Origin of the sequence: Streptomyces sp. NPDC046900, assembly GCF_040644975.1 — a bacterium.
Lineage (GTDB): Bacteria > Actinomycetota > Actinomycetes > Streptomycetales > Streptomycetaceae > Streptomyces.
Window position 1 is genome coordinate 1 of record NZ_JBEYXD010000002.1, and the last position, 445,180, is coordinate 445,180.

A 445,180-nucleotide genomic window follows, 5' to 3' on the forward strand; every position below is an offset into this window, starting at 1 on the left:
GACCAGCCCGCACGAGGTGCAGGTGTGGATGCGCTCGGAGAGGGTTTTGGCGATGCGTTCTCCACAGAAGCAGGTCTGGGACGACTTTGTGGTGAGGGTGGAGGCCCGCAGCATCCGACCGCCGGTCTTCTCGCACTCTCGGGCTATGGCGGTGATGAGTCTGCCTGGTGTGGTGGCTTGGAGGGCTTTTCCCCACTGGCGGTACCAGGTGCGGATGTCGCAGTCCTCGACGACGAGGTTGGCGCCGTGGCGGGTGATGATGCGTTCGGCGATGCGCCTGGCGCGGTGGTCTCTCGCCGCGGCCCAGGTCGCCGCTGCTTCGGCGAGCCGGGCACGGTTGAGGCGGTAACCGGCCGACAGCGTGTCGCGCCGGTACGCCTGTTGAGGCACGCCGGCCTTGTTCGCTGTTCGGGCGCCGCGGGGGACCTGGACGGTCCGCGCCGGAAGGTCGGCGGCCGCGCGCCGCTCGGCCCGGGTCTGCTGCCGTTTCGACGGCCCGTACTGGGTAGGGTTGGAGGCCCTGCGGGAGCGGTCGAGCGCCCTGTTGCGGCCGCGTTCCTTCTGGCGGGCTTTCGCCAGGACGGCGAGCTCGTCGTCAGAGAGATCCACCCGGGTCGCCTCAACATCACCATGAGACGGGTCGAACGTGGCCGGGAACGAGACGACGGAGAGGTTGGAGACGTTGCCGTCGACCCCGCCGACACGTTCGAGCACGGCCGCCGCTGCACGCCGGGCCCGCGTCGCGGAGGACGTGTAGCCGCCGGCCAGGACCATCAGGTGGGCCTCGTATGCCCATCCTCCCGGTGCGGACGCGTCCCGACGCCGCACGAGGTCGATCTTGTGCCACGTTTCCGGGTTGTCCAGGAAGTGCACGAGGCGTGGCCACCGGCCAGAACCCGACGGCAGCCGGACGGGCAGGACCAAGTCGCCGCGACTGCTGTCGGTGCCGCCGGTGAACACGACGGCCAGGGGGCCCGTGTGATCCCACCACGTCGCGGCCCGCGTCTTCGGTTTGCCCTTCGCCGTGGCCTCACCCGTCGGCACACGCCTCGACGGCCGAGCCGGTGTGGGCAGGTGGCGCGGTTGCTCGAGCACCTTTGCCCCTGGCGGGAGGGCTGCGGCCTGCTCCGGGGTGGTCACCGAACGGCCGAGGCCGCGGTGCCGGTAGGCGGCCACGTGCCCGGCGAGTGTGCCGTGCAGGCGGAACGTCTCCCATTTCCGGGCGGTGGTGTGCGACCGGGCGCGGCCGGGGATGCGGGTGTACTCCCACCACCGGCCGACCTTCGGCCTGCCGTGCCGACGGCCGGAAGCATCCGGGAACAGATGCCGGCTCACGGATGTCTCAAAGACCTCGTCGGCCTGATGCATCACCAGAGCTTTGGTGACGTGATGGCCCAGATGCTTCGACTTCTCCATGTGCCGGTACGCGCGCCGCTCCATCCCCTCCCGGGACAGGCCCAGTTCCAGACGCCACGCTTTCGCGTCCGTTTCACGGCGGACGTCACCGGCCCAGTACGCCTCGACCGCATCCCGGGCATCGCGCTGCAGCGCACGCTTGACGGACCACACGGCCCAGTACATCTGCTCGACCCGATGCCGGGCACAAGGGTCGTGAACATCCAGTGGGAGGCGGATCACGGCAAGCTCGACGTCCTCGCCGCGCGTCCACCGTTTCCCTTTGTTCTTCCCTCGGAACCGGCGCGAAGGAGCATCGGAGGCAGGCACGACATCACGCGGCTCGACGTTCACCGATGCCTCCCTCCTTGTTGACGTCGCAACATCCAGGACCTGTCCGCAGCTTGGCCCGTGCGGCAATGAATGCTGAAACTACAAGGCACGGTCCACCGGCCCCGGCCCGGCTTCGCTCAGAACACCACCGTCCACCCCTCACGTGCCGCTTGTGCCGCGGTGTACGAGACACCGTGCACCTTGAGGCCCTCGGCGTCGAGCAGAGTGATCTCACCGCCGTGGTTGCCCAGTTGGGCGCCGCCCGCGAGGGCGACGGTCAGACAGGCGCCGGCCGCCAGGGCGCCCGGGGGCAACGGGCAGGCGTGGCCGAGGCGGTCCACGAGGCGCCAGCCCGCGAGGTCGACGGGGCCCGGCGAGACGTTGATGAGGGTGACGTTCTCCGGCTCGGGGTCGGGCCCCACCGGGTTGACCAGGGCCGCGACGATCCGCACGGAGCCGCCGCCGGGTTCGGGGACCGTCCCGCCCGCCGGCACGAGGACATGCCCGGTGACATCGTCCGTGTGCCACTGCTGGCTCTGGAAGGCCAGGAAGACGCCGACCCAGCGGGACTGCGCGGGGAAGTGGATCAGCAGACCGCCGTCCTGCCAGACGCCGTCGTCCCGGGCGAAGCGCGAACTGTTGCCCTGGTTCATATGGACGTCGTGAACGCCGTTGCCGGGCAGGAAGCCGAAGACCTTGTCGGGGACGTTCGTCTCGGGACCCCAGCGCTCACCGAAGACGTAGAGCCGGGCGGAGGCGTCGTCGACCGCGCGGCGCACATAGTGGTCGAGCAGGTCCGCGAGGTCGTTGTCGGGGCCCGACACCTCGGGCGGAAGCGCACGCATCAGCGCGTGGTCGAAGAGGTTGCCGCGGATGAAGTCGAGGTTGGGCCCGCCGGGGCCCGGCGGCAGGGTGTTCCAGCCGTCCGCGAGCCCCTCGAGGCGGGCGGTGACCGGATGCCGGAAGTCCTCGCTGACGAGGTAGAGCAGATCGGAGGGCTTCTCCTGGGACTTCACGTTGACGGACGCGCGGTAGTGCGTGCCGTGATCGTCCGTCAGTTGGATCTGGTAATGCGGTGTGTCGGCCGCTCCCTCGCGGCGGGTGTCGACGGCACGTCCGATCAGTACGCCATAGGCCTTCAACGGCATGGTGACCAACTCCCCCTGGGGGCAGGCGCGTCGCCCGCCCGCGCTGGGCATGCTAATGAGACTGCGCCCTTTGTCACCCCTCCTACCGGGAATTCACACTCCGTCCGTCTGTGCGTGGCTGGTCAGGGTCTCACCGTGCGTGGCTGATCGGGGAAGAACGGGTCCGCTGCCTACGATCCCCCGGTGGCCCTCTTCCTTCTCGAACGCCTCACCCCCCTCCCCGTCGAGCAGGCCTGGCTCCGTCTCACGGACTGGCCGCGTCACGGGGACGTCGTACCGCTGACCCGCGTCACGGTGCCCACTCCACCGCCGACGGGTGTGGGCACCGTGTTCGTGGCCCGGACCGGCATCGGCCCGCTCGCCTTCGAGGACCCGATGGAGGTCACCGTGTGGCGACCGCCGGCGCTGTGCCGGCTGGAGAAACGGGGCGGCCTCGTGACCGGCTGGGCGGAGATCGAGGTGCATCCGCACGGCGAAGGGCACTCGCTTGTGGTGTGGCGGGAGGACCTGGCGGTGCGCCTGCTGCCGGCGCTCTTCGACCGCCAGGTCGGCTGGGCGGCCCGGTGGATGTTCGGGCGCGCGGTGGACGGGTTGCTGATACGGGGCCCGGCTGTCGGCGGCGGCGTCTAGAGTCCTCGTCCATGACCGAGACCACGCACCTTCAGACGACCAGGGCCTCGTACGACACGGTGGCCGTGGACTACGACCGGTTGCTCAGGGACCAGCTCGCGAACATGCCCTTCGACCGGGCCATGCTGGGCGTGTTCGCGGAGCGCGTGCTGGAGAGCGGAGGCGGGCTCGTCGGGGATCTCGGCTGCGGGCCCGGACGGGTGACGACCCATCTGGACAAGCTCGGCCTCGATGTGTTCGGTGTCGATCTGTCACCGGGGATGGTGGCCGTGGCCCGGAGGGCGTACCCGGCGCTGCGCTTCGACGTCGGTTCGATGACGGGCCTCGACCTCGAGGACGGGTCGCTGGCGGGAGCCGTCGCCTGGTACTCGACCGTCCACACCCCGCCCGGTGAACTCCCCGTGTTCTTCGCGGAGTTCCATCGTGTCCTCGCTCCCGGCGGACACCTCCTGATGACCTTCAAGGTCGGTGACGGATACGTGCACCTCGACCACGCCTACGGCCATGATCTGTCCCTGGACGTCTACCGCTTCCCGCCCGAGCAGATCTCCGAACTGCTCGGGAGTGCGGGCTTCGTCGAGGTCGCCCGGCTGGTGAGGGCCGCCGACGAGAAGCACGAGGCGACTGCGCAGGCGTATCTGCTGGCGCGCAGGGCCCAGTAGCCCCGGTCAGGCCACCGACCCGATCCGCCGCGCCGTGACCGGTGCCGCGTCGTGGTGGATCGGCGTGTGCGCCCCCGCCAGCGAAACACCGGTTCCGCCGCGCCGGCTCGCGACGATCTCCGCCGCGATGGACAGGGCGGTCTCCTCCGGCGTCCGGGCGCCGAGGTCGAGGCCGATCGGGGACCTCAGGCGCGCCAGTTCCAGGTCGGTGACACCGGCCTCGCGCAGGCGCTCGTTGCGGTCCAGATGGGTGCGGCGCGATCCCATGGCGCCGACGTACGCGACCGGGAGCCCGAGCGCCAGCTTCAGCAGCGGTATGTCGAACTTGGCGTCATGGGTCAGGACGCACAGCACCGTGCGGCCGTCGACGTCCGTGCGCTCCAGGTACCGGTGCGGCCACTCGACGACGATCTCGTCGGCCTCGGGGAAGCGAGCGGGTGTGGCGAACACCGGGCGCGCGTCGCACACCGTGACATGGAAGCCGAGGAACTTTCCGACCCGGACCAGCGCGGAGGCGAAGTCGATCGCACCGAACACGATCATCCGCGGTGCCGGGACGGACGACTCGACCAGGGCCGTGAGCGGTGCCCCGCAGCGCGAGCCCTGCTCCCCGATCTCCAGGGTGCCGGTGCGGCCCGCGTCCAGCAGGGCGCCCGCCTCGGCCGCCACCGTACGGTCGAGTTCGGGGTGGGCGCCGAAGCCGCCCTCGTAGGTGCCGTCGGGACGTACGAGGAGGGCCCTGCCGAGCAGTTCGGCCGGTCCGGTCACGATCCGGGCCAGGGCCGCGGCCGAGCCGGAGGCCGCGGCGGCGAGCGCGGACGCCAGCACCGGGCGGGCGCCGTCGGCAGCCCGGCTGGGAGCGACGAGGATGTCGATGACGCCACCGCAGGTCAGACCGACGGCGAAGGCGTCCTCGTCGCTGTACCCGAAGCGCTCCAGCACGGTCTCCCCGTCCTCGAGCGCCTGCCGGCACAGGTCGTAGACCGCGCCCTCCACACAGCCGCCGGAGACCGAGCCGATCGCCGTGCCGTCGACGTCCACCGCGAGGGCGGCGCCCACGTGGCGGGGCGCGCTGCCGCCGACGGCCACCACCGTGGCGACGGCGAAGTCACGTCCCTGACCGACCCACCGGTGCAGCTCGTCGGCGATGTCCAGCATCTCTCGGTCTCCTTAGCGGCGTCGGCGTGCGGAGGGCTCGGCGGGCCTAGTGGACGCCCAGCCAGCTCTCGATCGGGTCGAGGGCGAAGTAGATCAGGAAGACGGCCGCCAGACCCCACATGAAGACGCCGATCTCCCGCGCCTTGCCCTGGGCCGACTTGATGGCGACGTACGATACGACGCCCGCCGCGACCCCCGTGGTGATCGTGTAGGTGAACGGCATCAGGACCACGGTCAGGAAGACCGGGATCGCGGTGGCGCGGTCTGACCAGTCCACATGGCGGGCGTTCATCAGCATCATCGCGCCGATGACCACCAGGGCGGCCGAGGCGACCTCCTGGGGCACGATCGCGGTGAGCGGGGTGAAGAACAGGCAGGCCGCGAAGAACAGTCCGGTGACGACGGAGGCGAGTCCCGTGCGGGCGCCCTCGCCGACACCGGTGGCGGACTCGATGAAGACGGTCTGGCCGGAGCCGCCCGCCACACCACCGATCGCGCCGCCCGCGCCGTCGATGAACAGCGCCTTGGACAGGCCCGGCATCCGGCCCTTGTCGTCGGCGAGTCCCGCTTCGGTGCCGACGCCGATGATGGTGGCCATCGCGTCGAAGAACCCGGCGAGCACCAGCGTGAAGACGATCACGCCGACGGTCATCGCGCCGACCTTGCCCCAGCCGCCGAACGCGACATGCCCGAAGAGCGAGAAGTCCGGCATCGACACGGCGCTGCCGTGCAGTTCGGGGGCGCCGCTCGCCCAGGCGCCGGCCTTCACGACGTCCGCGGTGTTCAGGACAGCGGCGACGACGGTGCCGCTGACGATGCCGATCAGAATGGCGCCGGGGACGTTGCGGACCTGCAGCATGAAGATCAGCAGCAGGGTGCCGGCGAAGAGCAGGACCGGCCACCCGGCGAGCTCGCCCGCGGGGCCGAGGGTGACCGGGGTCGCCTTGCCCTGGTGCACGAAGCCGGACTTGTAGAAGCCGATGAGGGCGATGAACAGGCCGATGCCCATGGTGATCCCGTGCTTGAGCGCCGCCGGGATCGCGTCCATGATCATCTCGCGTAGGCCGGTGACGACCAGGAGCATGATGACCGCGCCGTAGATCACGCACATGCCCATCGTCTGCGGCCAGGTCATCTGCGGGGCGACCTGGGAGGAGATGACACCGGAGACGGACAGGCCTGCGGCGAGCGCGAGCGGCACCTTGCCGACGAAACCCATCAGCAGCGTCGTGACGGCCGCGGCGAACGCGGTCGCGGTGATCACCGCCTGCGGGCCGAGCGTGTCCCCGGCCACGTCCTTGCCGGACAGGATCAGGGGGTTGAGCAGCAGGATGTACGCCATCGCCATGAAGGTGGTGACGCCGCCGCGCACTTCACGCGCGAGCGTGGATCCCCGCCGGGATATGTGGAAGTACCGGTCGAGCCAGGACCGGCCGGCCGGAACGCGGGTTCCCGCGCCCGCGTCCTCGGCGGTGGTCCTGGGCTCCACTGACTGCTGGGTCATGGTGCCATCTCCCAAGGTTCATAGGGACTCCCGTGCAACCGCCCTGACGGGCACGGAATTTGGGATGTGCACGACCCGGGGGACGGCCCGAGACGAACATCGGGGGCCTGGGGGACGCGGTCCCCCAGGTGCATTTCACCTGCGCAGCACCGCAGGGGTCACCTGCCCGTGAGGTGCTCGGGCCGTACCGGCGTCCTGTTCAGCTCCAGGCCCGTCGCGTCACGGATCGCCGCGAGCACGGCCGGAGTCGAGGACAGGGTGGGTGCCTCGCCGACACCGCGCAGCCCGTACGGGGCGTGCTCGTCGGCGAGTTCGAGCACGTCGACCGGCATGGTCGGCGTGTCGAGGATGGTGGGGATCAGATAGTCCGTGAAGGAGGGGTTCTTGACCTTCGCGGTCCTGGGGTCGACGACGATCTCCTCCATGACCGCGATGCCCAGGCCCTGGGTCGTACCGCCCTGGATCTGGCCGAGGACGGACAGCGGGTTGAGCGCCTTGCCGACGTCCTGGGCGCAGGCCAGTTCGATGACCTTGACCAGGCCCAGCTCGGTGTCGACCTCGACCACGGCGCGGTGTGCGGCGAAGGAGTACTGGACGTGGCCGTTGCCCTGGCCGGTGCGCAGGTCGAAGGGCTCGGTCGGACGGTGCCGCCACTCGCGTTCGAGTTCGACCACCTCGTCGCCGAGGACATCCACCAGATCGGCGAGTACCTCGCCGGCGTCGGTGACCACCTTGCCGCCCTCCAGCAGCAGTTCGGCCGTGGCCCAGGCGGGGTGGTACGAGCCGAACTTGCGGCGGCCCAGCTCCAGAACCCGCTCGCGTACGAGCTCGCACGCGTTCTTCACGGCGCCGCCGGTGACGTACGTCTGACGGGAGGCGGACGTCGAACCCGCCGATCCGACCTGGGTGTCCGCCGGCTGGATCGTCACGCGGCTGATGCCCAGCTCGGTCCGGGCGATCTGGGCGTGGACGGTGACTCCGCCCTGGCCGACCTCCGCCATGGCCGTGTGCACGGTCGCCACGGGCTCGCCCGCGACGACCTCCAGACGCACCTTGGCGGTGGAGTAGTCGTCGAAGCCCTCGGAGAAGCCCACGTTCTTGATGCCGACCGCGTAGCCGACCCCCCGTACGACGCCTTCGCCGTGGGTGGTGTTGGACAGGCCGCCGGGCAACTGCCGTACGTCCACGCCCTCGGAGCTCTCCCACTGGCGCTCCGGCGGCATCGGCATCGCCTTGACGCGGCGCAGGAGTTCGGCGACCGGAGCCGGGGAGTCGACCGGCTGCCCGGTCGGCATGAGGGTGCCCTGCTCCATGGCGTTGAGCTGCCGGAACTCCACCGGGTCCAGGCCGAGTTCCTTCGCCACCTTGTCCATCTGCGCCTCGTAGGCGAAACACGCCTGCACCGCGCCGAAGCCGCGCATGGCGCCACAGGGCGGGTTGTTGGTGTAGAGGGCGATGGCCTCGATGTCGACATCGTCCACGACGTACGGCCCGATGCCCAGCGAGGAGGCGTTGCCGACGACCGCCGGGGACGCGGAGGCGTAGGCGCCGCCGTCGAGCACGATCCGGCACTTGACGTGGGTGAGCTTCCCCTCACGGGTGGCGCCGTGCTCGTAGTACAGCTTCGCGGGGTGGCGGTGGACGTGGCCGAAGAAGGACTCGAAGCGGTTGTAGACGATCTTGACCGGCTTGGCGGTGCGCAGCGCCAGCAGACAGGCGTGGATCTGCATCGACAGGTCCTCGCGTCCACCGAACGCGCCGCCCACGCCGGACAGCGTCATCCGCACCTTCTCCGGCGGCAGTCCGAGGACGGGCGCGATCTGGCGCAGGTCGGAGTGGAGCCACTGGGTGGCGATGTACAGGTCGACTCCGCCGTCCTCCGCGGGGACCGCCAGCCCGGACTCGGGCCCGAGGAAGGCCTGGTCCTGCATGCCGAAGTGGTACTCGCCCCGGACGATGACGTCGGCCCGCCGCGCGGCCGCGATCACGTCGCCCCGGACGATCGGCTGCCGGTGGACGATGTTCGGGTGCGGGACGTGGCCGATGTGGTGGTCGGTGCGGTTCTCGTGGACCAGGACCGCGTCCGGGGCGGTCGCGGACGCCTCGTCGGTGATGACCGGGAGTTCGCGGTACTCGACCTTGATCTTGGCGGCGGCGCGGCGCGCGGTCTCCGGGTGGTCGGCGGCCACGATCGCGACCGGTTCACCGTGGTGGCGGACCTTGCCGCGGGCGAGGACCGGGGTGTCCTGGATCTCCAGGCCGTAGTTCCTCACCTCGGTGGGCAGATCGTCGTACGTCATGACGGCGTACACGCCGGGTGTGGCGAGGGCCTCGCTCGTGTCGATCGAGACGATCTCGGCGTGCGCGACCGTGGAGCGCAGGATCTGGCCCCACAGCATGTCCTCGTGCCACATGTCGGAGGAGTACGCGAACTCCCCGGTGACCTTGAGGATGCCGTCGGGACGGAGCGTGGACTCGCCGATGCCGCCCTTGGTCCGGGAGCCCTGCGTGATCTTGGTGGGAGCACCGTTGGTCATGCTCAGACCCCCTCGGACTGCCGGGCGGCCGCCAGGCGGACCGCGTCCATGATCTTCTCGTAGCCGGTGCAGCGGCACAGGTTGCCCGAGAGCGCCTCGCGGATGTCCGCGTCGGTCGGGTTGGGGTTGCGCTCCAGCATCTCGTCGGCGGCGACCAGCAGACCCGGGGTGCAGAAGCCGCACTGGACCGCACCCGCGTCGATGAACGCCTGCTGGATCGGGGAGAGTCCGATTCCCTCCCCGGTGTGGGAGTCGGTCCCCTTGGCCTGCCAGTGCTTGGCCTCGTCCAGGGACGTTCCGCAGGTGCCGGTCCCGCGGGACCGCTGCTCGGCGTACTCCGCCAGCCCCTCGACCGTGACGACCTCACGGCCCTCCACCTGACCCGCGGCGACCAGACAGGAGCACACCGGCACACCGTCCAGGCGGACCGTGCAGGACCCGCACTCCCCTTGCTCGCAGGCGTTCTTGGAACCCGGGAGGCCGAGCCGCTCGCGCAGGACGTAGAGCAGGCTCTCGCCCTCCCAGACGTCGTCGGCTTCCTGCGGACGTCCGTTGACAGTGAAGTTGACGCGCATTACGCAGCTCCCTCCGAGGTGCGGGCGGTGCCGCGGTACGACTCCCAGGTCCAGGTCAGCGTGCGGCGGGCCATCACGCCGACCGCGTGGCGACGGTAGCTCGCGGTGCCCCGGACGTCGTCGATCGGGTTGCAGGCGGCGGAGCACAGGTCCGCGAACTGCTTGGCCACCGACGGGGTGATGATCTTCCCGTTGTCCCAGAAACCGCCCTCTTCGAGCGCCGCGTTCAGGAACTCCTCAGCCGTCTCGGCCCGGATCGGAGTGGGAGCCGCCGAGCCGATGCCGGTGCGGACCGTGCGGGTCCCGGGATGCAGGGCGAGGCCGAAGGCGCACACCGCGATCACCATCGCGTTGCGGGTGCCGACCTTCGCGAACTGCTGCGGGCCGTCGGCCTTCTTGATGTGGACGGCGCGGATCAGTTCGTCGGGCGCCAGCGCGTTGCGCTTCACACCGGTGTAGAACTCGTCGATCGGGATGCGCCGGGTGCCGCGCACCGACTCGGCCTCGACCTCGGCGCCGGCCGCGAGGAGGGCGGGGTGGGCGTCGCCGGCCGGGGAGGCGGTGCCGAGGTTGCCGCCGACGCCGCCGCGGTTGCGGATCTGCGGTGAGGCGACCGTGTGGGAGGCGAGGGCCAGGCCCGGCAGTTCGGTCCGCAGGTTATCGATGATCGCGGTGTACGGGACCGAGGCCCCGAGCCGCACGCTGTCCTCGCCGACCTCCCACTGGGTGAGTTCGCCGATGCGGTTGAGGTCCATGAGGTACTCGGGGCGCCGGTGGTCGAAGTTGATCTCGACCATCACATCGGTGCCACCCGCAATCGGCACAGCGGTGGGGTGCTCCGCCTTGGCGGCGAGCGCCTCCTCCCAGCTTGCGGGGCGAAGGAAGTCCATGACCGGCTCTCTTCTTCGTCTCGTGGGGCGTAGGTGTCGAGCCATCTCCGATGCGGCGGGCCGGGCTCGTTCATGTCCTGTTCACGCGGGGTGATGTCAGTACACCGCTCCGTCCACAGCGGTGTCAGTCACCGAAACCATGAAGGAGTTGGCTGGCCAGGGCGCACATCTTGTAGATTCATATGAACGGAGGCGATCAGTAACATCTCCGCTTTCCTCTGGAAACACGGCGCCCGGCCAGAGGGAATCGCGAGCCCTGCTTCCGAAACCCCAGGCCACGACCGTGGCCGACCGAACGTGGATTTCCCGACAAGGACGGCGGCGACGAGACATGCGGCTGCGCGCACTGCTGAACACCGACGCGCTGGGGCTGCGGCTGCTCGGCGGCGAGGATGAGCTGGACCGCGCCGTGCGCGGGGTGATGACCACGGATCTCAAGGACCCCAGCCGCTATCTCTCCGGCGGCGAACTGGTCCTCACAGGCCTGGCGTGGCGGCACGACGCCGCTGACTCAGAGCCCTTCGTCCGTATTCTCGCAGCCGCGGGAGTCGCCGCGCTCGCCGCGGGCGAGGCGGAACTCGGGGACATCCCGGATGATCTGGTCGTGGCCTGCGCCCGCCACCGGCTGCCGCTGTTCGCCGTCCATGAGTCGGTGGCGTTCGCCACCATCACCGAACACGTCGTGCGGCAGGTCTCCGGCGAGCGGGCCGGGGATCTGGCGGCCGTGGTGGACCGGCACCGGCGGATGATGACCTCGGGGCCGGCCGGCGGCGGCCCGGAGGTCGTCCTCGACCTGCTCGGCTCCGACCTCGATCTGCGCGCGTGGGTGCTCTCCCCCACCGGCCGGCGGATCGCGGGCCCGGAACCGGGGCTCACGCCGGATGTGCGCGCGGCACTGGCAGCCGAGCACCTGGCGGCCACCCGCGCCGGCCGGCGCGTCCCTCATCGGGCGACGGTGGGTGCGACGACGTACTCGCTCTTCCCGATCCGCAACTGGGGGCACCGCCCCGCGCCGGACGCGGAGGACCGGAGCGACGGTGCCGCACGGGACGTGCGCGAGACGGTGCTCTCCGACTGGCTGCTCGCCGTCGAGGCGGACGCCGGGGACTGGCCCGAGGAGCGGGTGGACCTGCTCCGTGGCGTCACCCAGCTGATCGCGGTCGAGCGGGACCGGCGGGACGCGGCCCGTACGGTGCGACGGCGGCTCGCGCAGGAGGTGCTGGAACTCGTGCAGACGGGAGCGGCGCCCGCCGAGATCGCGGCCCGGCTGCGGGTCGCCGCGCCCGTGCTGCTGCCCGGCCTCGGGGCGGCGCCGCACTGGCAGGTGGTCGTGGCCCGGGTCGAGTGGGACGGCGGCTCCGTGGAGGGCGGCCCGGTCGCCCAGTCGCTGCTGGAAGAGATCCTGGTCGACCCCCTGTCGACGGGACCGGAGCACTCCGACCGCATCGCCGTGGCGCATAGCGGTGACGAGGCGATCGCGCTCGTTCCGCTCCCCGCGGTCTCCTCCGAGCACGACGGTCCCGAGCCCGGCATCGTCGCCGACGCCCTCCTGGAGGCCGTACGGGAACCGCTGTCCGCGGGGCTCGACGACGACGGACGTATCACGCTGGGCGTCAGCGCGGCCGTGCATTCGGCCGAGGGGCTGCGGGGCGCGCTGGAGGAGGCACGGCACGCGCGCCGGGTCGCCGCCGCCCGCACGGGCCGGGTCTGTGCGGCCGGCCACCAGGAACTGGCCTCGCACGTGCTGCTGCTGCCGTTCGTCCCCGACGACGTGCGCCGCGCCTTCACGGCCCGTCTCCTCGACCCGCTGCGCGACTACGACCGCAGGCACCGCGCGGAGCTGATCCCGACCCTGGAGGCGTTCCTCGACTGCGACGGCTCCTGGACCCGCTGCGCGACCCGGCTGCACCTGCACGTCAACACGCTGCGCTACCGGGTCGGGCGTATCGAGCAGTTGACGGGTCGTGACCTTTCGCGCCTCGAAGACAAGCTCGACTTCTTCCTCGCCCTGCGTATGAGCTGAGGCGATGCACCGTCGGAGGGGTCGCGACGCAGCCGCCGCTGTCCCACGACTTTGTGAAATCCTTCACCCGCCCCCTTGGCCCAGCGCCGAGATTGGTGCTGGAATGCCGCCACCACTCAACAGCTCGATGGCGCGCTCGGGGAGGGCAACGTGGCGCATACCGCCATGTCTGGTACGGGAACGACCGCTGGCGACGATCCACTCCAGACCGCGGTATGGCGGCTGCGCTCGCGCGCCTGCTGGGCCGACGCGGCAGCCCTGCTGAGAGGGCAGACGGCCGCGGCCTCGCTGCAGCGGGCGTCCTTGCTCGTCGAACGGTGCCTGTACACGGAGCAGGGCTGGGAGGAGGCCGAGGACGCGCTGCGCACGGCCGAGGCGCAGGCCCACAGCGACGACGAGCGGGGCGCCGCCGCCTGTGAGCGCGGTCAACTGGCGTACGCCGCCACGCTGCACGGCGTGCGCGACCGGGCCGACGAGGCACGGGCGGCGCTCGGCCGGGCCGCCGCGCTGATCCCGCCGGGCGCCGCGGGCCGGGCGCTGCTGGACTTCCGGCGCGGGCTGATCGCCGAGAACCTCGCCCTCTCCCCGCAGGCGGCTCACGCCGCCTACCGCCGGGCCCACGCGAGCGCCTCCGCGTACGGCGACACGCTGCTGCTCTCCTTCACCTGGCGCCATCTGGCCGGACTGGCCCTGCGCGACGGCGAGCTGGCGGAGGCCCGGCACGGCTTCGCCGAGTCGCTGCGGATCCGCGAGGAGCTGGGCTACCTCGTCGGCACGGCGCCGGCGCTGGCCTCGCTCGCGGACACGGAGACCGAACCGGAGGCCTCCCGGCTACGGGCCGAGGCGGCCCGGCTGTTCCGCTTGCTGGGCGGCGTACCGACCTGGCTGGCGCGGCAGCTGGCGTCGGTGGAACCGGCGGCGGATCCCGCCGCTCCGTGAGGGATGGGCCGCCTCCGGGTCACGCCTGAGCTCAGAGGAACCTGAGAGACTCCTGTGCCAGGCTGGCGCGCCGTCCGGCGGACACGGACTCGGCCGTGTGCCCCCGCCCCGCGACCGCCTCCTGGAGGAGCACCCGATGAGCCTCGTCAACGGCTTGCCCGCGCATGTCCTGTTCGTCCACTTCGTCGTCGTACTGATCCCGCTGAGCGCGCTGGCACTCGTGGTCGCCGCCGTGTGGCCGAAGGCGGCGCTGCGGCTGGGTCCGGTCCTGCCTCTGCTGGCGCTCGTCGCCCTGGCGTCCGTGCCGCTGACGACACAGGCGGGCGAGTGGCTGGAGCGGCACGTCGACGGCGACCCGCTGGTCAGCCGCCACGCCGAACTCGGCGACGGGCTGTTGCCGTGGGCCGTGGGTCTGTTCGTCCTGGCCGGACTCGTGTGGTGGACGACCCGCCGGACGGCCGCGGCCCGTACCGGCGCCCCCACCCCGTCCGGGACGCGGGGCGGCGGCCTGGTCCGGATCGCCATAGCCGTGCTGTCCGTCGCGGTCGCGGTCGGCGCCGTCGTCGACGTCTACCGCATCGGCGACTCGGGCGCCAAGGCCGCCTGGCACGACGCCTACTCGAAGACCGCCACGGGCGCCCGGCAGTGACGGCAGGCCCGCTCACAGACTCCTGACGAACGTCCGGAGGGCGCCGCGGAATTCGCCGTCGTGGACGACGAGAACCACGACGGCGACGAAGAGGACGTAGGCCAGCAGCACGCCGACACCGCCCACCCCCGGTCGCCCCGGCTGTCCGGCCGGGCGCCCGCGGGCCTCGCCCCGGTACCCCTCGGCACGCCCGATGCCCGGCCTGCCTCGGTGCCGGGCGTGTTGCAGCGGATCGGACACCATCGTCGTCCACTCCCCGTGGGACGGTCGTCCCTCACCGGGCAGCACGCCGGGGACCGCCGGCACAGTTCCCCGCAGGGCCTGCCGTCGCCGACCGGGGACACCGCCGTGACGCGGGGACGGCCAACAGCAGGCACCACGCGCCGCCCAGGAGTCAGGACGCCCCGTCGAAGTGCTTGCTCACCAGGGCCTGGACCGCTGCCAGGTCCTGCCCGGCCAGTGCGTCCAGCAGGGCCGCGTGCTCGGCCGCGTCGGCGATCAGCTCCGCGCGGCTCCGCGGGGCGGAGCCCTGGACGAGCGGCCACTGGGCACGGCGGTGCAGGTCCTCCGCGATCCGCGCCAGTTGCTCGTTGCCCGCGAGGGCGAGCACCGCACGGTGGAAGGCACGGTCGGCTTCTGCGTACGTCACCCGGCCCCCGGACGACGCGGCCCGTACGGTCGCGTCGGCGAGCGGTCGCAGCTCCGCCCAGCTTTCGGCGGGGACCGTGCGGGCGAGCCGCAGGATCACCGGGACCTCGACCAGCGCACGGATCTCGGCGAGCTCGGCGAGTTCCCGGGCGCCGCGCACGACGACGCGGAAGCCGCGGTTGGGTACGACCTCGACAGCGCCCTCCAGGGCGAGTTGCTGCATCGCCTCGCGCACCGGGGTCGCCGACACCCCGAAACGCTCGCCGAGCGCGGGCGCCGAGTAGACCTCGCCGGGCGCCAGCTCCCCCGCGACGAGCGCGGTGCGCAGGGCGTCGACGATCTGCCGTCGCACCGAGGCACGCTGCACGACGGGACGCCCGTCCTGCGCCCCCTGCCCCGCCGCGGACGGCTCGCCGCGCTGCGTCCGCTCGTCCACGCGAGGTCCCGGGATCGGGGTCTCGCTGTGCGTGTGCTCACCGCGCGCGAAGCCCGGGGCGGCGCTCCGCTCGCGGGCTCCGTCCCCGGCCCCGAGCTGCGCCGGAACCCGGCAGACCGGCGCACCGTCGCTCTCGGCCGACGACTCGGCGGAGCCCTGCGCACGGCGGGAACGTGCCTGCTCCACGGGCTCCTCCTCCGGTCGTGGCGGTGCTGGACGGTGCGCGGAACGTGCACGGGGCGGTTACCGCTCGGAAAGCACCATAGGCACCTTACGCTCCGGTTCACACACCACTCACATTCGATAAGGTAAGGCTTACCTATCAGAGCGTGTGAAACGGCGGTCCCTTCATGCCCCTCTCCCCGCCCCCGTCCGTCGTGGCGGACGCGTACGCCCGGCTCACCGAGGTGTTCCCTGGGCTGACCGTCACGGAACTGGGTCCGGGCGAGGCCGCACCGGAAGGCGACGGCTGGGTGTCGGCCGCCGGGCTCGCGGCGGGCGGGGCCGCTCTGGACGCGTTCCTCGCGTGGGACGAGGAGCAGGTGCTGCGCGATTACGGGCAGCGGGCCCGACCGGACGTCGTGGCGAGCTTCGGCCTGCACCGCTACGCGTGGCCGGCCTGTCTGCTGATCACGGTGCCGTGGTTCCTGCGCCGCCGGGTGCCGCGCTTCCCGGTGGAGCACGTCGTGTTCCAGCGCACCCTCGGGCGCCTGGCGGTACGCACCGGAGCGTTCGCCTGCCTGCCGGACGATCCGGCGGCGGCCCTGCCCGGTGCCCTCGTCGTGGCGGACGAGGAGGCGCTGCGCGCCGAGGTGCGGACGGCCGTGGCCGAGCACCTGGATCCCGTGCTCGCCGGGTTCGGACCGCGCATGCGACGGCGCGGGCGCGCCCAGTGGGGCATGGCCACGGACGAGGTGGTCGAAGGGCTCTGGTACGTGGCCGGGCTGCTCGGCGAGGAGCGGCGGGCGAGGCACGAGCTGGAGCTGCTGCTGCCGGGCCGGACGAAGCCGTTCGCCGGCTCGGCCGCGTTCCGCGAACTCACCGGATCGAACGGCGATTCGCTGTCCACCCGGGACCGGGTGACCTGCTGCATGTTCTACACGCTGCGCCCCGAGGACACCTGCGCGACCTGCCCGCGCACCTGCGACGCCGACCGCGTCGCCAAGCTCAGTGGTGCCGCTGCGGCTTGACGTCTCCTCAGGCCTGACGTCCGGCCCTACGCCGCGTGCCGTAAGATCCGTCCCGAGTGTGGCCTCGCACGGATCTCAGGTGTTTCACAACTTCCTCACCTGTCGCAGGAACTTTCCGCGGCACCGCCGTCACGGGTAGGCTTAATCGAACTCAACTCCCGCCCCTCAAGCGGCAGTTCGAGCAGAACGCCGCCCTGGGCAACCCCTTGCGATGCCATGGCGGCCTCTTGCCCCGAAACCCCCTGAGGGCCGGCGGGATTGGGCCACTATGGCGGGCGTTACGCCCTATCCCAATGCAAGGGACCCAGATGAGACTGACCGAGATATCGCTGAACTGGCTGCTTCCGGGCACCGTGTTGCTCCTGGGCGCGGTGGCAGCGGTGGCGATGCTCGCGCGCGGAAAGCGCTCCTCCGGGGAGAACGCGAGCGCGGACGACTCATGGGAGCGCGCCGAGGAGCGCCGCAGGCGCAAGGAGGCCATCTACGCCACGGCCTCCTATGCACTGCTCTTCTGCTGCGCGGCCGTCGCCGCTGCGCTCTCCTTCCACGGCCTGGTCGGCTTCGGCCAGCAGAACCTCGGCCTCACCGGCGGCTGGGAGTACCTGGTCCCGTTCGGCCTGGACGGGGCGGCCATGTTCTGCTCCGTGCTCGCGGTGCGCGAGGCCAGCCACGGTGACGCGGCGCTCGGCTCCCGGATCCTCGTGTGGACGTTCGCGGCCGCTTCCGCCTGGTTCAACTGGGTGCACGCGCCGAGGGGCGTCGACCACGCGGGCGCCCCGCAGTTCTTCGCCGGCATGTCGCTGTCGGCCGCCGTGCTCTTCGACCGGGCGCTCAAGCAGACTCGTCGCGCCGCTCTGCGGGAGCAGGGCCTGGTGCCGCGTCCGCTGCCGCAGATCCGCATCGTCCGCTGGCTGCGGGCCCCGCGCGAGACGTACAAGGCCTGGTCGCTGATGCTTCTGGAGGGTGTGCGCACCCTGGACGAGGCGGTCGAGGAGGTCCGCGAGGACCAGCGCCAGAAGGAGCACAACAAGGCGCTGCGGCGCGAGCAGCAGCGCGTCGAGCGTGTGCAGCTCAAGGCGCTCAGCCGCGGTCACCGCTCGCTGACCGGCGGAAACGGCGGACGTCAGGTCGAGATGCCGACCGTCGAACGCGCGAGCGCTCCCGTCCCCGCGGAGCCCGCCATAGCCGCGGGAGAACTGCCCACGCGCACCCGCCCCTCGCTCCAGCCCGTCCGGAAGCCCTCGGCTGACCCGATCACTGTCGACCTCACGGCCGAGGACGACACCATGGCTCTGCCCCGCCTCGACTCCCTGGAGCGCAAGCTCAAGGACCTCGAGCAGCAGTTCGGCTGAGTCCGGACGCCATCACTGGAAGGGGGCGCGGCACGCTGCCGCGCCCCCTTCAGTGCGTCAGGCGGCCTCCGCGTCCAGCTCGAACCAGACGGCCTTTCCCACACCGTGCGCCCGTACGCCCCACGCGTCCGCCAGGGACTGAACGAGGATCAGGCCCCGGCCGTGCGTGTCCTCGCCGGCCTCCGGCACCCGTGGCCTCGGCTTGCGCCCCACGAAGTCCCTTACCTCCACGCGGAGTCCGCACGGCGACACGGTGGCCGTCAGGACCGCGTCGCGGTCGGTGTGGATGAGCGCGTTGGTGACCAGCTCACTGGTGAGCAGCTCGGCTATCTCGGCTCCTCCCGGCCTTCCCCAGTGCGTCAGCAGTTCCCGCAGCGCCCTGCGCGCCTCGGGTACCGCCCGTAAGTCGGCCCGTCCCAGACGGCGCCTCAGCTGCGGGCCCCCTGACCGGTCCGTCGTCGTGTCGGACGCTTCCTTCGCCTGTTTCACCGACGGCGACCCGATCACCACGGGACCGCCGCGTCGCGCTCGCCTCTCCATGACCCCCGCCCGTACGTGGATGCCGGATCCCCCTGCTCGAACACGTCCACGGGGATCCATGCCCCACCGGCGGGTGGTCAGTCATGCCGAATCGTCAACTACCGTACGCACTGGGTCATATGAGCCAGGCGCGAGTGCGCCCTGCGCGCCCTCGGTCCGGCTCCCGGTCACCCGTACGGACCGGGCCCGTCGCACGACACGCCCGGCTCCTCAGAAACGCACACCCGTGCGCCCGTTCGCGACCGGTGCGGCGCGGGCCACGAGACCGCTGCCGCTGGGCCCTTCGGCCGACTGCGGGCTGCCGATACGGCCGTACGGTGCCTGCGGTCGCTCCCGCTCAGGTCGACATGTAGACAGGGCACGTAGGCCGGGGTGACAGGCCGTCAGCACCTGGATTGCTCCGAACGTGTCTTTCTTCATATTGTCGGCATGTCCGACATGACGGATAAAGAGATCGTTAGTAGGTTCAATCTCGCATCGGCGCGCAGCCGATGTGTCAGAGACAGGAGAAGTGACATGGCAACGCGTTCCACCGCTGTAACGGCCGCAGCCGCGGCCGCCGCGGCCCTGGTGGCCACGGGAATCACGTACGCCTCCGCGGCATCCGAGCCGCAGGCGGCTCCGCTGGCGCAGCACGCCGCCGCAGCCCCGGCCGCAGCCCCGGCCTCCGCGCCGGACGGCAGTAACGGCGGCAGCGGCAACAACAACAACAGCTACGGCAACAACAACAACAACAACAACAACAACAACGACAACTTCGGCGGCGGCGGCGGGGGCGGCGGCGGCGGGGGCAGCAGCTTCCGCAAGGTCACCCGTTGCGAGGACGACGAGGGCGAAGGCAACTTCGACGACAACGACAACAACGGCGACAACGGCGGCCGCGGCGGCCGCTGCGGCCGCAACGACGACGACGGCTTCCGGTTCGGCCGGATTTCGGTCAACGAGCGCGAGTTCGCCGGCGTGCCCGACGGCTGCATCACCGTGGTCAGTGGCCTCGGCGCCAAGACCATCAACGTCCGCAACGAGAGCAGGAACACCGTCGAGGTCTTCAACGGCGCCACCTGCGACAACGGTGCCCCCCTCGCCACCGTCGGCCCGCACAGCTCTTCGAACGGGCTGTTCCCCCGCCACACTAAGGGCGGTGTGAAGGTCAAGCACGGCGTGGTGGCCAGCTTCCGAGTGATCAAGCGCCACGTGGAGCGCTTCGTGGAGGAGCGCGAGGAGCACAGCGGCGGCGGCGGGGGCGGCGGCGGCGGCCAGAGCGGGAAGGGCAACGAAGGCAACAACAACAACAACAACTACGGAGGCAGCAGCGGAGGCAGGTGATCCTGGGGGCCGAAGGTCCCTCTGAAGGTAGAGAACGAGAACCCCGGCCCGCCGGAATCGGGCCGGGGTTCCGGTCTGCGCGCGACGTGTCCGCCGGCTACGGCCGGGGCACGTTGCGCAGGTTCGAACGGGCCAGCTGGACCATGCGACCGACCCCGCCGTCCAGCACGATCTTCGAGGCCGAGAGCGCGAAGCCCGTGACCATCTCCCTGCTGATCCTGGGCGGGATGGACAGGGCGTTCGGATCGGTGACGACGTCGACGAGCGCGGGACCCTTGTGCCGGAAGGCGTCCTTGAGGGCGCTCGCGAGCTGCTTGGGCTTGTCCACCCGGATGCCGTACGCCCCGCACGCGCGGGCCACGGCGGCGAAGTCGGGGTTCTTCGCGGAAGTGCCGTACGCGGGCAGCCCGGCCACCATCATCTCCAGTTCGACCATGCCCAGCGAGGAGTTGTTGAACAGCACGACTTTCACCGGCAGGTCGTACTGGACCAGGGTCAGAAAGTCGCCCATCAGCATGGAGAAGCCGCCGTCGCCCGACATCGACACGATCTGCCGCCCGCGGTCCGTGAACTGCGCGCCGATCGCCATCGGCAGCGCGTTCGCCATCGAGCCGTGGGAGAACGAGCCGATGACACGCCGACGGCCGTTCGGAGAGATGTAACGGGCGGCCCAGACGTTGCACATCCCCGTGTCGACCGTGAAGACGGCGTCCGGATCGGCGATCTCGTCGAGTACCGAGGCCACGTACTCCGGATGGATCGGAATGTGCTTCTCCACCTTTCGGGTGTACGCCTTGACCACGCCTTCCAGCGCATCCGCGTGCTTCTTCAGCATCTTGTCGAGGAAGCGCCGGTTCTGCTTCGCCGTCACCCGCGGGGTCAGGCACCGCAGGGTCTCCTTCACATCGCCCCACACCGCCAGGTCCAGCTTGGAGCGGCGGCCCAGATTCTCCGGGCGTACGTCGATCTGGGCGATGGCCACGTCGTCCGGCAGGAAGGCGTTGTACGGGAAGTCGGTGCCCAGCAGGATCAGCAGGTCGCACTCGTGGGTGGCCTCGTACGCGGCGCCGTAGCCCAGAAGGCCGCTCATGCCCACGTCGTACGGGTTGTCGTACTGGATCCACTCCTTGCCCCGCAGGGCGTGCCCCACCGGGGACTTGATCTTCCCGGCGAGCTCCATGACCTCGGCGTGCGCGCCCGCGGTGCCGCTGCCGCAGAAGAGGGTGACCCGCTCCGCCTGGTCGATCATCCGAACGAGTTCGTCGATCTCGTGGTCACCCGGGCGGACGCTGGGCCGGGAGGTGACAAGGGCGGTCTCGGCGGGCTTGTCGGGGGCGGGCTGGTCGGCGATGTCGCCGGGGAGCGCCACCACGCTGACGCCGCTACGGCCGATCGCGTTCTGGATCGCCGTCTGCAGCAGCCGGGGCATCTGCTTCGGATTGGATATCAGCTCGCAGTAGTGGGAGCACTCCTGGAACAACCGGTCCGGGTGCGTCTCCTGGAAGTAGCCGAGGCCTATCTCGCTGGAGGGTATGTGCGAGGCGAGGGCCAGCACCGGGGCCATGGAACGGTGGGCGTCGTAGAGGCCGTTGATGAGGTGGAGGTTGCCGGGGCCGCAGGAGCCCGCGCAGGCGGTCAGCTTGCCGGTTATCTGTGCCTCGGCGCCGGCCGCGAAGGCGGCGGTCTCCTCGTGGCGTACATGCACCCAGTCGATGGCGGCGTTGCGACGGACGGCGTCCACGATCGGATTGAGGCTGTCGCCGACGACTCCGTACAGGCGTTTGACCCCGGCGCGGGCGAGTATCTCGACGAACTGGTCGGCAACGTTCTGCTTGGCCATGGATGCATGCACCCCTTCGCTTGCCTTGGGTCCATCAATCCACAGCGACCGCCATCACGCCTCCCAAACGGCGGCCGCCGTACGGTCGTCGGCATAGCCCTTCACCCGCACCGCCGTGTCGGCGAGAAACGCGGCGAGGCCCGGTGGCCCGCCCGCCGACCAGCGCTCCGTGAGGTGTTCGGCGAGAAGCGGTTCGCCGCGCAGCGGTTCGGCGAGACCACCCGAGCACAGCAGCAGGGTGTCACCCGGACGGGCGATGGACGCACGGAAGCGGAAGGGGTCATGGGGCGGCTCGGGGGCCGGCTCATAGGGGCTCGGAGGCGTCGTCAGGGCCAGGTCCATGGTGATCCGGTCGCCTTCGGGGGTCTCGGACGGGAGCGAACCGAACCCCATCACGGCCTCGCCCGCCGCCTCGGTCCCGTGCGGCTCGATGTCCTCCCACTCGCCGTCCCGCAGCCGGAACAGGCCGCCCGGGCCGACGCCGAAGAAGACGCGTGTACGACAGGACGGGTCGGCGGGCAGCAGCAGACAGCGCAGCGTGGCCGTGTACTCCTCGGGGTCAAGGCTCCGTTCGACGGCGTCGGCGCGCAGCTTGCCGAAACTGCGGTCGGTGAGCCGCTGAAGGCCCGACTTGAGGTCGCCGCGCCGGTCGGCCCTGATGTCCTCGCTCAGACGGAGGTGACTGCGCCCGACGGCACGCCCGATCCAGTGGCACACCTCTGCCGCGGCCAGGTGCGCACCGGGCGCGGCCCGCGCGCCGGTCGCCATGGCGACGAGGACGAGCGCCTGGTCGCCGGTGCCGAAGCGGGCGGTGAACAGGGCGTCCCGGCGCGGCTCGCCCCGGTAGCGCGCCGAATCCCCGCGCACCGAGACCGCGCGCAGCGTGCAGGCCCCGTAGCGCGCCCCGTCCAGCACGGTGTCGGCGACCAGGTCGCCGAGGTCGTCCGGGTCGGCGAGCGGGAGGGCGGTGGGCTCGGGGTCGTAGGTGGGCGGCCCGGAGCCCACGTAGTCGACGGCAGGCACTGTTCCGGTTCGGGCGAGCCGGGGCTCCGCCTCCGCGGCGACGGCCGGAACGTCACGGTCGCTGGAGGCGGGGCCGGCCTCGAGGGCAGCGGGCCTGGACGGAGAGGGGAAGGTCAGAGGGCCCGTCGACCTGGCGGACGGCGGTTCCCACGGCGCCGGGCCGCGGGCGGGAGGGCCACCCCAATCGAGCGGAGCCACGAGCCGGGAGGAACCGGTGGGCCCGGCGGGCGGCGCGGAGGTGTCCGCGCGGGGTACGGCCGGGGGGGCCGTCCCGTTCCCGGGCGGTGACGTGCCGGCGCCCGCCGACGGGAGCGGCTCCTCGGCCCCGGCCCGGGTGCCGCGGTCTGCCACCGTCCCCACGGCGGAGGCGAAACGGTCGTCGAGGCTGTCCGCCGCGGGGGCCGGTCCCGTGTCCCCGGTGGCGTCGTCGTACAACTGCCCCCACCAGTCGTCCGCGTTCTCGGTGGGGCTCCACCCCTGCTGGCTCATGCCCCCGATTGTCCACCGAGGGGCGTGAATAAACGGCGCATCAGGAAAATCCGGCCAGGCGACCGGTCTGCGATCCGCACGTCGGACGACACCTCGAACTGCGGTCCGAAACCGGCCACCGGGAGGCGGACCGCCGGACGATCCCACCCCCCACAGGGGAACCGTCCGGCGGCACCGCGGTGACAGGGCCCGGCACGCCTCCGGCGCCCCGTCACGTTCGTGCGGCCACTGGCCTACGGCCAGGTGAGGCCGGGTGTGAACCGCTGTCCCGAAGTGCCGGCCGGCCCGGCGCACCGGGCCGGCGCGTGCGACGACCGGCATCAGGGCCTCCGGTACGTCCCTCCGGAGGACCGCAGACGGCATCCGCGCAGGCTGAACGGGCCGTAAGCGGGTACAGCGGGCAGTGGTCGACACCGCGATGGCGTCACCTTGGCAGACGGACAGGGGGTAGGGCGATGATGTCCCGAGGCGGGTTTGTGCCGTGGCTGATTTCCGCCACGACGCCGTACCGTGCGGCTTTTATTCGGGGAGGGGCGACCGGCTGATGCTGGCAGTGATAGGCCTGGACGAGACGCACGAGTCGGCGTACCGGGCGCTGGTGTCCGTGGGCGCCGCCGACGTGCCCGATCTGGCGCGGCGGCTGACCCTCGGCGAGCAGGACACCGAGCGCGCCCTGCGCCGGCTCGAAGGGCACGGACTCGCGGCCCAGTCGTCGGCCCGGCCCGGCCGCTGGGTCGCGGCGCCCCCCGGAGTGGCGCTGGGCGCGCTGCTCACCCAGCAGCGCCACGAACTGGAGAAGGCCGAACTGGCGGCCGCGCTGCTCGCCGAGGAGTACCGGGCGGCGGCCGCGGAGCCCGCCGTGCACGACCTGGTCGAAGTGGTGATCGGCGCGGCCGGGGTCGGCCGGCGCTTCCTGCAGCTTCAGCTCGCGGCGACCGAGGAGGTGTGCGCCCTGGTCACCGGCACCCCGGTCGCCGTGTCGGGCATGGAGAACGACGCCGAGGAGCAGGCGGCGCAGCGCGGGGTGCACTACCGGGTGGTGGTCGAACGGGCGGTGCTCGACCGGCCCGACGGCATCACCGAGCTGACCGCCGCGCTCGGCCGCGACGAACAGGTGCGGGTCGTCGACAAGGTGCCGACCAAGCTGGTGGTCGCCGACCGGTCGATCGCCATGGTGCCGCTGACCACGCACACCGCGGAACCCGCCGCTCTCGTCGTGCACGCGAGCGGACTGCTGGAGCTCCTGTCCGGCCTGTTCGAGTCGGTGTGGCGGGACGCGCTGCCGCTGCGGCTCGGGGCGTCCGGCGTCACCGAGCAGCCGCTGGACGGCCCCGACGGCACCGATCTCCAGGTGCTGTCCCTGCTGCTCGCGGGGCTGACGGACGCGAGCGTCGCCAAGCAGCTCGACCTGGGCCTGCGCACGGTGCAGCGCCGGGTGAAACGGCTGATGGAGCTGACCGGGGTGACGACCCGGCTGCAGCTCGGCTGGCACGCGTACGAGCGGGGCTGGGTAGCCCGGGACTGAGCCTGGACTGCGGGGCGATTCACGCGCCGGCCCCTCGGATCTCTCCCGGCTCCATGACGTCGCTCCCTTGGACGGACGGTCCCCGGCCGGCGTGTGCCCGCCTGGCCGCCCGTCAGCGCTCGAGGGCCGCCGGGTCGATCGCGTCCGCGAGCGCCGTCGCGCCCGCGTCGTTGAAGTGCAGATGGTCGCCCGGGTCGTAGTCCGGCAGGATGCGATCCGGGCGGGCGGGGTCCCGTACGGCCCTGTCGAAGTCCGCGATCCCGTCGAAGATGCCGCCGCGGATGAGGGCGTTGATCTCATGGCGCAGACGCTCGCGTTCCGGGGTCCAACGCTGGTGGCCGCCGAACGGTGTGAGGGTGGCCCCGATGACGCGCAGGCCGTAGGCGTGCGCACGGGTCACGATCTGCCGGTACGCCCGTACGAAGGCGGCCGGATCGGTCTGGCCCGGTGTGTCCTTGAGGTCGTTGACACCCTCCAGCACGATCACGGTGCGGGCTCCGGTGCGGGTGAGGACGTCGGCGTCCAACCGGGCCAGGGCGCTCGGGCCGACTCCGTCCAGCAGGAGGCGGTTGCCGGCGATCCCGGCGTTCAGGACGCCGGGTCTGCGGCTCGCCGGGAGCGCACGCAGCCGCTCGGAGAGAAGGTCGGGCCAGCGGTGGTTGGTCCCCTGGGAGGTGCCGGTGCCATCGGTGAGGGAGTCGCCGAGGGCCACCACACTGCCGGCGAGCGCGGGACGCAGGACGTCCACACCGGTCACGTAGTACCAGTGGGAGACCGTGGTGGTGTAAGCGGCTCCGCTGGTGTCGGCGGCCCGGTTGTCGTTCCTGGCCAGGTAGTTGGTCTGCATCGCGGTGCGGTGGTAGGTGGCCGGGCCGCAGTCGGCGGACGTGTGCACGGTGATGAGCAGGTCTGCGTCGGCCGGGACGCGCAGGGGGACGGCGTCGGTGACACGGTCCTCCCCCACGGGCACGGTGACGGAGGTCGCGCCGGAGAAGGTCGCGATGCGCAGGGAGCCCGGGACGGCCTCGGCACCGATCCCCCGCCGCAACGCCACCGTGACGGCGTCGAGTCGGAGCGGCGCGCTGCCGAAGCGGTTGGAGACGCGGATGCGGGCGGCGCTGCCGCCGACGCTGGCGTGCACGACGTTGCGGATCGAGACGCCGGGCAGGGCGGGGGCGGTGCCGGAGGGGGCCGCCTCCCAGGTACCGGTCCACCGGGGAGCCGTCTCGGTCCCGCCGGACGCACCCGGGGCGGCGACCGCGGTCGACAGCAGGGTGAGGGCCAGGACGGCGAGGAAGCGACGCCGTGTTCCCCTTGCGCGGGCCAACCGGATCATATGGATGCGCCCTCTTTCCACCGGCGGCCCCGGGACGCGGGGCCGGGAAGCGTTCGAAGACTTCCCAGGACCCACCGGCGAGGTAACGCATCGTCACACGGTCGGGCGTACGGACCGCCCACAGAACAATTCGGTCGCCGTCGTCCGCCCACGGAACTAACGTTTGCGGCCACGAGCACGCTGCAGCAGATCCATCCCTGTTCTTCGGAGGGAATCCCCGCAGACGTGGTTTCTGGCCGACGTCGGGGAGCGGCTGGCGCCGACGGACCAGGCCGATGGACCGGGGGCCGGCTCGAACCGGTTTCCGATGCAGGCCGGTGGCCGGGAGCGCTTGGCTGTCGGCATGGGTGAATTCAGCATGATTCTTGCCAGGGACCCTGGGGGTTTACGCCCGGGGGGAAACGCATCCTCAAGTGGGCGGCGCAGAGTGCCGCAGCCTTCGTCGTCGCGGAGCGCTGCGCAGCTGGGTCCGGGTGAGGGAAGTTCTCGTGTTCGAATGCGCGGGCTCGGAGGGGCCGGGTAGCGTCGCGGGTGTGAAGCTGGTGGTGCAGGTGAAGCTGCTGCCGACGCCCGTGCAGGCGGCGGCACTTGAGGCGACCCTGCGCGCCTGCAACGAGGCCGCCAGCTGGGCTAGCGGTGTGGCGTTCGAAAAGGATGTGAAGCGGAACTTCGCGCTGCGCGAGCACACCTACGGTGAGATCAAGGCTCGGTGGGGGCTGGGTGCGCAGGCCGCCCAGCACGTGATCAAGAAGACGTGCGACGCGTATGCCGCGTTGAGGGCGAACCTGAAGGCCGGGAATCTGGGCAAGCCCGGCTCGAAGCGCTATCGGAAGGCCATCGGGAAGCCGATCACCTTCCGGCCGCACAGCGCGCAGCCGTATGACGACCGGATGCTGTCCTGGCAGATGGCCGAGCGGCGCATCTCGATCTGGACCGTGCACGGGCGGATGCGGGACGTGGCGTTCACCGCCGGTGGGGAGCAGTTGGCCACCCTGGCCCGGTGCCGCAAGGGCGAGTCCGATCTGCTGGTGCGGGACGGCATGTGGTTCCTGCTGGCCACCTGCGAGGTCCCCGAAGCCGCGCCGAACACGGATCCGGTGGACTTCCTCGGCATCGACCTGGGCATCGTCAACATCGCCACCACGTCCGACGGCCAGCTCATGGCCGGGCGGGCGCTCAACCGGATCCGGGTCCGGGAACGCACGCTGCGGGCCAAGCTGCAGAAGAAGAGCACCCCGTCCGCCAGGCGGCGGCTGAAGAAGCGGCGGCGCAAGGAGGCGCGGCGGGCGCGGGACATCAACCACAAGATCGCGAAACATGTGGTGGCCGAGGCAGAACGCACCGGTCGCGGAATCGCCCTGGAAGATCTGACGGGCATCCGCGAGCGGGTACGGCTTCGCAAGCCCCAACGGGCCACCCTGCACAGCTGGGCCTTTCACCAACTGGGGCAGTTCATCGCCTATAAGGCCCGCCGCGCGGGGGTGCCGGTGGTGTACGTCGATCCGGCGTACACCTCCCGCACCTGCGCCGAGTGCGGCTACCTCGACAATGCGAACCGGGTCTCGCAAGCCTGGTTCGCATGCCGGTCCTGCGGCGTCGTTGCGCACGCGGACCACAACGCCTCCCGCAACATCCGCGCCCGCGCGTGGGAGTTGTGGCGACGCGGGGTGCAGTCAACCACCCCAGCCCCACCCCCGAGACAACCAGGTGGGACAGGACGCAAACGCAGCGCCACAGCCAGTGACGCCCGTTGTGCAAGCACCGTCGCCTCAGCGACGGGCAGTTGACTGATGCCGAACGCGCGTATCTGCACTCCCAGCGACTCGGGCGGCTGGCCACCGTCGATCCGCACGGACAGCCCCAGGCCAACCCGGTCGGCTTCTTCCTCCAGGAGGACGGGACCATCCTGATCGGCGGCCAGCGGAACTCCTCACCGGTCCGCACGATCTGGGGCCGCACTTCAGCGACGAAGTGATCCGGATCCGTCCGCGGCGGATCCACAGCTGGGGTCTGGAGGTCGAGCAGGCCTGAACCTCGCCGGGGCGATCGTCACCTCGCGGGGTCCCTCACGGAGCGAGGGACGGCTCGGACCCGCTCGCCGTCCGCAGGTGCCTGAGGGCGTATGACCTCCAGGGGCGCCAGGCGTCCGGGACGGTCTCGTCCGGCGGTGCCACGTCGGGGTCGCCGAGGGCGCGGGTGCGGATGATCGCGGCGGTGTGCGGATCCATGCCCGGCAGCGCGAGCAGTGCCTCGTGGGCGTCGTCGCGGTCGGCGCCCGCGTCGAGGCGGAGGGTGCCGTCGGCGAGCGCGGTGGCGAGGGCGGCCGGTGTGCCGTGCAGCCCGGCTTCGGCGAGCACGGCGGGGTCCGGGAAGGTGTGGGTCAGGGTGCCGTGCGACGCGTCGAGCGTCTTCCCGTAGCGCTGGACGAGTTCCCCGGCCCGGCTCCGGCCGACGAGCGCGCGCACGGCGAACTCCTCGGGGTCCGCCGCACCCGGTGAGCGCAGTCCCGGACGGGCGGCGACCAGCGGGGCGAGCCCGGGATCGGCGGCGAGACGCTCGTCGACGGCGTACGGGTCCGCGTCGAGGTCGAACAGCCGCCGCACCCGCTGGACCGCAGTGGTCAGGTCGCGGGGGTCGGTGAGATGGATCCGGGCGTCGAGCCAGCCGCCGGGGTGACCGTCCCCGCCCGTCCGGGACGCCGGGCGGCCCGGACGCTCGCCGACGGCGACGACGGCGGTGCCGTACGGCAGCCGGAGCGTACGCCGGTAGATCCGGCGCCCGGGCCGGCCCGACACCTCCTCGATGCCCGGCACCGCTTCGGCGGCGAGCAGGTCGAAGACCGCCGCGGACTGGTACGGGCCGCGGTACGCGAGGCGCAACGCGATCCCCGCCGACGCCTCCGCCTCGCGGCCGGCGGCCCCTCTGTCCCGGGGCGCCGTGGCGCGCAGCTCGCGCGGAGTGGCCGCGTACACCGCCTTGATCGTGTCGTTGAACTGGCGCACGCTGGCGAACCCGGCCGCGAAGGCGATCTCCGTGACCGGCAGCTCGGTGGTCTGCAGCAGCAGGCGGGCGCTGTGGGCCCGCTGGGCCCGGGCGAGCGCGATGGGTCCGGCTCCGACCTCGGCGGTCAGCTGCCGTTGCACCTGACGAGCGCTGTAGCCGAGGCGCAGGGCGAGCCCGGCGACACCTTCGCGGTCGACCACGCCGTCCTTGATCAGGCGCATGGCCCGCCCCGCGACGTCCGCGCGCACGTTCCACTCGGCGGAGCCGGGCACGGCGTCCGGACGGCACCGCCGGCAGGCGCGGAACCCGGCGCTCTGCGCGGCGGCGGCCGTCGGATAGAACCGCACGTTGCGACGCTTGGGCGTCACGGCGGGGCAGCTGGGCCGGCAGTAGATACCGGTCGTGGCGACGGCGAAGAAGAACGCGCCGTCGAACCGGGCGTCCCGGCTGCGCACCGCCTCGTACCTGGTGTCTTCCTCGGTCATGTCGTCCAGTGTGCGCCGTGGCGCGGCATTGTTCCGGCGGGTTTCGGACATGACGTCCGGACGCGGCACGCCGCGGGCACGACGGCCCGCGGCGTGCCGTCGCGGCTACCGCAACCGTCCCCGCTTGGCCTCCATCGCCGCCCGGCCCTCCGCCCCCTTCCGTTTCCACTCCTGGCGCCGTTCCGCCCGTACCCGCGCGTCGGTCTTGGCGACGATCCACTCGTTCTCGCGCAGCAGCTTCCGGTAGCTCTCCAGCCGCCGCTCGGACAGCTCTCCGGACTCCACCGCGCGGCGCACCGCGCACTCCGGCTCCGCCACGTGCGCGCAGTCGTGGAACCGGCACTCCGCGGCCAGTTCCTCGATCTCGGAGAACACCTGGCTCACACCGCTCTCGGCGTCCCAGAGCCCCACTCCACGCAGCCCCGGCGTGTCGATGAGGACTCCGCCGCCCGGCAGCACGAGGAGGTTGCGCGTGGTCGTGGTGTGCCGGCCCTTTCCGTCCATGTCCCGGGTGGCCTGCACGTCCATGACCTCCTCACCGAGCAGCACGTTCGCGAGCGTGGACTTGCCCGCTCCGGACTGTCCGAGCAGTACGGACGTGCCGCCGGAGAGGACCGCCTCGAGGACGTCGAGGCCGTCCCCGCGCTGCGCGCTGACCGGCAGCACCGGCACGCCGGGTGCGACCGCCTCCACGTCCTGGACGAGGTGCCCGAGTGTCGTCGCGTGCGGCACGACGTCGGCCTTGGTCAGCACCACGAGCGGCTGGGCTCCGGACTCCCAGGCCAGTGCCAGGAAGCGTTCGACGCGTGCGAGGTCCAGTTCGGCGGCGAGCGATACGGCGACGACCGCGTGGTCGACGTTGGCGGCGAGGATCTGCCCCTCGGACCGCTTGGAGGAGGTGGAGCGCACAAAGGCGGTGCGGCGCGGCAGATACGCGCTGACATACCGGGGGTTGCCCCCGGGTTCGACGGCGACCCAGTCGCCGGTGCACAGCACCCGCAGGGGGTCGTGCGGGGTGACGAAGGCGGTGTCGGCGCGCAGCACCCCGCCGGCGGTGACCACGTCGCACTGGCCGCGGTCGACCCGTACGACACGTCCGGGCAGGAGGTCCTGCTCGGCGTAGGGAGCGAACTGCGTCTCCCAGTCCCCGTCCCAGCCGTAGGGAGCGAGAGGGTGCGGCGCAGCCGAGGAAGACGAAAGAGAGGACAGCTTCAAGGGGGAACCCTTCACAAAGGTGGCCCCCGGCGCGCGCCCGCAGGCGCGGAAGACGTGGGAAGGGTCAGCCGGAGACCGAGGAGGTGGATCGGACGAATTCCTGGTTGCGGGCAGCGCCCATCACAGAGACAGCCATGGGTCACACCTCCGGTTCTTCACTCGGCCGGCCGTGGCAGCCCACTGCCACCACGAGAAGCGCCCCCACCATAGAAGCGCCGCGTTCAGGGCCGCCACCGATTTATTTCGAGCCCTGCGGCACGTCACGGGCCGTCGGGAATGAGGCCGTGACCACGAACCTCGGGCACGCGTGCGGACGGTTCCGTTCGTGGGCATGGGGGTTGGGCCCGGGGCGGGTGGAGCGGACGCGTGGCCACCCGGGCACGAGCGGTCCCGGCTGCGGCTCGCCGACGTGATGGGCTCGGGTCGTCTCAGCCCACCGTCGAGCAACCGACCCCGTTCACCATGAAGTCGTGCGGCACGGCGTTGCCGCCGTGCTTCGAGGCGAGGAAACCGAACGCGAACGTGCCGTTCGCGGCGACCTTCTTGTTGTAGTCGGCGGCCTTCACGGTGACCTCGGACCCCGCCTGGGTGAAGATGCCGTCCCACATCTGGGTGATGTGCTGGCCGTCGTCGAACGTCCAGGTGATGTTCCAGTCGTCGAGCGCCGTGGTCGAGGTGACCGTGATCGCGACCTGGAACCCGGTATGCCACTCGTCGTCCAGGTGGTACTTCACCCGGCAGGGCGACGGCGTCCGCCGGGCAGGCGTGGACGCGGTCGGCGTGTCCTCCACCGGACTCGTCGACGTGCCCTGCGGTTCGGTGTCGTAGTCCCCGCTCTTGGTGCCGGTGGCCGAGCCGCCTGGGTGCGCGGTCGGGGAGGTGCCACTCGTGCTGCTGTCGGGGACGGACGGGAGGGGCGGTGCCGGTTCGGCCACGGCCTGGCTGTCGGCCGTGTCGCCGTCGGCCGTCGGCCCGCCGGAGTCGCCGAGTTGCATGAGCGAGACCGTCAGCGCCAGCGCGGACACGACGACGGCGGTGGCCAGGAGGCCCGCGCGGCCGATCCGGGGCCGCGTCACGGCGCCGACGGCGATGCCCCGGTCCGCGCCAGCGTCCGTGCGCCCGCCGGTCAGCCCGGCTTCCGCCGCCCGGCGCCGCCGCTCCAGATACGCGAGGCCGCCCCAGCCGATCACTCCGCTCGCCAGCGCGGCGGGCGTTCCTCCGCCGTGCAGCCGCAGACAGGCGGCCGCCTCCGCGCACTCCACGCAGGTGGCGAGGTGACGCGAGAGGTCCTCGGGCGTCTCAGGGGCCGACGCGCGGGTGACCGCGTCGAGGAGCCGCGCGTACCTGCGGCAGTCGGCGTCCATGGGGGTGTCGAGGTGGTTGCGCCGGCAGCGGTCCCTGAACAGCGCCCGTACCTGGGCGAGTTCGGTGGCCACGGCCGCCGGGTCGAGGCCGAGCCTGCGGGCCACGTCGGGCAGCGGCAGCGCCTCCACCTCCGCCAGCCACAGCAGCGCGGCGTCCGCCTCCTGCATGTCCTTGAGCCCGCGCAGGGCCAAGGGACGCTGCAGGGGCGGGCCGGTGTACCGCGCGGCCTTGCCGGAGTTGAGCCACAGCCGCAGCTCGGGGTCGAGCAGATGTCCCTTGCCCTCCGCCTCCCATGCGGCCGTGGTACTGCGCACCGCCGTGAGCAGCAGGGGGATGCCGGGCAGCCGCGGGGCGCGGCGTCCGGCGGTTCCTGCCCGGGCCGCGGCGGCACGGGCCTCCTGGATGCCCTGGGTGAACGCCTCGGTGGCCAGTTGCCTGCCGGCCGCCGTACCGGACGTGCACAGGTCGGCGTACGACAGCACCGCGTCCCAGCACTCCGAGAACAGCGCGGCCTCGGCGGCGTCCTGGGGGGTGGGCAGCTCGGGCATGGAAGGCTCCTGCATCAACTGCTTCCACAGGCAGAGTCAACTCGCCCGGGGACCATGGGAGTTGAGGATCATCTCACGACTGGCCCAGAGCCTTTCACGCTTCTCACACAACTGACAAGCGGCGTATTCACTTGCCACAGCCGTCGTCGCGCACTGTTGAGTTGTACGGATCGCGCCCTGCTTCGGCTCAGCTCACCGGGGCACGTGATGCCATCGTTACGCGCGGGTCGGCTCCTCGGTCTCCTCGTGCGCCGGCAGGCTGTCCATGAAGGAGCTGACGGAGAACACCGCGCGGCCGGGTCCGGGCGGGCCGTAGCCGGGCGGCGAGGAGAGCCCGAAGTCGTCCATCGTGGCCCGGTAGGCCTCGAGCAGCCGGATGTGGTACTCCAGCGGAGCGCCCTGGGGGTTGGCCTTGCCGAGGGGGGTGGTCGGCTCCGGGCACCAGGTGGTGAAGCGCGGGGTGATGCCGTGCGACATGAAGAAGCGCAGGCCCTCCGTGGTGGAGGCGATCGCCTCGTCGACCGTGGTGAAGCCGAAGGGCTCGGCCATCTCGACGCCCGCGACGAAGTTGGGGATGACGTTGCGCGCGCCGAAGATCTCGGCCGAGTCGAGGATGCGCCGGTGCCATTCGTCACGGCCGACGTAGCGCTCCTTGCCTGGGCAGTACAGCTCGAACAGGCGCCGGTCCCACACCTCGAAGTTGGGGTGGTAGATCTGCACGCCGTAGTCCTTGAAGCGCTGTACGTCGTCCTTCGGCAGCGCCTGGGCGACGACCTTGCCGATCCAGCGGCCCGGGAAGCGCTCCTCGATGGCCTTGGCGTAGTGCCCGTAGAAGTCGGCCTCGTCACGGCCGGCGACCGTCTTGGTGATCGCGCCGCCGGTGAGCGTGTAGGCGGTGGAGGCCTTCTGGGTGTCGTACCGGTCGATGATCTCCAGCGCCTCCAGGACCTCCTCGACGTCCTTGACACCGGTGTAGGGCCGCCCGGCCTCCTTGTGCTGCCGCCAGTTGTGATTGATGTCGCAGTACTGGCACTCCTCCTTGGCGCCGAAGTACTGGCAGACACGGAAGACGGTGAGGTAGATCAGGTAGCCCCACTGGATGGTGGGGGCCACCTCCATCACGGACTTCCCGTTGGAGAGGGTGTGCCGGTAGTACTCGGGCATGGGCGGCACGCCCACGTCCGCGATCCTGTGCCCGTCGAGGTAGAGCCCGAGCAGCCCGTCCCCGTCCGCGGCCACGCGGTACGGCGAGGTCGGATTGACCCGTACGGACACCACGGTCCGGCGCAGGTCGTACGGGCCGCCGGTGAGGATGATCTCCTCGGGCGGGCGCCGCAGCGCCGCCTCGCCCAGCTCGGGCAGGGTGCCGTGGTCGAAGGAGAAGATGAAGTAGGACTTCGGTTTGACCTCGCCGTCCTCGTTGTCGGACAGGGCGGACGCGTCGAAGGCCACACCCCCGCGGAGCAGATCTTCTTTGAAGACGGCTTCCCGCGGAACGTGCGGGAATCGCTCCATCAGATCCTCGACCAGTGCGGTGCGGCTGCCCATCCCGTGTCTCCTCCCGGCTCAGGCGTTCGACTACTCACGGTATGCCCCCGCCCGTCCGCCGGCGGTGCCGGGTCCCCTCGTGCCGTGCGATGTGCGCCGGAACGGCGATGTCCGGGAGCGGGCGGCGGCGCCTCATAGGGGGTCGATGTAGGTTCCAGGTGACTGCGTGTGCGTGGCCGAGGCCACGGGGAGGGACGACGGAATGACCGGAACCGTGACCAACTGGGCGGGCAACATCACCTACGCCGCGAAGGAGCTGCACCGCCCGCGGTCGCTCGACGCGCTGCGTTCCCTCGTCGCGGACAGCGCGCATGTACGGGTCCTGGGCAGCGGGCACTCGTTCAACGACATCGCCGAGGCGGGCGTCGACGGGGTGCTGCTCTCGCTGGCCGATCTGCCGTCCGAGGTCGAGGTCGACACCGCGGCCCGCACCGTACGGGTCGGCGGAGGCGTCCGGTACGCCGAGCTCGCCCGCGTGGTGCACCGGCACGGGCTCGCACTGCACAACATGGCCTCGCTGCCGCACATCTCGGTCGCGGGTTCGGTCGCGACCGGCACCCATGGCTCGGGGATCGCCAACGGCTCGCTCGCCTCGGCGGTGCGCGAGGTGGAGCTGATCACGGCCGACGGCTCCACGATGCGCATCGCCCGGGGCGAGAGACACTTCGACGGCGCCGTGACCTCGCTCGGCGCGTTCGGTGTGGTCACCGCGCTCACCCTCGGCCTGGAGCCGGACTACGAGGTCGAGCAGCACGTGTTCACCGAGCTCCCCCTGCAAGGACTGGACTTCGAGACGGTCGCCGGAACGGCGTACAGCGTGAGCCTGTTCACGGACTGGCGGGAGCCGGGCTTCCGGCAGGTGTGGCTGAAGCGGCGGACCGACCAGCCGCTGCCGGACTTCCCGTGGGCCGCGCCGGCCACCGAGGCGCTGCACCCCGTACCCGGCATGCCCGCGGTCAACTGCACCCAGCAGTTCGGCGTGGCCGGCCCCTGGCACGAGCGGCTGCCCCACTTCCGGGCGGACTTCATGCCGAGCAGCGGCGCCGAACTGCAGTCGGAGTATCTGATGCCGCGCTCCTGCGCCCTCGACGCGCTGCACGCCCTCGACGCCGTCCGCGGCACGGTGGCCCCCGTGCTCCAGACCTGCGAAGTGCGCACGGTCGCCGCCGACACGCAGTGGCTGAGTCCGTCCTACGGGCGGGACACCGTGGCGGTGCACTTCACCTGGGTCAAGGACACGGCGGCCGTCCTGCCCGTGGTGCGCCTGGTCGAGCAGGCTCTGGACGCCTTCGCGCCCCGGCCGCACTGGGGCAAGGTGTTCACCGTGCCCGCCCGGGTGCTCGGCGAGCGCTACCCCCGGCTCGGCGACTTCACCACGTCGGCGGTGGAGCTGGACCCCTCCGGCAAGTTCCGCAACGCGTTCGTCCGCAGCGCCCTCGAGCTTCCGTGAGGGCGACGCCGGTGGCCTCCGATGCTTCGTACAGCCCCTTTCCTAACCCCTTGTAGAAAGGCGGTCCCCGGCATAGGCTCGCGCCGGCCGGGCACTGGGCCCCGCCGGGCCCGGAGGGACCGAGGGAACGTGTCCGCGAAGCGCACCTCACGCGACATCCGCACCGCGAACCGCTACGAGGTACTGCGCCAGATCATCGCCCGTTCCCCCACCTCCCGGCAGGAGCTGGCGGCAGCCACCGGGCTCAGTCTGGCCACGGTCGCCACGCTCGTCGGCGAGCTGCTCGACCTCGGGATGCTGACCGAGGTCGGGTTCGAGGACTCGGCGGGCGGCCGGCCGCGCGGACTGGTCGCCGTCAACGCCTCCGGCGGCGCCCTGATCGGCGTCGACATCGCGGAGACATACGTGCGTGTCGAGCTGTTCGACCTGGCCCTGAACATGCTGGCCCGCGCGGACGAGGACATGCGTCCCGGCGAGAGACACCCCGAGCAGGTCGTCGGTCATGTGGCGGCGGCGGTCGGCTCGGTGGTCGAACGGGCCCGGGTGGAGGGGTCCCGCGTGCTCGGCGTCGGTGTCAGCGTGCCGGGCCAGGTGGACCGGGACCGCGGCGTCTGCGAGTACGCCCACAACTGGGACTGGCACGACGTTCCGCTGCTCGACCTGCTCGCCGAACACATCGCCCACCCCCTGTACCTGGACAGTCCGCTGCGCGCCTGCGCGGTCGCCGAGCTGTGGTTCGGGGCGGCCCGCGGACGCGGGGACGCCGTGGTCGTCAATCTGGGCACCGGCGTCGGAGCCGGGCTCGCACTGGGCGGCGGGCCGCACCGCGGCGTCAGCAACAGCGCCGGCGAGTGGGGACACACCACGCTGGTGCTGGACGGGCGGCTGTGCCACTGCGGCAACCACGGCTGTGTGGAGACCTACGTCGGGGCGCCCGGCATCATGCTGAACCTGCGGGAGCTCAGCCCGGGCAGCCCGCTGCTGCACCCCGAGGACCAGACCGCCACGATCGACGCGCTCACCCGCGCGGCCGCCGCCGAGGACCCGGTCGCGCTCAAGGTCCTCCAGGACACCGGCCGCTACCTCGGCGCCGGGATCGCCGACCTCGTCAACCTCCTCAATCCGGAGGTGGTCGTGCTCAGCAGCTGGGTCGCCGCCGCGCTCGGCGAGCCGTTGCTGACCGAGGTGCGCGCGGCCGTCGAGCGGCGCGCGCTGCGCCGGCCCTTCGCCGCCACCGAGATCGTCCTGTCCCCCATCCCCACCGACCCGGTGTGCCTCGGGGCCGCGACCTTCGCCCTCGAAGGGGCGCTCCAGCCGGCCGGCACACCCCGCAGAGGAACAGCGCAGTCCGCCGACCGCACCGCCCCCGCAAGGGGGCCTGCCGCATCGCCTTCGTGAGGGGGGTGCGGAGGTCGCAGCGGGCCGCCCCCGCGGTGGCTCGCACTCCGTCGCCTTCGGCATTCCTGACGTCGCACAACGAACCAGGAGAACGATGTCCTTCCGCAGCTCCCCCGGACTCCCGGCTTCTTCGCCGCACTCGGTCAACGACTACGTAGAGGACGTCTCGCCGGGCAGCGGTGCCCTGCCGCCGCGCGCCCGGTACGCGTCCTCCGACGCCACATCCCTCTCCCTCAACGGCAGCTGGCGCTTCCGGCTGTCGGCCACGGCCGACGCCGAGGACGACTCGTTCGCCGCTCCAGGATTCGACGCGGCCGACTGGGCGGAGCTCTCGGTGCCCGGCCACTGGGTCCTCCAGGGCGACGGCTCGTTCGGGTCCCCCATCTACACCAACCACCTCTACCCCTTCCCGGTCGACCCGCCGCGCGTGCCGACCGAGAACCCGACCGGTGACCATCTCCGCGTCTTCGACCTGCCGGACGACTGGCCGTCGGACGGCGGGGCGGTGCTGCGCTTCGACGGCGTCGAGTCGTGCGCCCGCGTGTGGCTGAACGGCACGGAACTCGGCGAGTTCAAGGGCTCCCGGCTGCCGCACGAGTTCGCCGCCGGGCATCTGCTCAAGCCGAGCGGCAATGTGCTCGCGGTCCGCGTCCACCAGTGGTCCGCGGGCTCGTACCTGGAGGACCAGGACCAGTGGTGGCTGCCGGGCATCTTCCGCGACGTCACGCTGCTGCACCGCCCGGCGGGCTGCGTCCTGGACTTCTTCGTGCACGCCTCGTACGACCACCGGTCCGGCGAGGGCACGCTGAGGGTCGACTCGGACGTGGACGGCCGGGTCGCCGTGGCCGCCCTCGGCATCGACGTCGCGACCGGCGAACCCATGACCGTCGCCGTGGAGCCGTGGACCGCGGAGACCCCGAGGCTGTACCACGGCGAACTGGTCACCGAGGGCGAACGGGTGCCGCTGCGGATCGGTTTCCGCACGGTCGTGCTGGAGGACGGCCTGATCAAGGTCAACGGAAGGCCGGTGCTCTTCAAGGGTGTCAACCGGCACGAGTGGCACCCGGAGAAGGGCCGCGCCCTCGATCCGGAGACCATGCGCGAGGACGTCCTGCTGATGAAGCGGCACAACGTCAACGCCGTACGCACCTCGCACTACCCACCGCACCCCGCCTTCCTGGATCTGTGCGACGAATACGGCCTCTGGGTGATCGACGAGTGCGACCTGGAGACCCACGGCTTCGTCGAGCAGGCCTGGCGCGACAACCCCGTCGACGACGACCGCTGGACCCCGGCGCTCCTGGACCGCGCCGCCCGCATGGTCGAACGGGACAAGAACCACCCCTCGGTGGTCGTCTGGTCCCTGGGCAACGAGGCCGGCACCGGCCGGGGCCTGACGGCGATGGCCGAGTGGATCCACGGCCGGGACTCCTCGCGGCTCCTCCACTACGAGGGCGACATCGACTGCCGTGACACGGACATGTACTCGCGGATGTACGCCTATCACGGCGAGGTGGAGAGGATCGGCCGGGGTCTGGACGGCGGCACCCTCAAACGCCGTGAACTCCCCTTCATCCTCTGCGAGTACGGGCACGCGATGGGCAACGGCCCCGGCGGCATCGCCGACTACCAGCGGCTCTTCGAGAGCCATGACCGGCTCCAGGGCGGGTTCATCTGGGAGTGGATCGACCACGGCATCAAGGACGAGCGGTACGGCTTCGCATACGGGGGTGACTTCGGTGAGGAGCTGCACGACGGGAACTTCGTCTGCGACGGGCTGCTGTTCCCGGACCGCAGGCCCTCGCCGGGCCTGATCGAGTACAAGAAGGTCGTCGAACCGGTCCGGATCGAGGAATGGGGGCCGGAGGGGACCGTACGGGTCCGCAACGCGTACGACTTCGCCGACCTCTCCGCTCTCACCTTCGAATGGTCCTATCAACTCGACGGGGAGACGGTCGAGTCGGGCACGCTGCCGGTGCCCCCGCTCGCGCCGGGCGAGTGGGCGGACGTGAAACTCCCCGAGCCGCCGGAGACCGGCGCCGGTGAGACGCAGTGGACGGTACGGGCGCTGCTGGCGTCCGGCACCGCGTGGGGACCGAAGGGCCACGAGGTGGCCTGGGGCCAGTTCCCCGTGACCGCCCGCCCGGCGGTACGGGTCGCCCAGAGTGCGGGCCCGGTCCCCGGCGACGGCCGCTTCACCCTCGGCCCGGCCACCTTCAACGCCCGGACGGGCGCGCTGACGTCCGTCGGCGCGGTGGACGTGACCGGTCTGCGCCTGGATGTGTGGCGGGCGCCCACCGACAACGACGACGGCGCCGCGTGGCAGAGCGACACCCGCAACGGACTGCTGTGGCGCAAGCTCGGTCTGCACCGCATGCGGCACCGCCTGGACGGGGTGGAACGCAGCGGCGACGCGCTGACCGTGCGCACCCGGGTCGCGCCCGCGGCCCGGGAGCTGGGCTTCGCCACGGTGTACCGCTGGACGTCGGACGGGGACCGGCTGCGGCTGACCGTGTCCGTGGCCCGGGAGGGCGACTGGACGGTGCCGCTGCCGCGGCTCGGGATCCGCTTCGGGCTGGCCGGCTCGGCGGACCGTGTGCGGTGGTTCGGCGGCGGCCCCGGCGAGGGGTACCCGGACACCAAGGCCGCCTCGCTGATCGGCCGTTGGGAGTCCACGGTCGACGGGCTGCAGACGCCGTACGTACGGCCGCAGGAGAACGGCGCCCGTGCCGACATCCGCTGGGCGGAGATCGGCGGCCTCAGGATCGAGGGCGACCCGGAGTTCTGGTTCAGCGCCCGGCGCTGGACCAGCGAACAACTGGACGCCGCCCGTCACCTCACCGACCTCGTCGCGGGGGACACGGTGTGGGTGAACCTCGACCACGGTCAGCACGGCATCGGCTCGCAGTCGTGCGGTCCGGGCCCACTCCCGCAGTACTTCCTGCGGGCCGAGCCCACGGAGTTCTCCTTCGTCTTCTCCGAGATCGGCTGACCGGCACGGTCATGGGCCGTCCGCGGCCGGCAGGCGCTTCAGCCGTCCGGCCGCGGGACCGTCGTAAGCCGCGGGATTCGTGGCCTTGGCCGTCGGCTTCCCGTCGCCGACCAGGGCGCTCGCCCGGACCGGGAGAGCCGGTGCCCGGGTCGCGTACGGGGGAACGGGTGAGGGCCGGGCCCGTCCTCAAGCGGCCTCGGCGGCCACCTCCGGGCGGCGAGCGCTCACCGGGGTGAACAGGCCCAGTGCCGCGATGCCCACGCACGCCGCGCCGGCCACCGCGCCCACCGGCGCCGTGCCGTGGTGCTGGGCCGCCCAGGTGACCACGGCCGCGCCGATCGGGGCCGCGGAGTAGTGGATGGTCCAGAACGCCGAGGTGACCCGGCCGAGCAGATGCTCGGGGGTCACCTGCTGGCGCAGGGACATGGAGCACGTTCCCGCGATGCTGCCGCCACCGACGAACGCCGCCATCAGGATGGCGACGGCCGGCACGTCGCGCGCCCAGCCGATGCCGGCCATCGCACAGCCGCAGACGGTGACCGCGCCGATCCAGGTGGGGCCGAAACCGAGCCCGTGCCGGATCCGGGCGACCAGCAGAGCCCCGGTGATCGAGCCGAACGCACCGACGGCGAGGACGGTGCCGACGGTGCCGTCGCTCTGTCCGAGGTCGTGCTTGAGGTGGTAGATGAGCAGGTCGTTCAGGCCCAGTTCCAGAAAGCTGAACAGGGACAGCAGCACCGTCAGGGCCCGCAGCACCCGGTGACTGCGCAGGAAGGACACCCCGGCGAGCAGGTCACGCCACAGCCGCCGTCCGGCCGCCGCCGGTTCGGGCGGTACGGCCCGCCCGAACCGCACGAAGCAGAGGCACAGCGCCGACACCCCGAAACTCGCCGCGTCCACCGCGACCGCGGCGGCCGGACCCGCCCATGCGGCCACGACGCCCGCGCCCAGCGGACCGGCCACCCCCGCCGCCGCGGCGGTCGCGTTCAGCCGGCCGTTGGCGGCGGTGATCCGCTCCGGGGCGACCAGTTGGCGTACGACGGTGACGTACCCGACCGCGAACAGCATGCCGACGGCCTCGCACACGGGCAGCACCGCGTACAGCAGCCAGATGCGCGGCCCGGCGAGCCACAGCAGCGGAATCAGCGCGTACAGCACCATCCTGACCAGGTCGCAGGCGATCAGCAGCTTCCTGCGGTCCACCCGGTCCACCACCACGCCGGCGAAGACGCCCGCCAGCACCGACGCGGCCCCGCCGACCGCGGTCAACAGCCCCATCCGGGCGACGGACCCGGTGGCCTCCAGCACCAGCAGGGGCAGCGCGATCAGGGCGAAGGAGTCCCCGAGGAACGACAGGGTCTGCGCGGCCCAGAAGATCCGGAAGTCACGGCTGCGCCCCGGCCCTCGCCTGTCCTGCGCCGGCCGTTTCGCCCGCACCTCTGGGTCACCCGACATCCCTGGCCCCGTCCCGCCGAACGATCAAGACGCACCACCGTACGCCGACCGGACCGGCGCGCCCCACGGGTTTTTCGGGCTCACGCGACCCTCACCTCCGCCCAGACCAGTTTGTACGCACAGCCGACCCGCGGCTCCACGCCCCACCGCTCGGCGACCGCGGAGACGAGCATCAGACCGTACCCGCCCTCCTCGCCGCGCGACTTCCGGAGCACGGGCAGCCGTTCCGTCCGCCCGTCGGCCACCTCGACGCGTACGACCCCGTCGCGCAGGACCAGCCGGAGACGGAAGTCCCGCCCGGGCACCCGCCCGTGCCGCACGGCGTTGGCCGCGAGTTCGGCCACGACCAGGGTCACGATCTCGCCCGCGTCCCCGTCGTACGGAAACCCCCACACGTCCATGCGATGGGCGACCAGCCACCGCGCGAGCCGGGCACCCCTCGGTGTACTGCTGAAGAGCTGAGTGAACGTACGTACGGTGACGGGCTCATGGAGTCGTGGTTCTGCGCACATGACCCAAAAGTCCCCGAGATCACCCGTGTCCAACCAGGTACGGCACTCGTACGCCGCGACCCGTACGAGTTCACGCGGTGGACAGTGTGCGTAACGGTGCGTGACCATAAGGGACTTGGCGGGGTTGGCACCACTGCACTCGGGGGTTCCCGGCATGACCGACAGCACCATCGGCACCACGAACGAGCCGGAAGCGTCCGACAGTCTGAAAGGCTTCGGCGCGGTCCACAAGGCATTCCGCAGGCGTGCGGGCCTCACACAGGAGGAGTACGCGCCGCTTGTGCGGTACCAGCCCTCGACGGTCGCGTCGATCGAACAGGGACGGCGCTTCCCACCCCGTGTGTTCGTCGAACGGGCCGAACAGGTACTGGACGCCTTCGGCGCGCTGAAGGGTGCGTACAAGCACGTGGGACGGGAGAAGGGGCTGGCGTCCTGGTTCCGGCAGTGGGCGGAACTGGAGGAGCAGGCGATCAGCCTCTACACGTTCGAAAGCCGGTTGGTGCCGGGCCTGTTGCAGACGGAGGCGTATGCGCGGAGGTTGTTCAGCGAGCGCCTGCCCCTGCTCACCGACTCGCAGATCGAGGCGATGGTCACCGCTCGTCTGGAGCGGCAGTCGCTCCTCGCCGAACGGCCCGGTACCGCGTTCAGCTTCATCGTCGAGGAGTACGTCTTCGAACGGCGGACCGGCGGGGTCGAGGTCACCCGTGAGTTGATCGACCACGTGCTGGAGTCGACGGAACTGCGCAATGTCGAGCTTCAGTTGATGCCGATGGACCGCGACGTGCATGCCGGGCTGAACGGACCCGTGCAGCTGTTGGAAACAGCCGAGAACGAGTGGTTCGGATACTGCGAAGGCCAGGAGAGCGGACAGCTCATCGTCAATCCGAAAACGATCAGTGTGCTCCACATGCGCTATGCGAAACTGCGCTCACAGGCTCTCACCCCGGGCGATTCCAGGGGCCTGCTGGAACGGATGCGAGGAGCACTATGAGCACGACCGAACTGACTTGGTTCAAAAGCAGTTACAGCGGCGACAGCTCCGGCGACTGCGTAGAAGTAGCCCTCTGCCCCACCACCGTCCACGTCCGCGACTCCAAGGACACCGCCGGTGCGCGGCTCACCCTCGCCCCCACCGCCTGGGCCGAGTTCTGCCGGCACATCGGCGCGGACTGCGCAGGCTAGCCTCGGGCACGTCGCGGACCCGGCTTGGCAGTGCTTCGGGGCTGTGAAACGCTGGCTTATGGGACATATGTCCGGCGTCCGCACATCGCTCTCGGCCGGGCGAGCCCGGCTGCCTCTCAGGGGTCCCCCGGGTTCCAGGCTCCCGTTCGGGAGAAGGGACAGCCATGACGACGACCGATCAGCCCCAGGACCGCGACGAGCACAGGGATCCCACCTTGTACCGCTCTCCGGCGGACGCCATCGCCGCGCCCCCGGAGACGCTCGCCTATGTCGTCGGTTTCGACCCGACCGCACAGCGCGCGGACGCGTTGTTCACCGTCGTCACCGACCCCGGATCCCCCGAATACGGCCGCGTGACCTCCCACGCCGCATTGCCCGACCTGGGCAACGAACTGCATCACTTCGGCTGGAACGCCTGCTCGAGCGCGCTGGCGCACGCCGGTCATCATCACGCGGCGCGGCGCTACCTCATCGTCCCAGGACTGCGCTCCTCCCGGTTGCACGTCTTCGACACCGGTCCTGATCCCGCCCGCCCCCGCCTGGTCAAGGTGGTCGAGCCCGAGGAGTTGGCGGCCAAGGCCGGATATTCCCGTGCGCACACCCTCCACTGCGGCCCCGACGGAGTGTTCCTGTCCTGCCTGGGCGGCGCGGACGGTGCGGACGGGCCCGGCGGCGTCGCGCTGCTGGACCACGAGAGCTTCGACGTGCTGCGGGCCTGGGAGAGCGACCGCGGACCGCAGTGGTTCGCCTACGACGTCTGGTGGCATCTGCGCCAGAACATCGCCGTGACCAGCGAGTGGGGGACTCCCTCGATGATCGAGGACGGCCTTGTCCCCGAACTGCTGCTGGGCCGCCGGTACGGCCACTCACTGCACTTCTGGGAGCTGGACTCCGGCCGGCACCTGCAGCGCGTCGACCTGGGGGACGAGAACCAGATGGTGCTGGAGCTGCGTCCCGCGCACGACCCCGAGGCGACGTGGGGGTTCGCGAACACCGTGGTCAACGTGGAGGACCTGTCGGCGTCGGTGTGGTTGTGGAACCGGGAGGGCGAGGACTACGTGGTCCGCAAGGTGATCACCGTTCCCGCCGAGCCGGCGCAGACGGAGGACCTGCCCCCGGCGCTGCAGCCGTTCGGCGCCGTGCTCCCGTGCATCACCGACATCGACCTGTCGGTGGACGACCGGTGGCTGTACGTGTCCGCGTGGGGAACCGGCGATCTGCTCCAGTACGACGTGAGCGACCCGTTCCATCCGCGGCAGACCTCGTCCGTGCGCCTCGGCGGCGTCGTCAGCCGGCAGCCGCATCCCGCCGAGCCGGACCTTCCGCTCACCGGCGGCGCGCAGATGGTCGAGCTCAGCCGCGACGGGCGGCGCGTGTACCTGACGAACTCCCTGTACTCCGCCTGGGACGCGCAGTTCTATCCCGCGGGCATCGACCCGTGGATGGTCAAACTCGACGCCGACACCTCGCACGGCGGGCTCTCGGTCGACAGCCGCTTCTTCCCGCACGGCCCGGACTTCCTCGGCTTGCGCGTGCACCAGACGCGGCTGCAAGGCGGCGACGCCTCCTCGGATTCGTACTGCTACCGCCGCTGAAGCCACCACTCGAACGCCTGTTTACGTTCTCATCCCGGCGGGACCAGCCGCATTCGGCCGAGGCTAGGCTTCCGCCTGGGAACGCTAGGTAAGGAGCCACACCCATGCCCCGTGCCGGGCTCACGGTCGAGCGGGTGGTCGAGGCGGCGGCCGACCTCGCGGACGAAGTCGGCTTCGAGCAGGTCACGCTCTCCGCACTGGCGCGGCACTTCGGGGTGAAGGACGCGAGCCTCTACTCGCACGTCAGGAACCTGCAGGACCTGCGCACCAGGCTGGCGCTGCTGGCCGGCGGCGAGATGATCGACCGGATCGCCGCGGCGGTCGCCGGACGCGCGGGCAAGCAGGCGCTGGCCGCCTTCGCCGACGCCTACCGGGCCTACGCGCTGGAACGCCCGGGCAGGTACGCGGCCACCCAGATCCGTGTCGACCAGTCCCTCGTCGCCGACTCCCCCGCCCTGCGCCGCACCGCCGAGATCACCTACGGCATGCTCCGCGCCTACGGCCTCGAGGAACCCGACCTCACGGATGCGGTGCGCCTGCTGCGCAGCACCTTCCACGGCTACTGCGCGCTGGAGGCCGCGGGCGGCTTCGGTGCGCCCCGGGACGTCCAGGCGTCCTGGGACAAGGCCGTCGACGCCCTGCATGTGGCACTGGAGCACTGGCCCCGTGGGACCACGGCGTCAGCCCCGGGCCTCCGGGCGTGACGGGACCAGGGCCTGCACCTCGTCGTAGGACGGGGCCGTACCTTCGGGCCGGTGGCCGGAGCGGACGGTCTTCGCCGCTGCCACCGCGGCGCCCAGGGCCCGGCGGTAGAGGAGGGACCCGAGGCTGACCCTGCGCACGCCCAGGTCGGCGAGCTGGGGAAGGGACGGCCCGCTGGGCGAGTACAGGATGTTGAGCGGGACCTCCACGGACCGAACCAGTTCCGCGATGTGTTGCGGTTCGGCGAGACCAGGGACGAACACGCCGTCCGCCCCCGCCTGCCGGTACGCGTCGAGGCGGCTGCGCGTGTCCCTCGGATCCCCGTCGCCGAGCCAGTACGTGTCGGTGCGGGCGTTCACGAAGAGGTCGGGCACGGCGGACTTGACGGCGGCGATCTTGGCGGCGTGCACCGCGGCGGGACCGAGCCCGTCCTCCAGGTTGATGCCGACGGCCCCGGCCGAGCGCAACTCGCGGGCCAGCTCCGCCACCTGCTCCGGGTCCTCGCTGAAGCCGCCCTCGGCGTCGACGGACAGGAGGAAGTGGCCGGTGCCCAGCCCGCGTGCCAGCCGCAGGGTCGCCTCGCGGGTCGCCGCGGCCCCGTCCGGCAGTCCGGCGGCAGCCGCGACGCCGAGGCTCGTCGTGCCGATCGCCCCGAACCCCGCGTCGGCGAGGGCGGCCGCGGAGGCGTGGTCCCAGGCATTGGGCAGCAGGAGCGGCTCGTCGGCGTGGTGGAGATCGGCGAAGGCGGTCACGACGGATCACCCCCTGCGGCGGGGTACGAGGGCCGCCTGCCGGCCACGAGTGCGAGGACGTGGCCGATCACGGCGGTGCCGACGTCGGCGGGCCGGGGCGGAGCGGACTCGGTCATGTGCCCCACCGTAGAGGCCCATTGGTTCGGTGTCCGCCGAAGTGTCGCCGCGGTCGCGGGCCGACGCGAACCTGGGACGCCCCGGTTCCGGTCGGGACGCCCCAGGGGCTGTGGACGGACTCGTACGCCCGGAGGCACGGCCTCCGCCGGAGGGGCCGCCGTCAACGTGAAACACCCTCCGGTATCAGATCTTGCGCCACCGGCGCCTCGCGCACCAGACCCACGTACCCCGTCGCCCCGCGAAGAACGTACGCGCCATCTGCCGCTTCTCGTCCGGGAGATGGCCGGCCGGCGCGTCCGGCGGGGCTCCGGTCCCGGCGCAGGACCGGTCGGCGGGAGGTGGCCGTCGCCGCATCGCTGTGGGCCGGACGGGTGACGTGCGGCCCCGGGCGAAATTCGGACGAGTACCCCATAGTCCGCGTGGGCATGCACCTCGCGGCCATACTGACTCCGCGAGCCGGTATCTTTGCCGGCTGCTTTGGTTGTCACACGACAACTGAGCTAATCTGCGATCGCTTTTCTCATCTGGCATATCCGTGATCTGCGGAAATGTGGGGGCGATGAGCGGGGCCGTTCGCGGACCCGGCGCGGTTCCGAGTCCTCGGTGCGAGGGCTCTTGGGGAGCGGAACGAGGGTGCTGATGAGCGGCAAGACGATCGACACCGTGGAACGGGCGCCGGGTGAGCAGGAGCTACGCCAGCTGCTGGCAGGGCTGACCGCCGTACGGGACGGCGACTTCGGCACGAGGTTGCCGTCCGACGGCGAAGGCCTGCTCGGCGACATCGCCACCGTGTTCAACGGCATGGTGGACCAGTTGTCCGTCTTCACCTCGGAAGTGACACGTGTGGCCCGCGAGGTGGGCACCGAGGGCACGCTGGGCGGTCAGGCGGAAGTGCCGGGGGTCTCGGGCACCTGGGCCGATCTCACCGACTCGGTCAACGCCATGGCCGGCAATCTCACCACCCAGGTCCGTGACATCGCCCAGGTGGCCACGGCGGTGGCCAAGGGCGATCTGTCACAGAAGATCGACGTGCCGGCGCGCGGCGAGATCCTTCAGCTGAAGGAGACCGTCAACACGATGGTCGACCAGCTCTCCGCCTTCGCCGACGAGGTCACCCGCGTCGCCCGCGAGGTCGGCAGCGAGGGCCGGCTCGGTGGTCAGGCCCAGGTGCCCGGCGTCGGCGGTGTCTGGCGCGACCTGACCGACTCCGTCAACTTCATGGCGGGCAACCTCACCGCCCAGGTCCGCAACGTCGCCCAGGTGACGACCGCGGTCGCCCAGGGCGACCTCTCCCAGAAGATCACCGTCGACGCCCGCGGCGAGATCCTCGAACTCAAGAACACCATCAACACGATGGTCGACCAGCTCTCCGCCTTCGCCGACGAGGTCACCCGCGTCGCGCGCGAGGTCGGCACCGAGGGACGCCTCGGCGGACAGGCGGACGTCAAGGGCGTGAAGGGCACCTGGCGCGACCTGACCGACTCCGTCAACTTCATGGCGGGCAACCTCACCGCCCAGGTCCGCAACGTCGCCCAGGTGGCGACCGCGGTCGCCCAGGGCGACCTCTCCCAGAAGATCACCGTCGACGCCCGCGGCGAGATCCTCGAACTCAAGAACACCATCAACACGATGGTCGACCAGCTCTCCGCCTTCGCCGACGAGGTCACCCGCGTCGCCCGCGAGGTCGGCACCGAGGGCAATCTCGGCGGACAGGCCATCGTCCGGGGTGTCTCCGGCACCTGGAAGGACCTGACGGACAACGTCAACGTGATGGCGTCGAACCTGACCGGCCAGGTCCGCTCCATCGCCCAGGTCGCCACCGCCGTGGCGCGCGGCGACCTGTCGCAGAAGATCACGGTCGAGGCCAAGGGCGAGGTCGCCGCGCTCGCCGACGTCATCAACACGATGGTCGACACGCTGTCCGCCTTCGCCGACGAGGTCACCCGTGTGGCCCGCGAGGTCGGTACCGAGGGCCGGCTCGGCGGACAGGCGCACGTGCCGAACGTGGCGGGTACCTGGAAGGACCTCACCGACAACGTCAACTCGATGGCCAACAACCTCACCGGCCAGGTGCGCAACATCGCGCTGGTGACGACCGCGGTGGCCAACGGCGACCTGTCGAAGAAGATCGACGTCGACGCCCGGGGCGAGATCCTCGAACTCAAGACCACCATCAACACGATGGTGGACCAGCTCTCGTCGTTCGCCGCCGAGGTCACCCGCGTCGCCCGCGAGGTGGGCAGTGAGGGCAGGCTCGGCGGGCAGGCCGAGGTCGAGGGCGTCGAGGGCACCTGGAAGCGGCTGACGGAGAACGTCAACGAACTGGCCGGGAACCTCACCCGGCAGGTCCGCGCGATCGCCGAGGTCGCGAGCGCCGTCGCCGAGGGCGACCTGACCCGCTCGATCACCGTGGAGGCCTCCGGCGAGGTCGCCGAGCTCAAGGACAACATCAACTCCATGGTGGGGTCCCTGCGCGAGACCACGCGGGCCAACCAGGAGCAGGACTGGCTGAAGACCAACCTCGCCCGGATCTCCGGCCTGATGCAGGGCCACCGCGAACTGCCCGTCGTCGCCGAGCTGATCATGGACGAGCTGGCGCCCCTGGTGTCGGCCCAGTACGGCGCCTTCTATCTCGCGGAGGAGACCGACCGCGGGGCCGAACTCCGCTTCGTGGGCTCCTACGGATACCCCGACGACGTCGAGCGGCCCGCCCGCATCCCCGTGGGCCGCTCGCTGGTCGGGCAGGCCGCGCGCAACCACCGCGCCATCAGCGTGGAAGAGCTTCCGCCGGGTTACGTGACCATCTCCTCGGGGCTCGGCCAGGTCGTGCCGACCGCCCTGACGGTGCTGCCGATCGTGGTCGAGGACCAGGTGCTCGGCGTCATCGAACTGGCCTCCGTGACCCGCTTCACCCAGATCCACCAGGACTTCCTGGGCCAGCTGATGCCGAGCATCGGCGTCAACCTCAACACCATCGTGGCCAACGCCCGTACCGACGAGCTGCTGGAGGAGTCCCAGCGGCTGACCGCCGAACTCCAGGCGCGCTCCGAGGAGTTGCAGGTCCAGCAGGACGAACTGCAGCGCTCCAACGCCGAGCTGGAGGAGAAGGCGTCCCTGCTGGCCTCGCAGAACCGCGACATCGAGGCCAAGAACCTGCAGATCGAGCAGGCCCGGCAGGAACTGGAGACCCGCGCGCAGGAACTGGCGCTGGCCTCCAAGTACAAGTCCGAGTTCCTGGCGAACATGAGCCACGAGCTGCGCACCCCGCTCAACAGCTTGCTGATCCTGGCGCAGCTGCTGGCGCAGAACCCGTCGCGCAACCTCACCCCGAAGCAGGTCGAGTACGCGGGCATCATCCACTCCGCCGGATCGGACCTCCTGCAGCTGATCAACGACATCCTCGACCTGTCGAAGGTCGAGGCCGGCAAGATGGACGTCTCCCCCGAGCGGGTCTCGCTGCGGCAGCTGCTCGAGTACGTCGAGGCGACCTTCCGGCCGATGACCACGCAGAAGAGCCTGGAGTTCACGGTGACCACCGCGCCGGGCGCCCCGGCCGACCTGCTCACCGACGACTCCCGGTTGCGGCAGATTCTGCGCAACCTGCTCTCGAACGCGGTGAAGTTCACCGAGCAGGGAAGCGTGGAGCTTTGCATCGAACCGGCCGCCGACCCGGAGGTGCCCGCGGGCGTCCACCGCGGCAGCACCATCGTGGCGTTCAGAGTGAAGGACACCGGGATCGGCATCCCCCGCCAGCAGCTGGAGACGATCTTCGGGGCGTTCCAGCAGGCGGACGGGACGACCAGCCGCAAGTACGGGGGCACCGGCCTCGGTCTGTCGATCACCCGGGAGATCGCCCATCTGCTGGGCGGTGCCGTCACGGTCGAGAGCACACCCGGTCAGGGCAGCACGTTCACGCTGTATCTGCCCGTGGCGCGCGCCGACTTCGAGGAGCAGGTGGACGGCAGCGGCCGGTCCGCGGAACAGCCCTGGTCCGCGGTCCCCTCCGAGGTGGTGCCGGTGCCGCGTGCGGAGTACGCCCCGGCGGGCGCGACCGGGCAGCGGCGGCGCCGCCTGCTGGTCGTCGAGGAGCGCCCGCGCGGTCTGCTGACCCTGGTCGCGGAGAGCGCCGTCACCGACATAGCGCACGATCGCGAAAGCGGTGACCCGCGCGGGTCGATCGACATCATCACCGTCGTGGGCGCGCAGGAGGCGGCGAGCGCACTGGCCGCCGAGCCCTGCCACTGCGTCGTCCTGGAACTCGGAATGCCGGACGACGAGGGCGCGCGGTTCCTGGAGGCCATGCAGGGCGACTCCGCGCTGGCCAGCGTTCCCGTGCTCGTCCACAGCGGGCACCGGGTGGACCCGGCCCAGGAACACGACCTGCGCTCCCGTTCGGGGGGCCGGCCGCTGGACTTCCTGTCCAGTCTGGACGAGCTGCGCGAGCACATCACGCTGCATCTGTCGGCCGAGGAGCCGGGAGACGTCCTGTCCCTGGTCCGCGCCGACGAGCCGCAGCACGCGGCCGCGCAGCCGGTGGACGACGCGTTCCTCGGCCGTACGGTGCTCGTCGTCGACGACGACGCGCGCAACCTCTTCGCGCTCAGCGGGATCCTGGAGCTCCACGGCTTCCAGGTGCTGCACGCGGACAACGGCCGCAAGGGCATCGAGACGCTGCTCGCCCACCCGGACATCGCGGTGGTCCTGATGGACGTGATGATGCCGGAGATGGACGGCTACGCCGCCACCTCCGAGATCCGCAAGATGCCCCAGTACGCGGACCTGCCCATCATCGCCGTGACCGCGAAGGCGATGCCGGGCGACCAGGAGAAGAGCCTCGCGTCGGGTGCGAACGACTACGTCACCAAGCCCGTCGACACGAACGACCTCATCGCCTGTGTCCGACGCTGGCTGCGCGTCTGAGGGGGGACACCCGCAGTGCGCACCAGCCGACCGGGCGCCGACCGGCGCCCTCCGCGTGGCGTCCCCGGACGTCCGAGCCGAGGAACGGGCCGACCGTGACCAATCCCGAACAACCGCCCGAGCAGACGGGGCCGCACCCGGCGGGCACCGAGCAGGCCACAGCCGGCTCGACGGGCTCCGAGGCACCCGCGGCCACCGAGGCGGGCGGCGACCACGGGGCGCCGACCGAGCGAGGAGGCCTGGCCCCGGCCGGCACGGAACAGGAAGCCCTCGGCCCGGCCGAGGGCGATCCGGGCATGCCGGCCCCGGCAGGCGCACGGCCCGGTCTCGTCGCCCCGGCCGAGACCGGGTACACCACGGGCACCGCGCTGATCGGCGTCGAGTCCGTCGCCGTGGCCTCCGTCGGCGCGGAGCCGGTACGTGCCGACGGGGTGGGCGGGGCCGGGGTCGTCGATGAGGACGGGCACCGGTCGGCCACTCCCGTGGGCAGGCTCGCCGCGACCGTGGAGCGGCTGCGCCGCGAGGTGCGGGCGGCGCAGGCCGAGGCGGACGGTCGGGCCCTGATCGAACTCGCCAAGGGCATCCTGGTCGAACGGCTGCGCTGCGGACCGGTACAAGCGGCCCGGCAGCTCGCCGAGTTGACCGAACAGGCGGGTGTGACCCCCCTCGAATTCGCGGTCGACGTCATCAACCAGGCCTCGCGGGACCGTCTGTCGGAGGTCGCCGCCGCCTTTCTGGCCGTCGCCACCGAGGCCCGCGACGAGGAGGGATCCGAAGCGGGCGACGGGCCGGCGGGCGAATCCTCCGCCGTACGGCTGCGGGCCGCCGAGAGCGGGGCGCTCGCCGCGCACGACACACAGGCCGTCGCCGACTCCCTGCTGGAGCACGCCCTGACTCCGCTCGGTGCGGTGGCCGTCGCCATCTGGGCCGCGGGGTCCGACGGCTCGCTCACGCTGGCCGGCAGTGCCGGCTTCTCCTCGGCGGAGGCCGCACGCTGGCGGTACGTGCCGCCGGGTGTGACGACCGTGGCGCGTCGCGGTCTCGCCGAGCGCGCCGGGCAGTGGATCGGCTCCCTGTCCCGGACCGGTGTGCCCTCCATCGGCCAGCACCACCACCCCGACGGCGGCAGGGTCGCCCTGCCGGCCGGCACCGGCGGTCGGATCCACGGCGTGCTGGAGATCGCCTGGCCGGTCCCGCTTGATCCGCAGCCCCCGCAGATAGTGCGTCAGGTCGAGGCGCTGGCCGAGCTGTGCGCCCACACCCTGGAGACCTACGCGCTCCAGCACCCCGACGGCACCCCGAGGCCCCGCGTCCTGCCCGACGTCGCGGAGCTGATGGACCTGGCGGACGGGCTGCACGACCCCGCCCTTGTGCTGGTGCCGCACCTCGACGCCGACGGCGAGCTCGTCGACTTCCGGATCCAGCATGTCAACAGCCGGTTCCTGGACCCCGCGGGCCGGCCGCGCGGCGTCGTCAACGGTGCGTTGCTGCTCGAGGCCTATCCGATGGCCGCCGGGGAGTGCGAGCTCTTCGACCGGGTCGAGCGCGTCTACGCCACGGGCGAGCCCTTCCGCGCCCGCCGCATGCGGCTCACCGCACTGGTGGACGATGTGCCGCTGGCGGCGGTGGCCGACATCAACATCAGCCGGCACGGCGGCAGCGTCCTGCTCATCTGGCGCATCGAGGACGAGACGGCACGTCTCGCGAGCCTGCTCCAGCACGCCCAGCGCCTCGGCCGCATCGGCGGTTTCGAGGAGAACCTGCTCACCGGCGAGATCACCTGGAACGGCCAGCTCTTCAGCCTCTACGGCAAGCCCACGTCCGGCTCCCCGGTGCCGCTGGAGGACCTGCCCGCCCACGCCCACACCGACGACGCCGTCGCCATCGGCAGGTTCCTGCGCACCCTGCTCCACCAGCGGCGGCCCGCGTCCACCGCCTTCCGGCTGCAGCGTCCCGACGGGGTGACCCGTCATATGCGCGTGGTCGCCGAGCCCGTACTCGACTCCGCCGGCCGCCTGTTCGTGGTGCGCGGCGCCTACCAGGACATCTCCGCCCAGCATTGGACCGAGGTCGCGCTCGCCGCGACCCGTGACCAGCTCGCGCACACCGAGCAGCAGGCGAGCGAACGCAACCGGCTCACCCTCCAGCTGCAGCAGGCCATCATGCCTCCGGAGCAGGCGCCGCTGGAGGCTCCCGGCCTCCAGGTGGCGGTGCGCTACCGGCCCGCGGAGACGGAACAACTGGTCGGCGGTGACTGGTACGACGCGGTCCTCCTGCCGTCCGGACTGGTGCTGGTGAGCGTGGGCGACGTGGCGGGACACGGCATCGAGGCGGCGACCAGCATGGTCGTGCTGCGCAACGCGCTGCGCGGACTCGCCGTGACGGGTGCGGGACCCGGCCAGTTGCTGTCCTGGCTCAACATGGTGGCCCACCATCTGACCGGCGCCGTCACCGCCACGGCGGTCTGCGGCCTGTACGACCCGGACCGCCACACCCTGCGGTGGGCCAGGGCGGGCCATCTGCCGCCCGTCCTGGTACGCGGCGGCGAGGCGGCCACGCTGCCCCTGGTCAAGGGGCTGCTGCTCGGGGCCGTGGCCGAGGCGGCGTACGCGGAGCACGAGGTCCAGCTCGCCGTCGACGACACCCTGCTGATGTACACGGACGGCCTGATCGAGCGCCGTGACCGGTCCGTGGAGGAGTCGCTCGCCCAGCTGCTGACCGCCGCGCGTACGGTGCCCCCGACGCTGGACCAGCAGCTGGACCGGCTGCTCACCTACAGCAAGTCGGACACGGACGACGACACCTGCATCGTGGGCATCCGGGTCGCCTGACCGGCAGGGCGGGCCGCACGCCCACGTGCTGGACATCCCCGGGGCGGCCACCCGCGCATCGACTAGCGTCATGACATGACCGGCAACACCGCTCCCGCCCTCGCCGACGCCCTGGCCGGCGGGACCCTCGTCCTCGACGGCGGCATGTCCAACCAGCTGGAGTCCGCCGGGCACGACCTGAGCGACGCACTGTGGTCGGCGCGGCTTCTCGCGGAGCGGCCGGAGGCGATCACCGAGGCGCACCTCGCGTACTTCGAGGCGGGCGCGGACGTGGCGATCACGGCCAGCTACCAGGCGACGTTCGAGGGTTTCGCACGGCGGGGCATCGACCGCGAGCGGGCAGCGGGTCTTCTGGCCCAGAGCGTGGACCTGGCCCGGGAGGCGGCGGATCGGGCGCGTGCCAAGGGCGCCGGCCGGCCGCTGTGGGTGGCCGCGTCCGCGGGACCGTACGGTGCGATGCTCGCGGACGGCTCCGAGTACCGGGGCCGCTACGGCCGCACGGTCGCCGAGCTGGAGGCCTTCCACCGCCCCCGCCTGGAGGTGCTGGCCGCGGCCGGCCCGGACGTACTGGCGCTGGAGACGGTCCCGGACACGGACGAGGCCGAAGCGCTGCTGCGGGTGGTACGCGGGCTCGGCGTGCCGGCCTGGCTGTCCTACACCGTCTCCGGCGACCGCACGCGTGCGGGACAGCCGCTTCGGGAGGCGTTCGCCCTGGCCGCCGACGCGGACGAGGTGATCGCGGTGGGCGTCAACTGCTGCGCGCCCGGGGACGTGGACGCCGCTGTCGAGACGGCCGCGCGGGTGACGGGCAAGCCGGTGGTGGTCTACCCGAACAGCGGCGAGACCTGGGACGCCCGGGCACGCGCCTGGGACGGTCGCACCACCTTCGCCACGACCCGGGTCACGGGCTGGCGCGACGCGGGGGCGCGGCTGATCGGGGGGTGCTGCCGGGTGGGCCCGCGGCAGATCGCCTCGATCGCCGAAACGCTTCGGCCGACCCCGGCCTGAGCCACCCGGTGGCACTTCGGACCACGCCGGCCCCGGCCTGAGCCACCGACGCCGGAACACCGCTGCGCGGTGTCACTCCGCATCGCTGCGCCGCACACCCCCGGGCCGCCGCAGACGGCGCACCGCCGACAGCGGCACCGCGCCCCCCAGCAGCGAACCATTGCCCGCACCCGGCGCGGAGGCCGGCGCCGGAGGTGTGGACGCGGTCTCCCACAGCTCCATCTCGCCGTCGCGGGGGCCGTGTACGACCGGGTCGCCGTCGCCGCCGAAGATCCGCACCGGGTGGCTGTCGTCCCATGCGGGCCAGCCCGGGTCGCCGTCCGTCGCGAAGCGCACCCATGCGGAGTGCATCTCGTGGGCGAGTGCGCGGGGCGCGTCGGGGCCGGCGAGCTTCGCCGCTTCCGGCACATCCGCGCTGTCGAAGACGAAGCCCAGCTCCAGCGCGTGGCAGGCGCCGAGGCCGGGGAGACCCGAGCGCCAGGCGAACTCGTAGACATGGCACGGCGCGTCGCTCTCGCCCGCGCGGGAACCGGCCAGGCGGTGCAGGGGACGGCGGAGCAGGAAGTCCGTGACCATCTGGCCCACCAGGTCGGAGATGGGGGCGTCCGGGTGGGCGTTGCGGTAGCCGCGCGGGACGTCGGGGCCGCAGTGGCAGCGGGCCATCGCGCCGGCCATGGCGACCGCGCCGAGTCTGTCGATGCGCTCGATCAACCCGGTGGGCGCGAGCCACAGCCGGTGCTCCTCACTGGTCCAGCCCATGAGCAGGGGGATGTCCCGGGCGGCACCGTCGAGCAGCGCTTCGAGCGGGTCGCGCGGCACCAGGTCGCCGTCCACGACGATCCCGAAGGCGGGTCCGCCGAGGATCGGGCTGGCCCGGCGGCCCACCTCCGCCTGGGTGTCGGCCAGCACCGTGCGGTCCACCTGGGCGAAGGCGGCCGCCGTCGCCGGTACCTTCAACTTCGTGGCCATGCGGCGCACCAGACGCCGGACCCGGTCCCGGTCGGTCGACTCCGGCGGCCCGCTCTGCAGCACGGCCCGGTGGAACAGCCCCCGGGTGCGCGGACTCGCCAGCAGGGCGCCGATGCTGATGGCGCCCGCCGACTCACCGAACACGGTCACCCGGTCCGGATCACCGCCGAACGCGGCGATGGCGTCGTGCACCCACTCCAGCGCGGCGAGCTGGTCGCGCAGCCCGGAGTTGGGCGGGGCGTCCGGGAAGAGTCCGTAACCCTCCACGCCCAGGCGGTAGTTGAAGGAGACGAGGACGACACCGTCGCGGGCGAAGGCGCTGCCGTCGTAGACGGGCACGGCGGAGGAGCCGCGGGTCAGGGCGCCGCCGTGGATCCAGACCATCACCGGGAGCCGGGCGCCGGGGCTCGGGTCCGGTGTCCAGACGTTGAGGTTGAGGCAGTCGTCCCCGGCCACCACCGGGTCGCTCAGATAGCGGGCGAAGGCCTCCGAGTACGGTGGCTTGGGCGGAGTCGGCCCGTACGCGCCCGCGTCCCGCACGCCGTCCCAGGGTTCGGGCGGGACGGGCGGGCGAAAGCGGTGCGCGCCGAAGGGCGGGGCGGCGAAGGGGATGCCGCGGAAGACGGCGACCCCCTGTTCGTAGCGGCCGCGCACGGCTCCGTGGGGGGTGCGGACCACGGGGTCCGATGCACTCGCCGGATTGCCGGCCACCTCGTCCGCGCGCTCCATACGGCTCTCCTCACACGCCGGGGACTGCCCGTTTCACCGCATCACATCACTTTCCCGGATCGCCGAGCCGCACAGAAGGCGTCCGCGTGTCCCGACAAGAGTGCGACCACATCCGCATCGGCACGACGGTCTCCTTCGTCGCACGGGACACAGGAGACCGGCGGCGGCGAGGCGGCCGGCCGGTGACGCGCACCGGCGGACGGCGCCTACTCCGCCCGCGCCGCCCAGCGGATGCCGCCGAGGAGATGGGCGCGGAAGTCCGGGTCCTCGTACGCCTCGGAGGCGTGTCCCAGCGCCGTGTAGAACACCCGGCCGGCGCCCTGCTCACGGCACCACACCAGCGGGTGGTCCGCGCCCATCCCGGCGCCCTCGTACGAGGATTCGTCTGCCGAGGCGAGGACGCGCACCGAACTCCGCGGGCTGGTACGGAAGTCGTACCACTCGTCCGTGAAATCCCACACGGCGGGCAGGTGCCGGGTCGCCGGATGGCCTCGGTCCTCGACGACCGCCCTGCCCGGCTGGAGGGCGGGGTGCCGGGCGAACCGGGCGCCCAGCAGCTCGCCGTAGTACGGCCAGTCGTCCTCGGCGCAGGCGGCCGCGTGCACACCGACGAACCCGCCGCCGTCCCGCATGTACGCCTCCAGCCCGGCGCGTCCCGGCGGGGTCAGGACCTCGCCGGTGGTGGAGAGGAAGACGACCGCCGCGTATGCGCCGAGGCCCGATGCGAAGACGCCCGGGTCCTCGGTGGCGTCGGCCGTGAAGCCGTGCGCGGCCCCGAGGGCACCGACGGCGGCGACGGCGTCCGGGATGGAGTCGTGCCGGTAGTCGGTGGTGCGGGTGTACACGAGGACACGGAAGGCCATGGCCTGAGCCTAGGACGTGTGCTGTCCGATTCGTTCAAGACCCGTCCCCCGCCGGCTGCCTACGGTGGCCGCATGACTCCACGATTCGATGTGATCGGCCTGGTCGTCTCCGACCTGGGCGCTTCCCTCGCCTTCTACCGCCGCCTCGGGCTCGTCTTCCCCGAGGGCGCCGAGAGCCTGCCCCATGTCGAGGCGGAGCTGCCCGGTGGGCTGCGGCTCGCCCTGGACACCGAGGAGACCGTTCGTTCCTTCCATCCCGGCTGGCAGCCGCCGAGCGGGGGCGGCCGGGTCTCCCTCGCCTTCCGGTGCGACTCCCCCGCCGAGGTGGACCATCTCTACGAGGAACTGGTGAGTGCCGGTCACCACGGCGAGCTCAAGCCGTGGGACGCCGTGTGGGGGATGCGGTACGCGGTCGTGCACGACCCGGACGGCAACGGCGTCGACCTGTTCGCGACCCTGCACTGAGCTGTTCCAAGGACAAGCGACCTCGGCATCGACGGGGACACCGAGGTCGCCACGGCAGCGTCGCCTACTGCGGCTGTCGCGAGCTCTGTGACAGCGGCGGGTTCGCTCCTGGGTCAAGGAACCGGTCCGTTCTCCGCCTCAGTGACCGCGGGCCAGTAGGTCACCCAGCGGCATCCCCGCCAACTCGCGTACGTCCCGGGCCAGATGAGCCTGGTCCGCGAAGCCCGCGCGAGCCGCGGTCTCGGCGAAGGACACCCCGGACCGAGCCAGCGCCAGCGCCCGCTGCAACCGCAGCACACGGGCCAGGGTCTTCGGCCCGTACCCGAACGCGGCGAGTGAGCGGCGGTGCAACTGGCGTGCCCCCAGACCCAGCTCATCGGCGGTGGCGGCGACCGAGCGGCCCTCTTCGAGGGCTGCGACCACCGCGCCGAGCAGCGGGTCGGGCCCCGGCGAGAGCGCGGCCCGGTCCAGCGCGATCTCCTCCAGCGCGGTCGCGGGATCGGCGGCGGCGTTCACGCGCGCGGTCAGCCGGCGCACGTCGGCGGCGGGCCACAGATCGGCCAGCTCGACACGCCGGTCACGGAGTTCGTACGCCGGAACGCCCAGCAGGGCCGGGGCGGTGCCGGGGTGGAAGCGGACGCCCGCCCAGCGCGCGGCCGGACCCCCGGGCTGGTAGGCGTGCGTGTCCGGGCCGGCGACCAGCAGCCTGCCCTCGGTCCACAGCAGGTCCATGCAGCCGTCGGGCAGCACCGGCCGGACCACGGCGGGCTCAAGCGTGCGGTGCCACACCACCGCTCCGGTGAACCGTGACGGCCTCTCCGCGTACACGACCGCCAGGCTACGCCCCGGGCGAGCGGGGCTCGCGGGGAACGGGCCCGCGCCAGGAGGGCGAGGAGCGGGGCGTCCGTCTCACTCCCGCGGCCCGTCGTCACCCTTCCGCGGCGGGTGGGGGGCGCTGCGGACCTGTGTCCGCAGGCGGGAGGTGACGTCCTCCGGGGGCAGGAAGCGCGACCAGCGCTCCGGGAACTCGGACGGCATGTCCGGGTCGTCCGCGTCGTCGAGGTCGTCGAGGTCGTCGAGGTCGTCGGGGTCGTCCGGGCGGCCCGCCGCGGCGCGGGCCACGTACTCCGCGGCCTGCTCCTGACGCAGCCGCTCGTTGGCCTCGCGGGCCGCCGCGGTGGCCGCGGCCGGCCAGACCCGGTCGATGGCCGCGTTCACGGCGGCGCCCACCAGCACCGCGAAGGCGGACACACCGATCCACAGCAGCACGGCGACGGGCGCGGCCAGCGAACCGTAGATCGTCGGGCCCTCGATGGTGTGGGTCAGGTAGATGCGCAGCAGGAAGGAGCCGAGCACCCACATCGCGAGGGCCACCAGGGCCCCGGGCACGTCCTCCACCCACGGTGACCGCACGGGCACGGACACGTGGTACAGCGTCGTCAGGAACACGATCGACAGGACGATGACCACGGGCCAGTACAGGACCTGCACGACCGTCGTCGACCACGGCACGACGTTCACGACCGCGTCCGGCCCCGCCACCATCAGCGGCAGCGCGACCGAGCCGATCAGGAGTGCCACGATGAAGAGGACGAACGCGAGCAGCCGGGTCTTCACGATGCCCCGGGTGCCGTCGAGCCCGTACATCACCGTGATCGTGTCGATGAAGACGTTCACCGCCCGCGACCCCGACCACAGCGCGAACAGGAACCCGATGGAGATCACATCGGGCCGTCCGCCCTTCATCACATCGTGCAGGATCGGCTGGGCGATCTGCGCGACACCCTTGTCGGACAGGACCGTGCGGGACGCCTCCAGGAGGTTGTTCTCCAGGCTCTGGATGGTGTCGGCACCGGTCCAGTCGTCGACGTAGCCCAGCAGTCCGATGAGGCTCAGCAGCAGCGGCGGCACGGACAGCAGCGTGAAGAACGCCGCCTCGGCCGCCAGGCCGAGGATGCGGTACTCCAGGCACGAGTCGACCGTGTCCTTCAGCAGCAGCCAGGCGGTCCTGCGTTTGGAGACGTTCCGGTAGAGGGCACGTGCCCGGTGGAGGCGGCCGGACGGCGGCTCGGGGTTCTCTTTTGCTGCTGACTGCACGCCTCAACCGTATCCGCCGCCGGTGCCGGGGCTCATCTCCCGGTGGGACGGGCTCGAAGGGTGTGGCGCACGGCCCGCGCGATACGGGTGACCGATGGCGTACTGAGGGGTAGGTTCGGCCCATGGCAGCCACCACGCACACTGTCACCAACCAGGCTCCGCCCCTGGTGGGACATGACGTCTTCACCGCCGACCGCGCCCTCGTGGAGGCCGTCGAGCGGCATCTGGACCCCGCGCTTCTCGATGAGGCCCGCGACGAACTGTCGGGGCTCGGGCGGAGTGTCGGCTCCGCCCAGGTGCAGGAATGGGGCGCGCAGGCCAATGAGAACCCACCGAAGCTGCGGACCCACGACCGCTACGGCAACCGCATCGACGAGGTCGAGTTCCATCCGGCCTGGCACCGGCTGCTCGGCAAGGGTGTGGCCGCGGGCCTGACCTCGGCCTGGCCGCGCCCGGGCGGGCATGTCCGCCGCGCCGCCGCGTTCGTGCTCTGGACCCAGGCCGAGGCCGGCAACGGCTGCCCCCTGTCGATGACCCACGCGGCGGTGCCCGCGCTGCGCACGGACCCGGCGCTGGCCGCCGAGTGGGAGCCCCGGCTGACGTCCATGGTCTACGACCGGGGTCTGCGTCCCGCCGCGGAGAAGGCCGGTGTCCTCTTCGGCATGGGCATGACGGAGAAGCAGGGCGGCAGCGATGTGCGCGCCAACACGACGGCGGCCCGGCCGCTCGCCGAGGACGGCACGTACGAGCTGACGGGCCACAAGTGGTTCTGCTCGGCGCCCATGTCCGACGCGTTCCTGGTGCTGGCCCAGGCACCGGACGGGCTGACCTGCTTCCTCGTCCCGCGCGTGCTGGAGGACGGCACCCGGAACGTCTTCATGATCCAGCGGCTCAAGGACAAGCTCGGCAACCGGTCCAACGCGTCCAGCGAGGTCGAGTTCGACGGCACCTGGGCGCGCCGGGTCGGTGAGGAGGGGCGCGGGGTGCGCACCATCATCGAGATGGTGGCGGCCACGAGGCTCGACTGCGTCCTCGGCTCGGCGGCGCTCATGCGGCAGGCCGTGGCGCTGGCGATCCATCACTGCACCTACCGGGAGGCGTTCGGCGGCACGCTCGTCGACAAGCCCCTGATGCGCAACGTACTGGCCGACCTGGCCCTGGAGTCGGAGGCGGCGACGACCCTCGGGCTGCGGCTCGCGGCGGCCTACGACGACGGCAGCGAGCAGGAGCGGGCGTTCCTCAGGCTCGCGGTGCCGGCCGCCAAGTACTGGGTGACCAAGCGGTGCACTCCGCTGGTGGCGGAGGCGTCGGAGTGCTTCGGCGGGAACGGCTACGTCGAGGAGTGGGGCATGCCCCGGCTGCTGCGGGAGTCCCCGCTCAACTCCATCTGGGAGGGCGCGGGCAACGTCCAGGCGCTCGACGTGCTGCGCGCGCTCCAGCGCGAACCGCAGGCCCTGAACGCCTATCTGCAGGAGGTCGGCCTGGCGCGTGGCGCCGACCACCGCCTGGACGGCGCGATCAAGAACCTGCTCGCCGAACTCGCCGACCTGGACGGCATCGAGGGGCGGGCCCGCCGCGTGGTCGAGCGGATCGCGCTGGTGCTCCAGGGATCGCTGCTGGTCCGCTACGCGCCGCCGGAGGTCGCGGACGCCTTCTGCGCCTCCCGGCTCGGCGGCGACTGGGGCTCGGCCTTCGGCACGCTGCCGCACAGCCTGGATCTGGCCACGGTGGTGGAGCGGGCACGGCCCGTCGTCTGACGCTCGCCGCGGTCTCTCGCGGCCCCCTGGGCGCGCACGTCACGGGCTCCCCCAAGCCCGTGACGCAACGCGCGTCCCCCCGGGGGCGCGTGTGGCGGGGGTGGTGCTGCGCCGACACGGCACCACCCCCGCCCCTGGCCCCGTTTCAAGGACCACGGCCGCCGCGTGAGCGGCGTTGAACAAGTTTCAATGACCGCCGGACCGTTCGCCAGGGTTGCAAGGGGTTGCAACTTGCTGCTCGCTGTTGCCGGAGCGCACCCCTCCGTAGCGGGCAGGCGGCAAGATGAGACCCAGCGTCAACACGGGTTCCGTGGCGCATGCCCGGAATCCGCCGGCGGTCACGCACGGCGAGTGAGCCTAGGGGCGTGCGGCATCCGCTGAGCTGCCCACGGCGAACGAGCCAGGAACAGGGGGAAGTTCAGTGACGCACTCGACCAGGAAAGACGTCACCCGGCTCGTCGCGCTGGATGCCACGCAGGCGGCGCGTGTGCTCAACGAAGTACGCAGCGCCACGCTCTCGGGACAGCGCGCCCCCGTCGCGCCGCGCCCGGTGATCGAGGCGTCGTGGGGACGGATGCTGCGCAGCGGCGTGGACCCCGACCACGACTTCCGGGCCGGCCTGCTGAGCCGTGAGGAGATCGAGCGGCGCCGCCAGGACTCGCCGCTGCGGCACGTACTTCCGGTGCTGCGCGAGGGCCTGCTGTCGGTCGCCGACGTGGCGCAGCACATCATGGTCGTCGCGGACGCGGAGGGGCGGGTGCTGTGGCGCGAGGGCAGCTCGTCGGTGCTGCGCAAGGCGGACGGAATGGGCTTCGAGCCCGGTGCGGACTGGGGCGAGAGGGTCGTCGGCACGAACGGCGTGGGCACTCCGACGGTGACCCGGCGCCCTGTGCAGGTGTTCGCCTCGGAGCACTTCGTACGGTCCCACGCTTCGTGGACGTGCACGGGTGCCCCGATCACCGATCCGCGCGACGGCCGGCTGATCGGGGTCGTGGACGTCAGCGGTCCGCTGGAGACGATGCATCCGGCGACGCTCGCCTGGGTGGACGCGGTGGCGAAACTCGCGGAGGCACGGTTGCGGGAGGTGCATCTGACCTCCTTGGAGCGGCTGCGTGCGGTGGCGGCACCGCTGCTGGCCAAACTGGGCGGCCGGGCGCTGGCGGTGGACACGGACGGCTGGACGGCCGCGGTGACCGGGATGCCGTACACCGGTCGTGTCGCCCTGCCCACGTCGCTGTCGGCCGGCCACTGCCTGCTGCCGGCCTGGGGACCCTGCACGGTGGAGCCGCTGCCGGGCGGCTGGCTGATCCGGATCGCGGACGCACCCGCACCCGCACCCACCACACGTGTCGTCCTGGACGTGGCACACCCGCGCCGCTGGTCGGTGACCGTGTCGGGCGACACGGGCTCCTGGACCCATGAACTCAGCCCCCGGCACGCGGAGTTGCTCTACCTGCTGGCCATCAGCCGCACCGGTCGCACGGCCGCGGCCCTGGCCTCCGACGTGTTCGGCGACCCGGCCCGCACGGTCACGGTCCGCGCGGAGATGTGCCGGGTGCGCCGATACCTGGGGGCGTTCCTGGAACACCGGCCGTATCGTTTCTGCGATTCCGCGGAAGTGGAGTTGCTGGCCCCTGCCGACCCCCGTGACCTGCTGCCGCACTCGGTGGCGCCGGGGGTGGCACGGGCGCGGGGCAGCCTGCTGGACCACACCGGCGCACAACTGGCCCTGCCCGGCCCGGAGACCGGCTTCCAGCTCGCCCCACCGCTCGTCCCCCGCCCCGGCGTTTAGCCCTCACGGTGGGGACAACCCTCCATTTTCCCCGGTCTTCGACCGGCTCCGCATCCTTCTGCCGTAGCATCCCTCCCACAGGCCACCCCACCCGCACCTCACGTCAATGTCCGGACACCGAGGAGCAGTTGGCCTACGCCGGGAGGTTGTATGACGCACCGTGGCCGACATCGCCGCAGGCGCAGGGGTCGTGCGCTGCGGGCCGCGCTGGCCGGGACCGCGCTCGCGCTGACCGCGGCCGCCACGCTGATCAGCACCTCACAGGCCGCCGGCGGGGACGACCCCGGCAGCCTCACCCGGGTCACCGGCGCGGCCCGGACCGCGACGTTCCGCCTCCATGAAAACCTCACCGACCGCGCCACCCTGGACAGGCTCACCCACGCGATGGGGGGCGGCGTCGACGTCCACGGCGTCCTCGCCTCCGCCGACCGCACACTGCGCGACCGGTCCGCGTGCGACGCCGCCGAGACCGCCGCGCTGCCGGTGAAGCCGACCGCCACGCGGGCGTACTGCTGGGACCACGAGGACGCGACGACCGCGCAGTGGCTGCCCCGGTCCGTCACCACCTCCGGGGACGCCGAAGCAGACGGCCGCTGGGGCCCCGACCGGGTCATCCTGGCGGGCTGGACGCACAACGACCGCGCGCCGGGCGAGCCGGCCGCCGACCGGGGCCTGGCCCGGATCGCCTTCGTCGACGCCGACGACCGCGCCCGCCTCGCCTACCGCTGGGTCCTGCTGGTGGCCCCGCGCGCCGGCGGCAAGGACTTCAGCGCCGTACGCACCACCCTGTCCGGCATGGTCTGGTACCGGGACAAGCTCTTCGTCACCTCCCGCGACTCCCTGCTGGTCTTCGACCTGCACCGCATCCTGCGGGCGGACGTCGACAGCCCCGCCATCGGCCGGGTCGGCCGCGGGTATGCCGCGCACGGCTACCAGTACGTGCTCCCGACGGTCGGCTCCTACCGGCTGACCGGCGGCCCCTGTTCCACCGCCGACGACCGCTCGGTCCCCTGCTTCTCCGCGCTCTCGCTCGACCGCACCTCGACACCGCACAGCCTGGTGGCCGCCGAGCGGTTGCGCGCCGGCAGCAGCGCCACATCGACCCGCCTGTGGCGCTACCCGTTCAGCACCGTGCCCCGCCACGCCGGTCTGCTCGCCACCGACACGCACCACGACGTCGCGGCGAGCGAGTCCTACGAGACGGAGGCGACCGGGGTGCGGGGCGTGCTCTCGCACCGGCGCAACGGGGCGGCTCGCAGCGACTGGTACATCGACCCCGCGCCCACCGTCCGCGGCCGGCACGGCACGCTCTGGCGGCAGGACGCCTCCGGAGCCAAGGCGGCCACCTGCTCAGCCGACGAGACCCAGGCCTGCTGGGGTCGCCACACCGCCTCCCTGTCGTACTGGCAGGAGACCGGCGAGCTGTGGACGCTGACGGTGGGAGCCGTGAGCGAGGACGCGGACGAGGGACTCACGGCGGCCGGGGGCCGGGTGCTGTACGCGGTGCCGCTGGACTCGGTGGACGACGCACTGGACTAGGAGCCCGGCCCCCGGCCGCGACCCCTTTGTCGTACCGCGGGCCTCCGTGATTCCCTGACCGCATGAGCACCCTCACCGTGACCACGTGGTCCCTGGAGCAGACGTCCCCGGCCGATGTGCTGCCCGCGAAGGCCCCCGAGGGCGACGTCTGCGTCGTCCGTGCCCAGGTGCCCTCGCCGGAGTTCAGCCGCTTTCTGTACGCCTCGGTCGGCGGGGACATCCGCTGGACCGACCGGCTCGGCTGGACGTACGCCCGGTGGGAGGAACATCTGAACCGGCGGGGTGTGGAGACCTGGGTCGCTCACGAAGGGGGGACGCCCGCCGGGTACGTGGAGCTGGAACCGCAGGACGAGGGCGTGGTGGAGATCCTCTACTTCGGGCTGCTCCCGGCGTTCCGGGGCCGGCGCATCGGCGGGCACCTGCTGTCGTACGGCGCCGCCCGCGCCTGGGACCTCGCGGACCGCTGGCCCGGGCTGGCCCCGACGAAGCGGGTGTGGGTGCATACGTGCAGCAAGGACGGCGAACACGCGATGGACAACTACCTGCGCCGTGGCTTCAGGCTCTTCGACACCAAGGTCGAGGAGGAGCCCGACGCGCCGACCCCAGGGCCCTGGCCTGGGGCATACCCAGCCTGACCTGCGTTGACACCACGATTCACGGTCCTGTGACCGATGACACCCTTGTTCCACATCCCGGGACAAGGGTGTCCGCATGATGGATAAAGCTGGACTGCGTCCAGAGCACCGTGCCACGCTTCCATCATGTCTGGAACTGGAGTTGCCTTGGTGAGTCGGCGGCACGTCGACCTCGGCCGCATGTCCAGCGCCATCTGTCCGGCGAGCTGACAGCCTCCAGCCAGCCCGGTTTTCCCTTTATTTGCCCCGTCGCGCACTGCCGCGCACGCCTCTCGCGTGCCCGTGCGCGCAGGTCAGAGCCGCTTCCCCCTGCCTGTCCGAAGGACGTATCCACCATGGCTGCCACCCCGGAGAATCCCGCCACGCCCCGCCGCAAGGTGAGCCGTCACCGTGGCGAGGGCCAGTGGGCCGTGGGTCACTTCACCCCGCTCAACGGCAACGAACAGTTCAAGAAGGACGACGACGGTCTCAATGTGCGGACACGCATTGAGACGATCTACTCCAAGCGGGGCTTCGACTCCATCGACCCCAACGACCTGCGGGGCCGGATGCGCTGGTGGGGCCTGTACACCCAGCGCAAGCCCGGGATCGACGGCGGCAAGACCGCGATCCTGGAGCCGGAGGAGCTGGACGACACGTACTTCATGATGCGCGTCCGGATCGACGGCGGCCGGCTGACCACACCTCAGCTGCGCGCCATCGGTGAGATCTCGCAGGAGTTCGCGCGCGGCACCGCCGACATCACCGACCGGCAGAACGTCCAGTACCACTGGATCCGGATCGAGGACGTGCCCGAGATCTGGAACCGCCTGGAGGCCGTCGGTCTCTCCACCACCGAGGCCTGCGGTGACACCCCCCGCGTGATCCTCGGCTCGCCCGTCGCCGGCATCGCCGAGGACGAGATCATCGACGGCACCCCGGCCGTCGAGGAGATCCACCGCAGGGTCATCGGCAACCCGGCGTTCTCGAACCTGCCGCGCAAGTTCAAGACCGCCATCTCGGGATCGCCGCTGCTCGACGTGGCGCACGAGATCAACGACGTCGCCTTCGTCGGCGTCGTCCACCCCGAGCACGGCCCGGGTTTCGACCTGTGGGTCGGCGGCGGTCTGTCCACCAACCCGAAGATGGGGCAGCGGCTCGGCGCGTGGGTCCCGCTGGACGAGGTGCCCGACGTCTTCGAGGGCGTCATCTCGATCTTCCGTGACTACGGCTACCGGCGGCTGCGCAACCGCGCCCGGCTGAAGTTCCTCGTCGCCGACTGGGGCGTGGAGAAGTTCCGTCAGGTGCTGGAGGACGAGTACCTGCAGCGGAAGCTGATCGACGGCCCGGCTCCCGAGCAGCCCGTGGAGCGCTGGCGCGACCACGTCGGTGTGCACCGGCAGCAGGACGGCCGTTTCTACGTCGGGTTCGCCCCCCGGGTCGGCCGGGTCGACGGCGCCACGCTGACGAAGATCGCCGAGCTCGCCGAGGCGCACGGCTCGGGCCGGGTCCGTACGACGGTCGAGCAGAAGATGATCGTGCTGGACGTGGTGGAGTCGCAGGTCGACTCGCTCGTGTCGGGCCTGGAGGCGCTCGACCTCACGGTGCACCCCTCCCCGTTCCGGCGCGGCACCATGGCCTGCACCGGTATCGAGTACTGCAAGCTCGCCATCGTCGAGACCAAGGCGCGCGGTTCTTCGCTGATCGACGAACTGGAGCGCCGCATCCCCGACTTCGACGAACCGATCACCATCAACATCAACGGCTGCCCGAACGCCTGCGCCCGTATCCAGGTCGCGGACATCGGCCTCAAGGGCCAACTGGTCCTCGACGACCAGGGCCGACAGGTCGAAGGCTTCCAGGTGCACCTGGGCGGCGCGCTCGGCCTGGAGGCCGGCTTCGGCCGCAAGGTCCGCGGCCTGAAGGTCACCTCGGAGGAGCTGCCGGACTACGTCGAGCGCGTCCTCAAGCGGTTCCAGGCGGAACGCGAAGAGGGCGAGCCGTTCGCGACCTGGGCGGCCCGGGCTTCCGAGGAGGCGCTGTCGTGAGCGAGCGGGCCGCCCCCTTCTACTGCCCCTACTGCGGCGACGAGGACCTGCGTCCGAGCGAGCAGGGCCACGGCGCATGGGAGTGCGGAGCGTGCAATCGAGCCTTCCAGCTGAAGTTCCTGGGGCTGTTGGCCCGAGGGCTCGTGCAGACCGATCGGGGAGGGGACGGGACATGACGACGACTCAGGACGAGCGGGGCACCGGCGAACTCAGGGCACTGGCCGAGCAGGCGGGGCGCGACCTGGAGGACGCCTCCGCGCTGGAGATCCTCCGATGGGCGGCCGACACCTTCGGCACGCGCTTCTGCGTGACCTCCTCCATGGAGGACGCGGTGGTCGCCCACCTCGCCTCGCGCGCGAGGCCCGGCGTCGACGTCGTCTTCCTCGACACCGGCTACCACTTCCCGGAGACCATCGGCACCCGTGACGCGGTCGAGGCGGTGATGGACGTCAACGTCATCACGCTCACCCCGCGTCAGACGGTCGCCGAGCAGGACGCCGAGTACGGCCCGAAGCTGCACGACCGCGACCCCGACCTGTGCTGCAAGCTGCGCAAGGTGCAGCCCCTGGAGGAGGGGCTGACGGGTTACGACGCCTGGGCGACCGGACTGCGCCGGGACGAGTCCCCGACCCGGGCGAACACCCCGGTCGTCGGCTGGGACGAGAAGCGGCAGAAGGTCAAGATCTCGCCCATCGCCCGCTGGACCCAGGACGACGTGGACGCGTACGTGGCCGAACACGGCGTCCTGACCAACCCGCTTCTGATGGACGGTTACGCCTCCGTGGGCTGCGCGCCCTGCACCCGCCGGGTCCTCGCGGGCGAGGACGCGCGGGCCGGGCGCTGGGCGGGCCGGGTCAAGACCGAGTGCGGGCTGCACGACTGACCATGACGGACATTCAGGAGACATACGTGACGACCGGGGCCACCGTCTGGCTCACGGGTCTGCCGAGCGCCGGCAAGACCACCATCGCGTACGAGCTGGCGGGCCGCCTGCGCGAGGAGGGGCACCGTGTCGAGGTGCTCGACGGCGACGAGATCCGCGAGTTCATCTCGGCGGGCCTCGGCTTCGGCCGCGCGGACCGGCACACGAACGTGCAGCGCATCGGCTTCCTCGCCGACCTGCTCGCCCGCAACGGCGTCAAGGCGCTCGTCCCGGTGATCGCGCCGTACGCGGACAGCCGTGAGGCGGTGCGCAAGCGCCACCAGGAGAGCGGGGCGCCGTACCTCGAGGTGCATGTGGCGACCCCTGTCGAGGTGTGCTCCGTACGCGATGTGAAGGGCCTGTACGCCAAGCAGGCAGCGGGCGAGCTGAAGGGCCTGACGGGCGTCGACGACCCGTACGAGGAGCCCCTCTCGCCCGATCTGCGGATCGAGTCCCAGAACCAGACCGTGCAGGAGTCCGCGGCGGCCGTGTACGCGCTGCTCAGCGAAAGGGGACTGGCATGACGACCGTCGCCGAGGTCAAGGGGGGCGGCGAGGGCACGGACAACCCGTACGCCCTGAGCCATCTGGACGCGCTGGAGTCCGAGGCGGTCCACATCTTCCGCGAGGTGGCGGGCGAGTTCGAGCGGCCGGTGATCCTCTTCTCCGGCGGCAAGGACTCCATCGTCATGCTGCACCTCGCGCTGAAGGCCTTCGCCCCCGCGCCGGTGCCGTTCTCGCTGCTGCACGTGGACACCGGGCACAACTTCCCCGAGGTGCTGGAGTACCGCGACCGTGCGGTGGCCGCCCATGGGCTGCACCTCCATGTGGCCTCCGTCCAGGACTACATCGACCGCGGTGTGCTCAAGGAACGGCCCGACGGCACCCGCAACCCGCTGCAGACCCTGCCCCTCACGGAGAGGATCCAGGGCGAGCGGTTCGACGCCGTCTTCGGCGGCGGCCGCCGCGACGAGGAGAAGGCCCGCGCCAAGGAACGCGTCTTCTCCCTGCGCGACGAGTTCTCCCAGTGGGATCCCCGCCGCCAGCGCCCCGAGTTGTGGCAGCTGTACAACGGGCGCCACGCCGCCGGCGAGCACGTCCGCGTCTTCCCGCTGTCCAACTGGACCGAACTGGACGTGTGGCAGTACATCGCCCGCGAGCACATCGAACTGCCCGAGATCTACTTCGCGCACGAGCGCGAGGTCTTCCAGCGGGGCGGCATGTGGCTGACCGGTGGTGAGTGGGGCGGTCCGAAGGACAGCGAGACCGTCGAGAAGCGGCTCGTCCGCTACCGGACCGTGGGCGACATGTCCTGCACCGGTGCCGTCGACTCGGACGCGGTGACCCTGGAGCAGGTCATCGCCGAGATCGCCGCCTCCCGGCTCACCGAGCGCGGCGCGACGCGCGCCGACGACAAGCTCTCCGAGGCCGCCATGGAGGACCGCAAGCGCGAGGGGTACTTCTAGCCATGACCACGACCACGGAACTCTCCGCCACCACCCTCCTGCGGTTCGCGACCGCGGGTTCGGTCGACGACGGCAAGTCCACCCTCGTCGGGCGGCTGCTGCACGACTCCAAGTCGGTCCTCGCCGACCAGCTGGAGGCCGTCGAGCGCGCCTCGGCGCGCCGAGGCCAGGACGGACCGGACCTCGCGCTGCTCACCGACGGTCTGCGCGCCGAGCGCGAGCAGGGCATCACCATCGACGTCGCCTACCGCTACTTCGCCACCCCGCGCCGCCGGTTCATCCTCGCCGACACCCCCGGGCATGTGCAGTACACCCGCAACATGGTCACCGGCGCCTCGACGGCCGAGCTCACGGTGGTCCTCGTCGACGCCCGCAACGGCGTCGTCGAGCAGACCCGCCGCCACGCCGCGATCGCCGCCCTGCTGCGCGTCCCGCACGTCGTGCTCGCCGTCAACAAGATGGACCTGGTTGACTACCAGGAGCCCGTCTTCGCGGCGATCTCCAAGGAGTTCACCGCCTACGCCACCGAGCTGGGCGTCCCCGAGGTCACCGCGATACCGATCTCCGCACTGGCCGGCGACAACGTCGTGGAGCCGTCCGCGCACATGGACTGGTACGGCGGCCCGACCGTGCTGGAGCACCTGGAGACCGTCCCGGTCAGCCACGACCTGGCGCACTGCCACGCGCGGCTGCCCGTGCAGTACGTGATCCGTCCGCAGACCGCCGAGCTCCCGGACTACCGCGGGTACGCGGGGCAGATCGCGGCCGGCACGTTCCGCGTCGGTGACCGGGTCACCGTCCTGCCCTCCGGCCGCACCTCGAAGGTCTCCGGTATCGATCTGCTGGGCAAGCCGGTCGATGTGGCGTGGACCCCGCAGTCGGTGACCCTGCTGCTGGAGGACGACGTCGACATCTCGCGCGGCGACCTGCTCGTGCCGAGCAAGGACGCGCCCGCGACCACCCAGGACATCGAGGCGACGGTCTGCCACGTCGCCGACCAGCCGCTGACCGTCGGTCACCGCGTGCTGCTCAAGCACGGCACCCGCACGGTCAAGGCGATCGTCAAGGACATCCCGTCCCGGCTCACGCTCGACGACCTGTCCCTGCACCCGCACCCGGGGCAGCTCGTCGCCAACGACATCGGCCGCGTGAAGATCCGTACCGCCGAGCCGCTGCCGGTGGACGCGTACGCGGACTCCCGGCGCACGGGCTCGTTCATCCTGATCGACCCGGCCGACGGCACCACCCTGACCGCGGGCATGGTCGGCGAGTCGTTCGCCGCACCCGAGCCGGTGAAGGACGAGGCCGACGACGACGGGTGGGACTTCTGATCATGACCACCACCTGCTTCTACTCCATGTTCGCGAAGGAGGGCGGCCGTGTCGGCAGCGGCGCCCTCGGCAGCGGGCAGGGCGGAGTCGCGCGATGTGCACGGTGACGTACGCGCACTGCCTGCGCGCCCTGCCGACCCCCCACCCTCCCGCGAGCTCTCGGCTTCTCCCCCGCACCCGGCTTCGGCCGAGCGGCGGGACCGCCGTGAGCAGGGAGGTACCCCCGCATCGGAAGAGACGACGAAAACCTGCCGACCTCCCGGCCACGACCTGAAAGACCGTGACCGCCGGGCCAACGAGAGGAACACCTCCCGTGCCTGCCAACCTTCCCCTTTCCCGGCTTCGCTCCAACGGGGGCACCCCCATCCTGCGTCGCGGCATAGCCGTGCTCGCTGCTCTTCCCCTCCTCACCCTCGCCGCCTGCGGTTACGGCTCCCAGGCCAAGAGCGACTCGTCCGACCAGAAGGTCGCCGCCGGGGCCAAGAAGATCGACGGTCTTGACTCCGTGAAGATCGGGTACTTCGGCAACCTCACCCATGCGACCGCGCTCGTGGGCGTCCAGAAGGGCTTCTTCCAGAAGTCGCTCGGCGCCACGCAGGCCAAGTACCAGATCTTCAACGCGGGCCCCTCCGAGATCGAGGCCCTCAACTCCGGTGCCATCGACATCGGCTGGATCGGCCCCTCCCCGGCGATCAACGGCTACACCAAGTCGGACGGCAAGAGCCTGCGCATCATCGGCGGTTCGGCGTCCGGCGGCGTGAAGCTGGTGGTCAACCCGAAGAAGATCACGTCCCTGAAGGACGTCAAGGGCAAGAAGATCGCCACGCCTCAGCTCGGCAACACGCAGGACGTCGCGTTCCTCAACTGGATCGCGGAGCAGGGCTGGAAGGTCGACGCCGAGAGCGGCAAGGGCGACGTGTCCGTCGTGCGCACGGACAACAAGGTGACACCGGACGCCTTCAAGGCCGGGTCCATCGACGGCGCCTGGGTGCCGGAGCCGACCGCCTCCAAGCTGGTCGCCGAGGGCGGCAAGGTGCTCCTGGACGAGTCGTCCCTGTGGCCCGACAAGAAGTTCGTGATCACGAACATCATCGTGTCGCAGAAGTTCCTCACGGAGCACCCGAAGGCCGTCGAGGCGGTGCTGAAGGCGTCGGTCGAGACCAACAAGTGGATCAACGCCAACTCGGACGAGGCGAAGGCCGCGGCCAACAAGCAGCTGGAGACCGACTCCGGCAAGGCCCTGCCGGCCGACGTCCTCGACCCGGCGTGGAAGTCCATCCAGATCACCGACGACCCGCTGGCCTCCACCCTCGACACCGAGGCGGAGCACGCGGTCAAGGCGGGCCTGCTCAAGGCCCCGAAGCTTGACGGCATCTACGACCTGACCCTTCTGAACAAGGTCCTCAAGGCCGAGGGCGAGAGCACGGTCGACGACGCCGGCCTCGGCGCCAAGTAAGCCCGTACCCCGATCAGTTCCCAGGAGGTGACGACCATGGCCACCACCCTCGCCAGGGCCGCCGACGGTGCCGCGTCGGTCGGGCAGGCCGCCCGCATCGAGCACGTCTCGAAGTCCTTCGCCGGGCCCGCGGGGCAGCATCTCGCCCTCGACGACATCACGCTGGATGTCGCGCCGGGCGAGTTCGTCACCCTCCTGGGGGCCTCGGGCTGCGGCAAGTCGACGCTGCTGAACCTGGTGGCGGGGCTGGACCAGCCCTCCGCCGGCAGCATCACGACCGACGGGCGCCCGGCGCTGATGTTCCAGGAGCACGCCCTGTTCCCGTGGCTGACCGCGGGCAAGAACATCGAACTCGCCCTGAAGCTCAGGGGCGTTCCCAAGAACGAGCGGCGCGGCAGGGCCGAGGAGCTGCTCGAACTCGTACGCCTGAAGGGGTCGTACGGGAAGCGGGTGCACGAGCTGTCCGGCGGTATGCGCCAGCGTGTGGCGATGGCCCGCGCCCTGGCGCAGGACAGCCGGCTGCTGCTGATGGACGAGCCGTTCGCGGCGCTCGACGCGATCACCCGGGACGTGCTGCACGACGAGCTGACCCGCATCTGGCAGGAGACCGGTCTGTCCGTGCTCTTCGTCACGCACAACGTGCGCGAGGCGGTGCGGCTGGCGCAGCGTGTCGTACTGCTCTCCTCCCGGCCCGGCCGGGTGGAGCGCGAATGGCGGGTGGACCTTCCGCAGCCGCGCCGGATCGAGGACGCCCCGGTGGCGGAGCTGTCCGTCGAGATCACCGAAGTACTGCGTGGGGAGATCCGCCGTCATGGCCAGCACTGAGACGACGACCGGCACGACGGCGGACGCCCCCGTCAAGGACGGCAGCGGACTGGTCGGCCTGGAGGCGGGGCTCGACGCCCTGGAGTCCTCGGCCACGAGCCGTACGTCCTTCCGGCAGACCTTCGTCGGCAAGATCCTGCCGCCGGTCCTGGCGATCGCGGTCGTCCTGGTGATCTGGCAGGCGCTGATCACGCTGAAGGTCGTCGACGACCCCACCAAGCTGCCCTCGCCCGCCGATGTGTGGGGCGAGGTGAAGGACGCCTGGCTGCAGGGCAGGCTGCTCGGCTACATCTGGACCAGCGTCTCGCGCGGTCTGCTGGGCTTCCTGTTCGCGCTGGCGATCGGCACCCCGCTGGGTCTGCTGGTGGCCCGCGTGAAGTTCGTGCGCGCCGCCATCGGCCCGATCCTGTCCGGGCTCCAGTCGCTGCCGTCGGTGGCGTGGGTGCCGCCGGCCGTGATCTGGCTGGGCCTGAACAACTCGATGATGTACGCGGTGATCCTGCTCGGCGCCGTGCCCTCCATCGCCAACGGCCTGGTGTCCGGCATCGACCAGGTGCCTCCGCTGTTCCTGCGGGCGGGCCGCACGATGGGCGCCACGGGCCTCAAGGGCACCTGGCACATCGTCATGCCGGCCGCGCTGCCCGGCTATCTGGCCGGTCTGAAGCAGGGCTGGGCCTTCTCCTGGCGCTCGCTGATGGCGGCGGAGATCATCGCCTCCTCGCCCGACCTCGGCATCGGCCTCGGCGCCCTGCTCGAGAACGGCCGCAACGCCAGCTCCATGTCCATGGTCTTCGAGGCCGTCATCCTGATCCTGTTCGTCGGCATCGCCATCGACCTGCTGATCTTCAGCCCGCTGGAGCGGCGGGTGCTGCGCAGCCGCGGCCTTCTCGTCAAGAGCTGATCTCCCATGCGCCATATGCCCCTTCACCCGCCTCTCGTGGTCATCGCCCACGGCAGCCGCGACCCGCGCCATGCCGCGACCGTGCACGCCCTCGTGAAGCGGGTGCGGTCGCTGCGGCCCGGGCTGCGGGTGGAGACCGGCTTCCTCGACTTCAACCTGCCGTCCGTGCACGGACTGCTGGAGTCCCTGGCGGCGGAGGGAGTACGCGAAGCCGTGGCCCTGCCGCTGCTGCTGACCCGGGCCTTCCACGCCAAGGCGGACATCCCGGCGGTCCTGAGGCAGGCGCCCCGGCAGCTGCGGATCACGCAGGCGGAGGTGCTCGGCCCGTCGCCGCTGCTGTTGCGCGCCCTGGAGGAGCGTCTGTACGAGGCGGGCCTGACCCCCGCCGACAAGTCCTCGACCGGGGTCGTGCTGGCCTCGGCGGGGTCCACCGACCCGGAGGCGATCGCAGTGATCGCTGACATCGCGCGGGAGTGGCGGCACACCGGATGGTGCGCCGTGCGGCCTGCGTTCGCCTCCGCCTCGTCTCCCGAGGGGTTCCCGCGCACCGAGGACGCGGTGCGCGAACTGCGGGCGGCGGGTTGCGCACGGGTGGCCGTGGCGCCGTACGTCCTCGCCCCCGGCTTCCTCCCGGACCGCATCGCACGGGGCGCGGCCGAGGCCGATGTGCTGGCCGAGGTCCTGGGTCCCGCTCCGGAGGTGGCCCGGGTGGTCCTGGAACGCTACGACCAGGCACGCCTGCCGGTGCTGACGGCCCTCGGGGCCTGACGCGCCCGCCGCCCGCGCATACGCCGAGGGCGACGACTCCGCCCCGCCCGCTTCGTTCAGTGGCCCACCGCGGTCTGCCGCGGATCACGTCCACTCGCCGCCAGCGCGCGCTCGAACACGGGGGCGTCGTCGGGGACGGGGACCGGGTCGGCGAAGCCGTCGTACTGGCGGTAGAGGTCGCCGTGGGTCTCGACGACCTCCAGGACGAGCCGGCCCGCGCCCTCGGAGACCCGGAACTCCTGCCCGGTGGCCGTCGCGACGTCCCAGCCGTGGACGGCCATCTCCTTGACGATCATCGCCGCCAGTTCGGCCGCGGGCATCTTCCCCATTCCGAGGTCGACCTCGCCCTCCCACACGGCGGGGTCGTCCCAGGCGGCGACGGCGCGGTCGAGCTGCTCGGCGTACGACTGGGCCCAGCCCGGATCCGCGGTGAAGTCGCGGGCGGTCAGCTCATCGGGGATCGGTGTGCGCAGGGCACGGTGCTCCAGGCCGTGCGAGGAGTACAGGACCCAGTGGTTCACCAGGGCGCGGACGTCCCAGGCCGGGCAGTGGGTGGGCTCGGGCAGGTGCTCCGCCCCGACCCCGCGGGCCACACGGGCGGCCTCGGCGGCGCATTCGACCATGTACGGACGCACGTTCTTGTACGGATCGCTCATGCCTCCACGCTAGGGACGGCCGGCACGGTCCTCTTGAACAAACGCGACAGCTGCGCCGGTGGCCGCCGCCGCCCCGTCCGAAACCGAGCCCGCCGCTTCGGAGGTCAGCTTCCTTCAGCGGTCAGCTCGATCAGCTTGACGACGGTGTTCCAGTTCCGTGTGGTGGCGATCAGACCCTTGTTCAGCCGGGAGCGAGACAGCTGCTCGGCGAGCTTGGAACGGCCCAGTCCGTCCGGCACGTACAGGTACAGAACCCGGTCGCCGAGCCGGAACTCCTCGGGGAGGAGAGCCGCTTGGTCGATCTCCGCGAAACGGGCCTCGTCGACCGGCGCGGAGTAGTACGTGACGTGCAACTGTCTTGCCTCCAGCCCGGCGGCCGGGAAGGGGCAGGCCTCGGCGACCGCCTTCAGATAGGGGTGGTCGCGCACGATCACGTCCACGGAGAAACCGAAGCGCTTCTCGATGGCCTCCCTGAGCTCCACGGCCAACGACTCCTCGTCCCCGCGGTCGGCGGCGAACACGGCTTGGCCGCTCTGCAGATGAGTGCGGACGCCGCTGTGCCCGAGCCCCTCGACGAGGGTGCGCAACTCGGCCATCGGCAGCTTCTTGTTGCCGCCCACGTTGATCCCGCGCAGCAGCGCCGCGTACTTCGTCGTCATCGCACCACCATAGGCCGGGCACCCGCGTCCGCGAGCGGTCTCCTCGACCCTGAGTCCGGCCCCCACCCGACCCCGACCGGGCGTAGGGGTCGGCTCCTCCCAGGTGGTGAGAGAAGGGGCATCCGTGGGGATGAGCCGGGCCCTTCACGGTTCACCGACGAGCACGACGAGTCCTTCTTATCCGGCCCATACCTTCGAAACGAACGGTGACGGCAGGGGGCTGTCACCCGCGGACGAGGGGGCATGCCCGTCATGGGGAACGGAGAAACACGGGTGCGGGGCATCGCCGCGCGGGCCGGCGGCTGGAGCGCCCGGCACCGATGGGCTGCCGTCGGCATCTGGGTGCTGTTCGTCGTCCTGGCGATGGCCATCGGCTCGGCGGCCGGCCGGGTGGACGTCAAGGACAGCGACGAGCTCAAGGGCGAGACGCACACCGCAGCCAAGATCATCGAGGACGCCGGGATCAAGGAGCCGGCCGGTGAGACCGTGCTGATCCAGGGGAAGGACGGCGGCACCAAGGCCACCGACCCGCAGTTTCGCGCCGCCGTCACCGCGGTCGTGCGAGCGGTGGACGGTACCGGCCGGGTGACGGACGTGGCCTCGCCGTACGACACGAAGACGATCTCGAAGGACGGCCGCAGCGCGCTGGTGCGGTTCGACATGCGCGGCGACGCGGACACCGCGGGCGACCGCGTCGAGCCGGTTCTGAAGGCCGTCGCGGGGGTCCAGAAGGACCACCCGCAGCTGCGGATCGAGGAGATCGGCAGCGCCAGCATGCAGAAGACGTTCTCCGACGCGTTCGGCGACGACTTCAAGCAGGCCGAGTACTCCGCGGTGCCGGTGGCGCTCGGCATCCTGCTGATCGCGTTCGGCGCGCTGGTCGCCGCGCTGCTGCCGGTCGCGCTGGCGATCACCGCGATCATGGCGACGATGGGCCTGATGGGCATCGTCAGCCATCTGCAGCCGATGAACGACACCGCCAACTCCGTCATGCTCCTCGTCGGACTCGCCGTCGGCGTCGACTACTGCCTGTTCTACCTGCGACGCGAGCGGGAGGAGCGGGAGGCCGGCCGGGATGCGCGGACCGCACTGAGCATCGCGGCGGCCACCAGCGGACGCGCCGTCATCGTCTCCGGTGTCACGGTGTGCGTCGCCATGGCGGGCATGCTGTTCACCGGCCTCGCCACGTTCGAGGCGATGGGACTGGCCTCGCTGATGGTCGTGGCGGTCGCCATGGTCGGCTCGGTGACCGTGCTGCCCGCCCTGCTGTCGCTGCTGGGCGAGCGCGTCGAGAAGGGCCGTCTCCCCTTCCTGCACCCGGACAAGCGACGGGGCCGCGGAACCGGGTCCGATGAGGGCAGCCGAGTGTGGGGTGCCGTGCTCAAGGTCGTCCTCGCCAGGCCCGCCGTGTCCCTGGTGATCGCGGCCGGAGCGCTGCTCGCGGTCGCGGCGCCCGCGCTCGGCATGAAGACCCAGAACCTCACCCTGGACCAGGAGTTCGGCGACAAGCTGCCGATCGTGGCCACGTACAACCGCGTCAACGACGCCTTCCCCGGCGGCTCCGAACCCGCTCAGGTCGTCGTCAAGGCCCAGGACATCAACGCACCCGGGGTGAAGACCGCGCTCGCCGACTTCCGCACGCGGGCCATCGGTTCGGGTGCCTCCCGCGGTCCGGTCGACATCGACCTGCACGACGCGCAGAACGTGGCCGTGATCTCCGTGCCGCTCGTCGGCGGCTCCGACCTGGACAAGGCGGGCAAGAGCCTGGAACTGCTGCGCGACGAGGTGCGGCCCGGCACGCTGGGGAAGGTGGAAGGCGTGCAGGCGCCGATCACCGGGCAGGTCGCCGGCTCGCACGACTTCAACGACCAGCTCCTCGGCTCGGTGGTGCCGGTCTTCGCCTTCGTCGTGGTCTTCGCCTTCCTGCTGATGCTGCTGTCGTTCCGCTCGCTGACCATCGCGATCACCTCCATCGTGCTCAACCTGCTGTCGGTGGGTGCGGCCTACGGCATCCTGGTCGCCGTCTTCCAGCACGGCTGGGGAGCGTCGCTGGTGGGCGCCGAGGGCGTGGGAGCCATCATCACCTGGCTGCCGCTGTTCCTCTTCGTCATCCTGTTCGGGCTCTCGATGGACTACCACGTGTTCGTGGTCTCCCGGATCCGCGAGGCCCGTCTGCGGGGCCGTACGACCAAGGACGCGATCACTCACGGTGTGGTGACCACGGCCGGGGTCGTCACCAGTGCCGCGGTCATCATGGTGGCCGTCTTCGCGATCTTCGGCACACTGTCGATGCAGTCCATGAAGCAGATGGGCGTGGGGCTGGCCGCCGCCGTGCTCATCGACGCGACCATCATCCGGGGCGTCCTGCTCCCGGCGGTGATGGCCCTGCTCGGCGAGCGCAACTGGTACCTCCCCAAGTGGCTGCACCGTCTGCCGGATCTGACGCACGACGAGTCGCCCGAGGCGGTGGCGTCGACCACCCGGGACGAGAGCGAACCGGTCCGCGTCTGAACCCCTGCCAGGGAAGGGCCCGTCGGTCACTGGACGCCGACGGGCCCTTCCCCGTGCGCGCGTCTCAAGCGTCCGGGAACCGGTGCCGGACCGCGGGTGACACCTCGCCGACGAGGACACGCGGACCGGACCGCGCCGCTCGGCAGGCGGTCCTGGCCGGGCGGACGACCGGTTTTCCCTGAATGCGACACTGACCCTCGGACGGCGCCGGGTCGCCGCCGTCCACCGGGTGGACGAGGTCGGAGAGGCGGACGATGGACGAGGCAGGGGCGCGCGAGGTACTGGCCGCAGCGGGGGTGCTGCCCACTCCGGCGCAGGACGCGGCGCTGCTCGCCCTCGGGGAGAACGCGGTGTTCGCCGCCGGGGACCTGGTCGTCAAGGTGGGACGCGACGCCGAGCTGCTGGAGCGGGCGCGCCGGGAGCTGGAGATCGCGGTGTGGCTGGCCGAGGCGGGCGTCCCGGCGGTGCGGTCCGCCGGGCCCGCACCGCTGCTCGTCGACGGGCATCCCGTGACGGTGTGGCACCGGCTCCCCCCTTCCGTGCGTCCCGCCGAGCCGCGGGACCTGGCCGAACTGCTGCGGATCGTCCACGCGCTGCCTGTGCCGCCCTTCGCGCTCCCGGCCCGGGACCTGCTGGGCGGCGTGGAGCGCTGGCTTCGCCTCGCGGGCGACGCGATCGACCCGGCGGACGCGGCGTATCTGCGCGAGCGCCGGGACGGATTCGCCGCCGCCGCGGCCGCGCTCACCCCCCGGCTGCGGCCCGGCCCGATCCACGGCGACGCACTGCCCCGCAATGTGCACGTCGGCCCGGACGGCCCCGTCCTGGTCGACCTGGAGACCTTCTCCGCCGATCTGCGCGAGCACGATCTCGTGGTCATGGCGCTCACCCGGGACCGCTACGGGCTCCCCGACCAGGCGTACGACTCCTTCACCGCGGCGTACGGCTGGGACGTGCGCGAGTGGGCCGGCTGCTCCGTGCTGCGCGGCGCCCGGGAGACGGCCAGCTGCGCCTGGGTCGCCCAGCACGCGCCCAGCAACCCCAAGGCCCTCGCGGAGTTCCGGCGCCGCGTGGCCTCGCTGCGGGACGGGGACGAGTCGGTGCGCTGGTATCCGTTCTGAGCCTTCGGTCTAGGTCGTGCCCGGGGCGGGCTCGCTCGGGTCGCGGTCCCGGATCGTGCGTGCGGCGCGGCGCAGCTCGGCCAGGACCGTGCGGACCGCCCTGCGGGCCGTGCGTTCGGGCCGGTACAGCGCGTCGATGTGCCGCCTGGCCTGCACGCCGCCGATCGGTCTGAGGACCAGCGCCGGATGCGGCCGCATGGTCCAGCGCGGCATGAGAGCGATCCCGCCGCCCGCGGCCACGGCCTCCGCGACCACCGCGAACTCGTTGATACGGTGGGCCAGACGGAGCCGGCGCCCGGCCGCGGCGGCGATGGCCTCGATGGTGGCCATGACGGGGAAGCCGTCGTGCACGGTGATCCACGGCTCGTCCGCCACGTCCCGCGGCGTCAGGCGCCGTTTGCCGGCCAGCGGATGGCCGGCCGGCAACGCCACATCGAGCGGTTCGTGCAGCAGCGTGGTCGCGTACACCGTGCCCGGCCACGGCGGGGCGTGATCGAGCCGGTGGGCGAGCACCAGGTCGTACTCCCTGGTCAGCCGGGGGAAGTCGTCCTGCGCCACGTCCTCGTCGGCGAGCGCGAGCCCGGGTGTGCCGGGCTCGGCGAAGGCGCGCAGCAGCAGCGGGAAGAAGGCCGCGGCCGCGCTGTGGAACGCCGCCACCGACACCTCACCGTCCGGTCGCCCCACGAACTCCTCGACGGCACCGCGGGCCCGTGCCAGCGCGGTCTCCACCTCGACGGCCGCGCCCGCGAGCGCCTGTCCGGCGTCGGTCAGCACCAGCCGCCGCCCCTGCCTCTCGGTGAGCGGCACCGGGATCGCGCGCTGCAGCAGCCGCAGTTGCTGGGAGATGGCCGACGGCGTCACCAGCAGCGCCTCAGCGACGGCGGTGACGCTGCCCAGCTCACCCAGCTCCCGCAGGATCCGCAGCTGCCGTGCGTCCATTCCCGCAGTGTAGGACCCCTGTGCAGGATCGCTAAAAGATCGATGAAGAAACTGGTTCTGGGCTTCAGGGTCCCTGGCGGTGCACCGTAGGCGGGTGTTCTACGCCCGCCGTACCGATGCGGTACTCCTCGTGGTCGCGCTCGTCTGGGGTTCCAGTTATCTCTCGGCCCGGACGGCCGTGTCCGCGCTGCCCGTCCCGACGGTCCTGTTCGCCCGGTACGCACTCGCCGCCCTGGCCTGCCTCGCCCTCGTCGCCGTCCGCCGCGGACGGCGCCGGTGGACGCGCGAGGAGGTACGGGCCGGGGTGCCGCTCGGGCTGACCCAGGCCGCGGTGCTGGTCATCGAGACGTACGGAGTCGCCCACACCAGCGCCGCCAACGCCGGGCTGATCATCAGCCTCACCATGGTGCTCACCCCGCTGCTCGACCGCTCCGGTCATCCCGGCGGGCTGCCGTGGTCCTTTCACACCGCCGCCGGAGTCTGCGTCCTGGCCGTCGGGCTCCTGATGTCCGGCAACGGTTTCCACGCGCCCGGGCTCGGCGACCTGCTGATGCTCGGCGCCGCCTGCGTCCGCGCGGCGCACATGGCCCTCGTCGGGCGGCTGACCGCGGGCCGCGCGGTCCGCCCCCTGCACCTGACGGCGCTGCAGACCCTGGTCGGCACGGCGTTGTTCCTGCCGCCGGCCGCCACCCGGCTGCCCGGCCTCGCCACCGCCGGCGCCGCGACCTGGACCCAACTGCTCTATCTCGCCCTGTTCTGCAGTGTGTTCGCCTTCCTCGCGCAGACGTGGGCGGTCCAGCGCACGTCCGCCAGCCGTGCCGGACTGCTGCTCGGCACCGAGCCGGTCTGGGCCCTCGCGGTGGGTGTCGTCCTCGGCGGCGACCGTCTCACTCCGCTCACCGGGCTCGGCGCGGCCCTGATGGTCGCCGGGACGTACTGGGGCCAGTCCGTGGAACGCGCCCACCGCACATCGGCGCCCGGCCGGGCGCTCGGCCCCTCCCCCGCCGCACACGACCCTCGCCTCCGCAGCGAACCCCGCACCGAACCCCGCACCGAAGAGGACGCCTCATGCCGGACCACGACACCTACCAGCGCCTGATCTCGCTGCTCGACTCCTCCCACGTCGACTATTCCCTCGTCGACCACGCACCGGAGGGCGCCACCGAGGCCGTCAGCGCGCTGCGCGGGCACCCGGCGTCCGAGGCGGCCAAGTGCCTGGTGCTGCGGGTGAAGGTCGACCGCCGTACCACCCGGCACGTCCTCGCGGTCGTGCCCGGGGACCGAAGGGTGGACCTGGACGCCGTACGGGAGCTGTTCGCGGCTCGTTACGCCGGCTTCAGCGACGCTGAGACCGCTGAACGCCTGGCCCGCGCCGTACCCGGCACGGTCCTTCCGTTCAGCTTCGACCCCGGCCTGGAACTCGTCGCCGACCCGGACGTCGTCGCCAGACCGCGGCTGTACTTCAACGCCGCCCGGCTGGATCGGTCGCTCGTCATCAGCGGCGCGGACTACGCGCGGATCGCCGAGCCGCGCGTGGAACCCATCGCGGGCCCGGCGCCGGCATGACCCACGGAGCGCCGTGGCGCGCCGGCGCCCCAGCTCAGACCCTGCCGTGCACGGCCTCCCGCAGCGGCCATGTGCCGTCCACCACGGCCGCCGCGTCGCCCTTGCTGCGCAGGAAGCTCTGGAAGTCCGCCGCCCAGTCCGCGTACCACTCGATCTGGCGGCGGTGCAGCTCCGCCGGGCCGAGGGTCGCGACCTTCGGATGGCGGCTCGCTATCGCGCCGGCGAGCCGGGCCGCGGCCAAGGCGTCCGCCCCGGCGTCGTGCGCGGCGTCCAGCGCGACTCCGTACTCCGCGCAGACCGCTTCGAGGTTGCGCTTGCCGCTGCGGTAGCGGTCGGCCCATCGGTCGATGGTGTACGGATCGATGACCGGGCCCGGCTCCGCGCCGCCCAGGCGGTCGCGCAGGGAGGGCAGGCCGTGCCGCCGCAACTCCGCGGAGAGCAGGGTGAGGTCGAAGGCCGCGTTGTAGGCGACGACCGGAACGCCCGTCTTCCAGTACGTCACCAGGACCTCGGCGATGGCGTCCGCGACCCGGTCGGCCGGTCCGCCCTCGGCCGCGGCGCGCTCGTTGCTGATGCCGTGCACGGCGACCGCGTCCGCCGGGATCTCCACACCCGGGTCCGCCAGCCATTCCCGGCGGCCCAGCGGCTGCCCGTCCCTGACCTCGATCACCGCACCCGTGACGATGCGCGCCTCATACGGGTCGGTGCCGGTCGTCTCCAGGTCGAAGCCGATCAGCAGCTGTCGGTGCCAGGCCATGGCGGCCCCCCTTCTCCGTGGTGCTCTCCCCCAGTGGTCTTCACCCTCCCACGCGCCACTGACAATCCAGGGTCCCCAGTCGTGCTCATGGTCCGGGACACTTCAGGACACCGGGCGCGAATCGGCCCAAGCCAGCTCGAACTCCTCGCGGTAGGCCGGGAAGAGACCGCTCTCGTCGGACTGTTCCGGCTTGACGACCCGGTTGCCGTTGCGCAGCACCAGCACGGGCGCCTCCATGCCGCGGGTGCGCCGCAGATAGGACTGCACCACCGCGATGCCGTCCGCGCCGTCCCCGTCCACCAGGTACGCGGTGAACCGCGGCGTCTCGTCGAAGACCTGGATCTCGAAGGCGCCCGGGTCTCGCAGCCTCGAGCGCACCCGGCGCATGTGCAGGATGTTCATCTCGACGGCGCGGCTGAGCTCGCCCTTCCTTATGCCGAGCTCCCGCTCGCGCCGCTTGACCGCACTGGACGCGGGGTTGAGGAACAGCAGGCGCACCCGGCAGCCCGATTCGGCCAGGCGTACCAGGCGGCGGCCGGAGAAGTTCTGCACAAGCAGGTTGAGGCCGATGCCGATGGCGTCGAGTCGGCGGGCACCGCCGAAGATGTCCTCGGCCGGGAACCGCCGCAGCAGCCGCACGCGGTCCGGATGGACGGCGACCACGTCCGCGTACCGGTCGCCCACCAGGTCCTCGACCGCGTCCACGGGCAGCCGCCGGGCGGAGGGCACGTCACCGCCCGCGCCCAGGACCTCCAGGAGCCTCGCCGACGCCCGCTCCGCCTGCGCGAGGACGGCCTCGGACAGGGCCCGGTTGCGGGAGACCACGTTCCGGGTCACTTCCAGCTCGTCCAGGGCGAGTTCGACGTCCCGGCGCTCGTCGATGTAGGGCTCGAAGCACGGCCAGTGCTGCACCATCAGCTCACGCAGCTGCGGCAGGGTGAGGAAACTGAGCACGTTGTCGTCGGCCGGGTCGAGCAAGTACCCCTTGCGGCGGCTGACCTCGCGCACCGCGACCGCGCGTTGTACCCACTCCTGGCCGGCCGGCCCGGCGGCGGCGACCACCCAGTCGTCCCCGTGGACGGGTTCGTAGATGGGACGGAGGACGGCGGCCACGACCGCGCGCAGCCGCTGCTCGACCAGGTTCAGCCAGATGTAGGCGCGCCCCGCCCGCTGGGCGCGGATGCGCACCTCGCGCCACGCGTCGGCGTCCCAGTCCAGTTCCGGCCCGATGGAGCCCATTTCCATCGGCCGTGCCAGGGACACCGCCCCGGGCGGGACATCCGTGGAGTTCCCCTCGTGACCCTCGTCACCAGGGGGAAGCTCCAGCCCTCCCGAGCCCACCCGCGCACCGCCTTCCGCTCCCCGAGCCTCCCCAGGGGCCAGGCCCCAGCCAACGATCAAGGAAGGGTACTCCGGGAGTCCGGCACGATGCAGCCGGATGGACAGGGTCGTTTCTCAACTACCGTATTCCGCATGCCCGTTCCGGTCGGCGGGAGCGGGCCGCGTGAGCGGATTCATAGCCCTGACGTGGTACGGAGCGGCCGGGGGCGCTGCCCGTGGAGGGCGACGCACTGCCGGCCCCCGGTCGGCACGATGGGGTGGCTGCCGGCGTCGGCCCACCCCACGGGGTGGCCGGGCGTTTGCCGGTTGACTCCCTTCCCATCGCTCGGCACGTGCTCCCGCAGCATTCCGGGCTCCGCTCGCCCGGCGTGCCACCGGGGGCGCGCCCGGCCGGCCCGCACCTGCCGGGATGTAAAGAGGGACGAACGTCATAGGAGGTTGTGTCACTTTCGGGGAAGACTCCGCGGCAAGGCGCCCCGCGGGGCCAGGACAACTGGGAGAGTCGTATCCATGCAGGTCTGGCCTGGAGAGGCGTATCCGCTCGGCGCCACGTATGACGGCGCCGGGACCAACTTCGCGGTCTATTCGGAGGCCGCCGACCGGATCGAGCTGTGTCTGCTGCACGACGACGGCTCGGAGACGGCGGTGGAGCTGCGGGAGACCGACGCGTTCGTACGGCACGCGTATCTGCCCGGCGTGATGCCGGGGCAGCGGTACGGGTTCAGGGTGCACGGCCCGTACGCCCCCGAGCGCGGTCTGCGCTGCAACTCGGCGAAGCTGCTGCTCGACCCGTACGCACGCGCCATCAGCGGCAGCGTGAAATGGGGCGAGGAGGTGTACGGCTATCCCTTCGGCTCACCCGACAAGCGCAACGACCTGGACTCGGCACCCCACACCATGGCGTCCGTGGTCATCAACCCCTATTTCGACTGGGGCGACGACCGGCGCCCGCACACCGAGTACCACCGGACGGTGATCTACGAGGCCCACGTCAAGGGGCTGACGATGCGCCACCCGGCCCTGCCCGACGAACTCCGCGGCACCTACGCGGCACTGGCCCATCCGGCGATCATCGAGCACCTGACCGAGCTGGGCGTCACGGCGCTCGAGCTGATGCCCGTACACCAGTTCGTCAATGACCACCGTCTGTCGGACATGGGACTGAGCAACTACTGGGGCTACAACACCATCGGCTTCTTCGCCCCGCACAACACGTACGCCTCGTGGGGCGACCGCGGCCAGCAGGTCCTGGAGTTCAAGTCGGCGGTCCGCGCGCTGCACGAGGCCGGCATCGAGGTCATCCTGGACGTCGTCTACAACCACACCGCCGAGGGCAACCACCTCGGACCGACGCTCTCCTTCAGGGGCATCGACAACCCCTCGTACTACCGGCTGACGGACGACCCGCGCTACTACATGGACACCACGGGGACCGGCAACTCCCTGCTGATGCGCTCCCCGCACGTGCTGCAGCTCATCATGGACTCGCTGCGCTACTGGGTCACCGAGATGCACGTGGACGGCTTCCGCTTCGACCTCGCGGCGACGCTGGCCCGCCAGTTCCACGAGGTCGACCGGCTGTCGTCCTTCTTCGACCTGGTCCAGCAGGACCCGGTGGTCTCCCAGGTGAAGCTGATCGCGGAACCGTGGGACGTGGGCGAGGGCGGCTACCAGGTGGGCAACTTCCCGCCGCTGTGGACCGAGTGGAACGGCAAGTACCGCGACACCGTACGGGACCTGTGGCGCGGCGAGCCCCGTACGCTCGCGGAGTTCGCCTCCCGGCTGACCGGCTCCTCGGACCTCTACCAGGACGACGGCCGCCGGCCACTCGCCTCGATCAACTTCGTGACCTGCCACGACGGCTTCACGCTGCACGACCTCGTCGCCTACAACGACAAGCACAACGAGGCCAACGGCGAGGACAACCGCGACGGGGAGAGCTACAACCGGTCCTGGAACTGCGGGGCCGAGGGCGACAGCGACGACCCGGCGGTGCTCGAGCTGCGGGACCGGCAGATGCGGAACTTCATCGCCACGCTGATGCTCTCCCAGGGCGTGCCGATGCTCAGCCACGGCGACGAGTACGGGCGCACCCAGCGCGGCAACAACAACGCCTACTGCCAGGACAACGAGCTGTCCTGGGTCGAGTGGCCCGAGGACGGCGGCGGCGAGCTGCTGGAGTTCACCCGCGCGATGGTATGGCTGCGCCGGGACCACCCGGTGTTCCGCCGGCGCCGCTTCTTCCACGGCCGGCCGGTGCAGGGCACCCACGACGAGCTGTCCGACATCGCGTGGTTCACCCCGCAGGGCGAGGAGATGACCCAGCGCGACTGGACGTCGTCGCAGGCGGGCGCGCTGACCGTGTTCCTCAACGGCAACGCGATCTCCGAGCCGGGCTCGCGCGGGGAGCGGATCGCCGACGACTCGTTCCTGCTGATGTTCAACGCCTCGCCCAAGCCCCTGGAGTTCGTGGTGCCGGTCGACCACGGGCGCCAGTGGCAGCTGGTCGTCGACACGGCCGTCCCGGAAGGGGTGACGCCCGGCACCGGCATGAAGATCGAGGCGGGGGGCCGGCTGACCCTGCCGGACCGGAGCCTGACGGTGCTGCAACGCCCCGCCTGACGACGAGCCGCGGCGCGTCCGCCGCACGAAAGCCGACGGGGCGGGTACGTAGGTTTCCATGACACCTGAGCGACCTGCCCCGGCGGTGCCCACGGCCACGTACCGGCTGCAGCTGCAGCCGGAGTTCCCGTTCGGCGCGGCGGAGGCGGCCGTCCCGTATCTGGCCGCACTCGGCGTCTCGCATCTGCATCTGTCCCCCGTCCTGGAAGCCGTCCCCGGATCGGCGCACGGCTACGACGTCGTCGACCCCGCCCGCGTGCGGGACGAGCTGGGCGGCGAGGCGGGACTCCGGTCCCTGTCCCGGACCGCCCGGGAGCACGGGCTCGGCCTGGTCGTGGACATCGTGCCCAACCACATGGCCGCCTTCCCGCGCCACAACCGCGCCCTGTGGGAGGTGCTGCGCGAGGGGACCGAGTCGCCGTACGCACGCTGGTTCGACATCGACTGGGACGCGCAGGGCGGCCGACTGCTGGTGCCGGTGCTCGGCAGACGGCTCGGCGAGGAGCTCGGGCAGCTGAAGGTGGACGGGGACGTCCTGCGCTACCACGACCATGTCTTCCCGCTGCGCGAGGGGACCGAGTCGCTGCCGCTGCCACAGCTGCTGGACGCCCAGTGGTACCGGCCGGTGTGGTGGCGGCTGGCCCGTACCGAGCTGAACTACCGGCGCTTCTTCAGCATCTCCGAGCTCATCGGGGTGCGCGTCGAGGACCCGGAGGTCTTCGCGGCGACGCACGGCACGCTCCTGCGGCTGCTGGACGAGGGCGTGATCGACGGGCTGCGGGTGGACCACCCGGACGGACTGGCCGACCCGGACGCCTATCTGAGCCGTCTGCACGAGGCCACCGGCGGCCGCTGGACCGTCGTGGAGAAGATCCTCGCGGCCGACGAGCACCTGCCGTCCGCCTGGCCGGTCGCGGGCACCACGGGGTACGACGCGCTGCGGCAGGTGGACGGGCTCTTCACCGATCCCGCGGGCGGCGAGGAGCTGCTCGGCCACTACCGGCGGTTCGCGGCCCCGCAGGCGGACCGCGGCGGGGACTGGGCCGCCACCGTTCGGCGCGCCGCCCATCGGGTGGTCACGTACGAGCTGGCCACCGAGCTGGACCGCCTGACCCGCCTGGCGAGCCGCCTGTGCGCCACGTCCCCCGACCCTGCCCTGCGCGACCACGCGCCCTGGGCGCTGCGCGGCGCGCTGCGGGAGCTCCTGGTCCGCATGGAGGTGTACCGGCCCTACACCTCCACTGACGCCGCCACGGTGGTCACCGAGGAGGCCGCCGCCGAGGCCCGGGCCACGTTCACGGTGCCCGAGGAGGCACACGCGGTCGACGTGGTACGGGAGCCGGCGCTCGGACGCGCTGGGGACGGCGCCGAACAGGCGGAGTTCCGGGCCCGTTTCGCGCAGACGGCGTCGGCGCTGCGCGCCAAGTCCGTGGAGGACACGGCGTTCTACCGGTATGTGCCGCTGCTGTCGGCGAACGAGGTGGGCGGCGACCCCGGGGCCCCGGGGCTCTTCCCCGAGGACTTCCACGCGTACTGCGCACGGGTGCAGCGCGACTGGCCCACCACCGGCACCGTGCTGTCGACGCACGACACCAAGCGCAGCGCGGACGTACGGGCGGCGATCGCGGTGCTCACCGAGTGCCCGCAGCGGTGGGCGGACGTGCTGGCCGAGGTGACCGGCGCGAGCGGCGGAGCCCCCGATCCGCACCTGGTGTGGGCGGCCTGGCAGACGTACTTCGGGCTGGGGTCGGCTGCCGCAGAGCGCCTCCAGGGGGCGCTGCTCAAGCACGCCCGGGAGGCGGGACTGCACACCACGTGGACCGAGCAGGACCCCGGCTACGAGGAGGCGGTCGCGGCGTTCGTCGCGGGCATGCCGTCGGGGCCGGCGGGACGGCTGGTGACCCACTTCCGGGAGGCCCTGGAACCGCACATCGAGGCGAACGTCCTGGGAGCCGCCCTGGTCCATCTGACGATGCCGGGCGTGCCGGACGTCTACCAGGGCACGGAGGGCGAGTACCGGGCCCTGGTCGACCCGGACAACAGGCGGCCGTTCGCACCGCAGAAGGAGCCGTCGGACAAAGGGGAGCTCACCGGAGCCGCACTGCGGCTGCGCCGCCGTCGTCCGGAGGTGTTCGGCGCCTCGGCGGCCTACGCCCCGCTCGCCGCCGAAGGACCCGCCGCCGCGCACTGCGTGTCCTTCGTGCGCTCCGGGGAGGTGCTGACAGCGGTCACCCGGCTGTCACTGCGGCTCGCCGAGGCGGGCGGCTGGCGCGACACCTCTCTCACGCTGCCGCCGGGCCGGTGGGCCGACGCGCTCGCTCCCGAGCGGGAGTTCGAGGGCGACACGCGCGTGGAGGCCCTCTTCGGGAGGCTGCCGGTGGCCTTGCTGGAGCGGATCGGCGGGGAGTGAGCCGGGGGCGGAACCGCCGGGGGCGCTGCGCGTCTCCCCCGCTCACCGGAGGCGGACCGCACCGGGCCCCGCACGAGCGCCCCACGGGGTGCACGCGCGCGGGGCCCGGATCCGGGCGTCAGTGGGGCAGGCCCGGCACCGACGCCCCCTGGCCCTGGTCCCACAGGGCGAAGACCGCTCCGGTGCGCGCCTCGAGGTCGCACGCGTTCGCGAAGGTGTGGCTGTAGTCGACGGGGTGGCCGCCCCACTCGCCGCGCGCGGACACCGTGACGGGGGCGTAGATCATGGGGCAGTACATGTGCGCGGGCGCGATACGGCCGATGTCCCCCTGCACCGCGGCGAGCTGGGCGCACGCCCGGACGGCCGCCACGTGGCCCCGGGGCGGATCGCACATCAGAAGCGTGCCGCGGATGTCCCTGGAGCGGGTGTCGCCCTTGGCGACGGTCAGATAGAGCCAGTTGCCCGCGGTCGCCGGCCGGGGCGCGGCCGAGGCCGAGGGCGCGATGAGCAGGGCGGCCGCGGCGAGCAGGGCACCGCGCAGGGCAAGGGTCGTCTTCCTCATTCCGTATGCATCGGCACCGCGGCTTCCGAACCCCACCCCGACTCACCCGAACGGGAACGCACGGGCGCATACCGAGCGGCGAGTTCGAACGCGGCGAGCACCACCCGCGCCTGGTACTCGGCCTGGCGTGCCACGGGGATCCAGCGCGCCTCGTAGCCGTCGCGGTAGTCGGCGCACCACTCGTCGATGAGCACGTCCAGCTCCGCCAGCACCTCGGCCGCCCCGGGCCCGGCGGCCCCGGCGAGTTGGTGCAGCAGTCCGGCGGTGCGCAGCGCGACCCGGCGGCCGGAGATGCCGAGGGCGGTCAGCCGGGCGGAGTCGAGCGGCGGCAGCGGCCGCTCCCCGGGCCCGTAGGTGTCGGGGTCCCAGGAGTCGGCGAGTCCGGGGCCGACCAGTAAATAGTCGTCGACCGGGGCGAGCAGCCGGTCGGCGTCCACGACGCCCGGCAGATGGGGGCGGATGCGGGCCAGGAAGCCCTCCAGCAGGCGGGTGTCGTGCCGCAGCGTCCTGCTGACCGTCCGGAGCACCGCCTCGGGGTCGGGGTGCGGCGAGTCGTCCTCCACGGCTTCCACCCCCCACATAGGCGCCTCCACGACCGCTGTGACGGTGCCGTAGCGGTGCGGATGGAACCAGGTCGACTCGACCGCGGCCTCCGTGATCGCCGCGGCGAGGTCGCCTCGGCGGGGCGGCGGAATGCGATAGACGGCGGGCCCCAGGGTCGGCCAGTACAGGGTGTCGTACGGGCCGAGTTCGCGCGGGATGCCGAGCCGGGCCGCCGCCTGGGCGAGCCGCTGAGCCATTCCGGGCAGGTCGCGGGTCAGTTCCACGAAGCCGCCGCCGACGTCGACTCCGTGCAGGGAGCACTGGAAGAAGGGCCGCAGCTCGTCCTGGAGGTCGAGCAGGGCGCGGGTCTCGGGCAGAGCGGCGCGCTCCGCGCCGTCCGGCAGCCACTCGGGCTGCTCGAGGAAGCCGGGGCGGAAGAAGTGCCGGAAGTACCGGCCGAGGGTGTACGGGCCCGACAGCCAGCCCTCGTTGCGCCGTGCGCCGTCGGGGTCGAGGCACAGCAGCAGGTTCCAGGTGGTGTCGGCCCCCGCGCCGAGCCGGGGGTCGGCGAGCGCCCGTTCGGCCAGACGCAGGGCGGTGGCGCCGCCGACGGGTTCGTTGGCATGGGGTCCGGCGACCACGAGGGCGTGGCGGCTGCCGTGTCCCACGGAGAGCAGCCACAGCGGCGTGCCGCCCCGGGACGTGCCCACGCGACGCAGCCTGGCGTCACGCGGGCGGCGGGCGACGAGCGCGGCGGCACGAGCGCCGAGTTCGTCCACCGTCGGGTAGCGGAGGAGTGGCGGCAGGGCACACCTCCACTGCGGTTACGTCGGCTCACCTGGTGTACATGGTGTACGCACAGTCAGTCACGGCTCGGCAGGTACGTCAACACCGCGGACGACGAGGGTGGTCGGCCGGGAACGGGAGGGTGTTCCGGCCACGGGCCGAGCCCGGGCGGGGCACGCCGTACCCCGGAGGCCTGGCTCCGGCCCGGCACGTCCACGCGTTCGGCCCACATCAGGTACCCGGGCATCAGGTGCCCGGGATCCACTGGTCCGTCAGGGCCGCCGGCCGGTTCCCGCCGGCCCTCCTCGGCCCTCTCGGCCCGGTGACCGGCTACTGCGCCGACAGCCGGAACGTCATCGTGCCGAAGCCGACCAGGTCGCCGTCGCGGACGATCGCCGCGCCGATCACGCGGCGTCCGTTGACGGTCGTGCCGTTGGTGGAGCCGAGGTCGCGCAGCACCCACAGACCGCCCTGGTGCCGCAGTTCGGCGTGCACGCGGGAGACCGTGTCGTGGCTCAGCCTGAGACCGCTCGCGGGATCGCGGCCTATCCGCAGCGGATAGGGGTTGCCCGGGCTGGGCAGCAGCAGTTTGGGCAGCCGCTCGGCCTGCCAGGCACGGCGTAGCCGCACGGTGAACCCGGAGATCGCCTCGACGGTCCCGAACACCATCCGCGACCAGCGGTTCTCGGTGGGCAGATCCGCGGTGAGCGCGGCCAGCTCATGCGGCTGCCGGGCGACCAGCGCCAGCTCCATGCGCCGTATGAAGGTGTCGTGGGACAGGCGTCCCAGTGCGACGCCGTCGCGCAGCATCTTCAGCGCCCTGTCGCGTTCGGCGTCCGAGAGCCGAGCGGGGTGCGTGTGGAACTCGAAGGACGACGTCACGCACGTGATTGTCGGTCAGCCGCGCGCGGGTGTCCAGAAAGCCTGAAACGACCTCGGCCGCCATCAGGCGGTTCCATGTGTCAAAAGGGTGGATCCGGCGAAGAATTGATCTCGCGTGGCGCACGATGGAGGCGCTGCGCCAGGAGGAACAGACGAGGGGGAACCGTCCGTGCAGTTCGAGGTGTGGGCTCCGCAAGCCGCCCGGGTGACGCTCCACTGCGGAGCGGCCGAGCAGGGATTGACACGTGATCCGGGGCGCGCGGGGTGGTGGACGGGAGAGGCGGAGGCCGGCGACGGCACGCGGTACGGATTCGCCCTGGACGACGGTCCCGTGCTGCCCGACCCGCGCTCGCGCCGCCAGCCGGACGGGCCGGACGGGCTGAGCGCGGTGGTCGACCACGGGGCGTACGCCTGGCGCACCCCCGGGGAGGGGCACGGGCTGCCGGGCGCGGTGCTGTACGAGCTGCATGTGGGGACGTTCACCCGCGAGGGCACGCTGGACGCGGCGGCCGAGCGGCTCGGCCACCTGGCGGACCTGGGCGTCACGCACGTCGAGTTGATGCCGCTGTGCCCGTTCCCGGGGCGCCACGGCTGGGGGTACGAGGGCGTCAGTCTGTGGGCGGTGCACGAGCCCTATGGCGGGCCGGAGGCGCTGAAACGGTTCGTCGACCGGGCCCACGAGCTCGGCCTCGGCGTCGTGCTGGACGTCGTCCACAACCATCTCGGCCCCTCCGGCAACCACCTTCCCGCGTTCGGCCCGTACTTCACCGAGACGCATCACACCCCCTGGGGCGCGGCAGTGAACCTGGACGCACCGGGCTCGGACGAGGTGCGGGCGTTCCTGATCGGCAGCGCGCTGGCCTGGCTGCGCGACTACCGGCTCGACGGGTTGCGCCTGGACGCGGTGCACGCGCTGTGCGACACCCGCGCGGTCCACTTCCTGGAGGAGCTGTCGTCGGCGGTGGACGCGCTGGCCGCCGGGACGGGACGCCCGCTGTTCCTGATCGCCGAGTCCGACCTCGCCGACCCCCGCGTCATCACCCCGCGCGGCGAGAACGGCCTCGGGGTGCACGCGCAGTGGAACGACGACTTCCACCACGCGCTGCACACCGCCCTGACCGGCGAATCCCAGGGCTACTACGAGGACTTCGCCCGTGCCCCCTTCGCGGCCCTCGGCAAGACGCTGACGGGCGGGTTCTTCCACGACGGCACGTACTCCACGTTCCGGGGCCGGCGACACGGGCGCCCGCTGGACCGCACCCGCGTCTCCGCGCACCGCCTCCTCGGCTACGCCCAGACCCACGACCAGGTCGGCAACCGCGCCCAGGGCGACCGGCTCTCGGCGTCCCTGTCCCCGGGGCTGCTGGCGTGCGGGGCTGCGCTGGTGCTCACCGCGCCGTTCACCCCGATGCTGTTCATGGGCGAGGAGTGGGCCGCCGGCACGCCGTGGCAGTTCTTCACCGACCACACCGATCCCGAACTGGCCGAAGCCGTACGCCGCGGCAGGCGCCGGGAGTTCGCCGCGCACGGCTGGGCGGAGGAGGACGTACCCGATCCCCAGGACCCGGCGACCCGTGACCGCTCCTGTCTCGACTGGTCCGAGCCCGGACACGGCGTCCACGCGCGCGTACTGGCCTGGTACCGGGAGCTGATCGCGCTGCGCCGTGCCGAGCCGGACCTCTCGGACCCCGACCTCGAGGACGTGAAGGTCACCCATGACGAGAGCGCCGGCTGGCTCGCCTTCCGCCGTGGCGACGTCCTGGTCGCGATCAACCTCGCCGCGGAAACGGCCAAGATCCCCCTCGGCATCACGCACGCCCGCGTGCTGGCGGCGTGGGAGCCCGCAGAACCGCCGGACCAGGACGGTGTGCTGAGCGTGCCGGGCGAGTCGTGCGTGGTGCTGACGCGGGAGTGACCGGGACACCGGGGCGCCCGCGGCAGCGCACGCGCGCCGCGCGCCGCGCAAGCGGGGCCGTGCGCGCGGCGCCCCGGGTCCCTTCTCAGCGGGAAGGGGCGTTCCAGGCAGCGGGAAGGGGCGTTCCAGGGCCCTTCGCAACGGAAATGCTCGGGCCGGTGTCCGGCGCGGACGCCCTACGGTGTCTCCTCCTGCGGCAGTTCCGTGACCCGCTCCAGCATGATCGACTCCCAGGCGCGCCCTACCCGGGCGCGCAGGACCGGCAGCGGGGTGTCGTCGCGGCCCTCGAGCCCGTCGGCGAGGCGGACGAGCGTGTCGCAGCGGGCGAGCCACAGGCCGCGCAGACAGGAGCGGGCTCCGTAGCCGGCCAGGGTGGCGGCGCGCACCGCTGCGGGCGTGCCCACGGCGACGGCGAGCGAGGCGATGTCCTCGGCCGGGTCACCGATGACCGCGTCGCTCCAGCCGAGGACACCGCGCACCCGCCCTTCGCCGCTGACCACGAGGTGTTCGCCCCGGAGGTCGTGGTGCACCAGGACGGCGGCGCCCGCCGGGGCGGCCAACTGGCGTGCGGCGGGCGCACCGAGCCGGTCGAGCCCGGCGGGGTCGAACTCGTCGTCCGCGCCCAGGCGCCCGGTCACACGCGCGGCGGCCGCGCGCAGCGTCTCCAGTGACCGTGGCGCCATCCGCGGGACGCCGAGCGCCTCGGCCTCGCGCGCGGGCACCTCGCGCAGCCCCGTGAGCAGCGTCGCGAGGTCCGCTTCGCCGACCGCCGAGATGTCCGGTTCCTCTTCGGTGCTCCCGGGCAGCCGGGTGTCGAGGGTGTAGGCGAGGCCGGCGGCCCACTCTCCGTGCGCCACGCTGGTCGGGACCGCGATCCCCACATGCGGCCGCACCAGGACACACAGACGCAGTTCGCGGCGCTGGCGCGCGGAGGCGTCCCGGTCGGTGGCGAGCCGCAGCACATGGCGCGTACCGACGCGCCACGTGGCGTGCCCCGCGCCCTGCACGACAGGCGTCACCTCCGGTCCGCCGTCGCCAGGGAGCAGGGAACGGACCAGTCGGTGTACGGTCTCCGCCGTCGGTGTCGTTGGCTGGGTCATGATCACGCCGTTGTCGTCTCGGATGCGTGCTCGGGGCTGCCGGTGACGGGCCGGCCGACCGTCGCCCGCCCCGCTGTCGCGTCCCGGTCCGCCACCGCCTCTCAGCCGACTACGGCCATCTCGCGCGACGTGTTGTTCAACCGCCGCCCGCCGTCTTTGGTCACCGTCACGATGTCCTCGATGCGGACCCCGAAGCGGCCCGGCAGATAGATGCCGGGCTCCACGGAGAAGCACATGCCGGGGACGAGCGGCTGCTCCTCGCCCTCGATCATGTACGGCGGTTCGTGGGTGGTGACGCCGATGCCGTGCCCGGTGCGGTGGATGAAGTACTCGCCGTACCCCGCGTCGGCGATGACCGCGCGGGCGGCCCGGTCCACCTCCTGGCAGGCCACGCCCGGCCCGACGGCCCGGAAGCCCGCCTCCTGGGCGGCGCGCACCAGGTCGTGCACCCGGCGCTCCTCGTCGGTCGGTTCGCCGACGTGGACGGTGCGGGAGGTGTCGGAGCCGTAGCCGTACTTGAGACCGCCGAAGTCGAGGACCACCATGTCCCCGCGCTCGATGACGCGCTTACCGGCCTCGTGGTGCGGGTTGGCGCCGTTGGGCCCGGAGGCGACGATGGTGAAGTCGACCTGCGCGTGGCCGAACCGGCGCAGCAGATCGGCGAGATCCGCCGAGACCTCGCTCTCCCTGCGCCCCGCGAAGGGCACCTTCAGGATCTCCTCGTACGCCGCGTCCGCCGCGGCGCCGGCGGCCGCGAGCCGCTCCAGTTCCGCGGAGTCCTTGACGGCCCGCAGCATCGGAAGGGCACGCGTGAGCGCCACCTGGCCGACGGCCGGGAGCCGTTCGCGCAACCCGAGGAGGTGCAGGGCCCAGGCGTTGTCGCTGATGCCGTAACGGCCGTCGCCCCGGAGCAGGGAGCCCGCCGCCTCGTAGGGGTCCTTGCCGTCGGTCCAGTCGCGCAGCGTCAGGGCGGGCGCGCCGGCCGCCTCCGCCGCGTCGGGCGCCTCCAGGGTGGGGACGACGAGGACGGGGTCGTGCCCGGCGCGCAGTACCAGCAGGGTGAGGCGCTCGGTCTCCCCCGGCCGGTACCCGGTCAGCCACACCAGGTCCGGTCCGGGCGCGATGAGGAGCCCGGCCAGCCCGGCCGCGTCGGCGGCCTCTGCGGCGCGCCGCATGCGGGCCGCGTAGTCCTCGGCGGTGAAGGGCGCGGTTCCGCCCGTTTCGGGCGGCGTGGGCGTGCCGGTCATCCATACCTCCGCGGTCCCGATTCTCCCAGGGTCTACGGGCAGCATCCTGCCTCTCCACCGGGACGGATGCGAGCCCATTACGACCACGGCGGCCGGAGGACCGACGCGGCACACCGTGCCGGGCGACCTGGCGAACTCCAGCGCGGCTCAGGTGGCGATGCCCGGCGTCGCGATCGGATGCCGACGGCTGCCGTCCGCGCGACACACGGCCAGGGCGACGGGGGTGCCCGGGACTCGCGGTCAGGAGTCACGTGTCCGAGAACGCCCGGCCCGCCCCCCGGGCGCGCAGGAGGAGGCGCATTTCGGGCCGCCGTGGCAGTTCACTTCGGCCGGCTCGGAGGACGGACGGCGGTAGCCGTTATCGGCAAGGCCCCTCGCCTCAGCCCGTGGTCTTGTGCGCCAGTGCGTTCCGGCCGGCGTCGAAGCTGTGCAGCGCCGCGCCGACCGCGGCCGCGACGGTGACTTCGAAGATCTGGTCCTCGGAACAGCCGGCGGCGGTGAGCCGGTCCACGTCGGTGTCGGTGATCCGGTACGAAGCGTCGCGGACTGCCGTGGCGTAGGACTGCCACGGTGCGGGAAGCGGGTCACCGGCCGCGGCGGCGGCGCGCAGTACCGGGCCGGTGGTGGCGGATGTGTCCAGCACCGCGTGGCGCAGGTCGGCCACGACGTCACCGTGATCGGTCGCAGGGCCGTCGGCGAGCAGGAAGGACGGGAAGCGGTAGCCGAACCGGTGCAGCGCACGGGTACCGCTGTGCAACTGGCCCTCGCGGAGGGTGAAGCCGAATGCGTTGGCCAGGCGGTTGACGATGTTCCACACCAGGTTGACGTGCAGTGCCTCCTGCAACGCATGCTCGGGCAGGTCGGCGATCCCGGCGGGGATCTCGGTGGCGTTCATGCGGTCCGGCGTCCGGCTGGCCAGGTCGAGGAACTGCCGGACGGCGCGCAGCTGCGGCCGGGCCGACGCGGGATCGTCCGGGTCGATCTCGCCGTGACCCGCGATGCGGGTGAGCTCGGCGTGCGTGTCGATGCAGAACGGGCACTGGTGCAGCCGCGCGGTGCACATCGCGAGGTATTCGCGCTCCCCCGCGGTCCAGTACGACGGTCCGCGCATCGCCTCGGCGGTGAGCTCCAGCAGCGGACGGGTGAGGAAGCCGGGCCGGTACAGCAGCATCTTCACGATGTCCGGGCTTTCCACCCGCGACATCGCGGAGGTGAATGCCAGGAACAGCTTGGCGCGGCGGCGGTGGCCGTGGTCGAGAACGGACAGTCTCATCAGGACTCCGGGACGTCGAGGTCGTGTAGCCGGCCGGCGAGGAACCGCCGGTCGGCGGGATTGGTGGCCAGTTCGTGGGCACGCCGGTACGCCGATGCCGCCTCCGGGGTGCGGCCGAGGCGGCGCAGCAGATCCGCGCGCGCGGCATGCAGCAGGTGGTAGCGGTCGAGCCCGTCGATCCGGTCGATCAGCGCCAGTCCCTCGTCCGGGGTGGTGGCCATGGCCACGGCGACGGCGTGGTTGAGCGCCACGACCGGTGAAGGGGTCAGCGCGAGCAGCCGGGTGTAGAGGGCGGCGATGCCCGGCCAGTCCGTCCGATCGGCGGAGACGGCCTGGGCGTGCAGCGCGGCGATCCCGGCCTGCAGCTGGTACGGGCCCGGTCTGCCCAGGCGCAGCGCCCGGTCCAGCAGCCCGACGGCTTCGACGATCTCGGTGGCATCCCAGCGGGACCGGTCCTGGTCGGCCAGCAGCACCACATCACCCGAGGCGCTGTGGCGGGCGGTGCTGCGCGAGTCCTGCAGCAGCAACAAGGCGACCAGGCCGAGCGCTTCGGGCTCGTCGGGCATGAGGGTGGCGACGAGCTTGCCGAGCCTGATCGCCTCCTGGGGCAGGGTGCGGTGTTCGGGCCGGTCGGGCGCGACGGTGTAGCCCTGGGTGAAGATCAGATAGATCACCGCGAGAACGCCCGAAAGCCGCTCGGGCAGCAGCGGGTCGGCGGGCACTTCCAGGCTGATGCCGGCATCCCGGATCTTCCGTTTCGCGCGCACCAGGCGCTGGGCCAGAGTCGATTCGCCGACCAGGAACATCCGGGCGATCTGCCCGGCGGTCAGCCCGGCCACGGCCTGCAGGGTCAGGGCCACCCGCACGTCCTTGGCCAGGGCGGGATGACAGCAGGTGAAGATCAGGCTGAGCCGCTCGTCCCCCATGCTGAGCAGGCCGTCCTCGCCGACGTTCGTCATCGTCGTCACCGCCTCGGGCGCCGCGCCGCGTCGGGCGAGCTTCTCCCGGCCGAGCCGTGCCCGCCTCAGCCGGTCGATCGCGCTGTTGCGTGCCGCGGTCAGCAGCCACGCCACCGGGTCGTCCGGCGCCGATGCGCTCCATGCGCCCAGGGCGAGCGCGCACGCGTCCTGCAGCGCGTCCTCGGCGAGTTCGAAGTCGCCGAGGACGCGGATCAGAGCGGCGAGCATCCGCGCCCGGTGCTCCTGGTAGACCTGCCGCAGGACCGCAGCGGCGTTCATTCGCCGGTGGCCGCCAGGTTCGCAGGACGGTGGTCCAGGCCCGGCACACCGACGATCGGCCGGACCTCGATCCCGCCCTGCTCGGCCATCGGGCACAGTGCGGCCAGCTCCAGGGCCTCGTCCAGGTTGCGGCAGTCGAGCACGTAGATGCCGCCGAGGTGCTCGTGGGTCTCGGCGTACGGACCGTCGGTGATCAGCGTCTGACCGTCCCGCACGCTGACGGTGGTGGCCGTGTGCTCGGCCTGCAGGGGATGCCCCGAGACGAACGCGCCGCGCCGGCGGCACTCGTCGGCGAACGCGTTCACCCTGGCCAGGGCCTGGGCGAAACCCGGATCGTCCGGCTCGGGCCGCTCGCAATCGTAGATCAACAGCATGTACTGCACTTGTCCTCCGCTCACCCGGATCACGGTCGGTCGAAGAGGATGACGAACAGACCGACCGTATCTCGACACCCTGAGCCCGACGTTCTCAACGGATGGGCCGGGCCGGGTGGACGGCGACGAGCCGGGCACAGCCGAGCGGACCGTCTGCACCGCGCGTGACGGTCCGCTCGACGCGCCACGGGCCCCGGCTGTACCTCCCCGGGACCCGTTCCGCCGGCCGGACCGTCGCCCGGTGCGGGGTCAGCGGGCCACCGGGGCGGGTCGCCAGGTGACGGCCGGCGCCAGGTCCGGTACGAAACCGTGGGTGCGCCGGGCCAGGTCGGCCGCGCCGTACCGGTGGCAGCCCCGGTGCCAGTTCAGGATGCCGGACATGTAGTTCTGCAGCTCCCCGACATAGCCGTCCATGACCGTTCGGGCCTCTTCCGGGAGTTCGAAGTCCGCGCAGAGAACGGGCAGTTCACGGGCGGCCACATGCTGGAACTGCTCCATGCGCCGGGTCATGAGGTCGCCCACGATCCGCAAAGCCGCCGGGTAGTCGCAGCCGAAGAAGTTCTGCACGACGAGGAGGGCGTTGTGGAACTCCCCCTCGTACTGGATCTCCTTCTGGTAGGAGAAGACGTCGTTGATCAGCATCGCGTAGTCGATGGCCGCGTTCTCCAGGGCGCGGACCGTGCCGCTGCGATAGACCTCCGGCGGGACCTCGGGGCCGTGGCCCATGCGGCACAGGTTCTTGGTGAGGTCGGCGCCGAAGGTGGCGCGGCGCATCTCCAGATAGTCGACGGGATCCGGGATACGGTGCTGGAGCTGGTTGGACAGCTCCCACAGCCAGCTCTCGGTCATGATGTCGACGGCCGTGCGCAGGGCGCGCTGCTGCTCCGGATCCATCCCCGCCGTGGTCCGCGTCCACAGGTCGAGCAGTCCGCGCTCCATGCCGTTGACCGGGGCGGGCGGTGCCTCGCCGTCGAGGGGCATGCACGACGACAGCCGCTCGGTGCACAGCCTGGCCCCGGCGAGGTCGCGCCGGTGGCCGAAGACGAGCGGGTAGTAGTCGTCGCCGTACGTACCCCAGGCCAGCCACTGGGAACTGAGGTCCAGCGCCTCGGGGGTGGCGTCCGGGTCCAGGCCCGCGGCGCACAGCGGCAGGTCGTAGGCCGTCAGCTTGTCCTCGTCCCAGACGCCCTCCTGGAGGATGCCCGTCCGGTGCATCCAGGGAGTGAGGCGGCTGCGGGCGCGGTCCAGATGGGGGCTGAGCTCCACCTCGTAGGGCATGTGGAAGTCGGGGATCAGCGAGGGCCCCACCTGTTGGAAGGGGACATGCGTGTACGCGCGCAGCCTCCCCCGCCGCCCGAAGGGCGTGGGAGCTGTCCCCGTGGCCCGCCCGTCGGTGAGCAGCCCGCGCACGTCGGCGGCGGAGAGACCGGGCCCGGACGGCCCGAAGAGCCGCTCCTCGGCGCGGGCGCCCTTGTTCATGTAGCGGCTGGACCGCATGTGCCACTCGTGGCCGCCGGACTGCCAGTCCTGAAGGCCTCGCGTGTAGGCGCCGATCGCGGCGACCTCGTCCGGTGTCAGACCCTTCTCCAGGGCGAGGGCGGGTACTTCGGTGAGCGCGGTGTGCTCGAACTGGTGCAGCCGCGAGGTGAGGATGTCGTTCACGGTGTCGGCCGCTTCCTGCGTACTGCAGCCGAAGAAGGTCTCCAGGACCAGTACGCCGTTGCTGAGTTCGCCCTCCTCCTCGACCTCGCGCTGGTAGGAGAACAGGTCGTTGCGCAGGTGGACGCCGTCCGAGAACGTCTCCATGAGCACCCGCAGCGGCCGTGAACCGGCCACGGACGCGGGTACTTCGGCGGTCGCGTACTCCACGAGTCCCGCGGACCAGGGTGCGCCGCCGACCTTGCGGCGCATCTCGATGTACTCGACGGGGTTGGCGATCCGGCCTTCGTCGATGTTGGACAGCTCCCACAGCGACTCGCGCAGCAGATGTTCGGTGGCGACCGCGAAGCGCCTGCGCCAGTCCAGGGACATGGACGGCACCGTGCGCGCCCACAGATCGGCGAGTCCCGCCTCGACGGGGTTCTCCGGCTCGGGAACGGGGGTTTGCAGGTCCATCGGCATGAACTGGGGCAGCCGGTCCAGGTGGGACTTGCCGCCCTCGCGGTCCTGGGTGCGTTTGAAGGCCTCCAGGAAGTGGTCGTCGAAGAAGAAGACCCACACGTACCAGTCGGTGACGAGTGAGAGGGCCGGGCCGTCGCAGTCGGGGTGGGTGTACGCGCACAGCAGCCCGTAGTCGTGCGCGTCGAGGTCGGACTGTTCCCAGATGCCGGAGCCCTCCAGCATGCCCATGGCGCGCGCCCAGTGCGTGGAGTGGGCCCGCGCCTCGTCGAGATGCGGGTTCAGCCGCGCGGGATACGGCATGTAGAAGCGGGGGAGTTCGAACGGCTGCGTCATGGCCGGGCCCTACCCGTGGCCCTGCCGCGACATCCGCCGGGCGGATCACGGCCACACCATCGCGTGAATCGGGGGCGCGGAGGCGGAACGGGCCCGATCCCGGCGCGCTCTGCCCGTCCACGTCCGCGGCCTGGCGCCGGTCCGGAGGCGTCCGCGCCGGAATCCGGGGCGCCCCGCACGCCCCCTTGCCGACACTCACGCCCCGAGCCACCGTGGTCGCATGACCTCTTTCGTGCTGCCTCACGAAGTGCACGGCGACGGCGCCCACAAGGTGTTCGCGGTGCACGGCTGGTTCGCCGACCGGGCCGCGTACGCGCCGGTACTGCCCGATCTGGACCGCGAGACCTTCACCTACGCGCTGGTGGACCTGCGCGGGTACGGGGCCGCGAAGGACGCCGCCGGCACGTACGGCACGGCCGAGGCCGCCACCGACCTCGTCGGCCTGGCCGACCGGCTGGGCTGGGAGCGGTTCTCGGTGATCGGGCACTCGATGGGCGGCGCGGTCGCCCAACGACTGCTGGCGCTCGCCCCGGAGCGGCTGCGCCGGATCGTCGGGGTCTCCCCCGTGCCCGCCTCCGGCATGCCGATGCCCGCCGAGCAGTGGGAACTGTTCGCGGACGCCGCGCACAGGCCCGGCAACCGGCGCGTCATCATCGACGTCACCACCGGCGGCCGGGCGCCTGCCGCCTGGCTCGACCGTATGGTCGCCCGCTCGCTCGCGCACAGCGACGCGAACGCGTTCCGGACCTGGCTCGACTCGTGGGCCGGGGAGGACTTCCACACCGCGGTCGCGGGTTCGACGGTTCCGGCGCTGGCCGTCGCGGGCGCCCTCGACCCCGCGCTGACGGCCGGGTTGCTGCGAGAGACCTGGCTGCGCTGGTATCCCAACGCCTCACTCCTGGAACTGCCCTCGGCCGGCCACTACGCGATGGACGAGGCGCCGCTCGACCTGCTCCGTGCCGTGGAGGACTTCCTGCGGGCGGACACGAGTACCGCGGCCCCCGCCAAAAAGCCGGACGCCGAAGAGAGCCTCCGCCCGTGAACGTCGGTGAGAGTGCGCCGCCCGTCCCCGACGTCTTCGACCCGCGCCAGTACGCCGACGGCGTCCCCCATGCCGCGTACCGCCTTCTGCGCGACCACCACCCGGTCGCCTGGCAGGACGAGCCCGAGGTGCTCGGCTGGCCGGCCGGGCCCGGATTCTGGGCGGTGACCCGGCACGCGGACGTCGTACGCGTGCTCAGGGACTCCGGGACGTTCTCCTCCTACGCCGGAGCCACCCAGATCCGCGACCCCCACCCCGACGACCTGCCGTTCATCCGGCGGATGATGCTCAATCAGGATCCTCCCGCACACGGCCGGCTGAGGCGGCTGGTCAGCCGCGCCTTCACCCCGCGCCGCATCGACCGCTTCACGGCGACGACCCGCACACGGGCCCGCACCCTGCTCGCGTCCGCCCTGGACCGGGCGCGCGGCGGCGACGGCACCTGCGATCTCGTCGCGGCCGTCACCGACGACTACGCCGTGGTCAATCTCGCCGACCTGCTCGGTGTCCCGGAGTCCGACCGCGGCCTGCTGCTGCACTGGACCCAACGTGTGATCGGCTACCAGGACCCGGACGAGGCGGGCGAGCCGCTCCTGGCCGCCGAGGGCAAGCCGGTCGATCCCCGGTCGCCCGCGGCCCTGAGCGACATGTTCGCCTATGCCCAGCAGCTCGCCGCGTACAAACGGGGCCACCCGGCGGACGACATCATGACCACGCTGGCCACCGATCCCGAACTGACCGGCCCCGAGCTGGAGATGTTCTTCTTCCTGCTGACGATCGCGGGCAACGACACGGTGCGCTCCGCGGCACCCGGCGGCATCCTCGCGCTGGCCGAGCATCCCGCGGCCTACGAGGAGTTGCGCGCCGGTTTCCACCGGCTTCCGGTCGCCGTCGACGAGTTGCTGCGCTGGCATCCGCCCGTGCTCACCTTCCGGCGGACCGCCGTCCGCGACACCGAACTGGCCGGGCGGCGCATCCGCGCGGGCGACAAGGTCGTCGTCTTCCACGCGTCCGCCAACCGGGACGAGCGCGTCTTCACCGCACCCGACCGGCTCGACCTGTCCCGGACGCCGAACCCGCACGTCTCCTTCGGCGACGGCCCGCACGTCTGTCTCGGCGCCCACTTCGCCCGGCTGCAGCTGGGCGTGCTCTACGAGGAGGCGCTGCGGGTCCTGCCCGCCCCCCGCCTGGCCGCGCCGCCCCGAAGGCTGGTCTCCAACTTCATCAACGGCATCAAGTCGCTTCCATTGGCGCTCACTTGACGCGCGAGGGCCCGACCTGGATCAGTGCGTGGACACCGCTGGTCCGCCAGTGCTGCTCCTCGGCGGCGACCAGGGCGGCCTCCGTGGCGGCGTCCAGTCCGACGATCACGTCGGACTTCAGGGTGCGCAGCGCGGCGACCGGCCCGGGGAAGTAGGCCGTCACCTCGGCGAACGACGTCGTCGGCGGGTACAGCCGGTCCCCCACCAGACGCCGGTAGTTGAGGTCTCCCTTGAAGATCGTCAGGTCCGCGGCGGTGAAGTCCGTGCGCAGGTCCTCCGGCATCTGCGCGTACGGCAGCGGGGCACACGAGAAGGGATGTGCCCGGACCTCGAGGCGGCCCTCGGCCATCGCCGTCCACAGGCGCTCTCCCGCGTCGGCCGCCGCTCCCTTCGCTCCGGTCAGCCGGCGTACCGCGTCCACGACGTCGGCCGTCGTGGCGTCGGAGATGTAGTAGGGATGGGGCTTCACATGCAACAGGGCCCGGCGCACCCGTCCGTGGTGGAGCAGATGGTCGAGGAGCAGCAGGTCCGGGATCAGCTCGCGGCCCGCGTTGTCGGCCACCAGGCAGACCGTGCCGGCGGGGAGGAGGGACCACAGCGCCTCGCTGTCGTCCGCGACGAGCCTGCTGTCCATCGCCGGGGCACCGGGAGCGGAGAGGCGGAAGCCGAGGTCCGCACGGTTGCCCCAGAGAGAGCCGTGCAGCAGCGCCCGTGCCTGCTCGTCGGGCGACTGCTCCATGAGCCGGTCGAGCGCCGCCAGTTCCTCGTCCGTCTCCGGCGAGTCGAGTTCGGCGAGCTTGAACGGGCGGAACGGGTCGATGCCCTGCCAGGCTCCCGGGCCGAAGTAGCCGACGGCTTGTAGGAGTTGGCGGTAGAAGTAGCTCTCGGACCACAGGAAGGGGACCTCGAACCAGGACCGGCCGAGGTACTCACGGGCTCCCCAGGCCGCCCAGCGCTCGTCGTCCTCCGTGCCGAGCGGTTCGATGACGCCCTCCGTGGCGCTGCTCAGCAGCCCGTCGAGCGCCCGTCGCTGCCCGGGTCCGTACGGGAAGGCCTCCTGCACCGCGCGGATGAGCGCGGGGTGCCGGGCGGCGAGCACACCGTGCGGGAAGGAGCCCGGCTCGTCGGCGAGGATCACGGGGGCGTCAGGCATGGTCTCGGTCTCCTCCAGGGCCGGTCAGGATCCCGCGGGGCACGTCCACGTCCGTGAACCGCTCCTCCAGCTGCTTCCCGTAGCCGGCCTCGGTCCACACGAACTTCTTGAACTGCTCCGGCGTCAGCAGACCCTGCCACGGAGAGCCGTCCGGGCAGAACACCGACGCGCACCCGGGGCAGTAGTACGCCGATCGCCACAGTGCGTCGGCGCGGGGCTCCCCCGCGGCCACGACGGCCCGTTCGCGGCCTTCGCCGCGGACCACGACGATCGTGCCGGCGAACAGCAGCACGGCGAGCAACGAGCCGCCGATCGTGAAGAGGGGTTTGCCGCTGCCGATGCCGTCGTAGGCGAGGACGACGCCGACACCGGCCATCAGCAAGCCCTCCGCGAAGTGCAGGAACCGGTCGAACCGCGAGGGCACGCCCGGCGTCCGGGCCAGCCGGTCGGCCAGCCCCTCACGCATGGCCGCGTGGTCGGCGCAGATCTCCGGTACGGTCCGCACCCCGGCCGATGCGCAGCCCGGACATATCGCCTCGACTGCCCCTGGGGCTCTCTCCGTTGCCATGGGCCTACGCTAACGGCCGCCCGGCCGCCGCCCTCGCCGGCCGCCCGCTTCCCTGGGGCTGTCCGGCCGGGAAACGGCCCTCGGCACGGGCCGGTTGCCCGCTGTGTCCCGCTCCGCGCGGGGAACGCGCGGGAAGCGGTCGCGGCTCTGAACGTGCGCCTCCCCGTCCCCGTACTCCCCTGTACGCACCCGCCGCACCCGATGTGCCTGGAGACACCGGATGACCGCACACCGCACAGCCGCCGTGGCCGCCGTCGCCGTGGCGGCGACCCTGCTGCCGGCGACCCCGGCCCTCGCCCATGGGGCGCCCACGCGTCCGGTCAGCCGGGTCTTCGCGTGCTCACCCGTGGGAGGCTTCCGTACGACCGCGGCATGCCTGGCGGCGATCAGGGCGAACGGCTCGCCGTTCACGGCCTGGGACAACCTCCGGGTGGCGGGCGTGAACGGCAGGGACCGGCAGACCGTCCCCGACGGCCTGCTGTGCAGCGGAGGGCTGCCCGCCTACCGGGGTCTGGACCTGGCACGCTCCGACTGGCCGTCGACCCGGCTCGCGCCCGGGGCCGTACTGACCATGGCGTACAGCTCGACGATCGCGCACACGGGCACGTTCAAGCTGTTCCTGACGAAGCAGGGGTACGACCCCACCAAGCCGCTGACCTGGTCCGACCTCCCGACGGCGCCGTTCGCCCAGGTGACCGACCCGCCGCTGACGAACGGCGCGTACCGGATCAGGGCGAAGCTCCCGGCGAACCGCTCCGGGCACCATGTGCTCTTCACGATCTGGCAGAACTCGAGCACGACGGACACGTACTACTCGTGCTCGGACGTGGTGTTCCCGGCGGCGTCCGGTACCTCCCGCGGGTCCGGGGCCACCCGGGATTCCGGCAGCGCGAAGACTTCGGGCACCCGGGCCGGTGCCAAAGCCTCGCCCACGCCCACCCCCACGCCGTCGCCGAGCCGGCCCGCGGTGAGCACCTCGTCCCGGCCGGGCGGACTGGCGACCTCCGTACCCGGCACACCGGCGGCGGCCACCGCGCCCCGCTCCGACGGCGGTCCGTCGCTGCCGCTGCTGGCGGGCGGCGCCGGGGCGATCGCGATGCTCGCCGGGGGCGCCGCCCTGGCACTGCGCCGCAGGCGGGGCTGACACGGCCGCCGCCGGACCCACCGGCAGCGGCCGTCGGCGCCGGTAGGTCAGTTGACGGACACCACCGGGCTGCCCGCCTGGTTGGTGTCGGTGACCGGGGCGTACTTCGCCGTGAAGTAGCCGTTGGCGAAGCACAGCGACGAGCCGGAGACCTTGGTGAACTGCTGGCTGGTGAAGGCGATGCCGTTGTCGGTGTTGCTCGCCGTGCCGGTCAGGCTCGGGGCCTGGTAGACGCAGGTGACGGTGCCGAGCAGGGTGCGCAGCTTGACCGTGGTCTGGATGGTGGAGCCGGCGGCCGGGGTGACGGTGACCGTGCCGTCGGAGCCGACCGTGGTGGTGTAGGGCAGGTGGTCGACGGTGATGCCGGTGACGCCCAGGACACCGATGACGTTGCTGGTGCAACTGCCGCTGTCGAAGCTGTGGCCGGTGAGCGACTCGGTGGCGGTGCCCGGGGCGGCCGGGTTGTCGGTGACGGTGGCGGTGAACGCGGACGAGGTGCAGGAGACCCCGCTGGTGCCGGTGGCGCTGGAGTAGAGCGTGGCCGTGGTGCCGGCGGCGAGCGACGCGTTGAGGACGTCGCCGACGGCGACGGCGGTGCCGCCTGCGGTGAGCACGGCGCCGTCCCCGGAGGCGGGGGAAGCCGCGGCCAGGGCGAGGGCAGCGGCGGCGACGGCGAGCAGGGATCGGGGCGTACGCATGAGGGTGCCTCTTCTCCGAAGTGGGGGGTTGCGGGGGGTGTGCCGCTGCGGGCCCGTGACGCCTTCTCCGTACGTGACGGGCGGGCAGCGGCAGCCGGGCCACCGGGAACGGTGCACGGGCAGGGGAGGCGACCGTGCCGGTGTCGCGGAGAGTGCTGGATCGCGGCCGGATGTGAAGGTTCCGTGCACCGCGCGTGCGGAGGCGTCACCAACGCCCCGGAAGGACGGGGGCCGGGAGAGTGACGTGTGCGGTGCGACGGATCCGGCGCCACGGATCCATGCGAGATCAGGGGAAGTTGTAGACCTGATGAGCCGTCAACGTCAATACGTGACAACGAAGTTGATGGGAAGAGATGCGGCGGGACAGGTCGGCGGCCACCCTGCCCGGGAGGCCGCCGGGACATCGGCGGCACAGGCGCAACACAACCAACACCCTTTTTCCACAGCTCTCTTGACCCCTCGATGTAACCGCCGGTAACTTCCCCGGTGGTAACTGCCGCGCCGCGAGCAAGCCCTTGCACACGCCGGGATGCCAGAGGAGGCGCGCACGGCAGCCGCTGTCCGCGCCAGGACAACACGCCAGCGAAGCCCTACTCGCATTGCCTATGCACAGGAGCAGACATGGCCTCGTCCTCGGACGCCACGGCGTCCCCCGGTCCCTCACCCGAGCACCAGGAAAGCGGTGCCACCGCCGCAGCATCGCCCGAAAGGCGCGGGCGGGTCCGCCTGCGCCGCGCCGCGGTGATGGCGGTGCCCGCCACCGCGATCGCCGCCGGTCTCGCGATCATGACCGCCCAGGGAGCGCTGGGGGTGCAGTTCGCGATCTCCGGTCTGCCCTTCACAGTCGCCGCCACGGACCTGCACGGCACCGGTTTCGAGCAGTTCGGCGCCCTGGACAACATGGCGGACGACAGTCCGAACGCCGGCGACACCGGCGGCCAGGTGCTGGTCGTCACCTCCGCGATCAAGGACGCCACACTGGTCAAGCTCTGCCAGAGCGTCGACCTCGGCGGCACGAACCTGAAGATCACCGCGGGCGGCGGCAAGGACAAGGTGACCGCCACCGATCTGACCACCGACTCGACCCTGCTCACCGGCGACGCCGACTTCAACCACATCGAGATCGGGAACGACGCGAGCACCCTGACCAAGGCCGGGGTGCAGGGCAACAAGGGCGTCTTCGGTCAGCAGGCGGACACGGTGCACATCGCCAACCTGCGGCAGACCAACTACGCCACCACCGCCGCGGTCTTCAGGCTGCCCGGCCTGAACCTCAGCTTCAGCGACACGGGCTGCTGATGGCGGGCCGGGCGAGGGCCGCCTTCCGGCGCCGGCGGGCGGACCGCCCCTTCTGGGGCGGGCTGCTGCTGACACTGGGCGGAACGGAGATCCTCCTCACGGAGAAGGCGTCGCTGAAGGTGATCACGCACATCGGCATGCAGGGCCTGGCCGGGTATCTGCTGCCGACGGTGATGCTGCTGTGCGGGCTGCTGCTGCTCTTCAGCCCGGCCCAGCGCGTGTTCTACTCGGTCCTCGGCGTCCTGGTGTCCCTGGGCAGCTGGATCACGTCCAACCTGGGCGGCTTCCTGATCGGCCTGCTGCTGGGCGTGACGGGAAGCTGCCTGGCCTTCGGCTGGCTGCCCGACCAGGAGCCGCGCCGGGGCGTCCTGCGCCGCCGTCGCGATCGGTCCCCCACGGCCGACACGGCCGCCTCCTGACCCCCTCGACCCCTCGGCGGGCGGGCCGGTCGCCCCGACCCCCACATCTGCACGGGGCCCCCTGCCGGGTCCCGTCCGCCGAGGCCGTACGCCGGGGAACCGGGCGGTCTCATCCCGTGAGCGAGCCCAACCCTGTGAGCGCGCTCCTATACGACCTGTGCGGCATCTCGTTGAATGGCGGTTCGCCCGTATGCCGGCCGACCGGAGGAGACGCACCGTGGGTGAGCACGTTCACGTCCGTATCAGGGACGGCATCGGGGTCAGCGAGGACGGGCACTTGATCGAGAAGTCCCGCTGTCGTTGTGGGGCCACCTGGACCAGGGCGTACCGGCTGGGCGAAGGCGCCCCCGACCAGGACTCCTGAGACCCCCGGACGCCGCCACAGAGGGCCCGCGGCCTCAGGGCTGCCGCTTGGCGGTCACGGTGAAGCGCGCGCCGTCCGGGTCGGCGAGCACCGCGTCCTCGGCGCCCTCCTCCCACTGCAGGACGCAGCCGCCCTGGGCCCGCGCGGCCCGCGCACAGGCCTCGACGTCGCCCACCACGAAGTGGACCTGCCAGTGCGGGCGGATCGTGGGGTCGGGCGCGGCCTCCACCGCTCCCGAGTGGATCCGTGCCACCACCGTTCCACCGCTGCGCAGGACCACCTCGTCGCCGTCGTACTGCACCTCGCAGCAGCCCTGACGTGCGGAGGCCCAGTCGAGGACCTCCCCGTAGAAGATCGCGGAGTCGAAGGCGTTCCGCGTGTGCAGCCGTATGAAGGTGGGGGCGGCCTCGCGCCACTCCTCCCAGCCCGTGACGAGCGGGCCCTCCCAGACGCCGAAGACCGCTCCGTCGCGATCCGCCAGCAGGGCGGCCCGGCCGGGCGGAAAGGAGAGCGGGCCGACGGCCGTCGTACCGCCGCGCTCACGGCAGCGGCTCGCCGCCTCGTCGGCGCTGGGGACGGCGAAGTACGGGGTCCAGGCGACGGCCATCTGCCACATCGAGGCCACGGCGGCGATCCCGGCGACGGGCACCCCGTCCGCCAACGCCACCCGGATTCGCTCGTCCATGCTGTTCGGCCGCCATTCCCAGCCGAACACGGCCCGGTAGAAGTTCTCCGCGACGTCGAGGTCGCGCGTGGTCAGACTGACCCAGCACGGTGCACCGAACACCGAGTCACTGGGGACTCCTCCTTTGCCCCGTGCCTCGTTCTTGACCATGACCACTCCGCCCGGTTCCCTGGGGGAGATGCCAGGCACCTCCCCCATCGTTCGCTCAGGGTCTCCGGGTACCCCGATAGCGCCCTAGCAAGGATGCGTCACCGAGCGGCGGGCGTCATCCGGAGAGGGACCGGCCGGGGTGTGTCGGGGCCGGAAGCGCCTCGGGCACCGGCCCCAGGACCAGTGCGGAGTGCTGCCGGCCAGGCGGCAGGCGAGGAAGTACAGCGGGATCGACGGCGTGTACGGAGAGTCACCGTCGGGTGGGTGGATCAGCAGCGGCCGGTCGGCACGGGGGCCGCTCCAGGAGGGGTCGGCCCGGTGTGGCTGCGGCTGCGGCGCCGGGGCGCCTCGGCCCAGGCGGGCGTCGACCGCACAGCCCGACATCGGCGGCCAGGTGACGCCGATGTCGGAGCCCGCGGGGAAGATCCACCACGACTGGAGGTCGTCGCCGAACGCACAGCCGACACGGGGCAGGCACTTCATGATCCGTTCGCCGTGGTCCCTCGGAGTGCCCACGGCGTCGTATCCGAGAGCGGCGGTCAGCGCCGGGGGCAGGGCCAGGCGGGCGGCGGGTGGGCGGGCAGCGGTTCGGCAGAGGCGTGCGGCCGTTCCATGGGCCTTGTTACTCGTCCGCCGCCGGAGCGCGGTCGGCCGGGTGGGGGGCGGGCCTGAGGTGCGGGACGGCTGGTGGGACGGTCCCGAGGGCTTCACCGGGCTGGGGCTCAGCTCGGCCCAGACGACGCGACCGGAGCCGATCAGGGCGTCCCGTGCTCCCCAGTCGCTGCTCAGCGCGTCGACCAGGACGAGGCCGCGGCCGCTCTGGTCGTCGGGGTGCGGGCTGCGGAGCGCGGGCAGGGTCCCGCCGCGGTTCTCGTCCTGGACCTCGATGTGCAGCCGGTGGCCGTCGGTGCGCAGCCGGCGCACGATGCTTTCGCCGGCGCCGTGCATGACGGCGTTGGTGACGAGCCCCGAGGTCACCAAGACAGCGTTGTCAACGGTTCCGTGGCCGGTGCCCCACCGGGCGAGCAGGGCCCGGACATTGCTCCGGGCCACCCCCACCGCCGCCGGGACGGCCAGGACGGCGAAGACATCGGACCGACGGGGTGAGGCGCCCCCGGAGAGGCGGTCCAAGGACTGGGGGAGGGAGGGCGGAGCCATCGCCGTTCGCCTTTCGTCTGCCGGGGCACCCTGCCGGCGCCCACCGCCGGACGCCGTGCCGCGCCCCGTGCATCTCACTCCACCGCACAGGGACCGCAGCCCCGTCCCCCCAACCGGGCTGCTCGACATCTTGGTTCACCGGCCGCCGACGCCATCAACACTGTGGCACCCGCCAACAACGGCTCGTAACTGGCGAGTTGAGAATTGCGGGGCGCCCGCGCTGCCGGACATCGTGTATCTCGACGAGGCCCACGAGTTCTTCGACGGACTGGAGTTGGCCGCGCCCGGCGTGGTCCAGGTGCACAAGTGGCACCCGGACGGGACCGGGGAGCAGGACATCCGGGACGAGGACATCGCGATGTACGGGGCGGTTGCCCGCAAGCCCTGACCGGAACGTCGCGCGGGGGCACCGCCGGCTGCCGAGTGCGGGTCGCACGGCTGATCGCCCCCCCCTGCGGCGGAGGCCGCACGATGCCACGGGCCGTGTCCCCGCCGGGGGCGCGGCCCGTCGCCGTCTACAACGCCGCCAGCATCGGCAGCAGTTCCGCCGCCGCCGTCACGTCCCCCGTCAGCGGGCGATCCTTCGTCGCCTCCGGGAGCGCCGCGGCCGCCACGGTGAAGGCCGGGACGGGCGGCGGGGCGGGATGCAGGCGCAACGCCCGTACGGCCACGACCAGTTCGCAGGCGAGGACGGTGCGGTACGCGTCCACCGCGCGCAGCGACTGGCGTGCGGCCTGAGAGGCGAAGCTGGCCGCCTCCTCCAGTCCCTGGGACAGGACCGTGTGCCCGGCCGACGCCGGTGCGGCACAGGAACGCAGCTCGGCGAGCGCGGAGTTGGCCGTGTACTCCAGGATCATCGTGCCCGAGCTGCCCGTGGGTCCCGAGGCGAGGTACGCGGGCAGTCCGGTCAGGTCCGCCCTGCCGAGCGCGGTCAGCCGCGCCGCGGACAGCTGGGCGGTCCCCAGCAGGGCCAGGCATGCCCCGTCCAGGGCGAGGCCGAGCGGTGCCGCGAAGAAACCGCCGTGGTGGTGGGCCGTGCCGTCCTCACCGATCAGCGGGTTCTCCGAAGGGCAGTTGACCTCCACCTCGACGATCCGCCGCAGCGCGTCGGCGGCCTCCAGCGCGGGCCCGTGCACCTGCGGGAAGGCCCGGAAGCCGTACGGGTCCTGGATCCGCCCCACAGCCGGCGGCGGCCGGTCGGGGGCGGCCAGCAGGCGCCGTACCTCCGCCGCGGCGCGGGCCGCTCCGGGGTACGGGCGTACAGCGTGCACGGGGGCCGCGTAGGCCTCCAGGGACCCGGACACGGCGGCCAGCGACAGGGCCGCCACCGCGTGCGTGGCGTCCAGCAGCACCGTCAGGTCGTGGCAGGCCAGCGCGGACTGCCCGAGCACGAGGGCGTTGCTGCTGAGCAGGGCGAGGGCGTCACCGGGACTCAGGGCCACGGGCGCGGGCAGACCCGACTGCGGGTCGCCGAGCCAGAGGTGCTCGCCGATCAGGGTGAGACCGGTCTGGGCCAGCGCGGTCAGATCGCCGGTGCCGACGCCGCCGTACTCGTTGACGGCGGGGCGGACGCCGAGCCGCAAGGCGTCGGTGAGCGCGGTGACGAAGGCGGGCTGGATGCCGGAGCCGCCCGCCAGCAGCTGGTTGGCGCGCACGGCGAGCATCGCCCGGATCTCGCGAGCCGGGAGCAGGGCGCCCGCTCCTCCCGCGTGGCTGCGCAGCAGCCGCAGCCCGTGCCCCGACTCCTCCTCGGCATCGACCCGCACCGAGCGGTGGGCACCGACGCCGGTGCCGCGGCCGTACAACTGGCCCGCCGCAGCGAGCTGCTGGGCCGTGTGCCATGAGCGCCGGGCGCGCTCCATGGCCGGTGCGGGCACGGCGGGGACGGCCGCGCCCCCGGCCAGGCGGACCACCCCGCCGACGTCGAGGGCGGTGCCGTCGAGGACGACGCGGGCGCCCGTGGGCTCGGGCACCCGCGCCGCTCCGTCCGCGGTGTCCACGGGCGAGTGCGTCAGCTCAGGCCGGCCGACTTCAGCCAGGCCTTGGCGACGTCCAGCGGGTCCTTGTTGCCGAGCTGCACCTGGGTGTCCAGGTCCAGCAGCGCCGCCGTGTCCAGCTTGGCCGACACGGCGTTGAGCGCGTCGACGCCCTGCTGGGACAGCCCCGACTTGTAGACGAGGGGCTGCACGTTCTCGAACCCGAAGAGGTTCTTCGGGTCCTGGAGAACCACGAACTTCTCCTTGGAGATGGTCGGGTCCGTGGTGAAGATGTCCGCGGCCTGCACGGTGTTCTTCTTCAGCGCCGCCTGGGTCAGCGGGCCGCCCGCGTCCAGCGCCTTGAAGGACTTGAACTCCAGGCCGTAGACCGACTTCAGGCCCGCCAGTCCCTGCTGCCGCGTCTGGAACTCCGGGGACGCGCCGATGACCAGGTCCTTGGCGGCGTTCTTGAGGTCCGCGATGCCGGACTGCTCGGTGAGGCCGTACTTCTTGGCGGTGTCCGCGTTGAGGGTGACGGAGTCCTTGTCCTGCGCGGGCGCCGGCTCCAGCAGCGTCAGCTTGGAGTCCAGCTTGGCGTTGATCGCGGCCGTGGTGGCGGCGATCGTCTTCGGGGCGGCGTCCTTGTCGAGGTAGGCCAGCAGCGCGCCGTTGTACTCCGGCAGGACCGTGATGGAGCCGTTCTTCAGCAGGCCGTAAGTGGTCTCGCGGCTGCCGATGTTGGGCTTGTAGGTGACCTTCAGGCCCTTGGCCTTCAGGGCCTCGCCGTAGATGTCGGCGATCAGGATGCTCTCGGCGAAGTTGTTGGAACCCACGACGACGGTGTTGCCGTCGGACTTGCCGCCCGAGAGCGGGTCGGACTTGTTGTCGGACGACGAGGAACACCCCGCGAGCAGTACTGCCGTGGCGGCGAGGGCGACGGCGGCCGTGCCGGGGAGTCTCCTGCTGGACGTGCTGGTGTTCGCTGTAAAAGTCACGATTCCCGTTCCGGGCCGAAGGGGTGGAGGCAAGGCGTGGCGCTGCTGTGCGGGGGTGCGGGCGCCGCACTCCACTGATCCAATCCAGCTCGTTCTCGGTCAGTCAAGAGCATTCTGGTCACCGATTGGCCTCGATGCCCGGACGATCGTGAACGTCCGATTATGAAGGAGCAACGACCGAACCGGGGCGGAACCACGCGCTCTTCGTAATGGATTCTTGACGTAGGGCGACCGGAACCGGGGCCTCAAGAGACGGTAGTCTCACGGAAGTTCGCGCGGGGGCTGCAATGTGCACTGACAACGGTGTCCGGGCCGCCTTGTACCGTTCTGTGCCGACCCGGTCGGTTCCGTTGGCGACCCCGGTCGATCCATTGCGGTCACATTGAATCTACACGCGCCCCAAGACGCCTTCAAAGGAGGCTTGGTGTCCACGAACGAGGTGGACGCGCCGGCCCGGCCGGCGCCGTCCCCGCCGGGTGGTGGCCTACGCGGCTTCGCCGTCCGATGGCCGTTCAGGCGCAAGCTCAACATCCTCTTCGGTGTACCGCTCGCCGTGGTGGCCGTGCTGCTGGTCTACCTCATCAGCGGCCTGATACAGCAGTCGGTCAGCGCCGGGTCCGCGGCTCGGCTGGTACGCGACAGCACCCAGGTCGCCCAGCTCGTCGACCGGTTGGAGGCCGAGCACCAGCAGGCCATCCTGCTCTCGGTGCGCTACGAGGCGGCCGCCGGCGGCACCAAGCCCTCACTGTCGGCCTATCGCGCCGCCCAGCAGGCCGTGGACGCCCAAGTGGACGAGGTGCGGGCCGCCTTCGGAGACCGGCTGCCGGAGACGGAGAACCAGGTCCTCAAAGAGATCGACGGACTGTCCAGCCTGCGCGAGACCGTCGAGCAGGGATACCTGCCCGCCGACAACATCGACCCGGCCTACACCAACGCCTCCGAAGGACTGATCGACGGTCTCGGGCTGGACCGGAACGAGGATCTCGCGGCCACCTTCACCGGCAACCTGCTCGACTCGCTGCTGCGCGCCGACGCCGCGCACGGCGCCTTCGAGACCGGTGTCTTCTCGGCGACGACCGGTGACACCAACGCCCTCATCGAGTACGCGGGTGCGGTCGGCTCCTACGAGCTGTACACCTACCAGGCGGACCGCTTCGGCCGGTTCGCCACCGATGAGCAGGCGGACCTCCTCTCCGGGATGGAGCACAGCACCGCCCAGCGGGACATCGCCGAGGCGTACGCCGAGCTCCAGATCGACCCCAGCGCGCTGCAGGCGGCCACCCTGGCGGAGGTCCGCGCGAAGTCCACGGCGGCCCTGAGCGGTTACTCCGCCTACCCCCGGCAGGCCGCCAGTCGACTGGAGATCACCGCTTCGCTGATCGACCAGGTCGCCGACCGGGCCGACGCCGCGTCCAGCACCGCAAAGTGGCGAGCCGGACTGCTGCTGAGCCTCGCGCTCGTGGGCTTCGCCGTCTGGATCGCCTTCTCCGGGGCGGTGCGCCGCTCCGTGGTCCGCCCCGTCCAGGCCCTCACCGGCGCCGCCCAGCAGGTCGCCGAGGTCGCCGGCCGCGAACTGGCCCGGGTGGCCGACGAGGACGCCGAGGACGACGGCCCGCCACGGCTGCGCGAGATGCCCGTCACCGCACGCGACGAGATCGGCGATCTGGCCGAGGCCTTCAACCGTGTGCAGACCACCGCGGCCGCGCTGCTGGAGCGCCAGGTGCTCAGCCGGCGCAACGTCGCCGAGATGTTCGGCAACGTGGGGCGCAGGGTGAGTAACCTGACCACGCGTCAGCTGGTGCTGATCGACGCGGTGGAGCGGGGCGAGACGGACCCCGCGCTCCTCGAACGCCTCTACTCCATCGACCACATTGCCGTGCGGCTGCGGCGCAACGCGGACAGCCTGATGCTGCTCGCCGGCATCCGCGAGACGGTCCTGGACTCCGGTCCCACCGCGCTCACCAACGTCGTACGGGCCGCGCTCGGCCAGATCGAGGGCTTCCAGCGGGTGCGGCTGCACGCCGAGACCGATGTCATGGTGGAACCCGACATCATCGGCGACCTGACGCTGATGGTCGCCGAACTCCTGGAGAACGCCGTCTCGTTCTCACCCGCCGGCAGCCCCGTCGAGGTGACGGTGCGCACCCGTGCCGAAGGTGCGGTGATCGAGGTCGCCGACCACGGCCTCGGGATGAGCGCCGAGCGGCTCGCCGAGGAGAACGCCCGGCTGGTCCGCCGTGAGCGCCTGGACGTCGTACCGACGAAGGTGCTCGGCCTGTTCGTGGTGGGGACGCTGGCGCGCCGCTGGGAGGTCCGGGTCGTACTGTCCCGCACACCCGGCGGTGGGGTCACGGCCACCGTGGAGATCCCCTCGATGTTGCTGCTGACGATGAGCCCGGTGGACGCGCCGGAGCCCGCGGCCACGGCGTCGGCCACGGCCGGGCCGGAGCCCGCGGCTGCCGTGTCCGGCCCGGTGCCGTCGGCCGTCGTCGCCCCGGCGGCCGTGCCCGCCGAGCAGGCTCCCGACGGCGCCGAGGAGCGGCCCGATGCCCTGCCCCGGCGGCTCCCCCGCCACCAGCAGCACGAGGTGGGCGGGGAGGCGGCCGGAGACGGCCACGAGCGTGCGGACCGTACGGAGTCCCGCCTGCCCGACGGCACCGGCGCCCTGGACCATTCGGCTCCTCATGACCGTGCCGAGGAGCTCCCGCTCGTCCCCCGCCCCCGCGCGGAGGGCACCGCACCGGCTCCCGCGGCCCGCACCCCCGAATCGGCGCACGCCGTGGCCGAGGACGCACCCGGCACCCCGAGGCCGCTGCGCCGCCGCGTCCGGGGCGCGACGCTGCCGACCACCACCTCCGACACCGGCCGGCAGGCGGCGTCACGGGCTCTCCGGCCCGCCGACGCCGACGAAGTCCGCTCCGCGCTCGAGGAGTTCGAGGCCGCGGTGGAGCGCGCCAACCGCGACGCCGCCACCCGCACCACCCCCCACCGCACGCACGACCAGAACCACCTCCAGGAAGGAGCGGAGCAGTGAGCACGTCGACAGGTGACACTCCGGCAGGAGGCACCACGCCGGCCGACCTGCAAGCCGCAGCAGCCGACTTCACCTGGCTGCTCAACCGGTTCGCGACCGAGACCGCGGGCGTCGTCGACGCCATCGCCGTCTCCTCCGACGGTCTGCTCATCGCGGTCTCCGAACTGCGCGAGCACGCCGACTCGGAGCGGCTCGCCGCGATCGTCTCCGGCATCACCAGCCTGGCCGCCGGCGCCTCCGGCAACTACGGCCTCGGTGGCCTCAACAAGGTCATCATCGACCTGGAGGGCGGTCACGTCCTGGTCTCCGCGATCGGCAGCGGCGCCGTGCTCGGCGTGGTCACCGACAAGGAGGCCAAGCTGGGCAACATCGCCTACGAGATGACCCTGTTCGCCAACCGGGCGGGTGCCGCGCTCAGCCCCCAGCTGGTGCTGGAGCTGAAGAACAGCGTCGGCGCCGCCTCGACGGGGTGACCGGTCCCGACCCGGCCGAGGAAGGAAGTCGCACCCATGGCGGACGGCCGCACTTCGCGCGGCACCGACGAGGAGGGCCGCACGCCGGTGGAACCGTTCGGTCGCGTCGCCGCCGTACGGCCGTTCCTGGTCACCGCCGGCCGGGTGGCGCCCACCGCGTCCGGCCGGCCGGTCCCCGTCGAGACCCAGGTGGTGGCCACCACGGAGGGTCTCGAAGCGCTCGACCGGCTCTCGTTCGAGCAGCACGACATCGTCGCCGCCTGCAGGCAGCCGCAGTCCATCGCGGAGATCGCGGCCCGGCTGCGGCTGCATCTGAACGTGGTCCGGGTCCTCGCCGAGGACCTGCGCGCCGCCGGGCAGCTGACGGTGTATGTGCCGCACACCGACGTCACGCACGACGCGTCCGTCCTGCGAAGGGTTATCGATGGCCTCCGGGCCATCCCCGACTCCCGGGGGGTACTCCGTGACACCGACTGAACCGGTCACCGGCGGCGCGGCAGCGCAGACGGCCGTACGTCCCCCGCTGCCGGTCAAGCTGGTGATCGCGGGCGGCTTCGGGGTGGGCAAGACCACCGCCGTCGGTTCGATCTCCGAGATCGAACCGCTGACCACCGAGGCGGCCATCACCGAGGTCGCGGCGGGCGTGGACGACCTCACGCACACCCCGCGCAAGACCACGACCACGGTCGCGATGGACTTCGGCTGCATCACCATCGACCCGACCCTGAAGCTGTACCTGTTCGGCACCCCCGGGCAGGACCGGTTCGGCTTCATGTGGGACGACATCGTGGAGGGCGCGGTCGGCGGGCTCGTCATCGTCGACACACGGCGCCTCGACGACTGCTACGCGGCCGTGGACTACTTCGAGCACAAGGACATCCCGTTCGCGGTCGCCCTCAACGCCTTCGACGGCAGGGTGGAGTACGACGTGAACGAGGTGCGCTGGGCGCTGGACGTCTCCGAGCACGTCCCGGTCATCGTCTTCGACGCCCGGGAGCGCGGCTCGGTGCGCGACGCGCTGCTCGTGGTGCTGGAGCAGGCGCTGGCCCGCAGCGAGGGATGACACGGCGCGCGGGGCCCGGGAATCGTGGATTCCCGGGGCCCCCGGTCGTTCCGTCAGGCGCTCCGGCGCACGCCCTGCGACACCGCGAAGCGCCCGGCCGCCCAGAACAGTCCGAGCGTCGCGAGCGCCATGGCGGCCACCAGAGTGGCGCCGCCCACCACCTTCTCGTAGTTCCTCTGGTAGAGGCCGTCGATGATGTACCGGCCGAGGCCGCCGAGGCCCAGGTACGCGGCGATGGTCGCCGTCGAGACGATCTGGATGGCGGCCGAGCGCAGACCGCTGAGGATCAGCGGGAGCGCGACCGGGAGTTCCACCTGGAACAGGATGCGCGACTCCTGCATGCCCATACCGCGGGCCGCGTCCACCGGGGACGGGTCGACGGAGCGGACGGCCTCGTAGGTGGTGACCAGGATCGGCGGGACAGCGAGGACGACCAGCGGGATCATCACGGGCAGCAGACTGAACCCGAGCAGGATGACCATCAGCACCAGCAGGCCGAAACTGGGCAGGGCCCGGGCGGCGGTGGCGATCAGAGCGAGGGCGTTGCCGCCGCGCCCGAAGTGGCCGGTGACCAGCCCGACCGGCAGCCCGATCGCGGCGGCGACGACGAGCGCCTCCAGGGAGTACTGGAGGTGCTCCCACAGGCGCGTGGGGATGCCGTCGTAACCGTGCCAGTGGGCGCTGTCGTTGAAGAAGGCACTGACGAAATTGAGTATGTTCACCGGGCGGCGTCCTCCAGGACGGGCACGGCCGCATCGGGCCGGGCCGCGGCGGCCTTGGGTTTCGGGCGGCGCGCGCCGCTCGGCATCCAGGGGGTCAGCAGAACGCGGACGAGGACCAGCACGGCATCGGCGAGGATGGCCAGGACCGCCGTGGTGAGCACGGAGTTCCAGGCGAGTTCGGGCCGGTGGTAGATGTTCGCGTCGTTGAGCAGGTTTCCGAGCGCGCCCTGGTTGCCGATCAGCATGCCGACGCTGACCAGGCTGATGCTGGACACGGTGGCCACCCGCAACCCGGCGATGATGGCGGGCACGGCGATCGGCAACTGGACCTGGAGGTAACGGCGTACGGGTCCGAAGCCCATCGCGGTGGCCGCGGCGAGCGTCTCCTGCGGTACGGAGCGGACGCCGTCCACGATCGCGGGGACGAGCACGACCAGGCTGTAGACGGCGAGCGGGATCATCACCGTGGTCTCGGTCTGGCCGGTGTAGTCGATGAGGACGACGAAGAAGGCCAGCGAGGGGATGGCGTACAGCACGGTCGTCACCCACAGCACCGGCGGGTACAGCCAGCGGAACCGCACACAGAGCTGACCGACGGGCAGCGCGACCAGCAGACCCACCAGGACCGGGAGCAGGGACTCCCTCAAGTGCAGGCCGATCAGGCCGAGATAGCTGCTCTGCAGGTCGCTCGGGATGTCGAAGAACCTGTTCATCCGGCGACCTTCTCGTCCGGGTGCTCCTCGGCATGGGCGCTGCGGATGGCGTCGCCGACGGTCTGCTGCGACACGACCCCGACCACCCGGCCGTCGCCGTCCACGGCGACGGACCAGCCGGTGGGCGACAGCACCGCGCCGTCGAGCGCCGCGCGCAGCGAGTCCTTGCCGTACACGAACGGCCGTCCGTACGGCAGTAGTCGCTCCGGTGCGATGTCCCCGGCGACGAGGTCCCCGGCCTCGCTCCAGCCGAGCGGCTTGCCGTCGAGGTCCGTGACGAGCAGGTACGGCACGTCGGACGCGGCGCGGGAGGCGATCTGCTCGGCGGTGGAGTCGACGGCGACGATCGCCGTCTTCTTCAGCTCAAGGCCCTCGGTGGTGAAGAACGACAGCCGCCGGATGCCGCGGTCCGTGCCGAGGAAGTCCTCCACGAACGCGTCGGCCGGGGACGACAGAAGCTCCGCCGGCGGCGCGAACTGGGCGAGTCTGCCACCGGTCCGCATGACGGCGACCATGGTGCCGAGCCGGATGGCCTCGTCGATGTCATGGGTGACGAAGACGATGGTCTTGCCCAGCTCCTCCTGGATACGGAGCAGTTCCTCCTGCAGGCCCTTGCGCACGATCGGGTCGACGGCGGAGAACGGCTCGTCCATCAGGAGCACCGGCGGGTCCGCGGCGAGTGCGCGCGCCACACCGACGCGCTGTTGCTGCCCGCCGGAGAGCTGGTACGGGTACCGCTTGGCCAGCGAGGCGTCGAGTCCGACCCGGTCCATCAACTCCCGGGCCCTGGCCCGGGCCCGGTCCTTGCTCCAGCCGAGCAGCCGGGGCACGGTCGCGATGTTGTCGACGATCGTGCGGTGCTGGAAGAGCCCGGCGTTCTGGATGACGTACCCCATCGACCGGCGCAGCGAGTTCACGGGCTGCTTGCTGATGTCGACGCCGTCGAGCGTGATCGTGCCCTCGGTCGGCTCGATCATCCGGTTGATCATGCGGAGGGTCGTCGTCTTGCCGCAGCCCGAGGGGCCGACGAAGACGGTGATCGAGCGGTCCGGTATCTCCAGTGACAACCGGTCGACCGCCACCGTGCCGTCCGGGTACCGCTTGGTGACTGAATCTATCCGTATCAAAGCGCCGAATACCCTTCGGTGTGGCAGGAGCGGCCTGATCCCGGCCGGTGTCGCAAGGGCCGTTGCGGGGAGAGTGTAGACGGCGCATGTTGCGGCTCCATGGCGGGTGACCTGCCGGTCGGACCACGGCGGTGCGCCCGGCATGCGAAATCGGGGCGGAGATGGCCAGGTCGCTGCCCCATATGGCCGCCCTTTCTTATGGGGTCCCCACATATGCCGTCCCATACCTCCTTTGCCTAACGTGTCGCCGCACCGAGGAGCGTCGGGCACACGTCGGCAAGGGGGACAGGACATGCGGTACAAACAAGGCCGTGCGGGCCGGTGGCGGCTGCTGCTCGCCCTCCTGATGGCGGTGGTGGCCGGACTTCCGGCCACCGGCGGCACCGCGTACGCCGCCGAGCCGCCTCCGTATCTCACTCTCGAGGCCACCTATGGAGCCGGTGTCGTCACCAACGGCTGGGAGCGCGTGGAGCGTTACCTCGACACCACCACCGGATTCCGTACCGAGGGCTACCCGCCGGACGGCCGCGGTGACCAGGACGGCAAGCGGGTGACCTACTTCGGTGGCGTCTCGCGCCCGTACTCCGGCCGCTTCCTGCTCTACTCGGCCCCCGGCTGGAACACCGGAACCAGCACCACGCCGGTCCTGCTCGTCCATGGCGCGAACGACACCGCGGACCGCGCCTGGGCCAATCCGGGTGAGGCGGGCGGCTACGGCTGCGGCGCCCTGTCCTGCCCGTCCACCGGGCTGATGCAGTATCTGTCGGGGCGTGGCCACCGCGTCTTCGCCGTCGGCTTCGCGCACAAGCAGGGTGACAACCTGATGCAGGCGCAGATCGTCGGCGACGCGATCGCGGTCATCAAGGCGAAGCTGGGCGTCACCAAGGTCGACCTCGTCGGCTGGAGCAAGGGCGAGATGTCGGCCCGCGCGTATGTGTCGTCCCTGAAGCCGAGTTGGGGACGGGCCTACGCCGGTGACGTCCGCAGGCTGATCACCGTCGGCGGGCCCAACGGCGGCTACGACTATCCGTACGCCCACGGCTGGGCGCACGACTTCTCCATCTGGCCCGAGTGCGGAGGCACGGTCAACGCCCCCTCCCCGCACTCGTACATGACGTGCTACGGCCAGTACACCTCGCACCCCGAGTTCTCCATGACGCCGGCCGGCGGCTACGACGACTATCCCGGTCAGCGCCAGATGCTGGCGCGCTGGGACGGGGTGTTCGGGGTCGACGGCTCCGCGCAGGACTGGTACACGACGTACTACGGCGGCCAGGGCTTCTACACAGCGGGCAGTGGCATCCAGGCCGCCATCAACGCCGGCTCACTGATCACGCCCCTGCACAACGCCGGAGTACCCGCCTCCGTCACCACCTATCTGCTGGCGGGCGGTTCCGCGGACGTCGTCGGCATCTTCAACGAGAACCGCGGGCCCAGCGACGGTGTCGTCTTCATCGCGAGCGCGCTCGACACCACCGGTATCCCCACGGTCGGCGGCACGGCCACCGTGGTCGGCGCCAACCACCTCGAGCTGGGCTGGAACAGCTCGGCCGCCGCCCAGATCGCCACCTGGCTCTCCTGAAGGACCGCCCATGAGCACCAGCAGCATCCGCACCCGACGAGTTCCCACCGACCGGCTCACCGTCGGGGTCACCGACATCCGGGACGAGGGCGAACCGGTCGTCTTCGTCCACGGAAACGTCTCCTCCGCCACCTTCTGGCGCACCACCCTGCCTCTGCTTCCGGAGCGGTACCGCCCCCTCGCACCGGACCTGCGGGGGTTCGGCGACACCGACCCGCTGCCCATCGACGCGACGCGCGGCCTGCGCGACCACGCCGACGACCTCGCCGCGCTGCTGGCGGCCCTGGGGCTCGACCGGGTACACCTGGTGGGCTGGTCGATGGGCGGGGGCGTCGTCCTGCAGTACCTGTGCGACCGTCCGGCCGCGGTGCGCTCGGTGACCCTGGTCAACCCGGTCTCCCCGTACGGCTTCGGCGGTACCCAGGGGGTGGACGGAACCCTCAACTCCGAGGACGGGGCGGGCTCGGGCGGCGGCACGGCCAACCCCGAGTTCGTCACGCGGCTCGCGAAGGGCGACCGCGGTGAGGACTCCCCGCTCTCCCCCCGGTCCGTCCTGGCGAACTGCTACGTCAAGCCGCCCCTGCGCCCCGAGCACGAGGACGAGTACGTCGAGTCCATGCTCACCACCCGCACAGGGGACGACCACTACCCGGGCGACAGCGTGGCGTCCTCCGCCTGGCCGGGCGTCGCACCCGGTACCCGCGGGGTCCTCAACTGCCTCTCACCGCTGGTCTTCCGTGTCGACGAGCTGCATCTGCTCGACCCGAAGCCGCCGGTGCTGTGGATACGCGGCGAGGACGACGTGATCGTCTCGGACACCTCGCTGTTCGACCTGGCGCACCTGGGCTCGATCGGCGCGGTGCCGGGCTGGGACGGGACGCCCGCCCAGCCGATGGTGGCGCAGACCCGCCACGTCCTGGACCGCTACGCGTCGGCCGGCGGCACGGTACGCGAGGTCGCCGTCCCGGGCGCCGGGCACGCGGTGCACCTGGAACGCCCCGAGGAGTTCGGTGCGGCTCTGCTGGAGGTCCTGTCGGCCTGACGGTGTGCGCGACCGAGCAGGCCTCTTCGCGGGGCGGCGCGGCGTCCTTCCCGGACGCCCGCCGCCCCGCCCTTCGGCCGGTCAGCCCTCGCTCGGCGCCAGACGCAGCGAGATCGAGTTGATGCAGTACCGCTGGTCCGTCGGGGTCGGATAGCCCTCGCCCTCGAAGACGTGCCCGAGGTGCGAGCCGCAGCGGGCGCAGCGCACCTCCGTGCGGACCATTCCGTGGGAGCGGTCCTCGATCAGTTCCACGGCGTCGCTGTCCTTCGGGTCGAAGAAGGACGGCCAGCCGCAGTGGGACTCGAACTTGGTGTCCGAGGTGAACAGCTCGGCGCCGCAGGCGCGACAGGAGTAGACGCCCTGGGTCTTGGTGTCGGTGTACTCACCGGTGAAGGCGGGCTCCGTGCCCGCCTGGCGCAGAACGGCGTACTCCGCCGGGGTCAGCTCCGCGCGCCACTGCTCGTCCGGCTTGTCGATGTCGTACGACATGAAGGCCAACCCCTTTACTTCTGTGCGAGACAGTCCAGAATCCGGGGGCCGAGGTCCGTGACGTCCCCGGCGCCCATGGTAAGAACGAGATCTCCGGGCTCCGTCATTCCCGCCACGACCGCGGGGACATCGGCCTTGTCGTGGACGGCCTGGACGTCCGCGCCCGCCGCCCGGGCCGCCTCGATGATCAGCTCGCTCGTCACGCCCGGGATCGGGTCCTCGCGGGCCGGGTAGATGTCGAGGACGACCGAGGAGTCGGCCAGGCCGAGCGCCTCGCCCATCTCCTTGCCCAGCTCCTGGGTGCGGGAGAAGAGGTGGGGCTGGAAGACCACCAGGATGCGGGAGTCACCGGCCGCGGCCCGCATCGCCTCCAGGTCCGCCGTCATCTCCGTCGGGTGGTGCGCATAGGAGTCGATGACCTGGACGCCGGCCTCCTCGCCCTTGAGCTGGAGGCGGCGCTTCACGCCCGTATAGGCCGCCACAGCCGGGGCCAGCTCCGCCGCCGGGACGCCCAGCGCCGCGCCCGCCGCCAGCGCCGCCACCGCGTTGTGCGCGTAGTGACGGCCGGGGACGGAGACGGTGAAGGTCAGCTCCGTGCCGTCCAGCACCACCGTCACCTCGCTCTTGAGGCCCTGCGGGACGACGGAGAGGATGCGCACATCGGCGTCCCGCGACTCGCCGTACGTCACCGTCCGCACCGAGCCCCCCAGCCGCCGCGTCAGCTCGCGCGCGCCCTCGTGGTCCGCCGAGACCACGAGCGTGCCGTCGGACACGATCCGGCCCGCGAACGCCTCGAAGGAGTCGTAGATCTCCTCCATGGAGGCGTAGTTGGCGTGGTGGTCGAGTTCGACGTTGAGGACGATCGCCACCTCGGGCGCGTACTTGTGGAAGCTGCGGTCGCTCTCGTCGGCCTCGGCGACGAAGATCTCGCCCTCGCCGTGCAGGGCGTTGGAGCCGGGTGCGTCGAGATCGCCGCCGATCGCGTACGACGGAGCGAGGCCCAGCTCGGTCAGGGAGACCGCCAGCATCGACGTCGTGGTCGTCTTGCCGTGGGTGCCGGCGACCGCGATCGGACGCAGACCGTCCATCAGCCGGGCCAGCGCGTCCGAGCGGTGGACCACGGGGATGCCCAGCTCCGCCGCCCGGGCCAGCTCGGGGTTGTCCGCCCGGATGGCGGAGGAGACGACGACGCAGCTGGCGTCGTCGGCGAGGTGCTCGGCCGCGTGACCGATGTGCACGGTCACGCCCAGCGCGCGCAGCGCCTCGGCGGTCGGGGAGTCCTTGGCGTCACTGCCCGCCACCTTGGCGCCACGCTGCGCGAGGATCTTCGCGATGCCCGACATTCCGGCGCCGCCGATGCCGATGAAGTGCGGTCGGTCCATGGCGGTGGGGAGGCCGGGTGCCATGCGTGTCTCCTGGATGCTGGTACGGCGTGCGTTCAGCGCCCCAGCCTATGCGGTATCGCGCGCGCCCAGGGACACCGACCGGTCACTGGCTCTTGCTGTGCGAGAACAGCTTGAGCACCGGCACACCAACCTTGTGCCGGGCTCTCGAGGCCCAGTCGCGGTGGAAGAACTCCTCCACGTAGTGGGGGTCGGTCAGCACGATGACCTCATCCGCGCCGACCTCGTCGACGAGCTTCTTGAGCGCGTCGAGCGGGTGGTCCTCGATGAGCCTGCCCTCGGCCTCGCTGCCCGCCCCGTGCAGCGCGGACAGGGAGACCTCCAGGGCCTGCTGACCCAGCGCCACGGCGTCCTTGCCCTCCGGGGTCTCCCGCTCGTGCGCCGCCTCGTCCAGCTCGCCGAGGGCGATGTCGTCGATGGCGCGCAGCAGACGGTCGGCCTGGTCGCCGCGGGGCTGCAACAGGACGTGGAAGGACACCGCTTCGTCACCGTGCAAAGTGGTGACGAACTCCACGTCCGCCGATGTGAGGGCCTTCTCGATCATCAGTACGCTCGTGAACACGACGGGCGCCCCTTCTTTTCCGAGTCCGTCGAGGACCCCCGAGGGGCCTCTCCTCCGTGGGCCTCCAAGGCCCTGCGGAAACCATCCTGCCCCGTGATCGCACAGAGACCGCCTGATTTAGTGCGCCCATCCGGGGTCGCACGGAACAGGTGATTCCACAAAATCCGGCTCAAGGCACAGGAACACGCACAGCCCCGTGGCTCAGCTCCGGTGGTAGCGGCTGAACAGGAATCCCTCTTCCTCCAGCAGCGACACGAGCGTAAACCGCCTGGGTACGGCCACCGACGGCCCCCCGGCGATCCGCTGCGCGTCACCCGCAGTGAGCATGGGGGACACCGTCAGGCACAGCTCGTCCAGCACGCCTGCCGCGACCAGCTGGCCCAGCAGCCGCGGCCCGCCCTCGGTGAGCAGCCGGGTCAGGCCGAGATCCGCGAGGGCGCGTACGGCGCGGGCCGGGTCCACGCCCATGCCGTCCCCGGCGGTCACCACCCGGGCGCCCGCCTTCTCGGCGGCGGCCACCCGGTCCGGCGCCGCCGCGGCCCCGGTCAGCACCAGTGTGGGCACCAGCGGCGAGGTGAAGAGCGGCCATGAGAAGTCCAGCTCGAGACTCGCGCTGACGACCGCGATCGCGGGCACGGGCCCCTGCCCGGCCGCCGTGCGCAGCGCTGCGCAGGCCTCTCGCTCGCGGGCCGGACGGTATCCCTCCTGCCGTACCGTCTCAGCCCCCACGATCACGACATCGGCGAGCCCCCGCAGAGTGCCGAAGATCCGCATGTCGGCGGCGCCGGAGATGGGCTGGGAGCGCCCGTCGTGCTGGGCGGCGCCGTCCAGGGTGGAGACCATGTTGGCGCGCAGCCAGGGCTCCCGTCCGCCCGGCCCCGCCTCCGGATACGCGTACGCCGCGGCCAGTTCGTCCAGGCTCCACTCGCGGTCGGTCCGGCCGGCACCGGGGAGCCCGCTTGCTGGACCCGCGCCCGCCGCCTGCCCGTCATCGGGGGCCGTGTCACCCGGCCGGGTCGCTGTCTCGTCGGTCACAGGGAACAGGCGTCGCATGTCGAGCAGTGTGGCACGGCCTTTAGAGTGGTGAACCGTGTCGTCCTCCACCGCCGCCTCAGGGATCGATCCGATAGCCGAGGCGGCCCCGCTGTCGCTCTGTTCCCGCGAGCCGCACGTCCCCGCCGACCGGCTCGTCGCCGAGATGGTGCCGCCGCCGCGCTTCGACTCGGTCCGCTTCGCCACCTACATCCCGGACCCGAACCAGCCGAGCCAGACCGAGGCGGTCCGCGTCCTCGAGGGCTTCGCCGACGGCCTCGGCGGTGCCCACGCCGTCTCCGCCAAGCGCTCGTTCTTCGGCTTCGGCAAGGCGAAGTCCGCCAAGGTCCCGTCGGGCCCCCGCGGTGTCTACCTCGACGGCGGCTACGGCGTCGGCAAGACCCATCTGCTCGCCTCCCTGTGGCACGCGACCCCGGCGGCGCCCTCGCTCAAGGCCTTCGGCACCTTCGTGGAGCTGACCAACCTGGTCGGCGCGCTCGGCTTCCAGCAGACGGTCCAGACGCTCTCCGGCCACCGCCTTCTCTGCATCGACGAGTTCGAGCTCGACGATCCGGGCGACACAGTCCTCGTCTCCACCCTGCTCGGCAAGCTGGTCGAGGCGGGCGTCGCGCTCGCCGCCACCTCCAACACCCTGCCGGGCAAGCTCGGCGAGGGCCGCTTCGCCGCCGTCGACTTCCTGCGCGAGATCCAGGGCCTGTCCGCCCACTTCCGCACGCTGCGCATCGACGGCGAGGACTACCGCCACCGCGGGCTGCCCGAGGCTCCGGCGCCGTACAGCGACGAGCAGGTGACGAAGGCGGCGTACGCCACCGCGGGCGCCTCGCTCGACGACTTCCCGCACCTGCTGGACCACCTCGCGCGCGTCCACCCCAGCCGGTACGGCGCTCTGGCCGACGGGGTGCACGCCGTGTGCCTGACCGATGTCCGGCCGGTGCCGGACCAGTCGACGGCCCTGCGGCTCGTGGTGCTCGCGGACCGGCTCTACGACCGCGAGGTCCCGGTGCTCGCCTCCGGACTGCCGTTCGACAAGCTGTTCAGCGAGGAGATGCTGAAGGGCGGCTACCGCAAGAAGTACTTCCGTGCGATCTCCCGCCTCACGGCGCTCGCCCGTGACGCGCAGGGTCTCGTGAAGGAGTAACAAGCCCAAACGGTTGTGCGCCGCCGCCGTGGACCCGATGCACAGGGGTCCGCGCGCCCAGTACGACAGGGAGCTGATGGCGCAGGGCGCAGGGCGCAGGGAACGCGATCTGCGGGCTGCTCGGCACCCTGCCGATGACCGCGGTGATCGTCCGCAGCGCGGCCGACGTCCGGGCGGGCGCCAGGACCAAGGCGTCCCGGGTGCTGCAGTTCGCCGACAAGGGAGCGGGCCCGGTCCAGGCTTGGCTGTCGGGCAACGCGACGTCTCTGCGGCTGCCGAAGATCCTCGACGGCCTGGAGGCGGTGCCCCAGGGCCGGCCGGTCGAACTGGACCTGACCGGGCTGCACCCCACCTGAACGACGCCTGCCGTACGGCCCTGGAGAGCTGGGCGGTGCGGCACGGCGCGGCCGGGACGGAACCGGTGCGGATGACATCCCGCCGCTGACCGCAGGGGGCCACCGGGCTCGTCCCCGGCGAGCGTCTGCCGGTGGGCCGGTCGGCCCTCGCTTGGTGGACACCGGCGGAATTATGGTGGCAGTGCAGACACATCGGGCCTCTCGACGAGGAGGTCGTCATGATCCAGGAGCTGGTGGGTGCCTTGGTGGCGGCGGGTGCCGCCGGATTCGTGTTCCTCGCCTCGGCGGCACGGATCGTCAAGCAGTACGAACGCGGGGTGGTCTTCCGCTTCGGACGGGTCCTGGGGTCGCCCCGGTCGCCGGGTCTGACCCTGATCGTTCCGATGGTGGACCGGCTGCACAAGGTCAACATGCAGATCGTGACGCTGCCCATCCCCGCACAGGAGGGCATCACACGGGACAACGTGACCGTGCGCGTGGACGCCGTCGTCTACTTCAAGGTGATGGACGCGACGAACGCGATCATCCAGGTGGAGGACTACCGGTTCGCGGTCTCGCAGATGGCCCAGACGTCGCTGCGCTCGATCATCGGCAAGAGCGATCTGGACGACCTGCTCTCCAACCGCGAGAAGCTCAACCAGGGCCTCGAACTCATGATCGACAGCCCGGCCGTGGGATGGGGCGTGCAGATCGACCGGGTCGAGATCAAGGACGTGTCCCTGCCGGACACGATGAAGCGGTCGATGGCCCGCCAGGCGGAGGCGGACCGTGAGCGCCGGGCGCGCATCATCAACGCGGACGCCGAGCTCCAGGCCTCGAAGAAGCTGGCGGAGGCCGCCGGGGTGATGTCGGACCAGCCCGCCGCGCTCCAGCTGCGGCTGCTGCAGACCGTGGTGGCGGTCGCGGCCGAGAAGAACTCCACACTCGTGCTGCCCTTCCCGGTGGAGCTGCTGAGGTTCCTGGAGCGGGCGGCGCCGCAGGAGGTGACGCCCGGCCATGACGGCGCACGGCCGCCGTCGGCCACGGCCCAGCCCGCCCCGGAAGCCCTGGAGGAGGCTGCGGCAGGCCCGCTGCCGGAAGCCGCGGCACCCGTGCCGGAAGCCGCACCGGAGCCCGCGGCACCCGTGCAGGAAGTCACACCGGAACCCGCGGCACCCGTGCAGGAGCCCGTGCCCGAAACCGCGACGGCGGCGCCCACGCGAGAAGCCGCACCAGGCCCCACCCCCACACCCCCGTCGGAGCTGCGGGCCGACCCCTCACCGGAAGGCACACCGTCGCCTTCCCCGTAGGCGTCGACCGCCTCCGCCGGCTGTGACGACCGCGCCCGAGTGACTCTCTGCGGGCGGCCGGGCGGGTGACTTCGCCCTCTCACCGGCCCGGCACACCCGGAAGATCTGCTTTTCTGATCATTTCGGTGGTTACGTTCGTGCGGTGAACGCTCTCGTACGGAACATCGCCACCCTCGGCGTCCTGGGCGCGGCGCTCGCCGCCTGCACGATCCCCGGTGCGTCGCACCACGCCCCGCGGGCCTCGGCGTCTCCTTCGGCGTTCCCCACGACCACCGTTCCCGGGCCGCCCACACTCGCGCCCGGGCCGCAGGGACTGGCGGCCGTGTTCAAGAGAGCCCCGACGCACGAGAAGGTCGTCGCCCTCACCTTCGACGCCGACATGACCGCGGCCGAGGGGCGCCGCGCGGCGGCGGGCGAGCACTTCGACAACCCCGGTCTGATCGGTGCCCTGCGGGAGCTGCGGGTTCCGGCGACCGTGTTCCTGACCGGCCGCTGGGTCGACCAGTACCCGCGGCAGGCACGGGCGATCGGCCGGGATCCGCTCTTCGAGGTGGGCAGCCACTCCTACAGCCACTACTCCTTCGCCGGCTCCTGCTACGGGCTGCCGATCCTGCCGCCGCAGCGGATGCGCTCGGACGTGGAACGCGGCGTCACGGCGCTCCACAGGGCGGGGGTGCCCCATCCGGTGCCGTACTTCCGCTTCCCCGGCGGCTGCTACGACAACCGGGCCCTGCGCACGATCAGTGCGCTCGGCATGACCGCGGTGCAGTGGGACGTGGTGAGCGGCGACGCGTTCGCGACGGACGCCGACGCGGTCGTACGGCAGGTACTGCGAGGGGTCCGGCCCGGTTCCGTGGTCATCATGCACTGCACCCGCGGCGGGGCGCCGGTGACGGAGAAGGTGGTCCGGGCCGTCGTGCCCGAGCTGCGCAAGAGGGGCTACCGGTTCGCCAAGGTCTCCGAGCTGATCGGAGCGTCCGGCGGACGGCGGCAGGACCCCGGCTCCAGTCCTGCGCCTACCCTGAGGCCATGAGCGATTACTGCGAGACGGAGCCGGCAGCACGGGAGCCCGTGGCGGGCGGGCCGCCGTTCGCCGAGTGTGTGCTGTGCCGGAAGCCGACGGAGTACCCGGAGTCGTACAAGGGACTCACGCTGTGCCCGGTCTGCGAGTGGCAGGAGGCACAGCGCACCGCCTGCTCCGGATGAGCACGGCAGCCCGCCGGCGGCGTACGAGGCCGTCCTCTCCCCCACGATGACCCGATGTTCCGCCTGGCAGACTTGAGCCCGTGAGCAGCGACCAGACCACCGCCGCGCCGGCGGACGCCCCGCACGACGGCCAGGACAGCCCCTTCCGCGCCGAGCGCACCACACGCGACGAGGCACCGCAGTTCGTGCTGCCGCTCGTCGTGCGCATCGAGCGGGCCGCTCCCCCGGCGCGCACGGACGCGCTGGAGACGGCGGCGCGTGCGGTGCTCGAGATCCTGAGCGACGAGCGCTCACTGGGTGAGGGCGAGTGGGCCCAGGCGATGCGGGACTGGCAGGACGCACGGATCCGCAAGGTGGTCCGCCGGGCGCGCGGCGCCGAGTGGCGGCGGGCCGAGGCGCTGCCGGGCCTCACGGTCACGGGCAAGTCGGCCGAGGTACGGGTCTTCCCGCCCGTCCCGCTGGACGGCTGGCCCAAGGACCTGGCCAAGCTGCAGGTCTCCGGCACCGACCTGGAGGATCCCGAGCCGCCCGCCGAGGCCGATCCGGGGAGCCCGGTGCTGTGGCTGAACCCGGAGCTGGAGATGTCGGCCGGCAAGGCGATGGCCCAGGGCGGACACGGCGCCCAGCTCGCCTGGTGGGCCCTGCCGGACGAGGAGCGCGCCGCCTGGCGCGACGCGGGCTTCCCCCTCGCCGTGCGCACCGCACGCCCGTCCCGCTGGGCCTCACTCACCACCTCCGGACTGCCCCTGGTACGGGACGCCGGCTTCACCGAGATCGCCCCGGGCAGCTGCACGGTGGTCGCGGAGCATCCGTCACTTCGCCCGCGAAACGGTTCCTGACCAGGCAAGGTCCCGAAGGGCCGGACCGCTCGGGGCTACTGACCGGAGCGGGCGTCTGCGGGATTGCGGTTGTGGGCGTGGTGGGGGCAGGTGTACCGCCGCACGAGCAGGAGTCCACCACCGTGAGGCAGTGGCGCATCCTCGGTCTGGCGGCACGCGCATCGCGGTCCTCGCAGTGACAGGATCGGTGGTATGGACACCGAGACGGACTGGGTGTACCGGGTGTGCGAACCACACGGCTCGGAGGGATGGCGCCCCTACGGCCGCGACCCCGAGCGGTGGCAGGGCACCATCACCGCCGATGATTCGAGCGAGGGCCCCCAGTACGCCGTCGCCCTCGTCGTCGCCGACCTGATGACCGAGTGGAAGATGCTCGGCCTCCCCCGGGCCAGGCACGTGCGGGTCCTGCTGTGGCGGGACGAGGAGGGTGACGTGGCGGACGCGGACGTCATCGTGGAGGTCCGGCCGGACATCCACGCCGAGTTATCGGCGGGAGTCCGGATCGCCCGGCCTGATGGACGCCCCCCGGTCACGGGGACACGGTCACTCCGGCTCGCGTCGCGGCCCGGCGGCAGGCGGACGCCACCCCGTGTACGCGTAGGCGGTGACCCAGGTGATGTCCATCTGCGCCCATGAGCCGGGGGCCGCGTACGGCCCGTACAGCGCGCTCTCGTTCTGGAGGACCCAGCTCAGCGGGCGCGAGGCCACGCCGCGGTGGTCGCTGAGGTACAGATGCCCGTCCAGGTAGTAGCGGGCCCGGCCGGGCGTCCACTCCAGGGAGACCGTGTGCCACTCGGTGAACGGCTCACCGGTGTCGGCGTGACCCTGGGGACGCCCGTCGCACGGGTGGTGGAAGAAGTGGACGGTGTCGACCCACGACTGCTCGTACATGTCCATCTCGCAGCCGCCCCCGTAGAACAGCCAGGCACTCTTGTAACCGGGGGCGGCCCTCACCACGCGGACCCGGGCGCTGTACTTCCCGTACGCCTGCTGCATCACCGCGCGCGGCACCACCGCCGCGACATGGAGGTCACCGCCGGAGGCCGGCCGGTACATGCGGATGTGCATACGGCCGTCGCCGCCCGCGGCGGGCCCGACCCACACCGTGTCGTCGGCGCGGTACTCGCCACCGAGCACACGGTCGTTGCCGTCGGAGTGGTTGCGCGGGTCGGCGGTGTCGTACCAGCCGCGCGGGTAGGCCCACCAGTCGGCACGGTAGGAGCCGGTGAGACCGCCGCAGTAGGCGCCGCGTGTGTCGGCGTCGTGGTCGCAGTCGCTGAAGGAGCCGAGCGGCACCACGTCACCGTCGAAGTTCTCGGCGAAGACCTGGTGGAAGGGGCCGCAGTCGCCGCGGGGCAGCGCGTCGCCGGTGGTGTGGCAGGCGTCCTCGGACGGCGTCGCGGCATCGGTCCGCGGCACGGTGCAGGCCACCTCGAGGGCCGCCACCAGGAGGGCGGCGGCGCGCAGGCGGCGCCGGTGAGCGCGGCGGTGTCGGCTCAATCTCCTGCTCCTGACTTCTGGGCCGCGACCGGCGCAGTGGTGGCCGGTCGCCCTGGGTCCGGGCAGGGTGCTGGACGGCCTCCTAAAAGATCTTCCTGGAAGCCGCGCGGGGAGGTTCCGCCATTGGGGTCGAAAAGCCCCGCCGGCCGGTGGTCGCGCAAGCCGGACCGGAGTCCGGCGGAACCTCAAATGTTGCTCTGAACGTCCCCCGGAAGGGGTTCGGCGCGAGGGGCCGGGGCCATGACTTCGTCACGCCGGCACCGGCGGTGCGCCGACGGGGACGGACGGGCGCACCGGGTGCGGCCGTGGACCGCACGAGAGCGGCCCGGCGGGAACCGTGGCGGAGGAGGGGACGATGGAACGACTGGGAACCGGCATCGGATGGCGGCCTGAGATCGCCGTTGCCGTGGAGGCCATGCCCGGCGTCGACTGGGTCGAGACCGTGGCCGAGAACGTGTGTCCGGGGCACCTCCCCGAGTCGCTGCTGCGCCTGCGCGCGCGGGGCGTCACCGTCGTCCCGCACGGCGTCTCCCTCGGCCTCGGCGGCGCGGACCGCCCCCACGCGGGCCGGCTCGCCGATCTCGCCGCATGCGCCGAGGCGCTGGGGTCTCCCCTGGTAACCGAGCACATCGCGTATGTGCGGGCGGGCGGGCCGCTCACCGCCTCGACGCTGCTGGAGGCGGGGCACCTGCTCCCGGTCCCGCGCACCCGCGACGCACTGGACGTCCTGTGCGAGAACGTCCGGATCGCGCAGGACGCCCTTCCCCGGCCGCTCGCCGTGGAGAACATCGCGGCGCTGATCTCCTGGCCGGACGAGGAGATGACCGAGGGGCAGTTCCTGTACGAACTGGCCGACCGTACCGGCGTGCGGCTGCTGATCGACGTGGCGAACCTGCACACCAACCACGTCAACCGGGGCGAGGACCCGGCCAAGGCGCTGGACGAACTGCCCGTCGAGGCCATCGCGTACGTCCACGTCGCGGGCGGGTACGAACGCGACGGCGTCTGGCACGACAGCCACGCCCACCCGGTCACGCAGCCGGTCCTCGATGTGCTGGCCGACCTCGCGTCCCGCGCCACCGCGCCCGGCGTCCTGCTGGAGCGCGACGACAACTTCCCCGAACCGGCCGAGCTGGAGGGGGAGTTGGCCGCTATTCGGGAAACGGTCGAGAAGGCGGGAGCACGGACCCGGACGGGGGTGCGGCAGGGTCCCCCGGCGCGGACGGCCGCGCGGCAGCCGGCGACCGGGACCCGGCGCGGTACCGCGGCGCAGTCGGGCACGGGACTGCTCCCGGCGGAACGGCCCACCGGGACAGCCGGCCCGGCGGCAGAGCCCGCGGACACGCGGACCACGGACGCGCGCGGCACCGCTTCCGCCTCCGCTCGGCAGCGGCTGGCGCTCGCACAGGCCGCGCTGCTCTCCTCCCTCGTGGCGGGTACGCCCGTGCCCGAGGGCTTCGACCGGGTGCGGCTCGGGGTGCAGGCGCGCGCCCTCGCCGCCAAGCGGTCCTCGATCGTGGCGAAGGTCGCGCCGGAGCTGCCCGGCATCCTCGGGGAGGAGTACCGGTCCGCGTTCCTCGCCTATGCCCAGGGCCGGCCGATGTCGGACGGCTACCGGCGCGACGCCCTCGACTTCGCCGAGCACCTGCTGCTCGCCGGGCGCCCCGAGGACGCCGAGCGGCGGCGCCGGCTGCGCGAGTGGTGGCTGGAGCGCTCCGGCCCCACCCCGCCCTCCCGGCACCCCGCGGCCCGGCTCGCCCGCGCCACGCGCCGGGTCCTGCTGGGGCACTGACCGGAGCTCGCCCATGTCACTCCTGGCGTGCCCCGGGGGCCGATTCCACGGAATGTGCCCCGGTCGACACAGCAGTCGAACATCGCGCCCGCAGCGTCGATTCACCCCACTTCGCCAGGGGATGACGGCCTGTTCGCCGAGCGCATAAGGCATGCGATGCCCGCTATCCAACTATTTCTTCCCGTAGGGCAGTTGGTCGGTACGGCGCAGTAATATGCCAGCCTGCACCCGAGGCGCACGAGCATGCGGTGCCGGAAGCGGGAGGCACCATGCGATCCAGACCGGTCCAGGGCCGCGGAATCTTGAGCGGCACCGGGATCATCATCACCCTGCTCGCGGGGACCCTTGCCGCACTCGTCTTCCCCGTCTGGTCCTACGCGGACCGCTCCGGCACCGGCCTGGACACCCTGAACGCGCAGACCGTGCCCACAAGCTACGGCCCGCTGTCCGCGCTGGACCGGGATTTCATCACCAGGGTCCGGCTGGCCGGGCTGTGGGAGCTGCCGGCGGGTCAGCAGGCCGAGCAGAAAGGCACCACACAGGCGGTGCGCACCGCGGGCGAGCACCTCATCGAGGGGCACACCTTCCTGGACGCCCGCGTCCGCGACGTCGCCGCCCGCCTCGGGCTCGCCCTGCCCAACCAGCCGAACGCCCAGCAGCGCCAGTGGCTCTCGGCGCTGGACGCGGCGCAGGGCGAGGAGTACGACCGCGACTTCGCCAACCTCCTGCGCCAGGCCCACGGCAAGGTGTTAGCCGTCGTCGCCCAGGTCCGCGCCACCACGCGCAACTCGCTCGTGCGTGTCCTCGCCGACGACGCGAACGCCACCGTCCTCGACCACATCAAGGTCCTCGAGGCCACAGGCTACGTCGACTTCGACGCCCTGGCCCAGGACGCGGCCACGGCCAGTCCGCCCCCGCTCACCCCGTCCCCGGCCCCGCCGGGCCCCACGAACGACCCCGGCACACCGGTGCCGGTGACGCCCTCGGCGACGTACTCGCTGCCGCCGGCGGCCTCCAGCCCCCCGCCGTGAGGGGCGCGGGCCGGGTGTCCCGGCCCGCCCCACGCGGTCAGGCGAGGCCCGCGACCAGCTCCGCGACCGACTTGCGGCGGCCGGTGAAGAACGGCACCTCCTCGCGGACGTGCATCCGGGCCTCCGAGCCGCGCAGGTGGCGCATGAGGTCGACGATGCGGTGCAGCTCGTCGGCCTCGAAGGCGAGGACCCACTCGTAGTCGCCGAGCGAGAACGAGGCGACCGTGTTGGCGCGCACGTCCGGGTAGTTGCGGGCCATCTTGCCGTGGTCGGCCAGCATGCGGCGGCGGTCCTCGTCCGGCAGCAGGTACCAGTCGTAGGAGCGCACGAACGGGTAGACGCTGACGTAGTTGCGCGGCGTCTCGTCGGCGAGGAACGCCGGGATGTGCGAACGGTTGAACTCCGCCGGGCGGTGCAGCGCCATGTTGGACCACACCGGCGCGAGCGCACGGCCGAGCTTCGTACGGCGGAAGAGGTTGTACGCCTCCTGCAGCTCGTCACTGGTCTCGGCGTGCCACCAGATCATCACGTCGGCGTCGGCGCGCAGACCCGACAGGTCGTACGTACCCCGGACGGTCACGTCCTTCGCGGCGAGCTGGTCGAACAGCTCCTGGACCTCGTCGGCGTAACCGGTGCGGTCCTCCGGCAGCGCGTCCTTCAGCCGGAAGACGGACCACAGCGTGTAGCGGATGACCTCGTTGAGGTCCTTGGCCAGCTTGCCCTTGTTCGGGATCCTGCCGGGCTCGGTGGTGGGGGCGTCGTCACTCATGTGCCTATTCTCCCGCTCCGCCGTGCAGGCTCTGCACCGGGCTCGCCATGAGCTCCCGCACACCGCGCGGATCACCGTCGAGTTGGTCCACGGCGGCGTACGCGCTCGCGATGCACGCCGGGATGCCGACGCCGTCGTACGCCGCACCGCACACCGCGAGGCCCGGAAGCCCGGCCACGTGCTCGCGGATGCGGGCCACGCGCGCGTGGTGGCCCACGGGGTACTGGGGCAGACCGTCGGTCCAGCGGGTGACGCGGGTCTCCACCGGGACGGCGTCCAGGCCGGTCGCCTCGCGCAGGTCGTGCCGGGAGAGGGCCACCAGGCCGGCGTCGTCGCGCTGCAGGATCTCCGTCTCGCCGTACCTCCCCACGGACGTCCTCACCACGAGCACGTCCGGGTCCTCGTCGGCGATCCAGCCCCATTTGCGGGAGGCGAAGGTCGACGCCTTGATCGTGCGGCCGTCGACCGGCGGCACCAGGAAGCCGCTCCCCTCGGGAAGGGCCGCGGCCTCCGCGCGGCGGTAGGCGAGGGTGACCAGGGCCATGGAGGCGTACTCGATCGAGCGCAGTTCGGCGGCGGCCCCGGGGCACGCCCCGGACAGCAGACGGGCCGCGTCACGAGCGGGCGAGGCGACGACGACGCCGTCGGCCTCCTCGACGTGGTCGTCGACCAGCACCTCCCAGCGCGCGCCACCGCCCCCGGGCTCAACGGTGAAGCGCAGGCCGTGGACGGGACTGTTCAGCCGGATCTCGCCGCCCCGCGCGAGCACCGACTCCGCCACCGCGAGCGGCAGCCGGCCCACACCGCCCTCGATGCCCATGAACACCGGGCCGGTCTGCGCGGCGGCGGCCGCCTTGGCCTGGATCTCGCGGACCGCCTCCGTCAGCGAGCCGTGGGCCTGGGCGGCCTGGAAGAGCTGCGGGACGGCCGAGCGCATCGAGATGCGGTACGCGTCGCCCGCGTACACCCCGCCGAGGAGCGGCTCCACCAGGCGGTCGACGACCTCGCGGCCGAGGCGCGCCGCCACGTACTCCCCCACGGCCACGTCGTCGCCGGTCTCGGTGCGCGGCAGGTCCGCGTCCCGCTCGATACGGCGCAGGCCCTCGTCGGACAGGAGGCCGGACAGTGCGGACGCGGCGGAGGGCACGCCCATGACGTGCCCCTTGGGCATCGGGCGAAGGGCGCCGCGCGTCCAGATCGAGGCGGCGGCCGTGGCCGGCGGCTGCAGGCGGTCCGCGAGGCCGACCGCGCGGGCCAGCGCCACCGCCTCGGGCCGTCGCGCGAGCATCGACTCGGCGCCGAGATCGACCCGTGCGCCCGCGATCTCGCCGGGCAGCAGCTTGCCTCCGACCCGGTCCGAGGCCTCCAGCACCGTCACCCGCGCGCCCCGGTCCAGCAGCCGGTGGGCGGCGGCCAGGCCCGCGATCCCGCCTCCGATGACGACGACGTGCCCCGCGGACGCGGGGGTCTCCCTTGCGCTCATGCATCCAGCCTCTCAGACCCCGTCGGCACTCCCGCAGGGGCCGGGTGTCCCTGCCGAGTCCCGACCGTGACCGCATCGGAACCGGATCAGGCCAACGTCCGGTCCGGGTCCGGCGTCGAAGAGGCGTCCGTCACAACGACCCTCGGGGGGTATGACCGCATGCGCATTCCACGCTCACCACGGCCGGTTCAGGTGCTGGCCGCGACACTGCTCGCCGCTTCACTCGCACTCGCGGGCTGCAGCGCCGGCGCCGACGACATGAGCAAGGCCGATGGCGGCGATGCCAAGGCCGCCGTACCCGCAGACAGGCAGGGCGCCGCCGACGGTGACGCCGGCAGCGCCGCATCCGGCGAAGCGAAGGCCCGCGACACCGCGCCCCGGCTGACCGCGAACCGCATCATCCGTACGGCGTCCCTCACCGTGCAGGTCAAGGAGGTGCCCAAGGCGCTCGACGAGGCGCGGACGGCCGTCGAGAACGCGGGCGGGTTCGTCGGCAGCGAGAGCACCAGCCGCGACACCGCCGGCCACGAGCGCACCCGGCTCGTCCTGCGCGTGCCCGTCGCGAAGTACGAGGAAGTGCTCGGCGAACTGCAGGGCGCGGGCAGGCTCGTCGAGCGCACGGCCAAGGCCGTCGACGTCACCGACCAGGTCGTGGACGTCGACAGCCGCATCAAGTCGCAGCGCGCGAGCGTGGCACGGGTGCGTGAGCTGATGGACCGGGCGACCAAGCTCAGTGACGTGGTCGCCCTGGAAGGGGAGTTGAGCACGCGCGAGGCCGACCTCGAGTCGCTGCTCGCCCGGCAGGCCTCCCTCGACGACCGCACCAGCCTGGCCACCATCACCCTCTCGCTGTCCGAGACGCCGGTGAAGAAGGCCGCGAAGGACGACCGGCCGGGCTTCCTGGACGCGCTGGCGGGCGGCTGGCACGTCTTCGTCACGCTGCTGCGGTGGATCGCCCTGGCGATCGGCGCGGCACTTCCCTTCGCGGTGTGCGCCGCGCTGCTGGTACTGGTGTGGGTGCGGGGCGTACGCCCACGGCTGCCGCACCATCCGGCGCCCGCGACCGCCGCGGCCCCGGAGGAAGGGCGGGGCGGGCAGGACTGACGGACCCCCCGCGCCGTAGCGTGTTCGTATGAACCCGAGCCCGACAAGCCGTTCGACAGAGCGCCTGGTGGTCATCGGCGGCGACGCGGCGGGCATGTCCGCCGCGTCGCAGGCGCGCCGCCTCAAAGGTCCCGACGCATTGGAGATCGTGGCGTTCGAGCGCGGCCACTTCTCCTCGTTCTCGGCGTGCGGGATCCCGTACTGGGTGGGCGGCGACGTCGACTCACGGGACGCGCTGATCGCCCGTGCCCCCGAAGAACACCGGTCGCGCGGCATCGGCCTGCGGATGCGGACCGAGGTCACGGAGATCGACGTGGACGGCGGCCGTGTGCGGGCGCGGGACCTCGACACCGGGGCCGAGGCGTGGACCTCGTACGACGAGCTGGTGATCGCGACCGGCGCCCGTCCGATCCGCCCCGACCTGCCCGGGGTCGACGCGCCCGGGGTGCACGGCGTGCAGACCCTGGACGACGGCCAGGCGCTCCTGGACACGCTGACCGCCACGACGGGCCGCCGCGCGGTGGTCGTCGGCGCGGGCTACATCGGTGTGGAGATGGCCGAGGCGCTGATCAACCGCGGTTACGAGGTCACCGTCGTCAACCGCGGCAGGGAGCCCATGGCGACGCTCGACCCGGACATGGGCCTGCTGGTGCACCGGGCCATGGAGGGGCTCGGCATCACCATGGTGAACGACGCCGAGGTCACCAAGATCCTCACCGGCGACGACGGCAGGGTGCGGGCCGTGGGCACGGAGACCGCCGAGTTCCCGGCCGACGTGGTGGTCCTCGGCATCGGAGTGCGTCCCGAGACCTCCCTGGCGAAGGCCGCGGGGCTGCCGCTGGGCGGGCACGGCGGACTGCTCACGGACCTCGCGATGCGGGTGCGCGGTCACGAGCACATCTGGGCCGGCGGCGACTGCGTCGAGGTCCTCGACCTGGTCTCCGGGCGCGAGAGGCACATCGCGCTCGGCACCCACGCCAACAAGCACGGGCAGGTCATCGGCACGAACGTGGGCGGCGGCTACGCCACGTTCCCGGGTGTCGTCGGCACGGCGGTGAGCAAGGTCTGCGACCTGGAGATCGCCCGCACCGGTCTACGCGAGAAGGACGCGCGGCGGGCGGGGCTGCAGTACGTGACGGTCACCATCGAGTCGACCAGCCGCGCGGGCTACTACCCGGACTCCGCGCCCATGACCGTGAAGATGCTCGCCGAACGCCGCACGGGCCGGCTGCTCGGCGTCCAGATCGTCGGCCGAGAGGGCGCGGCCAAGCGGGTCGACATCGCGGCGGTCGCCCTGACCGCGCGGATGACGGTGGAGGAGATGACGGCCCTGGACCTGGGCTATGCGCCGCCGTTCTCACCGGTGTGGGATCCGGTCCTGGTGGCGGCCCGCAAGGCGGTCACGGCGGTACGGGCACAGCCCTGATAGGGGGTGCGAGGGGAACGCGGACGAACCACAGGCGGCCACCGCGGCGCCCTCCGCTCAAGCCGTCTCGTGCTGACCGACCCCGTTGATCCGCTCGATCGCCTGCCGGGCCTGCTCGGCCGGCGGTCGCGGCGGCAGCGACGACACCGGGGCGCCGGCGGGCACGGCGGCGGCCGGCTGCGGCTGCGCCCCCGCGGGCTTGGCGTGCGCGGCGGGGCGCGTGGAGCGCAACCGGTGGCTGACCGCCTCGTCGAGGGTGACGGGACGCTGCATCTGGGAGGCCAGCCGGCCGGCCTCCTGGCCCAGCCTGGCGATGTCCTCCCAGGGCAGGTGGATCACCAGCGCGAGCTCGGCCTCGCCGTCGGGCAGAGCGTGTATCGGAGGGGTGACCCGGTCGTTCATCGCCTGCTCCTCACGTCGTCCCCGCGACACGCCTTCCCCGCGCCGCGGGCGGTTGACGAGACATACGGGCACCCGGACCGCCGTGTTCACCGATTCACGCGGCCGATCGAGGGCAGTACTTCCTTGTGGTGATCCCCGTCCATGACGTGAACCCGGTGCGCAGTACGCCCTATGTCACGTACGCGCTGATCGCGGCCAACTTCATCGTCTTCCTGTTCACCCCGGGGCTGGCCGGTTCGGTGGCGGGACAGAGCGACCTCTCGCAGCTGTGCCATCTCCAGGCGTTCCTGGACCACTACGCCGCGGTCCCGCGGGAGTTGATCCACGACCAGCTGCCGAGGCTCGTGCCCACGGGCGCCGTCGGCGTCGGACCGCACGGCGCCGGCTGTGTCGTGGCCCCGCCGGACTACCACAAGTCACCACCGACGTCGGTGTTCACGGCGATGTTCCTGCACGGCAGCTGGCTCCATCTGCTGGGCAACATGCTGTTCCTGCTGATCTTCGGCAACAACATCGAGGACCGCCTCGGCCATGTCCGCTACGCCGTCTTCTACGTCGTCTGCGGCTACGCGGCGGCGTACGGCTTCGCCCTGCTCAACGCCGACTCGGGCGACCCGCTGATCGGCGCCTCGGGAGCCATCGCCGGCGTGCTCGGCGCCTATCTGGTCCTCTACCCGCGGGCCAGGGTCTGGGTCCTGGTCCCCTTCCTGATCTTCCTGCCGCTGCGGCTGCCCGCCTGGATCGTGCTCGGCTTCTGGTTCGTGCTGCAGGCGGCCTACTCGTCCGGGGCCGCCGTCTCCCATGCCGGGACCGTGGCGTACGCCGCCCATATCGTCGGCTTCATCGTGGGCATGCTGCTGGCCTGGCCGCTGCGCCGGGGCACCCCGGCGCCGCCCGAGCCGCGCGGCCTGCTGTGGGGCAGGCAGGCACGGGCCCGGCAGGTCTGGTGACACGGCTCGGCACGGGCTCAGGCGCGCCCGTGGCCGACCGGGCCGGAGAAAAAGGTGTCAGTGGGCCGTCTGTGTGTGGACGAACTCCACGAGCCGGGTGAGGGCGTCCGGGTCGGTGGAGGGCATGACGCCGTGGCCGAGGTTGAAGACGTGGCCCTCCAGACCGGCGGCGGCCTCCAGCACCTCACGGGTCTTGGTCTCGACGACCTCCCGCGGGGCGAAGAGGATCGCCGGGTCGAGGTTGCCCTGCAGGGCCTTGCCGGGGCCGACGCGACGGGCCGCCTCGTCGAGCGGGACGCGCCAGTCGACGCCGACCACGTCCGCGCCCGCCTCGCCCATCAGGCCGAGCAGTTCACCGGTGCCGACACCGAAGTGGATGCGCGGGACGCCGTACCCCTCGACGGCCCGGAAGACCTTGGCCGAGGCAGGCAGCACCGAGCGGCGGTAGTCGGCGGGGGCGAGGGCGCCGGCCCACGAGTCGAAGAGCTGGACCGCCGAGGCGCCCGCTTCGATCTGGACCTTCAGGAAGGCGACCGTGATCTCCGCGAGCCGGTCCACCAGGTCGGTCCACAGCTGCGGGTCGCCGTGCATGAGCGCCTTGGTGTTCTCGTACGTGCGAGAGGGGCCACCCTCGATGAGGTAGCTCGCGAGGGTGAAAGGCGCGCCGGCGAAACCGATCAGCGGGGTCTCGCCCAGTTCGGCGGTGAGCAGGCCGATGGCCTCCGTGACGTACGAGACGTCCTCGGGGGTCAGGTCACGCAGCTGCGCGAGGTCGGCGCGGGAGCGGATCGGGTGCTGGACGACGGGCCCGACGCCGGGCTTGATGTCGAGGTCGACACCGATGGCCTTGAGCGGCACGACGATGTCGCTGAAGTAGATCGCCGCGTCCACCCCGTGCCGGCGGACCGGCTGAAGCGTGATCTCGGTGATCAGCTCCGGCCGCATGCAGGACTCGAGCATCGCGACGCCCTCGCGCACCTTGCGGTACTCGGGCAGTGAGCGCCCGGCCTGCCGCATGAACCAGACCGGTGTGTGCGGCACCGGTTCGCGCCTGCACGCCTTGAGGAAGGCGGAGTCGTACGTCGCTGTCGGCTGGCCCGTGGCGGGGCGGTCAGTGGCACTCACGCCGGAAAGTCTCGCACGCCGCACGGACCGCCGAGACCGGGGGCGAGCGCGCCGGAGGGCCACTGGGACGCGCGCGTGCGACTCGACGTCGCTATATCACAGGTACGGCCGGTGCGCACTCGCCCCGGCCGCAGCCACTCGGTGCCTTTCCCGGCCAACCACCGGCGGCACGGGTGTCTCTCCCTGCGAACGTGCTTTCCTGCCCTTAACCTTCCCCGCATGGCTGCGGCTCAGGGACAACCGACGGACGGCGCTGGCGGAATGGACGACGCGGAGGAGACAGACGGCGATGCGAGGGAACAGGCGCCGCCGCCCTTCCGTGCCGCCGTGGACGCCCTGAAGGCCGCACGGCTGCGGCCGGAGATCGAGGTCGAGCCGACGCGGCCTCCGCAGCGGCTCGCCCCGTTCACGTACGCGCTGGAGGCCGCGGTCGTCGAGGAGGGCGAGGATCTGGCCGACGGGCGCCTCGTCCTGCTGTACGACCCGGCCGGGCACGAGGCCTGGCAGGGCTCGTTCCGTCTGGTCACGCTGGTGCGGGCCGAGCTCGAGCCGGAGATGGCGTCCGACCCGCTGCTGCCCGAGGTCTGCTGGTCCTGGCTGACCGGGGCGCTGCAGGCCCGCGGGCTTGCGTACGGCGAGCCGAGCGGGACGGTGACCCGCGCGAGTTCGCACTACTTCGGCGGGCTCGCCACGCGCCCGGCCGCCTCCCAGATCGAGATCCGCGCCTCCTGGACGCCTCGCGAGGGCCTCGGCGGTGCCCCGGACACGGCCGCCCATTTCGCCTCGTGGTGCGATCTGCTGTGCCAGGTGGCGGGGCTGCCTCCGGCAGGCCCGGGTGATGCCTCCGTGGTGACGCTGCCGCAACGACGGGATCCCCAGTCCCGCTGATTTCGCCGCTCCGCCCGGAAGACGGACAGCGTCAACCTCCGACTGACGTTTCTTGCCATCTCTTTGTCGATACGACCACTTTCAGCCTCATATCGACGCCAGAGTGATCCAACTCGGTCTCCCATTGATCGCTCGCGCGTCCGAATTGCCCGGATTGTTACTCACCAAATCGTGATCATTCTCTAAAGGACGAGAGGTTTGGTGCCGAAGACGACTGTGACCTTGAAAGCACGGTTCGTCCCGGCTTGATCCCCAGAGCCGGCCCCGTCCCGCACCCCAGGAGGCCTGGTGTCCGTTCTTCTCGAGCAGCCCGCAAGCCTGGTCGCCTACCGCCCGAACAAGCCGACCGCCATGGTCGTCGTGGCCGACCCGCGCGTCCGTTCCACCGTCACCCGCCACCTCTGGGCGCTCGGAGTGCGCGACGTGATCGAGGCGTCGTCCATCGCGGAGGCGCGCCCTCGCATCGGCAACCCCCGCGACATCTGCGTCGCCGATGTCCACCTCCCCGACGGCTCCGGTCTCACCCTGCTCTCGGAGACCCGTGCCGCGGGCTGGCCCAACGGTCTGGCCCTGTCCGCCGCCGACGACATCGGCGCGGTCCGCAACGCCCTGGCAGGCGGAGTGAAGGGCTATGTCGTCACCGGCACGCGCACCAACGTCGGGCTCCCCACCCGACCTGGCGCCGCTCCCATCGGCGCCGCCGCCGCGCGCCTGCACCGCCGCCCCCCGGGTGCCCCGAGTCACCCGGGCGGCTACCGCGAACTGTCCGGCCGCGAGGTGGAGGTACTCCGCCTGGTCGCCGAGGGCCAGTCGAACAAGGCCATCGGCGTCTCGATGGGCCTGTCCGCGCTGACCGTCAAGAGCCACCTCGCCCGCATCGCGCGCAAGCTGGGCACCGGCGACCGCGCCGGAATGGTGGCGGTCGCCCTGCGCACCGGCATCATCCACTGACCCCGCAGCCATCCCTGTCCACCGTTCCCACCGCCCACCCCGATCCGCGTCCGCACCGAGCCGCCGCCGACCCGAGTCCGGGGAGATCACCGAGCGGGCCGGGCCCACCGACCCGCGTACAGTCGGCACCTTGATCCATTTCCCGCACATCTGACACATGACTGGTTTACGACCCTCCACCGCCCGCCGACGGAACGTTCCGTCGGCGGGTGCAGTCCATACACGGATACCCTTGACCGGTGACCGACGCCCAAGAGACCGCAGAAGACAGCCCACTGCGAACCACCGGAGGCGCCCCTCCGGACGATGTCGAAGCGGCGCCGATCCCTTTGCTGGAGCCGCGTGACGGGATTCCTCCCGTGATCGCCGACGCGTCCTCCCTCGCCGAGATGATCTCGGCCTTCGCCGCCGGCACCGGCCCGGTGGCCGTCGACGCCGAACGCGCGTCCGGCTACCGGTACGGTCAGCGTGCCTATCTGGTCCAGCTGCGCCGTGAGGGCGCGGGCACCGCGCTGATCGACCCCGTCGCCTGCCCCGACCTGTCGGGCCTCGGCGAGGTGCTCTCCGGCACCGAGTGGGTGCTGCACGCCGCCACGCAGGATCTGCCGTGCCTGCGGGAAATAGGCATGATGCCCACCCAGCTGTTCGACACCGAGCTGGCCGGGCGCCTCGCGGGGTTCCCCCGGGTCGGGCTCGGCGCCATGGTCGAGGGCGTTCTGGGCTTCGTGCTGGAGAAGGGGCACTCGGCCGTCGACTGGTCGACACGACCCCTCCCCGATCCCTGGCTGCGCTACGCGGCGCTGGACGTCGAGCTGCTCGTCGACCTGCGGGACGCCCTGGAGAAGGAGCTCGACCGGCAGGGCAAGCTGGAGTGGGCCCAGCAGGAGTTCGAGGCGATCGCCTCCGCGCCGCCCGCGGAGCCGCGCAAGGACCCCTGGCGCCGTACGTCCGGTATGCACAAGGTGCGCCGCCGCCGGCAGATGGCGGTCGTCCGTGAGCTGTGGCAGACCCGGGACCGCATCGCACAGCGCCGGGACGTCTCACCGGGCAAGGTGCTCGGGGACGCGGCGATCGTCGAAGCCGCGCTGGCCCTGCCGCCGAATGTGCACGCCCTCGCCGCGCTCGGCGGCTTCGGGCACCGTATGGGACGGCGTCAGTTGGAGCAGTGGCAGGCCGCGGTCGACCGTGCCAGGACCCTGCCCGAGACCGGCCTGCCGCAGCCCGGCCAGCCGGTGACCGGGCCCCCGCCACCGCGGGCGTGGGCCGACAAGGACCCGGTGGCCGCGGCCCGGCTGACCGCGGCGCGCGCGGCGATCTCGGCGCTCGCCGAGCAGCTGAACATGCCGCAGGAGAATCTGATCTCCCCCGACACCGTCCGACGGGTGTGCTGGGAGCCGCCCAAACCCGCCGACGCCGGGTCCGTCGCGGCCGCGCTCACCGGTTACGGGGCGCGGCCGTGGCAGGTCGAGCAGGTCACTCCGGTGCTGGTGGCGGCGCTGTCGGTCCTGGGCTGAGGACCGGGAAGGCCACGGGGCGCGCCGGAGGGAGCCGGTCGCAGGACAGGGCGGGCGCCGTGGGTCGGTCGCGGGTCCCGCCCCGGCCGCACCACGGTGCCCGCCGTAATCCGAAGGGGCTCGCACGCTGCCTGAAGCGGGCGGCAGCGTCGAGATCGCGCCAAGATCGGCGTGGCGCCGCCGGTGGGCTACGCCCGAAGGCTCCCCCGATGGTGTGACCTTCACCGCTTGGGCCTGCGGGACTGGGCAGCTTGGTTACCCACAAGTAGCATGGGAGCTGAGCGCGCGCTCAGTGCGTCGCAGCAGTGCCATCCCGCACCCTGGAGGAGAGCCATCGTGCCTCGTACCGTCAGGGACGTCGTCTTCGTCGACGGCGTCCGTACCCCGTTCGGCAAGGCGGGCCCGAAGGGCATCTACCACGAGACCCGCGCCGACGACCTCGTCGTGAAGGCGATCCGGGAGCTGCTGCGCCGCAACCCCGGGCTCGACCCGAAGACGGTCGACGAGGTGGCCGTCGCCGCCACCACGCAGATCGGTGACCAGGGCCTGACCATCGGCCGCACCGCAGGCATCCTCGCGGGCCTGCCCACCTCGGTTCCCGGCTACTCGATCGACCGCATGTGCGCGGGCGCGCTGACCGCCGTCACCACCGTCTCCGGCTCCATCGCCTTCGGCGCGTACGACGTCGCCATCGCGGGCGGTGTCGAGCACATGGGCCGCCACCCGATGGGCGAGGGCGTGGACCCGAACCCGCGCTTCGTCAGCGAGAAGCTGGTCGACGAGTCCGCCCTGTTCATGGGCATGACCGCGGAGAACCTGCACGACCGCTACCCGCAGATCACCAAGCTGCGCGCCGACGAGTACGCGGTGCGCTCGCAGGAGAAGGCCGCCAAGGCGTACGCCAACGGCAAGATCCAGCAGGACCTGGTGCCGATCTCGGTGCGCCGCACCAACCCCGAGGGCGGCGAGACGGGCTGGGGCCTGGTCACCGCCGACGAGCCGATGCGTCCGGGCACCACCCTGGAGAACCTGGCGAACCTGAAGACGCCGTTCCGCGTCCACGGCCGGGTCACCGCGGGCAACGCGGCCGGTCTGAACGACGGCGCCACCGCCTCGATCATCGCGTCCGAGGACTTCGCGCGGGAGAACGGCCTGCCGGTCAAGATGCGCCTGGTCTCCTACGCCTTCGTGGGCGTGGAGCCCGAGGTCATGGGCTACGGCCCGATCCCGGCCACGGAGAAGGCGCTCGCCAAGGCGGGCCTCTCGATCTCCGACATCGGCCTGTTCGAGATCAACGAGGCCTTCGCCGTCCAGGTCCTGGCCCTCCTCGACCACTACGGCATCGCGGACGACGACGAGCGCGTCAACCAGTACGGCGGCGCCATCGCCTACGGTCACCCGCTGGCCTCCTCCGGCGTCCGTCTGATGACGCAGCTGGCCCGCCAGTTCGAGGAGCAGCCGCAGGTCCGCTACGGCCTGACCACCATGTGCGTCGGCTTCGGCATGGGCGCGACGGTCATCTGGGAGAACCCGCACTTCGAGGGGGACAAGTGAGCACCACCGCCGAACTGTTGAAGGGCGCGGCCGAGCTGTTCCCGGACGAGGTCGTCACGCAGGCGCACGTACGCCACTTCGACCTGCCGCTGGGCGCGGGCAGGTTCGCCCTGATCACGCTGGACAACGGCTTCGACCACACCAAGCCGACCACCTTCGGCCCGCAGTCGCTGGCGAACCTCAACGCCGCGATCGACCAGGTCGAGAAGGAGGCCGCGGACGGCGAGATCGTCGGCGTCGGCATCACCGGCAAGCCGTTCATCTTCGCGGTCGGCGCCGACCTCAAGGGCGTCGAACTGCTGAAGAGGCACGAGGACGCGCTGGCCATCGGTAAGGGCGGCCACGAGGTTTTCAAGCGCCTGTCGGCCCTCGCGGTCCCGACGTTCGCGTACTACAACGGCGCGGCCATGGGCGGCGGCGTCGAGGTCGGCCTGCACTGCACCTACCGCACGGTGTCCGCGGCCCTCCCGGCGTTCTCCCTGCCCGAGGTCTTCCTGGGCCTGGTCCCCGGCTGGGGCGGCTGCACCCTGCTGCCGAACCTGATCGGCGCCGACAAGGCCGTCTCGGTGATCATCGAGAACTCGCTCAACCAGAACAAGCAGCTGGGGGGCAAGCAGGTCTACGAGCTCGGCATCGCCGACGCCATCTTCGAGGGCGCCGACTTCCTCGAGCAGTCGCTGATCTGGACCGCCACCGTCCTCAAGGGCGAGATCCAGGTCGAGCGCCCGGTGATCGACCGCGGCGAGGCCTGGGACCAGGCCGTCGCCAAGGGCCGCTTCATCGCCGACGGCAAGGTGCACGGCGCGGCCCCGGCCGCCTACCGCGCGCTGGACATCATCGCCGCCGCGAAGAACGGCGACCTGCAGCAGGGCTACGACGCCGAGGACCAGGCCCTCGCGGACCTGATCATGGGCGGCGAACTGCGCGCCGGCATCTACGCGTTCAACCTCGTCCAGAAGCGCGGCAAGCGCCCGGCGGGCGCCCCCGACAAGAACCTGGCCCGCCCGGTCACCAAGGTCGGTGTCGTCGGCGCCGGTCTGATGGCCTCCCAGCTGGCCCTGCTGTTCCTGCGCCGCCTCGAGGTCCCGGTCGTCCTCACGGACATCGACCAGGAGCGCGTCGACAAGGGCGTCGGCTACGTCCACGCCGAGATCGACAAGCTGCTCGGCAAGGGCCGCATCAACCAGGACAAGGCCAACCGTCTCAAGGCGCTGGTCTCCGGTGTCCTGGACAAGGCGGAGGGCTTCGCGGACGCGGACTTCATCATCGAGGCCGTGTTCGAGGAGATGTCGGTCAAGCAGAAGGTGTTCGCAGAGGTCGAGGCGGTCGCCCCGGCGCACGCGATCCTCGCGACCAACACCTCCTCCCTGTCGGTGACGGAGATGGCGTCGAAGCTGCAGCACCCCGAGCGGGTCGTCGGCTTCCACTTCTTCAACCCGGTCGCGATCCTGCCGCTCCTCGAGATCGTGCGCGACGAGCAGACGGACGACGCCTCGCTGGCGACCGCCTTCGCGGTGGCCAAGAAGCTGAAGAAGACGGCGGTTCTGGTCAAGGACGCCCCGGCGTTCGTCGTCAACCGCATCCTCACCCGCTTCATGGGCGAGATCCAGAACGTCATCGACGAGGGCACCCCGGTCGCGGTGGCGGAGAAGGCGATCGAGCCGCTCGGCCTGCCGATGTCCCCTCTGGTCCTCCTCGAGCTGGTCGGCCCGGCGATCGGCCTGCACGTCTCCGAGACGCTGCACGGCGCGTTCCCGGAGCGCTTCAAGGTCTCCCCGAACCTGAAGGCGGTCGTCGAGGCGGGCAAGCGCGGCTTCTACGTCTACGACAGCGGCAAGCCCGAGCTGGACCCGGAGGTCGCCGCGCTCCTGAAGCAGGGCGACACCGTTCTGAGCGAGGAGCAGGTCCGCGCCCGTGTCCTGGACGCGGTGGCCCAGGAGATCGGTCTGATGCTGGACGAGGGCGTCGTCGCCGAGGCCCAGGACATCGACCTGTGCCTGATCACCGGCGCCGGCTGGCCCTTCCACCTGGGCGGCATCACGCCGTACCTGGACCGCGAGGGCGTCTCGGAGCGCGTGAACGGCAAGCGGTTCCTCGAGCCGGGCATGGCCTCGGTCCCGGCGTGATCGTGGCGTGAGAAGGAGAGGGCCCCCGCCTCGGCGGGGGCCCTCTCCTCGTCTTCACGAACGCCAGGGCCCAACGGGCCGCCCGGCGCGGGTGATCCGCCGTCAGACGGGCTGCCACGCCTCCAGTGCGAGGCCCGTTCCGTCCGTGCGGCGGGCGAGGAGCAGCTCACCGGTGGACGGGGCGAACGCGGCGGCGACCACCCGGTCGTCCGCGTCCACCGTCAGCGACACCTCGGCGTCCACGGGAAGCCGGGGGCCGGACTCGGTCCACGAGGCGCCGGCCGACTCCCGCCCGGTGGGGTAGGCGGCGAACACCGCGCGGCCCCCGGCCGAGCGCTGGGCGAGCAACGTGCAGTCTTGACCGTCCAGTTCGCAGCGCACGGCACAGACCGGGCCGGGGCCGGCGGAGCCCAGCACGGTGACCGGCTTGCCTCCGGGTCGCCAGGCGCACAGATCGCCGGACTCATCGAGGTAGAGGAGGGTGGTGCTGTCCGGCGAGGTGGCGAGGGCGTGGAGCGTTCCCGGGCGGACCTGGGCCTCCAGCGTCTCCTCCAGGACCGGCTGCTCGCCCGGCGCCTGCTGCCGCCAGTGCAGGATGCCGCCGGACACGGCCGCGTACAGTTCCACGCGCCCCGACTCCCCCGTCACCGCCGCCAACTCCTCGTGGACGGCGCTCCCCTCGAGGTCGCGCCAGGGGTCCCAGCCGCCCTTCTCCTTCTGGGCGACCATGCTGACGCCGCCGCCCTTGTTGCGCACGAAGACATGGGCACGGCCCTCGTCGTCGACGGCCACCGCCGGTACACCGGTCCGGTCCCCCTTCTTGTCCGGGTGGCCGATCGGTGTCCAGTCGAGGGCGGAGAGGTGGGGCCGGAAGTGCGTGGAGTGCACAAGTCCCGATTCGCCGCGGACCGTGGGACGCCAGGCGACGAGATGGGCGTACCCGTCGCTGCCCTGTCCGACGCCGGGCCCGGCATGCAGACGCTGGTCCCCGCCCACGCGTCGTGCGGGCCCCCAGGGAAGACCCGGATGCCGCTCGGCACGGCACCACACCGCCTCGTCCCGCGCCGCGTAGGCGCTCAGGCTGCCGCCCCTGCCGCGCAGCAGCCAGCGGCCGTTGACCGTACGCACCGTTGACACTCCCCCACTCTAATCGGGCACGCGCAAGCGAGCGGGCCGCTCTCGTGCGAGGCTGTGGACATGAGTGCCCTACCCCTTGTCGTCGTCGATGCCGCGAACGTCGTCGGGTCGGTGCCCGACGGATGGTGGCGCGACCGGCGGGGCGCGGCGGAGCGACTGAGGGACCGGCTCGTGCGGTACGCCGAGGCGGGACTTCCGGGCCGTCCCGGGCCCGTGGAGATGGTGCTCGTGGTCGAGGGTGCGGCCCGCGGGGTGGAGTCGATACCCCACGTACGGGTGGAGTCGGCGCCCGGCAGCGGCGACGACCGGATCGTCGAACTGGTCGCGGAGGCGGGGGGTCGGCCCGTCGTGGTGGTCACGGCGGACCGCGAGTTGCGGCGCCGGGTGGCGGAACTGGGCGCCGAGTTCGCGGGACCGGGCACGCTGCGTGAGGAGGAGCCGCCGGCACAGCGCGGCTGAGTACCGCCCGGCCGGTGACGTCCTCATCGCCCGGTCGGCCGTGGCTCTTCCTCGCGGCCGACGCGGCTGTGCGTGCGGCCGTAGAGGAAGTACACGAAGAAGCCGACGACCAGCCACACGGCGAACCGCAGCCAGGTCTCCGTGGGCAGGTTCAGCATCAGCCACAGCGAGGCGCACACCGACAGGATCGGCACCGCCGGGACGAGCGGAGTGCGGAAGGCACGGTGCAGGTCGGGACGGGTCCGGCGGAGGATGATCACGCCGATCGCGACCACGATGAAGGCGAACAGCGTGCCGATGTTCACCAGTTCCGCGAGCTCGCTGAGACTGGTGAAACCCGCGACGACGGCGATGACCACGCCCAGCAGCACGGTCGGCCGGTGCGGCGTCTTGAACCGCGGGTGAACCCGGGAGAAGAAGCGGGGCAGCAGCCCGTCGCGGCTCATCGCGAAGAAGACCCGGGTCTGCCCGAGCAGCAGGATCATGCAGACGGTCGTCAGGCCGACGGCGGCCCCGAAGCTGATCACACCTGCGAACCAGGGGTGCCCGACGGACTTGAAGGCGTCGGCGAGCGGGGCGTCCACAGACAGCTTCGAGTAGTTCTCCATACCGGTGACCACGATGGACACCGCCACGTACAGCACGGTGCAGATCAACAGCGAGCCGAGGATGCCGCGCGGCACGTCGCGCTGGGGGTTGCGGGTCTCCTCTGCCGTCGTCGCCACGATGTCGAAACCGATGAAGGCGAAGAAGACGACGGAGGCGGCGGTGAAGATGCCCATCACGCCGAAGTCGGACGGTGCCCAGCCGAACATCAGCTGGATGAGCGGCGCCGAGAGCGTGCCGCCCGCCTCCACCGGTCGCGGCTTCGGGACGAACGGCTGGTAGTTCGCGCTGTTGATGAAGAAGGCACCCGCGATGATCACGATAAGCACCACCGCCACCTTGATGGCGACGACGAGTTCGGTGACCCGGGCCGAGAGCTTCACGCCGACGACGAGGATGGCGGTGAGCACGAGGACCAGCGCGGCGGCCAGGATGTCGAAGCCGAAGCCGTGCGCCCCGTCCCGTCCGCCGAGATAGTCGGGCAGGTGCCAGCCCGCGTTGTCCATCAGCGAGCGGATGTACCCGGACCAGCCGACCGCGACCACCGCCGTGCCCAGCGTGAACTCCAGGACCAGGTCCCAGCCGATGATCCAGGCGGGCAGTTCCCCGAGGGTGGCGTAGGAGAACGTGTACGCGGATCCGGCGACGGGGACCGTCGAGGCGAACTCCGCGTAGCACAGCGCGGCGAGCGCGCAGACCACACCGGCCACCACGAAGGCCAGGGAGACGGCGGGGCCCGCGTTCTCCTTGGCCACCTTGCCGGTCAGCACGAAGATGCCGGTGCCGATGATGACACCGACTCCGAACACGGTCAGGTCCAGGGCGGAGAGGGTCTTTCTGAGCGCGTGTTCGGGTTTCTCGGTGTCCCGCATCGACTGTTCGACGCTCTTCGTCCGGAAGAGGGTGCGGCTCACGGGCGGACCTCCCACGCTTGTCGTCCCCGACATGATCGAGAGGGGGCGAAGTCCGTATGCCCCGGCGCGGGGGGATCACGCAAACGGGCCGGTTCCGCCACCGTAAAGGATGGCGGAACCGGCCCAGGCAGCCCAGCGGTGAGAGGTCAGTCGCGTGCGGACTCCATCGGGTCCACGACCCCCGGGGCATCCGCACGGTCGAACCGGCCGTCGAGCTTGGCGACGAGCCCGGTGACCTGCCGGGCGATGTCCGGCGCGGTCAGGCCGATCTCCGCCAGGACCTCCTTGCGGGAGGCGTGGTCGAGGAAGCGCGACGGGATGCCGAAGTCACGCAGCGGCACATCCACGCCCGCGTCGCGCAGCGCCTGCGCGATCGCCGAACCGACACCGCCGGCCCGAGAGTTGTCCTCGACGGTGACGACCACGCGGTGCTGCTCGGCGAGCGGGGCGAGCGCCTCGTCGACCGGCTTGACCCAGCGCGGGTCGACGACGGTGGTGGAGATGCCCTGCTTGTCGAGGAGGTCGGCGACCTCCAGGCACATGGGCGCGAGCGCGCCGACGGAGACCAGCAGCACGTCCGGTACGGGGGCGTCGGCCTTGCGCAGCACGTCCATGCCGCCGACGGTGCCGACCGCGGGGACGGCCGGGCCGACGACGCCCTTGGAGTAGCGCAGCACGGTCGGCGCGTCGTCGACGTCGACGGCCTCGCGCAACTGGGCGCGCAGCTGTTCGGCGTCGCGCGGGGCGGCGATCCTGAGACCCGGGACCACCTGGAGCATCGACATGTCCCACATGCCGTTGTGCGAGGCGCCGTCGTCACCGGTGACACCGGCCCGGTCGAGTACGAAGGTCACGCCGCACTTGTGCAGGGCGACGTCCATGAGGACCTGGTCGAAGGCGCGGTTGAGGAAGGTCGCGTACACCGCGAAGACGGGGTGCACTCCGCCGGTGGCGAGACCGGCCGCCGAGACCGCGCCGTGCTGCTCGGCGATGCCGACGTCATAGATCCGGTTCGGGAAGGCGTCCGCGAACTTCTTCAGGCCCACGGGCTGGAGCATCGCCGCGGTGATGGCGACGATGTCGTCGCGGTCGCGCCCGAGCTTGACCATCTCGTCGCCGAACACGGAGGTCCAGCTGGCGGCGGAGGCCTTGATGGGCAGGCCGGTGTCGGGGTGGATGGGCCCGATGCCGTGGAAGCGGTCGGCCTCGTCCTGCTCGGCGGGCTTGTAGCCACGGCCCTTCTCGGTGAGGCAGTGCACGATGACCGGGCCGCCGAAGCGCTTGGCGCGGGAGAGGGCGGACTCGAGGGCCTCGATGTTGTGACCGTCGATCGGGCCGACGTACTTGAGCCCGAGGTCCTCGAACATGCCCTGCGGGGCGATGAAGTCCTTCAGGCCCTTCTTGGCGCCGTGCAGGGTGTCGTAGAGGGGCCTGCCGACGACGGGCGTGCGCTCCAGGACCTCCCTGGTGCGGGTCAGGAACTTCTCGTACCCGTCCGTGGTGCGCAGGGTGGCCAGATGGTTGGCAAGCCCGCCGATCGTCGGCGAGTACGAGCGCTCGTTGTCGTTGACGACGATGACCAGGGGGCGGTCCTTCGCGTCCGCGATGTTGTTGAGCGCCTCCCAGGCCATACCGCCGGTCAGCGCCCCGTCGCCGATGACGGCCACGACGTGGCTGTCCCGCTCGAGCAGCTGGTTGGATTTGGCGAGGCCGTCGGCCCAGCCGAGGACCGTGGAGGCGTGCGAGTTCTCGATGATGTCGTGCTCGGACTCGGCGCGCGAGGGGTACCCGGACAGGCCGCCCTTGCTGCGCAGCCCGGTGAAGTCCTGACGGCCGGTGAGCAGCTTGTGGACGTAGGCCTGGTGACCGGTGTCGAAGAGGACCTTGTCCCTGGGCGAGTCGAAGACGCGGTGCAGGGCGATGGTGAGCTCGACCACACCGAGGTTGGGGCCGAGGTGGCCGCCGGTCTTGGAGACGGCGCCGACGAGGAAGGTCCGGATCTCCTCTGCCAGCAGGTCCAGCTCTTCCAGGCTGAGCCGGTCCAGATCGCGCGGTCCCCTGATGCGGGTCAGCAGCGGCACCCGTGCCTCCTTGCAGTAGAGCTGAGTCGAGCTTTTGCCGGGCCCGTCGAGTCTAATGTTCCGTCTGTGCGGATCATGGGCGGCCCTCACCTTCCGCGCAACACGTCCGGCGGGACACGGCCGGGCCCGGCACCACCATCGGTACCGGGCGCAGGTCAAGAGCGCGGGCCGCGCCCCCTCAGGGGGCGCGGCCCGGTTGCATCATGCGGTTCCGCCGCGTGGGCTGGACCAGCCACAGCGGACCCGCTGCCGGGGGAACCGCCGCCGTACCCGGACGGCGCTTTCCGCGGAGCGCTTACGCGCGGCCGGCCGACTTCTGCGTCTTCCGGGTGACCGCGTCGATGACGACGGTCGCCAGCAGGACGCCACCGGTGATCATGTACTGGACCGGCGAGGCGATGCCCTCCAGGGCCAGGCCGTACTGGATGGACACGATGACCAGTACACCGAGCAGCGCGTTCCACGTGCGCCCGCGGCCACCGAACAGCGACGTACCACCGATGACCGCCGCGGCGATCGCGTTCATCAGCAGGTCACCGCCACCGGCACCCTGGTTGGCGGAGGCGATCTTCGACGCGATGAACAGACCGCCGATCGCGGCGAACGTGCCGGAGATCGCGAAGACCGAGATCCGGACCATGTCCACGTTGATACCGGCTCGCCGAGAGGCCTCGACGCTGCCACCGAGGGCGAAGATCTTGCGGCCGTACGCGGTGCGGCGCAGCACGAAGTCGGTGATCAGCAGCACGCCGACGAAGATCACCACGGCCAGCGGCAGACCCTTGTACTGGTTGTAGACGGCCGCCACGGCGAAGGCGACGATCGCCAGGAGCACCGTGCGCAGGATGGTCTCGCTCAGCGGCCGGGACGGCACACCGGCGGCCTCGCGCCGCCTGTTGCCGAAGTAGGAGCTGAGGAAGAAGATCACCGTCACCGCGAGGGCGAGCCCGTAGGAGGCGGCCACGTCGGAGAAGTAGTAGCTGGTCAGCTTGGCGACGAGGCCCTCGCTGTCCAGGTTGATGGTGCCGCTGTCACCCAGGATCTGGAGCATGAAGCCGTTCCAGAACAGCAGACCGGCCAGGGTGACCGCGAACGCCGGCACACCGATCTTCGCGAAGAAGAAGCCGTGGATCGCGCCCGCGACGGTGCCCGTCAGGATGGCCAGCACGAAGGCGAGCCAGGCGTTCATGCCGTGGGTGACGGTCAGCACCGCGTAGGAGGCGCCCGCGACACCGGAGACCGAACCGACCGACAGGTCGATCTCACCGAGCAGCAGCACGAAGACGATACCGACGGCGATCATGCCCGTGCCGACCATGGCGACGGAGATGTCGGAGAGGTTGCCGGCCGTGAGGAAGTTGGAGTTCAGGCTCTGGAAGATGATCCAGATGATCGCCAGACCGATGACGACCGGAATGGCACCGAGGTCACCGGCCTTCAACTTGCGCTTGAACTCGGTGACATAGCCCTTGAAGCCCTGCTCACGCACCAGCAGCCGGGGGTCGACGGCGGTGACGGCATGGGCGGCCGCCTCGGGGTTCTCCACGACGTGGTCCTCGGCGGGCGTGGAGGTCTTGTCGATGCTCACTTCTTGATCTCCCCATTGCTGCGCGCCGCACGACGGGTCACGGCGTTGTCCGTGGCGCCGGTGATGGCGGAGATGATCTCTTCCTGCGAGGTCGACTTGACCTCGAAGACGCCGTTGTTGCGCCCCAGACGCAGCACCGCCACCTTGTCGGCGACGGCCTTCACATCGGCCATGTTGTGGCTGATGAGGATCACGGCGTAACCGCGCTCGCGCAGGCGCTCCACGAGGTCGAGGACCTGGGCGGTCTGCTCGACACCGAGGGCGGCGGTGGGCTCGTCGAGGATGACCAGCTTGGGCTCGCCGAGCATGGAACGGGCGATGGCCACGGTCTGACGCTGACCGCCGGAGAGCGAGGCGATGGGGATGCGGACGCTGGGGATGCGGATCGACAGCTGGTCCAGCAGCTCACGCGAGCGCCGCTCCATCTCGACCTCGTCCAGGACACCGCGCTTCACGACCTCGCGGCCGAGGTAGAGGTTGCCGACAACATCGATGTTGTCGCACAGCGCGAGGTCCTGGTACACCGTCGCGATGCCCAGGCTCTGGGCGTCGTGCGGCTTGTTGATCTGTACGGGCTTGCCTTCCCATTCGATGACGCCCTCATCGATGGGGTGCACACCGGCGATCGTCTTGACCAGCGTGGATTTTCCGGCGCCGTTGTCGCCGACCAGGGCGACCACCTCACCGGCGTGGACCTCAAGCTCTACGTCGGTGAGCGCCTGAACGGCACCGAACCGCTTGGAGACCCCGCGCAACGCCAGCACGGGCGTAGCGGACACGTGAACCATCTCCTTCGCCGCCTGACCCGGCGGGAGGTTGTGCAGAAGATTAGGGGGATGTTCCGTCCGGCGCCCCGCGACGAGCTTGCGGGGCTGGTGACTGCGGGGCGCCGGAGGAGCCTAGTTCGCCAGTCCCGTACGGGAATTCAAGAGGGAATTCCCGTACGGGGAAAGGGCTCGCGGTCTATTACTTCAGACCGATCTTGTCGCAGGCCGCCTTGAACTGGGCCGTGCAGATGTCGGCGACCGTGTAGACGCCGTCCTTGACGACGGTGTCGTTGATCTTGTCCTTGGTCAGCGACTGGACCGGGACCAGGACGGACGGGACCTGCTGGGTGGTCGGGCTGTCGACCTTGTCCTTGGCTATCGTGTCGAGCGTCTTGCCCTGGGCGAGCGCGACGGCCATCTCGGCGGCGGCGTCGGCCTCGGGGGCGTACGGCTTGTAGACGCTCATGAACTGCGTACCGGCGACGATGCGCTGCACACCGGCGAGCTCCGCGTCCTGGCCGGTGACCGGGATGTTGTTGATGCCGGCGGCCTTGAGGGCGGTGATGATACCGCCGGCCATGCCGTCGTTGGCGGAGTAGACGCCGATGATGTTCTTCTTGCCGAGGGCGGAGATGGCGCCCTCCATGTTGGTGTTGGCGTTCTCCGGCTTCCAGTCCTTGGTGTCGTACTCCTTGCCGATGTTCACCTTGCCGTCGAGCACCTCGTGGGCGCCCTTCTTGAACTGCGCGGCGTTCGGGTCGGTGACGGAGCCGTTCATCATGACGATCTTGCCGGACTTGGCCTTGGAGCCGAGCGCGTCGAGGAGGGCCTGACCCTGGGTCTTGCCGACGGTCTCGTTGTCGAACGAGGTGTAGGCGCTGATCGGGCCCTGCGCCAGACGGTCGTAGGCGACGACCGGGATGCCGGCGTCCTTCGCCTTCTGGACCGAGTTCTTGATGGCCGCGGAGTCCACCGCGTCCACGATCAGCACGTCGACCTTGTTGGTGATCATGGTGTCGACCTGCTGGTTCTGCTGGCTGGCGTCCTGCTTGGCGTTGGCGTAGACGACCTCGCCCTTGCCGTTCGTGAGCTCCTTGACCTTCTTCTCGATCAAGGGGCGGTCGAACTTCTCGTAACGCGCGGTCTGGTTCTCGGGGAGAAGCAGACCGACCTTGATGGAGTCGCCCTTCTGGGCGCTCGGGGACGACGCAGAGGAGCCACCACCGGACTCCTTGGCGCTGCCACAGGCGGCCAGCGAGACGGCCATGGCACCAGCAGCAACGGCGAAGGCCGCACGACGCATACGCGTGTTCACTTCAGAAACCTCCCTGACGAGGCCGCGTCGTTGCGGCCGAGGTGGCTGGAAGTCAACTCGGCTGCACGTGCGACGTCAAGAAGTAAATCCTTAACGAGATGGCAACGGTGCCATCCGTTCTCTAAGTGAAGGCAGGGGCAACGACAGGTAGGGTTCCGTCCAAAAGGGTCGAATCACCCATCTCACTGAGCGCCAGAGCAAGCGCTCCCAGCACCTCCGCGCGGCCCCCGAGAGCCCCTGGCAACACCGAGAGCTGGCGGGCGGCACTGGGGATCGCGTACCGGCCGACCGACTCCCTGATGGGCCCGAGAACCAGCTCCCCGGCCTCGGCGAGATCACCGCCCAGGACCACCCGGCTCGGGTTCAGCAGATTGCAGAGATTGGCGACTCCACTGCCGATGTGGCGGCCGACGTCGGCGATCACCCGGCGGCAGCCCGGATCACCGTCCCGAGCCAGCCTGACCACGCCTTCCATGGTCAGATCGGCGCCGTGGCTGGGCTGGAGCAGCGGCAGCACGTACCGCGCCGCCGCGAACGTCTCCAGGCATCCGCGGTTGCCGCAGCGGCAGACCGGACCGGATTCGTCAAGGGTAATATGCCCGATTTCTCCGGCCGTTCCACCGGGGCCCCGGTAGATCTTGCCCTCGATCACCAGACCGGCACCGACACCGCTCGCCACTTTGATGTACGCCAGGTCCTTGACCCCTCGGCCGCTGCCCCAGACCAGCTCGCCCAGGGCGCCGAGGTTGGCGTCGTTGTCCACGTGCACCGGCACGCCGAGCCGCCCCCGCAGCTCCTCGGCGGGCCTGGCGCCGGTCCAGCCCGGCAGGATGGCGGTGGAGCCGAGCGTGCCCGACTCGACGTCGATGGGGCCGGGCACCCCGAGGCCCACGCCGGCGATCTTGGAGCGGTCCACGCCGGTGGCCTCGATCAGCCTGCTGACCAGCTGTTCCGCCCGGTCGAAGCCCTGCGCGGCGGACGCGTCCACGTCCAGCGGTTCGGCCTCCTCGGCGAGCACCTGGTGGGCGAGGTTCCCGATCGCGACGCGCAAATGGGTGTGCCCGAAGTCGACGCCGATGACGATGCCGGCGTCGCCGCTGAGGGAGACGCTACGGGCCCTGCGGCCACCCGACGACGTGGGCGTGACCTCGACGGTTCCGCCGTCCTTGAGCTCCCGAACGATGTTGGAGACCGTCGCCGCCGACAGGCCGGTCGTCCTCGCGATCTCCGCCTGCGTGAGGGATCCGGCCAGCCGCACGGCGCGTACAACCCGCTCCAGGTTGGCTCGGTGCAGCGACGACTGCGACCCTGGAGTCTCCACGACGACCTCCTGAGCACGGGGCCGCCTCGATGAGGCCCCGTCTACGTCCAACTAGTGAACTCTAAGCTGAGCCGTTCGGGTTGCCTCCCGTCAAGAGGTTGAACCGCATCCGGGTCCTTGGACACAGCTACGCGCGCCGCCCCGGAGCGAGGAGCGGCGCGCGCACGGACCGCTGCGGAGCGCTGGGCTCCGGCCTGGTCTACTTGAGCGTCGCGGACGTCAGGCCGGCCTGCACCTGACGCTGGAAGGACAGGTAGACCGCCAGCATCGGGATCATGGCGATCGTCACACCCGCGAAGAGAACGGGCAGGTCAGAGGCGTACCCTTGTTGCTGCTGGAGCTGGATGAGGCCCTGGGTGAGGACATAGCGTTCGGGGTCGTCGCCGCTCTGCGGCTGCATCAGGACCGTCGGCAGGATGAACTGGTTCCACTGACCCAGGGTGTTGAAGATCCCGACGCTGATCAGACCCGGCTTCGCCATCGGAAGCATCACCTGGAAGAAGGTTCGGGTGTGCGAGGCGCCGTCCAGGACCGCCGCCTCGAAGACCGCCGTCGGCAGGGTCCGGAAGAAGGCGTGCATGAAGAACACCGTGAACGGCATCGAGTAGGCGATGTAGACCAGGATCAGGCCCTGGTAGGTGTTCAGCATGTCCAGCCGTTTGACCATGAAGAACAGCGGGACGAGGGCGAGGAACACGGGGAACATCGCACCCGCGACGAAGAAGTAGTACAGCAGCCGGTTGCCCGGGAACTGGTAGCGGGCGATCACATACGCGGCCATCGAACCGAACAGCATCGTCAGCGGCACGGAGAAGACCAGCACGATGACGGTGTTCAGAAAGTAGTCGCCGATGCCCTTGTCCCAGGCGCGCCGGAAGACGTCGAAGGACCACTCGTGCGGCCAGCCGAAGGCCGAGCCGCCGATCTGCGCGTCGGTCTTGAAGGAGCTGAGCACCAGCCACAGCAGCGGCAGCACGATCAGCAGGGCCCACAGGGCGAGGAAGCCGTGCGAGAAGACGTTCAGGACGACGCCTTCGCCCGGGCGGTGGCCGGCGCGGGCCGGCGCCTTGCTCACCGGGGCCCCGGAGGGGGCCATGCCGGTGGCGGGGGTCTCCTTGAGGGGTGCACTCATCGTCGTTACTCCCGCTCAGAACTCGATGCGCTCGCGGCGGGTGGCGCGCAGCGTGACCACGGACAGGACGAGGGTGAGCAGCAGCATGACGACGCCCATGGCGCAGGCGTAGCCGCTCTTGCCGAAGTAGAGGAAGTTGCGCATCATCACGGTCGACATGACGTCGCTGTGATGGTCGGGGCCGCCGCCGTAGGCGCCCATGTTCTGGGTCATCGAGGAGACCAGGACGAACATGTCCATGGCCACGATGCCCAGGTACACCCAGGCCGTCTGCACGGTGTCCCAGAGCAGCGGCAGGGTGATACGGAAGAACGACTGGGACCGGTTCGTCCCGTCGATCAAGGCCGCCTCGTAGATGTCCTTCGGAATGGACTGCATGGCGGCCGAGAACAGCACCAGGTAGAAGCCGACGCCGTGCCAGACCACGACCAGGATCAGTGCCCACAGGACCAGGTTGGGCTCGTTGAGCCATTCCACCGGGTTGTTCCCGTCGACCAGGCCCAGCTTGATCAGGAAGCCGTTGAGCAGACCGCCGCCGTCACTGCGGTACACCGCGTTGAACAGCACCGCGAGAATCGCCAGCGACAGAACCTGCGGAAAGAAGTAGACGATCTTGTAGAACTTCGATCCGCCCACACCCTGCACTCCGCCGGCCCGTCCGCGGCCGCCCGCGTTCACCATGAAGGCGAAGAAGAGGGCGAGCAGAATGGTGATCACCGGGATGAACACCAAAAACAGGATGTTGTGCCAGATGGCCTGCAGGAAGACGTCGTCCTGCAAGAGCGCGCGGTAGTTGTCGAGTCCGACGAACTTGAAGGTCTGCGACTGGCCTTTCCAGTCGGTCAGCGAATAGCCGAACGTCTGGATGTACGGCCAGATCACGAAGATCAGATAGAGCGCCACGGGGACGAAGAGAAATCCCGCGACGAACCGGTACTGCCCTTTGCGCATAGGCGTGCCTGCCCCTGGTGTGCCGTGCGGGCCGGAAACCACCGAATACGACGGTTTCCGGCCCGGAATGCGGTCGGTCGAGCGAGCTCAGTCGTGGTGGTTCTTCTTGCTGGCCGGGTCCTGGGCCTGCTTGTCGACCGCGGCCTGACAGCGCTTCAGCCACTCCGCGGGCTGGATGCGCTTGGCCATGAGCTCGTTGGACGCGTTCTGGATGGCGGTGTCCATCTCGCTGTACCAGTCGGGGTAGAGGTAGCGGAAGGTGTTGGAACCGGCCGCCTTGGACGCCTCGACGGTGGACTGCGTACCCGGACGCAGCGTCACGCTCGAATCGACCCCGTCCTGGAGGATGGTGAGCGAGTTGGCCTGCTTGGCAAAGAGCGTCGACCACTCCTTGGAGAGCATCCGCCGCATGAACTCCTTGGCCGCGGGCAGGTTCTTGGCCTTGGCGGGGATGATGAAGGGCTCGCCGGAGCCGGCCCGGATCGCCTCGAAGGGCATCTGGCTGCCGGACAGCAGCGGCATCGGCAGGAACTTCATGTCGAAGTCCGCCGGGGTCTGCTTGAGCTGCTCGTTCTCCAGCCAGGAGCCGCAGGTGATGAAGGCGGCCTTGTACTGGTTCCAGCGGGTCTGCGACTCGGTGTGGGTCAGGCCGTTCGTGCCGGGCATCAACAGGCCCTTCTCCACGACCTCGTAGACCGCCTCGATGCCCGCCTTGGCGGCGTCGGACCCCACGAACGCCTTCGGGTCGAGGTTGTCGATCGCCTTGACGGCGTCGATGCCGCCCTTCTTGGCGATCATGTCCATGATGGCGACATTGATGTAGTACGGGTACTTGCCCTGGTGGGCGAGGCCACCGATGCCCTGCTTCTTGGCGTCCTGGCAGATGGCGAGGAAGTCGTCCCAGGTCTTCGGCGCGTCCCAGCCCTTCTCCTTGAAGAGCTTGCCGGAGTACCAGAGGCCCCACACCGTGTAGATGTAGTTGAGGGCGACGACCTTGCCCTCCTGCACGCCCGGGTCGAGGGTGCCGGGGATGAGGGTGTCGCGGACCTTCTTGCTCGGGTCGTCGACGGACGGCGCGTCGAGGACCTCGGCGAGGTCCAGCAACTGGCCGTTCTTGTACAGCACGTCGACCTTGATCTGCTGGGCGCCGGAGTCGTCCACGATGTCCGGCGGGTTGCCGGCGTTGAAGCGGGGCTGCAGCTTGCCCGTGATCTCCTGGGTGCCGGTGTGGGTCGAGGTGATGCCCAGCTTCGTCTGGTAATCGCCCTCCCACGCCTTGGCATAGTCGTCGCCGTAACCGCCCTTGAAGATGACGACGTCGAGCTTGCCGCCCTTCTCCACACCGAAGGGGTTCGTCTTGGACGTCGTCCCCTTGGTTTCCTTGTTACCGGAGTCGTCGCCCCCGCCACCGCTGGCACACGCGGAAAGGAAGCTCATCGTGGGGACGGTGATCAGACCGAGCGCGGCGGACCGCTTGATCAGATCGCGGCGGCCGACGCCTTGGCGGGTGGTGTTCTCGCCGGAAGTGGATCCCATGCTCAAGTCCTCGCCTTCTCCAGGACTCAGGCGGTGAACCGGATCCTCCCCGGCACCGCGGTGATGGTGAAGCTGGGGTCGTGCACGAGGGATTAGTCGGGTGGTACGACAGTCGGCCATGTCCGAAACGCAGCCGCCCCCCGATTCCCACCGGTCATACCTGTCCATAGCCGCCGCACAGATGGCCGCCGGGACGCCGACAGGTATAGTCCACTTCCCGCCAACTGGGCAAGATCGAATGCAAGGTTGACGCTTTGCTTTTCCGAGTTGAGACCTCGCGGAAATACGGGATGCTCGTGCGCCCCACGAATGGGATATCAACCACAATGAGCCCGAATGCCACATCCAACACCGTTGACACCATGGGTCACTTGACTACCTACTGGTCCTTGCGCAGCGAGTTGACAACGTTGTCCACATTTTCTCAGCGCAGGGAGGGTGCTTGCGTATGCAGCACAGATCTCGGCACAGATGGGCTCCGACGGCGGTCGTCGCAACGGCCGCCTTCGCTTTGCTCGTGGCCGCACAGGGCGCGGCCACGGCACTTCCCGCCCAGGCGGCGGCCGCCGACCGGGAGTTCGCCTCGTCGTTCGAAGCGGGTGAGCCCGCGTCGACATGGCTGAACACCGTCGACACGGCGGCGGACGGTTCGAAGAGGGCGTTGGCGTGGACGGCGGTTATACGACCGGCATCCCGGGCAATGTGACGGACGAGGTCAGCGGTGTCCGGGCCAGCGCGGAGAACACGGGCGGCGGTGAGGTCAAGGAGAACCTGATCGACGGCGAACCGGGCACCAAGTGGCTCACGTTCGCCCCGACCGGCTGGGTGGAGTTCGACTTCGACGCGCCGGTCAAGGTCGTGACCTACGCCCTGACGTCGGCCAACGACGTCGCGGAGCGCGACCCGGCCGACTGGACCCTGCGGGGCTCCACGGACGGCAAGGACTGGAAGACCCTCGACACCCGCACCGGCGAGTCGTTCGGCGAGCGCTTCCAGACGCATTCCTACGATCTCGCCGAGCCGGCCGGGTACCAGCACTTCCGGCTGGACATCGCCAAGAACCACGGCGCCGACCTCCTGCAACTCGCCGACGTGCAGTTCTCCACGGGCACCAGCACCGAGCCCACGCCCAAGGACATGCGCACGCTGGTGGACCGCGGCCCGATCGGCTCCCCCACCGCCAAGGCGGGCATGGGCTTCACGGGCGAGCGGGCGCTGCGGTACGCGGGGACGCACACGACGAACGGGCGTACTCGTACAACAAGGTCCTCGACGTGAACGTGCGCGTCGAGCGGGACACCCGGCTGTCGTACCGGATCTTCCCGTCGATGGCGGACGGGGACCGGGACTACGACGCCACGAACGTCTCCGTCGACCTGGCCTTCACCGACGGGACCTATCTGAGCGGCCTCGGGACGCTCGACCGGCACGGGTTCGCGCTGACCCCGCAGGGGCAGGGCTCGGCCAAGGCCCTGTACGTCAACCAGTGGAACAACGTGGCGTCGCAGATCGGGTCGGTCGCGGCCGGCAAGACCGTGGACCGGATCCTGGTCGCCTACGACTCGCCCAAGGGGCCGGCCAGGTTCCGCGGCTGGCTGGACGACGTCGCCCTGAAGGTCGCACCGCCGGACAAGCCCAAGGCGCACCTGCCCGACTACGCGCTGACGACCCGTGGGACCAACTCCAGCGGCGCCTTCTCCCGGGGCAACGACTTCCCGGCGACGGCCGTGCCGCACGGCTTCAACTTCTGGACTCCGGTGACCAACGCGGGGTCGCTGAGCTGGCTGTACGACTACGCCCGGGCCAACAACGACGACAATCTGCCCACCATCGAGGCGTTCAGCGCCAGCCATGAGCCGAGCCCGTGGATGGGCGACCGGCAGACGTTCCAGGTGATGCCGTCGGCTGTCTCCGGCACCCCGGACACCGGACGTGCGGCACGGGGGCTGGCCTTCCGGCACCAGAACGAGATCGCGCGCCCGTACTACTACGGGGTCACCTTCGAGAACGGGCTGAAGGCGGAGATGACGCCGACGGACCACGCGGCGGTGCTGCGGTTCACGGGCGACGGAGCGCTGTTCGACAACACGTCGGCGACGGAGGCCGACGTGACAAGCGTGGACCTTCCGGTCACGGGCGCCACCAAGGCGGCGCAGTACACGCTGACGTCGCCGGCGGACCACACGAAGGCACCCACGGGCTGGACCCTGCAGGGCTCCCAGGACGGCGCGCAGTGGACCACCCTGGACGAACGCTCGGGTGAGTTCTTCGCCTGGGACCGGCAGACCAGGGCGTTCTCGATCCCGCGCACCGGCTCGTACACGCACTACCGCCTGGTCCTGAGCGGGGCGCCGACCCTGGCGGAGGTGGAGCTGCTGGCCTGACCCACCGCATGGACAGGGCGGGCGCGGAGTTCCCTCCGCGCCCGCCGCTCGTCTTCCCTCGGGGGACACGCGGGAACTGGGGTGAAGCCAGGACGAGTTCGGCCTGGGAAGGCACCTGCGGATACATGCCGAGCGCCGAGAAGACGTACGGATGCCCTCGGGCTTCGTCGACCAGAGCCTGCTCATCGCGGGCGCCCGCGGCACCTGGACGGAGTGGGTCCGGGCCCGTTCCCGCCCAGTGTCAGCTTTACGGGCGAACGACCTTGACATCGTTGTCTGTTCAGGGAGTACAGTCATGTACAGACCATTCCGACAACGTTGTCGCCGGCGCGGGCAGCGCACAAGCCACTTATCACCCGGTCCGACCCTCTCCCCCCGTGTCGGACCGGCTCGCGGACCGGGTGGCTCAACACACCGGCCACCCGGTCCACCCGAGTACCCCGAACCACGCGGCCGACACCGGATGTTGACGTTCCGTCATCCACGGAACCGGGGCGAGGACGCCGGCCCGCAAGGTGCCCCCTTCGCCGTGCGCACCCCCGCCACCCCCGCACGGACGACGCCGGTGCATCAACCCGACGTGTTCCCCGAGCCACCAAACGTCACTCGTGGGAGCGGTGTTGGCCGCCCTGGGGGGCGCGCGGGGCAACCCGAGTGCTCCCCTGGTCATCTATCTGTACGGACACGGCGAGCGGGGAGAGGGCGCACTGTGCACGGTTCCGGTACGGACGGTGGCCACAAGGAGGACACCGCCGGTTCCTGGTGGGCGGCCGCGGTGGCGAACCTCCTCATCGGGATGGCCGCGATCGTCCCGGGCGTGTGCGTGCGCTGGCTGCTCAGCCGCTATGCGCTGATGCCCTGCGGCGGGGGGTTCGGCTGCGCCAAGCAGTCGCCCGACCATGCGATCGGCATGACGCTCGGCGCGGTGCTGGGAGGCGCGTTCGTCCTCGGCATGATCCTGGTCGTGGACATCCTCATGCCCTGGCAGGAGGGCAGACCGCTGAACCTGTGGCTCGGCATGACCACCCTGGTCCCGGCGCCGTTCGCGATAGCTCAGGCCGCGGGGTGGATCTGAGGGGCCCCGCACGGGCGGGGCAAAGGCATCGGGCCGCAACCCCTTGCCGGGGTTGCGGCCCGATGGCGACCGTGCCGGACCGCCAACGGGCGGCCCTGACCGCTTACTTGCGGATCAGGTTGCGGAGCACGTACTGCATGATGCCGCCGTTGCGGTAGTAGTCGGCCTCACCGGGGGTGTCGATGCGGACGACCGCGTCGAACTCGACACCGCTGTCGGTGGTGACCTTGACCGTGCGCGGCGTGGTGCCCTCGTTCAGCTCGGTGACGCCGGAGATGGAGAAGGTCTCCCGACCGGTCAGGCCGAGGGACTCGGCGCTCTGGCCCTCCGGGAACTGGAGCGGCAGAACGCCCATGCCGATGAGGTTCGAGCGGTGGATGCGCTCGTAGGACTCGGCGATGACGGCCTTCACGCCGAGCAGCGCGGTGCCCTTGGCCGCCCAGTCGCGGGACGAGCCGGAGCCGTACTCCTTGCCGGCCAGGACGACCAGCGGGATGCCCTGCTCGATGTAGTTGCGCGAGGCGTCGTAGATGAACGACACCGGCGCGTCGGCCTGGGTGAAGTCGCGGGTGTAGCCGCCCTCGGTGCCCGGCGCGATCTGGTTGCGCAGGCGGATGTTGGCGAACGTACCGCGGATCATGACCTCGTGGTTGCCGCGGCGCGAGCCGTAGCTGTTGAAGTCACGGCGCTCCACACCGTGCTCGGTGAGGTACTTGCCGGCCGGGGTGTCGGCCTTGATCGCACCGGCCGGGGAGATGTGGTCGGTGGTGACCGAGTCGCCCAGCTTCGCGAGGACACGGGCACCGGCGATGTCGGTGACCGGGGCCGGCTCCATCTGCATGCCCTCGAAGTACGGGGGCTTGCGGACGTACGTCGACTCCGCGTCCCACTCGAAGGTGTTGCCGGTGGGGATCGGCAGCGACTGCCACTGGGCGTCACCGGCGAAGACGTCCTGGTAGGACTTGTTGAACATGTCCTCGCCGATGGCGTTGGCCACGACGTCGTTGACCTCGGCCTCGGTCGGCCAGATGTCCTTCAGGTGGACCGGGTTGCCGTCCTGGTCGGTGCCGAGGGCGTCCCTGGTGATGTCCACCTTCATGGAGCCCGCGAGGGCGTACGCGACGACCAGCGGCGGGGAGGCCAAGTAGTTCATCTTGACGTCGGGGTTGATGCGGCCCTCGAAGTTCCGGTTGCCGGAGAGGACCGAAGTGACCGCGAGGTCGTGGTCGTTGACGGCCTTGGAGACCTCCTCCGGCAGCGGGCCGGAGTTGCCGATGCAGGTGGTGCAGCCGTAACCGACCAGGTTGAAGCCGACCTTGTCGAGGTACGGGGTCAGACCCGCCTTGTCGAAGTAGTCGGTGACGACCTTCGAGCCCGGGGCGAGGGTGGTCTTGACCCACGGCTTGCGGGTCAGGCCCTTCTCGACCGCCTTCTTCGCCACCAGGGCGGCGGCGACCATGACGTACGGGTTCGAGGTGTTGGTGCAGGAGGTGATGGCCGCGACCGTCACCGCACCGTGGTCGAGGGTGTAGGTCGTGCCGTCGGGGGCGGTGACCTGGACCGGGTTGGTCGGGACGCCGTTGGACGAGGCCGGGGCGTCGGACGCCGGGAAGGACTCCTTGCCCGCCTCGTCGGCGGTGTCGACGTAGTTGCGGACGTCGACCTTGAACTGCTCGGCGGCGTTTGCCAGGACGATGCGGTCCTGCGGGCGCTTCGGGCCGGCGATCGACGGGACGACCGTGGACAGGTCCAGCTCGAGCTTCTCGGAGAAGTCCGGCTCGGCCTTCGGGTCCAGCCAGAGGCCCTGCTCCTTGGCGTAGGCCTCGACCAGCGCGACCTGCTGGTCGCTGCGGCCGGTCAGGCGCAGGTAGTTCAGGGTCTCGTCGTCGATCGGGAAGATCGCGGCGGTGGAGCCGAACTCCGGCGACATGTTGCCGATGGTGGCGCGGTTGGCGAGAGAGGTGGCGGCGACGCCCTCACCGTAGAACTCGACGAACTTGCCGACCACACCGTGCTTGCGGAGCATCTCGGTGATGGTCAGCACCAGGTCGGTGGCGGTGGTGCCGGGCTTGAGCTCACCGGTGAGCTTGAAGCCGACGACGCGCGGGATGAGCATGGAGACCGGCTGACCGAGCATCGCGGCCTCGGCCTCGATGCCGCCGACGCCCCAGCCGAGGACGCCGAGGCCGTTGACCATGGTGGTGTGGGAGTCGGTGCCGACCAGGGTGTCGGGGTAGGCCTGACCGCCTCGCACCATGACCGTGCGGGCCAGGTGCTCGATGTTCACCTGGTGGACGATGCCGGTGCCCGGCGGGACGACCTTGAACTCGTCGAAGGCGGTCTGGCCCCAGCGCAGGAACTGGTAGCGCTCCTTGTTGCGGCCGTACTCCAGCTCGACGTTCAGCTTGAAGGCGTCGTTCGTGCCGAACTTGTCGGCGATGACGGAGTGGTCGATGACCAGCTCGGCGGGGGCCAGCGGGTTGATCTTGGCGGGGTCGCCGCCCAGTTCCTTCACGGCCTCACGCATGGTCGCGAGGTCCACGACACACGGGACGCCGGTGAAGTCCTGCATGATCACGCGGGCCGGCGTGAACTGGATCTCCTGCGACGGCTGGGCCTGGGAGTCCCAGCCGCCGAGGGCGCGGATGTGGTCGGCGGTGATGTTCGCGCCGTCCTCGGTGCGGAGCAGGTTCTCCAGCAGGACCTTGAGGCTGTACGGCAGGCGGGCCGAGCCCTCCACCTTGTCCAGCCGGAAGATCTCGTACGACTCGTCGCCCACCTGCAGCGTGCTGCGGGCGTCGAAGCTGTTCGCCGACACGACAGTCTCCTTCATTGATGTGCGCGTACCACCGCAATCCTGCCGCCACGACGACTTGGCCGATCAGCTAAGGTAAGACTTAGTTAGGCAAACCTTACCAAGTCGGCGGCTGCAGGGCGCCCCGGCAGATATCTCGATGTCGAGATAACTCTAGTACATGGGGGCGGGATGGTCATGCCCGGCCCCGCTCCGCCCTGCCCTCGGCGTGGCCGAGCACGTACCGCCACCCCGTGTCACGCTGGCCGGAAGGGCCGAGGCCCTCCGACGGCACGGCAGCGAAGGAGTGCGGGCATGGACGAGAAGGAGTTCATCCGGACGGTTTCCGAGCGCACAGGGCTCACCCGGCAGGAAGCGGCCGACCTCACCCGGGCCACCCTCGAGACACTCACCCACCGGCTGAGCACGGTCGACGCCCGGGACCTGGAGGCGGAGCTCCCGGACGGCCTGGCGGAGTCCGTGCACCGGGGGACCACGACACGCATCGAGCACTTCGGCTGGGAGGACACGGTGCTCCGGGTGGCCGAGCGCAACATGCTCAAGGAGGACGAGGTGGACCGGGGCATCCGCGCCGTACTGGTGGTCCTGCGCGAGGCCGTCGCCGAGAGGGAGTTCAAGCATCTGATGTCGCAGCTCGGGGCCGAGTTCTCCCGCACCCTCGAGTCCGCCGGCTGAGCACTTCCCCGCCCGCTCCGCGTCCCGACAGCCTTCGGTATGCCATCAGTTCGGCGAGCCGGGGTATCCGGACCGAGTCGGCAACCGGAAGGAGCCCTCGCATGTCACTCACGTTCCGCAAGACGTTCCGGATCCTGCCCGGAGTGCGCCTGAACATCAACAGGCACTCCTGGTCCATCACCACCGGCGGGAAGAGCGGGCCCCGCCACACGCGCAGCAGCACGGGACGGCGTACGACATCGATGGATTTGCCGGGACCTTTCGGGTGGCGTCGCACCCGTTCCACCAGGAGTCACTGACGGTCACTCACCCAAACGGACCCCCCCCAAGAGGCGCCATCTCATATCTGAGATAACCTCAACCTCATGTCAGACGACTACCTCGTACGCATCGGCAGGCTCATCCGTGACGCCCGGCAGCACCGTGGCTGGACTCAGGCCCAGCTCGCCGAGGCGCTTGGCACCAGTCAGAGTGCCGTGAACCGCATCGAGCGTGGCAATCAGAACCTCAGCCTTGAGATGATCGCCCGAATCGGTGAAGCCCTGGACAGCGAAATCGTCTCCCTCGGTTACGCGGGTCCCATGCATCTGCGGGTGGTCGGCGGTCGCCGGCTGTCCGGCGCCATCGACGTGAAGACGAGCAAGAACGCGTGCGTGGCCCTGCTGTGCGCGTCGCTGCTCAACAAGGGCCGCACGGTGCTCCGCCGGGTCGCGCGCATCGAGGAGGTGTACCGCCTGCTCGAGGTGCTCGGGTCGATCGGTGTGCGCACCCGCTGGATCAACGACGGCGTCGACCTGGAGATCGTGCCGCCCGCCGACCTCGACCTGAACGCCATCGACGCGTCGGCCGCCCGCCGTACGCGCTCCATCATCATGTTCCTCGGTCCGCTGCTGCACCGTATGGACCGTTTCAGGCTGCCGTACGCGGGCGGCTGCGACCTGGGCACACGCACCGTCGAGCCGCACATGATCGCGCTGCGCCGGTTCGGGCTCGACGTCACCGCCACCGAGGGGTACTACCACGCCGTGGTGGACCGGTCCGTCGTCCCCGGACGGCCGATCGTGCTGACCGAGCGCGGGGACACCGTGACCGAGAACGCGCTGCTGGCGGCCGCCCGCCACGACGGGGTCACGGTCATCCGCAACGCCTCCTCCAACTACATGGTCCAGGACCTGTGCTTCTTCCTGGAGGCGCTCGGCGTCGAGGTGGAGGGCATCGGCACCACCACGCTCACCGTGCACGGCGTGCCGAACATCGACGCCGACGTCGACTACTGCCCCTCCGAGGACCCGGTCGAGGCCATGAGCCTGCTGGCGGCCGCGGTCGTGACCGAGTCCGAGCTGACGGTGCGCAGGGTGCCGATCGAGTTCCTGGAGATCGAGCTCGCGGTGCTGGAGGAGATGGGGCTCGACCACGACCGCACGCCCGAGTACGTCGCCGACAACGGCCGGACCCGGCTGGTGGACCTGACTGTGCGGCCCTCCAAGCTGGAGGCGCCGATCGACAAGATCCACCCGATGCCGTTCCCGGGCCTGAACATCGACAACGTCCCGTTCTTCGCGGCCATCGCGGCCTCCGCGCAGGGCAAGACGCTGATCCACGACTGGGTCTACGACAACCGCGCGATCTACCTGACCGACCTCAACCGTCTCGGCGGACGGCTGCAACTCCTCGACCCGCACCGGGTGCTGGTCGAAGGCCCGACGCGCTGGCGCGCCGCCGAGATGATGTGCCCGCCCGCGCTGCGGCCCGCCGTGGTCGTGCTGCTGGCGATGATGGCAGCGGAGGGCACGTCCGTGTTGCGGAACGTGTACGTCATCAACCGCGGCTACGAGGACCTGGCCGAGCGGCTCAACTCGGTCGGCGCGCAGATCGAGACGTTCCGGAACATCTGACGGCGGCGACCGGCGTCCGGACCGGCCGGCCGGGGGCGCGCGGGCCGCGCGTCCTTGGCCGGCGGCCGCCCGCCCACCGGGCGGCCACCGGGGGCACTAGTCCCGGACGAGTCTGATGCCCTGCTCCCGTACCGCGTGGAAGCGGGGCAGCGGGAGGTCGGTGGCGCTCAGCTCCGTCAGGGTGGCCTCGACGTGCGCCCGGCCCGGGGTGTACGCGCCCCGGAGCGTCTCGGAGTTGGTCCAGCGGTGCTTGGCGCCGTCGCAGTGGGCCAGGGTGCCGCCGACACCGTGACTGACGCGGCGGTCCCCCTGGGAGAGGGAGGACGAGACGAAGACGGGGCCGCTGCCGCGCAGACACCGGTAGGTGCCGGAGAGGGTGACCGTGCCGTCGGCAAAGAGGTGACCGGTCCGGTCGACGGTCACCTCGTCGTGCCGACCTGACAGCGCGCCCGCGGCTGGGGCGGCGGACAGGAGCAGGACGGCGCCGACGACCACGATGACCTGGCGTACGGACATGGAGAACCTCCTGAAGTGGGGGACTCCACAGGTACCGGCAGGCCGCACCGGGTGAGGTGACCTTCACCCGTCCGGTGGCGAGTCCGCACCGGCCGTCGTCGGACCGCCCCTGAGCGGCCCGCAGGGCATCACGCCGTCCGGCCGGCGGCGGGCGGCGGGCGGCGGGCGGCGGGCGGCGGGCGGCGGGACGGAGCATGTGCCCCCGCCCACCGCAGAGCACCCGGCGCAGGTTCCCGGCCGGGCCTACGCAAGCACGGCGAAGCCGTCCAGTTCCACGAGGGCCTGCTCGTCCCAGAGGCGGGTGATGCCCACGACGGCCATCGCGGGGTAGTCGCGGCCGGCCAGGTCCCGCCAGACACGGCCGAGTTCGGGGGCGTGGGCGCGGTAGTCGGCGACGTCGGTCGCGTAGACCGTGACGCGGGCGAGGTCGGCGGGGGTGCCACCGGCCGTCCGCAGGGCGGTGAGCAGGTTGGTGAGCGCCCGCTCGAACTGCTCGGCGAGGGAGTCGCCGACGACCTTCCCGTTCTCGTCGAGCGCGGTCTGCCCGGCCAGGAACACCAGCCGGGACCCGGTCGCGACGACGGCGTGCGAGAAGCCCGTGGCTGGGGAGAGGGTGGGCGGGTTGATGCGCTCGCTGGTCACGGGGCCTCCACGGTGGCGTACAGCTCCTTGGCGATGATGCCGCGCTGGACCTCGCTCGCGCCCTCGTAGATCCTGGGCGCCCGCACCTCCCGGTAGAGGTGTTCGAGGAGGTGGCCGCGGCGCAGGGCGCGGGCGCCGTGCAGCTGGACGGCCGCGTCGACGACGTACTGCGCGGTCTCGGTGGCGAGCAGCTTCGCCATGGCGGCACGCCGCGGGACGTCCGGGGCGCCTTCGTCGTACGCCGTCGCCGCCGCGTAGACCATCAGGCGGGCCGCGTCGGTGCGCAGGGCCATCTCGGCGACCTGGTGGGCGACGGACTGAAGGTCCTTCAGCTTGCCGCCGAAGGCGTCCCGCCGGGCCGTGTGGGCGAGCGTCGCGTCGAGGGCCGCCTGCGCCATGCCGACGGCGAAGGCGCCGACGCTGGGGCGGAACAGGTTGAGGGTGCCCATGGCGACCCGGAAGCCCCGGTCGGGTTCGCCGATGACGTCGTCGGCGGTGACGGGTACGGCGTCGAAGGCGAGGCTGCCGATGGGGTGCGGGGAGAGCATCTCGAGCGGGCTGCCGGTCAGGCCGGGGCGGTCGGCGGGTACGAGGAAGGCGGTCACGCCGCGGGAGCCGGCACCCGCGGTGGTGCGCGCGAAGACGGTGTAGAAGTCCGCCTCGGGGGCGTTGGAGATCCAGCACTTCTCACCGGTGAGCCGCCAGCCGGACGCGGAATCGGGTTCGGCCGTGAGCGACAGCGCCGCCGCGTCCGAGCCCGCGTCCGGCTCGGTCAGCGCGAAGGCGGCCACCGTGGTGCCGGCCCGGACGCCGGGGAGCCAGCGGGTGCGCTGAGCCGGTGTGCCGTACGCGTGCACCGGATGGGCGCCCAGGCCCTGCAGGGCAAGCGCCGTCTCCGCCTCCGTGCAGGCGTACGCGAGGGACTCGCGCATCAGGCACAGATCCAGCGCGCCCGAGGTGAACAGCCGGTCCAGCAGCCCCAGCCGGCCGAGCTCGGTGAGGAGTTCGCGGTTGACGTGGCCGGGCTCGCCCTTCTCGGCCGGCGGGCGCAGCCGCTGCTCGGCCCAGGCGCGCAGCTCCGAGCAGAAGGCGGTTTGTTCGGGATCGAGCGAGAATGCGGTCATTGCCGGTCCCCTCTCCCTGACCGCGTACCCGGCCCGGCCGGGCTGACCGTCCGACCGTATCGCGGACTGTTGACTGTCGTCACCAACACGATACGCTCGATGCGCGAGCCCACCACGACGAGGGGCGAACGGCCATGGAACCGAGGGACGCCACCAGCTCCACGGACACCGCGAGCACCGCTGCCGCGGCACGCCCCGCCCGCACGGCCCACCGGGACACCTTCGCCCGCGACCATCTCCCGCCGCCCGGACAGTGGCCCGAGCTCCGCTTCGACCTGCCCGAGCTCAGCTACCCCGAACGGCTGAACGCCGCGGCCGAACTGCTCGCCGGGACCGCCGCGGAACGCCCCGCCTTCCGCACCGCCGACGGCGAGGTGTGGACCTACGGACAGCTCCGCGCCCGCGTCGACCGGATCGCGCACACCCTCACCACCCGGCTGGGCGTCGTCCCCGGAAACCGCGTCCTGCTGCGCGGCCCCACCACCCCCTGGCTCGCGGCCTGCTGGCTCGCGGTGCTCAAGGCGGGCGCGGTCGCCGTCACGGTGCTCGCCCAGCAGCGCCCGCACGAACTGCACACGATCTGCGGGATCGCCCGGGTCGGCCACGCCCTGTGCGACGTGCGCGTGGTCGACGACCTGGTGAAGGCCGACGTCCCTGGGCTGCACATCACCACCTACGGCGGCGACTCCCCCGACGACCTGCTGCACCTGCCGGCGTCCGAGGAGCCGTTCCCGCCCGGGGACACGGCGGCCGACGACGTGGCGCTGATCGCCTTCACCTCGGGCACCACGGGCCGCCCCAAGGGCTGTATGCACTTCCACCGTGACGTGCTGGCCATCGCGGACACCTTCTCCCGGCACATACTCCAGCCGCGCCCCGACGACGTCTTCGCGGGCAGTCCCCCGCTCGGCTTCACCTTCGGTCTCGGCGGGCTCGTCGTCTTCCCGCTGCGGGCCGGTGCCAGCGCCCTGCTGCTCGAACAGGCGGGGCCCGGGCAGTTGCTGCCCGCGATCGCCGAGCACCGCGTCTCCGTGCTGTTCACCGCACCGACCGCCTACCGTGCGATGCTCGGCGAGCTGGAGGGGCACGACATCACATCGCTGCGACGCTGTGTGTCGGCCGGCGAGAACCTGCCCGCGACGACCTGGCAGGCGTGGTACGAGCGCACCGGCCTGCGCGTCATCAACGGCATCGGCGCCACCGAACTGCTGCACATCTTCATCTCCGCCGCGGACGACCGGATCCGTCCGGGAACCACCGGAGTGCCGGTACCGGGCTGGCACGCGCGCGTGCAGGACGCGAACGGCCGGCCTGTGCCCGACGGCGAACCGGGACTGCTCGCGGTACGCGGCCCGGTCGGCTGCCGCTACCTCGCCGATCCGAGGCAGCAGGAGTACGTCAGGGACGGCTGGAACATCACGGGCGACACCTATGTCCGCGACCCCGACGGCTACTTCCGCTATGTCGCGCGCGCCGACGACATGATCATCTCGGCCGGCTACAACATCGCCGGACCCGAGGTGGAGGAAGCCCTGCTGCGCCATCCCGACGTGGTCGAGACGGCGGTCGTCGGGCAGCCCGACGAGGCCCGCGGGCAGATCGTGGTGGCGTACGCGGTCCTCAGGGCCGGCGCCGCCCCCGACCCGGACGCACTGCGCGCGTTCCTGACGTCCGAGCTCGCGCCGTACAAATGCCGCGCGAGTTCGTCTTCCTGGACGCGCTGCCACGCACGGCGACGGGCAAACTCCAGCGTTTCCGGTTGCGTACCCATCTCACCCCTGCGGCGGGGACGGCGGCCGAGGCCCGCCCGGACGCCAACTCCGCTGCCGCAGAAGGTGATCATGGGTGACGCGGACGTCCTAGAGTGATCAGCGTGTCCGATCAGCACGCTCCCCGGTCCCTCATCGTCACGTTCTACGGCGCCTACGGCCGCTTCGCCCCCGGCCCGGTGCCGGTGGCCGAGCTGATCAGGCTGCTCGCCGCGGTGGACGTGGACGCGCCCTCGGTCCGCTCGTCGGTGTCACGGCTGAAACGACGCGGACTGCTCGTGCCGGCCCGCACGGCCACGGGGGCAGCCGGGTACGCGCTGTCGCCGGACGCACGGCAGCTCCTCGACGACGGCGACCGGCGCGTGTACGCGACTACTCCGCCCAAGGACGAGGGCTGGGTGCTCGCCGTGTTCTCCGTGCCGGAGTCGGAACGGCAGAAGCGGCACCTGCTGCGCTCCCGGCTCGCCGGGCTCGGCTTCGGCACCGCGGCTCCCGGCGTGTGGATCGCCCCGGCACGCCTGTACGAGGAGACCCGGCACACCCTGGAGCGGCTGCGGCTCGACCCGTACGTGGACTTCTTCCGCGGCGACCATCTCGGTTTCACGCCGACCGTCCGGGCGGTGGCACGCTGGTGGGACCTCACCGCGATCGCCGGGCAGCACGAGGCGTTCCTCGAACGCCACGCGCCCGTGCTGCAAGGCTGGGAGGCCCGCCCGACCACTCCGCCCGAGGACGCGTACCGCGACTATCTGCTCGCTCTGGACTCCTGGCGCCATCTGCCGTACGTCGACCCCGGGCTGCCCGCCGAGCTGCTTCCCGTGGACTGGCCGGGCGCCCGCTCGGCCGCTGTCTTCCGGGCTCTGCACGAGCGGCTGCGGGACGCGGGGGCGGCCTTCGCGGGGGTGTGACCCCACCGCCCCAACCGCGCTCCCCGGCGCGCGGGGCTCGGCTCAACCGGCCAGGGTGAGCCGGGGCTTGGGGGCATCCGTGCGTCCCGTCTGCGGGCGCCTGCTGCCGGCCCCGTAGGGCGCCGGCCACGCCACGCCCGGCCCGCTGTAATCCTGCTCGGCCGCCGCGTGCAGCGTCCAGTGCGGGTCGTACAGATGCGGCCGGGCGAGCGCGCAGAGATCCGTACGCCCGGCCAGGATCAGCGAGTTGACGTCGTCCCAGGACGAGATGGCACCCACGGCGATCACCGGGATGCCGATCTCCTGGCGGATCCGGTCGGCGTACGGGGTCTGGTACGAACGTCCGAATGCCGGTCGCTCCTCGGCCACCACCTGCCCGGTCGACACATCGATCGCGTCGGCGCCGTGAGCGGCGAAGGCGCGGGCGATCTCCACGGCCTCCTCGGCCGTCGTGCCGCCCTGGGCCCAGTCCGTCGCGGAGATCCGCACGGTCATGGGCCGCTCCTCGGGCCACACCGCCCGTACGGCGTCGAAGACCTCCAGGGGGAAGCGCAGCCGTTTCGCCAGGGTGCCGCCGTAGCCGTCGGTACGGCGGTTGGTGAGCGGCGAGAGGAATCCGGAGAGCAGATAGCCGTGGGCGCAGTGCAGTTCGAGCAGATCGAAGTTGCTGCGCGCGGCCCGCCAGGCGGCCGCCGCGAACTGTTCGCGGATGTCGGTCAGTTGCGCGCGGGACAGCTCGCGGGGTGTCTGGCTCCCGGGCTTGTACGGGATCGGGGAGGCGGCCACGAGCGGCCAGTTGCCCCCCTCCAGGGGCTCGTCCATGCCCTCCCACATCAGCTTGGTCGAGCCCTTGCGGCCGCTGTGCCCGAGCTGCACGCCGATCGCGGTGCCCGGCGCACTGGTGTGCACGAAGTCGGTGATCCGCCGCCACGCCTCCCCCTGCCGACCGGTGTACAGACCCGCACAGCCCGGTGTGATCCGGCCCTCGGCGCTCACGCACACCATCTCGGTCATGACCAGGCCGGCTCCGCCGAGCGCCCGCGCGCCCAGGTGGACGAGGTGGAAGTCGCCCGGAACCCCGTCCACCGCCGAGTACATGTCCATCGGCGAGACCACGACCCGGTTGCGCAGGCTCAGACCGCGCAGCCGGAAGGGGGTGAACATCGGCGGTGTGCCGGGCGGGCAGCCGAAGTCCCGCTCCACCGACGCGGTGAAGTGCGGGTCGCGCAGCCGCAGGTTGTCATGGGTGACCCGGCGACTGCGGGTGAGCAGGTTGAAGGCGAACTGCCGGGCCGGCTGGCCGACGTAGAGCCCGAGGTTCTCGAACCACTCCAGGCTGGCCCGGGCCGCGCGCTGCGTGGAGGCGACGACCGGGCGCCGCTCCTCCTCGTACGCGGCCAGGGCATCCGGCAGCGAGGCGTGCTCCTCCAGACAAGCGGCCAGGGCCAGCGCGTCCTCCACGGCCAGCTTCGTGCCGGAGCCGATGGAGAAGTGCGCGGTGTGCGCGGCGTCGCCGAGGAGGACCAGGTTGCCGTGCGACCAGCGCTCGTTGACGACCGTGCGGAACGTGGTCCAGGCGGAGTTGTTGGACCGCAGGGGCATGCCGTGGAGCGCCTCCGCGAAGGTCTTGGCGCAGCGCTCGATGGTCTCGGCGGTGTCCAGCTCCGCGAAGCCGGCCGCCCGCCACACCTCTTCACGCATCTCCACGATCACGGTGGAGGCGCCTTGGTCCTGCGGCCCCGAGGGCCCCGCCTGGTCCGGCGACGGGCGGAAGTAGGGGTAGCCGTGCAGCTGCATCACGCCGTGCTCGGTCTCGGCGATCTCGAAGCGGAACGCGTCGAAGGCGAAGTCGGCGGCGAGCCAGATGTAGCGGCAGAGGTGCTCCTCGACGGAGGGCCGGAACACCTCGGCGTAGGCCTGGCGCGTGGCGCTGTGCACGCCGTCGGCGCCGATCACCAGGTCGTACGACTCCGCGAGCCGCGCGGGATGCGGGGCCTCGGAGCCGAAGCGCAGGTCGACCCCGAGGGAGCGGCAGCGCTCCTGCAGGATCTGCAGCAGCCTGCGCCTGCCGAGGGCGGCGAACCCGTGGCCGCCGGAGGTGTGACGGACGCCCCGGTGCACGATGTCGATGTCGTCCCAGCGCACGAACTCGTCCTGCAGCGCCGCGTAGACGACGGGGTCGGCGTGCTCGATGCCACCGAGGGTCTCGTCGGACAGGACGACACCGAAGCCGAAGGTGTCGTCGGGGGCGTTGCGCTCCCAGACGGTGACCTCGCGAGCCGGGTGCAGACGCTTGAGGAGGGCGGCGGCGTACAAGCCGCCGGGGCCCCCGCCGATGACGGCGACCCGTAGCGCCTGCCGCGCCGCCGTCGGGTGGACCGCCGCCATGGCTACCTCCCCTGCCACTTCGGCGCCCGCTTCTCGGTGAAGGCGGCGTGGAACTCGGCGTAGTCCTCGCCGTTCATCAGCAGGGCCTGCGTCGCCGCGTCCAACTCGACGGAGGCGGCGAGCGGCATGTCCAGCTCGGCTGTGAGGAGCGCCTTGGTCTGGGCGTACGCGAGCGCCGGGCCGTCGGCGAGCCGCCGGGCAAGCGCCTGGGCCGCCTCGTCGGCGTGGCCCTCCTCGGTCAGCTCGCTGATCAGCCCGATCCGCTCGGCCTCGGGTGCCCGCACCGGCTCGCCGAGCATCAGCAGCCGGGTCGCATGGCCGAGTCCGACGACTCTCGGGAGCAGATAGGCGGCCCCCATGTCGCCGCCGGAGAGCCCGACCCGGGTGAAGAGGAAGGCGAAGCGGGCCGAGGGATCCGCCACCCGGAAGTCGGCGGCCAGCGCGAGCACCGCGCCCGCGCCTGCGGCCACGCCGTGCACGGCCGCGATCACCGGGAACGGGCACTCCCGCAGGGCCCGTACGACCTGCCCGGTCATCCGGTTGAAGTCGAGCAGCTCGGAGGTGTCCATGGACAGCGTGGCGCCGATGATCTCGTCGACGTCGCCGCCGGAGCAGAAGCCCCGGCCCTCGCCGGCCAGTACGAGGGCCCGGACGGACTTCTCCCGGGACAGCTCGGCGAGCAGGTCGCGCAGGTCGGCGTAGGCGCCGAAGGTGAGCGCGTTGAGTTTCTCGGGGCGCGCCAGGGTGACGGTGGCGACCCCGTTGGCGATGACGCATCTGAGGTGACGCCAGTCGGAGGTACGGGCGGCGGAGCCGGTGAAGGGACTCATGTGGTGCGGCCTCCTCGGACGGGGGCGGCTGTCCGCGCTGCTTCTCTGTGACGAAGTTATCACTTGTTCGTGACTGTCGTCACGAGTGCGCGATAAGACAGTGTGCGGGAGCGGGAAATCCTGGCCGACGTCGGTCCCGGCGTCACGTCACAGCTCGTCGACAGGCCGGTAACGACCTGCGCCGCGGCGCAAGGCCGGGCGTCGTCCCGGGTAGGCAGCCCCCTGCCGGAGCCGACGAGGGCTCCGGGCGAAGCCCGGCGACCGCTCCCTGCGGGGCGCGCCGTACCATGCCCTGTAGTTGAAAGCAGGACGACCTGCGCCATGAACGGATCCGCCTTGTACGAACCGCCCGCCCCCGCCTCCTGGCGCGTCGCGCTGCCGCACACCGCCGCGGCCGTGCCCGTCGCCCGTGCCCTGGTCCGCACGGCGCTGGCGGAGCTGGAGCATGCGGCGGACAGCGACACCGCGGAGCTGCTCACGGCGGAGCTGGTCGCGAACGCGGTGGAGCACGCCACGGGTGAGGGGCCGATCGAGCTGGTGGTCGAGCTGCTGCCGACGGGCTGCAAGGTCGAGGTCCACGACCCCGACCCGGAGCCGCCCGGCAGTCTGACCCGCCCGGCGGCGGAGGTTCCCGACCCCTGGCAGGAGCACGGGCGCGGCCTGCTGCTGATCCGCAGCCTGAGCTCGGCCTGCGGTCACCGCCCGACCGCGTCCGGCAAGGCGGTGTGGTTCAGACTGCCTGTGGTTCCACGGCAGTGGCGTCCGGCGTGACGGCGCCCGCGACCAGCCGGGAGCGCCGGCGCCCGTAGAGCGCGTACACCAGGCACCCGGCCGCCAGGAACACCGCGAACTGCACCCAGGTCGTCCAGCCCGTCTCGTACATCAGGTACAGGCAGAAGCCGATCCCGAGCAGCGGCACCAGCGGGTACAGCGGCACCCGGAAGCTGCGGGCCAGGCCGGGTGCCCTGCGGCGCAGGGCGATCACCGCCACATTGACCACGGCCATCGTGGCGAGCGTGCCGATGGTGCACAGGCCGACCACGGCGTCCAGCGAGGCGAAGGCCGCCGGGACCGCGAAGACGACCGCCACGATCACCGTGCCGGTGACCGGCGTCGACGTCTTCGGGGAGACGCGCTCGAAGACACGGGGGACCAGCCCGTCGCGGGACATGGACATCAGGATGCGGGTCTGCCCGTACATCACCGTGAGCACGACCGAGGCGATGGCGAGGACCGCGCCGAAGGCGATGACACCGCCGCCGACGGTGGAACCGGTGACCTGGTTGACCACGTACGACAGCGCCGCGGGCCGGCCGGCCACCGCCGGACCGCCGATCGCACCGATCGCGGCGACGGCGACCGCGCAGTACAGCAGCGTCACAAGGCCGAGGCAGACGAGGATCGCCACGGGGATGTCCCGCCGCGGGTTCTTGGCCTCCTCGCCCGCGGTGGTGATCGCGTCGAAGCCGATGTACGAGAAGAAGGCGGCCGTGGTGCCGGCCCCGATGCCGCCGAGCCCGGCCGGGGAGAACGGGGTCAGATGGCCGTGCTTGAACGCGGTGAACCCGATGGCGCAGAAGGCGACGAGGATGGCCAGCTTGAGGACCGCCATGGCGGCGGTGGCCCGGGCGCTCTCCCGGACGCCGCGCACGAGCAGCACCGAGGCCAGGGCGATGACGATCACCGCGGGAAGGTTGACCACCCCGCCGTCGCCGGGCCCGGCGGAGAGCGCGGCGGGCAGCTGCCACCCGGTGAGGCTGTGCAGCAGTTCGTTGACGTACTGGCTCCAGCCGACCGCGACGGCCGACACGGACACGCCGTACTCCAGCAGCAGGCACCAGCCGACGAGGAAGGCCGTGCCCTCCCCGAGGCCCGCGTAGGCGAAGGAGTACGAGGACCCGGAGACCGGGATCGCACCGCCCAGCTCGGCGAACGCGAACGCGGTGAAGACGCAGGTGAGCGCGGCGAGCACAAAGGAGACGACGACGGCGGGCCCGGCCTGGGCGACCGAGTCGGACAGACCCACGAAGATGCCGGTACCGACGATCGCGCCGACGCCGAAGCAGACGAGCTGGAACAGGCCCATGTGGCGCTTGAGGCCGTGGCCCGCGAGATCGGCGCCGGCCTCGGCGACGAGCAGCTCGGGGGACTTGATACGGAAGGGGTTGGCGGGACTGCCGGGCATACGGATGGTGCTCTTTTCGGTGGTGCGTCGCGACGGGTTCGCCGCGTGGCGGATCACGGAAGGGGTGGTTCCGGATCCGCCGAGGATCGTACGGGAGGGTCTCCGGCGCCCGCTGCGACAGCGGCACACCGGTCCGGTCAGGCGAGGGTGGCGACGAGGACCGCCTTGATCGTGTGCATGCGGTTCTCCGCCTGGTCGAAGACGACGGAGTGCTCGGACTCGAAGACCTCGTCGGTGACCTCGAGCTCGGTCAGCCCGTGCCGTGCGTGGATCTCGCGGCCGACGGCGGTACCGAGGTCGTGGAAGGCCGGCAGGCAGTGCAGGAACTTGACGGCGTCGTTGCCCGTGGCGCGCAGCACATCCATGGTGACGGCGTACGGGGCGAGCAGCGCTATGCGCTCGTCCCAGACCTCCTTGGGCTCGCCCATCGACACCCATACGTCGGTGGCGACGAAGTCCGCTCCGCGTACGCCCTCCTTCACGTCGTCGGTGAGCGTGATGCGCGCCCCGGAGGTGATGGCGAGCTGCTGGGCCACCTCGACGATCGCGGCATCCGGCCACAGCAGCCGGGGCGCGACGATCCGGACGTCCATGCCGAGCAGCGCGCCGGTGACGAGGTAGGAGTTGCCCATGTTGTAGCGGGCGTCGCCGAGATAGGCGGCGGCGATCCCGGCCAGCGGCTTGTCACTGTGCTCGGTCATGGTGAGGACGTCGGCGAGCATCTGGGTCGGGTGCCACTCGTCCGTGAGTCCGTTGTAGACGGGAACCCCGGCGTAGGCGGCCAGCTCCTCGACGACACCCTGCGCATGCCCCCGGTACTGGATGGCGTCGAACATGCGGCCGAGCACCCGGGCGGTGTCCTTGACCGACTCCTTGTGCCCCATCTGTGAGCCGGTCGGGTCCAGATAGGTCGTGTGCGCGCCCTGGTCGGCGGCGGCGACCTCGAAGGCGCACCGCGTACGGGTCGAGGTCTTCTCGAAGATCAGCGCGATGTTCCTGCCCCGCAGGCGAGGGGTCTCGGCCCCGGCCTTCTTGGCGGCCTTGAGCTCGGCCGCCAGCTCGACCAGGTGACGGAACTCCTCCGCGGTGAAGTCCAGCTCCTTGAGGAAGTGACGTCCCGTGAGGGCGGTCGGGGCTGTCGCCATCAGGGCGCTCCAGGGTACGAAGGGGCAGGACGAACAAGAGGACGAATGGAAGTCTATACGATCCTCAACATTTCTATGCGTGACATCGGCCGGGCGCCTCCGGTCGGACGCGAACAGCGCCCGCCGGCACCCGCGTTCACCTCGGGACGGCGTCCCGCTCCACCGGACAGCTCATACACCTGGGGCCGCCTCTCCCCCTCCCCAGCTCACTTCCCGGGATCTCGATCACTTCGATTCCCTGTTTGCGCAGATGCGTATTGGTCGTGACATTCCTCTCGTACGCCACCACCACTCCCGGCTCGACCGCCAGCACATTGCACCCGTCGTCCCACTGCTCGCGCTCGGCCGCGTGCACATCCTGCGTGGCGGTGAGCACCCGGATCTCACTCAGCCCCAGTGCGGCGGCTATCGCCCGGTGCATGTGCTCCGGCGGGTGGTCGGTGACCTTCAGCTCCTTGTCCCCGGCGCCGGCCTCGATGGTGTAGGAGCGGAGCATGCCGAGCCCCGCGTACTGGGTGAAGGTGTCGCCGTCGACCATGGTCATCACCGTGTCGAGGTGCATGAGCGCCCGCCGCTTGGGCATGTCGAGCGCGACGATGGTGCGGGCCGAGCCCGCGGCGAAGAGTTTGTGCGCGAGCATCTCCACGGCCTGGGGCGTGGTCCGCTCGCTCATGCCGATGAGCACGGCGCCGCTGCCGATGACCAGGACGTCCCCGCCCTCGATGGTGGAGGGGTAGTCGGCCTGCCCCTGGGACCACACATGGAAGTCCTCGTGACTGAAGAGCGGATGGTGCCGGTAGATCGCCTCGAAGTGGACGGTCTCGCGCTGTCGTGCGGGCCAGCGCATGGCGTTGATGGAGACACCGTCGTATATCCAGGCGGAGGTGTCGCGGGTGAAGAGGTGGTTGGGCAGGGGCCTGAGGAGGAAGTCGTCGAGCTCCATCACATGGAACCGCACGGACGTCGGCTCGAGGTGGGCCTCCAGGAACTCGCGCTTGGTCATACCGCCGACGAGGGCATCGGCGAGCTCCGCGGCGGGCAGCGTCTCGAAGGTGGCGCGCAGATGGTCGGTGGCGAGCGGCCCGTACTCCTTCTCGTCGAAGACCCGGTCCAGGACGAGGGAGCGAGCGGCCGGGATCTCCAGGACCTCGGCGAGCAGATCACCGAAGAGATGGACGACGACTCCACGATCGCGCAGCACATCGGCGAACCCGTCGTGCTCCGCGCGCGCCCGGCGCACCCACAGCACGTCGTCGAAGAGCAGCGCGTCCTTGTTACTGGGGGTGAGCCTCTTCAGCTCGAGGTCCGGCCGGTGCAAAATGACGCGGCGCAGCCGCCCGGCCTCGGAGTCGACATGGAATCCCATGCCTCCATCCTGACCACTCAGGTCCCGGTTCACCCTTCATTCGGCGCGAACCCGACCGTTTGATTTCGTCCCCTTGACGATAAGTGGCGCACCTCATTATCGTCTCCATGACGATAAAGAAGAGGGCCTCACGGGCTCTCGTCAGGAGGGGGCAGCGGACACATGGCCGACATCACACGGCGCTTCGGCTGGCGTCATCTGCGCGGGGCGCCGACCGCGCACATCCGGCACCACCGGGCGGGCCGCCTGGTCCACGACGGGCCGGGGCTCAGCTTCTGGTACCGCTCGCTCACCGCCGCGCTCTCCGAAGTGCCGGTGGACGACCGGGAACTGGCGATGACGTTCCACGCCCGCACCTCCGACTTCCAGGACGTGGCGGTGCAGGCCACGGTCACGTACCGGATCAGCGACCCCGGTGTCGCGGCCGCACGGCTGGACTTCTCCATCGACCCCGACACGGGCGTGTGGCGGGGCGCGCCGCTGGAGCAGCTCTCCACACTGCTGACCGAGACCGCCCAGCAGCATGCCCTGGACGTGCTGGCCCGGACGCCCCTGTCGGCGGCCCTGGTCGACGGCGTCGCGGCGGTACGCGAGCGGGTCGCGGCCGGGCTGGCGGCGGAGCCCCGGCTGCCCGCGACCGGTATCGAAGTGGTCGCCGTCCGGGTGGTGGCGCTGCGTCCCGAGCCCGAGGTGGAACGTGCTCTGCGTACCCCGGCCCGCGAGCAGATCCAGCAGGAGGCGGACCGGGCGACGTACGAACGCCGGGCCGTCGCCGTGGAACGGGAGCGCGCCATCGCCGAGAACGAACTGGCCAGCCAGATCGAACTCGCCCGGCGCGAGGAGCAGTTGGTCGAGCAGCGCGGTACGAACGCGCGGCGCGAGGCGGAGGAGCACGCGGCGGCGGACGCGGTGCGCGCCGAGGCGGAGGCCGCACGGACGGTCCGGCTCGCCGATGCCGAGGCCACCCGTTCCGTGCGGCTGGGCGAGGCCGAGGCCCGGCGGACCGTGGCGCTCGGCGAGGCGGAGGCGCGGGCCGCCCGGGAGCTCGGCGAGGCGCGGGCCGGGGCGCAGGCGGCGTGGCTGCGGGTGCACGCGGACGTGGACGTGGCGACGCTGCACGCGCTGACCGGGACACGGCTCGCCGACAACCTGCCGCGGATCGACAGCGTGACGGTGTCGCCGGATGTGCTCACCGGGCTGCTGTCCCGGCTGGGCGGGACGGCCGCCGGGGAACGGGCGTGAGCCTCGCCCCGCGGGCCGTGCTGGTCCACCGCACCACGGAGTACGAGGAGTTGCTGGCCCGGCACGGCACGCATGGGCAGGCCGCGTTCTTCCTGGCGTCGCGGGGACGGTCCATCGACGAGGTGCAGGTACGGCACCGGCGTGCGCGGGAGGCGCTGGCCGAGGTGGCGGCGGCGGTGCCGCTGACCTGGCGTCAGGCGCGGGTGGAGCGGTCGGACCTGGACAGGTTCCTGTTCGCGCCCGAGGACGTGGTGGTCGTGGTGGGGCAGGACGGGCTGGTGGCGAACGTGGCCAAATACCTGGCGGGCCAGCCGGTGGTGGGGATCGACGCCGAGCCCGGACGCAATCCCGGGGTGCTGGTGCGGCACCGGCCGCGGAACGCCGCGGCCCTGCTGCCGGCGGCCCGCGCACAGGGCACCGGCGTCGACGAACTCACCATGGTCGAGGCCGTCGCCGACGACACCCAGCGGCTCGTCGCACTCAACGAGATCTATCTGGGCGTCGCCGGTCATCAGACCGCCCGCTACCGCCTGGGCCTCGACGGCGACGGGGGTGTCGCCGAGGCCCAGGCTTCGTCCGGAGTGCTGGTGGGGACGGGGACGGGGGCCACCGGCTGGCTTCTGTCGCTCTGGCGGGAACGGGACGGCGCCCTCCCGCTCCCCCGCCCCACGGACGACCGCCTGCTGTGGTTCGTCCGCGAGGCCTGGCCCTCCCCCGTCACTGGCACGTCCCTGGTGTCGGGCGACCTCACCGCCCCGTCGTGCCTCAGACTCACCGTCGAATCCGAGCGTCTGATCGCCTTCGGCGACGGAATGGAGCGGGACGCGATGGAGCTGACGTGGGGCCAGACGGTCCGGGTGGGGGTGTGCGAGGAGCGGTTGCGGCTGGTGGACTGAGGGGGCCGCGCCGAGCGCCGGGGCCCACTCGAAGCGAGCGGGCCCCGGCGTCGGACGTCGGCGGATCACGGCGACGGACTCACGGAGGCCCCGCCGGCCGCCTTCCGCGAGGCGTCGCCCAACAGCGCCCCTCGGGTCCGATCATCCGCGAGGGCGATCGGACCCGAGGAGGACGGTCCCGTCACAGCCGGGGATCCACCGGCTCCGACTCCAGGGCCAGCACCCCGAACACCGCCTCGTGCACCCGCCACAGCGGTTCGCCGTCCGCGAGGCGGTCCAGGGCCTCGAGGCCGAGCGCGTACTCGCGCAGCGCGAGCGAGCGCTTGTGGTTCAGGAACCTCCGGCGGAGCCTGGCGAGGTTCTCGGGGCGCGTGTACTCCGGTCCGTAGATGATCCGGAGGTACTCTCGGCCACGGCACTTGACGCCGGGCTGCACCAGGCGCCCCTCGGCGCTGCGCACCACCGCGCCCACCGGCTTGACGACCATGCCCTCGCCGCCGCGTGCGGTGATCTCCAGCCACCAGTCGACGCCGGCCCGCACGGACTCCGGGTCGCCGGTGTCCACGTACAGGCGCCGGGTGGTCTGCAGCAGCCCGCTCCCGTCGTGCTCGACGAGCCGGTCGATCAGGGCGAGCTGCTCGTCGTGCGGCACGGAGGCGAGGCTGCGGCCCTGCGCCGCCAGGATCTGGAACGGCGCCAGTCGCACCCCGTCCAGGCCGTCCGTCGTCCAGCAGTAGCGGCGGTACGCGTCGGTGAACGCGGCCGCGTCCTCCGCCCTGTCACGCTGGCGCGCCAGCAGTGAGGTCACGTCCACGCCCCGCGCCGCGGCGCCCTCCAGAGCGGCCAGCGCCGCCGGGAAGGCCGCCCCGGACGCCGCGCCGACGGCCGCGTACTGCGACCGCAGCAACCCCTGCGCCTTCAGCGACCACGGCATCAACTCGGCGTCCAGCAGCAGCCAGTCCGTCCGCAGCTCAGCCCACAGGCCCGCCTCCGTGATCGCCGTCCGCAGGCGGCCGAGGATCTGCTCGGTGAACGCCTCGTCGTCGAAGAACGGGCGTCCGGTACGGGTGTAGAGCGAGCCCGTCGGCCCTCCCCCGCTCGACGGGGACGTGCTGTCGACCCCGAACCGCTCGCGCGCCGCCTCCGCGTCCCGGCACACCAGCGCCACCGCGCGGGAGCCCATGTGCTTCTCCTCGCACACGACCCGCGTGACCCCGTCCTGCGCGTACTGCGCGAACGCCTCGGCCGGGTGCTCCAGGTAGCCGTCGACGTTCGAGGTCGCCGTGGGTGCCATGGTCGGCGGGAGGTACGGCAGCAGCCGCGGGTCCACCGCGAAACGGCTCATGACCTCCAGCGCCGCGGCCGCGTTCTCCTCGCGGACCGCCACCCGTCCGGCGTGCCGGGTCTCCACCACGCGGCGGCCGTGCACGTCCGCCAGGTCGAGCGGCCGCCCGTCCTGCCCGCCGGGCGCCTCGGTGGCCAGCGGCCGGGCCGGCTCGTACCAGACCCGCTCGGCGGGCACATCGACCAGTTCCCGCTCGGGCCAGCGCAGCGCCGTGAGTCTGCCGCCGAAAACGGCACCGGTGTCCACGCAGAGGGTGTTGTTGACCCAGGTGGCGTCCGGGACCGGTGTGTGGCCGTACACCACCGCCGCCCGGCCCCGGTACTCCTCCGCCCACGGGTAGCGCACCGGCAGACCGAACTCGTCCGTCTCGCCCGTGGTGTCGCCGTACAGCGCGTGCGAGCGTACGCGGCCCGACGTGCGGCCGTGGTACTTCTCGGGCAGACCGGCGTGGCAGACGACCAGCCGGCCGCCGTCGAGCACGTAGTGGCTGACCAGTCCGTCGATGAACTCCTTCACCCGCTGCCTGAACTCCTCGCTCTGACCCTCCATCTGCTCGATGGTCTCGGCGAGCCCGTGCGTGTGCTGGACCTTGCGGCCGCGCAGGTGGCGGCCGTACTTGTTCTCGTGGTTGCCCGGTACGCACAGGGCGTTGCCCGACGCCACCATCGACATCACCCGGCGCAGCACGCCCGGGCTGTCAGGGCCGCGGTCCACCAGGTCTCCGACGAAGACGGCGGTCCGGCCCTGCGGGTGCACCCCGTCGGTGTACCCCAGCTTGCCCAGCAGCGCCTCCAGTTCCGAGGAGCAGCCGTGGACGTCGCCGATGATGTCGAAGGGTCCTGTGAGGTGCGTCAGGTCGTTGAACCGCTTCTCGGTGACGACCGTCGCGCCCTCGACCTCGTCCACGCCCCGCAGGACGTGCACCTTGCGGAAGCCCTCCCGCTCCAGGTGCCGCACGGAGCGGCGCAGCTCGCGTATGTGGCGCTGGATCACCCGGCGCGGCATGTCGGCCCGGTCGGTGCGGGCCGCGTTGCGCTCGGCGCACACCTGCTCCGGTACGTCGAGCACGATCGCGATGGGCAGCACGTCGTGCTGCCTGGCCACCTCGATCAGCTGGCGGCGGGCCTCCTGCTGCACGCTGGTGGCGTCCACCACGGTGCGCCGGCCCGCCGCGAGACGCTTGCCGGCGATGTAGTGCAGGACGTCGAAGGCGTCCCTGGTCGCGCTCTGGTCGTTCTCGTCGTCGGAGACGAGTCCGCGGCAGAAGTCCGAGGAGATGACCTCCGTCGGCTTGAAGTGTCGGCGGGCGAAGGTCGACTTGCCCGACCCCGAGGCACCGACGAGGACCACGAGGGAGAGGTCGGTGACGGGCAGGGTGCGCCCCTTGGTCTCAGTCATGCGGCCTTCTCCTCCTTCGTCCCGATCGTCGTGGTGGTGCTCAGCTCGAACCTTGCCATCTGCGTGGGCGGCCCGACCTCCGGGTCGTCGGGGCCCACGGCCGTGAACTCCACGGCGTAGCCGTACCGTTCGGCGACCCGGTCCGCCCAGGCGCGGAACTCCTCCCGCGTCCACTCGAACCGGTGGTCGCCGTGCCGGACGTGCCCGGCCGGGAGCGTCTCCCAGCGGACGTTGTACTCGACGTTCGGGGTCGTCACGAGGACCGTCCTCGGGCGGGCGGAGCCGAACACCGCGTACTCCAGCGCAGGCAGCCGCGGCAGGTCGAGGTGCTCGACGACCTCGCTGAGCACCGCTGCGTCATACCCCTTGAGCCGCTTGTCGGTGTAGGTCAGCGATCCCTGGACCAGCTTCACGCGCGAGGCCTGCCGCTCCCCCATGCGGTCCAGCTTCAGGCGCCGGGACGCGATGGTGAGCGCCCGCACCGACACGTCGACGCCGACGATCTCCGTGAACCGCGGGTCCTTCAGCAACCCCTGCACCAACTGGCCCTGGCCGCAGCCGAGGTCGAGGACACGTGCGGCCGCGCTCTCCCCGAGTGCAGCGATGATCGCGTCCCGGCGCTGCACGGCGAGCGGCGTCGGCCGCTCCTCCGCCTCGCTGTCCTCCTCCACCGCGTTGTCGATCTCCTCGACCTCGCTGTCGTCCGCCTCGGCCAGCCGCAGCAGCTCCAGCCGCTCCATCGCCTGCCGGGTCAGCGACCAGCGGCGCGAGAGGTAGCGGCTGGTGATCAGCTTCTGCTCGGGGTGGCCGGGCAGCCAGCCCTCACCGGCCCGCAGCAGCTTGTCGACCTCGTCGGCGGAGACCCAGTAGTGCTTGGCGTCGTCGAGGACGGGCAGCAGGACGTACAGGTGGCGCAGGGCCTCGGCAAGGGTCAGTTCGGCCGACTCCAGGACGAGGCCTACGTAGCGCGAGTCGCCCCACTGCGGGAACTGGGCGTCCAGCGGCACCGGTTCGGCGGTGACCGTCCAGCCGAGCGGCTCGAAGAGGCGTCGCACCAGGGCCGCTCCGCCCCGGGCGGGCAAGGCCGGTATCTCCACGCGCAGCGGCAGCGGCTGCCGGGCGCGCTCGGGCCTGGCCTGGCAGACGCCTCGCATCGCGGTGGAGAACACGCTGCTCAGTGCCACGGCCAGCAGCGACGAGGCCGCGTAGGGACGGTCGTTGACGTACTGTGCGAGGGCCGCGTCGGGAGCGCCGCCGCGGCCCTTGCCACGGCCCTTGCGCACCAGTGCGGGCGCGTCGACCTCCAGCAGCAGCGCGGCCGTGCAGCCTTCGGTGTCCGCCTGTGGGTAGACGACATGTGCCGTCCCGTAGGAGGTGGAGAACGCCTGGGCGTTGTCGGGGTGCTTGTGCAACAGGAAGCCCAGGTCGGTGGCCGGGTTCTTCTCGTCGCCCGTCGTGGAGATCGTCAGAAACACACGTACGAGTATCGCCGTGCACACCCGGCCGCAGCCAGGGAGTTTTCGCCCGGCTCACACGCCCGTTCACCTACGACCGCCCCGGGCCGGACGCCCCCGGCCCGGGGAGCGGCCACGCCCCCGGTCAGATCACTTCACTTCAGCTGGGACTGGACCCGGGCGGAGATCAGTTCCAGGTGGTCCAGATCGTCGAGGTCGAGGATCTGGAGATAGACACGCCCCGCTCCGATCTCCGCGTACCGGCCGATCTTGTCGACGACCTCGGCCGGGGTGCCCGCGAGGCCGTTGGCCTTCAACTCGTCGACCTCACGGCCGATCGCCGCGGCGCGGTGGGCGACCTCCTGGTCGTCCTTGCCGACACAGGCCACCAGCGCGTTCGAGTAGGTCAAGGCGTCCGCGGCGCGGCCCGCCGTCTCGGCCGCGGCACGGACCCGGCCGAACTGGCGCTCGCTGTCCTCGATCGACGCGAACGGCATGTTGAACTCGTCGGCGTACTGCGCGGCGAGCCGCGGAGTGCGGGTCGCACCCTGACCGCCGATGAGCACCGGGAGCTTGGCCTGGGCGGGCTTGGGCAGGGCGGGCGAGTCGGTGAGGTCGTAGTGCTCCCCGTGGAAGCTGAAGGTCTTGCCGACCTCGGTCGCCCACAGCCCGGTGACGATCTCCAGCTGCTCCTCGAGACGGGCGAACTTCTCCTTGGGGAACGGAATGCCGTACGCCCTGTGCTCCTCGTCGAACCAGCCCGCGCCCAGGCCCAGCTCGACGCGGCCGCCGGACATCTGGTCGACCTGCGCGACCTCGATGGCGAGAACGCCGGGCAGCCGGAAGGTGGCGGCGGTCATCAGCGTGCCCAGGCGGATGCGCTTCGTCTCACGGGCGAGGCCGGCCAGGGTGATCCAGGCGTCGGTAGGGCCGGGAAGGCCGTCCACGTCGCCCATGTGCAGATAGTGATCGGAACGGAAGAAGGCGTCGAAGCTCAGGTCTTCGGTGGCCTTGGCGACGGAGAGGAGGGTGTCGTAGGTCGCCCCCTGCTGGGGCTCCGTGAAGATGCGAAGATCCATGTTTCCATCCTGCATTCCCGGAGAACATTCGGCCTCACCGGTCCCCACCGCCCCACCCGACTCCGGTCGGGTGAAAAATCCGCCCATCGGGCGACCGGGTGAGGCGCCGCCACGTCCGGCCCATCGCGGCGGTGTCCGACAACGGGGGCCGGACAGCGAATCCGGCCGCCGGTGCCGGGTGCCGGCCGCCGGTCGGCCGGCGTGGCCGCGTCAGCCTGGGCCGGCCCCGGCTGAGAAGGCGTCATGCCGCACCCGGCACCAGGGCGCGCCGGAGACCCGACCGGCGCATACGACACCGCACCCCCCGCCCGAGCAGCACGCCGTCCCCGCCCCGGCATCTGAGCAGTGCGTCCGCCCCACCCCGCCCCCGCCCAGCGCGTACAGCACCCTTCCGGCCCGGACCGGCTCATACCCTCCGGACCAGGTGGAATGAGTGTGCGCTCAGCCCGCCGCTCTGTCCCGCTCCCGTACCTCCCCGTCCCTTGCCGCCAGTCTTCGCAGCATCTCTCTGACCCGGTCCCTGGACTCGTCCGCCGCGTCGATGGCCTCCATGCACTGCCAGTACGTGCCCTCGTCCGCCGCGGCGCTCGCGGCCGCGACAAGGGCCATGCCCAGTTCCACGAGGAGGGTGCCGAGGTCGAGGAGGGCACTGCGTGCGTCGCCCAGCTCCGTGAGCTGGGCGGCCCGCAGGTCCGCCACGTCGATGGAGGGTGTGTCCAGGACACCGCACCCCCTGCCCGCCAACTCCGTCAACCCCAGCGCCTCGCCGCGCAGTTCGGGCGGTCCCGAGACCGCCAGCCGACTGCCGATCGCCTGCGCCAGGGCGTACGCCTGCCACGCCTCGGTCATGACTCTCGGCCCGTCCTCGCTCCCCGAAAGGGCACGCCTGCTCGTCACGATGAGCCGCACCGCGTCCATGCGCTGCCCCCGTCTGTCGCGACGCACTCCCGCACGTCTGCCCGAACTCCGTTGTTCACTACCCAGCGTGAAGGGTCAGGGGACGAAAGGCCAGAGGGAGTCCGAAATCTGTGGACAACGAAGGAGGAGAGGACAAGTCCATGACTCCGGAGAGTGACAGCGGCTCCGCTGGTCCACGCGGTGCCCGGCGTCCTCCGCAGGGTGGTTCCGCCTCACTCGGCTCCGGGTGCCGGGAACCTCTTCTCGTTGCGGTCGATCTTCGCGTCCAGCGCCGCGAGCGCGTCGACGCCGAGCACCTCGCACAACTGGAGCAGATAGGCGAGCACGTCCGCGATCTCGTCGGTCACCCGATGGGCGGTGTCCGGGTCGTCCATCACCCGGGCCGACTCCTCGGGCGTCAACCACTGAAAGATCTCGACCAGTTCGGACGCCTCGACGCTGAGTGCGGACACCAGGTTCTTCGGTGTGTGGTAGGGCTGCCAGTCGCGTGTCGCGGCGAAGTCCGCGAGCCGCCGCTGCAGCCACGCGACGTCCAGGTCCCTGCGCCGCCCGGGTTCTTCTGTCACGCGCTCAGGTCTACCACCGTCGCCCCGTCCACCTCCGCCGCCCAGGACGCCTCACCCACCGCGCCCACCAGCCTGATGTGACCCCGCTCGCACATCCGGGCCGCCAGCCCGAGCAGTTCACGCGTCTGCCGCCGGTCCATACAGCGGTCGAGGCCGTCGGCCAGCACCGTGAGGGTCTGCAGCGCCGCCGGTACCTCGCCCACCGGGTCGACCTCCAGGACGCCGGGACCGGTGAGGAGGACCAGGGCCAGCGCCACATACCGCAGCTCGCCGTCGCCCAGCAGCTTCAGCGGGGTGCGCAGTCCGTCGCCGCGGTCGAGCAGCGCCCGGACCGTACCGTCGTCGAGCGGCTCGGCCAGCAGGTCCACGACCCGCCCCGCACACCCGGCTCCGACCGCCGCGGCCAGCAGCGCGTGCCGTCGGCCGCACTCGGCGCGGGTGCGCAGCAGCACTTCGGCGAGGTTGCCGCAGCCCGGCAGCAGCCGGCCCGCGCCCAGGGGCACGGGGGCGCGCATCGAGCCGGGGCCCGGATCACAGGCGAAGACCGACCGCAGGGCGACCACCATCTGCTCGGCCGCGGCGAGCACCCGGCGCTGGCCGTCCGTCTTGCCCGCCACGCGCAGCGGCAGCAGGGCGGTGCCGAGGCGGTCGTCGGGGAGCGGCCCGCGGGTCACCGGGGCGGACCCCGCGGTGTGCCAGGCGGCCTGCACCGCCCGGCGGCCCGGGTCGCGCAGCGCCGACTCCAGCAGAACCAGGCCGTCGGCGGTCAAGCGCTCACCGACGATGCGCAGTTCGGGCTCGGCCTGGATCGCGACGTCGAGCCGCACGGGTCCCTCCGGGCCGTCGGCCGTGCAGCCGATGCGGAACCCACGCCGCCGCTCACCGTCGGGCCGCGCCCGCTCGGGTACGCACGTCACCGGGTCGGGGAACGCCTCCGCCAGCTCCGCCCCGCCCCCCAGCCGCGCCAGCGCCTCGTACGCCTGCAGCGCCCGCGACTTGCCCGAGCCGCTCGGCCCGGTGAACAGGGTCAGCGGCGCCAGCGCGAAGACGGCCCGGCGATGCCCGGCGAACGCGGACAGCCGCAGCTCGGTGACGCAGGGCCGGTCCGGACGAGGGCTCGGGGCAGTGTCCGGCTCGGGCGGGGACAACGCAGGGGACGCGGTCATGTCCGGGACGGTAGGCCCGCGGCGCCGGGGCGAACCGTTCCGCCCCCGTACCCTTCCCACGATCGGGCGACCGTCCGGGCCGCGCGGCGACGAACCGTGCTGCACGGACGCCCACCGGTCTCAGCGGGTGACTCCGGCCCCCTCCATCAGACCCCGCACCTCGGTCCCCGGTGGGGTCAGCAGGAACACATTGCGGTCGACGCGATGCATCCCGCTGGAGAGACCGAAGACGACACCCGTGCTGAAGTCCAGCACCCGTTTGGCGACGTCGTTCTCCGCGCCGGTGAGGTCGAGCAGCACGGGCACGCCCGCCATCAGCGTCTCGGCGACCTCGCGGGCGTCCGCGAAGACGTTGACCCGCAGGACCACGAAGCGCCGGCGCGCCTCGGTCACGGCCTCCGCTATCGAACGGTGGCCGACGGCGGACGGCCAGGCGTCCCGGCCGCGCAACGGAACGACCTGGGCGAGCCCTTCCCACTGTTCGTCGGTGACATCGCGGCTGTTCACCGGCCCTCCCCGCACTGGCTCGCACTCATCGTCTGCACCGGTCAATTCTTAACCACACTCACCCTTTCGGACCAACAGCGACACGGACCGCGACACCTTCCGCGGTCACTTCGCCGCCCCTGGCGCCCGTCTGCCAGGGCGACCGGCTCCCGGTGCCCGGTTACGACCAGTTCTTACCGCCCTCACACCGGAGTCTTCACCTCCGAGCGCTTGACGTTCACGAGGTCCCGTTAGGTTCCGGGGGTGCAGTTGGCAGAAGTGAGGCCGGCGACAATCGGCCGCTGGACGCGCCCCTTCGCGGCGCAGGACGATCCGGACCAGACTCCCGCACAGTGGCATCGCGTTCTGACGCTGCTGGCGAACATCAGTCTGCTCATCGGGACACGCAGTGTGTGGGCCGCCGCCGCCAGTCACAGACCGGTGGTGGCCGGTGTCATCTCGCTGTGCTACGCGTCGATCCTGGTCACCGGAATCCTGACCGTGGTGGTGCGGCACAGCAGGTCGCTGGCGCGTCTCGACCTGGTCGTCCTGGTGACGGCGGTCACTCTCGCCTACTGCGCGGTCAGTGTCGCCCACAACTTCAGCGACGAGTCGATACTCACCACGCAGGCCGCCCGTGAGCTGCTCCACGGCCACCCTGCGTACGGACAGCCGTGGCCCTGGCTGTTCGGTCACGGCATCGCCTACACCCAGACGATGACCGGCGGCTACGACTACACGTACGGCTATCCGCCCGTGACCATGCTGCTGACCGCGCCGCTGCTGTGGATCGGCCACGGGGCGCTCGCGGAGACCCTGGTCACCAACACCGCGCTCGTCCTCGGCACGATCGTCATGTGGAAGATGCTGCCGACCCCCTGGCGCTCGGCGGCCACCATGGTGTGCCTGGGCTTCGGCATGCTCCCCATGTACGCCCGGCTCGGCTACCCGGCGGTCGTCGCCATGGCCTTCCTCATCCCCGTGGTGGTGCGCTGGACGCGGATGGGCGCGGGCGGCGCCGCCGACTGGGCACGGGCCGCCTGTCTGGGCGTGGCCTGCGCCAGCCAGCAACTGCCATGGTTCCTCACACCGTTCCTGCTCGCCGGTATCTACGCGCTCAGGCGCGGTGAACTGGGGGCACGCGCGGCGGCCGTGGCGGTGGCACGGATCGTCGGCATAGCCGCCGGTACCTGGCTGCTGATCAACGCGTACTTCATCGTGAGCGAACCGCATACGTGGCTCGAAGGCATCGCGCTGCCGATCACCCAGGGTGCCGTGATCCACGGCCAGGGCCTGGTCGACATCTCCCTCTACTTCACCGACGGCAGCGACCGCCTGGCGTGGTACTCCCACGCGAGCATGCTGATGCTGGCGGGTCTGCTGGCCCTGTTCGTGCTGTTCGTGCGCCGTCTGGGGCCGGCCGCGACCGTCCTGCCCTGGTGCGCGTTCTTCCTGGCGACCCGCTCGCAGGACGGCTACTACCTGCTGATGACCCCGCTGTGGCTGGCTGCCGCCGTCACCGTGCCGTCCAGCGTGTTCACCACCGCCTGGCAGCCCCGGCTGCTGTCCGGGCGGCGGCAGGCCCGGGCCGTGCTGGCCGCGGCCGTACTCGCTCCGGCCCTCATCGCCGTCATGCTGGGGGCGACCGGAAGGCCGCCGCTGCACATGCAGGCCACCGCCGCCTCCCGGACGCCCACGTCCGTCAAGACCCTCACGGTCCGTGTGACCAACACCGGCGACGCGGCCGTCCAACCGCACTTCACGCTGACCACGGGCCAGGGCATGAGCCGCTGGTGGAAGGTGCTCGGCGGCCCCTCGTCCGTCGCCGGTCACGGGACGGCCACCTACCGGCTCGAGGCACCCGGCGGCCGCTTCGATCTGCCCAAGGACGGCACCCGGATCCGGCTGCGCGCCTTCTCCGCGTCGCCCATGACGCTGTCGAGCCAGGACATCCGTCTGGACCGCCGTCAGGCTCCCCCGAAGTAACCGCCTGTCACGTCACGGGGCGCGACGGCTCTCGCACCACCGAGCCGGCCGGCCGGTAGCGCACGGCGCTCTCCCTCCTCGGCCTTCGTGAACCGGCGTGGAGAGTTGGCCCTGTCCCGCACCGCGCGGGCGGAGGACAGGGCCGGTGGACCACCCGTCCCGCGGGCGGTGGTCGACCGCCCGCGGGAGGGGACCCGTCATCCGGACGAGGACGGGCGCGTACGGCCGCGGGCGACCGCGAAGCCCGCGGCGGCCAGGCCGAGGACGCCCACGACCAGGCCCGCGATACCGAGGCCCCGGGCGGTGGAGTCACTGGTGGCGGCGGCCTTGGTGGTGGAGTCGCCCGGCTTGTCCGCCGCCCCCGTGGCGGTGGAGGAGGAAGCCGCCGCCGAATCGTTGCCCTCCGCCGCGCCCTTGGCGGTCAACTGGAGGACCGGCGCAGGGTTCTCCGGCTCGTCCGCGCCCTTCTGAGTCTCCTCGATCCAGCGGACGACGTTTCCGTCGGAGTAGGTCTGCAGTGTCTTGAAGGTCAGCTGGTCCGTGTCGTCCGGGAGCTGACCGAAGGCGACGTTGAAGTCCTGGTACTGGCCGTGCCGGATGCGGCCGCCGGTCCAGGTGATCTCCGAGACGGCGTCGGTGATGGTGCCGTCGTCCGTCTTGACCGGCGTCTTGAGCTTGGTGGTGGTCACCTGAGCGGTCCAGCCGTCCTGCGGGGAGACCAGCACACCGAGGACCGGGTGGTCGGTGGGCAGGAAGACCTGCACCTTGGTGGTCGCGGCGGTGTCCTCCTCGTTGGGGACCCGGAAGGTGAGCACACCGTCCGTGGCGCCCTTGGCGTAGCTCTCCGGGTGGACGGTGACGTGCGCGAAGGCCGCGCCCGCCGCGGCGAGGACACCGGCGGCGGTGAGGGCGCCGACGGTGGCGGCGCGGCGCAAAGTGGTACGCATCGGGGACATGTGTGGGGAAGCTCCGTACTCGTGCTCGATTTGGGGGGGTCAGATTCGGTACGGGGATCCCAGGGGCGGGCCACGCCGGGACAGGGCGTGCCGCAGCAGCGCCTGCCGGAACGAACGACGCAGCGGGCCGCGGGAGCGGGGCGGCCCGGCGTACTGGGGCAGCGGCACCGTACGCCACCAGGCGGCGAGGCCCGGGACGAAGGCGACGGCTTTGCGCAGCAGCGAATAGAGGGCGGCCTCACCGCGCCGCAGACACCAGGAGCAGACCAGAGCGGCGGCCAGGTGAGCGGCGACGGCGTGAGAGGTCATCGCGTGCGGCTGGCCGGCCATGGGCATGCCGTGGGGCATGCCCGGCATGTCCATCGGCGTGGCCGGCCGGCCCGCCGCGTCGAAGCCGAGATGGAGTCCGCCCTGTACGAACAACATGGCGAGACCGATGCCGAGGAGCGAGCGCTCCCTTCCGGCGAACGCCACACCGCCGGCGAAGACGGGAAGGAATCCCGCCGCGTCCGCCCACACCGGTGGAGCGGAGCCGGTGGCCAGGGTGTGTCCCCCTGCGGCGAGCAGCACGCAGACGACGGCGAACACCGCCGCGCGCACGCTCCGCACCGTCCAGGACACTGTCATCGCGTGGGATCCTCCCACGCGGAGATCGGCGATCCTGTCGCTTTGCCGGGACAAGGCGTGTGAGGCGCGCCTCCGGGCCGCGTCGGGCGGGGCGGCGCCGGGCACCTATCGTGACGCCCATGCAGTCCTACACAATCGGCCAGGCCGCCCGTCTGCTGGGAGTCAGCCCGGACACCGCGCGACGGTGGGCGGACGCGGGCCGGGTGGCGACCCGGCGCGACGAGAGCGGGCGGCGGGTCATCGACGGCAAGGACCTGGCCGCGTTCTCGGTGGAGCTGGCGCGCGGCGGCACCGGCGAGGAGGACGCCCCCTCGTACACCTCGGCCCGCAACGCGTTCCCCGGCATCGTCACCGCCGTGAAACTCGGCGACGTGGCCGCCCAGGTGGAGATCCAGGCCGGACCGCACCGCCTGGTCTCGCTGCTGACCCGGGAGGCCGTGGAGGAACTCGGCCTGGAGGTCGGGATGGAGGCCACCGCCCGGGTGAAGTCGACGAACGTACATATCGACAGGACCTGACGAGCGGGCGCCAACCGCCCCTCAGGCCCCTGGGCCGTAACGGCCGTCCACCCTTATCGCGTTGATGCCGCTGACATAGCGCGCGCCGCAGCGGTCCTGCGGCAGCACGAGCTGGGGTCCGGACCGGTCGAGCAGGGTGTCGTCGATGCTTGCCGCGAGCAGGACGGGCGCACGCCCGAAGTCCGGGTCGATCTCCGCCCAGGACAGCAGAACGTAGTGGCCGTCCGCGCCCGTGACGAGGATCAGGAAGCGCAGCCGGTCCTTGCGCCGGGTGGGATCGAACACGGGACCCGCGGCCGAGAGCACGTCGTACAGCAGCGGGCCCCTGAAGCAGTGGTGCTGTACGCCGCTGGTGGCGCACTCGAAACTGACCCGCTTCTCGCGCTGCGGCATGGCCAGCAGGTCGGGCACGGTCAGCCGGGCGGGACGCGCGAGGTCACCGGTAAGGCTGAGCTCCGCCGGCACCGCGGCGTCGGCGACCGGTTCCGTCAGGGTCGGGCCCACAGGTCACCACCTCCCGGGTGTCAGTACCCGGGCGGCGACCCCGTACAAACGCACATACCGGCTCCAGAGGCCGATCACCCTGCTGATGCGATGCAACAGATGACTTCCGGATGGCATCTGCGTCATTATGATCGGCGTATCGGAGGGGTCCAGGGGGTCCCTCCCAACCGAAAAGGGGGAGTGGACCCGTGATGACCCGTTCCGCGCGCCGCAGTCGCCGTCTGCTGCAGGTGACCGGTGTGGCGGCCGCCGCGCTGCTGGCCCTGAGCGCCTGCTCGTCCTCGTCCGACTCGAGTTCCTCCCCCAAGTCCGACTCCTCGGCGTCCTCGGGGTCCTCGGCCGCGAAGCTGTCCGGCACCGTCACCGTCTTCGCCGCCGCCTCCCTCAAGGAGAGCTTCACGACCCTCGGCCAGGAGTTCGAGAAGCAGCACCCCGGCACGAAGGTGTCCTTCAACTTCGGCGGCAGTGACACCCTCGCCGCGAGCATCACCAGCGGCGCCCCCGCCGACGTCTTCGCCGCGGCCAGCCCCAAGACCATGGCCATCGTCACGGACAAGAACGACGCGGCCGGCACGCCCGCCACCTTCGTGCGCAACCAGCTGGAGATCGCCACCCTGCCCGGCAACCCGGACAAGGTCGCCTCCCTGAAGGACCTCACCAAGTCCGGCCTCAAGGTCGTACTGTGCGACAAGACAGTGCCGTGCGGTGCGGCCGCGCAGAAGGCGCTGGAGGCGAGCAACCTGAAACTCACGCCGGTGTCGTACGAACAGGACGTCAAGAGCGCCCTGACGAAGGTGGAGCTGAAGGAGGCCGACGCCGCGGTCGTCTACAAGACCGATGTGAAGGCGGCGGGTGACAAGGTGGAGGGCGTGGAGTTCCCCGAGTCGGCCAAGGCCGTCAACGACTATCCGATCGTCCAGCTCAAGGACGCGCCCAACGCCGAGGCGGCCAAGGCGTTCATCGCTCTGGTGCAGTCCGACGAGGGCCGCAAGGTCCTGACCGAGGCCGGGTTCCTCCAGCCGTGACCCGGCTCGACACGTCCGGCGCCGCGGCCGACACGCTGGTGGGCGTGCCGCAGCGCGGGCGGCGTGTCCGCCGCCCGGGAGTTCCACTGCCGCTGCTGCTGCCCGCGCTGGTCGGCCTGGCGTTCCTGCTGCTGCCGCTGATCGCCCTGCTCGTAAGGGCCCCGTGGCGCACTCTGTCCGACCAGCTGACCAGCACACAGGTGTGGCAGGCCCTGCAACTGTCCCTGGTGAGCGCCACCGCCGCCACCGGGGTGAGTCTGGTGCTGGGCGTGCCGCTGGCCTGGCTGCTGGCCCGCACCACCTTTCCGGGACGGGGTGTCGTACGGGCGCTCGTGACGCTGCCGCTCGTGCTGCCGCCGGTGGTGGGCGGTGTGGCCCTGCTGCTGGCGCTCGGGCGCAACGGAGTGGTCGGGCGGTGGCTGGACGCGTGGTTCGGGATCACGCTGCCGTTCACCACGGCAGGGGTGGTGGTGGCGGAGGCGTTCGTGGCGATGCCGTTCCTCGTCATCAGCGTGGAGGGCACACTGCGGGCCACCGATCCTCGCTACGAGGAGGCCGCCACGACGCTCGGCGCCTCCCGCTTCACCGCGTTCCGCCGGGTCACGCTGCCGCTGATCGCGCCGGGCATCGCGGCCGGTTCCGTACTGGCGTGGGCGCGGGCGCTCGGTGAGTTCGGGGCGACCATCACCTTCGCGGGCAACTTCCCGGGCCGTACGCAGACGATGCCGCTGGCCGTCTACCTGGCCCTGCAGAACGACCCGGCGGCGGCCATCGCCCTGAGCCTGGTGCTGCTGGCCGTGTCGATCGCGGTCCTTGCCGGGTTGCGGGACCGCTGGATGACCGCGTCATGACCCAGACCGGACAGGCGGCGACCGGCAGCACCCCCGCCGGCACACACGGCGAGGGTCTCGACGCGCGGGTCGTCGTCGAGCGCGGCACCTTCCGGCTCGATGTGGCGCTGACCGTGGCGCCCGGCGAGGTGGTGGCGCTCCTCGGGCCCAACGGCGCAGGGAAGACCACCGCCCTGCGGGCGCTCGCCGGACTCGTCCCGCTCTCCGGCGGCCATCTGCGGCTCGACGGCGCCGCGCTGGACCGTACGCCGACCGAGTCGCGTCCCGTGGGAGTCGTCTTCCAGGACTACCTGCTCTTCCCGCATCTGACCGCCCTGGACAACGTGGCCTTCGGTCCACGCTGCCAGGGCGCGTCCAAGGCGGAGGCTCGCGCGGTCGCCGCCGCATGGCTGGAGCGCATGGGTCTCGCCGACCACGCCGGTGCCAAGCCGCGGCGGCTGTCCGGCGGCCAGGCCCAGCGGGTGGCGCTCGCCCGCGCCCTCGCCACTCAGCCCCGACTGCTGCTCCTGGACGAGCCGCTCGCCGCGCTGGACGCCCGCACCCGGCTGGAGGTGCGGGCCGGACTGCGGCGCCATCTCGCCGAGTTCGAGGCGGTGGCGGTGCTCGTCACGCACGACCCGCTGGACGCGATGGTGCTCGCCGACCGGCTGGTGGTCGTAGAGCACGGCCGGGTCGTCCAGGCCGGCACGCCTTCGGGGATCGCCCGCCGTCCGCGCACGGACTACATCGCCCGGCTCGTGGGACTCAATCTGTACCGGGGCACGGCCAGGGGGCACACCGTGCGGCTCGACGCCGGCCCCGCGATCACGACCACGGAGGATCTGTCCGGACCGGTCTTCGTGGCCTTTCCGCCGAGTGCCGTGACCCTGTACCGGGACCGGCCGAGCGGCACCAGCGCCCGCAATCTGTGGCGGTGCGAGGTGGCCGGCCTGGAGACGCACGGCGACCAGATCCGCGCCGACCTCACCGGTGAGCTCTCCCTGGCCGCGGACCTGACCGCCGTCGCCGCGGCCGAACTCGGCCTCCAGCCGGGCGCCCCGGTCTGGGCGGCCGTCAAGGCGGCGCAGACGCACGCGTATCCGGCCTGACACGCCGCGCCGGTGCGGCCCGCCGATCCGGCCGCCGTGGGCTCAGCATAGGTACAGACGCTGACATTCCCCCACGTACCGCGAGGCGCACCCATGAACCTGAGCATCCGCAACCAGATCCCCGGGACCGTGACGGCCGTCACTCCGGGCGAGGTCATGGCGATCGTCAAGGTCAGATTGACGGGAGGTCAGGACGTGACCGCCGCGGTCACCATCGAGGCCGTCGACGAACTGAACCTCGCCCCGGGGGCCTCCGTGTACGCCCTGGTCAAGTCCACGGAGGTCGCGCTCGCGACCGCCGCCGTGGAGGGCATCTCCATCCGCAACCAGCTGCCCGGTACCGTCGAGCGTCTGACCACGGGCGAGGCCATGGCATCGGTGAGGGTCACGGTCGCGGGCGGCGCGCTGACGGCCGTGATCACGCGGCGCGCGGTGGAGGACCTCGCCCTGGCCCCCGGCTCCCCGGTCGTCGTCCTGATCAAGTCGACCGAGGTCGCGCTGGCGACGGCCTGAGCCCTCGCCGCCCTCGTCAATCTGCTGCGACGCGGCGGCGTTCACCCGAATCGCCGATCACGGGAACGTTCGCCACCGCACTATCGTCTACAGTTAAGTAGACGGTCTACATGATTGTAGTCAAGCTGGGCGCCGTGCCGCGCCCGGCCTCCCCCATGGAAGGGCACGCGACGATGGCCACACCCCTGTCACTGGGAGCCCAGCTCGCGGTGAACGTGCTGGACGCCCAGTCCCTGCTCGCCGCCTTCGGCGTGCTGGGCGTCGGCGTGGTGATGTTCGCCGAGACGGGCCTGCTCATCGGCTTCTTCCTCCCCGGCGACTCCCTGCTGTTCACGGCGGGCCTGCTCTGCACGGGCTCGGGTCAGCACGGAGTGAAGCTGTCGCTGCCCCTGCTGCTGGTCGCCGCGGCCGTCGGTGCGATCGCCGGGTCCCAGTGCGGCTATCTGATCGGGCGCAAGGCGGGCGGCACGCTCCTCGCCCGCAGCCGCTCGGCCCGGCTGAAGGAGGGCGCACAGCGCGCCGAGGAGCTCCTCGACCGCTACGGGCACGCGAAGGCGATCGTCCTGGCCCGCTTCGTCCCCGTGGTGCGCACGGTGCTCAACCCGATGGCCGGCGCACTGCACGTGCCCGCGCGGACCTTCACCCTCTGGCAGGTGGTCGGCGGCCTCCTGTGGTCCCTCGGCCTCACCCTCGCCGGATACGCCCTCGGTTCCTCGGTGCCGAATGTCGACAAGTACCTGCTGCCGATGATCGCGGTGATCGTCGTGGTCTCGCTGATCCCGCTCGCCCTGGAGCTGCTGCGCTCCCGCCGGGCCGCGAAGGAGGGTGTCCGCGGATGACGGAAGCCTTCGACGGAGCGTGGGTGGACGGCTCGGCCTACACCGACGTGGTGGGCCTCGCCCACCGTGCGCCTTCCTGGCTCGACGCCCTGATCTCCGCCTGGTCGGCCTACGGGCTCGGCCTGTTCGCCGTACTGATGCTCGCCGGCTGGTGGCGGGCACGCCGCACCGGCTCCGGGGCCGCGGTGGCCGCCCTCGCGGTCCCGTTCGTGGTCGTCCTCGCCTATGCGCTGAACGACGCGCTGAAACTGGTCGTCCGCGAGGACCGCCCGTGCCAGAGCCTGCGTGTGGTCACGCTCGAGGCGTGCCCGACCCCGGGCGACTGGTCGTTCCCCAGCAACCACATGGCGATAGCCGCGGCGGCCGCGGTCGCCCTGTACTTCGTCTCCCGCCCCATCGGCTGCGCGGCGCTGCTCGCCTCCGGCGCGATGGGCGTGTCCCGGGTGTGGGTGGGTGTGCACTATCCGCACGACGTGATAGCCGGGTTCGTCGTGGGAGCCCTGGTCGCATCGGTCGTGATGATCCCGTTGACCCGTCACCCCGACGCCCTGGCCCGCCGTCTGGCGACCACCCGGCTGCGTCCGCTCCTCTCGGCGTCCGCGGCCGCGGAGGACCCCGCCTCGGACCGGGTGGCCACTCCCACCTGACCGGCCCGGGCCGGCACCCGCGAAACCCCGCCCGACCGGCGCGCGACCCCATGGAGGACCATGCGCCACAAGATCCTGGTCGTCGAGGACGACCACGCCCTGCGGGACGTGCTGCTGCGCGGCCTGTGGGAGGAGGGGTTCGACACCGTGCCCGCCCCGGACGGCGCCACCGCCCTGCGGCTGGCCCGCGACGACGTCTCCGCGGCGGTCCTCGACATCGGACTGCCCGACGCCGACGGCCGTGACGTGTGCCAGGCGATCCGGGCCAACGGCTTCCTCGCGCCGGTCGTCTTCCTGACGGCCCATCACCGGCTCCCGGACCGGCTGTCCGGCTTCTCGGCCGGCGGCGACGACTACCTGTCCAAACCGTTCCACCTCGCCGAACTCGCCGCCCGGCTGCGCGCGGCCGTCAAGCGGGCCGCTCCCCGCCCGGCCGCGACCGCGGGCGACCTGGTCCTCGATCCCGTGCGGCACCGCTTCACCGTGCGCGGCGGGCACGTCGATCTGACGCCGACGGAGTTCCGTCTCCTCGCCGCGCTGATGGCGGCGGGCGGGGACATCGTGAGCCGCCGCGAACTGGTCCGGGCGGGCTGGCCCGAGGGCGCCCTGGTCAGTGACAACACGCTGGACCAGTATCTGACCCGGCTGCGCCGCAAGCTGCGCGAGTCGGGCAGCGACCTGACGATCGGCACCGCGCGCGGCATCGGGCACCGGCTGTCATGACGGCCGTCCCCGCCCGGCTCGTCGCACGCCCGGCACGGGCGGCGGCCCTGCTCCCCCGGCTGGCCCCGAGCACGCTGCGCGGCCGTCTCTCCCTGGTGGCGCTCACCACCGCCGCGCTCATCATGGTGATCCTCACCATCCTCTTCAACACGGTGGTCCGGCAGCACCTCCAGCGCCAGGCGGACGACGAACTGCGCACCCGGGCGGCGGCGGTCGCCACGACGGTCGACACCAGCGGCCCGAAGGTGCGCGTCCTGGAGACCTCCAACGACGCGCTCCTGGACGCCGACGTCTGGATCTACTCCGGTGCGCGCCTGCTCGAACAGCCCGCCTCCACCACCGCGCGGGGGCCGCTGACCCGTGTCGCGTACGGCTTGGTGGCGCACGGCGGCCAGGACTGCGTCACCGCCGAGGACCGCCACGCCGACGGACCCGTCCGGCTGTGCGCCGAGCCCGTGGCCCGGCGCACGGGAGGCAGTGCGGCGACCGTCGTCACCGCGTTGGACCTCACCCCGTACCGCAGTTCGGCGGACACGCTGCTGCTGGGATCGTTCGTCCTGGACACCGTGATGCTCGCCTGCACCTATGCGCTCACCCGTCTCGCGGTCGGACGGGCGCTGCGTCCCGTGGGCACCATGACCGACCAGGCCACGCAGTGGAGCGCCGTGGCCTCCGAACAACGCTTCGGCGCGTTGGGCCGGCCGGCGGAACTGGCCAGTCTCGGGCTGTCGTTGGACGCCCTCCTCGACCGTATCCGGGCGGTGCTGCGCCATGAACGGCAGCTGACCGCGGAGCTGTCGCACGAACTGCGCACCCCGCTCAGCAGGATCGTCGCCGAGCTGGACTGGTGGCAGGCCCACCCGCGCACGGACGGCGAGACAGGGGCCGCCCACGCCGTGATCGCCGACGCCGCCCAGTCGATGCGCACCATCTGCGACACCCTGCTGAACGACGCCCGCGAGGGCACGTCCACCGCTCCGGGGACGGCCGAAGTGCTGCCGGTGCTGCGTCGTCTGGCCGCCGGCCTCGCCGCCCCGGCTCAGCTGACGGTCGAGATCCGCGCAGGGGACGAGCGGCTGGAGGCGGGGGTCCCCGCCGCCCTGCTCCAGCGGACGGTCAGTCCGCTGCTCGCCAACGCCCTGCGCTTCGCCCACTCGTACGTCGCTGTCGAGGCCCGGCGCACGGTCGACGGCGTACGGATCGACGTCACGGACGACGGTCCGGGGGTGCCGGAGTCGTTCGCCGGGCGGCTCTTCCAGCCCGGGCAGCGAGCCGATCCGCACGACGGGCACGGAGGTGCGGGTCTCGGGCTTCCGCTCGCGCGACGCCTGGCCCGCTCGGCCGGCGGCGAGGTGCGCCACGATCCCGGCCACACCCCGGGCGCGCGGTTCGTGGTCACCCTGCCCGCCGGCTGACGGGATCCCGGCCGTCGGCGGCCGGCGGCGGTGCGACGGCGTGTCTGCGCTCCTGGACGTGGGCGTAGGTCATCAGGCCGAGCAGGATCGCGAGCAGCACGGCCGACGAGCCCGCGGTGCCGAGGTCGAGGCCGCCCTTGTCGGCCGGCTTGGTGAGGAAGTCACCGGCGGTGGCGCCGAGCGGGCGGGTGAGCACGAAGGCGATCCAGAACAACACCACATTGGGCACCGCGGGCACCCGCATCAGGACGACGAGCACCAGCAGCGCACCGGTCACGAGCAGTGCGCCGCCCCCGTAGCCGAGGCCGGAGCTGTCGGAGAGGAAGTCGCCCATCGAGGTGCCGAGGGTGTTGGAGACGAGGATCGCCGACCAGAAGAGTGCCTCGCCGCGGAAGGTGACGATGTCGCGGATCTGGAACGTCATCCCGGTCAGCTTCCAGACGGTGAAGATGACGAGCAGGATCGAGATGAGGATGGCGGCGCCCGCGGGATAGCCGAGACCCAGGCCCTGGGGCCCCCAGCCGAGCGAGGTGGATCCCTTCGCCAGGTACTTTTCGCTGGCGTCGCGGTTCATGAAGTCGGACATCGTCGTGCCGGCCATGCTGGTCGACAGGATGACGGTCCAGTAGAAGAAGGGGTTGTAGCGGGCGGAGCGGAGCTGGACGACCAGGGTCACCACGAAGACCAGGAACAGCGCGATCGTGGTGAGGAAGTAGCCCAGCCTGAGGGTCTGGGCGAACAGGTCGCCCGCCGTCTCGCCCAGGGTGGTCGCCGCGATCTTCATGATCCAGAAGGCCAGGGTGACCTCCGGCAGTTTCTTCACCACGCTCCTTCGTGCCTCGGCGGCGCCGGGGCGGGTGAGGACTTCGGACTTCTCCACGGTGCGGACCCTCCAGTGCGGGCAATGACACAGGGCGCTCGTGGAAGGCGAGCGCCCTGCGCAGACGGTGGGGACGGCCGTGCGTCGCGGCCGCGTCGGGGTCCGACCCTGTCAGCGGTGACCTGAATCGATCCTGAACACGTGATGACCCGTCAGTTCGTGTTTGCCGCCGCACGCTCGGGCTCGGCGGCATCCGTGCGGGTCACCGAGAGGTAGATGACCAGGGCGAGGATGACGGTGAGGAACAGCGCGCTGGTCACGACGGTGCCCAGGCCGAGGCCGCCGTCACCGGTCGGCTGGGAGAGGTAGTCACCCATCGAGGCGCCCAGCGGACGGGTGAGGACGTAGGCGATCCAGAAGCTGGTCACGGCGCCCAGGCCGAGCGCGAAGCGGGCCACCGCGACCGCGGCGATCGCGAGGGCGAACAGGACCGCGGAGACCCAGTAGCCCAGGTTCATCTTCTCGGCGACGAGGTCGCCCGCGGCCGTGCCGAGGGCGAAGGTGAACAGGACCGCGAGCCAGTAGAAGGACTCGCGGCGCACGGTGTCGACGTGATGGATGGACAGGGTGCGCTCGGTGCGGTACCAGGCGGCGAACACGATCGCGAGGAGGACCGCGAACACCGTGGTGCTCAAGGTCAGCGGCACACCCATGTTGTCGGTGAGGTTGTCGCTGATCAGGGTGCCGACCACGCTGATCAGGGCCACGGCGAGCCAGTACACGCCGGGACGGTAGGCCTTGGTGCGGAACTGCACGACGAGCACCACCGCGAGCAGCGCGCTCATCAGCAGCGACACACCGGTCAGGCCGAGGCCCGCCTTGTCGTTGAGGAGGTCGGCCGCGGTCTCGCCGACCGTCGTGCACAGGACCTTGATGATCCAGAAGTAGACGGTGACCTCGGGGACCTTGTTCCAGCGCAGTCGCGGAGCGGCTTCGGCGGCGTCCCGGAGCCGGGCGTTCTCGGATATCTCAGATGTCATGAGGCCCGACGGTGCCAGCGGGAACCTGAACGCATCCTGACCGCTGCGCCGCATCACGCGCCCCCGCCGCGCACACTCGTGCGGCACACCACGGCCGGTCATCAGCCTGCTGACGCCGCTGCGACGCCCCGGCGGTCACAACTCCTTGCGCTTGACCAGCAGGGCGAGCATCACAAGGCCCGGGATCAACGGCAGCCACACCGTCAGCAGCCGGTAGCCGATGACCACGGAGGCCGCCACGCCGCCGGGGGCGCCGACGAGTGCGAGGGAGATGGCGAGCGCGGCGTCCAGGGAGCCGATACCGCCGGGGGTGGGCAGCAGTACGGCCGCACTGCTCGCCACGAGGTAGGCCAGCGCCACCTCCCCCGGCGGCAGCGGCAGACCGAGCGACCGGGCGACCGCGATCACCACCAGTGAGTGCAGCGAGGCGAAGGCCAGCGACCCGCCCCACAGGGCGGCCGCGCGGCCGGGGAGCCGGTGCACGGCTCGTACGTCCGCCAGCACGGCCCGCGAGGCGCGCCGCAGCGGTCCGCACAGGACCACCCCGAGCGCCACGGCGACAAGGACCGCGGCCGCCACCGCGACGGTGGAGAGGGGCGGCAGGCGTAGCAGTCCGGGGCCCGCCAGGGCCAGGACCGCGATCAGCGCGCCGCGCGACACGGCACCCGCGGTGGCCTTCACCGCCAGCGCCGTCGCCGAGCGGGGCACGGACAGTCCGCAGCGGGTCAGAAAGCGCAGGTTGACGGCGCCCGCGCCGGCGCCCGCGGGCAGCAGATGGTTGGCGGCGGAGGCGGCGAACTGCACGGCGACTAGGCGCGCCCCGGGCAGGCCCTCGGTCACGGCACCCTGCTGGGCGAGCGCCGAGCAGGCCCAGGTCGACACGGTGGCCGTCGCGGCGAACAGCAGCCAGCCCGGGTCGGCGCCGGCGAGCCGCGCGGCACCCGCCTCGATCACCGGCCAGTGGTGCCGGGCGAGGAAGGCGGCGCCGACGAGCACAACGAGGGTGGCGGCCACGTGCCAGGGGGCGCGCCCGCGCAGGGACATCAGCCGGGGGGCGGGCGGCGCGGACGTGGCCGGTGCCGCCTCGGTCGTGGTCGGAGGCGTCATCCGGGTCCGCCCCCTGCCGCCGTGGGGGCGACGTAGATGTGCACACCGTCGAAGGAGTGCGCGCTCCAGTCGTGCGCGTACGACGGCAGCCGGCCCGCGACGGTGTCCAGATAGGCGGCGGGCATGCGCCCGGCGATGCGCGCGATGTCCCCGGCGGTGCTGTTCTCGTTGCTGCCGTCGGTCGCGGCGGAGGAGCAGCCGGTGTAGAAGGCGATGGGGACGGATTCGTACCCGGCCAGCAGACAGGGCGGCCGCACACCCAGCCGGTGCAGTTCGGCGGCGGTACGGGACCAGGCGTGGCGGTCGGCGGTGGTGCGGTCCACGGTGCGGTGCAGCACCGTGTACTGCACGGCCAGATGCCCGGCAAGACCGAGCGCGAGGATCGACGCGGTGACCGGCCGCCACCGTCCGTCCGGCGCCGTGACCAGGTGAAAGAGCGCGTCGGCCACGGGAATCGCGAGCAGGGCGTAGGCGGGCAGCAGGAAGCGGGGCGCCGCGTATCCGATCAGGAACAGATACGGGAAGGCCGCCGTCACCGCGCAGACCACCGGCACCACGGTCCGGCTGGGGGGTGCCGGGCGCCGGGCCCGGAAGGCGATGACGACCGCCAGAACGGCGAGCGGCGGCAGGACGAACCACCAGGCCGTGATGGACGGGTTCGGCAGGGAGCCGGAGCACGGGCGGCACAGGGTGCGGCCGCCGAGGCTGCGCAGCTGGTCGCCGATCGCGATGCTCCAGCCCAGGCCGCCCTGTATGCGGGAGCCCTCGGACAGGCGCCGCAGGAGCCCTCCGTAGCTTCCGTACGCCTCGGCGGTCCACTGGGCCCATCCGACCGCGAGCCCGCCCACCAGCGCCAGCAGCACGGGCAGGCGCCGCCACCGGGGCAGGAAGATCAGCAGGAACAGCAGGGGTGCCGTGGTCCAGACGGCGTCGGTGGGCCGCATCAACGTCATGACCGCCACGCTCACGCCGACGCCCCACACGGCTGCCCGGTCGGCGGTGTCCGCGTGAGCGCGCAGAAAGCAGCCGACGGCGGCCAGGGCGCCGACCGCCACCCAGTAGTTGGGCATGGCCTGCGGGCCGTAGAAGAGGGTCACCCACAGGCTCGCGAAGAGTGCGCCGCCGAGGGCGAGGACGCGGGCCGGGAGGAGGCCGGACCAGGAACGCAGGGCGAGGAACAGGGAGGCGCCGGACAGCACCGCGAGGTAGAGCCTGAGCAGGGCGGTGGAGGAGGACCACGAGGTGACCGGGGCGACCAGGAAGGTTGTCCCCCGGGCGCGTGGCGCGCTGAAGTACGCGGCCGGGGCGTGGGCGCTGATCTGGCTGACGTACACCGTCTCGTCCCAGCCGAGTCCCATGCGGGGCCGTACGAGGAGGAGCTGGGCCAGTGTGAAGGCGGCCGCCACGAGGGCCATCAGACCCGGGCCGCGGTCGCGCCACGACATACCGGCCACCGACGGCCCCGTGAGCCGGCGGACCCCGGCCAGCGTGGTGTACCCGCTGTTGGTCATACCCATCCTCACCCCCTACAGGCCATAGGGGCATCACACCCTACAGTACGTAGGGTTGACGGTCGAAATCAGGGACGAATCAGGCAAATCACGCCTAAGTTAACCCGGTTGACCTTGGGGTGCAGTTCGAGTGGGGTGGCCACCCGGCCACCTTTCGGCGTCATTGCGCCGATCGGGTGAACGCACAGCGCTCCGGCGGGAAGGCGGTGCGCTCCGCCCGCCGCCGTCGCGCTCCCCTACGCGCTGTAAGGTTGCGGGCATGGCTGGCACAGGCCCCCAGGGCAGAGCGGAACGGCGCAACGCCGGTGAGCTGGAGAGCGAGGTGCTCGCCACACTGTGGGCCACCGAGCAGGCGCTCACGCCGGCCGAGATCCAGGCCGATATCGGCGGCGGCCTCGCCTACAACACCGTGCACACCATTCTGAAGCGCCTCTACGACAAGGGGCTCGTCCTGCGCGACGTGGACGGGCGGCGCGGCGCGTACCGGCCCGCGAAGAACGCGGCCGAGCTGACCGCCGAGGCCATGCACGAGGCCCTGGACCGCGGACCCGACCCGATCGCCACGCTCCAGCAGTTCGTCTCCGGCCTCAGCCCCGAGGAGGAGCAGGCCCTGCGTGATCTCCTCGGCGGGCCACCGCTCCCCGACGGAGGCGGCGTATGAGGATCGACGTCTACCTCCCGATCCTGCTCTCGCTGCTGCTGACGTCCCTCAGTCCCCTGGTCGGCCGACGGGTGGCGCCCGCGCTCGCGGTCCGGGTGCTGGCCACGTCCGCCGTCTTCACCGCGGCCGCCACCACCTGGTCGCTGCTCCTGCTCGCGGTCACCCTGGTGAACCAGGCGCCGCCGGTCGTCGCGGACGCCCGCGACGACGGCCGCCGGCTGCCCGACCCGGTCCCGGAGACGATCGCCGTGGCCGCGACCCTCGCACTCGTACTGGTCGCCGTGCGCGTGTACCGGACCGTCCGCGCCGAGCGCACCACCCGCCGCGCACTGCGCCGCCTGTGCGCCGGGTATCCCGAGGACACGGAACTCGTCGTCGCCGCGTCGTCCCGGGCACAGGCGTTCGCCATCCCCGGCAACGCCGGGGCACCGGGCCGGATCCTGGTCACCTCGGCGATGCTGAGCGCGCTCGAACCGGCGGAGCGCCGGGTGCTGCTGGCCCACGAGCGCGCCCATCTGGCCCACCGGCACGCGTTCCTGGCGAATGCCGTCGCCCTCGCCGTCGCGGCCGACCCGCTGCTCGCACCGGTACGCACCACCGTCACCTTCCTCGTCGAGCGCTGGGCGGACGAGCAGGCGGCCGACGTGGTCGGCGACCGCTCCACGACGGCCCGCGCCCTGGCGCGCGCGGCCCTCAGCGCCGAACGCCGCTCCCCGTCCTGTGCGCTGTACTTCAGCGACCACGCGGTCGTCCGGCGCATCGCCGCCCTCCAGGCCGGCCCGCCTCCGCACCTGTGGCCGCTCGCCGCGACGACGCTCGCCCTCGGCGCACTTCCGGCCCTGGGGGCCGCGGACGCGACGGGGGATCTGCTGCGGCTGCTGGAGCACGTCCTGGTGTGACCCGCCCGCACCGTCCCGCCCCCCGGGGCCGGACTCCGCACAGGACGCTCCCCCCGCTCAACTCCCGGTGCCCGAAGGGATGATCGTCGGCACCCCGGAAGCGTAGAGTCGATGATCGTCCGAACGGAGGAGCCCCATGACCGACGCCACCGGAACCGCCGGCGCATTCAAGGACATCCCGACCACCACCCTCGCCGACCTGCTCGGCCGCGAGCAGGTCATGGACATCGGCATCCGCCCGCTGTGGCCCTCGGGGCCACGCGTGGCGGGTCCGGCGTTCACGGTCCGCTGCCCTCCCGGCGACAACCTGATGCTGCATGCGGCGATCCACCGCGCGGAGCCCGGTTCGGTCATCGTCGTCGAGTCGGGAGACGTCGACTACGCGCTCGCGGGAGGGAACGTGTGCGCCGTCGCCAAGCGCCGGGGAGTCGCCGCGTTCGTGGCCGACGGCGTCATCCGCGACCTGGCGGAGGTCCGCGAAATCGGCTTCCCGGTCTTCGCCCGGGGTGTCATCCCGATCCCGGGCACCAAGAACGCCGTGGAGCCGCTCAATGTGACGGTGCGGTGCGGCGGTGTCCAGGTACACGCCGGCGACGTGGTGGTGGCCGACGAGGAGGGCGTGGTGGTGGTCCCAGCCGCCCGTCACGAGGAGATCCTCGCCGCCGCCCGGAAGAAGCTCGCGAAGGAGGCGCAGGAAACCCTCGACATGTGGGAGAAGGCACACCGGGCGAAGATCGACGCGATTCTGTCGGAGAAGGGGTTCGAGGACTGAGCCACTCTTGACGGGACGTCAAGCATCCAGCTCGGAGCCCTCTGGCTGCTTCGGGCGGACGCACGGCGTGGTCCAACGCCTGCCCAGGTCTGGGACTACGCAGAACCCCAGGTGACTGTCCAGCGGGAACATCACACACCTGCGGGGCCGTTCACCGGCGTCTTCGACGACCGGCCGCAGACGCGGGGACACCTCCCGGAGCAACACGCGCCAGTACGCCTCGATCACGCCGACCGTGCTTCCGCGTTCACACGCTGCCTGGATCTCCGCGTACTCCACGAACGCCCACCGCGAGGCGAGTTCCTCGAACGACGCCCCACCGGGAGCCACGATTCGGCCACGTCACGCACGTCGGCCGGCTCCGCCGCACTTCCGTCGGCGAGTCCCCGATCACGTCGTGCGCCTCGTTGTCGGGGTCGGTCGCCCCGACCACCTCGGGCACCCTCACCGGCACGCCGCAGGGCACGAACAGCGGGACGTCGTTGCCGAACTGGGCGCCGTAGAAAGACCGTTGCAGCTCGCGATCACTACCGCGTGGAAGCCGCGCCGGGGCCGGGCGCGCTGCTGGCGCGCGCGGCGGCGTCAAGGCACGCGTAGGCAGTCACCCATTGGTGGGTGAGCCTCAAATCTTGAGCACAATTTCCACACATCCCTCTCTTCATACCGGCCTCCATGGTCTAGATTGACCGTGCTTCAGCTGTTCGGACATGAGGCGACCAATGATGATCTATAGGTCCAGCGCTACGGGAAGCCAGCAGTCGCGTCCCCGGCGCCAGACGTGGGGGTGATCAGTTCTTGGAGCCCGGGGGGCTTTGGGTGCGGAGGGCACCCGAGGTTTTCGGCGGGTTCCCGCGCGCCTTGAGAGTCCGGCAGGGCATTCAAGTCTGCCGCTGCCAGGGTGGGTTGTTCGAGCAGCTCTGACATAGCCGGGATCATGCTCGGGAGGCGGGGCCTCCCAGGGGGAGGAACAGCGCGGCGCGGGAGGCGGAGCCTCCAGGGGGAAGAACAGCGCAACACGGGGGGCGGGGGCCTCCCGGAACAGTGTTAGGCGAACACGTCGAACCACTGGGGACCTTGGGGGGTTCTGTGCAACAGGGGGGACTGGCGCGCCCATTTCCGTCGGCGCGCGAGCATCTGGCGAACGGGGCGATCAAGCAGCCCGCGATCGAGTGGGAACAGCGGTACCGCCGTACCGTGATCATCAGCGACACCGTGGCCACCGCCTTCGTGGTGGGGGCGATCGGCGACTTCTTCGGGGCCCGGGACGCGGCCAACTGGCATGAGAAGTGGGGAATTCTCGCTTTCTGCACCGAGCTGCTGGTGCTGGGGACGCTTGCGGTGAGCCGGGCGTGGGCTCCGGCCGTGCTCGGCCAGGGTGCCGAGGAATTCCGCCGGCTCGGACGCTCACTGTTCACGGCGACCGTCGTACTGGCGCTCGGCGGGATCGCACTCACCTCGCGCAACATCAAGCTCTGGATCTTCGTCGCGATCCCCGCGATCGGGTTCATCACCATGACCGCGCGGTATCTGCTGCGCCTCCGGCTGCACAAACAGCGGAAGGAAGGCCTGTGCCTGCGACCGGTGCTCGCTGCCGGGAGCCTGGCCACCGTGCGCGACCTGATCACCCGAACCCGCAAGCTCCCGCACCTCGGCTGGCGGGTGGATGCGGTGTGCACGACGGACGGTCTCGGCCTCGACGGTGACCAGCTGGACGGAGTGCCGGTCGTCGGCCGGCTGGCGGACGTGGCCAACCACGTCCACCGCGACGGCTACCGTGTCATCGCGGTCACACCGGACCCGCACTGGTCACCGGACCGGTTGCAGCGGCTGGCCTGGAACCTCGAAGGCAGCGAAGCCGAAATGGTCGTGGCTCCCGTCCTGATGGAGGTGGCCGGCCCGCGGCTGCACGTCGACGCGGTGCTCGGGATCCCGCTGCTGCGGGTCAGCATGCCGACCTTCACCGGGGGCCGCCGGGCGATCAAAGTGGTCGTCGACCGGCTGGGCGCAGCGATCCTGCTGATCCTGTTCGCGCCGCTGATGGTGGTCGTCGGGCTGCTCGTGCTGATGGACAGTCGGGGTGGGGCGTTCTACCGCCAGCGCAGAGTCGGCAAGCACGGCCGCGAGTTCACCATTCTCAAGTTCCGCACCATGGTCGTCGGGGCTCATGGGGCACGTGCCGAGCTGGCCGACCTCAACGAGGGCTCCGGCCTGCTGTTCAAGGTCCGCCGGGATCCGCGGGTGACCCGGGTGGGAGCGGTGCTGCGCCGGTACTCGATCGACGAACTCCCGCAGCTTTTCAACGTGCTCACCGGATCGATGTCGCTCGTCGGTCCGCGGCCTCCGTTACCGGAGGAGTCCGCTGCGTACGGCCCGGACATCCGGCGCCGGCTGCTGGTCAGGCCCGGACTCACCGGCCTGTGGCAGATCAGCGGACGCAGCGACCTGTCGTGGGAGGAGGCCGTCCGGCTGGATCTGCGGTACGTGGAGGACTGGTCGCTCGCCCTGGACACAGTGATCTTGTGGAAGACGCTGCGTGCGGTGGTGTATGGGCAGGGGGCCTACTGATGCGCGAGGGTCGTCGTCCGGCCGACGTGCGGAACGCAGGCCGGGAGGGCCTGCCTGGGGGGAGGAACGGGTCATGAAGGTCAGCGTTTTCGGGCTCGGCTACGTGGGCTGCGTGTCGGCCGCGTGCCTGGCCAGCATGGGGCACGAGGTCATCGGGGTGGACGTGAACCAGGTGAAGGTCGACCTGGTCAACGACGGCAAGGCCCCGGTGGTCGAGGAGGGGATCGGCGAGCTCATCGCCGAGGTCGTGCGGGCCGGAGCGCTGCGCGCCACCGGCGACGTCCGCGAGGCAATCATGGGCAGTGAGGTGTCGCTGGTCTGCGTGGGCACGCCGTCGGAGCCCAACGGCAGCCTGTGCACCACGTACTTGGAGCGGGTCACCGAGCAGATCGGCGCCGCGCTGGCCGAGCGGGGTGGGCGGCACACCGTCGTGTTCCGCAGCACCATGCTCCCGGGCACCTGCCTGAACCTGCTGGTACCGATCCTGGAGAAGTACGTCGGCGGAACGGCCGGGGTGGACATCGGAGTCGCGGTCAACCCGGAGTTCCTGCGCGAGGGCACGAGCGTGCGGGACTTCTTCGACCCGCCCAAGACCGTCATCGGCGAGCTCGACCCGGCAAGCGGCGATGTGGTGATGGAGCTGTACGACGGCTTGCCCGGCGAGGTGTTCCGGGTGCCGGTCCCGACGGCCGAGGCGATCAAGTATGCGGACAACGCGTTCCACGGCCTCAAGATCGGCTTCGCGAACGAGCTGGGCGCGGTGTGCCAGGCGCTCGGGGTGGACTCGCACCAGGTGATGGACGTGTTCCTGGCCGACCGCAAGCTGAACATCAGCCCCGCCTACCTGCGTCCCGGCTTCGCCTTCGGTGGCTCCTGCCTGCCCAAGGACCTGCGCAGCCTGGTCCACGCGGCGCAGCGGGCGGACGTCTCGGTGCCCATCCTCGCCCACGTGCTGCCCTCCAACTCCGACCATCTGCAGCGGGCGGTGGAGCTGGTCGAGCGCACCGGCAAGCGCCGGGTGGGCCTGTTCGGGCTGTCCTTCAAACCCGGCACCGACGACCTCCGCGAGAGCCCGCTCGTCGAGCTGGCCGAGAGGCTCTTCGGCAAGGGTTACGACCTGCGGATCCACGACGCCAACGTGAGCCTCTCCCGGCTGCTCGGCGCGAACCGCGAGTACATCGAGACCCGGCTGCCGCACCTCGCGCAGCTGCTCGCGGATTCCGTCGACGAGGTCCTTGAGCACGCCGAGGTGTGCCTGGTCGGGACCAGGGATCCGGCCGTGCTGTCGGCGCTGCCCCATGGCGACGGCCCGGTGATTGTCGACCTCATCCACCTTCCCGACGCCGAGGCGCGCCGGGCCGAACCGGGGTACATGGGCCTTGCTTGGTAAAGCGACCAGCGGCGACCGGCCAGACCGGCGCGCGCTGATCCTTGTGGAGAACCTGTCGGTGCCGTTCGACCGGCGGGTGTGGCAGGAGTGCACGACGCTGCGCGACGCGGGCTGGAAGGTGCACGTCATCTGTCCCCAGGGGAGTAAGCGGGACACGGAGCCGGAGGCGGAGATCGACGGGGTGCGGATCCACCGCTACCCGTTGCGCGCGGCCATCGGAGGGCCGGCCGGCTACCTGCGGGAGTACGGATCGGCGTTGTGGCATACGTTCCGGCTGGCCCGGAAGGTCGGCCCAGTCGATGTGGTCCACGCCTGCAACCCGCCCGACCTGCTGTTCCTGCCGGCACTGTGGCTGAAGCGACGCGGAGCGCGGTTCGTCTTCGACCAGCACGACCTGGTACCCGAGCTGTACCTCTCCCGGTTCGGCCGCGGCGAAGATCTGCTCTACCGCGCCGTGTGCGCGCTGGAACGGCTGACCTACCGGGCCGCCGACGTCGTGCTCGCCACGAACGAGAGCTACCGGGACGTCGCGGTGCGCCGTGGCGGTCGGCGGCCGGCGGACGTTTTCGTGGTGCGCAGCGCGCCCGACATCGACCGGTTCCACCCCGTGGCGCCCGAGCCGGAGTTGAAGCGCGGCAAGCCTCATCTGCTGTGTTACCTCGGCGTCATGGGCCCGCAGGACGGCGTCGACTACGCCTTGCGGGCCCTCGCGAAGCTGCGCGACGAGGTCGGGCGGACCGACTGGCATGCGGTGTTCGTCGGTGCCGGCGACACCTTCGAGGCGATGGTGGAACTGTCCCGGCAGCTCGGGCTCTCGGAGCAGGTGCAGTTCACCGGGCGCATTCCGGACGCCGATCTGGTGCGCTACTTGTCCACCGCGGACGTGTGCCTCTCCCCTGACCCGCACAATCCGCTCAACGACGTGTCGACCATGAACAAGGTCCTGGAGTACATGGTGATGGGCCGGCCGGTTGTCTCATTCGACCTCCGGGAGGCACGAGTCTCCGCCGATGACGCCGCCGTCTACGCACCCGCCAACGACGAGGCCGAGTTCGCCAAGCTCATCGCGCTGCTGCTGGACGATCCGGAGAAGCGGGCCTTGATGGGCAAGATCGGCCAGGAGCGAATCAGCGGGCCGCTCTCCTGGCGGAACTCCCAGCGATCGCTGCTCGCCGCCTACGCCGCTGCCTGCCGTGGCCGCACCCCGGCGTCGGAGGGCGACCGGGTCCGGACAGCGAAGGGGTCCCGGCCGTGAGCGACGACACGATACGCCTGGTCACAGTCGGGCGGATTCTCCGCCGTCGCTGGCGGCTTCTCATCGTCTTCGCCGTGGCGGGCGCGCTCGTCGGCTACGGCGCCTCTTCGCTGTTTCCGCCGCGCTACACGACGTCGACATCGGTGCTGCTGTCGGGACAGTGGGAGGAGCGAGAGCTGCTGACCCAGGCGGAGATCGCGACCAGTTCGGTGGTGATCGACCGCTCGGCTGCCGCGCTCCGCTGGACCGGGGGCAGCGGCACCAAGCTGAAGGATCACGTGGGCGCCCAGGTAACCGAGGGAAACATCATCAAGATCTCGGGTACGGCCGACACCCCGAAGCACGCGCAACAGCTCTCCGACGAGGTGGCCCGGCAATTCGTCACGTTCGCCGCGCAGATCGCGAACGACAGAGCCGATTCCCCTTCGGCGACGCAGTCCAAGGCATTGCGGCAGCTGGTGACGCAGACCAGCCGCCGCATCAGCGCCCTGGCCGATGCGGCCGATCCGGGGAAGCACGTGGAGAGCGTCCAGGCCCGCACCCAGCTCGAACAGCTGCGCACCGCGCTGGGGGAGGCCGTGGACAAGCTGGAGCAGGCAGGCCCGGCAGCCAACGAGGGCAGCATGGTCGTCGTGGGGTCGGCGGCCCGGCCGACCGGTCAGACGCCGCCCACGAGGACGCAGCTCGTCGGCGGCGGGGCACTGCTGTTCTTCCTGATCACGGTCATCGGCCATCTCGCCGCCGCACGGTCGGGTCGCCGGCCGCGCACCGAACCGGAGATCACCGCGGCGCTGGGGTCGGCGCTGCTGGGCACCGTCGACGTACCTGGTGAACGGCGCGCGCACGGGCCGAAAGGCCGCGGCCCGCTGGGCTGGACGCGTTGGCTGCTGGGCGTCGAAACCCGGTGGGACCTGCCGGCCCCGCGGTCATCCGGCGACGAGGCCAGCAGGCAGATCCGCTACCGGCGGGTGGGTGCCCGCCTGCGGGAGCAGCTGCCGGCCCCACGGCGGCTGCTGGTTGTCGTCCCGGACGGCGACACCATCGCCGCCCGGGCCGCAGCACGGATCGTGGCCGAGGCCGGGGGTGATCCTTCCTCAAGCTCTTCGAGCAGGGCAGACCCCATGCTGCGCGTGGTGCGGGTTTCGGTGTCCCGGCCGGTGGTGCCGGACCGCGTCACCGAGTCCGGCATTCTGGTCGTGCTCAGCGCGGGCAGCCGGACCGCGGGGGAGCTCGCCGGCATCGCCGAGGCGTGTGCGGACGCCAGGCACGATGTCGTCGGCTTCGTCGTCGCCAGTGCGGTCCGGGCCCCTCGGATGCGGTCCGCCGGCCGTCCCTCGAACAACGCCACGCCGGCGACGACGGTCGGCGCGGACATGACGGGAGGTTCGGTGTGACGACGAGCACGTCCTCGGAGCCGTCGGCCGCCGCTCCGCTGATCGACCTGCAGGCGCTGGTGGTGGCGGTGCGCAGGCGGCGCCGCCTCTGGTGCTCCATGGCGCTGCTGGGACTGTTCGTCGGCGCGGCGCTGGCAGTCCTGCTGCCCCCGCGGCCGACCGCGGTGACCAAGGTGCTGGTCGCGCATCAACAAGACCAGCCGAGCGACCCCGGAACGCTGATCCGCACCGACGCCGCGCTGCTGCAGACCACGCGGATCGCCGACAAGGCCCTGCGGGCCCTCAAGTCCTCGGAAAGCCCGGAAGACTTCATGGCGGACTACCAGGGCATCGGGCTGACCAACAACGTGTTGCAGATCACCGCGAGAGGTGACAGCGACGTGGAGGCGTCGGCCCGCGCCAAGGCGCTGGCAGACGTGTTCGTCGCGGACCATGTGGCGCGGCTGAAGGCGGCCGCGAACGCCGAGGCCGATGCCCTGCTCGGCCAGGGCGACCGCCTGCAGAACGAACTCGCCCAGGTCAACGAGGCGATCGGACAGGGACCGTCGGCGAACGCGTCGGCGACCCTCGAGTCGCTCTACGCCCGCCGGGCCGCGCTCACCTCGCAGATCGCCGATTTCAAACAGCGCGCCGAGGAAGCGCGCATCGGCACGCCCCAGCTCATCGCCGGCACACAGATCGTGGACGACCCGACCGCGGTGCGGCACTCCCTACCCAAGGCCGTCGCCACCGACGCCGTGATCGGGTGCGTCCTCGGGCTCGTCCTCGGGCTCGCGTTGGCCGCGATCGGCACGGTGGTGGCGGACCGTCCCGTGCTGCGCCGGGAGATCGCCGTGAACCTGGGCGCCTCGGTCATCGCGGAGCTGCGCCCCGCACCCCGCCGGTCGGCCATGCCGTGGCGGCGCCGACGGACCAGGGACGCGCGCGAACGGCTCACCAGGACCCTGGCCCGCGCAGTGCGCGGCTCGGCGGAACCGGTGTCGCTGCTGGAACTGGGCTGTGCGCGCAGCGCGGCCGCGATCGCTCTGGACCTCGCCAGGGCACTGGCGGAGGAGGAGCCACTGGTGATCATCGACGGTCTGCCCGGCCGGCAGTTCGCCGGCCGCCGTCAGGAACCGGGAGACCCTGTCGTGGTCAGCGGCGAGCGTGCTGCGGCCGCGCCGCAGCCGGAGCACCGGCTCGGCGTCGGCTCGGTCGCGCCCGGCACGGCGTGGACCGACCTGCAGTACCTCGGCACCCGGACCGTGCTCGTCGTCCGTGCCGGGCACGGCAGCGCCGCATGGCTGCACACCGTGGCGCGGCAGCTCGCGGACCTGCGCATCGCGGTGATCGGTGTGGTGCTGATCGACCCCGATCCGCGTGACCGGACCGACGGCACGCTGTGGGACGGGCTGCACACCGCGCTGCGCGGCCGCAGCGAGCGCCCGGCCCGGCCGGGCGGCACGGGCCAGCCGCACACGAGGCGGACGTCATGGGCCGTACGGGTCCCGGACAACGACCAGGAGACGCGGTAGACATGTGTGGCATCGCAGGCGCTTACCGATGGCCGGACGGAAAGGCCGTGACTGACCGGCTCACCGACATCCTGGCCCACCGCGGTCCGGACGGCGCGGGTCGGTACAGCCACCCGGTCGGCGACGGCGATGTGCACCTCGGGCACCGTCGGCTGGCCATCATCGACCTGTCCGAGACCGGCGCCCAGCCGATGGTCTCGAACGGCCTCGTCCTGACGTACAACGGCGAGCTGTACAACGCGCCCGAGCTGCGGGCCGAGCTGGCCGCCGCCGGGGTGCGCTTCCGCGGCACCTCCGACACCGAGGTGCTGCTGGAGGCCTGGCGGCGCTGGGGCACGGACTGCCTGCCCCGGCTGCGCGGCATGTTCGCGTTCGGGGTCTTCGACGAGCGGACCGGTGAGCTGGTGCTCGCCCGCGACCAGCTCGGCATCAAGCCGCTGTTCCTGCTCCGGCGCGGTGAGGGCCTGGTGTTCGCCTCCGAGCTCAAGGCGCTCGCCGCCGTGACCGGCGGGACGCTGGAGGTGGACCATGCGGCGCTGGTGGCCTCGCTGCTGTACTACTGGGTGCCGGACTCGCGCTGCGCGTTCCGTGAGGCGGAGAAGCTGCCGCCGGGGAGCTGGCTGCGGTGCCGGCCCGACGGCCGGATGGAGCGCGGCCGGTTCTGGAACCTGAAGGACGTCGCCGCCGAGGGGCGGGAGCGGGCCCTCGGCGGCGAGCGGCCGGACCTGGCCGCCATCGTCGAGGAGTCGACCCGGCGGCACCTGCTGTCCGACGTACCCGTGGCGACCTTCCTCTCCGGCGGTCTTGACTCCAGCTACCTGACCGCGCTGGCGTCCCGTCACCAGTCCGGGATCTCCGCCTACACGATCGGGTTCCGCGCCGAGGACGCGAGGTTCGAGGCGATGCCGGACGACCTGCGCTATGCCCGGCGGGTGGCCGAGCGGTTCGGCGTCGACCTGCACGAGATCGAGATCGCTCCGAACGTGCTCGACCTGCTGCCGCAGATGACGTACGCCCTGGACGAGCCGATCGGCGACCCCGCCGCGATCAACACGTTTCTGATCTGCTCGGCCGCCCGGGAGGCCGGGGTCAAGGTGATGCTCTCGGGGATGGGCGCCGACGAGCTGTTCGCCGGCTACCGCAAGCACCTGGCCAACCTGATCGCGCTGCGCTACCAGCGCGTCCCGCGCCCCCTGCGGCGCGGGATGTCCAGGGCCGTGGACCGGCTGCCGGTCGCGACGAGCCGCCGGGGGTACCGGTCGGTGCGCTTCGCGAAGCGGTTCCTCTCCTTCGCCGACCTGCCGGAGGAGACCGCGTTCCGGCGCAGTTACACCATGTACGACCAGGACGAGCTGCTCGCCCTGGTCGATCCGGACCTGGCCCCGGCGGTCGAGGACGTGCTGACCGAGCACGCCGACGTCTACCAGGACAACGACCTCGACGACTTCGTCAACCGGATGTGCCTGGGCGACGCCCGGATGTTCCTGCCGGGCCTCAACCTCACGTACACCGACCGGTCGAGCATGGCCGCGTCGACCGAGGTACGGGTGCCGTACGTGGACGTCGAGGTGGTCAGGGCGGCGTTCGCGATGCCCGGTGACCGCAAGATCGTCGGACGGCAGGGCAAGGCCGTCCTCAAGGAGGCGGCCACCTCGATCCTGCCCCACGAGATCGTGTACCGGCCCAAGGGCCTGTTCAGCGCCCCGCTGCGCGCCTGGATGAGCCGGGATCTGGCACCGCTGGTCCGCGAGGTGGTGAACGACGGTGAGCTCGTCCGTTCCGGGCTCCTGCGCCGCGACGCCCTGGCGCGCATGGTCGCCGAGGACGCTGCCGGGCAGCGGGACTTCTCCAAGCATCTGTGGCATGTGCTGACCCTCGAGTACTGGTACCGCGACGCGACCTCCAGGTCCGGCCGGGACGCTCGCTCGGCGGCGTAGAAGACGGCGTAGAAACAAGGGGACTTCGGGTGAAGCAGGTTGTACAGAACTACAAGAGCGGCGAGCTGGCGGTGCTCGACGTGCCGGTGCCGGGGTGCAAGCCGGGCGGTGTGCTGGTCCGCAGCGCCTACTCGCTGATCTCCACCGGGACCGAGCTCATGAAGGTGTCCGAGGCCGGCATGTCGATGCTGGGCAAGGCCCGCTCCCGGCCGGACCAGGTGGCCAAGGTCATGCAGAGCGTGGCCACCAACGGGGTGCCCGCCACCTACCGCAAGGTGATGGGCAAGCTGGACTCCTACACACCGCTGGGCTACTCGCTGTGCGGGGTGGTCGAGCAGGTCGGCCCCGGGATCGACGACGTGAAGGTCGGCGACCTCGTGGCCTGCGCCGGCAACGAGCACGCGCTGCACGCCGAGCTGAACTGGGTGCCGAAGAACCTCTACGCCCCGGTGCCGGACGGCCTCGCGCCGCGGCACGCGGCCTTCGGCACCGTCGGGTCGATCGCGATGCAAGGCGTCCGCCAGGGCGAGCCACGGCTCGGCGAAGTGGCGCTGGTCATCGGCCTCGGGCTGATCGGGCAGCTGGTGGCGCAGCTGCTGGCCGCGTCGGGAGTCCGCGTCGTCGGGGTCGACCCCGACCCGGCGCGCTGCGAGCTCGCCGAGCGCCTGGGTGCTGCGGCCTGCGGCGATCCCTCCTCCGCGGCCGTGGAGGCCGCCGTCGCCGAACTCACCGGCGGGCACGGCGTGGACCAGGTGTACCTGGCCGCCGGCGGCGGCAGCAACCAGCCCGTCGAGCTGGCCGCCCGGCTCTGCCGGGACCGCGGCCGGGTCGTCGACATCGGCAAGTGCCGCCTGGACCTGCCGTGGAACGCGTACTACGAGAAGGAGCTCGACGTCCGCTTCTCGCGCAGTTACGGCCCCGGGCGCTACGACCCGGAGTACGAGCTCGAGGGGCGTGACTACCCGATCGGCTATGTGCGCTGGACCGAGCGCCGCAACCTGGCGTGTTTCCTCGACCTCGTCGCCCGCGGCCGCGTCGACGTGGAGCCCTTGGTCTCCCACGTCGCCGACTTCGATGACGCCGTCGAGACATACCAGAGGCTGAAGGACGGCGATCTGAAGGCCGTGGCCGTGCTGTTCCGCTACCTCGAACACGCGGCCGAGGCGCAGGCCCCGGCGGTGACCGTGCCCGCGGTGAAGCGAAGCGGCGACTCGGTGTCCACCTCGGGCCGGGCGGCCAGCACGCCGGTGCGGCTGGCGTTCGTCGGCGCGGGGAACTACGCGACGTCGATGCTGCTGCCGCACCTGGCACAGCGCGACGGCGTCGAGTTGTCCACAGTCGTCACCACGACGGCGCTGTCCGCGGCCAACGCGCAGCGTAAGTTCGGCTTCGCCGAGGCGACCACCGATCTCGACGCCGTGCTCGGCGACAAGTCCATCGACGCGGTGTTCGTGGTCACCCGGCACAGCTCGCACGCCGAACTGACCCGGAGGGCACTGCTGGCCGGCAAGACGGTGTTCGTGGAGAAGCCCCTGGCTCTCACCGAGGACGAGCTGGCCGGCGTACTCGCGGCGGTGGAGGAATCCGGCAACGACAGGCTGCAGGTGGGCTTCAACCGCCGGTTCGCACCGCTGCTGCAGGAGGCCAGGAAGCAGTTCGGCGCCCGGACCGGGCCGGCGAGCCTGCGCTACCTGGTCAATGCGGGCCGACTGGACCACGGCAGCTGGTACCTCCAACAGGGCACCGAGGGCTCGCGGTTCGCCGGCGAGGGTGGCCACTTCATCGACACGGCGAGCTGGCTACTCGAGGCCGACCCGGTCTCGGTGTACGCGATCACCACGCCCGGCAACGAGGATCTGCAGGTCGTGCTGCGCTACCCGGACGGGTCCAACGCCACCATCAGCTACGTCACCACCGGCGCGCCCGGCTTCCCCAAGGAGACGCTGGACCTGGTCGCGGACGGCAAGGTGCTGCGGCTCGACGACTTCGTCCGTGCCTCGGTGTACAGCCGCAAGCGGTGGGTCAGTTCGCGGCTGCCCAAGGCCCGGGACAAGGGCCAGTCCGCCGAACTGGCCGCGTTCATCAAGGCCGTGCGGACCGGCGGTCCGATGCCGGTGCCGCTGGAGTCACTGGTCACCACCACGGCGGCCACCCTCGCCGTGCAGACCGGCCTGGCCGGCGGCGTGCCGGTGACGTTGGCGAGGGCGCGATGACCCTGAGCGCGGGCTGGTACCTGCGGCGGCTGTCCCGGATGGGGCCGCGGGAGATCGGCGGCCGGACGATCGACGCGGTGCGCAGAAGGCGGTGGCGGTCGGCGCTGCCGGACAGTCCGGCCGTGCCCGGCGCCCGGTTCACCGCGGCACTCCCCGCCACAGGGATCGCCGCCGTGCCGTCGGACGCCGCCAAACGCCTCCTCGCCCAGGCGGACCGGCTGATGGACGGGCACGCCGAGTACTTCGGGGTGGTCCGCGACGACCTCGCCGCCCCGGACTGGTCGTTCGACCCGAAGACCGGGCGCCGCGCTCCGTCGGGCTACGCCTTCGACGTGCCGTACCGCGACGAGGAGGCGATCGGCGACGTCAAGCAGATCTGGGAGCTGTCCCGGCACCAGTACCTGACCGTGCTCGCCGCCGCCTACGCGATCACCGGGAACGACCGGTACGCCGAGCGCGCCGCCGAGCACCTGCGGTCCTGGTGGGAGGCCAACCCGCCGCTGCGCTCGGTCCATTGGACCAGCGGTATCGAGCTGGGCATCCGGCTGCTCTCCTGGGTGTGGGTCCGCCGCCTGCTCGACGGCTGGCCCGGCGCGGCCGGGCTGTTCGAGGAGAACCCGGTGATGATCCGTCAGATCTGGTACCACCAGCGCTGGTTGGCCGCCTTCCCCAGCCGGGGCTCCTCGGCCAACAACCACATCATCGCCGAGGCCGCCGGGCAGTTCGCCGCGGCCTGCGCGTTCGGGTGGTTCCCCACGTCGGCGCGCTGGCGCGCCGACGCGCTGCGGTCGCTGGAGCGGCACCTGCGGAGCAACACCTTCGACTCCGGCCTCAACCGCGAACTGGCCACCGAGTACCACGGACTCGTGCTGGAACTCGGCCTGGCCGCCCTGGCCGAGGCGGATGCCGCGGGCGTGCCGGTCCCCGCGTCGGTCCGGCGGGTGCTGCTGCGGATGACCGACGCGCTCGCGGCCGTCGTGGACAATCGGCTCCGGCCGCCGCGCCAGGGCGACGCGGACGACGGGCACGGCCTGGTCGTGGACGGCGCGGGAACCGACCGCTGGGCCTCACTGCTGGCCACCGGGGACGCCGTGTTCGGCCGGCTCGACTGGTGGCCGGCCGTGACCGGCACGGACGTGCGCACCCCACTGCTGGCCGCGCTGATCCGGCCGTACTCGGACAATGTGACTGCACCGGCCGCGACCCGCCCGGCGACCCGGCCGGACCACCTCGCCGACGCGGGCATGACCATCCTGCGCGGGCCGGGGAAGAGCGGACCGGAGGAGATCTGGTGCCGCTGCGACGGCGGCCCGCACGGCTTCCTGTCCATCGCCGCGCACGCCCACGCGGACGCGCTGTCCGTGGAGGTCCGGCACGACGGGGTCGACGTGCTCGCCGACCCGGGGACGTTCTGCTACCACGGGCAGCCCGAGTGGCGTCGGTACTTCCGGTCGACCCTCGGCCACAACACGCTCGAACTGGACGGCGGCGACCAGTCCGTCTCCGGGGGCCCCTTCCTGTGGACCCGGCACGCCCGCACCCGGGTCCTGCTCGCGGACACAGGTGACGGGATCGGGCCCGACGCCGGCGTCGCCCGCTGGTCCGCCGAGCACACCGGCTACGGGCGCTCGGTGCACCGCCGCCGGGTGGAGCTGACCGCCGCGAGCCGGGAACTGCGGGTGGTCGACGAGGTGCGCGGCCCGCGCCGGACCGTGCGGCTGGCGTTCCACCTCGGCCCGGCGATCGGCGCGGAGCTGACGGGGAGCCGGGCCGTGCTCACCTGGACCCAGGGCGGCGAGGACCGCTCCGCGGTGCTCGACCTGCCCGGGCAGCTGCGCTGGCAGGGGCACCGCGGCGAGACCGGCCCGCCGCTGGGCTGGTACTCCGCCGGCTTCGGGCGCAAGGAACCCGCGACGGTCCTCGTCGGCACCGGTTTCACCGACGGCACGGACGGGTTCACCACCGTGCTCAGGTTCCGCGACTAGGGGGACGGGTGCGAGGAAGGAGGACGCGGCACTGGGCGTCGGTGGCGGCATGGCTGGCGCTGACCCTGCCGGCGGCGACCGGCTGCGACGGCCGGTCGGGCGCCCCGGCGGAGCCGTCGGCCGCGAAGCCGACTGCCGCGGCGCCCATGCCCGCGCCGACCGTGGCCGCGGCCCGGGTGTGCGCCGCGCCCGCGGCCAGACCGGCGCAGGCGCCCGCGGGTGCCGTCACGGTCGACCCCGCGGTCGTCGACGACCTGGCCGAGAAGACCCTGGACAGTCCCCCGCACACCACGTTCTGGCTCCGGCCGGGCACACACACGCTCAAGTCGGGGCCCTACGACCAGGTCCTCCCCAAGGAGGGGGACGTCTACATAGGCGCCCCGGGGGCAGTCCTCGACGGCCGGATGGTCAACGAGATCGCGTTCGGCGGCGGCGCCGAGAACGTCACCATCCGCCACCTGACCGTGCAGCACTTCGCCGCGCCGCATGACGAGGGCGTGGTCAACCACGACTCGGCCGACGGGTGGGTGATCGAGCACACGACGGTGCAGGACAACTCCGGCGGGGGGCTGATGGTCGGCGCCCGTCAGCAGGTCCGCGACGACTGCCTGCGGAGGAACGGCCAGTACGGCATCAACGGGTACAAGGGCACCGGCGCCGTCACCGGTCTGGTGGTCGAAGGCAACGAGATCACCGGCAACAACACCGACGACTGGGAGCGGCGGCAGCCTGGCTGCGGCTGCAGCGGAGGCGCCAAGTTCTGGGCGGTCAACGGCGCCGATGTGCGGGGCAATTGGGTGCACGACAACCGGGGTGCGGGGTTGTGGGCCGACACCGACAACAACGACTTCCTCATCGAGGACAACGTGATCGAGGACAACGACGGTCCGGCACTGATCTACGAGATCAGCTACAACGCGGTCATCCGGAACAACATGATCCGGCGCAACTACCTGACCGAGGGCCGCGCGTACGCCGCCCAGGGCGACGACTTCCCCTACGGAACCGTCTACCTGTCCGAGGCCGGCGGCGAACCGCGGGTCAAGGCCCGCACCGACCGGATCGAGGTCTACGGGAACGTGCTGGAGGACAACTGGTCCGGCCTCACCCTGTGGGAGGACGCCGACCGGTTCTGCAACAGCCCGGCCAACACGTCGTCCGACTACTGCACGCTGCTGGTCCGGGACGTCCACCGCTGCGCGCGGCCGGCGATCGCCACCGCGCCGCTGCTCTCCGACTGCCGGTGGAAGACCCAGCGGGTGGACATCCACGACAACCGCTTCGTGCAGAGCGCGACCACCGCCGGGTGCGCCGGGCTGTGCGGCCGGATGGCGGTGCTGTCCAACTACGGGACCTCGCCCGACTGGTCACCGTACAAGGGCTCCCGGGTGGCGGATGCGATCACCTTCCGGCAGCGGAACCGCTGGCACGGCAATGTCTACATCGGACCGTGGAGCTTCGTCGCCCATGACCACGGCCGGGTGCTCGACTTCGCCCAGTGGCAGGGCGCGCCGTACCGGCAGGACACGGACAGCACCCTCCGTCCGCGGGCGGGTGGTTGAGATGGGTGGGGAACCGATGGACGACCGGCCGTGGGGCGGACCGGACGCGACGGGCGCACCGCCCGCCGCCGGCACACGCCCCGGTGGCACACCGAAGCTCGTCGGGACGGCCTGGGCGTTGCTCGCCCTCAACACGTTCGGCTCCGCAGGGCAGAAGACCATCATCACGCTGCCCCGCTCCCTCATGCAGATGGCCACCATGGGCGCGCTGGTCGCCGCGTTCCTGCTGGCAGTCGTGCTCAATCCCCGGCTGCGGATCCGCCCCAGCGCCTTCTTGCTCCTGCTCACCCTGCTGCTGGTGGAGAGCATGATCTCAAGTGTGCGCATGGCCGGACCCGGCTCACTGTTCCGCTGCGCCCGGCTGGCTCTCTTCATCGCCACGCTGTGGCTCCTCAGCCGCTGGTGGGACGGCAGCCTGACGTTCGTCCGGAGCCACATACGGATCTACTTCGCGGTGCTCCTGACGGCGGCCGCCGGCCTGGTCATCTCGCCGGGCGCTGCCATGCCCGCGTCCTACCAAGGACGGCTGGTCGGCGCGCTGTGGCCGCTCACCCCGCCGCAGATCGGGCAGTACACCGCGGTGATCATCGGGCTCACCGTGCTGCTCGTTCTGGGCCGTCGGACCACCAAGGCCGGCGCGGCGCTGATCATCGTGCCGTCACTCGTCCTGCTCGCGTTGAGCCACACCCGGACGGCCACACTGGGTCTGCTCGTCGGGTTGGTGCTGGCGGTTCTCTCGCTCGTCCTGACCAGCGCCGCCGCCCGCCGGTTCTTCACCTGGGTGGTGCTGTGCGCCACGGTGGCCGCGGTGGGGTTCTCCTCCGCGCTGCAGGCGTGGTTCCTGCGCGGACAGAGCCAGCAGAACTTCGCCAGCTTCACCGGCAGGGCCAAGGTCTGGCACGCCCTGCTCTCGGCCCCGCGGTCGACCTCGCAGCAGCTGTTCGGCATAGGCCTGGGCGACAAGTCGTTCGAGGGTCTGCCGATCGACAGCAGCTGGCTGGCCGTCTACAACGAGCAGGGGCTCATAGGCGACGTCCTCGTGGCGGCGCTCGTCCTCGTACTGGGCGGCGTCGCACTGCTGCGGCCGCCGTCGCTGCCGAGGGCCTGCGCGATCTTCCTGATCAGCTACTGCGCCGTCTCGTCGTACACCGAGGTCGGATTGGGCGACGCCTCGGCGTATCTGCTGCATCTGGCCCTGGCCGCCTCGCTGCTGGCGGCGCCCACCGAGACCGCGCCGCCGCGGACGCCCCCCGGGCGCCGACGGCATCTCCGGCTGCCCGGAATGCGGGGGCCGATGTCTCCCGCAACGTCAAGTCGTGATCTGGAGGTGGCCTGAGCATGCACGTCCTCGTGGTGCACAACCGCTACTCCTCGGCGCAGCCGAGCGGGGAGAACAACGTCGTCGACCAGGAAGTGGGGCTGCTGCGCGGGGCCGGCCACCGGGTGGAGGTGTTCGAGCGGCGCAGTGCCGACATCGCGGCCCGGTCCCTGCTGGGCAAGGCAGCGGTGCCGCTGCTGGTGCCGTGGAACCCGGCGGTCCGGGCGGAGCTCGCCGCCCGGCTCCGCGCCGAGCGGCCGGACGTGGTCCACGTCCACAACGTCTTCCCGCTGCTGTCGCCCGCGGTGCTGGCCGCCTGCGCCGACGTCGGCGTGCCCGTCGTCGCCACACTGCACAACTACATGCAGGTCTGCCCGCCCGGCACGCTGCAACGGGACGGCCGGCTCTGCACCGAGTGCGTCGGGGCGGCGCCGCTGCCGGCCGTCCGGCACGGCTGCTACCGGGGCTCCCGGCTGGCGACGGTGCCGCTCGCGGTCAGCCTGTCCGTCAACCGACGGCGGTGGTGGTCCGGCGTGGACCGGTTCTTCTGCGTCTCCGCGACGCAGCGGGACATCCTGGCGCGGGGCGGCGTGCCCTCCGAACGGCTGGCGGTGAAGCACAACTTCGTTCCCGACCCGGGCGCCTGCCGGGTCGGCGAGGGAGAGCATCTGCTCTTTCTCGGCCGGCTCTCGGAGGCCAAGGGTGTACGGCTGCTCATGGCCGCCTGGGACGCGGTCGCCGCGGACGGCGGTGTGGGCGTGCCGCTCGTGGTCGCCGGCGCGGGGCCGCTCGAACGGGAGGTGGCCGCCTGGGCTGAGGGCAGGGACGACGTGCGGTACGTCGGTCTGTACGACCCGGCCCAGTGTCAGGAGGCCGCCTCGCGGGCGGTCGCCGTGGTGGCTCCCTCGATGTCCCTGGAGACGTTCGGCCTGGTGATCGTGGAGGCGATGGCAGCCGGTGTCCCGGTCGTCGCCGCCGGGATCGGCGCCTACGTCGAACTCGTCGAGGAGGGGGTGACCGGGCTGCTGCACCGGCCGGGCGAGGCGGACTCGCTCGCGTCGTGCATCCGCCGGATCACGGCCGACCCGGCGGTCAACCGGGAGATGGGACAGGCGGCCCGGCGCCGCTATGAACAGGCATTCAGTCCTGCCGTCGGACTGGCGAACCTGGTGGAGGGGTACCGCACCGCGATCGCGGCACGGTCCGGCGGCGGGGGCACAGCGCCGTCGGCGGAACCGGGAACGCCGGCGGGAACGGCAACACCGGAAAGAACGGCAAGAACGGCAACGCTGGCTCGCGGCGGGGACACCCGCGCGGGCAGGGATGGGGGCAGTAGATGACACGATGCCGACTCTGCGGCTCGGCGGCGCTGGCGAGCGTCGTCGACCTGGGGGCGACCCCGCCGTGCGAGAGCTTTCTCGCCGCGGAGCAACTGGACCAGCCGGAGCCCGCGTACCCGCTGCACCTGCGGGTCTGCAACGAGTGCTGGCTCGCGCAGATCCCGCCGCTGATCACGCCGGAGGAGACGTTCACGCAGTACGCGTACTTCTCTTCCTACTCGACCTCCTGGGTGGAGCACGCGCGCACCTTCGTCACCGGTGCCGTGGAGCGGCTGGGCCTCGGCCCCGACGCCTTCGTGGTCGAGGTCGCGAGCAACGACGGTTACCTGCTGCGGCACATGGTGGACCGCGACATCCGCTGCCTCGGCATCGAGCCCTCGGTGAACGTGGGCGCCGCGGCGCGGGAGGCGGGCGTGCCCACGCTCACGGAGTTCCTGGGCCCGGCCGTCGGCGCCACCGTCCGCGCCGAGCACGGCCCGGCCGACCTGGTCGTGGCCAACAACGTGTACGCGCACATCCCCGACGTGGTCGGCTTCACCCAGGGGCTGCGCGCCCTGGTCGCCGACGACGGCTGGGTCTCCATCGAGGTGCAGCACCTGCTGACCCTGATCGAGGAGAACCAGTACGACACGATCTACCACGAGCACTTCCAGTACTACACGGTCGCGTCCGCGATCCGGGCGCTGGCGAGCGGCGGACTCGCGCTCGTGGACGTCGAGTTGCTGCCCACGCACGGCGGTTCCATCCGGCTGTGGGCCCGGCCCGACGAGGTGGCCGGCGAGCCCACCCGCCGGGTGACCGACGTGCTGGACCGGGAGAAGGCCGCCGGGCTGCAGGAGCTGTCCGGGTACACCGAGTTCTCCGAGCGGGTGGCCAAGGTACGCCGGGACCTGCTGCGGTTCCTCATCGACGCGGCCGAGCGCGGCGAGACCGTCGTCGGCTACGGCGCCCCGGGCAAGGGCAACACCCTGCTCAACCACTGCGGCATCCGGCCCGACCTGCTCCCGTACACGGTCGACCGCAACCCCTACAAGCACGGCAGGTTCACCCCGGGCACCCGCATCCCGATCCTGCACCCCGACCGGATAGCCGCCGACAGACCGGACTACGTCCTCGTCCTCCCGTGGAACCTGCGGGCCGAGCTGGTCGAGCAACTGTCCTTCGTGCACGACTGGGGCGGTCGTCTGGTCTTCCCCATCCCGGAACTGAGCGTCGTCGAGCCGGGCACCGTCGTACCGAGCACTGTCGAGGTGAAGTCATGAAGGTCGTCCTGTTCTGCGGCGGGTACGGGCTGCGCATGCGCAACGGCACCTCCGACGACACGCCCAAGCCGATGGCGATGGTCGGCCCGCGGCCGCTGATCTGGCACGTCATGCGCTACTACGCGCACTACGGGCACACGGAGTTCATCCTCTGCCTCGGGTACGGGGCCGACCACATCAAGAACTTCTTCCTCAACTACGAGGAGACGACGTCCAACGACTTCGTCCTGCGGGGCGGGCGCACCGAGCTGCTGTCCACCGACATCGCCGACTGGACGATCACGTTCGCGGAGACCGGCATGGAGTCGCCGATCGGTGAACGGCTGCGCCGCGTGCGGCACTACCTGGACGGCGACGAGATGTTCCTCGCCAACTACGCCGACGTGCTCACCGATGCCCCGCTGCCGGAGATGATCGACCGGTTCGCCCGGCGCGACGCCGGGGCGTCGATGATGGTGGTGCCGCCGCAGTCCTCGTTCCACTGCGTGGAACTGGGTGAGGGCAGCCTGGTGGGGGGCATCACCCCGGTGAGCGAACTGCCGCTGTGGGAGAACGGCGGCTACTTCGTGCTGCGCCAGGAGGTCTTCGACCACATACCGGAGAACGGGGACCTGGTCGCCGACGGCTGCTCCCAACTGGCCAAGCGCGGGAGGCTGATCGCGTACCAGCACCGCGGCTTCTGGCAGCCGACCGACACCGTGAAGGAGCGGGCCGCGCTCCACGACGCCTACGCCAGGGGCGACCGCCCCTGGGCCGTGTGGGAGCGGGACGGCGCCCCGGTGGGTACCCCGTGATCCGGCTCGGGGCCGGCCCCCTGGACGGGATCGTCGCGGTGGGCGCGCACTGCGACGACATCGCCATCGGCGCCGGCGGCACGCTGCTGACGCTGTGCCACGCACGGCCGGGTGTCCGCGTCGACGTGCTGGTGCTCTCCGGCGGCGGCAGCGAGCGGGAGCAGGAGGAGCAGGCCGCGCTCGCCGCCTTCTGCCCGGGCGCCGACCTGCGGCTGACCGTGCACAAGCTGCCGGACGGCCGGTTGCCCGCGCACTGGGACGAGGCCAAGGCCGCGGTCGAGGAGCTGCGCGCGGGGACGGAGCCGGATCTCGTGCTGGCCCCGCGTACCGATGACGCGCACCAGGACCACCGCGGTCTGGCGAAGCTGATGACCAGCGCGTTCCGCGACCACTTGGTGCTCGGCTACGAGATCGTCAAGTGGGACGGCGATCTCGGCCGTATGGCGGCGTACCAGCCGCTGTCGCCGGAGATCGCCGAACGGAAGGTGCAGCTGCTGCAGGAGCACTACCCCTCGCAGCGGCACCGGCCCTGGTACGACCGCGAGGCCTTCCTCGGGCTGGCGCGGATCCGCGGTATCGAATGCCACGCGCGCTACGCCGAGGCGTTCGCCGTCACCAAACTCACTCTCGACCTGGGGGAATGAACCTTGCGCGTACTGCTGACCGGGCACCAGGGCTACCTGGGCACCGTCATGGCCCCGGTCCTCACGGCCGCCGGGCACGAGGTCGTCGGTCTCGACGCCGGACTGTTCGCCGACTGCGTGCTGGGCCCGACGCCCGCGGACCCGCCGGGGGCGCGGGTGGACCTGCGCGACGTCACGGCCGACCACGTGACCGGGGTGGACGCCGTGATCCACCTGGCGGCGCTCTCCAACGACCCGCTGGGATCGCTGGCGCCGGAGCTCACCTACGACATCAACCACCACGCGTCCGTGCGGCTGGCCCGGCTCGCCCGCGACGCCGGGGTGCGACGCTTCCTGTACGCGTCGACCTGCTCGGTCTACGGAGCCGCCGGCGGCGACGACCTGGTGGCCGAGGACGCCCCGCTGCGCCCGGTGACGCCGTACGCGGAGTCCAAGGTGCGGGTGGAGGACGACCTGCACGCGCTGGCCGACGGCGACTTCACACCGGTGTACATGCGCAACGCCACCGCCTTCGGCTACTCGCCCCGGCTCCGCGCCGACATCGTGCTGAACAACCTGGTGGGCCACGCGCTCCTGTCCGGCGAGGTGCTGGTGCTCTCCGACGGCACCCCCTGGCGCCCGCTGGTGCACGCCGCCGACATCGCACGGGCCTTCGCGGCAGCGCTGACGGCACCTCAGGAGGCAGTGCACGACCGGGCGTTCAACATCGGCAGCGAGACCAACAATGTCACGGTCGCCGAGATCGCCGGGCAGGTCGCCGAGGCGGTGTCCGGCTCGCGCGTGGTGATCACCGGGGAGACCGGTGCCGATCCGCGGTCGTACCGGGTGGACTTCTCCCGGTTCCGCGCCGCGGTTCCCGGCTTCGACTGCGAGTGGACGGTGAAGGACGGCGCGCTCGAACTCGCCGACGCCTACCGGAAGTTCGGGCTGGACAAGGAGGACTTCACGCAGCGCTTCACCCGGCTCGCGGTGCTGCGCGCGGCCTCTGACGCCGGCGCCGTCGACGACACCCTGCGGTGGCGCCGATGACCTCGGTGGGCGAGGAGATGCACGCGCTGGTGGAGCGGCTGTACCCGCTGTGCCGGAGCATCACCGGCGACGGTGTGCGCGCCACCCTGGAGATCGTCGGCGAGTACGTTCCGCTCCAGGTGCACGAGGTGCCGACCGGGACTCAGGTGCTCGACTGGACGGTGCCGCAGGAGTGGAACATCCGGGACGCGTACATCGCCGACACCGCCGGCAAGCGGGTCGTCGACTTCGCCGCGTCCAGCCTGCACGTGCTCGGCTACAGCGTGCCGGTGTCGGCGACCATGCCGCTGGCCGAGCTGCGTGGACACCTGCACACCCTGCCGGAGCATCCGGCCTGGGTGCCGTACCGCACCAGCTACTACAAGCCGGAATGGGGGTTCTGCCTGACCCAGGAGACCTTGGACGCGCTGCCGGACGGCGAGTACGAGGTGTGCGTCGACTCCACACTCGCCGACGGCCACCTCACCTACGCCGAGCACGTGGTACCGGGGCAGGTCGCCGACGAGGTGATCGTCTCCTGCCATGTATGCCACCCGTCGCTGGCCAACGACAACCTGGCCGGCATCGCGGTGGCGGTGTTCCTGGCCCGGGCGCTGGCGGAGCGGACGCCGTACTACACCTACCGATTCCTGTTCGCGCCCGGCACCATCGGTGCGATCACCTGGCTGGCCCGCAACGCGGAGCGGGTGGAACGGGTCAAGCACGGGCTGGTGCTGGCCTGCGCCGGCGACCCGGGCCGGCTGACGTACAAGCAGAGCAGGCGCGGCGACGCGGAGATCGACCGGGTGATGCAGCACGTGCTGGCCGGCTCCGAACGCCCGCACCGCATCACCGAGTTCACCCCGTACGGCTACGACGAACGGCAGTTCTGCTCGCCCGGTTTCGATCTGGGCGTCGGCTCGCTCAGCCGGACTCCGTACGCCGGCTACCCGGAATACCACACTTCGGCGGACAATCCGGACTTCGTCTCCCCGGGGGCGATGGCGGACACCCTCGCTGTCTGCCGCGAGGCGTTCGCCGTGCTGGACCGCGACCGGCGGTACGTCAACCTCAGCCCCTACGGCGAGCCGCAGCTGGGCCGGCGTGGGTTGTACGACTCGCTCGGCGGCCGCAGCGACGCGAAGCAGGCCCAGATGGCCATGCTCTGGGTGCTCAGCCTCTCCGACGGCGAGCACAGTCTGCTGGACGTCGCCGAGCGGTCCGGGCTGCCGTTCGACACTGTCGCCGTCGCGGCCGACGCCCTGCACGAAGCCGGGCTGCTCAAGGAAGGCCGATGACCACCGAGAGCGGGACGACAGCCCCGGCGGCCCCGGCCGGACAGGCCCGGCGGTCCGCCACACGGGCCATGGCCGGCCGGCTGTCCTGGGGACTCGCCGACCAGGCGGCCTCCAGCCTGAGCAACTTCCTGGTGGGGGCGTACGTGGCCCGCTCGCTGGGGCTGGCCTCGTTCGGCGTGTTCAGCCTGGTCTGGGTGACCTACGGCGTGCTGCTCAGCGTTTCGCGCGGGCTGGCCACCGACCCGCTCATGGTGCGCTTCAGCGGCGTGCCGGCCGCGTCCTGGCGCGCGGCGGCGGCCCGGGCGTCGGGTACCGCGCTCGGCGTCGGGGCCGCCGTCGGAGCGGTGTGCCTGGTGGCCGGGCTGGGGGCGGGCGGCCGGGTGGGAATCGCGTTCGCCTGCCTCGGCGTGACCCTGCCGGCGCTGCTGCTCCAGGACGCCTGGCGGTTCTCGTTCTTCGCCGCCGGCGTCGGGCGGAAGGCGTTCGTCAACGACGTCGTGTGGGGCGTCGCACTCGTCCCGGCCATGATAGTGGCGGCCCGCGTCGGCGGCGTGGGCGCTTTCGTGCTCGCCTGGGGCCTGTCCGCCGCGGTGGCCGCGGGCTACGGCTGTCTCCAGTCCCGCATCAGGCCCCAGCTGACCGGAGTGCGCGGGTGGCTCCGTGACCACCGCGACCTCGGCTATCGGTACCTGGTCGAGAACGTCGGCCTCAGCGGCGCGCGGCAACTACGGGCGTACGGACTCGGCGCGATCGTCGGGGTCGGCGCGGTGGGTACGGTCCGGGGCACCGAGCTCCTGCTCGGCCCGTTCCTCGCGGTGCTCATGGGGTTGTCGCTGGCCACCGTCGCGGAGGCGGCACGGGTGCTGCGGCGGGCCCCGGACCGGCTGGGCATGTTCTGCCTCCTGATCGGCGGCGGGCAGGCCGCCGGCGCGCTGCTCTGGGGCGCGGCGCTGCTGCTGCTGCCGGACCGGGCCGGCGTGTTCGTGCTCGGCGCCGTCTGGCACTCGGCCTCGGCGATCATCGTGCCGGCCACGCTCGGCGTCGCCGGCTCCAGCCTCGGCGTCGGCGCGGCCGTGGGGCTGCGCGCGCACGGCGCGGCCCGGCGCAGCCTGCGCTGTCAGCTGATCACCTCCGTCCTCTACGTCGGCGGCGGGCTCGGCGGCGCCGCGGCGGCCGGCACGGTCGGCTCGGCCTGGGGCGTCGCCGCCGCGACCGTCACCGGCTCGGCCCTGTGGTGGCTCCAACTGCGGTCCGTCCTGCGCGAACACCGCAAGAACCCGATCCGTGAAGTGAGGACCGCATGACCGCACATCCCCGGCTGAGCATCGGTCTGCCGGTGTACAACGGCGAGGAGTACCTCGCCGAGGCGCTCGACGCCCTGCTCGGCCAGACCTACGAGGACTTCGAACTCCTCATCTCCGACAACGCCTCGACCGACGGGACCGCGGACATCTGCCGCCGGTACGCCGCACGGGACTCGCGCATCCGGTACACCCGGCTGCCCCGGAACATCGGCGCCGCGCCGAACCACCACCGCGTGTTCGCCGAGAGCCGCGGCGAGCTGTTCAAGTGGGTCTCGCACGACGACCTGTACGCCCGGGACCTGCTGCGGGCTTGCGTGGAGGCGCTGGACGAGCGGCCGGAGGTCGTCCTCGCGCACGCCGGAGAAGCCGTCATCGACGGCGACAGCCAGGTCAGGGTCCCGTACGAGTACGGGCTCGCCACCGACTCCCCGCGCCCGTCGGAGCGCTTTCGCAGCATGCTGTTCGAGCCCGGCGGCGACGACATGTACGGGGTGGTACGGGCCGAGGTCCTGCGCCGGGTCAAGCCGCTCGACAGTTACCACCACGCGGATCGCGTCTTCACCGCCGAAATCGGCCTGCACGGGCCCTTCCACCAGGTGCCGGAGGTGCTGTACTTCCGCCGCGACCACCCCACCCGCGCCGAGCGCGCGCACCCCGGCAAGCGGTCCCGGTGCGTCAACCTGGACCCGCGTCGGGCAGGGCGGCTGCACCCGACGCCCCGGCTGCTCGCCGAGTACGTCTGGGGCTATTTCGCGGCGATCCGGCGGGCGCCGCTCTCCCCGGCCGAGCGACGCGCGTGCCACCGCCACCTGCTCGCCTGGATGACCAGCCGGGTCAGGCCCGGAGCCGGCGAGCGGGTCGAGGACCGCGCACCGGTCGACCCGGCCCGGCTGACCGTCTCCGTCGACGCCCTCGTCGCCGGCCGTGAAGGGAGACAGGCATGACGTCTGCGAACAGGACCGGGGTGCGCGTCGGGGTGTGCGGTGTGCTCGGCTCCGGCAACCTCGGCAACGACGGGTCGCTGGAGGCCCTGCTCGGGTACCTCCGCGCCGAGCACCCGGAGGCGGCCGTGGACGCGCTGTGCGGCGGACCCGAGGTCGTCACGGCCCGGTACGGGATCCCCGCGACGCGGCTGCACTGGAACCGCGGGGAGTACCGCACCGCGTCGCGCGCGGGCGCGATCGCGGCGAAGGGCCTGGGCAAACTCGTCGACGCCTTCCGCGTCGCCGCCTGGGTACGCCGGCACGATGTCGTGATCGTGCCGGGCGCGGGCGTCCTGGAGACCACGCTGCCGCTGCGGGCGTGGGGCTTCCCGTACTCGATGTTCCTGCTCTGCGCGACCGGGCGGCTGTTCGGCACCAGGGTCGCACTGGTCGGCGTCGGCGCCGACGCGATCGGCCACCGGCCGACCCGCGCCCTGGTCCGCTGGTCGGCGCGGCTGGCCGCCTACCGGTCCTACCGGGACACCGTGTCCCGCGACGCGATACGGGCGATGGGCGTCGACACCGCGCGCGACGGGGTCTACTCGGACCTCGTGTTCTCCCTGCCGACGCCGCGGGCGGGCGCACCCGAGGGCGACCGGGGCCCGGTCTGCGTCGGCGTCATGGCCTACTACGGAAGCAACGACGACCGGGCCCGGGCCGAGGAGATCAACCGGCGCTACCTCGACGGGATGACCCGCTTCGTCCGCACGCTGGTCGAGGCCGGAAGGCCAGTCCGGTTGCTCGTCGGCGACGAGCTCGACATGACGGCGGTCGACGCGATCCTCGACGCGGTGGACTCGCCGCTGGTCACCGCCTCCCGGGCGTCCTCGCTGGCCGACCTGATGAAGGAGATGGCGGCTGCCGACGCCGTGGTGGCGGCCCGATACCACAACCTGATCTGCGCGCTGAAGGTCGGCACGCCGACACTCGCATTGAGCTATGCGGCGAAGAGCGACGCGCTGATGGCTCAGATGGGGCTGGGCGCGTACTGCCACCCGGCTCGCGAGGTCGACGCCGACCGGCTGCTCGAGCAGTTCCGGGCGCTGGAGAACCGATCGGCGGAGCTACGGCGGACCCTCACCGAGCAGAACCAGGTCGCCGCCCGGCGCCTCGAGGACCAGTTCACCGAGCTGACCGCGGCCCTGTTCCCGGCGACCGACCACACCCACGTCCTGCGGGAGGCTCGATGAAAGCGACCGAAGTCCCGGCGATCGCCGGGGCGTACCTGTTCGAGCCGACGCCGTACGCCGACGAGCGCGGCTTCTTCTCCCGCACCTTCGACGCAGACGTGGTCCGCTCGGTGGGCCTCGACCCGAACGCCTTCGTGCAGGACAGCCTGTCCCGCTCGGTCCGGGGCGTCCTGCGCGGCCTGCACCTGCGCTCCGGCGCCGGCGAGGCCAAGCTGGTGCGGTGCTCGTACGGGCGGATCTTCGACGTCGTCGTGGACCTGCGGACGGACTCGCCGACCTACCTGGGCCGGGCCTTCTTCGAGCTGTCCGACGAGACGCAGGCGACCCTGTACATCCCGGCGGGGTGCGCGCACGGCTTCCAGGCGCTGACCGAAACCGCCGACACCTCGTACCGGATCGACCGCCCGCACGATCCGTCCGAGGACGTGACGATCGCCTTCGACGACCCGGAGCTCGCCATTCCCTGGCCGCTGCCGGTCACCTCGATGTCCCAGCGGGACCGAAAGGCGCCGAGCCTCGCCGAGGTCCTGAAGCAAAAGGAGAGCTGAGGTCGGCGTGGACACAGGAGGCACCGAAGACTTGGCCCCGGTCATCAGCCACGGCCGCGACGCCCACGTATGCGACATCGACGGCAACCGCTACATCGAGTACGGCTCCGGCCTGCGGTCGGTCAGCCTCGGCCACACCGACCCACGCGTGGTCGAGGCGGTGCGACGGGAACTCGACCGCGGCAGCAACTCCGTGTGACCGTCCATCGTGCAGGTCGAAGCCGCGGAACGCTTCCTGGCCACGGTGCCGACCGCCGAGATGGTGAAGTTCGCGAAGAACGGCTCCGACCCGACCCACCCCCTGGCTGGCCGGACGACCGGTGAAGCCCGTATTCCGCCGCTTGGCGTGACGTGACGTCAGCGACGCTCCCGGCGGCCGGCGTCGGCCGTCCGGTCGACCAGCCAGGCGGTCGTCGGTATCACCGCCAGCGCGGTGCAGCAGCCGCCGAGGACGTCGGTCGGGTAGTGCGCGCCCAGGGCGACCTGCGCCCAGCCCATGGCGGCGCCGGCAACCAGCCCTGCGGCGAGCACGAGTGACGTGCCGGCCGTCCTGCCGAGGCCGAGCCGTCCGGTCGCGAGCAGCGCCACCACGAGGGCGAGCGAGGTGACGAAGGCGGTATGCCCACTGGGGTAGGACAGGTGCCCGCCGTGGATGGTGCGTCCCACCAGGGACTTGAGCAGCGTCGCCGTCCCCACGCTCATGCCGACGCCGGCAACGGCGAGCACCGCCACGCGAGGACGCCGAAGCAGCAGGCAGCCCGTCACGACGGTCAGGACCAGCGTCGCCGCTTCTCCGGGCTCCCCCAAGAAGTCCATGGCCCGGGCGACGTACCACCAAGGCGGCCCCACCCCGTCCACCGCCGCCCCGATCCGCACGTCCACCGTGCCGGGCTCGCTGTCGTCGGCAAACAGGACCCCTAGCATGGCGACCACCAGCGCGGCGAGAGCCGCGACCCGCCCGAGCCACCCGCGCACCGACGGAGGCAGCACCGCGGGCGCCGACCGCCCGGTCACCCGCCCACCGCGTCCGGTCGGCCTGTGGTGTTGTGCCGTGATCGGTAGAGGGTGTTCCGGATCCCCCCGAGAACTGCCCGCTGCCGCCCGCCGACATGGGTCTTCGGCTTCTGCAGGCGCCAACTCCCCACCAACGAGCCCCCCCGTCGTGTCTGACTTGGTTCCCGCGCGGGAGCCATCAGCCCGTGAACCCCGAACCCCCCAGCCTGTCCATCACCCTGCCAAGAGCATTCGAACAGGCCCTATTCCGGACCCTAACCAACAATGCGGTCGCGGCACACCGCCGTCGGGACGTCCGCGGGTCAACACTCCGCCAATTTTGGTTGCTGGGCTCGCCCGCGCTCGCGCACCCGCCCTCTACAACTGACGGGCGCTCAGGATTAGTGTCATCCGCGCGTCGAGCGGCCCAGTGGCGCCGGCACGCAGCCCGCCACCGAACCACCGGAAACCGCAGGTCGGACGGCCTATCGAACCGGCTCGAGAATGGCGACGCACTCCACATGATGAGTCATCGGGAAAAGGTCGAACGCCCTGAGCGTCCGCACCTGGTACCCGCCTTCCCGGAAATACGCCAAGTCCCGTGCCAGCGCGGCCGGATCACATGCCACGTAGGCGATGCGGCGCGCGCCCAGGGTCGACAGATGGGCGACCGTGCTGCGGCCCGCGCCGGTGCGCGGCGGGTCCAGGACGATCAGGTCGACCTCCGTGATGCCGGTGCGCGGCAGAACCGATTCGACCTTGCCCTGTTCGATCCGGACGCGGTCGAAGTCCGCCAGGTTGTGCCGGGCGTCCTCCACCGCACGCTTGCCGGACTCGATGCCGAGCACCGCGCCCATGTCGCCCAGCCGGTCGGCGAGCGCGCCCGCGAAGAGGCCGACGCCGCAGTACAGGTCCAGCGCCATCTCGCCCTTGCGGGGCAGCAGCCCCTGCATCACGGCCGTCACCAGCGTGTCCGCCGCCTTCGGGTGGACCTGCCAGAAACCGCCGCCGCCCACACGATGCGTACGGCCGTCGGCACGTTCGCGGACGAAGGGCCGACCGTGGACACGGTGGACGCCACCCGTCTTCTCGTCGACCCGCAGGACCGACACCGGCCGGTCCAGCTCCACCAGCGGCAGTCGTGCGCCCGGCTTCGGTGTGAGGATCACCTGGCGGTCCTGCGAGCCTGTCGCGGCGATCGCCTCGACCGAGTCCATGCCCGTCCAGTCCCGCTTCTCGATGCCCAGCTCACTGACGCCCTCGGCGGCGATCATGCAGTGGTCGACCGGTTCCACCTCGTGCGAGCGGTGCCTGCGCAGGCCCGCCTTTCCGGAGGGGTCCACCGCGTACTGCACCCGGGTGCGCCACTGCGGCACCTCGCCCGCCGGAACCTTGTCGCCCTCGGCCGGCACCACCGTGCCGTCCCAGCCCGCCTCCTCGGGAGTGAGGCCCGCGAGCCGCTGCAGCTGCTCGGCGATCACCTCGCCCTTGAGGCGGCGCTGCGCGCCCGGCTTGGCGTGCTGCCAGTCGCAGCCGCCGCAGCGGCCGGGACCCGCGTACGGGCAGGGTGCCTCGATGCGGTCCTTGGAGGCTTCCAGCACGCGCACCGCGTCCGCGCGCAGGAAGCGGGCGCCCTCCTCGCCCTCCGTCACCCGCGCCACGACTCGCTCGCCGGGCAGCGTGTGCCGGACGAAGAGGACCTGGCCGGCCTCCGTACGGGCGATGCAGTGGCCACCGTGGGCGACGGGGCCGATCTCGACCTCGTACTCCTCCCCCACCAGCGATTTCTTCGGTTCTGCCTGCATGGCGGGACGACTCCAGATACGAGAGGGGGGACGACTGCGAGACCGGCACGGCCGGACGACAGCCCACCAGTCTACGTGGGTGCGACCCGGCCGTTCACCACAGCGGCCTCAGCCCTGCGAAGACGACGTCTCCCTGGCCCGTTCCTCCGCCGGGCCCCGGCGCACCGCACCCGGAGCGTTCCAGTCCTGCCGCTTGCGGGCCCTGAGCTTCGCGGCCTCCGAGGACTGCAGCTGATACGGGACCGAGGTCACCATGACGCCCGGTGTGAACAGCAGCCGGCCCTTGAGCCGCAGCGCGCTCTGGTTGTGCAGCAGGTGTTCGTACCAGCGGCCCACCACGTACTCGGGGATGATCACGGACACGGCGTCGCGCGGGGACTCGCGGCGCAGGCTCTTCACGTACTCGATCACCGGGCGGGTGATCTCGCGGTAGGGCGAGTCCAGGATCTTCAGCGGCACATCGATGCCACGCCGCTCCCACTCGTCCTTCAGCGCCTTGGTCTCCGCCGGGTCGACGTTGACGCTGAGCGCCTCCAGGGTGTCCGTGCGCAGCAGTTTGGCGTAGGCGAGGGCGCGCAGCGTGGGCCGGTGGATCTTGGAGATGAGCACCACCGAGTGGACCCGCGACGGGCGGACGCTGTCGTCGCTGGGGCCCTCGGGGGCCACGAGCTCCTCGGCGACGCTGTCGTAGTGCCTGCGGATCGCGGTCATCGTCGCGTAGAAGATGCACATGCCGAGCAGGGCGACCCAGGCGCCGTGCGTGAACTTCGTGACGAGGACGACGACCAGGACCAGGCCGGTGAAGAAGGCGCCGAAGGTGTTGATGATGCGGGAGCGCAGCATGTGACGGCGCTTGACCGGGTCCCGCTCGATGGCCAGGTGACGGTTCCAGTGCCTGACCATGCCGGTCTGGCTGAGCGTGAACGAGACGAACACGCCGACGATGTACAGCTGGATCAGCCGGGTCGAGTCCGCGCCGTAGATGAAGATCAGCAGGCTGGCCGCGCCGGCGAGCAGCACGATGCCGTTGGAGAAGGCGAGGCGGTCGCCGCGGGTGTGCAGCTGGCGCGGCAGATAGCGGTCCTGGGCGAGGATCGAGCCGAGCAGCGGGAAGCCGTTGTACGCCGTGTTCGCGGCGAGGAACAGCACCAGCGCGGTCGCCGCCGCGAGCACGATGAACAGGAAGCTGCCCTTGCCGAACACGGCCTCGGCGACCTGCGAGATCACCGGGTTCTGCACATAGCCGGAGCCCAGCGCCACACCGTGGTGGAGCAGGTCGGCGGCGGGGTTCTCGGCCATGCGGACCTTGGTGGTCATGGCCAGCGCGATGATGCCGCAGAACATGGTGACGGCGAGCAGGCCCATCATCGCCAGCGTGGTCGCCGCGTTCCTCGACTTGGGCTTGCGGAAGGCCGGGACGCCGTTGGAGATCGCCTCGACACCGGTGAGCGCCGCGCAGCCGGAGGAGAAGGCGCGCAGCAGCAGGAAGACCATCGCGAAGCCGGCCAGGCCCTGGTGCTCGACCCTGATCTCGTACGAGGCCGTGGGCGCCCGCATGGTGTCGCCGAGCACCAGCCCGCGGAACGCGCCCCACACGATCATGATGAAGACGCCCGCGACGAAGACGTACGTCGGAATGGCGAACAGCGTGCCGGACTCCTTGACCCCGCGCAGGTTCATCAGCGTGAGGAGCACGACCACGGCGACCGCGCAGAGCACTTTGTGTTCGACGACGAACGGGATCGCGGAGCCCAGGTTCTCGATGCCCGAGGAGATCGACACGGCGACCGTGAGCACATAGTCGACGAGCAGCGCGCTGGCGACGGTGAGCCCGGCCTTGGGGCCGAGGTTGGTGGTCGCCACCTCGTAGTCGCCGCCACCGCTCGGGTAGGCGTGCACGTTCTGCCGGTAGGAGGCGACCACGGTGAACATCAGCACGACGACCGCGACGGCGATCCAGGGGCTGAAGTGGTAGGCCGACGCGCCCGCGATGGACAGGACCAGCAGCACCTCTCCGGGCGCGTAGGCCACGGAGGACAGGGGGTCGGAGGCGAAGACGGGGAGGGCGATGCGCTTGGGCAGCAGCGTTTCCCCGAGCCGGTCACTGCGCAGGGCGCGCCCGATGAGAAGGCGTTTGGGCACGTCGGTCAGTTTGGACACAACAGAGGATCGTAAGGGCTCGTACCGGGAGCCCTCCACCCGCTGATGGAGATCTGCCTCACGAGTGCGATCTCACAGCGGCCGGGCTGCGGATTCCGCAGGTGACCGGTCGCACACGGGTTGACGGCGAACTCCCGTCCGCGGCCGCCGCCGCACACTTCTGCGCACACGACCGTGGAACGACCCGGCACCGGGGCGGCACTCGCCGGCGCCGGATTCCTGACTCTTCCCCGGTGCTCGCGGCACCGGCTCCCGCACAGCACACAAAGCGGTCCGGCGCGTGTCACAGGGGTGCCCCGGGCAGACCGCGCATGTGTAGCTTGGTCGGCGGTCTGAGACCCTGTCTTTGGCGTTTCGACTGAGCCGTGACCATTGACATCGGAAGGACGGTCGTGCACATCGTCATCATGGGCTGCGGAAGAGTGGGATCCGCTCTTGCCCAGACCCTGGAGCAACAGGGGCACACGGTCGCCGTGATCGACCAGGACCCCACCGCCTTCCGACGACTGGGCTCCGGGTTCGGCGGCCGTCGTGTCACCGGAGTCGGCTTCGACCAGGACACCCTGCGCGAGGCGGGCATCGAGGAGGCCGGCGCCTTCGCCGCCGTCTCCAGCGGCGACAACTCGAACATCATCGCCGCGCGCGTGGCACGCGAGATGTTCGGCATCGAGAACGTCGCGGCCCGTATCTACGACCCCCGCCGCGCCGAGGTCTACCAGCGGCTCGGCATTCCGACCGTCGCCACGGTCCGCTGGACCGCGGACCAGATGCTGCGCCGGCTGCTGCCGTCGGGCGCCGAGCCGCTGTGGCGGGACCCCACCGGCGGTGTCCAGCTCGCCGAGGTGCACGCCTCGCCGAAATGGGTCGGCCACAAGATCAGCAAGCTGCAGGAGGAGACGGGCGTCCGCGTGGCGTTCCTCACCAGGCTCGGCGAGACGATGCTGCCGACGTCCCAGACGGTGCTGCAGGAAGGCGACCTGGTGCACGTGATGATGCGGACGGACGACGTCGAGAAGGTCGAGACGTCGTTCGCCGAGGGCCCTGAAAGGGAGGGCGGTCACTGATGAGGGTCGCCATTGCCGGTGCCGGTGCCGTGGGCCGTTCGATCGCGGGCGAGCTCCTGGAGAACGGGCACGAGGTCCTGCTGATCGACAAGGCGCCGACCGCGATCTCGGTGGAGCGCGTGCCCCAGGCGGAGTGGCTGCTGGCCGACGCCTGCGAGATCACGTCCCTGGACGAGGCGGCGCTGCAGCGCTGCAACGTGGTGATCGCCGCGACGGGCGACGACAAGGTGAACCTGGTCGTCTCCCTGCTCGCCAAGACGGAGTACGGCGTCCCGCGCGTCGTCGCCCGGGTGAACAACCCCAAGAACGAGTGGCTGTTCAACGAGGCATGGGGCGTCGACGTGGCGGTCTCCACGCCGCGTCTGATGTCGGCGCTGGTCGAGGAGGCGGTGAGCGTCGGCGACCTGGTCCGGCTGCTCCGCTTCAGCCACGGCGACGCCAACCTGGTCGAGCTCACGCTGCCCCCGGAGTCGGCCCTGGCCGGCACGCAGGTCGGCGACGTGCAGTGGCCGGAGGACACGTCCCTGGTGACGATCATCCGCGGCACCCGGGTCCTGACCCCGTCGAGGGAGGACTCGCTGGAAGCGGGCGACGAGCTGCTGTTCGTGGCGGCCCAGGCCCGTGAGGAGCAGCTGGAGGAGCTGCTCTCGGTGCGGCGCGAGGACGCCTAGTCCGGATCGCGGTCGACGCGGGGCCCCGGACACGTCCGGGGCCCCGCGTCAGTCCGTCGTCCGGTGTTCGAGAAGGAAACCGTTCAGGGCGAAGGGGCCCCGGGGGACGCGACCCCCGGCTGCGGGGCGACGCAGGCGGGAGTCCGGCGACAGGGCTCAGGACTGCCGGCGATGCCGGCCCGCGGCGGCCTCGTGCTCCGCCACCGCGGCCGTCCGCTCCTTCTCGGCCTTCTCGGCCTTCTCGGCCTTCTCCTCCGCCTCCATCTCCGCGAAGACGTCGATCGGCGGCGGTGCCTTCGCCAGGAACACCCAGGTGATCCAGACGGCGAGCAGGAACGGCGGGATCTTCAGTGTGACCAGCACCCAGCCGAGCTGGGCGGTGTTGGCCCACCAGTACAGCGGGAAGAGGATCGCGCACTTGGCGAGCAGGATCAGTCCCCAGGCCCAGCTGGCCTTGGCGTAGGCCTTCTTGCGTCCCGGGTTGCGGGTGCGCCAGGAGAGGTTCTCCTTGAAGACCGGGCCGAGGATCAGGCCGATCAGGGGGACCCCGGCGAGCGTGGTGATGATGTAGGCGAGGGCCAGGCCGAGGGTGTAGAGCATGCCCGGCAGATAGAAGTCCTTGGCGTTGCCGGTCATCATCGCGAAGACCACGCCGAACGCCACACCGAACACACCGCTGAAGGCGTGCTTGACGGTGTCCCTTCTGACGAGGCGTACCACCACCAGCAGCAGCGACACCGCGAGCGCGGCGATCGCCGACAGGTGCAGGTCCTTGTTGATCGTGAAGATGGTGACGAACAGGAGGCCCGGCACCACGGTCTCGACCATGCCGCGGACCCCGCCGAACGCCTCGAAGAGCGCGGCCTCCGTCACCGCCCGCGAATCGTGCTGGGCGTCTTCGGTCGGCTTCTCGAGTGACGTCACCGGCTACTCCCGTCCGAGTGGTCTGAGTTCGTACTTCGGGTTGAACAGGACTCTGCGGCCCCGGCTCATCGAGATCCGGCCTGACGCGATCACCTTGCGTCCCGGCTCGATCCCGACGATGGAGCGCCTGCCCAGCCACACCACGTCCAGGGCGGCCGAACCGTCGAACAGCTCGGCTTCCAGCGCCGGCACACCGGCCCGCGGGCGCAGCGTGACCGTGCGCAACGTACCAGTAACCGTGACGATCTGCCGGTCGTGGCAGTCCCCGATCCGCGTACAGCCGGTGGTCTCGGCGTCCTCCCGCAATTCCTCCGAATCCAGCTCCTCCTGCGAGGAGGAGAGACGGTCGAGCATGCGGCGGAGCCGGCCGACCGGCCTTTCGGAGCGGGGGACAGCAGTCATACCGAAAGCCTACCGGGGGACGCCTCGCACCGGCGTACCCGAGGCACCGCCCGGGGGGCCCGGCTCACTTCTCGAACCGGTAGCCCATGCCGGGTTCGGTGATGAAGTGCTTGGGGTGCGAGGGGTCCGTCTCCAGCTTCCGTCGCAGCTGGGCCATGTAGACCCGCAGATAGTTGGTCTCCGTCCCGTACGACGGCCCCCACACCTCCTGGAGCAGCTGCTTCTGGCTGACCAGGCGCCCGGTGTTGCGGACGAGCACCTCCAGCAGATGCCACTCCGTGGGGGTGAGGCGTACGTCCTTGCCGTCGCGGTTGACCTTCTTCGCGGCCAGGTCGACCGTGAAGCCGTCGGTCTCCACCATCACGTCGTCGTCACCGCCGCCGGTCGGCTCGGCACGGCGGACGGCGGCGCGCAGACGGGCCAGCAGCTCGTCCATGCCGAACGGCTTGGTGACGTAGTCGTCGGCGCCCGCGTCGAGCGCCTCGACCTTCTCGTCCGAGGAGTGGCGTGCGGACAGCACCAGGATCGGCACCCGGGTCCAGCCGCGCAGGCCCTTGATCACCTCGACGCCGTCCATGTCCGGCAGCCCGAGGTCCAGCACCACGACGTCGGGGTGGCGGGCGGCGGCGAGCTGGAGTGCGGTCGCGCCGTCGGGGGCCGCGTCGACCTCGTACTTGCGCGCCTTCAGGTTGATCACGAGGGCGCGCACGATCTGCGGCTCGTCGTCGACCACGAGCACCCGGGTCATGTGGTTTGCCTTTCTGGTTCAGCGAGTCGTTCAAGGCCGAGAACACTCTCCACGGCCCGAAGTGTGAGCACCATCGTGAGCCCGCCGCCGGGGGTGTCCTCGGCGGTCAGGGTGCCGCCCATGGCCTCGGCGAAGCCGCGGGCGACCGCCAGGCCGAGGCCGACGCCGGCACCGCGCGGAGCGTCACCGTACCGCTGGAAGGGCTCGAAGATCCGTTCCTTCGCGTCGTCGGGCACACCCGGACCGCGGTCGACGACACGAACCTCCACGCGGTCGGCGAGGGCGCTCGCCGAGACCCCCACGGGCGTCCCCAGGGGGCCGTACTTGACCGCGTTCTCGACGAGGTTGGCGACCGTGCGCTCCAGGAGTCCGGCGTCCACCTCGACCATCGGCAGGGTCTCCGGGATGTCCAGTTCCACGCTGTCCTCGGGTACACCGCCGAGCGCCATCGGGACGACCTCGTCCAGGTCGACCTCCCGGATCAGCGGGGTGACGGTGCCGGTCTGCAGCCGGGACATGTCCAGCAGGTTGCCCACCAGGTGGTCGAGCCGGTCGGCCCCTTCCTCGATCGCCGCGAGCAACTCGGCGCGGTCCTCCTCCGACCACTCCACGTCGTCCGACCTGAGTGAGGTGACCGAGGCCTTGATGCCCGCGAGCGGGGTGCGCAGGTCATGGCTGACGGCCGCCAGCAGGGCGGTGCGGATCCGGTTGCCCTCGGCCAGCGCGCGGGCCTGTTCGGCTTCCTGCCGCAGGCGCTGGCGGTCGAGGGCCACCGTCGCCTGTGCGGCGAAGGCGGCCAGCACCCGGCGGTCCGAGGCCGGCAGTACCCGCCCGGACAGCACCAGCGCCATGTTGTCGCCCACCGGCACGTCCACGTCGGCGTCCTCCGGCCGTCCGGTCGGCGCGCCCGGGCCCACGCTGCCCGCGCAGGTCCAGGGATCGAGCTCGCTGGTGCGTTCCAGCACCGCCGCCGACTCCATGGCGAAGGTCTCGCGCACCCGTTCGAGAATCTCGTCCAGGCTGGTCTCACCGCGCAGCACACTGCCCGCGAGGAGGGAGAGGATCTCCGACTCGGCGCGCAGCCGGGCCGCCTGGTGGGTGCGCCGGGCCGCGAGATCCACCACCGAGGCCACCGACACGGCGACGCCGACGAAGATCACGATGGCGACGATGTTCCTCGGGTCGGCGATCGTCAGCCGGTGCAGCGGGGGCGTGTAGTAGTAGTTCAGCAGCAGGGAGCCCAGCGCGGCCGAGGCGAGCGCCGGGAAGAGCCCCCCGAGCAGGGCCGCCGCCACGGTCAGGGCCAGGAACAGCAGCATGTCGTTGGCGAGACCGAGGTGCACGGCGATCAGCAGCAGGGCCAGCACGACCGGCCCGACGACGCCGACCAGCCAGCCCGCCAGGATGCGTGTACGGCCGAGGCGCGCCCCGCGGGTCACCGGGAGGCCGCGTCCCTTGGCGACCTCCTCGTGGGTGACGATGTGCACGTCGAGGTCGGGGCCGGACTCGCGGGCGACCGTCGCGCCGACGCCGGGTCCGAAGATGTACTGCCAGGTCTTGCGGCGCGAGGAGCCGAGCACGATCTGGGTCGCGTTCACGCCGCGGGCGAAGTCCAGCAGCGCCGCGGGTATGTCCTCGCCCACCACATGGTGGAAGGTGCCGCCCAGGTCCTCGACGAGGGTGCGCTGGACGGCGAGCTCCTTCGGCGAGGCCGAGGTGAGCCCGTCGGTGCGGGAGATGTAGACGGCCAGCACCTCGCCGCCGGCGCCCTTCTCCGCGAGCCGCGCGGCCCGACGGATCAGGGTCCGTCCCTCGGGGCCACCGGTGAGCCCGACCACGATCCGCTCGCGCGAACCCCAGATCTTCGACACATGGTGCTCACTGCGGTACGCGGTCAGGTACTCGTCGACCCGGTCCGCCACCCACAGCAGGGCCAGCTCCCGCAGGGCGGTCAGGTTTCCGGGCCGGAAGTAGTTGGACAGGGCCGCGTCGACCTTGTCCGGCTTGTAGATGTTGCCGTGCGCCATCCGGCGGCGCAGCGCCTGGGGCGACATGTCGACCAGCTCGATCTGGTCAGCACGCCGCACCACTTCGTCCGGTACGGTCTCGCGCTGCCGTATGCCGGTGATGGACTCGACGACGTCGCCGAGGGACTCCAGGTGCTGGATGTTGACGGTCGAGACCACATCGATCCCGGCGGCCAGCAGCTCCTCGACGTCCTGCCAGCGCTTGGCGTTGCGTGAGCCGGGGATGTTCGTGTGGGCGAGCTCGTCCACCAGGGCGACGGCGGGGGCACGGCGCAGGACCGCGTCCACGTCCATCTCGGTGAAGACCGAGCCGCGGTGGACGAGCTCCTTGCGGGGTATCTGCTCCAGGCCGTGCAGCATCACCCCCGTGCGCGGGCGGTCGTGGTGCTCGACGAAGGCCACCACGCAGTCCGTGCCGCGCTCGACGCGCCGGTGTGCCTCGGACAGCATGGCGTATGTCTTGCCCACGCCGGGTGCCGCACCGAGGTAGATCCGAAGCTTGCCGCGTCCCATGGCCCCATTGTCTTCCCATCACACCTGCGTACGCTGCGTCGACTTTACGGCCAATAATCACGGCAAATGGGACGGGGTACCTCGGCCAGGGCCTCTTTGACGCAACCCTGATGCGTCCGCCGAGCCCCTGCGGACGGTACGGCGGCCGGGCTCCGAGGCAGCGGAGCCACGGCCGCCGTACGCGGTTCAGGAGGGGTTGTCCCCGTGCGTGAGGGTCTCCCAGGCCACGAAGAGGTTGTTGCTGCCGGCCGGTCGGTTCCGCTCGGTCAGCGCCTGGGTGTTGGTCATCGCGATGCCCAGGCGGTTGTGGAGCGCGTTGTAGCCGACCTCGGTGACCGGTCCGAGGCCGAGGGTGAGCGAGCCCCCGCACAGCCAGCTGGGCACGGCCGCGCCCAGCTGGTACCTGGACTGGAAGCCGAGCGCCTGCCGCAGCCGCTCGCCGACGTCGGTGCCGTACAGGTCCTGCCCCTGGATCCGGCTGGTCTCCGCGACGTGCGAGATGGCGGAGATGCCGTAGCCGGTGTGCGTGAAGTCGCGGCAGGTCTCCTGGGTGAGCCCCGTGACGAAGGTCGACTGCCCCTGCCAGTACGAGACGATCTTGTCCCTGGTGTCGAGGTGCTGGCTCGGCACGGTCTTCGGCAGATCGCCGTCGGAAGCGAGATAGACGTACGCGGCCGTGCGGGTGCGGAACCGCGCCATCGCCTGGTCGTACGACGTCCTGTCCTCGAGGAAGACGGAGATGCCGACGGCGGCCTCCATCATGGACAGCTCCCAGTTGCCGTTGGAGTTGGAGCCGCCGATCACCTTCGGCAGGTAGACGTCGCGGAGCATGGTGGCGAAGCGCCCGGAGTTGGCCCAGGTGCCGGTGTACGTGTACTTGATGATCTCCGCCGCCTTGGGCCAGGACGAGCTCGCCCAGCCGGTCTGCAGGGGCGCGTTGCTGTTGGTGTGCTCCTTGATGACGGCCGACCAGGCGTCCATCAGCTGGATGGACTTCTGCGCGTACCGGTCGTCGCGGGTGATGTACCAGGCGAGGGCGTCGCTGTACGCGGCGATCGCGTCCTCGCGCTCGTCGGTGCAGCCGTAGTCCGGGTTCGAGTACGAGCCGCACTCGACGGTGGCGCGGGGCTTGGGGGTGCGGTTCAGATCGGCGTACTTGCTCGCCATCATCTGGTCGAAGGCGGCCTTCCAGGGCTGGGCGCCGGCGTTCACCTTGGCACGGGCGAAGTCCAGCTGGCCCCCGGAGACGGTGACTCCGGGATGGACGAAGGTGACGGGGGCGGCGCCGGCGCTGGGGGGCTCCGGCAGGAGGAGACCGGCCGCCAGCACGGCGACCGACGTGACGAACAGCAAGGCCCGGGATGTGCGGCGACGACGTGGGGGTGCAGCGCGCATACGACAGCCATCCGTTCTTGTATGTGAACGATGAGCGTATTGTTGAACGCTCGCGTTGGCCGGAGACCATAGGTACAGACCAACTGACCGTCAAGGGGCCGCACACGAAGAGGCCGTACCCCTTGCGGGGTACGGCCTCGTGTCGGTTGTGTACGCGAAGCTGTCAGCGGACCTCGGTGATCTCGGGTCCCCGCTGCAACTGGCCCATGCCGCCCGAGAAGCGGGAGCCCTCCTCCTGCTGCACGCCCTCGGGCACCATCTGCGCGTCGTTGGGCAGCTTCAGGACGATCGGATCGCGGGGCGCCATCGGGCCCTCGCCGCGGACCACGACCGTGTCCCTGAAGATCTGTTCGAGCAGGCCCGCCGCCTGCGGCTGCACGGCACCCTGACCGGAGATCACACCGCGCAGGAACCAGCGGGGACCGTCCACACCGATGAACCGCACGACCTGGAATCCGCCCGTGCCGTCCGGCAGCTGCACCGGTACCTGAGCGCGCAGCTCCCAGCCCAGCGGTCCCTCGACCTCGTCGACGATGCCGCCCTGCTGGGTGATGCCGCTGGCGATCTCCTCGCGCACCTCGCCCCAGATGCCCTCGCGCTTGGGCGCGGCGAAGGCCTGCAGCTGGACCGCGCTGTCCCGCAGGACGACGGTGGCCGCGACGATCGCGTCTCCCGCGACCTCGACCCGCAGCTCCATGCCCTCGACCGCGGGCACGAGCAGACCGCCGAGATCCACCCGGCCCTCGCCGGGCTCCCGGACCTCGGTGCTGTCCCAGGGGCCGTCGGGCCGGGGCTCCGGTTCGAGCCTCACGCGCTCGTGCTCGACCTCTTCGTCCGCCTCAGTGTCGACACCGTCGACGACCTGCTCGGCCTCGCCGGCCGCGTCCTCGGCGGCATCCTTCTTGTTGCGACGTCCGAACACGTCACTGTCCTTCCCGGTCGGATACGACCGAAGCGTATCGATTCCCACCCGTTGTGCCGCCCATTGCGGCGTGACCGCCGGTGGACCCGAAGCCCCCTGCGGCCCGCGCCGAGTCGGGAAGCTCCGCCACCTCCTGGAAGCGGACCCTCTCGACTTGCTGGACGACCAATTGGGCGATCCGGTCGAAGCGCTCGAACCGCACGGACTCGCGCGGGTCGAGATTCACCACGATCACCTTGATCTCCCCACGGTACCCGGCATCAACCGTCCCCGGGGCATTCACGAGGGCGACACCGCAGCGGGCGGCGAGACCGGACCGTGGATGCACGAAGGCCGCGTACCCCTCGGGGAGCGCCACAGACACACCCGTGGGAAGTACGGCCCGCTCTCCCGGCTCGAGCTCGCAGCTTTCCGTGGTGCGCAGATCGGCTCCGGCGTCGCCGGGATGCGCGTACACCGGAAGCGGTACGTCGGGGTCGACGCGCCGGATCAGCACGTTCACGGGGTCGCTGCTCACGGATTCACCTCGAAGGCTCGTGCGCGCCGGAGCCGGTCCGGGTCGTTCATGGCCGCCTGGATCTCCTCGGGGCGGCCGTTGTCGATGAAGTGGTCGACCTTCACCTCGATGAAGAGGGCCTCCGCCCGGACGGCCACGGGCCCGTCCGGGCCGCCGATCCGCCCGGTCGCCCTCGAGTAGATCTTCCGTCCGGCCACAGCCGTCACCTCGGCCTCCAGATACAGCACGGTGTCCACGGGGACCGGCCGGACGAAGTCGGTCTCCAGCCGTCCCGTCACCGCGATGGTGCGCAGCAGCCAGTTCAGCGAGCCGAGGGTCTCGTCCAGGGCGGTGGCGAGGACCCCGCCGTGGGCCAGGCCGGGCGCTCCCTGGTGTGCGGGCTGGACGGTGAACTCGGCGGTGATGGAGACGTCCTCACCGGCCCGCGCCTGCAGGTGCAGCCCGTGGGGCTGCTCTCCCCCGCATCCGAAGCACTGCCCGTAGTGGGCGCCGAGGAGTTCGCCCGGTGCCGGGGCATCGGGGTGCCGTACGGGCGCCACGGCGTGGTCGGGAGGCGTCAGAGCTGCGGAAGTACCACTCACAGGCGCAGACCTTACCCGCGCGTGAGCGTGCTTCGGACACCGTGCCAAGCTTGGCTTCATGCAGCTCTCCGCGCCGCCGTACGAAGAACGTCTCACCGCGCCGCGGTCCTGGTGGCTGATGTGCCTCCTGACCGGTGTCGCGCTGGCCCTGATCCTGCTCCCCTTCGGCACGTTGCCGCTGCTCGGCGGGCTGGTCGGCGGCACCGCCGCCGCCGCGGTGGTGGCGAGCTCGTACGGCTCCCTCCGCATCCGCGTGGTGGGCGACTCGCTGATCGCCGGCGAGGCGAAGATCCCGGTGTCGGCGCTCGGCGACTCGGAGATCCTGGACGCGGAGGAGGCCCGTGCCTGGCGCACCTACAGGGCCAACACGCGCGCCTTCATGCTCCTGCGCGCCTACATCCCGACCGCTCTCAAGGTCGAGGTGACAGACCCACAGGACCCGACGCCGTACCTGTATCTGTCGACCAGGGAGCCGGAGAAGCTGGCAGCCGCGATCAAGGCGGCCCGGGCGCGGGGGTGACAGCGGGACCGCGCCGGCCCGTCAGTACCCCGGCGGCAGGGCGTCCTTCGGCTGCTCCAGCGGCGGCAGCTCCGGCAGGGCCTCCCACGGCACCTGCACCTTGCGCAGGTCCGACCGGACGCGATCCGCGAGCCGTCGGGTGTCCTGCCCGTTCATGACCGCCCCCACCGCGGCGCCCACCAGGAAGGGCATGAGACTGGGCAGGTCGCGCACCACCCGCTTCGTGATCTGCTGTCGCAGTCTGCGCTTCACCTGACCACCGAGGGCCGTGTCTATGGTCGACGGCCTGGTCACGTCGATGCCGCGCTCGCCCGACCACGAGCGCAGATAGGCGGTACTGCGCTGGGCGAGGTTCCCGGCCGGCCGCCGCCCGTACACCTCGTGCAGTTCGGCGATCAGTTTGATCTCGACCCCGGCGACGCCGGTGATCTCCGCGGCCAGTTCGGTCGGCATGGCAGGCGGCACGGGCAGCATCGCCGCGGCCCCGATGCCGGCCCCGACCGTGGCCGTCCCCCTCGCGGCGCCCGCGACCAGCTTGTCGGCCAGTTCCTCGGGCCCGAGGCCGGGGAACTGCCTACGGAGGGTCGCGAGGTCACGGACGGGGATCCGCGGGGCCGTCTCGATGACCCGGTCGGTCAGGTTGACCAGGGCCACCTTGGCCCAGCCACCGCCCTTGCGGACGCCTTCCTGGACCCCGTCCCGGACGGCGGCCGCACGGCGCTGCCACACGGGTACCGGCGGTCGGGCCGGTACCTCGGGCCCTTCCGGGGCCGTGGAGGCTTGTGCCGGTTCGAGCGAGGCTGCTCCCGGATCGGAAGAGCCCCGCTCGTCGTCACGTGCGCCACGGGAACCCTCGGAGGGCTCCAGGTCCGCTCCCCTGTGCGGGAAGCGGCGCTTCCGCGGAGGGGTCGAGCCAGTCACGGCCGACCCGTCCTCAGTCGCAGTCGCGGCAGATCGGCTGACCGTTCTTCTCCCGGGCCAGCTGGCTGCGGTGGTGCACCAGGAAGCAGCTCATGCAGGTGAACTCGTCCTGCTGCTTCGGCAGCACACGGACGGCCAGCTCCTCGTTCGAGAGGTCTGCGCCCGGCAGCTCAAGGCCTTCTGCGGCCTCGAACTCATCGACGTCGACGGCAGAAGCGGACTTGTCGTTCCGCCTGGCCTTCAGCTCCTCAAGGCTGTCTGAGTCGACATCGTCGTCGGTCTTGCGTGGGGTGTCGTAGTCGGTTGCCATTTCGCTCTCCCCCTCTGGGTGTCTGCGGGTGTCTCCAGCGCACGTAACGCGTGAGAGGCCGGACTTGTGCCCGCCTCGAGGCGGAGATTTTGCCTCACATCAAGGTCTGTTACTCAATCGACACCCAACCGGACTCCTCAAGGGTGATCGGGTTGGATGGCGAACGGGACCGTACACGGTCCGTGTGCCCCAGTACAAAGGCATCTCACCGTGTACTTCCCGTGATCAAGGCCCGGGAAAACCCGGATTTTTAGGCTTTATGGGCACCCGAACGATCACAGAGAGTAGATGGCTGGAAAAACTTCGCTGTGATCGATCACACAAGGACAATCGAGGTCCCGGATCAGAAAATTCTGCGCAAAGCGAACATCCGACCGAGCCGACGCCCTTCTCAGGTGGGCAAGGTGACGCGCATCACCAGTCCACCGCCCTCCCGGGGCTGCGCGCTGATGTGCCCGCCGTGGGCGCGCGCCACGGACCGCGCGATCGACAGACCCAGCCCCACGCCCTTGTCGCTGCCCGTGCGCTCCGTACGGAGCCGGGTGAAGGGCTCGAAGAGGTTGTCGATCTCGTAGGCGGGGACCACCGGTCCGGTGTTGGAGACCACCAGCACGGCCTCGCCGTGCTGGAGCTCGGTCGTCACCTCGACCCAGCCGCCCTCCGGGATGTTGTAACGCACCGCGTTCTGAACGAGGTTCAGGGCGATCCGCTCCAGCAGGACTCCATTGCCCTGGACGACCGCCGGGACGCGCCGGCCGCGGATCTCGATGCCCTTGGCCTCCGCCTCGGCGTGCACCTGGTCGACGGCCTGGGACGCCACCTCCGCCAGATCGACGGGCTTGCGCTCGACGATCTGGTTGTCGCTGCGGGCGAGCAGCAGCAGGCCCTCCACGAGCTGCTCACTACGCTCATTGGTGGCGAGCAGCGTCTTGCCGAGCTGCTGCAACTCGACGGGCGCCGCCGGATCGGACAGGTGCACCTCGAGGAGCGTGCGGTTGATCGCCAGCGGGGTGCGCAGCTCGTGCGAGGCGTTCCCTACGAAGCGCTGCTGGGCGGTGAACGCCCGCTGCAGCCGCTCCAGCATGTCGTCGAAGGTGTCCGCCAGCTCCTTCAGCTCGTCGTCGGGGCCGTCCAGCTCGATACGGCGGGACAGGTCCGAGCCGGCCACCGCACGCGCGGTACGGGTGATCCGGCCGAGCGGCGAGAGCACACGGCCGGCCATCGCGTAGCCGAAGGCGAAGGCGATCACCGCAAGGCCCAGGAGGGCCAGCAGCGAACGGCTGAGCAGGTTGTCGAGGGCGTGCTGGCGCTGCTCGTTCACGCACGCGTTCATGGCGTTGTTGAGCTCGTTCGCCGTGGGGGACGCGGGGAAGTTGCAGGTGTCGCTGGCGACCTGACCCGAGAGGATCTTGAACGGCAGTTCGCTGCCCACGTTGAGCGCATGCGCAGCGAACAGATAGATGATCGACAGCAGCAGGATGCCGGCGATCAGGAACATGCCGCCGTACAGCAGCGTGAGCCTTATGCGGATGGTCGGGCGCAGCAACGGGAACGCGAGTTCCGGACGGCGTGGGTCCCACGTGGGCTTGGGAGGTGCCATGGGCGGTGCGGGTGTCGGCGACACGGTCATCAGATCCGGTATCCGGAGCCGGGCACGGTCACGATGACCGGGGGCTCTCCGAGCTTGCGGCGCAGGGTCATGACGGTCACGCGCACGACGTTGGTGAAGGGGTCCGTGTTCTCGTCCCAGGCCTTCTCCAGGAGCTGCTCGGCCGAGACCACGGCACCCTCGCTGCGCATGAGCACCTCCAGGACGGCGAACTCCTTGGGGGCGAGCTGGACCTCCTTGCCCTCCCGGAAGACCTCACGGCGGTTGGGGTCCAGCTTGATCCCGGCGCGCTCCAGGACGGGCGGCAGCGGCACGCTCGTGCGCCGGCCGAGGGCGCGTACGCGCGCGATGAGCTCGCTGAACGCGAACGGCTTGGGGAGGTAGTCGTCGGCGCCGATCTCCAGACCCTCCACGCGGTCGCTGACGTCGCCCGAAGCGGTGAGCATCAGCACCCGGGTGGGCATGCCGAGCTCGACGATCTTGCGGCAGACGTCGTCGCCGTGCACGAGGGGGAGGTCGCGGTCGAGGACGACCACGTCGTAGTCGTTGACGCCGATGCGCTCCAGGGCGGCCGCACCGTCGTACACGACGTCGACGGCCATGGCCTCCCGGCGCAGCCCCGTGGCCACCGCATCGGCGAGCAGTTGCTCGTCCTCGACGACGAGTACGCGCACGTCGCTTGTCCTTCCTCTGTCCACCCGCGTCACCCGATTGCGGGCAGCCCACGGGCAGGTCTGTCGTGGATGAGCTCCATCCTGCCCTTTTCGGCCGTAAACCGGCTGTAAGACGGGGTGAGGCGCTCCGCCATACCGGGGCGGCGGTCCGGGAATGAGAAAAAATCTCGGGCGGTTGAGGTTTCCGTGGAAGGGCGCGGGGGGAGGACGGCTTTACACCCCGCGATCACGCTCTGCATGTGGCACACCACGATGTGGTCGGCTGCTCACCGCTTCCCGCAGGGCGGGCGTGGGTGTCCGGCACCGTCGCCGCCCAGCCAGGGCTGCGCTGGGCACCCAGTGGAGACGTGATCGACCTTCCCAACGGCACACCCCCGTGCCATCGACCCACGACCCAGGACGAGGGGGCGCAGCATGGACGCATTCACCGCAGGACTTCTGCAGCGCATACGGGCGACCGAGTCCGACCTGACGCGGGCGCGCGAAACCGGCGACGACTTCCTCGCGGAGGTCGAGCAGTCGGAGCTCGACGACCTGATTCGCCTTGCCGCCGAGCACGGTGTGGAAGTCGGCGCGACGCGCGTCTGATCAGCTCGCACCAAGCGGGCCCCGGCAGATCCAGGCCGGGCCCGCTTCGCGTGCCTGGGCTGGGGGAGCGAAGGCCCGGGCCCGGCACTGCCCCGGAGGCGGGATCGCCGGAGCCCGGTCGGGTGGGCGGCCGAGTGGGTGATCCTGCCGAAGCCACGCACGGACCACCGGGCGGTCCGTCGAGCGCGCTCCCCCGGCCGGCGCACGCCCGTCGATCCGGCCCGGGGACCCGCCCACGAGCCTCAGGCCAGGGTCCTGGGGTCCCGCACGGGCCGGGTGGGCACCTCAGTCGTGCCACGCTCCCAGCTCGTCCAGCCGGGCCTGGAGCCGCTCGAAGAGACCCGGTGGGGCGGCGATCGTCAAGGCCGGGGAGATCGGCTCCCCGGGGCGGCCGCCGGTCAGCGCGCCCGCCTCGCGCGCGATCAGGTCGCCGGCCGCGTAGTCCCAGGGGTTCAGCCCCCGCTCGTAGTACGCGTCCAGGCGGCCCGCCGCCACATCGCACAGGTCGATCGCGGCCGAGCCGCCCCGCCGGATGTCCCGCACCTCGGGGATCAGCCGACGGGCCACCTCGGCCTGCTGGGCCTTGCGCTCGGCGAGATAGCCGAAACCGGTGCTCACCAGGGCCAGGCCGAGCTCGGCCGCTGGACGCACCCGCGCGGGGCGGTCGTTCACGAACGCACCCTCGCCCTGGACGGCCCGGAAGATCTCCTCGCGCATGGGGGCGTGGACCACTCCCACCAGCGTCTCCCCGTCCTTGCGGGCGGCGATGGAGATCGACCAGCTCGGCAGCCCGTAGAGGTAGTTGACCGTTCCGTCGATCGGGTCGATCACCCACTCGACACCGCTGCTGCCCTCGACGCTGGCCCCCTCCTCGCCGAGCAGGCCGTCGTCCGGCCGACGGTCGGACAGGAGCCCGGTGATGAGCTTCTCGGCGGCGATGTCCATCTCGGTGACGACGTCGATGGCACTGGACTTGGTGGCGGCCACCCCGAGGTCCTCGGGGCGCCCGTCGCGCAGGAAGGCGCCCGCGCGGGTCGCGGCGTCCAGCGCGATCTCCAGGAGTTCGGCCTTCAGCCGCTGCGACGGCTCGGACTGCTCGGTCACGGTGTTCCTCACGCGTAGGGGCTGTCGGCGCCCGCGGCGGCGGGCCTGGGGGCACGGGCCGGGCAGCAGCCCACCGGACAGACGTTGTGGCTCGGGCCCAGGGCGCCGAGGGCGCACGGGGTGGCCTGCTGCCCCCGCTCGGCCGTGGCGCGCTCGACGATCAGGTCGCGGACGGCGGCGGCGAACCTCGGGTCGGCGCCCCCGGTGGCCGAGCGGCGCACCGGCAGCCCCAGCTCCTGCGCCTTGGCCGTGGCCTCGGTGTCCAGGTCGTACAGCACCTCCATGTGGTCCGACACGAACCCGATGGGCGCCATCACGACCGCCGGGACCCCTGCGCCGTGCAGCACCTCCAGGTGGTCGCAGATGTCCGGCTCCAGCCAGGGGATCTGCGGGGCGCCCGAGCGCGACTGGTAGACGAGCTGCCAGGGGTGGTCGACGCCGGTCCGCTCACGCACGGCCTCGGCGATCAGCCGGGCCACGTCCAGGTGCTGCCTCACATAGGCCCCGCCGTCCCCGTGCTCCTCGGCCGGGCCGGAGGTATCAGCCGCCGACGTGGGGATGGAGTGGGTGCTGAAGGCGATGTGGGCGCCGTCCCGGACGTCCTCGGGGAGGTCGGCCAGGGACTTCAGGACGCCCTCGATCATGGGCTCCACGAAGCCGGGGTGGTTGAAGTAGTGCCGCAGTTTGTCGATCCGCGGCAGCTCGAGGCCCTCGCCCTCCAGGGCGGCCAGCGCCCCCGCGAGGTCCTCGCGGTACTGGCGGCAGCCGGAGTAGGACGCGTACGCGCTCGTGGCCAGGACCAGAATGCGGCGGTGGCCGTCGGCGACCATGTCGTGCAGGGTGTCGGTCACGTAGGGCGCCCAGTTGCGGTTGCCCCAGTAGACGGGCAGGTCCAGGCCGTGGTCGGCGAAGTCCTTGCGGATCGCGTCGAGAAGGGCGCGGTTGTGGCTGTTGATGGGGCTGACCCCGCCGAAGAGGAAGTAGTGCTGCCCCACCTCCTTCAGGCGCTCCTTGGGGATACCCCGGCCTCGCGTCACGTTCTCCAGGAACGGGACCACGTCGTCCGGGCCCTCCGGGCCTCCGAACGAGAGGAGCAGCAGGGCGTCGTACGGTCTGGCGTCTAGTGCGTCGGGCATGTCTACGATCCTGCCACCCGCCTCCGGCAACGCTCCTGCCACCCGCCCGTGCCGGGCAGCCGTTCACGGATGATCGACCGGGCGTTCGGTGCACCGTGGTCCGCCGGTACCGGAACCGGGTCTACTGAGGCGGACCACCGGTACCGTCCGCACACTGGTGCGGACGGTGAGCTGCGCATACGTTAGGGTTGCCTATCTCGTAAGGTGCATGATCGCTTTTCATGCCTTACCATCGGAGACCCCGTGCCCAGCCCCTATCGCGCCTTGTTCGCCGCTCCCGGTTCCAAGGGTTTCTCCACCGCCGGCTTCCTCGGCCGGATGCCTCTGTCGATGATGGGCATCGGCGTGGTGACGATGATCTCCCAGCTCACCGGGCGCTACGGGCTCGCGGGGGCGCTCTCCGCCACCATCGCGCTCTCCGCCGCCGCGGTCGGACCGCAGGTCTCGCGTCTGGTGGACCGGTACGGGCAGCGCCGGATACTGCGCCCCGCGACGCTCTGCGCCCTGACCGCGGCCACCGGGCTGCTCCTCACCGCGTATCTGAACGGGCCGGACTGGGTGCTGTTCGTGTGCGCCGCGGGCATCGGCGCCGTGCCGAGCCTCGGCGCCATGATCAGGGCCCGCTGGGCGGCCCTGTACCGGGGCACTCCGCAGCTGCACACCGCCTACTCGTTCGAGTCGGTGGTGGACGAGGTCTGCTTCATCTTCGGACCGATCATCTCCATCGGCCTGTCCACGAGTTGGTTCCCGGAGGCCGGGCCGCTGCTCGCCGCGTGCTTCCTCGCGGCGGGCGTCTTCTGGCTGACCGCACAGCGCGCCACCGAGCCCGAGCCGCACCCGCGAGAGCACCACACCGGCGGCACCGCGCTGCGCTCACCGGGACTGCGGGTGCTCGTCGCCACGTTCGTGGCCACCGGCACCATCTTCGGCGCGGTCGACGTGGTGACCGTCGCCTTCGCCGACGAGCAGGGCCACAAGGCCGCGGCGAGCGTCGTCCTGGCGCTGTACGCGGCGGGTTCCTGCGTCGCCGGCCTCGTCTTCGGCCTGCTCCGCTTCACCGGGGCGCCGGAACGCAGATGGCTGCTGGGCATATGTGCCATGGCCGTGAGTATGATCCCCCTCCTACTGGTCGGAAACTTGCTGTTTCTGGCCGTGGCGCTGTTCGTTGCGGGCCTGTCCATCGCACCCACGATGATCACGACGATGGCCCTCATCGAGCGGCACGTACCACGCGCGCATCTGACCGAGGGAATGACCTGGATATCCACCGGGCTCGCGGTCGGGGTCGCGATCGGCTCCTCCTTGGCCGGCTGGGTGATCGACGCGGCCGGCGCGAGGTCCGGGTACGGGGTTCCGGCGGTGTCCGGGGCCGTCGCGGTCGCGGTCGGTTTCCTCGGGTATCGCCGGCTGGGCAGGCCGGTTCCGCAGCGGGGAGGGCCCCATGAGCACCACAGTGAGCGGGAAGAGCGGCACGTGGCGTAACTGGGCGGGGAACGTCACCGCCCGGCCCCGACGGGAGGTCACCCCCGCGTCGGTGGAGGAACTCTCCGCCGCCGTACGACGGGCGACCGAGGACGGGCTGACAGTGAAGGCCGTCGGCACCGGGCACTCCTTCACCGCCGCCGCCGCGACCGACGGCGTACTGATACGCCCTCAACTGCTGACCGGCATACGCGGGATCGACCGCGAGGCCGGGACCGTCACCGTCGAGGCGGGCACCCCGCTGAAGAGACTCAACGCCGCGCTCGCACGCGAGGGGCTGTCGCTCACCAACATGGGCGACATCATGGAACAGACGGTCTCCGGCGCCACCAGCACCGGCACTCATGGCACCGGCCGCGACTCGGGGTCGATCGCCGCCCAGATCAGGGGACTGGAACTGGTGACGGCCGACGGCTCGGTGCTGAGCTGCTCCGAGAAGGAGAACCCGGACGTCTTCGCGGCGGCGCGCATCGGGATCGGCGCCCTGGGGATCATCACCGCGATCACTTTCGCGGTCGAGCCGATCTTCCTGCTGACGGCGCGCGAGGAGCCGATGCCCCTGGAGAAGGTGCTCGCCGACTTCGACGAACTGTGGGCCGAGAACGAGCACTTCGAGTTCTACTGGTTCCCGCACACCGGGAACACCAACACGAAGCGCAACAACCGCAGCCTCGGCCCCGAGAAGCCCATCGGACAGCTGAGCGGCTGGTTCGAGGACGAATTCCTTTCCAATGGGGTCTTCCAGGTGGCCAATTGGGTCGGCCGCGCCGCGCCCGCCACCATCCCGGCGATCGCCCGGATCTCCAGCCGCGCCCTGTCGGCCCGCACTTACACCGACATCCCCTACAGGGTCTTCACATCGCCGCGCCGGGTGCGGTTCGTGGAGATGGAGTACGCCGTCCCGCGCGAGGCGTTGACGGAGACGCTGCGCGAACTCAAGGCGATGGTCGACCGCTCGCCCCTGCGCGTCAGCTTCCCCGTCGAGGTGCGAACCGCCCCGGCCGACGACATCGCCCTGTCCACGGCGTCCGGGCGGGACACCGCATACATCGCTGTACACATGTTCCGCGGTACGCCCTATCAGGCATACTTCACCGCCGCCGAGCGCATCTTCACGGCCCACGAGGGACGCCCGCACTGGGGCAAGGTGCACACCCGGAACGCGGAGTACCTCGCCGAGGTCTACCCGCGCTTCGGCGAATTCACCGCTCTGCGGGACCGTCTCGACCCCGACCGGCGCTTCGGAAACGACTATCTGCGCCGCGTATTCGGCGCCTAGGGAAGGCATTTGACAGCCCCTCAGATTCGGTCGCCTTTCCGTCGCAGGGTGATTGCGGTGCTGCGCGTCGGGTGAGGTGCGCCACGTTTGACGGCCGCGAAACGCTGCAGTCGGCAGCCGAGTCACACCCCTTGCCAGAAGTCGGGCGGCGTGCCGATCTACTCAGGTGGCCCGAATGGAGTACTGTTGCGAGCCCTGGGTCCGGTCTCCCGCCAGGGCGTCCGGGGCCTTGCTGGACCGCCGGGAGGGGGGCTGGTTGCACAGGGTGACGGGTATCGTCACTTAGCGTTGCGAATAGGTAACCGTGCCATAACGGCGACCCAGGGCCCATGCCCGACACGCCGGGCAACTCGGCAAGGTTGTGGCAGGCTGCACCCGGGCAGGCCACACTCGACTAGCGGAAGCAGCGACGCACGTGACGTCGGCAGGCACCACCCGGGAGGTCCCCATGCCCGAACTGCGTGTCGTGGCCGTCTCCAATGACGGCACACGGCTGGTGCTGAAGGCTGCGGACAGCACGGAGTACACGCTTCCGATCGACGAACGGCTCCGCGCCGCCGTGCGCGGCGACCGTCCCCGCCTCGGCCAGATCGAGATCGAGGTGGAGAGCCATCTCCGCCCCCGCGACATCCAGGCCCGTATACGCGCCGGTGCGACCGCCGAAGAGGTGGCGCAGCTCGCCGGGATCCCCGTCGACCGCGTACGGCGCTTCGAGGGCCCTGTGCTGGCTGAGCGCGCCTTCATGGCCGAGCGGGCCCGCAAGACACCCGTGCGCCGGCCCGGCGAGAACGCCGGTCCCCAGCTCGGCGAGGCCGTCCAGGAGCGGTTGCTGCTGCGGGGCGCCGAGAAGGACACCGTCCAGTGGGATTCCTGGCGCCGCGACGACGGCACCTGGGAGGTGCTGCTCGTCTACCGGGTCGCGGGTGAGACGCACTCGGCGAGCTGGACGTACGACCCGCCCCGGCGGCTCGTCCAGGCGGTCGACGACGAGGCGCGGTCGCTGATCGGCGAGTCCGACGACTTCTCGGCAGCCGAGCCGAGTTACCCCTTCAAGCCGCGGATCGCCCGGCTGCCGCGTGACGGCAGGATGGACCGCGCCCTGGAGCGCCAGGCGGAGCGACCCGTCCTGCCGGCGCAGTCGTCCGAACCGCCGGAGGAGAGCACCGGTGAGCGGGACTCGCTCACCAGTCTTCTGGAGGCGGTGCCCAGCTTCCGCGGCGACCTGGTGGTGCCGGAGCGGCCCGCCGAGCCGCAGGAGGAGCCCGTCCAGGAGCCCGCGGCGGAGGAGCCGGCGGCGCCCGCGGCCTCGGCCGGCTCCGCCTACGCGGACGTCCTGATGCCGCGCAGCGTCGGCAGCCACCATGACCGTCTGATCGGTGCGACGGACCGCCAGGCCGAGGCGGACGGCGTCCGGCCGGGTCGCAGAGCGGCGGTACCCAGCTGGGACGAGATCGTCTTCGGCACCCGGCGCAAGAAGCAGGACTGACCCGACGTCCGGGGGCGGGGTCCACGCGGTCGCGTGGACCCCGCCCTCGCGTTCACTGCGGGTCGGGACCGACCGCGACGGGGCGGCCGGTGTTGCCGGACCACTCCGACCACGACCCCACGTACAGCGCGGCCGTGATCCCGGCGACCGCCAGCGCCAGCACCTCGTGGGCCGCGGAGACACCCGAACCGCAGTACACGCCGACCTCGGTGCCCTCCCTGGCACCCAGCGACTTGAAACGGCCGACGAGCTCTACGGCCGGCCGGAACAGGCCGTCCTCATCGACGTTCTCGGACGTCGGCGCCGACACCGCACCCGGAATGTGGCCGCCCACGGGGTCGATCGGTTCCACCTCGCCCCGGTAGCGCTCACCGGCCCGCGCATCGAGGAGCACCCCGGTCCGGGCGAGTGCCGCGGCACCGTCGGCGTCCAGGAGCGGCAGGGCCCCCGGCAGGGGCCGGAAGTCACCGGGCGCCGGCTCCTCGGCCCCCGTGGCGAGCGGTCCCTGCCATGCGGGGAGTCCACCGTCGAGCACCCGGACGTCCGGGTGCCCGGTCCAGCGCAGCATCCACCACGCACGTGCGGCGGCCCAGCCCTGGCCGCCGTCGTACACGACGACCGGCCGCTCCGAGGAGACGCCGGCGGCCCGCATGGCAGCGCCGAAACGCTCCGTGCCGGGCAGCGGATGCCGCCCGGCGGGGCCGGGCGGATCCGCGAGATCGGCGTCCAGGTCCACGAAGACGGCGCCCGGAATGTGACCGGCGGCGTGGGCGGCGCGGCCGTCGAAAGCAGGAGCGCCGGACGCCGCCGCGGCGGTCAACTGCCAGCGGATGTCCAGCAGCGTCGGCGGCTGCGGCCCCGCCAAGTCGCTCGCGAGTTCGGATGCGGAGATGATGGCCTTCATGGCCCCCATCCTCGCGCACGGGGTGGCCGAGTCGCTCAGGTCCGGCTACTCTGCTCCGCCGGACAGGTCCGGTCACCGCGTGTACGGGGTTGGGTACATGCTGTACAGCCGATGCTCACGGCCGGCACGCCGCATCGGCCGGGAAACGGGACGGGACATCGCGCATCGGGCAGGGGCACCTCGGGCCGCCGGGCGCCTCGCCACGGCGCGGCCGGACCGTAGGACGCGACCGGTGGTGCGAGCATCGACACGAGGCGTGCCCCTGCGCGCGCGGCGCACGGGCACGCGGGCGGAAGCTGAGCGGCCGCCATGAGGGGCCGAGGAGAGAGTGACGATGACCGAGGCACGGGGGTCGGCGGGCCTGACCGGCACGACGCATGAGAGGCACGCACCCGGTACGCCGTGCTGGGTGAGTCTGATGGTGCACGGGATGGCCGCGACCCAGGAGTTCTACGGGGCGCTGTTCGGCTGGGAGTTCCGGCCCGGACCACAGCCGCTCGGACCATATGTGCGGGCCGTGCTGAACGGCTACGAGGTGGCGGGCATCGGCCAGCTGCCGCTGGACCGCCATCTGACCATCGCCTGGACGCCGTACCTCGGCTCGGACGACGTCGACGTGACCGCCGAGCAGGTACGCAGCTGCGGCGGAACCGTGGGCGTGGGCCCCCTGGACGCGGCCGAGGCCGGACGGCTGGCCATAGCCTGCGACCCGATGGGCGCGGTGTTCGGCATCTGGCAGGCTGCCGACCACCTCGGCACGGGCCTGACCGGAGTACCCGGCACCCCGGTCTGGAACGAGCTCCTCACCTACGACACGGCGAGTGTCGCCCCGTTCTACCGGACCGTCTTCGGCTACGCCGAGGAGCCGGTCGTCTCCCCCGACTTCGACTACATCACCCTCCACATCGAGGGCCGTCCGGTCGCCGGCATCCACGGTGTCGGGCAGGCACTGCCCCGCGACCGGGGCGCGCACTGGATGACGTACTTCCAGGTCGTGGACGCCGACCGGGCGGCCGAACGGGTCACCGAGCTGGGCGGCCACATCGTGCGCGCCATGTGCAACACGGCCCTGGGTCACATGATCACGGTCGCCGACCCGGAGGGCGCGACGTTTTCGGTGGTCAGCCCGCTGGGCTGACCTTTCGGGTGAACTGGCCCGGCCTTTCGGGTGAAACGGCTGTTCTTTCGGGTGAGTCCTGGACGTCAGGTGGACGACACGGGGAGGACGTCCGGGGACAGGGCCGCCGCGCGGGCGGTCGCCGCCGTCATCCGGCGCCGGTGGTGGCGACGGCACAGGACCTCGTAGCCGATCTCGTCGGCGGACTGGTTGACGTCCCCCACGACCACCTGGGCACCCTCGACCACCATCGCCCCGCCGACCGTACGGGCGTTGTGCGTGGCGCGGGCGCCGCACCAGCACAGGGCCTCCACCTGGAGGACCTCGACCCGGTCGGCGAGCTCGACCAGGCGCTGCGATCCCGGGAAGAGCCTGGTGCGGAAGTCGGTGGTGATACCGAATGCGTAGACGTCGAGCCCGAGGTCGTCGACCACACGAGCCAGCTGGTCGATCTGTTCCGGCACCAGGAACTGCGCCTCGTCGGCGATCACGTAGTCCGCACGCCCGCCCTGCGAGAGATGGTCGACTACGTACCCGTACAGGTCCTGCCCGTCCGCCACCTCCACCGCGTCCGTCACCAGGCCGAGCCGTGAGGAGAGCTTGCCCTCGCCGGCCCGGTCGTCGCGCGTGAAGATCATGCCCTGCAGTCCCCGCGCGGAGCGGTTGTGCTCGATCTGGAGAGCCAGCGTCGACTTCCCACAGTCCATCGTTCCGGAGAAGAACACCAGCTCGGGCATGGGGAGTTGAGGACCTTTCGGGCAGGAATTCGGGGCGTGCGGATCTTCAGCAGCCTACTGGGCGAGGGGACACACGGCGCTCAGGTACGGACTTCCAGCAGGGGCACGAGCTGTTCGACGGGCGTCATCGAGCCGTGGTTGCCGACCATCGCCGACTCCTTCGGCTCGCGTTCGGAGGCGATGATGAGCACATCGTCGCGGGCCGCCGCGACCACGTCGCCGATGCGCCGGTACACGCGCTCCTCGACGTGCGGGCCGAACCAGCCCGCGGCGATCGCCTCGTCCCGCGAGGCCACCCAGAACTGCTCGCCGAGCACCTCGCGCCAGCAGGTCAGGACATCGTCCTCGGCGCCCGGCACGGCGTAGACATGGCGGGCGCGGCCCTCTCCGCCCAGCAGGGCGACCCCGGCGCGCAGCTCCCAGTCCTCGTCGAAGTCGATGCGGTGCTGCTCGTCGAACGGGATGTCGATCATGCCGTGGTCGGCGGTGACATACAGGGCGGAGCGCGGCGGCAGCTGTTCGGCCAGCCGCTGGACGAGCCGGTCGACGCACATGAGCTGGCCGCGCCAGGTATCGGAGTCGACACCGAAACGGTGGCCCGCGCCGTCGAGTTCGGCGTAGTACGTGTAGACCAGAGCCCGGTCGCCGGCGGCGAGTTGCTCGGCCGCCAGGTCCATACGGTCCTCGCCGGTCAGCCGCCCGAGGAACGTTCCGCCACTGAGGGCGACCTTGGTCAGCGGGGTGTTCTGGAAGGTCGGGGAGGAGACCTGCGCCGTGTGGACTCCGGCCGCGTCGGCGAGCTGGAAGACCGTCGGGTAGGGCTGCCAGGCGCGCGGCTCGGTCCAGGGCTGCCAGCGGAGCTGGTTCATCAGCTCACCGGTGTCGGGATTGCGGACCGTGTACCCGGGCAGGCCGTGCACGCCGGGGGGCAGTCCGGTGCCGACGGAGGCGAGCGAGGTCGCGGTGGTCGCCGGATATCCGGCCGTCAGGGGTCGGCCGGTGCCGCCGCGCGAGGAGCCGAGCAGCGAGGTCAGAAAGGGCGCGTCCTCGGGGTGCGCCTTCAGCTGTTCCCAGCCGAGCCCGTCGACGAGGAACACGCAGTTGCGGTCGGCGGCGGTCAGCTCCGGTATGGCGGCGCTGTGGCCCGGCACCCCCATGCCCGCGGCCAGGGTGGGCAGGAGGTCGGCCAGTGAGCCGGTGCCGTACTCGGGGACCGGCGCCGAACCGGCGGCGAGCGGCTCCGGGTGGTCGTCCCAGGTGGTCAGCGCCATCAGTGGGTCAGGTCCGCGGTCGCCTCGGAGAGGGACTGTGCGAAGGCGAGCGCCTGGCGCACCGTCTCCGGGCCGTCCCCGGCCTCGCTGACGCGCAGGCTGAGGTCGTCCGCCGTCGAACTGCCCGTGTAGCCGTGGTCCGCCTCGCAGTTGGGGTCGCCACAGGCGGCGGGCTCCAGGTCGATACGGGAGACGGCGCCCCAGCCGATGGTCAGGACGACCTCGCGGGGCAGCGTGCCCGGCGTGTACGCCTCCGGGTTGGCGACGACGCGGCTGACGACGACCGAAGAGATCCGGCCGAGCTTCACCGACTCCGTGGAGGTCGTCGCGTACGGCGTCGGGGAGGTGTCGTCCGCGGCCTGCTCGTCGGTGTGGCTGACGATGAAGCGGGTGCCCGTGAGGACCAGCACGGTCACATGGCGGCGCACCTCGTTCGCGTCGAACGTGGTCTCCTGATGGACCAGGTACGACCGGATCGGATCGCCGCCCACGGCGGCTTCCACCGCCTCGGCCACGAGAGCCGGGTAATAGCCGCTGCGCTCGATCGCCGTGCGCAGCCCCTGGGTCGTCGTACTGGTCTTGGCCATGACGTCCATCCTACGGGGGTGCACTGACTGCGAGGCACCGCTCGTCGCCGCTCAGTACACCGGAAGTGTCCTCGGGCCGAGATCGTCGCGGGCGGGAGGGGGCGCGAGCCGCACTGTGGCGCCGAGCACGCTCAGGCCGTGCGGCGCGACGACGACGGGCTCCAGAGTGACGGCGACCACCTCCGGATGGTCGTCGACCAGCCGCGACACGCGCAGCAGCAGCTCCTCGAGGGCCGGGGTGTCCACCGGGGCCGAACCGCGCCAGCCGAACAGCAGCGGTGCCGTGCGGATCGACCGGACCAGGGAGGTGGCGTCCCGGTCGGTGACCGGAATCAATCGGTGCGCGGTGTCGCCGAGGAGCTGTGAGGCGGCCCCGGCGAGCCCGAACGACAGCACCGGTCCGGCCGCCGGGTCGATGACCGCCTGTACGACCGTGTCGACGCCGCGTGGCGCCATCGCCTGGACGACCGGCCGCAGCTCCTGCGGCGGACCGAACAGCTCGGTCAACTCGGCGTAGGACCGGCGCAGTTGCTCTTCGTCGGCCAGGTCGAGACGTACACCGCCGAGGTCGGCGCGGTGGCGCAGGTGCGGGGCGGTGGCCTTGAGGGCCACCGGGTAGCCGAGGGCGCGGGCGGCCTCGGCGGCGGCCTCGGGCGTGGGCGCGGGCAGTGCCCGGCGGACGTGGATGCCGTACCGGGCGAGCAGGTCGCAGGTCTCGTCGCCGCCGAGCGTGAGCCCCTGCCCCCGGGTGAGCAGCCCGTCGATCAGCCCGGCGGCGCCCTTCTCGTCGATGTCCTCGTACTCGGGCACCTTGCCGGGATCGGCGGCGTCGCGGCGCCACTGGCCGTAGTTGACGGCCTCGGCCAGGGCCCGCACGGCGCGCTCGGCGGCGGGATAGGCGGGGATGAGACGGGCTTCCTCCGGTGCCTGAACCGCGGTGGGCGGCGGTTCCGCCGGACGCGGGAGGTCGCCGCGCTGCGCCTGGGGCGATGTGCTGACCGCCGCCGACAGGGCCTCCGCGATCCCGCCCAGCTCCACATGGACCACGAGCACGGGCTTGGCGGGCGCCGTGGCCGCCGCCGACCGCAGCGCCTCGGCCAGCTCGACGTCCCTCGGCGACCTCTCGCCGACCGCCGGGATCGCCGTGACCACGACGGCGTCGCACGTGTCGTCGGCCAGCGCCGCGGCCAGCGCCCGGTGGAAGTCCTCTGCGGTCGCCTCCGTCGTGAGGTCGAGCGGCGGCAGCGGCCGCAGCCCCTCGGTGAGGCACGCGTCGTACGTCAGCAGCCCGAGCGACTCCGAGTTCCCGAGGATCGCCACCCGCGGGCCGGCCGGCAGCGGCTGCCGCGCCAGCAGCAGTCCCGCGTCCACCAGCTCCGTGATCGTGTCCACCCGGATCACGCCCGCCTGCCGCAGCAGCGCGGACACCGTGGCGTGCGGCAGCCGCGTGGCCCGTACGGCGTGCCCCTGCGGGGCGCCTCCGTGCCGCGCCCCCTGCACCACGACCAGCGGCTTGGCCGTCGCCGTGCGCCGGGCGAGCCGGTTGAACTTGCGCGGGTTGCCGATGGTCTCCAGGTACATCAGGGCGACGTCGGTGTCCGCGTCCTCGTACCAGTACTGGAGCACGTCGTTGCCCGAGACGTCCGCGCGGTTCCCGGAGGAGACGAAGGTCGAGACGCCGGTCGAGCCGGTGACGCCTCCCCCGCGCCGGTGCAGGCGCGACAGCAGGGCGATGCCGATGGCACCGGACTGCGCGAACAGACCTATGCGCCCGGGGCGCGGCATCTCGGGCGCGAGAGACGCGTTGAGCCGGACCTGCGGCGAGGTGTTGATGATCCCGAAGGTGTTGGGCCCGATGATCCGCATCCCGTACGACCGCGCCTGCCGCACCAGCTCCCGCTGCCGCTCGCGCCCATCGGGACCGCTCTCGGCGTATCCCGCGGACACGACCACGAGGCCCTGGACCCCGTGCTCGCCGCACTCCGCGACGACCTCCGGGACGTGTTCGGCCGGCACGGCGACCACCGCGAGGTCGACCGGCTCGGCGATGTCGCGGACCGAGCGGTGGGCGGGCACCCCGGCAAGCTCCTTCTGCCCCTCGGGCAGCGCCCCGTTCACCGCGTACAACAGGCCCGTGTACCCGCCGCTCCTGAGGTTGTCCAGGACGCTGCGGCCCACTCCCCCGGGCGTGCGGCCCGCACCGATCACGGCGACCGAGCCGGGCGCGAGCAGCCGCTGCACGGACCGCGCCTCCGCCCGCTGCTCCCGCGCACGCTGCACGGCGAGCGACCGGTCGGTGGGTTCCAGGCCGAATTCCAGACGTACGACGCCGTCCTCGAAGCTGCGCTTCTGCTGGTAGCCGGCGTCCGTGAACACCTTGATCATCTTGGTGTTGGCGGGCAGCACCTCAGCGGCGAACCGGCGGATGCCGCGCTCCCTGGCCACCGCCGCGATGTGCTCGAGGAGGGCCGAGGCGACGCCGCGGCCCTGGTGTGCGTCCTGCACCAGGAAGGCGACCTCCGCCTCGTCGGCGGGCGCGGAGGCGGCCATGCCGTCGGAGCCGATGCGGTCGTAGCGTACGGTTGCGATGAACTCGCCGCCGACCGTGGCCGCGAGTCCCACCCTGTCCACAAAGTCGTGGTGCGTGAAGCGGTGGACGTCCTTCGCGGACAAGCGAGGGTACGGCGCGAAGAAGCGGTAGTACTTCGACTCGTCCGAGACCTGCTCGTAGAAGCTGACGAGGCGCTCGGCGTCATCGGCGGTGATGGGCCTGATGCGCGCGGTGCCGCCGTCGCGCAGCACCACGTCGGCCTCCCAGTGGGCGGGGTACTCGTGCCGGTCCGACGAGGTCTGCATGCGCCCCAGAGTAAGGCTCGCGTCCGACAGCGGTGCGAGGCAGGCTGAGGGAGCCTGGCCGCACCGCGCACGGGCCGTCCGCCGCCCTCTTTCTGGGCGCGCTCGACTTATGGAACACTGGTCTAGACAACCCTGAACACCTGAAGGGCAGCATCACATGGCTGAGCGCCGCGTCAACGTCGGCTGGGCCGAGGGCCTCCACGCCCGCCCCGCCTCCATCTTCGTCCGGGCAGCCACGGCCTCCGGTATCCCCGTGACCATCGCCAAGGCGGGCACCAACCCGGTCAATGCCGCGTCCATGCTCGCGGTTCTCGGACTGGGCGCCCAGGGCGGCGAGGAGATCGTCCTCGCTTCCGACGCGGAGGGCGCGGACGCCGCGCTGGACCGTCTGGCCAAGCTGGTCGCCGATGGCCTCGAGGAGCTTCCCGAGACCGTCTGACCCTTCGGGCAGAGCATCACACGGCGGAGCCGCGTCGGCCTTCGGGCGGACGCGGCTCCGTCGTGTTCGCACCCGTTCACGGCACCCGTCTGCGCGGCTTCTCGGGCTTGCCCTCACCGGGCGCCCAGACCCCGGTCCCGGCCGAGCGGCCGCCATCGTGCGCGAGGCACCCTCGCACGGTCACCCGGTGCGGTGTTCCACAACCATGCCGCCCCCGCACCGCCTCCGGCCGCGCAGGAAATTCGGCAGGTCACATCAAATAGCGCGCAAGTCGCACAGATATCGCACGCACCGGATTTCCGTGCGCGCGGAAAAAGGCAGCTTGAATAAGTCCCTGCCGAATATCTCTCTCTTTGTATACGTCGCCCATGTTAATGACGCAGTCCCGACATGTTTACGGCATGTTGCGAAGTCCTCACGCGCTCCGCCCGGTCCGTCGTGCCGGGAATGCGCAGCCGGTGTGCCGCGGTCGCACGCTCGGTGTGCACGGCCGTGATGGCCCGCGCCCGCTCGCTGTCCCCGCGTGCGACGGCGTCCACGATGCCGCCGTGCTCCGCCCAGGACTCCACCGGGCCGGCCGGTGCCTCGACCGCGTACATCCAAGAGATCTTGTGCCGCAGCTGGGCCAGCGTGGAGGTCAGCGCGGGGCTTCCGCAGGCCTGCGCCAGCGTCTCGTGGAACCAGCCGCCCAGGGAGCGCAGATCTTCGCTGCCGCCCTTCCTGGCCCGCTCCTGACCCAGTCTGACCAGGCCGCGCAGCACCTTGAGATGGGCCTCGGTGCGGCGCTGCGCGGCCCGCGCGGCACTCAGCGGCTCCAGCAGCATCCGCATCTCCAGCAGGTCGGCGGCCTCCTGTTCGGTGGGCTCCGCCACGCACGCGCCCGCGTGCCTGCGGGTCACGACGAACCCCTCGGCCTCCAGCGTGCGCAGCGCCTCGCGCACGGGGACGCGGGAGACGCCGTACCGGCGCGCGAGAAGCTCCTCGGTGAGCCGGCTGCCGCGCTCGTAGACACCCGCGACGATGTCATCACGGATCGCCGTGCATACCGAGTGCGCCGGAATACGCATGCCCGACCTCCGCCTTAATCCCCGCGAAACGTCGCCGATTGACGTGTTCAACCGACTCTATTGCAGCGGACCGGAATTTCCGACCGCGGGCCGGAATCCATGGATATTTTTTGGACAGACAGCAGTTCGAAAGAGGAAGGCCCCGGCTGCTGAGCCGGGGCCTTCCAAGGGTGCGCGCCTGCTTCGGGCGGGTCGTCAGACGTTCACGCCGTGCGACCGCAGATAGGCGACCGGGTCGATGTCCGAGCCGTACTCCGGGGATGTACGGGCCTCGAAGTGCAGGTGCGGCCCGGTGACATTGCCGGTGGCCCCGGACAGGCCGATCTGCCGGCCCGGAGTGACCGTCTCGCCCACGAAGACACCGATCGACGACAGGTGGCCGTACTGCGTGTAGGTGCCGTCGTTCATCTTGATGACGATCTGGTTGCCGTACGCACCGCCCCAGCCCGTCTCGACGACGGTGCCGGAGCCGACCGCGTGCACGGGCGTGCCGGTCCCGGCGTGGAAGTCGATGCCGGTGTGGGTGCCGGACGACCACAGGGAGCCGCCGGTCTTGTAGCCGGTCGAGACATACGAGTGGGAGATCGGCGCCACATACGCGTTCAGGCGCCGGCGCTCGGCCTCGCGGGCGGCGCGCTCCTTGGCCTCGCGCTCCTGCGCGGCCTTCACCGTGGCACGCACACGCGCCGCCTGCTCGGCCTTCTTCTGCTCCGCGGCCTGCCTCTGGGCGGCGGCCTGTGCGTCGATCTTCTGGGCGACCGAGTCGCCGAGGGTGACGGCCTGCATCAGGCCGGTCTGCTGGACGGGGTCGCCGGCGGCGAGCGCCGGAGTGGTCAGAGCGCCGATGACACCGGTGGTGGTGAGCGCCGCGACGCCCACGGCGTTGGTGGTCGTGCGCATGACGCGGCTCGGCCGCCGGTGCTTCCCGGTGGCGCAGGTGAACGCCATGAAGTGGCTGGTCCTTTCCTTCCTTCTCGCCTACCGGGTTAGCTGACGGGTTCGGAGCAGGAAGGTCTCCTACGGGCGTGTGCCCGATTCACCCCAGGGACTTGTGCCCGCCAGGCCACGAGGGCGGCGACAGCGGGCTCCGTCGGCCGCGTAGGCGGCCACGAAAGGTGGGTCCCCGGCTCCCCTGGCTCGCGCCGTACGGGGACTCGGCGATGGCTGTCCGGCGCCGCGGGTGCGACGCACTGTCCGACGGACAGCCTGAGAGACGCTAAGAGGACGGTCTTTCAATCACCAAACCGAACAGAGCGTTTGTAGTGCATCCCACAGGGCAGAGAGGCAACCTCTATGGCAATACGGACAAACAGCACACAAGTGGGGCCCTGGTGCCGGAAGAGGCACCAGGGCCCTCTTGTCCCCGCCGTGCGACGCGCGCCCGTCTTTCAACCACGTCGCGATCGCACGGGGTTGCGCCTCGCGGGCGCGCGGCGTCGCTCTACTCGGCCCGTACGACGCTCACTTCGCCGATACCCAGCGCCTTGACGGGCTCCTCGATCGCCGCCGCGTCGCCCACCAGGACGGTCACCAGCCGGTCGACCGGGAACGCGTTCACGACGGCGGCCGTGGCCTCCACCGTGCCCGTGGCCGACAGCGCCTGGTACAGCCTCGCCTGGTAGTCGTCCGGGAGGTGCTGCTCGACCTGGTCGGCCAGCGTGCTCGCGACGGCCGCCGCGGTCTCGAACTTGAGCGGCGCGACACCCACCAGGTTCTGCACGGCGACGTCCCGCTCGGCGTCGGTCAGCCCCTCGGCGGCGAGCGTGCGCAGCACCTTCCAGAGGTCGTCGAGCGCCGGGCCGGTGTTCGGCGTGTCGACGGAGCCGCTGATGGCGAGCATCGCGGCACCCGTGCCGTCGGGCGCGGAGCGCAGCACCTGGCCGAACGCCCGCACTCCGTACGTGTAGCCCTTCTCCTCGCGCAGGACCCGGTCCAGACGCGAGGTGAGGGTGCCGCCGAGGCAGTAGGTGCCGAGCACCTGGGCGGGCCACACCCGGTCGTGGCGGTCGGCGCCCACGCGGCCGATCAGCAGCTGCGTCTGGACCGCCCCGGGGCGGTCCACGATGATCACGCGACCGGTGTCCTCGGCGGTCACCGGGGGCACGGGGCGCGGCTTGGCGGGTGCGCCGGTCCAGGCGCCGAGGGTCTCCCCGAGAAGCGCGTCGAGGTCGAGCCCGGTGAGGTCGCCGACCACGACGGCGGTGGCCGTCGCCGGGCGCACATGCCGGTCGTAGAAGGCGCGGACGGCGGCGGCATCGATGCCCTGGACCGTCTCCTCGGTGCCCTGGCGCGGGCGCGACATCCGTGAGGACGCCGGGAACAGCTCCTTGGACAGTTCCTTGGCGGCGCGCCGGGCAGGATTGGCGATCTCGTGCGGGATCTCGTCGAGGCGGTTGCGCACCAGGCGCTCCACCTCGCTGTCCGCGAACGCCGGCGACCGCAGGGCGTCGGCGAGCAGCCCGAGCGCCTTCGAGAGACGGGAGGCGGGCACTTCCAGGGAGAGGCGGACGCCGGGGTGGTCGGCGTGCGAGTCGAGGGTGGCGCCGCAGCGCTCCAGCTCGGCGGCGAACTCCTCGGCGGAGTGCTTGTCGGTGCCTTCCGAGAAGGCACGCGCCATGATCGTGGCGACGCCGTCGAGGCCGGCCGGCTCGGCGTCCAGGGGCGCGTCGAGGAGCACCTCGACGGCGACGACCTGCTGGCCGGGGCGGTGGCAGCGCAGTACCGTCAGGCCGTTGCCGAGCGTGCCGCGCTCGGGCGCCGGGAACGCCCAGGGCCGGGCCTCGCCGGGCTGGGGCTGCGGATGGAAGTCCATGGTCGCGAGCTCGGTCACTTCGCCGACTCCTCGGTCTCGTCGGTGGTTTCGGCGCCTTCCGGGGTCTCGGCCTGGGCCGCGACCGGCTCGTACACGAGCACCGCGCGGTTGTCCGGCCGCAGCCGGGCCTGGGCGGCCTCCTGCACCTCCTGGGGCGTGACCTCGAGCACGCGCCCGACGGCGGTCAGGGCGAGCTGCGGGTCGCCGAACAGCACGGCGTACCGGCACAGTTCGTCGGCGCGGCCCGCGACCGTGCCCAGCCGGTCCAGCCACTCGCGCTCCAACTGGGCCTGGGCGCGCTCCATTTCCTCGTCCGTGGGGCCCTCCTCGGCGAACCGGGCGAGCTCCTCGTCGATGGCCGCCTCGATGACGGGCACCTCGACGTCACCGGACGTCTTCACGTCCAGCCAGCCCAGCGAGGGCGCTCCGGCCAGCCGCAGCAGGCCGAATCCGGCGGCGACGGCGGTACGGTCGCGCCGGACGAGCCGGTTGTACAGGCGGGAGGACTCGCCGCCGCCGAGGATGGTGAGGGCCAGGTCGGCCGCGTCGCACGCGCGCGTACCGTCCTGCGGAAGCCGGTAGGCGGCCATCAGGGCGCGCGCCGGGACCTCCTCCTCGACGACCTCGCGCAGCTGCTCGCCGATGACGTCGGGCAGCGAGCCGTCGCGCGGCTCGGGCTTGCCGTCGTGGGAGGCGATGGACCCGAAGTACTTCTCGATCCAGGCGAGCGTCTGCTGGGGATCGATGTCACCGACGACCGAGAGCACGGCGTTGTTGGGCGCGTAGTACGTGCGGAAGAAGGCCCGCGCGTCCTCCAGGGTGGCCGCGTCCAGGTCCGCCATCGACCCGATCGGCGTGTGGTGGTACGGGTGGCCCTCCGGGTAGGCGAGCGCGGTCAGCTTCTCGAACGCCGTGCCGTAGGGGACGTTGTCGTAGCGCTGGCGGCGCTCGTTCTTCACCACATCGCGCTGGTTCTCCATGGACTCGTCGTCCAGGGCGGCGAGCAGCGAGCCCATGCGGTCGGCCTCGAGCCAGAGGGCGAGCTCCAGCTGGTGGGTGGGCATGGTCTCGAAGTAGTTGGTGCGCTCGAAGCTGGTGGTGCCGTTCAGCGAGCCGCCGGCGCCCTGGATCAGTTCGAAGTGGCCGTTGCCCCTGACCTGGCCCGAGCCCTGGAACATCAGGTGCTCGAAAAGGTGGGCGAGACCGGTGCGGCCCTCGACCTCGTGACGCGAGCCGACGTCGTACCAGAGGCACACCGCCGCGACCGGGGTCAGATGGTCCTCGGAGAGCACCACGCGCAGCCCGTTGGCCAGGCGGTGCTCGGTCGCTGTCAGGCCCCCGGAGCCTGCCTCGGCTGTGGCCGTGTGACCCATGGGCATGTACATCCCTTCGCTCGCGGAAGCCGTCGCGGAAAACCGCGGTTTCCTGCCGGTCCTGTCACTGTATGCAAGCGTGCGGACCAGTGGACAAGTTCCCGTGTGTCGTACGCCGAGAGCGAGACCGTGATTACGGAGGGTAGACGAACGAATGCACCATTGACGCGGTCCGTCCGGCACCGCGGGACGGCCGCGACGGCGGCCCGCGGACACCCGCTGCCGGGTCCGGAGGCCCTTGGGGACGGGTACTGGTCGGGGTTGTCGGTGCGGCGGTCCACAATGGTCCCCGTCAGTTTCGTTCATGCCCCGCGCAGACTGTGAAGGAGCCGGCAGCGATGGCCCGCCGCAGCACGAAGACCCCGCCGCCCGACGACGCGTACGAGGAGAGAATCCTCGACATCGACGTCGTCGACGAGATGCAGGGCTCCTTCCTGGAGTACGCGTACTCGGTCATCTACTCCCGAGCCCTGCCCGACGCACGCGACGGCCTCAAGCCGGTGCACCGGCGCATCGTCTACCAGATGAACGAGATGGGCCTGCGTCCCGAGCGCGGCTATGTGAAGTGCGCCCGTGTCGTCGGCGAGGTCATGGGCAAGCTGCACCCGCACGGCGACGCGTCGATCTACGACGCCCTGGTGCGCATGGCCCAGCCCTTCTCGATGCGCGTCCCCCTGGTCGACGGCCACGGCAACTTCGGCTCGCTGGGCAACGACGACCCGCCGGCCGCCATGCGGTACACCGAGTGCCGGATGGCCGAGGCGACGAGCCTGATGACAGAGTCGATCGACGAGGACACGGTCGACTTCGCACCCAACTACGACGGCCAGGAGCAGGAGCCCGAGGCCCTCCCGGCCGCCTTCCCGAACCTCCTGGTCAACGGCGCCTCCGGCATCGCGGTCGGCATGGCCACGAACATGCCGCCGCACAACCTCGGCGAGGTCATCTCGGCCGCCCGCCACCTGATCCGCCACCCGAACGCGGACCTGGACACCCTGATGAAGCACGTCCCGGGCCCCGACCTGCCCACCGGCGGCCGGATCGTCGGCCTCTCGGGCATCCGGGACGCGTACGAGACGGGCCGTGGCACCTTCAGGATCCGTGCCACGGTGTCGGTGGACAGCGTGACGGCGCGCCGCAAGGGCCTGGTCGTCACCGAGCTTCCCTTCACGGTCGGTCCCGAGAAGGTGATCGCCAAGATCAAGGACCTGGTCGGCTCGAAGAAGCTCCAGGGCATCGCCGACGTCAAGGACCTCACCGACCGCGAGCACGGGCTGCGCCTGGTCATCGAGATCAAGAACGGCTTCGTGCCGGAGGCCGTGCTGGAGCAGCTCTACAAGCTGACCCCGATGGAGGAGTCCTTCGGCATCAACAACGTGGCGCTGGTCGACGGCCAGCCGCTCACGCTGGGCCTCAAGGAGTTGCTGGAGGTCTACCTCGACCACCGCTTCGAGGTCGTCCGGCGCCGCTCGGAGTACCGCCGCGGAAAGCGGCGCGACCGGCTCCACCTGGTCGAGGGCCTCCTCACGGCCCTGGTGGACATCGACGAGGTCATCCGCCTGATCCGGTCCAGCGACAACTCCGCACAGGCCAAGGAGCGCCTGATGGAGCGCTTCTCGCTGAGCGAGGTCCAGACGCAGTACATCCTCGACACCCCGCTGCGCCGCCTGACGAAGTACGACCGCATCGAGCTCGAGGCGGAGAAGGAACGGCTCAACGCCGAGATCGCGGAACTGACCCGGATCCTCGAGTCCGACGCGGAGCTGCGCAAGCTGGTCTCCACGGAACTGGCCGCGGTGGCCAAGAAGTTCGGCACCGAGCGGCGCACGGTCCTGCTGGAGTCCTCCGGTGCCCCGGCGCCGACGGTGTCGCTCCAGGTCGAGGACGCCCCGTGCCGGGTGCTGATGTCGTCGACGGGCCTGCTGGCGCGCACGGCGAACGGCGACCCGTTCGAGGAGGACACCGACGGCAGGCGCGCCAAGCACGACGTGATCGTCTCCGCGGTCGCGGCGACGGCACGTGGCGAGGTGGGCGCGGTGACGTCCACCGGGCGGCTGCTGCGGCTGAACGTGATCGACCTCCCGCAGCTGCCGGAGACGGCGACCCGGCCGAGCCTGTCCGGGGGCGCCCCGGTCTCGGAGTTCGTCTCCCTGGAGGCGGACGAGACGGTGGTCTGCCTGACGACGCTGGACGAGTCCTCCCAGGGCCTCGCGCTCGGCACGGAACAGGGCGTGGTCAAGCGTGTGGTCCCCGACTACCCCGCCAACAAGGAGGAGTTGGAGGTCATCACCCTCAAGGAGGGCGACCGGATCGTCGGCGCGATCGAGCTGCGCACGGGCGAGGAGGACCTGGTCTTCATCACGGACGACGCCCAGCTGCTGCGCTTCCCCGCGTCCCAGGTGCGACCGCAGGGCCGGCCCGCGGGCGGCATGGCGGGTATCAAGCTGTCGGACGGTGCGAAGGTGATCTCCTTCACGGCGGTGGACCCGGCGGTGGACGCGGTCGTGTTCACAGTCGCCGGCTCGCGCGGCACGCTGGACGACTCGGTCCAGACGACCGCCAAGATGACCCCGTTCGACCAGTACCCGCGCAAGGGCCGGGCCACCGGCGGTGTGCGCTGCCAGCGGTTCCTGAAGGGCGAGGACTGCCTGTCGTTCGCCTGGGCGGGCGCTACCCCGGCGCGGGCGGCGCAGAAGAACGGCACACCGGCCGAGCTGCCGGAGATCGACCCGCGGCGCGACGGCTCGGGTGTGTCGCTGCAAAAGACGGTCTCGGTGGTGGCGGGACCGATGTAGTCAGCCTTCGAGGTCGCCGGGGCGCGCGGGAGCCTCGGCCTCCTTGTCCTGGACGTAGCGAAGAACGCCCCACATGCCGTGCTCGTCGGCGTGTGGGGCGTTGTCCGTGCACGCCTCGAGCTCCTTGCGCAGGGCGGCGGTGTCGATGCCGGACCCGATGAGGACGAGCTGGGTGAGCCGCTCGTCGCCGGCCTTCCATGCCTCGGGGTAGAACCGCAGAAACCGCCCCACCGCGTGCACGGCGTACCGGTTGCGCGGATCGGCGGCGCCGAAGTCGACGTACCCCTTGATCCTGTAGAGGCCCTCCGGCCTGCTGTCGAGGAACTCCAGCAGCCGCCTCGGGTTCATGGGTACGCCGGAACGGTAGGAGAGGCTGTCGTATCCGGTGTGCAGATGGGTGTGGTGCGGGCTGTCGTTCCCGTGTTCGTCGTCGTGCCGGTGGAGGTCGTCGAAGGACAGCTGCCCGATCCGTTCCTCGACCGGTCGGCAATCGAACAGGAATTCAGGATCGAGGCGCCCGTGGACGGCCGGGACGACGGCGGCACGCTCGGCCAGCGACTGCACCCGCCGAAGCACCCGCTCGCTGTCGTCGGCGCGGTCGGTCTTGCTGACGACGACTAGATCGGCGAGGGCGAGATGGCGGTCGAGTTCGGGATGCTTCTCGCGCGTGGCGTCGAACTCGACCGCGTCGACGACCTCGACGAGTCCGCCGTAGACGACGCGCGGCTGCTCGCTGGCCAGCACCATGCGGACGAGTTCCTGGGGTTCGGCGAGCCCGCTGGCCTCGATCACGATGACGTCGATGCCGGTGGAGGGCTGGGCCAGACGGTCCAGGTAGAGGTCGAGTTCGTTGGCGTCGACGGCGCAGCAGAGACAGCCGTTGCCCAGGGACACGGTGGAGTCCCCGAGGGCCCCGGCGACGGCCATCGCATCGATCTCGATGTCCCCGAAGTCGTTGACGACGGCGCCGATCCGGCTGCCCCCGCTGTGGTGGAGAAGGTGGTTGAGCAGGGTGGTCTTTCCCGAGCCCAGGAATCCGGCGAGTACGACGACCGGAATCTGCTGCGAACTCGACGACCGGCTCACCGCGCGCCCTTTCTCACACCGTTGCGTGCGCCGGATCGCGTACCGGCGGGTGTACGAGGACGGCTCACGGACCGGCTTTCGCAGGATCGGGTCGGCTCTCGTACGAGGATTGAATGCCGACCCAGGATACGAGTGGGCCGATACGCAGCGAAGTGAACGATTGTTAGCGGCGCTCGCGGGGCACACGTTCAGCATGGCGCCGGGACGCGCGACCCGTACTTCCCCCCGTGCGCCTCCTCTCCGCCTCCCCGCCGATCAGAGCCGCTCGGCACCCTGGGAGGCGGCAAGCGCGCCGCCCATCGCTCGCCGGTCCCCATCAGCGACCCGCACCCGACGACCGGCGGACGGTCGCCTGATTCGGGGGTTGGCATGGTCACACAGAAGCACGGGACGAGGGGGCTGAGTGCCGCAGCCGCAGCGGGGCTCGGGTTCGCGGTAGGCCTGGTGGTCGCCGTGGCCGTCCAGCAACTGCGATACGAGGAACTGCGCCTGCGGATCGAACGAACCGAGCAGAACGACCGCCGCGAAGCACGGCTGGCCGAGCAGCAGCGGCTGCAGTCATACCTTCTGGACAAGGCACTGAGCGACCCCGATCTGGCCGCGGTGATGAGCACGATCGAGGAAGTGGACCCCACACGGCGCCGGCAGTACTTGTTCGCCAACGCGATGTACACCAACGCACTTCTCGCCTACCGGGTGGGGGTGGTCGATCTGGAGGAACTCCATGGCCATCTCCGGGTCATCTGCCAGAACGCGATCTTCCGCGAGTACTGGGAGGCCACACGGCACCACCGCGCCAGCCTCAAGGCGGAGTCCGGGGAAGCCCGTGTAGGCCAGATGATGGACACACTCATCCACGATCTTGACGAAGCAGACACGGAAGAGTGGTGGGTCGTGGGTGAACCTCCGGCCAGTCAGAGCTAAGTCTTACGCTCCCAACACTGCGGGTGGGAGCAAGCTCCGAGACATCCAACGCCGCCCGGGCTACGGCCAGTTGGACGAAGGGCGAACACGTGTTCCACTTGACTGTGAGCTAATCTGTCCCCGTTTTTCACTCCTGAAACTTGAGGATCGGGGTTCCCTTGAAAATCGTGCGCCGCATCGGTGCGTCCCCCCGCGAACGGGGCAGTCTGTCCGGCGAGACCTGTCCGGACATCTTCGAGCTCAGTGACGGCAACTTCGCCGTCATTGGGACCGAGGCCACGGCCACCCTGGAGAGCGAGCTACCCGCCGACGCTGCGCGCGCTGACTACGAGCGCATCGTCATCGTGAGCCGGGAAACCCTCGTCAGGGCGAAAGCCGATATTCCGGACGCATAGTCGACAGGCGCTCCGCCAGTTCCGTGCCCGGGCTTCGGTGCCGTCTGCACCAGGCCCGGGCATGTGCTTCGTCCGATGCCGTCCGCACCAGGCTCCTGCGCCCTCGTCAGGCGGCCGGCACCGCCACCGGTGGCACCGGCCCCACGTACCGGGCGGCCGGGCGGATGATCTTCGGGTCCTCCGCCTGTTCCAGGAGGTTGGCGCTCCAGCCGACCACCCGGGCCGTCGCGAAGGTCGGGGTGAACATCTCGCGCGGGAGCCCGCAGAGTTCCATCACCACGCCCGCATAGAACTCCACGTTCGTATGGAGCTCACGGCCGGGCTTCAGTTCGGCCAGGATGGCCTCCACCTGGCGCTCGACCTCGATCGCGAAGTCGACCAGCGGGCCGCCGAACCGCTCGGCGATACCGCGGAGCATCCGGGAGCGCGGGTCCTCCGTACGGTAGACGGGGTGGCCGAATCCCATGATGCGCTCTCCCGCGAGAACGCGCTCGCGGATCCAGGAGTCGATACGGTCGGGCGTGCCGATCGCATCGAGGGTGTCCAGGGCGCGGCTCGGCGCGCCGCCGTGCAGCGGTCCGGACAGCGCGCCGACGGCACCGACCAGGGCCGCCGCCACGTCCGCTCCGGTCGAGGCGATGACCCGCGCCGTGAAGGTTGACGCATTGAATCCATGGTCAATGGTCGAGATCAAGTACTGTTCGACCGCCCTCGCGTGCGCCGCGTCCGGCTCCGAACCCGTCAGCATGTACAGGTAGTTCGCGGCATGCGGCAGGTCCTGCCGCGGCTCGACCGGCTCCAGCCCCCGGCCCAGCCGGTACAGCGCCGTCAACAGGGTGGGGACGGCCGCGGCCGCCGCGATCGTGTCCTCACGGCGCTGGTCCGCGTCGATGTCGTACACCGGCCGGAACCCCTTGGACGCGCCGAGCAGGGAGAGCGCCGTGCGCAGTGCGGACAGCGGGCCGGAGGCGCCGCTCGCCGCGGCCACCGCGGGAAGCGCGGCCCGTACGTCTTCGGGCAGCCGGCGCAGCTCCGCCGTCCGCGCGGCGAAGGCGGACCGCTGTGCCGCGTCCGGCAGTTCGCCGTGGACCATCAGGTGCCAGGCGTCCTCGAAGCCGCGGGTCTGCGCGAGTTCGACGGCCGAGTACTGGCGGTAGTGGTAGAAGCCCTCCAGCCCCCTGACGTCACCCAATGCGGTATCGGTGACGACGACGCCCGCGAGTCCTCGCGGCACGTCCACGGAAGCGGCTGCGGCCCTGCTGATCGGCATGTTTCCTCCCTCAACTTGACTCGACTGTCTATCCTTGACTCATATGGTGTCAATATTGATTGAATCAACATTCGATCCATGGATACGGTGGCGGCCATGAGGGATCAGGAAGCGGCTCACGGTCAGGACGGAACCCGGCTCACCACCAGGGAGGCGGCCGAGGTGCTCGGCGTGAAGCCCGAGACCGTCTACGCCTATGTGAGCCGTGGCCAGCTCAGCAGCCGGCGCGAGCCGGGCGGCCGTGGCAGCACCTTCGACGCCAAGGAGGTCGGGGCACTCGCGCGGCGCAACAGACGTGACCCGGGCGGGAGTTTCCCTGCGGGCGGCGAGCTCTCGGTCCGGACAGGCATCACCCTGATCGACAAGGACCGGTACTACTTCCGCGGCGTCGACGCGACCGAGCTGGCCGCGCGCCACTCGTACGAGGAGATCGCCGAGTGGCTGTGGACGGAACGGCTGCGGCCCGGAATCACCTTCACCGCCCCGGACACGGCCGTCGACGTGGCCCGTCGCGCCGTGCACGCGCTGCCCGAGCACAGCGGCCCCACCGACCGGCTGCGGGTGGCCGCGATCGCGGCGGCCACGGCGGATCCGCTGCGCTTCGACCTGTCACCGGACGCGGTCCTCGGCGCCGCCCGCACCCTGATCCCCACCATGGTCGCCGCCCTCCCCCCGCTGCGGCACACGCATCGCGAGCCGGTCCCGCTCGCCGAGCGCCTGTGGGGGCGGCTCACCGGCCGTACCCCGGACGAGTCGTCACTTCGGGTGCTCGACACGGCGCTCGGGCTGCTCGTCGACCACGACCTGGCCGTCTCGACCCTGGCGGTCCGTGTCGCCGCGTCCGCCCGTGCGCACCCGTACGCCGCCGTCTCGGCCGGCCTCGGCGCTCTGGAGGGCCCCCTGCACGGTGCGGCCAGCAGCCTCGCGCACCGCTTGCTGCTGGACGTCCTGGACCGGGGCACCGCGGCCCCGGTGGTCGCCGACGAACTGCGCACCGGACGCCGCGTCCCCGGACTCGGACACCGGCTGTATCCCGGCGAGGACCCACGCGCACGTGCCCTGTTCGCGCTCCTGGAGGACGTACCGGCCGCGGGCCCGGCCCTGGCGGCGGCCCGGGACGTCGTCGCCACGACGGCCCGCCACACGCCCCTGCACGCCAATGTCGACCTGGCACTCGCCGTCCTCACGGTCGCGTGTGGCATGGAGGCCACGGCGGGCGAGACCGTCTTCGCCGTCGCGCGTACGGCGGGCTGGATCGCCCACATCCTGGAGGAGTACGAGGAGCGCCCGCTGCGGATGCGTCCGAGCGGACGCTACGTGGGAGCGCGTCCGCCGCAGCCGCTCCCCCGCTGAGCCCGGCGCGCCCGTGTCCGCAATCGCGTCCCGAGTGAGCCGTTGCGCGTCCGCTCGCTCTCCGCTCTGCCGACGTGCTCCGCGCGCCCCTTTCGCACGCCTGGATGCGCCGCCAACGCGCCCCGTCCGCGGTAGCGGAAGTCACCCCAGGCAAAGTCAGGTTAGGCTCACCTCTGTGAGTACGTGCACGACCGCGTCCCGGGACCTCGACGAGCCCCTCGCGGGGACCGCGGCGACCGCAAGGACATGGCTGCTCCTGGAGCAGTCCGGCCCCTGGGGACCCAAGGCGCTCACCTCGAGCCACCTGGACCCGGAGCTGGGCCGCGCCCTCGAGGCGGCCTCGGACGGCACCGGAGTGCGGATCGCGCTCATCCGCCGACCCGGCCGGCACGCCGACTGCGGCGAACCGTCCGTACGACAGGTGTATGTAGCCCACACCGTTCCCGGAAACGTATGGCTGCACGCCGCCACGACCTCCGCGCCCGAACGGTTGCTCGACCTCGACTTCACGGCGCTCGGCATGGGCGACCCGCACACCTTCGACGACATTTTTCGGGGGCGGCCCCACACAGGCGATCCGCTCGCCCTCGTGTGCACCAACGGCAAGCGGGACCGCTGCTGCGCGCTGCTCGGCCGTCCCCTCGCCGCCGAGCTGGCCGGCTCCGGAGTCGACGGCGTCTGGGAGGTCACCCACCTGGGGGGCCACCGCTTCTCGCCCACAGTGCTCGTCCTTCCGTTCGGATACGCGTACGGGCGGGCCCAGGCCCCGCATGTCAAAGAGGTCCTCCAGGGGGTGCGAGAAGGGCGGGTCGTGGTCGAGGGATGCCGTGGCGGCTCCGCCTGGGAGCGCCCCGCGCAGGCCGCTGAACTCGCGGTGCGCACGGCGGCCCACGAGTACGCGGCTAACGCGCTGACCGTCGTCCGCACCGACGGGGACGCACCGCGTTGGGAGGTCACCGTCGCGCACACCGACGGGCGGCTGTGGCACGTCCTCGTGGCCCAGGGCAGCTCGCTGCCGCCGCGCCCGGAGAGCTGCGGCTCGGTACTGGGTTCGCCGGCCCGGATGGACGTCGTGTCCGTACGGGAACTGCACCCCGCGGTCGTCACCGACCCCGCGCGCTGCTGAGACCGTCGCGCCGGCTCACAACCGGCTCCGGCCCACGGGGCCCCCGCAGGAGATCCACGCCACACCCCCTACGGCGGGGCGCGCCGGGCCCCGTACCGTCGTACGCATGAGCCCCTCTCCCCCTGCACGACGACTGCGCCTCGGTATGCCGCGGCGGATGTTCTCGCAGGTCCTGCTGATGCAGGTGGCCATCGCCGCGGGCGTCGCGGTGCTCGCCACCGGGCTGTTCCTGGCGCCGCTCGGCCGTTTGCTGGACGACCAGGCGATGCGCCGGGCCCTCGCGATCGCGCAGACCACGGCGGCCCAGCCGCAGATCGCCGAGGACCTCCAGTCGACGCTGCCCTCAAAGGACGGGCCCGTGCAGGCGGAGGCGGAGCGGATCCGCAAGGCCAGCAACGCCGAGTACGTCGTGGTGATGAACATGAGGGGCGTGCGCTGGTCGCACCCCGACCTCTCGCAGATCGGCAAGGTCGTCTCGACCGATCCGAGGGAGGCCCTGGCCGGCCGGGACGTCCTGCAGATCGACACAGGCACCCTGGGCCGCTCGGCCCGCGGCAAGGTGCCGCTGCGGGACGCGCACGGCAGGATCATCGGGGCGGTGTCGGTGGGCATCGAGTACAACAGCGTGCGAGCCCGCCTGATCCACGCGATACCCGGGCTGTTCGCCTACGCCGGAGCGGCCCTCGCGATCGGCGCTCTGGCGGCGTACCTGGTCTCCCGAAGGGTCCAGCGGCAGACCAGGGACCTCGCCTTCTCCGACATCTCGGCGCTGCTCGCCGAACGGGAGGCGATGCTGCACAGCATCAGGGAGGGCGTCGTCGCCCTGGACCGGGCCGGCCGGATGCGGCTGGTGAACGACGAGGCGCAGCGTCTGCTGGGCATCGGTGACGAGGTCGTCGGTAAGCCCCTCGACGAGGCACTCGGTGAGGGCCGTACGACGGACGTCCTGGCGGGACGCGTCACCGGCACCGACCTGCTGACCGTGCGGGGTCACCGGGTCCTGGTCGCCAACCGCATGCCGACCGACGACGGAGGTGCCGTCGCCACTCTGCGCGACCGCACCGAACTGGAGCAGCTGGGCCGGGAACTCGACTCCACGCGCGGTCTCATCGACGCCCTGCGCGCGCAGGACCACGAACACGCCAACCGGATGCACACGCTCCTGGGACTGCTCGAACTGGAGATGTACGACGACGCCGTGGAGTTCGTCGGAGAGGTGGTGGGCGACCACCGGGCCACCTCCGAGCAGGTCACCGAGAAGATCCACGACCCGCTGCTCGCGGCCTTGTTGGTGGGCAAGGCCACGGTCGCCGCGGAGCGGGGCGTGGCCCTGTGGATCGCGGACGGGACATTGCTGCCGGACCGGTTGATCGACCCGCGGGGACTGGTCACCGTCGTCGGCAACCTGGTCGACAACGCGCTCGACGCCGTGGCCGGCACGCCCCACGCACGCGTGGAGATCGAACTGCGCGCCGAGGGGCGCACCGCGATCCTCAGGGTGCGGGACACGGGCCCCGGAATCCCTGCCGAGCGGCGGGAGCTGGTCTTCACCGACGGATGGTCGACCAAGCAGCCGCCCGTCCACGGCAAGCGCGGACTCGGCCTCTCGCTGGTGCGTCGTCTCGCCGAGCGCCAGGGGGGAATCGCCCGGGTGGACGAGGCGGAGGGCGGGGGCGCGGAGTTCACCGTCGTGCTGCCGGAAGCGCTCGAGGAGGCCGATCCGCCACCGCGGCCCGCTGCGGGAGACCGCCGCTCCCTGGTCCACGCTCCGCGGGTGCCCGACGACGGGTCTCCGGACCCGGACGCAACCGTGCGGACCCCCGAGGAGGGGTCCCGATGACCCGGCCGATCGGAGTTCTGGTCGTGGACGACGACTCCCGTGTCGCACGGGTCAACGCCGCATACGTGCGGAAGGTCCCGGGCTTCCATGTGGTCGGCGAGGCGCACAACGCGGCCGCCGCGCTGGACCGGTTGGAGACCCTGCCCCACCTGGATCTGGTGCTGATGGACCACTACCTGCCGGACGGCACGGGGCTCGGCGTCGTCCGGGAGATGCGACGGCGCGGCCACGAGACCGACGTGATCATGGTGACGGCCGCCCGTGACGTCGGGACCGTGCAGGCGGCGATGCGGCACGGCGTGCTCCAGTACCTCGTCAAACCGTTCTCCTTCGCGGGCCTGCGCGCCAAGCTGGAGGCGTACGCCGAACTGCGCCGCACCCTCGACCGCGGAGGCGAGACCGAACAGGCTCAGGTCGACCGGATCTTCGGCGCCCTGTCGGCAGGTCCCGGACCGGGACTGCCCAAGGGACACTCCCCCAGCACGGCGGATCTCGTACGCCGGGCCCTGATGCACGCCGACGGGCCGCTGTCGGCCCAGGAGGTCGCCGAACGCACCGGACTGAGCCGCCAGACCGCGCAGCGCTATCTGAAGCTCCTCGAGCACAGCGGCCGGGCCACACTGACCCTCAGATACGGCGACGCGGGCCGCCCGGAGCATCGCTACGTCTGGGCGACCCGCGTCTGAGGTGCGGCCGGTCCGGGTCAGCCCGCGGCCTTCTCCACGAACTCGGTGGTGTACGTCTTGCCGAGGTCTATCGTCGCGTTCTTGATGTTGGGGTTGAACGCCTTGAGGACCTTCTCGACGGTCTCGGGACCGTTCTGCGGCATCACGCCGTCCTTCGTGAACATGGGAAGAGTGCTCTTGATGGCGTCCGCGTAGAGCGTCTTGTCGCCCTGGGAGTAGTCGGCCGGCATCTTGTCGGCGATCTCGTCGGCGCTGTGCGAGGACATCCACTTCAGGGTCTTCACAAAGGCGTTGACCAGCTTCTGGACCGTGTCCTTGTGGCTGTTGACCCAGTCCGTCTGCATGTAGAGGCTTGACGACGGGTACGGACCGCCGAGCGCCTCCTCGGAGCCCTGCGGCGTCCGCATGTCGACGAGCACCTTGCCGAGCTTCTTCTGCAGGACCGTGGCGACCGTCGGGTCCGTGGTCATACCGGCGTCGATGGAGCCCTTCTGGAGGGCGGACACGAACGTCGGGCCGGCACCGACGGCGACCGGGCTGAAGTCGCTGACGTTGACGCCGTTCTTGACCGCGAGGTACTTGGTGAGGAAGTCGGTCGAGGATCCGAGGCCGGTGATGCCGAGTTTCCTGCCCTTGAAGTCCTTGGGCGACGTGATGTCCTTCTCGGCCTTGGCGGAGACGATCTCGACCTCACCGGGCGCATGCGAGAACTGCACCACGGACTCGACGTGCTTGCCCTTGGTCTGCAGGTCGAGTGTGTGGTCGTAGAAGCCCACGGCTCCCTGGACCTGGCCGGAGACCAGCGCGGTCTCGGCCTGCACACCCGCCGGCTCGCTCAGGAGTTCCACGTCGAGACCCTCGGCGTCGAAGTAGCCGAGCCGCTGGGTGAGCATCGCGGGCATGTAGATGACCTTGTCCAGGCCGCCGACCATGATCTTGACCTTCTCGCCCTTCCCGTCGCCCTTGCTGCCGGAACCGGAAGACGCGGTGGAGGAGGCTTCGTTGGCGCAGGCGGTGAGCGAGGTGACGGCGAGCAGGCCGGCCGTGGCGAGAGCGGCGATTCTGGCGCGGTTGCGCATGTCGGTTCACGTCCTTGTGAGATGGCGGTGCGGAAGGAAAAAGCAGGTGCTGGCAATGGCGTTGCGCGGGAGCTGTCCGGCTGCGGGGAAGCCCTCGTGGACCGCGCGGGCCTTGGGGAAGAGTCAGCGATCGGAGTCCGACGGCTTCCAGCGGAAGATGCGGCGCTCCGCGAAGGTGAGCAGCCCTTCGGCCACGAGCGCGACGACGGCGAGGATGGCCATCGCGGCGTACACACCGGCCGCGTTGAACGTGCCCTGTGACTGGGCGACGAGCAGGCCGACGCCCTTGGTGGCCCCGATGTACTCACCGACGATGGCACCGATGAGGGCGAAGCCGAAGCTGACGTGCAGGCTGGTGAAGATCCACGAGGTGGCCGACGGAATGACGACCTGAAGAGTCACCCGCCGGTCGCTGGCACCCAGGATCCGCGCGTTGGAGACCAGATTGCGGTCGACCTCGCGGGCGCCCTGGAAGGCGTTGAAGAAGACCGGGAAGAAGACCAGGACGACGGCCGAGGCCACCTTGGAGGACGGGCCGAGCCCGAACCAGATCACGAAGATCGGGGCGAGGACGATCCTCGGTATGGAGTTGAGCACCTTGATGTACGGGCCGAGGACATCGGCCAGGAAGGCGACCCGCCCCAGCGCGATACCGAAGACCACACCGGCCACCACACCGATGACCCAGCCGAGCAGCGCCTCCTGGAGGGTCACCCAGATCTGCTCGCCGAGCGAGCCGAGCGCCGTGCCGTGGGTGAACCAGGTGTAGATCTGGTCCCAGATCTTCGACGGCATCGAGAAGTTGAACGGGTCGATGACCTCGGCCCGTGACAGCGCCTCCCACAGACCGAGCACGGCGACCAGGAGCGCCACGCGGGCGAGCAGGACGACGACCTTGCGCCTGCGCGCGGCACGCGCGCGGGAGACGGCGCGGTCGGGCCGCTTGGAGGTGTCGACGGAGGCCGACGCGGAGATCACCTCAGGCGACATGGGCGGCACCCCTCTCACGCGTGATGCGGACCTCTTCGCCGAGGGACTCCCAGATCTCGCGGTAGATCTCGATGAACTGCGGCTCCAGGCGCACCGATTCGACCTTGCGCGGCCGGGGCAGATCGATGTCGAAGACCTGCTTCACGGTCGCGGGCCCGGCGGTCATCACCACGACCTTGTCGGCCAGCGCGATCGACTCCTCCAGGTCGTGGGTGACGAAGACGACCGAGGCGCCCGTGCCCTCCCACAGCTCCAGCAGCTCGTCCGACATCAGCGCCCTGGTCTGCACGTCGAGCGCCGAGAAGGGCTCGTCCATCAGCAGGATCTCGGGGTCGTTGACGAAGGTGGCGGCGAGGGCGACACGCTTGCGCTGGCCGCCCGAGAGCTGGTGCGGGTAGCGGTCCTCGAACGCCGCGAGGCCGACCCGGGCCAGCCACTCACGCGCCTTCTGCTTCGCCTCCGCCTTGGGCACACCGCGGAAACGCGGTCCTGCCATGACGTTGGACAGAACCGTGCGCCAGGGGAACGTGGCGTCCTGCTGGAAGACGAAGCCGACCTTGTCCCCGACTCCCGCGACCGGCTCGCCGGCCACCAGAACCTCACCCTCGGTGGGCTCCTCCAGGCCGCTGACCAGGGTCAGGGTCGTGGACTTGCCACAGCCGGTCGGTCCGACCACGGCAACGAACTCGCCGCGTCCGACGGTCAGATCCAGACCCTTTACGGCCGTGTGCAGACCCCCCGACGGGGTCCGGAAGGTTTTGCTCGCGCCCCGTAGCTCGATGGCGGGGCTGCTGTCTGTGCTCATGACCCGGGACCGTAGATGTGGTGCGGGCCACGGCAGGAGTCTTGTGGGCGCAACCCCGACTTCTGCTTGCAAGGGTCTGTTGTGCTCATTTTGCTCGCGCTACAACAGCGGAGCCGAAACACGGGCTTAACGCTCGCCTGGCCTTGAGGGAGAGAGGCCCGATGATTGACGTCCTGGTCGTGGACGACGACTTCCGTGTCGCCGAGATCAACGCCAAGTACGTGGGAAAGGTTCCCGGATTCCGGGTCGCCGCCCGCGCGCACAGCGCTGCCCAGGCGCTCGCGGCGGTCGAACGCGCCCCGATCGACCTGGTCCTGCTCGACCACTATCTGCCCGACCAGACCGGCCTCGAACTGGTCCACCGGATGCGCGAACACGGCCACGGGACGGATGTCATCATGATCACCGCAGCCGGTGATGTGGCCACCGTGCAGGCCGCCATGCGGCTGGGCGCCCTGCACTACCTGGTCAAACCGTTCACCTTCACGGCGCTGCGAACCCGCCTCGACTCCTACGCCGCCCTGCGTCGCACCGTCGACCGTGTCGGCGGCCGAGGCGTGGCAGGTCAGGAGCAGGTCGACCGCATCTTCGGCGCCCTGCGGACCGCTCCGGCGTCCTCGTCCCCCGGCCTGCCCAGCGGTCACTCGGAGCCGACCACGGACCTCATCTGCGATGTGCTGCACCGGGCCGACCAGCCGCTCTCGGCCCACGAGGTGGCTGCCAGAACGGGGCTCAGCCGCTCCACCGCCCAGCGCTATCTGCGTCACCTGGAGCAGGCCGGCCGGCTGCGGCTCTCGTTGAAGTACGGGGACACCGGACGGCCCGAGCACCGGTACGCGTGGGTGGCGCCGTAGGAATCGTGGTCGGCCGGGTCCGGGCCCCGTCGCGGCATCGGTTACCGCCCGTCGCGGGGCCCGTCCGGAATCCGGCTTCGCCGGGCGTCACGCCGCTCCTGCCCCCGTCAGCGACCGCACCTCCGTCTCGGCGTGTTTGGCCGCGTCCGCCGGTTCCGGCGACGTGACCGTGCCGAGCCAGCCCGCGAGGAAACCGAGCGGGATGGAGACGATGCCCGGGTTCTGCAACGGGAAGTACTGGAAGTCGACGGCCGGGAACAGGGATTCGGGGCTGCCCGAGACGACCGGGGACAGCAGCACCAGGCCCAGTGCGGGCAGCAGGCCTCCGTAGACCGACCAGACCGCGCCACGTGTGGTGAAGCTGCGCCAGAACAGCGAGTACATCAGCACCGGCAGGTTCGCGGACGCGGAGACCGCGAAGGCAAGCCCCACCAGGAAGGCCACGTTCAGGTCGCGAGCCAGCAGCCCGAGCCCGATCGCGACCGCACCGATGCCGACCGCGGCGACCCGGGCCACGCGCACTTCGCTGCGCGGCTTGGCGCGACGGCTCCGCAGTGACGCGTACAGATCGTGCGCGACGGCGGCCGAGGAGGCGAGGGTGATACCGGCGACGACCGCGAGGATCGTGGCGAAGGCGATCGCGGCGACCACGGCGAACAAGACCGTTCCGCCCGCCGATTCGGCTCCGCCGCCCAGCTTCAGCGCCAGTAGCGGGACCGCCGTGTTCCCGGCCGAGTTCGACGTTCTGACGGTGTCCGGTCCGACGACGGCGGCTGCGCCGAAGCCCAGCACGATCGTCATCAGGTAGAAGCCTCCGATGAGCCCGACCGACCAGACGACCGAGCGACGCGCCGCGCGAGCGGTCGGCACGGTGTAGAAGCGGGACAGGATGTGCGGCAGTCCGGCCGTACCCAGGATCAGCGCCAGGCCCAGGCTGATGAAGTCGATCCGCGCGTTCCAGCTGCCGCCGTACTTCAGGCCAGGCGCGAGGAACGCCTCGCCGTGCCCGCTGCGCTCCGCCGCCGTCCGCAGCAACGCGTCGACGTTCCCGTGGAAACGCATCAGGACGAGGACGGTCAGCGCGACCGTACCGCCGAGCAGCAGCACGGCCTTGACGATCTGGATCCAGGTGGTGGCCCGCATCCCGCCCAGCGACACATAGATCACCATGAGGGCGCCGACGACGATCACCGTCCACGCTCGCGCCGCCGCACTCGTGCCTCCGAACAGCAACGCGACGAGGCTGCCGGCTCCCACCATCTGTGCCACCAGGTACAGCACGGACACGGTCACCGCGGACGTCCCCGCCGCGATCCGCACCGGCCGCTCGCGCATCCGCGCCGCGACGACGTCCGCCAGCGTGAACCGCCCGCAATTGCCGACCAGTTCGGCGACGAAGAACAGCACCACGAGCCAGGCGACCAGAAAACCCACGACATACAGCAGTCCGTCGTAGCCGAACAGCGCGATCAGCCCGGTGACACCCAGGAAGGAAGCCGCCGACATGTAATCGCCCGCGATGGCAAAACCATTCTCCATCGGAGAGAACAACCGACCGCCCGTATAGAACTCCTCCGCCGACCCACGCCGGTTGCGGCTCACCCATGTGGTGATCGCCAGCGTGATCGCGACGAACACGCTGAACAGCACCAGAGCCAGCGCCTGATGGTGTCCGCTCACCACTCGCCGCCCTTGGCTCCCCGGGTCAGCTCCTGGGTGTTCCAGCGCAGGTCGAGCGCTGCACGATCCCTGCGCAACCGGGCGTCCCGCGCGTACGCCCAGGTGAGCAGAAACGTCGTCAGGAACTGCCCCAGCCCCGCCGGCATCGCCACGTTCACGGCTCCCGCGACCGGCCGTGCCATCAGAGTGGGGGCGGTCTGCGCGGTCACCACATAGCCCACGTACCAGGCGAAGAAGACCACGAACCCTGGAACCACGAATCTCCGATACCTGCTGCGCACCTCCTGGAACGCCGCGCTGCGCTGTACCTCCAGATAGACGTCGCCCACTCGGGCGGTGGCTTCACCGGCGCGCGCGGGCGGTACCGCAGGAGCGGGAGCACCGGTGCCGTCCAGTTCGCCCCAGCCGGAGGCGAGCGCGTCGTACCAGGGGTCGTCGTGCCTCAGGCGTCCAGCCGCCTCCGCCGCTGCTGGGGCCGGGTCTCTGCCTCCCTGCTGCTCGACCGGACTGTCGGGACCGCCCTTGTCCCCGAAGGGACGACCATTGCTTGACTTCATGCCCAAGGATGGACAGGCCGGGAAGACCCCCGACTCTTCTTCTCGGGGCTCTTCACCCCATCAGGTGACCTCACTGCGAGGGCGGTCGCACCAGGCCTTTTGCGTACGCGTAACGGACCGCCCGAGCACGGTCTTTGAGCCCTGCCTTGGCGAAGAGATTGTTGATGTGGGTCTTCACGGTGGCCGTGGAGACATGCAGCCGGCGCGCGATCTCCTGGTTGGTCAGCCCCTCGGCGATCAGTACGAGCACCTCCGTCTCCCGCACGGTGAGCCCGTCCGGTGCCTCAGCGACCGGGGCCGGCTCCCGCTCCGGCTCCGACAACCGCTCCAGCAGCCGTCGCTGGATGCTCGGCGAGAGGCCTGCGCCCCCGGACAGGACACTCCGCACGGCCCGGACGATCTCGTCGCCACCCGCGTCCTTGGTGAGATAGCCGCGCGCACCCGCCCTGAGCGCAGGGAACAGCGACTCGTCGTCCGCGAAGGTGGTGAGCACGACGACCTGGGTGCCGGGGTGCTCGGCACGGATGCGCCGTGTCGCCTCCACGCCGTCGCAGCGCGGCATGCGCAGGTCCATCAGCACCACGTCCGGGGTCAGGTCGGCGACGAGCCGGACCGCGTCCTCCCCGTCCCCAGCGGCGCCGACTACCTCGATACCGGGGAGCAGCCCGAGCAGCATCACGATGCCCTCGCGCACCACCGTCTGGTCGTCCGCCACCACGACCCGGGCCGGCTTGCCGCCCTCCTCCTCCGTCATACGGGTACCTTCAACGTCACCACGAATCCTTCCTCGCCCGGCCCCGCCTCCAACGAGCCGCCGAGCAACTCGGCACGCTCGCGCATGCCCAGCAGACCGTACCCGGCCCCCGACCCGGTCAATTCGCCCGGCGATCCGCCCGAGTCGCGGACGTTCAACATCACTTGGTGCTCGTCGAACTCCAGCCGTATGTGCACTCTGGCGCCCGGTGCATGCTTGCGGACGTTCGTCATGGCCTCCTGCGCGACCCTGCGGACGGCCTGCGAAGTCTCGGCGGTCAGTGGCCTGCGCTCACCCGAGATGGTGACGTCCGCTCCGTCCTCCGTGGCGACGAGCTCACTGAGGAACTCCTCCACAGGGGACATCTCGCCGCGCAGTGCGGAGAGCGCCTGCCGGGTCTCGGCGAGTCCCTCCCTGGCCATGCCCCGGGCCGCCACGACCCGTTCGAGGATCTTGTCCCGGTCGCCTTCCCTCTCTATCAGCAGCCTGGCCGCCTCCAGATGCACGAGCTGTGCCGAGAGGCTGTGCGCCAGCACGTCGTGGATCTCCCGTGCGATCCTGGTCCGCTCCGCCAGGGCCGCCGACTCAGCCTCGGCCGCACGCGCCGCCCGTTCCTGAGCGAGCAGCCGCAAGGCGCTGCCACGTGCTTCGGCGTCCAGGCGCAGCACATACCCGGCCAGGGCGATACCGACCGCGGTGACCACGGTGGTCAGCCGGCCGTCATTGGTGACCGCGGCATAGGCCCCCAGTCCTGTGGCGGCGACGGGGAGCGCTGCGGCCAGGGGCAGCCGCTCCATGGAGCAGACGGCGCACCCGCACCAGAGCACAAGGGCCGGGACACGCAGACCAGTGGTGTAGGCGACCAGCGCCAGTCCGAGGAGCAGGGAGATCAGGGCGACCGAGGAGGGCAGCCGATTGCGGAAGGTGGTCCGGAAGAAGGCCCAGACCAGCAACCCGCACAGCACCACCCCGGCCGCCGCCGCGACGTTGCCCCACGCGGGCAGGCCGCTGCTCGCGAAGGTCGTCCAGAGGAGCATTCCGAGGGCGAAGAGCCGGCCGGCCCGGCCGAGCATGCGCCGGGCCGCGGAGACTCCCGCACGGGACAGTGCTTCCCGGGAGGGCCAGCTCGTCCACAGGTTCTCCGTCACACACGCTCCTTCCCTGCGCGCCTGAATGCGCCGTCACCGTACGCCGTGGCCGGACTGGCCGCGGGAGTGAGGGACTGCGCACGCCAGACCAGGATCCCGGAGCGAACCAGCAGGGTGCCGGCGAGGCCGAGCAGCAGCGTGGAGCTCTCCTGGTGGACGCCCAGGTACGCCCCGAACGCGAAGAGGCCTACCCGCAGGGCGATGCCCGCGATCCAGACGGCCGCGCTCGCCTTGGTGCTCGTGCTCCACACGGCACCGTCCGCCCCCACCCATATACGGCTGGTCCAGGCCCAGCCTGCCCCGATGGCGAGGCCCACGAGCACCTCGGTGCCGAGCAGCAGGGCCGACTCCGCACGGTGCTGAGCATCGAGTACGCCGGGCTCGCGCAGCGCCAGGACGGTCAGAATCACGGGCACGAGCCACCAGCGCCGCTCGGTGTCGATCCGGCGCGCGCGGAACTGGCGGACGATCACCAGGGCGGCCACGGCCACGATCACCAACGCGTTGACGAGCCCGGACATCGCAGCCTCCGTGTGCGGAAGGGGAGATGTCGACGGCGAGTGCTGTCGACGCCTTCGACGCTACGGAAAAGCGCAGGTCGGCTGATCGGAGCCTGGGTGGATCACGGGTGGAAACCGCGACGCTCTCCGTCTCCACCCGGGGGTGGAGAATCCCTGCGGGCAGGCGGTGACACCGGCCCTCACACTGGGCTCCGCTGTGACACGTGGCCGGGGCAGGCCCACAAACCGACGGACAGCGCCCGGCAACCGGCGCCCCAGCGCGGGCTCAGCCGACGGACGCCGCGCACGAACACGGCGGACACCACCCCGGTGTGCCGGGCGGCGGGGCGGCCGCCCGGCACACCGTCTACGCGTCGATGCGCGACCGGTCCAGCGTCGCCGCGGAGCTGGAGATGAACTCCTTGCGCGGCGCCACGTCGTTGCCCATCAGCAGGTCGAACACCTGCTCGGCACCCTCGAGGTCGGAGAGGTTGATCCGGCGCAGGGTGCGGTGGCGCGGGTCCATCGTGGTCTCGGCCAGCTGGTCGGCGTCCATCTCACCGAGGCCCTTGTAGCGCTGGATGGAGTCCTTGTACCGGATGCCCTTGCTCTGGAATTCCAGGAGTTTGTCGCGCAGCTCGCGATCCGAGTACGTGTAGACGTACTTGTCCTGGCCCTTCTTCGGCTGGATGATCTCGACCCGGTGCAGCGGCGGCACCGCGGCGAACACCCGGCCCGCCTCGACCATGGGCCGCATGTAGCGGTGGAAGAGAGTCAGCAGCAGGGTGCGGATGTGGGAACCGTCCACATCGGCGTCGGTCATCATGATGATCTTGCCGTAGCGGGCCGCGTCGATGTCGAAGGTCCGGCCCGATCCGGCCCCTATGACCTGGATGATCGCGCCGCACTCGGCGTTCTTCAGCATGTCCGTGACGGACGACTTCTGGACGTTGAGGATCTTGCCGCGGATCGGGAGCAGCGCCTGGAACTCGGAGTTCCGGGCGAGCTTCGCCGTGCCGAGCGCGGAGTCGCCCTCCACGATGAACAGCTCGCTGCGGTCGACGTCGTCGCTGCGGCAGTCGGCGAGCTTGGCGGGCAGCGAGGAGGACTCAAGAGCCGTCTTCCGGCGCTGCGCGTCCTTGTGCTGGCGGGCCGCGATGCGCGTCCGGGCCGCGGCGACGACCTTCTCCAGGACGACGCGGGCCTGCTGGGCGGCGTCACGCTTCGTGGAGGTCAGGAAGGCCTTGAGCTCCTTGGCGATCACGGTGCCCACGATGCGGCGGGCCGCCGAGGTGCCGAGGACCTCCTTGGTCTGGCCCTCGAACTGCGGCTCGGCCAGGCGCACGGTGACGACCACGGTGAGCCCCTCGAGGGCGTCGTCCTTGGCGACGTCGTCCTCGGCGACGCGCAGCATCTTCTTGGCGCGCAGCACCTCGTTCATCGTCCTGGTGACGGCCTGCTCGAAGCCCGCGACATGGGTACCGCCCTTGGGGGTGGCGATGATGTTGACGAACGACCTGAGCGTCGTGTCGTAGCCGGTCCCCCAGCGCATCGCGACGTCGACGCCCAGCTCCCGGGTGACCTCGGTGGGCGTCATCTGCCCGTGGTCGTCCAGGACGGGGACCGTCTCCTTGAACGTGCCCTGTCCGGAGAAGCGGAGGACGTCGCACACCGGCTTGTCGCTCGCCAGGTACTCGCAGAACTCGCTGATGCCGCCGTCGAAGCGGAAGGACTCCTCGCCCTTGCTCCCGCCCTCACCGAGCCCGTACTCGTCACGGACGACGATGGTGAGGCCCGGTACCAGGAACGCGGTCTGGCGGGCGCGCTGGTGCAGCGTCTCCAGGGAGAGCTTGGCGTCCTTGAGGAAGATCTGGCGGTCGGCCCAGTAGCGCACACGCGTGCCGGTACGGGTCTTGGGGAGCTTCTTGGTCTTGCGCAGACCGCTCGTCGCCTCGAACTTCGCGTCGGGGCCGTCACTCGCGAAGGCACCGGGGACGCCGCGGCGGAAGCTGATCGCGTGCGTGTGCCCATTGCGGTCGACCTCGACGTCCAGGCGTGCGGAGAGCGCGTTCACCACGGAGGCGCCGACGCCGTGCAGACCACCGGACGCCGCGTACGAGCCACCGCCGAACTTGCCGCCGGCGTGCAGCTTGGTCATCACGACCTCGACACCGGACAGTCGGGTCTTGGGCTCCACGTCGACCGGGATACCGCGGCCGTTGTCCCGGACCTCCACCGAGCCGTCGTCGTGCAGGATCACCTCGATGTGATCGCAGTAGCCGCCCAGGGCCTCGTCGACGGAGTTGTCGATGATCTCCCAGAGGCAGTGCATCAGGCCCCGGCTGTCGGTCGAGCCGATGTACATGCCAGGGCGCTTGCGGACGGCTTCCAGGCCTTCGAGGACGAGGAGGTGCCGCGCGGTGTAGTTGGAGCCGTCCCCTGCTCCTGTCAGCAGCGCTGTGGACGGCACGGACGTGTCGGCGGTCACGCGGTTCGCTCCTCGCTGAATTACTGGTGGGGCCCTTTGGGGTGCGGGCCGGCTTCGGTTGCCGGTCCGAGGGTACCGAGGCCTGGTAGGGCCGTTGTAACGCCACCCTCGTCATGAACTCAGACTAGTCCAGAGTCGCACGAGCGTTCGATCCCCTCGAGGAGGTGAAGTACATATCACGTTCCCTTCGAGGCATGAACCATTTAGCCTCGGGGCACGTCCTCATCCACAACCGGCAACCCGGCCGGGAGGGCGGACAACCGATAAAAAGCGCGAACCCGTACGACACAAGAGACGTAATACGGCACATTCGCCGCCAACCGGCAGCAGACAACCGTCTTGGAAAGAATCTTTCGAGGTGAAGCCGCGAGCGGGAACGTTTTCGGCCTGGTTGGATGTTGACCCTGGTACGACAGCTCGTCGAGCTAGAGAAGAGGCGACGTGACTACTGTTCTGACCCCCACGAGCCCGCTGACGGCCGCGGACCGCTGCGACCGTTGCGGCGCCCAGGCGTACCTGCGCGTCGTCCTCCTGAGCGGCGGAGAACTGCTCTTCTGCGCCCACCACGGCCGCAAGTTCGAGCCGGAACTCAAGAAGATCGCCGCTGAGATACAGGACGAGACGGAACGGCTGACCGTTCCGACGAGCGGACCCGACGAGGAACGCTGACACCTCGCGCGACGAGCCGACACCGGCGCCGAGGCCGGTGAACGGGCGGCCCCTCCCCTCACAGGGAGTGGCCGCCCGTACTCGTACCGCACTCCCCGGGCGGCGCCCTCAGGACGCCCGCCCGGTCATCGTGCTCAGCCGCTCCTCGCCCGGCCATCGCTGCCGACTGCCCCCAGGGGCAGTGAGCACACGAGCGCCGGGCTCCCGGCGCGCGGACCGCCGTCCTCAGTGGCCGGCGTTCAGCGTGCTGACGACCTCCGAGACCCGGGTGTAGACCCCGGGGCTCCCCGGCTGCCCGCAGCCGCTTCCCCAGGACACCAGACCGATCAGGCGACCCTGGGCGACCAGCGGTCCCCCGCTGTCCCCCTGGCAGGCGTCGCGCCCGCCCTGGGGCTGGCCGGCACAGAGCATCGAAGCACGCAGGTACTTCCCGTCCAGACCGCCGGGATACGCCTGCTCGCACGTCGTGTCCGGGAGAACCTGCAGGTTCGCCCCTCGCAGACTGCGCGCATAGTCGGCGTCCCCGGTGGCGTCGCCCCAGCCGTACACGGTCGCCGCCGTACCCGGTGCATAGGCCGGGTCTCCGGCTGCCGCCATGGGGATGACCGAAGTCGCGGGTAGTGGGGAGGCGAGCGTGAGTACGGCGAAGTCACCGGCATTCGTGTAGCTGTTGTATGCCGGATTGACCCGAGTCGCGGTCACCGGGATTTCCGAGCCCTGGCTGGACAGCAGGTCCGTGCGCCCCGCGATGACCTTGAGGTCCCGTACCTGCCCTGGTGGTGCCCCCAGGACGGTCGTACTCATGCAGTGAGCCGCGGTCACGACCGTGGAACGGCTTACCGCGACTCCTCCGCAGAACTGTCCCGCACGCGTACCTCCGAACCGGTCACGGCTGGAGAGGGCGACGGTCCAAGGACTATGTGAGATGTCGACCGGGAAGCCTCCGATGACGACGTTGTCCGCCGTCGCGGGAGCGGGAGAAGCCAGCGGTATCAAGGCTGCTGCCGCTCCGACGGCCAGCGATCGGGCGAGGTGGCGACGCATGGGCTCTCCTCACTGTCAGATGATCATAGAACACCCACAGTGATCCAGTTCCCCGCATCACGCACACGCAAGGGGCCGGTTCCCACGGAACCGGCCCCTCAACGGCTACGGCCAAGGACTAGTCGAGGTAGTCGCGCAGCACCTGGGAGCGCGACGGGTGACGCAGCTTCGACATCGTCTTGGACTCGATCTGGCGGATGCGCTCGCGGGTGACCCCGTACACCTTGCCGATCTCGTCGAGGGTCTTCGGCTGACCGTCGGTGAGACCGAAGCGCATGGAGACGACGCCCGCCTCGCGCTCGGAAAGGGTGTCGAGCACGGAGTGCAGCTGCTCCTGGAGAAGCGTGAAGCTGACTGCGTCCGCAGGGACGACAGCCTCGGAGTCCTCGATGAGGTCGCCGAACTCGCTGTCGCCGTCCTCACCCAGCGGGGTGTGCAGGGAGATGGGCTCACGGCCGTACTTCTGGACCTCGATGACCTTCTCGGGGGTCATGTCGAGTTCCTTGGCCAGCTCCTCCGGGGTGGGCTCGCGGCCCAGGTCCTGCAGCATCTGGCGCTGAACACGTGCGAGCTTGTTGATGACCTCGACCATGTGCACCGGGATACGGATGGTGCGGGCCTGGTCGGCCATGGCGCGGGTGATCGCCTGACGGATCCACCAGGTGGCGTACGTGGAGAACTTGTAGCCCTTGGTGTAGTCGAACTTCTCGACCGCACGGATCAGACCGAGGTTGCCCTCCTGGATGAGGTCCAGGAAGAGCATGCCGCGGCCGGTGTAGCGCTTGGCCAGCGAGACCACCAGACGGAGGTTGGCCTCCAGAAGGTGGTTCTTGGCGCGGCGGCCGTCCTCGGCAATGATCTCCAGCTCACGCTTGAGCTTGGGGGCGAGCTTGTCGGCGTTGGCCAGCTTGTCCTCGGCGAAGAGGCCGGCCTCGATGCGCTTGGCGAGCTCGACCTCCTGCTCGGCGTTGAGCAGCGGGACCTTGCCGATCTGCTTCAGGTAGTCCTTGACCGGGTCGGCGGTGGCACCGGCCGCGGCGACCTGCTGGGCGGGCGCATCGTCCTCGTCCTCGTCAGAGAGCACGAAGCCGGCGTTCTCGGTGCCCTCGGGCTCGTCGCCGCCCTTGACAGGGGCCTCTTCAAGGACTTCCTCTTCGACCAGTTCGGCGTCGTCCTTCTTGCCACCGGTCGTCTTCTTGGCCGGAGCCGCCTTCTTGGCGACGGCCTTCTTGGCGACCGCCTTCTTGGCGGTCGTCTTCTTGACAGCGGTCTTCTTGGCGGGCGCGTCCTCAGCCGGGTCGTCGGCCACGAGCGGGGGCACAGCCTCGGCTGCCGGGGCGGGGGCGGGCGCCTTCTTGGCGGCCCCCGTCTTCGCCGCGACGGTCTTGGTGGCGGTGCGCTTGGCCGGACTCTTCGCTGCGACGCTCTTGCGGGTGCGCTTGGGCTCTGCGGCACTGACCATCAGCGTCACACCCTCTTCCTCGAGGATCTGGTTGAGGCTGCGCAGTACGTTCTTCCACTGAGTGGCCGGAATCTGGTCAGCTTCGAAGGCCCGACGCACATCGTCGCCGGCGATCTGCCCCTCAGCCTTTCCCCGCTCAATAAGAGCCATGACAGAGACGGACTCGGCGATCTCCGGCGGGAGCGTACGGGATGTGCTGGCCGACACGAACAACCTCTCGGAACGTTGGAAAACGGCTTCCGGCCCCTTCCATGACGGACAGGAGCCGACCGCCGGCTTGGGGATGGGCCGACGGCGCGGGCGGGGGCCGGGAAGTTGAACAGCGCCGTGACCGGCGTCCGTATTCCCTCCTCGGCTGTCACCTCTTAGGTCATCGCACAGTTCCGTAGAGCGTTACGCCCAATCTGCGTGGCCCGGGTCACACCCCGTAACCGCTCAAAAACGTCCAGATACGGGCAGAGGAGGTCGTCGATCTCATCCCTGCTGCCCCTTCTCGTAAAGGGCACACGCTCTGTCATGCCCCGGAATCGGTGCCCCACACAGCCCCGCGCAGAGAATCCATGACGAGCTCGTGAACGCACGACCGCATCGGATCATCGACATCCGCCGGATCGTCCATGACGGCGGCGCGAGCGGAGGCCGGCGGCACCATGATCTCCGTCGGACTCCGCCGGGTCCCGGGAGGATCCGACGGAGTCCGACGGCGGATGAACGGCACTACACGGTCTCCCGGCCGCGCGGACCGGGTGCCGGCCGGCGAGGGCGCCTGCCCAAGATCGCACCCCCCGAGAGTGCGGTCAGTGCTCGCGCGGCGAGGGCACCACGCGCTCCACCTCGGGTTGGACGGTGAGCAGTTGACGCATGGCCCCTTCGGCGGCCGCCCCGTCGCCCGAGGCGAGCGCGTCGACGATGCGGGCGTGCTGGCTCAGCGAGGCGTCGTTCGGGCGGTCACAGCCGGTGACCGGGCCACCGGAGACCTGGAGGGCGGCCGAGACGATGCCGGAGAGGTGCTCCAGCATGCGGTTGCCCGCGACCTGGATGAGCAGCGAGTGGAACTCCGCGTCGGCGCGCGAGAACGTCAGGGAGTCTCCCTGCGCCATGGCGTGGCTCATGATCTCGACCATGTCACCGAGCCGCTGCTGCACCTCCTCGCGTCCGTGACCGGCGGCGAGACGTGCGGCGAGGGGCTCGATGGTCCACCGGAGCTCACTGAGCTCGCGACGCTGGTCGTCGCGCTGCGGCCCGAAGGCCCGCCACTCGATGATGTCCGGGTCGAGCAGGTTCCAGTCGCTCACGGGGCGCACACGCGTACCGACGTTCGGGCGGGCGCTGACCAGGCCCTTTGCCTCGAGAACGCGCAGCGACTCACGGACGACGGTACGGGACACCTCGAAGCGCTGGCCGATCTCCTCGGGGACCAACGGGCGGTCGGCGCCCAGGTCACCGGAGACGATCATCTGGCCGAGCTGCTGGACGAGTTGGCCGTGCAGTCCGCGTCCGCGGCTGCCCGCGGCGCGCCGGCCGACGCGGCCCAGTTCGGGGTCCGCGGCCTCCCAGGAAGGTGTGCCCACGCGGTCGGGGGCGGGTGCCTCGGCGTAGGGGTAGCGGTCGAGTTCGCCCGGTCCGGCCAGGCCGGAGTCTGTTGAGCGGGCGGCGGTCATCATGGTGTGCGCAAGGGTACTCACGGATCCTTTGTCGGCGCCCTCTCCAACTCCCTTGAGGTCTTTGGTGAAAAGCACACGAAAGGGTGATCGCTCACCCCGTCGCAATTGACGCCTTATCGGAAAGAAATGGGCGTGTCTTGGGGAAGTTGCGGACACAGGGGAACCGATGGTGACGGAGCGCCGTCATCGGACCCTGCCGCGCAGGGTGGTGAGCAGATAGGCACAGAGCAGGGCAATCAAGGACAAAGCGAGCGCAGCACCCACGGGTTGAGCGATCACATGCGTCGCGGCAGCCAGATATCGATCCGCACCGAACGGCAACCGCACGAGTGTGAGCTCGGGCATCTGTGCGGCAGAGCCCTCCGAGGTCTGCGCGGGCGGTCCCTTCAGCACCTTCTGCAGGAGGGGTGCGACGACCACGGGCACCGCGAGCACCGCGGCCAGCCCGGCCGTGGTGGACCGGAAGATGCCGGCGGCGAGCACACCGGTCCAGGCGCAGCCGACGACGAACCCGCACCAACTGACGCCGAGAGGGAGCCACTCAGCGGGAACCCGGGCAACCTCCTGCCCATAGACGACATGGAGAAACCCGAAGGCGCAGCCGACGGTGAGGACGGCAAGGAGCAGCGCCATCGCCCCGGAGACCAGGAGTTTGGCGGCGAGCAGTCCCAGGCGGCGGGGAACGGTTCCACGGTCCGCGGCCAGGGCGGGGTGGCGGAACTCATCGCCGAAGGCGACGGCGCCGAGCAGTCCCGCGCCGAGCGCTGCGGGCGGCAGCGGAAGTACCTGCGGCCAGGCGGCCAGCAGGCGGCCCACCGTGGTGTGCCCGGCGCGAGCGAGGACCACGGCGACGAGAACGGAGGAGAGCAGCGCGAGGGCCGCGGTGAGGTACGTGGTGCCGATTCCGGCGGCGCGGCGCAGTTCGTAATGCACGGGGCGCAGGGGGCCGGGCACGGCCCGGACGTCGACGGGCGGCGGCAGCGGGGCCGGGTCGTCCGCCTCCAGCGGCTCGGCCGGCCGCGACGAGGACGGGAGCGGGGCGGCTTCGGCGCCGGCGCCCGGCCCCATATCGCCGACCTCATCAGCCAGTTGATGAACGAGCACCCCGTGCCGGAAAGCGGTCTCACCGACCTCGGCGCACGTACTTCCGTACACCGACAGCCGGTTGCCGTCCTCGTGGACGACTTCCAGAGAACGCCGCGCCGTTCTCGCCTCCTTGGTGAGCAGTGTGCCGAGCCGGGCTGCGTGCGGACTGCGGACGACGACGCGGGGTCGCAGCCGAGTGCGGGCGAAGTCGGCGGCCGCCTGGTCGGCGACGAGCCGGCCCTTGTCGAGCGTGACGATGTGATCGGCGGTGCGTGCGGCCTCCTTCGGGTCGCCGGTGGAGAACAGGACAGTGCCGCCCTGGGCTGCGTGCGCACGCAGCGTGCCGTGCAGCCAGCGGCCCTCGCGAGCGGAGAGTCCGCCCACGGGGTCGTCCAACACCAGCGTGTGCGGGTCTGCGAGGAGGGCGCAGGCCAGCCCGAGGCGACGGTCCATGCCGCGCGAGAGCGTGCCGAGCCTCTCGTTGCGCAAGCCGGTCAGTCCGACCACCTCGAGGACTTCGTCGGCGCGGCGCACCGGCACCCCCGCGGCGCAGCACAACATGCGCAGTTGCCCGCGGACCGTGCGCGCGGGATGGCCGGGGACGTCGCCGAGGAGGACTCCCACTTCGCGCGAGGGGTGGGCGATGCGGTGCAGCGGACGACCCCGGAAGTAGGTGATGCCTCGGCCCGGTTGGAGTTCCAGCATGAGCCTGAGCGCCGTCGACTTGCCTGCGCCGGGACCTCCGAGGAGAGCGGTGACGTGGCCTGCGTGCGCCTCGAAGGAGACGTCGTCGACAGCGGGCGGAAGGTCCCTGCGGGAGATGCTGGTCAGTCCGATCGCCTGGATCACTCGAAGCAAGATAGCGCGATATATCCGCTTTTTCGGTCATCTTGGCGCCGCATCGACGCCTACTTCGTCCGCTTCAGACACGTGCCCACAGCAGCCCGTCGCACGGACTGCGTCGGACGACGTTCAGACCTCGGGACGCAGCATCGGCGGGTTGAGCAGTGTGGCTCCTCCGGCACGGAACAGCTGTGCCGGGCGACCGCCTTGGCGGGTCGTCGTGCCGCCCGTGGGAACCAGGAAGCCGGGTGTGCCAGTCACCTTGCGGTGAAAGTTGCGCGGATCGAGCGCCACACCCCATACCGCCTCATAGACGCGGCGCAGCTCGCCGACAGTGAACTCGGGCGGGCAGAAGGCGGTGGCCAGCGACGAGTACTCGATCTTGGAACGGGCGCGCTCGACACCATCCGCCAAAATCTGCGCATGATCGAAGGCGAGCGGCGCCGCCTGCTCCCCCTCCCTGCCGTAGCCGCCCTGCTGCAACAGCTCCTCCACGGGCGCCCAACGGGCGCTGTTGGCGTCGCCGCCCGCACGTGGCGCAGGCAGATCGGGAGCAAGCGCGAGATGGGCGACGCTCACGACTCTCATCCGCGGATCCCGCTTGGGGTCGCCGTACGTGGCCAGCTGCTCAAGGTGGGCGCCGTTGTCCTGCACCGGAACGGACGGGTCGTGGGCGCACAGCCCCGTCTCCTCGGCCAGCTCGCGTGCCGCGGCCTGCGCCAGATCCTCGTCCACCCGTACGAAGCCGCCCGGAAGCGCCCACCGGCCCTGAAACGGCGGCTCGCCCCTTCGGACCGCCAGCGCACAGAGGGCATGGCGGCGCACGGTCAGCACGACCAGGTCCACGGTGACGGCGAAGGGCGGAAAGGCTGACGGGTCGTAGGGCATGTCGCGATCATAGTCGTCTGCCTGACGATAAACACTCCCTTCGGCAACCGCTTCGACGGTTGATCCACTCCCGATCGCCACAGGTCTCATCGACGACCACCGTCCGCGCCGCTGCGCCGCGTCATCCGAGGTCACACCCCCAGCTGAAGTCCGTCGGCCGCCTCCTCCACCATGACGAGGCCGAGGCGGCCGACGCGCACGGAGAAGGGGGCACCGGCGAGTCGCAGTCCCGTCAGCGCAATCTCGCCCAGTGGGGCGCTGCGGATCGGTCTCAGGGTCACGGTCCGGGCGGGCGCATCCGGGCGGATGCCGGCGAGGGCGGTCAGGAGGAGCACCCCGCCGGCGGCTGCCGTGGCGGCGGGGCGGCAGGCCGCCGGATGCGGCAAGGGGGCGCTCCCTTCGGCCCGCGACTCACCCGCGAACATCTCCGGCAACCGGTATCCGAAGGCCTCCGCCGCCGACAGCATCCCGCCGAGCAGGGCGCCTGCCTGCTCCTCGTATCCGGCGGCGGCCAGCCCCGCGACGGCGACCGCCGACTCCTGAACCCGCACGGCTCCGCCGCGGTGTCCGAACGGGTTGTACGCCGCCTCTCTTGCGCCCAGGCCGCGTAGTCCCCAGCCCGAGTCCATGACGGGTCCGCCGAACAACCGTGCCAGCTGCTCGGTGTGCCCCTTGTCGAGCAGCCCGGGTGCGAGAGCGCCTGAGCCGAGCAGGCCGGTGTCCAGGAGATGGGCGGCACCCGCACCGAGGTACGGCACCAGGCGTCCGTCCCGGGTTCGGGCGGCAGCCGGTCTGCCGCCCGCACCGTCCTCGATCCAGAAGTCCTCGATGAACGCGTCACGGAGCTCCTCGGCCCACTCACGCAACTCCCGTCCGCCCGGTCGCCCCCACACCTCCAGCAGATCGGCGCCGAGCACCGCGGCCCGGTGGGCGTGCGCCTGGGTCTCGCAGCGCAGCGGCCCATCCGGCTGGGGGTCGGGGAGATAAACCGCGTCACCGACTGTGGTGCGCAGCCACCGCAGACAGCTCTCGGCCGCGGGGAGCAGTTCCTCCGTCTCCCGCTCCGGAAGCCCCCAGCGCCAGGCCTCCGCGAGGAGGACGGGGAAGAGCAGGGTGGCGTCGGTCCCTGTGCAGCCCGGGGGGAGGTGGGCCCCCGCGTCCCGGCGAGGGCCGGGGATCATGCCCGAGCGCAGGCCGGGTCCGCCGAGCTGAGTGCGCGCCAGCATGCGAAGGGTTCCCGCCGCGAGCCTCGTGCCGAGCGGCAGTGTCATCCGGGCCGCGGCCAGGCAGTCTGCGGGGGCCGGCCCGCAGCGCCACGGGGCCCCGGCCGCCAGATGGACGTCGGTGGGGTGCGCGGGATCCCGCAGCAGCAAGGCCTCGAGGTCCTCGACGCAGGTGCGCAGCAGGGGCTGAACTCTTGGGTCGTCGCCAGTGGCCTGGGCCTGCACGAAGGGGCTGGTCACCCCTCGCCGCACCGCCCGGGCTGATCCTGGGCCATCCGGGTGAAGCCGCAGTTCCACGGTCTGTGAGCCGCCGGGCGGCAGCTCGATTTCCCAGCGCAGGAGTCCGGCCGAGGCGAGCGCATCGGCAGGCGACGGGACAGCCGTGACCAGGCAGTCGCCGTTGCCCGAGGACCAGCGCAGACCCGAGTCGTGGACGGTGGCGGCAAGCTCAGGCCCCGAGCTGCCGGAGGCGACCGCTCCGAACTCGGCCAGGTCGGTACCGAGTGACACCTCAAGTGGCAGGCGCAGCGGGCGGGGAGCCGCGCTGTGCAGGACGATGCGCTCCGTGCCCTCCGCCGATCGGATGCGCTCCACGACGACGTCGGGGTCCGGGCCGGAGTCCGGTGCCACATGAACCGTCCCCACGAATCGGGCACGGTCGGCCCCGAGCATGCGGCCCTGGACGGCGAGCGGCTCCCGGCCGGCCACCCGCACCTGGCAACGGGACAGCACACGTCGGCCCGCACGGTAGAACCCCTCCAGTCCCTGTCCTGTGAGCTGTCCCTGATCTGTGGAGATCACCACTGCGGGCAGGGCGACGCAGATCAGGGCTGTGTGGGCGGGTGGCAGCTCCGCGACACCTCGGGGCAGGGGCTGCGGCGGGCCGGCCGTCTGAAACCGGTCGGTGTGCGCCGTGCGGGCCGACGTCCCGCCCGGCCTCCGTGGCGCAGTCGGCGGGGTGCCGCTGGGAGACTGGGGTGCGGGGATGCCTGGGTGGGGCGGGCGGTCGCTGCCGCGGGCGGGAAACGGTGTGGACAGGGGCATGAGGCGGCCTCCTCTGCGCTGGGTACGCCATGGCGGGCGCCCGGCGCCGGGTGAGGGCTCGGGAAGGTGCTGAGTGGTGCGGCGGGGCGACCCGAGCAGGGGTTCCGCACCACAAGTGAACGCAAGGGCCTTGCCCGTGGTCACGCCTGTGGGGCGGAAGCCGACCGAACGGCGGTAGGCCAAATGGAGGCATCCGCTCATGTGTCTCCGTCCTCCGCGCGATGGCCCGGTCCTCCGTGAGCGGCGGGGCGGTCGGTCGTGTCCCTGGCTCCCGGCCGCGACCCGTCGCCACCGGTCGGGGTGCCGGTGGGGCGCCGATGACGTGCATCGACTGTCCTGGGCGAATGCCGGTTCGTGCGACTGCCGGCGCTTGCGGCGCGGGGCAGGATCGCGCGGCTGCCACCGCTTGCCGCACGGGTCTTGCGGCGGCGACGCGAAGCGATCGTTGGATGCGGAGTGGCTGTGGACTGCGAAGTAGCCGTGTGATGTGCAGTGCCCGTGCAATGCGGAGTGTCCGTGGAATGGGAAGTGGCTGTGGTCTGCGGTGTCCGCGGTCCGGGTGCGGCCTGTGCCGGGTCGCAGCCGTCCCGCGACGGCTCGTCACCCTCCTCTACGGCCGTCACCCGTTCGCCTGGCTGACACTCGTCCCCCGTGACGACCCCCGGGCGATCACCAAGCACGTCCTCGGCGCTGTCGGGCGAAGCGACGCCGGCTTCGCCTTCGATGCGCCCACCGGCAACGACCCCCTCGCAACGGCGCGGCGGCGCGGCGCCCCGGTCCGATGTCGCAGCGGCGGGGCTCCGATCTCCGTCCCCTTCCGCTGGCTGTTCTGCGTCCCGTTCCGCTCGCTCGGCCCTCAGGCAGCGGCGGACGGTCTCCGGGTGCAGCCCCTCGTTGCAGGCCTGGTGCAGGAGGCGGGCGAAGAGGTAGTCCGGGTCCGCGCCCAGGGCCATGGCCAGGGCTTCGCGAGCCTCGACCTCGTCGCCGGTCGACCAGGCGACCCATCCGGCCAGCGTCAGGGGCGCGGCCGCGTGCTCGCCGTACGAGCCCACGCATCGGCGGGCCAGGGCGCGCCACAGCCTCAGTGCCACGGCGGCCTCCGGACCTTCCATCCACTCGGCTGCGCGATCACGGGTGGTGCGGTCCTGCAGACCGAGGATCATGGCTGCGGCCTCGTCGTGTCCGAGCAGTTCGTCGTCGCGAAGGTCCGCCGCCTGAGCGCTGGGTGCCCGTGCAGCTTCGGCGAACCTCGCCATGACCCGCTCGGCCAGTCCGAGCGTTTCCTCGGCCACGCCCTCACGTGAGTCACCGTGCAGGATCCTCGGGACGAGGGCCAGGCTCGCGGCGTCCAGCGCGACTTCCTGGTCGAGGGCCGCTGCCGTCTCCATTGGGCTCAGCCTGGCCCTGAACTCCTTGAGGGTGCCCCGCACTTGAAGTCCGGCATAGGTGGCGGCGGCCGCCAGAACGGACGTGCCGGGCAGGCCCATCGGCTGTCCCTCGGCCGGACAACAGCCCGGGCTCGGACAGCAGTAGGACCAGAAGCGGCCACCGGAGATACACAAGGCCTCCACCACGGGAACGTCGAGATCGCCGCACGCCGTGCGCAGCGACTGCGCGAGCGGCCGCAGGCGTTCCATCACGTCGCGTCCCGTCTCGCCGCTCCGCGGTTCCTGGACGAGGTAGGCGACCATGCTTTCCGGCCGGGTCCCTCTGCGCTCGCTGCCGGTCACGAGGCCGTGCGCCAGTTGCTGGGCCACCGACGGCCAGTCGTCGGAACGGGCGGGAATGCCGAGCCGTGCGCGCCCGCCGAACCTCCCGCGCTTGTCCCGGTCGTGCAGGGCGGCCAGCACGATGCTGTCCTCGGGCCGGTACCCGAGCAGGTACGGCAGAGCGTCGGCCAGGTCGGCCGGGGTGCGCAGGGTGACCTGCGTCTCGCCACAGGAACCGGCAGCGTGGCCATGTCCCTTGTACTCCGTGGGCCGGGCGCCGTGCACGGTGGGCTCCCCGCCGGCGTGCGCGGATCCGCCCATGTCACCGATGCCGGAGGACCCGGCCGCTTCGTCGTGGTTCGTCATGCCGCGACCATCTCGCGGATCTTGGAGTTCCGTTTGAGCCTGTGGATAACCACGGCCATGAGCACGCCAGGAGTTGTCCACAGGTCGTGGCCTCGCTCGCACGATGTCGGACCTATCGGGTTGCATGGACGGCATGACCGACGAACACCCGCGCCGCACGACTCACGAAGCCACACCGACCGCTGCAGACGACCTGCGTCCCGCGACTCGGTCCCCGCAGGGCCCCGGGGACCCGAGCGCCCCCTCGGCCCCGGCCGAGGCCGGCCTGCGTGCCGCGGCCGACGCCGTGCTCGCCCGACTCGTCGGCGCACCGGCCGGCGAAGCCCGGCTGCGCGAGGACCAGTGGCGTGCCATCGAGGCCCTGGTGGCCGGCGGACGCAGAGCCCTCGTCGTACAGCGCACCGGCTGGGGCAAATCCGCGGTCTACTTCGTGGCGACCGCGCTGCTGCGCGAACGCGGTGCGGGCCCCACGGTCATCGTGTCGCCCCTCCTCGCCCTCATGCGCAACCAGGTCGAGGCCGCGGCGCGGGCCGGCATCCACGCGCGGACGATCAACTCGTCCAACACCGAGGAATGGGAGACCGTCCAGGCCGAAGTCACCGCGGGCGAGGTGGACGTCCTGCTGGTGAGTCCGGAGCGGCTCAACAACCCCGACTTCCGCGACCGGGTGCTTCCCGAGCTGGCGGCCGCGACCGGCCTGCTGGTGGTCGACGAGGCCCACTGCATCTCCGATTGGGGCCATGACTTCCGGCCCGACTACCGCCGGCTGCGCACCATGCTCGCGGACCTCCCGCCGGGCGTGCCGGTGCTGGCGACCACAGCGACGGCCAACGCTCGCGTGACCGCTGACGTGGCGGAGCAGCTCGGCACCGGGGCCGGCACGGACGCGCTGGTCCTGCGCGGCCCTCTGGACCGGGAGAGCCTGAGCCTCGGCGTGGTGCGACTCTCGGACGCCGCGCACCGCATGGCATGGCTCGCCGACCACCTGGGTGAGCTTCCGGGGTCCGGGATCATCTACACGCTCACGGTGGCCGCGGCCGAGGAGGTCACCGCGTTCCTCCGCCAGTGCGGGCACACCGTGGCCTCGTACACGGGGAAGACGGAGAACGCCGACCGGCAGCAGGCGGAGGAGGATCTGCTGGCCAACCGGGTCAAGGCACTGGTCGCCACCTCCGCCCTCGGAATGGGCTTCGACAAGCCGGACCTCGGCTTCGTGGTCCACCTCGGCTCGCCCTCGTCCCCGATCGCGTACTACCAGCAGGTGGGACGTGCCGGCCGCGGTGTGGAGCACGCCGAGGTACTGCTGCTCCCTGGGAGGGAGGACCAGGCGATCTGGGAGTACTTCGCCTCGATCGCCTTCCCTCCCGAGGAACAGGTACGGCGCACGCTGGACGTCCTCGCGCGGGCGGACCGGCCGCTGTCGCTGCCCGCTCTCGAACCAGTGGTCGAACTGCGCCGGTCCCGCCTGGAAACGATGCTGAAGGTCCTCGACGTCGACGGTGCGGTGCGCCGGGTGCAGGGCGGCTGGATCGCGACGGGTGTCCCCTGGACGTACGACACCGAGAGATACGCCTGGGTGGCGAAGCAGCGCGAGGCTGAGCAGCAGGCGATGCGCGACTATGTGTCCACGTCGGGCTGCCGCATGGAGTTCCTGCGACAGCAATTGGACGACGAGGGAGCCGCGCCCTGCGGACGCTGCGACAACTGCGCCGGACCGCGGTTCTCGGACTCCGTCTCCCCGTCCGCGCTGGACGCGGCGCGCGGTGAGCTCGGCCGCGCGGGCGTCGAGGTCGAGCCGCGGAAGATGTGGCCGACCGGTCTGCCGGCGGTCGGTGTGGATCTGAAGGGGCGTATCCCGGCCGGGGAGCAGGCGACGCCGGGACGGGCCCTCGGGCGGCTCTCCGACATCGGCTGGGGCAACCGGCTGCGCCCGATGCTGGCACCTCAAGCCCCGGACGGTCCCGTGCCGGACGACATCGCGCGGGCTGTGGTCGGCGTACTGGCCGACTGGGCCAAGGGACCGGGCGGCTGGGCGGCGGGCAGTCCCGACGCACAGCCGCGCCCGGTCGGCGTCGTCAGCATGGCCTCGCGTACGCGCCCGAGGCTGATCCAGACCCTGGCGGGGCGGATAGCGGAGATCGGGCGGCTGCCCCTGCTGGGTTCCGTGGAGTACGCCGGCGATGTCCCGCGGGTGCCCCGGAGCAACAGCGCGCAGCGGCTCAAGGCCCTCGACGGGGCACTGACCGTGCCGCCCGCGCTGGCCGCGGCACTCCGGGAGGCGGATGGTCCGGTCCTCCTCGTGGACGACATGACCGAGACGGGCTGGACCTTGGCGGTGGCCGCGCGCATGCTTCGGAAGGGCGGAGCGAAGGGAGTGTTGCCGCTGGTGCTGGCCGTGCAGGCGTGACCCGTGTCGTCTCCAGGATCGCCTGGAGCAGAGGTACGCAGGGGATATAGGCCACCCAACACTAGAAATCGGTCGGAGGACCCGACTGCGCGTTGCTGCATTCCCCTTCGCCGGGAAGAATTGTGCTCTGTTCCCCGCACGGCTCGTCCATGGTTCGGTAGGGCTCTGCTGCGGTGTGCGCCCCCCGTCCGACCCCCGCCCGAAGTCTGGGCGCGTAGCCGAAGGGAGAATCGTGACCTTCGGATTCGCTCCGTCCTCGGCGGCGTCGATGTCGGCCTCCGCCGGACCGTTCGCCGCGTCCGCCAATCCTCTGCACCGGATGCTCGAGCCGGCCGAGTGGGCTGCGGCGGGGATTCCGCTGCTGCGCAACCCCCGTGAAGTCGTCAGCGAGCTGCACGGCCTGCACCGGCCGCGTCCCTCCATGGCCATGGTGGCTGTGCTGGATCCAGAGGAACGGCTGCTGGCGAGCGCTTCGTTCATCCGGCGCCCCGCTCCGGCGGACGGGTGGACGTTCCGCAATTCGCTGCTGGACCACTTGCGCCGGGTCATCCCGCACGACCTGCGGCGCCGCACCCCTGTGCGGACGGCCGTATTGGTCTATTGCCGTGAGGGGAACGGGCGTTGGACGGAGGAGGACGGGGCCTGGATGTGGGGTCTGCGCGATGCATGCACGCTCCACGGGCTGCGGTGCGGTGCGTACATCACGCTGACGCGTGACGGCTGGCAGGTCCTGGGCGAGGGTCGCAGCGGACGCCGCCCCAATGCGGACCCACCACCGGAGGCGTTCGACCTGGGCACAGCACCCTCTCCATCGCCGCGAACGGGGGGCGTCGCCTCGGAGATTCTGCGCCGGGCCGCCGCCCGCTGAAGGACACGGCACCGTCGCGAGCCTCGTACGATCCGGGGGCGTACCGACCGCTGAGGGGATGGCAGGTGCCGTAGCAGTCCCACGGCAACACGTCCGGTGAGCACCGCCTGGCGAGGGTGCGGAAGAGCGATACACGGGATCCTCGCCTCGCCTCAGTCCGACGGCACAGGCGGTCCGCAAGCCCGGCGACTGCGGCGACCTGTGGCGCGGCGGCCCGTCGACGCGGTGACCCGGCAACTGGGGTGGCCGGAGGACCGCGGTGACCGGCGACTGTGTGCCAGGTACTCATGCCACGGTGGGCTTTCCGCGCGCACGCATGCCGAAGCGACCGCCGTTCGGGTCCACCGATGTGGCGCTCTTCCCGACGGCCCACCGACGTCCGAACCGGCGGACCGGCTCCGGACTTCCGGCGCGGACGGGCGGGACGCGAGTGGACCGGACCGGGTCCGGACCGCTCAGACGCCCGCGCCCAGCACCGAGTTGATCTGCTTCGGGTCACCGCAGACGATCAGCAGGGCACCGGCCCGGCCGAGGGCCAGCGGAAGCGCGGTCGCCACGGTGTCGCCGGCGCCGCCGTTGACGGCGACCACGACCACCGGACGGGCGGCGGCAAGGCCGGCGGCGGAGGCGTCGGCGTAGAAGACGTCGTCACCGGCGTCGTGCTGCGCCCAGTACGCGCCATCACCGAAGGACAGCTCGTGCGTGGCCCATGGGTGTGGTTCGCCAGTGGTGATCACCAGCACGTCGCCGGGGGCACGACCGGACTCCAGAAGCAGGTCGACTGCTTCCTCAGCGGCGTCGAGCGCGCCCTCGGCCGAGGCCGGGATCAGCTGGATCTGCGGGGTGGCGGAGGGAGCGGACGGTCCGGACTTGGCCTGCTCACGCGAGGCGCGCTGGGCCGGCATCGGCCGTACGGACCCCGGACGGCCGGGACGTGCGGGGGCCGCGGGGCGGGGGCCGGGTACAGGACGAGGGGTCGGCGCGGTGCGGCCGGCAGCCGGCGTGGCGCGGGGACCCTGGGCACTCTCGTGAATCTGAGGCTCCTCGGGAATGAGAGGCATGAGCTGATATCTATCAAACGCCGGTGCGGCTTGCCCCGGCGGGTGGCACATGAGTGCGATCGGAACCGGTCAGAAGTCGAAGCCGAGCTGGCCCTCGATCTCCGACGCGCTTCCGACCGCCCAGTTGCGGACCTTCTTGAGATGCCGCCACTGGGGCAGCGCATCAAGATACGCCCACGACAAGCGGTGGTACGGGGTGGGGCCCCGCTCCTCCAGTGCGGCCTTGTGCACCGGCGACGGATACCCGGCGTTGGCCGCAAAACCGAAGTCTGCATGGTCGATACCCAGTTCGGCCATCATTTTGTCGCGGTGAACCTTGGCGATCACCGAGGCCGCCGCGACCACCACACACGACTGGTCACCCTTGATCACCGTACGGACCTTCCAGGGCGCCCCAAGGTAGTCGTGCTTCCCGTCGAGGATGATCGCATCGGGGCGGACGGGCAGCGCCTCCAGGGCGCGTACCGCCGCGAGCCGGAGCGCGGCCGTCATCCCGAATTCGTCGATCTCCTCGGGGGAGGCATGACCGAGGGCGTACGCCGTCACCCACTTCTCCAGCAGCACCGCGAGTTCGGTGCGCCGCTTGACGGTCAGCAGCTTGGAGTCGGTGAGGCCCTCGGGCGGTCGGCGCAGACCCGTGACCGCCGCGCAGACGGTGACAGGGCCGGCCCACGCACCGCGCCCCACCTCGTCGACACCGGCGATGATCTTCGCTCCGGTCGTTGCGCGAAGGGAGCGCTCGACGGTGTGAGTAGGTGGTTCGTACAGCATGGCGCCCTTAGCCTACGCCGCCAGGATCGCCGAGCGACACCCCGGTTTCCCCGGGCAACGGCACACCGGCCGACAGCCCGTTCGGGGCGCACGGCCACGGCCCCGACACAGCCACGCCCGCGCAGTCCGCAAGACCCGGTTCAGCCCTGCCCGGGCCGCAGCAGCGGCATCATCAACTGGTCGATCATCTCCTCGATGTCCTGCTCACCCCATTCGCTTCCGCACACCTTTGAGCGGTACATCATCATCGCCGGAATGACGTCGAAGACATATCCGTTCGCGGAGTCGGGCCGGACTTCGCCCCGCTCGATACCGCGGTTGATCACCTCACGGAGCAGCTTGATGGCGGGTTCCACCACACCCTCGTAGATCACGCCGTGGAAGCGCTCGGCCTGCCGACTGTCGCATTCGTGAATGACCGCGCGGAGCGCGAAGCCTGGGCGTGAGTACATGGCCTCGCGTGCCTGCCGGCACAACGCGAGCAGATCCTCGCGGACGTTTCCGAGGTCGGGCACCTCGTCAAGGCGCGGCAGTCCGGCTTGGAGCGCGTCCGCGACGAGGTCCTCCTTGGACGCCCAGCGGCGATAGACAGCGGCCTTGCCGGTCTGGGCACCGGCGGCGACACCCTCCATGGTGAGGCCGTTCCAGCCGACCGTACTGAGCTGTTCCAGGGCGGCGTCGAGGATCGCGCGCTCGAGCACGGCACCACGCCGGCGGAGCGAGGCCGACTGAGCGGAGGCGGCCATCCAGGACGAAGTACCCATCTGTATGTCTCCGTTGAGCATGGGGAAGCGGGGGGCTTTGAAGGGAAGGGGACGTGCGGTCTTCGCGGTGTCGACGGCAACGAAGTCAGTGAACGCTTGCGTTCACTGACGGGGACTCACTACCGTTGACGCGACAGTGAACGCGGGCGTTCACTAACGCACTTATGGGGGACCCATAGTGACAACCTCTCCGTTGATCCAGGAACAAACAGCCAAAACCGCACGCCGGACAGGGCGTCCCGGCATCGCGCTCACCGTCATCGCGGCCTGCCAACTCATGGTGGTACTCGACGCGACGATTGTGAACATCGCGCTCCCGCACATTCAAGACGCATTGCAGTTCAGCACGACCGACCTGACATGGGTGGTCAGCGCGTACACGCTGACCTTCGGCGGACTGCTGCTGCTCGGAGGCCGGGCCGGTGACATCCTCGGCCGGCGCAGGGTGTTCATGACGGGCATCTTGCTGTTCACGTTCGCCTCGCTGCTCGGCGGACTCGCCCAGGAACCCTGGCAGTTGCTCGCCGCGCGCGCTCTGCAGGGCGTCGGCGGCGCCATCGCGTCGCCCACCTCGCTGGCTCTCATCACCACCACTTTCCCAGAAGGCCCGGAGCGGAACCGGGCCTTCGCCGTCTTCGCCGCGGTCTCGGCCGGCGGCGGCGCGATCGGCCTGCTGGCCGGCGGCATGCTCACGGAGTGGCTCGACTGGCGCTGGGTCCTCTTCGTCAACGTGCCCATCGGTCTGCTGATCGCCGCGCTCACCCCGATGTACATCAACGAGTCGCAACGCCATCCGGGACGCTTCGACATCGCCGGCGCGCTCACCTCGACGGCCGGCATGGCGTCGCTGGTGTACGGCTTCATCCGCGCATCCGAGGAGGGCTGGCGGGACAACCTCACGATCGGGTCCTTCGGTGCGGCCGCGGTGCTGCTGCTGGCGTTCGCCCTGATCGAGATGCGGGCCAAGGAGCCGATCACCCCGCTGAGGATGTTCGCCGAACGCAACCGCTCGGGCACCTACGTGATCATGCTCAGCCTCGCCGCGGCGATGTTCGGCATGTTCTTCTACATCGTGCTGTTCGTGCAGAACGTGCTGGGTTACTCGCCCATCTCCGCCGGTATTGCCTTCCTGCCGGTGACGGTGGCGATCGTGATCGGCGCGGGCCTGTCCCAGCGGTTCCTGCCGGTGCTCGGCCCGAAGCCGTTCATGCTGGTCGGCGCCACACTCGTCGCGCTCGGTCTCGGCTGGCTGACGTTCATCAGCCCCGACAGCTCGTACGTCTCCGGCGTGCTCGGCCCGATGCTGCTGTTCGGCTTCGGCATGGGCCTGAACTTCGTGACGCTGACAGTGACCGCGGTGTCGGGCGTCGCCCAGCACGAGGCAGGCGCGGCCTCCGGATTGCTCAACGCCATGCAGCAGGTGGGTGGTTCGCTCGGACTGTCCATCCTGACCACGGTGTTCGGCACCGCCAGCCAGAACGAGGCGGACAAGCAGATACCGAAGTTCATGGCGAACGGCGCGCCCGAGCAGAAGGCGGAGTTCGCCAAGACACACCTGCTGCCGGCCCCCTGGGGACACGAGGTACTCGCCCACGGCATCTCGACGGCGTTCATCCCGGCCGCCGCGATGGCGGTACTGGCCCTGATCACGGCCACCGTGGTCATCCGGGTACGCAAGAGCGACCTGGAGGCCCTGGCCGGCGCGGCGGGACCCGCCGGGGGCTGAGCGACCCCTTCGCTCCTGCCCCCGCTCAGCGCGGACCGGTGGCGGGAGCACCACGACGTCGGAAGCGGCGTCCGGGCGAGGACGGCCGGGGCGCCGCTTCGGCCCGCCCGGGCGAGGACGGCCGGGGCGCCGCTTCGGCCGTCCACGCCCGCGGCCTGGGGCCGGTTCGTGCGCGCCTTCCCAGGGCAATCGCCCGGGACTGACCGGGCCTATCCAGGACGACTGCCCGGCTCCGGTTCGGACCTTGCCGCGCTGCCCACCCGGGCCAAGTCGCGCCTTCCCCCACAACGGCCGCCCGGGCCCGGTCGCACCTTCCCAGGACGAGGGCTCGGCACCCGGTACGGGTTCCCACTGCGGCGGCGTCCCCAGGAAAGAAGGTAGGGCGGTTTCACCCCGAGCCCGCGCGGGATGGCGTCCGACTCGACCCCGATCGTCTACGCCGACGGGGGCATCCAGGCCGGCAGCCGCTCCGTGCGCCGCAGCCACTCCGCGGGCGGCGCTCCCGCCTTCCCGGCGGCGAGCACTCCCCCGACGATGGCGCAGGTCGTGTCCACATCCCCGCCCACCTGCGCGGTCGTCCAGAACGCCTGCTCGTAGTCGCCGAGGGCGCGCGCGGCTGACCACAGCGCGAACGGCACCGTGTCATGCGCCGTCGTACGCCGCCCACAGCCGAGCACGGCCGCCACGGTGGCCGCGTCGTCGTAGTCGAACATGTCGCGGGCGCGCCGCAGACCCATGCCGACGGCACTCTTCGGTACGAGCGCGATCACCCCGTCGAGGAAGGCCTCCGGGCTCGGCGGCCCCGCAGGGTCCGCGGCCAGGGCGGCTGCCGCCGCGACGGCCATGGCGCCGACCACGGCTTCGCGGTGCTGATGCGTGGGGTAGGCCGAGATCTCCGCCTGATGGGTGGCCTGCTCGGGGTCGTCCGCGTACCAGGCTCCCAGTGGGGCCGTCCGCACCGCGGCACCGCTGCCCCACGAGCCATGCCCCCTGAACAGCGCGGCGGCCAGCTCGCGCCAGTCACCGCCGGCACCGACCTGCTCAAGGATCCGGTCGATCGGCGGTTCGTGCCTTCTGGCCGCGTCGTGGTGCTCCGCCAAGGAATGCGCCAGGGCGTCCTGGTCGACGCGGCGATGCGTGGCCACCACGGACACCACGGAGCAGGCCATCTCCGTGTCGTCCGTCCACTGCCAGGGGCCCGGCGGCAGCTCGCGGCGCTTGAGCAGCGCATAGTGCCCGGGGATGTAGAACTGTGCGCCCAGCGCGTCCCCCACCGCCAGCCCGCGCAGGGCGGCCAGAGCGCGTTCCCGGCGCCCGTGGAATGAGGAGTCAGCGATCATGGCATTACTACTCTATCCGGTGATCCAGTACGGCAGCGGCTCCCGCCAGCGCTCGAACGGGCGATCAAGCCGGTATTTGCCGTCCTCTCCGAGGAGGAGCATGCGCGTCTCGCCGTTCTCCGGATTGGACAGTGATTCGAATTCGGCGACCGTCCAGTGGAACCAGCGCATGCAGAACAGACGCATGGCGAGGCCATGGGTCACCAGCAGCACATTGGGCGGGTGATCGGGCGCCTCGAAGCTCCGGAACAGGCTCTCCAGGAAGCCGCCGACCCTGTCGTACACGTCGGCGCCCGACTCGCCCTGGGCGAAGCGGTAGAAGAAGTGACCGTAGGCGTCCCGGTACGCCTTCTGAAGCCGCACGTCGTCGCGGTCCTGCCAGTTTCCCCAGTCCTGCTCCCGCAGCCGGGGCTCCTCGCGAACCCGGACGTGTTCCGGGTCCAGATGGAAGGCGCGGAGGGTCTCGTGGGTGCGGCGGTACGGGGAGACGTACACGCTGACGCGCTCCGTGCCGAACAGCTCCCGCAGTCGCTTTCCCGTCTCCTCCGCCTGCTGCCATCCCTTCTCGGTGAGCGGCAGTGAGTGGTCGGGCTCGCGTTCGTACACGGAGTCATCGGCATTGCCCACCGACTCGCCGTGTCGGACAAGGACGATGCGCCGTGGTCGTGCCATGCCAAAACCCTAGATCGAGTGACGGCCGAAGTGGCACCCGAGGGGCCTCTCTACGGCATAGGTCACATTCGGCCGGCGCTCATCCGCACGGTCCAGTTCTCAAACTCGCAGGATTCGCCCCGGCGCCCGCACGTGCCGGCACCACGGGTTCACACGGTCCACGTCGGCTCGAGGTCCACGATGTCACCCGTGAGGGCTGCCACATCGGCCTCGGTCTGCGCCCTCAGCGCCAGACGTTCCACCCGCTCCTCGCGGTACTTGCCGTGCTCGGCGGCCGACTGCCACATGGACAGGATCAGGAACTCACGGCCCGGTGCCTCGCCGAACAGTCCGCGGATCATGCCCGGTGAGCCGGCCATCGCCGGATTCCAGACCTTCTCCTGCATCAGTGCGAAGTGCTCGGCCCGCTCCTCGTGCACCCTGCAGTGCGCGACCCGCACCAGGTCGGCGTCGCTGAAGCGGGGCTCGAACCCGGTCTTCACGTCGAAGCGGTAGTCGAACAGTCTGACCTGCTGGTCCTTGAACGTGCCGGACTGCGCGGCGGCCAGCCGGTCGTGCGAGCGCGCCATGAAGGAGTCGTAGAAGGCACGGCTCTCCCAGAACGCGAAGATGTGCGCCACGCCGGGCCTGCCCCGACTCCAGCCTCCGCCCTGTCCCCGGAAGCCCGGCTCCCCCGGAAGCCCCGCCCACTTTCGCTGCCCCCGCTCGAAACCGCGGCGGTCGACCACGGTGCAGCGAATCCACTTGACCAGCACCGCGCCATCGTAAGGCCACGGTGCGTGGCGTCGGTCGCTCTCCGGCGGAGTGCACCCGGGCGAGCGCCCGATGTACGAGGCACAATGGACAACTGACCCTCAGTGCACGGCAATTCACGCCGAGGGCGCCGACAACGGGAGGGACGGGTGATGAGCGGCCTCAACAAGGGCATCCGTAAGGCCGAGTTGGCGGTGAAGTGGGACCCGAGTCCGCCGGGACAGCCGCCCACCGACCTTGACATCGTGGCCGCGACCTATTCGGCGTCCGACCCGTACGGGGATCCCGCGTACGTCGTGCACTTCGGCAGCCGCGCCCCCGACGGCACGATCTACCTCAACCGGGACAGCCTCGACGGCAAGGGCTTCGGCTGGGACGAGGTCATGACCCTGGAGCTCTACCGGCTCGACGGCCGGTACGCGCGCGTGGTGGCCGGCGTGGTCATACAGCAGCAGTCGGGCCGCAGGACGTTCGTCGGCGTACTGAACCCGGCGCTGCGCCTGCGTGAGGGCTACACCGTCCTGACCGAGGACGACTTCGGCGGCGTACTGGGCGCGACGGCGGCCACAGTGGCCGAGTTCGTCCGCGACGCCTCCGGTGAGTGGACCTTCCACCCGGGCATCCACGGCTACGACACGGACCCGGCAGACTTCGCCCGCGTGATGGGCAGTCCGCGCGATTCCTGAGCGCCGTCCCACGAGAGAGCACAGACCGCGAAGGGCGGCACGAACCACCGGTCGTGCCGCCCTTTGAAATCCCGCAAGCAAGTGACGGGGCGCGAGCGCTTCAAGTGGCCGACCGGTTCCGCTGTCAGTGGCCGACGGGTTCTGCTGTCAGACGTGGCTGGCACGATGCTTCGCATGGCACTCGTACACCCGCTCGACGGCGTGGACTCCCACTCCTGGTCCTCCTTCTCCCACGCCTACGGCAGCGCGGAGGACCTCCCCGATCTGCTGCGGGCCCTGGTGGAGACCGACGCGGGTCCGGCGGGCGAAGCGCTGTCGGAGTTGTACGGGAGCGTGCTGCATCAGGGGACGGTCTATGCCGCAAGTGCGGAAGTGGCGCCGTTCCTGGCCAGGATCGCGGCGGCCGGCCACCAGGTGACGGACGTGCTGATGCTGCTCGGAGGCATGGCCGAGAGCGAGGACGAGCACGGCGTGGTACCGGGCACGGTCCGGGCCGCCGTGGCGGGACAGCTTCCGCTGCTCCTGCCCCTGATGGACGCCGCCGAGCCGGAGGTCCGCCGGACCGCGGCGTGGGCGGTGTCCCACACGCGTGCCACCGAACTCCTGCTCCCAGCCCTCCGCAGGCGCTGGGAAGAGGAGCCCGAGCCGCTCGTGCTCTCCGAGATCCTTGCCGGGATCTCCCGGCTCGACCCGCAGGCCGGTGCGGCGGTGGCCACCACCGTCCTTGACCCGCGCCGGCCGGCTGAGCTTCGTATGGCCGCCGTCTTCGCCTGCCTCGACGCGGACCTGCCCTGGACCGAGGCACACCACACGACGATGCTGTCCCTTCTGCCGGCCGATCCGCTTGGCGGCGACTGCCTCGACCTCGAACGCAACGAGCCGTTCGCGGCCGTCGTGGAGGCCTTGCTGAACAGGCACCGCCACGCGGACCGGGAGGCGGCGTTCGCGCTGCTCGACGCCGCCCTGCGCGACGGCCGGGCCGAGGTGCGGGCGGAGGCCCTGTGGGCGGCCGACCGCGCGTGCATGCTCTCCCGCAGCGCTCCACCGCGACTGCTGGCGGGCCTGTGTGCCGCGGCCGTCGACGAGGAGGCCGTGGTCGCGATGGCGTCGCTGCTGGGCCGTCTGGACACCGCCGCCGCGACGGCCGCGGACGTCCTGATCCCGCTCGCCGGCCGGAACCCGCAGCAGGCGGACGACCATGCGGACCGCGCCCTGGCTGCGCTCGTCCTTGTCGCGCCCGCCCAGGCCGCGCCACTCCTGGCCGCCGGGCTCGGGCGAAGGCCGCGGGCGCTCGACGCGGCTGCCGGGTTCCTGCGTCGGCCGGACCCCGCTTTCCCGTACGACGCTGAGCTCCTCGGTGCGATCCGGCGCCGCCTCCTGCGGCCCGAGGCCCTGAGCGGGAACGAACCGGGGCTGCTGACCAGCCTTCTGGGCAGATGGGGCGCCCAGGCCACGCCGGCACTGCCCGAGCTGTACAAGGCGCTCGCGCACTTCCCGGGCCAGGTCGCCCCGGCCATCGCCGCCATCGCCGCTGACAGCGCGCCCGGCCAACGCGTCGAGGCGGTCGCGGCGTTGCGGAAGGCGGGCGGGCAGAGTTCACTCCCTGTCGCAAAGGCCTTGTACGACCTCGTCGGCGAGTACGAGCCCCTTGTGCACTGCCTCGGCCAGGAGATCCGGAGCAGCGGCCGCCGGTTCAGGGAAGCCCTCGGGACGGTCGGCGCCCTCGGTCCCTGGGCGGCGGACCTGGCGCCGGCCCTACGCGAGGCGCTCGGCGGCCCGGACCGCGAAACGGTCACGCCCGCGCTGGAGGCGGACACGGCGCTCGCCGAGACACTGTGGCGTGTGACGGAGGACGCCGCCGCGGTGGTCGCCGCCCTGGACTCGGTCTTCGCCCGGGCCGAACAGAACCGCTGGTCCCAGTGGTCGGTGGTGCGGGCCGCTCGTACGACCGCCCTCCTCGGCCCGGCAGGGCGGCCGCTCACCTCCCGCCTGAAGACCCTGCTCGACCATCCCGAGCAGGTACCGGCCGCGGTGCTGGCCCTCACGGCAGTGGCGGAACCCGACTCGCTGGACCGTACGGAACTCGCCGGCGCCGTCCTGCGGTCCGCGGAACTGGAAGCCGACCCGACGGGTGCCTGCGACGCCCTGGAGTCCCTCGGCGCCGCCGCCTTGACCGCCGACCATCTGCGCCGGCTGTCCGCCCTCGCCGACGGCGACGCGCGGATCATCCGCTCGGGAGTGGAAGACCGCATCATCCGCCAGGACGAAGCCTTCCGGAACCGTGTCCGGGCCCTCGTCAACGCCTTCACAGCCCCCGCCGCCCCCGACGCGACCGGGCATCATTCGCCGGAGTAGGCACGTCCGAGCCTGGACGCGCCCCCGCCCGCCCGGGACGGAGACAGTGATCGCCGTAGGCCGCCGCATGGGCCGACCACGACGCTCCGACCCAGCAGGGAGTGGCTCACGGCGACTACGCGAACTGGGAGTGCTGACTCCGGCTCCCTGTCGTCGAGCACCGACCAGGACCGGACCGGTGCCGCACGGCAACGAGTCGCATCCCCGTTACGCATGGCCCACGCAGTTGTCCCCTCGAAGCACCAGGGCTTCGAGGGGACAACTGTCCGGTCACCTTGCCATCAGCCGGTGCCTCACCTGAGGTTCACGCCGACGGATGACCGGGGGGCACGACAAGGCCGGTCGTTCTTCAGCTGCAGCCGCTCGTAGAACCGCAGCCCTCGCAGATGTAGCAGGAGCCCGCCCGCTGCATCTTCGTGCCGCAGGAGAAGCACAGCGGGGCGTCCGCCTGGATGCCCAGCTGCATCTCCACCAGCTCGGCGCTGGTGTGCGCCTGCTGCGGGGCCGGCTTGGCCGTGGCGGCCTCCGCCTTCGGTGTGGCGACCGCCTTCAACTCCTGGGTGCGCGGGGCCGACTGGGCCAGGCCCTCGACGTCGACCTCGTCGTCGGCGGGCTCGTAGGAGCCGGTCTCCAGGTGGCGCTGACGCTCCTCGGCGGAGTGGATGCCGAGCGCGGAGCGCGTCTCGAAGGGCAGGAAGTCCAGCGCGAGGCGGCGGAAGATGTAGTCGACGATCGACTGCGCCATCCGCACGTCCGGGTCGTCCGTCATACCGGCCGGCTCGAAGCGCATGTTGGTGAACTTCGAGACGTAGGTCTCCAGCGGCACGCCGTACTGCAGGCCCACCGAGACGGCGATGGAGAAGGCGTCCATCATGCCCGCGAGGGTCGAGCCCTGCTTGGACATCTTCAGGAAGACCTCGCCGAGACCGTCGTCCGGGTAGGAATTGGCGGTCATGTAGCCCTCGGCACCGCCGACGGTGAAGGACGTGGTGATACCGGGACGGCCCTTCGGGAGACGCTTGCGGACCGGGCGGTACTCGACGACCTTCTCGACCTTGGCCTCGGCGGCGGGCGTCTCGGCCTTCTCCGGGGCCGGCTCCTTCTTCTTGGCGGAGAGCGGCTGGCCGACCTTGCAGTTGTCGCGGTAGATCGCGAGCGCCTTGATGCCCAGCTTCCAGGCCTCGAAGTAGATCTCCTCGACCTCCTCGACGGTCGCCGTCTCCGGCATGTTGACCGTCTTGGAGATGGCGCCGGAGATCCACGGCTGGATCGCGGCCATCATGCGGACGTGGCCCATCGGGGAGATGGCGCGCTCGCCCATGGCGCAGTCGAAGACCTCGTAGTGCTCGTGCTTGAGGCCCGGCGCGTCGATCACATTGCCGTGCTCGGCGATGTGGGCGACGATCGCCTCGATCTGCTCCTCCTGGTAGCCGAGGCGGCGCAGCGCCTGCGGCACGGTGCCGTTGACGATCTGCATCGAGCCACCGCCGACCAGCTTCTTGAACTTGACCAGCGCCAGGTCGGGCTCGACACCGGTGGTGTCGCAGGACATCGCGAGACCGATGGTGCCGGTCGGCGCGAGGACGGACGCCTGGGAGTTGCGGAAGCCGTTCTTCTCACCGAGGCGGAGCACGTCCTGCCAGGCCTCCGTGGCGGCGGCCCACACCGGGGTGTCGAGGTCGTCCATGCGGACGGCTTCGGCGTTGGCGTCCGAGTGCTGCTTCATGACGCGCAGGTGCGGCTGCTCGTTGCGGGCGTAGCCGTCGTACGGGCCGACGACCGCGGCCAGCTCGGCGGAACGCTTGTACGCCGTGCCGGTCATCAGGGAGGTGATGGCACCGGCCAGCGCGCGGCCGCCGTCGGAGTCGTAGGCGTGGCCGGTCGCCATCAGAAGGGCGCCGAGGTTGGCGTAGCCGATGCCCAGCTGGCGGAAGGCGCGGGTGTTCTCGCCGATCTTCTGGGTCGGGAAGTCCGCGAAGCAGATCGAGATGTCCATCGCGGTGATGACCAGCTCGACGACCTTGGCGAAGCGCTCGACCTCGAAGGACTGGTGGCCCTTGCTGTCGTCCTTCAGGAACTTCATCAGGTTCAGCGAGGCGAGGTTGCAGGACGTGTTGTCCAGGTGCATGTACTCGCTGCAGGGGTTCGAGCCGTTGATACGGCCGGACTCCGGACACGTGTGCCAGTGGTTGATCGTGTCGTCGTACTGGATGCCGGGGTCGGCGCAGGCCCAGGCGGCCTCGGCCATCTTGCGGAAGAGGGCCTTGGCGTCGACCTCCTCGATGACCTCGCCGGTCATACGGGCACGAAGGCCGAACTTCCCGCTGGTCTCGACGGCCTTCATGAAGGTGTCGTTGACGCGGACCGAGTTGTTGGCGTTCTGGTACTGCACGGAGGTGATGTCGTCACCGCCGAGGTCCATGTCGAAGCCCGCGTCGCGCAGGGCGCGGATCTTCTCCTCTTCCTTCACCTTCGTCTCGATGAAGTCCTCGACGTCCGGGTGGTCGACGTCCAGGATGACCATCTTGGCGGCGCGGCGAGTGGCACCGCCCGACTTGATCGTTCCTGCGGAGGCGTCGGCACCGCGCATGAAGGAGACCGGACCGGAGGCGTTGCCGCCCGAGGAGAGCAGTTCCTTGGAGGAGCGGATGCGGGACAGGTTCAGGCCGGCGCCGGAGCCGCCCTTGAAGATCATGCCCTCTTCCTTGTACCAGTCGAGGATCGACTCCATGGAGTCGTCGACGGACAGGATGAAGCAGGCGGAGACCTGCTGGGGCTGCGGGGTGCCCACGTTGAACCAGACGGGGCTGTTGAAGCTGAAGATCTGGTGCAGGAGGGCGTAGGCCAGCTCGTGCTCGAAGATCTCCGCGTCGGCGGGCGAGGAGAAGTACTTGTAGTCCTCACCGGCCTTCCGGTACGTCTTCACGATGCGGTCGATCAGCTGCTTCAGGCTGGTCTCGCGCTGCGGGGTGCCGACGGCACCCCGGAAGTACTTGCTGGTGACGATGTTGACCGCGTTCACCGACCAGAACTCGGGGAACTCGACGCCACGCTGCTCGAAGTTGACCGAGCCGTCGCGCCAGTTGGTCATGACGACGTCACGGCGCGCCCACTCGACCTCGTCGTACGGGTGCACCCCGGGGGTCGTGTGAATGCGCTCGATACGCAGCCCCTTGGTGGCCTTGGCGCCCTTCGCTCGGGAACCTCGTGCCGGACCGCTCGCCGTCTCTGTCATGCCGCCTCCCTATATCAGGCAAAAACGCCCTGACGTGCCCTTTTCTTCCCAGGCACGGTTTATGTGTCAACGTGTCACGCGCGCCATGAGGGGGCGCGTGACGGGTCTGTGTGTGCCGCCGGCCGAGCCGGTACCCCCCGGCCCCCCGATCAGTCGGCGGCGGCGGGCACGGGGACGTCGGCCGTCGCTCCGGACCCGCGGTCGGTTCCCTGGCGCTCCGCGACGGCGTTCCCGTGGTCGTCGTCGACCCCGGCGGCGCGCCCGCGCTGCTGCTCCCTGAGTTCCGCGATGGCGGCCTCGAAGTCCTCCAGCGAGTCGAACGCCCGGTAGACGGACGCGAATCGCAAGAAGGCCACAAGGTCGAGTTCCTGCAAGGGGCCGAGTATGGCCAGGCCCACGTCGTGGGTGGTCAGCTCGGCGCTACCGGTGGCCCGCACCGCCTCCTCGACCCGCTGGCCGAGCTGGGCGAGTGCGTCCTCGGTGACCGGCCGCCCCTGGCATGCCTTGCGCACACCGTTGATGATCTTGGTGCGGCTGAAGGGCTCGGTGACTCCGGACCGCTTGACCACCATGAGAGAGCACGTCTCCACGGTGGTGAAACGACGGGAGCAGTCCGGGCACTGGCGGCGCCTGCGAATGGACGTGCCGTCATCGGTCGTACGACTGTCGACGACACGGCTGTCGGGGTGCCTGCAGAAGGGGCAGTGCATGGCTCCATCCCTCCTTTTCAGCATGACTCATTGGCCTCTCGGGCCCCATGGGCCTCTTGAAGCAGCCCCAAGCATAGGCGATCACCCGAGCCATGGTGACCGGGGGGACCACAACTTGTGGGCTACGACTGCAATCCAACCACTACATCTAGCGATTGGCTCGTACATTCGGCGACGACACGCAGATCGAGCGTGATTGGCACATGCCGCACGGCCATACCGAAACGAGCCATGCGCGGATACGGTGGACACGGCATGGAGATGGGAGTCGGTTCCCCATCCACGGGACACCGGATGGCAGACTGGGCGCCGGCTACGGCGGCTCACAAGGCGATCTTCCCGGCGCTGCACAGTACGGCAAGGAGCAGATTCCCCCACCCGGGGGTGACGTCGGCCGTACACCCGGACACCTGATCGCGTCAGGTAATTCGTGGTTTTTCACTCGAACGTGTGTTTGGCGCAACCTTTCGAAAGCAACTACCGTTGTGCTGCACGGGAGACCATCGAGAGGGGCCGACGTGACCACCACCACAGACAGTGCCACCATCACTGCCCAGGACCGCTCCCAGGGCCGACTCGAGCCGGTGCATGCCATGAACGAAGCCACGAACCCCGAGGGGGCCAAGAGGTCCCTGCCCGGTCGGCCTCCAGGCATCCGGGCGGACAGCTCAGGGCTGACCGACCGGCAGCGCAGGGTGATCGAAGTCATCCGGGACTCGGTGCAGCGGCGCGGCTACCCGCCGTCCATGCGTGAGATCGGCCAGGCCGTGGGCCTCTCCAGCACCTCCTCGGTGGCACACCAGCTGATGGCTCTGGAGCGCAAGGGCTTCCTGCGCCGCGACCCGCACCGCCCGCGCGCGTATGAGGTGCGCGGATCGGACCAGCCGGCCTCCGTCCAGCCCACGGACACCGCGGGCAAGCCCGCCGCGTCGTACGTCCCGCTCGTCGGCCGCATCGCCGCCGGTGGCCCCATCCTCGCCGAGGAGTCGGTGGAGGACGTCTTCCCGCTGCCCCGGCAGCTCGTCGGCGACGGTGAGCTGTTCGTCCTGAAGGTCGTCGGCGACTCCATGATCGAAGCCGCCATCTGCGACGGCGACTGGGTCACGGTCCGCCGTCAGCCCGTCGCCGAGAACGGCGACATCGTGGCCGCCATGCTCGACGGCGAGGCCACCGTCAAGCGCTTCAAGCGCGAGGACGGCCATGTGTGGCTGCTGCCGCACAACTCCGCGTACCAGCCGATCCCCGGTGACGAGGCGACGATCCTCGGCAAGGTGGTGGCGGTGCTGCGGCGCGTGTGACGCCGCCGTGGCGGGCGGATGTGCACCGCGCCCGCCCTCGATCCGGGCCCCGGGACCCCTGCGCCGGTTCCGGGGCCCATGCTGTCCTCAGCCGTGGCACACCAGGTCACTACGCTGTCCCCCGGCCGCGGCCGGGGGACAGCGTAGTGACCTGCACAAACGCGGGCCCACCCGGCTACCCGTCCTGCGCCCTCGCCGCCGCGTCGATCGCCGCCAGGGACCTGCGCACCTGATTACGGTCCGTGGTGTACCAGAAGCCGGGCAGTGACGCCTTCAGATAGTTTCCGTAGCGAGCTGTGGCCAGCCGCTGGTCCAGTACGGCGACCACACCGCGGTCCTCTGAGGCCCGCACCAGCCGCCCCGCGCCCTGTGCCATCAGCAGCGCGGCGTGTGTCGCGGCCACGGCCATGAAGCCATTGCCTCCGGCGTCCTCGACGGCCTTCTGCCGGGCGCTCATCAGCGGGTCGTCGGGGCGCGGGAAGGGGATCTTGTCCATGACGACGAGCTGGCAGCTGGGACCCGGGACGTCGACGCCCTGCCACAGCGAGAGGGTGCCGAACAGACAGGTCTTCGGGTCGGCGGCGAAGTTCTTGATCAACTCGCCGAGCGTCTCCTCGCCCTGCAGGAGGATCGGGAACTCGGGGATGCGGGTGCGCAGCTCCTCGGCGGCGAGCTGGGCGCCCCGCATCGATGAGAACAGGCCCAGAGTGCGGCCGCCGGCCGCCTGGATCAGCTCCGTCAGCTCGTCCAGCATGTCCGCGCGATCGCCGTCGCGTGCGGGGCGCGACAGATGCTTGGCGACGTACAGGATGCCCTGCTTCGGATAGTCGAAGGGCGAGCCGACATCCACGCCCTTCCACTGGGGCAGATCGTCTCCCTCTGTGCCCTCGGGGGCGAGACCGAGAGATGCCCCGACGCCGTTGAAGTCGCCACCCAGCTTCAGCGTCGCCGAGGTCAGGGTCACCGAACGGTCCGCGAAGAGCTTCTCCCGCAGGAGCCCCGACACGGACATCGGGGCGACACGCAACGTCGCGCCGAAGCGGTCGTGGCGCTCGTACCAGACGACGTCCCACTCGGAGCCGTTGGTGATCCGCTCCGCCACGTCGTGCACGCCTTCCACGGAGGCAAGCGCCTGCTTGCGGACCGCGTCCTCGTCCTGCACCGACTTGTCGCGAGTCGTCCCGAGCGCGGAGATCACGGTACGGGCGGCGTCCCGCAGCGCCATGAGGGCGTAGCCGAGGTCCTCCGGGATCTCCTCGAGGCGGCCGGGCAGGGCGAGCTCCATCAGCCGCTCGAAGCCCTCGGCGGCGGTCTGGAGCTGGTCGGCGGCCTTTTCGTTGACCAGCTTGGCGGCGCGCCGCACGGCGCGGTTGACCTGGCCGGGGGTGAGTTCGCCGGTGGCCACGCCCGTCACCCGGGAGACCAGCTCGTGGGCCTCGTCGACGATCAGGACCTCGTGCTGCGGGAGGACCGGGGCGCCCTCGATGGCGTCGATCGCGAGCAGCGCGTGGTTCGTGACGACGACCTCCGCGAGTTTGGCGCGCTCGCGGGCCAGCTCGGCGAAGCACTCGGCGCCGTACGCGCACTTCGAGGCGCCCAGGCACTCCCGGGACGACACCGACACCTGGGCCCAGGCGCGGTCCGAGACGCCCGGGGTGAGGTCGTCGCGGTCGCCGCTCTCCGTCTCCTGGGACCAGTCGCGCAGCCGCAACAGGTCCTGGCCCAGCTTGCTCGAGGGCACGGCGGCCTCGAACTGGTCGAAGAGGCCGTCCTCCTCGTCCTGCGGCATGCCCTCGTGCAGGCGATGCAGGCACACGTAGTTCGACCGGCCTTTGAGCATCGCGAACTCGGGGCGGCGGCGCAGCAGCGGGTGCAGCGCCTCGACCGTGCGCGGCAGGTCCCGCTCGACCAGCTGACGCTGCAGCGCCAGGGTGGCGGTCGCCACGACGACGGGCTCCCCGTGGGCGAGCGCGGGCACCAGATAGCCCAGGGACTTTCCGGTACCGGTGCCGGCCTGGACCAGCAGGTGGGATCCGTCGTCGATGGCCTCCGCGACGGCTTGGGCCATGGTCACCTGGCCGGGGCGCTCCGTGCCGCCGACAGCTGTGACGGCTGCATGCAGGAGTTCGGGGAGTGAGGGCTTCGTCATAGCGCGACCACCCTACGACCCGCCACCGACAATCGGGCTCTCAAGCCCACAGCGCACAGGAGGCTCACGCGGGGCGCGCGGGGTTCGGAACGCGTTCCGGTGCGGCGGGTGGGCGCGGTGCGGCCGGTGGACACGACAGGGAACTCCTGGATTGAGGACGGCGGTCCCCCTCGAATGAGGGACAGGCGGTCACCTTTCGGCTGGGGGACCGAGGGCAGGCGGTCGCCCCTCGGCTGAAAACGCTGAGGGCCGGTGGTCACCTCGGCCCAGGGGCGCTGAGGGCAAGCGGCCATTCCTCGGCCGGGGACGTCGAGGACGGGTGGACGCCCTCGCGACTGGGGACGCCGGAAACCAGCCGTCACCCCTCGGCTGAGGATCCGCAGTCGACCGGGAACCGGGGCCGGACGCGGATCGTTACAGAGAGTGATGGTGCTGTAGCAGAGGCCGCAGCGCCCGGTCCCGGACCATCAGGGCGGCCCGCTTGTCGGGCAGGTCGACCTCGGCCGAGAACCGGAAACCGGCGTTCAGGAAAGCGGCGACGGAAGGGGTGTTGCGGATGTCGGGTTCGGCGATGACACGTGCACAGGCGGCACGCCGTTCGAGTACGAGGTCGGCGACGGCGCGCAGCAGAGTGGAGCCGAGTCCGCGCCCACGGTCGGCGACACCGCCGATGAGGAGGTGCAGACCGGTGTCATGGGGCCGGGCCGGGTAGTAGCGGGCCAGGGGATCCAGATCCGCGCGGTAGATCTCCCAGTAGCTCATGGGTGTCCCGTCCAGCACGCCCAGACAGGGGACGCTGCGTCCGTCACCCACGAGTTGGGCGCGCAGGTGCCGCTCGGTCACCGTCGCGTCTCCTGCCAGGTCCCAGAAGACCGCCACGGCGGGGTCGTTCATCCAACGGGCGATCAGGGCGAGGTCGCGCTCGGGGCGGACGGGGACGAGGTGGAAGACGCCCACGGAGGTGGCGACCTCGCCCCAGTCCGAGACGTGGTCGAGGAGGTCGTCGTCCTGCGGGGTGCCAAGACGCGTGACGGATAAGTCAGATACGGCAGGGGCGGCCGACACAGGGGGCGCTTCGGTCGACTCGGTGGCAGTGGTGGGACCGGCCGCCCTGCTCGGTCCCCCCTCCTCGTCCGCGCGGAGCGCCGTGAACTGGTCGGGAAGCCGGAGGTCGAGGGTGTCCTCGCAGTCCGGGCCCGCCGGGCCGGAACCCGGAACCGGACGGGTTTCGGCAGCCGGTCCGGAGCCCCGCTCGGTGTCGGGCTCCGGGGCGGAGGCGGTGCCGGCGCCGCTGCTCATATCGATGGGAGGCACGGCGAGGCTCCTCTCAGGAGACGGGATGGGTCACGTTCCTCAGGAATGCAGGGGGTTGGTGATGGTGACGTAGACGGACTGGCTGTCCACCGGGCCGACAAGTTCGTCCAGGCCGTGCAGCCGGGTCAGCAGATTGGCCTTGCAGCGCAGGACGGGTGATTCGAGCAGGCGGGCGGGCAAGGGAGTGCGCAGCCGGTCGGGCCCGGTGGCGGCCTCGGCGAGGAAGCGCCGGAAGGCGGCGAGCAGCACCCGTTCGTCGGCGAGCCGCTGCGAGCCGAACGCGCCGATGAGACCGAGCACGTTGTTGATGCCGAGGTAGTAGGCGAAGCGTTCGTCGGTCACCTCGTCGGAGACGAACGTGTCGCTGTGCTCGCCGATGCCGGGCAGCCGTGCGTCGAGTTCGGCGCGGCGGGACTCCCGGAAGTAGTAGCCCTGGTTGTCACGGTAGCGGCCGCCCGTGGGCCAGCCCTCCGGGTCCAGCAGGACCACGGTGTTCTGCTGGTGTGCCTCCAGGGCCACACCGGCCTCGGCGTCCAGCCACAGCACGGGGCGCACCACTCGTTCGAGGTAGCGCAGGAACCACTCGGTGGCGACGGCTCCGCGCGAGCGGCCGGTGCGCCCGGCGAGGCGGGTGACGGTCTCGGCGAGCCGCGAGCGCAGCACGGGATGCCGTTGCCCCGCCGCCTGGACGCGGGGCTTCGGCGAGACGAGACCCGCGACGCAGGAGACGTCGTCCGTGGGACCGAACGGGTTGTGGCGGATGACCACGTCCAGTCCGGGCACCGGGGTGCCGTCCGTGTCGTCGACGGCGATCCAGGCCGGGTCGCGCACGATGTCGAACCCGGGGTGCACGGACCGCCACTGCTTGCCCAGGCCGCCACGCAGCAGACGGTGCACTTCGACGCCACGGTGGAGTTCCTTGCGGAGGTTCTCACGGCGGGAGTTGGTGATGCGCAAGCCCAGCGAGAGCTTGAGCATCGCCGGGGCGCCCGAGCGGTGGACCGTGCGAATGGATGAGGTGGGATGCCAGGGGCCGCCGTGCGGACCGAGGTCTCGGAGCAGTCCGGCGTCCAGCAGCGCCGCGGCCTCGGGGCGGAGCCGGATCTCACGCGCCTGCCAGGGGTGCAGTGGCAGCGGGGTGAATCCGTCGGGTAGTGGAAGCCCGGCGCCGGCGAGCCACTGGGCCAGTCGGCCGGCGGGCACGGGGCGGCCGCGTTTGGTCCATGCCGAGTCCGCCGCGAGCACCGGCGGCGCGACGGCCAGCCAGTGCAGGGGGAAGGAGCCGCGCAGTTCGGGCGAGTAGAGCCGTGCCTCCGCATCGGAGAGTCCCTCGCGGCTCTTGGCCGTGGGATGCCACGGGTGCCCGAGCACCAGCGCCTGCTCTGCGGAGAGAAAGAGGTCCGCTCCGTCAACGGGGCGCTCGCGGCGCGCCGCGACGAAGGCCGTCGTGTGGCGTACGGAGTCGGCGACGCGCGCCACCAGATCGGCGACATGCCCGGGAGCGGAGCCGGACGAGGGAGCCGGTCCGGTCTCGCGCGCCAGCAGGGTGGCCACCGTCAGCGCGTCCGCGGGCGGGGCCGTCTCGGGTGCGCCGGCCAGGTACGGCGGGCCGAACCGGTGCCAGCCGGTCGGGGACCAGTAGGAGACCGGGACGAGGAGGGCCGTACCGCTGGCGGGGAGCGGGATGCGCAGAGTGCCGTCGACGGGAGCGGAGAGGTCGTGCTCGCGGACCCAGCAGCGCAGCAGGTTCTCCACGGTCGCGGCGTGGGCCGCCGTGTGCGGATCGGGGTGTTCCAGCAGGTCGGTGCTGGCGCCGCGCCTCTCGTCGGCCTCCGGTGACGCGGTCCCCTGCGCGGGCACCGTGTGAAACCCGGGGGCGGTGGCCTGCATGCTGCCGAACTCCCGCTCGAGGCCGGACTCTCCCCCGGAGCCGGCCCTCCGCGTGGGACCGGCCTCTCTCTCGGGGCTCCGGAAACCGCCGTGGGGGATCGGGGTGGCGTTCAAGGTCGTTCCTCGTGAGATGTCCAGCTCGTGCGGCGAGGGCCGAGCGGTACGGGCGTGCGGGCGGATGCGGTGCCTTGGACCTATCTGAGGGCCTCGGGCCGGAGTCGGAAGGCACGGGCGAGGGCGAGATGAGAGTGAAGGGCGAGTGACTCCTCGGCTGTGGTGTCGCAGTGGTGTCGGTTCGCGCAGCAGGAGATGCGCGGCTCAGGAGATGACAGGCCCCCGGGCCACGGCGGCCACGGCGTCCGCCAGCCGGTCCAGGACCGCGCTCGTCTGCTCGTCGCTGATGGTGAGCGGCGGCAGCAGCCGGACGACGCTCGCATGGCGGCCGCCCAGTTCCACGATCAGGCCGCGCCGCAGGCACTCCTGCTGGACGGCGGCGGCCAGTGCGGGCGCGGCAGGACGCGGTCCTGCGCCCCCGGGATCGTCGGTCGGGGCCAGCGGGAGTGCCGGTGCGGGTGCGCACTCGGGGTCCACCAGCTCGAGGCCGATCATCAGACCGCGGCCGCGCACATCGCCGATGCACCCGAACTCCGCCGCCAAGGAGCGCAGTTCGGCCAGCATGCGGGTGCCGAGCGCAGCGGCGCGTTCGGCGAGGCCGTTCTCACGGACGTATCGGAGGGTCGCGGTGCCGGCGGCCATGGCGAGCTGGTTGCCGCGGAACGTGCCGGCGTGGGCGCCGGGACGCCAGACGTCCAGATCGTCGCGGTAGACGACGACGGCGAGTGGCAGACTGCCGCCGATCGCCTTGGAGAGGACCATCACATCGGGGATCACCCCGCTGTGCTCGACCGCCCAGAAACGTCCCGTGCGGCCCACACCGGTCTGCACCTCGTCCGCGATCAGCGGGATCGACCGGGTCTCGGTGATCTGGCGCATGCGGCGCATCCAGGCGTCGGGCGCGGGGTTGACGCCGCCCTCCCCCTGAACCGGTTCGAGGATCATCCCGGCCGGCAGTGTCACGCCTGACTTGTCGTCGTCGAGGAGGGACTCGGTCCAGCGGGCGGCGAGTTCGGCACCGCGATCGCCGCCGACACCGAAGGGGCAGCGGTAGTCCTGCGGGAACGGCAGGCGGGTCACCCGGACGTCGGTCGCGCCTCCGGACGCCTGCAGTGCCCCGGCGGTCATCCCGTGATAGGCGCCGGTGAAGGCGAGGATCCCGCTCCGGCCGGTGGCCGCGCGTACCAGCTTGAGCGCGGCCTCCACGGCGTCGGTCCCGGCCGGACCGCAGAACTGCACACGCGCGCGGTCGGCGAAGCCGGGGGGCAGGGTGCCGAACAGCTCGGTGGTGAAAGCGTCCTTGACGGGCGTGGCCAGGTCCAGGACGTGCAGCGGCGCACCGGAGTCGAGGACGTTGCGGATCGCTTCCAGAACCACCGGGTGGTTGTGCCCGAGGGCCAGCGTGCCCGCGCCGGAGAGGCAGTCGAGGTAGCGGCGGCCGTCCGCGCCCTCGATCGTGAGTCCGCGCGCCCGCACGGGCACGATCGGGAGGGCGCGCGCATAGGTGCGAGCAGCCGATTCGCGCGCCGACTGGCGTCGCAGAATGCCCTCGTGCGCGGCGCGCACCGCTCCGGTCCCGCGCGTCGTCTCGCGCACGGAACACTCCGCCTCGGCTGCCCCGCACTCCTCCGGTTCGCCCTCCACCGGCACCAACGCAGTCTCCGTCACGGTCACGACGACAGTTCCTCCCGCTGTCCAGAGGGAATGGGGGCGAGCGTTTGAGCGCGGTCGGCAGTTCCCCCCGTACATACCAACGACGTGAACGGCCTGTGGAAGCGGTCGGGGGCGAAATTCATACCGCTGATCCCCTGAACGGCCGTGCGAGGCGGGCGCTTCGCACCAGCCGTCACCCGGGTCCCGATGCCGGACCCGTCCTGTGCGACGGAGGTGCGTCGATGATCGCGGCCGTGACGGAACCGTTGCCGTTCCGCGGGAAGTCCCGCACAGCGAGCGCATAGTGTCTGGTGTCGTTCAGTGACATCGGATGATCATCCAAGATGTCCCGCCGTCCCACGGCGGTGCGCCGATCCTGTCAGACGGGTTCATTCCAGGGGGAGTTCAGACCATGCGATCCATACGCCCACTCTTCGCCGCCCGCCGGGAAAGGAGCGTTCGTCGCACCACCTCCCCCGTGCTGGCCGCAGTCGGCCTGGCCACGGCACTGGCGCTGACCGCGACCGCGTGCGACTCGAGCGGGGACGCCAAGGCGGGCGGTGAGGCGAGCGCGTCCGTCTCCGCCTCCGCCGCGGGCGCCGGCAAGATCAAGATCCCGGACGACATCAAGCGGAAGCTCCGGGAACACGGGATCGACATCGACAAGTGGAAGAACGGCGCCTGGAAGAACTGGGACAAGGACGACTGGCTGCGCGAGGCCGACGAGTTCGTCAACCCGATCATCCAGGGGCTGTGGAACCCGGACCGGATGCGCAAGGCCAACGACCCGGACAAGGGTGTCGACGCCAACGACCTCTCGGGCGACCAGGGCGTAACCGACCCGACCCCGGCGCCGGTGCAGGCACAGGCGGTGCGGCCCGCCTATCACGACAGCGCGCCCACGGCGGGCAAGGTGTTCTTCGACTCGCCCGAGGGCACGATGGTCTGCTCGGCGACGGTGGTCGAGGACCCGGCCCATCCCGGCAAGTCCAACCTCGTGTGGACCGCGGGCCACTGTGTGCACGCGGGCCGCAAGGGCGGCTGGTACCGCAACATCGCGTTCGTGCCGGCGTACAACAACGCGGGCAGGACGGAAGCCGAACTGCAGAGCGCGACGCGGGAGCAAATCGCCCCGTACGGCGTCTGGTGGGGTGACTGGGCGCAGACCTCGGACCAGTGGATCGAGCGGGGAAACGAGACCGGTGGCCAGGGCGCGCCGTACGACTTCGCCGTGATCCATGTGACCCCGGAGCAGGGCAACGGCGGCAAGTCCCTGGAGGAGACGGTCGGTTCGGCCCTTCCGGTGAACTTCAACGCGCCGGCCGTACCGAAGGTCGACAGCATCACGGCGACCGGTTACCCGGCCGCGGCGCCGTTCGACGGCCAGAAGCTGTACCAGTGCCAGGACAAGCCGGGCCGGCTGTCGATCGTGCGGACGGATCCGACGATGTACCGCATCGGCTGCACCATGACGGGCGGTTCGTCCGGCGGCGGCTGGGTGGAGAGGGGCAGCGACGGCAAGCCGGCGCTGGTGTCCAACACCTCGATCGGCCCGGTGACCTCCGGCTGGCTGGCGGGCCCGCGCCTGGGGGACGTGGCCAAGGGCATCTACACGTCGGTCAGCAAGAAGTTCGCGAACCAGTGACAGGCTGAACGCCACGCACAAGGCCCGCTCCCTTGGACAGGGAGCGGGCCTTTCGTGCAGGTGGGTCACCCTGACGTACCGGTCCGGCGGGACTCGGGCAGTCGTCGGTCCCGTGGGACTCCGGCGTCGCCGACCGCGTCATGCCTGGGACCGCCGCCGGTCACGTCCTGACGGGGACCGGCAGCGCTCCGTCGTGGCTCAGAGCGCCGGAGCCGGAGCGTACGGGGCGAGCTCCGCGGCCAGTTCCTCGTGCACCCGTACCTTGAGCAGGGTGCCCTCCGGGGTGTGCTCCTCGGAGATCACCTCGCCCTCGGAGTGGGCGCGCGCGACCAGACGGCCGTGCGTGTAGGGCACGAGCGCCTCGATCTCGACCGACGGCCTGGGCAGCTCGTTGTCGATGAGCGCGAGCAGTTCCGCGATGCCCCTGCCCGTGCGCGCCGAGACCGCGATGGCGCGCTTCTCCGTCCGCAGCAGCCGCTGGAGCACCAGCGGATCGGCCGCGTCCGCCTTGTTGATGACGACGATCTCGGGAACGTCGGTCGCGCCGACGTCGCTGATCACCTCACGCACTGCGGCCAGCTGCTCCTCGGGGACCGGGTGGGAGCCGTCCACCACGTGCAGGATCAGGTCGGAGTCACCGACCTCCTCCATGGTGGAGCGGAACGCCTCGACCAGGTGGTGGGGCAGATGCCGCACGAAACCGACGGTGTCGGCCAGCGTGTACAGCCGCCCGCTCGGGGTCTCGGCCCGGCGCACGGTCGGGTCCAGGGTCGCGAACAGTGCGTTCTCGACCAGGACGCCCGCGCCCGTGAGGCGGTTGAGCAGAGAGGACTTGCCGGCGTTGGTGTAACCCGCGATGGCGACCGACGGCACCTTGTGGCGCCGGCGCTCCTGGCGCTTGATCTCGCGGCCGGTCTTCATCTCCGCGATCTCCCGGCGCATCTTCGCCATCTTCTCGCGGATCCGCCGCCGGTCCGTCTCGATCTTGGTCTCACCGGGACCACGGGTCGCCAGGCCGCCACTGCCGCCGCCCATCTGCCGGGACAGGGACTGACCCCAGCCTCGGAGCCTCGGCAGCATGTACTGCATCTGTGCGAGCGCGACCTGCGCCTTGCCCTCTCGGGACTTCGCGTGCTGGGCGAAGATGTCCAGGATCAGGGCCGTGCGGTCGATGACCTTGACCTTGACGACGTCCTCGAGGTGGATCAGCTGGCCCGGGCTGAGCTCACCGTCGCAGATGACGGTGTCGGCGCCCGTGTCGATCACGATGTCCCGCAGCTCCTGGGCCTTGCCGGAGCCGATGTACGTGGCGGCGTCGGGCTTGTCGCGGCGCTGGATCACACCGTCCAGCACCAGCGCGCCCGCGGTCTCCGCGAGGGCCGCCAGCTCGGCGAGCGAGTTCTCCGTGTCCTGCACGGTCCCCGAGGTCCACACGCCGACGAGCACGACGCGTTCGAGGCGCAACTGCCGGTACTCGACCTCGGTGACGTCCTCGAGCTCGGTGGACAGGCCCGCCACGCGGCGCAGCGCCGCGCGCTCGGAGCGGTCGAACTGGTCGCCGTCCCGCTCTCCGTCGAACTCGTGGCTCCAGGCGACGTCCTCTTCCATCAGGGCATCGGCCCGAAGACCTTCGGGGTAGGCGTGCGCGAAGCGCTGGGTGTCCTGGGAAGGGGAAGAAGAGGAGGTCATTGGGTCCTTACGTCGTTGGGGATACCGCTTGCGGCGGCGGAGCCGGCCGCTTGGGCCGCACACCTCGCCACCCTGCACAACGCTCGAGCGGACCGGGACATTCCCGGCCGCCCGCGTTCTGGGGGCCGCGCCGCCGACCCGACGATGGTCGCACGGCGCGGCCCGCCCCGTCATCCGACTTACCGCGTGCTCGCGGAGGGCTGCACCGGGTCGCTCTTCCAGTCCGGGTGCCGCGGCATCGGCGGGGTCTTCTCGTCGTGGAGCCAGCCCTGGAAGAACGCACCGAGGTCGCGTCCGGCGACGTCGGACGCCAGGCGTTCGAAGTCGGCCGTGGTGGCCGTACGGTCCCGGTGCACGGCCACCCAGAGCCGCTCCAGACGCTCGAACGCGGAGCGTCCGATCTCCTGACGCAGCGCGTACAGGACGAGCGCGGCGCCGTCGTAGACGTTCGGGCGGAAGATGCTGATCTTCTTGCCCGGATTCGGGGACCTGGGGGCGGCCGGCGGTCCTCCGACGGCGCGCCAGGTGTCGGAGAGGGTGTAGGCCGCCTTCATACGGGTCTCCAGGGCCTTGCCCGCGGTCTCCTCCGCGTACAGGGCCTCGTACCAGGTGGCGTGCCCTTCGTTCAGCCACAGGTCGGACCAGGTGCGCGGGCTGACGCTGTCCCCGAACCACTGGTGGGACAGTTCGTGCACCATGATCGACTCGACGTACCACTTGGGGTACGCGGGCTCGGTGAAGATGTTCTTCTCGAAGAGGGTGAGCGTCTGTGTCTCCAGTTCGAAACCGGTCTGGGCCTGGGCGATCAGCAGGCCGTACGTCTCGAAGGGATAGGGGCCGAGCTTCTCCTCCAGCCAGGCGATCTGGTCGGGGGTCTTCGCCAGCCACGGTTCGAGGACCTTCGCGTCGGCGGCGGGTACGACGTCGCGGACGGGCAGTCCGTTCGGTCCCCTGCGGTGCAGCACGGCGGTGTGGCCGATGGAGACCTGGGCCAGTTCGGTCGCCATGGGGTGGAGGGTGCGGTAGGTCCAAGTGGTGGCTCCGCCCGTGCGCTGCCTGCCCAGCGGCACACCGTTGGCCACGGCCGTGTAGCCGTCGGGTGCGGTCACGTGGAAGGTGAAGACCGCCTTGTCGGAGGGGTGGTCGTTGCACGGGAAGACCAGGTGGGCGGCGTCGGCCTGGTTGGCCATGGCGAGCCCGTCGTCGGTCCGCACCCATCCGCCGTCCTGGCCGTCCGGGGACACCGGGTTGCTCGTGTGACGCACGGTGATCCGCAGCACGCTGCCTCTGGGGAGCGGGATCTCCGGTGTGATCACCAGGTCCTCCCCGGCGCCGGTGAAGGCCGCGGGAGCGCCATTGACCTCGACAAACTGCACCGTGCCGCGTGCGAAGTCGAGGTTGACGCGATCCAGGCGCTCGGTGGCGCGCGCCCGGATCGTGGTGACGGCGCTGAGGGGCTTGCTGTTGCTGCCGGGGTAGGTGAAGGCGAGGTCGTACGAGAGCACGTCGTAGCCGGGGTTGCCGAGCGTCGGGAACAGTCGGTCGCCGAGGCCGAGCGGTGCGGCGGGCGGGGAAGCGCCGGCGGCGACGAGACAGCCGGAAACGGCGGAGACCAGCAGGGCAGTTCTGGCGCGGCGGGCACGGGGGATCACGGAGCGGAGGCTGAGCGGCATGGACCACGGCTACCAGCGCGCACCGCTCGCGAGGTGACGGCGCGCGCCGGGCCCACCCGAACGGTTCAGCCCGGGCCGTCCCGCGCGTTGGCCCCGCAGGTCGGAAGGCTAGTGGGCGGCCGCGGGGTGCTGCGCGCGGCTCACGTCGAAGACGCCGGGCACGTTGCGCATCGCTCGCATCAGGGCCGGTAGGTGTGCCGCGTCCGGGAGTTGGAGTGTGTATGTGTGGCGCACGCGCTGCTGGCTGGGCGGTTCGACAGTGGCGGAGACAATCCCCGCGCCCTCCAGGGCGATTGCTTCGGTGAGGTCCGCGAGGAGGTGCGGGCGCACAAAGGACTCGGCGACGAGCGTGACCCGGCAGTGTGTGGTGTCGCCCCAGCGCACACCGACCTCCGCGCGCCCGGCGCTCTTCATACGCGCCACTCCGGCGCATTCGATGCGATGGACCGTCACCACACCCCCGCGGACGGCGAATCCGGTGACCTCGTCGGGCGGCACGGGTGTACAGCAGCCCGCCATGCGGACGGAGGCGCCGGGCAGGTCGACAACGGCGTTGGCAGTGCGTGCGCCCGGCGCGTCCGGGCTGGGGCCCGCGGGCGGCGCAGGCGGGCGGGTGGCGGTCAGGTGCGCGGTGCCGCGCACCGTGGCGCCGACCGTCGAGTCCTCGGCGCCGTGCCGCGCGTCGCCCGGTTCCGACGCGCCGTCGGTCGTGTCGCCCGAGGCCGGACGGGCCGCGAGCCGACGCTGGATGGCGATCCTCGCGACGGGCGTGTACGCGTGCTCCAGCCACTCCTCGGAGGGCTCCGACGCCGGGTCCTGGCCCATCAGGAGCTGAACGGTGTCGCCGTCCTTGAGGACCGTGCTCAGGGTCGCCAGCCGTCCGTTGACCCGGGCCCCGATACAGGCGTGCGCGTCCTCGCCGTACTGCGCGTACGCGGCGTCCACGCAACTCGCGCCCTCCGGAAGCCCCAGTGCGCCGCCGTCGGCACGGAACACGGTGATCTCCCGGTCCTGTGCGAGGTCCTCGCGCAGCGCCGACCAGAAGGTGTCGGTGTCGGGGGCCGCCTCCTGCCAGTCCAGGAGCCTGGAGAGCCAGCCGGGGCGGGTCGGGTCGGCGCGCTCGCCGTCGGCCGGGTCGTCGGAGGACGGAGCGTAGGGGTTGCCGAGCGCGATGACGCCGGACTCGGCGACCTTGTGCATCTGGTGCGTGCGGATGAGGACTTCGGCGACCTCGCCGTCCTCGCGGGCGACCGCGGTGTGCAGCGACTGGTACAGGTTGAACTTCGGGACGGCGATGAAGTCCTTGAACTCCGAGACCACCGGGGTCATGCAGGTGTGCAGTTCACCGAGGACGCCGTAGCAGTCGGCGTCCTCGTTCACCAGCACCAGCAGGCGGCCGAAGTCGGCGCCGCGCAGCCTGCCCCGCTTGCGGGAGATGCGGTGGACGGAGACGAAGTGTCTGGGTCTGATCAGGACTTCCGACTGGATTCCGGCCTCACGCAGGACGGTCCGTACCTGCTCGGTCATCGCGGCGAGGGGGTCGTCGCCGTGCGCCGCGTTCTCGGCGATCAGTTCCCTCGTGTGCTCGTACTCCTCGGGATGCAGGATCCCGAAGACGAGGTCTTCCAGTTCGGTCTTGAGCGCCTGGACGCCGAGGCGTTCGGCCAGCGGGATGAGGACGTCGCGGGTGACCTTGGCGATGCGTTCCTGCTTCTCGGGGCGCATGACCCCGAGGGTGCGCATGTTGTGCAGCCGGTCGGCCAGTTTGATCGACATCACCCGGACGTCGTTGCCGGTGGCGACGAGCATCTTGCGGAAGGTCTCGGGTTCGGCGGCGGCCCCGTAGTCGACCTTCTCCAGCTTGGTCACGCCGTCCACCAGATAGCGCACCTCTTCGCCGAACTCCTCGCCCACCTGATCGAGAGTCACGTCCGTGTCCTCGACCGTGTCGTGCAGCAGGGAGGCGGTCAAGGTGGTGGTCTCGGCACCGAGTTCGGCAAGGATCAGAGTGACGGCGAGGGGGTGCGTGATATACGGCTCGCCGCTCTTGCGCATCTGCCCCCGGTGCGAGGACTCCGCCAACAAGTAGGCACGCCGCAGGGGTTCCAGGTCGGCGTCGGAGTGGTGGGCGCGGTGTGCCTCGGCGACATGGCCGATGGCGTCGGGCAGCCGGTCGCGGGCCGCAGTGCCGAGCAGTGCGGCCCGCCCCAGTCGGCGCAGGTCGATCCGGGGGCGGCTCTTCCTGCGGTGCTCCCCTGGCGTCGCGGGGACGGGGTTGGCAGGGTTCGTGGCCTCCGCACTCATTGGGCACCTCCGGCTGCGTGGACCGGCGGACGGGTGCCGCATGGCGTACGCGGCGCGGGGGATGGCAACGGTCCCCCGCCCGGGCCGGTGCTTGATGCTACCGAGCCCACCACGCCCGGCCGACCGGCTCTCGCCGAGCGTGAAACGGATCACCCATTCGAGCGAAAGGATGGAGGGTTTACGGTTTTGCGCCACGGGCAGGAGCGCCGACCGTCGATTCGATCGTTCCCGGTGGCGCCGGGCCGCGGATAGGAGCGTTCAGAAGCCCTCCGGGCTGCGCTACGGAACGGCGCGGCCGTGCCACCGACCGCGCTTTCCGGCCAATCGGCGGAACGCGGCGTCACCGTCCACGTGCCACACCGTGCTTCGGCGCGCCGCCGGTTCGCCCCAGAGAAGCCGCTGGACGGCTCGCGTTCGCCATCCGCGACGATCCCCCGGCCGGCCGTCGGGCGGCGGCGGTGCACGGCACGCCGTTCCAGTCGGCGGATGGCGCGGCGCTCCGGTTCAGCGGGGCGCGGGCCCCCCGGTTCAGCGGGGCGCGCGGCGCCTGCGGTTCAGCGGGTCGCGGCAGCCAGCCACTGGGTGTCGATCTCGCCCTCGGCGACGATCACCGCCGGTCCGGTCATCTCGATCTCGCCGTCCGGGCGCTCGGTGATCACCAGGGTGCCGCCGGGGACGTCCACGGTGTACGTGGCCGGTACACCCGTCACGGCCGGATCGGCGCCGTCGCGGCGGGCCGTGGCGACGGCGACCGCGCAGGCGCCCGTGCCGCAGGAGCGGGTCTCACCCGAACCGCGCTCGTGGACGCGCATTGCGACGTGTCCGGGTGCCCGGTCCGCCACGAACTCGACGTTGACTCCGTCCGGGTAGGCCGAGGCCGGGCTGAAGGGCGGAGGGCTGTACAGATTGCCCGCATGGGCGAGGTCGTCGACGAAGGCGACCGCGTGGGGATTGCCCATGTTCACATTGCGCGCGGGCCAGCTGCGCTCGCCGACGCTGACCGTGACGTCTCCCTCGGGCAGGACCGCTCTGCCCATGCCGACGGTGATGTCTCCCTCGGCGGAGTCGCTGCCGGGCCCGGGCTTGGCGATGTGCACGGTCTTCACACCCCCGCGCGTGGCGACCGCGAGATCCCCCTCGGTCACGTACCCGGCGCGCTGGAGGTAGCGGGCGAAGACCCGCACGCCGTTGCCGCACATCTCCGCGATCGAGCCGTCCGCGTTGCGGTAGTCCATGAACCACTCCGCGTCGGCGGCCATCTCCCGGGCCTCGGGATGTGCCGCGGAACGCACCACGTGCAGCAGACCGTCGCCGCCGATGCCCGCGCGGCGGTCGCACAGGGCGGCGACGGCGGTCGGGGGCAGGTCGAGGGCGTTCTCCGGGTCGGGGACGATCACGAAGTCGTTCTCCGTGCCGTGCCCCTTGAGGAAGGCGATCCGCGTGCTCATTCCTCGATCGTACGGGGTCGGTACGACACCACGGACCGCACGGCAGCGGTACGGCTGCCCGGCAGACGGACCGCGCGGCCTCAGCGCAGCCGGGCCACCCGCCACACGGCCAGGACCACGACCACGGCGACCAGCCCGGCGTAGGCGAGGGCCACCCGCCAGTCCGGACGGCGCCCGGAGCCGCGCTGGGGCACGCCGGGCCAGGTGTAGCCGACACGCCGCGCGGCCATCATGCCCCAGCCCGCCGCGCACGAGCAGATCAGCAGCCCGAGCATGGCGACCACGGCACCGCCGTCGCCGAACTCGAAGGCCAGCGGGAAGGCGAACATCAGCGAGCCGACCGCCGCGAGCGCCACGATCGGGGCGAGCTGCCAGGTGCGCAGCCGGCGCTGCGGGCGCAGCTCGACCTCGACCTCGTGCCCGGCGGTCAGCTCGTGCGCCTCCGGCCCGTCGGCGGTCACGCCGCCGGTCGGGTGCTCGTCGGGCCCGTCGGAGCTGAGCCTGTCGTCCACGCCCTCGCCGCTGCCGTACTCCGCGCCTTGAGCGGTGTCGCGAGGGCCGGCCTCCATCGCCACGTGCCCTCCCAACTCGGACTCACTTGGTCGATCGAAGCTCGATGATGGCATGCCACAGGAGGCCCGAATGACGGCCGGAGCGTCCCGATGCCATCACGTGATCAGGCTGTAACCGGTCGTTCGACCAACGCCAGTGCGAGGTGCGGGAGTTCCATTCGGTCCGCCGCAGCACCGCTGAGCCAGTGCACGCGCGGGTCGCGACGGAACCAGGAATCCTGACGGCGCGCGAAGCGCTTGGTGGCGCGCACGGTCTCGGCGCGCGCCTCTTCCAGGGTGCACTCCCCCGCGAACGCCGCGAGCACCTGCTGGTATCCGAGCGCGCGGGACGCCGTGCGCCCCTCCCGCAGGCCCTGCGCCTCCAGTGCGCGTACCTCGTCCACGAGCCCGGCCTCCCACATGCGGTCGACGCGGCGTGTGATGCGCTCGTCGAGCTCGGGGCGGGCCACGTCGACGCCGATCTGCACGGTGTCGTAGACCGAGTCGTGACCCGGGAGATTGGCGGTGAAGGGCAGCCCGGTGATCTCGATGACCTCCAGGGCCCGGACGATACGGCGGCCGTTGCTGGGCAGGATCACCCGTGCCGCCTCCGGATCGGCGGCGGCCAGGCGCGCGTGCAGCGCTCCGGAGCCGCGCAGGGCGAGCTCCTCCTCGAGCCGGGCGCGCACCTCGGGGTCGGTTCCGGGGAACTCCAGGTTGTCGACCGCGCCGCGCACGTACAGCCCGGAGCCGCCGACCAGGACGGGCCAGCGGCCCTCGGCGAGCAGTGCGTCGATCCGCGCGCGGGCGAGGCGCTGGTACTCGGCCACGGACGCCGTCACGGTCACGTCCCAGATGTCCAGCAGGTGGTGCGGAACGCCGCCCCGCTCCTCGGGCGTCAGCTTGGCGGTGCCGATGTCCATCCCGCGGTACAGCTGCATGGAGTCGGCGTTGACGACCTCCCCACCGAGGCGCTGGGCCAGGAACACGCCCAGATCGGACTTTCCGGCCGCGGTCGGTCCCACGACGGCGATGACCCGCGGCGCGGGCGTTGCACTACTCACCGCAACAGTTTCGCAAACCTCCGGGCCTCGCCTCGAACGAGTTAGGTGACGCCCGGATGCGAGTTCGTTGCCCGTTGCGAGGTCCCGGCCGCCGCTTCGAGAGCGGGTGGGCCGGGAGATGCAAGTGGGCACTCCGAGCTACGCGGTATTTCGCCCGCACGAGTAATGTATGGAGTTGATATGGGCGTTTTTGCACGGCTTTTCCCGAGGTCGAGGACGACGGAGGAGGTGCGGCCCTCGGAGGCGGAGGCTCCGCAGCCGACGGCCCCGGCCCAGCCGCAGACGCCGGACGAGGCGAAGGACCCGGTCACATCCGGGACCGAGGCCGCGCCGGGGGTCACGGTGGAGGAGCCGGCGCAGGCCGCCGTCGAGAAGGGTGTCGGGATTCCCAGGCAGCAGTCCGTGGACATGGCCGCCGACCGCGAGGCCGACGAGGGCGCCCGCACGTAACTGCCTCCGCAAGGGAAGGTGGATCATGCGTCTCGTGGACAATCTGAAAGTCAAGGTCTCGGAGTTCGCGCAGCAGCACGAGGGGAAGGTCGATCGCGGCCTGGAAAAGGCTGCGAAGGTGATCGACGAGAGGACCAAGGGCAAGTACAGCGACAAGATCCACACCGGCACGGACAAGGCGAAGGGCGCGATGGAACGCATCGCCCACCGCGACACGGGCCCGGCGGACGCCGCGGGTATGCCACCGGAGTCCGGCACGGGAGAGACGCCGCCGGAAAATCGGCCACCGTCGGCCTCCTGACCCGGCAGACGGCACATACGGCGGACGGCCGTGAGGCGCTCAGCCTCCCGGCCGTCCGCCGTATCGGGACGCGGGCCACGCATCCGCTAGGACCAGGCAGCCACCAGGTACCCCACCCCGTACGGTGCGTCGTCGTACAGCAGCGCGCCCGACAGGCCCGCGCCCTCGGCGGCGCCCGCCATGATCTGCCAGGGGGCCCGGCCGCAGGCCTTGAGTTCCCGGGCCAGGTCCGCGTCCAGCGCCTTCAGGCCCGCCGTGTCCGCCGCCGCGAGCGCACGCGCGACCTCCGCGTCGAAGCCGGCCGCGCGCTCGTCCAGGTAGCCGGGAGCCTTGAGCGTGCGGCACGCGCTCGCGTCGCCCATGACCAGGAGGGCCACGCGCTCGTCCGGACCGGCCAGCTCGGCTCCGAGCGCGGCACACCGCTCGGGGGCGAGGGACTCCGCCACGCCCAGCCCCTCCAGGGGCGCGTCCGCCCAGTCGGTCCGCTCCAGCAGCCACGCGGCGACCGCGAGCGCGGGCGGAAGCTCGCGACCGGACCCCGCCGGGTCCGCTCCGCCGGTGCCCAGCCGTACACCGACGTCCACGCCGAACCCGCGGAAGGATCCCCGGGTGCCCTCGGGGTACGGGACGTGCCCGCCCTCCTCGGCGGGTCCGACGATCACCAGCCGGTCCGGCCGCGCGGCGGCGAGCACGCCGAGCGCGTCCAGACACGCGGCACGGGCACCGTCCAGCTCGGGAGCGGCGCCCGCGGCGACCTCGGGCACGAGCAGCGGCGGACAGGGACAGACGGCGGCGGCGACAAGCATGATCCGCAGCGTAACCCCGCCGGACGGCGGCACGTCATTGCCCTGCGTGCGCGCAAGTGGACCCGAGAGCCGACGACGAGAAGGGCGCAACCGAACACACGCCGGTGACCACCGGGCGTTGCCGACGATCGGGCCGGTGACGCCCAGCGCACAACGGTGAAGGGAGGGTGGCCGGGCCGACAGCGTCCGCCGGGACCGCGCCCGCCCCGCCGACCGCGACGTCAGTCGCAGCCGCACGCGCCCGCGGACGCCACAGGCAGGGGCTCGGGGGCGCCGATCTTCGGCAGCCCGAGCATCACCCCGGCCGGCTTGGCGGCCGCCGCGGCGTTCCGCTTCTCCCACGCGTCGCCCGCGCGCGTCCGGCGTACGCCGAGGACGGGTCCCTCGGCCAGGAGGTGGTGCGGGGCGGCGTACGTGATCTCGACCGTCACCACGTCGCCGGGGCGGACCTCCTCGTCCGGCTTGGTGAAGTGGACCAGACGGTTGTCGGGGGCACGGCCGGAGAGGCGGTGGGTCGCACCGTCCTTGCGGCCCTCGCCCTCGGCGACCATCAGCTCCAGGGTGCGGCCGACCTGCTTCTTGTTCTCCTGCCAGGAGATCTCCTCCTGAAGGGCGACGAGACGCTCGTAGCGCGCCTGGACGACCTCCTTGGGGATCTGGTCCTCCATGGTGGCGGCGGGCGTGCCGGGCCGCTTGGAGTACTGGAAGGTGAAGGCCTGCGTGAACTGCGCCTCGCGGACGACGTGCAGGGTCTGCTCGAAGTCCTCCTCGGTCTCGCCGGGGAAGCCCACGATGATGTCGGTCGTGATCGCCGCGTGCGGGATGGCGGCCCGCACCTTCTCGATGATCCCCAGGTAGCGCTCCTGGCGGTACGAGCGGCGCATCGCCTTCAGCACCGTGTCCGAGCCGGACTGGAGCGGCATGTGCAGCTGCGGCATCACGTTCGGCGTCTCGGCCATGGCCGCGATGACGTCGTCGGTGAAGTCGCGGGGGTGCGGCGAGGTGAAGCGGATCCGCTCCAGCCCCTCCACCTTGCCGCAGGCCCTCAGCAGCTTGCTGAAGGCTTCGCGGTCGCCGATGTCGGAGCCGTACGCGTTCACGTTCTGCCCGAGCAGGGTGATCTCCGAGACGCCCTCGGCGACCAGTGCCTCGACCTCGGCCAGGATGTCGCCGGGGCGGCGGTCCTTCTCCTTGCCGCGCAGCGCCGGGACGATGCAGAAGGTGCAGGTGTTGTTGCAGCCGACGGAGATCGACACCCACGCCGCGTACGCGCTCTCGCGGCGCGTGGGCAGCGTCGACGGGAACGCCTCCAGCGACTCGGCGATCTCGACCTGCGCCTCCTCCTGCACCCGGGCGCGCTCGAGCAGGACGGGCAGCTTGCCGATGTTGTGCGTACCGAAGACGACGTCCACCCAGGGCGCCTTCTTCACGATGGTGTCGCGGTCCTTCTGCGCGAGACAGCCGCCGACCGCGATCTGCATCCCGGGCCGCGTGGCCTTCTTCGGTGCGAGGCGGCCGAGGTTGCCGTAGAGACGGTTGTCGGCGTTCTCGCGGACGGCGCAGGTGTTGAAGACGACGACGTCCGCGTCGCCGTCCGAACCCTCCGGCGCCCGCACATAGCCGGCCTCTTCGAGCAGCCCGGACAATCGCTCGGAGTCGTGGACGTTCATCTGGCACCCGTAGGTGCGGATCTCGTAGCTCTTGGGTGCTGGAACGTCCACGGCGAGGCTCCGGTCGCTGCTGCTGGTCATGCCTCAAGGGTAGGTGGTCCCCCACGGGTGCCCGTCCGGGACCGACCAGCGGGCGCAGGCGGCTTCTGGTTGATCGATGCGATCGGGCTGATCCGGTCAGGAGGCCCTGGTGCCGATCACATGCCTGACGCCGGAGACGGTCGCGGCGGCGACAGCGGCGAGGAGCGCAAGGACGACGGCCGTGAACCACGTCGTCGCGGTGGTCACGCTCATGGAACGGCTGGCGAGGCCCAGGCCCACCGGCAGGATCGCCAGGCCGAGGTAGGAGGCGAGGAACAGCCCGGCGAGGGCTTCGCCGCGCCGGGCCGGGGCGGCCGTACCTGCCACGTGCCCGACGGCGGACTTGAACAGCACCCCGGCACCGGCACCGGCCACGATCCCGGCGAGCAGGAACACGGGCAGGCTGGCGAGGTGCATGCCGACGGCGAGGGCGGCCATGCCCACGGCCTGGGCGAGCAGCCCGATGTACCAGCGCGTGAGGGCACGGAGCCGGCCGGTGCCCGTCTGGGCGGCCGCGGCGGCGCCGAACACGGCGAACACGACCAGTCCGGCCAGTGCGCGGGAGGGGTGGTGCAGGGTCCCGCCGACGAAGCCGGGAACCACGGAGGTGAACAGGCCGAACACGGCCATGGAGGTGAATCCGGCCGCGGCGGCGGCGAGGTAGCCGGGGCCGCCGCGGGTGGCCCCGACCCGCTGGGGACGGTAGGCCGGCCTGACGGCGGGCTTCCGGGCGGTCTCGGGTGTCAGCGCGATGGCGGCCGCGCCGGTCAGCAGCAGCACGACGAAGACCGCGTACGGCAGCCGGAGCGGCGCACCCAGGTACTGGGCGAGCACGCCCGCGGCGATGGGGCCGACGCCCAGGCCGCCGATGTTGGCCACGGTCGACACGGTCTCGAACCGCCGTGTCGAGGCGCCGGGCCGGTGAGCGCTGTGCAGCTCGTGCAGATAGGCGGTGGCGGTCGCCGTCAGCATCCCGACACCGAGACCGGTGACCAGCCGGGCGACGATCAGCACCGGCAGTGACGGGGTGGCGAGGAAAAGCGCCGCGGCAAACAGTTCCAGCGCCAGCGCCGCCGTCATGACCTTCTTGCGGCCCAGCCAGTCCGAGACGTGTCCGGCAAGGAACAGACTGGTCAGCACACCGACGGCGTAGACGGCGAACACGACGGTGACCGTGAACGTGGAGAACCCGTCATGAGCCTGGTAGAGGGGATACAGCGGCGTGGGAAGCGTGGAGAACGCCATGGCCGTCACGAACACCCCGGCCACCGTCCAGAACGCGGCGCCGTATCGGCGGTCGCCACGCTCGCGCTCCGGCGCCGGGGCCTTCCGGCCGGGTACACCATCCGTTCGCAGGCCCTTGACCGACGTCATCGACATCAGAGGACTCCGATCCGTTGACGGGGATTCCATGGGCGGTGGATTCCATCGACCGTGGAACCGGCGGCCTTCCTTCACCGCCTGCCGTTGCCAACATGTACGAGCAGCCGTTGTTTCCCATACAGGAGAGATGATCCAAGATGATGGTTATCTGAATGTGAGATAGCCGAGGAGGATGGTCATGGATCTGCGGCAGATGGAGGTCGTCGTCGCCGTCGCCGAGGAGGGCGGGTTCAGTGCCGCGGCCCGGCGGCTGCACATCGTGCAGTCCGCGGTCTCCAGCACGGTCCGCGCCCTGGAGCGCGAACTGGGCGCGTCACTGTTCCAGCGCACCACCCACCGGGTGTCGCTGACCCCCGCGGGGCACGCCTTCCTGCCCGCCGCCCGCGCCACCCTGCGCGCCGCCGAGGAGGCCAGGGCGGCGGTGGACATCGCCCAGGGAGAGCTCCGCGGAGAGATCACCATCGGTGTGATGCAGGGTCTGTACGCCGGCCTGGCACTGGCGCTGGCGCACTTCCACCAGGAGAACCCGGGCGTGGTGGTCCGGCTGCGTCAGGCCCCGGCCGAAGACCTCCCGAAGGCCCTGCGCACCGGTACCGTCGACCTGGCCGTGGCCGCCCTGGACACCGTGCCGCGCGGTCTCGGGACCCGGCTGCTGTCGCGGGAGGAGATGGTCCTGGTGACCGCCCCGAGGCCGAGCGCTCTGCCGCCCGAGGGGCCGGTCACCCTGCCGGAGGCGGCCCGTCTGCCGCTGGTGGACTTCTCCCCCGGCTGGGCGATCCGGCAGGAGGTCGACAGGGCCTTCCGTGCGGCGTCCCTCGAACGCAGCGTCACGTTCGAGGTGAACGACCTGCTGGCCGCCAGCGACCTGGTCCGGCACAGCCTCGGGGCGTGCATCATGCCCCCGTCGGTGGCCGCCCGGTTCCCCGATCTCCCCGTGCGCCACTTCACCGCGCACGCGCCGGCATGGACGATCAGAGTCGTCCACCCGCACGGGCAACCGTCCCCCGCGGTCGCCGCGTTCCTGCGGCACATCAGATAGCCGTACCAGGACGAGCCCGTACAGGCGGAAGGCATCGGGAGAAGCACCGGCTCAGTTCGCACGAGCGGGACGTACTGGCCTCCAGGGCTGGACTCGGTCCATTCGTGCGCGTGCCGTCCGACGAGCACGGCACCGGTGCGCTCAAGCGGGACTCAAGGTGCCCCGGGCAAACTGGCCGCGCAGTCGTGTCACTGACGGACCATGGGGGGAACAGGTGACCGTACGCACCCTGCCCGACCTGCTGCTCCGGCGGGCGGAGCGGGAGCCTGACGCAGCGGCGTACCTGCTGCTCGACTGGCACACCCCGAAGGGCGGTCCGGAGCGGATGCACCGCCGGCAGATCGGCTACGGGGAGCTGGACCAGGCCGCCCGGCGGCTGGCCGCATGGCTGCTGGAGCGGGGGCTGGGCGGACAGCGGGTGCTCGTTCTCCAGCAGCAGCCCGAGCTGTTCATCCCGTCGCTCTTCGGCTGTCTGTACGCCGGCGCGATCCCGACGCCGTGCCCGGTGCCGAACGGGCGGCGCAGCGCCGACGAGCGCGTGCTCAGCATCGTCCAGGACGCGCAGATGTCGCTGCTGCTCACCGACCGGGAGTCGGCGGCGGCCGTCTCCTACCTGGTGTCGGCGGTGGGCCGGGCCGACCTGCCCTGCCTGGCCCTGGACGACTCCACCGCGCTGCCGGCCGCGGCGGACTGGCGGCCTCCCGGGTGGGACCCGGACGCGGTAGCCGTCCTCCAGTACACCTCGGGCTCGACGCGGGAGCCGCGCGGCGCCCGGCTCACCCACCGCAATCTGCTGGCCAACCAGCACGAGCTGGGGGCGCTGCTGGGCACCGGCCCGCACTCGCGGGTCGGGGGCTGGCTGCCCTTCCACCACGACATGGGCCTGTCCGGACTGCTGCTGCACCCGCTGTGGCTGGGCACCGCAGGAGTGCTGATGTCCACGTCCGACTTCGCCCGCCGTCCGGGCCGGTGGCTCCAGGCGGTGAGCGAGTGCGGGGTGACCGTCAGCGGCGGCCCGGACATCGCCTACGAGCTGTGCACCCGCAAGGTCGGCGAGGAGCAGCTCGCCGAGCTCGATCTGACGGGCTGGCAGGTCGCCGTCAACGGCTCGGAGCCGGTGCGGGCCCAGACCATGGACGCCTTCGCCGACCGGTTCGCACAGGTCGGCTTTCGGTCGAGCGCGTTCGTACCGGCCTACGGGCTGGCCGAGAGCACGCTGCTGACCGCGGGCCGGCGCGCGGGGACCAGCGGGCCGCCGCGCCCTTACCACGCGGACATCGCGGAGCTGGAGTCGGGGCGGCTCGCTCCGGCCGTCCCGGGCCGGTCCTCCCGCGCCCTCGTGGGCTGCGGCACCACGGTGGCGCCAGGCAACGACCTGCGGATCGTGGAGCCGGACACCGGCCGGGCACTGCCCGAGGACCGGGTCGGCGAGATCTGGACCCGCGGCCCGAGTGTGGCCGACGGCTACTGGAAGCGCCCGCTGGAGACCCGCGAGACATTCTGCGGAACCACCACGGACGGCGAGACCGGCTTCCTGCGGACCGGCGACCTCGGGGTGCTGCACGGCGGCGAGCTGTTCGTCACCGGCCGGATCAAGGACATGGTGGTGGTGGCCGGGCGCAACCTGCACCCGCAGGACGTCGAGCACCGCGTGCAGCAGCTCAGTGAACTCTTCGGCGCCGGCGCGGTGTTCAGCGCGGAACCTGGCCGCAACGGGCTGGTGGTCGTCCAGGAAGTACGTCTAGGACGCCGCTACGACCTGGATCTGGCCGCCCTGGAGCGGGAGGTGCGGGCCTGTGTCGCACGGGACTTCGAGGTGCGCGCCACCCAGGTGGTGCTCGTCAGACCCGGGACGGTGCGCCGCACCTCGAGCGGCAAGATCCAGCGGCCCGCGATGCGCAGGCTGTTTCTGCGCGGCCGACTGGTGCCGCTGACCATTCCCGGGTGACTGCCGGGCGGCGGTCCGACAGGTACAAGCGCGCCTGAGGGCACCGCAGTTCAATGCTTTGCCACCGTTGGCCCAGAAGGTACGGTTGTGCCCGCCGGGAGAACAACGGGGGCTCGGTATCTGGCCGGAGGGGACGCATGATCCGCGTGCTGCTCGCCGAAGACATGCACATGGTTCGCGGCGCGCTGGTCGCTCTGCTGTCGATGGAGCCGGACATCGCCGTCGTGGCGGAGGTGGACGACGGCGACCAGGTGGTGCCGGCCGCACTGAAGCACCGGCCCGACATCGCCGTCCTCGACGTCGACCTGCCCGGCACCGACGGGTTGTCCGCCGCCAGCTCGCTCCACGAGCAGCTGCCGTCGTGCGGCACCCTCATGCTGACCAGCCTGGGCAAGCCCGGCACGCTCAAGCGGGCGCTGAGCGCCCGGGTGTCCGGTTTCCTCCTCAAGGACGCACCGCCGGAGCAACTGGCCAGCGCCATAAGGAAGGTGGCCGCCGGGGAACGGGTTGTCGACCCGGAGCTGGTGCTCTCCGCCTGGGACCACGCGCAGAGCCCGCTGACCGCCCGTGAGGTGGAGGTGCTGCAACTCGCCGCGCAGGGTGCGCAGGTGGGCGAGATCGCGGCGGCGCTCTTCCTCTCCGCGGGAACCGTGCGCAACTACCTCACGACGATCGTCACCAAACTCAACGCGCGTAACCGCGTCGACGCCATCCGTATCGCGCAGGAGGCGGGCTGGCTGCCCTGAGCGGCGGCAGGCCGCCGGCCCGCCCTGGGCAGGACGCTGCCTCCGGACCGAACCTCTTCCGCTCGGCGTCGAGTCCCGAGGTCGTCGCGTGGGCGCCGGACACCGTCTCGGCCACGTGCGGGGCGGGCCGTTCGCGACAAAACCGAGGCGGCCTTCAGGGCGTCGTCGGCTCGCCCCAACTCGGCCTTTTCCTTGCGGTGTCGCGTCCGTGTGGTACGCCCGGCGGTGGTCGCACTCCAGGCGCCGCCCCGGAGGCCGGCCAGGACCCGGCAGGACTATTCCCGCGGTGCCCGTCTGTGGGGGCCGAGGTCGCGGTCCGCATGAGGGGCCGGACGGCCGAAGGCCGGCGCCTGGCGGACACCGTGCTCGCGAAGCGTGTCCGGATACTTTTTCGGTCCAGGCACAGGACCCGCGTTCCCCCGCCTGCCGAGGCGCGTATGCCTGGCTTCGGTGCCGCCGTGGAATTCGGCACGGTTCAGTCCCCGCGCCGCCGAGCCCCCGGCGCCGTTCGCGAACCCGCTCACCGTGCCGTTCCCACTCGCCGTGCCGTCCCCGGTGTCCGCGCCCGACGGGCCGTCACCCGCCCCGGCCGTCGGCGTCCCGTGCGCGTCCGGAATCTCGGCCACCACCTCGAACCGGCCGCCGGACCGCAGTCCGGCCGTCAGCGTGCCGCCGACCGTCGCCAGCCGGGTCTCCATGTTCACCAGTCCGCCGCTGTCCGGCCACGCCGTGGGCGGGGGCGCGAGGCCGTCGTCGGGTGCCTCCAGCCCGGTGCCGTCGTTGACGATGACCAGCCGCAGCCGGTGGTCCACCCGGTCGAGCCTTATGACACAGTGCTGCACCTTGCTGTGCCGCAGCATGTTGGTGACCGCCTCCCGCAGCACGATGGCCAGGACGGTGCCGGTCCGGCCGTCCGGCAGCGGGGCGGACATCTGCGCCTCCACCTCGATCGCCGACGACTCCAGCATGGTCACGCACGACTCCAGTTCCGTGCCCAGCGACAGCGTCTGGTAGCTGCGCGCCACATGGCGTACGTCGGTGAGCGCCTGCCGGGAGATCGCCAGGATCGACGTCAGCTCCTCTTTGACTTGTTCGTGCCGGTGCGGAACGTGCCGTATCGCCACCTCGGTCTTGAGCGTGATCGCGGACAGGCTGTAACCGAGCAGGTCGTGCAGGTCGCGGGCGAACCTCAGGCGCTCCTGGGAGACCGCACCGACCAACTTCATCCGGGACCCGCTCAGTTCGGACACCAGCCAGGCCATCCGGCTGACGGCGTAGACCAGCAGACCGGTGACCAGGGTGGACGACATGGTGTAGACGACGAACGGCATGCCGTTGTGGCGCAGCACGGCCATCACCGGGTTGGCCGCCACGACCACGAGGAACAGCGGCCAGCTCAGCGGCGGGGGCAGAAGCAGCAGCACGGACGCCGCGAGGAAACCGCCGGCCACCCACCAGGTCTTGCCCAGCCACTCCAGCGGCACATACGTGAGCAGGACATGCGCCGTGAGCGTGGCCACGCGGCAGCCGCGCCGGTCGTCCCGTGAGCGCGGCTGCGAGTGCAGGATCTGAAGGGCGCACACAGCCGCGAAACACAGGACGCCCATGACGACTTGAAGTGCGCGAGCCCCGGACGTGTAGATGTTCACCGATACCTGGACCAGGAATCCCGCCAGTACTGCATACAGGATGAGGTCGGCGAACTTCGAAGACGGTGTGCCGCCGTCGGCCGGTTCGCGGCGCTCCGCCAGAATTGCGGGTTCTCTCCCCCTGACCATCACAGCCCCCGTTGCCATGTGTTTTCATCCCCTCAGGCAGCATACTTTTTGGCCGAACGCCAAACCGCCCCAGACGATGCACAGCCCGGTTCCAAGAGGATTTCTGGCCGTATTCCCGAGAGTTTCGACATCGGGAGATGATTGAAAGCTGATTAATTCTCTTAACAACGCTTGACCGAGTCGGCTCGGCGAGCCGCCGGGACCCGGAGCAGAACGTTGTCGAACCGTTCGGGCACCAACTGCCGACGGCCCGGAGGCCACTCCGCTCGACACCACCTCGAACCGGTGCGGAGGCAGCGCACGAGATGGTCCACGCCACTCCGTATCCCGACGACCGCCGTCGGGGGCGGGCGGCGGTGGGTGCGGACGCACTCCTGCGATTGCGCGGGATCTCCGTCCGTCACCCGAGGCGGACGTGCGGTGTGACGGCGTGAGTCTGGTCCGGTCCCGGCCCGCGGAAAAGTGCGTCCGCCATGTTTCGGGGGTGGATTCTTCATGACAGCGGAGGGTGAAACTCCCGCCTGAGTCAAGAGGCCGTACCTGGTGGGAAAGCGGTTCCGTCACCCAGGCTGGAGGAGATGAGGCCGATGCCGCGGCGACCCGAGCCGCGGAGTACCGCGGGCCGGGCATCACGCCAGGCGTCACCAGTCACCCTGGAAGGAGGCGGATCAGCGGTGCAGATCAAGCTCCTTGGTCCGTTCATCGCACGGGAGAACCATGGCTCCATCGTCCCCAGCGCGGCGAAGCCGAGACAGATCCTCGCCCTGCTCGCCCTGCGCGCCGGCGGTGTCGTCACCGCAGCGACCCTGATGGAGGAGATCTGGGGCGACCGGCCGCCGCACAGCGCGCCGACCACGCTCCAGACCTACATCCACAAGCTGCGGCGCCTGCTGGAGCGGGCGATGACCCCGGGGGACGGCGTGCCGGGCGCACCCGCCGACGGCTGGACGGCCGGAGCCGACAATCCGCACGCGAAGGAGGTGCTTGTCACCCGGCACGGCGGCTACCAGCTCGATGTCGAGCCGGGCGCGATCGACACGCAGGAGTTCGAACGGCTGCAGGAGCTCGGCCAGACGGCCTTCGTCGCCGGCGACTTCGCTGCCGCCTCTACCTTGCTGAGGCGGGCGCTCGCCCTCTGGCGGGGGCCGGCACTCGTGGACGTCAGGACGGGCCTGGTCCTGGAGATCGACGTGCTGCGGCTGGACGAGGCGAGGATGACGGCACTGGAGAGCCGGATCGCCGCCGATCTGCGGCTGGGACGGTACGGCCAGGTGCTCAGCGAGCTGGCCGCGCTCTCGGCGCAGCACCCGCTGCACGAGGGTCTGCACGCGCAGTTCATGGCGGCCCAGTACGCCTCGGGCCGGGTCTGGCAGGCGCTGCAGACCTACCAGCGGCTGCGCACCACGCTCGGCGCCGAGCTGGGCATAGAGCCCAGCGCGCAGGTGCGGAGGCTGTACGACGCGATGGTCGCGGCGGACGGGTCACTGGACGTGGAGCTGCCGGCCGGGCCGGTGCCACGAGCGGCGCTGCGGTCGGCCGTCTGAGCGGCGGTCATGCGGCGGCGGCAGCCGGACAGCGGCACGGCAGAAAGGGCTGGTTGCCGAACGGCCCGATTGCCGAACGGCTTGACCGATGCGCGGCCTGGCTGATGCGCGGCCCGACTCCTGCACTGCCCGAGTGCTCGGCGGCCGGCCCGGTGCACGCCAGGAGGGCTGGAGCGCCGACGGACAACGGCACCTTCTCAACCAGGGGCGGCGGCCTCCGGGTCACCCCGGGGCCGCCGCCTCCTCGTGCCGTGTACGAAGCCGTGTCCGCCGTCCGTCGCCCTCCCCGGCCCACGGCCGGGCGTGCGGCTGCCGTGCGGTCAGTGTGCAGCGGCCTCCGCGGCCAGCCGCTGGTCGAGGGTGCGGATGATCGTGGCAGCCGACTCCGCCGTCGGCTCGTCGTCGGGCGCGCCGATCACGGCCATCAGCGATTCCACGAGGGCCTGTTTGAGCTCGTCCGTGGAACGGGGGTCCTGGGCGGTAGCGGTCGTCATGTGCTCCTCCTGCGGGTGGGGCGGCTCTGCCGGGGCCTGCCGGGTGCCGCCGAGTGTCTGCGGGTGGGGTGGGGCCGTGCCTCAGAAGGCGTTGCAGGCGCGGAAGATGTGGGCGAAGGCGGCGATGGACGCGGGCCCGTCGAAGGCCACGTACTCGGGCAGCACCGCGTGCGGGGCCCACTTCTGCTTGTAGTCCAGCTGCGACTGCGCCGGGTACAGCGCGGCGCCCTCGGCCCACAGGAAGTGCATCAGCCACTGGAAGGAAGGGCTGCTGCCGGGCAGTTCGTCGTCCTCGGACAGGCCGGTGAACGGGGTGAAGCCGAAGTGCAGCCACTCCACGCCCTCGGTGACGAAATTCTCGATGGCGGCGGCGTTGATGGCCTCCATCAAGCCCGGGGAGCCGCCCGGGATGCGCCGGCTCAGGTCGTGCATCCAGCCGCTCCTGCTGCCGTAGACCGGCGAGTAGGAGATGTAGCTCACCGGAGAGCCGTCGATGCTGCCGACGAAGAGCCTGCGGTGCCCCTGCGCGGGACCGCCGACCTGGCCGACGAGGAACTCCAGGGGCCGGGCGTGGTCGCCCTTGGAGCCCAGCCAGGCGCTGTCGATCGTGTGCAGCGCCTCCTCCCATTCGCCCGCCGGCAGCTCCTCGATCGTCAGGCCGTTGCGCAGGGCACGGGAGATCTTGTTGCGCAGCTGCATGAAGCGGGTGCCGCGCAGGGTGAACTCGGGCAGGTGCACCGCCCACGAGGCGCCGATCTGATTGACCGTGAAGCCGGCCTCCCGGTACTGCTCGGCGTCGGGCCGCTGGAGCTGGACGGACAGGAGGTGCAGCTGCTCGTCCCGGGCGTACTGGCGCAGGCCCGAGAGGAGATTGCCGTAGTCGCCGGGGGCGGCGAAGGGGCCGCCGAACTGTACGAGGTAGCGGCCGGTCCGGCGGTAGACGGCGACGCCGTCGACGCCGGGGAGGTTGAAGACGCTGTTCCCGGTGTTGAGGGCCAGGAACGAGCTGGGGTTCTCGGATTGAGTGTGCGTCGTTATCGCCCGCAGCACGGGACTGTCCAGGGTCGTTGCGCTTGTCGTCGACACAGCGGTCCTTCCTCGTTGACGCGGTTCGTCTCCGGAAAGTAGAGCACCGGAAAATAGTGCGGCGGTAGAGCCGGCGGGAATGCGGGGAAATACGTCAGGCGGCTGTCAGCGCGGTGTCAGCGGGGGCTGGCACAGTATTTCTCGAGAGCGGGACGGGAAACCGGAACGAACTCAAGGAGAGGTGCCCGGAGCGGCTTATCGGGGACCAACACAACGGTCGGGTCCACGGACCCACGCAGGTTCGAATCCTGCCCTCTCCGCGCAACACACCAGGAGAGGTGCCCGGAGCGGCTTATCGGGGACCAACACAACGGTCGGGTCCACGGACCCACGCAGGTTCGAATCCTGCCCTCTCCGCGCAGCGAGCACTCCCCCGCCGGCAGGCCGGGGGGCAGGAATTCCCATGCGGCTGGGGTTCCTGCCCCCCGGCCCTGTCGCATGCCCGGGCCCGGATGCCATCAGGGTCCGGTCAGGGAGGCGTCAGCGCGGGCTGATTCCATCAGCCCAACTACCCCTTCCCCATATGCCTTTCCCCATCCACCTTTCCCCCATCCGCCCTTTCCCAAGGCCCAACCGCGACGGAGGCGGTCGCAGCGCCGGAGGTCCCGCCCATGGGAGCCGGTGCCCGGGCCGGTGACGCTATACGGAGCATGTGATGAGCGAACAGGCCCCGGCGGTGGAGCAACTCTCCTCGCTCCCCCGGTCCGAGCGGTCGGAATACCTCGAGAGCATCGTCGTCGCGGAATTCAAGGACGTCCTCCTCATGGGCGGCGACGAGGTGTTCCCCACCGATCAGAGCTATTTCTCTCTGGGCTTCACCTCGCTCCGCATCATGGAGGTGAAGGCCCGGCTGGAGAAGGTTCTGGGATGCACGCTGAGCACGAACGTGCTGTTCAACAGCCCCACCGTCGAAAAGCTGGTCGAATACCTGGCGGACGAGGTCCTCGGCGACCTCATCCCGTGACCGCTGCGGGCCATCGAGAAGAGGGAAGACCGTCATGTCGAAAACGTCGAGCACTACGGCGTCCGAGAACAGCGGGCCGGGCGCGATGACGACCGCCGAGCAGCACAACGAGCCCATCGCACTGGTCGGCATGGGGTTCCGGCTCCCGGGCGGCAACGAGTCCCCCGAGGGGTTCACCGAGTTCCTCAAGGAGGGCGGCTCCGGCATACGCCCCGTCCCCGAGGACCGCTGGGACGTGGCCGCACTGTCGCCGCGCCCGGAGGAGGCGGCGGAACTGGCCGAGGGCGGCGCCGACGCGGAACCGGAGCGGGGCAAGGTCAGGACAACGGGTGCCGGCTTCCTGGACCGGATCGACCAGTTCGACGCCCAGTTCTTCAACATCTCGCCCAAGGAGGCCGCGTTCGTCGACCCCCAGCAGCGGCTGCTGCTGGAGACGGCGTGGCAGGCCCTGGAGCACGCCAACATCAACCCCGTCGATCTGCGGCACGGCAACGGCGGCGTGTACGTGGGCGCCAGCTCCATCGACTACGCACTGGAGATGGAGGGCCTGCCCTACGAGGAGCTGGACGGTCACCTCGCGGCCGGCATCACGCTCTTCCCGCTGTCGGGGCGGCTGTCGTACTTCTTCGGGCTCCGCGGACCGAGCCTCACCGTGGACACCGCGTGCGCCTCGTCGCTGACCGCGACCCACCTGGCCGTCGAGGGCCTGCGCAGCGGTTCGTGCGACGTCGCGCTGGCCGCCGCGGTGAACTGCCTGCATCACCCGCGCATCTTCGTGATGTTCTCGCACGCCAACATGCTGGCCCCGGACGGCCGTTGCAAGACCTTCGACGAGGACGCCGACGGCTATGTGCGCGCCGAGGGCTGCGCCGTGCTGGTGCTCAAGCGTCTGTCGGACGCACAGCGCGACGGCGACCGGGTCCTCGCCCTGATCCGCGGCACCGCCATCGGCGAGGACGGCGAGAGCGCCGGTCTGACCGTGCCCAACGGCACCGCCCAGGAGTCGGTGATCCGCGCCGCGTTGCGCAACGGCGGGCTGGCGCCGTCCGACATCCAGTACGTCGAGGCGCACGGCACGGGCACCCCGCTCGGCGACCCCATCGAGATGGGGGCCATCAGCGATGTCTTCGCCGACTCGCACACCGCCGAACGCCCGGTGACCGTGGCGTCGGTGAAGACCAACATCGGCCACACCGAACCGGTGGCGGGGATCGCGGGCGTGATCAAGACCGTTCTGCAGATGCAGGCGGGCACCATTTTCCCGCATGTGAACTTCAGCAAGCCCTCCGGCCGTATCCCGTGGTCGAACATCCCGGTGACGGTGCCGACCGAGAACCACCCGTGGAAGGCCGAGGGCGTCCGCCGGGCCGTCGTCAACAGCTTCGGCTTCGCCGGCAGCATCGCCGCGGCTGTCCTTGAGGAGCCGCCGGCCCTTCCGGCGCCCGCGCCGGCTCGGGGCGACGCGGCGGACACGGCCGACGAGGGCGGGCACGTGTTCACCCTCTCCGCGAAGTCCCGCCGCTCGCTGGGCATGCAGATCGAGCGCTACCAGCAGCACCTGGAGCGCCACCCGGGCGTGGACATCGGCGACTTGTGCTACACCGCCAACGTCGGCCGCAGCCACTTCACCCACCGGATCGGCGGCGTGGTCACCGACCACGAGTCGCTGACCGCTCTGCTGGCCCGGCATGCCGAGACGGCCGAGGCCGGGGGCCGCCGCAACGACGTACGCAAGACCGCGTTCCTCTTCGCCGGCCAGGGCTCGCAGTACCCGGGCATGGGAGCCGCCCTCTACCGGCAGTTCCCGGTCTTCGCCGCCCATGTCGACGAGTGCGACGGGCTGTTCGCGGCGAAGCTGGGCCGTTCGGTACGGGAGCTGATGTTCGCGACCGACGAGCAGGCGGCCGAGGAGCTGAACCAGACGCTGTACTCCCAGCCGGCGCTGTTCACCCTGGAGTACGCGCTGGCGAAGCTGTGGATGTCGTGGGGGATACGGCCCAACGTGCTGATCGGCCACAGCATCGGCGAGGTCACGGCGGCCGCGGTGGCGGGGCTGTTCAGCCTCGCGGACGCGACCGCGCTGGTGGCCGCGCGCGCCCGGCTGATGCAGTCGGTGTCCGCACCGGGTGGCATGGCCGCGGTGGGCGCCCCGGTCGAGGACGTGGCGCCGCTGCTGGAGAAGTACCAGGACCTGGCGGTGGCGGGTGTCAACTCGCCCGAGCAGACGGTGATCTCCGGCGGCGTGCAGTCGCTGGAGGAGGCCATGGCGGCCTTCACCGAGCGCGGCCTGCGGGTCAAGCGGCTGACCGTCTCGCACGCCTTCCACTCCCCCCTGATGGCGGAGGTGTACGACGCCTTCCGCGCGGAGATCGCCGGCATCGAGTTCCACGACCCCGCGCTGACGCTGATCTCCAACGTCACCGGCGAGGTGGCCCGGTTCCGCGACATCGCCACCCCGGACTACTGGGTGCGTCACATCGGCGCCCCGGTCGAGTTCGCCAAGGGCATGGGCACCGTGGAGCGCCGCGGCCGGCACGCGATGGTGGAGATCGGCCCGTCGCTGGGGCTGAGTGCCCCGGCCAAGCAGTGCGTCAGCGCCCAGGACCACATGTGGGTGGCCAGCCTGCACCCCAAGGACACCGACGGCCGGACCGTGCGCAACGCCCTGGCACAGCTCTACGCGGCCAGCTTCACGGTGTCGTGGACCGGCTTCCACACGGGCCGGGAGCGCACGGCCGTCGGGCTCCCCGGCTACGCGTTCGACCGCAAGCGGTACTGGCTGCCGACCGGCTCCAACCGCCACGGCCTGGGCGCCCGGATCACCGACACCAGCGGAGTGCAGCACCCGCTGCTCGGCGCCGAGACCACCACCCCGGAGCAGCGCGCCGCCGGCATACGGGAGTTCTCCACCGTGATCAGCGCCGAGCGGCCCGGCTACCTCGCCCAGCACGTGGCGATGGGCAAGGTGGTCTTCCCCGGCACCGGCTACCTGGAGATCGTGCTCGCCCTGCAGGACGCGGTGCTCGGCCACACCCGCCGGGCGGTCCGCGACGTCAGCCTGCGCGAGGCCCTGATGCTCGACGCGGACACTCCCGCCCGGCTGCGGACCCGGCTGCGCCCCGGCGCGGACGGGACCTCGGTGGTCGAGGTGGCCAGCCTGGCCGGAAGCGGCCAGGAGGAGGTCGAGCGGCTGCACGCGACGGCGGTGCTGTCGGCCGCGGACGAGGCGCAGGACGGCCCGAGCGAGGCGGCCCGGGCGCTGGTGGATCTGGCCGGCCAGGACGAGCGGCCCGAGGACCTGCTGCGCCCCGACGACGTGTACGCCGCCTACGCGGGCGCGGGACTCGACTACGGCCCCGCGTTCCGGCTGATGCGCTCCGTCACCCGCTACCCGAGCGGACTGACCGTCGGCGACCTGCAGGGCGTGGACGCCGGTCCGCTGGAGCATGTGCCGCCGGCGCTGCTCGACGCGGCCATGCACAACATGGGCGCCCTCGCCGACGACGGCAACTCCTATCTGCCGGTCCGCTTCGGCCGCTTCACTCTCTTCCGCAAGCCGCGGGCGGAGTCGCTGCGTACCCTGCTGCGGCTGGTCCCGGCCGACTCGCCGGACGTCGACGTGTGCGCCGATGTGCTGGTGCTTGAGGGCGACGAGCCGGTCATGGAGCTGCGGGGGCTCGGCTTGAAGCAGCTCGCCGACACACCCGGGACGTCCCGCCGCAGCTTCTTCCACCAACTGCGCTGGACCAAGCGCTCGGCGGCGGGCCCGGACAGCGTCACCGACCGCCGGGTGCTGCTGGTGGGCCGCTCGGCGGACGGCTTCCAGGAGGCCGCGGCCCGGCTGGTCGAGGGCGGCGGCCGGGTGGTCTTCGCCGACGACGCCGACGAGGCCGGCGCGGTGCTGGCCCAGGAGCGGATCACCGATGTGTGCTGGTTCTGGCAGACGGACGGGGACCGGGCGGGCGCGGACGGCCTGCGGGCGGAGTCCGAGCGCAACTACGGCCGCCTGCTGGCCCTGCTGGCGGTGCTGGACCGGCACGGCTTCGGCCGCGAGCAGCGGCTGTGGCTGGTGACGGAGCAGGCTCAGCTGCTGCGCGGGGACGACCCGGATCGGGTGCGGCTCGCCGGCGCCTCGCTGTGGGGCTTCGGCGCGGTGATGCTCAACGAGTACCCGTCGTACAGGACCACGCTGATCGACCTGCCGGCCGACGGCTCGGGTCCTGGCGCGCTCGTCGCGGAGCTGACCGCGCGGGAGACCGGCGACTTCCAGGTGGCCTACCGCGGCGGCCACCGGCATGTGCGGCGGCTGCTGGCCGACGATGCCCGGGCCCGCCGGGACAACGGCTTCGGCCTGGCCGTCAAGGAGTACGGCACCTTCGCCGGCATCCGGCCGGAGCGCGTGGAGGAGGTGGCGCCCACCGGCGACGCGATCCAGGTCCAGGTGGCGGCGATCGGCCTCAACTTCAAGGATGTGCTCAACGCCCTCGGCATGATGAAGGAGTTCGGCGAGCAGCCGCTCGGCTTCGAGTGCGCCGGCACCGTCGTCGCGGCCGGTCCCGAGGCCACCTTCGCCCCCGGCGACGAGGTGATCGTGAACTACCTCGGCCTGATGCGCCGCCGGGTGACCGTGCCGTCCGCGGTGGCCGTGCGCAAGCCCTCGGGGCTGGACTTCACCCAGGCGGCCGGCCTGATATCGGTGTACGTCACCGCGTACTACGCACTGCACCGGCTGGCCGGTATGAAGGCCGGCGACCGGGTGCTGGTCCACGCGGCGGCCGGCGGCGTCGGGCAGGCGGCGACCCATCTGGCCCGGCTGGCCGGCGCGGAGGTCTTCGCCACCGCCAGCCCGCACAAGTGGCCGCTGCTGCGCGAGCAGGGGGTCGAGCATCTGATGAACTCCCGCACGCTGGACTTCGCCGACGAGATCGAGCGGATCACCGGCGGGCGCGGTGTCGACATCGTGCTCAACAGCCTCAACAAGGACTTCATCCCGGCGGGGATGCGGTCCCTGGGGCCGGGCGGCCGCTTCGTCGAGCTGGGCAAGGTCGGGGCGTGGACGCCGGAACAGGTCGCGGCGGAGCGGCCGGACGTGTCGTACTTCAACTTCGACCTCAGCGAGTTGCCGCAGGACCGGCTGATCCCGCTCAACCAGGAGATCATGCAGGTCGTCACCGAGCTGGTGGAGGCGGGCGAGCTGCCGCCGCTGCCGGTGACCGGCTACACCCTCGACGAGGTCGAGGAGGCGTTCGGCGTGCTCAGCCGCGGCGCCAACATCGGCAAACTGGTCCTCGAGTTCGACGACCCGTCGGCCCGTGAACCGCGCACCGTCGAGGTCCGGCCGGACCGCGTCTACCTGATCACCGGCGGTCTCGGCGGCCTCGGCCTGGTGGCGGCGGAGAAGCTGGTGGACCTCGGCGCCCGCAGGGTCGCCCTGGTCGGCCGCCGCACGGAACCGGTGCCGGATGTGGCGCATCTGCTGGAGCGGCTGAAGGAGCGGGCGGAGGTGACCGTCCTGCGGGGCGACGTCTCGAGCCCTGCGGACCTCGGCCGGATCAGCGCCGAACTGCTGCGCTCCGGAGTGCCGGTCGGCGGCATCGTCCACGCGGCCGGCACGACCGCCGACCAGCCCGTCGCCGACCAGACATGGCAGACCCTGGACGCGGTCTTCCAGGCGAAGGTGTACGGCTCCTGGCTGCTGCACGAGGCGGCCGCGGCCTTCCCGGAACTGGACTTCTTCGTCGGCTTCTCCTCCGCCGCGCCGGTGGTCGGCGCGCCGGGCCAGTCCAACTACGCGGCGGCCAACGCCTTCCTGGACGCGCTGATGGGGTGGCGTCACGCGCAGGGCCTGCCGGCGCTTTCGGTGAACTGGGGCCCGTGGGCCGAGGTCGGCATGTCGGCCCGGCTGGGCGAGGCGCTGATCCGGCGCTGGGAGGACGAGGGCATCAAGCTCTTCTCACCCGGCCGCGGCGCGCGCGCCTTCGCCTCGGTGCTGGGCCGTCCGCTGAGCCAGATCGTGGCCGGCGAGGCGGACTGGGACCGGTTCACCGCGGCCAAGCCGGTGCGCAACGCGCTGTACGAGAAGCTCGTGCAGCCCGGCGGCGACCAGGCGCACACTCTCGACCTGGAGGCCCTGCGGCAGCAGACGCAGGCCGAACGGCTCGCGGCGCTCGAGGAGTTCGTGCGGGTCAGGACCGCCGACGTGCTGCACCTGGACGACCCGGACTCCATCGACCCGTACACCGAGTTCGTGCAGCTCGGTCTGGACTCCCTGGTGGCGGTGGAGCTGAAGAACACGCTGGAGGCGGCGCTGCGGCTGCCGCTGCCGCCCCAGCTGGCCTTCGACCACCCGTCGCCGGCCCAGCTCGCGGCCTTCCTGGAGCAGCAGCTCACGGCCGCGGCGGCGGCCTGACGGCGCCGGGGCCGGGCCCGTCGCGGACCCGGCCCCGGCGTCCGCCCCGCTTGTGCCGGCCGGGGACGAGGCCGCCGCGGCGGCCCGCCCCCCACCGCGCCCCGACACCGACGCACCACGCGGCACACCGAAAAGGAGACTTCCGTGGCCGGACCGAGCACGGACACCATCGCCGCCCGATCCACGCTGCACGCAGCCCGACGGCCGGACCACCCCGCGATCGTCTGCGAGGGCCGCGAGACCACCTATGCCGAGCTGCACCGCGCGAGCAACCGCACCGCCCACGCCCTCAAGGCGGCCGGTCTGTCCTTCGGCGACCGCGTCGCCTTCCTGGGCCGGGAGAACGAGCACTACTACGACCTGGCCCTGGGCTGCGCGAAGACCGGCGTCGTGCTGGTGCCCATCAACTGGCGGCTGACGGCCGCCGAGGTGGACCACATCCTGCGCGACTCCGGCGCCCGGACGGCCTTTGTGCAGGGCGAGTTCCTGCCCGCGGTCGAGCGGGTCCGCGACGGTCTGCCGCAGCTGCGGGAGGTCCGCCGCTTCGACGGCGAGGGGCACCGGGCCGAGGGCTTCCTCGCCTGGAAGGGCGACGCCCCGGACAGCGACGTGGAGGTGGAGATCGGGCCGGAGGACCCGATGGTGCAGATGTACACCAGCGGCACCAGCGGCCTGCCCAAGGGCGTGGTGCTGGCCCACCGCACGTTCTTCACCTTCATCGAGCACATGCGGCAGGCCGGCTGCGACTGGATCGACTGGCGGCCGGAGGACCGGACGCTGATCTGCTTCCCCGGCCTGCACTCGGGCGGCATGGCCTGGTTCATGCACGCCTTCAACGTGGGCGCGACCTCCGTGGTGATGGGGATGTTCATGGCCGAGGAGGCGGTGCGGCTGATCCCCGCACACCAGGTCACCACCGTGTGGGCGGCTCCCGCGATGCTCGACATGATGATGGCCGAACACACCGCCGGTCCTGAGGCGTTCGCCTCGCTGCGCAAGGTCGTCTACGGCGGCGCACCCATCTCGCCGTCGCAACTGGAGCGCTGCCTCGAGATGTTCGGCTGCCAGCTGGCCCAGATGTACGCCGCGGCCGAGACGGGCAGTGTGGTCACCTGTCTGACCCCGGCCGACCATGTGCTGGGCAACCCGCGGCTGACCTCGGCCGGCCGGGTCTGCCCCGGCAACGTCGTGCGGATCGTGGACGAGGACGGCAAGGAGCAGCCGACCGGGACCATCGGCCAGATCAGCGTATGGACCCCGGCGCACTTCATCGAGTACTTCCGGCAGCCGGACGCCACCGCCCGCACCCTGGAGGACGGCTGGCTCAGGCTCGGCGACGCCGGCTACCTCGACGAGGACGGCTACCTCTTCCTGTGCGACCGGATCAACGACACGATCATCGTCGCCGGCCAGAACATCTACCCCGTCGAGGTGGAGAACGCGCTGCGGGCGCACCCCGCGGTCGCCGACGTCGCGGTGGTCGGTGTGCCCGACGCCCGCTGGGGCGAGACGGTCCGCGCGTGCGTGGTCGCCGCGCCAAGCAGCGAGGTCACCGGCCGCGACCTGATGGTCTTCCTGCGCGGCAGGCTGGCCGACTTCAAGATCCCCACCAGCTACGAGTTCCTGGACGCCCTCCCCCGCAACCCCACCGGCAAGGTGCTGCGCAGGGAACTGCGCGAACGCATCGCCGCCGCGGCCGCCTCGGCGGGCTGATCCGGGCGCCAGCGCCCTCCGCGCCGGTCGACGGTGGCCGCCGTCCCCGTGCGGCCACCGGCGACCTGTACCCCATCCGCAACCACCCGAAGGAGCACGATGACCGAGCCAGTCGCCGCCGTGGCGGACCGCTGGTTCCAGCCGGAGAGCGCGCCCGATGCCGGTACCCGGATCTTCCTGCTGCACTACGCGGGGAGCGGGGCGTCGATCTACCACGACTGGCCGCCGCTGATCCCCGCCGATGTCTCCACCCAGTGCGTCCAGCTGCCGGGCCGTCAGGAACGGCTCGGTGAGGAGAAGTTCACCGATGTCCGCCCCCTGGTGGACACACTCGCCGACTGCTTCGCCGCCGAACTGGACGGCCGCCCGTACGCCGTCTTCGGCCACTGCATGGGGGCGCTGGTCGGCTACCGGCTGGCCGTCGAGCTGCACGAGCGCGGCGAGCGGCCGCCGGTGCTGCTGGGCGCCTCCGCGTGGGCGCCGAAGGGCTTCCGCACCCCGCCCCCGGAGCAGCTCCAGGTGCCGCAGAGCGAGCTGGTGGACTGGGCCCGCGGGCTCGGCTCGCTGCCGGAGAGCATCCTCGACGACACCGAGGCGCTCAGCCTGATGATGCCGGCCATGCGAGCGGACCTGGAGGTCTGCGCCAGCTACCGCGACGACGACGCCGAGGTGCCGTGCCCAGTGGTCACCTACAGCGCCGACAGGGACCCGCTGGTCGACCCGGAGGCCATGGCGTCGTGGATCCCGCGCACCAGGTCCTATCTGGGCAACCGCCTCTTCCGCGGCGGCCACTTCTTCATCCACGAGGAGACGACGTCGATCACCGCCGACTTCGTCCGCCTGCTGCGCGGCCGGGTCGCCGGGGCCCAGCCGGCGTTCTGACCCGCACCAGCACCCCATCGCCACCCGTGCCGGTCCGGACACCCCCGGGCCGGCCCGAGGAGAACCAGGAAGGAGCCCCATATGACTGCCGGCCATCCCAACGAGTTCGCCGACCGCTATGTCGCGGTCTGGACCGAGACCGACCCCGAGGCCCGCCGCAAGGGTGTCGAGGAGCTGTGGGCGGACGACGGCGCCTACGCCAACGCCATCGCCGTCGTCCGCGGCCACGAGGCCATCGCCACCCAGGTGGGCTACGCCCACGACGCCTACGCCGCCGGCGGCTTCACTTTCCGCTCGTGCAGCAACGCGCGCGGGCAGCACAACACGCTGCGCTTCAACTGGGTGATGGTGTCGGAGTCCACCGGCGCGCTGGAGGCCGTCGGGTTCGACTTCGTCACCCTGGACGACGACGGCCGCATCCTCTCCGACCACCAGTACTTCGACGTCCCGCCGAGCTACGTGGTGCCGCCGCCCGGGGAGGAGAACTGACCGCGAGCCCCGCGGCGCCCTGCGCTCACGCTGCCCCCGCCGGGTCCTGCCCGGCGGGGGCAGACGCGTGCAGGCGGTTGAGCAGCTCGCCGGTGGGCCCGTCCGCGGGCAGGAACGCCTCGACGGCCAGTTCGGCGACGGTGACGTCGAGCGGCATGCCGAAGGTGGCGATGGTGCAGATCAGGGAGAGCTCCATGTCCCGGTACCGCAGCCGCAGCGGGAGTGTGAGGTCGGCGTTGTCGGTGCGGGGCGGCCGGGTCGGCTCGCCGCCACCCGGATAGGTGCGCAGCTCCCGGTACAGCTCGGCCAGGCCGGGCTCGGCGGTCAGCTCCACCCGCCGCTGCAGACGCAGCAGCAACTGGGCGCGCCAGTCGGCGAAGTTCAGGATCCGCGGCTGCATGCCCTCGGGGTGCACGGCCAGCCGCAGCGCGTTGACGGGAGGCCGCAGCAGGTCGGGCGCGGCGTCCTCGGCGAAGAGCGCGAAGCCGCTGTTGCTGAGCACGATGTTCCAGTTGCGGTCCACGACGAGGGCGGGGAAGGGTTCGTGCCCCGAAAGGATCTGGCGGAGCGCGCCACGCACGGGAAGCATCTCGGCAACGTCCAGAGGAGAGTCTGTGTAGGCGGGCGCGTAGCCGGCGGCCAGCAGCAGCTGGTTCTGCTCACGCAACGCCAGGTCCAAATGCCGGCCCAGACGCACCACCATGTCCCGGCTGGGCTTGGACCGCCCTGTCTCCAGGAAGCTGAGGTGCCGTGCCGAGATCTCGGCCCGGGTGGCCAGTGCGAGCTGGCTGTAGCCCCGCTGCTCCCGCCACCAGCGCATCAATTCGCCCACCGGGCGGGACACTTGCCGACTTTCCTGCACCTCGGTCATCTCATCACCCTGCATCATCCTGGGCGTCAGGCACAACCACGAAAGCGGGCCGCGGGCGGTGACGGGGGACACCGCCCGCGACCTGCCGCCTCTTGGCCCGCGGCGCCTGTCCGGTGCCGCGGGCCAGGGGCTCACGCCGGGTGCTGACCTGCCCCGGCGAAGCGGTAGTGCTCGCGGACCTGGCCCTGCTCGTCGCGGAGCAGGAAGTCCACGCCGGTCTCGCCGGACTCCGCCCGCCACGGGTAGCGGAAGGCGTCGTGCTGCGCCGAGGCGCTCCCCGCCGGGCGGCGCGGACCGCCGGCCGTGAGCGCGACGGCGATGGCGTCCACACCGTCGTACACACCGCTCTCGTCGACGAGTCGGGCACCGGGCAGATAGAGGTCCGCGATCTCCTTGCGCAGCCGCTCGGCTCCGGCGGCGACCGCCGCCAGGTGCCGCTCGGCCTGACCGTCGAGGTCGGTGGAGGCGACCGGGGGCTCGTTGAACTGGTAGTCGGCGACGATCCGGCCCTCGACATCCAGCAACACGACGTCGAAGCCGACCGCGAGCACCGCATCGCTGTCGCCCGGCGACATCACCCAGTTGAACGCCAGCGCGTCGTGGTGCCCGACCGGGTCGCCGCCCGACCGGAAGCGCAGCCCCTGGCCGCCCACGAACTGGTCGTACGCCTCGGTGACACGGGCCACCAGCTCCTCGGTGCCCTGGAAGCGGCGGGTCTGGGTGCAGTGCAGCCCGTCCGGGGTCCACAGGTCCGCCACCTCGGCCCGCCGGACGGCGGAGTCGGGCTCGTTCCACATGGCGACGTAACGCTGCAGCAGTTCACTGGCACTCACGTGCAACACTCTCTCTCCGTCGGACCCGGAGCGGCGCGGGGGTCGCCGCTCCGGGAGATCATTCGGGGTGGGTCACTTGCCCGCGTTCGTGCGGGGCAGCGCCTGGACCAGGAGGGCCAGGGTGGCGGCGACCGCCACGAGGAAGATGATCCCCATGTCGAAGGCGTGCGGGTAGGACGAGGCCACGGGGTGGTCGCCGAGCGCGTTGTAGAAGATCACACCGATCACCGCCACACCGATCGAGTTGCCGATCTGCAGACCGGTGGTCAGTACGCCGGAAGCCGAGCCCGCGTACTGCGGGTTCACCCGGGCGAGCACCGTGGACGCCAGCGGGGCGACCGCCAGGCCCATGCCGGCGCCGTCGATGACCAGGCCGGGGATGAGCCACGGGGTGTGGCCGCCCGTGCCGAGCTGTGCGGCGGTGACACCGATGACGACCAGGCCCACGGCCATGAGCAGGGCGCCGACGGCCAGCACCTGACGGCCGAGCTTGGCGGCGAACTTGGTCGCGTTCATCGAGGTGTACATGTAGCCCGCGCCGATGGCGGCGAAGAGCAGGCCTGCCTGAAGCGCGCTCAGACCGCGGCCGGCCTGCATGTACAGGGCGAGCACCAGGAAGAACGACGCCTGGCCCATCCAGAAGACCAGCTGACAGGCGAGGCCGACGACGAAGGCGCGGTCGCCGAACATCGCGATGTTGACCAGCGGCGAGCCGCCACGCGCGGCGATCGCCCGCTCGACACCCACGAAGACGGCCAGCAGCACGGCGAACACACCGAAGGAGATCCAGGTCCAGGCCGGCCAGTCGTGCTGGCGGCCCTCGATGAGCGGCAGCACCAGGGCGACCAGCGCGAGGGTGATGACGCTGACGCCGAGGAAGTCCAGCTTCGGCCGGCCCTCGGCCCGTGACTCGGGGACCAGCTTCAGGGTCACGCCGATGATCAGCAGGCAGAACGGCAGGTTCACCAGGAAGCAGGAACGCCATCCCCAGCCCGCGATGTCGGCCTGGATCAGCAGGCCGCCGATCAGCTGCCCGAAGACGGCCGCAAGACCCATGGCCAGGCCGTAGCCCGCGAACACTTTCAGGCGCGCCGCACCGGTGAAGATCGTGCCCAGAAGTGCCAGTACCTGGGGAGCGAGCATGGCCGCGGCCAGGCCCTGGAGCACCCGGGAGAAGATGAGGAACTCGCTGGACTGGGCGACGCCGCACAACAGCGACGCGACGGTGAACAGGCCCAGGCCCAGCAGGAACATCCTGCGGCGCCCGTACAGGTCGCCTAAACGTCCGCCGGTGATCAGCCCCACGCCGTAGGCCAGGCCGAACCCGGCGACCACCCACTCGATGGCGGAGGCACTCGCTTTGAGGTCCGTCTGCAGCGAGGGGATGGCGACGTTGACGATGAAGAAGTCGAGGGTGGTGATGAAGACGCCGGCCAGCACGGTCGGCAGGATCAGCCGATGGGGCACGGCCGGATTCCCGGCCGCCGGCGTGGGCGGTGACGGCGCCGAGGCGCTGCGGTTGGTCTCGGTGGTCATCGTTCGTACTCCAGATCGATCACGTGGATGTTCACCAGGCGCCCCCGGCCGGGTGGACGCGTGGGCCGAGTGCTTTGTCAAGCGTGTCGTCCGGTTGTCAGAGGGGTCAATTACCTACCAGGTAATCACCGGTGCCCGGCCGTACGGAGACTGACGGGAAATCACCGCGCACACCCGGCTCACCGGGTTTTATCGAGCCCGGATCAGCCCCGCGTCAGTGCGCGGTCAGAGCGGACTGCAATCATCGATCCGATTTCGCCTGGAATCCGATTTCGATTGCATTTCCGAAGGGTCCGCAGGATGAATCCGGGGAAAAAGCTCCGCAGTTACGGGTTGTTTATCGCGGGAAAAGACATCGAGGGGGACGGCTGGGTTTACACCGTGAGCGCCAAGTCGCTTCTTGAGGATGTCTTCACCAGTGTCAGCCTCAAACGCACCCTCGAGAAGGACGCGGACTCACCCGCCGCGAACCACCCTTACGTGATCGGCCGGTGCGCGGTCGCCGACGACGCGGCCATCGACCTCGCCGCCGAGGCCGCGGCCGCGGCCGCCCCCGGCTGGGCGGCGGTCCCACTGGAGCGGCGCATGCGGCTCGGCACCCTCTTCCGCGAGGAACTGCTGTGCCGCAAGGACGAGTTCGTGGAGATGCTGGTCGCCGAGTCCCATCCGGTGAAGCTGGCCCGGTGGGAGCTCAGCTGCCTGCTCCAGGTCTACAGCGAGGCGAGCATCCGCTGGTACGCGCAGCAGATGCACACCGAGTTCGAGGACGGCGGGCGCCGGCTGATCGTCCGCCGCCAGCCGGACGGTGTGGTCGCCTTCAACCCGCCGCAGAACGCCCCGGCGCCCAGCGCGGCCCTGGCGGTGCTGGCCGTGATGGCCGGAAACGCGGTCGTGGTGCGCGCCCCGCGCAGTATCGCCCTGAGCACCCTGTGGGTGCTGCGGGACGTGGCCGCGCCGCTGCTGGACGAGGTGGGGGCGCCCCCCGGAACGCTCAACGTGGTCTGCGCCAACCCCAAGCAGACCCTGGACCGCTGGATCACCAGCCCCCTGATCGACGACATCTTCTACATCGGCGGCAGCCAGGAGGGCCTGCGCTTCCAGGAGCAGTGTGTGGCGCACGGCAAGAAGCCGATCCTGGAACTGGCCGGCAACGACGGGATCATCGTCTGGAAGGACGCCGACCTCGCCTACGCCGCAGAGGCGATCACCGAGTCGTTCTACGGCTCCGGGCAGATCTGCATGGTGCCCAACTACGTGCTGGTGCACCCCGAGGTCGCCGACGACCTCATCGCCGAGGTCGAGCGGCAGGTCGCCGGCGTGCGGCCGGGCTACCCCGACGAGGAGGACGTGCTGCTGTCGCCGGTGCGCCGCACCGAGCGGTTCTTCGGCCTGCTGGACCGGGCCCTGGAGCAGGGCGCGCAGCTGGTGACCGGCGGCAGGCGCACCGAGCTGGACGGCACGCCCTCGGAGACGGGCGTCTTCCTGCAGCCGACCGTGCTGCGGGTGGACGGGCTGAGCGCGGCCCGGGAGCACGACGTGGTGCGGCACGAGACGTTCTTCCCGCTGCTGCCGATCGTGGTGGCCGAGCCGGGCACCGACGAGGTCCTGGTCGACCGCTTCCTGGACTTCGTCAACACCAACGAGTACGGGCTGCGCAACTCGCTGTGGGCCAAGGACGAGAAGGTCGTGGACACCTTCGTGCAGCGGGTGGTCAACGGCGGCCTGCTGAAGGTCAACGACTCGCACATCGGCTTCCTGCCCTACCTCCCCAGCCACGGCGGGACCGGTCTGACCGGCGGGGTCTTCGGTGAGGCCAACTACCCGATGCTCAAGACCTCCCACATTCAGGGCGTCAGCCTCGCGCGGGACGTCAGCCCCCACCAGACCGTCTTCGGCAGCTGACCCGCCCGCCGGCCGCCCCCGGGGCGGTCGGCCGACCCCACCCGCGAACACCCTTGAACGAGGTGACACCCATGAGAACTCTCGACGCCGCCCGCGACACCTGCGAGCGCTTCCACCCCGGACTGGTGAAGGCCCTGTCGGCCCTGCCGTTCGAGGAGCGCGAGGCCCCCGGCAGCCCGGTGGTCGACCTGTTCCGCTCGGCCGCCGGCGTGGGGCTGCTGATCCCCACCGAGTACGGGGGCCTGGGCGCCGACCCGGTGGACGCGGTGCTCGTGCAGCGGGCCGTCGGCGCGCTGTCGCCGTCGCTGGCGGCGGCCTCGACCATGCACCACTTCACCGCCGCGATGCTCTACGCCCTGGCCGGCGGCCCGGGCCGGCTGACGCCCGCCCAGACCGAGGTGTTGCAAACGGTGGTGCCGGAACAGCGGCTGATGGCCTCCGGCTGGGCCGAGGGGCGCACCCAGCAGAACATCCTCACCCCGGCGGTCACCGCCGACCCGGTCGAGGGCGGCTACCTGCTCAACGGCGTCAAGAAGCCGTGCAGCCTGTCCCGTTCGATGAGCCTGCTGACCGCGAGCATCGCGGTGCCCGGCCCGGACGGCACGCGGGAGCTGGCGCTCGCGCTGGTGGACTCCGCCTCGCCGGGCCTGACCGTCCACCCCTTCTGGGCCAGTGAGGTACTGGCCGCCGCCCAGAGCGACGAGGTGCGTCTGGCGGACGTCTTCGTGCCCGAGGACATGGTGGTCCGCACCACCGCGGACGACCCGGACCGGATCGAGGACCTGCAGAACGCCGGTTTCGTCTGGTTCGAGATGCTGGTGTCGACCGGGTACGCCGGAGCCGCCGCCGGGCTGACCGAGGAGGTGCTGGCCCGCGGGCGCGGCAGCGCGACCGAGCGCGGCACCCTGCTGATCCGCACCGAGTCCGCCTTCGACCTGCTGCTCGGGGCCGCCCGTGCGCTGCGCGACGGGGTCGGCGGCGAGGACGCCGTCTCCCAGGTGCTGATCGCCCGGTTCGCCGCTCAGGAGGCACTCTCGCTCGCCACCCAGCAGGCGCTGGAGCTGCTCGGCGGCATCGACTTCATCCGGTCCTCGGCGCACCTCCGGGCGGCGGCTTCGGTGCGCCCGCTCGCCTTCCACCCGCCGTCCCAGGGTTCCACCGTCGAGCCGCTGCTGGCGTACGCCGGCGGCGCCCCCCTCGACCTGTCCTGAGACCGGGACGAGGCCCGGACCACCCCCTACCGGCCCACCCACGGACCGAAAGCGAGTCACCGATGACCACGACCGTCGACACCCCGGTCGGCCAGGAGGAGGAGATCCTCCGGCTGTACCGGGCCCATCTGAGCAAGGGCCGGGCGACCCTGGCCGAGCTCTTCGGCACCCATATGGAGGTCGCGTCGCAGGGAGCCTGGCTGACCACCTCCGACGGCGAACGCTTCCTCAACGCGGGCGGATACGGCGTCTTCATCATGGGCGCCCGCCACCCCGTCGTCATGGAGGAGGTGCGCCGGCAGCTGGAGACCCATCCCGTGGCCACCCGCATCCTGCTGGAGCCCACCGTCGCCCGCGCCGCCGAGGCGCTGGTCTCGGTGGCCCCGGAGGGACTGGACCGCGTGCACTTCGCCCTGTCCGGAGCGGAGGCGGTGGAGACCGCCCTGAAGCTCGCCCGGGCAGGCGGCCGCAAACGGACGGTCTCGATGAAGGGCGGCTACCACGGCAAGACGCTCGGCGCCCTGTCGGCCACCGCCAAAGAGGTCTACCAGGCACCCTTCCGCCCGCTGATCCCCGACGTGGTGCACCTGCCGTTCGGCGACATCGACGCGTTGCGCACGGAGCTGTCGCAGCACCCGGGCGAGATCTGCGTGATCCTCGAGCCGGTGCAGGGCGAAGGCGGCGTGATCGTCCCGCCCAAGGGCTACCTCAAGCAAGTCGAGGAGGCGGTCCGGGAGTTCGACGGGTTCCTGGTGCTGGACGAGGTGCAGACCGGCTTCGGCCGGCTCGGCGAGTGGTGGGGCCTGGACGCCGACGGCGTCCGCCCGGACGTGCTGCTGGCCGGCAAGGCGCTCGGCGGTGGCGTGGTGCCGGTCTCGGCGGCCATCGCCACCCGCAAGGCCTTCCGGCCCTTCGACAAGGACCCCTACGTCCACACCGCGACCTTCTCCGGCCAGCCGCTGCTGATGGCGGCGGTGCAGGGCACCATCCGGGCGATCCGCGAGGAGGAGCTGGTGCCCCGCGCCCGCGAGCTCGGCGCCCGGCTGCTGCCGCGGATCACCGAGATCGCCCGGCGCAACATCCCCGACCTGGTCGTGGACGTGCGCGGCCAGGGCCTGCTGATCGGCGTCGAACTGGTCGAGCCGGGGCTGGCCGGCGAACTGCTGATCGAGCTGTTCAACCACGGCGTGGTCGCCAACCACTCGATGAACGGCTCCTCCGTGGTGCGGTTCACCCCGCCCGCGATCCTCACCGACCGGGACGTCGAATTCCTCCTCGACTCCTTCGACAAGGCCACCGTCGACCTCGTGCGGCGCTCGGCCACGATGCCCGAAGGCGGCAACTGACCATGCGACACGTCGAACTCCACGCCCTGGTGCGCCTCGCCTCCGCCGAGGAGGTCTTCGTAACCGTCCCGCGCTGGGAGCGCTACCCGGAACTGGCCCCGCACGTCCGGTCCACGAAGGTGCACGCGACCCTGCCCGAGCGGGTCGGCAGCTCCAGCTGGGAACTGCATTTCCGCAGCGGGCTGTTGCGCTGGACCGAGGAGGACACCTTCCTCCCCGACGAGCTGGAGATCCGCTTCGAGCAGACCGACGGCGACTTCGACAGCTTCGAGGGCATGTGGACGCTCCGCCAGCAGGGCCCGGACGTCTCGGTCGTCTTCCACGCCGACTTCGACTTCGGCATCCCGAGCCTCGCCAGCATCCTCGACCCGATCGCCGAGCGCGTCATCCGGGAGACCGTGGCCTGGGCCGTCACCGGCTTCTTCCCCGGCACCACGATCCTCGACGCGGACATCGACCTCGACACGGCAGCCGCCCCGAGCGCGGGCTGACCGCAGGCCGACGGCGAGCGGTCGGCCCGCCGCCGGCACCGCACATCTCTCCGGAGTCAAACAGGAGTTCAACCGTGGACCAGGCCAATCCCTTCGAGACGCCGAAGACCTTCTCCCTGCACCGCGCCGAGTACCTGGTCGGCCTGGCAGTGACGACCGGTCTGATCGTCGCGCACGCCACCGACATCCGCTGGCTGCCCGCCGTCGTGCTCTTCCTCTACATCGACCTGATCGGCTACATCCCGGGCGCGATCGCCTTCCGGCGCTCCGGCGGTGCCCCGATCCACAAGGGCTACTACGTCGCCTACAACGTCATGCACAGCCTGATCACGCAGGGCGCCGTCGCCGCTCTGTGGTGCTGGCTGGTCGAGCCGGAGTGGGCGCTGCTGGTACTGCCCTTCCATCTGTTCGGCGACCGCGGCCTGTTCGGCAACTTCATGAAGTCCTTCGCGCTGCCCTTCGAGCCGGTTCGCCAGCCGGGGTACCTGCGGCTGCTGGACGACCTGGGGCTGAAGCACCCCAAGCCGGTCGGCCACGCGAGCGACCCGGCCCCGGTGGGCCACATACCCGCCTCCGCAGCCGCCCGGACGCTGGGCGCGACCGTTCCGACCGGACAGGGGGCGACCCGATGACCAACGTGACGCTGCGCAGCCGCTGGAGCGCCCACGACCGCGCCCTGCGCCGGCTGGCCGTGCCGGTGTCGGTGCTCACCGCCGTCCACGAGGGCCGCAGGCACGGCACCACCGTCAGCACGGTCACCCGGATCTCCCGCCGCCCGCAGGTGCTGGGCGCGTGCCTGAAGCCCGGCTCGGTGCTGGCCGGCCTCGCCACCGCCGAGGGCCGGTTCGCGGTCAACGTGCTCAGCAGCGAGCAGGACCGGCTGGCCCGCTACTTCGCCGAAAGCTCCCGGCCCGACGGCGCCGCCCAGTTCCAGGGCATCGACTGGCACCCGGCCGCCTACTCGGAGGCACCGCTGTTCCCCGGCGCCCTGGCGCACTACGACTGCCGGGTGGTGGGCCGCTTCCAGGTCGGCGACCACGAGGTGCTGCTCGGCGCGGTCGTCAACGCCGACACCGGCGAGGGCGACCCGCTGATCAGCTACACCGGCGAGATGTTCGCCGGGACCCTGATCCCGGTCGCCGAGAGCGACCGCGGCGCCCCTCTCGGCAGGGACTCGGCGCTGGTCGACGCCCGACTGCCGCTCGCCCCGCCCGCCTTGCCGCTCCCGCCGCCCCTCAAGGAGAACGTGCCGTCATGAACGCGCCCACCGCCCAAGAGGCCGACTGGGACTCCGCCCCCGGCCTGCTCGACGGCGCCAAGGAGCTGGCCCTCGGACCGGACCGGTGCAATCTGGCGTACTGGTTCACCGAGGTCGCGCAGGGCACCCTGCGGGACCGCGGGGCGACCGGGCACCACGAGAAGGCCGAGGTCCCGGAGTTCCTGCGCCGGCCCGGACCGCTGCGCGAGGCGCTGGTCCTGGAGTTCGGCTTCCGCAGCCTGGCCGAGGAGATCGCCACCCGCCTGCTGGGCCACTATGTCTCCCGCGCCCCCGGCATCCCGGAGATGGAGTTCTACGCCACCCAGCTGATGGACGAGGCGCGCCACTCCAGGGTGTTCCGCAACCATCTGGTGGAGCTGGGCCTGCCGGAGCGCACGCTGCAGGCCGACATCGAGGAGATGGCCGCCGACTACCGGCGGGAGGTGCTCCAGCCGGTGGAGGACTTCACCCTGGAGATCATCCGCGACCAGGGCGACTTCCCGGGCGGGGTGGCCGTGTTCGCCATCGTCATCGAAGGGGTGCTCGCCCCGGCCGCCGAGCTGAGCGAGCGCAAGTGGACGCCGCTGTCGGAGGCCACCCAGGAGATCTCCCGGGGCACCGCCATCGACGAGATCCGGCATCTGACGGTGGCCAGCACCATCCTGCGCGACCACATCCGCGACAACCCCGGGTACATGCCGCGGCTGCTGGAGATCCTCGCGGCCGGCACCGAGCTGTGGGACCGGGTGCCGGACCGGCCCTACGTCATCCACCGCGAGGAGCTGTTCCAGCAGGGAATGACGGAGCAGGCCGAGCTGATCGGCGACTACCAGGTCTGGCCGGGCGTGCGGCTGCTCGACACCACCCCTGAGCAGCGCTACGACATGGCCGAGCGATGGACCGACGAGATGGCCGCGAGCCGGATGGCCTACATGGGCCTGCCGTCGGACGCCATGGAGCGGAGTGAGCGTCCGTGACGCCGCCGCCGTTCACCACCCTCCCGGCCTTCGGCGCCCCCGCCGGGCGGGCGGCCGTGGTCGCCGGGGTCGGCGGCTACGTACCGCCGACGGTGGTCACCAACGAGGACCTGGTGGCCCGTCTGGACACCTCCGACGAGTGGATCCGCACCCGGACCGGCATCGCGTCCCGGCATGTCGTCACCCCGGGCACCGCCACCTCCGACCTCGCCGTCGAGGCCGGCCGGCGGGCCCTCAAGTCGGCCGAGGACTCCCAGGTCGACGCGGTGGTGCTGGCCACCACCACGCCCGACCACCCCTGCCCGGCGACCGCCCCCGCGGTGGCCACCCGGCTGGGGCTGAGCGGGGTGCCGGCCTTCGACGTGGCCGCGGTCTGCACCGGCTTCCTGTACGCCCTGGCCGCCGGCGCCGGCTTCATCGCCTGCGGACTGGCCGGCCGGGTGCTGGTCATCGCCTCGGACGCGTTCACCACGATCATCGACCCGGCCGACCGCGGCACCGCGGTGATCTTCGCCGACGGCGCCGGCGCCGTGGTGCTGCGGGCCGGTGCGGCGGACGAACCGGGCGCGCTCGGCTCGGTGGTGCTCGGCAGCGACGGCGAGCTGAGCGACCTCATCACCGTGCCGGCCGGCGGCTCACGGCAGCGCTCCTCGGGCCTTCCCCCAGAGCCGGGCGACGAGTTCTTCCACATGGCAGGGCGCGCCACGTACCGGCACGCGGTGGAGCGGATGACGGCGGCCTCGCTGCAGTCGCTCGGCCACACCGGCTGGCGGCCCGAGGAGGTCGACCGGTTCGCCGCCCATCAGGCCAACGCGCGCATCCTCGGCGCGGTGGCCGAACGGCTCGGCATCGGGCCGGAGCGCCGGCTCTCCAACATCGAGCACGTCGGCAACACCGGCGGCGCCTCGATCCCGCTGCTCCTGGCCCAGAGCGCGGCCGACGGCAGCCTGACCGCCGGCGACCGGCTGCTGCTGACCGCCTTCGGCGGCGGCCTGGCGTGGGGCGCGGCGACCCTCACCTGGCCCGAGCTGTAGCCGGCGCCCGGCCCGCCCGCCGCGCATCCGCAGTCCCGTACCACCCCGCACACCACACGACCCGTCAACCGGAGGCGAGCACACCATGTTCGAGAACGTGAAGGAAATCCTGGTCAACAAGCTCAAGGTCGACCCCGAGCAGATAACCCCCGAGGCCACCCGGGAGGACATCGAGCTGGACTCGCTGGCCGTCGTCGAGCTGTCGCTGGTGCTGGAGACCGAGCTGGGCGTGTCCGTCTCCGACGACGAACTGCTGGAGGCGGAGACCGTGGGCGACATGGTGGCGCTCATCGAGCAGCGGAGTGCGCGGGTGTGATGGCCGGCACCGACATCGCCGTCACCGGTCTCGGCCTGGTCACCCCGGCCGGGACAGGCACCGCCGCGAGCTGGGCGGGCGTACGCGGCGGGCGCCCGACCGCGGCGTTCGACCCTGTCCTCGAGAGCCATCCGGTGCGGATCTCGTGCCGGGTGCCGGACTGGGACCCGGACGCCCTGCTCGGCGCACGACGCGCCCACCGGCTCGACCGTTTCAGTCAGTTCGCGCTGGTGGCGGCGCGCGAGGCGGTCACCGACGCCGGCCTGGACCCGGCCACATGGGACGGCGCCCGGGTCGGCGTGGTGCTCGGCTGCGCCGACGGCGGCCCGGGCACGGTGGAGGAGCAGCACCGGGTGCTGGTGGAGGACTCGCCGGACCGGGTCTCCCCGCTGCTGCTGCCGATGCAGCTGCCGAACATGCTGGCCGGGCAGACGGCCATCGAGTTCGGCGCCACCGGCCCGAACCTGGTGGTGGCCACCGCCTGCGCCTCGGGGACCACGGCCATCGGGATCGCCCGCGACCTGCTCCTGCTGGGCCGGTGCGACGTGGTGCTGGCCGGGGGCAGCGAGGCCATGATCACGCCCTTGGTGATGGCCGGCTTCGCCCGTATGGGCACGCTGTCGCGGCGCACCGATCCTCCGGCCGCCGCCTCCCGCCCGTTCGATGTGCACCGCGACGGTTTCGTGGCCGGCGAGGGCGCCGGGGTGCTGGTCCTGGAGCGGCCGGCCGACGCGCGCGCCCGCGGCGCCCGGGTCCGCGCCCGGGTGGCCGGTTACGGCGCCTCCGCTGACGCCCACCACATCACCTCGCCGCACCCCGAAGGGGTCGGGCTGGAAGTGGCGATGCGCGCGGCGCTCGCCGACGCCGACGCACTGCCGTCGGACGTCGGTCACGTCAACGCGCACGGCACCGCCACCCGGCTCAACGACCTCGCCGAGGCCCGGGTGGTGCGCCGTGTGCTCGGCGATCCGCTGGTGACGTCCACCAAGGGCGTCACCGGTCATCTGCTGGGCGCGGCCGGCGCGGTCGAGGCCGCGTTCACCGTGCTCAGTCTGGAGGAGCAGGTGGTGCCGCCCACCGCCAACCTCGACGTCCCCGATCCCGTCTGCGAGGTGAAGGTGGCCGCCACGGCCACGGAGACACGCTTCGACCTCGCCCTGAGCAGCTCCATGGGCTTCGGCGGCCAGAACGCCGTGCTGGCCATCGCGGCCGCCTGAAGCCGGCCAGGCCCAGCCGACGCCCGACCGGTCGCCGCCCAGCGGGGTGGTCGGCGGCCCGGCCCGCTCGTCCCGCTCCCCATCGGCCCGGGGCCCCGCCCCGTCCGGGCCGCCGACGACGAACCGACACCTCAGGAGCACGCCGTGACCGCCGGAACCCCTCCCTCCCACGCGCCCACCAGATCCCTGACCACCAGTTACATCGTCTTCGTGATCGTTGCCGCGGCGGCCCCGCTGTCCGCGATGGTCGGCACCGTCCCGCTGGCGTTCGCGATCGGCACGGCCGAAGGTGTCCCGGCCGCGTTCGCGTTCGCCGGCGTCACCCTGCTGTGCTTCTCCGTCGGGTACGCGATCAGCGCCCGCCGCACCGGCGGCTCCGGCGGCTTCTACGCCTCCATCGCCGACGGCCTGGGCCGGCCCACCGCGGTCGGCAGCGGCTGGGTGGCGGTGGTCTCCTACAACTGCGCCACCATCGGCCTGGTCGGCGCGCTGGGCTACTTCACCAGCCTGGTGCTGTCCGACCACGGGGTGCACCTGTCGTGGGAGTGGTGCGCTGTGATCGGGCTGGCGCTGATCGCCGTCCTCGGCTACCGGGACATCGCCATCAGCGCCCGTGTGCTGGCGGTGCTGATGCTCGCCGAGATCGGCATCCTGGCCGCCCTGGACGTGGCCGTACTCGTCCGGCACGGTGTGCACGCGCTGCCGGGCGCCTCGTTCACCTGGCACGCGGCCACCGGCCCCGGTGTCGGTGTCTCGCTGATGTTCGCCTTCGTGTCGTTCATCGGCTTCGAGTCGGCCGCGCTGTACGGCAAGGAGGCCAAGAACCCCCGCCGCAGCGTGCCGCGCGCGACCTATGTCGCCGCGGTGCTGATCTCCGGCTTCTACGCGCTGACCAGCTGGGAGGCGGTCGGCGCGATCGGCTCGGGCCAGGTGCGGGAGACCGCCGGGAAGCAGCTCGGCGACCTCTTCTTCACCCTGGGCGACGACTACCTCGGGTCCACGGGCAGCACCGTCCTGCAGATCATGCTCTGCTCCAGCCTCTTCGCCGCGACCCTGGCGCTGCACAGCGCCTCGAACCGGTACGCGCAGGTGCTGGCCGACGACGGCCTGCTGCCCTCGTTCCTCGGCCGGCTGCACCCGAAGCACGGCTCACCGCACCTGGCCGGCGTCGTGCAGGTGGCGGTGTGCGCCGCCGCCGTGGTCGGCTTCGCGGCCGGCGGCCTCGACCCGTACGCGAACATGACGACGAGCATGCTCGGCCTGGGCACCCTCGGGATCGTCGTGCTCCAGGCGCTGGCCGCGCTGTCCGCGGTGGCCCTGCGCCGCAAGGGCATCCGGCTGGGCTGGTGGCAGGGCACGGTGCTGCCGCTGCTGGGCTTCGCGGGCCTCGCCGCCACGGTCTATCTGGTGGTCGGCAACTTCGACGTGCTGACCGGTGCGACCGGCGGCGTCGTCATCCAGCTGCCGTGGGTGATCCCGCTGGTGGCCGCGCTCGGGGTGCTGTGGGCGCTGCGGCTGCGCGCCATCGCCCCCGCGCGCTACCGGGCGCTGGCCACCGCGCATGTCGCCCCCGAGGACCAGGCGGGCCGCACCGCGCCGAACCAGACCCCCGCCCCCGCCCCCGTCTCCAAACCGGCCTGACGCCGGCCACTGTTCAGGCGATCAGGAGGAAACGACGTGCACGACGTACGCGAGCTGATCGAGAGCGGCCCGGAGGCGGAGCGCCGGCTGGCCCGCCGCGGTCACCCGATGGACCTCGACGGGCTGCGGGCCGCGCAGCAGCGCCGGCTGGCCGCGCTGGAGGCGGTGAACGGGCTGCGGGCCGAGCTGAAGAAGGCGTCCCGCGGCCCGCGTGGGGCCGGGGGCCCGGCAGCCGCCGGCGGGGCGGGCCCGGCGGGCGACGATCCGCGGGAGCGCAACCGTCGCCTGCGCGAGCAGGTGCAGGCCGCCGAGGCCGAGGCCCGGGAGGCCGGCCAGGAGCTGGAGCGGCTGCTGCTGACGGTGCCGAACCTGCCGTCGGACGACCTGCCCGACGGCTTCAGCGAGAAGGATGCGCTGGAGGTACGGCGGGTCGGCCCGCAGCGCGGCTCGGGCCCCGGCCTCGGCCGGCACCACGCCGACCTCGGCGAGAAGCTGGGCGTGCTCGACTCCGGGGCGGCGGCGAAGCTGTCCGGAGCGCGGTTCAGCGTCAGTCGCGGCCCCGGGGCCCTGCTGGAGCGGGCCCTTGCGTCCCTGCTGCTGGACCTGCACACCCGGGAGCACGGGTACACCGAGTACTCGGTACCGCACCTGGTCAGCCGGGAGACCATGACCGGCACCGGACAGCTGCCGAAGTTCGAGGAGGACCTGTTCGCCACGACCGTGGGCGGCCGGGAGATGTTCCTGATCCCGACCGCCGAGGTCCCGCTCACCAACCTGGTGGCGCGAGAGGTGCTCGACGAACGCGAGCTGCCGCTGGCGATGACCGCCCGTACCCCCTGCTACCGGGGCGAGGCGGGCTCCTACGGCCGTGACACCCGCGGCATCCTGCGGCTGCACCAGTTCGAGAAGGTCGAGCTGGTGCGGGTCTGCCGGGACGAGGACGCCGGGGAGCAGCTCGAGCTGATGCTCGGCCATGTCGAGGAGTGCCTGAAGCGGCTGGAGCTGTCGTACCGGGTGGTGCTGCTGCCGGCCGGCGACATCGGCTTCTCGGCGCGCACGACGTACGACGTCGAGGTGTGGCTGCCCGGCAGCGACACCTACCGGGAGATCTCCTCGGTGTCGGACTGCGGCACCTTCCAGGGCCGCCGGGCCGGCATCCGCTACCGGACGGGCGGCTCCCGGAGGATCGCGGCCACGCTCAACGGCTCCGGCCTGCCGATCGGACGGACCGTCGCCGCGCTGCTGGAGCAGGGCCAGCAGACGGACGGCTCGGTGCTGCTGCCCGAGGCGTTGGCCTCCTACACCGGCTTCCGCCGGCTGCTGCCGGGGGGCGGCACCGAGTAGCCCGGACAGCACCGAAGGCGCGGGTCTGCCGGGAGTGGGTACTCCCGGCAGACCCGCGCCCGTGCCCCGTCAGGGGCCGGTCAGGCGGTCCGGCGCAGCAGGGCGGTGGAGCGGTGCAGCCCCGGGTCCTGGTTGAGCATCTGCCGGAACAGCTGGCGCAGCTTCGGCGACGGCTCCATGCCCAGCTCGTCGACCAGCCGGAGCCGGGCCGCGTTGTAGACACCGACCGCCTCGGCCTGGCGCCCGCACTGGTAGAGCGCCACCATGAGCAGCTCGGTGATCCGCTCCCGCCACGGGTGGGCGATGCTCATCCGCTTCAGCTCCCCGACCACCCGCATCGGCTCACCCGCGCGGATACGCAGCCAGAAGGCGTCCTCCCGCGCGGACAGGTACTCCTCCTCCCACTCCGTGGCCGCGCTCTGGCACAGCGGTCCGACGGCCGCGTCGCCCAGCGGCGCGCCCTGCCACAGCCCGAGCCCCTGCTCCAGGAGTTCCTGGGCGGCGGGCAGGTCCTCGCCCTCCATCGCCCGGCGGGACCGGCGTATGTACCCGCGGAAGCGGTTGAGGTCTATGTCCTCCGGCTCCACGTCGAGGCTGTAGCCGGACGCCCGGGTGCGCAGCACGTCCGCCGCCGGGCCGTCCACCAGCTGGACCAGTGTTCGTCTCAGTCGCGACACATGTGCCTGGAGCGCGTTCTCCACAGTGGCCGGGGGGTTCTCCCCCCACAGCTCGCTGTACAGCGTCGAGACGGGCACGACCGCCGGGGCCTGGATGAGCAGGCTCGCCAGCAGACAGCGTTGTCGCAGCCCTGGAACGGCGTGGAACGTGCCACCGATGCCGACCGCTATCGTGCCCAAGATCCGGAACTGCAAGAAGACCAACCCCCGTGTGCTCTCAGCCTGCGGCTCTGCGCCGCCCGTTCCGGTGCTTTCCGGAACAGGCGCATTGTGAGGGTGGGACCTAGAGCCCGGCTCGACACCGCGCTCGGGACCGCGCCGTCGGACACCGTCACCGGGTGCGGCGAACGCGGCAGCACCGTGGTCAGCGTTCGCTCCGCACGGCCACCGCCGCCGCCAGGACCGCGCCCGCCGAGAGCACCACCGAGAAGCAGACCATCGTCGCCGGCATGCTCAGATGGCGGATGAGCTCGCTGAAGAGGATCGAGGGCAGACCCAGGCCCGCGTACGCGACGACGAAGTAGACGGCGAGGACGCCCGCCCTGGACGCGGGGGCGGCCGCGGTCACGGACTGGACGAGACCGGCCTTGAACAGGATGCCCGAGCCCGCGCCCGCCAACGTGGCGGCCGTGAGGAAGAGCCACAGCGTCGAGCCGTACACGGACAGGGCCACCAGGGCCAGCCCGGACGGGAAGGCCACCATCCCCACGGCGAGCAGGCGCCGCGGCGGCAGCGCGGCAAGGGCCAGCTGGGCCAGCGCGGCGGCGCTGAACATCAGGAACGGCGCGAGGCCCGCGACGAACTCCGAGGAGACTCGCAGTTCGGTGTGGAGAATGACCGCGCCCAGCGCCGTGACCAGGCCGAAGAGGGCGAAGGAGCAGAAGCCGAGCCCCGCGGCGGAGGCGAACACCGGGCGCCCGCCGGGGCACAGCGCGAACCGCTCCGGCTTCTGCCGCACCGTACGGCTCCGGTCCACGGTCTCCGGCGTGACCAGGCTGAGCACCAGACACACCGCGAGGGCCAGCGCGAAACCGAACTGCGTGACCGTCAGCGGATCGGGCACCCACTGCGCCACCGCTCCGGCCACCAGGGGACCGAGGGCGAGGCCGCCGAGGTTGGCCGCGGTCGCGACCACCTCCGGGAGCACGGCCTCGGGCCGGTGGGGGTGCGCGCCGGCGTACAGGTCGTGCAGGTACGCGGTGGCCGTGGAGGCCATGAGGCCGATGCCCACCCCGTTCAGGAACCGGCCGGTCATCAGGCCGGGGAGGTCCTTCCACCAGGTCAGGAGGAGGGCGGCGGCCAGCGCCACGGCAAGGGCCGGGACGACGACACGGCGGCGCCCGAAGCGGTCGGAGAGATGCCCGAGGGCGAGGAAGCCGACGGCGGCACCGCCGACCAGCATGGCGAACACCACGCTGATCGTGGTCACCCCGAACCCGTCGCGGGACGCGTAGAGCGGCCACAGCGGGGTGGGCGCCGTACCGAACGCCATCAGGACGGCGAACGCCGCCGCCACGAACCAGAATCCGGCGCCCTGTCCGACCGGGCGCAGACCCGGGCGCCGTCGGCCCGACGAGGCGGGGACGGCGGATTCGGCGGTCCGGGGCTGGGTCGGCATGGAGGGCCTCTCCGCTCGGTCGGCGCCGGCCGGGCACCGATGGACTCTCATGACCCCAGAGTTCCCACCATACGAGCATCAAAGGCGGCGAAGCGCGCGGCGAAGGCAGGCGCCGGGACGCGCCGGCCTCGCCGGTGGACCGGCTTGCCGCACGCCCGGTGAACCACGTGGTAGAGCTCACAACACTGCCGCGAATGCGTAACTTTAAAGTACAGCCATGGATCTTCACGTCGCGACGAAGTGGGAGACCGCGGTGCTCGCGGGAGGGCCGGCCGACGGCCTGCGCATGCAGGTCGCGGGCCGGCCCTCGGTGTTGCAGGTCACCTACCCCTGCCAGGTCGACTCCCCGCAGGACGGTGTGCGGGTGGAGGCGGTCTACGTCTACCGGCGCCGACTCGGCGTGCAGGGTGAACCGTTGACGTACGGCTACGACTGCGCCAGCCCCTGACGGAACCGGTTCAGCGGGCGGCGGACGACGGCTGCTCCGGGGTCGCCTCCGCGGAGGTGCCGACGGCCGCGGGCGTCACGGGAACGACGTCCGCGGGCGCGTCCCCTTCCTTCATCGCCTTCGCCTCGCTCTTCAGGATGCGCATCGACCTGCCCAGCGCGCGGGCGGTGTCGGGCAGCTTCTTCGAGCCGAACAGCACGATGACGACGATCGCCACGACCAGCAGGTGCCAGGGTTCCAGTCCGTTGCGGAGCATGAGCGCGCCCGCCCTTCCTCGCCTGGGCGGAGGACGCGTGCGCCGCTCGCCCGTCCCATAATGATTGCTACATTGCGCAACTGTACAACTGTACAACTGTCCAGCGGACCCTACCGGTCCGAGACGGCGCCGAGTGTCGGCATGCTCCTCATCCGGCCCTACGGCCGGTCCAAGCGCAGGCTCTGCCCGTCGTAGCCCCAACGCCGCTCGTAGCGCGCCCTGATCGCCCACAGGGCCAGGGCGTACAGCGCGAGGACGGTGCCGACCAGCAGGTAGTACGCGACCGGAAGCGCCGGCAGGCCGAGGAGTGCGCCGAGCGGGGTCACGGGCAACAGGAGCCCGACGGCGGCGAGCGCGCCGGCTGCCCCGCCGACCGGGCCCGGGCGGCGGCCCTCGGCGAGGCTCCGGCCGGACCGCAGCAGCAGCATGACCAGGGCCTGGGTGAGGAGGTTCTCCGTGAACCAGGCGGAGTGGAAGACCGCTGCGTCGTCGAGCGCGTCGGGACCGCGCAGGCTGAGGGCGAGGACGCCGAAGGTGGCGAGGTCGGCGACCGCGTTGACCACGCCGAAGCCGGTGATGAAGCGCAGGAGGTCGTGCGGGCGCAGCACGGTGGGGCGTGAGAGCTCCCGTGGTGCGGGACGGTCGTGGGCGAAGGCGAGTTGAGCCGCGTCGAAGCACAGGTTCTGGGCGAGTACCTGGGCCGGGAGCATCGGGAGGAAGGGCAGCAGGAGGCCCGCGGCGAGCATCGCGAGGACGTTGCCGAGGTTCGAGGAGAGCGTGACCCGCAGATACGTGGCGATGTTGCCGCCGCTGCGGCGTCCGGCGGCCACCGCGTGGTCGATCGCGGTCAGGTCCTTGTACGCGAGGACGACCTCCGCGCTCTCGCGGGCGACGGCGACGGCCTCGCGCGGGGCGATGCCCACGTCCGCGGCACGCAGCGCGGGCACGTCGTTGACGCCGTCGCCGAGGAAGCCGACGGTGTGCCCCGCCGCGCGCAGCCCGGCGACGATCCGCGCCTTGTCCTCGGGGGTGCAGCGGGCGACGACGGTCGCGGCCAGTTCGTCGGGCGCGCCGGCGGTGCGCATGTCACCGGGGTCCAGACCGAGGTCGCGGCAGGCACGGGCCGCGGTGCCCGGGTGGTCGCCGGTCAGGATCCGGACGGTGACGCCGCGGGCGGTGAGGTCCCGTAGGGCGCGCTCGGCGGTCGGTGCGAGGGCGTCCCGGAAGGTGACGAAGCCCCGGAAGGTCAGGCCGCGTTCGTCGGCGGGGTTGTAAGGGCGGACGCGGGCGGGACGGTCGGCGGTCGCGACGCCGAGCAGTCGCAGACCGCCGGCCGCTTCGCGCGCGACCCGTGCGAGCAGCCGTTCCCGCTCCGCGGGCTCCAGTGCGCAGCGCTCCAGTACGTCCTCGGGAGCGCCCCTGACAAGGAGGGTGTGGCTGCCGAGGCGGCCCCGGACCACGGCGGTGGCGAGCCGGCGGACCGGGTCGAACGGCAGGGCGGCCACTCCCTCGTACTCCTCCCAGGCCCCGTCGGCCGCGTCCAGAAGCGCCTCGTCCAGGGCGTCCGCGAGGGGCAGGTCGGCGATGTGGAGGGTCCACCAGGCGCCAGCGGCCGCCCAGCGCAGCACCTGGGGGGCGTCCTCGCCCGCGGCGTCCAGGGCCCGTTCGACGACCGGCCGGTCCTGGGTGAGGGTGCCGGTCTTGTCGAGGCAGAGCACGTCCACAGCACCGAGGTCGTGCAGGGCGGGCAGCCGTTTGACGATCACCCCGTGGGCGCGGGCGAGCCCGGAGGCGCCGCGGCCCAGACAGGTGGTGACGATGACCGGCAGCATCTCGGGGGTGAGGCCGACCGCGACCGCGACGGCGAAGGGGAGCGTCTCAAGACCCCGGCCGCGCAGCGCCGCGTTGGCCATGAGGACCAGCGGCGGGGTGAGCAGCATGAACCGGATCAGCACCCAGGAGATGCCGCGCACGGACCGGTCGAAGGCGCTCGCCCCGCGCCGGGCGCCGACGGCGTACGCCTTGGCGAACCGGGTCCGGGCCCCCGTCTCGAGGACGAGCGCGGTGCCGCTGCCGGATGCGACGCTGCTGCCCTGGAAGCAGAGGTGGGGCTGGTCGAAGGGCCCGCCGTCGCAGGCCGCGGGGGTGTCGAGGGCGCGCTTCGCCACCGGCGCCGACTCCCCGGTGAGGGCTGCCTGATGCACCGTCAGGCCGCTGGACCGCAGCAGTCGTACGTCGGCAGGGACGAGGTCGCCGGGCGCGAGCCGGATCACGTCACCGGGCACCAGTTCGGCGGCGGGTGTCTCCCGCGCCGGCCCGGGCCGGCGCGCGCCCTGCCCTTCGGCACCGGCGCGGCCCGCCGGCTCGAGCGCCGTGTCCGGGCGGCGCAGCACGGCCGCGGTGGCGGCGACGAGATCGCGCAGCGCGGCCGTCGAACGATCGGCCCGCTGCTCGCCGGTGGCGCGCAGGACGCAGCTGACCACGACAAGGAAGAGAATCACGCAGGCGGTGCCCCAGGCGGCGACGGTGGCGGAGACGAGGCCGAGGCAGAGGAGGACCGTGGTGAACGGGTCGCGCAGACCGCGTAGGAAGAGACGGGCCCAGGAGGTCGTACGGGTCTCGGGGAGCACGTTCTCCCCGAAGTCCGCGAGCCGTGCCGCGGCCTCCGCGTCGGTGAGTCCGCGCGGCGTGCTCTCCAGCCGCCGCAGCTCCTGCAGCGAGGTGGCGGCCGTGCCGCCCGCACCCGGCGTCGACGCCGACGGAGCGGCCGTGTCAGAGGCCACGGAGACGGGGTGCCGCGGCGCCGCTCTGCGCGGCGCGATCGGTGAGCTGGCCCACCATGAGCCGCACCACGGTCACCACGTCCGCGTCGTCGACGAAGTAGACCTGGCGGCGGCCCTCACGACGGGAGCGGACCAGCCCGGCGAGCTTGAGTTTGGTCAGATGCTGGCTCACGGCGGGCAGCGCGCCGCCGACCCGCTCGGCGAGCCCGGTGACATCGCTCTCGCCCTGCGCGAGCGCCCACACGATGTGCAGCCGCGCGGGCGAGGCCAGAAGCCCGAAGGCGGCGGCCGCCTCCGTCAGCACCTCGGCGGACGGGTCCTGGAAACCACCGCCATCTGCCGCCACCGTCGCCCTCCTGTCCCACCCCGCCGTACCGTACGGGTCGCCTCAGTCTAGGCGGCTGTGGACGGCGGGCCGACGGGTCCGACAGGGGCTCGCCGTATCGGCTCGCCACCCGGTCCGGTCGTCGTAAGCGCGCCGGAAACCGGTCGTCAGGACTGCGCGGGCGGCGTCCAGCCCTGGCGCCGCAGGACCTCCGAGACATCCGGGCCCCGGTAGTGGTCGCCCTTGAGGACCTTGCCGTCGGCCCGGCGGGAGACCGTGCCGTCCGGGCCGATCTTGGTCATGTTGGCGCGGTGGATCTCGGCGATGACGGCGTCGAGGTCAATACCGTGCACGAGGGCCGTTCCGTAGGCCACGTACACGAGGTCGGCCAGTTCGTGCGCCAGCCGGTCGAGCGGTCCGCTGACGGACACCTCGGCGACCTCCGCGGCCTCCTCGGCGAGCAGCTCCCCGCGGTGCGCGGCCAGCTCCGGGGAGACCTCCGTCGGCACGGCACGGGCGTCGAGCCCGAAGGCGCGGTGGAACTCACGGACGAGGGAGGCGGGCGATGGGTGCATCCGGCGACCCTACCCGCTGCCACGGCCCGCTCCCGTGGGCCCGTGGTCTGCCGCCCTGGTCAGGGGCGCCCCCGGACTGGCAGGATCGCGCGCATGTTCACGCCACTCCCCCGCATCCGCCGGCGCCGCGCGCTGCTGGGCTCGGCGGCCTCTCTCGCGGCCCTCGGGCTGCTGCTGTGGTGGCTGCTGCCGATCGGCGAGGAGTCCCCGAGCGGAACGGTCACCTTCAGTACGGGCACCCCGACCGGCGTCTACCAGAAGTACGGCACCCTGCTGCAGCAGGCGATCGCCAAGGACCTGCCGAGGGTGGACGTCCGGCTGCTGAACAGCGACGGGTCCCAGGAGAACGTGCGACGGGTGGCCACGGGCTCGGCGGACTTCACGATCGCGGCCGCCGACGCGGTGGAGACGTACAAGCTGGAACACAAGGCCGGGGCCGGCCGGCTGCGCGGTTGCGCACGGCTGTACGACGACTATGTGCACCTGGTGGTGCCGCGCTCGTCGACCGTGCGGTCCGTCGCGGATCTCGAGGGGCGCAGGGTCGCCATCGGCCCGGGCGGGTCGGGGGTACGACTCATCGCGGAGCATGTGCTCGAGGCGGCCGGTCTCGACCCGAAGAAGGACATCACACCCCTGTCCGACGGCATCGGGACCATGCCCGACCTGCTCAGGCGGCACCGGATCGAGGCGTTCTTCTGGTCCGGCGGGCTGCCCACCGGCGCGATCACGGAACTGTCGAAGCACTTCGCGATCCGTCTGGTGCCGATCAGCACCGATCTGGTGGCCAAACTGCACGCACAGGGCGGCGCCTCACGTTACTACCGGGCCTCGGTGATGCCCGCCGACGCCTACCCGGACGCCCAGCAGGGCTCCGCCGTGCAGACCGTGGCCGTCGCGAACCTCCTCATGACCCGAAAGGACATGGACCCGGGCCTGACCGAGCAGCTCACCCGTGCCGTGATCGACAGCCGGGACCGGATCGGCGCGCAGGTCCACGCGGCCCAGCTGGTGGACCTGCGCACGGCGATCTACACGGACCCGTTGGCCCTGCACGAGGGCGCGCGGCGGTACTACGAGTCGGTGAAGCCGTAGCCTTCGCCCCCGGGCACCCCACGCGTACGGCGAAGCGGACGGTGGCCCGGCGCCTGCGGACCCCCGCCGCGGCCGCATCGGCCGCGTCCTCGAAGCCGACCGAGCCGGGACCCTCACGACGCCTCGCCGTCCACCGTCCGCGGCACACTCACCGTCACCTTGAGTCCGTGCGGCACATGACGCCCGTACGCGATCGAACCCCCACCCGCCTCCAGCAGCGCCCGTGATATCGACAGACCGAGCCCCGACCCCTTGATGTTCTGATGCGCCGCGCTGCGCCAGAAGCGATCGCCGACCCGGACGAGTTCCTCGTCGCTGAGTCCCGGCCCGCCGTCGGTGACCACGACCGAGGCGGTGTCGCCGACGGCCGTGACCTCCACCTCGACGCACTCCCCCTCGGGCGTGAACTTCACCGCGTTGTCGATGACCGCGTCCAGGGCGCTGGACAGGGTGACGGGGTCCGCCCAGGCGGTGGTGGGCGGGCAGTTCCCGGTCAGCCGTACGCCCTTGGCCTGTGCGGCCGGGTCCCAGGCCGCGACGCGCTCGGCGGCCAGGGCGCCGATGTCGGTGAGCCTCAGGTCCGCCTCGGCGTGCTCGGCCAGCGCCAGGTCGAGCAGATCGTCCAGGACCTGGGCGAGGCGCCGGCCCTCCGTGCGGACCGAGGCGATCTCCTCGTTGCCCTCGGGCAGTTCGAGAGCGAGCAGCTCGATACGCAGCAGGAGCGCGGAGAGCGGATTGCGCAGCTGGTGCGAGGCGTCGGCGACGAAGGCCCGCTGCTGCTCGAGGACTTCCTCGACGTTGTCCGCCATCTCGTTGAACGACCGGGCCAGGCGCCTGAGTTCAGGCGGTCCGCCCGCGGCCGCGACACGCGACTTGAGGCGTCCGGTCGCGATGTCGTGGGTCGTGGCGTCCAGGACCCGCACCGGCCTGAGCACCCAGCCGGTCAGCCGGAGCGCCGCGCCGACGGCGAGCAGCATCGCGGCGATCTCACCGGCACCGATGAACAGCCAGCCGTGCAGGATCCTCGACCGCATCTGCCCGGTGGGCGACTCGGTGACGACGACGGCGATGACGTCGCCGTCGCGGATGACCGGCGAGGCGACCACCAGCCGGGCGCGCTGCCAGGGCCAGACCTGCCGGGGGTCGTGGCTGCGGCGCCCGAGGAGGGCCTCGTTGAAGGCGTCGCGGCCGTCGCCCGTCTTGGGCAGGTACCAGTCCTCCGGCGCGTTGGCCATGGGCACGTCGTCCCGGTAGAAGACACCGGCCCGGATGCCGTACACGCCGTAGTACATGGCGAGTTCCTTGCGCAGGGTCTCGCCGCGCTCGTCCCTGGTGTCGCCGTCGCCGCTGTCGGGGCTGTCGCCGCCCACCCGGAGGCCGTTGCCCGGCCGGTCGGTGACGAACTGGGCGAGGGCCGCGAAGCGCGCGGTGTCGTCGATGCGGTCGACGACGACCCGCTGCTGCTGCGCGGCGGCGAGGCTCACCGCGAGCGGCACGCCGAGCGCGAGCAGCACGGCCGCCATCAGGACGATGAGCAGCGGGAGCAGTCGTGCGCCCAACCTGTCCCCGCTATGCGGCCGGGGCGACGAGCCGGTACCCGACGCCGCGCACGGTCTCGATCAGCGCGGGCATGCGCAACTTGGAGCGCAGCGAGGCGACGTGCACCTCGAGGGTGCGCCCGGTTCCCTCCCAACTGGTCTGCCACACCTCGCTGATGATCTGCTCGCGGCGGAACACCACGCCGGGCCGCTGGGCCAGCAGGGCGAGCAGATCGAACTCCTTGCGGGTCAGCTGGATCACGGAACCGTCCACACTGACCCGGCGATTGGGGAGTTCTATGTGCACCGGGCCGAGCCGCAGCGCGGTCTCGGTCGCGCCGGTGTCGTCCAGGTGCGGGGTGCGCCGGCTGACGGCGTGGATCCGCGCGAGCAGTTCCCCGGTGTCGTACGGCTTGACCACGTAGTCGTCGGCGCCGAGGTTCAGGCCGTGGATCCGGGAGCGGACGTCGGAGCGCGCGGTGACCATGATCACCGGGGTGCTGGTGCGCTTGCGGATCTTGCCGCAGACCTCGTAGCCGTCCTGGTCGGGCAGACCGAGGTCGAGCAGCACGACGCCGAATCCGGCGCCCTCGGGCACCAGCGCCTGGAGGGCCTCCTCGCCACTGCGGGCGTGCGTGACCTCGAAACCGTGCCTGGCCAGCACCGCGGACAAGGCGGCCGCGACGTGGTTGTCGTCCTCGACGAGAAGCAGTCTCATCCGGCCCCCTCCGGTTTCTCGGCTTCGCGGTCCCCTCGCTCCCGCCTGTACAAGAACGTGCTCTCGCCTTGTACTGGAAAGCGTCATCCACGCGAACGCGTGCACCCGCGTGCATGCACCAAGGCAGTCACGCCGATGAACAAGGACGCCGTCAAGAGGGTTCGGGGTGCGGGCGGCTTCCGTTACCCAGCCGGTACGCGCCCGGCGCGCGGCCACTACGGTTCGTGCCCGGCCGCTACCGGATCGTGATGCTCAGATCTCCCTCAGATGTAATGACGCTGGTCGCACGGCATCACTACTGTCCTCCGAAACCGAGCGAGGACGGAGCGAGTCAGCACATGACCGAAGTATCGGTGGCCAAGGACTCGGTGGCCGCGACCGACGAACTCGTCGTTCTCAGGGGCGTCAACAAGCACTTCGGCGCGTTGCACGTGCTCCAGGACATCGACCTGACCGTCGCCCGCGGCGAGGTCGTCGTGGTCATCGGGCCTTCGGGGTCCGGCAAGTCCACTCTCTGCCGCACCGTCAACCGCCTGGAGACCATCGACTCGGGCGAGATCCTGATCGACGGCAGGCCGCTGCCCCAGGAGGGCAGGGAACTGGCCCGGCTGCGCGCCGACGTCGGCATGGTCTTCCAGTCCTTCAATCTCTTCGCGCACAAGACGGTGCTCGAGAACGTGATGCTGGGCCAGGTCAAGGTCCGCAGAACGGAGAAGCGGAAGGCCGAGGAGAAGGCACGCGGCCTGCTCGACCGGGTGGGTGTGGGCGCCCAGGCGGACAAGTACCCCGCGCAGCTCTCCGGCGGCCAGCAGCAGCGCGTCGCGATCGCCCGCGCGCTGGCGATGGACCCCAAGGTCATGCTCTTCGACGAGCCGACCTCGGCCCTCGACCCCGAGATGATCAACGAGGTCCTCGAGGTCATGCAGCAGCTCGCCCGGGACGGCATGACGATGGTCGTCGTCACCCACGAGATGGGCTTCGCCCGCTCGGCCGCCAACCGGGTGGTCTTCATGGCCGACGGCCGCATCGTCGAAGAGGCCGCGCCGGACCAGTTCTTCAGCAGCCCGCGCAGCGACCGGGCCAAAGAGTTCCTGTCGAAGATCCTGCACCACTGACACCGACCCATCGCCGCCGCGGGCTCCGGTGCCCTCGTGTGCCCGGTTCCGCGCAACGCCCAACCTGCCGACCCGAAGGATGTCCACCCATGAAGTTCCGCAAGTCCGTCCCCGCGGCGGTCCTCGCCACCCTCGCACTGGCCCTGACGGCCTGTGGCGGCGAGTCCGGAAACGCCGGTGACCAGCCCGCCGGCGAGAGCACCGGGGCGAACGCGCCGAAGCTGCCGACGTACGCCGTCGCCACCGACGTGAAGATCGACTCCCCCACGCTGAAGAAGGCCCAGCAGGCCGGCAAGCTCGTCATCGGCGCCAAGAACGACCAGCCGTTCCTGGGCTTCGAGGACACGACGGGCAAGCGCTCCGGCTTCGACATCGAGATCGCCAAGATGGTCGCCGCCGACCTCGGCTTCAAGCCCGAGCAGATCGAGTTCAAGACCGTGGACTCCAACGTCCGTGAGACCACCATCTCCAAGGGCGAGGTCGACCTGTACGTCGGCACGTACACGATCAACGACGAGCGCAAGAAGCAGGTCGGCTTCGCGGGCCCGTACTTCCACGCCGGCGCGGACCTGCTCGTACGCAAGGACGAGACGGGCATCACGGGTCCCGACTCGCTCAAGGGCAAGACGGTCTGTTCCATCAAGGGCTCGACGCCGCTTCAGGAGATCAAGAAGCCCAAGTACGGCGCGAAGACCGTCGAGCTGTCGAAGTACTCCGAGTGTGTGCAGCAGCTGCTCAACAGCGAGGTCGACGCCGTCACCACCGACGACGCGATCCTCAAGGGCTATGCCGCGCAGCGTCCCACGAAGCTCAAGGTGATCGGCAAGCCGTTCACCGAGGAGCCGTACGGCGTGGGCATGAACAAGGACGACAAGGCTCTGCGCGACGCCGTGAACGACGCGCTGGAGAAGCACGAGAAGAACGACGACTACAAGAAGGCGTACGAGGCGACGCTCGGCCTGTCCGGCTCCCCGTACTCGGAGCCGCCGGCCGTCAACCGGTACTGACGCACCGCTGAGACGCCGGCCCGGCGTCGACCGAGCCGGCCGCTGCGGACCCACCACCCAGCGGGTCCGCTGCGGCCGGTCGGCCCGTGCCGGCGACGCCGTCCGGCGCACCGCCCCGGAGGCGGCCTTCCCTGCCCGAACACCGCCACGAGGACCTCCCCGTGAACGTATTGCTCGACCATCTCGCGGACTTCCGCGAAGGGTTCATAGGCACCGTACTGCTGACCCTGGCCAGCGGACTCCTCGCGATGGTGCTGGGTGTCATCATCGCCGGGTTCCGTGTCTCCCCCGTCCCTCCGCTGCGGATGTTCGGCACCGCGTGGGTCACCCTCTTCCGGAACACCCCTCTGACGCTGCTCTTCCTCGTGGCGTGGTTCGTCGTCCCGGTCATCTTCGTGCCGGGCATGAACCCGTGGACGAAGGCGCTGCTGGCCCTGAGCTTCTACACCTCGGCCTTCGTCTGCGAGGCGGTGCGGTCGGGCATCAACACGGTGCCCCTCGGCCAGGCGGAGGCCGCCCGCTCCCTCGGCATGACCTTCTCGCAGACGCTGCGCCTGATCGTCCTGCCGCAGGCGACACGCACCGTGATCGCGCCGCTGAGCTCGATCTTCATCGCTCTGACCAAGAACTCGGCGATCGCGGGCGCGTTCAGCGTCACCGAGCTGTTCGGCTGGCAGAAGACACTGAGCGACCAGGGCTATGCCATCGCCTGGATCTTCGTGTGGGTGGCCCTGGGCTACCTCGTCATCACCTTCTCGATCAGCGGCCTGTTCCGGCTGCTGGAGCGACGCATGGAGGTCGCACGATGACCGCGAGCGTTCTCTACGACGCGCCGGGCCCCAAGGCCCGCGTGCGCAACCGCGTCTTCACGGTGCTCGGTGCGCTGGCGTTGGTCGCCCTGCTCGCCTTCGTCGTGTACCGGCTCGACGCCAAGGGCCAGCTGGACCCGAAGATCTGGAACATCTTCAACAACGCGGGCGTGCGCACCAACATCCGCGACGGCGTTCTCACCACCTTGAAGGTGTTCGCCGTGGCCGGCGCGCTGTCCCTGGTGCTCGGGCTACTGCTCGCCGTGGCGCGACTGTCGGAGCACCGGCCGGTCCGCTGGTTCGCGACCGGCTTCATCGAGCTGTTCCGGGCCGTCCCGCTGCTCATCACCATCTACGCCTTGTGGGTGGTGTTCCTCACCTACAAGAACGATCTCGGCACGGTCGGGGACAACACCGCGTTCTGGGGCCTCGTCATCGGTCTGTCCGTCTACAACGGCAGCGTCCAGGCCGAGGTGTTCCGCGCCGGCATCAACGCCGTGCCCCGGGGACAGGTCGAGGCAGCCTACGCGCTCGGTCTGCGCAAGTACCAGGTGATGACGACCCTGTTGCTGCCGCAGGCGGTGCGCTCCATGCTCCCGACGATGATCAGCCAGCTGGTGGTCACCCTCAAGGACACCTCACTGGGCTACGTCATCACGTACACGGAGCTTCTGTTCGCCACTCGGACGATGGCCTCCAACATCATCGTCAACGGGGAGAACCCGTTCACAGCGGTGGTCATCGTCTCCGGCGCGATCTACATCGCGATGTGCCTCGCACTCTCCTCGCTCGCGACCTGGATCGAACGGCGGGGGCGTCGTACCAAGACCGGTGTCGCCGTCGCGGCGGCGGCTGAGCCGGCCGAGCAGCCGGGAGTGCTCGACGTCGCCGGAGGGCCCATCGGCCCGGCCGACGGCGTTGCGGACCGCACGGTGAAGTAGCCGCGGAGCCAGCATGTGCAGGACGGTGCGTCCCGGGACGCTGAGACGTCCCGGGACGCTGTGCACCGGCAGTACTCGGACAGGGCCGGCCGCGCGGAGACCTGCCGGATCGGGTCTTCGCCGCCTGCCCCTCGGACAAGACTGGGGCACCGCCGGTCTGCGATCGGCGTCATCGACCATCGCTCGAGCCCTTCACCTCGGTCGGGAGACAGTCAAGGACCACGTCCACACCCTGTGCGTCAAACTGCGCGCCGCCCATCGGATCCACGCCGTCCGCATCGCTGGACAGACCGACATCGCGACCCCGCCCGCCTGAGGACGTCACCGACTGAAGCACCGTCAGCGACGCGGCAGCCACCGTGGCTTGACGCAAGCAGTGGCAATAGGTTGCATACGTTCTGTGATCGTGCACCCTGCTCCAATCTCCTGTTCACAGGCGTCCCACGGGACACCGCCACGGGCAGGGGGCGCCACACCGTGGACCCGGTGATCATCGTCGGCGCGGGACCCGTGGGGCTCTCGCTCGCGCTCGCGCTGGCGCGCCAGGAGGTGCCGTCCGTCGTCCTCGACGAGGGCCCGGGCAAGGACGAACAGCGGGCCGCTCGCACCGTCGTACTGCGCGAGGACACCGCCGCGCTGATGGAACGGCTGACCGGGGTGCCGCTCAGCGAATACGGACTGCGCTGGACCGGATGGCGGTCGATGCGGCGCAAGCAGGTGATGCGCGAGATCGTGTTCGAACCGGCCGGGGTGCAGCGGGAGCGCGCAGGCGGGTACGGCCCCGCGGAGAGCCCGACGGGCCCGGTCGGCGAGCCCGTCCTCGCCGGGGGTCCCGCCCCCCTGCACATCGCCCAGCATGTGCTCACCGGCGCCCTGCGCGCGGCCGTCGCGGGCGAACGGCTCGTCAAGGTCGCCGCCGACAGCCGGCTCGACTCGATCGAGCAGGAGCCGTCCGGTGTCACGGCGCACACGCGCGGGCCGAGCGGCACCTGGTGGCGCGGCAGTTTTCTGATCGGCTGCGACGGGCCGCGCTCGACGGTACGCAAGCTCATGGACATCCGCTTCCCGGGCCGCACCGCCGTGGAGCGTCATGCCGTGGCAGCGCTGCGCACCGAACTTCCCTGGCCCGGCGAGGCGTTGCTGCACCGGACGCCGCCATGGCGCGCATCGGGCCCTTCGGGCGGAGAGATCATCGCGCGCCCCCTGCCCGACAGTGTGTGGCGCCTCGACTGGCTGCTGCCGCCGGGCAAGGACCTGGTCACCCCCGAACTGCTGGTGACCCGTGTCCGGGAGACCCTCGCGGGCTGGCACGGGGGCACCACACCCGCCTACGACCTGCTGGACACCGGCGTTCACACCGTCCACCACCGGCTCGCCCGTCGCTGGCGCGCCGGCCGGGTCCTGCTCGCCGGGGATGCCGCGCATCTGCTCGGCGCGCTGGGCACGCAGGGTCTGGACGAGGGCCTGAGGGACGTCGACAACCTCGCCTGGAAGCTCGGGCTCGTCTGGCATCACGGCCCCAACGAGGCACTGCTCGACAGCTACCAGGCGGAGCGTCGCGCCGCGGTCGCGGCCCGGCTGCGCGCCGCCGACCAGGCACTGCCAGTGCTGCGCGGCGGCGGGGGGCTGCGTACGTACGTGCCAGGCTCCGCCCGCGGCCACGACGCACTGCTCGCGGACGGCCATCTGGGACGCGGCGTGCTCGGCGCTCCGGGGACCTACGGCAACTCGCCGCTCGCGCCCCCGCCGTCCGAGTCGGTGACGCCGGTGGGTACCGAGCCCGGGGCGCCGGTGGTGGATGTGCGGGTGACCGCCGAGGACGGCTCTTTCGTTCGGCTGCGGGACCGGCTGGGGCGCGGGGCTCTGCTGGTGGTGCTCGTCGCGCCGGGCACCGGCGTGTGGGAGCGCAAGCACTGGGTGTCGGCCGGGATCATGCCTCGGCTGGCAGCGGCGGTGACGGCCCTGCCGCACACCGCGGAACTGCTGGTCGCCGAGAGCTATCCGGGCGCGGCTCCGCACACGGTCCTTCTGGTCCGGCCCGACGGCCACTTGGTCACGGCGCTCAGCGGGGTGCGCCCGGCGGAGCTGTATCAGGCCGCGGAGGCGACGCTGGGCGGCCCGGCGAAGACGGAGGCGGCGGCAGGCATGGGCTGAGGGTCGGAACCGGTCCCCGCGGTCGCGAACCGTCGTCCCGGACGCTCTGTCACCTCGGGGTCCACATAGTGACTATCAGTTGACCGGCCGGAAACGCCATGGTCTACTCCGATTCGTGACCGACACCTGTGTGCGCCTGTGGCGGAGGGTCCATATGGACCTCGTCCGCTATGCGGGCTGCGTGTGTCGTCCGTCCTTCTGACCTCGCCGAATTCACCCGCGCGCGCCATGTCCTTACGGCAGCGCGCCCCCGCGCGAACCATCAGGACGGTGCCCGTTGTCTCTCTCCCCCTCCGCCCCCGCTCCCGCCCCTTCTCTTGCCCCCACCCAGGCCGACCTGCTCGACTTCGCCCGTCGTGCGGCCGCCGACGCGCAGCTGATCGCCTCGCTCCCCCTGGACCCCGAAGGGCGCACCTGGGTACGCCTCCAGGGCCCCGGCGGCAGCGAGGCCTGGCTGATCGGCTGGCCCCCGGGCACCGGCACCGGATGGCACGACCACGCCGACTCGGTCGGCGCCTTCGTCACCGCTTCGGGCGAACTCACGGAGAACTCTCTCGCGGCCCGGCTGCCCTGCGACGGATGGAAGACCCTGGAGCTCACCGAGGGGGTGGACCGGGAGCGGCGGCTGCCTGCCGGAACGGGGCGCGCCTTCGGGCAGCATCATGTGCACGAGGTACTCAATGAGTCCACCGGGCACCACGCGGTCTCTGTCCACGCCTATTACCCGCCCCTGCCGCAGATCCGCCGCTACAGTCGCACGGGTCAGATCTTGCGTCTGGAGCAGGTCGAACGCCCGGAGGACTGGCAGTGACTTCCGTACCCAAAGCTCCCGTGGCCATCGACGACTTGCTGGAACGGGTCCGCGAGGGCCTCGACCGCGTGGTGGCGGCGGATGCGTACGAGGCCGCGCGGACCGGTGAGGTCCTGCTCGTGGACATCCGGTACGCCGCTCTGCGTGACCGCGACGGGTTGATCCCCGGCGCCCTCGTCGTCGAGCGCAACGAACTGGAGTGGCGTCTCGATCCGCAGGGCAGTCACCGCGCCTCCGAGGCCACAAGCCATGACCTGCGGGTGGTCGTGGTCTGCAACGAGGGCTACGCGTCGAGCCTGGCCGCCGCGTCCCTGCGCCAACTGGGCCTGCACCGCGCCACGGATCTGGTGGGCGGCTTCCAGGCCTGGAAGGCGGCGGGGCTGCCGGTCACGGCGTAGACCGCGCCCCCACCCTCGGCGCTACCGGCCGCACCTGCCGAATTCCCCCGGGTCCAGGGGGAGTCACGGGCGTGGCCGCTCGGGTTCAGAGTCCGGCGTCGTCCTCCAGCCCCTGCGTGTCCTCCCCCTCGTCCTCCAGCGCCTGGCGGACCACACGCAGCGCCATGCCTTCGGAGTAACCCTTGCGGGCGAGCATGCCCGCGAGGCGGCGCAGGCGCTTGTCACGGTCGAGGCCACGGGTCCCGCGCAGCTTGCGGGCGACGAGTTCCCGGGCGGTGGCCTCCTCCTGCTCGCTGTCGAGCCGGCCCACCGCTTCGTCGATCAGCGCGGAGTCCACGCCCTTCGTCCGCAGCTCCTGCGCGAGCGCCCGGCGGGCCAGACCCCGGCCGTGATGCCGGGACTCCACCCAGGCGTCCGCGAAGGCACTGTCGTCGATCAGGCCGACGTCCTCGAACCGGGACAGGACCTCGTCCGCCACGTCCTCGGGGACCTCCCGCTTGCGCAAGGCGTCCGCGAGCTGCTTCCTCGTGCGCGGGGCCCCGGTGAGCAGGCGCAGACAGATAGCCCGCGCCCGCTCAGCCGGGTCCCCCGGGGGCTCCCCCTCCTCGGCCCTCGACGAGAAGGAGGGACCTCCGTCCTGTGGGTCGCCGGCCGGTTCCCCGAAACCGCGCCGCCGCCCTCGCCCGCGTCCCCCGCGCGCACGGCCGTCACCGCGCGAAGCGCCCTCGCCGAGCGCATCCGCGTCATCGCGCAGCTCGCCGTAGGCCGTGTCACCGCTCCCGATCGACCCTCCGCCGTCCCGGTTCCCCCTGCCCTGCGGGGCGACGGGCGGGGCGTCCTCGGCCCAGTCGGTTCGTCGTGTCACGGGCTAGCTCTTGGCCGCCGGGGCCTTGGCCGTCTTGGCCGCCTTGGCCGCAGGGGCGGGCACCGACTTGGCCGCGTCCCCGGCCGCGGGTGCGGGTGCGGCACTCGCGGCGTCCGCGCCCGGCTCGGCTGCGGGCTCCTCGGGACGCACACCGACGCCCAGCTTCTCCTTGATCTTCTTCTCGATCTCGTTGGCCAGGTCGGGGTTGTCCTTCAGGAAGTTGCGCGCGTTCTCCTTGCCCTGGCCGAGCTGGTCGCCCTCGTACGTGTACCAGGCGCCGGCCTTGCGGACGAAGCCGTGCTCGACACCCATGTCGATCAGGCCGCCCTCACGGCTGATGCCCTGTCCGTAGAGGATGTCGAACTCGGCCTGCTTGAAGGGCGGGGCGACCTTGTTCTTCACGACCTTGCAGCGCGTGCGGTTGCCGACCGCCTCCGTGCCGTCCTTCAGGGTCTCGATGCGGCGGATGTCGATACGCACCGACGCGTAGAACTTCAGCGCGCGGCCACCGGTCGTGGTCTCCGGGGAGCCGAACATCACGCCGATCTTCTCGCGCAGCTGGTTGATGAAGATCGCCGTGGTCTTCGACTGGTTGAGCGCGCTGGTGATCTTCCGGAGGGCCTGGCTCATCAGGCGGGCCTGCAGACCCACGTGGCTGTCGCCCATCTCGCCCTCGATCTCCGCGCGCGGGACGAGCGCGGCGACGGAGTCGATGACGATGAGGTCGAGCGCGCCGGAGCGGACGAGCATGTCCACGATCTCCAGCGCCTGTTCGCCGTTGTCCGGCTGGGAGAGGATCAGGTTGTCGATGTCGACGCCCAGCTTGCGCGCGTACTCGGGGTCGAGGGCGTGCTCGGCGTCCACGAAGGCGACCTGGCCGCCGGCCTTCTGCGCGTTGGCCACCGCGTGCAGGGTCAGAGTCGTCTTACCGGAGGACTCCGGTCCGTAGATCTCCACCACTCGGCCGCGCGGCAGGCCGCCGACGCCAAGGGCCACGTCGAGCGCGGTCGACCCGGTCGGGATGACCTCGATGGGCTCCCTCGACCGCTCGCCCATGCGCATGACGGCGCCCTTGCCGAATTGCCGTTCAATCTGTGCGAGCGCGGCGTCGAGAGCCTTCTCGCGGTCGGTAGCTGCCATGGGTTCCACCCGGTTTGCTTGAGTCGATCGCTTCACGTCAAAGACGCTAACGCCTGCCACTGACAATGCGCCCCGACGCCCGTCCTGCCTGTGGACAACTTGGGCAACTTCTCCCGGAAAACCGAGTCGAAATCCCCATCCAGAGGCTCACCGGCGCCTCCATAAGAATGGATGTTCGATTTTTGTGTCAAGCGCACCGCCCGGCACCGCGGGCCCGCGTTCGCGTACCGGCGGCACCGGTTCACGGCCGCCCGGACGCCCCCGCCCGAGCCCTACTTCACCGGGCGTACGAGAGGTGACTCCGGCCGTACGACGACCCCGTCACCCCCCGCCTCCAGGCTGATTCCCATGGACCGCCAAGGAATCCCCGCTCCCGCCGCCGTCGGTGCGGCCCGGCAGACCGGCACCGCCACCGCCGGCAGCCGGTCCCGCACCCCGGGGCGCCCCCTCCGCACGCCCGAACGTATTTGCTATACGACGGGCGCAGTCCTCGTCCTGTCCGGCCTGACCCACCTGCTGGTGTTCGCCGTCGACGGCGGCCCGTGGAACGGCCCCGTCTCCTGGCGCAAGCCCATCACCTTCGGGCTCTCCTTCGGTCTGACACTCGCCGCGGTCACCTGGGTGACGTCGTATCTGACCGTCGCAGCGCGGCTCCGCACCGTCCTGCTCGTCGTGTTCGCCGCCGACTGCGTCGTGGAGGTCGCCGGGATCACCCTCCAGGCATGGCGCCACGTGCCGTCGCACCTCAACACCGAGACACCCTTCGACACGGTGGTCGCGATGACCCTCGCGGTCGGCGGTGGCGTCCTGGTCGTGGTGCTGTCGGCGTTCGCGGCCGCCGCCTTCCGGCACCGGCCGGACGGCCCCGTGGGCATGGCGCTCGCGGTACGCTCCGGGTTCGCGATCATGATCGTCGCGCTGCTCTCGGGAGCCGTGATGATCGCCCGCGGCGTCGTGCTCTCCCGCACCGGGCACCAGCAGGCGGCATATCACTCCACCGCGCCGCTCAAGCCGCTGCACGCGGTGAGCCTGCACGCCGTGCTGGTGCTCCCCGCCCTGGCCTGGTCGCTGTCCCGCACGGCGTGGCGCGACGCCTCGAAACAGCGCATCGTGCGCGCGGCGGTCGGCGGCTACGCGGCCGCCGTGCTCGGCGCGGTGGTCTGGGCGGCACTCACCTGGTGAGCCCCCGGGGCCGGGTGACGCTCGCCCGGTGAGTCCCCGCCGCGCAGGAGCCTCAGGAGGGCGCCTGGCCGCCCAGCAGCCGCCGCACTCGCGCGGAGAGGCTGCCCGGTCCCGATCCCGATCCCCGCGTCCGGTGCCCCTGGACACGGGGATCGTCCGTGACGTCGTACCGCTTCACATACGCCCCGAGGAAGGCCTGGAGCGTGGCGACCGCCGGGATGGAGATCAGGGCTCCGACGGCACCGAGGAGCGCGGTGCCGGCGATGACGGACCCGAAGGCGACCGCCGGGTGGATGTCCACGGACCGCGCGGTCAGCTTGGGCTGGAGCATGTAGTTCTCGAACTGCTGGTAGACCACGACGAAGATCAGCACCCACAGTGCGTACCAGGGGTCCACGGTGAAGGCGATCAGCATCGGCAGGGCGCCCGCGAGGTAGGTGCCGATGGTGGGGATGAACTGCGAGACCAGACCGACCCAGACGGCGAGCACGGGCGCGTACGGGATGCCCAGCGCCTCCAGCAGGATGTAGTGCGCGACGCCCGAGATCAGCGCCATCAGACCGCGCGAGTAGAGGTAGCCGCCCGTCTTGTCGACGGCGATCTCCCAAGCGCGCAGCACCTCGGCCTGCCGGGCGGGCGGCAGCACCGAGCACAGTGCGCGCCGCAGCCTGGGCCCGTCGGCCGCGAAGTAGAACGAGAACAGCGTGACCGTCAGCAGCTGGAAGAGGCCGCCCAGGACCTGTGCCGAGACGTCCAGGACGCCGGTGGCGCTGTTCTGGACGTACTTCTTGAGCCAGTCGGAGTGGACCAGGCTGTCCTGCACGTCCACGCGTCTGAGGTGGGAGTGGAACGTCGAGTTGATCCAGTTGATGACGGAGTCGAGGTAACCCGGAAAGCCCTCGACCATCTTGACGATCTGGCCGGCGAGCATCGAGCCGAGCAGCGTGACGAATCCGGCCACCGCGATCGCCAGGCCCAGGAACACCAGGAAGGTGGCCAGTCCCCGGCGCATTCGGCGGGAGGCCATCCAGCTCACCGCGGGCTCTATGGCGAGTGCCAGGAAGAACGCGATGAGTATGTTGATCAACAGGCCGGTGAGCTGGTGGAACGCCCAGCTGCCGAGCTGGAACACGGCGACCAGGGCGAGGGCCAGCACCATGGCGCGCGGCAGCCAGCGGGGCATACGTGCGCCCGGCACGGCGGCGTCGCCGGCCGGGGGCCGGGCGGGCGGTGTCGTGCCGAGCGGCGATTCCTGATGGGGTACCTGGGCGGTCTCGTCTGTCGGGGCCACGGAGCCAGTCTCGCCCACCGCGCCGGCAAACGGGGACTTGCGGCGGATCTTCGTGTCCCTTCAGCGCTTCTCGTGCGGGACGTTCATGGCCGTGCACACGGCTCGCCACACGTCCTTGGCCTCCCAGCCGGCGTCCAGCGCCTCGTGCACGGTGCGCCCGCCGAGCTCCGACATCACATGATCGCGTGCGAAGGTGTCGGCGTACGCCTCACCGAAGTGATCCGCCATCCGTCGCCAGAAGACCGTCAACCGCATGACTCGAGTATCCCGCCCCTGAGAGTGGGCCCGGGTCGTGACCCCTTGCCGAGACCGCTTTCCGCCCTACGGTCTGAGCCATGGCCGAAACCGGAGTATCCCCACTCCCCCCGACGCCCCCGGCGCGCACCCAGCTGGCCCGCGCCGAGCACTTCGTCTGGCTCACCGCGCGCGTACTGGAGCAGCGCCGCTTCGCCTACCACTTCCTCGGCGGCGCCGCCGACCCGGTGGAGACCGCCCTGACCGCGTACCGCAATGAGGACGAGGGGTACGGTCACGCCCTCGAACCCGATCTGCGCGGCCCCGTCAGCCAGCCCCTGCACACCGCGCACGCGCTGCGTGTGCTGGACTCCATCGGGCGCTGCGGCGGGCAGCGGGTGGAGCGCGTGTGCCGGTACCTGACCGCCGTCTCCACGACGGACGGCGCCCTGCCCGCGGTCCATCCCGGCCAGCGCGGCTATCCGGCCGCCCCCTTCGTGCCCATCGTCGACACGCCGCCGAGCGACCTCCTCGCCACCGGTCCCGTGGTGGGCCTGCTGCACCGCAACGAGGTGTGGCACGCGTGGCTGTTCCGGGCGACCGACTTCTGCTGGGACGCGATCGAGTCCCTGGAGAAGTCGCATCCGTACGAGGTCCAGGCGGCGGTGACGTTCCTGGACTCGGCGCCCGACCGCTCGCGCGCGGAGGCGGCCGCCGACCGGCTGGGCCGACTGGTGCGCGAACAGCTGCTCGCGGTGCTCGATCCGGAGCGTCCGGAGGCCCACCCGGTCGCGCCCGGATACGCGCCGGGCGAGTACCACTTCCCCTACGACTTCGCGCGCACGCCCGACTCCCTCGCGCGCGCGTGGTTCACCGACGAGGAGATGACACGCGCCCTGGACTTCCTCTCGGCCGACCAGCAGGAGGACGGCGGCTGGCCGGTCCGCTGGCGGCAGTGGGCACCGGGCAGCGCACTGGAGTGGCGTCCTGTCGTGACGATCGAGGCGTTGCGGACGCTGCGGGCCCACGGACGCTTCATCGGCTGACGGCTTGCGGGTCCGGCGGCGCGCCGCCCCCTGGACCCACGCGCCCCGGTAAGCGCGCCGCCGGTATGTGCGTGCCGCCCATGTGCGCGAGCGCTGTCCCCCGTACGCCTGCCGCCTGGGCGCGCGAACGCCGCTATGGCGCGCGTGCCGGCCGCTCAGCCCGCGATCGCCCGCACCCCCGCCGTCACGATGACGGCCGCCGCGACGACGAGCAGGAAGGGGGCGCGCAGGAGCAACGCGAGGGCGGCCGCGGCCAGCCCCGCCGCCCGTGCGTCCAGGACGAGGTCACGGCCGTCGGCGAAGGTCTGCTGCGCCGTGAGGGCGGCCAGCAGGGCCACGGGGAGCAGGGCCGCGAGTCGCCGCCCCAGCGGCCGCTCCAGGAATCCCGCGGGCACAAGAAGACCGATGAGCTTGACCGCATAGCAGCCCACCGCGGTCACACCGATCGCGATCCAGACGTTCAACGGTCTCCCCCCTGCGAGTGCGGTACGCCGTCGGCGGTCGCCGCCCCGGGCCCGCCCGGGCCGCGACGCCGCCCCTGCGCCCAGAGGACGGCCGGGGCCGCCAGCGCCGCCACCAGGACGGGTACGCCGGCGGGCAGCACCGGCAGCAGTCCGAGTCCCAGCACCACGGCGGCACCCGCCACGGCGCGCTCCGTGGCGGTGCTCAGCATCGGCGCGAGCAGCGCCAGGAAGACCGCGGGCCCGGCGGCGTCCAGACCCCACGCGTCCGTGTCCCCGATGGCCCGCGCGCCCACGGCCCCGAGAAGCGTGGTCAGGTTCCACAGGACGTAGAGGGTGAGCCCGGTGACGGTGAAGCCGATGCGGATGCTCCGGCGCGTCGGCTGGGCGAGCGCCACCGCGGTGGTCTCGTCGATCACCCACTGGGCGGCCAGCGGCCGCACCGCGCGCGGGAGAGCGAGCAACTGCGACAGCCGCAGCCCGTAGAACGCGTTGCGCACACCCAGGAAGAAGGCGCCCGCGGCCGCCGTGAACGGGTTGCCCCCGGCGGCGAGGGCGCCCACGAGGGCGAACTGCGAGGCACCGGTGAACACCAGGAGACTGAGCGCGCACGTCTGCAGCAGCGTCAGCCCGCTGCCGGCCGAGGTCACTCCGAAGGCGAAGCCGGACAGCCCTACGGCGACCCCGACGCCGAGGGCGTCCCTGACGACGGCGGCGTCCGGTTTTCCGCCGTCCTCCCCGTGTATGTCCGCGAGTGCGGTCTGTTCTGCCACGGCGGGGACGCTACGGGCAGGCCGTCCCGGACGTCTTGTACGTTCTTGCGCCCCGGGGGACGCGGGCCCTCGCCCGTTCGCTCGCGCTGGTAGGCCCCGGGCGGGACGCCGACGATCCGGGTGAAGTGGCGGTTGAGGTGCGGCTGATCGGTGAATCCCACGGTGACGGCGGCCTCGGCGGGTGCCACGCCGGCGTCCAGGAGGCGCCGGGCCCGGCGGACCCGGGCGTCGGTCAGCCAGGTGTGCGGCGGCATGCCGAACGTGTCACGGAAGGCGCGCAGCAGCGCGAAAGGGCTGGTGCCGAGGTCGGCCGCGAGCTGTTCCAGGGTCGGCGGCTCGGCCATCCGCTCCTCGAGCACGGCACGCGCGCGTGCGGCGGCGCGGGCGCCCGCGGTGCGCACGGCGCGCTGCGGCAACGGACCACCGTTGAGCCGCAGCAGCCGGGTCACGGCGACCCGCAGCACGGTGTCGGCGGCGAGTGCGTTGCCCTCGTCGGCGGCCCGGAGCACCTCGTGGACCAGGCCGACGGTGTACGGGTCCTCGAGCACCGGGCTCGCGAAGCCGGGGGTGCCGCGGATGGCCGTGGTCTCGGCGGCGATCTCGGCCACCAGATCCGGCGACGGGTAGACGGCCCCGTACCGCCAGCCCTCGGGTGCGCCGGCCCGGCCCGTGTGCGGGGTGTCCGGGTTGACCAGGGCCAGGGCGCCGGGGCCCGCGTACTGGTCCGCGCCTCCGTGGTGGAAGATCTCGACTCCGTCGGCGATGGCCGCGATCACGAAGTTCTCGTGCGTGTGCCGTACGAAGGTCTTGCGGATGTAGCGGGCACGCAGCAGGTCGACTCCGGGCAACTCCTCGTACTGCCAGTGCCGCGCCCGCTCCCCGGAACCTGCCATGGAGCCATTCTGCGGCACGTCCCGGACCACACCCCTCGCCCTCTCGTCCCGAGGTTGCACAGGCCGGACGGGATTGTCAGTGGACGGGTGCAGGATTGACAGCATGCCCAGTCCCGCACACCGAGCTCTCGACGGCTTCTCCCCCGCGACCCGCGGCTGGTTCACGGGGGCGTTCTCCGCGCCCACCGCCGCCCAGGCCGGGGCGTGGCGTGCCATCGCCGAGGGCTCGGACGTGCTCGTGGTCGCCCCGACCGGTTCCGGCAAGACGCTGGCCGCGTTCCTCGCCGCCCTCGACCAGCTGGCGTCCACGCCGCCGCCCGCCGACCCCAAGAAGCGCTGCCGGGTGCTGTACGTGTCCCCGCTGAAGGCCCTCGCGGTGGACGTGGAGCGGAATCTGCGCAGTCCGCTCACCGGTATCCGCCACGAGTCGGTGCGGCTCGGGCAGCCCGAGCCCGAGGTCAAGGTGGGCATCCGCTCCGGTGACACCCCCGCCGCCGAGCGCCGCGCCCTGGCCACGCGTCCGCCCGACATCCTGATCACCACCCCCGAGTCCCTGTTCCTGATGCTGACGTCGGCCACCCGCGACGCGCTCACAGGCGTGGAGACGGTGATCCTGGACGAGGTGCACGCCGTGGCGGGCACCAAGCGGGGCGCGCATCTGGCGCTCTCCCTGGAGCGGCTCGACGAGCTGCTGCCCAGGCCCGCGCGCCGCATCGGCCTGTCCGCCACCGTGCGCCCGGTGGACGAGGTGGCCCGCTTCCTCTCCCCGCGCCGCAAGGTGGAGATCGTCCAGCCCGAGTCCGGCAAGGAGTTCGACCTCTCCGTCGTCGTCCCCGTCGAGGACCTGGGCGAGCTGGGCGGCTCACCGGTCAGCGACGGCGGCGAGGGCAAGGAGCGCCCGTCCATCTGGCCGCATGTCGAGGAACGCATCGCCGACCTGGTCCAGGCCCACCGCTCCACGATCGTGTTCGCCAACTCCCGCCGCCTCGCGGAGCGGCTGTGCAACCGGCTGAACGAGATCGCCTACGAGAGGGCGACCGGCGAGCCGCTGGAGGAGCATCACTCCCCCGCCCAGCTGATGGGCGGCTCGGGCGCGGCCCAGGGCGCGCCCCCGGTGCTCGCCCGCGCCCACCACGGCTCGGTCTCCAAGGAGCAGCGCGCCCTGGTCGAGGAGGACCTGAAGGCGGGACGGCTGCCCGCCGTGGTCGCCACCTCCAGCCTCGAGCTGGGCATCGACATGGGCGCGGTGGACCTGGTCGTCCAGGTCGAGTCGCCGCCCTCCGTGGCCTCCGGGCTCCAGCGCGTGGGCCGCGCCGGACACCAGGTCGGCGCCGTCTCCACCGGCGTGGTCTTCCCCAAGTACCGCGGCGACCTCGTCCAGGCCGCCGTGGTCACGGAGCGGATGCGATCCGGCTCCATCGAGTCGCTGAAGGTCCCGGGGAACCCGCTGGACGTGCTCGCCCAGCAGCTCGTCGCCATGACCTCACTGGACACCTGGCAGTTCGACGACCTGCTCGCGGTGGTCCGGCGGGCGGCCCCCTTCGCCTCGCTCCCCGAGTCGGCGTTCACGGCGGTGCTGGACATGCTCGCGGGCCGTTATCCCTCCGACGCCTTCGCGGAGCTGCGGCCGCGTGTGGTGTGGGACCGGGTCGCGGGCACGATCAGCGGCCGTCCGGGTGCCCAGCGCCTCGCCGTCACGTCCGCGGGCACGATCCCGGACCGCGGGCTCTTCGGGGTCTTCCTGGCCGGGGCCGACCCGAAGAAGGGCGGCGGCCGGGTCGGCGAGCTGGACGAGGAGATGGTCTACGAGTCCCGGGTCGGCGACGTGTTCACGCTGGGGACCAGCTCCTGGCGGATCGAGGACATCACGCGCGACCGGGTCCTGGTCTCCCCCGCGCCCGGTGTCCCGGGCCGGCTGCCCTTCTGGAAGGGCGATCAGCTGGGCCGCCCGCTGGAGCTGGGCCGCGCGGTGGGAGCGTTCCTGCGCGAGGTCGGCTCGCTGTCCGAGGAGGACGCCCGGCTGCGGCTGCTGGCCGCGGGCCTGGACGCCTGGGCCGCGGACAACGTGCTGTCGTACCTGAGTGAGCAGCGCGAGGCCTGCGGTCATGTCCCGGACGACCGCACGATCGTCGTCGAACGGTTCCGGGACGAGCTGGGCGACTGGCGGGTCGTGGTGCACTCGCCCTTCGGCGCCCAGGTCCACGCCCCCTGGGCACTCGCGCTGGGCGCCCGGCTGTCCGAGCGGTACGGCATGGACGCCCAGGTCATGCACGCCGACGACGGAATCGTGCTGCGCCTGCCGGACGCCGATCTGATGGGGCTCGACCTGCTCGACCAGGAGCCGGTGAAGGCGGGCACGGAGTACGACGCCGAGCAGGCGCCCGTCGGTGCGGCGGAGGTCGCCTTCGACAAGGGCGAGGTCGACCAGATCGTCACCGACCAGGTCGGCGGCTCGGCACTGTTCGCGTCCCGGTTCCGCGAGTGCGCCGCCCGTGCGCTGCTGCTGCCGCGCCGCAACCCGGGCCGGCGCACCCCGCTGTGGCAGCAGCGCCAGCGCGCGGCCCAACTGCTGCAGGTGGCGAGCGAGTTCGGTTCGTTCCCGATCGTCCTCGAGGCGGTACGCGAGTGCCTTCAGGACGTCTTCGACGTCCCGGGCCTCGTCGAGCTGATGGGCGACATCGAGTCCCGCAAGGTGCGGCTCGTGGAGGTCACCACCCCGGAGCCGTCCCCGTTCGCCCGCTCGCTCCTGTTCGGGTACGTCGCGCAGTTCCTCTACGAGGGGGACTCGCCGCTGGCCGAGCGGCGCGCGGCCGCGCTGTCGCTGGACTCCCGGCTGCTGGCCGAGCTGCTGGGCCAGGCGGAGCTGCGTGAGCTGCTCGACGCCGAGGTGCTGACCGAGCTGGAACGCGAGCTGCAATGGCTGACCGAGGACCGGCGCGTCAAGGACGTCGAGTCGGTTGCGGACGTGCTGCGGCTGCTGGGCCCGCTCACCGACGCCGAACTGAGCGAGCGGGGGGCCGAGCCGCAGTGGGTGGAGGAGCTGGCCGCCGCGCGCCGCGCGATCAGGGTCCGTATCTCGGGCACGTACCACTGGGCCGCCATCGAGGACGCGGGCCGGCTGCGCGACGCGCTGGGCACGGCGCTGCCGGTGGGCGTGCCCGAGGCGTTCACCGAGCCGGTGAAGGACCCGCTCGGCGACCTCCTGGCGCGGTACGCGCGCACCCACGGCCCATTCACATCGGCCACCGCCGCCGCACGGTTCGGTCTCGGGGTGGCCGTGACCGAGGGCGCACTGCAACGGCTCACGGCGTCCGGCCGGATCGTCCAGGGGGAGTTCCATCCGGCGGGCATCGGCCAGGAGTGGTGCGACGCGACGGTGCTGCGCCGACTGCGGCGCCGCTCCCTGGCGGCGCTGCGGCACGAGCTGGAGCCGGTGCCTCCGGCGGCGCTGGCACAGTTCCTGCCGCAGTGGCAGCACGTCGGCAGCGGGCACGGACTGCGGGGCGTCGACGGACTGGTGCGGGCGATCGAGCAGTTGCAGGGCGCGTCCGTGCCCGCATCCGCTCTGGAGAAGCTCGTTCTGCCGTCCCGCGTCTCCAACTACACGCCCGGGATGCTGGACGAACTCACGGCCGCCGGCGAGGTGGTGTGGGCAGGCGCGGGCGCACTGCCCGGCAAGGACGGGTGGATCTCCCTCTACCTGGCGGACGCGGCACCGCTGCTGCTGCCCGCCCCGCACCCCCTGGAGCTGACCGCCCTCCACCAGTCGGTGCTGGACGCCCTTTCGGGCGGCTACGGTCTGTTCTTCCGTCAGATCGCCGACCAGGTCCGCGCCACCACGCACCCGGACGTGACGGATCCCCAACTGGCCGACGCCGTCTGGGACCTGGCCTGGTCGGGGCGGCTGACGAACGACACCCTGGCGCCCATGCGCGCGCTGCTCGGCTCGGGCCGCACCGCGGGGTCCACCGCCCACCGCGCCAAGCGCGCGATGCCGCGCGGCCGGTACGGCTCGCTGACGGCCGCCGCACGCCCCCAGTCCCGTACGGGACCGCCGACCGTGGCGGGCCGCTGGTCCCTGCTGTCCTCCCGCGAGTCCGACGCCACCGTCCGCGCCCACGCCCTGGCCCGGACGCTGCTGGACCGGCACGGCGTGGTGACCCGCGGCGCGGTCGCCGCGGAGGGTGTCGAGGGAGGCTTCTCCGCCGTGTACCGCGTGCTGTCCGCGTTCGAGGAGAGCGGTCAGGCACGGCGCGGCTATGTGGTCGAGGGACTCGGTGCGGCGCAGTTCGCGATGGACGGCGCGGTGGACCGGCTGCGCGCGGTGTCGAACGCGCGCGATCGGGGCGAGCCCCTGCCCGGCGCGGGCACGGGGCCTGCCGACGGGAACGGTTTCGGGCACCCCGCAGACCGCACACGCCCGTTCGGCCCCGGATCTCCCGGTGCGGGCGACGACCCCTTCGGCGGCTCGGGCGCGGCATTCGGCACCGGCGACCACGAAGGCCCGCAGGACCCGTTCGACGACGTCTTCGGCGACCCCTTCGCCTCGGACCCGGCAGGGCAGGATCCGTTGTCCGCGCCGGGGTTCGGAGGTCCGCGCTCGGGCTCTCCCGCCATGGGGTCCGGCTCCCCTTCCCCGTACGGACAGTACGGATCGGGTCTGTCGCCCCACCGCACCCGTTCCCACGGCCCGGCCCGGAGCGTGGTCCTGGCGGCCGCCGACCCGGCGAACGCCTACGGTGCTGCGCTCGCCTGGCCCGAGCCGCCGGAGGGCGCGGGGCACAAGCCCGGGCGCAAGGCCGGTTCACTGGTGGTCCTGGTCGACGGTGAGCTGGCGCTGTACATGGAGCGGGGCGGCAAGACCCTGCTGGCATGGCCCGGCGATCCCGAGGCCAAGGCGACGGACGACGCCCGACTGCGGGCGGCCGCCGAGGCCCTCAGGGCAGCGGCACGCGCCGGTTCGCTGGGCACGGTGACGGTCGAACGGGTCAACGGCGCCTCCGCCTTGTCGTCACCGTTCGGCGTGCTCCTGGAAGGTGCGGGCTTCATCGCCACCCCGCGGGGGCTGCGGATCCGGGCCTGAGCCCGGTTCACCGCGTCCCTGCCGGGCCGCGACCGCGACGTGTCACCCTTGACGCATGCCCGAAGGAGACACGGTCCACCAAGCCGCGAAGCGTCTGCACGCGGCGCTCGCGGGCAAGGTGCTGACCCGCTCCGACCTCCGGGTGCCCAAGTACGCCACGGCCGATCTGACCGGCCGTACGGTCCTGGACGTCACCCCGCGCGGCAAGCACCTGCTCACCCGCATCGAGGGCGGGCTGACGCTGCACTCACATCTGAAGATGGACGGCGCGTGGAAGATCTACGCGCCGGGCCAGCGCTGGAGCGGCGGGCCCGCCCACCAGATCCGGGCGATCCTCGGCACCGCCGACCGCACCGCCGTCGGCTACCGTCTGCCCGTCCTGGAGCTGCTCCGTACCGCCGACGAGCAGCGCGCCGTGGGCCATCTCGGCCCCGACCTGCTGGGCCCCGACTGGGATGCCGACCGGGCGCTGGAGAACCTGCTGGGCGACCCCGCCCGCCCGCTCGGCGAGGCGCTGCTCGACCAGCGCAACCTCGCCGGCATCGGCAACATCTACAAGAGCGAGCTCTGCTTCCTGCTCCGGGTGACTCCCTGGCTTCCCGTCGGCGCCCTCCCGGCCGAGCACGCCTCTCGCGTCCCCGCCCTCGCCAAGAGGCTCCTGGAAGCCAACCGCGACCGCCCGGCCCGCAACACCACGGGGCGGCGCGAGCAGAACCTCTTCGTCTACGGCCGCGCGCCCCGCCCCTGTCTGCGCTGCGGCACCTCCGTCCGCGTCGCCGACCAGGGCGACGGCTCCCGGGAGCGTCCCACCTACTGGTGCCCGGCCTGCCAGTCGGGCCCGGCACCTGAGCCGGGCCCGATGCGCGCCGAGCCCCGTGGCAGCCGCCACCGCACCGGCAATTGACGGACCGTCAGAAATGCTCGTACCGTCGCTGTCATGCCCGTCACGGCGTACGACCTCAGCGGACGCACCGCATTCGTCACCGGCGCCGCCAGCGGCATCGGCCGGGCCTCGGCCGTGCTGTTCGCCCAGGCCGGCGCGACCGTGCACTGCGCGGACCGCGACGCGCAGGGGCTGCACGGGACGGCGACCCTGATCAAGGACCTCGGCGGCACGGCCCGCACCCACCTCCTCGACGTGACCGACCGGGCGCAGCTCAAGCAGGCGGTCGCCGCCTGCGAGCGGCTCGACGTGATGGCGGCCATCGCCGGGATCATGCACAGCAGCCCCGTGCTGGAGACCCGGGACGAGGACCTCGACCGGGTGCTGGCCGTCAACTTCAAAGGCGTGCTGCACGCCTGCCAGGAGGCGGCCCTGCGCATGATCGCCGACGGCACCCGCGGCAGCATCGTCACGATGGCGTCGGGCGCCGTCGACACCGGAGGTCCCGGGCTGCTCTGCTACGGCGCGGCGAAGGCGGCGGTGGTCCAGCTCACGAAGACTCTGGCGACCGAGATCGGGCCGCACGGGATCCGGGTCAACGCGGTGGCCCCTGGATGGACCCGTACGCCGATGACCGACCGGCACGGCGGGACACAGGAGCAGACGGAGGCCTTCATGGCCCACCTGTCGCCGCTCCGCCGGGTCGGCCGGCCGGAGGACGTCGCCCACGCGGTCCTGCACCTGGCCTGCGACGCCGCCTCCTTCACCACGGGCCAGATCCTCCGCCCGAACGGCGGAGTGGCCATGCCCTGGTGAGGGGATGACGCGCGGAAGGGGCGAGCCCCGACCGCTTCCAGAGGTCCCCTGAACACCTCTGGGGGCGGTCCTGCCGGTCCGTCCGCTCCCCCGCGCCCCCCTCACCTGGGTTGCGCGCCCCTCCCGCGCGCCCACGCGGTACGCCACCGCTGCCAGGCCCTGGCCCATTGGTCCGACCCGGCCGCCCCCTCGGCCCGGGACTTCGGCACACAGTGCACCGGCAGCAGACTCAGCCCCCATCCGCTGATCGCGACCGCCCCCTCCAGCACCCCCGCGTCGGGTGCCAGCACGAGCCGGAGCACCCCCCACCACCACAGCGCACCCAGCGCCAGCCTCGCCCCCCAGCGAGCTGTGCGCCCCGCCATGGCCTCACCTCCAACCCGAGGAACCAGACCCTAGACGGGGCCCGTCCAGGCCTGGGAGGGCGCACCAGCGGCACACAGGCGCACCGGACCCAGCGCATTCCCCCGGCATCCGTCGCACACGGCGCACGCCGCGCACAGCCTTCACCCGCCGCCTGCCTCATCCGGCAACGGGGCCTCTGAGCGCCCGGCCCTCACCCGTTCTCTGCCTGGAACATCCAGTGGTGCTTCTCGAGGTCCGCGGTGATGGCGATGAAGAGGTCCTGGCTCACGGGGTCGGCCTCGGCGGTCGACCCCACCCGCTCACGCATGCGCCCGATCACCGAGCCCAGCGCGGACACGAGCGTGCCGACGGCGTCCGTGTCCTTGACCCAGCCCTGCGGCACCGAGCCGATGCCGCTGCCCTGGGCGACCGTCGCGGCACGTCCGTCCGGCGGGACACCGAGGGCCGAAGCCCGCTCCGCCACCGTGTCGGAGTGACGCCGCGCGCTGTCGACCACCTCGTCCAGTTGCAGGTGGATGGAGCGGAAGCGCGGTCCGATCACGTTCCAGTGCACCTGCTTCGCCACAAGGGAGAGGTCCAGGAGATCGACCAAGGCTCCCTGCAGCGCCTCGGAGACCGTCTTGAGGTCAGGGTCGGCCAGCGGGCTCTTCACGACGTACATCGGTGATCCTCCGTGAGCGTTCGTGCGGTCCCGAGCCCCTCTCTTCCACCATGACCGCACCACCCGGCCCCGGCAAACGGGGCCGGCCGCCCACCGGGCCGCCATCACCGCAGACCCCGGAAGCACGGAGCACCCTCGCGCCCCCGGCGGACCCGCACGCCGGGGCCCGCTCCGGATCCGGACGCACCAGAGCCCCGGCCGCTCCCCTCCGGTCCTCCCGGAGTGGCCCCGACCGGGGCTCTCGCAGATATCGCCGCCTCACCCGCCCACGCGTGTGAGGATCAGGCGGCGACCACGTCCACTGCCTCGCTGGGCGCCTTGATCGTGACCCGTTCCGGTGGGACACCGGCGACAGACACGGAATTCAGCATCGGGCGACGCACCGCTGCGGGAACCGGCTCGGTGGCCGCAGCCGACTGTGCCAGCTCGGCGAGTGCGAGCTCGTCGCTCACTTCCCGCATGAGCTCGGACATCCGTACGTCCAGCGCGTCGCAGATCGCGGAGAGCAGTTCGGAGGACGCCTCCTTCTGCCCCCGCTCCACCTCGGAGAGATAGCCGAGAGAAACTCGGGCGGACGAGGAGACTTCGCGCAGAGTACGGCCCTGGCGCTGGCGCTGCCGACGCAGCACGTCACCCAGCAGGCGACGGAGCAGAATCATCGGTGGCTCCCTCCTCGGACCGCGAAACCGCATCCTTCACGCCCCACCGTACCGCCTTGCGCCGCGGCCGTGCGGGGAGCGCTGTTGTGTTCACTCAGGGCTGCAAACATCAAGTCCCCCCGTTCTGTTCCGTATCCTGTGCCCGCTCATTCCCGATCTGTTCGCCGGTAAGCTCCTTCAGGAGCAATCCGAGTACGCTCCGTACACTCTCCATACGGATTTCCGCGCGGTCACCGTTCAACCGCAGAGCGGCGACTTTCCCGCCCCCGAGTTCGCCGGGCATCTCCGCCGAGGGCCCGTGCACGGCCACGAAGACGGTGCCGACCGGCTGTCCGTCCTGGGGATCCGGACCGGCGACACCGGTCGTCGCGAGCCCCCAGTCGGCCCCGAGCACTTTCCGCACGCCGGCCGCCATCTGGGCCGCCACCTGCGGATCCACCGCCCCGCGCTCATCCAGGAGAGTGCCGTCGACCCCGAGGACATCACGCTTGAGATCGGTGGCGTACGCGGTCACAGAGCCGCGGAAGACCTTGGACGCGCCGGACACCGCCGTGATCTCCGCGGCCACCAGACCACCGGTCAGCGACTCGGCCACAGCGAGGGTCTCACCCCTCACCGTGAGTAGCCGGAGCACTTCGGCGGCCACGGAGTTCACCGCTCGGCCTCCCCGGCCGCGGCCCGGCGCTCGGCGATTCCGCGCCTGCGCAGCACGATGGCCTGTCTCACATAGTCGAGCCCGGTGACGACGGTCAGCACGATCGCCGCGGCCATCACCCAGAACCGCAGGGTCGCGAGCCACCCGGTGAGCGCCAGGACGTACATGCCGACGGCCACGCCCTGGGTGAGTGTCTTCAGCTTGCCGCCGCGGCTCGCCGGGATCACGCCGTAGCGGATCACCAGGAAGCGCAGCAGGGTGATGCCGAGCTCACGGCCGAGAATGACTCCCGTCACCCACCACGGCAGGTCGCCCAGACCGGAAAGGCAGATCAGCGCCGCGCCCATGATCGCCTTGTCCGCGATCGGATCGGCGATCTTCCCGAAGTCGGTGACGAGGTTGTACGTCCGCGCCAGATGCCCGTCGAACAGGTCGGTGATCATGGCGATGGCGAACGCCGCCCAGGCGAGGGAGCGCCACGCCGGGTCGTACCCGCCGCCCGCCAGCATCAGCGCGACGAAGCCCGGGACAAGGAGCAGACGCAGCATCGTCAGGAGGTTGGCGACGTTCCAGACGCTGGCCTGGTTGACCACGACGGCCGTCAGCTTGACGCCCCGCGCCGACCGTGCGCCCTCCTTGGCAGCGTCCGCGTCCGCGTCCGTGCCGCGGGCCGGCAGCCCGGACGGCCCTTTGGCCGCTTCGCCGCCGGACATGGCCGCGGTACCGGGGCCGCCCGGCGAGGTGACCGCCCTGCGCCCACCGGAGGAGCCGCCCGCCGCGGATGCCGGGATTCCCGTCATCTGCCCTCCTCAGGACAGCCGAGCGAGCCCTCGAGCGGCTCGGCCACCAAGTCGACACCTTCCGTACCGACCACCTTCGCCTCGACCATACGGCCCGCCCGCAGGCCCTCGCTCCTCGTGAACAGCACCTGGCCGTCCGTCTCCGGAGCCTGGTGCGCGGCGCGGCCGTAGGCGCCCTCCTCGTCGTCCACCGACTCCACGAGCACCTGCACGGTCTCGCCGAGGCGCTCCTCGGCGCGCTGGGACACGAGCTCCTCAGCCAGGCGGGACACATGGGCGAGCCGCTCGGCGACGACGTCCTGGTCGAGCTTGCCCTCGTAGGTCGCGGCCTCCGTGCCCTCCTCGTCGGAGTAGCCGAAGACACCGATCGCGTCCAGCCGCGCGCCGTTCAGGAAGCGCTCCAGCTCGGCCAGATCGGACTCGCTCTCGCCGGGGAAGCCCACGATGAAGTTGGAGCGCACGCCGGCCTGCGGCGCCTTGCTCCTGATGGTGTCCAGCAACTCCAGGAAGCGGTCGGTGTCGCCGAAGCGCCGCATCGCCCGCAGGACGTCAGGCGCGGAGTGCTGGAAGGACAGGTCGAAGTAGGGCACGACCTTGGGGGTGGAGGTGAGCACGTCGATGAGGCCCGGCCGCATCTCGGCGGGCTGGAGGTAGCTGACGCGAACACGCTCGATGCCGTCGACCTCGGCGAGCTCGGGCAGCAGCGACTCCAGGAGGCGGATGTCACCGAGGTCCTTGCCGTAGGAGGTGTTGTTCTCGGAGACCAGCATGATCTCCTTCACGCCCTGTTCGGCCAGCCACCGTGTCTCGTTCAGCACGTCGCTGGGACGGCGCGAGATAAAGGACCCGCGGAACGAGGGGATGGCGCAGAAGGAGCAGCGCCGGTCGCAGCCGGAGGCGAGCTTCACCGAGGCGACCGGAGAGCCGTCCAGGCGGCGCCGCAGCGGCGCACGGGGACCCGAGGCGGGGGCGACACCCTCCGGAAGGTCGGCCGGACCGTGCCCCGGGAGCGCGACCGAGGAGGCCGACTCCTGTCGCTCCGCCGGACTGATCGGCAGCAGCTTGCGCCGGTCGCGGGGGGTGTGCGAGGCGTGGATGCCGCCGTTCAGAATGGTCTGGAGGCGGTCCGAGATGTCCGCGTAGTCGTCGAAGCCGAGCACGCCGTCGGCCTCCGGCAGGGCCTCCGCGAGCTCCTTGCCGTACCGCTCGGCCATGCAGCCCACCGCCACGACGGCCTGGGTTCTGCCGTGACCCTTGAGGTCGTTGGCCTCCAGCAGGGCGTCGACGGAGTCCTTCTTCGCGGCTTCCACGAAGCCACAGGTGTTCACGACGGCGACGTCGGCGTCCTCGGCATCCTCCACGAGCTGCCAGCCGTCCGCCTCCAAACGGCCTGCGAGCTCCTCCGAGTCCACCTCGTTACGGGCGCAGCCAAGGGTGACGAGTGCGACGGTACGGCGTTCAGGCATGGGCTCTAGACTACTTCGTCCCGCTGACAGCCCACGTCGACGGGGTTGGCCGATCTTGGCCAACCCCGTCGTGTGTGTACCCCTGGGCATCCCGTATGCGCCTGTTCGGGGCGCTCAGCGGCCGTCCGTCAGCCGCTGACGGGGTCGCCCTTCGTGTAGGTCAGGCGCTCGACCTGGCCGGGCTGGAAGTTGTCCTGGATCTGCTTGCCGTTGACGTACAGCTGAACGGCGCCCGCATCACCGAGGACCAGGTCGATCTTCTCCTGGTCCTGGAAGGTCTGCGAGTCGCCCTTCTGGAGCAGTCCGTCGAACAGGGTCCGGCCGCTGTGGTCCTTGGCGGAGATCCAGCTGCGTCCGTCGGTGGCGCTCACCTGGACCGTCACCTTGTCCCGCGGCGCGGCGGCGATGGCGCTGTCGGACGGCGCGGGCTTCTGCTCGGCCGACTTGCTGCTCTTGGGCGTGGGCGAGGCGGGCTTGCCGGTGGTCGGCGTGGAGCCCTCGGCGACCTGCGTCTTGCCACTGTCGTCGCCGCCGGTGCCGTTGACCACCGTGAACGCGACGAAGCCGATCACCGCGACGATCGCCGCGACCATCGCCGCGGTCCAGTTCGGCCCGCGCCGCTCGGGCCGGATGCGTTCCGCGTCGAAGAGCGGGCTCGCGGGTGTCGGGGCGGGCGTTCCGCCGTGCTCGGCGGCGAACTGCTCCAGCAGGGGAGCCGGGTCGAGGTGCACCTCGCGGGCGAGCGTGCGAATGTGACCGCGCGCGTAGACGTCGCCGCCGCAGGGGCCGAAATTGTCCTGTTCGATCGCTTGCACGATGGCGGCACGGACGCGGGTGGCGTTGCTGACGTCGTCGACGGTCAGCCCGGCCGCGATGCGCGCCTCTTGCAGGGCCCGGCCGATCGAAGGGCGCTCCGACGCGGTGGCGTCTTCGCGGTCGTCTTCGAACGGACGTGCGTCTTCAGGGGAGTTGCCGTCAGAGGAGTTGCCGATGGACACGGGGGCGCCTTTCGAGCGTTCAGCCACCTGTGCTGGAAGTTCAGTCTAGGGGGGGTACGAAAGGGTGGGGCAACCGGGCGGTGAGACTTTGTACGCCATCAGAATGGCCGGTCATCCTGATGGCGGGAGATATACCTGCCCCTCCCTCAACTTGACGTGCGTCCAAGGGAAACGGTTGCTCACGGCTCGCTTACGAGTGGGTCACGGCCGAGGAGTCGGGCGCGCCACAGGCGCGGACGGACTCACTCGGGCAGCCCACTCGTCCGGCGAACCGGGACCGCCCGGATCCCTACGGTTGAGACTCCCCACGGATCAGGGCGAGCACTCCGTCCAGTTCGTCAGGTTTCACCAGAACGTCGCGCGCCTTGGAGCCCTCGCTCGGACCGACGATGTTGCGCGACTCCATGAGGTCCATCAGCCGTCCCGCCTTGGCGAAGCCGACGCGCAGCTTGCGCTGGAGCATCGAGGTGGACCCGAACTGCGTGGAGACCACCAGTTCGGCCGCCTGGCACAGAAGGTCGAGATCGTCGCCGATGTCCTCGTCGATCTCCTTCTTCTGCTTGCTGCCGACCGTGACGTCGTCCCGGAAGACGGGCGCCATCTGCTCCTTGCAGTGCCGGACGACCGCCGCGACCTCCTCCTCGGTCACGAAGGCGCCCTGCATACGGGTCGGCTTGTTCGCGCCCATCGGCAGGAAGAGCCCGTCGCCCTTGCCGATGAGCTTCTCGGCGCCGGGCTGGTCGAGGATGACGCGCGAGTCGGCCAGGGACGAGGTGGCGAAGGCGAGCCGGGAGGGCACGTTCGCCTTGATCAGACCGGTCACGACGTCCACGGACGGCCGCTGGGTGGCGAGCACCAGGTGGATGCCCGCGGCACGCGCGAGCTGGGTGATGCGCACGATCGCGTCCTCGACGTCGCGCGGTGCGACCATCATCAGGTCGGCCAGCTCGTCGACGATCACCAGCAGATACGGGTAGGGCTGCAGCTCGCGTTCACTGCCCTCGGGCGCCTTGACCTTGCCGTCCCTGATCGCGGCGTTGAAGTCGTCGATGTGCCGGAAGCCGTACGCCGCCAGGTCGTCGTACCTGAGGTCCATCTCCCGCACCACCCACTGGAGCGCCTCGGCGGCTCGCTTCGGGTTGGTGATGATCGGTGTGATCAGATGCGGAATGCCCTCGTACGCGGTCAACTCGACGCGCTTGGGGTCGACCAGGACCAGGCGCACGTCCTCCGGGGTCGCCCGCATCATGATCGAGGTGATCAGGCAGTTGATGCACGACGACTTGCCGGACCCGGTGGCGCCGGCGACAAGCATGTGCGGCATCTTCGCCATGTTCGCCATCACATAGCCGCCCTCGACGTCCTTGCCGAGCGCGACCAGCATCGGATGGTCGTCCTCCGCGGCCTCCGCCAGACGGAGCACATCACCGAGGTTGACCATCTCCCGGTCGGTGTTCGGGATCTCGATGCCGACCGCGGACTTGCCGGGGATCGGGCTGATGATCCGAACGTCGGGACTGGCGACCGCGTAGGCGATGTTCTTGGTCAGGGCGGTGATCCGCTCGACCTTCACGGCGGGGCCGAGCTCGACCTCGTACCGGGTGACCGTCGGGCCGCGGGTGAAGCCGGTGACGGCCGCGTCGACCTTGAACTCGGTGAAGACGTTCGTGAGCGAGGCGACCACCGCGTCGTTGGCGGCGCTGCGCGCCTTGCCGGGCCCGCCGCGCTCGAGGAGGTCCAGGGACGGCAGCGCGTAGGTGATGTCGCCGGAGAGCTGGAGCTGCTCGGCGCGCGGCGGGAGGTCCCGGTGCTCCGGGGGCGTCGACTTGGTCAGGTCGGGCACCGTGGAGCCGGTCGGGAGCTTCTCCTGCTTCGGGCGCGCGGCCGGTACCGGCGTCGGTGTCGGCTCCGCGCGGTCGCCCACGCTCACGCCCTGCGTGAGGTCGGCGACGATCGGGGACGGCGGCATGCCGTGCAGGACGGCCCCGTCCAGGGCGGCAGCGGCGGCAGCGGCGACGTCCACGGCGTCCATCTCCCGGCCCAGGGCGGGCTGCACGGAGGGACGGCGTGGGCGGCCGCGGCGGCGGAACAGGGCCTCCTGCTCGGCGCCGTCCGGGTTGTACTCCTCGGGAGCGGGCTCGCGCCGCCGGGAGCGGGGCAGCGCCTCGCGCCACTGGTCGTCGTAGCGTTCGTCGTCGTCGGTGAAGGCGTCGTCGTCCTCGAGGTCGTGCAGGATCCCGAGCTTCACGCCGAGCCGCCGCAGCCGCTGCGGGATGGCGGTCACGGGCGTGGCGGTGACCACGAGCAGACCGAAGAACGTGAGCAGGACGAGCAGCGGTACGGCGAGGGCGTCGCCCATCGTGTGCGTCAGCGGGGTGGCCGCGGCCCAGCCGATGAGCCCGCCGGCGTCCCTTATGGCCTGCATGCCGTCGCTGCGCGCGGGCTCGCCGCAGGCGATGTGCACCTGGCCGAGCACGCCCATCACCAGGGCGGACAGACCGATGACGATGCGGCCGTTGGCCTCCGGCCGCTCCGGGTGCAGGATCAGGCGCACGGCGATCGCGCCCAGCAGCAGCGGCAAGAGCAGGTCCAGGCGGCCGAAGGCGCCGGTCACCAGAATCTCGACGAGGTCGCCGACAGGGCCCCGCAGACTGGCCCAGGTGCCCGCGGCGACGATCAGCGAGAGAGCGAGCAGCAGCAGCGCGAGGCCGTCCTTGCGATGCGCCGGGTCGAGCCCCTTCGCGCCCCGCCCTATGCCGCGCAGCATGGCCCCGACGGCGTGCGCGAGCCCGAGCCACAGGGCGCGTACGAGTCGGTACACGCCCCCGGTCGGGCTGGGCGCCGGCGCGGGGGCGGGCTTCTTCGCCGCGGCCTTCCGCGCAGGCGCCTTCTTCGCGGCGGCTTTCTTCGCGGGGGCCTGCTTCGCCGAAGCCTTCCTCGGAGCGGCCGCCTTCTTCGCCGGCGACTTCTTGGCTGCGGGACGTGAGGCCATGGGTGTGAGATTACCGGTGGAGGCGACAGGTGACACGCGTGCCCACTGCTTCACCCGTTCGTGTCGCTCGGGGCATGGCACCGAACTGACGCGGAATCAACGGTGGGCCAAACACAGTGGATCCGGGCCGCCCCGCGCAAGCGCCTCTCGGCGCGCGGGGCAACCCGTGGACCACCTGGCTCAGTTCTGGGACGGCACGGATGCGGCGCCGCTGCCAGCGCCCGGCTCAAGGGCGTCCAGCGCCCTGCGCAGGCCCGTGAGTTTGCGTTCGAGATGGGCCGCGGTCGCCACCGCCGCCGCGTCCGCCGAGTCGTCGTCGAGCTGCTTGGACAGCGCCTCGGCCTGCTCCTCGACCGCCGCGAGCCGCGCCGACAGCTCGGCGAGGAGTCCGGCGGGCTCCTTGCTCTCCCCGGCCGCGGACTTGCCGCCGCCTTCCAACTGGAGCCGCAGCAGAGCCGCCTGCTCGCGCAGCTGGCAGTTCTTCATGTAGAGCTCGACGAACACCGAGACCTTGGCGCGCAGCACCCACGGGTCGAACGGCTTGGAGATGTAGTCCACCGCACCCGCCGCATACCCCCGGAAGGTGTGGTGCGGGCCGTGGTTGATGGCGGTCAGGAAGATGATCGGAATGTCCCTGGTCCGCTCGCGCCGCTTGATGTGCGCGGCGGTCTCGAAACCGTCCATTCCCGGCATCTGCACGTCCAGCAGAATCACCGCGAAGTCGTCCGTCAGCAGCGCCTTGAGCGCTTCCTCCCCGGACGATGCCCTGACCAGCGTCTGATCGAGCGCGGAGAGGATGGCCTCCAGCGCCAGCAGATTCTCCGGCCGGTCATCGACCAGGAGGATCTTGGCCTTCTGCACCATGGCCCGCCCTCCTCGCCCCGGCTTGGGGCCTCCCCTGTCCTCAGGACTCGAGGTGACGCCGCCCGACGTCACCCCAGGGGACGACTCCCTTGCGCCGCCCGTCCTTGTGCCGGTCATCGTAGCCGCACCCCGCCTGTCGCCACACCCTGTCACCGCGATGTCACTGTGCACATAGCAGAAACGCAGCAGGAGACCAGAAGGTTCCCCCTGCACCGCACTTCTACACGGCCCCGGTCGCACTCACTCAGCAACTCCGAGTGAACATTCAGGATTACGTCACTCCTCACGCATCCACTGTTCCATCACGGACAGCAGATGATCGGGGTCCACCGGCTTGGTCACATAGTCCGAGGCGCCCGATTCGATGGCCTTCTCCCGGTCGCCCTTCATGGCCTTCGCGGTCAGTGCGATGATCGGCAGCCCCGCGAACTGCGGCATCCGCCGGATCGCCGTCGTCGTGGCGTACCCGTCCATCTCGGGCATCATGATGTCCATCAGGACGACCGCGACATCGTCGTGCTGTTCCAGGACCTCGATGCCCTCGCGGCCGTTCTCGGCGTACAGCACCGACAGTCCGTGCTGCTCGAGGACACTGGTGAGCGCGAACACGTTGCGGATGTCGTCGTCGACGATCAGCACCTTCTCGCTGGCGAACCGCACGCCCTGCCGGGGCACGACCCGCTCCTGCTGGTCCGCGGACCACGGCTCCTCCGCGCCGGACCGCTGCGCGCCCGCGGAGACCGCCCTGCGCCTGCGCCTGAACAGCGCCGCAGGCCCGTTCTGGGTCTCCTGGTACGACTTCACCTCGGCCGGGGTCTCGATGCCCGACGCGGCGCGCTCCGCCTCGGACGCCAGCAGCTCGTCGGCCTCCATGGCGGGCGCGAGCTGCGAGTAGCCGTGCGGCGGCAGCTCGCTCGGGTGCAGCGGCAGGTACAGCGTGAACGTCGAGCCGCGTCCGGGCTCGCTCTGCGCATGGATCTCGCCGCCGAGCAGCCGCGCGATCTCCCGCGAGATGGACAGTCCCAGACCCGTACCGCCGTACTTGCGGCTCGTGGTGCCGTCCGCCTGCTTGAACGCCTCGAAGATCACCCGCATCTTGCTGGCCGCGATGCCGATGCCCGTGTCGGCCACGGAGAACGCGATCACCTCGGCGTCCGAGTCGCGCAGCGAGCCGGACTCCAGCAACTGCTCCCGGATGGCCACGGGGACATCGGCGCGGGCGGGCCGGATGACCAGCTCCACGGCCCCTGTGTCGGTGAACTTCACCGCGTTGGACAAGAGGTTGCGCAGCACCTGCAGGAGGCGCTGCTCGTCGGTGTGCAGCGTGGCGGGCAGCTCCGGGGAGACCCGTACGGAGAAGTCGAGCCCCTTCTCCGCGGTCAGCGGCCGGAAGGTGGCCTCCACGTAGTCGACGAGCTGGACGAGCGCGATACGCGTCGGCGAGACGTCCATCTTCCCCGCCTCGACCTTCGACAGGTCGAGGATGTCGTTGATCAGCTGGAGCAGGTCGGAGCCAGCGCCGTGGATGGTCTCGGCGAACTCGACCTGCTTCGGCGAGAGGTTGCCCTCGGCGTTGTCGGCGAGCAACTTGGCCAGAATCAGCAGGGAGTTGAGCGGCGTACGCAGCTCGTGCGACATGTTGGCGAGGAACTCGCTCTTGTAGCGCATGGAGACGGCGAGCTGCTCGGCGCGCTCCTCCAGGACCTGCCGCGCCTCCTCGATCTCGGTGTTCTTGACCTCGATGTCGCGGTTCTGCTGGGCCAGCAGCTCGGCCTTGTCCTCCAGTTCGGCGTTGGACGCCTGGAGCGCCTTCTGCCGCTGCTCCAACTCCTCCGACCGCAGCCGGAGTTGCTCGGTCAGCTCCTGCGACTGCTTCAGCAGCACCTCGGTCTTGGTGTTGACGGAGATGGTGTTGACGCTCGTCGCGATCATCTCGGCGATCTGGTTGAGGAAGTCCTTCTGGATCTGCGTGAACGGCGTGAAGGACGCGAGCTCGATGACACCGAGCACCTTCGCCTCGAAGAGCACGGGAAGGACGATCACCTGCGCGGGCGGCGCCTCGCCGAGCCCGGAGGAGATCTTCAGATAGCCGCTCGGCGCGTTCTCCACCAGGATCGTGCGCCTCTCCATGGCGGCCGTGCCGATGAGCGCCTCACCCGGCCGGAACGACGTCGGCATGGAGCCCATGGAGTAGCCGTACGAGCCCAGCATGCGCAGTTCGTAGGCGTCGTCCGCGTCGGTGCCCAGGTCCTTGCCGTCGACGAGCGGCATGGCGAGGAAGAACGCGCCGTGCTGGGCGGAGACCACCGGCGTCAGCTCGCTCATGATGAGCGAGGCCACGTCCTCCAGATCGCGCCGGCCCTGCATGAGAGCGGAGATGCGGGCCAGGTTGCCCTTGAGCCAGTCCTGCTCCTTGTTGGCGATCGTGGTGTCGCGCAGGTTGGCGATCATCTTGTTGATGTAGTCCTGCAGCTCCTGGATCTCGCCGGAGGCGTCCACATCGATCTTCAGATTGAGGTCGCCGCGGGTCACCGCGGTCGCCACGCGCGCGATGGCGCGCACCTGCCGGGTCAGGTTCCCGGCCATCTCGTTCACCGACTCGGTCAGGTCGCGCCAGGTGCCGTCGACGTCCCGGACGCGGGCCTGGCCGCCGAGCTGCCCCTCCGTACCCACCTCGCGGGCCACGCGGGTGACCTCCTCGGCGAAGGAGGACAGCTGGTCGACCATCGTGTTGATGGTGGTCTTCAGCTCGAGGATCTCGCCGCGCGCGTCGATGTCGATCTTCTTGGTCAGATCACCCTTCGCGATGGCCGTGGTGACCATGGCGATGTTGCGCACCTGGCCGGTCAGGTTGGACGCCATCTGGTTCACGGACTCGGTGAGGTCCTTCCAGGTGCCGGCCACACCCGGTACGTGCGCCTGACCCCCCAGGATGCCGTCCGTGCCCACCTCACGGGCCACCTTGGTGACCTGGTCGGCGAACGAGCTCAGCGTCTTCACCATCGTGTTGAAGGTGTCAGCCAGCTGCGCGACCTCGCCGCGCGCCTCGATCGTCACCGTCCGCGTCAGGTCACCGTTGGCGACGGCCGCCGCGACCTGCGAGATGTTGCGCACCTGCGTGGTCAGGTTGTTGGCCATGAGGTTGACGTTGTCGTTGAGGTCCTTCCAGATCCCCGTGACCCCGGGGACGTGCGCCTGGCCGCCCAGGATGCCCTCGGTGCCCACCTCGCGGGCCACCCGCGTCACCTGCTCAGCGAAGGACGACAGCTGGTCGACCATCGTGTTGACGGTGGTGACGAGTTCGAGGATCTCGCCCTTGGCGTCGACGGTGATCTTCTTGGACAGGTCACCCTTGGCGACCGCCGTCGTGACCTCGGCGATGTTGCGCACCTGGATGGTCAGGTTGTTCGCCATGAAATTCACGGACTGCGTGAGGTCCTTCCAGGTGCCGGAGACACCCTGGACCTCGGCCTGGCCGCCGAGGATGCCCTCGGTGCCCACCTCGCGGGCGACCCGGGTCACCTGCTCCGCGAAGTTGGAGAGCTGGTCCACCATCGTGTTGAGGGTGTTCTTCAGCTCCAGGATCTCGCCGCGCGCGTCCACGTCGATCTTCTGCGACAGGTCACCGCGGGCAACCGCCGTCGCGACCTGCGCGATGTTGCGCACCTGGGTGGTGAGGTTGCCGGCCATGCCGTTGACGGAGTCGGTGAGGTCACGCCACACACCGGCCACACCAGGCACTTGCGCCTGACCGCCCAGCCGGCCCTCCGTACCCACCTCGCGGGCCACCCGGGTCACCTGCTCCGCGAAGGCGGAGAGCTGGTCCACCAGGTTGTTGATGGTGTTCTTCAGCTCCAGGATCTCGCCGCGCGCGTCCACGTCGATCTTCTGCGACAGGTCACCGCGGGCAACCGCCGTCGTCACCTGGGCGATCTGCCGCACCTGCGAGGTGAGGTTGCCCGCCATGAAGTTGACGGAGTCGGTGAGTTCCTTCCAGGTGCCGCTGACGCCCGGCACCACGGCCTGGCCGCCGAGGCGGCCCTCGGTGCCGACGTCCCGGGCCATGCGCGTGACCTGCTCGGCGAAGTTCGAGAGCTGGTCCACCATCGTGTTCACGGTGTTCTTCAGCTGAAGCATCTCGCCGGACACATCCACGGTGACCTTCTGCGACAGATCGCCGTTGGCCACCGCCGTCGTCACCTGGGCGATGTTCCTCACCTGTCCGGTGAGATTCCGGAACGCGGTGTTGACGGAGTCCGTGAGGTCCTTCCAGGTGCCGGCGGCACCCGGGACCTGCGCCTGGCCGCCCAGCTCACCCTCGACCCCGACCTCCCGCGCCACGCGCGTGACCTCGGAACCGAAGGCGGACAACTGGTCCACCATCCCGTTGACGGTGTTCTTCAGCTCCAGCATCTCGCCGGCGACGTCGACGGTGACCTTCTGCGACAGGTCACCGCTGGCCACCGCCGTCGTCACGGCGGCGATGTCCCTCACCTGAGTGGTCAGGTTCCGGAAGACCGTGTTCACCGAATCGGTGAGGTCTTTCCACGTTCCCGCCGCACCCGGCACATTCGCCTGACCGCCGAGCCGGCCCTCGCCACCGACCTCGTTGGCGACGCGGGTGACCTCGTCCGCGAACGTGCGCAGCGTCTCGGTCATCTGGTTGATCGTCTCGGCCAGCTGCGCGACCTCGCCGCGCGCCGAGACGGTCACCTTCTGCGACAGGTCGCCGTTGGCGACCGCGGTCGTGACCTGGGCGATCCCGCGCACCTGAGCCGTCAGGTTGCCGGCCATGAGGTTCACCGAATCGGTGAGGTCCTTCCACACGCCGGCCACACCGGGCACCTGCGCCTGGCCGCCCAGCTCGCCCTCGGTACCCACCTCACGGGCGACGCGGGTCACCTCGGAGGAGAAGGAGGAGAGCTGGTCCACCATCGTGTTGACGGTTTCCTTCAGCTCCAGCATCTCGCCGGCCACGTGAACCGTGACCTTACGGGACAGATCGCCCTTGGCGACCGCCGTGGTCACCAGCGCGATGTCCCGCACCTGTGCCGTCAGCCGGTACGCCATGGTGTTGACCGAATCCGTGAGGTCCTTCCACGAACCGGACATACCGCGCACCCGGGCCTGCCCACCCAGCTTGCCCTCGGTGCCCACCTCGCTGGCGACCCGCGTGACCTCGTCGGTGAACGTCGACAGCTGATCGACCAGGTTGTTGACCGTGCGCCCGACCTTCAGGAACTCCCCGCGCAGCGGATGCCCGGTCACCTCCGGCCCCGGAGCCCGCAGTTCCATGCGCGGCGAGAGGTCGCCCTCCGCCACCGCCGAGAGCACCCGGCTGACCTCGGAGACAGGACGGGCGAGATCGTCCACGAGCGCATTGGAGGCGTCGATCGCGGACGCCCAGGAGCCCTCGCACGCCCCCGTCTCCAGCCGCTCCGTGAGCTTGCCCTCACGTCCGACCATGCGCCGTACCCGCGCCAGTTCCCCGGTCAGGTGCAGGTTCCGGTCGGCGACCTCGTTGAACACGGCGGCGATCTCGGCCATCACGCCGTCGCCGGTGACCGTGAGGCGCTTCCGGAAATTGCCGTCCCGCATCGACACCAGAGCCGCCAGCAGCCGGTTCAGCTCCGCCGTGTCGACCGGGGTGGTGCCATTGCGCGCTTTGCGCTGGTTACTCAGGGACTGTCCGCCTTTTGCGCGCGGCTTCGTGCCCCGCGTCGCTGCGCCAGACTCCACTGTGTCCCTCCCGCAGGGGTCGACCATCACTGCTGTGCTCAGGATGACCGCTCGACTTACCGGTCACTGGTGCTTGGTGCCGCCCGATGCACGGGAAGCACGCGCGTGCTCCTGCCCGGAACGGCCCAAGACACTCGGCCGTCCGGACCTCCACATGGAAGCTTGCCCAGTGTTTCACCATGCCTGAACCAGGCCATAACAGTTCGGCAGCTTCGCACACGCTCCGCACACCCTCAGGACGTAAACACTCGCGACCGGCATCCGCATGGACGGCGAAGGTAAGTAACCTTGCATCCGGCTGTCCAGCCGTACCGGTCCGACCGGCCTGGGCGGTCACATGAGCACGAGCGGGCAGGCATCGGAGGGGCGCCGCACCATGACCACCGGACTGCATCCCGGGGGACCACCCCAGGATCCCCGGCACGCGAGGAACCAGCAACTGCCTCGGCAGGAGCGGGTCGGCCCGGCAGCCCCGCACGTCGAGACCCGGACGAGGAGTTCTGTGATCACCGCGCGCGCGGCCGCCAGCTTCGAGCCCGTCGGACGATCCGTCGCGACCGCCCGGTCCTTCGTCCGGGACACCCTCCAGGGGTGGGGCTTCGCCGACATCGTCGACGACGCCGTCGTCCTCACCAGCGAGCTGGTCACCAACGCCGTCGTCCACGCGGGCACGGCCGCGGACGTCCTGTGTCTGCGCAGTGACGACGGCGTGCGCATCGAGGTCGCCGACCGCTATCCGGAACGCGAGATCCCGCTGCAGACGACCGCCATCAACATGGGAGGCCCCGACCGCGAGGGCGGTCGCGGCCTCCAGCTGTGCGCCGCCCTGGCCGGCCGCTGGGGAGTCGAGTACACACCCACGCGCAAACAGGTCTGGTTCCAGCTGGACCTGCCCGAGCGCCCGGTGGGCACCCGCAGTGCGGGCCCCGCACTGCCCGCGGACCTCCTTCCGCTCGCCGACGGCCGGGTCCGCGTCGCGGTCGTCCAGATCGACCGCATCGGCTCCATCACCGCCTGGAACGAGGACGCGGAGGAACTGTTCGGGTACCCCGCCGAGCAGGTCACCGGCAAGCCGCTCACCGACCTGACGGCCTGGCCGCACACCCCCGGCACCGGAACAGGCGTCGCCGAGGCCCTGCAGCTCTCCCGCTGGGAGGGCAGCTACGGCATCCGCGCGGCGGACGGCCGAGTGACCCCCGTCTACGCCTCTCACCTGCGCGTACGCGACACGGCGGGCGAACCGTCCACGGTGTGTCTGCTGGTACGCGACCACGAGCGCGCCGTCCTGCAGACCCCGATGCGCGGAGCGGCCCCCGACACGACGACCGCCACCGACGGCAAGGCCACCGACCCCTTCGAAGTCTTCATCGGCTCCCCGGCCCCCGACGACCTCGACGGTCTGCTCCAGCGCACCGTGGAGCGCGCCCGCGACATGCTGGACGGCGACGCGGCCTTCCTCCTCCTCGCCACCGACGACGAGACGGAGCTGGAGGTCCGCGCCTCCACCGGCCTGCCCTCCGCCCGCCAGCGCTTCGCCCGCGTCCCCGTGGAGGCCGGCCCCGGCCGCTACGGCTCGGCCCGCATGCCGGCCGTCCATGACGACCTGGCAGCCGTACCGGGCGCGGTGCCCCTGCTGGGCGGGACGGGCATGCGCTCGGTGGTGACGGTCCCGCTGAAGGTGGAGGGCCGGCTCACCGGCTCCCTCGGTGTCGCGGCCGAGGCGTCCTCCCGCTACTCCAACGAGGAGGCGCTGCGCCTGCAGTTCGCGGCCGACCGCATCGCCCTCGCCGTCGAATCGGCCCGCCTCGGCGAACTGGAACGGCTGCGCCGCGGCTCACTGAGTTTCCTGGTCGAAGCCTCCGACCTCCTCGCGGGCACCCTGGACCGCGACCAGACGCTGGCCCTCATGGCCCAGATGACCATCCCGACGCTGGCCACCTGGTGCGCGGTGTACACGATCGCCGACCAGGCCTCGGAGCCGTACCTCTCCTACGTCCTGCACGAGGACGAGGAACGCATCGACGGCCTCAAGGCCCTCCTGTCGAAGATCCCGCCGCCGGACCCGATCCCGACGCCGGGCGCCAGGGTCTGGCCGGCCCCCGGCGACGAAGCCCACCGGGCGGCGCTGCGCACCTCCATGCGGAGCCTCGGCCTGGGCGAGCCGCCCACGGTCAGCTCCGGCATCGGGACGACGCTCGCGACGGCCTCGGCGGTCGGCGGCGAAACGGTCGTACTGCCCCTGGTGGCGCGCAACCGCGTCATCGGCATGCTGACGCTGGGCAAGCCGACGGACGAGCACTTCCGCCAGGAGATCCTGGAACTGGCCGAGGACCTGAGCCGCCGGGCCGCCCTGGCCCTGGACAACGCCCGGCTGTACTCGGAGCGCACGGCCATCAGCCAGTCCCTCCAGCGCAGCCTGCTCCCGCCGGAACTGCCTCACGTCGACGGCGTCGAGGTCGAGGTCATCTACCGCGCGGCCGGTGAGGGCAACGAGGTCGGCGGCGACTTCTACGACCTCTTCCCGATCCGCGACGGCGCCTACGGCTTCGCCATCGGTGACGTTTGCGGTACGGGCCCGGAGGCGGCGGCGGTGACCGGCCTGGCCCGCCACGCCCTGCGCCTGCTGGCCCGCGAGGGCTTCGGCGGACCGGCGGTCCTGCAGCGCCTCAATTCCGCGATCCTCGACGAGGGCGCCCGCAGTCGCTTCCTGACGCTCCTCTACGGCGAGTTGTGGCCGCAGGAGGACGGCAGCGCGGTCCTGAAGGTGGTCTGCGCCGGCCACCCGCTCCCGCTCCGGCTGCGTCAGGACGGGACGGTGGAGCCGGCCGCCGAGCCGCAGCCGCTCCTCGGTGTCATGGACGACCTGGAGCTGTACGAGCAGACGGTGACGCTCGATCCGGGCGACGTCCTGCTGTGCGTCACGGACGGCGTCACGGAACGCCGCGAGGGCACGCGCATGTTGGGCGACGACGGACTCACGGACGTCCTGACGACCTGCACGGGCCTGACGGCGGGAGCGGTGGCGGCGCGCATCATGCGCGCGGTGGAGCGCTTCGCGTCCGACGCCCCGTCCGACGACATGGCGATCCTCGCCATGCGCGTGCCGGGCCTTCCGAAGGAGTGACCTGGAGCCCGGGAACTTCCCGGGCTCCCTTTAGGAGTTCACGACATCAAAAAGGCCTCGCCCTTATGGGCGAGGCCTTTTCTCTGAGCCCCCAAACGGAATCGAACCGTTGACCTTCTCCTTACCATGGAGACGCTCTGCCGACTGAGCTATAGGGGCCGGTCACCTTTTGAGGTCTCCCTCGCGGCAACGGATCAGATCATACCCCGAACTGGCGTGTGCCCCAACCACAAGCCCTGGTCAGAAGGCGGGCTGCAGCAGCCCGCCCAGGGCGTTGCACGCGGAGACGATCCGGTTCATCTCCCGCTTGGTCAGCGACGCGTCCACCGGCAGCGAGAGCGTCTCATCGGCGGCGCGCTCGGTTTCCGGAAGGCACACATCGCGCCGGAAGTCCGGCATCCGGTGCACCGGAGTCTTCACCGGAACCCGGCAGTCAACTCCCCTGGCCCGCACCGCCCGTGCGAAGGCGTCCCGGTCCGGCCGGCCGTTGCCCGGCACACGCACCACGTACTGCTGATAGGTGTGGCCGCCGCTGCTCTCGGGCGTCCACACGCCTCGCAGCCGCCGGTCGAGGTACGCCGCCCGCTCACGCCGCTGCGCGACCTCGGCATACGGCGTCTCGGACTCCCCCTGCTCCAGCACCAGGAGCCCGTGCCGCTGACCGAGCTCGTGCAGGCCCGCGATGTCGGCCGGCCGCCCGAAGCGATGGACGACGACCACCGCGGCGGTCTGCGAGGAGACCACGGCCTCGACGGCCGCAGGGTCCAGGCAGTACGTCGCCGGAGCTATGTCGGCGAAGACCGGGGTCGCACCGGCCAGGGTCACGGCCTCGACAACCTCGATGTTCCCGAACGACGGCACGACGACCTCGTCACCATGGCCGACGCCCGCGGCCTTGAGCATTCCAGCAGTACCCATGGCTCGGATGCTGATGCGGCAAAGTGAACGCAATGTGACACGCAACGCAAAAGAGCGGGTCCCCGAACCGAAGTTCGGGGACCCGCTCTGAAGATTTGTTCGGCGGCGTCCTACTCTCCCACAGGGTCCCCCCTGCAGTACCATCGGCGCTGTAAGGCTTAGCTTCCGGGTTCGAAATGTAACCGGGCGTTTCCCTCACGCTATGGCCACCGAAACACTATGAAACAGACAACCCGCCCAGCACTCAGGGTGCGGGGATTGTTCGTGGTTTCAGAACCAACACAGTGGACGCGAGCAACTGAGGACAAGCCCTCGGCCTATTAGTACCGGTCACCTCCACACGTTACCGTGCTTCCAGATCCGGC

At 71.4% G+C, this 445,180-nt stretch carries 363 protein-coding genes, 3 tRNA genes, 1 rRNA gene, 7 pseudogenes and 1 riboswitch; of the genes and pseudogenes, 185 read left to right on the forward strand and 189 right to left on the reverse strand.

Features of this window, described 5'->3' with window-relative positions; genetic code table 11:
* On the reverse strand, positions 1–1,581 hold a 1,581-nt coding region (locus ABZ904_RS02205), incomplete at its 3' end, for a transposase (RefSeq protein WP_361820628.1).
* Positions 1,582–1,865: 284 nt separating this feature from the next.
* Positions 1,866–2,876, reverse strand: coding sequence for a DUF2278 family protein (locus tag ABZ904_RS02210; protein ID WP_361820986.1), 1,011 nt, complete (start codon positions 2,874–2,876; stop codon positions 1,866–1,868).
* Between the two features lie 183 nt (positions 2,877–3,059).
* On the opposite strand from ABZ904_RS02210, the gene ABZ904_RS02215 reads away from it, so the two are divergent.
* Positions 3,060–3,506, forward strand: a complete 447-nt coding sequence (locus tag ABZ904_RS02215) for an SRPBCC family protein (protein WP_361820631.1) — start codon at positions 3,060–3,062, stop codon at positions 3,504–3,506.
* Between the two features lie 11 nt (positions 3,507–3,517).
* Positions 3,518–4,168: a methyltransferase domain-containing protein gene (locus ABZ904_RS02220; protein WP_361820634.1), complete on the forward strand. Its 651-nt coding sequence runs from the start codon at positions 3,518–3,520 to the stop codon at positions 4,166–4,168.
* Positions 4,169–4,174: 6 nt separating this feature from the next.
* Here ABZ904_RS02220 and ABZ904_RS02225 read toward each other — a convergent pair whose 3' ends face one another.
* The 5 genes from ABZ904_RS02225 to ABZ904_RS02245 form a co-directional block, all read right to left on the reverse strand.
* Positions 4,175–5,326 (reverse strand): XdhC/CoxI family protein, encoded by a 1,152-nt coding sequence (locus ABZ904_RS02225; protein WP_359407998.1) that lies wholly within the window; start codon positions 5,324–5,326, stop codon positions 4,175–4,177.
* Positions 5,327–5,372: 46 nt separating this feature from the next.
* Positions 5,373–6,830 (reverse strand): NCS2 family permease, encoded by a 1,458-nt coding sequence (locus ABZ904_RS02230; RefSeq protein ID WP_361820637.1) that lies wholly within the window; start codon positions 6,828–6,830, stop codon positions 5,373–5,375.
* Positions 6,831–6,988: 158 nt separating this feature from the next.
* Positions 6,989–9,367 (reverse strand): molybdopterin cofactor-binding domain-containing protein, encoded by a 2,379-nt coding sequence (locus ABZ904_RS02235; protein ID WP_361820640.1) that lies wholly within the window; start codon positions 9,365–9,367, stop codon positions 6,989–6,991.
* Between the two features lie 2 nt (positions 9,368–9,369).
* Positions 9,370–9,942 carry a (2Fe-2S)-binding protein gene (locus tag ABZ904_RS02240; protein WP_360990107.1) on the reverse strand — a complete coding sequence of 191 codons (573 nt, stop codon included), beginning with the start codon at positions 9,940–9,942 and terminating at the stop codon, positions 9,370–9,372.
* Positions 9,942–10,832 (reverse strand): xanthine dehydrogenase family protein subunit M, encoded by an 891-nt coding sequence (locus ABZ904_RS02245; protein ID WP_359407987.1) that lies wholly within the window; start codon positions 10,830–10,832, stop codon positions 9,942–9,944. The genes ABZ904_RS02240 and ABZ904_RS02245 overlap by 1 nt, the downstream gene beginning before the upstream one ends.
* A 331-nt stretch (positions 10,833–11,163) precedes the next feature.
* Between ABZ904_RS02245 and ABZ904_RS02250 the strand changes: the two genes are divergently transcribed.
* The 3 genes from ABZ904_RS02250 to ABZ904_RS02260 all read left to right on the forward strand — a co-directional run bounded on the left by ABZ904_RS02250 (position 11,164) and on the right by ABZ904_RS02260 (position 14,443).
* Positions 11,164–12,855, forward strand: a complete 1,692-nt coding sequence (locus ABZ904_RS02250; RefSeq protein WP_359407984.1) for a PucR family transcriptional regulator ligand-binding domain-containing protein — start codon at positions 11,164–11,166, stop codon at positions 12,853–12,855.
* Between the two features lie 150 nt (positions 12,856–13,005).
* Entirely contained in the window at positions 13,006–13,794 is a 789-nt protein-coding gene (locus ABZ904_RS02255; protein ID WP_359407981.1) for a hypothetical protein, read from the forward strand.
* A gap of 136 nt (positions 13,795–13,930) precedes the next feature.
* Complete coding sequence (locus tag ABZ904_RS02260; protein WP_359407978.1) at positions 13,931–14,443, forward strand: DUF2231 domain-containing protein; 513 nt, start codon at positions 13,931–13,933, stop codon at positions 14,441–14,443.
* A gap of 12 nt (positions 14,444–14,455) precedes the next feature.
* Here ABZ904_RS02260 and ABZ904_RS02265 read toward each other — a convergent pair whose 3' ends face one another.
* Complete coding sequence (locus tag ABZ904_RS02265) at positions 14,456–14,686, reverse strand: hypothetical protein (RefSeq protein WP_360990101.1); 231 nt, start codon at positions 14,684–14,686, stop codon at positions 14,456–14,458.
* 151 nt (positions 14,687–14,837) lie between these two features.
* A complete protein-coding gene (locus ABZ904_RS02270; protein ID WP_361820646.1) occupies positions 14,838–15,713 on the reverse strand; it encodes a GntR family transcriptional regulator in 876 nt (291 codons plus the stop codon).
* Positions 15,714–15,877: 164 nt separating this feature from the next.
* On the opposite strand from ABZ904_RS02270, the gene ABZ904_RS02275 reads away from it, so the two are divergent.
* Complete coding sequence (locus ABZ904_RS02275) at positions 15,878–16,717, forward strand: (2Fe-2S)-binding protein (protein WP_361820649.1); 840 nt, start codon at positions 15,878–15,880, stop codon at positions 16,715–16,717.
* Between the two features lie 308 nt (positions 16,718–17,025).
* The gene (locus tag ABZ904_RS02280) at positions 17,026–18,069 is read left to right on the forward strand and encodes a DUF2637 domain-containing protein (RefSeq protein WP_360990093.1); all 1,044 of its coding nucleotides are present in this window, start codon (positions 17,026–17,028) and stop codon (positions 18,067–18,069) included.
* Positions 18,070–18,126: 57 nt separating this feature from the next.
* Here the strand turns inward: ABZ904_RS02280 and ABZ904_RS02285 are convergent, their stop codons facing one another.
* A complete protein-coding gene (locus tag ABZ904_RS02285) occupies positions 18,127–18,609 on the reverse strand; it encodes an ATP-binding protein (RefSeq protein WP_360990091.1) in 483 nt (160 codons plus the stop codon).
* 516 nt (positions 18,610–19,125) lie between these two features.
* On the opposite strand from ABZ904_RS02285, the gene ABZ904_RS02290 reads away from it, so the two are divergent.
* Positions 19,126–19,935 carry a hypothetical protein gene (locus ABZ904_RS02290; protein WP_361820652.1) on the forward strand — a complete coding sequence of 270 codons (810 nt, stop codon included), beginning with the start codon at positions 19,126–19,128 and terminating at the stop codon, positions 19,933–19,935.
* 97 nt (positions 19,936–20,032) lie between these two features.
* Here ABZ904_RS02290 and ABZ904_RS02295 read toward each other — a convergent pair whose 3' ends face one another.
* Both ABZ904_RS02295 and ABZ904_RS02300 read right to left on the reverse strand, forming a co-directional pair.
* Positions 20,033–21,775, reverse strand: a complete 1,743-nt coding sequence (locus ABZ904_RS02295; RefSeq protein ID WP_360990085.1) for a pyruvate dehydrogenase — start codon at positions 21,773–21,775, stop codon at positions 20,033–20,035.
* A 54-nt stretch (positions 21,776–21,829) separates the two neighbouring features.
* Positions 21,830–23,287: a protein phosphatase 2C domain-containing protein gene (locus tag ABZ904_RS02300; protein WP_361820655.1), complete on the reverse strand. Its 1,458-nt coding sequence runs from the start codon at positions 23,285–23,287 to the stop codon at positions 21,830–21,832.
* A gap of 544 nt (positions 23,288–23,831) precedes the next feature.
* Here ABZ904_RS02300 and ABZ904_RS02305 point away from each other — a divergent pair.
* A complete protein-coding gene (locus tag ABZ904_RS02305) occupies positions 23,832–24,812 on the forward strand; it encodes a helix-turn-helix domain-containing protein (RefSeq protein ID WP_360990078.1) in 981 nt (326 codons plus the stop codon).
* 112 nt (positions 24,813–24,924) lie between these two features.
* Here ABZ904_RS02305 and ABZ904_RS02310 read toward each other — a convergent pair whose 3' ends face one another.
* Positions 24,925–26,148, reverse strand: a complete 1,224-nt coding sequence (locus ABZ904_RS02310) for an SGNH/GDSL hydrolase family protein (RefSeq protein ID WP_360990075.1) — start codon at positions 26,146–26,148, stop codon at positions 24,925–24,927.
* A gap of 533 nt (positions 26,149–26,681) precedes the next feature.
* Here ABZ904_RS02310 and ABZ904_RS02315 point away from each other — a divergent pair.
* Together ABZ904_RS02315 and ABZ904_RS02320 are read left to right on the forward strand one after the other, a co-directional pair.
* Positions 26,682–27,935: a transposase gene (locus ABZ904_RS02315; RefSeq protein ID WP_360990072.1), complete on the forward strand. Its 1,254-nt coding sequence runs from the start codon at positions 26,682–26,684 to the stop codon at positions 27,933–27,935.
* Positions 27,899–28,179: pseudogene (locus ABZ904_RS02320) on the forward strand (pyridoxamine 5'-phosphate oxidase family protein). Before ABZ904_RS02315 ends, ABZ904_RS02320 begins: the two are co-directional and overlap by 37 nt.
* 35 nt (positions 28,180–28,214) lie before the next feature.
* On the opposite strand, the gene ABZ904_RS02325 reads toward ABZ904_RS02320, so the two are convergent.
* The 4 genes from ABZ904_RS02325 to ABZ904_RS02340 all read right to left on the reverse strand — a co-directional run bounded on the left by ABZ904_RS02325 (position 28,215) and on the right by ABZ904_RS02340 (position 34,312).
* A complete protein-coding gene (locus ABZ904_RS02325) occupies positions 28,215–29,636 on the reverse strand; it encodes an AlkA N-terminal domain-containing protein (RefSeq protein ID WP_360990069.1) in 1,422 nt (473 codons plus the stop codon).
* A 105-nt stretch (positions 29,637–29,741) separates the two neighbouring features.
* Positions 29,742–30,851 carry a ribosome small subunit-dependent GTPase A gene (gene rsgA, locus ABZ904_RS02330; RefSeq protein ID WP_359401896.1) on the reverse strand — a complete coding sequence of 370 codons (1,110 nt, stop codon included), beginning with the start codon at positions 30,849–30,851 and terminating at the stop codon, positions 29,742–29,744.
* 428 nt (positions 30,852–31,279) lie between these two features.
* Entirely contained in the window at positions 31,280–32,764 is a 1,485-nt protein-coding gene (locus ABZ904_RS02335) for a cellulose binding domain-containing protein (RefSeq protein ID WP_361820660.1), read from the reverse strand.
* 216 nt (positions 32,765–32,980) lie between these two features.
* Positions 32,981–34,312 (reverse strand): radical SAM protein, encoded by a 1,332-nt coding sequence (locus ABZ904_RS02340; protein WP_361820663.1) that lies wholly within the window; start codon positions 34,310–34,312, stop codon positions 32,981–32,983.
* A gap of 202 nt (positions 34,313–34,514) precedes the next feature.
* Between ABZ904_RS02340 and ABZ904_RS02345 the strand changes: the two genes are divergently transcribed.
* From ABZ904_RS02345 to ABZ904_RS02355, 3 genes are all read left to right on the forward strand, one after another.
* Positions 34,515–35,762 (forward strand): FAD-binding protein, encoded by a 1,248-nt coding sequence (locus ABZ904_RS02345; RefSeq protein WP_361820665.1) that lies wholly within the window; start codon positions 34,515–34,517, stop codon positions 35,760–35,762.
* A 129-nt stretch (positions 35,763–35,891) separates the two neighbouring features.
* Positions 35,892–37,160 (forward strand): ROK family transcriptional regulator, encoded by a 1,269-nt coding sequence (locus ABZ904_RS02350; protein WP_361820668.1) that lies wholly within the window; start codon positions 35,892–35,894, stop codon positions 37,158–37,160.
* Positions 37,161–37,254: 94 nt separating this feature from the next.
* Entirely contained in the window at positions 37,255–40,152 is a 2,898-nt protein-coding gene (locus ABZ904_RS02355; protein WP_361820671.1) for a glycoside hydrolase family 2 TIM barrel-domain containing protein, read from the forward strand.
* 186 nt (positions 40,153–40,338) lie between these two features.
* On the opposite strand, the gene ABZ904_RS02360 is transcribed toward ABZ904_RS02355, so the two are convergent.
* Together ABZ904_RS02360 and ABZ904_RS02365 are read right to left on the reverse strand one after the other, a co-directional pair.
* On the reverse strand, positions 40,339–41,607 hold the full coding sequence (locus tag ABZ904_RS02360) for an MFS transporter (protein ID WP_360990051.1): 1,269 nt from the start codon (positions 41,605–41,607) through the stop codon (positions 40,339–40,341).
* 80 nt (positions 41,608–41,687) lie between these two features.
* Complete coding sequence (locus ABZ904_RS02365; RefSeq protein ID WP_361820674.1) at positions 41,688–42,119, reverse strand: ATP-binding protein; 432 nt, start codon at positions 42,117–42,119, stop codon at positions 41,688–41,690.
* A 154-nt stretch (positions 42,120–42,273) separates the two neighbouring features.
* Here ABZ904_RS02365 and ABZ904_RS02370 point away from each other — a divergent pair, with 154 nt between their 5' ends.
* The 4 genes from ABZ904_RS02370 to ABZ904_RS02385 all read left to right on the forward strand — a co-directional run bounded on the left by ABZ904_RS02370 (position 42,274) and on the right by ABZ904_RS02385 (position 45,600).
* Positions 42,274–43,110, forward strand: coding sequence for a helix-turn-helix transcriptional regulator (locus ABZ904_RS02370; protein WP_361820677.1), 837 nt, complete (start codon positions 42,274–42,276; stop codon positions 43,108–43,110).
* Positions 43,107–43,301, forward strand: coding sequence for a DUF397 domain-containing protein (locus ABZ904_RS02375; protein ID WP_361820679.1), 195 nt, complete (start codon positions 43,107–43,109; stop codon positions 43,299–43,301). Before ABZ904_RS02370 ends, ABZ904_RS02375 begins: the two co-directional genes overlap by 4 nt.
* A 164-nt stretch (positions 43,302–43,465) precedes the next feature.
* Entirely contained in the window at positions 43,466–44,896 is a 1,431-nt protein-coding gene (locus ABZ904_RS02380) for a selenium-binding protein SBP56-related protein (protein WP_361820682.1), read from the forward strand.
* A gap of 104 nt (positions 44,897–45,000) precedes the next feature.
* Positions 45,001–45,600 carry a WHG domain-containing protein gene (locus ABZ904_RS02385; RefSeq protein ID WP_359401864.1) on the forward strand — a complete coding sequence of 200 codons (600 nt, stop codon included), beginning with the start codon at positions 45,001–45,003 and terminating at the stop codon, positions 45,598–45,600.
* On the opposite strand, the gene ABZ904_RS02390 is transcribed toward ABZ904_RS02385, so the two are convergent.
* Complete coding sequence (locus ABZ904_RS02390) at positions 45,577–46,350, reverse strand: isocitrate lyase/phosphoenolpyruvate mutase family protein (protein ID WP_359401861.1); 774 nt, start codon at positions 46,348–46,350, stop codon at positions 45,577–45,579. The two genes, ABZ904_RS02385 and ABZ904_RS02390, sit on opposite strands and share 24 nt — an antisense overlap.
* 756 nt (positions 46,351–47,106) lie before the next feature.
* On the opposite strand from ABZ904_RS02390, the gene ABZ904_RS02395 reads away from it, so the two are divergent.
* The 3 genes from ABZ904_RS02395 (at position 47,107) to mmuM (ending at position 55,226) form a co-directional block, all read left to right on the forward strand.
* Positions 47,107–51,387, forward strand: a complete 4,281-nt coding sequence (locus ABZ904_RS02395; protein WP_359401858.1) for a HAMP domain-containing protein — start codon at positions 47,107–47,109, stop codon at positions 51,385–51,387.
* A gap of 95 nt (positions 51,388–51,482) precedes the next feature.
* Positions 51,483–54,218 carry a SpoIIE family protein phosphatase gene (locus tag ABZ904_RS02400; RefSeq protein WP_361820687.1) on the forward strand — a complete coding sequence of 912 codons (2,736 nt, stop codon included), beginning with the start codon at positions 51,483–51,485 and terminating at the stop codon, positions 54,216–54,218.
* A gap of 75 nt (positions 54,219–54,293) precedes the next feature.
* Complete coding sequence (gene mmuM / locus ABZ904_RS02405; RefSeq protein WP_360990036.1) at positions 54,294–55,226, forward strand: homocysteine S-methyltransferase; 933 nt, start codon at positions 54,294–54,296, stop codon at positions 55,224–55,226.
* Between the two features lie 72 nt (positions 55,227–55,298).
* Here the strand turns inward: mmuM and ABZ904_RS02410 are convergent, their stop codons facing one another.
* Both ABZ904_RS02410 and ABZ904_RS02415 read right to left on the reverse strand, forming a co-directional pair.
* Positions 55,299–56,924, reverse strand: a complete 1,626-nt coding sequence (locus ABZ904_RS02410; protein ID WP_359401852.1) for a carboxylesterase family protein — start codon at positions 56,922–56,924, stop codon at positions 55,299–55,301.
* A gap of 206 nt (positions 56,925–57,130) precedes the next feature.
* Complete coding sequence (locus ABZ904_RS02415; protein WP_360990032.1) at positions 57,131–57,787, reverse strand: ThuA domain-containing protein; 657 nt, start codon at positions 57,785–57,787, stop codon at positions 57,131–57,133.
* 72 nt (positions 57,788–57,859) lie between these two features.
* On the opposite strand from ABZ904_RS02415, the gene ABZ904_RS02420 reads away from it, so the two are divergent.
* Positions 57,860–58,252, forward strand: coding sequence for a VOC family protein (locus tag ABZ904_RS02420; protein ID WP_359401846.1), 393 nt, complete (start codon positions 57,860–57,862; stop codon positions 58,250–58,252).
* 138 nt (positions 58,253–58,390) lie between these two features.
* Here ABZ904_RS02420 and ABZ904_RS02425 read toward each other — a convergent pair whose 3' ends face one another.
* Together ABZ904_RS02425 and ABZ904_RS02430 are read right to left on the reverse strand one after the other, a co-directional pair.
* Positions 58,391–59,080, reverse strand: coding sequence for a helix-turn-helix transcriptional regulator (locus ABZ904_RS02425; protein ID WP_360990026.1), 690 nt, complete (start codon positions 59,078–59,080; stop codon positions 58,391–58,393).
* A gap of 81 nt (positions 59,081–59,161) precedes the next feature.
* The gene (locus ABZ904_RS02430; RefSeq protein WP_360990023.1) at positions 59,162–60,349 is read right to left on the reverse strand and encodes a YihY/virulence factor BrkB family protein; all 1,188 of its coding nucleotides are present in this window, start codon (positions 60,347–60,349) and stop codon (positions 59,162–59,164) included.
* A gap of 122 nt (positions 60,350–60,471) precedes the next feature.
* On the opposite strand from ABZ904_RS02430, the gene ABZ904_RS02435 reads away from it, so the two are divergent.
* From ABZ904_RS02435 to ABZ904_RS02505, 15 genes are all read left to right on the forward strand, one after another.
* Positions 60,472–62,106, forward strand: a complete 1,635-nt coding sequence (locus tag ABZ904_RS02435; RefSeq protein ID WP_359401837.1) for an acyl-CoA dehydrogenase family protein — start codon at positions 60,472–60,474, stop codon at positions 62,104–62,106.
* Between the two features lie 421 nt (positions 62,107–62,527).
* Positions 62,528–63,898: a GAF domain-containing protein gene (locus tag ABZ904_RS02440; protein WP_360990020.1), complete on the forward strand. Its 1,371-nt coding sequence runs from the start codon at positions 62,528–62,530 to the stop codon at positions 63,896–63,898.
* Between the two features lie 150 nt (positions 63,899–64,048).
* Entirely contained in the window at positions 64,049–65,437 is a 1,389-nt protein-coding gene (locus tag ABZ904_RS02445) for a hypothetical protein (protein ID WP_360990017.1), read from the forward strand.
* Positions 65,438–65,499: 62 nt separating this feature from the next.
* Complete coding sequence (locus ABZ904_RS02450; RefSeq protein ID WP_360990014.1) at positions 65,500–66,072, forward strand: GNAT family N-acetyltransferase; 573 nt, start codon at positions 65,500–65,502, stop codon at positions 66,070–66,072.
* A gap of 126 nt (positions 66,073–66,198) precedes the next feature.
* Entirely contained in the window at positions 66,199–66,282 is an 84-nt protein-coding gene (locus tag ABZ904_RS02455; RefSeq protein WP_345942706.1) for a putative leader peptide, read from the forward strand.
* A gap of 125 nt (positions 66,283–66,407) precedes the next feature.
* Positions 66,408–68,099, forward strand: coding sequence for a nitrite/sulfite reductase (locus ABZ904_RS02460; protein ID WP_361820693.1), 1,692 nt, complete (start codon positions 66,408–66,410; stop codon positions 68,097–68,099).
* A complete protein-coding gene (locus ABZ904_RS02465; protein WP_059129589.1) occupies positions 68,096–68,275 on the forward strand; it encodes a hypothetical protein in 180 nt (59 codons plus the stop codon). The genes ABZ904_RS02460 and ABZ904_RS02465 overlap by 4 nt, the downstream gene beginning before the upstream one ends.
* Complete coding sequence (locus ABZ904_RS02470) at positions 68,272–68,982, forward strand: phosphoadenylyl-sulfate reductase (RefSeq protein WP_361820696.1); 711 nt, start codon at positions 68,272–68,274, stop codon at positions 68,980–68,982. Before ABZ904_RS02465 ends, ABZ904_RS02470 begins: the two co-directional genes overlap by 4 nt.
* Positions 68,983–69,008: 26 nt before the next feature.
* The gene (gene cysC, locus ABZ904_RS02475) at positions 69,009–69,545 is read left to right on the forward strand and encodes an adenylyl-sulfate kinase (protein ID WP_359401818.1); all 537 of its coding nucleotides are present in this window, start codon (positions 69,009–69,011) and stop codon (positions 69,543–69,545) included.
* Entirely contained in the window at positions 69,542–70,486 is a 945-nt protein-coding gene (gene cysD / locus ABZ904_RS02480; protein ID WP_359401816.1) for a sulfate adenylyltransferase subunit CysD, read from the forward strand. Before cysC ends, cysD begins: the two co-directional genes overlap by 4 nt.
* Positions 70,487–70,488: 2 nt before the next feature.
* Entirely contained in the window at positions 70,489–71,817 is a 1,329-nt protein-coding gene (locus ABZ904_RS02485; protein WP_360990003.1) for a GTP-binding protein, read from the forward strand.
* A 313-nt stretch (positions 71,818–72,130) separates the two neighbouring features.
* Positions 72,131–73,273, forward strand: coding sequence for an aliphatic sulfonate ABC transporter substrate-binding protein (locus ABZ904_RS02490; RefSeq protein WP_359401810.1), 1,143 nt, complete (start codon positions 72,131–72,133; stop codon positions 73,271–73,273).
* Between the two features lie 36 nt (positions 73,274–73,309).
* Positions 73,310–74,098, forward strand: coding sequence for an ABC transporter ATP-binding protein (locus ABZ904_RS02495; RefSeq protein ID WP_359401807.1), 789 nt, complete (start codon positions 73,310–73,312; stop codon positions 74,096–74,098).
* Positions 74,085–74,999, forward strand: coding sequence for an ABC transporter permease (locus ABZ904_RS02500; protein WP_360989998.1), 915 nt, complete (start codon positions 74,085–74,087; stop codon positions 74,997–74,999). Before ABZ904_RS02495 ends, ABZ904_RS02500 begins: the two co-directional genes overlap by 14 nt.
* A gap of 6 nt (positions 75,000–75,005) precedes the next feature.
* Positions 75,006–75,767: a sirohydrochlorin chelatase gene (locus tag ABZ904_RS02505; protein ID WP_359401800.1), complete on the forward strand. Its 762-nt coding sequence runs from the start codon at positions 75,006–75,008 to the stop codon at positions 75,765–75,767.
* A gap of 56 nt (positions 75,768–75,823) precedes the next feature.
* Here ABZ904_RS02505 and ABZ904_RS02510 read toward each other — a convergent pair whose 3' ends face one another.
* Together ABZ904_RS02510 and ABZ904_RS02515 are read right to left on the reverse strand one after the other, a co-directional pair.
* Positions 75,824–76,423 carry a TIGR03086 family metal-binding protein gene (locus ABZ904_RS02510; RefSeq protein ID WP_361820703.1) on the reverse strand — a complete coding sequence of 200 codons (600 nt, stop codon included), beginning with the start codon at positions 76,421–76,423 and terminating at the stop codon, positions 75,824–75,826.
* Positions 76,424–76,527: 104 nt separating this feature from the next.
* Positions 76,528–77,082: a DUF1697 domain-containing protein gene (locus ABZ904_RS02515; RefSeq protein ID WP_361820705.1), complete on the reverse strand. Its 555-nt coding sequence runs from the start codon at positions 77,080–77,082 to the stop codon at positions 76,528–76,530.
* A gap of 252 nt (positions 77,083–77,334) precedes the next feature.
* On the opposite strand from ABZ904_RS02515, the gene ABZ904_RS02520 reads away from it, so the two are divergent.
* Together ABZ904_RS02520 and ABZ904_RS02525 are read left to right on the forward strand one after the other, a co-directional pair.
* The gene (locus tag ABZ904_RS02520; RefSeq protein ID WP_361820707.1) at positions 77,335–79,593 is read left to right on the forward strand and encodes an MMPL family transporter; all 2,259 of its coding nucleotides are present in this window, start codon (positions 77,335–77,337) and stop codon (positions 79,591–79,593) included.
* Positions 79,594–79,847: 254 nt separating this feature from the next.
* On the forward strand, positions 79,848–80,711 hold the full coding sequence (locus tag ABZ904_RS02525; RefSeq protein ID WP_359401788.1) for an aminoglycoside phosphotransferase family protein: 864 nt from the start codon (positions 79,848–79,850) through the stop codon (positions 80,709–80,711).
* 9 nt (positions 80,712–80,720) lie between these two features.
* Here the strand turns inward: ABZ904_RS02525 and ABZ904_RS02530 are convergent, their stop codons facing one another.
* Complete coding sequence (locus ABZ904_RS02530; RefSeq protein ID WP_361820710.1) at positions 80,721–81,650, reverse strand: LysR family transcriptional regulator; 930 nt, start codon at positions 81,648–81,650, stop codon at positions 80,721–80,723.
* A 94-nt stretch (positions 81,651–81,744) separates the two neighbouring features.
* Between ABZ904_RS02530 and ABZ904_RS02535 the strand changes: the two genes are divergently transcribed.
* Positions 81,745–82,749, forward strand: a complete 1,005-nt coding sequence (locus ABZ904_RS02535) for a DMT family transporter (protein WP_359401782.1) — start codon at positions 81,745–81,747, stop codon at positions 82,747–82,749.
* On the forward strand, positions 82,719–83,216 hold the full coding sequence (locus ABZ904_RS02540) for a YbaK/EbsC family protein (protein WP_359401779.1): 498 nt from the start codon (positions 82,719–82,721) through the stop codon (positions 83,214–83,216). The genes ABZ904_RS02535 and ABZ904_RS02540 overlap by 31 nt, the downstream gene beginning before the upstream one ends.
* Positions 83,217–83,250: 34 nt before the next feature.
* On the opposite strand, the gene ABZ904_RS02545 is transcribed toward ABZ904_RS02540, so the two are convergent.
* On the reverse strand, positions 83,251–83,973 hold the full coding sequence (locus ABZ904_RS02545; RefSeq protein ID WP_359401776.1) for a 3'-5' exonuclease: 723 nt from the start codon (positions 83,971–83,973) through the stop codon (positions 83,251–83,253).
* A 102-nt stretch (positions 83,974–84,075) separates the two neighbouring features.
* Positions 84,076–85,314 (reverse strand): SAV2148 family HEPN domain-containing protein, encoded by a 1,239-nt coding sequence (locus ABZ904_RS02550; protein WP_359401773.1) that lies wholly within the window; start codon positions 85,312–85,314, stop codon positions 84,076–84,078.
* A gap of 510 nt (positions 85,315–85,824) precedes the next feature.
* On the opposite strand from ABZ904_RS02550, the gene glgX reads away from it, so the two are divergent.
* Both glgX and treY read left to right on the forward strand, forming a co-directional pair.
* Positions 85,825–87,936: a glycogen debranching protein GlgX gene (gene glgX, locus ABZ904_RS02555; protein ID WP_359394413.1), complete on the forward strand. Its 2,112-nt coding sequence runs from the start codon at positions 85,825–85,827 to the stop codon at positions 87,934–87,936.
* Positions 87,937–87,994: 58 nt separating this feature from the next.
* Positions 87,995–90,346 carry a malto-oligosyltrehalose synthase gene (treY, locus tag ABZ904_RS02560; RefSeq protein ID WP_361820715.1) on the forward strand — a complete coding sequence of 784 codons (2,352 nt, stop codon included), beginning with the start codon at positions 87,995–87,997 and terminating at the stop codon, positions 90,344–90,346.
* 118 nt (positions 90,347–90,464) lie between these two features.
* Here the strand turns inward: treY and ABZ904_RS02565 are convergent, their stop codons facing one another.
* From ABZ904_RS02565 to ABZ904_RS02575, 3 genes are all read right to left on the reverse strand, one after another.
* On the reverse strand, positions 90,465–90,908 hold the full coding sequence (locus tag ABZ904_RS02565) for an SSI family serine proteinase inhibitor (RefSeq protein ID WP_360989972.1): 444 nt from the start codon (positions 90,906–90,908) through the stop codon (positions 90,465–90,467).
* A complete protein-coding gene (locus ABZ904_RS02570) occupies positions 90,905–92,230 on the reverse strand; it encodes a M14 family zinc carboxypeptidase (protein WP_359394405.1) in 1,326 nt (441 codons plus the stop codon). Before ABZ904_RS02570 ends, ABZ904_RS02565 begins: the two co-directional genes overlap by 4 nt.
* A gap of 337 nt (positions 92,231–92,567) precedes the next feature.
* Positions 92,568–93,119 carry a DUF1707 and FHA domain-containing protein gene (locus ABZ904_RS02575; protein WP_360989969.1) on the reverse strand — a complete coding sequence of 184 codons (552 nt, stop codon included), beginning with the start codon at positions 93,117–93,119 and terminating at the stop codon, positions 92,568–92,570.
* 169 nt (positions 93,120–93,288) lie between these two features.
* Here ABZ904_RS02575 and treZ point away from each other — a divergent pair, with 169 nt between their 5' ends.
* Positions 93,289–95,034, forward strand: a complete 1,746-nt coding sequence (treZ, locus tag ABZ904_RS02580; protein ID WP_361820719.1) for a malto-oligosyltrehalose trehalohydrolase — start codon at positions 93,289–93,291, stop codon at positions 95,032–95,034.
* Positions 95,035–95,210: 176 nt separating this feature from the next.
* On the opposite strand, the gene ABZ904_RS02585 is transcribed toward treZ, so the two are convergent.
* From ABZ904_RS02585 to cyc2, 6 genes are all read right to left on the reverse strand, one after another.
* A complete protein-coding gene (locus ABZ904_RS02585; RefSeq protein WP_361820722.1) occupies positions 95,211–96,134 on the reverse strand; it encodes an aminoglycoside phosphotransferase family protein in 924 nt (307 codons plus the stop codon).
* A gap of 101 nt (positions 96,135–96,235) precedes the next feature.
* Positions 96,236–97,381, reverse strand: a complete 1,146-nt coding sequence (locus tag ABZ904_RS02590; protein ID WP_360989960.1) for an aminopeptidase P family protein — start codon at positions 97,379–97,381, stop codon at positions 96,236–96,238.
* 379 nt (positions 97,382–97,760) lie between these two features.
* Positions 97,761–98,654 carry a hypothetical protein gene (locus ABZ904_RS02595; RefSeq protein WP_359394392.1) on the reverse strand — a complete coding sequence of 298 codons (894 nt, stop codon included), beginning with the start codon at positions 98,652–98,654 and terminating at the stop codon, positions 97,761–97,763.
* Positions 98,654–99,892 (reverse strand): DUF6596 domain-containing protein, encoded by a 1,239-nt coding sequence (locus ABZ904_RS02600; protein WP_360989956.1) that lies wholly within the window; start codon positions 99,890–99,892, stop codon positions 98,654–98,656. Before ABZ904_RS02600 ends, ABZ904_RS02595 begins: the two co-directional genes overlap by 1 nt.
* Positions 99,889–100,266 carry a YciI family protein gene (locus ABZ904_RS02605; protein ID WP_360989953.1) on the reverse strand — a complete coding sequence of 126 codons (378 nt, stop codon included), beginning with the start codon at positions 100,264–100,266 and terminating at the stop codon, positions 99,889–99,891. The genes ABZ904_RS02600 and ABZ904_RS02605 overlap by 4 nt, the downstream gene beginning before the upstream one ends.
* A gap of 249 nt (positions 100,267–100,515) precedes the next feature.
* On the reverse strand, positions 100,516–102,720 hold the full coding sequence (cyc2, locus tag ABZ904_RS02610; RefSeq protein WP_361820726.1) for a germacradienol/geosmin synthase Cyc2: 2,205 nt from the start codon (positions 102,718–102,720) through the stop codon (positions 100,516–100,518).
* 220 nt (positions 102,721–102,940) lie between these two features.
* Here cyc2 and ABZ904_RS02615 point away from each other — a divergent pair, with 220 nt between their 5' ends.
* Entirely contained in the window at positions 102,941–103,762 is an 822-nt protein-coding gene (locus tag ABZ904_RS02615) for an alpha/beta hydrolase (RefSeq protein WP_359394382.1), read from the forward strand.
* Positions 103,759–105,024 carry a cytochrome P450 gene (locus tag ABZ904_RS02620; protein ID WP_361820729.1) on the forward strand — a complete coding sequence of 422 codons (1,266 nt, stop codon included), beginning with the start codon at positions 103,759–103,761 and terminating at the stop codon, positions 105,022–105,024. The genes ABZ904_RS02615 and ABZ904_RS02620 overlap by 4 nt, the downstream gene beginning before the upstream one ends.
* Here the strand turns inward: ABZ904_RS02620 and ABZ904_RS02625 are convergent.
* Both ABZ904_RS02625 and ABZ904_RS02630 read right to left on the reverse strand, forming a co-directional pair.
* On the reverse strand, positions 105,017–106,177 hold the full coding sequence (locus tag ABZ904_RS02625) for a damage-control phosphatase ARMT1 family protein (RefSeq protein ID WP_359394378.1): 1,161 nt from the start codon (positions 106,175–106,177) through the stop codon (positions 105,017–105,019). The two genes, ABZ904_RS02620 and ABZ904_RS02625, sit on opposite strands and share 8 nt — an antisense overlap.
* Positions 106,170–106,745: a hypothetical protein gene (locus tag ABZ904_RS02630; RefSeq protein WP_361820732.1), complete on the reverse strand. Its 576-nt coding sequence runs from the start codon at positions 106,743–106,745 to the stop codon at positions 106,170–106,172. Before ABZ904_RS02630 ends, ABZ904_RS02625 begins: the two co-directional genes overlap by 8 nt.
* A gap of 220 nt (positions 106,746–106,965) precedes the next feature.
* Between ABZ904_RS02630 and ABZ904_RS02635 the strand changes: the two genes are divergently transcribed.
* Complete coding sequence (locus tag ABZ904_RS02635; RefSeq protein WP_361820734.1) at positions 106,966–107,889, forward strand: lytic polysaccharide monooxygenase; 924 nt, start codon at positions 106,966–106,968, stop codon at positions 107,887–107,889.
* A 47-nt stretch (positions 107,890–107,936) separates the two neighbouring features.
* Here the strand turns inward: ABZ904_RS02635 and ABZ904_RS02640 are convergent, their stop codons facing one another.
* The gene (locus tag ABZ904_RS02640) at positions 107,937–108,587 is read right to left on the reverse strand and encodes a Tat pathway signal sequence domain protein (RefSeq protein ID WP_361820737.1); all 651 of its coding nucleotides are present in this window, start codon (positions 108,585–108,587) and stop codon (positions 107,937–107,939) included.
* Between the two features lie 621 nt (positions 108,588–109,208).
* On the opposite strand from ABZ904_RS02640, the gene ABZ904_RS02645 reads away from it, so the two are divergent.
* From ABZ904_RS02645 to ABZ904_RS02655, 3 genes are all read left to right on the forward strand, one after another.
* A complete protein-coding gene (locus tag ABZ904_RS02645; RefSeq protein ID WP_359394369.1) occupies positions 109,209–109,886 on the forward strand; it encodes a DUF6230 family protein in 678 nt (225 codons plus the stop codon).
* Entirely contained in the window at positions 109,886–110,305 is a 420-nt protein-coding gene (locus tag ABZ904_RS02650) for a DUF6114 domain-containing protein (protein WP_359394367.1), read from the forward strand. The genes ABZ904_RS02645 and ABZ904_RS02650 overlap by 1 nt, the downstream gene beginning before the upstream one ends.
* Before the next feature lie 217 nt (positions 110,306–110,522).
* Complete coding sequence (locus ABZ904_RS02655; RefSeq protein ID WP_359394365.1) at positions 110,523–110,669, forward strand: hypothetical protein; 147 nt, start codon at positions 110,523–110,525, stop codon at positions 110,667–110,669.
* 34 nt (positions 110,670–110,703) lie between these two features.
* Here the strand turns inward: ABZ904_RS02655 and ABZ904_RS02660 are convergent, their stop codons facing one another.
* Together ABZ904_RS02660 and ABZ904_RS02665 are read right to left on the reverse strand one after the other, a co-directional pair.
* Positions 110,704–111,504, reverse strand: a complete 801-nt coding sequence (locus ABZ904_RS02660) for a VOC family protein (RefSeq protein WP_359394429.1) — start codon at positions 111,502–111,504, stop codon at positions 110,704–110,706.
* A gap of 84 nt (positions 111,505–111,588) precedes the next feature.
* Positions 111,589–112,662, reverse strand: a complete 1,074-nt coding sequence (locus ABZ904_RS02665) for an ATP-binding protein (RefSeq protein ID WP_360989936.1) — start codon at positions 112,660–112,662, stop codon at positions 111,589–111,591.
* 238 nt (positions 112,663–112,900) lie between these two features.
* Between ABZ904_RS02665 and ABZ904_RS02670 the strand changes: the two are divergent.
* Positions 112,901–113,050, forward strand: a pseudogene (locus tag ABZ904_RS02670) (SAM-dependent methyltransferase); the annotation flags it as partial.
* 127 nt (positions 113,051–113,177) lie between these two features.
* On the opposite strand, the gene ABZ904_RS02675 reads toward ABZ904_RS02670, so the two are convergent.
* Together ABZ904_RS02675 and ABZ904_RS02680 are read right to left on the reverse strand one after the other, a co-directional pair.
* Complete coding sequence (locus ABZ904_RS02675; RefSeq protein ID WP_360989933.1) at positions 113,178–114,662, reverse strand: aromatic amino acid lyase; 1,485 nt, start codon at positions 114,660–114,662, stop codon at positions 113,178–113,180.
* Between the two features lie 11 nt (positions 114,663–114,673).
* Positions 114,674–115,633 (reverse strand): ABC transporter substrate-binding protein, encoded by a 960-nt coding sequence (locus ABZ904_RS02680; protein ID WP_360989930.1) that lies wholly within the window; start codon positions 115,631–115,633, stop codon positions 114,674–114,676.
* A 424-nt stretch (positions 115,634–116,057) separates the two neighbouring features.
* Between ABZ904_RS02680 and ABZ904_RS02685 the strand changes: the two genes are divergently transcribed.
* The 4 genes from ABZ904_RS02685 to ABZ904_RS02700 are packed head-to-tail and all read left to right on the forward strand — an operon-like array spanning position 116,058 to position 120,203.
* On the forward strand, positions 116,058–118,667 hold the full coding sequence (locus ABZ904_RS02685; protein WP_360989927.1) for an ATP-binding protein: 2,610 nt from the start codon (positions 116,058–116,060) through the stop codon (positions 118,665–118,667).
* Positions 118,664–119,140, forward strand: coding sequence for a roadblock/LC7 domain-containing protein (locus tag ABZ904_RS02690; protein ID WP_359394351.1), 477 nt, complete (start codon positions 118,664–118,666; stop codon positions 119,138–119,140). Before ABZ904_RS02685 ends, ABZ904_RS02690 begins: the two co-directional genes overlap by 4 nt.
* 36 nt (positions 119,141–119,176) lie before the next feature.
* Entirely contained in the window at positions 119,177–119,617 is a 441-nt protein-coding gene (locus ABZ904_RS02695) for a DUF742 domain-containing protein (RefSeq protein ID WP_359394349.1), read from the forward strand.
* Positions 119,604–120,203, forward strand: coding sequence for an ATP/GTP-binding protein (locus ABZ904_RS02700; protein ID WP_359394347.1), 600 nt, complete (start codon positions 119,604–119,606; stop codon positions 120,201–120,203). Before ABZ904_RS02695 ends, ABZ904_RS02700 begins: the two co-directional genes overlap by 14 nt.
* A 53-nt stretch (positions 120,204–120,256) precedes the next feature.
* On the opposite strand, the gene ABZ904_RS02705 is transcribed toward ABZ904_RS02700, so the two are convergent.
* The 3 genes from ABZ904_RS02705 to ABZ904_RS02715 are packed head-to-tail and all read right to left on the reverse strand — an operon-like array spanning position 120,257 to position 122,765.
* Positions 120,257–120,925, reverse strand: a complete 669-nt coding sequence (locus tag ABZ904_RS02705) for an ABC transporter permease (protein ID WP_361820743.1) — start codon at positions 120,923–120,925, stop codon at positions 120,257–120,259.
* Complete coding sequence (locus ABZ904_RS02710; RefSeq protein WP_359394343.1) at positions 120,922–121,638, reverse strand: ABC transporter permease subunit; 717 nt, start codon at positions 121,636–121,638, stop codon at positions 120,922–120,924. The genes ABZ904_RS02705 and ABZ904_RS02710 overlap by 4 nt, the downstream gene beginning before the upstream one ends.
* On the reverse strand, positions 121,635–122,765 hold the full coding sequence (locus ABZ904_RS02715; RefSeq protein WP_359394340.1) for an ABC transporter ATP-binding protein: 1,131 nt from the start codon (positions 122,763–122,765) through the stop codon (positions 121,635–121,637). Before ABZ904_RS02715 ends, ABZ904_RS02710 begins: the two co-directional genes overlap by 4 nt.
* A 292-nt stretch (positions 122,766–123,057) precedes the next feature.
* Between ABZ904_RS02715 and ABZ904_RS02720 the strand changes: the two genes are divergently transcribed.
* Together ABZ904_RS02720 and ABZ904_RS02725 are read left to right on the forward strand one after the other, a co-directional pair.
* Positions 123,058–124,347, forward strand: a complete 1,290-nt coding sequence (locus ABZ904_RS02720; RefSeq protein WP_360989920.1) for a lipase — start codon at positions 123,058–123,060, stop codon at positions 124,345–124,347.
* Between the two features lie 10 nt (positions 124,348–124,357).
* Entirely contained in the window at positions 124,358–125,389 is a 1,032-nt protein-coding gene (locus tag ABZ904_RS02725) for an alpha/beta hydrolase (RefSeq protein ID WP_360989917.1), read from the forward strand.
* Positions 125,390–125,470: 81 nt separating this feature from the next.
* On the opposite strand, the gene msrB is transcribed toward ABZ904_RS02725, so the two are convergent.
* From msrB to ABZ904_RS02745, 4 genes are all read right to left on the reverse strand, one after another.
* Positions 125,471–125,878, reverse strand: a complete 408-nt coding sequence (gene msrB / locus ABZ904_RS02730; RefSeq protein WP_360989914.1) for a peptide-methionine (R)-S-oxide reductase MsrB — start codon at positions 125,876–125,878, stop codon at positions 125,471–125,473.
* A 14-nt stretch (positions 125,879–125,892) separates the two neighbouring features.
* Positions 125,893–127,284: a UDP-N-acetylmuramate--L-alanine ligase gene (gene murC, locus ABZ904_RS02735; RefSeq protein WP_360989911.1), complete on the reverse strand. Its 1,392-nt coding sequence runs from the start codon at positions 127,282–127,284 to the stop codon at positions 125,893–125,895.
* An 82-nt stretch (positions 127,285–127,366) separates the two neighbouring features.
* A complete protein-coding gene (locus ABZ904_RS02740) occupies positions 127,367–127,843 on the reverse strand; it encodes an indole-3-glycerol phosphate synthase (RefSeq protein WP_359394330.1) in 477 nt (158 codons plus the stop codon).
* A gap of 201 nt (positions 127,844–128,044) precedes the next feature.
* The gene (locus ABZ904_RS02745) at positions 128,045–128,896 is read right to left on the reverse strand and encodes a pyrimidine reductase family protein (RefSeq protein WP_360989908.1); all 852 of its coding nucleotides are present in this window, start codon (positions 128,894–128,896) and stop codon (positions 128,045–128,047) included.
* 37 nt (positions 128,897–128,933) lie between these two features.
* Between ABZ904_RS02745 and zapE the strand changes: the two genes are divergently transcribed.
* The 7 genes and pseudogenes from zapE (at position 128,934) to ABZ904_RS02780 (ending at position 134,360) form a co-directional block, all read left to right on the forward strand.
* Positions 128,934–130,034 carry a cell division protein ZapE gene (gene zapE, locus ABZ904_RS02750; protein WP_359394326.1) on the forward strand — a complete coding sequence of 367 codons (1,101 nt, stop codon included), beginning with the start codon at positions 128,934–128,936 and terminating at the stop codon, positions 130,032–130,034.
* Positions 130,035–130,053: 19 nt separating this feature from the next.
* Positions 130,054–130,479: pseudogene (locus ABZ904_RS02755) on the forward strand (SulP family inorganic anion transporter); the annotation flags it as partial.
* 129 nt (positions 130,480–130,608) lie between these two features.
* A complete protein-coding gene (locus ABZ904_RS02760) occupies positions 130,609–131,679 on the forward strand; it encodes a slipin family protein (RefSeq protein WP_359394324.1) in 1,071 nt (356 codons plus the stop codon).
* Positions 131,680–131,821: 142 nt separating this feature from the next.
* Positions 131,822–132,712, forward strand: coding sequence for a polysaccharide deacetylase family protein (locus ABZ904_RS02765; protein WP_359394321.1), 891 nt, complete (start codon positions 131,822–131,824; stop codon positions 132,710–132,712).
* Positions 132,709–132,885 carry a hypothetical protein gene (locus ABZ904_RS02770; protein ID WP_359394319.1) on the forward strand — a complete coding sequence of 59 codons (177 nt, stop codon included), beginning with the start codon at positions 132,709–132,711 and terminating at the stop codon, positions 132,883–132,885. The genes ABZ904_RS02765 and ABZ904_RS02770 overlap by 4 nt, the downstream gene beginning before the upstream one ends.
* Positions 132,886–132,965: 80 nt before the next feature.
* Positions 132,966–133,724 (forward strand): peptidyl-tRNA hydrolase, encoded by a 759-nt coding sequence (locus ABZ904_RS02775; protein WP_359394317.1) that lies wholly within the window; start codon positions 132,966–132,968, stop codon positions 133,722–133,724.
* A gap of 192 nt (positions 133,725–133,916) precedes the next feature.
* Entirely contained in the window at positions 133,917–134,360 is a 444-nt protein-coding gene (locus ABZ904_RS02780) for a hypothetical protein (protein ID WP_359394315.1), read from the forward strand.
* Here the strand turns inward: ABZ904_RS02780 and ABZ904_RS02785 are convergent.
* Positions 134,268–135,224 carry a glycoside hydrolase family 16 protein gene (locus tag ABZ904_RS02785; protein ID WP_359394313.1) on the reverse strand — a complete coding sequence of 319 codons (957 nt, stop codon included), beginning with the start codon at positions 135,222–135,224 and terminating at the stop codon, positions 134,268–134,270. The two genes, ABZ904_RS02780 and ABZ904_RS02785, sit on opposite strands and share 93 nt — an antisense overlap.
* A 355-nt stretch (positions 135,225–135,579) precedes the next feature.
* On the opposite strand from ABZ904_RS02785, the gene ABZ904_RS02790 reads away from it, so the two are divergent.
* Both ABZ904_RS02790 and ABZ904_RS02795 read left to right on the forward strand, forming a co-directional pair.
* Complete coding sequence (locus ABZ904_RS02790; protein ID WP_361820753.1) at positions 135,580–137,016, forward strand: DUF692 domain-containing protein; 1,437 nt, start codon at positions 135,580–135,582, stop codon at positions 137,014–137,016.
* Positions 137,017–137,285: 269 nt separating this feature from the next.
* A complete protein-coding gene (locus ABZ904_RS02795) occupies positions 137,286–138,047 on the forward strand; it encodes a DUF4142 domain-containing protein (protein ID WP_360989898.1) in 762 nt (253 codons plus the stop codon).
* Positions 138,048–138,084: 37 nt separating this feature from the next.
* Here the strand turns inward: ABZ904_RS02795 and hemQ are convergent, their stop codons facing one another.
* Positions 138,085–138,816, reverse strand: a complete 732-nt coding sequence (hemQ, locus tag ABZ904_RS02800) for a hydrogen peroxide-dependent heme synthase (RefSeq protein ID WP_359394307.1) — start codon at positions 138,814–138,816, stop codon at positions 138,085–138,087.
* 4 nt (positions 138,817–138,820) lie between these two features.
* Positions 138,821–140,299, reverse strand: coding sequence for a protoporphyrinogen oxidase (gene hemG / locus ABZ904_RS02805; protein WP_361820756.1), 1,479 nt, complete (start codon positions 140,297–140,299; stop codon positions 138,821–138,823).
* Positions 140,300–140,458: 159 nt separating this feature from the next.
* Between hemG and ABZ904_RS02810 the strand changes: the two genes are divergently transcribed.
* Together ABZ904_RS02810 and ABZ904_RS02815 are read left to right on the forward strand one after the other, a co-directional pair.
* Entirely contained in the window at positions 140,459–141,403 is a 945-nt protein-coding gene (locus tag ABZ904_RS02810) for a DUF4349 domain-containing protein (RefSeq protein WP_361820759.1), read from the forward strand.
* Between the two features lie 28 nt (positions 141,404–141,431).
* Positions 141,432–142,829 carry an FAD-dependent oxidoreductase gene (locus tag ABZ904_RS02815; protein WP_361820762.1) on the forward strand — a complete coding sequence of 466 codons (1,398 nt, stop codon included), beginning with the start codon at positions 141,432–141,434 and terminating at the stop codon, positions 142,827–142,829.
* A 57-nt stretch (positions 142,830–142,886) separates the two neighbouring features.
* Here the strand turns inward: ABZ904_RS02815 and ABZ904_RS02820 are convergent, their stop codons facing one another.
* Positions 142,887–143,231, reverse strand: a complete 345-nt coding sequence (locus tag ABZ904_RS02820) for a hypothetical protein (protein WP_359394299.1) — start codon at positions 143,229–143,231, stop codon at positions 142,887–142,889.
* A 125-nt stretch (positions 143,232–143,356) separates the two neighbouring features.
* Here ABZ904_RS02820 and ABZ904_RS02825 point away from each other — a divergent pair, with 125 nt between their 5' ends.
* On the forward strand, positions 143,357–144,181 hold the full coding sequence (locus tag ABZ904_RS02825) for a rhomboid family intramembrane serine protease (protein ID WP_359394297.1): 825 nt from the start codon (positions 143,357–143,359) through the stop codon (positions 144,179–144,181).
* Between the two features lie 57 nt (positions 144,182–144,238).
* Here ABZ904_RS02825 and hemE read toward each other — a convergent pair whose 3' ends face one another.
* Complete coding sequence (hemE, locus tag ABZ904_RS02830) at positions 144,239–145,306, reverse strand: uroporphyrinogen decarboxylase (protein WP_359394295.1); 1,068 nt, start codon at positions 145,304–145,306, stop codon at positions 144,239–144,241.
* A 219-nt stretch (positions 145,307–145,525) separates the two neighbouring features.
* On the opposite strand from hemE, the gene ABZ904_RS02835 reads away from it, so the two are divergent.
* The 5 genes from ABZ904_RS02835 to ABZ904_RS02855 all read left to right on the forward strand — a co-directional run bounded on the left by ABZ904_RS02835 (position 145,526) and on the right by ABZ904_RS02855 (position 152,339).
* A complete protein-coding gene (locus ABZ904_RS02835) occupies positions 145,526–146,194 on the forward strand; it encodes a DUF3000 domain-containing protein (RefSeq protein WP_359394293.1) in 669 nt (222 codons plus the stop codon).
* A 288-nt stretch (positions 146,195–146,482) separates the two neighbouring features.
* Complete coding sequence (locus ABZ904_RS02840; RefSeq protein WP_003993737.1) at positions 146,483–147,145, forward strand: response regulator transcription factor; 663 nt, start codon at positions 146,483–146,485, stop codon at positions 147,143–147,145.
* Positions 147,146–147,384: 239 nt separating this feature from the next.
* A complete protein-coding gene (locus tag ABZ904_RS02845) occupies positions 147,385–148,659 on the forward strand; it encodes a ribonuclease D (protein WP_359394290.1) in 1,275 nt (424 codons plus the stop codon).
* Positions 148,660–148,995: 336 nt separating this feature from the next.
* A complete protein-coding gene (locus ABZ904_RS02850) occupies positions 148,996–150,213 on the forward strand; it encodes an acetyl-CoA C-acyltransferase (RefSeq protein WP_359394288.1) in 1,218 nt (405 codons plus the stop codon).
* Positions 150,210–152,339, forward strand: a complete 2,130-nt coding sequence (locus ABZ904_RS02855; protein WP_361820768.1) for a 3-hydroxyacyl-CoA dehydrogenase NAD-binding domain-containing protein — start codon at positions 150,210–150,212, stop codon at positions 152,337–152,339. Before ABZ904_RS02850 ends, ABZ904_RS02855 begins: the two co-directional genes overlap by 4 nt.
* Before the next feature lie 102 nt (positions 152,340–152,441).
* Here the strand turns inward: ABZ904_RS02855 and ABZ904_RS02860 are convergent, their stop codons facing one another.
* Positions 152,442–153,476, reverse strand: coding sequence for a hypothetical protein (locus ABZ904_RS02860; protein ID WP_359394284.1), 1,035 nt, complete (start codon positions 153,474–153,476; stop codon positions 152,442–152,444).
* Between the two features lie 60 nt (positions 153,477–153,536).
* Here ABZ904_RS02860 and ABZ904_RS02865 point away from each other — a divergent pair, with 60 nt between their 5' ends.
* On the forward strand, positions 153,537–153,935 hold the full coding sequence (locus tag ABZ904_RS02865) for an NTP pyrophosphohydrolase (protein ID WP_360989882.1): 399 nt from the start codon (positions 153,537–153,539) through the stop codon (positions 153,933–153,935).
* 23 nt (positions 153,936–153,958) lie between these two features.
* Here the strand turns inward: ABZ904_RS02865 and ABZ904_RS02870 are convergent, their stop codons facing one another.
* The 9 genes from ABZ904_RS02870 to ngcE form a co-directional block, all read right to left on the reverse strand.
* Positions 153,959–155,455 (reverse strand): amino acid permease, encoded by a 1,497-nt coding sequence (locus ABZ904_RS02870; protein ID WP_359394280.1) that lies wholly within the window; start codon positions 155,453–155,455, stop codon positions 153,959–153,961.
* A gap of 146 nt (positions 155,456–155,601) precedes the next feature.
* Positions 155,602–157,536 (reverse strand): 1-deoxy-D-xylulose-5-phosphate synthase, encoded by a 1,935-nt coding sequence (gene dxs, locus ABZ904_RS02875; RefSeq protein WP_360989878.1) that lies wholly within the window; start codon positions 157,534–157,536, stop codon positions 155,602–155,604.
* 295 nt (positions 157,537–157,831) lie between these two features.
* Positions 157,832–159,124: a sugar ABC transporter permease gene (locus ABZ904_RS02880; protein WP_359394275.1), complete on the reverse strand. Its 1,293-nt coding sequence runs from the start codon at positions 159,122–159,124 to the stop codon at positions 157,832–157,834.
* Positions 159,121–159,912: an ATP-binding cassette domain-containing protein gene (locus tag ABZ904_RS02885; RefSeq protein WP_359394273.1), complete on the reverse strand. Its 792-nt coding sequence runs from the start codon at positions 159,910–159,912 to the stop codon at positions 159,121–159,123. The genes ABZ904_RS02880 and ABZ904_RS02885 overlap by 4 nt, the downstream gene beginning before the upstream one ends.
* Before the next feature lie 178 nt (positions 159,913–160,090).
* On the reverse strand, positions 160,091–161,194 hold the full coding sequence (locus ABZ904_RS02890; RefSeq protein WP_359394426.1) for a substrate-binding domain-containing protein: 1,104 nt from the start codon (positions 161,192–161,194) through the stop codon (positions 160,091–160,093).
* 133 nt (positions 161,195–161,327) lie between these two features.
* On the reverse strand, positions 161,328–162,527 hold the full coding sequence (locus ABZ904_RS02895) for an ROK family transcriptional regulator (protein ID WP_360989875.1): 1,200 nt from the start codon (positions 162,525–162,527) through the stop codon (positions 161,328–161,330).
* A gap of 199 nt (positions 162,528–162,726) precedes the next feature.
* Positions 162,727–163,659 carry a carbohydrate ABC transporter permease gene (locus tag ABZ904_RS02900; RefSeq protein WP_359394269.1) on the reverse strand — a complete coding sequence of 311 codons (933 nt, stop codon included), beginning with the start codon at positions 163,657–163,659 and terminating at the stop codon, positions 162,727–162,729.
* 15 nt (positions 163,660–163,674) lie between these two features.
* The gene (locus ABZ904_RS02905; protein ID WP_359394268.1) at positions 163,675–164,610 is read right to left on the reverse strand and encodes a sugar ABC transporter permease; all 936 of its coding nucleotides are present in this window, start codon (positions 164,608–164,610) and stop codon (positions 163,675–163,677) included.
* Positions 164,611–164,697: 87 nt separating this feature from the next.
* On the reverse strand, positions 164,698–166,146 hold the full coding sequence (gene ngcE / locus ABZ904_RS02910) for an N-acetylglucosamine/diacetylchitobiose ABC transporter substrate-binding protein (protein ID WP_359394267.1): 1,449 nt from the start codon (positions 166,144–166,146) through the stop codon (positions 164,698–164,700).
* A 448-nt stretch (positions 166,147–166,594) separates the two neighbouring features.
* On the opposite strand from ngcE, the pseudogene ABZ904_RS02915 reads away from it, so the two are divergent.
* Positions 166,595–168,233: pseudogene (locus ABZ904_RS02915) on the forward strand (discoidin domain-containing protein); the annotation flags it as partial.
* Between the two features lie 1,006 nt (positions 168,234–169,239).
* On the forward strand, positions 169,240–169,605 hold the full coding sequence (locus ABZ904_RS02920; protein WP_359394265.1) for a hypothetical protein: 366 nt from the start codon (positions 169,240–169,242) through the stop codon (positions 169,603–169,605).
* A gap of 103 nt (positions 169,606–169,708) precedes the next feature.
* On the opposite strand, the gene acnA is transcribed toward ABZ904_RS02920, so the two are convergent.
* The gene (acnA, locus tag ABZ904_RS02925) at positions 169,709–172,423 is read right to left on the reverse strand and encodes an aconitate hydratase AcnA (protein WP_361820777.1); all 2,715 of its coding nucleotides are present in this window, start codon (positions 172,421–172,423) and stop codon (positions 169,709–169,711) included.
* Positions 172,424–172,714: 291 nt separating this feature from the next.
* Between acnA and ABZ904_RS02930 the strand changes: the two genes are divergently transcribed.
* The 3 genes from ABZ904_RS02930 to ABZ904_RS02940 all read left to right on the forward strand — a co-directional run bounded on the left by ABZ904_RS02930 (position 172,715) and on the right by ABZ904_RS02940 (position 174,990).
* Positions 172,715–173,095 carry a DUF2267 domain-containing protein gene (locus ABZ904_RS02930; RefSeq protein ID WP_359394261.1) on the forward strand — a complete coding sequence of 127 codons (381 nt, stop codon included), beginning with the start codon at positions 172,715–172,717 and terminating at the stop codon, positions 173,093–173,095.
* Positions 173,096–173,196: 101 nt separating this feature from the next.
* The gene (locus ABZ904_RS02935; RefSeq protein ID WP_360989866.1) at positions 173,197–173,394 is read left to right on the forward strand and encodes a DUF4236 domain-containing protein; all 198 of its coding nucleotides are present in this window, start codon (positions 173,197–173,199) and stop codon (positions 173,392–173,394) included.
* A gap of 66 nt (positions 173,395–173,460) precedes the next feature.
* Entirely contained in the window at positions 173,461–174,990 is a 1,530-nt protein-coding gene (locus ABZ904_RS02940; RefSeq protein ID WP_359394257.1) for a UDP-N-acetylglucosamine 1-carboxyvinyltransferase, read from the forward strand.
* A 96-nt stretch (positions 174,991–175,086) separates the two neighbouring features.
* Here the strand turns inward: ABZ904_RS02940 and ABZ904_RS02945 are convergent, their stop codons facing one another.
* The 3 genes from ABZ904_RS02945 to ABZ904_RS02955 all read right to left on the reverse strand — a co-directional run bounded on the left by ABZ904_RS02945 (position 175,087) and on the right by ABZ904_RS02955 (position 177,272).
* Entirely contained in the window at positions 175,087–175,506 is a 420-nt protein-coding gene (locus tag ABZ904_RS02945) for a DUF6299 family protein (RefSeq protein WP_360989863.1), read from the reverse strand.
* A gap of 243 nt (positions 175,507–175,749) precedes the next feature.
* On the reverse strand, positions 175,750–176,148 hold the full coding sequence (locus ABZ904_RS02950) for a RidA family protein (RefSeq protein WP_361820782.1): 399 nt from the start codon (positions 176,146–176,148) through the stop codon (positions 175,750–175,752).
* The gene (locus ABZ904_RS02955) at positions 176,145–177,272 is read right to left on the reverse strand and encodes an acyl-CoA dehydrogenase family protein (protein ID WP_359394249.1); all 1,128 of its coding nucleotides are present in this window, start codon (positions 177,270–177,272) and stop codon (positions 176,145–176,147) included. Before ABZ904_RS02955 ends, ABZ904_RS02950 begins: the two co-directional genes overlap by 4 nt.
* A gap of 134 nt (positions 177,273–177,406) precedes the next feature.
* Between ABZ904_RS02955 and ABZ904_RS02960 the strand changes: the two are divergent.
* Together ABZ904_RS02960 and ABZ904_RS02965 are read left to right on the forward strand one after the other, a co-directional pair.
* Positions 177,407–179,121: pseudogene (locus ABZ904_RS02960) on the forward strand (AMP-binding protein).
* Positions 179,122–179,136: 15 nt separating this feature from the next.
* On the forward strand, positions 179,137–179,949 hold the full coding sequence (locus ABZ904_RS02965) for a PaaX family transcriptional regulator C-terminal domain-containing protein (RefSeq protein WP_360989853.1): 813 nt from the start codon (positions 179,137–179,139) through the stop codon (positions 179,947–179,949).
* Positions 179,950–179,991: 42 nt separating this feature from the next.
* Here the strand turns inward: ABZ904_RS02965 and ABZ904_RS02970 are convergent, their stop codons facing one another.
* Entirely contained in the window at positions 179,992–182,337 is a 2,346-nt protein-coding gene (locus ABZ904_RS02970; RefSeq protein WP_360989850.1) for a bifunctional salicylyl-CoA 5-hydroxylase/oxidoreductase, read from the reverse strand.
* Between the two features lie 2 nt (positions 182,338–182,339).
* Entirely contained in the window at positions 182,340–183,167 is an 828-nt protein-coding gene (locus tag ABZ904_RS02975; protein WP_359394242.1) for an enoyl-CoA hydratase family protein, read from the reverse strand.
* Between the two features lie 321 nt (positions 183,168–183,488).
* On the opposite strand from ABZ904_RS02975, the gene ABZ904_RS02980 reads away from it, so the two are divergent.
* Positions 183,489–183,938, forward strand: coding sequence for an ATP-binding protein (locus ABZ904_RS02980; protein WP_359394240.1), 450 nt, complete (start codon positions 183,489–183,491; stop codon positions 183,936–183,938).
* Here ABZ904_RS02980 and ABZ904_RS02985 read toward each other — a convergent pair.
* The 3 genes from ABZ904_RS02985 to ABZ904_RS02995 all read right to left on the reverse strand — a co-directional run bounded on the left by ABZ904_RS02985 (position 183,898) and on the right by ABZ904_RS02995 (position 187,863).
* The gene (locus ABZ904_RS02985; RefSeq protein ID WP_359394238.1) at positions 183,898–185,352 is read right to left on the reverse strand and encodes an amino acid permease; all 1,455 of its coding nucleotides are present in this window, start codon (positions 185,350–185,352) and stop codon (positions 183,898–183,900) included. The genes ABZ904_RS02980 and ABZ904_RS02985 overlap by 41 nt on opposite strands.
* Positions 185,353–185,489: 137 nt before the next feature.
* Positions 185,490–186,497, reverse strand: coding sequence for an ornithine carbamoyltransferase (gene argF, locus ABZ904_RS02990; RefSeq protein ID WP_359394236.1), 1,008 nt, complete (start codon positions 186,495–186,497; stop codon positions 185,490–185,492).
* A gap of 136 nt (positions 186,498–186,633) precedes the next feature.
* Positions 186,634–187,863: an arginine deiminase gene (locus ABZ904_RS02995; protein ID WP_359394234.1), complete on the reverse strand. Its 1,230-nt coding sequence runs from the start codon at positions 187,861–187,863 to the stop codon at positions 186,634–186,636.
* A gap of 162 nt (positions 187,864–188,025) precedes the next feature.
* On the opposite strand from ABZ904_RS02995, the gene ABZ904_RS03000 reads away from it, so the two are divergent.
* Together ABZ904_RS03000 and ABZ904_RS03005 are read left to right on the forward strand one after the other, a co-directional pair.
* Positions 188,026–189,105, forward strand: coding sequence for an SPFH domain-containing protein (locus ABZ904_RS03000; RefSeq protein ID WP_361820789.1), 1,080 nt, complete (start codon positions 188,026–188,028; stop codon positions 189,103–189,105).
* Positions 189,102–190,001 carry a hypothetical protein gene (locus ABZ904_RS03005; protein ID WP_361820792.1) on the forward strand — a complete coding sequence of 300 codons (900 nt, stop codon included), beginning with the start codon at positions 189,102–189,104 and terminating at the stop codon, positions 189,999–190,001. The genes ABZ904_RS03000 and ABZ904_RS03005 overlap by 4 nt, the downstream gene beginning before the upstream one ends.
* A gap of 181 nt (positions 190,002–190,182) precedes the next feature.
* Here the strand turns inward: ABZ904_RS03005 and ABZ904_RS03010 are convergent, their stop codons facing one another.
* The 7 genes from ABZ904_RS03010 to ABZ904_RS03040 all read right to left on the reverse strand — a co-directional run bounded on the left by ABZ904_RS03010 (position 190,183) and on the right by ABZ904_RS03040 (position 198,434).
* Positions 190,183–192,744: a polynucleotide kinase-phosphatase gene (locus ABZ904_RS03010; RefSeq protein WP_359394228.1), complete on the reverse strand. Its 2,562-nt coding sequence runs from the start codon at positions 192,742–192,744 to the stop codon at positions 190,183–190,185.
* Positions 192,741–194,219: a 3' terminal RNA ribose 2'-O-methyltransferase Hen1 gene (locus ABZ904_RS03015; protein ID WP_360989831.1), complete on the reverse strand. Its 1,479-nt coding sequence runs from the start codon at positions 194,217–194,219 to the stop codon at positions 192,741–192,743. The genes ABZ904_RS03010 and ABZ904_RS03015 overlap by 4 nt, the downstream gene beginning before the upstream one ends.
* Before the next feature lie 134 nt (positions 194,220–194,353).
* A complete protein-coding gene (locus ABZ904_RS03020) occupies positions 194,354–195,277 on the reverse strand; it encodes an LLM class F420-dependent oxidoreductase (RefSeq protein ID WP_361820795.1) in 924 nt (307 codons plus the stop codon).
* A gap of 441 nt (positions 195,278–195,718) precedes the next feature.
* Positions 195,719–196,195, reverse strand: a complete 477-nt coding sequence (locus ABZ904_RS03025; RefSeq protein WP_359394222.1) for a DUF6099 family protein — start codon at positions 196,193–196,195, stop codon at positions 195,719–195,721.
* Between the two features lie 212 nt (positions 196,196–196,407).
* Positions 196,408–196,761: a nucleotide pyrophosphohydrolase gene (locus tag ABZ904_RS03030; protein WP_359394220.1), complete on the reverse strand. Its 354-nt coding sequence runs from the start codon at positions 196,759–196,761 to the stop codon at positions 196,408–196,410.
* Positions 196,758–197,927 (reverse strand): ATP-binding protein, encoded by a 1,170-nt coding sequence (locus tag ABZ904_RS03035; RefSeq protein WP_361820799.1) that lies wholly within the window; start codon positions 197,925–197,927, stop codon positions 196,758–196,760. Before ABZ904_RS03035 ends, ABZ904_RS03030 begins: the two co-directional genes overlap by 4 nt.
* Before the next feature lie 120 nt (positions 197,928–198,047).
* Positions 198,048–198,434 (reverse strand): cell division protein SepF, encoded by a 387-nt coding sequence (locus ABZ904_RS03040; protein WP_359394216.1) that lies wholly within the window; start codon positions 198,432–198,434, stop codon positions 198,048–198,050.
* Between the two features lie 273 nt (positions 198,435–198,707).
* On the opposite strand from ABZ904_RS03040, the gene ABZ904_RS03045 reads away from it, so the two are divergent.
* On the forward strand, positions 198,708–200,399 hold the full coding sequence (locus tag ABZ904_RS03045; protein WP_359394421.1) for a hypothetical protein: 1,692 nt from the start codon (positions 198,708–198,710) through the stop codon (positions 200,397–200,399).
* Positions 200,400–200,596: 197 nt separating this feature from the next.
* Here ABZ904_RS03045 and ABZ904_RS03050 read toward each other — a convergent pair whose 3' ends face one another.
* A complete protein-coding gene (locus ABZ904_RS03050; protein ID WP_361820801.1) occupies positions 200,597–201,355 on the reverse strand; it encodes a YcnI family protein in 759 nt (252 codons plus the stop codon).
* A 39-nt stretch (positions 201,356–201,394) separates the two neighbouring features.
* Positions 201,395–201,982 (reverse strand): hypothetical protein, encoded by a 588-nt coding sequence (locus tag ABZ904_RS03055; RefSeq protein ID WP_360989816.1) that lies wholly within the window; start codon positions 201,980–201,982, stop codon positions 201,395–201,397.
* 119 nt (positions 201,983–202,101) lie between these two features.
* On the opposite strand from ABZ904_RS03055, the gene ABZ904_RS03060 reads away from it, so the two are divergent.
* Positions 202,102–202,500, forward strand: coding sequence for a helix-turn-helix transcriptional regulator (locus ABZ904_RS03060; RefSeq protein WP_359394209.1), 399 nt, complete (start codon positions 202,102–202,104; stop codon positions 202,498–202,500).
* A 21-nt stretch (positions 202,501–202,521) separates the two neighbouring features.
* Here ABZ904_RS03060 and ABZ904_RS03065 read toward each other — a convergent pair whose 3' ends face one another.
* Positions 202,522–203,004: a molybdopterin-dependent oxidoreductase gene (locus ABZ904_RS03065; protein ID WP_359394207.1), complete on the reverse strand. Its 483-nt coding sequence runs from the start codon at positions 203,002–203,004 to the stop codon at positions 202,522–202,524.
* A 191-nt stretch (positions 203,005–203,195) separates the two neighbouring features.
* On the opposite strand from ABZ904_RS03065, the gene modA reads away from it, so the two are divergent.
* The 8 genes from modA (at position 203,196) to ABZ904_RS03105 (ending at position 210,105) form a co-directional block, all read left to right on the forward strand.
* A complete protein-coding gene (gene modA, locus ABZ904_RS03070; protein ID WP_359394205.1) occupies positions 203,196–204,029 on the forward strand; it encodes a molybdate ABC transporter substrate-binding protein in 834 nt (277 codons plus the stop codon).
* Positions 204,026–204,880 (forward strand): molybdate ABC transporter permease subunit, encoded by an 855-nt coding sequence (gene modB / locus ABZ904_RS03075; RefSeq protein ID WP_361820806.1) that lies wholly within the window; start codon positions 204,026–204,028, stop codon positions 204,878–204,880. The genes modA and modB overlap by 4 nt, the downstream gene beginning before the upstream one ends.
* A complete protein-coding gene (locus tag ABZ904_RS03080; RefSeq protein ID WP_361820809.1) occupies positions 204,877–205,968 on the forward strand; it encodes an ABC transporter ATP-binding protein in 1,092 nt (363 codons plus the stop codon). Before modB ends, ABZ904_RS03080 begins: the two co-directional genes overlap by 4 nt.
* 93 nt (positions 205,969–206,061) lie before the next feature.
* Positions 206,062–206,481, forward strand: a complete 420-nt coding sequence (locus tag ABZ904_RS03085) for a TOBE domain-containing protein (RefSeq protein WP_359394199.1) — start codon at positions 206,062–206,064, stop codon at positions 206,479–206,481.
* A gap of 173 nt (positions 206,482–206,654) precedes the next feature.
* Positions 206,655–207,320 carry a DedA family protein gene (locus ABZ904_RS03090; protein WP_359394418.1) on the forward strand — a complete coding sequence of 222 codons (666 nt, stop codon included), beginning with the start codon at positions 206,655–206,657 and terminating at the stop codon, positions 207,318–207,320.
* Positions 207,317–207,967 carry a phosphatase PAP2 family protein gene (locus ABZ904_RS03095; RefSeq protein WP_359394197.1) on the forward strand — a complete coding sequence of 217 codons (651 nt, stop codon included), beginning with the start codon at positions 207,317–207,319 and terminating at the stop codon, positions 207,965–207,967. The genes ABZ904_RS03090 and ABZ904_RS03095 overlap by 4 nt, the downstream gene beginning before the upstream one ends.
* 60 nt (positions 207,968–208,027) lie before the next feature.
* Positions 208,028–208,690 carry a response regulator transcription factor gene (locus ABZ904_RS03100; protein WP_360989803.1) on the forward strand — a complete coding sequence of 221 codons (663 nt, stop codon included), beginning with the start codon at positions 208,028–208,030 and terminating at the stop codon, positions 208,688–208,690.
* Positions 208,687–210,105, forward strand: a complete 1,419-nt coding sequence (locus ABZ904_RS03105; RefSeq protein ID WP_360989800.1) for a HAMP domain-containing sensor histidine kinase — start codon at positions 208,687–208,689, stop codon at positions 210,103–210,105. The genes ABZ904_RS03100 and ABZ904_RS03105 overlap by 4 nt, the downstream gene beginning before the upstream one ends.
* On the opposite strand, the gene ABZ904_RS03110 is transcribed toward ABZ904_RS03105, so the two are convergent.
* From ABZ904_RS03110 to ABZ904_RS03125, 4 genes are all read right to left on the reverse strand, one after another.
* Complete coding sequence (locus ABZ904_RS03110; protein ID WP_359394190.1) at positions 210,086–210,985, reverse strand: hypothetical protein; 900 nt, start codon at positions 210,983–210,985, stop codon at positions 210,086–210,088. The genes ABZ904_RS03105 and ABZ904_RS03110 overlap by 20 nt on opposite strands.
* A 152-nt stretch (positions 210,986–211,137) precedes the next feature.
* Positions 211,138–211,965 carry a hypothetical protein gene (locus ABZ904_RS03115; protein WP_359394188.1) on the reverse strand — a complete coding sequence of 276 codons (828 nt, stop codon included), beginning with the start codon at positions 211,963–211,965 and terminating at the stop codon, positions 211,138–211,140.
* Positions 211,966–212,100: 135 nt separating this feature from the next.
* Positions 212,101–213,009: a lysylphosphatidylglycerol synthase domain-containing protein gene (locus tag ABZ904_RS03120; protein ID WP_359394416.1), complete on the reverse strand. Its 909-nt coding sequence runs from the start codon at positions 213,007–213,009 to the stop codon at positions 212,101–212,103.
* Positions 213,010–213,068: 59 nt separating this feature from the next.
* The gene (locus ABZ904_RS03125) at positions 213,069–214,583 is read right to left on the reverse strand and encodes a hypothetical protein (RefSeq protein ID WP_360989796.1); all 1,515 of its coding nucleotides are present in this window, start codon (positions 214,581–214,583) and stop codon (positions 213,069–213,071) included.
* A gap of 259 nt (positions 214,584–214,842) precedes the next feature.
* Between ABZ904_RS03125 and ABZ904_RS03130 the strand changes: the two genes are divergently transcribed.
* From ABZ904_RS03130 to ABZ904_RS03245, 24 genes and pseudogenes are all read left to right on the forward strand, one after another.
* The gene (locus ABZ904_RS03130) at positions 214,843–215,244 is read left to right on the forward strand and encodes a BlaI/MecI/CopY family transcriptional regulator (RefSeq protein WP_359394184.1); all 402 of its coding nucleotides are present in this window, start codon (positions 214,843–214,845) and stop codon (positions 215,242–215,244) included.
* Complete coding sequence (locus tag ABZ904_RS03135; RefSeq protein ID WP_359394182.1) at positions 215,241–216,143, forward strand: M48 family metalloprotease; 903 nt, start codon at positions 215,241–215,243, stop codon at positions 216,141–216,143. Before ABZ904_RS03130 ends, ABZ904_RS03135 begins: the two co-directional genes overlap by 4 nt.
* Positions 216,144–216,279: 136 nt before the next feature.
* The gene (locus ABZ904_RS03140) at positions 216,280–216,915 is read left to right on the forward strand and encodes an RraA family protein (RefSeq protein WP_360989792.1); all 636 of its coding nucleotides are present in this window, start codon (positions 216,280–216,282) and stop codon (positions 216,913–216,915) included.
* A 1,086-nt stretch (positions 216,916–218,001) separates the two neighbouring features.
* Positions 218,002–219,480, forward strand: coding sequence for a sugar transferase (locus tag ABZ904_RS03145; RefSeq protein ID WP_360989789.1), 1,479 nt, complete (start codon positions 218,002–218,004; stop codon positions 219,478–219,480).
* A 73-nt stretch (positions 219,481–219,553) separates the two neighbouring features.
* Positions 219,554–220,870, forward strand: coding sequence for a nucleotide sugar dehydrogenase (locus ABZ904_RS03150; protein ID WP_360989786.1), 1,317 nt, complete (start codon positions 219,554–219,556; stop codon positions 220,868–220,870).
* Entirely contained in the window at positions 220,860–222,125 is a 1,266-nt protein-coding gene (locus tag ABZ904_RS03155) for a glycosyltransferase family 4 protein (protein ID WP_360989783.1), read from the forward strand. The genes ABZ904_RS03150 and ABZ904_RS03155 overlap by 11 nt, the downstream gene beginning before the upstream one ends.
* The gene (locus ABZ904_RS03160; protein WP_359412175.1) at positions 222,122–223,519 is read left to right on the forward strand and encodes a Wzz/FepE/Etk N-terminal domain-containing protein; all 1,398 of its coding nucleotides are present in this window, start codon (positions 222,122–222,124) and stop codon (positions 223,517–223,519) included. Before ABZ904_RS03155 ends, ABZ904_RS03160 begins: the two co-directional genes overlap by 4 nt.
* Positions 223,516–225,033, forward strand: a complete 1,518-nt coding sequence (locus tag ABZ904_RS03165; protein WP_361820819.1) for a Wzz/FepE/Etk N-terminal domain-containing protein — start codon at positions 223,516–223,518, stop codon at positions 225,031–225,033. The genes ABZ904_RS03160 and ABZ904_RS03165 overlap by 4 nt, the downstream gene beginning before the upstream one ends.
* Positions 225,034–225,035: 2 nt before the next feature.
* Positions 225,036–226,970: an asparagine synthase (glutamine-hydrolyzing) gene (gene asnB / locus ABZ904_RS03170; protein WP_361820822.1), complete on the forward strand. Its 1,935-nt coding sequence runs from the start codon at positions 225,036–225,038 to the stop codon at positions 226,968–226,970.
* A gap of 29 nt (positions 226,971–226,999) precedes the next feature.
* Positions 227,000–229,183 (forward strand): bi-domain-containing oxidoreductase, encoded by a 2,184-nt coding sequence (locus tag ABZ904_RS03175; protein WP_361820825.1) that lies wholly within the window; start codon positions 227,000–227,002, stop codon positions 229,181–229,183.
* Positions 229,180–231,168 carry an alginate lyase family protein gene (locus ABZ904_RS03180; RefSeq protein WP_361820828.1) on the forward strand — a complete coding sequence of 663 codons (1,989 nt, stop codon included), beginning with the start codon at positions 229,180–229,182 and terminating at the stop codon, positions 231,166–231,168. Before ABZ904_RS03175 ends, ABZ904_RS03180 begins: the two co-directional genes overlap by 4 nt.
* 41 nt (positions 231,169–231,209) lie before the next feature.
* The gene (locus ABZ904_RS03185; RefSeq protein ID WP_361820831.1) at positions 231,210–232,730 is read left to right on the forward strand and encodes a right-handed parallel beta-helix repeat-containing protein; all 1,521 of its coding nucleotides are present in this window, start codon (positions 231,210–231,212) and stop codon (positions 232,728–232,730) included.
* 16 nt (positions 232,731–232,746) lie between these two features.
* Positions 232,747–234,066 carry an O-antigen ligase domain-containing protein gene (locus ABZ904_RS03190; protein WP_360990143.1) on the forward strand — a complete coding sequence of 440 codons (1,320 nt, stop codon included), beginning with the start codon at positions 232,747–232,749 and terminating at the stop codon, positions 234,064–234,066.
* Positions 234,067–234,068: 2 nt separating this feature from the next.
* Positions 234,069–235,388, forward strand: a complete 1,320-nt coding sequence (locus ABZ904_RS03195) for a glycosyltransferase (protein ID WP_359411517.1) — start codon at positions 234,069–234,071, stop codon at positions 235,386–235,388.
* Positions 235,385–236,650, forward strand: coding sequence for a class I SAM-dependent methyltransferase (locus ABZ904_RS03200; RefSeq protein ID WP_360989759.1), 1,266 nt, complete (start codon positions 235,385–235,387; stop codon positions 236,648–236,650). Before ABZ904_RS03195 ends, ABZ904_RS03200 begins: the two co-directional genes overlap by 4 nt.
* Positions 236,647–237,444, forward strand: a complete 798-nt coding sequence (locus ABZ904_RS03205; RefSeq protein ID WP_359412551.1) for a sugar phosphate nucleotidyltransferase — start codon at positions 236,647–236,649, stop codon at positions 237,442–237,444. The genes ABZ904_RS03200 and ABZ904_RS03205 overlap by 4 nt, the downstream gene beginning before the upstream one ends.
* Positions 237,441–238,088 (forward strand): PIG-L deacetylase family protein, encoded by a 648-nt coding sequence (locus ABZ904_RS03210; RefSeq protein WP_360989756.1) that lies wholly within the window; start codon positions 237,441–237,443, stop codon positions 238,086–238,088. Before ABZ904_RS03205 ends, ABZ904_RS03210 begins: the two co-directional genes overlap by 4 nt.
* Positions 238,089–238,091: 3 nt before the next feature.
* Positions 238,092–239,117: an SDR family oxidoreductase gene (locus ABZ904_RS03215; RefSeq protein WP_359412408.1), complete on the forward strand. Its 1,026-nt coding sequence runs from the start codon at positions 238,092–238,094 to the stop codon at positions 239,115–239,117.
* A complete protein-coding gene (locus ABZ904_RS03220; RefSeq protein ID WP_361820837.1) occupies positions 239,105–240,394 on the forward strand; it encodes a DUF4910 domain-containing protein in 1,290 nt (429 codons plus the stop codon). The genes ABZ904_RS03215 and ABZ904_RS03220 overlap by 13 nt, the downstream gene beginning before the upstream one ends.
* The gene (locus ABZ904_RS03225) at positions 240,391–241,698 is read left to right on the forward strand and encodes a hypothetical protein (protein ID WP_360989748.1); all 1,308 of its coding nucleotides are present in this window, start codon (positions 240,391–240,393) and stop codon (positions 241,696–241,698) included. Before ABZ904_RS03220 ends, ABZ904_RS03225 begins: the two co-directional genes overlap by 4 nt.
* Entirely contained in the window at positions 241,695–242,642 is a 948-nt protein-coding gene (locus ABZ904_RS03230) for a glycosyltransferase family 2 protein (RefSeq protein WP_360989745.1), read from the forward strand. Before ABZ904_RS03225 ends, ABZ904_RS03230 begins: the two co-directional genes overlap by 4 nt.
* Positions 242,639–243,871: a polysaccharide pyruvyl transferase family protein gene (locus ABZ904_RS03235; protein ID WP_360989742.1), complete on the forward strand. Its 1,233-nt coding sequence runs from the start codon at positions 242,639–242,641 to the stop codon at positions 243,869–243,871. The genes ABZ904_RS03230 and ABZ904_RS03235 overlap by 4 nt, the downstream gene beginning before the upstream one ends.
* Entirely contained in the window at positions 243,868–244,419 is a 552-nt protein-coding gene (gene rfbC / locus ABZ904_RS03240) for a dTDP-4-dehydrorhamnose 3,5-epimerase (RefSeq protein WP_359394635.1), read from the forward strand. The genes ABZ904_RS03235 and rfbC overlap by 4 nt, the downstream gene beginning before the upstream one ends.
* A gap of 25 nt (positions 244,420–244,444) precedes the next feature.
* A pseudogene (locus tag ABZ904_RS03245) lies at positions 244,445–244,708 on the forward strand (aminotransferase class III-fold pyridoxal phosphate-dependent enzyme); the annotation flags it as partial.
* A 68-nt stretch (positions 244,709–244,776) separates the two neighbouring features.
* Here the strand turns inward: ABZ904_RS03245 and ABZ904_RS03250 are convergent.
* The 3 genes from ABZ904_RS03250 to ABZ904_RS03260 form a co-directional block, all read right to left on the reverse strand.
* On the reverse strand, positions 244,777–245,433 hold the full coding sequence (locus tag ABZ904_RS03250; protein ID WP_359394633.1) for a phosphatase PAP2 family protein: 657 nt from the start codon (positions 245,431–245,433) through the stop codon (positions 244,777–244,779).
* Between the two features lie 464 nt (positions 245,434–245,897).
* Positions 245,898–247,217 carry a TRAM domain-containing protein gene (locus ABZ904_RS03255; protein WP_359394631.1) on the reverse strand — a complete coding sequence of 440 codons (1,320 nt, stop codon included), beginning with the start codon at positions 247,215–247,217 and terminating at the stop codon, positions 245,898–245,900.
* Positions 247,218–247,325: 108 nt separating this feature from the next.
* Positions 247,326–249,377 carry an APC family permease gene (locus tag ABZ904_RS03260; protein WP_360989735.1) on the reverse strand — a complete coding sequence of 684 codons (2,052 nt, stop codon included), beginning with the start codon at positions 249,375–249,377 and terminating at the stop codon, positions 247,326–247,328.
* Positions 249,378–249,769: 392 nt separating this feature from the next.
* On the opposite strand from ABZ904_RS03260, the gene ABZ904_RS03265 reads away from it, so the two are divergent.
* Both ABZ904_RS03265 and ABZ904_RS03270 read left to right on the forward strand, forming a co-directional pair.
* Positions 249,770–250,441 (forward strand): TrkA family potassium uptake protein, encoded by a 672-nt coding sequence (locus ABZ904_RS03265; protein ID WP_359394654.1) that lies wholly within the window; start codon positions 249,770–249,772, stop codon positions 250,439–250,441.
* On the forward strand, positions 250,441–251,112 hold the full coding sequence (locus ABZ904_RS03270) for a TrkA family potassium uptake protein (protein ID WP_359394627.1): 672 nt from the start codon (positions 250,441–250,443) through the stop codon (positions 251,110–251,112). Before ABZ904_RS03265 ends, ABZ904_RS03270 begins: the two co-directional genes overlap by 1 nt.
* A gap of 156 nt (positions 251,113–251,268) precedes the next feature.
* Here the strand turns inward: ABZ904_RS03270 and ABZ904_RS03275 are convergent, their stop codons facing one another.
* From ABZ904_RS03275 to ABZ904_RS03310, 8 genes are all read right to left on the reverse strand, one after another.
* Positions 251,269–252,036: a DUF3159 domain-containing protein gene (locus tag ABZ904_RS03275; RefSeq protein WP_360989731.1), complete on the reverse strand. Its 768-nt coding sequence runs from the start codon at positions 252,034–252,036 to the stop codon at positions 251,269–251,271.
* A 3-nt stretch (positions 252,037–252,039) separates the two neighbouring features.
* Positions 252,040–252,438: an OB-fold nucleic acid binding domain-containing protein gene (locus ABZ904_RS03280; RefSeq protein WP_359394623.1), complete on the reverse strand. Its 399-nt coding sequence runs from the start codon at positions 252,436–252,438 to the stop codon at positions 252,040–252,042.
* A 64-nt stretch (positions 252,439–252,502) separates the two neighbouring features.
* On the reverse strand, positions 252,503–253,186 hold the full coding sequence (locus ABZ904_RS03285; RefSeq protein ID WP_360989728.1) for a response regulator: 684 nt from the start codon (positions 253,184–253,186) through the stop codon (positions 252,503–252,505).
* Positions 253,183–255,726: a sensor histidine kinase KdpD gene (locus tag ABZ904_RS03290; RefSeq protein WP_359394618.1), complete on the reverse strand. Its 2,544-nt coding sequence runs from the start codon at positions 255,724–255,726 to the stop codon at positions 253,183–253,185. Before ABZ904_RS03290 ends, ABZ904_RS03285 begins: the two co-directional genes overlap by 4 nt.
* Positions 255,727–255,912: 186 nt before the next feature.
* On the reverse strand, positions 255,913–257,121 hold the full coding sequence (locus tag ABZ904_RS03295) for an alginate lyase family protein (RefSeq protein WP_361820845.1): 1,209 nt from the start codon (positions 257,119–257,121) through the stop codon (positions 255,913–255,915).
* Between the two features lie 163 nt (positions 257,122–257,284).
* Entirely contained in the window at positions 257,285–258,043 is a 759-nt protein-coding gene (locus ABZ904_RS03300) for a DUF3710 domain-containing protein (protein ID WP_359394614.1), read from the reverse strand.
* Between the two features lies 1 nt (position 258,044).
* Complete coding sequence (gene dut / locus ABZ904_RS03305; RefSeq protein ID WP_359394612.1) at positions 258,045–258,560, reverse strand: dUTP diphosphatase; 516 nt, start codon at positions 258,558–258,560, stop codon at positions 258,045–258,047.
* Positions 258,557–259,141, reverse strand: a complete 585-nt coding sequence (locus ABZ904_RS03310; protein WP_360989720.1) for a PaaI family thioesterase — start codon at positions 259,139–259,141, stop codon at positions 258,557–258,559. The genes dut and ABZ904_RS03310 overlap by 4 nt, the downstream gene beginning before the upstream one ends.
* Before the next feature lie 58 nt (positions 259,142–259,199).
* On the opposite strand from ABZ904_RS03310, the gene ABZ904_RS03315 reads away from it, so the two are divergent.
* Positions 259,200–259,661 carry a DUF3093 domain-containing protein gene (locus ABZ904_RS03315; protein ID WP_361820849.1) on the forward strand — a complete coding sequence of 154 codons (462 nt, stop codon included), beginning with the start codon at positions 259,200–259,202 and terminating at the stop codon, positions 259,659–259,661.
* Between the two features lie 21 nt (positions 259,662–259,682).
* Here ABZ904_RS03315 and ABZ904_RS03320 read toward each other — a convergent pair whose 3' ends face one another.
* The 4 genes from ABZ904_RS03320 to ABZ904_RS03335 all read right to left on the reverse strand — a co-directional run bounded on the left by ABZ904_RS03320 (position 259,683) and on the right by ABZ904_RS03335 (position 263,175).
* Positions 259,683–260,582: a hypothetical protein gene (locus ABZ904_RS03320; RefSeq protein WP_361820852.1), complete on the reverse strand. Its 900-nt coding sequence runs from the start codon at positions 260,580–260,582 to the stop codon at positions 259,683–259,685.
* Positions 260,583–260,595: 13 nt separating this feature from the next.
* Positions 260,596–260,892 (reverse strand): DUF4193 domain-containing protein, encoded by a 297-nt coding sequence (locus tag ABZ904_RS03325; RefSeq protein ID WP_003993510.1) that lies wholly within the window; start codon positions 260,890–260,892, stop codon positions 260,596–260,598.
* A 391-nt stretch (positions 260,893–261,283) separates the two neighbouring features.
* Positions 261,284–262,516, reverse strand: coding sequence for a HAMP domain-containing sensor histidine kinase (locus ABZ904_RS03330; protein WP_359394652.1), 1,233 nt, complete (start codon positions 262,514–262,516; stop codon positions 261,284–261,286).
* Positions 262,517–262,521: 5 nt separating this feature from the next.
* A complete protein-coding gene (locus tag ABZ904_RS03335; protein WP_055494404.1) occupies positions 262,522–263,175 on the reverse strand; it encodes a response regulator transcription factor in 654 nt (217 codons plus the stop codon).
* Between the two features lie 414 nt (positions 263,176–263,589).
* On the opposite strand from ABZ904_RS03335, the gene ABZ904_RS03340 reads away from it, so the two are divergent.
* Positions 263,590–263,763: a hypothetical protein gene (locus tag ABZ904_RS03340; RefSeq protein WP_359394603.1), complete on the forward strand. Its 174-nt coding sequence runs from the start codon at positions 263,590–263,592 to the stop codon at positions 263,761–263,763.
* A gap of 285 nt (positions 263,764–264,048) precedes the next feature.
* Here the strand turns inward: ABZ904_RS03340 and ABZ904_RS03345 are convergent, their stop codons facing one another.
* Both ABZ904_RS03345 and ABZ904_RS03350 read right to left on the reverse strand, forming a co-directional pair.
* The gene (locus ABZ904_RS03345; protein ID WP_359394601.1) at positions 264,049–264,867 is read right to left on the reverse strand and encodes an inositol monophosphatase family protein; all 819 of its coding nucleotides are present in this window, start codon (positions 264,865–264,867) and stop codon (positions 264,049–264,051) included.
* Between the two features lie 8 nt (positions 264,868–264,875).
* On the reverse strand, positions 264,876–266,003 hold the full coding sequence (locus tag ABZ904_RS03350; RefSeq protein WP_361820857.1) for a ferrochelatase: 1,128 nt from the start codon (positions 266,001–266,003) through the stop codon (positions 264,876–264,878).
* Positions 266,004–266,246: 243 nt separating this feature from the next.
* On the opposite strand from ABZ904_RS03350, the gene ABZ904_RS03355 reads away from it, so the two are divergent.
* From ABZ904_RS03355 to sepH, 3 genes are all read left to right on the forward strand, one after another.
* A complete protein-coding gene (locus ABZ904_RS03355; protein ID WP_359394596.1) occupies positions 266,247–267,485 on the forward strand; it encodes an MFS transporter in 1,239 nt (412 codons plus the stop codon).
* Positions 267,445–268,764: a D-arabinono-1,4-lactone oxidase gene (locus ABZ904_RS03360; RefSeq protein ID WP_359394594.1), complete on the forward strand. Its 1,320-nt coding sequence runs from the start codon at positions 267,445–267,447 to the stop codon at positions 268,762–268,764. The genes ABZ904_RS03355 and ABZ904_RS03360 overlap by 41 nt, the downstream gene beginning before the upstream one ends.
* A 448-nt stretch (positions 268,765–269,212) precedes the next feature.
* Positions 269,213–270,250, forward strand: coding sequence for a septation protein SepH (gene sepH / locus ABZ904_RS03365; protein ID WP_360989708.1), 1,038 nt, complete (start codon positions 269,213–269,215; stop codon positions 270,248–270,250).
* Between the two features lie 52 nt (positions 270,251–270,302).
* Here the strand turns inward: sepH and ABZ904_RS03370 are convergent, their stop codons facing one another.
* The gene (locus ABZ904_RS03370; protein WP_359394590.1) at positions 270,303–271,154 is read right to left on the reverse strand and encodes a sulfurtransferase; all 852 of its coding nucleotides are present in this window, start codon (positions 271,152–271,154) and stop codon (positions 270,303–270,305) included.
* 334 nt (positions 271,155–271,488) lie between these two features.
* Here ABZ904_RS03370 and ABZ904_RS03375 point away from each other — a divergent pair, with 334 nt between their 5' ends.
* The gene (locus tag ABZ904_RS03375; protein ID WP_359394588.1) at positions 271,489–272,292 is read left to right on the forward strand and encodes a VOC family protein; all 804 of its coding nucleotides are present in this window, start codon (positions 271,489–271,491) and stop codon (positions 272,290–272,292) included.
* 65 nt (positions 272,293–272,357) lie between these two features.
* On the opposite strand, the gene ABZ904_RS03380 is transcribed toward ABZ904_RS03375, so the two are convergent.
* The 4 genes from ABZ904_RS03380 to ABZ904_RS03395 form a co-directional block, all read right to left on the reverse strand.
* Complete coding sequence (locus ABZ904_RS03380) at positions 272,358–273,008, reverse strand: thymidine kinase (RefSeq protein ID WP_359394585.1); 651 nt, start codon at positions 273,006–273,008, stop codon at positions 272,358–272,360.
* Between the two features lie 80 nt (positions 273,009–273,088).
* Complete coding sequence (locus ABZ904_RS03385) at positions 273,089–274,279, reverse strand: nucleotide pyrophosphatase/phosphodiesterase family protein (RefSeq protein WP_360989703.1); 1,191 nt, start codon at positions 274,277–274,279, stop codon at positions 273,089–273,091.
* Entirely contained in the window at positions 274,279–274,866 is a 588-nt protein-coding gene (locus ABZ904_RS03390) for a DUF5998 family protein (protein WP_359394579.1), read from the reverse strand. Before ABZ904_RS03390 ends, ABZ904_RS03385 begins: the two co-directional genes overlap by 1 nt.
* A gap of 51 nt (positions 274,867–274,917) precedes the next feature.
* Positions 274,918–277,722, reverse strand: a complete 2,805-nt coding sequence (locus tag ABZ904_RS03395) for a GNAT family N-acetyltransferase (RefSeq protein ID WP_360989699.1) — start codon at positions 277,720–277,722, stop codon at positions 274,918–274,920.
* Between the two features lie 157 nt (positions 277,723–277,879).
* On the opposite strand from ABZ904_RS03395, the gene ABZ904_RS03400 reads away from it, so the two are divergent.
* Positions 277,880–278,161, forward strand: a complete 282-nt coding sequence (locus ABZ904_RS03400) for an HPr family phosphocarrier protein (RefSeq protein WP_360989696.1) — start codon at positions 277,880–277,882, stop codon at positions 278,159–278,161.
* 371 nt (positions 278,162–278,532) lie between these two features.
* Here the strand turns inward: ABZ904_RS03400 and ABZ904_RS03405 are convergent, their stop codons facing one another.
* The 4 genes from ABZ904_RS03405 to ABZ904_RS03420 form a co-directional block, all read right to left on the reverse strand.
* Positions 278,533–279,228, reverse strand: a complete 696-nt coding sequence (locus ABZ904_RS03405; RefSeq protein WP_360989693.1) for a GntR family transcriptional regulator — start codon at positions 279,226–279,228, stop codon at positions 278,533–278,535.
* 195 nt (positions 279,229–279,423) lie between these two features.
* Positions 279,424–280,176: a M23 family metallopeptidase gene (locus tag ABZ904_RS03410; RefSeq protein ID WP_359394570.1), complete on the reverse strand. Its 753-nt coding sequence runs from the start codon at positions 280,174–280,176 to the stop codon at positions 279,424–279,426.
* Positions 280,177–280,189: 13 nt separating this feature from the next.
* Positions 280,190–280,398: riboswitch (cyclic di-AMP (ydaO/yuaA leader) on the reverse strand.
* A 271-nt stretch (positions 280,399–280,669) separates the two neighbouring features.
* Entirely contained in the window at positions 280,670–282,058 is a 1,389-nt protein-coding gene (locus ABZ904_RS03415; RefSeq protein WP_359394568.1) for a pitrilysin family protein, read from the reverse strand.
* Positions 282,055–283,419, reverse strand: a complete 1,365-nt coding sequence (locus ABZ904_RS03420; RefSeq protein WP_360989688.1) for a pitrilysin family protein — start codon at positions 283,417–283,419, stop codon at positions 282,055–282,057. The genes ABZ904_RS03415 and ABZ904_RS03420 overlap by 4 nt, the downstream gene beginning before the upstream one ends.
* Positions 283,420–283,751: 332 nt before the next feature.
* On the opposite strand from ABZ904_RS03420, the gene ABZ904_RS03425 reads away from it, so the two are divergent.
* Positions 283,752–286,208: a DNA topoisomerase IV subunit A gene (locus tag ABZ904_RS03425; RefSeq protein ID WP_359394563.1), complete on the forward strand. Its 2,457-nt coding sequence runs from the start codon at positions 283,752–283,754 to the stop codon at positions 286,206–286,208.
* On the opposite strand, the gene ABZ904_RS03430 is transcribed toward ABZ904_RS03425, so the two are convergent.
* On the reverse strand, positions 286,209–287,294 hold the full coding sequence (locus tag ABZ904_RS03430) for a GTP-binding protein (RefSeq protein ID WP_361820872.1): 1,086 nt from the start codon (positions 287,292–287,294) through the stop codon (positions 286,209–286,211). It abuts the gene before it with no gap.
* A gap of 369 nt (positions 287,295–287,663) precedes the next feature.
* On the opposite strand from ABZ904_RS03430, the gene ABZ904_RS03435 reads away from it, so the two are divergent.
* Positions 287,664–288,218 (forward strand): DUF6082 family protein, encoded by a 555-nt coding sequence (locus tag ABZ904_RS03435; RefSeq protein ID WP_361820875.1) that lies wholly within the window; start codon positions 287,664–287,666, stop codon positions 288,216–288,218.
* A 158-nt stretch (positions 288,219–288,376) separates the two neighbouring features.
* Complete coding sequence (locus tag ABZ904_RS03440) at positions 288,377–288,613, forward strand: hypothetical protein (RefSeq protein WP_359394556.1); 237 nt, start codon at positions 288,377–288,379, stop codon at positions 288,611–288,613.
* A 106-nt stretch (positions 288,614–288,719) separates the two neighbouring features.
* On the opposite strand, the gene ABZ904_RS03445 is transcribed toward ABZ904_RS03440, so the two are convergent.
* Positions 288,720–289,883, reverse strand: coding sequence for a citrate synthase (locus ABZ904_RS03445; protein WP_359394554.1), 1,164 nt, complete (start codon positions 289,881–289,883; stop codon positions 288,720–288,722).
* Between the two features lie 96 nt (positions 289,884–289,979).
* On the opposite strand from ABZ904_RS03445, the gene ABZ904_RS03450 reads away from it, so the two are divergent.
* The 4 genes from ABZ904_RS03450 to ABZ904_RS03465 all read left to right on the forward strand — a co-directional run bounded on the left by ABZ904_RS03450 (position 289,980) and on the right by ABZ904_RS03465 (position 294,888).
* A complete protein-coding gene (locus ABZ904_RS03450) occupies positions 289,980–291,236 on the forward strand; it encodes a citrate synthase family protein (RefSeq protein WP_361820878.1) in 1,257 nt (418 codons plus the stop codon).
* A 175-nt stretch (positions 291,237–291,411) separates the two neighbouring features.
* Entirely contained in the window at positions 291,412–292,362 is a 951-nt protein-coding gene (locus ABZ904_RS03455; RefSeq protein WP_360989678.1) for a sucrase/ferredoxin-like family protein, read from the forward strand.
* A gap of 106 nt (positions 292,363–292,468) precedes the next feature.
* Complete coding sequence (locus tag ABZ904_RS03460) at positions 292,469–294,202, forward strand: sensor histidine kinase (RefSeq protein WP_361820881.1); 1,734 nt, start codon at positions 292,469–292,471, stop codon at positions 294,200–294,202.
* Positions 294,199–294,888, forward strand: coding sequence for a response regulator (locus ABZ904_RS03465; RefSeq protein ID WP_361820884.1), 690 nt, complete (start codon positions 294,199–294,201; stop codon positions 294,886–294,888). Before ABZ904_RS03460 ends, ABZ904_RS03465 begins: the two co-directional genes overlap by 4 nt.
* Positions 294,889–294,905: 17 nt before the next feature.
* Here the strand turns inward: ABZ904_RS03465 and ABZ904_RS03470 are convergent, their stop codons facing one another.
* From ABZ904_RS03470 to ABZ904_RS03480, 3 genes are all read right to left on the reverse strand, one after another.
* Entirely contained in the window at positions 294,906–295,967 is a 1,062-nt protein-coding gene (locus tag ABZ904_RS03470; RefSeq protein ID WP_359394542.1) for an ABC transporter substrate-binding protein, read from the reverse strand.
* Positions 295,968–296,090: 123 nt separating this feature from the next.
* Complete coding sequence (locus tag ABZ904_RS03475; protein ID WP_359394540.1) at positions 296,091–296,957, reverse strand: ABC transporter permease; 867 nt, start codon at positions 296,955–296,957, stop codon at positions 296,091–296,093.
* Positions 296,947–297,762: an ABC transporter ATP-binding protein gene (locus ABZ904_RS03480; protein ID WP_359394538.1), complete on the reverse strand. Its 816-nt coding sequence runs from the start codon at positions 297,760–297,762 to the stop codon at positions 296,947–296,949. The genes ABZ904_RS03475 and ABZ904_RS03480 overlap by 11 nt, the downstream gene beginning before the upstream one ends.
* A 161-nt stretch (positions 297,763–297,923) precedes the next feature.
* On the opposite strand from ABZ904_RS03480, the gene ABZ904_RS03485 reads away from it, so the two are divergent.
* Positions 297,924–298,616: a response regulator gene (locus ABZ904_RS03485; protein ID WP_359394535.1), complete on the forward strand. Its 693-nt coding sequence runs from the start codon at positions 297,924–297,926 to the stop codon at positions 298,614–298,616.
* Between the two features lie 87 nt (positions 298,617–298,703).
* Here the strand turns inward: ABZ904_RS03485 and ABZ904_RS03490 are convergent, their stop codons facing one another.
* The 6 genes from ABZ904_RS03490 to ABZ904_RS03515 form a co-directional block, all read right to left on the reverse strand.
* The gene (locus ABZ904_RS03490) at positions 298,704–300,296 is read right to left on the reverse strand and encodes a cation acetate symporter (RefSeq protein ID WP_361820889.1); all 1,593 of its coding nucleotides are present in this window, start codon (positions 300,294–300,296) and stop codon (positions 298,704–298,706) included.
* On the reverse strand, positions 300,293–300,853 hold the full coding sequence (locus ABZ904_RS03495) for a DUF485 domain-containing protein (protein ID WP_361820892.1): 561 nt from the start codon (positions 300,851–300,853) through the stop codon (positions 300,293–300,295). Before ABZ904_RS03495 ends, ABZ904_RS03490 begins: the two co-directional genes overlap by 4 nt.
* Before the next feature lie 70 nt (positions 300,854–300,923).
* A complete protein-coding gene (locus ABZ904_RS03500) occupies positions 300,924–301,607 on the reverse strand; it encodes a response regulator transcription factor (protein ID WP_360989663.1) in 684 nt (227 codons plus the stop codon).
* Positions 301,604–302,755: a histidine kinase gene (locus tag ABZ904_RS03505; protein WP_361820894.1), complete on the reverse strand. Its 1,152-nt coding sequence runs from the start codon at positions 302,753–302,755 to the stop codon at positions 301,604–301,606. Before ABZ904_RS03505 ends, ABZ904_RS03500 begins: the two co-directional genes overlap by 4 nt.
* Complete coding sequence (locus ABZ904_RS03510; protein WP_359394524.1) at positions 302,752–303,276, reverse strand: DUF1453 domain-containing protein; 525 nt, start codon at positions 303,274–303,276, stop codon at positions 302,752–302,754. The genes ABZ904_RS03505 and ABZ904_RS03510 overlap by 4 nt, the downstream gene beginning before the upstream one ends.
* 346 nt (positions 303,277–303,622) lie before the next feature.
* The gene (locus ABZ904_RS03515) at positions 303,623–305,743 is read right to left on the reverse strand and encodes a DNA topoisomerase IV subunit B (RefSeq protein WP_359394521.1); all 2,121 of its coding nucleotides are present in this window, start codon (positions 305,741–305,743) and stop codon (positions 303,623–303,625) included.
* 441 nt (positions 305,744–306,184) lie between these two features.
* Between ABZ904_RS03515 and ABZ904_RS03520 the strand changes: the two genes are divergently transcribed.
* Positions 306,185–306,412 (forward strand): hypothetical protein, encoded by a 228-nt coding sequence (locus ABZ904_RS03520; protein WP_359394518.1) that lies wholly within the window; start codon positions 306,185–306,187, stop codon positions 306,410–306,412.
* 225 nt (positions 306,413–306,637) lie between these two features.
* Here the strand turns inward: ABZ904_RS03520 and ABZ904_RS03525 are convergent, their stop codons facing one another.
* The 7 genes from ABZ904_RS03525 to ABZ904_RS03555 form a co-directional block, all read right to left on the reverse strand.
* Positions 306,638–307,456 carry a serine protease gene (locus ABZ904_RS03525; protein ID WP_359394515.1) on the reverse strand — a complete coding sequence of 273 codons (819 nt, stop codon included), beginning with the start codon at positions 307,454–307,456 and terminating at the stop codon, positions 306,638–306,640.
* Between the two features lie 118 nt (positions 307,457–307,574).
* On the reverse strand, positions 307,575–309,125 hold the full coding sequence (locus ABZ904_RS03530) for an RNA polymerase sigma factor (protein WP_359394513.1): 1,551 nt from the start codon (positions 309,123–309,125) through the stop codon (positions 307,575–307,577).
* Positions 309,126–309,715: 590 nt separating this feature from the next.
* Complete coding sequence (locus ABZ904_RS03535; RefSeq protein ID WP_359394511.1) at positions 309,716–310,603, reverse strand: FadR/GntR family transcriptional regulator; 888 nt, start codon at positions 310,601–310,603, stop codon at positions 309,716–309,718.
* A gap of 162 nt (positions 310,604–310,765) precedes the next feature.
* Positions 310,766–312,517, reverse strand: coding sequence for an ATP-binding cassette domain-containing protein (locus ABZ904_RS03540; RefSeq protein ID WP_360989653.1), 1,752 nt, complete (start codon positions 312,515–312,517; stop codon positions 310,766–310,768).
* Between the two features lie 123 nt (positions 312,518–312,640).
* On the reverse strand, positions 312,641–313,399 hold the full coding sequence (locus tag ABZ904_RS03545; protein WP_359394507.1) for an NUDIX hydrolase: 759 nt from the start codon (positions 313,397–313,399) through the stop codon (positions 312,641–312,643).
* Positions 313,400–313,530: 131 nt separating this feature from the next.
* On the reverse strand, positions 313,531–315,666 hold the full coding sequence (locus tag ABZ904_RS03550) for a glycogen debranching N-terminal domain-containing protein (RefSeq protein WP_360989649.1): 2,136 nt from the start codon (positions 315,664–315,666) through the stop codon (positions 313,531–313,533).
* 197 nt (positions 315,667–315,863) lie between these two features.
* Positions 315,864–317,741 (reverse strand): DUF4192 domain-containing protein, encoded by a 1,878-nt coding sequence (locus ABZ904_RS03555; protein WP_361820902.1) that lies wholly within the window; start codon positions 317,739–317,741, stop codon positions 315,864–315,866.
* 133 nt (positions 317,742–317,874) lie between these two features.
* On the opposite strand from ABZ904_RS03555, the gene ABZ904_RS03560 reads away from it, so the two are divergent.
* Together ABZ904_RS03560 and ABZ904_RS03565 are read left to right on the forward strand one after the other, a co-directional pair.
* Complete coding sequence (locus ABZ904_RS03560) at positions 317,875–320,148, forward strand: RecQ family ATP-dependent DNA helicase (protein ID WP_360989642.1); 2,274 nt, start codon at positions 317,875–317,877, stop codon at positions 320,146–320,148.
* Between the two features lie 232 nt (positions 320,149–320,380).
* Positions 320,381–321,016 (forward strand): hypothetical protein, encoded by a 636-nt coding sequence (locus ABZ904_RS03565; protein WP_359394500.1) that lies wholly within the window; start codon positions 320,381–320,383, stop codon positions 321,014–321,016.
* A gap of 455 nt (positions 321,017–321,471) precedes the next feature.
* Here ABZ904_RS03565 and ABZ904_RS03570 read toward each other — a convergent pair whose 3' ends face one another.
* The 3 genes from ABZ904_RS03570 to ABZ904_RS03580 form a co-directional block, all read right to left on the reverse strand.
* Entirely contained in the window at positions 321,472–322,077 is a 606-nt protein-coding gene (locus tag ABZ904_RS03570) for a hypothetical protein (RefSeq protein WP_359394498.1), read from the reverse strand.
* Positions 322,078–322,146: 69 nt separating this feature from the next.
* Complete coding sequence (locus ABZ904_RS03575; protein WP_359394495.1) at positions 322,147–322,848, reverse strand: ribonuclease HII; 702 nt, start codon at positions 322,846–322,848, stop codon at positions 322,147–322,149.
* Between the two features lie 140 nt (positions 322,849–322,988).
* On the reverse strand, positions 322,989–323,612 hold the full coding sequence (locus tag ABZ904_RS03580) for a TetR/AcrR family transcriptional regulator (RefSeq protein ID WP_359394493.1): 624 nt from the start codon (positions 323,610–323,612) through the stop codon (positions 322,989–322,991).
* A 178-nt stretch (positions 323,613–323,790) separates the two neighbouring features.
* Between ABZ904_RS03580 and ABZ904_RS03585 the strand changes: the two genes are divergently transcribed.
* A complete protein-coding gene (locus ABZ904_RS03585) occupies positions 323,791–325,338 on the forward strand; it encodes an MFS transporter (protein WP_361820907.1) in 1,548 nt (515 codons plus the stop codon).
* A 434-nt stretch (positions 325,339–325,772) separates the two neighbouring features.
* Here the strand turns inward: ABZ904_RS03585 and ABZ904_RS03590 are convergent, their stop codons facing one another.
* The 3 genes from ABZ904_RS03590 to ABZ904_RS03600 all read right to left on the reverse strand — a co-directional run bounded on the left by ABZ904_RS03590 (position 325,773) and on the right by ABZ904_RS03600 (position 328,105).
* The gene (locus tag ABZ904_RS03590; RefSeq protein WP_359394488.1) at positions 325,773–326,678 is read right to left on the reverse strand and encodes an ADP-ribosylglycohydrolase family protein; all 906 of its coding nucleotides are present in this window, start codon (positions 326,676–326,678) and stop codon (positions 325,773–325,775) included.
* 12 nt (positions 326,679–326,690) lie between these two features.
* Positions 326,691–327,350: a histidine phosphatase family protein gene (locus tag ABZ904_RS03595; protein WP_359394486.1), complete on the reverse strand. Its 660-nt coding sequence runs from the start codon at positions 327,348–327,350 to the stop codon at positions 326,691–326,693.
* A 149-nt stretch (positions 327,351–327,499) separates the two neighbouring features.
* Complete coding sequence (locus tag ABZ904_RS03600; protein WP_359394484.1) at positions 327,500–328,105, reverse strand: YdbC family protein; 606 nt, start codon at positions 328,103–328,105, stop codon at positions 327,500–327,502.
* Between the two features lie 150 nt (positions 328,106–328,255).
* Between ABZ904_RS03600 and ABZ904_RS03605 the strand changes: the two genes are divergently transcribed.
* Together ABZ904_RS03605 and ABZ904_RS03610 are read left to right on the forward strand one after the other, a co-directional pair.
* Positions 328,256–328,789, forward strand: a complete 534-nt coding sequence (locus tag ABZ904_RS03605; protein ID WP_360989627.1) for a TerD family protein — start codon at positions 328,256–328,258, stop codon at positions 328,787–328,789.
* Positions 328,790–328,963: 174 nt separating this feature from the next.
* A complete protein-coding gene (locus ABZ904_RS03610) occupies positions 328,964–331,144 on the forward strand; it encodes a hypothetical protein (RefSeq protein WP_361820911.1) in 2,181 nt (726 codons plus the stop codon).
* 349 nt (positions 331,145–331,493) lie between these two features.
* Here ABZ904_RS03610 and ABZ904_RS03615 read toward each other — a convergent pair whose 3' ends face one another.
* Positions 331,494–334,379, reverse strand: a complete 2,886-nt coding sequence (locus tag ABZ904_RS03615) for a vitamin B12-dependent ribonucleotide reductase (protein WP_359394477.1) — start codon at positions 334,377–334,379, stop codon at positions 331,494–331,496.
* Positions 334,380–334,528: 149 nt separating this feature from the next.
* Entirely contained in the window at positions 334,529–335,089 is a 561-nt protein-coding gene (nrdR, locus tag ABZ904_RS03620; protein WP_359394475.1) for a transcriptional regulator NrdR, read from the reverse strand.
* 518 nt (positions 335,090–335,607) lie between these two features.
* Between nrdR and lexA the strand changes: the two genes are divergently transcribed.
* A complete protein-coding gene (gene lexA, locus ABZ904_RS03625; RefSeq protein ID WP_361820915.1) occupies positions 335,608–336,387 on the forward strand; it encodes a transcriptional repressor LexA in 780 nt (259 codons plus the stop codon).
* Positions 336,388–336,562: 175 nt separating this feature from the next.
* On the opposite strand, the gene ABZ904_RS03630 is transcribed toward lexA, so the two are convergent.
* The 4 genes from ABZ904_RS03630 to ABZ904_RS03645 all read right to left on the reverse strand — a co-directional run bounded on the left by ABZ904_RS03630 (position 336,563) and on the right by ABZ904_RS03645 (position 343,603).
* Positions 336,563–338,536, reverse strand: coding sequence for an ATP-dependent DNA helicase (locus ABZ904_RS03630; protein ID WP_359394471.1), 1,974 nt, complete (start codon positions 338,534–338,536; stop codon positions 336,563–336,565).
* Positions 338,537–338,950: 414 nt separating this feature from the next.
* The gene (locus ABZ904_RS03635; RefSeq protein WP_360989614.1) at positions 338,951–339,850 is read right to left on the reverse strand and encodes a GNAT family N-acetyltransferase; all 900 of its coding nucleotides are present in this window, start codon (positions 339,848–339,850) and stop codon (positions 338,951–338,953) included.
* A gap of 39 nt (positions 339,851–339,889) precedes the next feature.
* A complete protein-coding gene (locus ABZ904_RS03640) occupies positions 339,890–341,740 on the reverse strand; it encodes an IucA/IucC family protein (protein WP_360990138.1) in 1,851 nt (616 codons plus the stop codon).
* 318 nt (positions 341,741–342,058) lie between these two features.
* Positions 342,059–343,603 (reverse strand): diaminobutyrate--2-oxoglutarate transaminase family protein, encoded by a 1,545-nt coding sequence (locus ABZ904_RS03645; RefSeq protein ID WP_360989611.1) that lies wholly within the window; start codon positions 343,601–343,603, stop codon positions 342,059–342,061.
* 316 nt (positions 343,604–343,919) lie between these two features.
* Between ABZ904_RS03645 and ABZ904_RS03650 the strand changes: the two genes are divergently transcribed.
* Positions 343,920–345,152, forward strand: a complete 1,233-nt coding sequence (locus ABZ904_RS03650; RefSeq protein ID WP_360989608.1) for a hypothetical protein — start codon at positions 343,920–343,922, stop codon at positions 345,150–345,152.
* A gap of 198 nt (positions 345,153–345,350) precedes the next feature.
* Here the strand turns inward: ABZ904_RS03650 and hflX are convergent, their stop codons facing one another.
* The 6 genes from hflX to miaA form a co-directional block, all read right to left on the reverse strand.
* Positions 345,351–346,841 (reverse strand): GTPase HflX, encoded by a 1,491-nt coding sequence (gene hflX / locus ABZ904_RS03655; RefSeq protein WP_360989605.1) that lies wholly within the window; start codon positions 346,839–346,841, stop codon positions 345,351–345,353.
* Positions 346,842–347,020: 179 nt separating this feature from the next.
* Complete coding sequence (locus ABZ904_RS03660) at positions 347,021–348,514, reverse strand: M1 family metallopeptidase (RefSeq protein WP_360989602.1); 1,494 nt, start codon at positions 348,512–348,514, stop codon at positions 347,021–347,023.
* 108 nt (positions 348,515–348,622) lie between these two features.
* Positions 348,623–350,818: an HD domain-containing protein gene (locus ABZ904_RS03665; RefSeq protein WP_360989599.1), complete on the reverse strand. Its 2,196-nt coding sequence runs from the start codon at positions 350,816–350,818 to the stop codon at positions 348,623–348,625.
* A gap of 554 nt (positions 350,819–351,372) precedes the next feature.
* The gene (gene dapF, locus ABZ904_RS03670; protein ID WP_359394457.1) at positions 351,373–352,266 is read right to left on the reverse strand and encodes a diaminopimelate epimerase; all 894 of its coding nucleotides are present in this window, start codon (positions 352,264–352,266) and stop codon (positions 351,373–351,375) included.
* Positions 352,267–352,346: 80 nt separating this feature from the next.
* Positions 352,347–352,835 (reverse strand): hypothetical protein, encoded by a 489-nt coding sequence (locus ABZ904_RS03675; protein WP_359394646.1) that lies wholly within the window; start codon positions 352,833–352,835, stop codon positions 352,347–352,349.
* Between the two features lie 107 nt (positions 352,836–352,942).
* Positions 352,943–353,881, reverse strand: a complete 939-nt coding sequence (gene miaA, locus ABZ904_RS03680; protein ID WP_359394455.1) for a tRNA (adenosine(37)-N6)-dimethylallyltransferase MiaA — start codon at positions 353,879–353,881, stop codon at positions 352,943–352,945.
* Positions 353,882–354,061: 180 nt separating this feature from the next.
* Between miaA and ABZ904_RS03685 the strand changes: the two genes are divergently transcribed.
* Both ABZ904_RS03685 and ABZ904_RS03690 read left to right on the forward strand, forming a co-directional pair.
* Complete coding sequence (locus tag ABZ904_RS03685; protein ID WP_359394453.1) at positions 354,062–354,331, forward strand: hypothetical protein; 270 nt, start codon at positions 354,062–354,064, stop codon at positions 354,329–354,331.
* 25 nt (positions 354,332–354,356) lie between these two features.
* On the forward strand, positions 354,357–354,632 hold the full coding sequence (locus ABZ904_RS03690) for an antitoxin (protein WP_359394451.1): 276 nt from the start codon (positions 354,357–354,359) through the stop codon (positions 354,630–354,632).
* Positions 354,633–354,718: 86 nt separating this feature from the next.
* Here ABZ904_RS03690 and ABZ904_RS03695 read toward each other — a convergent pair whose 3' ends face one another.
* The 3 genes from ABZ904_RS03695 to ABZ904_RS03705 all read right to left on the reverse strand — a co-directional run bounded on the left by ABZ904_RS03695 (position 354,719) and on the right by ABZ904_RS03705 (position 358,569).
* Positions 354,719–355,438, reverse strand: coding sequence for a class III extradiol dioxygenase subunit B-like domain-containing protein (locus ABZ904_RS03695; protein WP_360989594.1), 720 nt, complete (start codon positions 355,436–355,438; stop codon positions 354,719–354,721).
* 221 nt (positions 355,439–355,659) lie between these two features.
* Entirely contained in the window at positions 355,660–357,189 is a 1,530-nt protein-coding gene (miaB, locus tag ABZ904_RS03700) for a tRNA (N6-isopentenyl adenosine(37)-C2)-methylthiotransferase MiaB (protein WP_359394446.1), read from the reverse strand.
* A 96-nt stretch (positions 357,190–357,285) separates the two neighbouring features.
* Positions 357,286–358,569 (reverse strand): MFS transporter, encoded by a 1,284-nt coding sequence (locus ABZ904_RS03705; protein WP_361820921.1) that lies wholly within the window; start codon positions 358,567–358,569, stop codon positions 357,286–357,288.
* Positions 358,570–358,750: 181 nt separating this feature from the next.
* Here ABZ904_RS03705 and ABZ904_RS03710 point away from each other — a divergent pair, with 181 nt between their 5' ends.
* The 3 genes from ABZ904_RS03710 to ABZ904_RS03720 all read left to right on the forward strand — a co-directional run bounded on the left by ABZ904_RS03710 (position 358,751) and on the right by ABZ904_RS03720 (position 362,305).
* The gene (locus ABZ904_RS03710; RefSeq protein WP_361820923.1) at positions 358,751–359,611 is read left to right on the forward strand and encodes a LysR family transcriptional regulator; all 861 of its coding nucleotides are present in this window, start codon (positions 358,751–358,753) and stop codon (positions 359,609–359,611) included.
* A gap of 214 nt (positions 359,612–359,825) precedes the next feature.
* Complete coding sequence (locus ABZ904_RS03715; RefSeq protein WP_361820926.1) at positions 359,826–361,559, forward strand: fatty acyl-AMP ligase; 1,734 nt, start codon at positions 359,826–359,828, stop codon at positions 361,557–361,559.
* Between the two features lie 137 nt (positions 361,560–361,696).
* A complete protein-coding gene (locus ABZ904_RS03720; protein WP_359394437.1) occupies positions 361,697–362,305 on the forward strand; it encodes a response regulator transcription factor in 609 nt (202 codons plus the stop codon).
* Between the two features lie 275 nt (positions 362,306–362,580).
* On the opposite strand, the gene ABZ904_RS03725 is transcribed toward ABZ904_RS03720, so the two are convergent.
* On the reverse strand, positions 362,581–364,101 hold the full coding sequence (locus ABZ904_RS03725) for a histidine kinase (RefSeq protein ID WP_361820929.1): 1,521 nt from the start codon (positions 364,099–364,101) through the stop codon (positions 362,581–362,583).
* Between the two features lie 656 nt (positions 364,102–364,757).
* On the opposite strand from ABZ904_RS03725, the gene ABZ904_RS03730 reads away from it, so the two are divergent.
* Positions 364,758–365,627, forward strand: a complete 870-nt coding sequence (locus tag ABZ904_RS03730; RefSeq protein ID WP_359397878.1) for an AfsR/SARP family transcriptional regulator — start codon at positions 364,758–364,760, stop codon at positions 365,625–365,627.
* A gap of 320 nt (positions 365,628–365,947) precedes the next feature.
* Here ABZ904_RS03730 and ABZ904_RS03735 read toward each other — a convergent pair whose 3' ends face one another.
* Both ABZ904_RS03735 and ABZ904_RS03740 read right to left on the reverse strand, forming a co-directional pair.
* Complete coding sequence (locus tag ABZ904_RS03735; RefSeq protein ID WP_359397880.1) at positions 365,948–366,121, reverse strand: hypothetical protein; 174 nt, start codon at positions 366,119–366,121, stop codon at positions 365,948–365,950.
* Between the two features lie 81 nt (positions 366,122–366,202).
* Positions 366,203–367,207, reverse strand: coding sequence for a DUF2156 domain-containing protein (locus ABZ904_RS03740; RefSeq protein ID WP_361820933.1), 1,005 nt, complete (start codon positions 367,205–367,207; stop codon positions 366,203–366,205).
* 175 nt (positions 367,208–367,382) lie between these two features.
* Between ABZ904_RS03740 and ABZ904_RS03745 the strand changes: the two genes are divergently transcribed.
* From ABZ904_RS03745 to ABZ904_RS03775, 7 genes are all read left to right on the forward strand, one after another.
* A tRNA-Val gene (locus tag ABZ904_RS03745) sits at positions 367,383–367,467 on the forward strand.
* A gap of 12 nt (positions 367,468–367,479) precedes the next feature.
* A tRNA-Val gene (locus ABZ904_RS03750) sits at positions 367,480–367,564 on the forward strand.
* A 298-nt stretch (positions 367,565–367,862) separates the two neighbouring features.
* Positions 367,863–368,171, forward strand: a complete 309-nt coding sequence (locus ABZ904_RS03755) for an acyl carrier protein (protein WP_359397884.1) — start codon at positions 367,863–367,865, stop codon at positions 368,169–368,171.
* Between the two features lie 34 nt (positions 368,172–368,205).
* A complete protein-coding gene (locus ABZ904_RS03760) occupies positions 368,206–374,580 on the forward strand; it encodes a type I polyketide synthase (RefSeq protein WP_361820936.1) in 6,375 nt (2,124 codons plus the stop codon).
* A gap of 144 nt (positions 374,581–374,724) precedes the next feature.
* Positions 374,725–376,293: a long-chain-fatty-acid--CoA ligase gene (locus tag ABZ904_RS03765; protein ID WP_361820938.1), complete on the forward strand. Its 1,569-nt coding sequence runs from the start codon at positions 374,725–374,727 to the stop codon at positions 376,291–376,293.
* Between the two features lie 99 nt (positions 376,294–376,392).
* Complete coding sequence (locus tag ABZ904_RS03770) at positions 376,393–377,175, forward strand: alpha/beta fold hydrolase (RefSeq protein WP_359397890.1); 783 nt, start codon at positions 376,393–376,395, stop codon at positions 377,173–377,175.
* An 81-nt stretch (positions 377,176–377,256) separates the two neighbouring features.
* On the forward strand, positions 377,257–377,664 hold the full coding sequence (locus ABZ904_RS03775; protein WP_359397892.1) for a nuclear transport factor 2 family protein: 408 nt from the start codon (positions 377,257–377,259) through the stop codon (positions 377,662–377,664).
* A 25-nt stretch (positions 377,665–377,689) separates the two neighbouring features.
* On the opposite strand, the gene ABZ904_RS03780 is transcribed toward ABZ904_RS03775, so the two are convergent.
* From ABZ904_RS03780 to ABZ904_RS03790, 3 genes are all read right to left on the reverse strand, one after another.
* Positions 377,690–378,535, reverse strand: coding sequence for a helix-turn-helix transcriptional regulator (locus tag ABZ904_RS03780; RefSeq protein WP_359397894.1), 846 nt, complete (start codon positions 378,533–378,535; stop codon positions 377,690–377,692).
* A 131-nt stretch (positions 378,536–378,666) separates the two neighbouring features.
* Positions 378,667–379,368 (reverse strand): hypothetical protein, encoded by a 702-nt coding sequence (locus ABZ904_RS03785; protein ID WP_360989562.1) that lies wholly within the window; start codon positions 379,366–379,368, stop codon positions 378,667–378,669.
* Positions 379,369–379,440: 72 nt separating this feature from the next.
* Positions 379,441–380,904 (reverse strand): MFS transporter, encoded by a 1,464-nt coding sequence (locus tag ABZ904_RS03790; protein ID WP_359397898.1) that lies wholly within the window; start codon positions 380,902–380,904, stop codon positions 379,441–379,443.
* 300 nt (positions 380,905–381,204) lie between these two features.
* Here ABZ904_RS03790 and ABZ904_RS03795 point away from each other — a divergent pair, with 300 nt between their 5' ends.
* The 12 genes from ABZ904_RS03795 to serS all read left to right on the forward strand — a co-directional run bounded on the left by ABZ904_RS03795 (position 381,205) and on the right by serS (position 393,641).
* A complete protein-coding gene (locus tag ABZ904_RS03795) occupies positions 381,205–382,806 on the forward strand; it encodes an aldehyde dehydrogenase (RefSeq protein ID WP_361820942.1) in 1,602 nt (533 codons plus the stop codon).
* Between the two features lie 71 nt (positions 382,807–382,877).
* Positions 382,878–384,017 carry an acyl-CoA dehydrogenase family protein gene (locus tag ABZ904_RS03800; RefSeq protein WP_361820944.1) on the forward strand — a complete coding sequence of 380 codons (1,140 nt, stop codon included), beginning with the start codon at positions 382,878–382,880 and terminating at the stop codon, positions 384,015–384,017.
* Positions 384,018–384,079: 62 nt separating this feature from the next.
* Positions 384,080–385,363 (forward strand): aminotransferase class III-fold pyridoxal phosphate-dependent enzyme, encoded by a 1,284-nt coding sequence (locus tag ABZ904_RS03805; RefSeq protein ID WP_359397904.1) that lies wholly within the window; start codon positions 384,080–384,082, stop codon positions 385,361–385,363.
* A 2-nt stretch (positions 385,364–385,365) separates the two neighbouring features.
* Positions 385,366–385,854, forward strand: coding sequence for an SRPBCC family protein (locus ABZ904_RS03810; RefSeq protein ID WP_361820947.1), 489 nt, complete (start codon positions 385,366–385,368; stop codon positions 385,852–385,854).
* Positions 385,855–385,928: 74 nt separating this feature from the next.
* Positions 385,929–386,486, forward strand: a complete 558-nt coding sequence (locus ABZ904_RS03815; RefSeq protein ID WP_359397908.1) for a hypothetical protein — start codon at positions 385,929–385,931, stop codon at positions 386,484–386,486.
* Complete coding sequence (locus tag ABZ904_RS03820; protein ID WP_360989550.1) at positions 386,483–387,112, forward strand: flavin reductase family protein; 630 nt, start codon at positions 386,483–386,485, stop codon at positions 387,110–387,112. The genes ABZ904_RS03815 and ABZ904_RS03820 overlap by 4 nt, the downstream gene beginning before the upstream one ends.
* A complete protein-coding gene (locus tag ABZ904_RS03825; RefSeq protein WP_361820950.1) occupies positions 387,109–388,089 on the forward strand; it encodes a VlmB-like protein in 981 nt (326 codons plus the stop codon). The genes ABZ904_RS03820 and ABZ904_RS03825 overlap by 4 nt, the downstream gene beginning before the upstream one ends.
* Positions 388,086–389,123 carry a beta-ketoacyl-ACP synthase III gene (locus tag ABZ904_RS03830; RefSeq protein WP_359397914.1) on the forward strand — a complete coding sequence of 346 codons (1,038 nt, stop codon included), beginning with the start codon at positions 388,086–388,088 and terminating at the stop codon, positions 389,121–389,123. Before ABZ904_RS03825 ends, ABZ904_RS03830 begins: the two co-directional genes overlap by 4 nt.
* Before the next feature lie 85 nt (positions 389,124–389,208).
* Positions 389,209–389,439 carry an acyl carrier protein gene (locus ABZ904_RS03835; RefSeq protein ID WP_359397916.1) on the forward strand — a complete coding sequence of 77 codons (231 nt, stop codon included), beginning with the start codon at positions 389,209–389,211 and terminating at the stop codon, positions 389,437–389,439.
* Entirely contained in the window at positions 389,439–390,656 is a 1,218-nt protein-coding gene (locus tag ABZ904_RS03840) for a beta-ketoacyl-[acyl-carrier-protein] synthase family protein (RefSeq protein WP_360989542.1), read from the forward strand. The genes ABZ904_RS03835 and ABZ904_RS03840 overlap by 1 nt, the downstream gene beginning before the upstream one ends.
* 144 nt (positions 390,657–390,800) lie before the next feature.
* Positions 390,801–392,297 (forward strand): APC family permease, encoded by a 1,497-nt coding sequence (locus tag ABZ904_RS03845; RefSeq protein ID WP_360989539.1) that lies wholly within the window; start codon positions 390,801–390,803, stop codon positions 392,295–392,297.
* Positions 392,298–392,333: 36 nt separating this feature from the next.
* Positions 392,334–393,641: a serine--tRNA ligase gene (gene serS, locus ABZ904_RS03850; RefSeq protein WP_360989536.1), complete on the forward strand. Its 1,308-nt coding sequence runs from the start codon at positions 392,334–392,336 to the stop codon at positions 393,639–393,641.
* A gap of 80 nt (positions 393,642–393,721) precedes the next feature.
* Here the strand turns inward: serS and ABZ904_RS03855 are convergent, their stop codons facing one another.
* Positions 393,722–394,498 (reverse strand): BTAD domain-containing putative transcriptional regulator, encoded by a 777-nt coding sequence (locus ABZ904_RS03855; protein ID WP_360989533.1) that lies wholly within the window; start codon positions 394,496–394,498, stop codon positions 393,722–393,724.
* A 184-nt stretch (positions 394,499–394,682) separates the two neighbouring features.
* The gene (locus ABZ904_RS03860) at positions 394,683–395,936 is read right to left on the reverse strand and encodes an MFS transporter (RefSeq protein WP_360989530.1); all 1,254 of its coding nucleotides are present in this window, start codon (positions 395,934–395,936) and stop codon (positions 394,683–394,685) included.
* 217 nt (positions 395,937–396,153) lie between these two features.
* On the opposite strand from ABZ904_RS03860, the gene ABZ904_RS03865 reads away from it, so the two are divergent.
* On the forward strand, positions 396,154–396,384 hold the full coding sequence (locus ABZ904_RS03865) for a hypothetical protein (protein WP_359397928.1): 231 nt from the start codon (positions 396,154–396,156) through the stop codon (positions 396,382–396,384).
* 10 nt (positions 396,385–396,394) lie between these two features.
* Here ABZ904_RS03865 and tatA read toward each other — a convergent pair whose 3' ends face one another.
* The 4 genes from tatA to ABZ904_RS03885 form a co-directional block, all read right to left on the reverse strand.
* Positions 396,395–396,640 carry a Sec-independent protein translocase subunit TatA gene (gene tatA, locus ABZ904_RS03870; RefSeq protein WP_361820955.1) on the reverse strand — a complete coding sequence of 82 codons (246 nt, stop codon included), beginning with the start codon at positions 396,638–396,640 and terminating at the stop codon, positions 396,395–396,397.
* Between the two features lie 158 nt (positions 396,641–396,798).
* Complete coding sequence (mgtA, locus tag ABZ904_RS03875; protein WP_361820957.1) at positions 396,799–399,423, reverse strand: magnesium-translocating P-type ATPase; 2,625 nt, start codon at positions 399,421–399,423, stop codon at positions 396,799–396,801.
* Entirely contained in the window at positions 399,413–399,769 is a 357-nt protein-coding gene (locus ABZ904_RS03880) for a metalloregulator ArsR/SmtB family transcription factor (RefSeq protein WP_359397933.1), read from the reverse strand. Before ABZ904_RS03880 ends, mgtA begins: the two co-directional genes overlap by 11 nt.
* A 146-nt stretch (positions 399,770–399,915) precedes the next feature.
* On the reverse strand, positions 399,916–400,323 hold the full coding sequence (locus ABZ904_RS03885) for a MazG nucleotide pyrophosphohydrolase domain-containing protein (protein ID WP_359397935.1): 408 nt from the start codon (positions 400,321–400,323) through the stop codon (positions 399,916–399,918).
* Positions 400,324–400,416: 93 nt separating this feature from the next.
* On the opposite strand from ABZ904_RS03885, the gene ABZ904_RS03890 reads away from it, so the two are divergent.
* Complete coding sequence (locus ABZ904_RS03890) at positions 400,417–401,415, forward strand: TAXI family TRAP transporter solute-binding subunit (RefSeq protein ID WP_360989519.1); 999 nt, start codon at positions 400,417–400,419, stop codon at positions 401,413–401,415.
* A 113-nt stretch (positions 401,416–401,528) separates the two neighbouring features.
* On the opposite strand, the gene ABZ904_RS03895 is transcribed toward ABZ904_RS03890, so the two are convergent.
* Positions 401,529–402,974, reverse strand: a complete 1,446-nt coding sequence (locus ABZ904_RS03895; protein WP_359397939.1) for a HAMP domain-containing sensor histidine kinase — start codon at positions 402,972–402,974, stop codon at positions 401,529–401,531.
* Positions 402,975–402,984: 10 nt separating this feature from the next.
* The gene (locus ABZ904_RS03900; protein WP_359397941.1) at positions 402,985–403,671 is read right to left on the reverse strand and encodes a response regulator transcription factor; all 687 of its coding nucleotides are present in this window, start codon (positions 403,669–403,671) and stop codon (positions 402,985–402,987) included.
* A 338-nt stretch (positions 403,672–404,009) separates the two neighbouring features.
* On the opposite strand from ABZ904_RS03900, the gene ABZ904_RS03905 reads away from it, so the two are divergent.
* The 8 genes from ABZ904_RS03905 to ABZ904_RS03940 all read left to right on the forward strand — a co-directional run bounded on the left by ABZ904_RS03905 (position 404,010) and on the right by ABZ904_RS03940 (position 410,906).
* Positions 404,010–404,786 (forward strand): amino acid ABC transporter ATP-binding protein, encoded by a 777-nt coding sequence (locus tag ABZ904_RS03905; protein WP_359397943.1) that lies wholly within the window; start codon positions 404,010–404,012, stop codon positions 404,784–404,786.
* A gap of 89 nt (positions 404,787–404,875) precedes the next feature.
* On the forward strand, positions 404,876–405,793 hold the full coding sequence (locus ABZ904_RS03910; RefSeq protein ID WP_359397946.1) for a glutamate ABC transporter substrate-binding protein: 918 nt from the start codon (positions 404,876–404,878) through the stop codon (positions 405,791–405,793).
* Between the two features lie 161 nt (positions 405,794–405,954).
* On the forward strand, positions 405,955–406,602 hold the full coding sequence (locus ABZ904_RS03915; RefSeq protein ID WP_360989513.1) for an amino acid ABC transporter permease: 648 nt from the start codon (positions 405,955–405,957) through the stop codon (positions 406,600–406,602).
* Entirely contained in the window at positions 406,599–407,543 is a 945-nt protein-coding gene (locus ABZ904_RS03920; protein WP_359397950.1) for an amino acid ABC transporter permease, read from the forward strand. The genes ABZ904_RS03915 and ABZ904_RS03920 overlap by 4 nt, the downstream gene beginning before the upstream one ends.
* A 477-nt stretch (positions 407,544–408,020) precedes the next feature.
* On the forward strand, positions 408,021–409,697 hold the full coding sequence (locus ABZ904_RS03925) for an FAD-dependent monooxygenase (protein ID WP_359397952.1): 1,677 nt from the start codon (positions 408,021–408,023) through the stop codon (positions 409,695–409,697).
* Between the two features lie 130 nt (positions 409,698–409,827).
* Entirely contained in the window at positions 409,828–409,899 is a 72-nt protein-coding gene (locus ABZ904_RS03930; protein WP_318658241.1) for a putative leader peptide, read from the forward strand.
* 75 nt (positions 409,900–409,974) lie between these two features.
* On the forward strand, positions 409,975–410,508 hold the full coding sequence (locus tag ABZ904_RS03935; protein WP_359397954.1) for a cysteine dioxygenase: 534 nt from the start codon (positions 409,975–409,977) through the stop codon (positions 410,506–410,508).
* A complete protein-coding gene (locus ABZ904_RS03940) occupies positions 410,505–410,906 on the forward strand; it encodes a rhodanese-like domain-containing protein (RefSeq protein WP_361820965.1) in 402 nt (133 codons plus the stop codon). The genes ABZ904_RS03935 and ABZ904_RS03940 overlap by 4 nt, the downstream gene beginning before the upstream one ends.
* 85 nt (positions 410,907–410,991) lie before the next feature.
* Here the strand turns inward: ABZ904_RS03940 and recX are convergent, their stop codons facing one another.
* Both recX and recA read right to left on the reverse strand, forming a co-directional pair.
* A complete protein-coding gene (recX, locus tag ABZ904_RS03945) occupies positions 410,992–411,771 on the reverse strand; it encodes a recombination regulator RecX (RefSeq protein ID WP_359397958.1) in 780 nt (259 codons plus the stop codon).
* Positions 411,772–411,774: 3 nt separating this feature from the next.
* Positions 411,775–412,911: a recombinase RecA gene (gene recA, locus ABZ904_RS03950; RefSeq protein ID WP_359397960.1), complete on the reverse strand. Its 1,137-nt coding sequence runs from the start codon at positions 412,909–412,911 to the stop codon at positions 411,775–411,777.
* 348 nt (positions 412,912–413,259) lie between these two features.
* Here recA and ABZ904_RS03955 point away from each other — a divergent pair, with 348 nt between their 5' ends.
* Positions 413,260–414,093 carry a hypothetical protein gene (locus ABZ904_RS03955; RefSeq protein ID WP_359397999.1) on the forward strand — a complete coding sequence of 278 codons (834 nt, stop codon included), beginning with the start codon at positions 413,260–413,262 and terminating at the stop codon, positions 414,091–414,093.
* A 60-nt stretch (positions 414,094–414,153) separates the two neighbouring features.
* Here the strand turns inward: ABZ904_RS03955 and ABZ904_RS03960 are convergent.
* Together ABZ904_RS03960 and ABZ904_RS03965 are read right to left on the reverse strand one after the other, a co-directional pair.
* Positions 414,154–415,384: pseudogene (locus ABZ904_RS03960) on the reverse strand (AI-2E family transporter); the annotation flags it as partial.
* 60 nt (positions 415,385–415,444) lie between these two features.
* Entirely contained in the window at positions 415,445–415,639 is a 195-nt protein-coding gene (locus ABZ904_RS03965; RefSeq protein WP_359397962.1) for a DUF3046 domain-containing protein, read from the reverse strand.
* Positions 415,640–415,719: 80 nt separating this feature from the next.
* Here ABZ904_RS03965 and ABZ904_RS03970 point away from each other — a divergent pair, with 80 nt between their 5' ends.
* On the forward strand, positions 415,720–416,664 hold the full coding sequence (locus ABZ904_RS03970; protein WP_359397964.1) for a hypothetical protein: 945 nt from the start codon (positions 415,720–415,722) through the stop codon (positions 416,662–416,664).
* A gap of 155 nt (positions 416,665–416,819) precedes the next feature.
* Here ABZ904_RS03970 and ABZ904_RS03975 read toward each other — a convergent pair whose 3' ends face one another.
* From ABZ904_RS03975 to ABZ904_RS03985, 3 genes are read right to left on the reverse strand one after another with little or no spacing between them, the layout of a single operon-like run.
* The gene (locus ABZ904_RS03975) at positions 416,820–417,128 is read right to left on the reverse strand and encodes an AzlD domain-containing protein (protein ID WP_361820969.1); all 309 of its coding nucleotides are present in this window, start codon (positions 417,126–417,128) and stop codon (positions 416,820–416,822) included.
* On the reverse strand, positions 417,125–417,898 hold the full coding sequence (locus ABZ904_RS03980; protein ID WP_359397968.1) for an AzlC family ABC transporter permease: 774 nt from the start codon (positions 417,896–417,898) through the stop codon (positions 417,125–417,127). Before ABZ904_RS03980 ends, ABZ904_RS03975 begins: the two co-directional genes overlap by 4 nt.
* On the reverse strand, positions 417,799–418,791 hold the full coding sequence (locus tag ABZ904_RS03985) for an AraC family transcriptional regulator (protein WP_360989504.1): 993 nt from the start codon (positions 418,789–418,791) through the stop codon (positions 417,799–417,801). The genes ABZ904_RS03980 and ABZ904_RS03985 overlap by 100 nt, the downstream gene beginning before the upstream one ends.
* Before the next feature lie 103 nt (positions 418,792–418,894).
* On the opposite strand from ABZ904_RS03985, the gene ABZ904_RS03990 reads away from it, so the two are divergent.
* From ABZ904_RS03990 to ABZ904_RS04000, 3 genes are read left to right on the forward strand one after another with little or no spacing between them, the layout of a single operon-like run.
* Positions 418,895–423,874 carry an ATP-dependent helicase gene (locus tag ABZ904_RS03990; RefSeq protein WP_361820972.1) on the forward strand — a complete coding sequence of 1,660 codons (4,980 nt, stop codon included), beginning with the start codon at positions 418,895–418,897 and terminating at the stop codon, positions 423,872–423,874.
* 55 nt (positions 423,875–423,929) lie between these two features.
* Positions 423,930–424,778: a DNA-formamidopyrimidine glycosylase family protein gene (locus ABZ904_RS03995; RefSeq protein WP_359397972.1), complete on the forward strand. Its 849-nt coding sequence runs from the start codon at positions 423,930–423,932 to the stop codon at positions 424,776–424,778.
* Between the two features lie 33 nt (positions 424,779–424,811).
* Positions 424,812–425,573: an SDR family NAD(P)-dependent oxidoreductase gene (locus ABZ904_RS04000; RefSeq protein ID WP_359397974.1), complete on the forward strand. Its 762-nt coding sequence runs from the start codon at positions 424,812–424,814 to the stop codon at positions 425,571–425,573.
* A gap of 101 nt (positions 425,574–425,674) precedes the next feature.
* Here ABZ904_RS04000 and ABZ904_RS04005 read toward each other — a convergent pair whose 3' ends face one another.
* From ABZ904_RS04005 to ABZ904_RS04050, 10 genes are all read right to left on the reverse strand, one after another.
* The gene (locus ABZ904_RS04005; protein WP_359397976.1) at positions 425,675–425,938 is read right to left on the reverse strand and encodes a hypothetical protein; all 264 of its coding nucleotides are present in this window, start codon (positions 425,936–425,938) and stop codon (positions 425,675–425,677) included.
* A 191-nt stretch (positions 425,939–426,129) separates the two neighbouring features.
* Positions 426,130–426,600: a DNA starvation/stationary phase protection protein gene (locus ABZ904_RS04010; protein WP_359397978.1), complete on the reverse strand. Its 471-nt coding sequence runs from the start codon at positions 426,598–426,600 to the stop codon at positions 426,130–426,132.
* A 281-nt stretch (positions 426,601–426,881) separates the two neighbouring features.
* Positions 426,882–427,259, reverse strand: a complete 378-nt coding sequence (locus tag ABZ904_RS04015; RefSeq protein WP_359397980.1) for a helix-turn-helix transcriptional regulator — start codon at positions 427,257–427,259, stop codon at positions 426,882–426,884.
* 109 nt (positions 427,260–427,368) lie between these two features.
* Positions 427,369–427,914 (reverse strand): CinA family protein, encoded by a 546-nt coding sequence (locus ABZ904_RS04020; RefSeq protein WP_359397982.1) that lies wholly within the window; start codon positions 427,912–427,914, stop codon positions 427,369–427,371.
* Positions 427,911–428,714 (reverse strand): CDP-diacylglycerol--glycerol-3-phosphate 3-phosphatidyltransferase, encoded by an 804-nt coding sequence (pgsA, locus tag ABZ904_RS04025; protein WP_359397984.1) that lies wholly within the window; start codon positions 428,712–428,714, stop codon positions 427,911–427,913. The genes ABZ904_RS04020 and pgsA overlap by 4 nt, the downstream gene beginning before the upstream one ends.
* On the reverse strand, positions 428,711–430,180 hold the full coding sequence (rimO, locus tag ABZ904_RS04030) for a 30S ribosomal protein S12 methylthiotransferase RimO (RefSeq protein WP_361820977.1): 1,470 nt from the start codon (positions 430,178–430,180) through the stop codon (positions 428,711–428,713). The genes pgsA and rimO overlap by 4 nt, the downstream gene beginning before the upstream one ends.
* A 128-nt stretch (positions 430,181–430,308) precedes the next feature.
* Entirely contained in the window at positions 430,309–431,178 is an 870-nt protein-coding gene (locus ABZ904_RS04035) for a RodZ domain-containing protein (RefSeq protein WP_359397988.1), read from the reverse strand.
* 289 nt (positions 431,179–431,467) lie between these two features.
* The gene (locus ABZ904_RS04040) at positions 431,468–434,206 is read right to left on the reverse strand and encodes a DNA translocase FtsK (RefSeq protein ID WP_361820979.1); all 2,739 of its coding nucleotides are present in this window, start codon (positions 434,204–434,206) and stop codon (positions 431,468–431,470) included.
* 144 nt (positions 434,207–434,350) lie between these two features.
* Positions 434,351–435,034 (reverse strand): response regulator, encoded by a 684-nt coding sequence (locus ABZ904_RS04045; protein WP_359397992.1) that lies wholly within the window; start codon positions 435,032–435,034, stop codon positions 434,351–434,353.
* Between the two features lie 276 nt (positions 435,035–435,310).
* A complete protein-coding gene (locus ABZ904_RS04050) occupies positions 435,311–440,773 on the reverse strand; it encodes a HAMP domain-containing protein (RefSeq protein ID WP_361820983.1) in 5,463 nt (1,820 codons plus the stop codon).
* Between the two features lie 376 nt (positions 440,774–441,149).
* On the opposite strand from ABZ904_RS04050, the gene ABZ904_RS04055 reads away from it, so the two are divergent.
* Positions 441,150–443,897 carry a SpoIIE family protein phosphatase gene (locus ABZ904_RS04055; protein WP_359397996.1) on the forward strand — a complete coding sequence of 916 codons (2,748 nt, stop codon included), beginning with the start codon at positions 441,150–441,152 and terminating at the stop codon, positions 443,895–443,897.
* Positions 443,898–443,983: 86 nt separating this feature from the next.
* Here the strand turns inward: ABZ904_RS04055 and ABZ904_RS04060 are convergent.
* The 3 genes from ABZ904_RS04060 to rrf form a co-directional block, all read right to left on the reverse strand.
* Positions 443,984–444,056, reverse strand: a tRNA-Thr gene (locus tag ABZ904_RS04060).
* A gap of 81 nt (positions 444,057–444,137) precedes the next feature.
* Complete coding sequence (locus ABZ904_RS04065; RefSeq protein WP_359398001.1) at positions 444,138–444,800, reverse strand: DegT/DnrJ/EryC1/StrS family aminotransferase; 663 nt, start codon at positions 444,798–444,800, stop codon at positions 444,138–444,140.
* A 112-nt stretch (positions 444,801–444,912) separates the two neighbouring features.
* Positions 444,913–445,029: ribosomal RNA gene (gene rrf / locus ABZ904_RS04070) — 5S ribosomal RNA — on the reverse strand.
* Positions 445,030–445,180: the final 151 nt, after the last annotated feature.

Coding starts and splice junctions, on each gene's coding strand:
- ABZ904_RS02210 (WP_361820986.1), bottom strand. CDS start 2,876: ATGCCGTTGAAGGCCTATGGCGTACTGATCGGACGTGCCGTCGACACC.
- ABZ904_RS02220 (WP_361820634.1), top strand. CDS start 3,518: ATGACCGAGACCACGCACCTTCAGACGACCAGGGCCTCGTACGACACG.
- ABZ904_RS02225 (WP_359407998.1), bottom strand. CDS start 5,326: ATGCTGGACATCGCCGACGAGCTGCACCGGTGGGTCGGTCAGGGACGT.
- ABZ904_RS02230 (WP_361820637.1), bottom strand. CDS start 6,830: ATGACCCAGCAGTCAGTGGAGCCCAGGACCACCGCCGAGGACGCGGGC.
- ABZ904_RS02235 (WP_361820640.1), bottom strand. CDS start 9,367: ATGACCAACGGTGCTCCCACCAAGATCACGCAGGGCTCCCGGACCAAG.
- ABZ904_RS02240 (WP_360990107.1), bottom strand. CDS start 9,942: ATGCGCGTCAACTTCACTGTCAACGGACGTCCGCAGGAAGCCGACGAC.
- ABZ904_RS02245 (WP_359407987.1), bottom strand. CDS start 10,832: ATGGACTTCCTTCGCCCCGCAAGCTGGGAGGAGGCGCTCGCCGCCAAG.
- ABZ904_RS02250 (WP_359407984.1), top strand. CDS start 11,164: ATGCGGCTGCGCGCACTGCTGAACACCGACGCGCTGGGGCTGCGGCTG.
- ABZ904_RS02260 (WP_359407978.1), top strand. CDS start 13,931: ATGAGCCTCGTCAACGGCTTGCCCGCGCATGTCCTGTTCGTCCACTTC.
- ABZ904_RS02265 (WP_360990101.1), bottom strand. CDS start 14,686: ATGGTGTCCGATCCGCTGCAACACGCCCGGCACCGAGGCAGGCCGGGC.
- ABZ904_RS02275 (WP_361820649.1), top strand. CDS start 15,878: ATGCCCCTCTCCCCGCCCCCGTCCGTCGTGGCGGACGCGTACGCCCGG.
- ABZ904_RS02280 (WP_360990093.1), top strand. CDS start 17,026: ATGAGACTGACCGAGATATCGCTGAACTGGCTGCTTCCGGGCACCGTG.
- ABZ904_RS02285 (WP_360990091.1), bottom strand. CDS start 18,609: ATGGAGAGGCGAGCGCGACGCGGCGGTCCCGTGGTGATCGGGTCGCCG.
- ABZ904_RS02290 (WP_361820652.1), top strand. CDS start 19,126: ATGGCAACGCGTTCCACCGCTGTAACGGCCGCAGCCGCGGCCGCCGCG.
- ABZ904_RS02295 (WP_360990085.1), bottom strand. CDS start 21,775: ATGGCCAAGCAGAACGTTGCCGACCAGTTCGTCGAGATACTCGCCCGC.
- ABZ904_RS02300 (WP_361820655.1), bottom strand. CDS start 23,287: ATGAGCCAGCAGGGGTGGAGCCCCACCGAGAACGCGGACGACTGGTGG.
- ABZ904_RS02305 (WP_360990078.1), top strand. CDS start 23,832: ATGCTGGCAGTGATAGGCCTGGACGAGACGCACGAGTCGGCGTACCGG.
- ABZ904_RS02310 (WP_360990075.1), bottom strand. CDS start 26,148: ATGATCCGGTTGGCCCGCGCAAGGGGAACACGGCGTCGCTTCCTCGCC.
- ABZ904_RS02325 (WP_360990069.1), bottom strand. CDS start 29,636: ATGACCGAGGAAGACACCAGGTACGAGGCGGTGCGCAGCCGGGACGCC.
- ABZ904_RS02335 (WP_361820660.1), bottom strand. CDS start 32,764: ATGCCCGAGCTGCCCACCCCCCAGGACGCCGCCGAGGCCGCGCTGTTC.
- ABZ904_RS02340 (WP_361820663.1), bottom strand. CDS start 34,312: ATGGGCAGCCGCACCGCACTGGTCGAGGATCTGATGGAGCGATTCCCG.
- ABZ904_RS02345 (WP_361820665.1), top strand. CDS start 34,515: ATGACCGGAACCGTGACCAACTGGGCGGGCAACATCACCTACGCCGCG.
- ABZ904_RS02355 (WP_361820671.1), top strand. CDS start 37,255: ATGTCCTTCCGCAGCTCCCCCGGACTCCCGGCTTCTTCGCCGCACTCG.
- ABZ904_RS02360 (WP_360990051.1), bottom strand. CDS start 41,607: ATGTCGGGTGACCCAGAGGTGCGGGCGAAACGGCCGGCGCAGGACAGG.
- ABZ904_RS02365 (WP_361820674.1), bottom strand. CDS start 42,119: ATGTGCGCAGAACCACGACTCCATGAGCCCGTCACCGTACGTACGTTC.
- ABZ904_RS02370 (WP_361820677.1), top strand. CDS start 42,274: ATGACCGACAGCACCATCGGCACCACGAACGAGCCGGAAGCGTCCGAC.
- ABZ904_RS02375 (WP_361820679.1), top strand. CDS start 43,107: ATGAGCACGACCGAACTGACTTGGTTCAAAAGCAGTTACAGCGGCGAC.
- ABZ904_RS02380 (WP_361820682.1), top strand. CDS start 43,466: ATGACGACGACCGATCAGCCCCAGGACCGCGACGAGCACAGGGATCCC.
- ABZ904_RS02385 (WP_359401864.1), top strand. CDS start 45,001: ATGCCCCGTGCCGGGCTCACGGTCGAGCGGGTGGTCGAGGCGGCGGCC.
- ABZ904_RS02395 (WP_359401858.1), top strand. CDS start 47,107: ATGAGCGGCAAGACGATCGACACCGTGGAACGGGCGCCGGGTGAGCAG.
- mmuM (WP_360990036.1), top strand. CDS start 54,294: ATGACCGGCAACACCGCTCCCGCCCTCGCCGACGCCCTGGCCGGCGGG.
- ABZ904_RS02410 (WP_359401852.1), bottom strand. CDS start 56,924: ATGGAGCGCGCGGACGAGGTGGCCGGCAATCCGGCGAGTGCATCGGAC.
- ABZ904_RS02415 (WP_360990032.1), bottom strand. CDS start 57,787: ATGGCCTTCCGTGTCCTCGTGTACACCCGCACCACCGACTACCGGCAC.
- ABZ904_RS02420 (WP_359401846.1), top strand. CDS start 57,860: ATGACTCCACGATTCGATGTGATCGGCCTGGTCGTCTCCGACCTGGGC.
- ABZ904_RS02435 (WP_359401837.1), top strand. CDS start 60,472: ATGGCAGCCACCACGCACACTGTCACCAACCAGGCTCCGCCCCTGGTG.
- ABZ904_RS02445 (WP_360990017.1), top strand. CDS start 64,049: ATGACGCACCGTGGCCGACATCGCCGCAGGCGCAGGGGTCGTGCGCTG.
- ABZ904_RS02450 (WP_360990014.1), top strand. CDS start 65,500: ATGAGCACCCTCACCGTGACCACGTGGTCCCTGGAGCAGACGTCCCCG.
- ABZ904_RS02455 (WP_345942706.1), top strand. CDS start 66,199: ATGTCTGGAACTGGAGTTGCCTTGGTGAGTCGGCGGCACGTCGACCTC.
- ABZ904_RS02460 (WP_361820693.1), top strand. CDS start 66,408: ATGGCTGCCACCCCGGAGAATCCCGCCACGCCCCGCCGCAAGGTGAGC.
- ABZ904_RS02470 (WP_361820696.1), top strand. CDS start 68,272: ATGACGACGACTCAGGACGAGCGGGGCACCGGCGAACTCAGGGCACTG.
- cysD (WP_359401816.1), top strand. CDS start 69,542: ATGACGACCGTCGCCGAGGTCAAGGGGGGCGGCGAGGGCACGGACAAC.
- ABZ904_RS02485 (WP_360990003.1), top strand. CDS start 70,489: ATGACCACGACCACGGAACTCTCCGCCACCACCCTCCTGCGGTTCGCG.
- ABZ904_RS02495 (WP_359401807.1), top strand. CDS start 73,310: ATGGCCACCACCCTCGCCAGGGCCGCCGACGGTGCCGCGTCGGTCGGG.
- ABZ904_RS02500 (WP_360989998.1), top strand. CDS start 74,085: ATGGCCAGCACTGAGACGACGACCGGCACGACGGCGGACGCCCCCGTC.
- ABZ904_RS02505 (WP_359401800.1), top strand. CDS start 75,006: ATGCGCCATATGCCCCTTCACCCGCCTCTCGTGGTCATCGCCCACGGC.
- ABZ904_RS02510 (WP_361820703.1), bottom strand. CDS start 76,423: ATGAGCGATCCGTACAAGAACGTGCGTCCGTACATGGTCGAATGCGCC.
- ABZ904_RS02515 (WP_361820705.1), bottom strand. CDS start 77,082: ATGACGACGAAGTACGCGGCGCTGCTGCGCGGGATCAACGTGGGCGGC.
- ABZ904_RS02520 (WP_361820707.1), top strand. CDS start 77,335: ATGGGGAACGGAGAAACACGGGTGCGGGGCATCGCCGCGCGGGCCGGC.
- ABZ904_RS02525 (WP_359401788.1), top strand. CDS start 79,848: ATGGACGAGGCAGGGGCGCGCGAGGTACTGGCCGCAGCGGGGGTGCTG.
- ABZ904_RS02530 (WP_361820710.1), bottom strand. CDS start 81,650: ATGGACGCACGGCAGCTGCGGATCCTGCGGGAGCTGGGTGAGCTGGGC.
- ABZ904_RS02540 (WP_359401779.1), top strand. CDS start 82,719: ATGCCGGACCACGACACCTACCAGCGCCTGATCTCGCTGCTCGACTCC.
- ABZ904_RS02545 (WP_359401776.1), bottom strand. CDS start 83,973: ATGGCCTGGCACCGACAGCTGCTGATCGGCTTCGACCTGGAGACGACC.
- glgX (WP_359394413.1), top strand. CDS start 85,825: ATGCAGGTCTGGCCTGGAGAGGCGTATCCGCTCGGCGCCACGTATGAC.
- treY (WP_361820715.1), top strand. CDS start 87,995: ATGACACCTGAGCGACCTGCCCCGGCGGTGCCCACGGCCACGTACCGG.
- ABZ904_RS02565 (WP_360989972.1), bottom strand. CDS start 90,908: ATGAGGAAGACGACCCTTGCCCTGCGCGGTGCCCTGCTCGCCGCGGCC.
- ABZ904_RS02585 (WP_361820722.1), bottom strand. CDS start 96,134: ATGACCCAGCCAACGACACCGACGGCGGAGACCGTACACCGACTGGTC.
- ABZ904_RS02590 (WP_360989960.1), bottom strand. CDS start 97,381: ATGACCGGCACGCCCACGCCGCCCGAAACGGGCGGAACCGCGCCCTTC.
- ABZ904_RS02595 (WP_359394392.1), bottom strand. CDS start 98,654: ATGAGACTGTCCGTTCTCGACCACGGCCACCGCCGCCGCGCCAAGCTG.
- ABZ904_RS02600 (WP_360989956.1), bottom strand. CDS start 99,892: ATGAACGCCGCTGCGGTCCTGCGGCAGGTCTACCAGGAGCACCGGGCG.
- ABZ904_RS02605 (WP_360989953.1), bottom strand. CDS start 100,266: ATGCTGTTGATCTACGATTGCGAGCGGCCCGAGCCGGACGATCCGGGT.
- cyc2 (WP_361820726.1), bottom strand. CDS start 102,720: ATGACGCAGCCGTTCGAACTCCCCCGCTTCTACATGCCGTATCCCGCG.
- ABZ904_RS02615 (WP_359394382.1), top strand. CDS start 102,941: ATGACCTCTTTCGTGCTGCCTCACGAAGTGCACGGCGACGGCGCCCAC.
- ABZ904_RS02625 (WP_359394378.1), bottom strand. CDS start 106,177: ATGCCTGACGCCCCCGTGATCCTCGCCGACGAGCCGGGCTCCTTCCCG.
- ABZ904_RS02630 (WP_361820732.1), bottom strand. CDS start 106,745: ATGGCAACGGAGAGAGCCCCAGGGGCAGTCGAGGCGATATGTCCGGGC.
- ABZ904_RS02635 (WP_361820734.1), top strand. CDS start 106,966: ATGACCGCACACCGCACAGCCGCCGTGGCCGCCGTCGCCGTGGCGGCG.
- ABZ904_RS02640 (WP_361820737.1), bottom strand. CDS start 108,587: ATGCGTACGCCCCGATCCCTGCTCGCCGTCGCCGCCGCTGCCCTCGCC.
- ABZ904_RS02645 (WP_359394369.1), top strand. CDS start 109,209: ATGGCCTCGTCCTCGGACGCCACGGCGTCCCCCGGTCCCTCACCCGAG.
- ABZ904_RS02650 (WP_359394367.1), top strand. CDS start 109,886: ATGGCGGGCCGGGCGAGGGCCGCCTTCCGGCGCCGGCGGGCGGACCGC.
- ABZ904_RS02660 (WP_359394429.1), bottom strand. CDS start 111,504: ATGGTCAAGAACGAGGCACGGGGCAAAGGAGGAGTCCCCAGTGACTCG.
- ABZ904_RS02665 (WP_360989936.1), bottom strand. CDS start 112,662: ATGGCTCCGCCCTCCCTCCCCCAGTCCTTGGACCGCCTCTCCGGGGGC.
- ABZ904_RS02695 (WP_359394349.1), top strand. CDS start 119,177: ATGGCGGACGGCCGCACTTCGCGCGGCACCGACGAGGAGGGCCGCACG.
- ABZ904_RS02710 (WP_359394343.1), bottom strand. CDS start 121,638: ATGAACAGGTTCTTCGACATCCCGAGCGACCTGCAGAGCAGCTATCTC.
- ABZ904_RS02720 (WP_360989920.1), top strand. CDS start 123,058: ATGCGGTACAAACAAGGCCGTGCGGGCCGGTGGCGGCTGCTGCTCGCC.
- ABZ904_RS02725 (WP_360989917.1), top strand. CDS start 124,358: ATGAGCACCAGCAGCATCCGCACCCGACGAGTTCCCACCGACCGGCTC.
- msrB (WP_360989914.1), bottom strand. CDS start 125,878: ATGTCGTACGACATCGACAAGCCGGACGAGCAGTGGCGCGCGGAGCTG.
- murC (WP_360989911.1), bottom strand. CDS start 127,284: ATGGCACCCGGCCTCCCCACCGCCATGGACCGACCGCACTTCATCGGC.
- ABZ904_RS02745 (WP_360989908.1), bottom strand. CDS start 128,896: ATGCGACGCCTGTTCCCTGTGACCGACGAGACAGCGACCCGGCCGGGT.
- ABZ904_RS02760 (WP_359394324.1), top strand. CDS start 130,609: ATGATCCAGGAGCTGGTGGGTGCCTTGGTGGCGGCGGGTGCCGCCGGA.
- ABZ904_RS02770 (WP_359394319.1), top strand. CDS start 132,709: ATGAGCGATTACTGCGAGACGGAGCCGGCAGCACGGGAGCCCGTGGCG.
- ABZ904_RS02780 (WP_359394315.1), top strand. CDS start 133,917: ATGGACACCGAGACGGACTGGGTGTACCGGGTGTGCGAACCACACGGC.
- ABZ904_RS02790 (WP_361820753.1), top strand. CDS start 135,580: ATGGAACGACTGGGAACCGGCATCGGATGGCGGCCTGAGATCGCCGTT.
- ABZ904_RS02795 (WP_360989898.1), top strand. CDS start 137,286: ATGCGATCCAGACCGGTCCAGGGCCGCGGAATCTTGAGCGGCACCGGG.
- hemQ (WP_359394307.1), bottom strand. CDS start 138,816: ATGAGTGACGACGCCCCCACCACCGAGCCCGGCAGGATCCCGAACAAG.
- hemG (WP_361820756.1), bottom strand. CDS start 140,299: ATGAGCGCAAGGGAGACCCCCGCGTCCGCGGGGCACGTCGTCGTCATC.
- ABZ904_RS02810 (WP_361820759.1), top strand. CDS start 140,459: ATGCGCATTCCACGCTCACCACGGCCGGTTCAGGTGCTGGCCGCGACA.
- ABZ904_RS02815 (WP_361820762.1), top strand. CDS start 141,432: ATGAACCCGAGCCCGACAAGCCGTTCGACAGAGCGCCTGGTGGTCATC.
- ABZ904_RS02820 (WP_359394299.1), bottom strand. CDS start 143,231: ATGAACGACCGGGTCACCCCTCCGATACACGCTCTGCCCGACGGCGAG.
- ABZ904_RS02835 (WP_359394293.1), top strand. CDS start 145,526: ATGGCTGCGGCTCAGGGACAACCGACGGACGGCGCTGGCGGAATGGAC.
- ABZ904_RS02865 (WP_360989882.1), top strand. CDS start 153,537: ATGAGTGCCCTACCCCTTGTCGTCGTCGATGCCGCGAACGTCGTCGGG.
- ABZ904_RS02885 (WP_359394273.1), bottom strand. CDS start 159,912: ATGGTTCACGTGTCCGCTACGCCCGTGCTGGCGTTGCGCGGGGTCTCC.
- ABZ904_RS02890 (WP_359394426.1), bottom strand. CDS start 161,194: ATGCGTCGTGCGGCCTTCGCCGTTGCTGCTGGTGCCATGGCCGTCTCG.
- ABZ904_RS02900 (WP_359394269.1), bottom strand. CDS start 163,659: ATGAGTGCACCCCTCAAGGAGACCCCCGCCACCGGCATGGCCCCCTCC.
- ABZ904_RS02905 (WP_359394268.1), bottom strand. CDS start 164,610: ATGCGCAAAGGGCAGTACCGGTTCGTCGCGGGATTTCTCTTCGTCCCC.
- ngcE (WP_359394267.1), bottom strand. CDS start 166,146: ATGGGATCCACTTCCGGCGAGAACACCACCCGCCAAGGCGTCGGCCGC.
- ABZ904_RS02930 (WP_359394261.1), top strand. CDS start 172,715: ATGGACGAGAAGGAGTTCATCCGGACGGTTTCCGAGCGCACAGGGCTC.
- ABZ904_RS02935 (WP_360989866.1), top strand. CDS start 173,197: ATGTCACTCACGTTCCGCAAGACGTTCCGGATCCTGCCCGGAGTGCGC.
- ABZ904_RS02940 (WP_359394257.1), top strand. CDS start 173,461: ATGTCAGACGACTACCTCGTACGCATCGGCAGGCTCATCCGTGACGCC.
- ABZ904_RS02945 (WP_360989863.1), bottom strand. CDS start 175,506: ATGTCCGTACGCCAGGTCATCGTGGTCGTCGGCGCCGTCCTGCTCCTG.
- ABZ904_RS02955 (WP_359394249.1), bottom strand. CDS start 177,272: ATGACCGCATTCTCGCTCGATCCCGAACAAACCGCCTTCTGCTCGGAG.
- ABZ904_RS02970 (WP_360989850.1), bottom strand. CDS start 182,337: ATGGCGGCGGTCCACCCGACGGCGGCGCGGCAGGCGCTACGGGTCGCC.
- ABZ904_RS02975 (WP_359394242.1), bottom strand. CDS start 183,167: ATGAGTCCCTTCACCGGCTCCGCCGCCCGTACCTCCGACTGGCGTCAC.
- ABZ904_RS02980 (WP_359394240.1), top strand. CDS start 183,489: ATGAACGGATCCGCCTTGTACGAACCGCCCGCCCCCGCCTCCTGGCGC.
- ABZ904_RS02985 (WP_359394238.1), bottom strand. CDS start 185,352: ATGCCCGGCAGTCCCGCCAACCCCTTCCGTATCAAGTCCCCCGAGCTG.
- argF (WP_359394236.1), bottom strand. CDS start 186,497: ATGGCGACAGCCCCGACCGCCCTCACGGGACGTCACTTCCTCAAGGAG.
- ABZ904_RS02995 (WP_359394234.1), bottom strand. CDS start 187,863: ATGGGATTCCATGTCGACTCCGAGGCCGGGCGGCTGCGCCGCGTCATT.
- ABZ904_RS03000 (WP_361820789.1), top strand. CDS start 188,026: ATGGCCGACATCACACGGCGCTTCGGCTGGCGTCATCTGCGCGGGGCG.
- ABZ904_RS03010 (WP_359394228.1), bottom strand. CDS start 192,744: ATGACTGAGACCAAGGGGCGCACCCTGCCCGTCACCGACCTCTCCCTC.
- ABZ904_RS03020 (WP_361820795.1), bottom strand. CDS start 195,277: ATGGATCTTCGCATCTTCACGGAGCCCCAGCAGGGGGCGACCTACGAC.
- ABZ904_RS03025 (WP_359394222.1), bottom strand. CDS start 196,195: ATGGACGCGGTGCGGCTCATCGTGACGAGCAGGCGTGCCCTTTCGGGG.
- ABZ904_RS03035 (WP_361820799.1), bottom strand. CDS start 197,927: ATGACCGCGTCCCCTGCGTTGTCCCCGCCCGAGCCGGACACTGCCCCG.
- ABZ904_RS03050 (WP_361820801.1), bottom strand. CDS start 201,355: ATGTCCCCGATGCGTACCACTTTGCGCCGCGCCGCCACCGTCGGCGCC.
- ABZ904_RS03055 (WP_360989816.1), bottom strand. CDS start 201,982: ATGACAGTGTCCTGGACGGTGCGGAGCGTGCGCGCGGCGGTGTTCGCC.
- ABZ904_RS03060 (WP_359394209.1), top strand. CDS start 202,102: ATGCAGTCCTACACAATCGGCCAGGCCGCCCGTCTGCTGGGAGTCAGC.
- modA (WP_359394205.1), top strand. CDS start 203,196: ATGACCCGTTCCGCGCGCCGCAGTCGCCGTCTGCTGCAGGTGACCGGT.
- ABZ904_RS03080 (WP_361820809.1), top strand. CDS start 204,877: ATGACCCAGACCGGACAGGCGGCGACCGGCAGCACCCCCGCCGGCACA.
- ABZ904_RS03085 (WP_359394199.1), top strand. CDS start 206,062: ATGAACCTGAGCATCCGCAACCAGATCCCCGGGACCGTGACGGCCGTC.
- ABZ904_RS03090 (WP_359394418.1), top strand. CDS start 206,655: ATGGCCACACCCCTGTCACTGGGAGCCCAGCTCGCGGTGAACGTGCTG.
- ABZ904_RS03095 (WP_359394197.1), top strand. CDS start 207,317: ATGACGGAAGCCTTCGACGGAGCGTGGGTGGACGGCTCGGCCTACACC.
- ABZ904_RS03100 (WP_360989803.1), top strand. CDS start 208,028: ATGCGCCACAAGATCCTGGTCGTCGAGGACGACCACGCCCTGCGGGAC.
- ABZ904_RS03105 (WP_360989800.1), top strand. CDS start 208,687: ATGACGGCCGTCCCCGCCCGGCTCGTCGCACGCCCGGCACGGGCGGCG.
- ABZ904_RS03115 (WP_359394188.1), bottom strand. CDS start 211,965: ATGACATCTGAGATATCCGAGAACGCCCGGCTCCGGGACGCCGCCGAA.
- ABZ904_RS03120 (WP_359394416.1), bottom strand. CDS start 213,009: ATGTCCCTGCGCGGGCGCGCCCCCTGGCACGTGGCCGCCACCCTCGTT.
- ABZ904_RS03125 (WP_360989796.1), bottom strand. CDS start 214,583: ATGACCAACAGCGGGTACACCACGCTGGCCGGGGTCCGCCGGCTCACG.
- ABZ904_RS03130 (WP_359394184.1), top strand. CDS start 214,843: ATGGCTGGCACAGGCCCCCAGGGCAGAGCGGAACGGCGCAACGCCGGT.
- ABZ904_RS03135 (WP_359394182.1), top strand. CDS start 215,241: ATGAGGATCGACGTCTACCTCCCGATCCTGCTCTCGCTGCTGCTGACG.
- ABZ904_RS03140 (WP_360989792.1), top strand. CDS start 216,280: ATGACCGACGCCACCGGAACCGCCGGCGCATTCAAGGACATCCCGACC.
- ABZ904_RS03150 (WP_360989786.1), top strand. CDS start 219,554: ATGAAGGTCAGCGTTTTCGGGCTCGGCTACGTGGGCTGCGTGTCGGCC.
- asnB (WP_361820822.1), top strand. CDS start 225,036: ATGTGTGGCATCGCAGGCGCTTACCGATGGCCGGACGGAAAGGCCGTG.
- ABZ904_RS03180 (WP_361820828.1), top strand. CDS start 229,180: ATGACCCTGAGCGCGGGCTGGTACCTGCGGCGGCTGTCCCGGATGGGG.
- ABZ904_RS03190 (WP_360990143.1), top strand. CDS start 232,747: ATGGACGACCGGCCGTGGGGCGGACCGGACGCGACGGGCGCACCGCCC.
- ABZ904_RS03195 (WP_359411517.1), top strand. CDS start 234,069: ATGCACGTCCTCGTGGTGCACAACCGCTACTCCTCGGCGCAGCCGAGC.
- ABZ904_RS03200 (WP_360989759.1), top strand. CDS start 235,385: ATGACACGATGCCGACTCTGCGGCTCGGCGGCGCTGGCGAGCGTCGTC.
- ABZ904_RS03205 (WP_359412551.1), top strand. CDS start 236,647: ATGAAGGTCGTCCTGTTCTGCGGCGGGTACGGGCTGCGCATGCGCAAC.
- ABZ904_RS03225 (WP_360989748.1), top strand. CDS start 240,391: ATGACCACCGAGAGCGGGACGACAGCCCCGGCGGCCCCGGCCGGACAG.
- ABZ904_RS03230 (WP_360989745.1), top strand. CDS start 241,695: ATGACCGCACATCCCCGGCTGAGCATCGGTCTGCCGGTGTACAACGGC.
- ABZ904_RS03235 (WP_360989742.1), top strand. CDS start 242,639: ATGACGTCTGCGAACAGGACCGGGGTGCGCGTCGGGGTGTGCGGTGTG.
- rfbC (WP_359394635.1), top strand. CDS start 243,868: ATGAAAGCGACCGAAGTCCCGGCGATCGCCGGGGCGTACCTGTTCGAG.
- ABZ904_RS03255 (WP_359394631.1), bottom strand. CDS start 247,217: ATGCAGGCAGAACCGAAGAAATCGCTGGTGGGGGAGGAGTACGAGGTC.
- ABZ904_RS03270 (WP_359394627.1), top strand. CDS start 250,441: ATGAGGGTCGCCATTGCCGGTGCCGGTGCCGTGGGCCGTTCGATCGCG.
- ABZ904_RS03280 (WP_359394623.1), bottom strand. CDS start 252,438: ATGACTGCTGTCCCCCGCTCCGAAAGGCCGGTCGGCCGGCTCCGCCGC.
- ABZ904_RS03285 (WP_360989728.1), bottom strand. CDS start 253,186: ATGACCCGGGTGCTCGTGGTCGACGACGAGCCGCAGATCGTGCGCGCC.
- ABZ904_RS03290 (WP_359394618.1), bottom strand. CDS start 255,726: ATGGGACGCGGCAAGCTTCGGATCTACCTCGGTGCGGCACCCGGCGTG.
- ABZ904_RS03295 (WP_361820845.1), bottom strand. CDS start 257,121: ATGCGCGCTGCACCCCCACGTCGTCGCCGCACATCCCGGGCCTTGCTG.
- ABZ904_RS03315 (WP_361820849.1), top strand. CDS start 259,200: ATGCAGCTCTCCGCGCCGCCGTACGAAGAACGTCTCACCGCGCCGCGG.
- ABZ904_RS03325 (WP_003993510.1), bottom strand. CDS start 260,892: ATGGCAACCGACTACGACACCCCACGCAAGACCGACGACGATGTCGAC.
- ABZ904_RS03340 (WP_359394603.1), top strand. CDS start 263,590: ATGGACGCATTCACCGCAGGACTTCTGCAGCGCATACGGGCGACCGAG.
- ABZ904_RS03350 (WP_361820857.1), bottom strand. CDS start 266,003: ATGCCCGACGCACTAGACGCCAGACCGTACGACGCCCTGCTGCTCCTC.
- ABZ904_RS03360 (WP_359394594.1), top strand. CDS start 267,445: ATGAGCACCACAGTGAGCGGGAAGAGCGGCACGTGGCGTAACTGGGCG.
- sepH (WP_360989708.1), top strand. CDS start 269,213: ATGCCCGAACTGCGTGTCGTGGCCGTCTCCAATGACGGCACACGGCTG.
- ABZ904_RS03370 (WP_359394590.1), bottom strand. CDS start 271,154: ATGAAGGCCATCATCTCCGCATCCGAACTCGCGAGCGACTTGGCGGGG.
- ABZ904_RS03375 (WP_359394588.1), top strand. CDS start 271,489: ATGACCGAGGCACGGGGGTCGGCGGGCCTGACCGGCACGACGCATGAG.
- ABZ904_RS03380 (WP_359394585.1), bottom strand. CDS start 273,008: ATGCCCGAGCTGGTGTTCTTCTCCGGAACGATGGACTGTGGGAAGTCG.
- ABZ904_RS03385 (WP_360989703.1), bottom strand. CDS start 274,279: ATGGCGCTGACCACCTGGGACGACCACCCGGAGCCGCTCGCCGCCGGT.
- ABZ904_RS03390 (WP_359394579.1), bottom strand. CDS start 274,866: ATGGCCAAGACCAGTACGACGACCCAGGGGCTGCGCACGGCGATCGAG.
- ABZ904_RS03395 (WP_360989699.1), bottom strand. CDS start 277,722: ATGCAGACCTCGTCGGACCGGCACGAGTACCCCGCCCACTGGGAGGCC.
- ABZ904_RS03400 (WP_360989696.1), top strand. CDS start 277,880: ATGGCTGAGCGCCGCGTCAACGTCGGCTGGGCCGAGGGCCTCCACGCC.
- ABZ904_RS03405 (WP_360989693.1), bottom strand. CDS start 279,228: ATGCGTATTCCGGCGCACTCGGTATGCACGGCGATCCGTGATGACATC.
- ABZ904_RS03410 (WP_359394570.1), bottom strand. CDS start 280,176: ATGGCGTTCACCTGCGCCACCGGGAAGCACCGGCGGCCGAGCCGCGTC.
- ABZ904_RS03420 (WP_360989688.1), bottom strand. CDS start 283,419: ATGCCCATGGGTCACACGGCCACAGCCGAGGCAGGCTCCGGGGGCCTG.
- ABZ904_RS03425 (WP_359394563.1), top strand. CDS start 283,752: ATGGCCCGCCGCAGCACGAAGACCCCGCCGCCCGACGACGCGTACGAG.
- ABZ904_RS03435 (WP_361820875.1), top strand. CDS start 287,664: ATGGTCACACAGAAGCACGGGACGAGGGGGCTGAGTGCCGCAGCCGCA.
- ABZ904_RS03445 (WP_359394554.1), bottom strand. CDS start 289,883: ATGCCGATCAGCAGGGCCGCAGCCGCTTCCGTGGACGTGCCGCGAGGA.
- ABZ904_RS03450 (WP_361820878.1), top strand. CDS start 289,980: ATGAGGGATCAGGAAGCGGCTCACGGTCAGGACGGAACCCGGCTCACC.
- ABZ904_RS03460 (WP_361820881.1), top strand. CDS start 292,469: ATGAGCCCCTCTCCCCCTGCACGACGACTGCGCCTCGGTATGCCGCGG.
- ABZ904_RS03465 (WP_361820884.1), top strand. CDS start 294,199: ATGACCCGGCCGATCGGAGTTCTGGTCGTGGACGACGACTCCCGTGTC.
- ABZ904_RS03470 (WP_359394542.1), bottom strand. CDS start 295,967: ATGCGCAACCGCGCCAGAATCGCCGCTCTCGCCACGGCCGGCCTGCTC.
- ABZ904_RS03475 (WP_359394540.1), bottom strand. CDS start 296,957: ATGTCGCCTGAGGTGATCTCCGCGTCGGCCTCCGTCGACACCTCCAAG.
- ABZ904_RS03480 (WP_359394538.1), bottom strand. CDS start 297,762: ATGAGCACAGACAGCAGCCCCGCCATCGAGCTACGGGGCGCGAGCAAA.
- ABZ904_RS03485 (WP_359394535.1), top strand. CDS start 297,924: ATGATTGACGTCCTGGTCGTGGACGACGACTTCCGTGTCGCCGAGATC.
- ABZ904_RS03495 (WP_361820892.1), bottom strand. CDS start 300,853: ATGAAGTCAAGCAATGGTCGTCCCTTCGGGGACAAGGGCGGTCCCGAC.
- ABZ904_RS03500 (WP_360989663.1), bottom strand. CDS start 301,607: ATGACGGAGGAGGAGGGCGGCAAGCCGGCCCGGGTCGTGGTGGCGGAC.
- ABZ904_RS03510 (WP_359394524.1), bottom strand. CDS start 303,276: ATGTCCGGGCTCGTCAACGCGTTGGTGATCGTGGCCGTGGCCGCCCTG.
- ABZ904_RS03525 (WP_359394515.1), bottom strand. CDS start 307,456: ATGCGTCGCCACCTCGCCCGATCGCTGGCCGTCGGAGCGGCAGCAGCC.
- ABZ904_RS03545 (WP_359394507.1), bottom strand. CDS start 313,399: ATGCCCTACGACCCGTCAGCCTTTCCGCCCTTCGCCGTCACCGTGGAC.
- ABZ904_RS03550 (WP_360989649.1), bottom strand. CDS start 315,666: ATGCCCCTGTCCACACCGTTTCCCGCCCGCGGCAGCGACCGCCCGCCC.
- ABZ904_RS03555 (WP_361820902.1), bottom strand. CDS start 317,741: ATGACGAACCACGACGAAGCGGCCGGGTCCTCCGGCATCGGTGACATG.
- ABZ904_RS03560 (WP_360989642.1), top strand. CDS start 317,875: ATGACCGACGAACACCCGCGCCGCACGACTCACGAAGCCACACCGACC.
- ABZ904_RS03570 (WP_359394498.1), bottom strand. CDS start 322,077: ATGCCTCTCATTCCCGAGGAGCCTCAGATTCACGAGAGTGCCCAGGGT.
- ABZ904_RS03575 (WP_359394495.1), bottom strand. CDS start 322,848: ATGCTGTACGAACCACCTACTCACACCGTCGAGCGCTCCCTTCGCGCA.
- ABZ904_RS03580 (WP_359394493.1), bottom strand. CDS start 323,612: ATGGGTACTTCGTCCTGGATGGCCGCCTCCGCTCAGTCGGCCTCGCTC.
- ABZ904_RS03590 (WP_359394488.1), bottom strand. CDS start 326,678: ATGATCGCTGACTCCTCATTCCACGGGCGCCGGGAACGCGCTCTGGCC.
- ABZ904_RS03595 (WP_359394486.1), bottom strand. CDS start 327,350: ATGGCACGACCACGGCGCATCGTCCTTGTCCGACACGGCGAGTCGGTG.
- ABZ904_RS03605 (WP_360989627.1), top strand. CDS start 328,256: ATGAGCGGCCTCAACAAGGGCATCCGTAAGGCCGAGTTGGCGGTGAAG.
- ABZ904_RS03610 (WP_361820911.1), top strand. CDS start 328,964: ATGGCACTCGTACACCCGCTCGACGGCGTGGACTCCCACTCCTGGTCC.
- ABZ904_RS03615 (WP_359394477.1), bottom strand. CDS start 334,379: ATGACAGAGACGGCGAGCGGTCCGGCACGAGGTTCCCGAGCGAAGGGC.
- nrdR (WP_359394475.1), bottom strand. CDS start 335,089: ATGCACTGCCCCTTCTGCAGGCACCCCGACAGCCGTGTCGTCGACAGT.
- ABZ904_RS03630 (WP_359394471.1), bottom strand. CDS start 338,536: ATGACGAAGCCCTCACTCCCCGAACTCCTGCATGCAGCCGTCACAGCT.
- ABZ904_RS03640 (WP_360990138.1), bottom strand. CDS start 341,740: ATGCAGGCCACCGCCCCCGGGTTTCACACGGTGCCCGCGCAGGGGACC.
- ABZ904_RS03645 (WP_360989611.1), bottom strand. CDS start 343,603: ATGTACGGGGGGAACTGCCGACCGCGCTCAAACGCTCGCCCCCATTCC.
- ABZ904_RS03650 (WP_360989608.1), top strand. CDS start 343,920: ATGCGATCCATACGCCCACTCTTCGCCGCCCGCCGGGAAAGGAGCGTT.
- hflX (WP_360989605.1), bottom strand. CDS start 346,841: ATGACCTCCTCTTCTTCCCCTTCCCAGGACACCCAGCGCTTCGCGCAC.
- ABZ904_RS03660 (WP_360989602.1), bottom strand. CDS start 348,514: ATGCCGCTCAGCCTCCGCTCCGTGATCCCCCGTGCCCGCCGCGCCAGA.
- ABZ904_RS03665 (WP_360989599.1), bottom strand. CDS start 350,818: ATGAGTGCGGAGGCCACGAACCCTGCCAACCCCGTCCCCGCGACGCCA.
- dapF (WP_359394457.1), bottom strand. CDS start 352,266: ATGAGCACGCGGATCGCCTTCCTCAAGGGGCACGGCACGGAGAACGAC.
- ABZ904_RS03675 (WP_359394646.1), bottom strand. CDS start 352,835: ATGGAGGCCGGCCCTCGCGACACCGCTCAAGGCGCGGAGTACGGCAGC.
- ABZ904_RS03685 (WP_359394453.1), top strand. CDS start 354,062: ATGGGCGTTTTTGCACGGCTTTTCCCGAGGTCGAGGACGACGGAGGAG.
- ABZ904_RS03690 (WP_359394451.1), top strand. CDS start 354,357: ATGCGTCTCGTGGACAATCTGAAAGTCAAGGTCTCGGAGTTCGCGCAG.
- ABZ904_RS03695 (WP_360989594.1), bottom strand. CDS start 355,438: ATGCTTGTCGCCGCCGCCGTCTGTCCCTGTCCGCCGCTGCTCGTGCCC.
- miaB (WP_359394446.1), bottom strand. CDS start 357,189: ATGACCAGCAGCAGCGACCGGAGCCTCGCCGTGGACGTTCCAGCACCC.
- ABZ904_RS03705 (WP_361820921.1), bottom strand. CDS start 358,569: ATGTCGATGACGTCGGTCAAGGGCCTGCGAACGGATGGTGTACCCGGC.
- ABZ904_RS03710 (WP_361820923.1), top strand. CDS start 358,751: ATGGATCTGCGGCAGATGGAGGTCGTCGTCGCCGTCGCCGAGGAGGGC.
- ABZ904_RS03720 (WP_359394437.1), top strand. CDS start 361,697: ATGATCCGCGTGCTGCTCGCCGAAGACATGCACATGGTTCGCGGCGCG.
- ABZ904_RS03725 (WP_361820929.1), bottom strand. CDS start 364,101: ATGGCAACGGGGGCTGTGATGGTCAGGGGGAGAGAACCCGCAATTCTG.
- ABZ904_RS03735 (WP_359397880.1), bottom strand. CDS start 366,121: ATGACGACCGCTACCGCCCAGGACCCCCGTTCCACGGACGAGCTCAAA.
- ABZ904_RS03755 (WP_359397884.1), top strand. CDS start 367,863: ATGAGCGAACAGGCCCCGGCGGTGGAGCAACTCTCCTCGCTCCCCCGG.
- ABZ904_RS03760 (WP_361820936.1), top strand. CDS start 368,206: ATGTCGAAAACGTCGAGCACTACGGCGTCCGAGAACAGCGGGCCGGGC.
- ABZ904_RS03770 (WP_359397890.1), top strand. CDS start 376,393: ATGACCGAGCCAGTCGCCGCCGTGGCGGACCGCTGGTTCCAGCCGGAG.
- ABZ904_RS03775 (WP_359397892.1), top strand. CDS start 377,257: ATGACTGCCGGCCATCCCAACGAGTTCGCCGACCGCTATGTCGCGGTC.
- ABZ904_RS03780 (WP_359397894.1), bottom strand. CDS start 378,535: ATGACCGAGGTGCAGGAAAGTCGGCAAGTGTCCCGCCCGGTGGGCGAA.
- ABZ904_RS03790 (WP_359397898.1), bottom strand. CDS start 380,904: ATGACCACCGAGACCAACCGCAGCGCCTCGGCGCCGTCACCGCCCACG.
- ABZ904_RS03795 (WP_361820942.1), top strand. CDS start 381,205: ATGAATCCGGGGAAAAAGCTCCGCAGTTACGGGTTGTTTATCGCGGGA.
- ABZ904_RS03800 (WP_361820944.1), top strand. CDS start 382,878: ATGAGAACTCTCGACGCCGCCCGCGACACCTGCGAGCGCTTCCACCCC.
- ABZ904_RS03805 (WP_359397904.1), top strand. CDS start 384,080: ATGACCACGACCGTCGACACCCCGGTCGGCCAGGAGGAGGAGATCCTC.
- ABZ904_RS03810 (WP_361820947.1), top strand. CDS start 385,366: ATGCGACACGTCGAACTCCACGCCCTGGTGCGCCTCGCCTCCGCCGAG.
- ABZ904_RS03820 (WP_360989550.1), top strand. CDS start 386,483: ATGACCAACGTGACGCTGCGCAGCCGCTGGAGCGCCCACGACCGCGCC.
- ABZ904_RS03825 (WP_361820950.1), top strand. CDS start 387,109: ATGAACGCGCCCACCGCCCAAGAGGCCGACTGGGACTCCGCCCCCGGC.
- ABZ904_RS03835 (WP_359397916.1), top strand. CDS start 389,209: ATGTTCGAGAACGTGAAGGAAATCCTGGTCAACAAGCTCAAGGTCGAC.
- ABZ904_RS03840 (WP_360989542.1), top strand. CDS start 389,439: ATGGCCGGCACCGACATCGCCGTCACCGGTCTCGGCCTGGTCACCCCG.
- ABZ904_RS03860 (WP_360989530.1), bottom strand. CDS start 395,936: ATGCCGACCCAGCCCCGGACCGCCGAATCCGCCGTCCCCGCCTCGTCG.
- ABZ904_RS03865 (WP_359397928.1), top strand. CDS start 396,154: ATGGATCTTCACGTCGCGACGAAGTGGGAGACCGCGGTGCTCGCGGGA.
- tatA (WP_361820955.1), bottom strand. CDS start 396,640: ATGCTCCGCAACGGACTGGAACCCTGGCACCTGCTGGTCGTGGCGATC.
- ABZ904_RS03885 (WP_359397935.1), bottom strand. CDS start 400,323: ATGCACCCATCGCCCGCCTCCCTCGTCCGTGAGTTCCACCGCGCCTTC.
- ABZ904_RS03890 (WP_360989519.1), top strand. CDS start 400,417: ATGTTCACGCCACTCCCCCGCATCCGCCGGCGCCGCGCGCTGCTGGGC.
- ABZ904_RS03900 (WP_359397941.1), bottom strand. CDS start 403,671: ATGAGACTGCTTCTCGTCGAGGACGACAACCACGTCGCGGCCGCCTTG.
- ABZ904_RS03905 (WP_359397943.1), top strand. CDS start 404,010: ATGACCGAAGTATCGGTGGCCAAGGACTCGGTGGCCGCGACCGACGAA.
- ABZ904_RS03910 (WP_359397946.1), top strand. CDS start 404,876: ATGAAGTTCCGCAAGTCCGTCCCCGCGGCGGTCCTCGCCACCCTCGCA.
- ABZ904_RS03920 (WP_359397950.1), top strand. CDS start 406,599: ATGACCGCGAGCGTTCTCTACGACGCGCCGGGCCCCAAGGCCCGCGTG.
- recA (WP_359397960.1), bottom strand. CDS start 412,911: ATGGCAGCTACCGACCGCGAGAAGGCTCTCGACGCCGCGCTCGCACAG.
- ABZ904_RS03955 (WP_359397999.1), top strand. CDS start 413,260: ATGGACCGCCAAGGAATCCCCGCTCCCGCCGCCGTCGGTGCGGCCCGG.
- ABZ904_RS03965 (WP_359397962.1), bottom strand. CDS start 415,639: ATGCGGTTGACGGTCTTCTGGCGACGGATGGCGGATCACTTCGGTGAG.
- ABZ904_RS03970 (WP_359397964.1), top strand. CDS start 415,720: ATGGCCGAAACCGGAGTATCCCCACTCCCCCCGACGCCCCCGGCGCGC.
- ABZ904_RS03985 (WP_360989504.1), bottom strand. CDS start 418,791: ATGGCAGGTTCCGGGGAGCGGGCGCGGCACTGGCAGTACGAGGAGTTG.
- ABZ904_RS03990 (WP_361820972.1), top strand. CDS start 418,895: ATGCCCAGTCCCGCACACCGAGCTCTCGACGGCTTCTCCCCCGCGACC.
- ABZ904_RS03995 (WP_359397972.1), top strand. CDS start 423,930: ATGCCCGAAGGAGACACGGTCCACCAAGCCGCGAAGCGTCTGCACGCG.
- ABZ904_RS04000 (WP_359397974.1), top strand. CDS start 424,812: ATGCCCGTCACGGCGTACGACCTCAGCGGACGCACCGCATTCGTCACC.
- ABZ904_RS04005 (WP_359397976.1), bottom strand. CDS start 425,938: ATGGCGGGGCGCACAGCTCGCTGGGGGGCGAGGCTGGCGCTGGGTGCG.
- ABZ904_RS04010 (WP_359397978.1), bottom strand. CDS start 426,600: ATGTACGTCGTGAAGAGCCCGCTGGCCGACCCTGACCTCAAGACGGTC.
- ABZ904_RS04015 (WP_359397980.1), bottom strand. CDS start 427,259: ATGATTCTGCTCCGTCGCCTGCTGGGTGACGTGCTGCGTCGGCAGCGC.
- pgsA (WP_359397984.1), bottom strand. CDS start 428,714: ATGACGGGAATCCCGGCATCCGCGGCGGGCGGCTCCTCCGGTGGGCGC.
- rimO (WP_361820977.1), bottom strand. CDS start 430,180: ATGCCTGAACGCCGTACCGTCGCACTCGTCACCCTTGGCTGCGCCCGT.
- ABZ904_RS04045 (WP_359397992.1), bottom strand. CDS start 435,034: ATGGTGCAGAAGGCCAAGATCCTCCTGGTCGATGACCGGCCGGAGAAT.
- ABZ904_RS04055 (WP_359397996.1), top strand. CDS start 441,150: ATGACCACCGGACTGCATCCCGGGGGACCACCCCAGGATCCCCGGCAC.
- ABZ904_RS04065 (WP_359398001.1), bottom strand. CDS start 444,800: ATGCTCAAGGCCGCGGGCGTCGGCCATGGTGACGAGGTCGTCGTGCCG.